Source organism: Acidimicrobiales bacterium, assembly GCA_016716005.1.
GTDB lineage: Bacteria > Actinomycetota > Acidimicrobiia > Acidimicrobiales > JADJXE01 > JADJXE01.
Genome location: JADJXE010000001.1, coordinates 1187313 through 1641355, shown reverse-complemented (window position 1 = coordinate 1641355; position 454043 = coordinate 1187313). Strand labels below are relative to the sequence as shown.

General features: G+C 73.8%; 428 protein-coding genes, 3 tRNA genes and 4 pseudogenes (2 of these 435 cut by a window edge). 261 read left to right on the top strand and 174 right to left on the bottom strand.

Annotated elements, in window-relative coordinates:
• The 8 genes from IPM45_07915 to IPM45_07880 form a co-directional block, all read left to right on the top strand.
• On the top strand, positions 1 to 1657 hold the 3' portion of the coding sequence (locus tag IPM45_07915; protein ID MBK9179495.1) for a hypothetical protein. 296 nt of this gene lie to the left of the window's left edge; the window shows 1657 of its 1953 coding nt (coding positions 297-1953); its start codon lies off the left edge, out of view; its stop codon occupies positions 1655 to 1657.
• The gene (locus IPM45_07910) at positions 1654 to 2331 is read left to right on the top strand and encodes a response regulator transcription factor (protein MBK9179494.1); all 678 of its coding nucleotides are present in this window, start codon (positions 1654 to 1656) and stop codon (positions 2329 to 2331) included. The genes IPM45_07915 and IPM45_07910 overlap by 4 nt, the downstream gene beginning before the upstream one ends.
• 181 nt (positions 2332 to 2512) lie before the next feature.
• Entirely contained in the window at positions 2513 to 2806 is a 294-nt protein-coding gene (locus IPM45_07905) for a helix-turn-helix transcriptional regulator (protein ID MBK9179493.1), read from the top strand.
• A 32-nt stretch (positions 2807 to 2838) separates the two neighbouring features.
• Entirely contained in the window at positions 2839 to 3219 is a 381-nt protein-coding gene (locus IPM45_07900) for a hypothetical protein (protein ID MBK9179492.1), read from the top strand.
• Between the two features lie 17 nt (positions 3220 to 3236).
• Entirely contained in the window at positions 3237 to 3482 is a 246-nt protein-coding gene (locus IPM45_07895) for a hypothetical protein (protein ID MBK9179491.1), read from the top strand.
• A 592-nt stretch (positions 3483 to 4074) separates the two neighbouring features.
• Positions 4075 to 5397, top strand: a complete 1323-nt coding sequence (locus IPM45_07890; GenBank protein MBK9179490.1) for a DUF1254 domain-containing protein — start codon at positions 4075 to 4077, stop codon at positions 5395 to 5397.
• Between the two features lie 243 nt (positions 5398 to 5640).
• The gene (locus tag IPM45_07885) at positions 5641 to 5889 is read left to right on the top strand and encodes a hypothetical protein (GenBank protein MBK9179489.1); all 249 of its coding nucleotides are present in this window, start codon (positions 5641 to 5643) and stop codon (positions 5887 to 5889) included.
• Positions 5889 to 6320 carry a PIN domain-containing protein gene (locus tag IPM45_07880; protein ID MBK9179488.1) on the top strand — a complete coding sequence of 144 codons (432 nt, stop codon included), beginning with the start codon at positions 5889 to 5891 and terminating at the stop codon, positions 6318 to 6320. Before IPM45_07885 ends, IPM45_07880 begins: the two co-directional genes overlap by 1 nt.
• 458 nt (positions 6321 to 6778) lie before the next feature.
• On the opposite strand, the gene IPM45_07875 is transcribed toward IPM45_07880, so the two are convergent.
• On the bottom strand, positions 6779 to 7459 hold the full coding sequence (locus tag IPM45_07875) for a hypothetical protein (protein MBK9179487.1): 681 nt from the start codon (positions 7457 to 7459) through the stop codon (positions 6779 to 6781).
• 477 nt (positions 7460 to 7936) lie between these two features.
• On the opposite strand from IPM45_07875, the gene IPM45_07870 reads away from it, so the two are divergent.
• The 9 genes from IPM45_07870 to IPM45_07830 all read left to right on the top strand — a co-directional run bounded on the left by IPM45_07870 (position 7937) and on the right by IPM45_07830 (position 19267).
• Positions 7937 to 9538: a SulP family inorganic anion transporter gene (locus IPM45_07870; GenBank protein ID MBK9179486.1), complete on the top strand. Its 1602-nt coding sequence runs from the start codon at positions 7937 to 7939 to the stop codon at positions 9536 to 9538.
• Between the two features lie 294 nt (positions 9539 to 9832).
• Complete coding sequence (locus tag IPM45_07865; protein MBK9179485.1) at positions 9833 to 10498, top strand: hypothetical protein; 666 nt, start codon at positions 9833 to 9835, stop codon at positions 10496 to 10498.
• 93 nt (positions 10499 to 10591) lie between these two features.
• A complete protein-coding gene (locus IPM45_07860) occupies positions 10592 to 11488 on the top strand; it encodes a DUF1254 domain-containing protein (protein MBK9179484.1) in 897 nt (298 codons plus the stop codon).
• A complete protein-coding gene (locus IPM45_07855; protein MBK9179483.1) occupies positions 11485 to 12777 on the top strand; it encodes a cation:proton antiporter in 1293 nt (430 codons plus the stop codon). Before IPM45_07860 ends, IPM45_07855 begins: the two co-directional genes overlap by 4 nt.
• A gap of 4 nt (positions 12778 to 12781) precedes the next feature.
• Positions 12782 to 13477 (top strand): hypothetical protein, encoded by a 696-nt coding sequence (locus IPM45_07850; GenBank protein MBK9179482.1) that lies wholly within the window; start codon positions 12782 to 12784, stop codon positions 13475 to 13477.
• Positions 13478 to 16145: 2668 nt separating this feature from the next.
• Entirely contained in the window at positions 16146 to 16415 is a 270-nt protein-coding gene (locus IPM45_07845) for a hypothetical protein (GenBank protein ID MBK9179481.1), read from the top strand.
• Between the two features lie 41 nt (positions 16416 to 16456).
• Complete coding sequence (locus IPM45_07840; GenBank protein MBK9179480.1) at positions 16457 to 17083, top strand: SRPBCC family protein; 627 nt, start codon at positions 16457 to 16459, stop codon at positions 17081 to 17083.
• A gap of 4 nt (positions 17084 to 17087) precedes the next feature.
• Positions 17088 to 18539: an alpha/beta fold hydrolase gene (locus tag IPM45_07835; GenBank protein MBK9179479.1), complete on the top strand. Its 1452-nt coding sequence runs from the start codon at positions 17088 to 17090 to the stop codon at positions 18537 to 18539.
• A gap of 272 nt (positions 18540 to 18811) precedes the next feature.
• A complete protein-coding gene (locus tag IPM45_07830) occupies positions 18812 to 19267 on the top strand; it encodes a hypothetical protein (protein MBK9179478.1) in 456 nt (151 codons plus the stop codon).
• 301 nt (positions 19268 to 19568) lie between these two features.
• Here the strand turns inward: IPM45_07830 and IPM45_07825 are convergent, their stop codons facing one another.
• Positions 19569 to 20297, bottom strand: a complete 729-nt coding sequence (locus tag IPM45_07825) for a hypothetical protein (GenBank protein ID MBK9179477.1) — start codon at positions 20295 to 20297, stop codon at positions 19569 to 19571.
• A gap of 14 nt (positions 20298 to 20311) precedes the next feature.
• Positions 20312 to 21769, bottom strand: a complete 1458-nt coding sequence (locus tag IPM45_07820; protein MBK9179476.1) for an ABC transporter ATP-binding protein — start codon at positions 21767 to 21769, stop codon at positions 20312 to 20314.
• On the opposite strand from IPM45_07820, the gene IPM45_07815 reads away from it, so the two are divergent.
• Together IPM45_07815 and IPM45_07810 are read left to right on the top strand one after the other, a co-directional pair.
• Positions 21705 to 22556 (top strand): hypothetical protein, encoded by an 852-nt coding sequence (locus tag IPM45_07815; protein MBK9179475.1) that lies wholly within the window; start codon positions 21705 to 21707, stop codon positions 22554 to 22556. The two genes, IPM45_07820 and IPM45_07815, sit on opposite strands and share 65 nt — an antisense overlap.
• Positions 22557 to 23001: 445 nt before the next feature.
• Complete coding sequence (locus IPM45_07810) at positions 23002 to 24084, top strand: hypothetical protein (GenBank protein ID MBK9179474.1); 1083 nt, start codon at positions 23002 to 23004, stop codon at positions 24082 to 24084.
• On the opposite strand, the gene IPM45_07805 is transcribed toward IPM45_07810, so the two are convergent.
• Positions 24037 to 24321 carry a hypothetical protein gene (locus tag IPM45_07805; GenBank protein ID MBK9179473.1) on the bottom strand — a complete coding sequence of 95 codons (285 nt, stop codon included), beginning with the start codon at positions 24319 to 24321 and terminating at the stop codon, positions 24037 to 24039. The two genes, IPM45_07810 and IPM45_07805, sit on opposite strands and share 48 nt — an antisense overlap.
• On the opposite strand from IPM45_07805, the gene IPM45_07800 reads away from it, so the two are divergent.
• Complete coding sequence (locus IPM45_07800; protein ID MBK9179472.1) at positions 24299 to 25144, top strand: hypothetical protein; 846 nt, start codon at positions 24299 to 24301, stop codon at positions 25142 to 25144. The two genes, IPM45_07805 and IPM45_07800, sit on opposite strands and share 23 nt — an antisense overlap.
• 696 nt (positions 25145 to 25840) lie before the next feature.
• Positions 25841 to 26599 carry a ZIP family metal transporter gene (locus tag IPM45_07795; GenBank protein ID MBK9179471.1) on the top strand — a complete coding sequence of 253 codons (759 nt, stop codon included), beginning with the start codon at positions 25841 to 25843 and terminating at the stop codon, positions 26597 to 26599.
• A 55-nt stretch (positions 26600 to 26654) separates the two neighbouring features.
• On the opposite strand, the gene IPM45_07790 is transcribed toward IPM45_07795, so the two are convergent.
• From IPM45_07790 to IPM45_07780, 3 genes are all read right to left on the bottom strand, one after another.
• Positions 26655 to 27005, bottom strand: a complete 351-nt coding sequence (locus tag IPM45_07790; protein ID MBK9179470.1) for a DNA starvation/stationary phase protection protein — start codon at positions 27003 to 27005, stop codon at positions 26655 to 26657.
• A gap of 62 nt (positions 27006 to 27067) precedes the next feature.
• Positions 27068 to 27805: a ZIP family metal transporter gene (locus IPM45_07785; protein MBK9179469.1), complete on the bottom strand. Its 738-nt coding sequence runs from the start codon at positions 27803 to 27805 to the stop codon at positions 27068 to 27070.
• Between the two features lie 31 nt (positions 27806 to 27836).
• A complete protein-coding gene (locus IPM45_07780) occupies positions 27837 to 28301 on the bottom strand; it encodes a DUF2202 domain-containing protein (protein MBK9179468.1) in 465 nt (154 codons plus the stop codon).
• Between the two features lie 557 nt (positions 28302 to 28858).
• Between IPM45_07780 and IPM45_07775 the strand changes: the two genes are divergently transcribed.
• A complete protein-coding gene (locus IPM45_07775) occupies positions 28859 to 29068 on the top strand; it encodes a CsbD family protein (protein ID MBK9179467.1) in 210 nt (69 codons plus the stop codon).
• 186 nt (positions 29069 to 29254) lie between these two features.
• Here IPM45_07775 and IPM45_07770 read toward each other — a convergent pair whose 3' ends face one another.
• The 7 genes from IPM45_07770 to IPM45_07740 all read right to left on the bottom strand — a co-directional run bounded on the left by IPM45_07770 (position 29255) and on the right by IPM45_07740 (position 34057).
• Positions 29255 to 29953 carry a GerMN domain-containing protein gene (locus tag IPM45_07770; GenBank protein MBK9179466.1) on the bottom strand — a complete coding sequence of 233 codons (699 nt, stop codon included), beginning with the start codon at positions 29951 to 29953 and terminating at the stop codon, positions 29255 to 29257.
• Between the two features lie 164 nt (positions 29954 to 30117).
• Positions 30118 to 30747, bottom strand: coding sequence for a hypothetical protein (locus IPM45_07765; GenBank protein ID MBK9179465.1), 630 nt, complete (start codon positions 30745 to 30747; stop codon positions 30118 to 30120).
• On the bottom strand, positions 30744 to 30872 hold the full coding sequence (locus IPM45_07760; protein MBK9179464.1) for an MBL fold metallo-hydrolase: 129 nt from the start codon (positions 30870 to 30872) through the stop codon (positions 30744 to 30746). Before IPM45_07760 ends, IPM45_07765 begins: the two co-directional genes overlap by 4 nt.
• Before the next feature lie 39 nt (positions 30873 to 30911).
• On the bottom strand, positions 30912 to 31961 hold the full coding sequence (locus IPM45_07755; GenBank protein MBK9179463.1) for an ABC transporter ATP-binding protein: 1050 nt from the start codon (positions 31959 to 31961) through the stop codon (positions 30912 to 30914).
• A complete protein-coding gene (modB, locus tag IPM45_07750; protein ID MBK9179462.1) occupies positions 31958 to 32749 on the bottom strand; it encodes a molybdate ABC transporter permease subunit in 792 nt (263 codons plus the stop codon). The genes IPM45_07755 and modB overlap by 4 nt, the downstream gene beginning before the upstream one ends.
• Entirely contained in the window at positions 32746 to 33519 is a 774-nt protein-coding gene (gene modA / locus IPM45_07745; GenBank protein ID MBK9179461.1) for a molybdate ABC transporter substrate-binding protein, read from the bottom strand. Before modA ends, modB begins: the two co-directional genes overlap by 4 nt.
• Positions 33520 to 33604: 85 nt before the next feature.
• On the bottom strand, positions 33605 to 34057 hold the full coding sequence (locus tag IPM45_07740; protein MBK9179460.1) for a helix-turn-helix transcriptional regulator: 453 nt from the start codon (positions 34055 to 34057) through the stop codon (positions 33605 to 33607).
• Positions 34058 to 34340: 283 nt separating this feature from the next.
• On the opposite strand from IPM45_07740, the gene IPM45_07735 reads away from it, so the two are divergent.
• From IPM45_07735 to IPM45_07720, 4 genes are all read left to right on the top strand, one after another.
• Entirely contained in the window at positions 34341 to 37064 is a 2724-nt protein-coding gene (locus IPM45_07735; GenBank protein ID MBK9179459.1) for an HAD-IC family P-type ATPase, read from the top strand.
• Between the two features lie 184 nt (positions 37065 to 37248).
• Positions 37249 to 37698, top strand: a complete 450-nt coding sequence (locus IPM45_07730; GenBank protein ID MBK9179458.1) for a transcriptional repressor — start codon at positions 37249 to 37251, stop codon at positions 37696 to 37698.
• 109 nt (positions 37699 to 37807) lie between these two features.
• The gene (gene katG / locus IPM45_07725) at positions 37808 to 39970 is read left to right on the top strand and encodes a catalase/peroxidase HPI (GenBank protein MBK9179457.1); all 2163 of its coding nucleotides are present in this window, start codon (positions 37808 to 37810) and stop codon (positions 39968 to 39970) included.
• A gap of 162 nt (positions 39971 to 40132) precedes the next feature.
• The gene (locus IPM45_07720) at positions 40133 to 41791 is read left to right on the top strand and encodes a SulP family inorganic anion transporter (GenBank protein MBK9179456.1); all 1659 of its coding nucleotides are present in this window, start codon (positions 40133 to 40135) and stop codon (positions 41789 to 41791) included.
• Between the two features lie 19 nt (positions 41792 to 41810).
• On the opposite strand, the gene IPM45_07715 is transcribed toward IPM45_07720, so the two are convergent.
• Positions 41811 to 43061, bottom strand: a complete 1251-nt coding sequence (locus tag IPM45_07715; GenBank protein ID MBK9179455.1) for a TetR/AcrR family transcriptional regulator — start codon at positions 43059 to 43061, stop codon at positions 41811 to 41813.
• A 93-nt stretch (positions 43062 to 43154) separates the two neighbouring features.
• On the opposite strand from IPM45_07715, the gene IPM45_07710 reads away from it, so the two are divergent.
• Together IPM45_07710 and IPM45_07705 are read left to right on the top strand one after the other, a co-directional pair.
• Positions 43155 to 45044, top strand: a complete 1890-nt coding sequence (locus tag IPM45_07710; protein ID MBK9179454.1) for an MBL fold metallo-hydrolase — start codon at positions 43155 to 43157, stop codon at positions 45042 to 45044.
• Positions 45045 to 45078: 34 nt separating this feature from the next.
• Positions 45079 to 46089: a flippase-like domain-containing protein gene (locus IPM45_07705; GenBank protein ID MBK9179453.1), complete on the top strand. Its 1011-nt coding sequence runs from the start codon at positions 45079 to 45081 to the stop codon at positions 46087 to 46089.
• A gap of 176 nt (positions 46090 to 46265) precedes the next feature.
• Here the strand turns inward: IPM45_07705 and IPM45_07700 are convergent, their stop codons facing one another.
• Positions 46266 to 48347, bottom strand: coding sequence for a hypothetical protein (locus tag IPM45_07700; GenBank protein MBK9179452.1), 2082 nt, complete (start codon positions 48345 to 48347; stop codon positions 46266 to 46268).
• A 121-nt stretch (positions 48348 to 48468) separates the two neighbouring features.
• Between IPM45_07700 and IPM45_07695 the strand changes: the two genes are divergently transcribed.
• Complete coding sequence (locus tag IPM45_07695; GenBank protein ID MBK9179451.1) at positions 48469 to 48852, top strand: cupin domain-containing protein; 384 nt, start codon at positions 48469 to 48471, stop codon at positions 48850 to 48852.
• On the opposite strand, the gene IPM45_07690 is transcribed toward IPM45_07695, so the two are convergent.
• Positions 48788 to 49597 (bottom strand): class I SAM-dependent methyltransferase, encoded by an 810-nt coding sequence (locus IPM45_07690; GenBank protein MBK9179450.1) that lies wholly within the window; start codon positions 49595 to 49597, stop codon positions 48788 to 48790. The genes IPM45_07695 and IPM45_07690 overlap by 65 nt on opposite strands.
• Before the next feature lie 168 nt (positions 49598 to 49765).
• Here IPM45_07690 and IPM45_07685 point away from each other — a divergent pair, with 168 nt between their 5' ends.
• Positions 49766 to 50101 carry a helix-turn-helix transcriptional regulator gene (locus IPM45_07685; protein MBK9179449.1) on the top strand — a complete coding sequence of 112 codons (336 nt, stop codon included), beginning with the start codon at positions 49766 to 49768 and terminating at the stop codon, positions 50099 to 50101.
• 70 nt (positions 50102 to 50171) lie between these two features.
• On the opposite strand, the gene IPM45_07680 is transcribed toward IPM45_07685, so the two are convergent.
• The 6 genes and pseudogenes from IPM45_07680 to IPM45_07655 all read right to left on the bottom strand — a co-directional run bounded on the left by IPM45_07680 (position 50172) and on the right by IPM45_07655 (position 55164).
• Positions 50172 to 50822, bottom strand: a complete 651-nt coding sequence (locus IPM45_07680) for an arsenate reductase ArsC (GenBank protein ID MBK9179448.1) — start codon at positions 50820 to 50822, stop codon at positions 50172 to 50174.
• A gap of 89 nt (positions 50823 to 50911) precedes the next feature.
• Positions 50912 to 51577: pseudogene (locus IPM45_07675) on the bottom strand (aquaporin family protein).
• A gap of 86 nt (positions 51578 to 51663) precedes the next feature.
• Positions 51664 to 52338 carry a helix-turn-helix domain-containing protein gene (locus IPM45_07670; GenBank protein MBK9179447.1) on the bottom strand — a complete coding sequence of 225 codons (675 nt, stop codon included), beginning with the start codon at positions 52336 to 52338 and terminating at the stop codon, positions 51664 to 51666.
• A 147-nt stretch (positions 52339 to 52485) separates the two neighbouring features.
• Positions 52486 to 53034 (bottom strand): TetR/AcrR family transcriptional regulator, encoded by a 549-nt coding sequence (locus IPM45_07665; protein MBK9179446.1) that lies wholly within the window; start codon positions 53032 to 53034, stop codon positions 52486 to 52488.
• A 151-nt stretch (positions 53035 to 53185) separates the two neighbouring features.
• Positions 53186 to 54055 (bottom strand): LLM class F420-dependent oxidoreductase, encoded by an 870-nt coding sequence (locus IPM45_07660; GenBank protein ID MBK9179445.1) that lies wholly within the window; start codon positions 54053 to 54055, stop codon positions 53186 to 53188.
• On the bottom strand, positions 54052 to 55164 hold the full coding sequence (locus IPM45_07655; GenBank protein MBK9179444.1) for a DUF2855 family protein: 1113 nt from the start codon (positions 55162 to 55164) through the stop codon (positions 54052 to 54054). The genes IPM45_07660 and IPM45_07655 overlap by 4 nt, the downstream gene beginning before the upstream one ends.
• 93 nt (positions 55165 to 55257) lie before the next feature.
• Here IPM45_07655 and IPM45_07650 point away from each other — a divergent pair, with 93 nt between their 5' ends.
• The 4 genes from IPM45_07650 to IPM45_07635 are packed head-to-tail and all read left to right on the top strand — an operon-like array spanning position 55258 to position 57404.
• Positions 55258 to 55953, top strand: coding sequence for a hypothetical protein (locus IPM45_07650; GenBank protein ID MBK9179443.1), 696 nt, complete (start codon positions 55258 to 55260; stop codon positions 55951 to 55953).
• A gap of 1 nt (position 55954) precedes the next feature.
• Positions 55955 to 56701, top strand: coding sequence for an SDR family oxidoreductase (locus tag IPM45_07645; protein MBK9179442.1), 747 nt, complete (start codon positions 55955 to 55957; stop codon positions 56699 to 56701).
• A gap of 32 nt (positions 56702 to 56733) precedes the next feature.
• The gene (locus IPM45_07640) at positions 56734 to 57051 is read left to right on the top strand and encodes a hypothetical protein (GenBank protein ID MBK9179441.1); all 318 of its coding nucleotides are present in this window, start codon (positions 56734 to 56736) and stop codon (positions 57049 to 57051) included.
• A complete protein-coding gene (locus IPM45_07635) occupies positions 57048 to 57404 on the top strand; it encodes a hypothetical protein (GenBank protein ID MBK9179440.1) in 357 nt (118 codons plus the stop codon). Before IPM45_07640 ends, IPM45_07635 begins: the two co-directional genes overlap by 4 nt.
• Before the next feature lie 138 nt (positions 57405 to 57542).
• On the opposite strand, the gene IPM45_07630 is transcribed toward IPM45_07635, so the two are convergent.
• Entirely contained in the window at positions 57543 to 58922 is a 1380-nt protein-coding gene (locus tag IPM45_07630; GenBank protein MBK9179439.1) for a wax ester/triacylglycerol synthase family O-acyltransferase, read from the bottom strand.
• A 300-nt stretch (positions 58923 to 59222) separates the two neighbouring features.
• Between IPM45_07630 and IPM45_07625 the strand changes: the two genes are divergently transcribed.
• Positions 59223 to 59882: a hypothetical protein gene (locus IPM45_07625; GenBank protein ID MBK9179438.1), complete on the top strand. Its 660-nt coding sequence runs from the start codon at positions 59223 to 59225 to the stop codon at positions 59880 to 59882.
• A 55-nt stretch (positions 59883 to 59937) separates the two neighbouring features.
• A complete protein-coding gene (locus IPM45_07620) occupies positions 59938 to 61824 on the top strand; it encodes an HD domain-containing protein (GenBank protein ID MBK9179437.1) in 1887 nt (628 codons plus the stop codon).
• 13 nt (positions 61825 to 61837) lie between these two features.
• Here the strand turns inward: IPM45_07620 and IPM45_07615 are convergent, their stop codons facing one another.
• Entirely contained in the window at positions 61838 to 63076 is a 1239-nt protein-coding gene (locus tag IPM45_07615; protein MBK9179436.1) for a DUF3089 domain-containing protein, read from the bottom strand.
• A gap of 197 nt (positions 63077 to 63273) precedes the next feature.
• Positions 63274 to 64215, bottom strand: a complete 942-nt coding sequence (locus IPM45_07610) for a hypothetical protein (protein MBK9179435.1) — start codon at positions 64213 to 64215, stop codon at positions 63274 to 63276.
• 159 nt (positions 64216 to 64374) lie between these two features.
• Between IPM45_07610 and IPM45_07605 the strand changes: the two genes are divergently transcribed.
• The 3 genes from IPM45_07605 (at position 64375) to IPM45_07595 (ending at position 67885) form a co-directional block, all read left to right on the top strand.
• Positions 64375 to 65295: a DMT family transporter gene (locus IPM45_07605; protein MBK9179434.1), complete on the top strand. Its 921-nt coding sequence runs from the start codon at positions 64375 to 64377 to the stop codon at positions 65293 to 65295.
• Between the two features lie 489 nt (positions 65296 to 65784).
• On the top strand, positions 65785 to 66054 hold the full coding sequence (locus tag IPM45_07600) for a hypothetical protein (GenBank protein MBK9179433.1): 270 nt from the start codon (positions 65785 to 65787) through the stop codon (positions 66052 to 66054).
• Positions 66055 to 66382: 328 nt separating this feature from the next.
• The gene (locus tag IPM45_07595; protein ID MBK9179432.1) at positions 66383 to 67885 is read left to right on the top strand and encodes an NAD(P)/FAD-dependent oxidoreductase; all 1503 of its coding nucleotides are present in this window, start codon (positions 66383 to 66385) and stop codon (positions 67883 to 67885) included.
• Between the two features lie 82 nt (positions 67886 to 67967).
• On the opposite strand, the gene IPM45_07590 is transcribed toward IPM45_07595, so the two are convergent.
• From IPM45_07590 to IPM45_07580, 3 genes are all read right to left on the bottom strand, one after another.
• Entirely contained in the window at positions 67968 to 68462 is a 495-nt protein-coding gene (locus IPM45_07590) for a hypothetical protein (GenBank protein ID MBK9179431.1), read from the bottom strand.
• A 142-nt stretch (positions 68463 to 68604) separates the two neighbouring features.
• Positions 68605 to 69843, bottom strand: coding sequence for an acyl-CoA dehydrogenase family protein (locus IPM45_07585; GenBank protein ID MBK9179430.1), 1239 nt, complete (start codon positions 69841 to 69843; stop codon positions 68605 to 68607).
• 68 nt (positions 69844 to 69911) lie between these two features.
• A complete protein-coding gene (locus IPM45_07580) occupies positions 69912 to 71072 on the bottom strand; it encodes a 3-oxoacyl-ACP synthase (GenBank protein MBK9179429.1) in 1161 nt (386 codons plus the stop codon).
• 221 nt (positions 71073 to 71293) lie between these two features.
• Between IPM45_07580 and IPM45_07575 the strand changes: the two genes are divergently transcribed.
• The 4 genes from IPM45_07575 (at position 71294) to IPM45_07560 (ending at position 74225) form a co-directional block, all read left to right on the top strand.
• On the top strand, positions 71294 to 72145 hold the full coding sequence (locus IPM45_07575; GenBank protein ID MBK9179428.1) for an alpha/beta hydrolase: 852 nt from the start codon (positions 71294 to 71296) through the stop codon (positions 72143 to 72145).
• Between the two features lie 28 nt (positions 72146 to 72173).
• Positions 72174 to 72773, top strand: a complete 600-nt coding sequence (locus IPM45_07570) for a phosphatase PAP2 family protein (GenBank protein MBK9179427.1) — start codon at positions 72174 to 72176, stop codon at positions 72771 to 72773.
• A 291-nt stretch (positions 72774 to 73064) separates the two neighbouring features.
• Positions 73065 to 73736, top strand: a complete 672-nt coding sequence (locus IPM45_07565; protein MBK9179426.1) for a GAP family protein — start codon at positions 73065 to 73067, stop codon at positions 73734 to 73736.
• Positions 73737 to 73823: 87 nt separating this feature from the next.
• Positions 73824 to 74225, top strand: a complete 402-nt coding sequence (locus IPM45_07560) for a cupin domain-containing protein (protein MBK9179425.1) — start codon at positions 73824 to 73826, stop codon at positions 74223 to 74225.
• A gap of 237 nt (positions 74226 to 74462) precedes the next feature.
• Here the strand turns inward: IPM45_07560 and IPM45_07555 are convergent, their stop codons facing one another.
• Positions 74463 to 75293, bottom strand: a complete 831-nt coding sequence (locus tag IPM45_07555; GenBank protein ID MBK9179424.1) for an alpha/beta hydrolase — start codon at positions 75291 to 75293, stop codon at positions 74463 to 74465.
• 183 nt (positions 75294 to 75476) lie between these two features.
• Between IPM45_07555 and arsM the strand changes: the two genes are divergently transcribed.
• Entirely contained in the window at positions 75477 to 76241 is a 765-nt protein-coding gene (gene arsM, locus IPM45_07550; GenBank protein MBK9179423.1) for an arsenite methyltransferase, read from the top strand.
• A gap of 88 nt (positions 76242 to 76329) precedes the next feature.
• Entirely contained in the window at positions 76330 to 78102 is a 1773-nt protein-coding gene (locus IPM45_07545) for an alkaline phosphatase family protein (protein ID MBK9179422.1), read from the top strand.
• Here the strand turns inward: IPM45_07545 and IPM45_07540 are convergent.
• The 5 genes from IPM45_07540 to IPM45_07520 form a co-directional block, all read right to left on the bottom strand.
• Positions 78068 to 78913 (bottom strand): hypothetical protein, encoded by an 846-nt coding sequence (locus IPM45_07540; GenBank protein ID MBK9179421.1) that lies wholly within the window; start codon positions 78911 to 78913, stop codon positions 78068 to 78070. The two genes, IPM45_07545 and IPM45_07540, sit on opposite strands and share 35 nt — an antisense overlap.
• Entirely contained in the window at positions 78913 to 80970 is a 2058-nt protein-coding gene (locus IPM45_07535; protein ID MBK9179420.1) for a hypothetical protein, read from the bottom strand. Before IPM45_07535 ends, IPM45_07540 begins: the two co-directional genes overlap by 1 nt.
• Positions 80971 to 81078: 108 nt before the next feature.
• A complete protein-coding gene (locus tag IPM45_07530; GenBank protein MBK9179419.1) occupies positions 81079 to 81909 on the bottom strand; it encodes a TIGR03560 family F420-dependent LLM class oxidoreductase in 831 nt (276 codons plus the stop codon).
• Positions 81910 to 81913: 4 nt separating this feature from the next.
• Positions 81914 to 82975 (bottom strand): glycosyltransferase, encoded by a 1062-nt coding sequence (locus IPM45_07525; protein ID MBK9179418.1) that lies wholly within the window; start codon positions 82973 to 82975, stop codon positions 81914 to 81916.
• Positions 82972 to 84129, bottom strand: a complete 1158-nt coding sequence (locus IPM45_07520; protein MBK9179417.1) for a glycosyltransferase — start codon at positions 84127 to 84129, stop codon at positions 82972 to 82974. The genes IPM45_07525 and IPM45_07520 overlap by 4 nt, the downstream gene beginning before the upstream one ends.
• 487 nt (positions 84130 to 84616) lie before the next feature.
• Here IPM45_07520 and IPM45_07515 point away from each other — a divergent pair, with 487 nt between their 5' ends.
• Positions 84617 to 85489 (top strand): acyl-CoA desaturase, encoded by an 873-nt coding sequence (locus IPM45_07515; GenBank protein MBK9179416.1) that lies wholly within the window; start codon positions 84617 to 84619, stop codon positions 85487 to 85489.
• 73 nt (positions 85490 to 85562) lie between these two features.
• A complete protein-coding gene (locus IPM45_07510; GenBank protein ID MBK9179415.1) occupies positions 85563 to 87059 on the top strand; it encodes a hypothetical protein in 1497 nt (498 codons plus the stop codon).
• 87 nt (positions 87060 to 87146) lie between these two features.
• Here the strand turns inward: IPM45_07510 and IPM45_07505 are convergent, their stop codons facing one another.
• The 3 genes from IPM45_07505 to IPM45_07495 are packed head-to-tail and all read right to left on the bottom strand — an operon-like array spanning position 87147 to position 90816.
• Positions 87147 to 88310, bottom strand: a complete 1164-nt coding sequence (locus IPM45_07505; protein ID MBK9179414.1) for a Gfo/Idh/MocA family oxidoreductase — start codon at positions 88308 to 88310, stop codon at positions 87147 to 87149.
• A 56-nt stretch (positions 88311 to 88366) separates the two neighbouring features.
• Positions 88367 to 89107, bottom strand: coding sequence for an SDR family oxidoreductase (locus tag IPM45_07500; GenBank protein ID MBK9179413.1), 741 nt, complete (start codon positions 89105 to 89107; stop codon positions 88367 to 88369).
• Complete coding sequence (locus IPM45_07495) at positions 89104 to 90816, bottom strand: dihydroxy-acid dehydratase (protein MBK9179412.1); 1713 nt, start codon at positions 90814 to 90816, stop codon at positions 89104 to 89106. The genes IPM45_07500 and IPM45_07495 overlap by 4 nt, the downstream gene beginning before the upstream one ends.
• Before the next feature lie 127 nt (positions 90817 to 90943).
• On the opposite strand from IPM45_07495, the gene IPM45_07490 reads away from it, so the two are divergent.
• Positions 90944 to 92335: a wax ester/triacylglycerol synthase family O-acyltransferase gene (locus IPM45_07490; GenBank protein ID MBK9179411.1), complete on the top strand. Its 1392-nt coding sequence runs from the start codon at positions 90944 to 90946 to the stop codon at positions 92333 to 92335.
• Positions 92336 to 92379: 44 nt separating this feature from the next.
• Here the strand turns inward: IPM45_07490 and IPM45_07485 are convergent, their stop codons facing one another.
• On the bottom strand, positions 92380 to 92946 hold the full coding sequence (locus IPM45_07485; GenBank protein ID MBK9179410.1) for a DinB family protein: 567 nt from the start codon (positions 92944 to 92946) through the stop codon (positions 92380 to 92382).
• Between the two features lie 283 nt (positions 92947 to 93229).
• On the opposite strand from IPM45_07485, the gene IPM45_07480 reads away from it, so the two are divergent.
• From IPM45_07480 to IPM45_07465, 4 genes are all read left to right on the top strand, one after another.
• Entirely contained in the window at positions 93230 to 94249 is a 1020-nt protein-coding gene (locus tag IPM45_07480; protein ID MBK9179409.1) for a pirin family protein, read from the top strand.
• Between the two features lie 110 nt (positions 94250 to 94359).
• Positions 94360 to 95508 carry a PrsW family intramembrane metalloprotease gene (locus IPM45_07475; GenBank protein ID MBK9179408.1) on the top strand — a complete coding sequence of 383 codons (1149 nt, stop codon included), beginning with the start codon at positions 94360 to 94362 and terminating at the stop codon, positions 95506 to 95508.
• A gap of 177 nt (positions 95509 to 95685) precedes the next feature.
• Positions 95686 to 96711 (top strand): hypothetical protein, encoded by a 1026-nt coding sequence (locus IPM45_07470; GenBank protein ID MBK9179407.1) that lies wholly within the window; start codon positions 95686 to 95688, stop codon positions 96709 to 96711.
• A 309-nt stretch (positions 96712 to 97020) separates the two neighbouring features.
• Positions 97021 to 97374: an SHOCT domain-containing protein gene (locus tag IPM45_07465; GenBank protein ID MBK9179406.1), complete on the top strand. Its 354-nt coding sequence runs from the start codon at positions 97021 to 97023 to the stop codon at positions 97372 to 97374.
• 69 nt (positions 97375 to 97443) lie between these two features.
• Here IPM45_07465 and IPM45_07460 read toward each other — a convergent pair whose 3' ends face one another.
• The 4 genes from IPM45_07460 to IPM45_07445 all read right to left on the bottom strand — a co-directional run bounded on the left by IPM45_07460 (position 97444) and on the right by IPM45_07445 (position 101372).
• Complete coding sequence (locus IPM45_07460) at positions 97444 to 98037, bottom strand: helix-turn-helix transcriptional regulator (protein ID MBK9179405.1); 594 nt, start codon at positions 98035 to 98037, stop codon at positions 97444 to 97446.
• 126 nt (positions 98038 to 98163) lie between these two features.
• Positions 98164 to 99864 carry a hypothetical protein gene (locus IPM45_07455; GenBank protein MBK9179404.1) on the bottom strand — a complete coding sequence of 567 codons (1701 nt, stop codon included), beginning with the start codon at positions 99862 to 99864 and terminating at the stop codon, positions 98164 to 98166.
• A gap of 118 nt (positions 99865 to 99982) precedes the next feature.
• Positions 99983 to 100285: an MGMT family protein gene (locus IPM45_07450; GenBank protein ID MBK9179403.1), complete on the bottom strand. Its 303-nt coding sequence runs from the start codon at positions 100283 to 100285 to the stop codon at positions 99983 to 99985.
• 10 nt (positions 100286 to 100295) lie between these two features.
• Complete coding sequence (locus IPM45_07445) at positions 100296 to 101372, bottom strand: phosphotransferase family protein (GenBank protein MBK9179402.1); 1077 nt, start codon at positions 101370 to 101372, stop codon at positions 100296 to 100298.
• A gap of 96 nt (positions 101373 to 101468) precedes the next feature.
• Here IPM45_07445 and IPM45_07440 point away from each other — a divergent pair, with 96 nt between their 5' ends.
• The 3 genes from IPM45_07440 (at position 101469) to IPM45_07430 (ending at position 105017) form a co-directional block, all read left to right on the top strand.
• Positions 101469 to 103088, top strand: a complete 1620-nt coding sequence (locus IPM45_07440; GenBank protein ID MBK9179401.1) for an MFS transporter — start codon at positions 101469 to 101471, stop codon at positions 103086 to 103088.
• Between the two features lie 96 nt (positions 103089 to 103184).
• On the top strand, positions 103185 to 104600 hold the full coding sequence (locus tag IPM45_07435; protein MBK9179400.1) for a DEAD/DEAH box helicase: 1416 nt from the start codon (positions 103185 to 103187) through the stop codon (positions 104598 to 104600).
• A gap of 108 nt (positions 104601 to 104708) precedes the next feature.
• Positions 104709 to 105017, top strand: coding sequence for a hypothetical protein (locus IPM45_07430; protein ID MBK9179399.1), 309 nt, complete (start codon positions 104709 to 104711; stop codon positions 105015 to 105017).
• 19 nt (positions 105018 to 105036) lie between these two features.
• On the opposite strand, the gene IPM45_07425 is transcribed toward IPM45_07430, so the two are convergent.
• The 3 genes from IPM45_07425 to IPM45_07415 all read right to left on the bottom strand — a co-directional run bounded on the left by IPM45_07425 (position 105037) and on the right by IPM45_07415 (position 107959).
• Entirely contained in the window at positions 105037 to 105603 is a 567-nt protein-coding gene (locus IPM45_07425) for a carboxymuconolactone decarboxylase family protein (protein MBK9179398.1), read from the bottom strand.
• A gap of 44 nt (positions 105604 to 105647) precedes the next feature.
• On the bottom strand, positions 105648 to 106889 hold the full coding sequence (locus IPM45_07420) for a saccharopine dehydrogenase NADP-binding domain-containing protein (GenBank protein ID MBK9179397.1): 1242 nt from the start codon (positions 106887 to 106889) through the stop codon (positions 105648 to 105650).
• A gap of 173 nt (positions 106890 to 107062) precedes the next feature.
• The gene (locus IPM45_07415) at positions 107063 to 107959 is read right to left on the bottom strand and encodes a LysR family transcriptional regulator (GenBank protein MBK9179396.1); all 897 of its coding nucleotides are present in this window, start codon (positions 107957 to 107959) and stop codon (positions 107063 to 107065) included.
• A 71-nt stretch (positions 107960 to 108030) separates the two neighbouring features.
• On the opposite strand from IPM45_07415, the gene IPM45_07410 reads away from it, so the two are divergent.
• Positions 108031 to 109335 (top strand): inositol-3-phosphate synthase, encoded by a 1305-nt coding sequence (locus IPM45_07410; GenBank protein ID MBK9179395.1) that lies wholly within the window; start codon positions 108031 to 108033, stop codon positions 109333 to 109335.
• Positions 109336 to 109344: 9 nt separating this feature from the next.
• Here IPM45_07410 and IPM45_07405 read toward each other — a convergent pair whose 3' ends face one another.
• Positions 109345 to 110580, bottom strand: coding sequence for a beta-lactamase family protein (locus tag IPM45_07405; protein MBK9179394.1), 1236 nt, complete (start codon positions 110578 to 110580; stop codon positions 109345 to 109347).
• A gap of 41 nt (positions 110581 to 110621) precedes the next feature.
• Entirely contained in the window at positions 110622 to 111158 is a 537-nt protein-coding gene (locus IPM45_07400) for an NUDIX hydrolase family protein (protein ID MBK9179393.1), read from the bottom strand.
• 102 nt (positions 111159 to 111260) lie between these two features.
• On the opposite strand from IPM45_07400, the gene IPM45_07395 reads away from it, so the two are divergent.
• From IPM45_07395 to IPM45_07375, 5 genes and pseudogenes are all read left to right on the top strand, one after another.
• On the top strand, positions 111261 to 111536 hold the full coding sequence (locus tag IPM45_07395) for a hypothetical protein (GenBank protein MBK9179392.1): 276 nt from the start codon (positions 111261 to 111263) through the stop codon (positions 111534 to 111536).
• A 248-nt stretch (positions 111537 to 111784) separates the two neighbouring features.
• Positions 111785 to 113074: an aspartate aminotransferase family protein gene (locus tag IPM45_07390; protein ID MBK9179391.1), complete on the top strand. Its 1290-nt coding sequence runs from the start codon at positions 111785 to 111787 to the stop codon at positions 113072 to 113074.
• Positions 113075 to 113100: 26 nt separating this feature from the next.
• Positions 113101 to 114663, top strand: a pseudogene (locus IPM45_07385) (FGGY-family carbohydrate kinase).
• A 108-nt stretch (positions 114664 to 114771) separates the two neighbouring features.
• Positions 114772 to 114975 (top strand): cold-shock protein, encoded by a 204-nt coding sequence (locus IPM45_07380; protein MBK9179390.1) that lies wholly within the window; start codon positions 114772 to 114774, stop codon positions 114973 to 114975.
• 16 nt (positions 114976 to 114991) lie between these two features.
• Complete coding sequence (locus tag IPM45_07375; GenBank protein MBK9179389.1) at positions 114992 to 115753, top strand: glucose 1-dehydrogenase; 762 nt, start codon at positions 114992 to 114994, stop codon at positions 115751 to 115753.
• Positions 115754 to 115760: 7 nt separating this feature from the next.
• Here IPM45_07375 and IPM45_07370 read toward each other — a convergent pair whose 3' ends face one another.
• Positions 115761 to 117107, bottom strand: a complete 1347-nt coding sequence (locus tag IPM45_07370) for an alpha-L-fucosidase (GenBank protein ID MBK9179388.1) — start codon at positions 117105 to 117107, stop codon at positions 115761 to 115763.
• 130 nt (positions 117108 to 117237) lie between these two features.
• Positions 117238 to 117717: a rhodanese-like domain-containing protein gene (locus IPM45_07365; GenBank protein MBK9179387.1), complete on the bottom strand. Its 480-nt coding sequence runs from the start codon at positions 117715 to 117717 to the stop codon at positions 117238 to 117240.
• Positions 117718 to 118139: 422 nt separating this feature from the next.
• On the opposite strand from IPM45_07365, the gene IPM45_07360 reads away from it, so the two are divergent.
• The 5 genes from IPM45_07360 (at position 118140) to IPM45_07340 (ending at position 124107) form a co-directional block, all read left to right on the top strand.
• The gene (locus tag IPM45_07360) at positions 118140 to 118529 is read left to right on the top strand and encodes a VOC family protein (GenBank protein ID MBK9179386.1); all 390 of its coding nucleotides are present in this window, start codon (positions 118140 to 118142) and stop codon (positions 118527 to 118529) included.
• 75 nt (positions 118530 to 118604) lie between these two features.
• Complete coding sequence (locus IPM45_07355) at positions 118605 to 120506, top strand: TIGR03767 family metallophosphoesterase (GenBank protein ID MBK9179385.1); 1902 nt, start codon at positions 118605 to 118607, stop codon at positions 120504 to 120506.
• Positions 120507 to 120594: 88 nt separating this feature from the next.
• A complete protein-coding gene (locus IPM45_07350) occupies positions 120595 to 121791 on the top strand; it encodes a DUF3089 domain-containing protein (GenBank protein ID MBK9179384.1) in 1197 nt (398 codons plus the stop codon).
• Positions 121792 to 121848: 57 nt separating this feature from the next.
• Positions 121849 to 122691 (top strand): MurR/RpiR family transcriptional regulator, encoded by an 843-nt coding sequence (locus tag IPM45_07345; protein ID MBK9179383.1) that lies wholly within the window; start codon positions 121849 to 121851, stop codon positions 122689 to 122691.
• A gap of 78 nt (positions 122692 to 122769) precedes the next feature.
• The gene (locus IPM45_07340) at positions 122770 to 124107 is read left to right on the top strand and encodes a DUF459 domain-containing protein (protein ID MBK9179382.1); all 1338 of its coding nucleotides are present in this window, start codon (positions 122770 to 122772) and stop codon (positions 124105 to 124107) included.
• Positions 124108 to 124113: 6 nt separating this feature from the next.
• Here the strand turns inward: IPM45_07340 and IPM45_07335 are convergent, their stop codons facing one another.
• Positions 124114 to 125160, bottom strand: a complete 1047-nt coding sequence (locus IPM45_07335; protein ID MBK9179381.1) for an aminotransferase class V-fold PLP-dependent enzyme — start codon at positions 125158 to 125160, stop codon at positions 124114 to 124116.
• A gap of 129 nt (positions 125161 to 125289) precedes the next feature.
• On the opposite strand from IPM45_07335, the gene IPM45_07330 reads away from it, so the two are divergent.
• Positions 125290 to 126897 carry a TauD/TfdA family dioxygenase gene (locus IPM45_07330; protein ID MBK9179380.1) on the top strand — a complete coding sequence of 536 codons (1608 nt, stop codon included), beginning with the start codon at positions 125290 to 125292 and terminating at the stop codon, positions 126895 to 126897.
• Positions 126898 to 127197: 300 nt separating this feature from the next.
• Here the strand turns inward: IPM45_07330 and IPM45_07325 are convergent, their stop codons facing one another.
• From IPM45_07325 to IPM45_07315, 3 genes are all read right to left on the bottom strand, one after another.
• Positions 127198 to 128415 (bottom strand): cytochrome P450, encoded by a 1218-nt coding sequence (locus tag IPM45_07325; protein ID MBK9179379.1) that lies wholly within the window; start codon positions 128413 to 128415, stop codon positions 127198 to 127200.
• 64 nt (positions 128416 to 128479) lie between these two features.
• Entirely contained in the window at positions 128480 to 128707 is a 228-nt protein-coding gene (locus tag IPM45_07320; GenBank protein MBK9179378.1) for a zinc ribbon domain-containing protein, read from the bottom strand.
• A 100-nt stretch (positions 128708 to 128807) separates the two neighbouring features.
• A complete protein-coding gene (locus IPM45_07315) occupies positions 128808 to 130736 on the bottom strand; it encodes an acyltransferase (protein MBK9179377.1) in 1929 nt (642 codons plus the stop codon).
• Between the two features lie 224 nt (positions 130737 to 130960).
• On the opposite strand from IPM45_07315, the gene IPM45_07310 reads away from it, so the two are divergent.
• On the top strand, positions 130961 to 131860 hold the full coding sequence (locus IPM45_07310; protein MBK9179376.1) for an alpha/beta hydrolase: 900 nt from the start codon (positions 130961 to 130963) through the stop codon (positions 131858 to 131860).
• 45 nt (positions 131861 to 131905) lie between these two features.
• On the opposite strand, the gene IPM45_07305 is transcribed toward IPM45_07310, so the two are convergent.
• Positions 131906 to 132613 (bottom strand): DUF429 domain-containing protein, encoded by a 708-nt coding sequence (locus IPM45_07305; protein ID MBK9179375.1) that lies wholly within the window; start codon positions 132611 to 132613, stop codon positions 131906 to 131908.
• 61 nt (positions 132614 to 132674) lie between these two features.
• Between IPM45_07305 and IPM45_07300 the strand changes: the two genes are divergently transcribed.
• The 4 genes from IPM45_07300 (at position 132675) to IPM45_07285 (ending at position 138615) form a co-directional block, all read left to right on the top strand.
• Positions 132675 to 133679, top strand: coding sequence for a mechanosensitive ion channel family protein (locus tag IPM45_07300; protein MBK9179374.1), 1005 nt, complete (start codon positions 132675 to 132677; stop codon positions 133677 to 133679).
• Between the two features lie 39 nt (positions 133680 to 133718).
• Positions 133719 to 135287 carry an AMP-binding protein gene (locus IPM45_07295; GenBank protein ID MBK9179373.1) on the top strand — a complete coding sequence of 523 codons (1569 nt, stop codon included), beginning with the start codon at positions 133719 to 133721 and terminating at the stop codon, positions 135285 to 135287.
• 31 nt (positions 135288 to 135318) lie between these two features.
• Positions 135319 to 136260 (top strand): MBL fold metallo-hydrolase, encoded by a 942-nt coding sequence (locus IPM45_07290; protein ID MBK9179372.1) that lies wholly within the window; start codon positions 135319 to 135321, stop codon positions 136258 to 136260.
• A 177-nt stretch (positions 136261 to 136437) separates the two neighbouring features.
• Positions 136438 to 138615, top strand: a complete 2178-nt coding sequence (locus IPM45_07285; protein ID MBK9179371.1) for an MMPL family transporter — start codon at positions 136438 to 136440, stop codon at positions 138613 to 138615.
• A gap of 133 nt (positions 138616 to 138748) precedes the next feature.
• Here IPM45_07285 and IPM45_07280 read toward each other — a convergent pair whose 3' ends face one another.
• The 3 genes from IPM45_07280 to IPM45_07270 all read right to left on the bottom strand — a co-directional run bounded on the left by IPM45_07280 (position 138749) and on the right by IPM45_07270 (position 144628).
• Entirely contained in the window at positions 138749 to 140434 is a 1686-nt protein-coding gene (locus tag IPM45_07280; protein ID MBK9179370.1) for a fibronectin type III domain-containing protein, read from the bottom strand.
• A 118-nt stretch (positions 140435 to 140552) separates the two neighbouring features.
• Positions 140553 to 143120, bottom strand: a complete 2568-nt coding sequence (gene valS / locus IPM45_07275; protein ID MBK9179369.1) for a valine--tRNA ligase — start codon at positions 143118 to 143120, stop codon at positions 140553 to 140555.
• Between the two features lie 158 nt (positions 143121 to 143278).
• On the bottom strand, positions 143279 to 144628 hold the full coding sequence (locus IPM45_07270) for a GGDEF domain-containing protein (protein ID MBK9179368.1): 1350 nt from the start codon (positions 144626 to 144628) through the stop codon (positions 143279 to 143281).
• 158 nt (positions 144629 to 144786) lie between these two features.
• Here IPM45_07270 and IPM45_07265 point away from each other — a divergent pair, with 158 nt between their 5' ends.
• From IPM45_07265 to IPM45_07250, 4 genes are all read left to right on the top strand, one after another.
• Positions 144787 to 146142, top strand: a complete 1356-nt coding sequence (locus IPM45_07265; GenBank protein ID MBK9179367.1) for a cysteine--tRNA ligase — start codon at positions 144787 to 144789, stop codon at positions 146140 to 146142.
• Positions 146143 to 146196: 54 nt separating this feature from the next.
• Positions 146197 to 147444 carry an MFS transporter gene (locus IPM45_07260; protein MBK9179366.1) on the top strand — a complete coding sequence of 416 codons (1248 nt, stop codon included), beginning with the start codon at positions 146197 to 146199 and terminating at the stop codon, positions 147442 to 147444.
• Between the two features lie 88 nt (positions 147445 to 147532).
• Positions 147533 to 148747, top strand: coding sequence for an acyl-CoA dehydrogenase family protein (locus IPM45_07255; GenBank protein ID MBK9179365.1), 1215 nt, complete (start codon positions 147533 to 147535; stop codon positions 148745 to 148747).
• 164 nt (positions 148748 to 148911) lie between these two features.
• On the top strand, positions 148912 to 149445 hold the full coding sequence (locus tag IPM45_07250) for a flavodoxin (GenBank protein ID MBK9179364.1): 534 nt from the start codon (positions 148912 to 148914) through the stop codon (positions 149443 to 149445).
• A gap of 12 nt (positions 149446 to 149457) precedes the next feature.
• Here the strand turns inward: IPM45_07250 and IPM45_07245 are convergent, their stop codons facing one another.
• The gene (locus IPM45_07245; GenBank protein ID MBK9179363.1) at positions 149458 to 151152 is read right to left on the bottom strand and encodes an amidohydrolase family protein; all 1695 of its coding nucleotides are present in this window, start codon (positions 151150 to 151152) and stop codon (positions 149458 to 149460) included.
• A gap of 147 nt (positions 151153 to 151299) precedes the next feature.
• Here IPM45_07245 and IPM45_07240 point away from each other — a divergent pair, with 147 nt between their 5' ends.
• The 3 genes from IPM45_07240 to IPM45_07230 are packed head-to-tail and all read left to right on the top strand — an operon-like array spanning position 151300 to position 153702.
• Positions 151300 to 151890 (top strand): DoxX family protein, encoded by a 591-nt coding sequence (locus tag IPM45_07240; GenBank protein ID MBK9179362.1) that lies wholly within the window; start codon positions 151300 to 151302, stop codon positions 151888 to 151890.
• 16 nt (positions 151891 to 151906) lie between these two features.
• Positions 151907 to 153016: a two pore domain potassium channel family protein gene (locus IPM45_07235; protein ID MBK9179361.1), complete on the top strand. Its 1110-nt coding sequence runs from the start codon at positions 151907 to 151909 to the stop codon at positions 153014 to 153016.
• Positions 153017 to 153045: 29 nt separating this feature from the next.
• On the top strand, positions 153046 to 153702 hold the full coding sequence (locus tag IPM45_07230; protein ID MBK9179360.1) for a transglutaminase family protein: 657 nt from the start codon (positions 153046 to 153048) through the stop codon (positions 153700 to 153702).
• 80 nt (positions 153703 to 153782) lie between these two features.
• Here the strand turns inward: IPM45_07230 and IPM45_07225 are convergent, their stop codons facing one another.
• From IPM45_07225 to IPM45_07205, 5 genes are all read right to left on the bottom strand, one after another.
• On the bottom strand, positions 153783 to 154367 hold the full coding sequence (locus IPM45_07225) for a TetR/AcrR family transcriptional regulator (GenBank protein MBK9179359.1): 585 nt from the start codon (positions 154365 to 154367) through the stop codon (positions 153783 to 153785).
• A 33-nt stretch (positions 154368 to 154400) separates the two neighbouring features.
• Positions 154401 to 156725: an EAL domain-containing protein gene (locus IPM45_07220; GenBank protein MBK9179358.1), complete on the bottom strand. Its 2325-nt coding sequence runs from the start codon at positions 156723 to 156725 to the stop codon at positions 154401 to 154403.
• Positions 156726 to 156975: 250 nt separating this feature from the next.
• The gene (locus IPM45_07215; GenBank protein ID MBK9179357.1) at positions 156976 to 158085 is read right to left on the bottom strand and encodes a Zn-dependent alcohol dehydrogenase; all 1110 of its coding nucleotides are present in this window, start codon (positions 158083 to 158085) and stop codon (positions 156976 to 156978) included.
• A 68-nt stretch (positions 158086 to 158153) separates the two neighbouring features.
• Positions 158154 to 159395: an amidohydrolase family protein gene (locus IPM45_07210; GenBank protein MBK9179356.1), complete on the bottom strand. Its 1242-nt coding sequence runs from the start codon at positions 159393 to 159395 to the stop codon at positions 158154 to 158156.
• A 37-nt stretch (positions 159396 to 159432) separates the two neighbouring features.
• Positions 159433 to 160218 (bottom strand): methyltransferase domain-containing protein, encoded by a 786-nt coding sequence (locus IPM45_07205; protein ID MBK9179355.1) that lies wholly within the window; start codon positions 160216 to 160218, stop codon positions 159433 to 159435.
• Between the two features lie 33 nt (positions 160219 to 160251).
• On the opposite strand from IPM45_07205, the gene IPM45_07200 reads away from it, so the two are divergent.
• Positions 160252 to 161106 carry an alpha/beta hydrolase gene (locus tag IPM45_07200; GenBank protein ID MBK9179354.1) on the top strand — a complete coding sequence of 285 codons (855 nt, stop codon included), beginning with the start codon at positions 160252 to 160254 and terminating at the stop codon, positions 161104 to 161106.
• A gap of 58 nt (positions 161107 to 161164) precedes the next feature.
• Positions 161165 to 161620, top strand: coding sequence for a GNAT family N-acetyltransferase (locus IPM45_07195; GenBank protein MBK9179353.1), 456 nt, complete (start codon positions 161165 to 161167; stop codon positions 161618 to 161620).
• Between the two features lie 31 nt (positions 161621 to 161651).
• On the opposite strand, the gene IPM45_07190 is transcribed toward IPM45_07195, so the two are convergent.
• Together IPM45_07190 and IPM45_07185 are read right to left on the bottom strand one after the other, a co-directional pair.
• A complete protein-coding gene (locus IPM45_07190) occupies positions 161652 to 161915 on the bottom strand; it encodes a hypothetical protein (protein MBK9179352.1) in 264 nt (87 codons plus the stop codon).
• Positions 161912 to 162943 (bottom strand): glycosyltransferase family 4 protein, encoded by a 1032-nt coding sequence (locus IPM45_07185; protein ID MBK9179351.1) that lies wholly within the window; start codon positions 162941 to 162943, stop codon positions 161912 to 161914. Before IPM45_07185 ends, IPM45_07190 begins: the two co-directional genes overlap by 4 nt.
• A gap of 44 nt (positions 162944 to 162987) precedes the next feature.
• On the opposite strand from IPM45_07185, the gene IPM45_07180 reads away from it, so the two are divergent.
• From IPM45_07180 to IPM45_07170, 3 genes are read left to right on the top strand one after another with little or no spacing between them, the layout of a single operon-like run.
• Positions 162988 to 163779 carry an enoyl-CoA hydratase/isomerase family protein gene (locus IPM45_07180; GenBank protein ID MBK9179350.1) on the top strand — a complete coding sequence of 264 codons (792 nt, stop codon included), beginning with the start codon at positions 162988 to 162990 and terminating at the stop codon, positions 163777 to 163779.
• Positions 163780 to 163783: 4 nt separating this feature from the next.
• Complete coding sequence (locus tag IPM45_07175; GenBank protein MBK9179349.1) at positions 163784 to 165364, top strand: acyl-CoA carboxylase subunit beta; 1581 nt, start codon at positions 163784 to 163786, stop codon at positions 165362 to 165364.
• Positions 165365 to 165373: 9 nt separating this feature from the next.
• Positions 165374 to 165859 (top strand): aminoacyl-tRNA deacylase, encoded by a 486-nt coding sequence (locus IPM45_07170; GenBank protein ID MBK9179348.1) that lies wholly within the window; start codon positions 165374 to 165376, stop codon positions 165857 to 165859.
• A gap of 7 nt (positions 165860 to 165866) precedes the next feature.
• On the opposite strand, the gene IPM45_07165 is transcribed toward IPM45_07170, so the two are convergent.
• On the bottom strand, positions 165867 to 166667 hold the full coding sequence (locus IPM45_07165) for an SDR family oxidoreductase (protein ID MBK9179347.1): 801 nt from the start codon (positions 166665 to 166667) through the stop codon (positions 165867 to 165869).
• A gap of 80 nt (positions 166668 to 166747) precedes the next feature.
• Here IPM45_07165 and IPM45_07160 point away from each other — a divergent pair, with 80 nt between their 5' ends.
• The gene (locus IPM45_07160; protein MBK9179346.1) at positions 166748 to 166972 is read left to right on the top strand and encodes a biotin/lipoyl-binding carrier protein; all 225 of its coding nucleotides are present in this window, start codon (positions 166748 to 166750) and stop codon (positions 166970 to 166972) included.
• The gene (locus tag IPM45_07155) at positions 166969 to 167718 is read left to right on the top strand and encodes an enoyl-CoA hydratase (GenBank protein MBK9179345.1); all 750 of its coding nucleotides are present in this window, start codon (positions 166969 to 166971) and stop codon (positions 167716 to 167718) included. Before IPM45_07160 ends, IPM45_07155 begins: the two co-directional genes overlap by 4 nt.
• Positions 167719 to 167791: 73 nt before the next feature.
• Here the strand turns inward: IPM45_07155 and IPM45_07150 are convergent, their stop codons facing one another.
• Both IPM45_07150 and IPM45_07145 read right to left on the bottom strand, forming a co-directional pair.
• Entirely contained in the window at positions 167792 to 168364 is a 573-nt protein-coding gene (locus IPM45_07150; GenBank protein ID MBK9179344.1) for a DUF4287 domain-containing protein, read from the bottom strand.
• Positions 168365 to 168398: 34 nt separating this feature from the next.
• Positions 168399 to 169973, bottom strand: coding sequence for a class E sortase (locus IPM45_07145; protein MBK9179343.1), 1575 nt, complete (start codon positions 169971 to 169973; stop codon positions 168399 to 168401).
• Positions 169974 to 170093: 120 nt separating this feature from the next.
• On the opposite strand from IPM45_07145, the gene ccmA reads away from it, so the two are divergent.
• From ccmA to IPM45_07095, 10 genes are all read left to right on the top strand, one after another.
• Positions 170094 to 170774, top strand: a complete 681-nt coding sequence (gene ccmA / locus IPM45_07140; protein MBK9179342.1) for a heme ABC exporter ATP-binding protein CcmA — start codon at positions 170094 to 170096, stop codon at positions 170772 to 170774.
• Positions 170764 to 171432: a heme exporter protein CcmB gene (locus tag IPM45_07135; protein MBK9179341.1), complete on the top strand. Its 669-nt coding sequence runs from the start codon at positions 170764 to 170766 to the stop codon at positions 171430 to 171432. The genes ccmA and IPM45_07135 overlap by 11 nt, the downstream gene beginning before the upstream one ends.
• Complete coding sequence (ccsA, locus tag IPM45_07130) at positions 171429 to 172187, top strand: cytochrome c biogenesis protein CcsA (protein ID MBK9179340.1); 759 nt, start codon at positions 171429 to 171431, stop codon at positions 172185 to 172187. Before IPM45_07135 ends, ccsA begins: the two co-directional genes overlap by 4 nt.
• A 121-nt stretch (positions 172188 to 172308) precedes the next feature.
• Positions 172309 to 172779 carry a cytochrome c maturation protein CcmE gene (locus IPM45_07125; protein MBK9179339.1) on the top strand — a complete coding sequence of 157 codons (471 nt, stop codon included), beginning with the start codon at positions 172309 to 172311 and terminating at the stop codon, positions 172777 to 172779.
• 10 nt (positions 172780 to 172789) lie between these two features.
• Positions 172790 to 174805 carry a heme lyase CcmF/NrfE family subunit gene (locus IPM45_07120; GenBank protein MBK9179338.1) on the top strand — a complete coding sequence of 672 codons (2016 nt, stop codon included), beginning with the start codon at positions 172790 to 172792 and terminating at the stop codon, positions 174803 to 174805.
• Positions 174802 to 175386 (top strand): TlpA family protein disulfide reductase, encoded by a 585-nt coding sequence (locus tag IPM45_07115; GenBank protein ID MBK9179337.1) that lies wholly within the window; start codon positions 174802 to 174804, stop codon positions 175384 to 175386. Before IPM45_07120 ends, IPM45_07115 begins: the two co-directional genes overlap by 4 nt.
• Complete coding sequence (locus tag IPM45_07110) at positions 175383 to 175883, top strand: cytochrome c-type biogenesis protein CcmH (protein ID MBK9179336.1); 501 nt, start codon at positions 175383 to 175385, stop codon at positions 175881 to 175883. The genes IPM45_07115 and IPM45_07110 overlap by 4 nt, the downstream gene beginning before the upstream one ends.
• Positions 175880 to 176650, top strand: coding sequence for a tetratricopeptide repeat protein (locus IPM45_07105; protein MBK9179335.1), 771 nt, complete (start codon positions 175880 to 175882; stop codon positions 176648 to 176650). The genes IPM45_07110 and IPM45_07105 overlap by 4 nt, the downstream gene beginning before the upstream one ends.
• 41 nt (positions 176651 to 176691) lie before the next feature.
• Positions 176692 to 177066: a DUF4234 domain-containing protein gene (locus tag IPM45_07100; GenBank protein MBK9179334.1), complete on the top strand. Its 375-nt coding sequence runs from the start codon at positions 176692 to 176694 to the stop codon at positions 177064 to 177066.
• A gap of 10 nt (positions 177067 to 177076) precedes the next feature.
• Positions 177077 to 178411, top strand: a complete 1335-nt coding sequence (locus IPM45_07095) for a DUF1446 domain-containing protein (protein ID MBK9179333.1) — start codon at positions 177077 to 177079, stop codon at positions 178409 to 178411.
• A 15-nt stretch (positions 178412 to 178426) separates the two neighbouring features.
• On the opposite strand, the gene IPM45_07090 is transcribed toward IPM45_07095, so the two are convergent.
• Complete coding sequence (locus IPM45_07090) at positions 178427 to 178891, bottom strand: histidine phosphatase family protein (GenBank protein ID MBK9179332.1); 465 nt, start codon at positions 178889 to 178891, stop codon at positions 178427 to 178429.
• 61 nt (positions 178892 to 178952) lie between these two features.
• Between IPM45_07090 and IPM45_07085 the strand changes: the two genes are divergently transcribed.
• A complete protein-coding gene (locus IPM45_07085; protein ID MBK9179331.1) occupies positions 178953 to 179330 on the top strand; it encodes a hypothetical protein in 378 nt (125 codons plus the stop codon).
• Positions 179331 to 179335: 5 nt separating this feature from the next.
• Here IPM45_07085 and IPM45_07080 read toward each other — a convergent pair whose 3' ends face one another.
• Together IPM45_07080 and IPM45_07075 are read right to left on the bottom strand one after the other, a co-directional pair.
• A complete protein-coding gene (locus IPM45_07080) occupies positions 179336 to 180460 on the bottom strand; it encodes a cysteine desulfurase (protein ID MBK9179330.1) in 1125 nt (374 codons plus the stop codon).
• 46 nt (positions 180461 to 180506) lie between these two features.
• Positions 180507 to 181226, bottom strand: a complete 720-nt coding sequence (locus tag IPM45_07075; protein MBK9179329.1) for a helix-turn-helix domain-containing protein — start codon at positions 181224 to 181226, stop codon at positions 180507 to 180509.
• A 44-nt stretch (positions 181227 to 181270) separates the two neighbouring features.
• Between IPM45_07075 and IPM45_07070 the strand changes: the two genes are divergently transcribed.
• From IPM45_07070 to IPM45_07045, 6 genes are all read left to right on the top strand, one after another.
• Positions 181271 to 182413, top strand: coding sequence for an Mrp/NBP35 family ATP-binding protein (locus IPM45_07070; GenBank protein ID MBK9179328.1), 1143 nt, complete (start codon positions 181271 to 181273; stop codon positions 182411 to 182413).
• A 97-nt stretch (positions 182414 to 182510) separates the two neighbouring features.
• Entirely contained in the window at positions 182511 to 182747 is a 237-nt protein-coding gene (locus tag IPM45_07065) for a DUF3107 domain-containing protein (protein ID MBK9179327.1), read from the top strand.
• 40 nt (positions 182748 to 182787) lie between these two features.
• Positions 182788 to 183738 carry an ArsA family ATPase gene (locus tag IPM45_07060; protein ID MBK9179326.1) on the top strand — a complete coding sequence of 317 codons (951 nt, stop codon included), beginning with the start codon at positions 182788 to 182790 and terminating at the stop codon, positions 183736 to 183738.
• Complete coding sequence (locus tag IPM45_07055) at positions 183738 to 184937, top strand: ArsA family ATPase (protein ID MBK9179325.1); 1200 nt, start codon at positions 183738 to 183740, stop codon at positions 184935 to 184937. The genes IPM45_07060 and IPM45_07055 overlap by 1 nt, the downstream gene beginning before the upstream one ends.
• A gap of 157 nt (positions 184938 to 185094) precedes the next feature.
• On the top strand, positions 185095 to 185265 hold the full coding sequence (locus IPM45_07050; protein MBK9179324.1) for a hypothetical protein: 171 nt from the start codon (positions 185095 to 185097) through the stop codon (positions 185263 to 185265).
• 54 nt (positions 185266 to 185319) lie between these two features.
• Entirely contained in the window at positions 185320 to 186807 is a 1488-nt protein-coding gene (locus IPM45_07045) for a sensor histidine kinase (GenBank protein ID MBK9179323.1), read from the top strand.
• 38 nt (positions 186808 to 186845) lie between these two features.
• Here the strand turns inward: IPM45_07045 and IPM45_07040 are convergent, their stop codons facing one another.
• Positions 186846 to 187106, bottom strand: coding sequence for a WhiB family transcriptional regulator (locus IPM45_07040; GenBank protein ID MBK9179322.1), 261 nt, complete (start codon positions 187104 to 187106; stop codon positions 186846 to 186848).
• A gap of 225 nt (positions 187107 to 187331) precedes the next feature.
• Here IPM45_07040 and IPM45_07035 point away from each other — a divergent pair, with 225 nt between their 5' ends.
• Positions 187332 to 188018 carry a glycerophosphodiester phosphodiesterase gene (locus IPM45_07035; GenBank protein MBK9179321.1) on the top strand — a complete coding sequence of 229 codons (687 nt, stop codon included), beginning with the start codon at positions 187332 to 187334 and terminating at the stop codon, positions 188016 to 188018.
• Positions 188019 to 188087: 69 nt separating this feature from the next.
• Here the strand turns inward: IPM45_07035 and IPM45_07030 are convergent, their stop codons facing one another.
• Entirely contained in the window at positions 188088 to 189077 is a 990-nt protein-coding gene (locus IPM45_07030) for an NAD(+)/NADH kinase (GenBank protein ID MBK9179320.1), read from the bottom strand.
• A gap of 2 nt (positions 189078 to 189079) precedes the next feature.
• Between IPM45_07030 and IPM45_07025 the strand changes: the two genes are divergently transcribed.
• From IPM45_07025 to IPM45_07015, 3 genes are all read left to right on the top strand, one after another.
• Complete coding sequence (locus IPM45_07025; GenBank protein MBK9179319.1) at positions 189080 to 189862, top strand: electron transfer flavoprotein subunit beta/FixA family protein; 783 nt, start codon at positions 189080 to 189082, stop codon at positions 189860 to 189862.
• A gap of 13 nt (positions 189863 to 189875) precedes the next feature.
• Positions 189876 to 190847: an electron transfer flavoprotein subunit alpha/FixB family protein gene (locus IPM45_07020; protein ID MBK9179318.1), complete on the top strand. Its 972-nt coding sequence runs from the start codon at positions 189876 to 189878 to the stop codon at positions 190845 to 190847.
• 163 nt (positions 190848 to 191010) lie between these two features.
• Complete coding sequence (locus tag IPM45_07015; GenBank protein ID MBK9179317.1) at positions 191011 to 192315, top strand: FAD-binding protein; 1305 nt, start codon at positions 191011 to 191013, stop codon at positions 192313 to 192315.
• Positions 192316 to 192354: 39 nt separating this feature from the next.
• Here IPM45_07015 and IPM45_07010 read toward each other — a convergent pair whose 3' ends face one another.
• Genes IPM45_07010 through IPM45_06995 form a run of 4 tightly spaced genes read right to left on the bottom strand, consistent with a single transcriptional unit; the run spans position 192355 to position 195203 of the window.
• Positions 192355 to 193338 carry a hypothetical protein gene (locus IPM45_07010; GenBank protein ID MBK9179316.1) on the bottom strand — a complete coding sequence of 328 codons (984 nt, stop codon included), beginning with the start codon at positions 193336 to 193338 and terminating at the stop codon, positions 192355 to 192357.
• A 4-nt stretch (positions 193339 to 193342) separates the two neighbouring features.
• On the bottom strand, positions 193343 to 194002 hold the full coding sequence (locus IPM45_07005) for an SCO1664 family protein (GenBank protein ID MBK9179315.1): 660 nt from the start codon (positions 194000 to 194002) through the stop codon (positions 193343 to 193345).
• A 56-nt stretch (positions 194003 to 194058) separates the two neighbouring features.
• The gene (locus tag IPM45_07000; protein ID MBK9179314.1) at positions 194059 to 194559 is read right to left on the bottom strand and encodes a DUF3090 family protein; all 501 of its coding nucleotides are present in this window, start codon (positions 194557 to 194559) and stop codon (positions 194059 to 194061) included.
• Positions 194556 to 195203: an MSMEG_4193 family putative phosphomutase gene (locus tag IPM45_06995; protein ID MBK9179313.1), complete on the bottom strand. Its 648-nt coding sequence runs from the start codon at positions 195201 to 195203 to the stop codon at positions 194556 to 194558. Before IPM45_06995 ends, IPM45_07000 begins: the two co-directional genes overlap by 4 nt.
• Positions 195204 to 195232: 29 nt before the next feature.
• On the opposite strand from IPM45_06995, the gene IPM45_06990 reads away from it, so the two are divergent.
• The 4 genes from IPM45_06990 to IPM45_06975 are packed head-to-tail and all read left to right on the top strand — an operon-like array spanning position 195233 to position 201529.
• Positions 195233 to 195925, top strand: coding sequence for a uracil-DNA glycosylase (locus IPM45_06990; GenBank protein ID MBK9179312.1), 693 nt, complete (start codon positions 195233 to 195235; stop codon positions 195923 to 195925).
• Positions 195922 to 197010 (top strand): acyl-CoA/acyl-ACP dehydrogenase, encoded by a 1089-nt coding sequence (locus IPM45_06985; protein ID MBK9179311.1) that lies wholly within the window; start codon positions 195922 to 195924, stop codon positions 197008 to 197010. The genes IPM45_06990 and IPM45_06985 overlap by 4 nt, the downstream gene beginning before the upstream one ends.
• 32 nt (positions 197011 to 197042) lie before the next feature.
• Entirely contained in the window at positions 197043 to 201182 is a 4140-nt protein-coding gene (locus IPM45_06980) for a DUF2309 family protein (protein MBK9179310.1), read from the top strand.
• Positions 201179 to 201529 carry a transcriptional regulator gene (locus tag IPM45_06975; GenBank protein MBK9179309.1) on the top strand — a complete coding sequence of 117 codons (351 nt, stop codon included), beginning with the start codon at positions 201179 to 201181 and terminating at the stop codon, positions 201527 to 201529. Before IPM45_06980 ends, IPM45_06975 begins: the two co-directional genes overlap by 4 nt.
• Before the next feature lie 13 nt (positions 201530 to 201542).
• Here the strand turns inward: IPM45_06975 and IPM45_06970 are convergent, their stop codons facing one another.
• A complete protein-coding gene (locus tag IPM45_06970) occupies positions 201543 to 202340 on the bottom strand; it encodes a sulfite exporter TauE/SafE family protein (protein ID MBK9179308.1) in 798 nt (265 codons plus the stop codon).
• 155 nt (positions 202341 to 202495) lie between these two features.
• Between IPM45_06970 and IPM45_06965 the strand changes: the two genes are divergently transcribed.
• Both IPM45_06965 and IPM45_06960 read left to right on the top strand, forming a co-directional pair.
• Positions 202496 to 202795: a hypothetical protein gene (locus IPM45_06965; protein MBK9179307.1), complete on the top strand. Its 300-nt coding sequence runs from the start codon at positions 202496 to 202498 to the stop codon at positions 202793 to 202795.
• Positions 202796 to 202868: 73 nt separating this feature from the next.
• Positions 202869 to 203675 (top strand): alpha/beta fold hydrolase, encoded by an 807-nt coding sequence (locus tag IPM45_06960; GenBank protein MBK9179306.1) that lies wholly within the window; start codon positions 202869 to 202871, stop codon positions 203673 to 203675.
• Between the two features lie 19 nt (positions 203676 to 203694).
• Here IPM45_06960 and IPM45_06955 read toward each other — a convergent pair whose 3' ends face one another.
• Positions 203695 to 204879, bottom strand: a complete 1185-nt coding sequence (locus tag IPM45_06955) for a Coenzyme F420 hydrogenase/dehydrogenase, beta subunit C-terminal domain (GenBank protein MBK9179305.1) — start codon at positions 204877 to 204879, stop codon at positions 203695 to 203697.
• A gap of 92 nt (positions 204880 to 204971) precedes the next feature.
• On the opposite strand from IPM45_06955, the gene IPM45_06950 reads away from it, so the two are divergent.
• The 3 genes from IPM45_06950 to IPM45_06940 all read left to right on the top strand — a co-directional run bounded on the left by IPM45_06950 (position 204972) and on the right by IPM45_06940 (position 207744).
• Positions 204972 to 206216 carry an acyl-CoA dehydrogenase family protein gene (locus IPM45_06950; GenBank protein ID MBK9179304.1) on the top strand — a complete coding sequence of 415 codons (1245 nt, stop codon included), beginning with the start codon at positions 204972 to 204974 and terminating at the stop codon, positions 206214 to 206216.
• A complete protein-coding gene (locus IPM45_06945) occupies positions 206213 to 207052 on the top strand; it encodes an SDR family oxidoreductase (protein ID MBK9179303.1) in 840 nt (279 codons plus the stop codon). The genes IPM45_06950 and IPM45_06945 overlap by 4 nt, the downstream gene beginning before the upstream one ends.
• Before the next feature lie 515 nt (positions 207053 to 207567).
• Positions 207568 to 207744, top strand: a complete 177-nt coding sequence (locus tag IPM45_06940) for a hypothetical protein (GenBank protein ID MBK9179302.1) — start codon at positions 207568 to 207570, stop codon at positions 207742 to 207744.
• A gap of 85 nt (positions 207745 to 207829) precedes the next feature.
• Here the strand turns inward: IPM45_06940 and IPM45_06935 are convergent, their stop codons facing one another.
• Entirely contained in the window at positions 207830 to 209395 is a 1566-nt protein-coding gene (locus IPM45_06935) for an MFS transporter (GenBank protein MBK9179301.1), read from the bottom strand.
• A gap of 74 nt (positions 209396 to 209469) precedes the next feature.
• Between IPM45_06935 and IPM45_06930 the strand changes: the two genes are divergently transcribed.
• The gene (locus IPM45_06930) at positions 209470 to 209991 is read left to right on the top strand and encodes a MarR family transcriptional regulator (protein ID MBK9179300.1); all 522 of its coding nucleotides are present in this window, start codon (positions 209470 to 209472) and stop codon (positions 209989 to 209991) included.
• A gap of 40 nt (positions 209992 to 210031) precedes the next feature.
• Positions 210032 to 211666 (top strand): lysine--tRNA ligase, encoded by a 1635-nt coding sequence (gene lysS, locus IPM45_06925; GenBank protein ID MBK9179299.1) that lies wholly within the window; start codon positions 210032 to 210034, stop codon positions 211664 to 211666.
• Between the two features lie 74 nt (positions 211667 to 211740).
• Here lysS and IPM45_06920 read toward each other — a convergent pair.
• A tRNA-Arg gene (locus tag IPM45_06920) sits at positions 211741 to 211815 on the bottom strand.
• A 61-nt stretch (positions 211816 to 211876) separates the two neighbouring features.
• On the opposite strand from IPM45_06920, the gene IPM45_06915 reads away from it, so the two are divergent.
• The 5 genes from IPM45_06915 (at position 211877) to apgM (ending at position 218828) form a co-directional block, all read left to right on the top strand.
• Positions 211877 to 213478 carry an arginine--tRNA ligase gene (locus IPM45_06915; GenBank protein ID MBK9179298.1) on the top strand — a complete coding sequence of 534 codons (1602 nt, stop codon included), beginning with the start codon at positions 211877 to 211879 and terminating at the stop codon, positions 213476 to 213478.
• Positions 213479 to 213482: 4 nt separating this feature from the next.
• Positions 213483 to 214754 carry a diaminopimelate decarboxylase gene (lysA, locus tag IPM45_06910; protein MBK9179297.1) on the top strand — a complete coding sequence of 424 codons (1272 nt, stop codon included), beginning with the start codon at positions 213483 to 213485 and terminating at the stop codon, positions 214752 to 214754.
• A gap of 67 nt (positions 214755 to 214821) precedes the next feature.
• Positions 214822 to 216099, top strand: a complete 1278-nt coding sequence (locus tag IPM45_06905; GenBank protein MBK9179296.1) for a homoserine dehydrogenase — start codon at positions 214822 to 214824, stop codon at positions 216097 to 216099.
• Positions 216100 to 216146: 47 nt separating this feature from the next.
• Positions 216147 to 217559: a threonine synthase gene (locus IPM45_06900; GenBank protein ID MBK9179295.1), complete on the top strand. Its 1413-nt coding sequence runs from the start codon at positions 216147 to 216149 to the stop codon at positions 217557 to 217559.
• A 108-nt stretch (positions 217560 to 217667) separates the two neighbouring features.
• The gene (apgM, locus tag IPM45_06895; GenBank protein MBK9179294.1) at positions 217668 to 218828 is read left to right on the top strand and encodes a 2,3-bisphosphoglycerate-independent phosphoglycerate mutase; all 1161 of its coding nucleotides are present in this window, start codon (positions 217668 to 217670) and stop codon (positions 218826 to 218828) included.
• Between the two features lie 222 nt (positions 218829 to 219050).
• Here the strand turns inward: apgM and IPM45_06890 are convergent, their stop codons facing one another.
• Entirely contained in the window at positions 219051 to 219593 is a 543-nt protein-coding gene (locus tag IPM45_06890) for a dTDP-4-dehydrorhamnose 3,5-epimerase family protein (GenBank protein ID MBK9179293.1), read from the bottom strand.
• Positions 219594 to 219901: 308 nt separating this feature from the next.
• Between IPM45_06890 and rho the strand changes: the two genes are divergently transcribed.
• The 5 genes from rho to prmC all read left to right on the top strand — a co-directional run bounded on the left by rho (position 219902) and on the right by prmC (position 225318).
• Entirely contained in the window at positions 219902 to 221848 is a 1947-nt protein-coding gene (gene rho, locus IPM45_06885) for a transcription termination factor Rho (protein MBK9179292.1), read from the top strand.
• Positions 221849 to 221969: 121 nt separating this feature from the next.
• Entirely contained in the window at positions 221970 to 222200 is a 231-nt protein-coding gene (gene rpmE, locus IPM45_06880; protein ID MBK9179291.1) for a 50S ribosomal protein L31, read from the top strand.
• A gap of 133 nt (positions 222201 to 222333) precedes the next feature.
• The gene (locus IPM45_06875) at positions 222334 to 223350 is read left to right on the top strand and encodes a hypothetical protein (protein MBK9179290.1); all 1017 of its coding nucleotides are present in this window, start codon (positions 222334 to 222336) and stop codon (positions 223348 to 223350) included.
• Positions 223351 to 223354: 4 nt separating this feature from the next.
• Complete coding sequence (gene prfA / locus IPM45_06870) at positions 223355 to 224422, top strand: peptide chain release factor 1 (protein ID MBK9179289.1); 1068 nt, start codon at positions 223355 to 223357, stop codon at positions 224420 to 224422.
• Positions 224422 to 225318, top strand: coding sequence for a peptide chain release factor N(5)-glutamine methyltransferase (gene prmC / locus IPM45_06865; GenBank protein ID MBK9179288.1), 897 nt, complete (start codon positions 224422 to 224424; stop codon positions 225316 to 225318). The genes prfA and prmC overlap by 1 nt, the downstream gene beginning before the upstream one ends.
• Positions 225319 to 225340: 22 nt before the next feature.
• Here the strand turns inward: prmC and IPM45_06860 are convergent, their stop codons facing one another.
• Positions 225341 to 226390, bottom strand: coding sequence for a zinc-binding dehydrogenase (locus IPM45_06860; protein MBK9179287.1), 1050 nt, complete (start codon positions 226388 to 226390; stop codon positions 225341 to 225343).
• A gap of 70 nt (positions 226391 to 226460) precedes the next feature.
• On the opposite strand from IPM45_06860, the gene IPM45_06855 reads away from it, so the two are divergent.
• Positions 226461 to 227453, top strand: a complete 993-nt coding sequence (locus IPM45_06855; protein ID MBK9179286.1) for an aldo/keto reductase — start codon at positions 226461 to 226463, stop codon at positions 227451 to 227453.
• 36 nt (positions 227454 to 227489) lie between these two features.
• Here IPM45_06855 and IPM45_06850 read toward each other — a convergent pair whose 3' ends face one another.
• Both IPM45_06850 and IPM45_06845 read right to left on the bottom strand, forming a co-directional pair.
• Complete coding sequence (locus tag IPM45_06850) at positions 227490 to 228788, bottom strand: family 43 glycosylhydrolase (GenBank protein MBK9179285.1); 1299 nt, start codon at positions 228786 to 228788, stop codon at positions 227490 to 227492.
• Between the two features lie 29 nt (positions 228789 to 228817).
• Positions 228818 to 230305 (bottom strand): acetyl-CoA acetyltransferase, encoded by a 1488-nt coding sequence (locus tag IPM45_06845; protein ID MBK9179284.1) that lies wholly within the window; start codon positions 230303 to 230305, stop codon positions 228818 to 228820.
• A gap of 218 nt (positions 230306 to 230523) precedes the next feature.
• On the opposite strand from IPM45_06845, the gene IPM45_06840 reads away from it, so the two are divergent.
• The 5 genes from IPM45_06840 to IPM45_06820 all read left to right on the top strand — a co-directional run bounded on the left by IPM45_06840 (position 230524) and on the right by IPM45_06820 (position 235178).
• The gene (locus IPM45_06840) at positions 230524 to 231072 is read left to right on the top strand and encodes a low molecular weight phosphatase family protein (GenBank protein ID MBK9179283.1); all 549 of its coding nucleotides are present in this window, start codon (positions 230524 to 230526) and stop codon (positions 231070 to 231072) included.
• The gene (locus tag IPM45_06835; protein MBK9179282.1) at positions 231069 to 232328 is read left to right on the top strand and encodes a class I SAM-dependent methyltransferase; all 1260 of its coding nucleotides are present in this window, start codon (positions 231069 to 231071) and stop codon (positions 232326 to 232328) included. The genes IPM45_06840 and IPM45_06835 overlap by 4 nt, the downstream gene beginning before the upstream one ends.
• A 117-nt stretch (positions 232329 to 232445) precedes the next feature.
• Positions 232446 to 233159 (top strand): glucose-1-phosphate cytidylyltransferase, encoded by a 714-nt coding sequence (locus IPM45_06830; GenBank protein MBK9179281.1) that lies wholly within the window; start codon positions 232446 to 232448, stop codon positions 233157 to 233159.
• Positions 233156 to 233818 (top strand): PIG-L family deacetylase, encoded by a 663-nt coding sequence (locus IPM45_06825; protein MBK9179280.1) that lies wholly within the window; start codon positions 233156 to 233158, stop codon positions 233816 to 233818. Before IPM45_06830 ends, IPM45_06825 begins: the two co-directional genes overlap by 4 nt.
• Before the next feature lie 94 nt (positions 233819 to 233912).
• A complete protein-coding gene (locus tag IPM45_06820) occupies positions 233913 to 235178 on the top strand; it encodes a serine hydroxymethyltransferase (GenBank protein ID MBK9179279.1) in 1266 nt (421 codons plus the stop codon).
• Positions 235179 to 235196: 18 nt separating this feature from the next.
• Here IPM45_06820 and IPM45_06815 read toward each other — a convergent pair whose 3' ends face one another.
• Complete coding sequence (locus IPM45_06815) at positions 235197 to 236462, bottom strand: hypothetical protein (protein MBK9179278.1); 1266 nt, start codon at positions 236460 to 236462, stop codon at positions 235197 to 235199.
• Between the two features lie 117 nt (positions 236463 to 236579).
• On the opposite strand from IPM45_06815, the gene IPM45_06810 reads away from it, so the two are divergent.
• Positions 236580 to 237890 carry a hypothetical protein gene (locus IPM45_06810; GenBank protein ID MBK9179277.1) on the top strand — a complete coding sequence of 437 codons (1311 nt, stop codon included), beginning with the start codon at positions 236580 to 236582 and terminating at the stop codon, positions 237888 to 237890.
• A gap of 176 nt (positions 237891 to 238066) precedes the next feature.
• Here the strand turns inward: IPM45_06810 and IPM45_06805 are convergent, their stop codons facing one another.
• From IPM45_06805 to IPM45_06790, 4 genes are read right to left on the bottom strand one after another with little or no spacing between them, the layout of a single operon-like run.
• Complete coding sequence (locus IPM45_06805) at positions 238067 to 239131, bottom strand: glycosyltransferase (GenBank protein MBK9179276.1); 1065 nt, start codon at positions 239129 to 239131, stop codon at positions 238067 to 238069.
• A 1-nt stretch (position 239132) separates the two neighbouring features.
• A complete protein-coding gene (locus IPM45_06800) occupies positions 239133 to 240233 on the bottom strand; it encodes a glycosyltransferase (protein ID MBK9179275.1) in 1101 nt (366 codons plus the stop codon).
• Between the two features lie 5 nt (positions 240234 to 240238).
• A complete protein-coding gene (locus IPM45_06795; GenBank protein ID MBK9179274.1) occupies positions 240239 to 241666 on the bottom strand; it encodes an O-antigen ligase family protein in 1428 nt (475 codons plus the stop codon).
• Positions 241651 to 242793: a glycosyltransferase gene (locus IPM45_06790; GenBank protein ID MBK9179273.1), complete on the bottom strand. Its 1143-nt coding sequence runs from the start codon at positions 242791 to 242793 to the stop codon at positions 241651 to 241653. The genes IPM45_06795 and IPM45_06790 overlap by 16 nt, the downstream gene beginning before the upstream one ends.
• Before the next feature lie 65 nt (positions 242794 to 242858).
• Between IPM45_06790 and IPM45_06785 the strand changes: the two genes are divergently transcribed.
• From IPM45_06785 to IPM45_06760, 6 genes are all read left to right on the top strand, one after another.
• Positions 242859 to 243884, top strand: coding sequence for a glycosyltransferase (locus tag IPM45_06785; GenBank protein MBK9179272.1), 1026 nt, complete (start codon positions 242859 to 242861; stop codon positions 243882 to 243884).
• 1 nt (position 243885) lies between these two features.
• Positions 243886 to 244929, top strand: coding sequence for an SDR family oxidoreductase (locus IPM45_06780; GenBank protein MBK9179271.1), 1044 nt, complete (start codon positions 243886 to 243888; stop codon positions 244927 to 244929).
• Positions 244930 to 244991: 62 nt separating this feature from the next.
• Positions 244992 to 246251: a DUF4910 domain-containing protein gene (locus tag IPM45_06775; GenBank protein ID MBK9179270.1), complete on the top strand. Its 1260-nt coding sequence runs from the start codon at positions 244992 to 244994 to the stop codon at positions 246249 to 246251.
• A 46-nt stretch (positions 246252 to 246297) separates the two neighbouring features.
• Positions 246298 to 247419, top strand: a complete 1122-nt coding sequence (locus IPM45_06770) for a glycosyltransferase family 4 protein (protein MBK9179269.1) — start codon at positions 246298 to 246300, stop codon at positions 247417 to 247419.
• Complete coding sequence (locus tag IPM45_06765; GenBank protein MBK9179268.1) at positions 247416 to 248993, top strand: polysaccharide biosynthesis C-terminal domain-containing protein; 1578 nt, start codon at positions 247416 to 247418, stop codon at positions 248991 to 248993. The genes IPM45_06770 and IPM45_06765 overlap by 4 nt, the downstream gene beginning before the upstream one ends.
• 16 nt (positions 248994 to 249009) lie before the next feature.
• Positions 249010 to 250047 (top strand): glycosyltransferase family 2 protein, encoded by a 1038-nt coding sequence (locus IPM45_06760; GenBank protein MBK9179267.1) that lies wholly within the window; start codon positions 249010 to 249012, stop codon positions 250045 to 250047.
• On the opposite strand, the gene IPM45_06755 is transcribed toward IPM45_06760, so the two are convergent.
• Together IPM45_06755 and IPM45_06750 are read right to left on the bottom strand one after the other, a co-directional pair.
• The gene (locus tag IPM45_06755; GenBank protein MBK9179266.1) at positions 250048 to 251145 is read right to left on the bottom strand and encodes a glycosyltransferase family 4 protein; all 1098 of its coding nucleotides are present in this window, start codon (positions 251143 to 251145) and stop codon (positions 250048 to 250050) included.
• Positions 251142 to 252116 carry a glycosyltransferase gene (locus tag IPM45_06750; protein ID MBK9179265.1) on the bottom strand — a complete coding sequence of 325 codons (975 nt, stop codon included), beginning with the start codon at positions 252114 to 252116 and terminating at the stop codon, positions 251142 to 251144. The genes IPM45_06755 and IPM45_06750 overlap by 4 nt, the downstream gene beginning before the upstream one ends.
• A gap of 251 nt (positions 252117 to 252367) precedes the next feature.
• Here IPM45_06750 and IPM45_06745 point away from each other — a divergent pair, with 251 nt between their 5' ends.
• The 14 genes from IPM45_06745 to IPM45_06680 are packed head-to-tail and all read left to right on the top strand — an operon-like array spanning position 252368 to position 264533.
• A complete protein-coding gene (locus IPM45_06745; GenBank protein ID MBK9179264.1) occupies positions 252368 to 253846 on the top strand; it encodes an exopolysaccharide biosynthesis polyprenyl glycosylphosphotransferase in 1479 nt (492 codons plus the stop codon).
• 50 nt (positions 253847 to 253896) lie between these two features.
• Positions 253897 to 255072 carry an undecaprenyl/decaprenyl-phosphate alpha-N-acetylglucosaminyl 1-phosphate transferase gene (locus IPM45_06740; protein ID MBK9179263.1) on the top strand — a complete coding sequence of 392 codons (1176 nt, stop codon included), beginning with the start codon at positions 253897 to 253899 and terminating at the stop codon, positions 255070 to 255072.
• Positions 255073 to 255438 carry an AtpZ/AtpI family protein gene (locus IPM45_06735; GenBank protein MBK9179262.1) on the top strand — a complete coding sequence of 122 codons (366 nt, stop codon included), beginning with the start codon at positions 255073 to 255075 and terminating at the stop codon, positions 255436 to 255438.
• Positions 255435 to 255893, top strand: coding sequence for an ATP synthase subunit I (locus tag IPM45_06730; protein ID MBK9179261.1), 459 nt, complete (start codon positions 255435 to 255437; stop codon positions 255891 to 255893). The genes IPM45_06735 and IPM45_06730 overlap by 4 nt, the downstream gene beginning before the upstream one ends.
• A gap of 8 nt (positions 255894 to 255901) precedes the next feature.
• Positions 255902 to 256672 carry a F0F1 ATP synthase subunit A gene (gene atpB, locus IPM45_06725; GenBank protein ID MBK9179260.1) on the top strand — a complete coding sequence of 257 codons (771 nt, stop codon included), beginning with the start codon at positions 255902 to 255904 and terminating at the stop codon, positions 256670 to 256672.
• A gap of 15 nt (positions 256673 to 256687) precedes the next feature.
• The gene (gene atpE, locus IPM45_06720) at positions 256688 to 256951 is read left to right on the top strand and encodes an ATP synthase F0 subunit C (protein ID MBK9179259.1); all 264 of its coding nucleotides are present in this window, start codon (positions 256688 to 256690) and stop codon (positions 256949 to 256951) included.
• 4 nt (positions 256952 to 256955) lie between these two features.
• A complete protein-coding gene (atpF, locus tag IPM45_06715) occupies positions 256956 to 257579 on the top strand; it encodes a F0F1 ATP synthase subunit B (protein MBK9179258.1) in 624 nt (207 codons plus the stop codon).
• On the top strand, positions 257579 to 258106 hold the full coding sequence (gene atpH / locus IPM45_06710) for an ATP synthase F1 subunit delta (protein ID MBK9179257.1): 528 nt from the start codon (positions 257579 to 257581) through the stop codon (positions 258104 to 258106). The genes atpF and atpH overlap by 1 nt, the downstream gene beginning before the upstream one ends.
• Positions 258107 to 258155: 49 nt before the next feature.
• Positions 258156 to 259751 carry a F0F1 ATP synthase subunit alpha gene (locus IPM45_06705; protein MBK9179256.1) on the top strand — a complete coding sequence of 532 codons (1596 nt, stop codon included), beginning with the start codon at positions 258156 to 258158 and terminating at the stop codon, positions 259749 to 259751.
• Between the two features lie 36 nt (positions 259752 to 259787).
• Positions 259788 to 260747, top strand: coding sequence for a F0F1 ATP synthase subunit gamma (locus tag IPM45_06700; protein MBK9179255.1), 960 nt, complete (start codon positions 259788 to 259790; stop codon positions 260745 to 260747).
• A gap of 45 nt (positions 260748 to 260792) precedes the next feature.
• Entirely contained in the window at positions 260793 to 262232 is a 1440-nt protein-coding gene (atpD, locus tag IPM45_06695; protein MBK9179254.1) for a F0F1 ATP synthase subunit beta, read from the top strand.
• Entirely contained in the window at positions 262233 to 262640 is a 408-nt protein-coding gene (gene atpC / locus IPM45_06690) for an ATP synthase F1 subunit epsilon (protein MBK9179253.1), read from the top strand.
• A 28-nt stretch (positions 262641 to 262668) separates the two neighbouring features.
• Positions 262669 to 263634 carry a 2'-5' RNA ligase family protein gene (locus IPM45_06685; GenBank protein MBK9179252.1) on the top strand — a complete coding sequence of 322 codons (966 nt, stop codon included), beginning with the start codon at positions 262669 to 262671 and terminating at the stop codon, positions 263632 to 263634.
• A complete protein-coding gene (locus IPM45_06680) occupies positions 263631 to 264533 on the top strand; it encodes an SDR family NAD(P)-dependent oxidoreductase (GenBank protein ID MBK9179251.1) in 903 nt (300 codons plus the stop codon). Before IPM45_06685 ends, IPM45_06680 begins: the two co-directional genes overlap by 4 nt.
• Before the next feature lie 65 nt (positions 264534 to 264598).
• On the opposite strand, the gene glpX is transcribed toward IPM45_06680, so the two are convergent.
• On the bottom strand, positions 264599 to 265597 hold the full coding sequence (gene glpX / locus IPM45_06675; GenBank protein MBK9179250.1) for a class II fructose-bisphosphatase: 999 nt from the start codon (positions 265595 to 265597) through the stop codon (positions 264599 to 264601).
• A 162-nt stretch (positions 265598 to 265759) separates the two neighbouring features.
• Here glpX and IPM45_06670 point away from each other — a divergent pair, with 162 nt between their 5' ends.
• The 4 genes from IPM45_06670 to IPM45_06655 are packed head-to-tail and all read left to right on the top strand — an operon-like array spanning position 265760 to position 269905.
• The gene (locus IPM45_06670) at positions 265760 to 267583 is read left to right on the top strand and encodes a S9 family peptidase (protein ID MBK9179249.1); all 1824 of its coding nucleotides are present in this window, start codon (positions 265760 to 265762) and stop codon (positions 267581 to 267583) included.
• Between the two features lie 31 nt (positions 267584 to 267614).
• Complete coding sequence (locus IPM45_06665; protein MBK9179248.1) at positions 267615 to 268547, top strand: hypothetical protein; 933 nt, start codon at positions 267615 to 267617, stop codon at positions 268545 to 268547.
• Between the two features lie 49 nt (positions 268548 to 268596).
• Positions 268597 to 269298 (top strand): hypothetical protein, encoded by a 702-nt coding sequence (locus IPM45_06660; GenBank protein MBK9179247.1) that lies wholly within the window; start codon positions 268597 to 268599, stop codon positions 269296 to 269298.
• Between the two features lie 40 nt (positions 269299 to 269338).
• A complete protein-coding gene (locus IPM45_06655; protein ID MBK9179246.1) occupies positions 269339 to 269905 on the top strand; it encodes a dienelactone hydrolase in 567 nt (188 codons plus the stop codon).
• On the opposite strand, the gene IPM45_06650 is transcribed toward IPM45_06655, so the two are convergent.
• Entirely contained in the window at positions 269902 to 271425 is a 1524-nt protein-coding gene (locus IPM45_06650) for an MFS transporter (protein MBK9179245.1), read from the bottom strand. The two genes, IPM45_06655 and IPM45_06650, sit on opposite strands and share 4 nt — an antisense overlap.
• 227 nt (positions 271426 to 271652) lie before the next feature.
• Here IPM45_06650 and IPM45_06645 point away from each other — a divergent pair, with 227 nt between their 5' ends.
• The 3 genes from IPM45_06645 to meaB all read left to right on the top strand — a co-directional run bounded on the left by IPM45_06645 (position 271653) and on the right by meaB (position 273686).
• Positions 271653 to 271877: a NifU family protein gene (locus IPM45_06645; GenBank protein MBK9179244.1), complete on the top strand. Its 225-nt coding sequence runs from the start codon at positions 271653 to 271655 to the stop codon at positions 271875 to 271877.
• A gap of 64 nt (positions 271878 to 271941) precedes the next feature.
• Positions 271942 to 272655 (top strand): hypothetical protein, encoded by a 714-nt coding sequence (locus tag IPM45_06640; protein ID MBK9179243.1) that lies wholly within the window; start codon positions 271942 to 271944, stop codon positions 272653 to 272655.
• Between the two features lie 83 nt (positions 272656 to 272738).
• Positions 272739 to 273686, top strand: a complete 948-nt coding sequence (gene meaB / locus IPM45_06635) for a methylmalonyl Co-A mutase-associated GTPase MeaB (GenBank protein ID MBK9179242.1) — start codon at positions 272739 to 272741, stop codon at positions 273684 to 273686.
• 113 nt (positions 273687 to 273799) lie between these two features.
• Here meaB and IPM45_06630 read toward each other — a convergent pair whose 3' ends face one another.
• Entirely contained in the window at positions 273800 to 274585 is a 786-nt protein-coding gene (locus IPM45_06630; protein ID MBK9179241.1) for an enoyl-CoA hydratase/isomerase family protein, read from the bottom strand.
• A 97-nt stretch (positions 274586 to 274682) separates the two neighbouring features.
• Positions 274683 to 277214, bottom strand: a complete 2532-nt coding sequence (gene glgP / locus IPM45_06625) for an alpha-glucan family phosphorylase (GenBank protein ID MBK9179240.1) — start codon at positions 277212 to 277214, stop codon at positions 274683 to 274685.
• A 37-nt stretch (positions 277215 to 277251) separates the two neighbouring features.
• On the opposite strand from glgP (IPM45_06625), the gene glgB reads away from it, so the two are divergent.
• Positions 277252 to 279540, top strand: a complete 2289-nt coding sequence (glgB, locus tag IPM45_06620) for a 1,4-alpha-glucan branching protein GlgB (GenBank protein MBK9179239.1) — start codon at positions 277252 to 277254, stop codon at positions 279538 to 279540.
• Positions 279541 to 279550: 10 nt separating this feature from the next.
• On the top strand, positions 279551 to 281944 hold the full coding sequence (locus IPM45_06615; GenBank protein MBK9179238.1) for a DUF3536 domain-containing protein: 2394 nt from the start codon (positions 279551 to 279553) through the stop codon (positions 281942 to 281944).
• 15 nt (positions 281945 to 281959) lie between these two features.
• On the opposite strand, the gene IPM45_06610 is transcribed toward IPM45_06615, so the two are convergent.
• The 3 genes from IPM45_06610 to IPM45_06600 all read right to left on the bottom strand — a co-directional run bounded on the left by IPM45_06610 (position 281960) and on the right by IPM45_06600 (position 284247).
• A complete protein-coding gene (locus IPM45_06610; protein ID MBK9179237.1) occupies positions 281960 to 282424 on the bottom strand; it encodes an SRPBCC family protein in 465 nt (154 codons plus the stop codon).
• 44 nt (positions 282425 to 282468) lie between these two features.
• The gene (locus IPM45_06605) at positions 282469 to 283440 is read right to left on the bottom strand and encodes an HIT domain-containing protein (GenBank protein MBK9179236.1); all 972 of its coding nucleotides are present in this window, start codon (positions 283438 to 283440) and stop codon (positions 282469 to 282471) included.
• Positions 283441 to 283515: 75 nt separating this feature from the next.
• Positions 283516 to 284247, bottom strand: a complete 732-nt coding sequence (locus IPM45_06600) for a class I SAM-dependent methyltransferase (GenBank protein MBK9179235.1) — start codon at positions 284245 to 284247, stop codon at positions 283516 to 283518.
• A 95-nt stretch (positions 284248 to 284342) separates the two neighbouring features.
• On the opposite strand from IPM45_06600, the gene IPM45_06595 reads away from it, so the two are divergent.
• The 5 genes from IPM45_06595 to IPM45_06575 are packed head-to-tail and all read left to right on the top strand — an operon-like array spanning position 284343 to position 289493.
• Positions 284343 to 285188: a hypothetical protein gene (locus IPM45_06595; protein MBK9179234.1), complete on the top strand. Its 846-nt coding sequence runs from the start codon at positions 284343 to 284345 to the stop codon at positions 285186 to 285188.
• 2 nt (positions 285189 to 285190) lie between these two features.
• Positions 285191 to 286039, top strand: coding sequence for a DUF4129 domain-containing protein (locus tag IPM45_06590; protein ID MBK9179233.1), 849 nt, complete (start codon positions 285191 to 285193; stop codon positions 286037 to 286039).
• Positions 286036 to 287145: a DUF4350 domain-containing protein gene (locus IPM45_06585; protein MBK9179232.1), complete on the top strand. Its 1110-nt coding sequence runs from the start codon at positions 286036 to 286038 to the stop codon at positions 287143 to 287145. Before IPM45_06590 ends, IPM45_06585 begins: the two co-directional genes overlap by 4 nt.
• 57 nt (positions 287146 to 287202) lie before the next feature.
• Complete coding sequence (locus IPM45_06580; GenBank protein MBK9179231.1) at positions 287203 to 288183, top strand: MoxR family ATPase; 981 nt, start codon at positions 287203 to 287205, stop codon at positions 288181 to 288183.
• Between the two features lie 2 nt (positions 288184 to 288185).
• The gene (locus IPM45_06575) at positions 288186 to 289493 is read left to right on the top strand and encodes a DUF58 domain-containing protein (protein MBK9179230.1); all 1308 of its coding nucleotides are present in this window, start codon (positions 288186 to 288188) and stop codon (positions 289491 to 289493) included.
• 78 nt (positions 289494 to 289571) lie between these two features.
• Here IPM45_06575 and IPM45_06570 read toward each other — a convergent pair whose 3' ends face one another.
• Complete coding sequence (locus IPM45_06570) at positions 289572 to 290597, bottom strand: stage II sporulation protein M (protein ID MBK9179229.1); 1026 nt, start codon at positions 290595 to 290597, stop codon at positions 289572 to 289574.
• An 84-nt stretch (positions 290598 to 290681) separates the two neighbouring features.
• Here IPM45_06570 and IPM45_06565 point away from each other — a divergent pair, with 84 nt between their 5' ends.
• From IPM45_06565 to mnmA, 3 genes are read left to right on the top strand one after another with little or no spacing between them, the layout of a single operon-like run.
• Positions 290682 to 291587 carry an RDD family protein gene (locus IPM45_06565; protein ID MBK9179228.1) on the top strand — a complete coding sequence of 302 codons (906 nt, stop codon included), beginning with the start codon at positions 290682 to 290684 and terminating at the stop codon, positions 291585 to 291587.
• The gene (locus IPM45_06560; protein MBK9179227.1) at positions 291584 to 292744 is read left to right on the top strand and encodes a cysteine desulfurase; all 1161 of its coding nucleotides are present in this window, start codon (positions 291584 to 291586) and stop codon (positions 292742 to 292744) included. Before IPM45_06565 ends, IPM45_06560 begins: the two co-directional genes overlap by 4 nt.
• The gene (mnmA, locus tag IPM45_06555) at positions 292741 to 293766 is read left to right on the top strand and encodes a tRNA 2-thiouridine(34) synthase MnmA (GenBank protein MBK9179226.1); all 1026 of its coding nucleotides are present in this window, start codon (positions 292741 to 292743) and stop codon (positions 293764 to 293766) included. The genes IPM45_06560 and mnmA overlap by 4 nt, the downstream gene beginning before the upstream one ends.
• Positions 293767 to 293832: 66 nt before the next feature.
• Here the strand turns inward: mnmA and IPM45_06550 are convergent, their stop codons facing one another.
• Positions 293833 to 294717: a hypothetical protein gene (locus IPM45_06550; GenBank protein ID MBK9179225.1), complete on the bottom strand. Its 885-nt coding sequence runs from the start codon at positions 294715 to 294717 to the stop codon at positions 293833 to 293835.
• A gap of 153 nt (positions 294718 to 294870) precedes the next feature.
• Here IPM45_06550 and IPM45_06545 point away from each other — a divergent pair, with 153 nt between their 5' ends.
• On the top strand, positions 294871 to 295884 hold the full coding sequence (locus IPM45_06545; protein ID MBK9179224.1) for a hypothetical protein: 1014 nt from the start codon (positions 294871 to 294873) through the stop codon (positions 295882 to 295884).
• A 61-nt stretch (positions 295885 to 295945) separates the two neighbouring features.
• A complete protein-coding gene (ligA, locus tag IPM45_06540; protein ID MBK9179223.1) occupies positions 295946 to 297997 on the top strand; it encodes an NAD-dependent DNA ligase LigA in 2052 nt (683 codons plus the stop codon).
• A 19-nt stretch (positions 297998 to 298016) separates the two neighbouring features.
• Here the strand turns inward: ligA and IPM45_06535 are convergent, their stop codons facing one another.
• Positions 298017 to 298457, bottom strand: a complete 441-nt coding sequence (locus IPM45_06535) for a hypothetical protein (GenBank protein MBK9179222.1) — start codon at positions 298455 to 298457, stop codon at positions 298017 to 298019.
• Positions 298458 to 298550: 93 nt separating this feature from the next.
• Between IPM45_06535 and IPM45_06530 the strand changes: the two genes are divergently transcribed.
• The 3 genes from IPM45_06530 (at position 298551) to IPM45_06520 (ending at position 302913) form a co-directional block, all read left to right on the top strand.
• Positions 298551 to 300407: a protein kinase gene (locus IPM45_06530; GenBank protein ID MBK9179221.1), complete on the top strand. Its 1857-nt coding sequence runs from the start codon at positions 298551 to 298553 to the stop codon at positions 300405 to 300407.
• 97 nt (positions 300408 to 300504) lie between these two features.
• Entirely contained in the window at positions 300505 to 301383 is an 879-nt protein-coding gene (locus tag IPM45_06525) for an SDR family oxidoreductase (GenBank protein ID MBK9179220.1), read from the top strand.
• Between the two features lie 102 nt (positions 301384 to 301485).
• Positions 301486 to 302913, top strand: coding sequence for an MFS transporter (locus IPM45_06520; GenBank protein ID MBK9179219.1), 1428 nt, complete (start codon positions 301486 to 301488; stop codon positions 302911 to 302913).
• Between the two features lie 61 nt (positions 302914 to 302974).
• On the opposite strand, the gene IPM45_06515 is transcribed toward IPM45_06520, so the two are convergent.
• A complete protein-coding gene (locus IPM45_06515; protein ID MBK9179218.1) occupies positions 302975 to 303394 on the bottom strand; it encodes an SCP2 sterol-binding domain-containing protein in 420 nt (139 codons plus the stop codon).
• Between the two features lie 213 nt (positions 303395 to 303607).
• Between IPM45_06515 and IPM45_06510 the strand changes: the two genes are divergently transcribed.
• From IPM45_06510 to IPM45_06495, 4 genes are read left to right on the top strand one after another with little or no spacing between them, the layout of a single operon-like run.
• Positions 303608 to 303841, top strand: a complete 234-nt coding sequence (locus IPM45_06510; GenBank protein ID MBK9179217.1) for a 4Fe-4S binding protein — start codon at positions 303608 to 303610, stop codon at positions 303839 to 303841.
• A gap of 31 nt (positions 303842 to 303872) precedes the next feature.
• Complete coding sequence (locus IPM45_06505; GenBank protein MBK9179216.1) at positions 303873 to 304631, top strand: alpha/beta fold hydrolase; 759 nt, start codon at positions 303873 to 303875, stop codon at positions 304629 to 304631.
• A complete protein-coding gene (locus tag IPM45_06500) occupies positions 304628 to 305530 on the top strand; it encodes a prolipoprotein diacylglyceryl transferase (protein MBK9179215.1) in 903 nt (300 codons plus the stop codon). The genes IPM45_06505 and IPM45_06500 overlap by 4 nt, the downstream gene beginning before the upstream one ends.
• A complete protein-coding gene (locus IPM45_06495; protein MBK9179214.1) occupies positions 305490 to 306326 on the top strand; it encodes an enoyl-CoA hydratase in 837 nt (278 codons plus the stop codon). Before IPM45_06500 ends, IPM45_06495 begins: the two co-directional genes overlap by 41 nt.
• A 30-nt stretch (positions 306327 to 306356) precedes the next feature.
• Here the strand turns inward: IPM45_06495 and IPM45_06490 are convergent, their stop codons facing one another.
• On the bottom strand, positions 306357 to 307172 hold the full coding sequence (locus IPM45_06490) for a survival protein SurE (protein MBK9179213.1): 816 nt from the start codon (positions 307170 to 307172) through the stop codon (positions 306357 to 306359).
• Between the two features lie 227 nt (positions 307173 to 307399).
• Between IPM45_06490 and gatC the strand changes: the two genes are divergently transcribed.
• From gatC to gatB, 3 genes are read left to right on the top strand one after another with little or no spacing between them, the layout of a single operon-like run.
• A complete protein-coding gene (gene gatC / locus IPM45_06485; protein MBK9179212.1) occupies positions 307400 to 307702 on the top strand; it encodes an Asp-tRNA(Asn)/Glu-tRNA(Gln) amidotransferase subunit GatC in 303 nt (100 codons plus the stop codon).
• Positions 307699 to 309144 (top strand): Asp-tRNA(Asn)/Glu-tRNA(Gln) amidotransferase subunit GatA, encoded by a 1446-nt coding sequence (gene gatA / locus IPM45_06480; GenBank protein ID MBK9179211.1) that lies wholly within the window; start codon positions 307699 to 307701, stop codon positions 309142 to 309144. The genes gatC and gatA overlap by 4 nt, the downstream gene beginning before the upstream one ends.
• Positions 309144 to 310580 carry an Asp-tRNA(Asn)/Glu-tRNA(Gln) amidotransferase subunit GatB gene (gene gatB, locus IPM45_06475; GenBank protein ID MBK9179210.1) on the top strand — a complete coding sequence of 479 codons (1437 nt, stop codon included), beginning with the start codon at positions 309144 to 309146 and terminating at the stop codon, positions 310578 to 310580. The genes gatA and gatB overlap by 1 nt, the downstream gene beginning before the upstream one ends.
• Before the next feature lie 25 nt (positions 310581 to 310605).
• Here gatB and IPM45_06470 read toward each other — a convergent pair whose 3' ends face one another.
• Together IPM45_06470 and IPM45_06465 are read right to left on the bottom strand one after the other, a co-directional pair.
• On the bottom strand, positions 310606 to 311214 hold the full coding sequence (locus IPM45_06470; GenBank protein MBK9179209.1) for a hypothetical protein: 609 nt from the start codon (positions 311212 to 311214) through the stop codon (positions 310606 to 310608).
• Positions 311215 to 311224: 10 nt separating this feature from the next.
• The gene (locus IPM45_06465; protein ID MBK9179208.1) at positions 311225 to 312937 is read right to left on the bottom strand and encodes a hypothetical protein; all 1713 of its coding nucleotides are present in this window, start codon (positions 312935 to 312937) and stop codon (positions 311225 to 311227) included.
• A gap of 92 nt (positions 312938 to 313029) precedes the next feature.
• Here IPM45_06465 and IPM45_06460 point away from each other — a divergent pair, with 92 nt between their 5' ends.
• The 9 genes from IPM45_06460 (at position 313030) to IPM45_06420 (ending at position 323676) form a co-directional block, all read left to right on the top strand.
• Positions 313030 to 314628 (top strand): MFS transporter, encoded by a 1599-nt coding sequence (locus IPM45_06460; protein MBK9179207.1) that lies wholly within the window; start codon positions 313030 to 313032, stop codon positions 314626 to 314628.
• Between the two features lie 46 nt (positions 314629 to 314674).
• Positions 314675 to 315907 (top strand): GNAT family N-acetyltransferase, encoded by a 1233-nt coding sequence (locus tag IPM45_06455; protein MBK9179206.1) that lies wholly within the window; start codon positions 314675 to 314677, stop codon positions 315905 to 315907.
• 111 nt (positions 315908 to 316018) lie between these two features.
• A complete protein-coding gene (locus tag IPM45_06450) occupies positions 316019 to 316747 on the top strand; it encodes a hypothetical protein (GenBank protein ID MBK9179205.1) in 729 nt (242 codons plus the stop codon).
• Positions 316748 to 316789: 42 nt separating this feature from the next.
• Complete coding sequence (gene ilvD, locus IPM45_06445) at positions 316790 to 318484, top strand: dihydroxy-acid dehydratase (GenBank protein MBK9179204.1); 1695 nt, start codon at positions 316790 to 316792, stop codon at positions 318482 to 318484.
• 223 nt (positions 318485 to 318707) lie between these two features.
• The gene (locus IPM45_06440; GenBank protein MBK9179203.1) at positions 318708 to 320438 is read left to right on the top strand and encodes an acetolactate synthase large subunit; all 1731 of its coding nucleotides are present in this window, start codon (positions 318708 to 318710) and stop codon (positions 320436 to 320438) included.
• Entirely contained in the window at positions 320435 to 320971 is a 537-nt protein-coding gene (gene ilvN, locus IPM45_06435) for an acetolactate synthase small subunit (GenBank protein MBK9179202.1), read from the top strand. The genes IPM45_06440 and ilvN overlap by 4 nt, the downstream gene beginning before the upstream one ends.
• A gap of 4 nt (positions 320972 to 320975) precedes the next feature.
• Positions 320976 to 322001, top strand: a complete 1026-nt coding sequence (gene ilvC / locus IPM45_06430) for a ketol-acid reductoisomerase (protein MBK9179201.1) — start codon at positions 320976 to 320978, stop codon at positions 321999 to 322001.
• 93 nt (positions 322002 to 322094) lie between these two features.
• Positions 322095 to 322274 carry a hypothetical protein gene (locus IPM45_06425; protein ID MBK9179200.1) on the top strand — a complete coding sequence of 60 codons (180 nt, stop codon included), beginning with the start codon at positions 322095 to 322097 and terminating at the stop codon, positions 322272 to 322274.
• A 109-nt stretch (positions 322275 to 322383) separates the two neighbouring features.
• Positions 322384 to 323676, top strand: coding sequence for a bifunctional o-acetylhomoserine/o-acetylserine sulfhydrylase (locus IPM45_06420; GenBank protein ID MBK9179199.1), 1293 nt, complete (start codon positions 322384 to 322386; stop codon positions 323674 to 323676).
• Positions 323677 to 323779: 103 nt separating this feature from the next.
• Here IPM45_06420 and IPM45_06415 read toward each other — a convergent pair whose 3' ends face one another.
• Positions 323780 to 325501 (bottom strand): acyl--CoA ligase, encoded by a 1722-nt coding sequence (locus IPM45_06415; protein ID MBK9179198.1) that lies wholly within the window; start codon positions 325499 to 325501, stop codon positions 323780 to 323782.
• A gap of 110 nt (positions 325502 to 325611) precedes the next feature.
• A complete protein-coding gene (locus IPM45_06410; protein ID MBK9179197.1) occupies positions 325612 to 326730 on the bottom strand; it encodes a phosphoserine transaminase in 1119 nt (372 codons plus the stop codon).
• A gap of 24 nt (positions 326731 to 326754) precedes the next feature.
• Here IPM45_06410 and IPM45_06405 point away from each other — a divergent pair, with 24 nt between their 5' ends.
• Together IPM45_06405 and IPM45_06400 are read left to right on the top strand one after the other, a co-directional pair.
• On the top strand, positions 326755 to 327957 hold the full coding sequence (locus tag IPM45_06405; protein ID MBK9179196.1) for a pyridoxal phosphate-dependent aminotransferase: 1203 nt from the start codon (positions 326755 to 326757) through the stop codon (positions 327955 to 327957).
• 70 nt (positions 327958 to 328027) lie between these two features.
• Positions 328028 to 330004, top strand: a complete 1977-nt coding sequence (locus IPM45_06400) for an alpha-1,4-glucan--maltose-1-phosphate maltosyltransferase (protein MBK9179195.1) — start codon at positions 328028 to 328030, stop codon at positions 330002 to 330004.
• Here the strand turns inward: IPM45_06400 and glgX are convergent.
• Entirely contained in the window at positions 329976 to 332093 is a 2118-nt protein-coding gene (gene glgX / locus IPM45_06395) for a glycogen debranching protein GlgX (protein MBK9179194.1), read from the bottom strand. The genes IPM45_06400 and glgX overlap by 29 nt on opposite strands.
• A gap of 68 nt (positions 332094 to 332161) precedes the next feature.
• Here glgX and IPM45_06390 point away from each other — a divergent pair, with 68 nt between their 5' ends.
• Positions 332162 to 333730 (top strand): phosphoglycerate dehydrogenase, encoded by a 1569-nt coding sequence (locus IPM45_06390; protein ID MBK9179193.1) that lies wholly within the window; start codon positions 332162 to 332164, stop codon positions 333728 to 333730.
• A 7-nt stretch (positions 333731 to 333737) separates the two neighbouring features.
• Here IPM45_06390 and IPM45_06385 read toward each other — a convergent pair whose 3' ends face one another.
• Genes IPM45_06385 through IPM45_06375 form a run of 3 tightly spaced genes read right to left on the bottom strand, consistent with a single transcriptional unit; the run spans position 333738 to position 334871 of the window.
• Positions 333738 to 333929 carry a ferredoxin gene (locus IPM45_06385; protein MBK9179192.1) on the bottom strand — a complete coding sequence of 64 codons (192 nt, stop codon included), beginning with the start codon at positions 333927 to 333929 and terminating at the stop codon, positions 333738 to 333740.
• A gap of 37 nt (positions 333930 to 333966) precedes the next feature.
• Complete coding sequence (locus IPM45_06380; protein ID MBK9179191.1) at positions 333967 to 334320, bottom strand: hypothetical protein; 354 nt, start codon at positions 334318 to 334320, stop codon at positions 333967 to 333969.
• Between the two features lie 14 nt (positions 334321 to 334334).
• On the bottom strand, positions 334335 to 334871 hold the full coding sequence (locus IPM45_06375; protein MBK9179190.1) for a DinB family protein: 537 nt from the start codon (positions 334869 to 334871) through the stop codon (positions 334335 to 334337).
• 218 nt (positions 334872 to 335089) lie between these two features.
• On the opposite strand from IPM45_06375, the gene IPM45_06370 reads away from it, so the two are divergent.
• Positions 335090 to 336676, top strand: a complete 1587-nt coding sequence (locus tag IPM45_06370; GenBank protein ID MBK9179189.1) for a 2-isopropylmalate synthase — start codon at positions 335090 to 335092, stop codon at positions 336674 to 336676.
• Positions 336677 to 336687: 11 nt separating this feature from the next.
• Here the strand turns inward: IPM45_06370 and leuD are convergent, their stop codons facing one another.
• Positions 336688 to 337305 carry a 3-isopropylmalate dehydratase small subunit gene (gene leuD / locus IPM45_06365; GenBank protein MBK9179188.1) on the bottom strand — a complete coding sequence of 206 codons (618 nt, stop codon included), beginning with the start codon at positions 337303 to 337305 and terminating at the stop codon, positions 336688 to 336690.
• Positions 337302 to 338720, bottom strand: coding sequence for a 3-isopropylmalate dehydratase large subunit (gene leuC, locus IPM45_06360; protein ID MBK9179187.1), 1419 nt, complete (start codon positions 338718 to 338720; stop codon positions 337302 to 337304). The genes leuD and leuC overlap by 4 nt, the downstream gene beginning before the upstream one ends.
• Positions 338721 to 338803: 83 nt before the next feature.
• On the opposite strand from leuC, the gene IPM45_06355 reads away from it, so the two are divergent.
• On the top strand, positions 338804 to 339457 hold the full coding sequence (locus IPM45_06355; protein MBK9179186.1) for an IclR family transcriptional regulator: 654 nt from the start codon (positions 338804 to 338806) through the stop codon (positions 339455 to 339457).
• A 4-nt stretch (positions 339458 to 339461) separates the two neighbouring features.
• Here IPM45_06355 and glgP (IPM45_06350) read toward each other — a convergent pair whose 3' ends face one another.
• Positions 339462 to 341633, bottom strand: a complete 2172-nt coding sequence (glgP, locus tag IPM45_06350; GenBank protein ID MBK9179185.1) for an alpha-glucan family phosphorylase — start codon at positions 341631 to 341633, stop codon at positions 339462 to 339464.
• Positions 341634 to 341847: 214 nt separating this feature from the next.
• Here glgP (IPM45_06350) and IPM45_06345 point away from each other — a divergent pair, with 214 nt between their 5' ends.
• Genes IPM45_06345 through IPM45_06335 form a run of 3 tightly spaced genes read left to right on the top strand, consistent with a single transcriptional unit; the run spans position 341848 to position 344061 of the window.
• A complete protein-coding gene (locus IPM45_06345; protein ID MBK9179184.1) occupies positions 341848 to 342462 on the top strand; it encodes a hypothetical protein in 615 nt (204 codons plus the stop codon).
• A gap of 13 nt (positions 342463 to 342475) precedes the next feature.
• Positions 342476 to 343084, top strand: a complete 609-nt coding sequence (locus IPM45_06340; GenBank protein ID MBK9179183.1) for a signal peptidase I — start codon at positions 342476 to 342478, stop codon at positions 343082 to 343084.
• Between the two features lie 5 nt (positions 343085 to 343089).
• A complete protein-coding gene (locus IPM45_06335) occupies positions 343090 to 344061 on the top strand; it encodes a hypothetical protein (protein ID MBK9179182.1) in 972 nt (323 codons plus the stop codon).
• On the opposite strand, the gene IPM45_06330 is transcribed toward IPM45_06335, so the two are convergent.
• Positions 344058 to 344939, bottom strand: a complete 882-nt coding sequence (locus IPM45_06330) for an alpha/beta hydrolase (protein ID MBK9179181.1) — start codon at positions 344937 to 344939, stop codon at positions 344058 to 344060. The two genes, IPM45_06335 and IPM45_06330, sit on opposite strands and share 4 nt — an antisense overlap.
• A 15-nt stretch (positions 344940 to 344954) precedes the next feature.
• A complete protein-coding gene (locus IPM45_06325) occupies positions 344955 to 345437 on the bottom strand; it encodes a transcription elongation factor GreA (GenBank protein ID MBK9179180.1) in 483 nt (160 codons plus the stop codon).
• On the opposite strand from IPM45_06325, the gene IPM45_06320 reads away from it, so the two are divergent.
• The 7 genes from IPM45_06320 to IPM45_06290 are packed head-to-tail and all read left to right on the top strand — an operon-like array spanning position 345328 to position 352397.
• Positions 345328 to 346611 carry a 3-isopropylmalate dehydrogenase gene (locus IPM45_06320; protein ID MBK9179179.1) on the top strand — a complete coding sequence of 428 codons (1284 nt, stop codon included), beginning with the start codon at positions 345328 to 345330 and terminating at the stop codon, positions 346609 to 346611. The two genes, IPM45_06325 and IPM45_06320, sit on opposite strands and share 110 nt — an antisense overlap.
• A 13-nt stretch (positions 346612 to 346624) precedes the next feature.
• Positions 346625 to 347545, top strand: a complete 921-nt coding sequence (locus tag IPM45_06315; GenBank protein MBK9179178.1) for a branched-chain amino acid transaminase — start codon at positions 346625 to 346627, stop codon at positions 347543 to 347545.
• Positions 347532 to 349172, top strand: coding sequence for a citramalate synthase (locus IPM45_06310; GenBank protein MBK9179177.1), 1641 nt, complete (start codon positions 347532 to 347534; stop codon positions 349170 to 349172). The genes IPM45_06315 and IPM45_06310 overlap by 14 nt, the downstream gene beginning before the upstream one ends.
• 4 nt (positions 349173 to 349176) lie before the next feature.
• A complete protein-coding gene (locus tag IPM45_06305; GenBank protein ID MBK9179176.1) occupies positions 349177 to 349698 on the top strand; it encodes a hypothetical protein in 522 nt (173 codons plus the stop codon).
• Between the two features lie 13 nt (positions 349699 to 349711).
• Positions 349712 to 350299, top strand: coding sequence for a TIGR03086 family protein (locus IPM45_06300; GenBank protein ID MBK9179175.1), 588 nt, complete (start codon positions 349712 to 349714; stop codon positions 350297 to 350299).
• A gap of 43 nt (positions 350300 to 350342) precedes the next feature.
• Positions 350343 to 351209 carry an alpha/beta hydrolase gene (locus tag IPM45_06295; protein MBK9179174.1) on the top strand — a complete coding sequence of 289 codons (867 nt, stop codon included), beginning with the start codon at positions 350343 to 350345 and terminating at the stop codon, positions 351207 to 351209.
• Between the two features lie 48 nt (positions 351210 to 351257).
• The gene (locus tag IPM45_06290) at positions 351258 to 352397 is read left to right on the top strand and encodes an acyl-CoA dehydrogenase family protein (GenBank protein MBK9179173.1); all 1140 of its coding nucleotides are present in this window, start codon (positions 351258 to 351260) and stop codon (positions 352395 to 352397) included.
• A gap of 3 nt (positions 352398 to 352400) precedes the next feature.
• Here the strand turns inward: IPM45_06290 and IPM45_06285 are convergent, their stop codons facing one another.
• Positions 352401 to 353591: an ABC transporter permease gene (locus IPM45_06285; protein MBK9179172.1), complete on the bottom strand. Its 1191-nt coding sequence runs from the start codon at positions 353589 to 353591 to the stop codon at positions 352401 to 352403.
• The gene (locus IPM45_06280; protein MBK9179171.1) at positions 353588 to 354493 is read right to left on the bottom strand and encodes an ATP-binding cassette domain-containing protein; all 906 of its coding nucleotides are present in this window, start codon (positions 354491 to 354493) and stop codon (positions 353588 to 353590) included. The genes IPM45_06285 and IPM45_06280 overlap by 4 nt, the downstream gene beginning before the upstream one ends.
• 157 nt (positions 354494 to 354650) lie before the next feature.
• Here IPM45_06280 and IPM45_06275 point away from each other — a divergent pair, with 157 nt between their 5' ends.
• Both IPM45_06275 and IPM45_06270 read left to right on the top strand, forming a co-directional pair.
• Entirely contained in the window at positions 354651 to 355364 is a 714-nt protein-coding gene (locus IPM45_06275; protein MBK9179170.1) for a nitroreductase family protein, read from the top strand.
• A gap of 20 nt (positions 355365 to 355384) precedes the next feature.
• The gene (locus IPM45_06270) at positions 355385 to 356152 is read left to right on the top strand and encodes a nucleotidyltransferase domain-containing protein (protein ID MBK9179169.1); all 768 of its coding nucleotides are present in this window, start codon (positions 355385 to 355387) and stop codon (positions 356150 to 356152) included.
• Between the two features lie 8 nt (positions 356153 to 356160).
• Here IPM45_06270 and IPM45_06265 read toward each other — a convergent pair whose 3' ends face one another.
• The 4 genes from IPM45_06265 to IPM45_06250 all read right to left on the bottom strand — a co-directional run bounded on the left by IPM45_06265 (position 356161) and on the right by IPM45_06250 (position 359260).
• Positions 356161 to 357036 carry an SMP-30/gluconolactonase/LRE family protein gene (locus tag IPM45_06265; GenBank protein ID MBK9179168.1) on the bottom strand — a complete coding sequence of 292 codons (876 nt, stop codon included), beginning with the start codon at positions 357034 to 357036 and terminating at the stop codon, positions 356161 to 356163.
• Between the two features lie 88 nt (positions 357037 to 357124).
• Complete coding sequence (locus IPM45_06260) at positions 357125 to 357634, bottom strand: NAD(P)H-dependent oxidoreductase (protein MBK9179167.1); 510 nt, start codon at positions 357632 to 357634, stop codon at positions 357125 to 357127.
• A gap of 79 nt (positions 357635 to 357713) precedes the next feature.
• Positions 357714 to 358589 (bottom strand): PKD domain-containing protein, encoded by an 876-nt coding sequence (locus IPM45_06255; protein ID MBK9179166.1) that lies wholly within the window; start codon positions 358587 to 358589, stop codon positions 357714 to 357716.
• Positions 358586 to 359260: a hypothetical protein gene (locus IPM45_06250; GenBank protein MBK9179165.1), complete on the bottom strand. Its 675-nt coding sequence runs from the start codon at positions 359258 to 359260 to the stop codon at positions 358586 to 358588. The genes IPM45_06255 and IPM45_06250 overlap by 4 nt, the downstream gene beginning before the upstream one ends.
• Positions 359261 to 359311: 51 nt before the next feature.
• Here IPM45_06250 and IPM45_06245 point away from each other — a divergent pair.
• The 4 genes and pseudogenes from IPM45_06245 to IPM45_06230 all read left to right on the top strand — a co-directional run bounded on the left by IPM45_06245 (position 359312) and on the right by IPM45_06230 (position 362991).
• Positions 359312 to 360737, top strand: a pseudogene (locus IPM45_06245) (MBL fold metallo-hydrolase).
• A gap of 116 nt (positions 360738 to 360853) precedes the next feature.
• Complete coding sequence (locus IPM45_06240; protein ID MBK9179164.1) at positions 360854 to 362206, top strand: glutamate--tRNA ligase; 1353 nt, start codon at positions 360854 to 360856, stop codon at positions 362204 to 362206.
• Complete coding sequence (locus IPM45_06235) at positions 362203 to 362910, top strand: YdcF family protein (GenBank protein MBK9179163.1); 708 nt, start codon at positions 362203 to 362205, stop codon at positions 362908 to 362910. The genes IPM45_06240 and IPM45_06235 overlap by 4 nt, the downstream gene beginning before the upstream one ends.
• 9 nt (positions 362911 to 362919) lie before the next feature.
• Positions 362920 to 362991: transfer RNA gene (locus IPM45_06230), tRNA-Gln, on the top strand.
• Positions 362992 to 363076: 85 nt separating this feature from the next.
• Here the strand turns inward: IPM45_06230 and IPM45_06225 are convergent.
• The gene (locus tag IPM45_06225) at positions 363077 to 364180 is read right to left on the bottom strand and encodes a hypothetical protein (protein ID MBK9179162.1); all 1104 of its coding nucleotides are present in this window, start codon (positions 364178 to 364180) and stop codon (positions 363077 to 363079) included.
• Positions 364181 to 364422: 242 nt separating this feature from the next.
• Here IPM45_06225 and IPM45_06220 point away from each other — a divergent pair.
• Positions 364423 to 364495 (top strand) — tRNA-Glu (locus IPM45_06220).
• Between the two features lie 1319 nt (positions 364496 to 365814).
• Here the strand turns inward: IPM45_06220 and IPM45_06215 are convergent.
• The 4 genes and pseudogenes from IPM45_06215 to IPM45_06200 form a co-directional block, all read right to left on the bottom strand.
• Positions 365815 to 366289 (bottom strand): annotated as a pseudogene (locus IPM45_06215) (transposase).
• An 86-nt stretch (positions 366290 to 366375) separates the two neighbouring features.
• Complete coding sequence (locus IPM45_06210) at positions 366376 to 366987, bottom strand: transposase (protein MBK9179161.1); 612 nt, start codon at positions 366985 to 366987, stop codon at positions 366376 to 366378.
• Positions 366988 to 367416: 429 nt separating this feature from the next.
• Positions 367417 to 368475 (bottom strand): cell wall-binding repeat-containing protein, encoded by a 1059-nt coding sequence (locus IPM45_06205; protein MBK9179160.1) that lies wholly within the window; start codon positions 368473 to 368475, stop codon positions 367417 to 367419.
• Positions 368476 to 368618: 143 nt separating this feature from the next.
• Positions 368619 to 369419 carry a hypothetical protein gene (locus IPM45_06200; protein MBK9179159.1) on the bottom strand — a complete coding sequence of 267 codons (801 nt, stop codon included), beginning with the start codon at positions 369417 to 369419 and terminating at the stop codon, positions 368619 to 368621.
• 581 nt (positions 369420 to 370000) lie between these two features.
• On the opposite strand from IPM45_06200, the gene IPM45_06195 reads away from it, so the two are divergent.
• Together IPM45_06195 and IPM45_06190 are read left to right on the top strand one after the other, a co-directional pair.
• The gene (locus tag IPM45_06195; protein MBK9179158.1) at positions 370001 to 370261 is read left to right on the top strand and encodes a hypothetical protein; all 261 of its coding nucleotides are present in this window, start codon (positions 370001 to 370003) and stop codon (positions 370259 to 370261) included.
• Between the two features lie 334 nt (positions 370262 to 370595).
• A complete protein-coding gene (locus IPM45_06190) occupies positions 370596 to 371633 on the top strand; it encodes an LLM class F420-dependent oxidoreductase (GenBank protein ID MBK9179157.1) in 1038 nt (345 codons plus the stop codon).
• Positions 371634 to 371663: 30 nt separating this feature from the next.
• On the opposite strand, the gene IPM45_06185 is transcribed toward IPM45_06190, so the two are convergent.
• Positions 371664 to 372101, bottom strand: a complete 438-nt coding sequence (locus IPM45_06185; protein ID MBK9179156.1) for an META domain-containing protein — start codon at positions 372099 to 372101, stop codon at positions 371664 to 371666.
• A 43-nt stretch (positions 372102 to 372144) separates the two neighbouring features.
• Positions 372145 to 373620, bottom strand: a complete 1476-nt coding sequence (locus tag IPM45_06180) for a sulfatase-like hydrolase/transferase (protein ID MBK9179155.1) — start codon at positions 373618 to 373620, stop codon at positions 372145 to 372147.
• 186 nt (positions 373621 to 373806) lie between these two features.
• On the opposite strand from IPM45_06180, the gene IPM45_06175 reads away from it, so the two are divergent.
• Together IPM45_06175 and IPM45_06170 are read left to right on the top strand one after the other, a co-directional pair.
• Entirely contained in the window at positions 373807 to 374496 is a 690-nt protein-coding gene (locus IPM45_06175; protein ID MBK9179154.1) for a response regulator transcription factor, read from the top strand.
• Positions 374493 to 375851, top strand: a complete 1359-nt coding sequence (locus IPM45_06170; GenBank protein MBK9179153.1) for a HAMP domain-containing histidine kinase — start codon at positions 374493 to 374495, stop codon at positions 375849 to 375851. The genes IPM45_06175 and IPM45_06170 overlap by 4 nt, the downstream gene beginning before the upstream one ends.
• 40 nt (positions 375852 to 375891) lie before the next feature.
• On the opposite strand, the gene IPM45_06165 is transcribed toward IPM45_06170, so the two are convergent.
• A complete protein-coding gene (locus tag IPM45_06165) occupies positions 375892 to 377571 on the bottom strand; it encodes a trypsin-like peptidase domain-containing protein (protein ID MBK9179152.1) in 1680 nt (559 codons plus the stop codon).
• A 410-nt stretch (positions 377572 to 377981) separates the two neighbouring features.
• Between IPM45_06165 and IPM45_06160 the strand changes: the two genes are divergently transcribed.
• From IPM45_06160 to IPM45_06145, 4 genes are all read left to right on the top strand, one after another.
• Positions 377982 to 378923 carry a thiamine pyrophosphate-dependent dehydrogenase E1 component subunit alpha gene (locus tag IPM45_06160; protein MBK9179151.1) on the top strand — a complete coding sequence of 314 codons (942 nt, stop codon included), beginning with the start codon at positions 377982 to 377984 and terminating at the stop codon, positions 378921 to 378923.
• Positions 378920 to 379933, top strand: coding sequence for an alpha-ketoacid dehydrogenase subunit beta (locus tag IPM45_06155; GenBank protein ID MBK9179150.1), 1014 nt, complete (start codon positions 378920 to 378922; stop codon positions 379931 to 379933). Before IPM45_06160 ends, IPM45_06155 begins: the two co-directional genes overlap by 4 nt.
• Positions 379934 to 380012: 79 nt before the next feature.
• Positions 380013 to 381398, top strand: coding sequence for an aromatic ring-hydroxylating dioxygenase subunit alpha (locus IPM45_06150; GenBank protein MBK9179149.1), 1386 nt, complete (start codon positions 380013 to 380015; stop codon positions 381396 to 381398).
• The gene (locus IPM45_06145) at positions 381398 to 381631 is read left to right on the top strand and encodes a biotin/lipoyl-binding protein (GenBank protein ID MBK9179148.1); all 234 of its coding nucleotides are present in this window, start codon (positions 381398 to 381400) and stop codon (positions 381629 to 381631) included. Before IPM45_06150 ends, IPM45_06145 begins: the two co-directional genes overlap by 1 nt.
• A 9-nt stretch (positions 381632 to 381640) precedes the next feature.
• On the opposite strand, the gene IPM45_06140 is transcribed toward IPM45_06145, so the two are convergent.
• A complete protein-coding gene (locus tag IPM45_06140) occupies positions 381641 to 382906 on the bottom strand; it encodes an acyl-CoA dehydrogenase family protein (protein MBK9179147.1) in 1266 nt (421 codons plus the stop codon).
• 42 nt (positions 382907 to 382948) lie between these two features.
• Here IPM45_06140 and IPM45_06135 point away from each other — a divergent pair, with 42 nt between their 5' ends.
• Together IPM45_06135 and IPM45_06130 are read left to right on the top strand one after the other, a co-directional pair.
• Entirely contained in the window at positions 382949 to 384493 is a 1545-nt protein-coding gene (locus IPM45_06135) for an AMP-binding protein (GenBank protein ID MBK9179146.1), read from the top strand.
• Positions 384494 to 384521: 28 nt separating this feature from the next.
• Positions 384522 to 384845, top strand: coding sequence for a (2Fe-2S)-binding protein (locus tag IPM45_06130; GenBank protein MBK9179145.1), 324 nt, complete (start codon positions 384522 to 384524; stop codon positions 384843 to 384845).
• Positions 384846 to 385043: 198 nt separating this feature from the next.
• Here IPM45_06130 and IPM45_06125 read toward each other — a convergent pair whose 3' ends face one another.
• A complete protein-coding gene (locus IPM45_06125) occupies positions 385044 to 385967 on the bottom strand; it encodes a hypothetical protein (GenBank protein ID MBK9179144.1) in 924 nt (307 codons plus the stop codon).
• 404 nt (positions 385968 to 386371) lie between these two features.
• On the opposite strand from IPM45_06125, the gene IPM45_06120 reads away from it, so the two are divergent.
• From IPM45_06120 to IPM45_06110, 3 genes are all read left to right on the top strand, one after another.
• Positions 386372 to 386521, top strand: coding sequence for a hypothetical protein (locus tag IPM45_06120; GenBank protein ID MBK9179143.1), 150 nt, complete (start codon positions 386372 to 386374; stop codon positions 386519 to 386521).
• 16 nt (positions 386522 to 386537) lie between these two features.
• Positions 386538 to 387383, top strand: coding sequence for an enoyl-CoA hydratase (locus IPM45_06115; GenBank protein ID MBK9179142.1), 846 nt, complete (start codon positions 386538 to 386540; stop codon positions 387381 to 387383).
• A gap of 71 nt (positions 387384 to 387454) precedes the next feature.
• The gene (locus IPM45_06110) at positions 387455 to 388072 is read left to right on the top strand and encodes a TetR/AcrR family transcriptional regulator (protein MBK9179141.1); all 618 of its coding nucleotides are present in this window, start codon (positions 387455 to 387457) and stop codon (positions 388070 to 388072) included.
• A gap of 34 nt (positions 388073 to 388106) precedes the next feature.
• On the opposite strand, the gene IPM45_06105 is transcribed toward IPM45_06110, so the two are convergent.
• Positions 388107 to 388757: a nitroreductase family protein gene (locus IPM45_06105; protein MBK9179140.1), complete on the bottom strand. Its 651-nt coding sequence runs from the start codon at positions 388755 to 388757 to the stop codon at positions 388107 to 388109.
• 45 nt (positions 388758 to 388802) lie between these two features.
• Between IPM45_06105 and IPM45_06100 the strand changes: the two genes are divergently transcribed.
• Together IPM45_06100 and IPM45_06095 are read left to right on the top strand one after the other, a co-directional pair.
• Positions 388803 to 389330, top strand: a complete 528-nt coding sequence (locus IPM45_06100; GenBank protein MBK9179139.1) for a MarR family transcriptional regulator — start codon at positions 388803 to 388805, stop codon at positions 389328 to 389330.
• A 25-nt stretch (positions 389331 to 389355) separates the two neighbouring features.
• On the top strand, positions 389356 to 390999 hold the full coding sequence (locus IPM45_06095; protein ID MBK9179138.1) for a methylmalonyl-CoA mutase: 1644 nt from the start codon (positions 389356 to 389358) through the stop codon (positions 390997 to 390999).
• A 10-nt stretch (positions 391000 to 391009) separates the two neighbouring features.
• On the opposite strand, the gene IPM45_06090 is transcribed toward IPM45_06095, so the two are convergent.
• Positions 391010 to 391756, bottom strand: coding sequence for a CPBP family intramembrane metalloprotease (locus tag IPM45_06090; GenBank protein MBK9179137.1), 747 nt, complete (start codon positions 391754 to 391756; stop codon positions 391010 to 391012).
• A gap of 217 nt (positions 391757 to 391973) precedes the next feature.
• Between IPM45_06090 and IPM45_06085 the strand changes: the two genes are divergently transcribed.
• The 6 genes from IPM45_06085 to IPM45_06060 are packed head-to-tail and all read left to right on the top strand — an operon-like array spanning position 391974 to position 397737.
• Positions 391974 to 393260, top strand: coding sequence for an ABC transporter substrate-binding protein (locus IPM45_06085; protein ID MBK9179136.1), 1287 nt, complete (start codon positions 391974 to 391976; stop codon positions 393258 to 393260).
• Positions 393261 to 393290: 30 nt separating this feature from the next.
• Positions 393291 to 395327 carry an ABC transporter permease gene (locus IPM45_06080; GenBank protein ID MBK9179135.1) on the top strand — a complete coding sequence of 679 codons (2037 nt, stop codon included), beginning with the start codon at positions 393291 to 393293 and terminating at the stop codon, positions 395325 to 395327.
• Between the two features lies 1 nt (position 395328).
• Entirely contained in the window at positions 395329 to 396207 is an 879-nt protein-coding gene (locus tag IPM45_06075; protein ID MBK9179134.1) for an ABC transporter ATP-binding protein, read from the top strand.
• Positions 396204 to 396914 (top strand): ABC transporter ATP-binding protein, encoded by a 711-nt coding sequence (locus IPM45_06070; GenBank protein ID MBK9179133.1) that lies wholly within the window; start codon positions 396204 to 396206, stop codon positions 396912 to 396914. Before IPM45_06075 ends, IPM45_06070 begins: the two co-directional genes overlap by 4 nt.
• Before the next feature lie 27 nt (positions 396915 to 396941).
• The gene (locus IPM45_06065; protein ID MBK9179132.1) at positions 396942 to 397322 is read left to right on the top strand and encodes a nuclear transport factor 2 family protein; all 381 of its coding nucleotides are present in this window, start codon (positions 396942 to 396944) and stop codon (positions 397320 to 397322) included.
• A gap of 7 nt (positions 397323 to 397329) precedes the next feature.
• Positions 397330 to 397737 carry a cobalamin B12-binding domain-containing protein gene (locus IPM45_06060; GenBank protein MBK9179131.1) on the top strand — a complete coding sequence of 136 codons (408 nt, stop codon included), beginning with the start codon at positions 397330 to 397332 and terminating at the stop codon, positions 397735 to 397737.
• A 31-nt stretch (positions 397738 to 397768) separates the two neighbouring features.
• Here the strand turns inward: IPM45_06060 and IPM45_06055 are convergent, their stop codons facing one another.
• On the bottom strand, positions 397769 to 398590 hold the full coding sequence (locus IPM45_06055; GenBank protein ID MBK9179130.1) for a transporter substrate-binding domain-containing protein: 822 nt from the start codon (positions 398588 to 398590) through the stop codon (positions 397769 to 397771).
• Between the two features lie 95 nt (positions 398591 to 398685).
• Here IPM45_06055 and IPM45_06050 point away from each other — a divergent pair, with 95 nt between their 5' ends.
• Both IPM45_06050 and IPM45_06045 read left to right on the top strand, forming a co-directional pair.
• The gene (locus IPM45_06050; protein MBK9179129.1) at positions 398686 to 399621 is read left to right on the top strand and encodes a WYL domain-containing protein; all 936 of its coding nucleotides are present in this window, start codon (positions 398686 to 398688) and stop codon (positions 399619 to 399621) included.
• Positions 399618 to 400595: a WYL domain-containing protein gene (locus IPM45_06045; GenBank protein ID MBK9179128.1), complete on the top strand. Its 978-nt coding sequence runs from the start codon at positions 399618 to 399620 to the stop codon at positions 400593 to 400595. The genes IPM45_06050 and IPM45_06045 overlap by 4 nt, the downstream gene beginning before the upstream one ends.
• Here IPM45_06045 and IPM45_06040 read toward each other — a convergent pair.
• From IPM45_06040 to IPM45_06010, 7 genes are all read right to left on the bottom strand, one after another.
• The gene (locus tag IPM45_06040; protein ID MBK9179127.1) at positions 400586 to 401215 is read right to left on the bottom strand and encodes a hypothetical protein; all 630 of its coding nucleotides are present in this window, start codon (positions 401213 to 401215) and stop codon (positions 400586 to 400588) included. The genes IPM45_06045 and IPM45_06040 overlap by 10 nt on opposite strands.
• Before the next feature lie 94 nt (positions 401216 to 401309).
• The gene (locus IPM45_06035; GenBank protein ID MBK9179126.1) at positions 401310 to 401678 is read right to left on the bottom strand and encodes a nuclear transport factor 2 family protein; all 369 of its coding nucleotides are present in this window, start codon (positions 401676 to 401678) and stop codon (positions 401310 to 401312) included.
• Positions 401679 to 401702: 24 nt separating this feature from the next.
• Positions 401703 to 401957 carry a WhiB family transcriptional regulator gene (locus IPM45_06030; GenBank protein MBK9179125.1) on the bottom strand — a complete coding sequence of 85 codons (255 nt, stop codon included), beginning with the start codon at positions 401955 to 401957 and terminating at the stop codon, positions 401703 to 401705.
• A 242-nt stretch (positions 401958 to 402199) separates the two neighbouring features.
• Positions 402200 to 403474, bottom strand: a complete 1275-nt coding sequence (locus IPM45_06025) for a PhoH family protein (protein ID MBK9179124.1) — start codon at positions 403472 to 403474, stop codon at positions 402200 to 402202.
• 209 nt (positions 403475 to 403683) lie between these two features.
• The gene (locus IPM45_06020) at positions 403684 to 404340 is read right to left on the bottom strand and encodes an LUD domain-containing protein (GenBank protein ID MBK9179123.1); all 657 of its coding nucleotides are present in this window, start codon (positions 404338 to 404340) and stop codon (positions 403684 to 403686) included.
• Positions 404340 to 405743 (bottom strand): lactate utilization protein, encoded by a 1404-nt coding sequence (locus IPM45_06015; GenBank protein MBK9179122.1) that lies wholly within the window; start codon positions 405741 to 405743, stop codon positions 404340 to 404342. Before IPM45_06015 ends, IPM45_06020 begins: the two co-directional genes overlap by 1 nt.
• Complete coding sequence (locus IPM45_06010; protein ID MBK9179121.1) at positions 405740 to 406537, bottom strand: (Fe-S)-binding protein; 798 nt, start codon at positions 406535 to 406537, stop codon at positions 405740 to 405742. Before IPM45_06010 ends, IPM45_06015 begins: the two co-directional genes overlap by 4 nt.
• 90 nt (positions 406538 to 406627) lie before the next feature.
• Here IPM45_06010 and IPM45_06005 point away from each other — a divergent pair, with 90 nt between their 5' ends.
• Positions 406628 to 407077, top strand: coding sequence for an HIT family protein (locus IPM45_06005; GenBank protein MBK9179120.1), 450 nt, complete (start codon positions 406628 to 406630; stop codon positions 407075 to 407077).
• Here IPM45_06005 and IPM45_06000 read toward each other — a convergent pair.
• Complete coding sequence (locus tag IPM45_06000) at positions 407002 to 407718, bottom strand: GNAT family N-acetyltransferase (protein MBK9179119.1); 717 nt, start codon at positions 407716 to 407718, stop codon at positions 407002 to 407004. The genes IPM45_06005 and IPM45_06000 overlap by 76 nt on opposite strands.
• 327 nt (positions 407719 to 408045) lie before the next feature.
• On the opposite strand from IPM45_06000, the gene IPM45_05995 reads away from it, so the two are divergent.
• Together IPM45_05995 and IPM45_05990 are read left to right on the top strand one after the other, a co-directional pair.
• Positions 408046 to 408894, top strand: a complete 849-nt coding sequence (locus IPM45_05995; protein MBK9179118.1) for a protein kinase — start codon at positions 408046 to 408048, stop codon at positions 408892 to 408894.
• A gap of 11 nt (positions 408895 to 408905) precedes the next feature.
• Positions 408906 to 410126, top strand: a complete 1221-nt coding sequence (locus IPM45_05990; GenBank protein ID MBK9179117.1) for a hypothetical protein — start codon at positions 408906 to 408908, stop codon at positions 410124 to 410126.
• Positions 410127 to 410138: 12 nt separating this feature from the next.
• Here the strand turns inward: IPM45_05990 and IPM45_05985 are convergent, their stop codons facing one another.
• On the bottom strand, positions 410139 to 410366 hold the full coding sequence (locus IPM45_05985; protein MBK9179116.1) for a hypothetical protein: 228 nt from the start codon (positions 410364 to 410366) through the stop codon (positions 410139 to 410141).
• 115 nt (positions 410367 to 410481) lie between these two features.
• Between IPM45_05985 and IPM45_05980 the strand changes: the two genes are divergently transcribed.
• From IPM45_05980 to IPM45_05970, 3 genes are all read left to right on the top strand, one after another.
• A complete protein-coding gene (locus tag IPM45_05980) occupies positions 410482 to 410769 on the top strand; it encodes an HU family DNA-binding protein (GenBank protein MBK9179115.1) in 288 nt (95 codons plus the stop codon).
• A gap of 10 nt (positions 410770 to 410779) precedes the next feature.
• Complete coding sequence (locus tag IPM45_05975; GenBank protein MBK9179114.1) at positions 410780 to 411175, top strand: hypothetical protein; 396 nt, start codon at positions 410780 to 410782, stop codon at positions 411173 to 411175.
• Positions 411176 to 411272: 97 nt separating this feature from the next.
• Positions 411273 to 412067, top strand: a complete 795-nt coding sequence (locus tag IPM45_05970) for a TIGR03084 family protein (GenBank protein ID MBK9179113.1) — start codon at positions 411273 to 411275, stop codon at positions 412065 to 412067.
• A gap of 6 nt (positions 412068 to 412073) precedes the next feature.
• On the opposite strand, the gene IPM45_05965 is transcribed toward IPM45_05970, so the two are convergent.
• Together IPM45_05965 and cofC are read right to left on the bottom strand one after the other, a co-directional pair.
• Entirely contained in the window at positions 412074 to 412814 is a 741-nt protein-coding gene (locus tag IPM45_05965) for a PIG-L family deacetylase (GenBank protein MBK9179112.1), read from the bottom strand.
• The gene (gene cofC / locus IPM45_05960) at positions 412811 to 413416 is read right to left on the bottom strand and encodes a 2-phospho-L-lactate guanylyltransferase (protein ID MBK9179111.1); all 606 of its coding nucleotides are present in this window, start codon (positions 413414 to 413416) and stop codon (positions 412811 to 412813) included. The genes IPM45_05965 and cofC overlap by 4 nt, the downstream gene beginning before the upstream one ends.
• 26 nt (positions 413417 to 413442) lie before the next feature.
• Between cofC and IPM45_05955 the strand changes: the two genes are divergently transcribed.
• Positions 413443 to 415182, top strand: a complete 1740-nt coding sequence (locus IPM45_05955; protein MBK9179110.1) for a hypothetical protein — start codon at positions 413443 to 413445, stop codon at positions 415180 to 415182.
• Positions 415183 to 415234: 52 nt separating this feature from the next.
• Here IPM45_05955 and IPM45_05950 read toward each other — a convergent pair whose 3' ends face one another.
• Positions 415235 to 415618 carry a PaaI family thioesterase gene (locus IPM45_05950; protein MBK9179109.1) on the bottom strand — a complete coding sequence of 128 codons (384 nt, stop codon included), beginning with the start codon at positions 415616 to 415618 and terminating at the stop codon, positions 415235 to 415237.
• A complete protein-coding gene (locus tag IPM45_05945) occupies positions 415615 to 418251 on the bottom strand; it encodes an alpha-mannosidase (protein MBK9179108.1) in 2637 nt (878 codons plus the stop codon). Before IPM45_05945 ends, IPM45_05950 begins: the two co-directional genes overlap by 4 nt.
• A gap of 112 nt (positions 418252 to 418363) precedes the next feature.
• Between IPM45_05945 and IPM45_05940 the strand changes: the two genes are divergently transcribed.
• The 3 genes from IPM45_05940 (at position 418364) to IPM45_05930 (ending at position 420580) form a co-directional block, all read left to right on the top strand.
• A complete protein-coding gene (locus IPM45_05940; GenBank protein ID MBK9179107.1) occupies positions 418364 to 418771 on the top strand; it encodes an RpiB/LacA/LacB family sugar-phosphate isomerase in 408 nt (135 codons plus the stop codon).
• On the top strand, positions 418768 to 419775 hold the full coding sequence (gene selD / locus IPM45_05935; protein ID MBK9179106.1) for a selenide, water dikinase SelD: 1008 nt from the start codon (positions 418768 to 418770) through the stop codon (positions 419773 to 419775). The genes IPM45_05940 and selD overlap by 4 nt, the downstream gene beginning before the upstream one ends.
• 202 nt (positions 419776 to 419977) lie before the next feature.
• A complete protein-coding gene (locus IPM45_05930) occupies positions 419978 to 420580 on the top strand; it encodes a ribonuclease HII (GenBank protein ID MBK9179105.1) in 603 nt (200 codons plus the stop codon).
• Here IPM45_05930 and IPM45_05925 read toward each other — a convergent pair.
• A complete protein-coding gene (locus IPM45_05925; GenBank protein ID MBK9179104.1) occupies positions 420577 to 421842 on the bottom strand; it encodes an acyl-CoA dehydrogenase family protein in 1266 nt (421 codons plus the stop codon). The two genes, IPM45_05930 and IPM45_05925, sit on opposite strands and share 4 nt — an antisense overlap.
• A gap of 53 nt (positions 421843 to 421895) precedes the next feature.
• The gene (gene corA, locus IPM45_05920; GenBank protein ID MBK9179103.1) at positions 421896 to 422906 is read right to left on the bottom strand and encodes a magnesium/cobalt transporter CorA; all 1011 of its coding nucleotides are present in this window, start codon (positions 422904 to 422906) and stop codon (positions 421896 to 421898) included.
• A gap of 43 nt (positions 422907 to 422949) precedes the next feature.
• Here corA and IPM45_05915 point away from each other — a divergent pair, with 43 nt between their 5' ends.
• Positions 422950 to 423258: a NifU N-terminal domain-containing protein gene (locus tag IPM45_05915; protein MBK9179102.1), complete on the top strand. Its 309-nt coding sequence runs from the start codon at positions 422950 to 422952 to the stop codon at positions 423256 to 423258.
• Here IPM45_05915 and IPM45_05910 read toward each other — a convergent pair whose 3' ends face one another.
• Together IPM45_05910 and IPM45_05905 are read right to left on the bottom strand one after the other, a co-directional pair.
• Positions 423259 to 423711, bottom strand: coding sequence for a pyridoxamine 5'-phosphate oxidase family protein (locus tag IPM45_05910; GenBank protein MBK9179101.1), 453 nt, complete (start codon positions 423709 to 423711; stop codon positions 423259 to 423261).
• Positions 423712 to 423727: 16 nt separating this feature from the next.
• Entirely contained in the window at positions 423728 to 424378 is a 651-nt protein-coding gene (locus IPM45_05905; protein MBK9179100.1) for a response regulator transcription factor, read from the bottom strand.
• Positions 424379 to 424431: 53 nt separating this feature from the next.
• Here IPM45_05905 and IPM45_05900 point away from each other — a divergent pair, with 53 nt between their 5' ends.
• Positions 424432 to 425592 (top strand): GAF domain-containing sensor histidine kinase, encoded by a 1161-nt coding sequence (locus IPM45_05900; protein ID MBK9179099.1) that lies wholly within the window; start codon positions 424432 to 424434, stop codon positions 425590 to 425592.
• Between the two features lie 22 nt (positions 425593 to 425614).
• Here IPM45_05900 and IPM45_05895 read toward each other — a convergent pair whose 3' ends face one another.
• Positions 425615 to 426064 carry a CBS domain-containing protein gene (locus tag IPM45_05895; protein ID MBK9179098.1) on the bottom strand — a complete coding sequence of 150 codons (450 nt, stop codon included), beginning with the start codon at positions 426062 to 426064 and terminating at the stop codon, positions 425615 to 425617.
• 308 nt (positions 426065 to 426372) lie between these two features.
• Between IPM45_05895 and IPM45_05890 the strand changes: the two genes are divergently transcribed.
• Both IPM45_05890 and IPM45_05885 read left to right on the top strand, forming a co-directional pair.
• Positions 426373 to 427263: a cobalamin-dependent protein gene (locus IPM45_05890; GenBank protein ID MBK9179097.1), complete on the top strand. Its 891-nt coding sequence runs from the start codon at positions 426373 to 426375 to the stop codon at positions 427261 to 427263.
• 71 nt (positions 427264 to 427334) lie between these two features.
• Complete coding sequence (locus IPM45_05885; GenBank protein MBK9179096.1) at positions 427335 to 429692, top strand: hypothetical protein; 2358 nt, start codon at positions 427335 to 427337, stop codon at positions 429690 to 429692.
• A 12-nt stretch (positions 429693 to 429704) separates the two neighbouring features.
• On the opposite strand, the gene IPM45_05880 is transcribed toward IPM45_05885, so the two are convergent.
• The gene (locus tag IPM45_05880) at positions 429705 to 430109 is read right to left on the bottom strand and encodes a Zn-ribbon domain-containing OB-fold protein (GenBank protein MBK9179095.1); all 405 of its coding nucleotides are present in this window, start codon (positions 430107 to 430109) and stop codon (positions 429705 to 429707) included.
• Positions 430106 to 431275 (bottom strand): thiolase domain-containing protein, encoded by a 1170-nt coding sequence (locus IPM45_05875; GenBank protein ID MBK9179094.1) that lies wholly within the window; start codon positions 431273 to 431275, stop codon positions 430106 to 430108. Before IPM45_05875 ends, IPM45_05880 begins: the two co-directional genes overlap by 4 nt.
• Before the next feature lie 140 nt (positions 431276 to 431415).
• Here IPM45_05875 and IPM45_05870 point away from each other — a divergent pair, with 140 nt between their 5' ends.
• Positions 431416 to 432126: an HAD family phosphatase gene (locus IPM45_05870; GenBank protein MBK9179093.1), complete on the top strand. Its 711-nt coding sequence runs from the start codon at positions 431416 to 431418 to the stop codon at positions 432124 to 432126.
• On the opposite strand, the gene IPM45_05865 is transcribed toward IPM45_05870, so the two are convergent.
• A complete protein-coding gene (locus IPM45_05865; protein MBK9179092.1) occupies positions 432080 to 433345 on the bottom strand; it encodes an ADP-ribosylglycohydrolase family protein in 1266 nt (421 codons plus the stop codon). The genes IPM45_05870 and IPM45_05865 overlap by 47 nt on opposite strands.
• Between IPM45_05865 and IPM45_05860 the strand changes: the two genes are divergently transcribed.
• A complete protein-coding gene (locus tag IPM45_05860; protein MBK9179091.1) occupies positions 433277 to 436636 on the top strand; it encodes an error-prone DNA polymerase in 3360 nt (1119 codons plus the stop codon). The two genes, IPM45_05865 and IPM45_05860, sit on opposite strands and share 69 nt — an antisense overlap.
• Before the next feature lie 148 nt (positions 436637 to 436784).
• On the opposite strand, the gene IPM45_05855 is transcribed toward IPM45_05860, so the two are convergent.
• The 4 genes from IPM45_05855 to IPM45_05840 all read right to left on the bottom strand — a co-directional run bounded on the left by IPM45_05855 (position 436785) and on the right by IPM45_05840 (position 438919).
• On the bottom strand, positions 436785 to 437135 hold the full coding sequence (locus tag IPM45_05855; protein MBK9179090.1) for a VOC family protein: 351 nt from the start codon (positions 437133 to 437135) through the stop codon (positions 436785 to 436787).
• A 17-nt stretch (positions 437136 to 437152) separates the two neighbouring features.
• Complete coding sequence (locus tag IPM45_05850; protein MBK9179089.1) at positions 437153 to 437677, bottom strand: DUF4188 domain-containing protein; 525 nt, start codon at positions 437675 to 437677, stop codon at positions 437153 to 437155.
• A gap of 91 nt (positions 437678 to 437768) precedes the next feature.
• Positions 437769 to 438404: a hypothetical protein gene (locus IPM45_05845; GenBank protein ID MBK9179088.1), complete on the bottom strand. Its 636-nt coding sequence runs from the start codon at positions 438402 to 438404 to the stop codon at positions 437769 to 437771.
• A 53-nt stretch (positions 438405 to 438457) separates the two neighbouring features.
• A complete protein-coding gene (locus IPM45_05840) occupies positions 438458 to 438919 on the bottom strand; it encodes a hypothetical protein (protein MBK9179087.1) in 462 nt (153 codons plus the stop codon).
• 171 nt (positions 438920 to 439090) lie between these two features.
• Between IPM45_05840 and IPM45_05835 the strand changes: the two genes are divergently transcribed.
• On the top strand, positions 439091 to 440242 hold the full coding sequence (locus IPM45_05835) for a hypothetical protein (protein MBK9179086.1): 1152 nt from the start codon (positions 439091 to 439093) through the stop codon (positions 440240 to 440242).
• Here IPM45_05835 and IPM45_05830 read toward each other — a convergent pair.
• The gene (locus IPM45_05830; protein ID MBK9179085.1) at positions 440191 to 440514 is read right to left on the bottom strand and encodes a DUF971 domain-containing protein; all 324 of its coding nucleotides are present in this window, start codon (positions 440512 to 440514) and stop codon (positions 440191 to 440193) included. The two genes, IPM45_05835 and IPM45_05830, sit on opposite strands and share 52 nt — an antisense overlap.
• Positions 440515 to 440571: 57 nt before the next feature.
• Between IPM45_05830 and IPM45_05825 the strand changes: the two genes are divergently transcribed.
• Positions 440572 to 441840 carry an alpha/beta hydrolase gene (locus IPM45_05825; GenBank protein MBK9179084.1) on the top strand — a complete coding sequence of 423 codons (1269 nt, stop codon included), beginning with the start codon at positions 440572 to 440574 and terminating at the stop codon, positions 441838 to 441840.
• A 30-nt stretch (positions 441841 to 441870) separates the two neighbouring features.
• Here the strand turns inward: IPM45_05825 and IPM45_05820 are convergent, their stop codons facing one another.
• Genes IPM45_05820 through IPM45_05805 form a run of 4 tightly spaced genes read right to left on the bottom strand, consistent with a single transcriptional unit; the run spans position 441871 to position 445786 of the window.
• A complete protein-coding gene (locus IPM45_05820; GenBank protein ID MBK9179083.1) occupies positions 441871 to 442446 on the bottom strand; it encodes a LemA family protein in 576 nt (191 codons plus the stop codon).
• Positions 442443 to 443153: a hypothetical protein gene (locus IPM45_05815; GenBank protein ID MBK9179082.1), complete on the bottom strand. Its 711-nt coding sequence runs from the start codon at positions 443151 to 443153 to the stop codon at positions 442443 to 442445. The genes IPM45_05820 and IPM45_05815 overlap by 4 nt, the downstream gene beginning before the upstream one ends.
• 54 nt (positions 443154 to 443207) lie before the next feature.
• Positions 443208 to 445121 (bottom strand): potassium transporter TrkA, encoded by a 1914-nt coding sequence (locus IPM45_05810; GenBank protein ID MBK9179081.1) that lies wholly within the window; start codon positions 445119 to 445121, stop codon positions 443208 to 443210.
• A gap of 20 nt (positions 445122 to 445141) precedes the next feature.
• A complete protein-coding gene (locus IPM45_05805) occupies positions 445142 to 445786 on the bottom strand; it encodes a hypothetical protein (protein MBK9179080.1) in 645 nt (214 codons plus the stop codon).
• Positions 445787 to 445852: 66 nt separating this feature from the next.
• On the opposite strand from IPM45_05805, the gene IPM45_05800 reads away from it, so the two are divergent.
• Positions 445853 to 447139 (top strand): acyl-CoA dehydrogenase family protein, encoded by a 1287-nt coding sequence (locus IPM45_05800; protein ID MBK9179079.1) that lies wholly within the window; start codon positions 445853 to 445855, stop codon positions 447137 to 447139.
• Complete coding sequence (locus IPM45_05795; protein MBK9179078.1) at positions 447136 to 447417, top strand: acylphosphatase; 282 nt, start codon at positions 447136 to 447138, stop codon at positions 447415 to 447417. Before IPM45_05800 ends, IPM45_05795 begins: the two co-directional genes overlap by 4 nt.
• An 8-nt stretch (positions 447418 to 447425) precedes the next feature.
• On the opposite strand, the gene IPM45_05790 is transcribed toward IPM45_05795, so the two are convergent.
• Complete coding sequence (locus IPM45_05790; protein MBK9179077.1) at positions 447426 to 447986, bottom strand: YbhB/YbcL family Raf kinase inhibitor-like protein; 561 nt, start codon at positions 447984 to 447986, stop codon at positions 447426 to 447428.
• Between the two features lie 188 nt (positions 447987 to 448174).
• On the opposite strand from IPM45_05790, the gene mca reads away from it, so the two are divergent.
• From mca to IPM45_05775, 3 genes are all read left to right on the top strand, one after another.
• Complete coding sequence (gene mca, locus IPM45_05785; GenBank protein MBK9179076.1) at positions 448175 to 449053, top strand: mycothiol conjugate amidase Mca; 879 nt, start codon at positions 448175 to 448177, stop codon at positions 449051 to 449053.
• A gap of 85 nt (positions 449054 to 449138) precedes the next feature.
• Positions 449139 to 449525 (top strand): SCP2 sterol-binding domain-containing protein, encoded by a 387-nt coding sequence (locus IPM45_05780; protein ID MBK9179075.1) that lies wholly within the window; start codon positions 449139 to 449141, stop codon positions 449523 to 449525.
• A gap of 77 nt (positions 449526 to 449602) precedes the next feature.
• Positions 449603 to 450454 (top strand): GNAT family N-acetyltransferase, encoded by an 852-nt coding sequence (locus IPM45_05775; GenBank protein MBK9179074.1) that lies wholly within the window; start codon positions 449603 to 449605, stop codon positions 450452 to 450454.
• Between the two features lie 55 nt (positions 450455 to 450509).
• Here the strand turns inward: IPM45_05775 and IPM45_05770 are convergent, their stop codons facing one another.
• The 6 genes from IPM45_05770 to IPM45_05745 all read right to left on the bottom strand — a co-directional run.
• On the bottom strand, positions 450510 to 451346 hold the full coding sequence (locus IPM45_05770; protein ID MBK9179073.1) for a polysaccharide deacetylase family protein: 837 nt from the start codon (positions 451344 to 451346) through the stop codon (positions 450510 to 450512).
• A gap of 67 nt (positions 451347 to 451413) precedes the next feature.
• A complete protein-coding gene (locus tag IPM45_05765; protein ID MBK9179072.1) occupies positions 451414 to 451968 on the bottom strand; it encodes a thermonuclease family protein in 555 nt (184 codons plus the stop codon).
• 97 nt (positions 451969 to 452065) lie between these two features.
• Entirely contained in the window at positions 452066 to 453244 is a 1179-nt protein-coding gene (locus IPM45_05760; protein ID MBK9179071.1) for a steroid 3-ketoacyl-CoA thiolase, read from the bottom strand.
• Positions 453245 to 453286: 42 nt separating this feature from the next.
• Positions 453287 to 453535 carry a GlsB/YeaQ/YmgE family stress response membrane protein gene (locus tag IPM45_05755; GenBank protein ID MBK9179070.1) on the bottom strand — a complete coding sequence of 83 codons (249 nt, stop codon included), beginning with the start codon at positions 453533 to 453535 and terminating at the stop codon, positions 453287 to 453289.
• A gap of 58 nt (positions 453536 to 453593) precedes the next feature.
• Entirely contained in the window at positions 453594 to 453788 is a 195-nt protein-coding gene (locus IPM45_05750; GenBank protein ID MBK9179069.1) for a hypothetical protein, read from the bottom strand.
• A gap of 47 nt (positions 453789 to 453835) precedes the next feature.
• A protein-coding gene (locus tag IPM45_05745) for an amidase (GenBank protein ID MBK9179068.1) crosses the window boundary here: on the bottom strand, positions 453836 to 454043 show its final stretch. Its footprint extends 1187 nt past the window's final position; only the last 208 of its 1395 coding nucleotides appear in the window; its start codon lies off the right edge, out of view; its stop codon occupies positions 453836 to 453838.

The following is a 454043-nucleotide window of genomic DNA, read 5'->3' as shown; positions in this document are numbered from 1 at the left end:
GGTGTCGTGGACGCTCCCCGTGGAGGTGATCGTGCTCAACTGGATGGTGGTCACGCTGCCGGACGCGCGTCTGCCCAAGGGGTACTTGCGGTGGCCCGCCATCTTCTCGGTTGCCGCGCCGGTGCTCGCTGTCGGGGTCACCATGGTGACCGAGCTCGACGTATCTGGTTCTGACTTCGGTGACCGCACCAACCCCTTGGCCGGCGGACTGTCGATTCCAGGGTTCGTCCCATTCCTCTTGATCGCCCCCACAGCAGTCACCTGCCTTTGGGTTGCCTGGGTGCGATGGCGCCGCTGCTCGGCGGAGACCCGTGCAGCGATGCGCGCCGTGGTCGTGTTCGCGGCCGCTGGGCTGGCAGTGCCATTCGTGGTCGGACTCGGTCCGGGCGTCGGGGCCGCCCAGGTCATCACGTCGCTCCTGTTGCTCGCCCTGATCGCGGTCGTGTTGCGTCATGGCGTCTTCGGGATCGACACGGTGCTGGAGCGGGCGCTGGCCTACTCCCTGCTCACCGGGCTGCTCCTGGTCCTCTACGTGGCGCTGGTGGCTCTCTCCGACGTGCTGTTCGAGCGCGCCGTTCCGGCGGTGGTGGCGGTTTCGGTGGCGTTGGCCGCGTTGCCGATCCGAGATGTGCTCAGCCGAGCAACGGCCCGGTTCGTCTTCGGCGACCGGGACCGACCCCAGGACGTGGTGGAAGCGGTCGCCCGGCGAGCGGCTGACCCCGGGCCGCCAGAGGAGATGTTGTCCGATGTGATCGAGGAGATCGCTGCTCGCCTACGCCTCGATCACGTCGTGGTGCGCACGACCGGCCATCGCGAGGCACTTGCCAGAGCTGGTCAGCAGCAGCCGACTCCGGTGCACCAGATCGAGGGGGATGTGGTGCACGTGGATCTCACCCACCGCGGTCGGTTGGTCGGGGTGTTGGAGGCCGGCGCTCGTCGCGGTGAGGATCAACTGCACCTGGCTGACGTCCAAGCCCTCGAACGTCTCGCCCCGCAGATCGCCGGGGTCGTCGATGCGGCCGCCACGACCGCTGCGCTCCGGGCCAGCCGGGATCGAGTGGTGCAGGTGCGTGAGGAGGAGCGCCGGCGACTCCGACGTGACCTGCACGACGGGCTGGGCCCGGGCCTCACTGGGATCGCCTTCACGATCGATGCTGCCCGAAACACGATCAGTGCTGACCCCGATCGTGCCGATGAGTTGCTGGCGACCGCTCGGGGCGAGCTGACCGACGCGCTTGCGGAGGTCCGGCGGGTCGTGGACGGTCTGCGCCCGCCCGCGCTCGACGACCTGGGGCTCGCGGGATCGATCCGTCAGCACGCCAGCCGATTCCCGGCGATTTCGGTGGTGGTGCAGGACGACGGCACGGTGGGCGCACTCCCGGCCGCTGTCGAGGTCGCCGCGTACCGCATCGCAACAGAGGCGCTCACGAACACCGCTCGACACGCGCGCGCACAGAACGCCAGGGTGTCACTTCGCACGAACGGGTCGTTCGAGGTCGAAGTCATCGATGACGGGACCACCACGACAGCGTGGACGCCCGGGGTCGGCTTGTCCTCGATGCGTGAACGTGCCGCCGAGGTCGGTGGAACTCTCACGACCGGACCGTTGCCGCAGGGCGGAGGTCGAGTGCTTGCCAGGTTCCCGGTCGAGCGATGACCCCGCAGATCCGCGTCCTGGTAGCTGATGACCACGCCGTCGTGCGCTCGGGGCTGCGCGCCCTGCTCGACACGGTGGATGACATGGAGATGGTCGGCGAAGCCGGCGATGGTCAAACAGCCGTGGAGTTGGCCGACGAACTGCTCCCCGACATCGTGCTCATGGATGTGCAGATGCCGACGGTGAACGGCATCGAGGCCACCCGCGCCATCGCCGCGGCTCATCCCAGCGTGGCGGTGATCATCCTGACCATGTACGAGGACTCCGACACCTTGTTCGCCGCGCTCCGGGCCGGTGCGAGGGGATACCTGCTCAAGGGCGCAGATCAGACCGACGTGCTGTACTGCCTGCGATCGGTCGCCGCCGGGCATGTCACACTCGGCCCGGGAGCTGCTGAGCGCGTTCTCGAACGGTTCTCGACACACGAGAGCCCTCCGGTCGTGTTCCCGGAACTGACCGATCGCGAGCGATCCGTTCTCCAACTCGTGGCCGACGGACACAACAACGCAGTCATCGGCCGGCAACTGGGACTCGCCACCAAGACCGTCGCGAACCACGTTTCGAACATCCTCACGAAGCTGCAGTTCGCCGACCGGGCCGAAGCCATCGTGCGCGCCCGCCAAGCCGGTCTCGCAGATGACTCCGGGCCGTCCGATGGCGGAGCGCGGAGGTAGTCGTCTACTCGTCGACGCTCAAGGCCAGATCCACTTCGGGGTCGTGCCCGGTACGGTCGTCCGAACCGCCTCGCGTCGAGTTCGCGGGAGGCTCGTGGCGAACGGCTCGATCATCGTCCTTGTGCGATGATCGCCCGGATGCGATATTCGGAGAGTGGCCAACCACTCCCGCTGGGACGACATCAAGCGGAAGCCCCGTCGGCTCGACGCCGAGGCCCGGGCCCGCTCCGAGCAGGACCTCGCCCTCGGCCAGCTCATCTTCGACCTTCGATCCGCGGCAGGCCTCAGCCAACGCGAGGTCGCCGAGCGGATGGGTACCACCCAGTCGGTGATCTCGCGCCTCGAGGAAGGTGGTGGAGCGCGCAACCGTCTTGACACCCTTGCCCGGCTCGCGGTCGCGGTCGATCGGCACCTCGTCGTGTCGTTCCCTGAGAAGGCCCCCGCCAGAATCGAGCACGGCGTCCAGATCGTCTGATCCGCTGACGGCCGAGCGCAAGGAGCGCGCGCGTGACGAAGCAACGTCATATCCGACCGGGGGATCATCTCGATGACGACGACACCGTCATCATCCGTGGCGGCGAACTCGATCCTGACGTCGTACGGGCAGACGCCTTGCGCTATCACGCCGTGTACGGCGAGTACGGGGTCTCGGTGTTCGCAGCTCGTGACGCCACCGTCGATGAGCTGGCGCAGCAGGCCCCGCTGGTGCGCTTCGAGGTCCTGACGCTCGTCCGGGCGGGAACCCTCCTCGCAGCGGGCTTTCGACTCGAGCCCACTGGTCGCAACCCCAGGCATTTCATCGTCGCCTTCGACGATCTCGACGGCGGCGTGGAGGCGCTCGAAGCCTGCGAGCATCGCAGCTGGCTCAACCCGTACCATGAGGACTGACCGAACCGACGTGACCCATGGATGATCTCGACCTCATCGCCGACCTCAACGACCAGGACGACGACGGCCTCGGCTGGTCCACCCTCGCCGACGCCGCGGCACCCGATCGCGTCCGCCCTGGAGCGATGCTGCTTGCTGGCAACTCCAAGGCCAAGGCTGTCGTGCGGGTCGTCGCCGTCGACGACGACGGCCAGGTCCACTTCGCGATCCTGCCCGGGTCGGTCGCGAAGAACCGCCATCTACTCGACCGGACGGTGGCCTGACGTGCCCAGCCAACTGACGTCGGACTTCTACACTTCTTCTACACTTCTCCGAGTGACGGAGTGGTACGAGGCGGTACGTTCGGGGAGTGCAGCAGCGCGAAACGCCAGCTCAGAGGTACTGCACGGGACGCCCAGGTGCGGGCTGGGATACGCCTCGTCTGTCTCATAGCCCGAAGGTCGCAGGTTCAAATCCTGCCCCCGCCACCAATGTTGTGTCGCGAGACATCCCGGACGGGTGTCGCGTGGCATCCCGTACAACTCATGCACGTTGTCCGGGTCGTTTCTGGGGTTGGTAGTCCTTGGTCGGGTTGATGGTGAACTCGGCGAGGAGTCCGCCGTCGTCCGAACGTGCGAGCTGATGGCTCACCACTCGGCGTGGCGAGTCATGCAGTCCTGGCGCTCACCCGCCACGGTCCGTCAGGGCGACCGAGACGGGAGATCCTCGACGACCGGAAGGCCTTGACGACCCGCGAGAACAGCGCGGTGGGTGATGGTGCTCCGGCTGATCATTCGGTGCGAGATTCGACGGCGACGTCGCCTCTGGGATCACTCGGTGAGATCGAAGGTGGCGCACAAGGGGACGTGAACTGACATGACGATCGAGGCGCAGGCGGCGGCCGAGCTCTACATCTACGGCTACCCGCTCGTCTACTGCACCGACGAGATCCTCAAGCTCACCGATGGCCGCACGACCCTGTTCCCGAGGGCGGCGCCGTTCAACACCTTCAACGGCGCCCGCGACCTCCTCGGCCCCGAGGCTGAGTTCGTCAGCCCGAACAACGACACCCTCTACGTCGTCGCGGCGCTGGACATGAGCGGCGGCCCGCTCCTGCTGCACACCCCCGACACCGGCGACCGCTACTACGTGCTGCAGCTCGTCGACGCCTGGTCGAACAACTTCGCCTACGTCGGCCAGCGCGCCACGGGCACCGCGGCCGCCGACTGGCTCCTCGTCCCCGCCGGCCACGACGGCCCGATCCCCGGCGGCGTCACGCCGATCGAGGTGCCGAGCACCCTGGCGGTGATCGTGGGGCGCGTCCAGGTCGACGGCGAGGCGGACCTCGCCGCCGTCCACACCGTCCAGGACCAGTTCACCCTCACCCCCGCCCCTGGCACGACGGATGGTGGCGGCGCACCCGGCTACGACACCACCGTTGCCGACGACCTCGTCTTCTGGGAGCGCTTCCGCACCTATCTGGCAGCGTTCCCACCGCCGGCCGCCGACACCGAGTTCGTCGACATCGCCACCCAGGCGGGCTTGACCGACGCCGCCACGCTGTCGGATCTCCCCTCGGACCTGATCTCCGTGCTGAAGGAGGGAGAAGCCCAGGGAAAGGCGCTGGTCGAGGCCCTCGCCGCCGGCGGTGACACCCCGCCCGGCGCATGGACCTCGGCGCTCCACCTCTTCGATTACAACCTCGACCGGCTCGGCCCCGGCACCATCGACACTCCCGAGTGGAGGATCGACGACCGCAGGAAGGCCTACGTCAGCCGCGCCGTGGCGGCCCGCGCCGGGCTGTGGGGCAACCACGGCTACGAAGCCGACTACGAGCTCGTGCACCACGACGTGAACGGCGACACGCTCAACGGCGCTCACCGCTACGAGGTGACCTTCGAGCCGCCGCCGCCCGCCAAGGCGTTCTGGTCGCTCACCATGTACGACACACCGACCTACTACCTCGTCGACAACCCCATCGACCGGTACTCGATCGGCGACCGCACGCCTGGGCTCCGCTACGACGATGACGGCTCGATCACGATCCTCATGCAGACCGAAGCACCAGAAGGCGACGAGGCAGCGAACTGGCTGCCAACCCCACCGGGTGATTTCCGTCCGATACTGCGCATGTACGTACCGGGGGACAGCGTGCTCGACGGGACCTACGCGATGCCGCCGATCCGGCGCGTCGACTGACCGCGCTCGCGACCGAGGGCGCCAGGGACGTCGTGGGCGGCCACGGCCATGTGGGCGTCTGCGGTCCAGCCAGTCAGACAGGAACCCTGGGTCGTTGGAGGCTCGACGGTTGGGACGGGGTGGTCCTCGTCGTGTCCAGGTGCTCCTGCCGCCCCGGGCAGCCCTCGCGGGCCGCCTGGCAACAGCCCGCCCGACGCCCGGCGTTGTGGCTACACTCGTGTCCACAACCGCGGGAGGTGAGCGATGCGGTCAGTCGGCGTCCGAGAGTTCCGTGATCACGCCACGTCGATGATGGGCGCCGGTGAGACGCTGGTCATCGAGCGACATGGCGAGCCGATCGGCTTCTACGTCCCGATCGCGGCCAAGGACCGCAAGGCCGGGCGCAAGGCCCTCGGCCGGCTCGGCGCAGCCGTCGACGACGTGCTCGGTGCCGCCGGGGTGGACGAGGACGAGCTCGTCGGCGAGGTGGCCCGCCCGCGACGCCGGCGCTGATGCGTCTTGTCGTCGACACCAGCGTCCTCGTCGGCGAGCTGCTGCGCCGAGCCGGCCGCGAACGTCTCGGCGACGACCGCCCCGAGCTGTTCCTGCCCGAGCAGATGTGGGCTGAGGCGCGAGTTGAGCTGCCCCGTCGCATCGCAGCCTTCATCCGCCGCCGGGGACTCGCGCCGGCGGTCGGCGAGGAGCTCTCGCAGCTGTGCCTCGACGCGGTCGAGGCCAACGTCGTGGTCCTCGACGAGGCGATCTACTCGGCGCTCGAAGACGAAGCGCGAGCGCGGTCGCTCCGGGACCCGGCCGACTGGCCAGTGGTCGCCACCGCCCTCGCGCTGTCGGCGGACATCTGGACCAACGACAACGACTTCCTCGGAACCGGCGTCGGAACCTGGACGACGGAGACCCTCCAGGTCTGGCTCGACCGGTCCTGATCGTCGGACTCGACCACCCTGGCGGGTGACTCCTCTGCGGGTGCGGCCGGGGAACCCGACGCGACGTTGGACTTCACCCATGTGCCGACCTGGTCCGGCTTCGTCCACACCGCGTTCGTCATCGACGTGTTCGCCCGCAAGATCGTCGGTTGGCGCACCGCGCCGACCAGCCGGGAGGAGCAGCTACCGCCTGCGCGCCGCCGTCGAGGAACTGATCCCGCCAGTTCGCGATCGACGCCTGCGGACCACCCGCGAAGTCGGGTCAGAGGATGTGCTGATCGGTGTCGATGGTGCAGCTCGCCCGGGAGAGACCGAGCCGTCCGGACACGATCTCGGCCGGCACGCCGGTGGCGATGAGCGCTGTCGCTTCGGGTGTGACGCAGGTGATGAACCGGATGACGGGGTACGCCGGCGCGGCCGTTCCGCTTGTCCGTGCGGTGCGCGGCGGCGGGCGGAAGCTATCTGTCGAGGCGCTGGTAGTTGCTCTCGTACTCGTCGAAGACGATGTGTGCGTCGCCGCTGGCGCGGACAATGAGGTCGTCGTCCAAGGTGCGCACGCGGTACTCCCATCCGTCCGGGAGTTGCATGCGATCTCCGAGTGTTGGCAGCTGCTCGACGTCCAGATTCGGGTCCACCGCCCGAGAGAGGCTCTGCAACACGTACAGCGATCCCGACGGCGAAACGAGCTCGTACACCTGCCTGCCGGCAAGGAAGACCCATTCGGTTGTGCGTTCGACCCGGAGCTCGCTGTACGCGGGCCGCTTCCCCAAGAGGCCCGCCAGGTCAGCGACATGGACCCGGCCTCCGGTCCGCATGGGGATGTCGCCGATAGGGGTGATCTTGCCGGATTCCAGGAACTCGACCGTTGCCGTGTCCATCATCGAACGGCGCGGGCCGTTCATCCAGACACCGTCACCGTGGAACTCGGCCTTGAGGGCCTCGGGGTCCAACGCTCGGAAGTGGGCGTCGAAATCGTCGCCCGACAGTTCCTGGGGAAGTCCCAGGCTGTTGTAGAACACGCTCGAGGCGCCCGGGCCATCGGCGTCCTCGGTGAAGATGATGACCTCGGCGTGCGGCACTCCGCGGAGGTTGTCCGCAGTCAGAGTGACGGTACCCTCCTCGATCGGGGTCGTCGACATCGTTCGCTTCTCCTAGGTCAATGGCGGATACAGCCTCGTTGCATCAGTCGCGGCCATCGTGAACGTGTGGCCGTCGATGGCTCTGCCTGACCTGCCGCCACGCTACAGGGATGTGCTCTGCGACCCAGGGCCAGAGGTCCCGACTGCTGCTCGGGCACCGTGGCGGGCGATTGGCGTCGCGTCTGGTTGACCTGGAGGCCACCCTGGAACCCGGTCAGCGTCAACGAGATGCGCACGCTCGGGACTGGGCTCGCCGAGATCCTCGCTGCTGATGATGTCGCTCATCCTGTTGGGGCGACGTCGGGCGCCGGTCCCCGTGCTGTAGTGGTGTCCGTGAGACCGTTCCGAGAGGCGTACCGGGGTCGGAGCGCGTTCGCGTCGGAGAGCCGACCGCCGATCACCACCCGGTTCGTGCCCTTCGCTCGATCGTTGTCGGGGTACTCGAGGGATCGTCTTCAGGTCGACACCGTTGCTGGCATGACGGTCGCGGCGCTGGCCCTTCCGTCGGCCATGGCGTTCGCTGAGCTGGCAGGTGCACCAGTCAGCGCCGGCCTCTATGCGCTGTTGCTGCCGGTCGTGGCGTACGCCGTGTTCGGGTCTGCGCCCCGGGTGGTCATCGGTCCGGAGGGCACCGTCGCGCTGCTCGTTGCGACGGCGCTCGGCCCGCTGGCCGCCGCCGGCAGCGCGGAGTACGCCGCCCTCGCCGCGATGCTGGCGCTGCTGGTCGGCCTGGTCTTCTTCGTGGCTCGGCTCATCCGCATCGGTTGGATCGCCGACTACTTCTCCCAGGCGGTGCTCGTCGGCTACATCACCGGGGTTGCCGTCGTGCTGATCCTCGGTCAGCTCGGCAAGCTGGTCGGCATCTCCAGCGACGAGGAAGGCGCCATCCGCGAAGCGCTCGACATCGTGCGCCGCATCGGCGACGCCAACACGGCGACGGTGGTGGTCGGGGCCCTGGCACTGGTGCTCCTGTTCCTGTTCGCCAGGATCAACAAGCGCATCCCCGGCGCGCTGGTGCTCATGGTGCTCGGCATCGCGGCGTCATGGGCGCTGGACCTTGCGTCCCGGGGCGTGGCGGTCACCGGTGCGGTGCCGAGCGGCTTGCCGTCGCTCGCGGTGCCCGAGGTGTCGCGTTCGGACGTCGGGACACTGGCGGCGGCGGCCGTGGCCATCTTCCTCGTGGCGTTCGCCGATGGGATCCTCACTGCTCGCTCGTTCGCCGCGCGTCACCACGAGGTCGTCGATGCGAACCAGGAACTGCTGGCGTTCGGCTTCGCGCAGGTGGCGTCAGGGGTCACCCAGGGCATACCGGTCGGGACGAGCGGGTCACGCACAGCGGTCAACGACGACATGGGAGCGACGAGCCAGGTGAGCGGGCTGGTCGCCGCTGCGACGATCGGCGCCATCCTCCTGTTCCTCACCGCGCCGATCGAGTACCTGCCCTCGGCGATCCTCGGCGCGGTGATCGTGTTCGCCGCCTCGAAGCTGATCGAGCCCGACCAGTGGCGGGCGCTCGCCCGCAGCAGCCGTTCCGAGGTCGTCATCGCAGGAGTCACGGCGCTGTTCGTGGTCACCATCGGTGTCCTGCAGGCGATCGTCGTGGCGGTCGTGCTGTCCATCATCGACATCATCCGCAGGGCTGCACGACCCGCGGACGCCGTGCTCGGATGGGCGCCCGATGAGGACCGCTACGTCGACGTCAGCGACCACCCCGACGCTGGTGTCACGCCCGGCGTGGTCGTCTACCGCATCCAGGACCGGTTGTTCTTCGCCAACGCCCACTTCTTCAAGCGCCGGCTCTGGGCCGCCGTCGACGGCGCACCCAAACCCGTGCGACACGTCGTCCTCGACGCAACCGCTATCAGCGACATCGACGCCAGCGCAGGAGTCGCGTTGCGTGAGGTGAACAGCGGTCTTCGCGACCGGAACATCGAGCTGCACATCGCACGGGCCACCGTGGAACTGCAGCGACGCTTCGATGACCTCGGTCTCACCGAGGTCATCGGGGCCGATCATGTCCATGGAACGGTGACCGCCGCGGTCGCAGCATGCAGCCTGCCGCCGCACACTGCGCCATGATCGATCGCTGCCGGCCAATGGGTGTCCTCGTATCGCTGGAGTCCGGTGGGACCTTCGGCACTGAGCGGCCGGCCCCCCGACATGGACGGTCGACAGCCGTTGGCTCGGACCGAGGTCGTGGTGCCTGGACTGGATCGAGGTGATCGTGGGTGCCGAGCGGGACTTCAACGGTCTGAAGGCCCGCTGGGTCATGTGGCTCGACGTCCCCGATGCCATGGTGAAGCACGAGAGCTTTGCCTACCAGCCCCTAACACGCCCTCTCGCGACGAGATAACCAAGAAGGGAACCGAACGGATGACCAGCTCACCATTGGATGTCAAGGGCACTCGGGACTACGCGCAGGGAGAGATCTTCCTGCTGACAGAGCAGGAGGGCGGTTACGGCGCGCTCGTCTACAACACCACCGGATTCGGTCCCTGCCCCGAGGAAGAGTTCGAGGCGATCGACACGGAGGCGTTGGCGAAGGAGACGGGGTGTGATCGGGTGTGGAAGAACCCGCGTCGGTTCTGGATGATGGACGAGTTGACGCTGGAGTTGGCCGGCGAGCCGCGGGAACTCGGCGGAATCATGTTCAACCTCGCGGCCGACATGCACATGCCGGCGGACTTCGATCCCGGTCGCGATCAATCGGCGATGGCATATCACCCGATGCAGATCCACCGGGTCACCACCTACCGGTTCCTCGCTGGTCGTCCGGTGTTCCTCCTGCGCTCCCCCGAGGGTGTGACCTGGGTGATGCAGACCTACACGAACCACAAGGCAACGGACCTCACCGCCGAGGTGCTGGCCGGCCTGGGTGATCGTCTCACGCTGCCGGAGGGCTGGGAGTTCTCGGCGAAGATCCTCGACGAGGACCTGGTGATCGACACGCACGGTCTGGCGAACATCGTCCCTGACGACCTGGCCAACATGTACCAGGGCTGCATCGATGGCGTGAACAACTTCGACCCATGGCAGTGACGGTCGAGGGTGTCCCCACGCACGTGGGGTGCGACCGTGGCTGACACGGTGGCGGTATCGGTCGACAACTTCGTGCGGGCCGAGTCGAACCGGATGATGTCGAACCTGATGGCAGGGGCCGGTGGCATCAACCGCTGGCAGCACAACCGGGTACCGACACCGCTCGATCAGCAGACGGTCGTGCGCATGAACCGCGACACGCTCTACAGCTTCGCCGTCGTGGACCTCGACGAGGGCGCGGTCGTGACGGTGCCCGACAGCGGCGAGCGCTACGCCACGTTGATGGTGGTCAACCAGGACCACTTCATCAACCAGGTGCTGCGCACCCCCGGCGAGCACCGGCTGTCGATCGACGACCACGGCACCCGGTACGTGTTGTTGGCGATGCGGGTGTTCGTCGATCCCGCCGACCCCGACGACGTCGCCGCGGCGAACGCCGTGCAGGACGGCCTCGCCCTCGCTGCGGGTTCTGCGGAACCGTTGGTGATACCGGACTACGACGAGGTGTCCTTCGCTGCGGTGCGTGACGCGCTGGTGGCGCTCGGGCGGACCGTCGGGGGCACCGAAGGGATGTTCGGAACGCAAGCGGATGTGGACCCGGTCCGTCACCTGATCGGGACGGCGATCGGCTGGGGAGGGCTGCCCGAGCGGGAGGCGTTCTACCTGACGGTAGAACCCGGATTGCCGGTCGGCGAGTACCGGATCGTCGTGGCTGATGTCCCGGTCGACGCGTTCTGGTCGATCTCGGTGTACAACGCGGACGGATACTTCGAGACCGGTGGTGACGGCGGCTGCAGCGTCAACCAGGTCACCGCGGCGAAGGAGCCCGACGGGTCCGTCGTGGTCCACTTCGGTGGTTGTGGTGACGGGCGACCGAACTGCCTTCGACTCGTCGACGGCTGGAACTACACGGTCCGTCTCTACCAACCCCGGGTTGAGATCCTCGACGGCAGTTGGACCTTCCCGACGGTGGAACCGCTCGACAGATGACTGTCGGCGCCGTCGCGCTGGTCGGTCTGCTGCTGTTCGCCTGGGCGGCGACCTCCGGCGCCTTGGCGCGCCGGAACGTGACCGGCCCGCTCGTGTTCGCAGTCGCCGGGTACCTGCTCGCCAACCCCACCTGGGGACCCGTGACCGTCGATGTCGAGGCGTCCTCGATCCATCTCATCGCCGAGGTCACCCTCGCACTGTTGCTGTTCACCGACGCCGCCCGCGTCAACCTGCGAGAGCTGAAGGCCGACCCTGCGTTGCCGGTTCGGCTCCTCGGTGTCGGCCTTCCGCTCTCGGTGGCAGCCGGCGCGGCGATCGCCGCCATGGTGTTCGACCTGCCGTGGGGTCTCGCCCTGTTCCTGGGCGCGGCGTTGGCACCCACCGATGCGGCGTTGAGCGTGCAGGTCATCAACGACGAGCGCATCCCGATGCGTCTCCGCCGGTCGCTCAACGTGGAGAGCGGCCTCAATGACGGCATCGTGACTCCGGTCGTCATGGTTGCCCTGGCGGTCGCGGCCAGCCAGCTCGGCCAGACGAGTGAGAGCGTGTCGATCGAGTTCGGTGCCGCGCTGCGCGAGCTCGGGGTCGGTGTCGTCGTCGGTGTCGTGCTCGGCGCGGTGGGGGCGCTGGTCCTGAACCGAGCGTCCCTGCAGGGGTGGATCGCCCCCGGAGGCCGTCGCCTCGCAGCCCTTGCGCTGGCCTCGAGCGCGCTGGCGGTGACGCTCGCGTTCGACGGCAACGGGTTCATCGCCGCGTTCGTGGCGGGCATCGCCTTCGGGGCGCTGGCCGACCGTGAGGCGCTCGATGTCGAACAGACCAACGAGCTGCCCGAGCTCGGCGGCGAGCTGCTCGCGCTCGTGGTGTGGTTCCTGTTCGGCGCCAGCCTGTTGCCGATCGCGTTCGAGCATCTCGACGCCTCCGTCGCGGTGTACGCGCTGCTCAGCCTCACCGTCGTGCGGATGCTGCCGGTCGCGTTGAGCATGCTCGGAGTGGGGCTCGACCGGCCCACCACGCTGTTCCTCGCCTGGTTCGGACCGCGGGGACTGGCGTCGGTGGTGTTCGCGCTGCTGGCCATCGAAGAGCTCGGCGAGACCGACCCCGCCGCCAACCGCGCCGTGGCTGCCGTGGCGCTGACCGTCGCGGCCAGCATCCTGCTGCACGGCCTCAGCGCCGGCCCCGGCGGGCGGGGCTACGTCCAGCGCGAACACGCCGACCACACGGCCGGCCCCCGCGCCCGACAACCGATCCTCACCCGCCACCGTCACGGCGGCGGTAGACCTGTCAGGTGACGAGATGACCGAGAACACGACCGACGAACTCGACCGACTTGCAGCCGCCGCGCGGGCACCACGTGCCGCCGCCGTTGCCGGCATCGTGTTCTCGGTGCTGTTCGTCGCCGCCATCAGCCTGTTCCGCAGCGCCATCCCTGTTGACCCCGACGACGTCGGCAGCTGGTTGACCTCGAGCGCCCAGCGAACCCGGGTCGAGGTCGCGCTCGCGCTGCTTCCGTTCGCCGGCATCGCGTTCCTGTGGTTCATCGGCGTCATCCGAGACCACCTCGGCGACCGGGAAGACCGGTTCTTCGCGACCGTCTTCCTCGGAAGCGGCCTGCTGTTCGTCGCGATGCTGTTCATCTGCGGAGCGATCATGGCGACCCTCGTCGGGGTCACCGCGAACGCAACCATCGATGCGGACGTCTGGCGGTTCGGCCGCCGGCTCGTGTTCACCATCATGGCCACCTATGGCCTGCGGATGGGTGCGGTGTTCGCCATCGCCACCACGACCCTCGCCCGCCGCCTCGGGGTGTTGCCCCGATGGCTGCAGATCGTTGGCTACCTGAGCGCCCTGGCGCTGCTGCTCGCCGCAGCCGCCGTCCCCTGGCTCGAGATGCTGTTCCCCCTGTGGGTCGTGCTCATGAGCATCCACATCCTGTCGGTGGGGAAGCGGGCACTCGACCCGGCACGTCGCGCCCACGGCGATCCGGACTGACGGGTCACTGCGCGCGGAGGGAACGTGGGCCGATGAGGGAGGTGCCGACCCCGGTCCAGGGGGCCGCGAACCCGACGCTGACCGGGCGATTGTGGTCCCGGCCGCAGCGAACGCGGCTGTATGCATCGGGCAGGGGCAGTCCGCGGTCGCGGCGTGCGACCGATCTGGTCCTGCTGGCGTTGTGCGTCGTCGGCGTGGTGGCGCTGGGTGAGCTGAGCGAGCCGCCGTCGGCGTTCGAGCAGGCGCTGATCGCCGTCGCCGTCGCCGTGCCGGCCTTCCTCGACGTGGTGTGGAACGTCGGCGTCGCCCTGCTGAGCCTGTGGGGCGTCTTCCTCGTGTTCGTCTCCCTCGTCCGCTGGCGCGTGGACATCCTGCGCGACCAGCTGTTCGGGCTCCTCGGCGCAGCGGTGATCGTGACCGTCGTGACGGATCTCGTCGCAGGTGACGAGATCGACCTGTGGTCGTCGTTGACGGCCACAGGTCCTCCTGCGGATCCGGTGTCGGTTCGTCTCGCTCTGGTGTCCGCGGTGACGGTGGTTGCGTCGCCGCACATCACCCGACCGTTCCGAACGACGAGTCGGTGGCTGGTGGGCCTGGGGGCGGTCTCGCTGGTCCTCCTGGAAGCTGCGACGCCGAGCGGTGCTGCCCTCGGTGTGCTGTGCGGCACCATCGCGGGAGCCATCGTGCACCTCCTCGTCGGTTCGACGGGTGGGCGTCCCAGCCTGGACGGCGTCCGTCGCGGCCTCGAGGAGCTCGGGGTGGAGGTGACATCGTTGTCGGAGGGACGACGACAGCGAGCCGGCGTGTTCGTGCTCGACGCGACCGACCCCGACGGGCTACTGCTGGTCGTGCGGGTCTACGGCCGCGACGCCTGGGACTCACAGCTGCTCGCCAAGGCCTGGCGCGCACTGTGGTACCGCGACGCCGAGGCGCTGACCTTGACGCGGGTCCAACAAGCCGAGCACGAGGCGTTCGCGACGCTGTTCGCAGCTCGGGACGGAGTCCCGGTGCATCGCGTGGTGCGCGCTGGTCGGACGACGGGGGGCGACGCGCTGATCGTGCTGCAGGTCCGGGGCGTACCGCTCGACGGTCACGAGGTGGACGAAGCGCTGCTCGACGCGATGTGGCACACGTTGCTCACCCTGGCAGCAGCGGGGTTCGCACATGGTGACCTCGCCCCTGAGTTGTTCCGCGTCGACGGCGGCGACGTGGTGGTGGACGGCCTCGCCGGCGTGGTCGTGGCTCCGAGCGAGGATCAGCGCCGAATCGACGTGGCTCAGCTCCTGGTGTGCTCGGCTCTCCTGGCGGGGCCGCGACGAGCGGTGGACGCGGCACGTCGGTGTCTCGGCGCCGAGGATCTGGCGGCCGTCGTGCCGTACCTGCAGGTCGCCGCCATGGGAACCCGCCTCCGCCAGTCGCTCGACAACGCCGACCTGGATCTGGACGAGCTTCGCGCCGCGGTGGCTCGTTCGGCAGGCATCGAGGAACCCGAGTTGGCCAAGCTCCGGCGGGTCTCGGCAGCCTCGTTGGTGCGAGCCGGGCTGCTGGCGGCGGCAGGGTACTTCTTCATCAGCATGTTGGCCGGCGTCGACGTCGCCGAACTGGTCGATGCGCTCAGCCAGGCGTCGCTCGCCCTCCTGTTGGTCGCCCTCGCATGGGGCCAGCTCCCACGACTGCCCCAGGCCGAGTCGACCCGCGCCGCCTGCCCGCGACCGATCCCGTTCGGACCGGTGGCTCTTCTCCAGTTCGCCATCACGTTCGTCAACCTCGCGATCCCCTCGACGTTCGCACGCGTCGGGGTCAGCGTCCGCTTCTTCCAGCGCCGAGGCATCCCATCGGTGTCCGCGATGTCGATCGGCGTCGTCGACAGCGTGGCCGGCTTCGCGATCCAGATGCTGATCCTCGTGTCAGTCGCGCTGCTGGGACTCGCGGACTTCAACTTCCAGAACACCTTCGACGTGCAGCAGGAGGACCTGCTCGCTGCGCTGACCGCGCTGATCGCGGTCGTGCTCCTCGTGGCGCTGCTGGCGGTGGTGGTCCCACGCGCTCGGAACTGGGTGCTGGGTCGCGTTCGCCCCTGGATCCGTGAGGCGATCGAGACCGTGGCGATCCTCCGAACGCCGTCCCGGGTCGCCCGACTCCTCGGCGCCAACCTCGCCGCCGAGCTGTTGTTCGCGACCACGCTCGGCATCGTGCTCGCCGCCTTCGGCACCTCGTTGCCGTTGGCCACCTTGCTCGTCATCAACGTGTCGGTAGCCCTGTTCGCGGGGATCATGCCGGTTCCGGGCGGCATCGGCGTGTCCGAGGGCGCCTACGTCCTGTTGCTCACAGCAGCCGGTCTGGACGACGCAACGGCGTTCGGTGTCGCCATCGCCTACCGGATGGTCACGTGTTACCTGCCACCCATCTGGGGCGCGGCGGCGTTCCGGCGCCTCGAGGCGGACGGGCAGCTGTAGAACGCTGCGGCCGCGGAGCCAGCGCCGGTCCCACGGTGTGCCGATGCCACGGGCGAGAGCTCCTGCCTGTCGCTGGCGTTGGCAGTCCGAGGGGAACCGCCCTGGGTTCGTTGGAGGCCCCAGACCTCGGAAGCGAGGATGGAGGCATGCCGAAGGAGAAGTCCCCGGGGAGGCCGACGACGCGTCGGTACACCGACGCTCACCGAGGGGCGGTGACGGTGGCCTCGTCGGCCGACGGCCGCACGTTCACGCCGCAGCGGTGGTCGACCCCGATCACCGACTACCGCAGCTTCGACGGCCGGCGTATCGGCGCATTCGGCAGGGCGCCGTGGCATCCTGCCGATGCACCGAGCTTCGACTACCTCGAGTTCCGCGTGGACGGCATCAGCTACCTCGAGCCCGGTTGTCCCGATCGCGAGGCCCCGGCACCTGTCGTGGTACCCGATCGGGTCGGTGCACGGAGAGAAGGGCGGTCGGGATGAGCGGGAACACTCGGCGGTTGCTGGTGAGCCAGGTCGGCGATGTGCTGGTCGACCTGCCGGTGTTCCTGACGTCACCGGTCTACCGACGGTGGCACATGAACTGGGGCGCCACGTCGAGCGAGGTCCGGGCAGGCATGCCCGGCGATGACCAGCTCCCGGGCGCACAGTTCCGCGCGACACGTGCGATCACCATCGCCGCGCCGCCGACACTGGTGTGGCCGTGGCTCGTGCAGATCGGTTGCACACGTGCCGGGTGGTACAGCCATGACCTGCTCGACAACCGCGGCCGCCCGAGTGCGACGACCATCGAAGCTGCATGGCAGGACCTGCACGTCGGACACTGGGTGCCAATGGTGCCGAAGCCGCCACCGACGGAGCGGACAGCGTTTCGAGTCGACTCGTTCGAGGTCGAGCGCTGGCTGCTGTGGACGAAGCCGGACTCGACGTGGTCGTGGCAGTTGACCTCGTCGAGCGACGGCGGCACGCGACTCGTCAATCGCATCAGGGCCCTCTACGACCGGCGAGCTCCTTTGAGCGCTTCGCTCAGCGTGGTCCTGCTGGAGTTCGGCGACTTCGCGATGAACCGCCGGATGATGCGCGGCATCAAAGCCCGAGCCGAGTCCCTCGTCCATCCTGCCGTGGCGAGCCAGCCGCTCATCGAGGGGTGACCGCGTGACGACGTCGTCCCCGAGCCCGCGGACCCGCCGGCCGTGGTTGGCCGGCTTCGCCGCCTTCAACGCGTTCGCGGCGTGGGCGGGTGCTGTCGGGCTGGTCACGGGCGGTACCGACTTCGGTGCGTCCATCAACGATCGTCTGCCGTTCGACAGCCTGGTTCTCGCTGGACTGGCGCTCGCAGTCATCGTGGGCGTTCCCCTCACCGTGCTCGCCTGGTCGGCCTGGACCGGCGGGCCGAGGACCGATGACGTGGCGCTCGTCGTCGGGCTGTCGCTCATCGTGTGGATCGTCGTCCAAGTCGCCGTGATACGGGCGTTCTCCTTCTTCCAGCCGGCATACCTGGCCGTCGGCATCTACTTCGTTGCCGCCTCGCGACGCGTCACCCTGAGCCCTCGCCGTCGCGGGGTCCTCTTCGTCGCCGTCGGTTCGATCCTCGCCGCTGTCGGTATCGGTCTGTTGCCGCATCCGGTCAAGAACGGCCTCACCGTCATCTCCGTCGTGTCGATCATCGTGCTGCTCTCAGGGGTCGCCTTGGTCGTCGTCGGTGCCGCCTCGGCACTGCGGGGTCGGCATCGCCTGGGCAAGGTGGTGGGAGGCGCAGCAGTGCTGACCGTCGTCGCCGCAGCCGTATCGGTCGTCGCGCCGTCGGTGGCGGCCACCACGGTGCCCTCCACCGACGTCACGTCGACGCCGTCGGCGCGGGGGTTGGAGTTCGAGTCGGTCACGGTGACGACGACCGACGGCGTGGAGTTGGCCGCCTGGTACGTGCCGGGCACCAACGGCGCCGGGGTGGTGGTCATGCATGGCGCTGGCTCCACCCGATCCGACGTGCTCGACCAGGCTGCAGTTCTCGCCCGTAGCGGGTATTCGGTCGTGCTCATCGACGCTCGAGGCCACGGCGACAGTGACGGGACCGCCATGGACTTCGGCTGGTACGGCGACCTGGACATCGCCGCCGGCACCGAGTTCCTGGCATCGCGTGCCGAGGTCGAGCCCGATCGGATCGGCGTCGTCGGGTTCTCCATGGGAGGCGAGGAGGCCATCGGCGCCGCCGCAGCAGATCCGCGGATCCGAGCCGTGGTGGCCGAAGGAGCGACCGCTCGCCAGGCGGCCGACAAGGCGTGGCTCTCCGATGTGTACGGCTGGCGTGGCTGGTTGCAGGAGCAGGTCGAGAAGGTGCAGAACGGCATCACCGACTACCTCACCGAGGCGTCGCCGCCCATCTCCCTGCGATCGGCGGTGGTGAACGCGCCCGGCACTCGCTTCCTGCTGATCACGGCCGGCAACGTGGACGACGAGGCTCACGCCGCTGCCTACATCCGAGCCGGGGCGAGCGAACGGGTGACGGTGTGGAACGTCGACGGAGCCGACCACACCGGCGGGTACGAAACACGACCGGACAGCTGGCAGCAGCGAGTCGTCGAGTTCCTCGACGAGAGTCTGCGTTGACAGGCGAGGGGGTCGCCATGTCGACGAGATGCCGCTGGGCCGCCGGCGCACTCGGTGCCGTCACGCTCGGCGAAGTCGCACTGATCCATCTCGGTCGGACGTACGGGTCGACCGAGCGCGAGCGATCCGAGGTGCTCCCTGGGGACCGCATCGTCAGTGGCCCCAAGGTGGTGACCGATCACGCGATCACGATCGACGCCCCTCCATCGGCGGTGTGGCCGTGGCTGGTGCAGATGGGTTGGGGGCGCGGAGGCTGGTACACCGCGAGGTGGGTGGACCGACTGTTGTTCCCGGCCAACGGACCGAGCGCCGACCGGATCATCCCCGAGCTCCAAGACATCGACATCGGCACGTTCATCCCCGACGGCCCACCACACACCGAGTGCGGTCTCATCGTCGAGGAGATCGAACGCGAGCGAGCACTCGTGATGCACTCCAACAGCCACCTGCCCATGAGCTGGCGGGCGCACGCAACACTCGACTGGTCGTGGGCCTTCGTCCTGACACCGCTCGACGAAGGTCGCCGCACGCGATTCCACTTCCGTTCACGATGGACGACCAGCCCCTGGTGGCTGACCCTCGGCGGCTGGGTGGGGATCGTTCCCGCCGACTTCATCATGTCGAAGGACATGCTCCGAGGAGTGAAGATGCGCGCCGAGCGCTCCTCGCTCGGGCTGGCGGCGGCGCGATGCTCGGCGCACGGTGACAGCCATGAGCGAGCAACATGACGATCGCGAGCGAAGTGGACGTGGGAGCGCGATCGACCCACCGCATGATCACGCGTCATCGATCGTGTGGGGTGCCAGCTGAGAACGGCAGGTGCTGTTGACCGCAACCGTCGGTCACGACAGACCTCGGTTCCCTCTCGCTGACAGAGCGCCCACTCGATGCTCAACCTCTCGCCTCGCCCACGGCCAAGGAGGGAACCCAAGGGCACATCCACCGCGAAGTCCAGCAGTCCTGCCGCCCGAGTGCGGTCGGCTGAGTCCGTGTCGCTGAGAGCCTGGCGGGTGGACGGACCCGTCGCCGTCACACGACGTCTCGTCGCTGGACGGCGACCAAGCCGATCGCGGCGGGGACAGCGGCCCATACGGCGATGGCGGCCAGCGCGGCCGGTTGGCTGACATCGTCGCCGACACCCGAGACGACGTTGGCGAGGACGCCGGGCATCCACGACGCGGTGCCATTGGCGAGCTGGACGATCAACGGTGGCGCGATGACGAGCGCCAGCACGGCGCCGGTGACGGCCCCGCCCACGTTGCGAACCACAGCGCCGATCCCGGCGCCGAGAACCGCGCCAGCGGCACCCGCGAACCCGGAGGCTGCGATGAGCCGTGCGACCTGGTCGGGGGAGACGAGGAACCCGAAGTCGGTGCTCGGCAGCGCAAGCAGCACGGCGGTGACCGTGAGTGCGGCACCGACGAGCCCGAGGACACCACCACCGGCTGCCACGGCGCAGAACTGGGCGAGCACGGCCCGGTGTCTGCGAGGTGACACGAGGAACATGGGCACGACGGTGTGGTGGCCGTACTCGCGGGCGACGGCGATCGCACCGAAAAGGCCGGCGATCATGAAGGCGTTGGCGGCGAACGCCATGAGCGATTGCTGATCGGCTTCGGTGGCGATGAAGCCCTTGGTGCCGTCCATGTCGGTTCCCGCGATCACAGCGACAGCGTTGATCACTGCGATCGCAACGAGCACGGCGAAGAACGCCCACGGCATCTTGGTACTCGTGAGCTTGCGGAGCTCGGCTCGCACGAGTCGTGCCATGATCACGGCCGGATGACCTCCCCCTTGCTCGATGGGTCGGTCGTCCAGTCGAGGAACAGCTCCTCGAGCGACCCCGCGTGGGGCGACAGCTCGTGCAGGACGACTCCGGCGGCGAAAGCCCGGTCGCCGATCTCCTCGATCGGCATGCCACGGACGACGAGACCGTCTGCGCCTCGGGTCTGCGTTGTCGCGCCAGCTTGTTCGAGCACCACGGCGATGGAGCCCGGGTCGGCTGTCCGTACCAGAGAAGCGGCCTGCTGCAACTCGGCCAGTGAACCGTGGGCAACGAGCCGGCCCTCGTTGATGACGATGACGTCGTCAGCCAGTAGCTCGACCTCAGCCAACAGGTGACTCGACACGAACACGGTGCCTCCGGCCGCCGCATGCGATCGGAGCAGATCGCGCAGCGTTCGGATGCCTTGAGGATCGAGGCCGTTTCCGGGTTCGTCGAGAATGAGCACCGGTGGTTCGCCAAGCAGAGCAGCAGCGAGGCCGAGGCGCTGGCGCATCCCAAGCGAGTAGGCGCCGGCATGCCGGTCGCCCGCGTCAGCCAAGCCGACCTGTTCGAGGATCTCATCGACTCTCGCCGAGGAGACGCCGGTCGCGTCCGCCAGAATCCGCAGATGGTTCCGACCGCTCCGCCCGGGGTGGAACGCGTCGGACTCGATGACCGCCCCAACGGTTCCGGCCGGGTTGGGCAGGTCTCGATACCGACAGCCTCCGATGACCGACCGGCCGCCGTCCGCAGCGGCAAGGTCGAGCATGATCTTCATCGCGGTCGACTTGCCCGAGCCGTTCGGACCCAAGAAACCGGTGACCCGGCCGGCTGGCACCGTGAAACTCAGATCCGCGACCACGGTGTGGTCGCCGTACCGTTTCGTGACGTGCTCGAAGTCCAGTGCAAGGCCACCCACGGCGGGATCAGCCTTCCCCGCCAGAAGGTTCGCTATCGCCGGCTCGGTGTTCACCTGTCCCGCCCAACGATGATGAACCGTTGCGTGGTCTGACCGTGGGTGGTCTGCCCCGGGTTCCGTCGGGTCGGCTCCCGGGACTCCATGCTTGTCGCGCCCTCCGAGGGTGCCCTCACCAGTTCGTGCCGGTTCGTCCTGGGCATGTTGGTTCCCGTTCCTGGCAGGCACCGTAGTCCTCGTCGTCGCGACGTCACGGGCCAAGCCGCCGTTTCCGCAGCTCGCGAGCCTGAGTCCGTCGGCGGAGTCCCTTCCCGAGAAGACCACGGTCGCGTAGGCCCGGGTTCCGCAGTCGGTAGGCACATGAGGGGGGTTCGGCGCGCGATAGTGCTGCTCAGCGGGTTGCGGGTCGGCTGACGAGCCCGGAAACGTGGGCACACGACATCTCCTTGTGGCCGCCGACGCGCAGGCCCAGGTGCAAGAAGCGGTGTTCTTCGCCGTCGCCGACCTGTTGAACCTCGAGGTCGATCTGGTGATCGCCGGGGAACGCATGAGCGACGGCTCCCCCGACGCCCAGGCCGCCCTGGCCCGCCAGGGCCGCTACCAGAGCGTGCGCGACAACCTTCGGGTCAAGGAAGTCCACCTCGACGACGAGAGCGCCAAGCGGTGGATCGTGTGCCAGAACCCCCTCGAAGCCGAACGCGACAAGGCCCAAGGAGACGCCGCCCTCGACCGCCTCGAAGCCGAGCTCGAACCCATCCGCGTCGCCCGCGAACGCGACGCCAACAAGGCCAAGACCGCCAAGCGCAAGGGTGACCCGGAGGCCGCGCACCGGACCGCCAAGTGCGCCCTCCGCGACCACTCCACCCTGGGCCGGTGGCTACGACAGCTCCCGTCCGGGCGGCTCGTCATCGACCGATCCAAGATCGCGGCCGAGGAGCGCCTCGACGGCAAGTACCTGCTGTCCACCAGCGACCCCGACCTGTCGGCCGAGGACGTCGCGCTGGGCTACGAGAACCTGTTGGAGGCCGAACGCGGGTTCCGGGACCTCGAGTCCACCCTCGAGCTGCGCCCCGTGTTCCACCGCATCGAACCCCGCGTCCGCGCTCACGTCCTGTTGTGCTGGCTCGCTCTGCTCCTCGTGCGGGTGGCCGAGCGGCGCACCGGGCACACGTGGCGGCGGATCAACACCGAGCTGGGCCGGGTGCACACCTTCACGCTCCACGGGACCGCCGGGACCGTCGAACAGACCACCGCGCTCACCGACGTCCAAACGGGCATTCTTGGCGCCTGCGGCATCGCCCTGCCGCCCCGCGTCACCCACCTCCACCGCGCCTGAACAGGCCAGACACCCCTCACGCCTGCTTCGACGCGCGTGGACACACGCGGCCTTCGACGGATCAGACGCGGTCCCGCACGTCACACGCCCGATCCGGGCCCCTCGTGTGCCTACGAACTGTGGAACCCGGGCTCGAGCGTGTGATCGGAACCGACGTGGTCGTCGTTCGCGATCACCGCTCGAGTCGGCCCACGATGGGATCTGCCTACTCACCACCGCGAGGACTTCTCCTGGCCACCAGCGAGGGCGTTGACATGGCCCGGACGTTCTCTCGCATCTTCCTGGCATGGTGGTGAGGATGTGCCGGACCCTGCTCTTGCGGACTCGTGTCCGAGGCGCCGCGGTAGCTGCGGCGAGCGTGCTCGTCGTGTCCTGTGGTGGCGCGACCGGATCTGGAGGTGGATCATCCAGTGCCGCGTCGGAGACGGTCGCGTCGGAGACGGTCGTGGCGGAGACGGTCGTGCCGGAGACGGTCGTGGTCACGCCGGCGGGTGAGTCGTGGTTCGACCCTGAGGTGCTGGTCCACGACGGAAGCGGGTGGATGGCCTGGCAGGACGGCGTCGGCCGCATCTGGCTCGCCGAGCTGGACCTCACCGACGGGCTGGTGGGTCCCGAGGGTCCGGTGCTCGTGGCGTCCGATGCGGCGCCGATGCTCGACACGAACAACGGTCCCGAACTGGGCGTCGACGCGCAGGGGATCTCGCTCTGGTACACCGCGTCGACCTCGGAGGGTCTGCGGGCTGCGCGTGTCGCTGTCGGTATTGCCGGGGCGACGGTCGAGTGGGTGACCTCGGCGGGCTATCTGAGTCCGCTCCCGAGCCGCCGGCCGGACGCGCCGACCACCCTGGTGGTGGCGTTGCGTCGCCCGCCCGGCTTCGGTACTGCGGTGTGGTTCGATGAGTCGAGGCCGTCGCAGACCGCTGATCTCGTGTGGCTCGCCGATCGGAGTGGTGGCGATGCTCGCTGGGTCGTCGGTACGGGACTGATCACGGTGGCCGGCGAGCTCGGCAGCGGTGCAGCGGTCGAGCTCGTCGACACCGGCACGGGCGCGATCATCGAGATCGGCGCCGCCGGCGATGACGTGGTCGAGAACACGTACGGGTGGGTCGATCCGGACACCGGTCGGGTGTCGGTGTTGGCCGTGGTGGGCGGCGACGAGGCCGTCGTGTGGGACGTCGACGCTGCTGGGTCCGTCGTCGAGCGGCTTCGTGTGGCGAGCCCCGACGAGGATCACCCCTACCTGGGATCACCCGAGCCGTTCCTCGTCGATGGGCGGCCGTGGGTGACCCTGACCGCCGCCGACCGACCCGCGACCTTCCCCGGGCGGACCGACCAGCAGGTGTGGCTCGTCCCGCTCGACGGCGCAGCGCCGTTGCGATGCGACGACGGGGCCACCGTCACGACGACACGGGTCGACCCCGAAACCATCGTCACCGACGACGAGGTGTTCGTCTACTACTACGCGTGGGACGCCACGACCTCACAGGTCCATCGCTGCGCCGTCTCCACCCAGACCTTGGGAGGATGAAACGGTGCCAACACGCTCCCCGTCCCGGATCGTCGCCGTGTTGACAGCGGTCCTCGTGCTCGCGACGGCCGCCGGCTGCGCGTCGGGTACAACCGACGACCAGAGCGGCGCGTCGAGTGCACCTTCCGCCGAGCCGACCACGACGACCGCTTCGATGACGAGCACATCGACGACGAGCACTCCGACGACCACCGCAGGGGTCGACGTGACACTGGTGTCGCTCGATCCCACGGTCACCGGCGAGGGCATCTCGGGCGACTTCGGCAACCATGCCGTGGCCGGGCCGGCCGGCGACGCTCGGGGCGAGCTGTTGGTGTTCTTCCCGGGCACCGGCGCCGAGCCCGACCGGTACTCGACGTTCCTCGAACGCGCCGCAGCGCTCGGCTACCACGTGATCGGCCTCGCCTATCCAAACGACCTGTCGGTCAACTTCGACCTGTGCCAGGGCAGCACCGATCCGGACTGCGCGGTCGCCGCCCGCGAGGAGATCCTGCGGGGGATCGACGCGAGCGGACTCGCCCTCGACGTGTCACCGACGGACGCAGCGATCCCGCGGCTCGTCGCGGTCCTCGAACACCTTGCCCGAACCGAGCCCGACGGCGGCTGGGACCGCTACCTCGACCCCGACGCCATGCCGGCGTGGTCCCACATCGCCACCGCTGGCCACTCCCAGGGCGGGGGGCACGCCGCCTTCCTGGCCCGGACCGAGGAGCTGGCGCGGGTCGTGCTCCTGGACGCCACCGAGCCATCACCGTGGACGACGGAACCGATGGCGACACCAGCCACACGCATGTGGGGCCTGGCCCATGCCGAGGAACCGATCGTCGCGCCGATCGAGCGGTCCTGGGAGAACCTCGGCCTGCCGGGTGAGCCGATCGACATCGACGACGGCGCCACCCCCTGGAACGGCAGTCACCGTCTCATCACTTCCACCGACGAGTGCCGAGGCGACCCGACCTCCCGCGGGTTCCACCACAACTGCCCGGTCGTCGACGACTACCTTCCGGACCCGATTCCCGGCTCACTTCTCGCGGCATGGGACCTGATCCTCGCCGGGTAGTCCCACCGGCACAGAGCTGACGGTCGCAAGGTTGCACCCGCTCGATGACGACGAGTGCGACCGGACCGTCGTCGCGAACGATCGGCCTGCTGCGCTCGGGTCGGCGCGGATGCCGTCACCCAGTCCGTGATCTCCCGGCTGGAGGAAGGCGGAGGGGCGAACAACCGGATCGACACCTGACGCGTCTACCGGCGGTTCTCCCGGATCCTGAAGGTCCCCGGTGGAGGTCGGGCTGATTCGGGCCAGTCCTCTGCTGTCTCGGTGGCGGCGGTGTCTGCCGGTTCGCCGTCGATCAGTTCCGCGAAGTGGGCTGCGGCGCGGGCGCCCATGCCGGGTAGCACGTGTCGGTGGGTGGCCATCGTGAACGCGCCCCAGCTCCGAGCCATCGACGAGGTCAACGCCTCCGAGGACGCGCAGCAGGAGTGGTGGAGGACTTCGCGGCTGCGTGGGCCAAGGTCATGGATCTCGACGGCTTCGACCTGGCCTGATCCCGGCCCCCTCGCCGCGAACGATGACAGCACGGAACCAGCGACGCGACGGTCGGGGTCGCCCATGATCGGCGGTCGAGCCCGGTGCTCGTGGTCCTGGGACGGGCTCACGGACGGAGCCGGCGTCAACGGAACCTGGGCGGGTTCGGCGAGGATCGTGGGTTGTGCACCGTTCAGCGACCGCCGGTGACCGTTCAGGTGGCGAGTGATGATCGCAGCCGTCGACGCGTCGACGTGGCTGGCAGTGACAGCGCTTGCTTCGCTGTCGATCCTCTCCGCAGCGCTGGGCGTCGGTCTGGCCTCTTGGGTCGGTCCCCGGTCGGTTGTCCGAGCGGCGGGCGTCGGGTTCTCGGTGGGGGTGATGGTGGCGATCTCGTCCCTCGAGTTGCTGCCGGAGGCCGCTCGGGAAGCCGGCGTCGTCGTGGCGGCGGTCGCCGCTTCCACGGGTGCGGGACTGTTGGCGGTGTTGCACGCCGTCATCCCGCATGTCCACTTGGTCGCGGAGGACTCCGCGCTGCGGGCCCGTGAGCTGCGTCGGGTCTACCTCGTGGCGTTCGGCTTGATCCTGCACGACTTCCCCGAGGGCTTCGCGATGGCCAACGCCTATCTCTCCGCGCCGCGGCTCGGCGTGGTGGTCGCGATCGCGATCGTGCTGCACAACATCCCCGAGGAGTTCGCGATGTCACTCCCCGCAGTCATGGCCCGCCGCCGCCGCTTCCTGATCGGCGCGGCAGCGGTGTCCGCCGCAGCGGAGCCGGTCGGCGCGCTCCTCGGGCTCGCCGTCGTCGGCATCTCACCTGGCCTGAACGCCATGTTCCTCGCGTTCGCCGCGGGCGCGATGGTGTTCGTCGCTGTGCACGAGCTGGTTCCGTTGAGCCGCGAGCTGGGTCGCCGCCGCGACACCGCGGTCGGCATCGCTGCCGGGGTGGGCGTCGTGGTCCTGCTGGGGCTCCTCACGTCGGCATGAACGCCGCGCCAGGTCGGTGAGGTCTCCAGTGCCGGTGGCCGGGCGGCTGGGCGGTTCAGGCGAGCAGACTGCGCGGCATCCCGGCGGTCTTCTCGTGAACCAGGAGGCGTTGGGTGAGCAGATCGGCGGTGGCTTCGTCATGGGCCTGCTCGACGAGGGGGAACACCGACCGGGCGGTGCGGGCCACGGTCTCCTGACCGGCGACGAGGCGGCGGATCACCTCCTCCGCGGCCGGCTGGTCATCGTCCTCGGGGACCGAGGACAGCTCCGCGAAGTGGCGTTCGCTGGCCGGTGCAGGCGCACCGAGCGAGCGGATCCGTTCCGCGACGAGATCGACGGCGATGGCCCGACGGTCCCCTTCGCCGATACCGATACCGATACCGATATCGATGGCTCGGTCCGCCATCGAGAAGGCTCCTTCGCCGGGACGCTGGTGACAGCCAGGCCACGGCCCACGAACTGCTCGGCTCAGCCGATCCGCGTCGCGGCGAGGAGGAGTCCGAGGCCCACGACGAACGCCGCGGTGGTCTCGACCTTGTCGCGGGTGCGGGTCTGGGAGGCGAGCTCGGGCAGCAGGTCGGCCGCGGCGATGTAGGTGAAGTTCCCGGCGGCGAACGGCAACAGGTAGGCGACGTCGATCTGGTCGGCGAGGGCGTAGGCCAACAGGGCGCCGACGAGGAACGTGAGCGCAGACGCGAAGTTCCAGGCGAGGGCCGAGGTGCGTCGCCAGCCGCTGTGCACGAGCACCCCGAAGTCGCCCAGCTCCTGGGGGACCTCGTGGGCTGCCGCTGCCAGCCACGTGACGATCCCGACGCCGGTGTCGACGACGAACGCGCCGCCGACCGCGAGCCCACCGATGAAGTTGTGGAGCCCGTCGGCCAGGAGGATGAGGGGGCCGAGCGGGCGGTGGTGGTCGTGGCGGCTGCGGTGGCAGTGGTGCCAGTGCAGGAACTGCTCGAGCACGAAGAACACGAGGAACCCCGCGACGAACCACAGGTAGACGGCGAGGTCGTTGCCGAGGGCGGCGATCGCCCCGGGGAGCATGTGGAAGTACGCGCCGCCGAGCAGCGATCCCGCGGCCAAGCCGACCAGGGGCAGCAGTATCCGATCCAGGGTCCGTTCTGGAAGGAAGAGGGTGACGGCGCCGACGAGCGCCAGCGCGCTCATCGCCAGGCCGGCGGTCACGATCCACGCGAGCGTCGACATCACCGCTCTCCCAGTGGGGGAGCGGGTGCGATCAGGACCGGCTGCCCCCGTCGCGCCATGGTCCGCTGCCCCTGCCCCTGCCCCTGCCCCTGCCCCTGCGTCCTCGTCCAGGGCCGCCGCCTTCGGCGCAGCGTCGGAACGCCGGGAGGTGGTTCTCCTGGGAGGCTCGCTGCAAGTTGCGGTAGGTGTCGAGCAGGTCGTTGCGGGTGGTGCCGGCCAGCAGCCGGTCGTACAGCGCCGCGTTGTCGATCTCGGCCTCGACCCCGGCCGCGCATGCCTCGCTCAACGACCCGTAGCGCGCGACCTGTCCGGGCCACGGATCGGGGGGCATGTCGAGCCCGTATCGGGCGAAGAGCCTTTCGAGGGCGTCGATGTGGCGCTGCTCGGCCTCGACGATGTTGGAGAACGGCCGGACATCACCGAAATCGGCGAGCACCTGCGCGTAGGTCGCACGGGCCTTGTACTCGTCGTCGAGAGCAGCCAGCAGATCGGCCACCTCGGTGGGTGAGAGGTCCCGGTCGTCTTGTGCCCCTGCCGTCACGGACCCATCCTCACACGATCACGTGAACCGAGGCGGTGGGACGTCAATCGGGCCGGGGCCAGTCGCTTCTGGAGCGGTTCCAGGCGTCGCTGCCAGGTCGCGACCGATGCGCCGGGCGACAGACCGTGCTCGAGGAAGTGGAACCGGCCGGGAAGGTCGAGCGGAGCCTCGCTTCCCGTGACGTCGGCCGGCACTTCTCCACCGGCAAGACCGGGTCCTCCACCCTCCGCCGAACCATTGCCGGCCTCCTCGCCGACGAGCTGACGCTGGAGGGCCGCCCCCGCAACCCAGCCAAGCCCGAGAGGTTCGCCGACTCTGGGCTGGAGGCTTCGGGTGACGAGCGGCTGACGGGCTGGATGCCGACCCACCTGCGCCTGGCGGTCCGGCCGTCTCCCGACGGCGCGGCCCTCGACGAAGTCGAGACCATCCGGGGGCCGCACGGCAAGAGGATGTGGGCCGTAGGGTCGGAGCGGTCGGCGAATGGCGTCGACCCATCGGCAAGGAGTGTGGTCATGGGAGGTCAGATGGACCAGGCGAAGGGCCGGGCCAAGGAAGCGATCGGTGACCTGACCGGCGACGAGGACCTCAAGGCCGAGGGCAAGGCGGACCGTGCTGCGGGCGAGGTCAAGGAGAAGGTCGGCGACGCCGTCGACAAGGTCAAGGATGTGGTTGAAGACGTCAAGGACAAGGTCACCGACACCGTGCACAAGGCCACGGACTGACCGGCGAGCCGCCGCACGCGGGTCCTGGGTCTTCAGGCCCCGGAGCTGCTGCGGCGGCCACCGCGGCCACCCTGTCCGCCGTGGCCCGACTGCCGCCCGACGCGACGAGCGGTGCAGATGGGTCATCCCCCCGACAGCTCGGGACGCGGCGTGGAGGTTCCGGCGCGGTCACCTTTGCGGTCAACGTCACCCCGCTGTGAGCGGGATGTCGACTTGGTGGAGGGGGGTGCCGTCCTGTGCGGAGGCCTCGAACACACGGAGGGTGATGGCGCCCGAGGTGCCCGCAGGCAGGTCGAGGACCTTCTCCCACGTGCCACGGGTGCCCGTGCCGGACGTGGCCGTCACGAACGTGTCGACGAGTGTGGTGCCGTCGGGAGCGAGCACCTGGAGCCGATGGGTGGCCTCGAAGGTGTTCGAGCTGCCCTTGGCCGTGAAGCGGCGGCCCACGGTGTCACCCGGTGCGGGATCCTCGACCAGGATCGCCGGGAGGATGTCCTCACCGGTATCGGCCCTGGTCAGGGTGTCGGGCAGCAGCAACCCCTCGCTGCTGAACTCGGACACGTCCTCGCCGTCCAGGCGGAGCTTCACCCGTTGCACGGTCGGGAACTGGGTGGCGGTGAACGTGACCTGGGCGAGTCGCGAGAACATCGACAGCGATCCGCCCCCGCTCTCAAAGGTCTTCGACAGGTCCACGGTGGCCGTCCCGTCCGCGATGGACACGCCCCGCAGCGTCGTTCCCTCCGGGATGTTGGTCGTCAGTCCGGCCGCACGGTCCTGCGCGGTCGGGCCCTTCAGGAGCTCCTCGAGGGCGCCCTCGAGCACCGCTGGGCCCGGTCCGAGGGTTCGGTGAGCGACCCCGAGCTTGTCGCCACGCATCAGGTACACCGCGACGACAGTCGACTCCCCGGTCGTCGTCGACGAACCGGGCGCCACGGTCGTCGTCGCCCTTCGCGTCGTCGTTGTTCCATCCGCGGCACCGCTACCGCCCTTGCCATCGCCGCAACCGGCAGCGATGACGACGAACACCAAGCTCAGGGCCGCCGGTCGTCTCACTGGGCCAGTCTGGACGCCACCCTCGCGCGACGCAACGACTCCAAGCCACAGGCCGACGCGCCCTCAGGGTGCTGGCACCCTCGTCCGATGTACCGCACGGTCTGGTCATGCGTCCACGCGATGGCGTCGCGGCAGTCGCTCAGGTGGTCGCGTGCGGCTTCGGCCCCGACGATGGAACGTCCGTGGCTCTTGGCGAGCGCATCGGCCGGGAGGGAGCGGAGCACGTCGAGGGAGTGCACCCATCGGGCGGCGGGGCGGGGGACGTCGCCCCGCAGTGTGTCGAGGTTGGGATGGCACTCGCCCTGGACGCGTTCTGCGGTCTGCAGGACGTCGAGCTCCGGCATCCACACGACGACCTCGTCGGGCGCTTCGCTGGGCACCCACACGATCTCGAGCGCCACGCCGGCGATCTCGATCCCGAGACGGTCCTCCACCAGGATGTTCGGGGGGACGAGGCCGGCGGGCTGGCCGAAGTCGAGGAAGGGGCCGGCCCCCACGTTGACGCGGCCGGTCACGTCGGTGTCGAGGTACGCGCCGAACCGGTAGGCGCTGCGGGCCTGCATGACGGGCTGGTTGAACCCGTTGATGCGGGCGATCTCGGCCATGAGCTGGCGCTGCGCGATCACTGGGACGTCGCTGGACGCGTGGTGGTCGGGTCGAACAGCGCCGGCGATCCGGCCGAGTGGTCACCGTGGCTGTGTGAGTAGACGACGCCCTTGATGGGGTACTCGCAGATCTCGCGGAACGCCAGGAGCCCGGCGGATCGTCGAGCTCGAACGCGACGGTCGCGTCATCTCGGGTAGGTGGTGACCTCGGTGGCCTTGATGCTCACCCAGACGTGGTCGCCTTCGCGCAGGGCGAGGTCGGCGACCGCGGCGGGGGTGACCTCCGCAACGAGGTCGAGCGGGTCGGCGAGCACCACCCGGACCCGGTCGCCCAGGAGGTCGAGGTGGGCGACCGTGGTGGACCACCGGTTGCGAGGGCTGCCTTCGGGTTCGCTGCGGTGCAGGGCGACGGCTGCGGGAGAGATGGTGGCGAACACGGGCCCGTCGTGGGGTTCGGCGGTCGTGAGGGTCACGCCCCGGTCGGTGGCGATCGTGGTGCCGGCGGCGGTGCCGTCGACGAGGTTGGTGCCGATGAGGTCGGCGACGTAGCGGGAGCGGGGGCGCGTGGTGACCTCGGCGATGGTGCCGGTCTGGGTGAGGCGGCCGGCGTCGAGGATGGCGACGTGGTCGGCGAGGGCGAGGGCGTCGACGGGGTCGTGGGTGACGAGGATGGTGGGGCCGGCGAAGCCGGTGAGGTAGCGGCGGAGGTCGCGTCGGACCTCGATGCGGGTGCCGGCGTCGAGCGCGGCGAGGGGTTCGTCGAGGAGCAGGGCGGCGGGGTCGGTGGCCAGGGCGCGGGCGAGCGCGACGCGTTGGGCCTGTCCACCCGACAGGGCGCGGGGTCTGGCGTTGGCGTGGGAGGCGACGCCGACTCGGTCGAGGAGGTCGGCCGCGATGGCGCGGGCTCCGCTGGTGGTGTGGCCCTGTGAGCGGGGACCGAAGGCGACGTTGTCCAGGGCGGTGAGGTGGGGGAACAGCAGGTAGTCCTGGTGGACGATCCCGAGGCGACGGCGCTCCTGGGGGACGAACACGTCGGGCGGTCGGTCGAGCGTGGTGCCGTCGAGGCTGATGGTTCCGGTGTCGATGGCGAGGCTGCCGGCGATGGCTCGCAGCAGGGTGGTCTTCCCGGCTCCGTTGGGGCCGAGCACGGCGGTGACCGAGCCGGCGGGGGCGCGCAGGTCGACGTCCAGGTCGAGATCTCCGAGTCGGAGCGCGAACACGGCGTCGAGGGTCATGCGCGGGTGAGCCACCGGTCGCGCAGGGAGATCAACACGACGAGAGAGACGACGAGGAGGACCAGGCTGAGCGCGATGGCGGCCTGCTGGTCGCTCTCGAGCTCGAGGTAGACCGCGAGGGGAAGGGTCTGGGTGCGGCCGGCGATGTTGCCGGCGAAGGTGATGGTGGCACCGAACTCGCCGAGCGCCCGCGCCCAGGCCAGCACCGCGCCGGCGGCGACCGACGGGGCGATCAACGGAACGGTGACACGACGGAACACGGTGAGGCGACCGGCCCCGAGGCTGGCGGCGGCGTCCTCGAAGCGTTGATCCATGCTCCGCAGCGCCCCTTCGACGGTGATCACGTAGAACGGCATGGCCACGAACGTCTCGGCCATGATCGCCCCGGCGGTCGAGAACGTGAACTGGATGCCGAAGGTGTCGTGCAGCCAGCCGCCGATCGGGCTGCGCAGGCTGAACGCAGCTAGCAGCGCGACACCCCCGACAACCGGCGGCAACACCATGGGCAACAGCACGAGGCCGCGGATGAGCGGGCGGCCCGGCACGTGGCTGCGAGCGAGCATCCAGGCCAACGGGGTGCCGAACGCCACCGACAGGCCCGCGGCGGACAGTGAGCAGACCAGCGAGAGCCGCAGGGCGTCGCGGGCCTGCTCGGTGGTGAGGTCGTCCCAGACGGTCGACCAGTTCGCCCGTTGCAGGATCCCGATCAGCGGGATCGCGAAGAACAGGACGGTGAGGGTGGCGGCGACCACCACGAGCAGCGGTGGCCGCCGCCGGGCACGGCTCACGCGGGCGGCAGGAACCCGTTCTCGGCCAGCACGGCCTGGCCCTCGTCGCCCAACACGTAGGCCACGAACGCCTCGGCGACCTCGGCGGCACCCGACGCCTCGAGGACACCGATCGGGTAGTCGGCGATCACGTTCACGTCCGCCGGCGACACGGCCTCGACCGTGTCGCCGGCGGACACCGCGTCGGTCACGTAGACGACGCCGGCCACTGCGTCGCCCTCGGCCACCGCGGCCAGAGCGGCGGTGGCGTTCTGGCCGCGGGTCACGGACGACTCGGGGATCGTGACCCCGGCGTTGTCGAGTGCCTCCTTGGCGTACCTGCCGCACGGCACGTCCTCGCCGCACAGCGAGATCACCCCGGCATCGGCCAGGTCGGCCAGCGTGGCGATCCCTCGGGGGTTGCCGGGCTTGGTGATGATGACCAGCTCGTTGCGAGCGAAGATCTCCGGGTCTCCGGCGATCAGGCTCTCGTCGGTGAGCTTGGTCATGTTCGCCACGTCCGCCGACGCGTACACATCGGCCGGGGCACCCTCGAGGATCTGAGTCGACAGGGTCGAGGACGAGTCGAAGTTGAACGTCACCTCGACCCCGGGGTTCGCGGTCGAGAAGCCGTCTCCGATCCGGTCGAAGGCCTCGCGCAGCGATGCTGCGGCCGACACCGTGATTGTCCCTTCCAGATCCGACCGGCTGGTGATCGGTGACCCGCCCGCAGTCGTCGATGACCCGGTCTCGTCGGCATCGTCGCTGCCGCAGCCGGTCACGAACAGCATCGACACCGCCAGCAGCGCCAGCAGCAGGTTCAGGGTCCTCGTCACGACAGGGCTCTCCCTTGGTGGTCGGCGGGAACGAACGGGGTCAGAGCCTCGGGACTTCGATGAGCACGGTCGTGGACTTCACGGCCGCGACCGCCAGATCGCCCGGCTCGAGCGCCAGCTCGTCGGCGGCCTCGCGGGTCATCAGCGACACCACCCGGTGCGGGCCGGCCTGGATCTCGACCACTGCCGTCAACGTGTCGCGCTCGACCCGGGTCACGATCCCCGTGAAGCGGTTCCGAGCCGACTGGGCCGGAAGCGAATCGGGCTCGTAGGCGTCCGCCCGCTCGCTCAGGTAGCGGGCCAGGTCCCTGCCCGACACCAGGCGGTGCCCGCCGGTGCTGCGCGTCGTGTCCAGTCGGCCCTCGTCGCACCAGCGGCGCACCGTGTCGACGCTCACACCCAACAGCTCTGCCACCTGGCCGGGCCGGTAGTCCGTCGCCACGGACGACAGCCCAGCACAGAAACTCGCATCTGTCGATCGGAAGTGGCTCATGAGGACAGATTCGCGCCTTTCTACGCTCATCCAGACCGCACGTGCGGGGTAGTGGTGCCGGGGTTCCGCAGCTGCGGGCCGGTCCTGCGTGCACGTGACGACGGTGCCGGTCCCAGGGTCGCAGGGTGTCCGGCGAGCTCGGTCGGCCTGGATGCACGATGCTGGTCGTGATGCTCCACAGGCGGGGGTGCTCTCGGTGGCGTCCTGCGGCCTCGGCCTCGGCATCGGCCTCGGCGGCAGGCCTCCTCGTCCGCCGGCGACCTCCAGAACCGTGAGGAACCACATGACCGCCAACGCTCCGAGCGCAGTCTCGTCCAGCCGAACCCGCTGGTACGCCGTCCCGCCCGAGCACGTCGCCGCCGCGTTCGGTGTCGACCCCGAGCGAGGGCTCACCTCCGACAAGGCGGCTCGGCTGCTGCGCGACAACGGGCCCAACGCCCTGCCCGAGGAGCCGCCGCTGCCGGTGTGGCGCCGGTTCCTCGCCCAGTACCGCAGCTACATGCAGATGATCCTGGTGGGCGCGGCGTTGGTGTCGCTGCTCATCCAGGAGTGGGGCACCGCCGTGGTGCTGGCGGGGCTGACCCTGCTCAACGCCGTGGTCGGGCTGCGCCAGGAGGGCAAGGCCGAGAGCGCGATGAACGCCCTCAAGTCGATGATGGAGGTCACCGCCCGGGTGCGTCGCGACGGCACCGAGGCGGAGGTACCGGCCGAGGAGGTCGTGGTCGGTGACGTGGTGCTGCTCAGCGCCGGTGACGACGTGCCGGCCGATGGTCGCATCGTCAGCGCCAGCGCGCTGCAGATCGACGAATCGGCCCTCACCGGCGAGAGCGTGCCGGCCGCCAAGGAGCCGACCACCCTCGAGGACACGGACCTGGGCCCCGGTGACCAGCGGAACATGGCGTTCATGAACACCCCGGTGACCCACGGCAGCGGGGCCATGGTCGTGACCGCGGCGGCCAGCGACAGCGAGCTCGGGAAGATCTCCGGGATGCTGGCGGCCACGGCGAAGGAGGAGTCGCCCCTCACCAAGGAGCTGAACACCCTCACGCTGTGGATCATCGGGGCGGCCGGCCTGACCATGGCAGTGATGTTCGCCCTCGGTCGCAGCCGTGGCGAGGCGTGGGACGTGCTGTTCGTCAGCGCAGTGTCCCTGGCCATCGCGGCGATCCCCGAGGCGCTGCCGACCGTGACCCAGGTGATCCTCTCCCTGGGTGGCGTGGAGCTGGCTGCCCGCAACGCCATCGTCAAGGAGCTCCCCGCCGTCGAGACGCTCGGGTTCACGTCGGCGATCAACTCCGACAAGACGGGCACGCTCACGATGAACCAGATGACGGTCGTCGAGGTGGTCGACCCGGGCGACCGCTACACGGTGACGGGGACCGGCTACGGCCTCGAAGGGACCGTGCAGCGCGTGGCCGGCACCGAGCCGTCCATCGACGACGCCATCGTGCCCTTCGTCGTCGCCAACGACGCCGAGCTCGTCGACGGCAAGGTCGTCGGCGACCCCACCGAAGGCGCACTGCTGGTGCTGGGCCACAAGGCGGGCCTCGACATCGACCGGACCAGCGAACGGCTTCCCCGCCTCGCCACCTTGCCGTTCGACCCGACCTACAAGCTCATGGCCACCTTCAACCAGGCCACCGACGCCGAGGGTCGACCCGTGGTCCGGGTGCACGTCAAGGGCGCGGCACCCGCAGTGATGGATCGCGGCGCCACCGCCCTCTCCAACGGGGCCCTGGTGCCGTGGGATGCGGACGCGCGCCGCCGGGCCGACGAGCACGTGGCGCGCATCTCCCGGGCCGGCCAGCGCGTCATGGCCGCCGCCACCCGCGATCTCGATCCCGCCGACTTCGACGCGGCCGGCGACCTGCTCGCCTACGTCACCGACCTGACCCTGACCGCCCTGGTCGGCATGGTCGACCCGCCCCGCGACGAATCGCGGGCCGCCGTGGCCGAGGCCCAGGCCGCGCACATCCGCGTGCGGATGATCACCGGTGACGACGTCATCACCGGCGCCGCCATCGCCGAGCAGCTCGGCATCCCCGGCGAGGCCATCCTCGGCTCCGAGCTCGCGGCCATGTCGGACGAGGAGCGCCTCGCCCGCATCGACGACATCGGCGTCGTCGGGCGTGTCGCACCGGAGCACAAGGTGCTGCTGGTCGACACGCTGAAGCGCAATGGCGACGTCGTGGCCATGACCGGCGACGGCGTCAACGATGCGCCCGCCATCAAGGCCGCCGACATCGGCATCGCCATGGGATCGGGCACCGAGGTCGCGAAGAACGCCGGGCGCATGATCCTGTCCGACGACAACTTCGCCACCATCGTCTACGCCGTCGAGCAGGGCCGCAAGATCTACGACAACCTCACCAAGTACATCCGCTTCGTGCTGATCCTCCTGGTCGTGTTCGTCCTCACCTTCCTCGGCGCCGCGCTCTTCGACATCGCCGCCGGCCAGCCGTTCAATCCCGCCCAGGTCCTGTGGATCCACTTCGTGGTCAACGCCGCGTTCGGCTTCGCGTTGGGCTTCGACCTCGAGACCCCGGGCCTGATGCGGCGCATCCCACGCCCGCGTGGCGAGTCCGTGCTCACCGTGCCGCTGATGGTGACCGTCGGGCTCGTCGGCCTGGCCATCACCATCGGCCTGCTGGCCCTGATCCAGGTGGGTGCCTCCCGCTTCGACAGCACCGACATCGGCATCTCGATCGCGTTCACCGCGTTCGCGCTCAGCCTCGTCGTTGCCGCGCTCGAATGTCGCAGCGAGACGGCCAGCGTGTTCACCGTCGACACGTTCGCCAGCCGCCAGATGAACCGTGCACTGCTCTCCGAGCTCGTCCTGGCCGTGCTCGTCACGCAGATGGACGCCCTGCGCCGACTCCTCGGCACGACCGAGCTCACCGCCGGCCAGTTCGCCTGGGCCCTCCTGCCTGCCGTCGTCCTGTTGATCCTGTGGGAGGTCGGCAAGCTCATCGCCCGGAGGGCGACGTCGCCCGCCTCGGCGGGCTAGATCCGGCGAGGGCTCGAACGCGACGGCCACGCGGTCGTCCGTCGAGCGAGTCGACCCGCTGCGTGGACCACGGTCCCGGACCCCGGCGCGGGCCGCCCCGGCGCGGAGCTGACCTGGACCCAGCACATCGACACTGCAGCAACAGTTCTTGACTCAGTCAAGAAGTGGATCTAGTCTGCAAGTCATGCCCGGGGGAGAGATCTCTGATCTCGCCGAGCTCCTCCGCCAGCACGGCGTTCAGGTGACGGCGCAGCGTCTGGCCGTGTTGCGGGCGGTGTCGAGCCGGCCGCACGGCACGGCGGACGACATCGAAGAGCTCGTGCGGTCCGAGATCGGTGCGATCTCGCGTCAGGCGGTGTACGACGCCCTCGGCACCCTGACCGACAAGGGTCTCATCCGGCGCATCCAGCCGGCGCGGTCGCCGGCCCGCTACGAGGACCGGGTCGACGACAACCACCATCACCTCGTCTGTCGCGCCTGCGGCCGCACGGTCGACGTCGACTGCGCGGTGGGGAACAGGCCGTGCCTGGAAGCCGCCGATGATCACGGGTTCACCATCGACGAGGCCGAGGTCATCTACTGGGGCTACTGCCCCGCCTGCCAGGGAGTGGCCGACCGCGACCGCGACGCATGAGGGCCACACCGTCATCCACAGGAGCAACGGAGGGAGCACCATGACCACCGAAGACACCGGCGCCATCGCCACCACCGATGAGGATGCGCGGGCGCTCAAGTGCCCAGTGATGAGCCACGCGCAGACCGCGACTGGTTCGATGGCGAACCAGCACTGGTGGCCGGAGCAGCTGAACCTGCGGCCGCTCAACAAGAACTCCCCCCTGATCGACCCGATGGGTGGCGGGTTCGACTACGCAGCCGAGTTCGAGAGCCTCGACCTCGACGCCGTGAAGGCGGACATCGTCGAGGTGATGACGACGTCGCAGGACTGGTGGCCGGCCGACTACGGCCACTACGGGCCGCTCTTCATCCGGATGGCGTGGCACAGCGCCGGCACCTACCGCATCCACGACGGACGTGGCGGCGGCGGCTCGGGCACGCAGCGCTTCGCCCCGCTCGGCAGCTGGCCCGACAACGCGAACCTGGACAAGGCGCGCCGTCTGCTGTGGCCGGTCAAGCAGAAGTACGGCCGGAAGATCTCCTGGGCCGACCTGATGATCCTCGCCGGCAACTGCGCCCTGGAGTCGATGGGATTCACGACGTTCGGCTTCGGCGGCGGGCGCGAGGACGTCTGGGAGCCCGAAGAGGACATCTACTGGGGTCCCGAGGACACCTGGCTCGCAGACGAGCGCTACAGCGGCGATCGGGAGCTCGCGAACCCTCTCGGCGCGGTGCAGATGGGCCTGATCTACGTGAATCCCGAGGGGCCGAACGGCAACCCTGATCCCGTCGCCGCGGCCCGGGACATCCGAGAGACGTTCGCTCGCATGGCCATGAACGACGAGGAGACGGTCGCCCTCATCGCCGGCGGGCACACCTTCGGCAAGTGCCACGGTGCCGCCGACGCCGATCGGTACGTCGGCCGCGAACCCGAAGGCGCCAGCCTCGAGGAGCAGGGTCTCGGCTGGAGGAGCACCTTCGGCAGCGGCAAGGCCGGCGACGCGATCACCAGCGGGTTGGAGGGCGCATGGACCACCGACCCGGCGACGTGGGACAACAACTACTTCGAGAACCTGTTCGGCTACGAGTGGGAGCTGACGGCGAGCCCGGCCGGCGCGCACCAGTGGCGTCCCACCGATCGGGCTGCGGACGACACCGTGCCGGACGCCCACGATCCGTCGAAGCGGCACGCCCCGATGATGCTCACGACAGACCTGTCGCTGAGGTTCGATCCGATCTACGAACCGATCTCGCGGCGCTTCCACGAGAACCCGGACGAGTTCGCCGACGCCTTCGCCAGGGCGTGGTACAAGCTCACCCACCGCGACATGGGACCCGTCTCGCGGTACCTCGGTCCGGAGGTCCCCGAGGAGCAGCTGATCTGGCAGGACCCGGTCCCCGCCGTCGATCACGAGCTGGTCGACGAGCAGGACATCGCGGCCCTGAAGAGCAGGATCCTCGCGTCCGGACTGTCCGTCTCGCAGCTGGTGTCGACCGCCTGGGCCTCGGCGTCGACCTTCCGTGGCAGCGACAAGCGCGGCGGCGCCAACGGGGCCCGCATCCGCCTCGCTCCGCAGAAGGACTGGGAGGTCAACGACCCGGCCGAGCTGGCGACGGTGCTGGCGCGCCTGGAGCAGATCCAGGCGGACTTCAACAGCTCGCAGACCGGTGGGAAGAGGGTCTCCCTCGCCGATCTGATCGTCCTCGGCGGGTGCGCGGCCGTCGAGCAGGCGGCCAGGAACGCCGGGCACGACGTCGAGGTCCCCTTCTCGCCGGGGCGCACGGACGCCTCGCAGGAGCAGACCGACGTGGACTCCTTCGCCGTGCTCGAACCGACGGCTGACGGGTTCCGCAACTACTCCCGACCCGGGGACAAGAGGCGGCCCGAGGAGCTGTTGGTGGATCGGGCGAGCCTGCTGACCTTGACCGCTCCGGAGATGACGGTGCTCGTCGGGGGCCTGCGGGTCCTGGGCGCGAACGCCGGGGGCGTCGAGCACGGCGTCTTCACCGGCCGGCCCGAGACGCTGACCAACGACTTCTTCGTGAACCTGCTCGACATGGGCACGGCGTGGCAGGTGTCCTCCACCGAGCACGTCTACGAGGGCCGCGACCGCGCCACCGGTGAGGTCACGTGGACCGGCACCGCCGTCGACCTCGTCTTCGGCTCGAGCTCCCAGCTCCGAGCCATCGCCGAGGTCTACGCGTGCGAAGACGCGCAGCAGAAGCTCGTGCAGGACTTCGCGGCTGCGTGGGCCAAGGTCATGGACCTCGATCGCTTCGACCTGGCCTGACCCGGGCGCAGCGTCTGCCTCCGAAGGGGTGGTCACCCGCAGCAGGGAGCCTGCTCGGGTGGCCACCCCTCGATGCGACCGGTACGACGGGGTCTCAGGCTTCTCGCTGGGCCCGAAGCGTCGGAAATACTCTCTCGGTGTGCCGGAGGAGGAACGGAGGCGATGAGGTGGCGCGGCCCGTTCGCGGCTCGAACGTTGCGTCACGACGCGGTCGCCGGGTTGGTGCTGGGCGTGCAGTCGGTGCCCGATGGCCTCGCCACTGGTCTGCTGGCCGGGGTGAACCCGCTGGCGGGGCTGTACGGCTACATGGTGGGCACGGCGACCGGGGCGCTCGTGACGAGCTCGTCGTTCATGGCCGTGCAAGGCACGGGGGCGATGGCGATGGTGCTCGCGGATGTCCCCGCGATCCGAGAGTCCAGCGACCCGACGCGGGCGCTGGTGACGCTGTCGGTGCTCACCGGGGCGGTGATGCTCGCGGCGGGGTTGCTGCGGTTGGGGAAGGTGCTGCGGTTCGTGTCGAACGCGGTGATGGTCGGGTTCATCAACGCGGTCGGCGTCAACATCGTGCTCGGTCAGCTGGCGAACCTCACGGGGTACACCGCCGAAGGAGCGAACCGGCTGGTCCGGGCCTTCAACACCTTGATCCATCCCGGACAGCTCAACGGCCCGACCCTCGTCGTCGGTGTGGCCACCATCGCGCTGATCGTGCTGCTCGAGCGGACACGACTGGGAGCAATCGGCCTGGTGGTTGCCGTCATCGTGACCTCCGCCGCCGCGCGGTGGGCGGGTTGGAGCGACGTCGCGACGCTCAGCGATCTTGGCATCGTCCCTGACTCGCTCCCGAGCCCCGAGCTGCCGCTGCTGCGGTTGGTGCCGGAGCTGATCGTTCCGGCGGTGTCGCTCGCGTTCGTCGGACTCGTGCAGGGGGCGGGCATCTCGGCGAACTTCACGAACCCCGACGGCAGCTACCCGGACGCCTCACGGGACTTCGTCGGCCAGGGCGCGGCCAACGTGGCCTCCGGTCTGTTGCAGGGCATGCCGGTCGGAGGGTCGGTGTCGGCGTCGTCGCTGAACAAGGAGGCGGGAGCCCGATCACGTCAGTCGCTGCTGTTCGCCGCTGTCGTGATGGCGGTGGTGATCGTCGTGTTCGGCGACGCCGTCGGGAGCGTCGCCATGTCGGCGCTGGCGGGGCTGCTGATGCTCATCGGCTTCCGGGCCATCAAGCCCGCGGATCTGCAGTCGGTGTGGAAGACGGGCGCGGTCCAGAAGGTCGTCCTGGCAGTCACGTTCGCGCTGACCATGGTGGTGCCCCTGCAGTACGCGGTGTTGGTCGGCGTGGGCGTCTCGGTCGTACTCCACGTGGTCCGACAGTCCAACCAGGTCACCGTCCGCCGCCGGGTCTTCGACCCCGACGGCCATCTCGTCGAGGTGGATCCGCCTGCGGAGCTGCCCGCCGGCGAGGTCGTCGTGCTGCAGCCGTACGGGAGCCTGTTCTTCGCTGCCGCCCCCGTGTTCGAGGCGACCCTTCCGGCTGTCGGGGAGGCGTCGTCCAACTCGGTGGTGCTCTTGCGGCTGCGAGGCCGCAGCGACCTGGGGACGACGTTCATGGACGTCCTGTACCGGTACGCCCAGGCGCTGGCGGCGGTGGGCAGCAAGCTGGTGATCGTGTCGGCCAACGAGCGCATCATCGAGCAGCTCACCGTCACGGGGATCACCGAGGTGATCGGCGCCGAGAACGTGTACCCGGGCGACGAACGGGTCGGCGCCACCGTCGGGCGCGCCTACGCCGACGCCCTCTCGTGGGTCGAGGCCCACCGCTGACCGGCGTCGCCGCGCGTCGTCACGGTGCGGCCGCGGCCCGCCGGGGGGACACGCCAGGGCGGGTCCGTGCGGGCCCCTCCAGCAGGACCCGGGTCAGGTCCGCGACCGCCGACTCGATCCCGTCACGGTCCGACAGCCCGAACGTCTCCCGGAGGTGGTCGCCCCAGATGACCGAGCCGAGCGCCAGCGCGGCGGCGGTCGCCACCGCGACGCGCGGATCGGACGGGTCTGCGGGGCCCGACCCGGCCGGCACGTTGCCGTAGGTGCCCAGCAGCCGGCGCAACACGGGGAACTCCTCGCGGACCCTCGCGATCTCGACGTCGTCCACGAGTGTCCGGGCGATCAGGCGGGGTGCAGGTGACCCGTGGTGGATCAGGTGGATCACGGCGTCGAGGTCGAACCCTTCGTGCGCGAGCGCACCGGGGAACAGGCCCGAGCTGCCCTGTTCGATGGCCGCCGCGAGGAGCGCCTCCTTGGATCCGAAGTGCCGGTAGATGAGCCCCTGGTTCACTCCTGCGTGCCGGGCGATGTCACGCACCGACACCGACGCCGGTCCCTGCTCGGCGAACAGCGCGATCGCAGCCCCGAGGAGCGCGTCGCGCGCGGAAGCGGTTGGCTCCCCGCGTGGTCCCGTGATGGACCCGCGGGCGGCGAGGTTGCGGGCGACCAGCTTCGGATCCGTCGAACCGGCGAGGCTCATGACGCGGTCGGCGGCGGCGGCGACGGCGAGGTCGCGCCGTCGGGCGCCGACCCGACCGAGTCGGGTCGCCGAGACCAGGAAGCCCTCGAACGTCAACCAGCCGAGCAACAGGCTCGACGCTGCGTAGGCGCAGAGGCGGGCGCGGCGATCGGGGCCCCGACGGCCGGAACGGGGCCGAGCGCACGTCGCCGAGAGGGCTCGCTCTGCATGGAGGCACGCGGGGAAGCCCGTCGGCCGCAGGTCACCGAGCGCACAGCGCACCAGGAGCTGCACGCACGATCGGTCGTCGCGGGCCGCTGACAGCAGCCCGAACAACGGGTCTGCGGCGGTCGCCTCCACGCCGACGACGGTGCTGGACACCTGGTCCGCGAGCCGATCCGAGACCGCGGCGACGAGTCCGTCCTTGGAGCCGAAGTAGCGGGCGACCAGCGCGTGCGTGCACCCCGCGTCCCGGGCCACGTCGCGCAGGGACGCTCCGTCAGGGCCGGTTCGGGCGAAGAGGGCCCGAGCGGCGTCGAGGATCGCCGCCTCACTGGAGGCTCGCCGCTGGTCACGCAGACGAATCGTCACGGCAATGATGCGCTAGTGTAGTCGTTTGGAAACCCAACGATCGCGGCGGCCGAGAGCGGAGATCGGTCGCCCGTCCCCGTCGAGGAGCCTGCCATGAGCGCACCGACAGCGACCGCAGCGACGCGAGCGGCGATCGACGCGATGGCGGCGTCGTTGCCGACGCACGATCGTCAGGACTTCGAGGACGCGACCCGGGGGTTCGTGGGGCGGGCCGACCAGCGCCAGGTGACCGCGAACGACGGCCGGGTGGTCTGGGATCTCGACGCCTACGAGTTCCTCCGGGGCGCCGAGGCGCCGGACACCGCCAACCCGAGCCTGTGGCGGCAGGGGCAGCTGCTGATCGAGGACGGCCTGTTCGAGGTGGTGCCCGGCATCTACCAGCTCCGGGGCTTCGACCTGTCCGTGATGAGCGTCATCGAGGGTGACTCCGGCGTCATCGTGATCGACCCGCTGATCAGCTCCGAGACCGCAGCGGCGGCGTTCGCCCTGTACACCGAGCACCGCGGCGAGCGACCCGTGCGGGCGATGATCTACACGCACTCCCACGTCGACCACTTCGGGGGGGTGAAGGGGATCATCACCCAGGAGCAGGTCGACCGCGGCGAGGTCCAGGTGATCGCCCCGGAGGGCTTCCTGCACCATGCGATCGCCGAGAACGTCTTCGCCGGCACGGCGATGACGCGGCGCGCCGGGTACATGTACGGCGCTGCACTGGAGCGCGGTCCGGCCGGCCAGATCGGGGCCGGCCTGGGCCAGACGACCTCCACCGGGGAGATCACGCTCATCCGCCCGACGATCGACATCACCCACACCGGCGAGGTGCTCACCGTCGACGGGGTCGAGATCGTCTTCCAGGTCACGCCGGGGACCGAGGCACCCGCGGAGATGAACTTCTACTTCCCGCAGCACCGGGCCCTGTGCACGGCGGAGAACACGTCGCACACGCTCCACAACATCTTGACCATCCGGGGCGCACTGGTCCGTGACGCCCATGCGTGGGCCCACTACCTGACCGAGACGATCGACCTGTGGGGTGACGAGCTCGACGTGGTGTTCGCGTCCCACCACTGGCCGACCTGGGGCAGGGAGCGGGCCGTGGAGTTCCTGGCCATGCAGCGCGACATGTACCTGTACCTGCACGACCAGACGCTGCGGATGATGAACCAGGGCTTCACGGGTGCCGAGATCGCCGAGGTCCTCGAGATGCCACCGGCACTGGAGCAGCAGTGGCACACCCACGGCTACTACGGCTCGGTCAGCCACAACGTCAAGGCGATCTACCAGCGCTACATGGGCTGGTACGACGCCAACCCGGCCAACCTGTGGCCGCACCCTCCCGAGGCGGTGGCGACCCGGTACGTGCAGGCGATGGGTGGCCGCGACGGCGCGTTGGCCGTGGCCCGCCGGGCCCGGGACGACGGTGACTACAGGTGGTGCGCCGAGGTCGGCAAGCACCTCGTGTTCGCTGACGGCTCCGACGCCGACGCCCGAGCGCTGCTCGCCGATGCCCTCGAGCAGCTGGGCTTCGGGGCAGAGTGCGGCACGTGGCGCAACGCCTTCCTGGCGGGGGCGACGGAGCTGCGGTCGGGGAGCTTCGGTACGCCGGTGTCGACCTCGGCGGACATGCTCACCGCACTGACCGTGGAGCAGGTGCTGGACAGCGTCGCCATCCGCATCGACGGGCCCCGCGCATGGGACGAGCGACTGCAGATCGCCTGGCGCGTCACCGACGAGGACACCAGCTACCTGATCGAGCTGCGCAACGGCGCCCTCCACCAACGCACCGTCACCGTCGTGCCCGACGACGTCACCACGTTCACGCTCACCCGACCCGCGCTCATCGGGCTCGTCACCGGCACCCTCGACATCGGTGCAGCCATGGGAGACGGCACCGTGCAGGTCGACGGCGACCCGGCGGTGCTCGCACGGCTGGTCGCCCTCCTCGGATCCGTCGACCCCGACTTCGACATCGTGACCCCCTGACAGCAGGGCCTGCGCTCGGAGCGGATGCGCCACGGTGAGCGACGTCGACCCGGTACCCGAACGGATGGGCAGGGCGGCGACGGGTCTCCAGCGCCTCGAGCGGGTGTCGTGGCGGTCGGTGCTCCAGGTCGTCCTCCTCGTCCTGGCGGTGTCCGTCCTGGTCAACAAGATCGCCGGGCTCGACCTCGACGAGGTCGCCGACGAGCTGCGCGACGCATCCTGGTCGCTGGTCGGCCTGGCGTTCGTGGTCGCGCAGGCGCCGCGGCTCACCCAGACGCTGTCCACCCTCGGCGCCGCGCCGCGACCGCTTCCCGCGCGGCCCGTGTACCTGCTCCAGCTCGCGCAGGGCTACGTCGGCCTCGCCGTTCCGACCAGCGCCGCTCGCGTAGCCATGAACATCCGGTTCTTCCAGAAGCAGGGGTTCAGCTCGGGTGCAGCGCTCGCCATCGGCGGCCTCGACGGCTTCGCCGGCTTCCTCGTCGAGGCAGGGCTGTTGGCCGGGCTGATCGCACTGACCCCGCAGACCCTCCACTTCGACGTGGACGCGCCCTCGCTGCCTCAGTGGCGCACCATCCTCGCCATCCTGATCGCGCTGGCAGCAGTCGTCGCGGTCGTCTCGATCCTGCTGCCTGGCCGCCGACGCGAGATGGTCGCGTGGGCCAAGGACCTCCTGGCCGACGGTCGCGGTGCTCTGCGGGAGCTGGGCTCGCCCCGCCGACTCCTGCTCCTGCTGGGAGGGAACCTTGCATCCATCGTCTTGTTCTCCTCCGCTCTGGGACTGTTCGCCGCGGCTCTCGGAACCACCGTGTCGTTCAGCGACCTGGTGGTCATCGTCGTCAGCGTGTCGCTGCTCGCCGGCCTGCTCCCGGTCCCCGGCGGGATCGGCGTCGTCGAGACCGGACTCACCCTCGGTCTCGTCGCCGCCGGCATGCCGGAGGGACCCGCCTTCGCCGCCGTCATCCTCTACCGGATGTCGACCTTCTACGTCCCGCCGCTGTGGGGATATGCAGCCTTCCGGTGGCTCGAAGGCAACCGCTTCCTGTGACCGCCCGTCGACAAGGGAGTGATCGTCGAGCGGGAAACCGCACCTCCGCGCAGCCGACGTCCGCGCGGCCCCATCGTCGAGATGCGGCCCGCCGCCGCAGCGATGGCCGCGGTCCACCGCCCGAGCCTCGCCGCGCTGCCACCTCGGTGAAGGTGGCCGTCAGGCGCGAGTGAGCATCAGAACGACCATGCCACCTTCGAGAGCGTGTCAGGCCGGTAGCAGCAGTAGGTGCCGGTGTGGACGCAGTTGTCGAGGTGGGCTGCCAGTGCCGGGCTGTGCTCGGCCAGCCGGGCGATCGCGTAGCGGACGGTGCGGGCGACGGCCATCCGGGCTCGCTCGGCGTCACTGCCCACGGTCCGGAGCCGACCACCGAGTCCGACGGCGCGGGTCAGCTCGGCGATCAGGTAGTTGCGGTCGCGCTCCGCGAGCTCGGCGCGAGCCGGGTCGTTGCACCGCACAGCATCCTCGATGTCCTCGTCGACCTCGGCCAGCCGGCGTCGGTAGGCCCGGCGTGCGTCGTCGTCCAGCACCGGTAGGCGCCCCCCACCGGGTCCCCCCATCTCGGCCGTGCCGACGACCTCGGTCGTTCCGGTGGGCAAGGTGCCCTGCTCGACGGCGACGAGGTCGAGGACGTGGAACTCCCGCTCGGGGTCTGCCAGCAGCCGGGCGAGGTAGCGGAAGCCCTTCAGATCGCGCAAGACGGCGGTCCGACCCGCGAACGAGACGGTGCGCGTGTCGCCGTCGCGGTGGAACGTCGCCGGACCGGGCGCTCGCTCATCGCTCGTCGCGTGGCGGGTCCCCTCGGAGGGGCCGTCGCCGTCGAGGAGCGCTCGGGCCTCCGCCGCCCACCGCTCCGCGCCGTACTCCTCGAACGCCGCGGCGGCCGCCTTCCTCTCCAACCGGGTGGTGGCGTGGCTGCCGGACCGGGCGTGGGCCTCCGCGAGCACCATCCGAGCGACGGCGGTCTCGTACGGGGCTCCGATGCCCGCCCAGCCGGACACGGCGGCCGCGCTCGCCGCGACGGCGTGGTCGAGGTCGCCGGCGAGCAGCGCCGTGCGCGCCTCGGCCAGCGTCGCGGAGGCGACGAGCCAGGGGCTCTCGTAACAACCCGCGATCGCCGCGAGGGACTCGCTGGCCCGTCGAGCCGTGTCGATGTCGCCGGCCGCCGCGGCGATCTCCACCTGGGCCTCGAAGAGCGGGGCGAGGGTCAGGTCGCCGAACGGGGGTCGCTCCTTCGACGGTGCCTGGAAGGGGTGGGCGATGGCGTCATCGATCAAGGTTGTCGCCTCTGCCACGTCCCCCTGCGCCAGGCGGAGGAGGGCCAACCCGGGATGAGGGCACCACACGTGCGCGTGCGCGGCGAGGAACGCCTCCTCCGCTCCCTCGAGGTCGCCCTTGCGGAGCCGGATGTTGCCCAGCTCGGCGAGCGGCCAGCCGAACTCCCGGCGCATCCACGGTCGGAGGTCGTCGCAGGCCTTCAGGGCCTCGTCCTCGGCCTCGGCGCAGGGGCCCGACACCCGCAGGATCTCGGCTCGATGGACCCGACAGCGCCCGTGGAGCCCACCGAAGGCCGCGCCGTGCCGCCAGCGCTCCATCGCGTCGGTCCACTCGGAGGCCATGTCGTGCAGGGCCAGGCCCTGTGCCGCACAGACCAGCTCGCAGAGCATCATCCCGGTCGTGAGCGGGTCGACGCTGCCCGACATGAGCAGGACACCGACCTCGTCGAGCTGCTCGAGGCCCTCGCCCACCCGGCCCTCCAGGATCGTGATCCGCGCACCGGCCGTGCGTCCGATGACCTCCGCGGCTTGGTTCCCCGTTCGCTGGCCGAGGGCGATGGCCAGGTCGGCGTGCCGGCGTGCGGCCGCCATGTCACCGCACATGAACCGCTCGTAGGTGCGAACCGCGGCGATCACGGCGTGCTCGGAACGCTCGTCGTGGTCCTCGAGCAGTCGCTCCGCCCGTCGGAGCCAGCCACGGACCGGTGCCATCAGCCCCGTGTCGATCATGAGGAACATGGCGATCATCGCGGCAGCCCGAGCCGCTCCTGCTGGGTCGCCGGACTCGCGCAGCAGGGTGTGCTGCTCCTCCCAGGCCGCGATCGACGCCTCGAAGTCGCCGTGTCCGTACGCCGCCTGGGAGCGCAACTCCAGCATCGCCGGCGTCTTTGCGGCATCGCCGGCGGCCTCGAGCAGCTCGAGCGCCTCCGACCACTGGCGTCGCTCGATCGCCGCCGCGACCTGCGCGCCATGACCGGTCATCGTCTCATTGTGACAGTGATCCTCACGCCTTCCCCGTGAGGGCCTCACCGAGGAAGCCGGATCCACGGATCCCACCTGCTCGAACCCGGCCCCTTCCCACCCGACCACAGAGGAGACACCCGTGCACATCGCGAAGAACGACATCCCAGTGAGGGTCGAAGCCCCCGGAGCCGTCGCCCGCCAGCTCCCCGACTTCGGAGTCGCCGAAGGCGTCATCGGCGCCGAGTACTTCAGCCTCGGCGCCGGCACCGATCTCGCACCGCTGCTGGCGGGCCTCGATGGCGACGCGTGCCATGCGCCCCACTGGGGCTACGTGATCCAAGGCGTCGTCGTCGTCACCTACACCGATGGGACCACGGAGCGCTGCACCACGGGCGACCTGTTCCACTGGCAGGCCGGACACAGCGTGCGCGTCGAGGAGGATGCCGAGCTGATCCTGTTCAGCCCGCAGGTGAGCCACGGCGCCGTGCTGGACCACATCGCGGCCAAGCTGGTCGGCGGGTGATGAAGAACTCGTAGGCGTAGTAGTCGCTGTAGCGGTCGTGCATGTCGGCTTCGGCGTCGAGCTGGTCGAGCACGGCGAGTGCACCAGGATCGGAGGCGTGGACGTGTCGCAGCCCGCGGACGCGTGCCTGGAGCGGCGTGTAGAAGTCGTGCCACCAGGCGTCGTCGGGCAGCGTGAAGTGGTCGACGAGCTCAAGCCCGCTGCCGGCGACGACGGCCACGACACGGTCGACCGCCCCCATCGCGGGGTAGTCGATCTCGAAGCTCGCCCGGACCGCTGCCGGGGGATCGTCGCGTCGCCACACCGCGTCCGTGAACGCCAGGTAGCCGCCCGGGCGCAGGAGATCACGGCACACCCGGAGGGCGGCGTCGAGGCCGATCTGGTACAGCGCACCCTCGGACCAGACGAGGTCGAAGCTCGCGGGCCGTAGCCCCGTGGCCGCGATGTCGGCGAGGAGGGGATGGATGCGGCGGGCCAGCCCGCGCTCGGCGGCCGCGAGCGCGAGCCGATCGAGGAACGGGGCGTGGTTGTCGACGGCGACGATCGACGCGCCGGTGAGCTCGGCGAGATGCAGGGTCTGGGCGCCGACGCCGCAGCCCAGGTCCACGATGGAGGGTGCCACAGGTAGGCCGTCGCACGACGCGAGGGCACGCGCGGTGCTGGCTCGATCTCCGGGTCCCTGGCGTGGCAGGGCCTCGAACACCTCGAAGAAGACCTCCCCGTACAGCGGCGTCGGTTCGGTCACCTCGCGTCACCACCCACGCCCGACCCGTCCCGATTCCCCTCGAAAGGTGCGAGCACCGGTACCCGCACTCGGGCTACGGTTGCATCGACAGCCGTCGATGAGAGGTCACCCACCGAACATCGATGAGTGTCAATGGGTGGTGTGGGTGCCTGCCGACGGGAGCGTCCCATGTCGACGAAGGTGCGGTCGACCGGAGGGTGCTGCAGCCCGTTGACCTCCGGTGCGCTCGACGAGGTCGCCGCCACCGACATGGCGGACGCGCTGAAGGTGCTGGCCGACCCGGCCCGGCTGCGCCTGCTGTCGCTGGTCGCATCGTCCTCGACGGGTGAGGCGTGCGCCTGTGATCTGGTCGAACCGCTGGGACGGTCCCAGCCGACCGTGTCGCACCACCTGTCGATGCTCGTCGACGCGGGGTTCCTGTCGAGGGAGAAGCGGGGCAGATGGGCGTGGTACCGGATCGTGCCGGAGCGCCTGGAGGCGCTGCGGGCCGCGCTCGCCCCGTGACGACCGGGTTGCCCCGTCACGGCCGGGTCGGCCGGGTCGGACGTGACGGAGCCCGGGTCATGAGCCTGGGTCATGGCGGTGTGATCCCCAACGAGCCCATCAGGTCCTCGACGCGGCGGCGGATGTCATCACGGATCGCTCGGACAGCGGCGACGTCCTGGCCGGCGGGGTCGTCGAGCTCCCAGTCCTCGTAGCGCTTCCCCGGGTAGAGGGGGCAGGCGTCGCCGCAGCCCATGGTGATGACGACGTCGGCGGCGCGGACCACCTCGTCGGTCCACGGCTTGGGGAACTCCGTGGTGATGTCGACACCGACCTCGGCCATGGCCGCGACGGCTGCGGCGTTGATCTCCGAAGCGGGTTCCGAACCGGCCGAGTAGACGGTCACCCGGTCACCGGCGAGGTGCCGCAACCAGCCGGATGCCATCTGTGACCGTCCGGCGTTGTGCACGCACAGGAACAGTACGCCAGGGGTGGTGGACGGCAGGGAGCCCTCGAACCTACCGAGCGCGTTCAGGCGTTCGCGGGCGAACCGCTCGGCGAGCACCGGGAGGAACGTCGTGACCTTCGCGGTGGGGACGAGACGCTCGAGCGAATCGACGACGAACCGTTCGATGGTCTCGGGCCCGAACGTCCCGGCGAACTGCCCCTGCAGCCGGGTGCTCACGCTGCGGACGAGGTTCTGCTGGTCGAGGGGGAGCGGCTCGATGTCGGACGGGCTCATGGCGTGTCTCCTGTGGTCAGGCCGAGGCGGGGACGAGCCCGGTCGTGGCCTCGACCACGGCCGGGTTGATGGTGTCGGCGGGAGCGGTGTCAGACACCGGGGGGCTCCGAGTGGTCGTGCGGGTAGAAGAGGCGGACGAGCCCGAAGGCGAGGACGGCGCCGACGAGCTGCATGACGATGAACATCGGCGCCGACGAGGGGGCGATGCCGGCGAACGTGTCGGACAGGGTGCGGGCGACGGTGACGGCGGGGTTGGCGAAGCTGGTCGACGACGTGAACCAGTACGCCCCGCCGATCCAGGCGCCCACCGCGAACGGCACGGCCCTCCCCCGTCCGGTGCGGACACAACCCTGGATGACCAGCAGCAGCCCGACCGTGGCGACGACCTCGGAGAGCCACAGCGCCGGCGATGACCGGTCCTTGGTGGAGAGCTCGACGGCGGGGAGCTCGAACATGAGGTTGGCGACCGTCGCGCCGACACAGCCGCCGAGCACCTGGGCGCCGACGTAGAGGAACGTGTCACGAGTGGTCGTCGTGCCGAGGAGCCGGTCGACGAGCGTCACGACGGGGTTGAAGTGCGCGCCGGACACCGCGCCGAACATCAGGATCAACCCGACGAGCGCTCCGGCGGTGGCCGCCGCGTTCTCCAGCAGCTGCAGGCCCACGTCGGTCGGTGACAGTCGCGACGCCATGATCCCCGAGCCGACCACGGCGATGACCAGGAACGCCGTGCCGAGCGCCTCGGCGGCCAGCCGGTGGGTCAGGTCGAGTCGGAGCTCACCGGTGCCGGTCTCGACCTCGACGGCGAGCTCGCTGTCGGATGGGTGCAGCGGGTCCTCGATCACGACGCCAGCTCCACGTCGTCGAGCACCGACCGGATCCGCTCCCGCAGCTCCGCGAGCACGCTGTCGAAGGCCGCCTCGGTACCGACCGGAACGGGGTCGGGGATCGACCAGTGCAGCCAGACCCCCTCGGTGTCGAGCTCCTCGTGGGCCCGATCACAGACCGTGACCACCATCGCCGGGAGCTGCTCGCCCAGCGTCAGCTTCCGTGGCACGGCGCTCGACAGGTCGAGGCCGGCCCGTCGCGCTGCCGCCACCGCTCCGGGGTGGACGCGCTCGGCCGGATGGGTGCCGGCCGACGCGGCCCGCGACCCGGCCAGCTCTGTCCACAGCGCTGCCGCCAGCTGGCTCCGGGCCGAGTTCGCCGAGCACACGAAGAGCGCCTCCCCGGCGGGGACCTCTCGCCCCGGAGCGAGGCCCCTGAGCCGGTGACGCAGGAGGTGGACGTACCGGCGACGGCCGTCACCGCTCGAGCGCGACCGATTGACCAGCCCGACACGCTCCAGCACGTCCAAGTGGTGGGCCAGGAGGTTCGACTCGACGTCGACGAGGCGCCGCAGCTCCACCGGAGCGCGATCGGACACCGCCAACTCATCGACGATCGCCAACCGGACCGGATCCCCCAGGGCTGCGTGGAGCGCCGCCCGCTCCTGGAGTGACGTCTCGGACCGCACGCCCCACACCTTGTCACTCAGGAACTATTGAGTCAAAGAGATGGGAGCAAAGATCGACCGGGTCGGGCGTGGACGACGGTCGGGTCGGCCCGGTCGGCCGGGTCGCTCGGCTCGGGCGGGTCGACCGGTCGGCCGCCCGGGGAGCGATCAGGCGGGCGGGTCGAGGAGCAGGTGCAGGGCGTCGAGCAGCAGCCGGCGGGTCCGGTCGACCGAGGCGCCGCGGTGGAGGCGGTAGTGGTCCAGGCCCTCGAACTGGCAGAGCGCGTCCACGGCGGCGGCGACGGCCCGCCGGCGCCGAGCCGGCAGGGCGCGCAGCTCGGGGGCGAAGTGCTCGTCGACCTGCTCCCGGAGGCGGGCACGGGTCAGCTCGACCTGCTCGCGCACGAGGTCGCTGGTCTCGGACCTCCGCCGGGCCGCGCGCGACGCGGCGGCGACGGCCTCGTAGAGGGTGACCCGGGCCTGCACGAAGCGCTCGATGCGCCCGTCGAGGTCGCCCTGGGCCATGGCGTGGATGAGCGTGAGGGGCCGCACGCTCTCGAAGTGGCGGTCGATCGCCTCCCTGAGCAACTCGGTGCGGTCGTCGAAGTACCGGTACACCGAGCGCGGCGACAGGCCGCAGCGGGCCGCCACCTCGTCCAGGTCGGGGTCGAGCACGCCCTCGGAGAACATCTCGATCGCCGCGTCGATGACCGCCATCCGGTTGCGGTCGCGACGGGCGACGCGACCGTCGACGGCAGGTGCCGTCGACGGCGACGCCGGCGCAGGGGCAGCGCGGGGTCCGGTGCCGGCGGTCCGTCCCGCCGGCACCATGTCGTCTCGCCTCCGTCCGTCTCGGGCCCGGCCGTCGTCAGGCGCGGGCGATGACCTCGTCGCCGTAGCGGGCCAGGTCGTCCGACGGGTTGCCCCAGAACACGAACGACGGGACGATGACCCGGTCGACGCCGAGGTCGGCGAGGGCCTTCACCTCGTCGAGCGCGCCGGGGCCGAAGGCGCCGTTGCCGCCGGTGCTCATCTCGATGGCGTCGGGATCGCGGCCCTCCTCGCGGGCCGTGGCGCGCGCGAGGTCGAACAGCTCGGCCAGGCGCTCGTGGCTGCCGGACGCCGGGAAGAACCCGTCGCCCAGCCGACCGGCGCGCTTCGCGGCGACGGGCGTGTGACCGCCGACATGCACCGGGACCGTGCCGTTGGCCGGCCGCGGCCGCACGATGCAGTTGCGGAACGACACGAACTCGCTCTCGTAGCTGGCCTGCTCCTCGGTCCACAGCGCCCGGAGCGCGGCCACGTTGTCGTCGGTGCGGCGGCCCCGCTCGCCGAAGGGGACGCCGATGGCGTCGAACTCCTCGGCGAGCCAGCCCGAGCCGATGCCGAGCAGCAGTCGACCGCCAGAGAGGTGGTCCAGCGTGGCCAGCTCCTTGGCCAGCACCACCGGGTTGCGCTGGGGCAGGATCAGCACGCCCGTGCCCAGCTTCAGCGTGGTCGTGACCGAGGCGAGGTAGGCGAGCCACACGAGGGGGTCCGGGATCGGCGAGTCCTCCGGGCCGGGCATGCGGCCCGAGCGGTCGTAGGGGTAGGTGGACACGTAGCCGGCGGGCACGACGACGTGCTCGACCGTCCACACCGACTCGAAGCCGGCCTCCTCGGCGGCCCGGGCGAACTCGACGGCCTGCCCGGGCTCCGCGAACGGGCCGACGTTGGCGAAGGCGATGCCGAACCTCACGTGGTGCTCCTCTCGTCGGTGGCGGCGGGGTCCGCCATCGTGCAGATGAACCCGAGGCGGGGGTCGGCCCGGCCGTCGAGCAGCGCGAGGTAGGCGGCCTCGACGGCCTCGGGGCCGGCGCCGTGGCGGAACTCGATCCACGAGCCGACCCAGCCGGCGTAGCGGTCCCAGGCCTCGCCGACGCGCGCGTCGAGACCCGCCTGGCCCCACTCTCGGGTCCGCTTCGCGATCTGGGCGGGGGCGAAGAAGAACCGGGGCTCGGGCCCGGCCAGCGGCGCATCCACCTCGGCCCGGTGGTCCCAGTGGGTGCTGCCGACGATCATCGAGTGAGCCAGAAGGTCGGCCAGCCGGGCGTGGACGGCGTGCAGCACGTCGTGGTCGCCGGCGACGTCGACGTACACCGACGACACCTGCGGCAGGCCGCCGGCGTCGGCGTAGGTGCGGACCTCGTCGTACACCCCGAGGCCCTCGACGAACTCGACGTTGCCCGGTGAGGTGAGCCCCACGACCCGGGCTGCGGCGCGGGCGTGGGCGAGGAACGCCACCCCGATCGACGTCTTGCTCGACGCGCTCGAGATCACGACCTGCTCGGCGCCGAAGCCGTCGTTGTCGACGAGGAAGTCGTCGACGAGGAAGGAGGTGAAGAGCAGCGGGAAGAGCAGCATCTGGTGGTCTTCCCGGTCGGGCCGGTGCACCGCGTCGGTGGCGGTGCGGAGGTAGCGGTTGTAGGCGCCGGCCATGGCGCCGCGGTGCTCGGCGACGTCGGTGAAGCCTCGCTCGTCGACCCGTCCCGGCGTGAGGGTCAGCGTCGTGGACATGGGGAAGAACCCGAACAGCCGCTCTCCCACCGCCACCTCGTCGCAGGCCGAGTCGACGACCTCGGCGAAGCCCCAGACCGGGATGCGGCCCCAGGTCGCGGCCTCGTCGGCCGTCGCCGGGAAGAAGTCCCAGTAGCGCAGGGCGTCGCCGAACACGGCGTAGGTGATGTTGTTGGACGAGAGCGAGAAGGCCTCGACCCGCACCCGGACGTCGCCTTGGGCCAGGTCGCCCTCGTCGCCGTCGACGACTCGAACCCGGTGCAGGTCGGCCCGGTCGACCTCGAGGTCCATGGTTCCTCCCGACTGCGGCTCTCCGGCTCCTGTGCCGGCCACCCCCCGCCGCACACAATTGACAATGCTACTGACAATACATACGATCCGCAAGTGCCGAGGCGTCGAGCCCTCGCCCTCGTCGTGCTGCTCGTGGCTGCCGCAGCCTGTTCCCGTCAGGAGGACGCAGTGACCGGATCCGCCGACCCGGCGAACGGAGGGGCCGCCTCCTCTGCCCCGGGCACGGCGCCGCCCGGCCGCACCGCCGACGCCATCCCGGTGGCCCACACCCCGCCCGGCGGCTACGGCGACACCATGCCGCCGCCGGTGCTGGCCGACTGCACCGAGCCCCTGGCGGCCGGCGCGCCCGACCTGCGGGGGACGTGGCGGGTCGTCGAGGTCGGGGTCGGGGCCCGGGGCGCCGTCGACCCCGCTCACCCGGCTCTCGGGCTGGTCCAGCGCATCGAGCAGTGCGGCGACCGCCTCGTCGTCACCGCCGGTGGCATCGTGCACGACATGCGCTGCGACGGCACCGAGGCCAACGGCGTGCACGACGTCGCCGAGCGGGACAAGACCACCCCGATCACCGTGGTGGCCACCTACGAGGACGGCGTCCACGTGCTGCGGCCGGTGGGCATCCCGGTGGAGGTCACCCGCCGGCGCGACGGCGACGACGTGCTCTGGACCTACCTCGGCTTCACCGCCCGCCTCGAGCAGGTGGCCCCGGCCGAGTCCGATCCCCCACCCCGGCCGCCTCGGTCGACCCCGAGCACCACCCCGAGCACCCCCCCGAGCACCCAGGAGCCCTGACATGTCCGAACCCACTCGACGGGTGGCCCTCGTCGCCAACGGCAGCTTCTACGTCGGCCCCGACCTGGCCCGTGGCCTGGCGGCCCGCGGCCACGACCTGGTGCTGGGCGACCCGAGACCAGAGCTGGTGGCCGAGCTCGAGTCCGCCGGTGCCGCCGTGGAGGCCGTCTCCGGCGTCGTCGACCTGGCCGAGCCCGACGCGGCCGGCCGCCTCGTCGCCGCCGGGCTGGACCGCTTCGGACGCATCGACGCGGCAGCCGCGTTCACCGGCGTCATCGTGACCGGCCGCTTCGTCAACTCGACGATCGAGGACCTGCGCTCGGTCGAACGGTCCTGCCTCGAGGCGCCGTACCACTTCCTCAAGGCGGTGATCCCTCCGATGATCGAGCGGGGCGACGGCCAGGTCCTGGTGATCACCAGCGCTTCCGGCGCCCGCCCCACACCGGGCGCGCCGCTGTACTCGGCCGTGCGCGCCGGTGCCACCATGCTGGCCCGCAACGTGGCCGACGAGGTGGCCCGCCACGGGATCCAGGTCAATGCCGTCGGGACCAACTTCATGGACTTCCCGGAGTTCCTGAGGGCCAGCGGCGCCACCGACCCGGCGGTGCGGGCCAAGCTCGAGTCCCGCGTGCCCCTCGGCCGGCTGGGCACCATGCAGGAGTTCGCCGCCTTCTGCCTGCCCTTCGTCGACGGCACCAGCCGCTTCACCACCGGCCAGTTCGTCGCCTACGCCGGCGGCTGGGCCTGACCCCGGCAGTCCGGCCACGCCGGGTCGCCACCGTGGCGGTTGCCGCCAGGCTGCCGCTCGCCGCGGAGGCATCGACGCACGGCTCGGGGCCGGCGCTCCACCGCGGCTCGCCCGAGCCCGTCGGGGTGTTCCGCATCAAGTCCATCGGCGGCCACCCGGCCGTGCGCGAGGTGTGGAACCACCTGTTCGGCACCTGGATGCCCGAGGTCGACCTCGTCAAGGCCCTGGTCGGCATGGACCCCGACGCCGTCGACCTCACCCCGCGGCAGGCCCGGGCCAAGGTCGAGGAGGCGGGCGGCGAGCTCGACCCGAGCTGGGACCCCGACCCGCCCGAAGCGGAGTGGATGTGACCGAGGACGCCGGCACGCCAGAGCCGCGGGACGACCCGACGAGGACGCCCGGACAGCCGGACGTTGAGGACATCGTCAGGCAGGCCGCCGACGGGGAGATCACCGCGGAGGAGATGGTCGCCTGGCTGGGCGACCGCTACGTCTACGCCGAACGCTACGCCCACCGCAAGGGCCGCGAGGCCGAGTTCGAGGCCCGCCGCTGGCTGGGCGAGGAGGACATGGAGGCCGGTAGGCCCCAGTCGGTGGACGCCGTCGAGGAGGCCTACGCCTTCGGGAAGATCACCAAGGACCAGCACCGGGAGATCGTGGGGCGCTGGACCGTCCGCCGGGCCGCAGGGGGAACGCTGCAGTAGCCGGATCCATCCGGCTCGGCGACCGAGGAGGACGTCTCCGCACAACGGCACCACCTCGACGCGCTCCTGGCCATCGTCATCCTCGCCCCGCACAACCTGTCGGTGGTCGCCCGCCGGCCACCACGGGGCCGCGGCCTCTCAGCTCGCGGCGCCGGCTGCTGCGTCCAGCAGGCTCGCGAGCCCGCGGTCGAGGCCGAGGACGAGAGGGTCGAGGTCGCTCGCTCCGTCCCGGTCGCCGGTGACACCGAGGTGGAGGGTGCCGCAGTAGGACCAGATCGCGATCGCGATGCGTATGCGTCCGGCGATCGGTGCAAAGGGGTACGCCTCGAGCATCCGACGGCCGCAGAGATACAGCGGGAGCTGGGGGCCGGGCACGTTCGTCGCGATGGTCTCGAGGTTCTGCTGGGCGCGGACCACCGCTCGCGCGACGACTGCGGCGATCGCGTGAGGGGTGAAGTCGCCGGTGTGCAGCAGGACGGTCGAGGCGTCGGTCTCGTGCGAGACCTTCAAGGCGTCCAGGTGCCTGCGGACCGCCGTGTACGTGGCGAGGGGGTCGTCGATGCCGACCGGGAGGAGCGCGTGGGTGACGGCGACGCGATTGTCGAGGCGTCCGTGCTCGTCGGGGGCTCGCATCGACACGGGAACGAGTGCCATGACGGTGCGGCCGCCGAGCGTCTCGCCGCGTGCGCGGAGCAGCTCGCGGAACCCCTGCGCGATCGCGGCGAGCACGACGTCGTTCACGGTGCCGCCGAAGGCGTGCCGGATGGCTGCAGCATCGGCGAGCGAGACCCGCGTGCGCGCCCACCGGCGCCGAGGTCCGATCGGACCCGTGAGTGGCGAGTCGCGACGACTCGGTTGGAACCACAGCCCTCTTGCGCCGGTCACGACGTCGCGCAGGCGGTTCCACGTCGTGCGGACGTGGAAGAGCATCCTGAGGAAGTGGCGGGTGTGGGCCCAGGCGGACCTGGCTGCGGCAGCTGCGCTGAATCGAGCGAGCTCGATCCGCGACGGCTCGCGAGCGGGCGCCCATGCGTCGGGAGGCGGGCGTTCGACGTCGGGCGCACGATCCATCATCGCGGCGAGCAGGTCGGTGCCGGCGATCCCGTCGACCATGCAGTGGTGCACCTTGGAGACGATCGCCCAGCGATCGTGGTCGAGACCTCCGACGACCCACATCTCCCAGAGCGCTCGGTCGCGGCGGAGGGGCCGGGCCATCACCTCCTCGACGAGCTGCTCGAGCGCGAGAGGGCGCTCGGGCGGCAGCGAGGCGTGGTGCAGGTGGTCGTCGAGGTCGAAGCCGACGTCGTCGATCCACACCGGTCGCGTGACACGTCGCGGTGCCTCGCGGACGCGCTGGCGGCAGCGGGGGACGAGCTGGAGCCTGGCGCCGATGAACGCCTGCACCGATTCGAACGGGGGAGCGGGCCCTTCGAAGAGCCCGACCGATCCGATGCTCATGGGGCTCGCCGGGTCCTCGATGGCGAGGAAGACGGCGTCGAGGCTGCCCAGGCGTTCCATCGATCTCCCTCCCCAGGCGATCTGCGCCCGCACCGTCCAGACAGCGGAGATGCTCGCACGAACGTCGCTGCGCTCGATTGGGAGGATGCGGCCGAGGGTGGGCAGGGGGAGCGACGCGCAGCGGCCCACTGTGACGGATGGCCCTAACCGGCCAGGTCACGCCCCTTCAGGATGGGTGCGAGGAAGGCGGGGGCTGCCCGCCACGTCAACCCGTCTGGAGCGACGATGGAACCTGACATCGGACGAGACGTTCCGGGCCGGCTGGAGGAGGCCGTCGCGGAACGCCGAAGGGCGGCGCTCGTGTCGGCCGTCGCCGCGTTCGTCCTGCCGGCATGGCTCATGGCGACGCTGAGCGTGGTCGGCGGCTATCGGGGCAACTACGTCCCCGGCGTCGACGCGCCGGAGCGGGACTTCGTTCGCTTCTACGTCGACAACTTCTCGCGGATCCCGGTGACGTCGACGATGTTCATCCTCGCCTGGGTCCTGGTGCTGGTCGTCCTGGTCGGTGTCGTGCGCGCCGCGTCGGCGCGCCTCGACCTCGTCGGCGTCCTCGCCGTCACGTTGGTCGGCGCATCCACGGCGGTGAGCGTCGCCACGCAGGGGCTGTTCACCTACCCGACCCTCGTGTTGGAGATGACGGCGGGGAACATGTCCGAGAACCTCGATCCCGGCGTCGCCCGCTTCCTGGTGCTGTCCACCGAGGCTGCCCAGAGCGCGGCGGGGATCCTGACGTCGGTCGCGCTGCTGCTGATCGCGCTGCTGCTGGCCCGCAGCGACCTGTGGGGTCACTGGGTCCTGGCGGTCACGGCGGCGGTGATGGGCGTGGTGGGCACGATGAACATGATCATCGGCGGTGGCGGTGTCGGGAACGGAACGATCGGGATCATCCCGTGGGGCCTGTTGTCCGGCGTGATCCTGCTGATCGCACGGTCCCGTCTCCGTGCAGGGACAGAGGCCTGAGGGCAGATGCCCCGACGGCCTCAAGTCGAGCCGTCTCCGGTCCGACGACACTGGTGTGTCCAGCAGCGCCGCCACGAGGGCGACGGGAGGCTCGGCGTCCTCGCAGGCCGTCTCGCTGGACGAGCGCTCGTGGCGCCCGCGGCCGTGGATCAGCTTCTCCATCGCTCTCCTCGCGGTTGTCATCCCGCTCCTCGCCAGCCTGGTCGCGGTCGAGGTCGTCGTGTCGAGGGTCGCTCGGCCGGACGATCGCCTGGGGTTCTGCCTCTGGCTGGTCTCGCTCGTCGTCGTCTCGACCGTCACCGCCGTCGGCACCCAGCGGCTCACTCGACGACTGGCCCCGCTCTCGGTCCTGTTCAAGATGTCGCTGGTGTTCCCCGACGAAGCACCGTCGCGCTTCGGCACGGCGCTGCGCGCCCGCTCCCTGTCATCACGCGCGCGCTCCATCGAGCGATCCCAGACGGGCGCGAGCCCGGAGCAGGCCGTGGCCGAGGAGCTCGTCGTGCTGATGGCCCGGCTCGACCGCCACGATCGCCTGACCCGAGGGCATTCCGAACGCGTCCGCGCCTACTCGGTCATGCTCGGCGAGGAGATCGGCCTGGCCCGTGGCGACCTCGACAAGCTGAACTGGGCCGCTCTGATCCACGACATCGGCAAGCTCGGTGTGCCCGAGGCCATCCTGAACAAGCCGGGACGCCCCACCGACGAGGAATGGGCCGTGCTGCGCGGCCACGCCGGAGCAGGCGACGTCTTCATCCGGTTCTTCCCGCCTCTTCGTGGCTGGCTCGGTGACTGGGTCGACGTGGTCACGCAGCATCACGAGCGCTTCGATGGCAAGGGATATCCCCTGGGCCTGTCCGGCACCGACATCTCGCTCGGCGCCCGCGTGGTCGCCATCGCCGATGCGTACGACGTGATGACCGCTGCCCGCTCCTACAAGAAGCCGCTGCCCGCCGCGCAGGCCCGCGCCGAGCTCCTCCGCAACGCAGGCACCCAGTTCGACCCGCGACTCGTGCGCAGCTTCGTCGGGATCTCCCTGGGGCGGAGTCGCTGGACCATCGGCCCGCTCGCCTGGCTCGCCCACGTGCCCGACATGATCCGGACCCCCCTCGCGACCGTCACCATGTCCGGCAAGGACGTCGTCACCGCAGGAGCCGTCGCCCTCGCCGCCGCCACGGGCGTCGTGCCGGTCCCCGACGGAGCGAAGCCCAGCCGAGCCATCGCCGTCGAACAGTCGATCGGCGATGTTGCCGCAGCACCGGGGCACGCCGGGCTGGTGGAGAACCAGATCCAGGCAGGAGGAAGGGCGGCGCACGCGAGCCCACCACCGCCCACCAGCCCCCATGCCGCCGGGCCGGCCGCGCCCTCGACGTCGGTGTCCGGTCCGGGTGGCTCCACCCCCACCCCGGCCGCGCCCTCGACGTCGGTGCCCGCCCCGGGTGGCTCCACCCCCACCGCCACCGCCACCCCCACCCCCACTGCGCCCTCGACGTCGGTGTCCGGTCCGGGTGGCTCCACCCCCACCACCACCGCCACCCCCACCCCCACTGCGCCCTCGACGTCGGTGTCCGGTCCGGGTGGCTCCACCCCCAGCCCCACCGTGACGACGACGTCGATGCCCGGTCCGGGTGGCTCGGCTCCTGCCACGACCACGACGTCGGCGCCCTCGGCGATGGCAGCGGTCGACGATGCGGTGACCACTCGCGTCAACCACACGGTCAACGTCCACGTCCTCGAGAACGACGACTTCGCCGACTCGAGTGAAGACCGAGCGACCTTCAGCGTGGTCGCGGATCCCCGGCACGGGACGGCGACGATCGTCGGGCGGAACATCAGGTACGAGCCCGACGCCGACTACGTCGGAGCGGACTCCTTCACCTACGAGATCTGCTCAGTGGCGGGAGCCTGCGATCGAGCCTCCGTGCAGGTCACCGTCACGCCGTGAACGCCCCGAGGGGTCATCCGGCGTAGGCGCTGCCCTGCGTCCGCACCAGCTCGACGAGGTCGCCGAGTGCGACGTTGACGTCGACGAGGTGCATGCCCCACTCCGGTGTGAGGTCGCCGCCGATGTCGTCGGTGCGGGGATCGGCGGGGTCGCCGGCCACCGAGATCTCGAGCCAACCCCGCTCGGCGTCGGCGCGGCAGCGGCCGACGACGAAGTCGGGGTACGTCACGAACGGCGTCTCGATGGCGGGCGCCGAGGCGGGGTCGGCGAACGGCTGCGCGGGCGACCCCAGGGAGCCGGGGAACTCGGTCACGAGGAAGTAGCCGGTGAGGGTGGCATCGCCGCCGGCGGGCGCCGCCGGGTTGACGCACACGGCCTGGTCGCCCGGCGTGCCGGCCACGCCGAAGTCGGTGTCCGCGGGCGGCGGCGCCGAATCCCGGAACGTGGCGTAGCTGACCACGCAGCCGGTCTGCTCGGCCGACTCGCACACCGGCACCTGCTGGAAGTCGGCACCGACCACCTCGCCTTCGGGCACCTCGATGGTGGCGCCGAGCAGCAGGGCGGACACCAGCTGCTCCCGCAGCGCAGGGTCGGGGTCGATCTCCTCGGCGACCAGCTCGCGCAGCAGGCCGGCGCCCTGGGAGTGCCCGATCAGCACGAAGCCCCGCCCGTCGTTCTCGGTGGCCAGGTAGTGCTCGAACGCGTCCCGCACGTCGCCGTAGGCGATGGCGTAGCGGTCGACGCCCTCGGGCACCTCGACCTGGCCGAGCAGCGACGGCAGCGTGCCCTGCCGGTACATCGGCGCGAACACCCGGCAGGCGGCCGTGAAGCGCGCCGCCTGGTTGTACGTGACGTAGACCTCCTCGGACTCCCCGGGCACCAGGTCGCTGTTCGGCGACTCGTCGCGACTGACCGTGGGGTACACGTAGAAGCAGTCCACCGGCGGATCCTCGGCCGCCACGTGGGGCTGCACCTGGGTGCTGCCGTCGGCGAACACCACCGTGGCGTCGAGGTCCCGGGCGCACACGTCGTCGGGCAGGCCCGGCTTGCACAGCCAGTGGGCGTCGTCGGCGTACACGTCGCTCACCTCCCCTGCGACAGGGGTCTCCGACCCGTCCCCGGCGTCGCCGGCGCCGTCGGCGGCCACCGCCCCGGATGTGTCCGCCGCCGTCGGCGGGGTGCCGCTCGCCGGGTCGTCGTCGTCCCCGCACGCCGCGGCCACGAAGGCCAGCGCCACGAGCACGGTGAGCACGGACCGCACCTGCCTGCTCCGCATCGTCGCTCCCCCCTGGCTCCCGATCGCGCCGCTTCGAGCGGATGGTGGCTGCACAGCGCCCGGGACGCAAGACCGGGCCTCGCGCGCTCGGCGGCCGAAGGGCCGAGGGTCATCCCCGACCTCCCGGATGCCATCGCCGACGGGTTCGCCGTCGGCCGCCCAGGACGCCGACGTCACGCGGCGGGTGGAGGCGCCGACGCGAGCTGGTCGGAGATGACCGACAGGAGGGCCGCGTCGCCACGCAGGAGGCGCCGGCGGACGTCGGGGGCGAGCTGGAAGTGCCGGTGCACGGTGGCGACCTTCTCGAGGGCCTGCGTCCAGTACAGCTCGAGCGTGAGATCGTCCGAACGGACAACCCCGAAGTAGTCGTCGTAGTCGTGACGGGCCCGGTCGCCGTGCACGACGTCGGCCACGTACCGGTCGAAGTCGAACGACGCGCTGCGCTGGGCCAGGTCGTCGACCTTGACCTTGAGCAGCGAGTCCCCGGGGTGGAGCGTCATCACCACCTCGTTGTGGTGGTGGTACCAGTACTGCTCGGCGGCCTGCAGCTGCTGGAGGACCTCGGCGTGGCCGGGCGCCGCTCGGGTGAGCGCGGCGTACAGGTCACGCTTGGCGGTGGCCATGGCCAGGAAGTCGGAGGACATGTCGCCGCTGAAGTCGTCACGCTGGCGGGCCATCGACTCGCGCAGGACCGGGTCGTAGATCTCGGGATCGAAGGCCCCGCAGAACGAGAGCATCGCCGCGCTGCCCTCCACCAAGGCGACGATCGTTGGGGCCAGGCGCTCCAGCAACGGGCGGTCTGCGGCCCGCACCGCCTGCTCCGCCCGCCGGCACACCATGGCCGTCGCCTCCCAGTAGAGGAACTCGATGTGGTGACCGTGGCAGAAGTGGAACCACGCCGCCCGGTCTCGGTCGTCGCGCAGCTCGAGGGTGGGGCTCACCCACGGCTCACGCCAGAGCCCCGCCGCCGGGTCGTCGCGGAGCGCGCCCGCGGCCGTGTCGTCGGCGGAGGCGGCGCCCGGCGCCGTCGGCACCGTGCACGATGCCGGGAGCACGACCCGCGTCGGCAGGAGGGCGCCGACGGTGTCGGGTGTGGCTGCGGCGCTCGGAGTCACGGTGCCCTCGATCCCATCCCCACCCGGCGGGGGGAGGCGACGTTACCAGCGGCCCGGCCCGGTGCCGCGAGCCGGCGGATGCGATCATGCCGGATCGACCCGATCGACCCGATCGACCCGACCGCTTCGAGCGACCCGACCGGTGCGACGGGGTCCGGCGTGCACGCCCCCGTCCCGGCCGACCACCACCTGCTGAGCACCAGCCCCGGGACGAACACGGGCACGTTCGGCTCCGTCGAGTGGGGTCTGCTGGTCGCGACCGCCCTGATGTGGGGCACGGCGTACCTGCTCATTGCCATCGGGCTCGAGTCGCTGCCGCCGGGGGGCGTCACGTTCCTCCGCATGGTCATCGGTGCCGCAACCCTGAGCCTCTTCCCGGCCACGCGGCGGGTGCGCATCGACCGCGAGGACTGGCCGCGAGTCGCCGCACTCGGTGTGCTGTGGCTGGCGCTGCCCCTCACCCTCTTCCCGATCGCGCAGCAGTGGATCACGTCGGCCGCGGCCGGGATGATCACCGGCGCCCAACCCGTGTTCGTCGCCGTGCTCGCGTCGATCCTGCTCCGGCGCCGTCCCGGCACGCGCCAGCTGCAGGGGATCGCGATCGGCTTCGTCGGGGTGCTCCTCATCGCGCTGCCCGCAGCGGACGAGGGGCGGAGCTCCGCCATCGGCGTCGTGCTCGTGCTCGTCGCCGTGGTGAGCTACGCGATCGCCGCGACCGTCGCCGTGCCGCTGCAGCAGCGGTACGGCTCGCTGCCCGTGATCTGGCGGGCGCTGCTCGTGGCTGCGGTGCTCGTGACACCGTGGGGCCTGATCTCCCTACCCGGCGCGCATCCGACCGCCGCCAGCCTGGCGGCCGTGGTGCCGCTGGGGGTGCTGTCGACCGGGATCGGCTACGTGTGCTTCACCACCCTGGCCGGCCGGGCGGGCGCCACGCGCGGTTCGGTGGCGGTCTACCTGATCCCGGTCGTGGCGATCGTGGCGGGCGTTCTCGGCGGCGGCGACCGCATCCCTGCCATCGCGCTGCCCGGTACCGCGCTGGTGCTCGTGGGCGCCTGGCTCACCAGCCGGGCCGAGGCCTGAGCACCGCTGAGACCCATGGCGCTGAGCGACTGCCCGACGACGCCGGAGAGCCCGACCGAGCTGCGCCGCAGCCGGGTGCCGTCGTCGTCGCTCGTCGGTGCCGGTGGCGTCACGCAGGCGCTCCTGGGCTCGGCCGCAGCTCGTGGTGCCCGCGGCGGCGCGGGTGGCGCGGTTGGGGGAGACGGTGCCGAGACCAGGGTCCGGCCACGTGTGGCCACCGGCCGACGCCCCGATCACCCCCGCCGCGACGCCTCCAGGTGGGGACCGGCGTCGTCGGGTTCGGGGAACCCCATGGAGATCCGGGGCGTCCGAAGGACCATGAGACGACGCTCGCGGTCCCTGTGCATCGCGGTCCTGGTGGCGGTCGGTGCTGCGACGCTGGCTGGGTGCGCTGGCACCGGCACCGGCACCGGCACCGATACCGGCTCGGGGCCGTCGACCGCCCCTGGGGGTGGCCCCGCTGGGCCCGATGACGGCGGGCCGATCACGGTGGCCCAGCTCGTCGCTCGCTCGGCGGACACCCCCGTCGCCGTGCGGGGTCTGCTGCACGTCAGCCCGGAGGCGGTCCGCCTGTGCGGGGCCGTGATGGAGAGCCACCCGGTGCAGTGCGGCCAGCCGTGGGTCGAGCTCGTGGGTCTCGATGTCTCGACGATCGCCGGGACGACCACCGCCGAGGGCGTCACCTGGAGGGAGAGCGTCGTCCTCGACGTCGTCCGCGACGTCGACGGCCGCTACCGCGTGGTCGGCGTCGGAGCGTGACGGCAGACCCAGGTCGCCCTGGGGATCCATTCCGGGCGGCCGGACCCGACCTGGGTCCTCACCGCAGAGACGCCGCTGCACCACCTGGCAGGCCCGGACCGCACGATCGAGCGATTCCTGCTGGAGACGGCCCGACCGCTCCTGACGCCCGACGAGCTCGCCGACGTCGAGCGCGCCCTGCGGTGGGACCCGGCCCGCATCCCGGGCACCGCGGGCCCGGCACCCCCGGGCGACGTTCAGGTAGACAGTCAGCCACGAGCGCCCGTCACCGCCGCGCTCTGCCGGGTTGCCCCTGACGGGGCTGTGGCCATCGCAGGAGGTTGGTGCTCTGAGTACGACCGCAACGCCCGCCGAGCCCGCACAGCAGCAGACCGAGCACGTCGACGTGCTGATCGTCGGGGCTGGGATCTCCGGCGTCGGCAGCGCGTATCACCTCACGAAGCAGTGCCCGGAGAAGAGCTTCGTCGTCCTCGAGTCGCTGGAGAGCTTCGGCGGCACGTGGCTCATGCACCGCTACCCGGGCATCCGCTCCGACAGCGACCTCTACACCTTCGGCTATCGGTTCAAGCCGTGGACCGGCCCGCCGATCGCCACGGCCGCCGAGATCCTGGCGTACATGGGCGAGGTCATCGACGAGAACGACCTCGGCCGGCACATCCGCTATCACCACCGCATCTCCGACGCGAGCTGGTCGAGCGACGAGAACCTCTGGACGCTCACGGTCACGCGAACCGACACCGGCGAGGTGCTCCGCTTCACGACGAGCTTCCTCTGGATGTGCCAGGGGTACTACCGGCACTCCGAGGGCTACACGCCGGAGTGGCCGGGGATGGACCGCTTCGAGGGCCGGATCGTCCACCCGCAGACGTGGCCGGAGGACCTGGCCTACGCGGGGAAGAACGTCGTGGTCATCGGGTCGGGCGCGACCGCGGCGACGCTCGTGCCGGCGATCGCGCCCGAGTGCGCCCACGTCACGCTGCTGCAGCGCTCGCCCACGTACTTCGTGACGGGTCGCAACGAGAACGAGCTGGCCGACATGCTGCGCGAGCTGGAGATCCCGGAGGCGTGGATCCACGAGATCGTGCGCAGGAAGATCCTGCACGACCAGGACGTCGTCACCCGTCTCTCCGTCGAGGAGCCGGAGATGGTGAAGGCGGAGCTGCTCGCGGGCGTCCGTGCCTACCTGGGTGAGGACTTCGACGTGGACACGCACTTCACCCCGCGCTACCGGCCCTGGCAGCAGCGGATCGCGTTCATCCCCGACGGCGACCTCTTCCAGGGGATCAACGCGGGGAAGGCCTCGGTGGTCACCGATGAGATCGACACCTTCACGGAGGCCGGCATCCTCCTGAAGTCGGGCAGGGAGCTCGACGCGGACATCATCGTCACGGCCACGGGCTTCAACCTCAGCGTGCTCGGCGACATCGCCTTCACCATCGACGGTGAACCGCTCGTCTTCTCCGACACGGTCACCTACCGCGGGATGATGTTCACCGGGGTCCCCAACCTGGTGTGGGTGTTCGGGTACTTCCGGGCCAGCTGGACCCTGCGGGCCGACCTGATCGGCGACTTCGTGTGCCGGCTGCTGCACCACATGCAGGCCACCGGAGCGGCGAGGGTCACCCCGGCGCTGCGAGCCGAGGACGCCGACCTGCCCCTGCTGTCGTGGATGGATCCGGACAACTTCAACCCCGGCTACCTCATGCGCAGCATGCACCTGCTGCCGAAGCGACTCGACAAGCCCGAGTGGCAGCACACGCAGGACTACTGGGCCGAGAAGGAGTCGTTGCCCGCAGCCGACCTCGAGGACGGCTGCCTCGTCTTCGAGTGACCGGACCGGCCCCGGAGCCCGGCGGCCGCGGTCGAAGGGCAGCCGGTGCCTCGGTGCTCGTGCCGCGTCGCGGCGGGCCGCGCTACGTCAGGAGGTGCGCGACGAGCTTGCCGCCGACCTTGTAGACCGCGTTGCCCTTGAACTCCCAGCACGTGCCCGTCGCCGGGTCGTCGATGGCGAGCTCGAACGACGTCACGTAGCGCGACACGTGCACGCCGATGGCGCCGCGGTCCCACGTCGCGTACGGCGGTCCGGAGAAGTGGCCGGTGGCCACCACACCGCCGGCCTGGCTGGCGTCGAACGCGTACACGTGGGTCGGCGTGACGGCCAGCACCGTCCACGGGGGTTGGTGCTCGGCGGTGGCGAGGCCCCGTTCGGCCGCGAACCCGGTGGCGGCGGAGACGAGGGCGCCGACGACGCCCGGGAGGTGCAGGCCGTGGGCGACGGTCTCGGCGGTGCCGACGCCGGTGCCGATGGCGACCCCCGAGCCGTAGGGCTCGAACAGGCCGGTGGCCAGCACCTGCTCGCCGGGGAGGAGCCCGGCGCACCGTGCATCCAGCTCCTTCTCGGTGATCATGCCCGCCTCCCCTGGCGCCGTGGCCGGCTGTCGGCCCCGGCCTGTCGAGCGTCAGCCTAGGTGGGGTGGCGGCTCCGAGGGGTTCGCTCCGTGGCGGCCGGGGCGCCCGGGTGCCGTGACGTCGGGCCGGCGGGCGGCCGGTTCAGCGGGTCGACGATCGGGACCGGAGCAGCTCCCTCGCGATCTGGACGATCTGCATCTCGTCGGTGCCGGCGTAGATCTGCAGGGCCTTCGCGTCGCGCGCGAGCTGCTCGACGCCGAGCTCGGCCATGTAGCCGGTGCCGCCGAACACCTGGACCGCCTCGGAGGCGACCTCGGCCGCAGCGCGCGCCGAGTACAGCTTCATCGCCGACGCCTCGGCGAGGTCGAGCGGCTGCCGCTGGCCGACGGCCTCGATGCAGCGGAAGACGAGGTTCTGCACGTTGAGGCGGGCCACCTCCATCAGGGCCAGCTTCTCCTGGATCAGCTGGAACTCACCGATGGGCCGGCCGAACTGGATCCGCTCGTTGGCGTAGTCGACGCACAGCGTCAGGCACTGGTCGATGATGCCGAGCGCCATCGCCGCCACCCCCGCCCGCTCCATCGCGAACGTGCCCTTGGCGCCCTCCCGTGCATCGGCGGGCGCGCGCTCCGTCTCGCCGAGCAGGCGGTCGACCCCCACCCGGACGTCGGTGACGAAGATCTCGCCGGTCGGTGAGGAGTGGATCCCCATCTTGCGGAGGGGACGGGTCTGCTCGAGGCCGGGCAGTCCGGGTTCGAGGACGAACGAGAGCACCTTCCGGTCGGCCGGGGCGTCTCCGTCGTCGAGCTTGCAGATGAACACGATGATGTCGGCGTACGGCCCGTTGGTGATGAAGGTCTTGGAGCCGTTTAGCACGTAGCTGTCTCCGTCACGCCGTGCGGTCGAACGCATGGCTCCGAACGCATCGGAGCCGGCCTCCGGCTCCGTGAGGGCCCATGCCCCGATGCGGTCCAGCGAGAGCAGGTCGGGCAGCCAACGCTCCTTCTGTGCCCGTGTCCCCCGGGCCTCGATGGCCGCCGCGGTGAGGCCGACCGACACGCCGAGGGCGGTGACCATGCCCGGGCAGTAGCGGGACAGCTCCATGATCAGGATCAGCATCAGCGCCGGGTCGAATCCCGCGGTGGCGTCGGCCCCGGCCGACCCGGTCGCCGGCCGCGGCGTCGCCTCGCGCTGGAGGCGCTTCTGGAGGTCGTCGCGGGCCATCGTGTCGATGCCGAACGAGGTGAACAGCTTGCGGAGCACGCCGTACGGTGGGAGGTCGCCGTGCTCGAGCTCGTCACGCAGCGGCACGACCTCCTTCTGCACGAACTGGCGCAGGGCGTCGCGCATCATCTTGTGTTCGTCGGTCCAGTCGAGCATGGCGCTCCTTCACGCGTTCCACGTCGCGAGCCGGCGGGCGGCTACCCGCCGCCGGCCGAGCACCGTCGTCACCCGCCGAGCTTGTCGATGACGATCGCCGCGTTGTAGCCGCCCATGCCGATCGACGACTTGAGCGTGGCGCCCGGCACGCGGGGCGTCACGCCATCGAGGACGCGGTGGTGAGCAGGGGCGACCAGGGGCGCCGCGGGGATCTCGTCGGTCTCGTAGGTCAGGGCGGCCACGAGCGTCTCCACGGCTCCGCCGGCACCGAGGCCGTGCCCGGTCAGCATCTTCGTCGTGTAGATCCGCGTGCGCTCGGGCAACATGGCGTCGGCGATGCCCGCCTCGACCGTGTCGTTCAGCTGCGTACCGGTGCCGTGGGCGTTGAGATAGGCGATGTCGTCGAGGGCGACGTCGGCCTCGGCGATGGCCTGCGTCCACGCCTCGGCCACATGGAGACCGTCCGGATGGATGGCGATGGGGTGGAAGGCGTCGTGGGTGAGGCCTCCCCCCAGCACGTGGGCGTAGGCGTCGACGCCCTCCTGGCGGGTCAGCACGAGGGCCACCGATGCCTCGCCCGGCAGGAAGCCCTGGCTGCCCTCCTGGAAGGGACGGCAGGCCTGCTCCGGCGGTCCGTCGGTGGCGATGGCGTTGAGCGCCTTGAAGTGCCGGGCGTTCTCGGGCGTGACCGAGAGGTCGGTGCCGCTGACGACCACGTCGGTGGCGAACCCGCTGATCAGCCACTGACGGGCGAGGATGATGCCGACCACGCCGGATGCGCATGCGGCGCCGGCGTTGAGCGACGGACCGTGGAAGCCCTGCTCGGCCATGAACATCGACGGTGCGGTCGACGGCAGCAGCTGCAGGTAGTGGCGCCTGCTGACGCGGCCTCCCCGCTCGAAGTACAGCTCGCGCCAGCCCTGCACCTCACCGAGCGACGAGCAGAGGATCATCCCCACGCGAGCCCCGGGGTTCCATCCCCGTGCCTTGGCGTCGGCGACGGCCTCGCGGCCCGAGCCGTACAGCGCCCGGCCGAACAGGGTCGCCGAGTCCTGCTCGTCACCGCCCTCGGGCACCACGGCGGCCAAGCCGTTGATCTCCTCCAGCACGACCGGCCCGCCGGCGGACCTGCCCGAGAGCAGCCCCTGCCAGAGCACGTCGAGGCCCCACCCGTACCCGGTGACGGCACCGAGCCCGGCAATCGTGGTGGCCTGTGCCACGTTGACCATCGCAGCCTCCTCAGCGTCGAGCAGCACGTGACCTCGATCACTCTCGCAGCGCCGTGCCACGGCAGGTAGAGGACAACGTCCTCGCAACCGGGCGAACCGGCGCCGCCGCCGCACCCCCGACGTGCCGGTTGGCGCACGGCCCGACCGGCCGGCGAGGGGTCGCAGTAGCGTCGGTCCCGGTGGCCTTCGAGCACGACCCGACGTCCGATCGAGCGTTCACGCTGGCCGACGGCCGTGTCCTCGGGTACTCGGAGTTCGGCGACGAGGCCGGCTACCCGATCCTGAACAACCACGGGGGGCTCGTCTGCCGGCTCGACGTCGAGCTGGCGCACGCCGACGCCCGATCCGCGGGGGTCCGGATCATCTCGCCGGATCGGCCGGGGGTGGCGACGTCGGACCGCAGGCCCGGGCGCGACACGCTCGACTGGGCCGACGACGTGGGCGAGCTGCTCGACGCCCTCGGCATCGACGAGCTGGCCAACATGGGCTGGTCGATGGGCGGCCAGTACGCCCTGGCCGTCGCCCACCGCCTCGCCGGGCGGGTCCGCGCCACCGCGGTGATCGCAGGCTGCCTGCCGCTCGACGACCAGGCGACGTTCGCCGAGCTCAACGAGATGGACCGACGGCTCACCCACCTGGCTGCCCACCACCAGCTCGGGGCCCGGGCGACCTTCGCGGCGATGGGCAGGCTCGAGGGCCTGTTCCCCGGGCGGATGGCGAAGCTGAGCACCCGCAGGGCGGCCCCGGCCGACCGGGCGGCCACGGCCGACCACGCCGACTGGATGGGGGCGATCGCAGCGGCGGCGATGCGCCACCCGCAGGGGATGGTGGACGAGTACCTGGCGTGGGCGAAGCCGTGGCGCTTCGCGCCGGAGGACGTCGCCGGACCGGTCGCCGTCTGGCAGGGCTCGGCCGACAGCCTGGTGCCGGCGGTGTGGGGCCGGCGTCTGGCCGACCGCATCCCAGGGGCGGTGCTGCACCCGATCGACGGCGAGGGCCATCTCATCGGCCTCACCCGTCGAGCGGAGATCATTCGGGACCTGCTCGACGTCGCTCGGGCCCCCCGTCGATGAGGCAGGGGGAGAGAGCCGGGTTGCGACGATGAGCTGGGCGGTGGTGGGCCTGGCGACCGCCGGGGCCCTGGTGCTGGCCGGCTCGCTCGCCGGCGCCCGGCACCACGAGATCCACCCGCTCGAGCAGCGGGTGTTCCGCGCCGTGAACGGCCTGCCCGGGTGGCTCTACGGCCCGCTGTGGCTGCCCATGCAGCTCGGCAACCTGGTGGTGGGCACCGCCGCGGGGCTCGGGGTCGCCCTGTGGTTCCGTGACTGGCGCATGGCCGTCGCGGTGATGCTCGCCATGCTGTTGAAGCTCGGGACCGAGCGCCTCCTCCGCAAGCGGATGGCCGACTACCTGAGCGTCCGGCAACGGCCCGGGACGAGCGAGCCCGGCGCGATCCTGCGCGGCGCCGACGTCCCCACCTCGGGCCCCAGCTTCCCGTCCGGCCATGTCATCCTCGTCGCCGCCATCGCCTGCGTGGTGGCCGACGACATCCCCGTGGGGTCGTCGTGGGTGCCCTTCCTCCTGGCCCTCCTGGTGATGACGGGGCGGGTGTACGTCGGGGCCCACAACCCCCTCGACGTGACCGCCGGTCTCGGGACCGGGCTGCTCGTCGGCAGCCTGATCGACTTCGTCCTCCGCTGACTGTCTCACGCTCGACGGCTGGCCGGCTCCGGGGACGGGCGCGCGTTCTGTGCACGGCAGTGGTCGTTTTCCGACCGATCCGGTGCACAGAAGCTCGGATCCGGCGGTGACCGCGCTGGCTGTGGCGCCGAGGACCGCCCCGCTGGTCGATCGCGGGCGACGACGACCCCGCTGCGACCGGATCGCGGCCCTGCTCGGCACGACCGGCTGACGGTCGGCCCCGACGGCCAGGTCGGCCCCGACGGCCAGGTCGGCCCTGTCATGATCGTGGCTCGTGGAAGGGAGCAGCCGATGAAGGCTGTCGTCGGGGACATCCTCCCGCTCGCCATCGCGGTCACGATCTCGCCCGTTCCGATCATCGCCGAGATCCTCCTGCTGCTCAGCAGGAAGCCGCTGGCCAACGGCACCGCCTACGTGGTCGGATTCGTGGTCGGGGTCGCCGGCGTGCTGGGGATCCTCGTCGCCGTCGCCGGGGCGATGGACCTGTCTGCGGGCTCGGGACCGTCGAGCGGGGCAGGGACGCTCCAGCTGGCGCTGGGTGTGCTCCTGCTGGTCGCCGCGGTGCGTCGCTTCCGGGGTCGGCCGAAGCCCGGCGAGGAGGCGTCCATGCCGGCGTGGATGGACGGCATCGCCGGGTTCTCGCCCGGGAAGTCCCTCGGCGTCGGGATCGTCGTCGGCGCCCTGAACCCCAAGAACCTCGCCGTGGGCCTCGCCGCCGCGGTGGCCATCGCGTCGGCGAGCCTGTCCACGGGGCAGGCGGTGGGCAGCGTCGCGGTGTACGTCGTCGTCGCCGTGCTCGGCGTGGCCGCACCGCTCGTCGTGCTGCTCGCCAGCGGGGACAGGGCCCGGCCGATCCTCGACGGCTGGAAGGCATGGCTGGGCCAGAACAACGCGACGGTGATGGCCGTGCTGTTCCTCGTCTTCGCCGTGGTCCTGATCGGCAAGGGCCTCGCCGGCGTCTGACTCGGGGCGCCACCGGTGCCGCCGGCCCTGCCATGGGAGCATCGCGGGCGAGCGGCCGCCGAGCATCGGACGACAGGGAGGCGATCCATGGACGAGCAGGTCTTCGACCTCGCCGGGTTCCCCGTGCACCTCGGTCTCGGCGCGAGCGCGGTGCGGCTCCCGGCTTTCGACGGCACCCCGGGATGGTACGAGCGCTACGAGTCGGCCCAGGCGGCCGACGGCGCCGAGGGCCGGCTGGTGTCGATGCACACCTTCTCCGAGCCGTGGGACAGCTGGGAGATGCACCCGAGCGGGCACGAGCTGGTCGTGTGCGTCGACGGCGCGATGACCCTCCACCAGGAGGTCGACGGCGAGGTGCGCACCGTGGTGCTCGGGGCCGGGCAGGCCACGATCAACCCGCCCGGCGTGTGGCACACCGCCGACGTCGACGGCTCGGCCACGGCGGTGTTCGTCACCGCCGGCGCGGGCACGCAGACTCGGGGCCGCTGAGGATGGCCGTGATGGAGAGCACCACGTTCCGCCTCGCCGACGCCACCGCCGTCGGCGGGCTGCTCGAGGCCGATGCCGCCGCGGCCCTGGCCGGGACCGACCCCGCGAGCCGCGCCCTGCTGGCGATGGCCGATCCGGCCGCCGTGCGGCGGCGGCGGTACGCCATGCTCGGCCGCCCGGGCCGAGGAGGCGCGCAGGTCATGGCCCCCTCCGATGGACGGTCCCGCGACTGCTCGGTCAGGCGACGGCCGCCGCTCCCGTCCAGGCCTCGTCGAGGAACGCGGCGATCTGCTGGGTGAGCCGTTCGGGGGCGAGCCGCAGCTCGAGCATGGACCGGGCCGGTTCGAGCCGGCCGTTCGGGAGCAGCTCGGCCAGCGCCTCGGCGTCGCTGAAGGGGTGGATGAGGTCGCGTGTGTGGGCGATGACCAGGGTCGGGGCGGTGATGGCCTGGCGCTCCTCGACCGTCGGTGCCACGGGGCCGGTGAGGATCCCGTGGAGCACGGCCTTGGTCACCTCGGGCGGCGACGACACGATCTGCAGCACGCTGTTGAGCGACCCGTTGGGGGTGCGGGGAAGGCGTGCCACCAGCCGGCTGAGGAGGCCGGCGGGACCACTGGCGTAGTGCATCACCAGCAGCAGCGGCGTGAAGAGCAGCGCCGCGGCGGGCACCGCCCACTCCAGCACGGGCATCTCGATCACGAGGGCGCGCACCCGCTCCGGCGCCGCCACCGCGACCTGCAGGCTCACGCCGGCGCCGAGCGAGACGCCGCCGATCGCGGCCTGGTCCACGCCGAGGTGGTCGAGCAGCGCCACCACCTCGCGCGCCTGGGCGTCCATCCGGTACGACGAGGCCCGCAGGGGCTTGCCGCTCCGGCCGTGGCCGAGCAGGTCGAGCAGCACCACCTTGTGGCCCTGGGCGGCGAGCGCCCGGGCAAGGGCCTCGTTCATCTGGCTGTCCATCAAGAGGCCGTGCAGGTACACGAGCACCTGCGGTCCGTCGCCGTGGACCTCGTAGGCCAACCGCGACCCGCCGAACTCGAACGAACCCGTCTCGACGGCACTGTCCATGACCGACCTCCCTCGCCCCGGCGCCTCACCGTAGCGACCGTGGGGGAGCGTGGCGGACAGCCACCTCGCGGCCGGCGTGGAGCGCGGGAGTGACGTCCGACCCTGTTCACGCCGCCGCTCCGGGGGAGTAAGGTCATATCGACCGTGATCGATGAATGACGATCTGGCGCTGAGGAGGCGAAGGTGGGCGAGACCGACGAGGGTGGTGTCGCGGGCAGCGCGCTGCGCGAGACGGTGCGGGAGCAGTACGCGGCGGCGGCACGCGCCGTCGACACGGGCAGCGCGGGGTGCTGCGGGCCGGGGCCGGTGGACGTGCGATTCGGGCCGAGCCTCTACCAGGCGGGGGAGCGCGACGAGCTGCCCGACGCCGCCGTGGCCGCCAGCCTCGGCTGCGGCAACCCGATGGCGGTGGCCGACCTGGCCCCGGGCGAGACGGTGCTCGACCTCGGGTCGGGTGGCGGCATCGACGTGATCCTGTCGGCTCGGCGGGTCGGCCCGGGCGGTCGGGTGTTCGGCCTCGACATGACCGCCGAGATGCTGGACCTCGCTCGCCGCAACGCCGCCGACGCAGGGGTCGACAACGTCGAGTTCCTCGAGGGCCACATCGAAGACGTGCCCCTGCCCGACGCGAGCGTGGACGTGGTCATCTCGAACTGCGTCATCAACCTCTCGGTCGACAAGCCGGCCGTGTTCGCCGAGGTGTTCCGAGTGCTGCGTCCGGGTGGCCGGGTCGGGGTGAGCGACGTCGTCGCCGAAGACCGGCTGAGCTCCGCCGATCGGGCCGAGCGAGGCGACCACGTGGGTTGCATCGCCGGGGCGCTGTCGATCGGCGAGTACGAGGAGGGCCTGGTCGCCGCCGGCTTCTCGGAGGTCTCGGTGACGTTCACCCACGAGGTGGTCGACGGCCTGCACGGTGCCGTCGTCCGGGCGGTCAAGCCCGGCGCGTGACGCCCCCCCACCGTGCCCGGCACCGTGCCGGCCGCCGCTCCCATCCCGGGTCGGGAGGCGTACCGTGGGTGGTGAGGAGGCACCACCGATGGTGGCACCGACCCCCGTGGGGCGCTCGCGGCGGGGCCTGATCGGCCAGCACTTCGTGCCCGACCACGCGGCCCGGGTCCTGCGCAGTGTCGCCCTGGTGTGGGCGCCCGTGGCCGTGCTCGGGATCGCGGCCTGGACCTGGCGGTCCGGCGTCCCGGCGTCGGGCGAGGCCGGGTTCTGGGAGGGCCTGGCCCTGTGCGGCGTGCTGGTGGCGTACCTGACGGGTTGGCTGCTGGCCCTGCGCTGGATCGTGCCCGGCAGCACCCTGCTGGCCGTGGGTGCCGTGGGGGTGGGCATCCTCGCCTCGCTCGAGCACAAGCCGCTGGTGTCGTTCCTCCCCACCCTGGTTCTCTTCGTGCCCGCCTTCCTGCTGTGGCTGGTGTGGCAGCGGACCCACCGGCTGGGCGCCATCACCGCCCTGGCCGCGCTGCTGGCCGCCCTGCTGGTGGGCGGCGGGTGGGCGGCCGCCGGCGTGTGGGACCACTTCTACGGCCCGAGCCACCCGCAGAGCGACCTTCGGGCCGGCCCGGACACGCCGGTGCGCTGGATCTGGACCGGGGGCGTGAGCGCCACGTCGGCGACCGTGGTGGCCCGGGTGCGAGACGACGACCCGGCCACGCCCATCGAGGTGGCCGTGGCTCCCGGCGGGTCGTCCGCGGCCACGATCATGGTGCCGGCCGAGCGCACCCCCACCGACCCCTCGGTGGTCCGCGCCGAGCTGGGCGGCCTGGAGCCCGGCACCGAGTACCGCGTGGCCGTGGCCGTGGCCGGTGCCGTCGACGAGGCCGAGGCCGCGACCTTCACCACGTTCCCCGAGGGGGCCGCGTCGTTCACCTTCGCGTTCGGCTCGTGCTCCCGGCTGGGCTCCAACGGCGCCGTGTACGACGCCATCCGAGCCGCCGACCCGCTGTTCTTCCTGGCCACGGGCGACTGGTACTACGCCGACATCGCCACCGACGATCCGGCGGCGTTCCGCGACGCCTACGACCAGACCCTCACGGCCCCGGCCCAGGCCGCGCTCTACCGCGAGGTTCCGGTGGCCTACGTGTGGGACGACCACGACTACGGCCCCAACGACGCCGATGGCACCTCGGCCAGCCGCCCGGCCGCGCAGGCCGTGTACCGGGAGCGGGTGCCCCACTACGTGCTGGCCGGTGACGACTCGCCGATCTTCCAGGCCTTCACCGTGGGGCGGGTGCGGGTGATCCTCACCGACGGCCGTTCCGCCCGCGATCCCGACGCTGCACCCGACGGGCCGGGCAAGAGCATGCTCGGTGACGAGCAGCGCGCCTGGCTGGAGGCCGAGCTGGTCGAGGCCAGCCGCACCCACGCCCTCGTGATCCTGGTGACGAACGTGCCGTGGATCACGCCCGCCGAGGCCGGCGCCGACCACTGGGGCGGCTTCGCCACCGAGCGGGCCTGGCTGGCCGACGTGATCGCCGGCCACGGGATCGCCAACCTGGTGATGCTGGCCGGCGACGCCCACATGGTCGCCATCGACGACGGCAGCCACACCGGCTTCGCGACGGGCTCGGCGGCCGGCGAGCCCGCCTTCCCGCTCATGCACGCCGCTGCCCTCGACCGGGCCGGCAGCCTCAAGGGCGGCCCCTACAGCGAGGGCGCCTTCCCCGGTGCGGGCCGGTTCGGGCTGGTGACGGTGGACGATGACGGGACCGAGGTGCGGGTGACCCTCGACGGGCGCACCTGGGACGGCACCAGCCTGGTGACGTACCGGTTCACGGTCCCGCCGGCGGTGGAGCCGGCCGGGTAGCGACGGTCACCACCTGCGCGTTCGCCCCGTCGAGGGTCGCGTCGCGCAGGCAGCCGGTGAGCTTGCGCAGGTCGGTGCGGCCGGGGGCGGGCGCCACGACCACCTGCAGCCGCCCGCCGACGCCCGGCCGGACCGTGGCCGTGAACACCGGATCGGGCACGCACAGGTGGGCCAGGCGTTCGCCCGCCTGCGCGGGCGACCAGCGGCTGCCCCGGACCGACACGTCCAGGTCGATCATCGTGACGGCGGCCGCGTCGGGGGCCTCGGCGCGCGACTGGGCCACGTCGGCCAGCCAGCGGAGGCCGCCGGCGGCCAGCACCGACACCGCAGCCACGGCCGCCACGGCCAGCAGCGCCTGGCCTCGACGCTGGCCGGCCGTGGCGCCGGTCGGGGCCGCCGCGACCAGCGGGTCGAGGTGCTCGAGGCGGTCGAGGCCGGCCAGCACGGACGGCGTGCCCGCCGCGGGCGCCGTCCAGCGGGCCACCCGCTCCACCACCGAGGCGGCCAGGGTGAGCAGGATGCCGAGGCCGAGGAGCACGGGGACGAACACGGCCAGGCCGCCGGGGTCGAGCCACGGGAACCGGTGGGACTCGGTGGGCGGGGCCGGCGGCGTGGCGCTCGGCTGGCCGCCGCCCATGCGGTCGAGCATGGCGAACCCCACCACCGCCACCTCGGCCGCCACGAACAGCACGCCGGCGATGAGGGCACGGTGCCACTCCCACCGGTACAGGTACAGCACCACGTAGACGCCCGCCACCACCAGGGCGACGACCGCAGCCAGGCGGGCAAGGGCTCCGGGGAGGCGGCGCATCACGGGCCCCCCTCGGCGACGGTCTCGTGCGCCACCGCGGCCACCTCGCCGGTGGTGCCGTCGACGAGCAGTCGCGTGCCGTCCGGGAACCGCTGCAGGGCGTCGGGCACCGCGACCACGGTGGGCACCCGCTGCTCGCGGGCGAGGATGGCCAGGTGGGAGAGGGTGCTGCCCGTCTCGGCCACCAGACCGGCCAGGCCGGCGAGCACGGGCGCCAGCGTGGGGTCGAGGGTGCGCAGGACCAGCACGTCGCCGGGCCGCGGTGGCCGGACGAGCGAGCCGTGGCAGGCCGGTCCCACTCCCCTCCCGCCGCCGGCCCCGATGCCGGCGTCGGCGGGCGGCGCGGCCACGGGCACCACCTCGCCCCCGGGGCCGAGGCGGAACGAGGCCGGCAGGGGCGGTCCGGGCGCTTCGTCGTGGACGGCCACGGTGGCACCGGCGAGGGTCGCGGCCAGGCCGTCGAGGGTGAGGCCCCGTACGGCCAGCGGGTCGGGGAGCCGGCCGCGGGCGGCCAGACGGTCGCCCAGCACGGTGGCGGCGCGAGCCCCCAGCTCCTGCACCCAGCGGACCCGCAGGCGCAGCGCCTCGCGAGGCTCGAGATCGACCAGCGTCGCCGCAAGGGTGCGGACCGTGGCGGCCGGCGGCGCGGCCGGCAGGGGTGCCGGTGGCCCCACCCTCGGGGTCGTGAGGGCCAGGACCTCGGGATGCCGATGGCACAGCGCGGCGTCACCGAGCCCGCCGGCCCGGCCCAGGGCCAGCGCGGTGAGCGCCAGCGCGGCCGCCGTGGGCCCGTCCGGTCCCCCCTTCCGCTGATCCGCGGACAGGAGCGTGGCGGCCAGCACCTCGTGGGCGTGCAGCGTCCGCAGGGTGCGTGTCGCCCGCTCCACCAGGGCGAGCAGGTCGGCGTCGTCCAGCAGGGGCAGGGGCGGGACGGCGGCCAGCCAGGTGTCGACGCGCTCGACCAGCGCGGTGGCGCCGGCCGCCAGCCCGGCCCGGAGCCGGCCGATGCGCCACGCCGCCCACAGCCGCCGCCCGAGGCGGCGAGGTTCGAGGCCGTACCACCAGCGCCTGGTGGCGGTCCGGTAGCCGAGCCGTTCCAGGTCGGCGGCGGCCCACCCGCCGACCACCGTCACCGCGGGTGGGCCGTGGCGGCGCCTCGGCGCCAGGCCGGCCTGCACCAGCGCGACGTCGATGCCGTCGGCCATGGGCCGCACCCACAGGTCGACGTCCAGGGGATGCAGCGGCCCGGCGAAGGTCTCGGCCACGGGCCCCGGTCCGAGCACGGGCCCGCGCGGGGTGCCCGGCCCGGCCGCGGTGATGGGCCGGCTCTGGAGCATCCAGAGACGACCGTCGCCGTCGATGCCCCACTCCACGTCCTGGGGAGAGCCGAACACGCGCTCGGCCCGCCGGGCCAGGGCGGCGAGCGCCCGGAGGGTGGCCCGGTCGAGCCGCGGGCCGTCGCCGCCGCGGTCGAGCGAGAGGAGCCGGCCCCGCCGGGTGGTGACGAACCGGCTGGCGATGGCGCGGCCGCTCACCAACTCCTCGGGCTGGCCGGCGACGGCCTCGATCACGATGTGGCGACGGTCGCCGCGCACGGGGTCGAGGCCGAACAGCACCCCACCGCAGACCACGTCCAGGTGGGGCTGGACGAGCACGCCCATGGGCCGGGCCGTGGCGCCTCCCGGGCGTTCGGCCGAGGCCAGCACGGTGGCGACGGCAACCAGGAACGCGGGCCAGCCCCGCACACCCGTGACGGATCGGAACTGCCCGGCCATCGAGGAGGTGGCGATGTCCTCCGCCGTCGAGGACGAGCGCACCACCAGGGCGCTGCTGTCGCCGTCGAGGTGCAGCCAGGCGGAGCGGAGGGCGTCGAGCACCTCCTCCGACAGGTCGTGCCCGGGCGCGTGGCCGGCGCAGAGCACGAACCCGGGGAGCACCGGCAGCCCGGCGCTCGTGGCCCGGGCCAGGTTGGCCGCCTTCGCGCCGACCGCGGCCGCATCGCTTGCCTTCTCGCAACCCAGCCGCAGCACCTGACCCTGACCCTGGGTGGGCGCCAACTGCCGCACGGTCCCTCGGTTCGCTGAGGACTCACCGACATCATCTACCCGCGAGGGCCGCGTTGGAAGTGCGCGGCTGGCGGCCGACGGCGGACCGGGAGCCGAGCGTCAGCCGGCGATGCCGGGGAGGACGTGCTCGACGAAGTGGTCGAGGTGCGCTTCGCCCTCGCCCGGCCAGCCGCAGATCAGGTAGCCGAAGCCGGCGGTCCGGTAGGCCTCGGCGTCGGCGCGCACCGCGTCCCACGGTTGCGACAGGTCGAGCGACGCCGACCGCAGGATGGTGCCGGGGTCGCGGCCGGCCTGCTCGGCCAGCCGGCTGAGCGTGGCCGAGCGGGCCGTCAGCTCCGCCGGCGACCCGAAGGAGTGCCAGGCGTCGGCGTGGCGGGCCGCCAGCGGGAGGGCCCGGCGCTCGCCGGTGGCGGCGACCCACAGGGGAGGGGTGGGCCGCTGCACCGGCTTGGGGTCGATGGTGGCGTCGCGCACCTGCCAGTGCGCGCCCTCGTACGTGAAGCCGTCGGTGGTGAGGAGCCCCCGCAGGATGGTGAGGGCCTCGTCCAGCATGTCGAGGCGCTCACCCGTGGGCGGGAAGGGGATGCCGAGCGCGGCGTGCTCGGGCTGGAACCAGGCCGAGCCCAGGGTGAGCTCGAGCCGACCACCGGAGGCGTGGTCGATGGTCGTCGCCTGGGCCGCCACCATCGACGGGTGCCGGTAGGTCACGCCGGCGACCAGCACCCCGAGGCGGATCCGGCTGGTGAGACCGCTCAGCGCGGCCATGGTGGTGTAGGCCTCGAAGCACTCGCCGGGCCCCTCCCCGTACATGGGCTGGAAGTGGTCGAAGCCCCACCAGCCGTCGAAGCCGGCGTCCTCGGCGTAGCGCACCCGCCGCACCAGCTCCGCCCAGCTCATCCGCTGCTGCGATGCCTCGAGTCCGATCCGCATGCCGTCAGTCGACCACGGTCGCCGACGCGGCGCCGGGTGCGCCCGCCGACACGGGCTGGAGGTGGCGGGCGTGCTGCAGGGTCGAGAGCAGCGCCAGCGTGGACTCGGCCCCCTGGTTGCGGTTGGGGCCGTGCTGGTGGAGGCCGTCGAAGCCGCCCTGCGAGACCGGATCCCACATGGGTGCTCCGGCGTCGTTGTCGCCCAGGAACCACCCGACGGCCAGGACGACGCCGGAGGACCAGCGCGCATCCCCGGTGAGGGTCGCGGCCCGAGCGCAGGCGTCGGCCAGCGCCGCGACCTCGATGGGCTGCTGGTCGAACGCCGGTGCGGCGTCGCCGGGCCCGGCGCCCCCGACCGGCGTCACCGAGAGGTGGCCGTCGAGCGTCTCGCGGTCGAGGAGCCAGCCGAGGAGCGCGAGCCCGTCGTCCAGCAGTGCCGGACGTCCGAGCGCGTCGCCGGCTGCGATCATCGCGTCGGGGAGAGCGGCGTTGGCGTAGGTGAGGCGGGGCTCGGGCCACGGCCACGAGGGCGTGATCGCGCTGCGGTCGCTCCCGTCCATGCGGTCGGCGAGGTCGGCGAGCAGCCGCCGAGCCCCGAGATGACCGGGGTGCACCTGGAGCACCTCGGCGGCGCCGAGTGCCGCGAACGCCATCGCCCTGGGCCACGGGGAGCGCAGCTGGGCGCCGCGCTCGAACGAGATCATGGCGATCTGGCGGGTCGCGGCGTCGTCGCTGCGCGCCGCGGCCGTGCCGAGCCCCCAGAGGCTGCGGCCCCAGCAGTCCTCGACGGTCCGCCGGTCCAGCCACCGCCCGCGGCTGCTCCGCCGGTTGCGGAACGAGCCGTCGACGCCCTGGGCCTCGGTGAGGAAGCGGAGCGAGAACCGGGCGAGGTCCCGGGTGAGGCTGTCGGGCTCCTGCTCACGAGCCGTCACCAGCAGCAGGCGGGCCATGTCGTCGGTGCAGTGGCCGTGGCCGCGCCGAGGGTCGGTGTGGTCCGCGTGCTCGAAGATCCCGTGCTCACCGGTCAGGCGGACGATGTGGTCGTACGCCGGCTGCGGCGCCGTCATGCGGGCACCTCCTCGAGGCGGTCGAGCATGCCGTCGCCGATCGCCGTGTACTGGGCCGCGATGGCCTGCCAGCCGAGGGACGGGGCGAGCCGGGTGGCCTCGGCGGCCATGTCCTCGACGAGCCCGGGCTCGGTGAGCACGCGGCGGAGCGCGTCGGCGAGGGCATCGGGGTCGCGACGGGGGACGACGAGGCCGGCACCACTGGCGAGGAGCTCCACGGCGTGCGGGAACGCGGTCGCGATGACGGGGCGGCCGGCGGCGACGGCGTCGACGAGCACCCCCGAGGTGACCTGGTCGGGCGAGTCGTAGGGGAGCACGACCACGGTGGCGCTGTCGATCAGCCGGCCGAGCGAGGGGAGGTCGCGGTACTCGGCGTCGAAGTGGACGCCCGACACCGTCCCGTTGGCCCAGGTCCGCCGGATCAGCATCTCCCGGTAGGCCTCGCCGTCGCGGGCCGCCACCTTGGGGTGGGTCCGTCCGGCCACGACGTAGCGGGGCCGGGGGTGGAGGTCCTTGAGCTGGGCCATGGCGTCGATCGCCCACTCGATGCCCTTGCCGGGACCGAGCAGGCCCCAGGTGAGCAGCACCGGCGGGCCCGAGGACCGGTCGTTGCGCCCGTCGGGAGCGGGCTCGGCCGTGGCCGCGCCGTGCTGGATCATGGCGATCTTGGAGCGGTCGACGGTGAAGGAGCGGCTCAGCTGCCGACGGGCGGCATCGGTCATCACGACGACGACGCTGGCCGCGTCGGCCACCGCCTCGAGCACCTGTCGCTGATGGGCGCTGGGGTCCCGGAGCACGGTGTGGGCGACCACGATCGACGGGACGTCCAGGGCGCGGAGCAGGTCGACGACCTCCTCGCCGTTGCGACCTCCGTACAGGCCGTACTCGTGCTGCACGATGGCGACGTCGAAGCGGTTCAGCACGGCGGCGGCCCGTGACACCGACGAGGGGGAGCCGTTGTCGAGCCCGCCGACGACGGCCGGGTCGTCGGTGTCGAGGCCGTCGAGCACCCGCACGATGCCGACGGACTGGCCGTTCGCGACCAGGCCCGTCGACAGGGCGGCCGAGAAGGTGGCGATCCCGCAGGCCGTCGGTGGGTACGTCGTGAGGATGCCGAACGAGCGGCCCGCGCCGGGGCGTGACCGGGCAGGCAGAGAGATGGTGGGGGCGACGCGCACGTGAGCTCCTGTTTCTTGGCTCAGTCCGAGGCGTCAAGCCTGCACGGGGCGACTGGCACGAAGCGGCCGTCCAGCCCAAACAAGGCGACCCAACCGAGATGGGCAGTTGCCCAGCCTACCGGGTCGCCCGGCCGACGAGCGCCGCAGGGGGGTGCGCCGGGGGGCGGAGGGCGTCCCCCCTGCCGACCCGGTACCCTGGGTCTCGGAGTCGGCAGCACCAGTCCTCGTACCAGTGTCAGTTCCCAGCACCTCTCGCCGAGTTCGCCAGATCCGGGTGCCTCAGAGCGAGTGAGTGAACGTGGTCGCCGTCCATCAGAACGCCCCCTCCGACGTGGCCGTCCGCCAGGACGCCGATCCCGACGTGGCCGTCCGCCAGGACGCCGATCCCGACGGGGCCGTCCGCCAGGACGCCGATCCCGAGTCAGTGGGATCCCCGCCGCCGCGCCGTGGGCGCGTCGAGCAGCTGACCAGCTGGGCCATCATCGTCGTTCCGGTCGTCGCCGGGGTCACCGCCGTCGTCCGATGGCCGCTGCTCCGCCCCCAGTGGGCCGACGTCGCACTGTTCGCGGCGCTGTTCGTGGTGAGCGGCTTCGGCGTGACGATCGGCTACCACCGCACCTTCGCCCACCGTGCCCTGCGACCGCGGCGCTGGCTCAAGGTGGTGCTCGCGCTGGCGGGCTCGACGGCGATCGAGGGTGGCCCCGTGGGCTGGACGGCCGTGCATCGCGCCCACCACAAGACCACCGACCGGCCCGGTGACCCCCATTCCCCCGTCGGGCACGGGTCCGGGGCGCTCGGCGTGCTCCGTGGCTTCGTCCACGCCCATGTGGGCTGGCTGCTGGGTCGCGGGGTGCCCACGTCCGATCCGCAGGTCGCCGACCTCCGGGCCGATCGCGACCTCCGGGCGATCGACCGGCTCTTCCCCCTCATCGCCGCGATCACCGTCGTGCTGCCCCTGTTGATCGGCTGGATGACGCACCGCAGCCTGGCCGGGGCCCTCACCGCGTTCGTGTGGGTGGGGCTGGTGCGGGTGGGGATCACCCAGCACGTGACGTTCTCGATCAACTCCGTCTGCCACATGGTCGGGAGCCGCCGGTTCGTCACCACCGACCAGTCGCGCAACGTCTGGTGGCTGGCTCCGCTCACCTTCGGCGAGTCGTGGCACAACAACCACCACGCCTTCCCGCAGCTCGCACGCCACGGCGTCGACCGGCGCCAGCTCGACCCGTCGGCCCGGATGATCAGGGTGTTCGAGCGGCTCGGCTGGGCCGACGAGGTCCGCTGGCCGTCGGCCGACCGCCTGGCCCGCAAGCGGCTGGTCCCCGTCCGGGCCTAGGCCCGCGCAGGGCCGGGCCTGCAGCGTTCCGGCAGCGGTCGCCAGCGCCCGCCGCTGGGCGCATGCTGGGGTGGTGGGCCGCTTCCGCCGACGGCCGCGCCGGCCCTCGTGGCCGGTGGTGGCGGCGCTGGCGCTGGCCGGCGCGTCCGCACTCGTGGGTGGCTGCTCGCCAGGCGCCGAGCCCAGCGCCCCACCCGGCCAGGGGTCGGGCGTGGGTGGTGAGGCGCTGGCGGCCGGACCCCGCCCGCTGCCGGAGACCTGGGTGCCCCTCGAGGTCGCCCGGTTCCCGCGGCCGGCCGACGAGGCCTGTGCCGACGCGGCCCGCACCGTGCGGGTGGCGGAGGGGTCGAGCATCGCCGACGCCCTCCGTGGCGCCGGGCCGGGCACGGTGGTGCTGGTCGAGCCGGGCACGTACACCGAGCCCAACGACGACGACGCCCGCGCCCTCGTGCTGGCCGAGCCCGACGTCTGCCTGCGGGCCGACGGCGACGGGGCCGTGGTCGTGCGGGCTGCCGCCGGCCAGACCACCGGCGTGGAGATCGGCGCCGACCGCGTGGTCGTCGAGGGGGTCACCCTCCAGGGCTTCCGCACCGGGGTCGCCCTCGACCGCGAGGGCGGCACCCTGCGCGACGTCACCCTGCAGCGGCTCCGGATCGAGCAGCTCGAGGGCGACTTCCGCGAGGGGGTCATCGCCTTCGGCGACAACCGGGAGGTGCCCGGCACCCCGCCGGCGGTCGACGGTCTGCTGGTGGTGGACGTCGTCGTCGACGGCGCCGACCTGGGTGTTTCGTGCAACGCCGGCCCGTGCGCCCACTGGTGGCTGGAGGGCGTGCGGGTGGAGGGCCGCGCCGGCAGCCAGGACACCGCGGCCGACGCCGTCGCCATCGAGGACGGTCGCCAGGTCGCCGTGATCGGCTGCACGGTGTCGGGGGCGGGCGGCGACGGCATCGACACCAAGGCCGACGACGTCGTCGTGCTCGACAGCGCCGTGCGTGACGTCGACCGCAACGGCGTGAAGCTGTGGCGGGGCGGCGACGTGATCAACACCGTCGTCGACGGCACCGGCGCCGACGCCGCCCTCGTCGGCGATCAGCCCGGCCGCTACCGGTACGTCCACGTGCTCGTCACCCACCACCTCCGGCCGGGCGAGGAGGGCTACGTGGGCACGTGGGGGTACGACTCCGGCGAGCCGGTGCTCCTCGAGATCGTGAACTCGATCGTCGCCGACAACGGCGGCAGCGGCTTCTGGGTGCCGCCCGGCTCGACGGTGGTGCTCCGCCGCACGCTGGTCGACGACGCCTCGGCCAAGCTCCTCGACGTGGGCGACGAGCGGTCGGTCACGGTGGCCGAGCGTGCGTCGCTGGCCGACCTGGGCTGGGAGGTCGACCTGGTGGTCGGCGACCCGCAGCTCACCGACCCGGAGGCGGGCGACGTGGTGCCCCTCCCCACTAGCCCCGCCCGCGACGCGGGCGCGGCCGTCGAAGGGCTCGACCACGACGCGGCCGGCAACCCGAGGTGGATCGGCGACGGCCCCGACCTGGGCCCCTTCGAGGCGGCCGCGGGCGAGTGAGGTCGCCGGGCTGCGCGTTCTGTGCACGCGCGAGGTCGGAATCCGGCGGTCTCGGTGCACAGAACGGCGAAGCGGTGAGGCGCCGCGTCACGGCTGGTACACGACCCTCCGGCGCTCGCCGCTGCTGGCCGCCAGGGCGATGGCCTCGCACACCTCGGCGCAGCGGTAGCCGTCCTCCAGCGTGGCGCCGAGGGGAGCGACGGGGTGGTCGCCCCTGACGGCCTCGAGGACGTGGAGCAGCTCGTGCACGAACACGTGCTCCCACCCGATCAGGTGACCGGGGGGCCACCAGAGCGACTGGTACGGGTGGTACGCCTCGGACACGATCACCGTCCGGAACCCCTGCGCCCGTCCACCGGGCGCCGAGCCGGCCAGGTGCACCTGCAGCTCGTTCATCCTCTCCTGGTCGAACGCGATCGTGCCCCGGGTGCCGTTGATCTCCCAGCGCATGGAGTTCTTGCGACCGGGGGCGCAGCGGGTGGCCTCGTAGGTGCCGATGGCCCCGTTCTCGAACTCGACGGTCGCCTCGAAGGCGTCGTCCACGTCGACCGTGCCGCCGGGCCGCTCGGACACGAAGGTGGTCATGACCGCGGTGACGCGCACCGGCTCGCCCACGAGGAAGCGCGACTGGTCGACGACGTGGGCGCCCAGGTCGCCCAGGGCGCCCGACCCGGCGCTGCCCTTCGACAGCCGCCACGTCCGCGGGAACGCCGGGTCGACGAGCCACTCCTGGAGGTAGCGCCCGCGGAAGTGGCGGATCTCGCCGATCTCGCCGGCCTCGATCAGCTGCCTGGCCAGCTGGACCGCGGGGAAGAACCGGTAGTTGAAGGCGGTCATGTGCACCACCCCGGTGGCGTCCACCGCCTTCCACATCTCGTACGACTCGCGGGCGTCCCGTCCGAGCGGCTTCTCGCACACGACGTGCATGCCGGAGCGGGCCGCCGCGATCGTCGGCTCGGCGTGCAGGTCGTTGGGGCCGCAGTTGTCGAACACCGTCACGTCGGGCGATGCCACCACGTCGCGCCAGTCGGTGGTGGCCCGCTCGAACCCGAACCGGCGCGCCGCATCCTGCACGGCGTGCTCCGTGCGCCCCGCGATCACCCGCAGCCGAGGGTGGACCGGCGGCGGCCAGGCCACCGAGCCGATCGCCGTCAGCGCGTTCGAGTGCGCCCGCCCCATGAACCCGTAGCCGAGCATGCCGACACCCACCTCGGGGGGGCCGTCGAGCCCGGGGACCGTCGAGAACGTCATGTCGACCTCCGATGCGTGCGTTGCGGTGGGGGCCGGGGCATCCCCGGGCGTCGCCGTCAGGTCATCACCCAGCCCCCGTCGACGTTCAGCGTCTGGCCGGTGACGAACGAGGCCTCCGCGCCGGCCAGGAACGACACCACCGCGGCCAGCTCGTCGAACGTGCCTCGCCGCTTGAGCGCCTGGGAGTCGAGGACGTGGCGCTCGTAGGCCCCGAGGTCGGGGTGCTGGATGCGCTCCGCCCTCGTCGGGAACGCCCCCGGCGCCACCGCGTTCACCCGGATCTCGCGGGGACCGAGCTCGCGGGCCAGGGCCCGGGTCATCGCGATGATCGCTCCCTTGGCGGCCACGTACGGCGACATGTGGGCCCAGTACCCGTGCCACGTGATCGAGGCGACGTTCACGATGCTCCCACCCTCTCCGGCTGCGATCATCGAGCGGGCGGCGTGCTGCGCGCACAGGAAGTAGGCGCGCTGGTTGACGGCGATCGTCTCGTCGTGCTCCTCGACGGTGACGTCGACGAACGGCCCCGACGGGAAGACCGCCGCGTTGTTGACCAGCACCGCGAGGGGGCCCAGGTCGTGTTGGGCCGCAACGAAGGTCGCGGCGATGCGATCCGCGTCGCGGAGGTCGCAGGGGAAGGCGACCGCCGCACCGCCGCGGGAGCGGATCCGCGACGCCGTCGCCTCCGCGCCGGCGGCGTCGATGTCGACCACCGCGACCGGGTGGCCGTCGGCGGCCAGGCGGGCGGCGATGGCACCGCCGAGCGCGCCGCCGGCCCCTGTGACCAACGCCGTCAATGGGACTCCCTGGGGACGTCGGACCCGCTGGCCCCCACGAGGAAGTCGAGATCGGCACCCCGGTCGGCCTGCAGGACGTGGTCGACGTACAGCTTGGCGTAGCCGCGGGCGGGCGCGCCCGCCGGCGCTGCCCAGCCCGCTCGTCGCCGGGCCAGCTCCTCGTCGGGCACCGCGACGGTGAGCGTGCGGGCGTCGAAGTCGAGGGTGACGGGGTCGCCGTCGCGCACCAGCGCCAGCGGCCCCCCGGCGGCCGCCTCGGGGGCGGTGTGGAGCACGACCGTGCCGTAGGCGGTGCCGCTCATCCGGGCGTCGGAGACCCGCACCATGTCGGTGACGCCGCGCTCCAGCAGCTTGCGGGGCAGCGGCAGGTTCCCCACCTCGGGCATGCCCGGGTACCCCTTCGGCCCGCAGCCCTTCAGGACGAGCACCGAGTCCGCGTCGACGTCGAGGCCGGGGTCGTCGATGCGGGCCTTGAGGTCCTCGATGCTCTCGAACACCACGGCCGGCCCGGTGTGGCGGAGCAGGGCGGCGGTGGCCGCGGCCGGCTTGATGACCGCCCCGTCCGGGGCCAGGTTGCCCCGGAGCACGGCGATCCCGGCATCGGCGCGGATCGGGTCGCCGATCGGCCGGATGACGTCGTCGCCGACGCGCACCGCCGTCGCGACCTGCTCGCCGATCGGCCGGCCCGACACCGTGGGCGCGGAGAGATCGAGGTGATCGCCCATCTCGCGCATCACCGCCGCCAGGCCACCGGCCGCGTGGAAGTCCTCCATGAGGTGCTCGCCCGACGGCATCAGGTCGACGAGCAGGGGGATGCCGCGCCCGAGCCGGTCCCAGTCGTCGAGGACGAAGGGCACGCCGGCCCGGCCGGCGATGGCGAGCAGGTGCACCACGGCGTTGGTCGAGCCGCCGATGGCGGCGCACACCTTGACCGCGTTCTCGAACGAGGCTCGGGTCAGCACCGCCGAGAGGCGCTGGTCCTCGCGGACCATCTGCACGATCCGGCGCCCCGTCAGGTGGGCGAGGGTGAGGCGCCGGGAGTCGGCGGCGGGGATGGCGGCGTTGCCGGGGAGGGTGAGGCCCATCGCCTCGGCCAGCGACGCCATCGTCGAGGCGGTACCCATGGTGTTGCAGAAGCCGGCGCTGCGCGACATGCAGGCCTCGGCCTCGGACAGGTCGTCGATCGACATGCGGCCGGCCCGCACCGCCTCGTCGAACCGCCACGCGTCCGTGCCGCTGCCGATCGGCCTGCCCCGGAACCGGCCGGTCAGCTTGGGGCCGCCGGACAGCACGACGGTGGGCAGGTCGACCGAGGCCGCCCCCATCACCTGGGCGGGGGTGTTCTTGTCGCACCCCCCGAGCAGCACCACGCCGTCGATCGGGTTGCCCCGGATCGACTCCTCGACCGCCATGCTCATCAGGTTCCGGAACAGCATGGCGGTGGGCAGCAGCTGGGTCTCCCCGAGCGACATGGCCGGGAACTCCAGTGGCACGCCGCCGGCCTCCCACACCCCGCGCTTGACGTGCTCGGCCACCTTGTCGAGGTGGCTGTTGCACGGCGTGAGCTCCGACCAGGAGTTGCAGATGCCGATCATGGGCCGGCCCGAGAACAGGTCGTCGGGATAGCCGTCGGACTTCATCCACGACCGGTGGATGAACCCGTCGCGATCGGGCTTCCCGTACCAGCGGGCGGTTCGCAGCTCGGTCATCGTCCGTCCACCCCTTCCCGACCCCGTGTCTACCAATCGCGGCCGGCCCGTGGCCCGGGGGCGGGGCTCCGCGGCCACCCACTAGCCTGCGCCCACTCGGCCGGGCACCGGGCAGGGGAGGGGTTCCGTGGGCGCACCCAGCTACGAGCGGCTCTCGTCGCTCGACACCACGTTCCTCGACATCGAGCGACCCGGGGTGCCCCTGCACGTGGGGTCCCTGTCGATCGTCGAGCGGGCCCCGCTCGTCGACGGCTCGGGGAGGATCCGGATCGAGGATCTCCGTCGCCTGGTCGAGTCGCGGCTCCACCTGCTCCCGAAGTACCGCCAGCGGCTGATGTCGACGCCGCTGTCGTTGGGCCGTCCGGTGTGGGTCGACGCCGACCGCTTCGACGTCGCCGAGCACGTGAAGGTGATCGGCCTGCCGGCCCCCGGCACCGACGAGCAGCTCGTCGAGCTGGCCGAAGACCTCCAGCGCCAGCCCCTCGACCGGACCAAGCCGCTCTGGGAGAAGTGGTTCGTCGACGGGCTGCAGGGCGGGCGCATCGGCATCGTCGACAAGATCCACCACGCCATGGTCGACGGCGTGAGCGGGGCCGGCACGCTGACGGTGCTGCTGCACCCCGACCCCGAGGCCGGGCTGGCCGAGCCCGAGCCGTGGGAGCCGCGCCCGGCGCCGTCGGGCGTGCAGCTGCTGGCCGACAGCGCCCGCGAGCTGGCCCTGGTGCCCGTGGGATGGGCCCGCGCGGTGGCCTCGACGGCCCGGTCGACGGAGCGTCTGCGCGAGCGCGTCGGCGCGCTCGGCTCGGTGGTGCGGCCCGAGAACCTGGCCCCCAGGTCGTCGCTGAACCGCCCGGTCGGGGTGCGGCGCCGCTTCCTCACGGTGCGCGAGTCGCTGGTCGAGCTGCGGGAGCTGAGCCACCGGCTGGGCGTGACGGTGAACGACCTGATCCTGGCGGCGGTGGCGGGTGGCCTCCGCTCCCTCCTCGCCGGCAGGGGCGAGCCGGTCGACGCCATCGATCTCCATGCCCTGGTGCCCGTGAGCACGCGGCAGGCCGGCGACCAGCACCTCGGCAACGTGGTCAGCAGCCTGGTCGCCGTGCTCCCGGTCCACGAGCCCGACCCGGCGGCCCGGCTGCAGATCGTCCGCGACGCCATGGGGGTGCTGAAGCAGAGCGGCGAGCAGGAGGGCACCGAGCTCATCTTCGAGTGGGCGGACACGTTCCTGCCGCCGGTGCTGGCGCTGACCAGCCGGTTCCTCGTCGAGCACAACCCGCTGGTGAACGTGGTGGTCACCAACGTGCCCGGCCCACAGCTGCCCCTGTACGTGCTGGGTGCCCGGCTGCTCGAGATCTACCCGGTGGTGCCGCTCGCCGCGAACCTCAGCCTGGGGATCGCGATCCTCAGCTACGACGGCCAGCTGAACTTCGGGATCCACGTGGACCCCGACGCCTGCCCCGACGCGGATGCCTTCGCCAAGGGGCTGGCCGACGCCTTCGAGGAGCTGCTCGCCCTCGGGTGACCGGGAGGTGGGCGGTGCCCGGGCGGGGCCGGGGCGGGGCCCGGTCAGCTGGTCATGCCGCCCAGGCCCACCAGGCCGCGGGCCAGCTCGATCTCGCCCATGTGGCGCAGCCCGTGCTGGTAGATCCAGCACTCGGCGGCGTCGAGCACGGTGATGCCGTCGGGGCCGGCCACCCTGGCGCTGTAGGTGCTGGCCAACTGGTCCGGCAGCGGTCGGGGGATGACGATGCGGTTGAGCTCGGCCGGGTCGAGCCGGGCCAGCCAGCCCTCGGTGCGCTCGAACACGGCGCGCTGGTAGGCCCGGAACTCGTCGTAGTCGCCGACCTGCTGATGGATCATCTCCGCCACGGTGAGCTCCTTGCCGTGGTCGTCGATCGCCATCCGCACCCGCGACTGCCACTCGTCTCCCCAGACCGGCGCCTGGCCGGTGATGAGCATGAACGACGCGTCCTCCATGTTCGTGAAGTGGAACAGGGAGAAGGCGATGGGCAGCACGCCCTCGCGCTCGACGTGGTTCACGTGCTCGATGCCCATGGTGTCGACGGCCTGGTAGTAGAGCGAGTGCATGGCGGCCATGCGGCGCTGGAGCGAGTCGAGGACGAGATCGGTCATGAGGATCCTCCTGGATCAGGCCCAGCCACCGGCGTGGCTCGCGGTGCCGGGTGATCGGCCGTCGCCCTCCCGGGTTCGGCAGGCCACGACATGTTATGGCAGCAGTGCTGTCGGTTCCAGGGCGTCGATCGAGGCCGGGGTGGCACCAGGCCGACGAATGTCCCGAACACGAGCGCCACGAGCACCTGCGTGGGCCAGCAGTCGTCCACTCGAGGTGCGTCGGCCGGCACCCAGCCGGCCGAGCTCGGGTGGGCGCGGGGGCGGCCGCCCGTAGCCTGGAGCGATGCGCGACCCGGTGATCCAGACGATGCCGTTGGGCGTCCCGTGGCCGACGGTGGACCCCTTCCTGTTCTGCGTCCATCACGACGACGCCTACCCCGCCGGCAACGGCCGGCTGGGGCCGGCGGCCACGCTGGCGGGGCGGGACCTGGGGCAGGACTTCGCAGGCCTCGACGGGTGGCGCATGTACCACGGCGACCGTGTCCCCGGCTTCCCCGCGCACCCCCACCGGGGCTTCGAGACGGTGACCTTCGTGCGCCGGGGCCTGGTGGACCACGCCGACTCCCTCGGCGCCGCCGCCAGGTACGGCCGGGGCGACGTGCAGTGGCTCACCGCCGGCGGCGGCATCGTGCACGCCGAGATGTTCCCCCTCCTCGACGAGGGCGGGCCCAACCCGCTCGAGCTCTTCCAGATCTGGGTCAACCTGCCGGCCGACGACAAGCTGGTCGACCCGCACTTCTCGATGCTGTGGGATCGCGAGATCCCGCGGTACACGGCTGTCGACGACGGCGGCCGGATCACCGAGGTCACCGTGATCGCCGGGGCCCTGGAGGGCCTGGTCCCGCCTCCCCCGCCGCCACGATCGTGGGCGGCCCGGCCCGAGGCCGACGTGGCCATCTGGCACGTGCGCCTCGAGCCCGGGGCGCACTGGGTGCTCCCCGCGGCCGCCGGACCCGCCACGGTGCGCACCGTCTACGCGTTCGAGGGCGCGTCGGTGCGGATCGGTGAGCGCCAGCTCCCGGTCGGCACGGGCGCGGTGGTGCGCTGCGACGAGCCCGTGCCGATCGCCGGCGGGCAGGGCGTGGAGCTCCTGGTGCTGCAGGGTCGCCCCATCGGCGAGCCGGTGGCCCAGTACGGGCCGTTCGTGATGAACGACCGGGCCGGGATCGAGCGGGCCCTCGCCGACTACCGCCGCACCGGGTTCGGGGGCTGGCCCTGGCCCGACGACGACCCGGTGCACGGGGTCGGGCAGGGGCGGTTCGCCCGCCGCCCGGACGGCCGGGTGGAGCACGCCACGGCCTGAGTCGCCGGCCTGCGCTGCAGCTCGTGGCGGGCGAGCGATGATCTCGCCGTGACCCCGCGGACCCGTGGCTCGTCCCGCCCGTCGCGACGCCCGCTGCTGCGCCCCGAGCCATGACCGCACCGCTCGCACCCGTCCCGCCGCCCCCGGCCGCCGCGGTCGCAGGGTGGTACCCCGACCCGTGGCGGGCGGCGCCCTGGCGGTGGTGGGACGGGCGGTCGTGGACGGCCTACGTGGGAGGGCTCGCCGGGCGGCGGCCCCGGTTGCCGGCCTGGCTCAGCCCGCCGGTGGTGGCGGCGTCGGTGCTGATGGTGCCCCTCGTGGTGCTCACCGCCGTGGTGTCGCCGGTCGTGATGCCCCTCGCCCTCGTCCCCCTGGCCATCGTCCTGCCCGCCCTGGCCTGGCTCGACCGGGTCGAGCCGGAGCCCTGGGCGTCGAGGCTCCACGCCGTGCTGTGGGGGGGCACCGTCGCCGTGCTCGTGGCCGTGATCGTCAACAGCATCACGGCCGCGGTGGCCGGCGAGACCGCCGCCGCCGTCGTGTCGGCCCCGCTCGTGGAGGAGGGCATGAAGGGGCTCGGCGTGGTGTGGGCCCTCCGTCGCCGCGAGCTCGACGGCGTGATGGACGGCATCGTCTACGCCGGCTGGGTGGCGCTGGGCTTCGCGGTGGTCGAGGACGTCGAGTACTACGCCCTCGCCGGCGGAGGGGGCGAGCTGGTCGCCACCTTCGTCGTCAGGGGGGTGCTGACCCCCTTCTCCCACCCGCTGTTCACGATGTGGATCGGCCTGGCGGTCGGGCTGGCCGTGGCTCGCCGACGGCCCGTGGCCCCGGCCTTCCTCTGGGGCTGGGCCATCGCGGCCGGGTTCCACGCCACGTGGAACGGCTCGATCGCCCTGGCCGAGGCAGTGAACGAGGCGGCGGTGGTGCTCGCGGCAGCCGGCGGCTTCGTGCTGCTGTTCGGATCCACCGTCGTGATGCTGGTGCGGGCCCGGGGTGCCGAGCGACGACGGTTCGAGGTGCTGGTGCCGGTGCTCGCCGATCGCTACGGGATCCCTCACCCCGAGGTGGACGTGTTCGCCCACTGGCGGGCGCTGCTGCAGACCCGCCGGCGCCTGCCGCGGCGGGAGCGCCGCCGCTTCGACGCGCTGCACCGGGCCCTCGCCCGGCTCGCCGAGCTGGCCGACCAGCCGCCGCCGGTCGACCCCGTGCGCCAGCAGCTGCTGGAGGCCCAGCTCACCCGCGCCCGCTTCGGCGATCCCTGACCTCGCTGCTCGGGGCGTGTGCTCGGTCGGCCCCTCGGCGAGGCGGTCGAGCACTTGGCGCCCGTGCCCGCGCTGGCCCGCGCTCTGTGGACCGGGCCGGTCGAGCGGCCCCGGCGAGGGCCCCGGCGGTTACGGTACGGCGCGAGCGGTGACCGGGGATCGCAGGGGGTGCGGGGCATGACCACCGACCAGCTGGTGTACGACGAGCGCGAGCTGCTGCGCGACCACGAGTACGCGGCACCGCACGTGGTCGCCGGGCACCGGCTGCACGGTGGCTTCCTCGACGACGGCACCTATCAGCCGCCGCGCGCCCTGGTGCGCGACGAGGCCCTCGACCACTGGACCGCCGCGCTGCGACGCCGGGGCGGCGAGCCGCTCCAGGCCGATGCCTCCCTCCTGGCCGGAGTGCGCTGGCCCAACGTGGAGCAGCAGCGCGTGCTGCTCCGCCACGGCCTGGGCGAGACGTTCTGGAACCAGCTCACCATCACCGGCAAGATCGAGGCGAAGGGGCGGCTGCTCGCCGAGGTCGAGCTCCCCGACCTCCAGCCCTTCGTGGTCGACGACCTGTCCGAGATGGCCATCGGGCACCTGAACCGTGGGCTGCTGCGGGCCCATGGCCTCGACGAGGGCGGTCTCCCGGCCGAGGGCATCGGCGGGCACGACGTGATGTGGTTCGTCGCGCGCGACCTGGCCTTCGGCGAAGGCGCCCATGCCGACGTGGAGCCGCCGGAGAACATCGCCCGGCCCGAAGCCGGCACCCGGTTCATTCCCGAGGTCGCGCCCGAGGTCGAGGGCCTGCTGTCGCTGCTCGCCAACCTGCTGATCATCGAGTTCCGGGCCGAGCTCGGCTTCGCCGACGCCCAGGCGATCCTCCGCACGCCGGACCTCTTCGCGGACCGGCGGCCCGGCGCCGAGGAGGCCGCCGAGATCGTCGACCGCATCCGCGCCGACGAGCAGATCCACGTCCGCTCCCTGTGCCTGTACCTCGGTGAGGTCGCGTCGGTGACCTTCCGCACGGTCGACGGAGGCACCGTGCCCGGCCGGGAGCTGATCGAACGGTTCTGGGCGGGGCTGGTGCGCTGGGCCACGGTGGAGCAGCCGGCGCTCGTGGCCGAGCGCCAGCGTGCCGACGTCACGGCTCGCGTCCTCGCCCATCCCGACGGCGAGCGGATCCTCGCCGAGCTCGACCGCGCGGGGTCGTGACCGGCACCAGTCGTCCGAGACCCCCACCGGACGCGCCCTGTGCACCTCGGCCGCCTCGGCGCCGGCGAACATGCCCGCCACCTCGCCCGGGCCGCGCGCGTCCGGCAGGCTCAGGTCGAAGAAGCCGCCCACGACGCAGGATGGTGGGCGAGCGCTCCGCACGGGTCGGGGGCCGCCCGGCCGGCGCCCACCCCTTCTGGGTGAGGAATCCCGGAGCGATCCGTGGCAGCATGCGCTCGCATCGTCTTAGGGAGGCAGCACGTGTTGACGCTCGCAGCGGAGTTCGGGACCGGCCAGGTGTTCTGGTCGATGCTCTGGTTCTTCATGTTCTTCATCTGGATCTGGCTCCTGATCGTCGTGTTCGGCGACATCTTCCGGAGCGATGACATGGGTGGGTTCGCCAAGGCCATCTGGGTGATCTTCGTGATCGTCCTCCCCTACCTGGGGGTGTTCGTCTACCTGATCGCCCGGGGCCACAAGATGCAGGAGCACGCCATCAGGGCCGCACAGGCGCAGGACGAGGCCACGCAGGCGTACATCCGCAGCGCCGTCGGCGCCTCGTCGAGCACGGCCGACGAGCTGGCCCGGCTGGCCGACCTCAAGGAGAAGGGCGTCATCGACGAGGCCGAGTTCAACCGGCTGAAGGCCAAGGCGATCGGCTGATCCCCCCGTCCGGGGGCACGCCCCGAGCGCGGCGCGAGGGCTCCTCGGCCGCGCTCGGGCGCGCGCCGGTCAGTCGGCGTCGGCGAGGATGGCGTAGAGCCGGCGGCGGCTCTCTGCGAGCACGGCGACGGCCTTGGCCTTGTGCGCGTCGGTGCCGGCCTCGACCACCTGGTGGGTCGCCATCACGATCTGCCCGACCAGCTCGCGCAGGCGCAGCTCGTCGGGGTTGATGCCGTCGGTGACCTCTTCCCAGGGGGAGCGGTCGCGCGGCTCGCGGGCCAGGGCCTCCCGGCCGGCGTCGGTGATGGTGAAGAGCCGCTTGCCGCTCGCGGCGTCGGCGGTGACGAGGCCCTCGTCCTCGAGCAGGGCCAGGGCCGGGTAGATCGAGCCCGGGCTCGGCTTCCACACCCCGCCGGTGCGCTCGTCGAGCACCTGGATCATCTCGTAGCCGTGCATGGGTCGCTCGAGCAGCAGTGCGAGCACCGCGGCGCGCACGTCGCCGCGCCGGGCCCGCCCCGCCCCGCGGCCGCGTCCCCGGCCGCGGCCGCGGCCCCGCGACGGCGGCCCGCCGAAGCCGGGGGGATCGAACCCGCCCGGCCCGGGCCCGGGCCCGGCCGCGTGGCGGGAGAACCGGCCCTCGGGCCGGTGGGTGGTAGGTCGCATCGTGTGCCTCCTCGTATCGTTGGCTATCGGCACACGATCACGATATATCGATAACGATCGGATGGCAAGCAGCCGAACTCGACCTGCGGTGGCGCGGATCCCCCGGGACGGCTGGCGCGCCGGCCTCTACTGCTCGATCCAGAGGGCCTGCGGGTAGAAGGCCCCAGAGGTGTTCCCGAGGCCTTCCATCACGGGGACGCCGTCGGGAGCGGTCATCCCGAGCACGCCCTGCACCGACGGGTCGTGGGGCAGCGCCCAGACGGTCCAGTTGTACCAGAGGTTGTAGCACTGCTCCCCGAAGCGACGGTTGATCGCCTCGGCCGCCTCCTGGCGGACGGCCGGGTCGGGGTCGCCTCGGATCAGGTCGAGGTTCTCGTCGATCACGTCGTCTCGGATGCGGCCGAAGTTGAGGGCCAGCTCGCCGACGGGCAGGGCGCTCGACGAGTGCCACCAGATGTACTCGCCGTCGGGGTCGGGCGCCCCGTGGTTGCGCCACTGGAACACCTCGAAGTCGCCCTGCAGGGCGGTGACGATGAACTGGCTCTGCTCGATCTGCTCGATGCTCGTCTCGGCCCCGGCGTCGTTCCACATCTGCTGGAGCAGCTGGCCGGTGAGCAGGTTGATGCTGTCGTTGGTGGTGGCGAAGGCGATCTCGAGGGGCCCGTTGTCGGCCTCCCACGCCTCGATCGCCGCCTTGGCCGCCTCGGGGTCGTAGGCGGGGTAGCCGGTGTCCTCCAGGTAGCCGACGCGGTCGGGGGCGAACGGGCCGTTGGCCAGCGCGGGCACGTCGTTGGTGACCGCGGCGCGGATGGTGGCGGTGTCGGTGGCCTGGGCCAGGGCGCAGCGCACGTCGCGGTCGGCCAGCGGCGAGGCCTCGTCGCCCACGTTCAACAAGAAGTAGACGGTCTCGCCGCCGTCGGTGACCTCGGGCATCGGGAAGGCGTCGGCCTGCTCGCGCAGCTGGGAGATCACGTCGCCGTTGTTGGTGTGCATGATGTCGATGTCGCCGGCCAGCAGCGCGTTCTGGCGGGTCTCCCCGTCGGGGATGATCCGGAACTCGATCTCGTCCAGGTACGGCATGCCCTCGCGCCAGTAGTCCTGGTTCTTGGTGCCCGTGTAGCCCTGGCCGGTCTGGTACGACTCGAACACGAACGGCCCGGTGCCGACCGGCTGGGTGGCGAGGCTGGGGTCGCCGTCGACCGCGGCCAGCCAGGTGGGCGAGGCGATGTAGCCGGGCTGGGCGGCCAGCACGATCGGGAACTTCACCCAGGGCCGGCCCATGGTGACCAGCACGGTCATGGGGTCGGCCGGGTCGACCTCGATCGAGGTCACGTCGGCCAGGATCTTGCCGGTCAGGAAGCTGTTCTTCTGGCGGGTGAGGTTGTCGGCGATGGCCGCGCCGTCGAACGGCGTGCCGTCGTGGAACGTGACCCCCTCGCGGGCGGTGATGCGCCACTGCGTGTAGTCGGCGTTGGGCTCGATGCCGGCGGCCAGGTTGGGCACCGCCTCGCCGTCCTCGCCGATCAGCGCCAGGGTGTCGTACACGCTGCGAGCCACCGTGTGGCACGCCACCGGGCAGGTCATCTGGGCCGGGGTCCATGGGCTCGACGTGTCGGCCTCGATGCCCACCACCAGCCGGCCGCCCGGCACCGGCTCACCGGCCACCGTGGTGTCGGCGCCGCCGGTCGTGGTGTCGGCGCCACCAGCGGTGGTGTCGGACGCGCCGCCGTCGTCGTCGTCACCGCAGGCCGCGGCCACCAGCCCGAGCACGGCCAGGACAGCGAGCGCCCAACGCCAGGTGTTCTTCGACCGCGACGTCCTCGGCATGGCCAACCCCCTCCGCACGAACCGTGGGTCCCTCGCTAGCGCCGCGCACCTCGGGCGTCAAGGTGCCGAGGGTCCCCTCCTCGGGGGCCGTTCGGTCCCCGAGCGCCGTGGTGCCCGATCAGGGCACGCCGCCCACCACCCGGCCCCGGACAACGTCGACGCCCTCGCTCTCGAGGCGGCGCTGCTGCAGCCGCTCGTCGGGTGCGCCCAACCGGCCGTCGGCGCGCACCACCCGCCACCACGGCACGTCGTCGCCCTGGGCGGCCAGGACGCTGCCGACCGCTCGTGCCGCTCCCGCGCACCCGGCCCGGCGGGCGACCTCGCCGTACGAGAGCACCTCCCCGGGCTGCAGCCGCCGCACCACGTCGAGCACGGCGCGAGCCAGCGCGCTGGGCTCGGTCGCCCCCCGCCGGTCGCTCACGGCCGGTCGCTCACGGCCGCCGTGTGCCCCGCCGCGGCGATCGTCCGGCGATGATCCCGTGGGCCCGGGCGAACAGCCCCAGGGTCATGGCGTGCAGCAGGTCGCCGGTGGCCGTCGGCGCCTTGCCGGCGCACGCCCGGGCGTGGGTGCCCTCGAGCACGATCCCGAGCTTGAAGCAGGCCAGCACCACGTACCAGTCGACGGCCGAGAGGTCGCGGGTGCTGCGCTCGGCGTAGCGAGCGACCAGCTCGCCCGGGCCGGGGAGTCCCCCCGCGGCCACGAGCGGTCCGGTGCTCCCCGCCGCTCCGGCGTCCGGCCCCGGCCAGGTGGCGACGAGCCAGCCCAGGTCGAGCAGCGGGTCGCCGACGGTGCACATCTCCCAGTCGACGATGGCGGCGACCTGCGGGCCGTCGACGCGGTACAGCAGGTTCGCCAGGTGGTAGTCGCCGTGCAGGATCCCGGGCCGGGCGGTCGTCGGCCGGTTCTCCTCCAGCCACGCGGCCACCCGATCGACGCCCGGGATGTCGGGGCCCGGGTAGCCCTCCAGCTGGGTGTACGACGCCAGGTGGGCGAGCCACCGCTCGACCTGGCGCTCGAGGAACCCCTCGGGTCGGCCGACCTCGCCGAGGCCCACGGCCACGTGGTCGACCTCGCCCAGGGCGGCGACCGCCGCGGCCGCCTGCGGCCCCATCTCGTGGCGGACCGCGGCGTCGGCGGCATGGAGCGGCGGCAGCTCCACCGTGGGGTTGAAGCCCTCGACGGGCTCCATCAGGTAGAAGACGGCGCCGCCCATCACCCCCGCGTCGGGGCAGACGGCGATGGGCGACGGGTGGGGGACATCGGTGCCGTCGAGCGCCGCCAGCACGGTCGCCTCCCGGCGGAGCACGTCGTTGGTGTCCGGCCGCAGGTGCCGCGGGCCGCGGCGGAGCACGTAGTCGCGGCCAGCCCGGCGGAAGCGCACCATGACGTTCTGGGTGCCGCCCCCGAGCGGCGTGAGCGCCTCGACCGGACCGGCCGGCAGGCCCTGCTCGTCCATCCACCGCCCCAGCACGTCGAGGTCCACGAGGTCGAGCTCGATGTGGTCCATGCGCCTCCGTCCCCCGTCCCCCCGTCCCCCTCTGCGCCACCCTGGCACGCCCAGGGGGAGCGGTGCCGGGGCAGGCGCGGCCGTAGCCTGCTGTGGATGAGCCCGGATGGGGCGCCCGCGCCGGGCCGGGAGCAGCTGGAGCGGTCGGCGGGCGTCGACCGGGTCTGGAGCCCGGGTCGGCGTCTCCTCACGGCCGGCCTCGTCCTCACCGTGACGGTCGTGGCCACCGAGGCCCTGGCGGTGGCCACCGTGCTCCCCCTGGTGGAGGACGACCTGGGCGGACTCCAGCTCTACGGCTGGGTGTTCGCCGGCTTCTTCCTCGGGAACCTGGTCGGGATCGTCGTCACCGGGCGGGCCGCCGACCGGGTGCCGCTGGTGGTGCCGTTCCTGGCCGGGCTGCTGCTGTTCTCGGTGGGGCTCGGGGTGGCCGGCCTGGCCCCGTCGATGCCGGTGCTCGTCCTCGGTCGGGTCCTGCAGGGTCTCGGCGCCGGTGCCCTGCCGGCCGCGGCCTACGTGACCATCGGGCGGGCCTATCCGGCCGGCGCCCGACCACGGATGTTCGCCCTGCTGTCGACGGCGTGGGTGGTCCCCGGCCTGCTGGCCCCCTCCCTCGCCGGCGTGGTGGGGGAGCAGGCTGGCTGGCGGTGGGTGTTCCTCGGCGTGCTCCCCGTCACCGTCGCGGCCGGTGGCCTGGCGGCGCGGGCCGTGCTCACCGTGCCGCCGCCCCCGGCCCCCGACGGCGCGCCGGGGTCGGTGCTGGCGGCGGTGGGGCTCGCCGCCGCCGCAGGCGCCCTCATGGCCGGCCTCGGGGCCGGGGAGCTCGGGTTGGCCGCGGCCCTGGTGATCGCCGGCGCCGTCGGAGGGGCGCTGGCCCTGCGGCGCCTCACCCCTCCGGGCACCCTGCGGGCCGCCCCGGGGCTCCCCGCCGCCGTCGCGCTGCGGGGGCTGCTCACCTTCTCGTTCTTCGCCGCCGACGCCTACCTGCCCCTCACCGTCACCGGGATCAGGGGCGCGCCCACGCTGCTCACCGGCGCGGCCCTCACCGCCGGGACCCTGGCATGGGCCGCCGGCTCCTGGATCCAGGAGCGCCAGGTGGGCCGGCTGGGCCCCCAGGTGCTGGTCCGCCGCGGCCTCGTGATCCTCGCGGTGGGCGTCGGGTCGCTGGTCCTGGTGACGGTGCCGGCCGTCCCCGCGGCCACCGCGGTGGTGCTCGCGGGGGTCGCCGGGCTCGGCATCGGCCAGGCCTGCGCCGCTGTCGCTGTCGGTCCTGGCCTCGGCGCCGCCCGGCGGGCAGGGAGCGGCCACCGCGGCCCTCCAGGTGTCGGACGTGCTGGGCGTCGCCCTGGGCACCGGCGCCGCCGGCGCGCTGGTCGCCTTCGGCGACACCGCCGGGTGGCCCGAGGGCAGGGCGGTGGGGCTGGTGTTCTGCCTCGCGGCCGCGGTGGGCCTCGGTGCCGCTGCGCTGGCCGGGCGGCTGCCGCGGACCGTGGTGGCCGACGAGCACGGCCCCTGAGCCCCTGCCCGTGGCGGCGCCGGATCGAGGTTCGCCGAGGGCTCGGCGCCCCGGGCTGGTACCATGACCGCCAGCACGCCGCTCGGGGCCAACCCGGCCGGTGCGCCGCAGAGGGCACAGCAGCTTTCTTGCGCTTCTCCGATGGGTTGCGGCGTCAGCGCCGCTCGGTCGGGCAGGCGTCTCGAGGTTCGTTCGCCCCTTGAGACCTGTTCGTTCCAGCGCCGGGTGGCACCGGCGGTCTACCCGGAGTCCATCTCAGCGTGTCTCGTTCCTTCGCCGATCTCGGCGTACCCACCGACATGGTCAGTGCGCTCGCCGCGCGCGGCCTCGAGTCGCCCTTCCCGATCCAGGTCCTCACCCTCCCCGACGGGCTCGCCGGGCGCGACCTGTGCGGCCGGGCCCCCACCGGCTCCGGCAAGACCCTCGCCTTCGGCATCCCCCTGGTCGCCAGGGTGTCGCGAGCCACCCCCCGGTACCCCCGGGGCCTCGTGCTCGTCCCCACCCGCGAGCTGGCCGCCCAGGTGGAGCGTGAGCTCGACCTGCTCGGCCGGGCCCGCGGCGTCCGCGTGGCCAGCTGCTACGGCGGGGTGGGCATCGAGGGCCAGCGCCGGGCGCTCCGCCGGGGCGTCGACGTGCTGGTGGCGTGCCCCGGCCGGCTGGGCGACCTGATCCGCCAGGGCGAGGTCCACCTCGACCAGGTCGAGGTCGTCGTGCTCGACGAGGCCGACCGCATGGCCGACATGGGCTTCCTCCCCGAGGTGAAGCGCCTGCTCGACCAGACGCCCGCGTCGCGCCAGACGCTGCTGTTCTCGGCCACGCTCGACGGCGCCGTCGACGTCCTCGTCCGGCGGTACCAGCGCGACCCGGCCCGCCACGAGCTCGCCGTCGACGCCGGCCAGGAGCCGCAGGCCGACCACCTCTTCTGGCAGGTGGAGCGCGAGCACCGGGTGGGACTGTGCGCCGACATCGTGCACAAGGCCGGCCCCACGATCGTGTTCTGCCGCACCAAGCACGGGAGCGACAAGGTCGCCAAGAACCTCGAGCGGGCCGGCGTGCGGATCGGTGTGATCCACGGCAACCGCTCGCAGAGCCAGCGCGAGCGTGCCCTGTTCGCCTTCGCCACCCGCGAAGTCGACGCCCTGGTCGCCACCGACGTGGCGGCCCGGGGCATCCACGTCGACGAGGTGGCCTGCGTCGTGCACTTCGACCCGCCGGCCGACCCGAAGGACTACGTGCACCGCTCGGGCCGCACCGCCCGGGCCGGCGCCAAGGGCACCGTCGTGTCGCTGGTCGGCACCGCTCAGGCCAAGGACGTCGCTCGGCTCCAGCGGGCCCTCGACCTCCCCGTCGGCCTGGCCTCGCCCGACGCCGGATCCATCGACGCCCCACCCCGTCCGCCCGCGGCGCCCCACGTTCGCCGCGACGTCCCTCGCGCCGCGCCCCTCGCGGCGCGCCCCGATCGGCCCAGCCGAAACCGCAACACCGCACCACCCCGTACATCAAGGAGAAGCGAAGTGGCAACTGGCACCGTCAAGTGGTTCAACGCCGAGAAGGGTTTCGGCTTCATCAGCCGGGAGAGTGGCGACGACGTGTTCGTCCACTTCTCGGCGATCCAGGGCTCCGGCTACCGGAGCCTCGAGGAGGGTCAGCGGGTCGAGTTCGACGTCGCTCCCGGCCGCAAGGGTGAAGAGGCGCAGAACGTCCGCGTGATCTGAGCCCGCACCACCCTGGACGGACCCCGGGTCCGGGCCTCGGCCCGGTCCGGGGTCCGTTCGCGCCCGGCGGCGGCACCAGACACCCCTTCGTCCTGGGATGATGTGGGCGTGGGTGACGCCGGGTCGAGGCCGCAGGTCGGGCTGGCGGCGGCCGTCGCCGTCGCCGTCGGCGTCTGGGTGCTCGGCACCGTGATCGTGGCGGTGCTCTTCAGCTTCGCCGCGAGCGCCCTGTGGATGTTGGGCAGCCCCGACTGGGGGTTCTTCGGCGAGGACCCGCAGGACCCGCCCTGGTGGCCGGTGGCCTCGATCGGCTTGCTGGTGCTGTTCGCGGGGTCCTCGGCGATGATCGGGTGGCGGGCGTGGCGGTGGCAGGCCGCACGCCTGCACGGCGAGCCGCCCGACCCGTCCGACCCCTGATCGGGCGATCCGGGCGATCTCAGCGGGCCGGGAAGGGCACGGTCGTGTCGTCGACGCCGTCGTCGCGCTCGACCCGGCACGAGTTCAACGCCATCGAGACCAGGTGGTACTGGCCCACGGTGAAGACGAGGTCGAGCAGCTGCTGCTCGTCGTAGGCCTCCGCCAGCGCACGCCACGTCGCCTCGCCGAGGGCGCTGTCGTCGTGGAGCTCGTCGGTGGCGCGCAGCAGCAGCGCCTCGAAGGGATCCCAGCCGGGCGCCTCGGGTCCGGCCGCCACGCGTGCGATCTCCTCGTCGGTGATGCCCGTGGCCCTGGCGATCGAGACGTGCTGCCCCCACTCGTACGGTGACCGGCACCGCCACCCGGTCCGCAGGATCACCAGCTCGCGGTGGCGGGCCGGCAGCGTGCTCCTCGCCAGCACGTGCCCGCCGAACACGAGCCAGCGCTTCAGCAGCTTGGGGTGGTGGGCCAGCGTCGCGAAGATGTTCAGCACCCCGTCGCCGGGGTTGGACGGGTTCGACAGCAGGGCCGTGGTCTCCTCGTCCCAGTCGTCGGGCGGCCTGGGTGCCAGCAGGGGCTCGGTCATCGGCCGAGCCTCGCGCAGCCGGGTGGTGGGACGCGGGTCCCGGCTCAACCCAGGAGCGGGATCACCTCGACGGTGCCGTCGGGGTGGACGTGGGTGAGCTCGACGGTGGGGCCCGCTCCCGTCGGCCCCGACCCGCCGGTCAGCCCGAGGCGGGCCATGAGCTCCGCCGCCAGCTCGAGGAACCGGCCCGGGTCGATCGCGGCCTCGGGCGGCAGCACCCCGGGGCCGGCGACCTCGTCGCGGACCAGGAGCAGCGCCCCGATGGCGGCCGGGATGCCGGTGCCCTCACCGGCGCCCGCGACCTGCGACGACATCTGGAACACGTAGGAGTGTTGCTCGCCGCCCCGCCGGCCGCCCACCACCACCTTGAGGCAGCCGGCCGGCCCGGTGACGCCCGCCTCGGCCAGCAGCCGGGGTCGCCGGGCGCGCAGCAGGGCGACGGCCACGTCGATCGGCTGCACCTCCAGGTCGCCGACCCGCACCGGCTCCTCGGTGCACGCTCCCGCCCGCACCAGGTCCTGCGTCATCCGGAAGTACGACAGCGGGAAGACCACGCCCAGGTTGGTCACCCGCCGCAGGCCCGGGAGGTGCCGGGGGAGCGTGACGGTCTCCGGGTGCGGGTACGGGTGGACGGGGTACGTGCCCACGTCGCGGAACTCCGTCTCCTGGACGAAGCGCTCGCCGCTGGGCTCGAGCTGGCGGACCGTGACGAGCCCGCCGTCGACGAAGAGCGGGACGTCGCTGGTCATGGCCGCGATCCGGTGCTTGAGCACGGCGGCACCCTCGTCGGGTTCGCCGCCGTGGATGTGCATGATGTCGACCGACTCCACCTGGTCGAGCAGCTGGTCGGCGCACAGCCGGGCGAACACGTTGGCCACGCCGGGCGAGTTGCCCATGCCGACCACGGCGTGGACCCCGGCCTCCCGGGCGGTGTCGTGCAGGGCGAGCATCTCCAGGGTGGGTGCCAGGTCGTCGCACACGTCGACGTAGTCGACGCCGGCCGCGATCGCGGCGCGCAGCGCCGGCGGGCCGTAGCGGTAGAAGGGGCCGACGCAGCTCACCACCACGTCGGCACCGCGCAGCACCCGGTCGAGCGTCTCCGGGTCGTCGAGGTCGACCCCGACCCCGGACGCGCCGGGGTGACCCAGCCCGGCTGCGGCCCGCACGGCCTCGTCGCGGCGCAGATCCGCCACGACCAGCCGCTCGACCTCGGGCGCGGTGGCCAGCGCGCGCACCACCACGCTGCCGATCCCCCCGCAGCCGCCCAGCACCACGACGCTCGCCATGTGCTCTCCCCGTCGATGTCGAGTGGACCGGCCGAGTGGACCTGTCGGGTGGACCCTACGTCGGGAGCGAGCCCGGGCCGCCCTGCCCGCCCGTCGGGGTGGAGGTCGCGCGCCGAGCCGGCCGTCGCGCACCAGCCCGTCCGGCCCCCTCGCCGCGGCGTCGGCCGATTCGGTCAGGCAGCCGCCGTCAGCGCCTCCAGCAGGGCATCGGCCCCGGGGTCAGCCGGCCCCTCCGACCGGCGGACGGCGACCAGGTGCCGCACGGCGATCGGCTCGCGGCGGGCCCGCCGGAGGGGGTGCGGCTCCTGCTCCGCCTGGGACACGGGCAGCACGGCCCAGCCCAGCCCCAGGCGGACCATCTCGCGGAGCACCTCCGGCTGGTGCGACTCGGCCACCACGTCGAAGCGTGCGCCCGCGGCCCGCAGCGAGTCGGCCACGAGGGCGCGAGTGTGGGCGTCGGGCGGGTAGGTGACCCAGGGGCCCCAGCCGGACGGGTCGCCGGCCCGCCGGCCGCCGGGGGCGTAGACCGCCAGCGGCTCCTCGCGCAGCGGCACCACGTGGAGCCCGGTGGCTGGCGGCTCGGGGGCGACGCACACGGCGAGGTCGAGCTCGCCCTGCCGCAGCTGGTCGAGGAGCGTGCCCGACGGCGCGACCGCGAGCAGCAGGTCGAGATCGGGCCGGTCGGCGCGGAAGGCGGCCAGCACGTCTGGGTAGTGGTGGATCGCCGCGGCGTCGATCATGCCCACGCGGAGGCGGCCGGCCCGCCCGCCGCGGCGCGCCGCCAGCCATCGGGCCAGGTCGCGGGTCTGGGCCACGACCCGCTCGGCGTAGGCCAACACCTCCGCGGCCTGCGGGTGCAGCAGCCGGCGCCGGCCGCGGCGCTCGAAGAGGGGGACCCCCACCCGGCGCTCCAGCTCGGCAAGGCCCTGTGAGAGGGCCGACGGGGTCACACCGAGGCTGTGCGCGGCCAGTGCCCAGCTGGGGGCCCGGGTGGCCGCGACGAGGTAGGTGAGCTGCTGCACCGACAGGTTGGGCAGCGGTGGCTCGGTGTCTGGCGATGGAGCCTTCACCCGTCGCAGCCTACTGTTCAGTGTTGCTGAACCATCAGACAACCGAGCGCGGAAACGCTTATCCTCGTCCCATGGCTGCTCCCCGAACGATCGCGCCCGCCACCGGCCGCCTGGGCGTGCTGACGCCCGGCCTGGGCGCGGTGGCCTCCACCTTCATCGCCGGCGTCGTCTCGGCGCGCCAGGGCCTGTCCGTGCCCGTGGGCTCGCTGTCGCAGCTGGCCCACATCCGGCTCGGCGAGCGCAGCGAGGGCCGCAACCCCCTGATCCGCGACTTCGTGCCGCTGGCGTCGCTCGACGACCTCGTGTTCGGCGGCTGGGACCCGATCTCGCCCAACGCCCTGGAAGCGGCTCGCACCGCCGGCGTGCTCGACGAGCGCGACCTGGCGCCCGTGTCCGCCGAGCTCGAGGGCGTCGTTGCCTGGGACGCGGTGTTCGACCGGCGCTGGGTGAAGAAGCTCGACGGGCGGCGGGTGAAGACGGCGGCCACCAAGTGGGACCTGGCGCAGGCGCTGATGGCCGACATCGAGCGGTTCCGCGTCGAACAGGGCTGCGACCGGCTGGTGATGGTGTGGTGCGGGTCGACCGAGGCGTACCAGGAGCCCTCGGCGGTCCACGCCACGGCGGCCGCCTTCGAGGCCGGCCTCAAGGCCGACGACGAGAACATCTCGCCGTCGCAGATCTACGCCTACGCCGCGCTGGTCGCCGGCGTGCCCTTCGCCAACGGCGCGCCGAACCTGTCGGTCGACCTCCCCTGCATGCTCCAGCTGGCGGCCGAGCGCCAGGTGCCGATCTGCGGCAAGGACTTCAAGACCGGCCAGACCTTCATGAAGACGATGATCGCCCCCGGGCTGAAGGCACGGATGCTCGGGCTGCGGGGCTGGTACTCCACGAACATCCTCGGCAACCGCGACGGCGAGGTGCTCGACGACCCCGAGAACTTCAAGACCAAGGAGGTCTCCAAGCTGGGCGTGCTCGACACGATCCTGCAGCCGGAGGTCTACCCGGAGCTGTACGGCGAGATCGACCACGTGGTGCGGATCAACTACTACCCGCCCCGCGGTGACAACAAGGAGGGGTGGGACAACATCGACATCGTCGGGTGGATGGGCTACCCCATGCAGATCAAGGTCAACTTCCTCTGCCGCGACTCGATCCTGGCCGCCCCCCTGGTGCTCGACCTCGCCCTGTTCAGCGACCTTGCGGCCCGGGCCGGCCAGTCGGGCGTGCAGGAGTGGCTGAGCTTCTACTTCAAGTCGCCGCAGCCGCTGGACGGCCTGCCGCCCGAGCACGACGTCTTCATCCAGCAGATCAAGCTGAAGAACACGCTGCGCGAGTGGATGGGCGAGGCTCCCGTCACCCACTCGGAGGGGGACTGACCCGCGACGTCAGCCGGTGAGCGCCTGGTGCACGAGCTGCTTGAGCTGCGAGCGCAGCGGGTGGGTGCTCGAGGGCAGCAGCTGGGTGAGGAACACCACCGTCAGCTCCTCGTGCGGGTCGACCCAGAAGAACGTGCTGGCCGCGCCGCCCCACGAGTAGTCGCCCACGCTGCCCGGCACCTTGGCCTTCACCGGGTCGAGCGTGACCGAGAAGCCGAGGCCGAACCCCACCCCGTCGAACGCCGTCTCCGCGAACAGCGGCCGCCCGAACGCCGTGAGGTCGACGCCGCCCGGGAGGTGGTTCGACGCCATGTAGTCGACGGTGCGTGGCGCCAGCAGCCGCACCCCGTCGAGCTCGCCCCGCTGGAGCAGGAACCGGGTGAAGCGGTGGTAGTCGGCGGCCGTGGACACCAGGCCGCCCCCGCCGCTGAAGCAGTGAGGACGGGTGAGGGCGGCCGCGCCCATGGCGTCCGTGCGGACGGCCCGCCTGCTGCCGGGCGTGGGCACGTAGAGGGCGGCGAGCCTCTCGTGGTCGGCCTCGGGCACGGAGAACCCGGTGTCGGTCATGCCCAGCGGCCCGAAGATCCGCTCGGCGAAGAAGCGGTCGAGGGGCATGCCGGAGAGCACCTCGACGAGCCGGCCCAGCACGTCGGTGGACACCGAGTAGTTCCACTCCGTTCCCGGCTGGAAGAGGAGCGGCATGGCGGCCCAGCGGTCGCAGACCTCGGCCAGGTCGGCACCGGGCGGCGTGCCCCACTCGAAGCCGGCCTGGCGGTACAGGGCGTCGACGGGGTGGGCCTGCATGAAGCCGTACGTGAGCCCTGACGTGTGCGTGAGCAGGTGCCACACCGCGAGCTGCTCGGTCTGCGGCTCGGTCACCGGGCTCACGGCCGAACCGGCCCGGAACACCCTGGTGTCGGCGAAGGCGGGGAGGTACCGGCGCACGGGGTCCTTCAGCTCGAAGGCGCCCTCCTCCCACAGCATCATGGCGGCCACCGAGGTGATCGGCTTCGTCATGGAGTAGATGCGGAACACGGTGTCGGTCTCGACAGGGAGGCCCGCCTCGACGTCGCGGTGGCCGTAGGTGTCGAGGTGGAACACGCGGCCGCCCCGTGCCGCCACCACGAGCCAGCCGGGCAGCAGGCCGTCGTCGACGTAGCGGCCGAGGCGCGACCTCACCCGCTCGAGCCGGTGGGGGTCGACCCCCACCTCCTGCGGTGCGACCTCGAGCTCGATCCCGGCCACGGTGTCCCCCCTGCGGCGATGGCTGGCGGGAGGTTAGGCGCTCAGGGAAGGCAACCGGCGAACGCGAGGGCGAGCCGGACGAGGCGGTCCTGGCCGCCGGTCATCTCCTCCCGCACCGCCTCGCTCACGGCCTCGTCGGGGGTCACCCACACGAAGTCGAGCGCGTCGCCGGCCGGGGCGCACTCACCGCTCACGGGGACGACGAAGGCCAGGCTCACGGCGTGCTGGCGCGGGTCGTGGAAGCCGGTCACCCCCGGGTCCGGGAAGTACTCGGCCACGGTGAACGGCGACGGCTGAGGCGGCACGCTCGGCCAGGCCGCGGGCCCCAGATCCTTGGCCAGGTGGCGCAGCAGCGCCTCGCGGACCGTCTCGCCGTAGAGCACCCGCCCGCTCACCACGGCCCGGCTGACGGTCCCGTCGGGCCGCACCCGCAGCAGGAGCCCCACGTGCGTGAGCCGCCCGGCCATGTCGAGGCGCACGGGCACGGCGTCGACGTAGACCATGGGCACCCGGCCCCGCACGAGCTCGAGGTCGTCGGGCGCGAGCCAGGTGGTGTCGGTGACGGGGTCGATCGACATCGCCCGACGAGTCTGGTGGCTCGCAGGGTGGGCACGCCAGGCCGCCAGGTGTGCCACGCTGGGCCCGGATCGGACCGGGGGGCGACGATGGGCTGCGGTTGCTTGGTCGTGCTGCTGGGGTCGGCGTTCCCTCGCCTGGCCCTGGCGATCACGTGGCTGTTCACCGATCGGGTGAGCATCGCCTTCGACGGGTGGCTCCTGCCCCTTGCCGGGCTGGTCTTCCTCCCGTACACGACGTTCTTCTACGTGCTCGCGTACGCCCCCATCGGCGGGGTCGGCGGCATCGGCTGGCTGTTCGTGCTGTTCGGGTTCCTCCTCGACCTGAGCTCGTACTTCGGGGCCGGCAAGACCAACCGCGATCGCTACGCCGCGGCCTGAGCCGACCCTCGGGGCGGCGCCGGCACGCCGCCCGGCGCGCCGTGTTCCTAGAGTGACGGCCGTCGCCGGACGAGCAGGGAGGGGCCGTGGCCGACGAGCAGGGCACCGCTGACGGGGGCGCCGGGGCGGGCGACGACACGTCGCGCTTCCTCGACGCGCTCTACCCGTACCGCCGACGCTTCGAGTCGCACCACCGCCTGCCCGAGCGGGGCGAGCCGCCCGCGCGGGTGCTCGACGAGCTGGCGGCCATGGCCGCCGAGGAGGACCGCAAGGGCGACGAGGGCCGGGTGTCGGGCTCGATCTACCACGGCGACCACGAGTGGTACGGCTTCCTCACCGAGGCGTTCGGCCGCTTCGCCCACGCCAACGTGCTGCAGCGCGACATGTACCCGAGCTCCACCAAGCTCGAGGGCGAGATCGTCGCCATGACGGCGGCGATGCTCCACGGGGAGGCGGTCGGCGACCACCATCCGGGTGAGGAGGTGTGCGGGGTGCTCACCTCGGGCGGCACCGAGAGCCTCATCAACCCGATGCTCGTGTACCGGGAGTGGGGCCGCGACGTGAAGGGGATCACGGCGCCCGAGGTGATCATGCCCGTGACCGCCCACGTGGCCCTCGACAAGGCCGCGCACTACTTCGGCATGCGCGTGCTGCACGCGCCCGTCACCGACGGCTACGTCGTCGACGTCGACTGGGTCGCCGACCACGTCGGCCCCGACACCGTGGCCCTCGTGGGCTCGGCCGGCAGCTACCCGTACGGTCTGGTCGACCCCATCGAGGCCCTCTCCGAGCTGGCCGTGCGGCACGACCTCGGTCTGCACGTCGACGGCTGCCTGGGCGGGTTCATCCTGCCGTGGGGCCAGCGGCTGGGCTACCCCATCCCGCCGTTCGACTTCCGGGTGCCGGGCGTGACGTCGATCTCGGCCGACACGCACAAGTACGGCTACGCGCTCAAGGGCACCTCGGTCCTGCTCTACCGGAACAAGCAGCTCCGCCGCTACCAGTACTTCACGTACCCGGACTGGCCGGGTGGCATCTACCTCTCGCCCGGCCTCTCGGGGAGCCGCTCCGGTGGGCTGATCGCCGCCACCTGGGCGGCCATGGTCACCCTGGGCGAGGAGGGCTACCTGGGCATCGCGGCCGACGTCTTCGGCACCGGGGCCGCGCTGCGGGCCGGCATCGAGGCCATCCCCGGGCTCCGGGTGATGGGCGACCCGACGTTCCTCGTGGCCTTCACGTCGGACGAGGTCGACATCTTCCACGTGAACGACCGCCTGGCCGAGCTGGGCTGGCGCCTCAACGGGCTGCAGCTGCCGCCGGCCCTGCACTTCTGCGTGACCAGGCCCAACACCGCACCCGGCGTGGTCGACGCCTTCCTGGCCGACCTGGCCGACGCCGTCGAGTACGCCCGCAACCCTCCTCGACCCGAGCCGAAGTCGGGTGCGCTGTACGGCCTGTCGGGCACCCCCGAGGGCAACGCACTGGTGAACGACCTCCTCGCCGGGGCCATCGACGCGTTCTACGAGGTCGCTCCGTGACGGCGGGCTCCCGCCCGCCCCAGCAGCGCCACGTCCTCTGCGTCGACCTGGGCACCGGCGGCCCGAAGGTGGGCCTGGTGTCGATGGCCGGCGAGCTGGCCTGGCAGGAGCACACCCGCATCGAGACCCGCCACCTCCCCGACGGGGGCGCGGTGCAGGACCCCGACCGCTGGTGGCACGCCGTGAGCTCGTCGGCGCGCCGCGCCCTGGGGTCGGGGCTCGTGCCGGCCGACCAGGTGGAGGCCGTGTGCTGCACCGGGCAGTGGGGGAGCACGGTGCCGGTCGACCGCTCGGGCGCCGTCGTCGGTGAGTGCCTCCTCTGGATGGACGGGCGGGGCGAGCGCTACTCGTCGGCCGTGGTCGGGGGGCCGGTGAGCGGGTACGACCCGCGGAAGCTCTGGGCCTTCGTGCGCAAGACCGGTGGTGTGCCGTCGCCCCTCGGCAAGGACCCACTCGGCCACGCCCTCTACCTCCGCAACGAGCGCCCCGACGTCTACGCCGCCGCGGCGCTGCTGCTCGAGCCGATCGACTTCCTCGGGCTGCGGTTCACCGGCCGGGCCGTGGCGTCGCCCGCCACCATGGTGCTGTCCTGGCTCACCGACAACCGAGCCGGCGGCACGCCCTCGTACGACCCCGAGCTGGTCCGGCTGTCGACGCGCGACGCCGACCGGCTGCCGCCGCTCGTGCCGACGGCGTCGGTGGTCGGCACCGTGCTGCCCGAGGTGGCTGCCGACCTCGGCCTGCCGCCGGGCGTGCGCGTGGTCGCCGGGGTCCCCGACCTCCACACCGCCACCTTCGGCTCCGGGGCGGTGCGCGACTACGAGGCCCACCTCTCCATCAGCACCACGTCGTGGATCGGCTGCCACGTGCCGTTCAAGCGCACCGACCCCGTGCGCCAGATCGCGTCGGTGCCGGCCGCGGTGCCCGGCCGGTGGGTGATCGCCAACAACCACGAGACGGCCGGCCTATGCCTCGAGTGGCTGCAGCACGGCGTGATCGGCGCCGACGACGGCCTCACCCCCGGCTCGGGGGAGCCGCCTCTGGGCGAGCTCGACGCCCTGGCGGAGCGGGTCGCGCCCGGCAGCGGGGGCGTGCTGTTCGCCCCGTGGCTCGCCGGTGAGCGCTGCCCGGTCGACGACCGCACCCTGCGGGGCAGCTTCCACAACCTCTCCCTCTCGACGACGCGTGCCGATCTGGTGCGCGCCGTGCTGGAGGGCGTCGCCCTCAATGCCCGCTGGATGCTGGGAGCGGTCGAGCGGTTCCTGAAGCGGCCCGCCGACCCGCTGCGGTTCCTGGGCGGCGGCGCCCGCTCCGACCTGTGGTGTCGCATCCACGCCGACGTGCTCGGGCGGAGGGTCGAGCGGGTGGCCGACCCGCTCACCGGGAGCCTCCGAGGGGCGGGGCTCCTCGCCGGCGTCTCGCTCGGCGCCATCCGGCTGGACGACGTGCGGGCACTGGTGCCGGTGGACGCCACCTTCGCGCCCGACCCCGCGAACCGCGCCGTCTACGACGACCTCTACGCCGAGTTCCCCGGGCTGTACCGGGCGCAGAAGAAGATGTACGCCCGTCTCAACGGGCGGCGCTCGTAGGCCGGGCCGCGCCGCCCGCCCCGGCTCGGTACCCTCTGGCATCTCCCGGTGCCCGCTCGCCAGCACCGCAGGGGCACCCGGGGGCGACACACGGCGAGGAGCGATCCCTTGGCAACTGGCATCGTGAAGTGGTTCAACGCCGAGAAGGGGTACGGGTTCATCACCCGGGACGACGGGGGCGACGACGTCTTCGTCCACTTCTCGGCCATCGAGGGCACCGGGTACCGCTCGCTCGAGGAGGGGCAGCGGGTCGACGTCGAGGTCGGTCCGGGCCGCAAGGGCGAGGAAGCCAAGTCCGTCCGGGTGATCTGACACGGTCGAGGCGCACATGCGAGGCGTGCAGGAGCTGTTCGACCTCTCGGGGCGGGTCGCGCTGATCACCGGGGGCAGCCGCGGCCTCGGCCGGGAGATCGCGCTGGCCTTCGCGGGGGCCGGCGCCGACGTGGTGATCGCCAGCCGGAAGCTGGACAGGTGCGAGACCGTGGCCGGCGATGTCGCCGCCCTCGGCCGCTCGGCGCTCCCGCTCGCCTGCCACGTGGGCCGGTGGGCCGACCTCGACCGGTTGGTCGACACGGCCTACGACCGGTTCGGCCGGGTCGACGTGCTCGTGAACAACGCCGGCATGTCGCCGCTCTACCGGTCGCTCCCCGAGGTGAGCGAGGAGCTGTACGACAAGGTCCTCGACGTCAACCTCAAGGGCCCGTTCCGTCTCATGGCCCTGGTCGGCTCGCGCATGGCCGCCGGGGACGGGGGCTCGATCATCAACATCTCCAGCATCGCCTCGCTGCGGCCGGGCGCGCACGAGGCGCCCTACGCGGCGGCCAAGGCCGGGCTGAACGCCCTCACCGTCGCCTTCGCCCACGCCTACGGGCCGACCGTTCGGGTGAACGCCATCGCCGCCGGGCCGTTCCTCACCGACATCTCGAAGGCGTGGGACATCCGTGCCTTCGAGAGCCACGCCCGCCAGGCCTTCGCCCTCGGGCGAGGCGGGCACCCCGAAGAGGTGGTGGGGGCGGCGCTGTACTTCGCCACCGCGGCCTCCAGCTTCTGCACGGGAGCCGTGCTCCGCCTCGACGGCGGCGTGCCGTAGCCCCCGGTCAGCTCACCGGCACGGGGGTGATCCGCAGGGCCCATGCGGGCTGCTCGTCGGGCACCTCCGGGAGGCGGACCAGCAGGCCCCGGTCGAGCTGCTCCCACGGGAGCGTGTCGGAGCGGCCGAGCAGGCGCACCTCGGCGTGGGCGGCGACGCCCAGGCCCTCCAGCACCACCTCGGCCGCGGTCGGCACGCCCAGCACCATCGCGTGCAGGCCCCCGTCGCCCACCGTGTAGCGCACGTCGAGGCCGTCGGCGGTCCGGCCTGCGGGAGTGGCCCACGGCCGGGTGCCGTACGCGGCTTGGCCGTTGACGTGCAGCCACTGGCCCAGCGCGAGCAGGCGCTGGGCCTGCAGCCACGGCACCGCGCCCGCGCCGGTGGGGCCGACGTTCAGCAGGAGGTTGCCGCCCCGGCCGACGACGTCGGCGAACAGCCGGACCAGCTCGGCCGCAGGCAGGTGGTCGGCGTCGCCCTCCTGGCGGTTGAAGCCGAACGACGTCCCGATGCCCCGGCACGCCTCCCACTTGCGACCCGCCGGGGGCGCCTCGGTGGAGTACTCGGGCGTCACGAAGTCGGCGTGCAGGTCGCCCGAGCTCTGGCGGACGAAGTCGAACCGGTTGTTGATCACCCCGTCGGGCACGCGCGCCAGGTAATCGCGGAAGAGCGCGGGGAGGTCGGCCGAAGCCGGGTAGCCGATGTCGTTCCACAACAGCGCCGGCTCGTAGCGCTCGACGAGCTCGCGCCAGTGGGCGTCGGCGTAGGCGCGGTACTCGTCGCTCTGCGGGATGGCGCGGATCATGGCCGGGAAGCTGTCGATGGGCGGGCCGCCGAAGGTCCAGTCGAGCCCTCCCGAGTAGTACGTGCCGAACCGCATGCCGCGTGCCCGCACCTCGGCGGCCAGCTCGCCCACCAGGTCGCGCCGGGCGCACCAGTCGGCCCGGCGCGGGTTGGGCGTGCGCGTCGGCCACAGGCAGAACCCGTCGTGGTGCTTGGTCACGAGCACCACGTAGCGGGCGCCCGCCCGGGCGAACAGGTCGGCCCACAGGTCAGGTCGCCAGCCGGCGTGACCGGCCTGGAAGGTGCGCACGAAGGCCTCGTAGGGGAGGTCGCCGTAGACCGCCCGATGGTGCTCCCACACCGGGCTGCCCTCGATGGCCAGGGAGTTCTGGTACCACTCGACGTAGGGCGATCGGGCGAAGGCCTCCTCCCATCCGCGCGACTCGGCCAGGTCGAACGGCGAGGGTCCCACCGGCGCGAAGGCCGGGACGGCCGCTGCGGTCCAGTGCACGAAGATCCCGAGCTTGGCGTCGTCGAACCAGGCGGGCAGCGGGCGGTCTGCGAGGTCGTCCACGCCCGGATCATCGCAGCCCGGCGCCGGTTCCGACCCGATGGGTGGCCGGGCCGGGTTCCCCGCGAGGGGGGTTCCCCGCGGCGGGGGTTCCCCGCGGCGGGGGGCTCCCCGCGGCGGGCGGGTGCCGGCGTCAGCCCACCGCGCCGGTGACCGGCACGCCGGCGGCAGCCAGATCGGTGAGGGCGCCGGCGTCGAGGACGGTCCAGCCGGCCGCCGCCAGCTGTTGCGCCGCGATGGCCGACCGCCGTCCCGAACGGCAGTACACGAGGACGGTGTCGCCCCCGTCGAGGACCTCGTCGGCTCGCTCGACGAACCCGTCGGCCTCGACGTCGACGTTGAGGGCGTCCTCGACGTGACCGGCGGCGAACTCCTCGGGGCTGCGGACGTCGACCACGACGACCTCACCGGCGGCGATGGCGGCCGCTGCCTCGTCGGCCCCGACCACGGTGGCCGACGCGGCAGGATCGGCGGCGCCAGCCCCGGCGGCGACGCTGGTCGCCGTCGGCGCGGGCTGCGCCGACGCGAGGGTGTTGTCGTCCCCGCACGCGGCGAGCCCGAGGGCGAGGGCCAGCGCGGTGGCGGCGCCGAGGGTGGCTGCTCGTCGGTTCATCGGGGTCCTCCGCGGGGGTGGGTGCGCCACCGATGCTGCCAGGCCCTCGTCTCGTTCCCCAACCCGGCCGCTTGCCCACCGTCGCGTCGGGTGCGCCTGGGACGTCGTCGGCGCGATGGGGACCGGGCGGCACCGATGCGCGTCGCGTCGGGTGCGCCTGGGACGTCGTCGGCGCGATGGAGACGGCGGGCGGGGTGCGCCGGTGCCGGCGCGAGCGATGGGGACCGGGTGTCACCGATGTGCGTCGCGCCGGGTGCGCCTGGGACGTCTTCGGCGCGATGGGGACCGGGCGGCACCGATGTGCGTCGCGTGGGGTGCGCCTGGGACGTCGTCGGCGCGATGGAGACGGCGGGCGGGGTCCGGCGCTGCCGGCGCGATGGAGACCGGCGTACGGTTGGCGGCGGCCCGACCAAGGAGGCACGGTGACCCTCGACCGGATCGAGTTCCTGAGCAGCCGGCCGTCCCTCGAGGTTCGTGACCTCGGCCGGTCGATCGCCTTCTACCAGCAGGTGCTGGGGTGGCGTGCCCTCGTCACCACGGGTGAGCCGCCCACGTTCGCGCTCGTCGGCGTGGATCGGCCCCTGCTGGCCCTCGCCGAGGCGGCTGAGCCCGCCGTCGCCGGGATCGCCGCCTGCTACGTCGACGTGGTGGGCGTCGAGGCCCTGGCCGCCCGCTGCGGGGCCGAGGGCGTCGAGATCGTTGCGCCGCTCACCGACCACCCGTGGGGGATGCGCGACCTGGTGGTGCGCGACCCCGACGGTCACCTGGTGGCCCTGGGCGAGCAGGTGGAGCGGCGCGGCCTCGACCTGTGATTCCCCCGCCGTGAGGCGGGCGGTGGTGCAGAGCGGTGACGTGACGCACGCCGCTCACCTGCAAGACTGACGGCCATGTCCGGTCTGTCTCGTCGCCAGTTCCTGCAGCGGTCCGCACTGCTCGGAGGGGCGTTCGGGCTCGCTCCCACCGCCGTCGCCGACGCCCTGGCACCGCTTCAGGCGCCGGTGCGGGGCCGGGGTCCGCGCCGCGAGGCCGACGGTGGCTCCGGCGGCCCGCTGGATGCCCGCACCACCCTGGCCGCCACCATCGCGAAGGCCGACCCGACGGCGCTCTACAGCGGCCTGCGGGCCGCGGCCGGCGAGCCGTTCCTGGTGCGCACCGACCTGGGCGTGGGCCCCGGCGCCGGCCGGGCCCGGGCCCGGCGCTCGCTGCTGTACTTCGGGCAGATGTCCGACACCCACATCATCGACACCCAGAGCCCGGCCCGGGCCGAGGAGCTGGTGTACCTCGTGGGCTTCCTCGGGGGCCTCGTGAGCAACTCCTGCCGGCCGCAGGAGCCCCTCACCACGCAGGTGCTCGAGCAGATGGTCCGGGCCCTCAACGCGGTGCCCACGAGCCCCGTGACGGGGGCGCCTTGCGCGTTCACAGCGGTCACCGGCGACCTCACCGACACCCGCAACTCGCTCGAGCTGCGCTGGCTCATCGACGTGCTCGACGGCGCCCCCGTCGTCGCCAACTCGGGGCTGTTCGACCAGTACCAGTCGGTCCAGGCCTACCCGGAGTGCACGTACGCCTGGCATCCCGACGACCCGTCCGGCGACATCTTCGGGCAGGGCTACGGCTACCCGGCCCACCCGGGTCTGCTCGGCGCGGCCGCGTACCCCTTCGCCAGCCCCGGGCTGCGCACCCCGTGGTACGCGGTGTCGGGCAACCACGACTCGGTGTTCATCGGGGTGCTCTACGCCGAGCCCGACTGGCTCGACCCCCTGGCCCTCGGTGGCAACAAGTTCACCGAGGTGGTGCCCCTGGCCTCCGAGCTGATCCTCCCGATGTTCGAGCCCAGCCCGTCCACGCCCCAGGCGCTCGAGGCGGTGTGGCCGAGGATGCAGCCCGGGCCCGGCATCCGGGGGGTGGCACCCGACGTGCGACGGAGGCAGTTCTCCACCCAGGAGACCATCTCGATGCTCCTCGCCTCGCCCGACGTGCCGGGGCCGGTGGGGCACGGGTTCACCCCGGCCAACCTGGAGCAGGGCACGTCGTGGTGGGCGCACGACGCCGGCCCGGCGATCCGCCTGATCGGGCTCGACACCAACAACCACACCTCGGGTGCCGACGGGTCCATCCCCGAGGTCCAGTGGCAGTGGCTCGAGGCCCAGCTGCGGGCGGTGTCGTCGCGCTACTACGACCCGACCGGCCAGCTGGTCACCCAGGCGGTGGCCGACAAGCTCGTGATCGTGTTCAGCCACCACACCAGCTGGACCATGGACAACCTGGCCCAGGACCCGCTCGGTCCGCCGCTGGTGCTCCACACCGGCGACGAGCTGGTGGCCCTGCTGCTGCGGTTCCCGAACGTGGTGATGTGGGTGAACGGCCACACCCACGCCAACACCATCCTGCCGCACCCGAGCCCGCGCGACCCCGGTGCGGGGTTCTGGGAGATCAACACGCCGAGCTGCATCGACTGGCCCCAGCAGGGCCGCCTGCTCGATCTGGTCGACAACGGCGACGGCACGCTGTCGGTGTTCACGATCACGACCAACCAGGCCGCCGACCCGTCGACGGGTGGGTCGGGCTACGGCACGGGCCGGCTGGCGTCGATCAGCCGGGAGCTGGCCGCCAACCTCTGGTACATCCCCGGCGAGCCGCTGTACGGCGCCCCGGAAGACCGCAACACCGAGCTCGTGGTGAAGGCTCCGTTCGACCTGTCCCGGCTGAGCGACGCTGCCCTGGAGGCGGCCGAGATGGAGCGGGCGGCGCTCCCCCTGCGGCCCCGGCGGGTGCCCGCTGGGGTGTAGCCGCCGGCGCGGGGTGGGCTCCACCGGCACCCTCGTCGCGGGGCGCCACGGCGGTCCTGGAGCCGCCGCGCGCCCTGGAGCTGCTCCCGTGATCGGGCGTGCCGCCCGCTGGCCTGCGCTGGCCGCCGCCCTGCTGGTGCTGGCTGCGTGCTCGGGGCGGTCCGACACGGGCGGGTCGGCGGGCGCCGAACCCTCGCCGGCGACCACGGCCACGGCCGTGACCGAGGGGCCCGGTGCCGGCTACCGCAGCGACGTGTACGCCGATCCGGCGCGCTGGCTCTGCCGCCCCGATCTCGCCTCCGACCCGTGCCGGGGCGACCTCAGCACCACGGTGGTGCGCGCCGGCGGCGCGACCGAGGTCGTGCCGGGGGCGCCGGCGGCCGACCCGCCCGTCGACTGCTTCTACGTGTACCCCACGGTGAACGTCGGGCGGCCCACTGCCAACGAGCCGTTCGACGGCGACTACGCGGCGGAGACGCAGGTGGCCCGGAGCCAGATCGCGCCGTTCAGCCGCTCGTGCCGGGTGTTCGCCCCCCTGTACCGGCAGTCGACCCTGTCAGGCCCTCCCGAGGCGTGGGACGTCGCCTACGCCGACGTGCTCGACGCGTGGAAGCAGTACCTGGCCGACGACAACGGCGGGCGGGGCGTGGTGCTCCTCGGCCACTCCCAGGGCTCGGGTCACCTGAACCGGCTGATCCGCGAGGAGGTCGACCCGTCGCCGGCCCAGCGTGATCTCCTGATCGCCGCCTACCTGCTGGGTTCGGGCGTGCGGGTGCCCGAGGGCGGCGACGTCGGCGGCGACTTCGCCGAGGTGCCCGCGTGCCGGTCGGCCGACCAGACCGGGTGCGTGGTGTCGTACGCATCGTTCCGCTCCACGTCGCCCCCGCCCCCCGACAGCCGGTTCGGCAGGCCCTGGAGCGACGGCTCGGGGCAGGCGCTGTGCACGAACCCGGCTGCGCTGGCCGGCGGGGCCAGCCCGCTCGACCCGGTCTTCTCGGCCCGACCGGGGCTGGCCTTCGCGCCCGGTGCCGCCGACGTGACCGAGCCGACCACCCCCTACGTGGCCCTGCCCGGCCTGGTGACCGGCGAGTGCGTGGAGCGCAACGGCTTCTCCTACCTCGAGATCACGGTGCAGTCCGATCCCACCGACCCTCGAGCCGACGACGTCGTCGGCGACCTCGGCCCGTGGTGGGGGCTCCACATGGTCGACGTGCAGCTGGCGATGGGCGATCTGCTGGCCCTGGTCGCCTCGCAGTCCGACGCCTGGCTGGCCGACCACGGCTGAGCGGGCGGGGCCGTCCCACCCCCTCCGGTGCGGGCGGGTGGTGCCAACATGGCTCCGATGGACGTCGGCGGGCTGATCCGCGAGCGGCTCGATCGCTGCACGCCCGCCGAGCGCCGGGTGGCCGAGGTCGTCCTGCGCCACCCCCAGCTGGTGGCCTTCGGCACCGTCGCCCAGGTGGCCGAGCGGGCGACGACCAGCGGCTCGTCGGTGGTGCGACTGGCGGCCAGGCTCGGCTTCGACGGGTTCCGAGCGCTCCAGGAGCAGGTGCAGGCCGAGCTGGCAAGCCGCCTCCGCCCGGCCACCGAGCGGATCCGGCTGCCCGCCGCCGGCGACGTGCTCGGCCGCGCCCTCGCCACCGAGCTCGACAACGTGCAGGGCACGCTCGACGCGGTCGACCGCCACCGCTTCGACCGGGCCGTGGGGCTGCTCGCCGACCTCGACCGGCCGCTGCTGGTGCTGGCCGGTGACGCCTCTCGGGGCGTCGGCACCCAGGTGTCGACCGAGCTGTCGATGCTGCGCTCGGAGGTGATCCAGGTCGGGGGCGATCCGGTGGCTGTGGCCCGCCTGCTGGCCGGGGTGGGGCCCGGGCCGGTCGTGCTGGCCGTCGACCTCGGTCGCTACGACCGCTGGCTGGTCGATGCGGTGGCGCTGCTGATCGGCGAGGGCGCGAGCGTGGTGGCGCTGAGCGACAGCCCCCTGTCACCCCTCGGGCGCAGCACCGACCTCCACTTCGACGTCGTGGCCGAGGGCGCCGGTCCCTTCGACAGCTACGTGGGTGCGCTGGCGCTGCTCGGTGCCCTCGTGGCCGCGGTGGCCGAGCGGCTCCGAGCAACCGCCACGGGGTCGCTCGACCGGGTAGAGGCGGCGTGGCGCGAGACCGGCGCCCTCTTCGACGGTTGAGCGGCGCCGGGCCCGGCGCCGGCGGCCGGTGCCCGCGGTCCGGATCGGCAGGGTGAGCCACTACCGTCTGGCCGTCCCATGAGCCACGAGGAGCACCCCGAGGGCGGGCGCCGAGAGCGCCGGCAGAGCCGCCGCCGCCACCGGCGCCGGATCGTCCTCGCGCTCGTGCTGGTGGTGGTGATCGCCGCGGCCGCGGCCGGCCTGGGCGTGCTGTCCGACCAGGAGGCGGCCGCGCCGGCGGCGGCCGCGGCGGCGCCTCCGGTGCGGGCCTCGACGCCCGACGGCCCCGTGGTCGAGGTGCCGCTCGGCGCGCTGGGCGGCGCAGATGGCGACGAGCTGCCGCCCGCTCGGCCCCTCACGCCGGCCGCCCCGCTGCGGCTCTGGGTCGGCGGCGACTCGCTGGCCGGTGCCCTCGGCATGGTGCTCGGGCCGCAGACGGCGACCACCGGGGTGGTGGCGCCCACCTACGACTCGCACGTGTCGAGCGGCCTGGCCGACGACGACGTCGTCGACTGGGAGCGTCGAGCAGCCCAGCAGGTCGCCAGGGTCGATCCCGAAGCGGTCGTGTTCGTGATCGGCACGAACGACGCCGTGGTGGTGCCCGACGGCGCGGCCGCCGAGGCCTGGCTCGACGACTACGCCGACGAGGTCGGCGGGATGATGGACCTGCTCTCCAACGGCGGGGTCCGCCCGGTGCTGTGGGTCGGTGCCCCCACGCTGAGGGACCAGGACCTGTCGGCCAAGGCCGAGCAGGTGAACGAGGTGGCGGCCCGAGAGGCGGCTCGCCATCCCGGGGTGACCTACGTCGACGCCTACGAGGTGTTCAGCGCGCCCGAGGGCGGCTACGCCGATCACCTGGCCGGGGTCGACGGCGACGTGGTGCGGGTGCGCAACACCGACGGTGTCCACTTCACGGAGGCTGGCGCCGAGCTGCTCGCAGCCGTCGTCTTCGAGCTGCTCGACGGCCGGTGGTCGATCAGCGAGCAGGCCGACCCGAGCCGGCCTCAGCGGGTCCGGGTGTCCCCCGGCGGCGAGGGCGGCCTGCCGTCGGGCTCCGGGTCGACCGGCTGGTCCGGTTCGTCGGGCTCGTCGGGCTCGTCGGGCTCGTCGGGCTCGTCCGAGGCTGGCGGGCGCACCACTACCACCACCACGAGCGAGGGCGACGGCACTGGCAGCGGAGGTGGCACGTCGACGACGGCACCGGACGACGGCGGCTCGTCGACGACGGCGCCCGACGGCTCGGGGGACGGGTCCGGGTCGGGGTCCGGGTCGGGCGACGGGTCGGGGGACGGGTCCGGCGACACCGGCGCGGCCGGCCCGACGACGAGCATCTCGATCCCCTCCGACCTGCTCGACCCCACCACCACGACCCCGCTGGCCGCCGCGACCTCGGTCCCGTCCGCGCCGGCGGGCTGACCCCGCTCAGCCGTGCCGGGCCACCACCGCGGCCACGCCGGCGGCGAAGCGATCCACGTCGTCCTCGGTGGTGTCGAAGGCGGTCATGAACCGCACCTCCGACGCCGGCTGGTCCCACACGTAGAAGAACGACCACGCCTGCAGCTCGGGGATCGCGGCCGGCGGTAGGACCGCGAACACGCTGTTCACCTCCGGGCGCCGGCTGAGGGGGACGCCGGCGACGTCGAGTCGGCCGGCGAGGCGTGCGGCCATGGCGTTGGCGTGCGCCCCGTTGCGGAGCCACAGGTCGTCGGTGAGCAGGGCCTCGAACTGGGCGGCGACGAAGCGCATCTTCGACGGCAGCTGGCCAGCCTGCTTGCGCACGAACCGGCCGGCGTCTCCGAGCTCGGGCCGGAGGAACACCACCGCCTCGCCGTACATCATCCCGTCCTTGGTGCCGCCGAAGCTCAGGGCGTCGACCCCGGCCTCGGTGGTGAACGACCGGACGTCACCCCCCAGGGCGGCGGCCGCGTTGGCGAGGCGCGCTCCGTCGAGGTGCACCAGCATCCCGTGACGATGGGCCTCGGCCGCCAGCGCGGCCACCTCGTCGGGCCGGTAGAGGGTGCCCAGCTCGGTCGACTGGGTGATCGACACGACCTTGGGCTGCACGTGGTGCTCGTCGCCGAGGGCGTGGATCTGGGCGGTCACCTGCTCGGGACGGAGCTTCCCGTCGGGGGTGGGGAGAGCGATGAGCTTGGCGCCCGTGAAGCGCTCGGGGGCGCCGCACTCGTCCACGTTGATGTGGGCCGTCTCCGGGCAGATCACCGCCTCGTAGGGCGCGAGCAGGCACTGCAGCCCGACCACGTTGGCACCGGTGCCGCCCCAGCAGAGCAGCACTGCCACCTCTCGACCGAACAGCTCGGCGAACCGGGCCGACGCGCGCCGGGTCCACGGGTCGTCGCCGTAGGCCACGGCCGATCCGTGGTTGGCTGCCACCAGGGCGGCGAGGACGTCCGGGTGCACCCCCGAGGCGTTGTCGCTGGCGAACGACGCGGCGGGGGGCGGCGGCAGCACGGTGCGAACCCTAGCGAAGACGTCCTGGAACGAACATGTCAGAGGGCGGCCACACTCGGCACGGACGTGCCAGAATGATCCTGGCAGCGTTGCCGCCGGACCCGTCCCGCGCCGCCCGTGGAGCCAGCCATGACGACCCTGCACCCGCACCTTCCCGCCACCGCCCCGTCGGCCCACCCCACCCACTCGGGTCTCGTGGCCCTGGTCGACGCGGTGGCGCCCGGCACCGTGATCGCCGTCGACGCCCTCCCCGAGAGACTGCAGCCGGGTGCTGTCCCGCTGGTGGTCCTCACCGGCGCCGAGCTGCCCGGCTCCCCGTCCGACGAGCTGGTGCGCCACCTGCGGGCCGGCGGCCGGGCTGTCCTGGCAGTGGCCCCGCCGGCGGCGCCGTGGGCGGGGCACCGGCTCGGGTTGTGGCCCCTGGCCGCGCCCGGCGCCCGGCCGGTGGCGCTCCCCGCAGCCGACGACCCCCTGGTGTTCGACCCGTCGGTGACGGCTCGTGTCGTGCTGCCCGAGCTCGACGGGCTGCGGCTGGCCGGCGACGATCTGGTCGCGCTGGCCGGCGGCACCGGCCGAGCCCTGGCCGAGGTGGAGGGCCGGGCCGTCGCGCTGGTCGTGCCGGTCGGCGCCGGCACGCTGGTGGTGCTGGGCGGCGTACGGCTGCTCACGAACCGCTGGATCGCCGCCGCCGACAACGCCGCCGTGCTGTCGTGGGCCCTCACCGGCCACCCCCACCCGGCCGCCCCCGATGTCGTGCGCGCGCACCGCCCGGACCCGGCCCGGCACCACGCTCCCGTCCCGGTGGTCGACGCGCACGGCGACACCTCGCTGCTGGCGCTCCTGCCGCCGGCCGACGTCGCCGTGGCCGCGCCCGAGTTCATGGCCGCCGCCGCTCGGGCCGCCCGACTCCTCCCGCCCGAGGTGCACGACGCCCTCGTCGGCTTCGTCGACCGGGGCGAGCCTGCGGGCGCGCTGCTCCTGACGGGCATGCCCGTGGGCGACGTGCCTCCCACGCCCCCCAGCCCGACGGCGTCCACCGGCAAGGACCACGTCAGCGAGCTCTCGCTGCTCACCGTGGGCCGCCGTCTGGGCCAGCCGGTCGGCTACGAGCCCGAGCACGGCGGCGATGTCGTGCAGAACCTGCTGCCGACCGCCAGCGACGTCGACCGCCAGACCTCCACGTCGTCGGGCGTGGAGCTCGAGTTCCACACCGAGACCGCCTTCCACCGGCATCGCCCTCGCTACCTGTTGCTGATCTGCCTGCGCGGCGACCCGGCCGCGGCCACAACGCTGTGCTCGGTGTCGGAGGTCCTCGATCACCTGCCTCTCGGGGTGCAGCAGGTGCTGCGCGAGCCGAGGTTCCGCACCGGGGTCGACGAGTCGTTCACCGGCCGGCGCTCCGACCGCCTGGGCCGGCCCATGCCGGTGCTGTCGGGCAGCGAGGACCGGCCCACGTTCGTGTTCGACGCCGATCTCATGGTGGGCATCGACCAGGAGGCCGAGGACGCGCTGCAGGAGCTGCGGGCCGTGATCGGCCGCCAGCACGTGTCGGTCACGCTCGCTGCCGGCGACCTGCTGGTGGTCGACAACGCCGTGGCCGTCCACGGGCGGAGCCCGTTCGCGGCCCGGTTCGACGGCACCGACCGCTGGCTCCAGCGGGCCTTCGTGGTGGCCGACCTGGCCCCGTCTGCGGGCGAGCGCGTCGGCCGGGTGCTCACCACCCGCTTCGCCCCCTGATCGCCGGTCGCCGGGCCGGCACCCACCCCCGGTTCGGGTGGCGGTGGGGGCGCGTGGGGTGTCGTGGGCGCGTTCGAGACGTGGGACGTGGGGTTCGGGTGGCGGTGGGGGCGCGTGGGGTGTCGTGGGCGCGTTCGAGACGTGGGACGTGGGGTTCGGGTGGCGCTGGGGGCGCGTGGGGTGTCGTGGGCGCGTTCGAGACGTGGGACGTGGGGTTCGGGTGGCGGTGGGGGCGCGTGGGGTGTCGTGGGCGCGTTCGAGACGTGGGACGTGGGTGCGGCCGCGGAGTCCGGGCGACGATCAGTGGCCGGGGTCGAAGCGCAGGGGGAGGTGCTCCGGGCCCCAGATCCCGGCGGTGGCCGGCTTCCACCTGACGGGGCCGTCGAGGGCCAGCCCGGGCATGCGCCGGGCCAGCAGCGGCAGCGCCTCCTGGAGCTCGGCGCGGGCCAGCCAGGCGCCCAGGCAGTAGTGGATGCCGCTGCCGAACGTGAGCTGGGGCTGGGTCGAGGGCTCACGGGTGATGTCGAACCGCGTGGGCTGGTCCCACGCCTCGGGGTCGTGGTTGGCGCTCACCAGGCTGGGGAAAACCAGCGTGCCCGTGGGGAACAGCACGTCGCGGTACTCGATGTCCTCCGAGGCGTAGCGGCCCGTGCCCCGCACGGCGCCCAGGCAGCGCATCGTCTCCTCCACCGCGCGGGGCGCCAGGTCGGGGCGCTCGCCCAGCAGGGCCCACTGGTCGGGGTGCTCGGCGAACAGGGCGACGGAGCAGGCCAGCTGGTTCCGGGTGGTGTCGGTGCCGCCGATGATCACGGCCTCCACCATGATCACCAGCTCCTCGTGCGACAGCCGGTCGCCGGCCTCCTCGGCCGCGATCAGATCGGTGAGCAGGTCGTCGGCCGGCCGGGAGCGGCGCTCCTCGATGAGCTCGGTGACGTAGGCGTCGATCTCGTCGCGGGCCTGCACGATCAGCGGCAGGTCCTCGGCCAGGTTGGCGTTGAACACGCGCAGGATGTCGGTGGCCCAGCGGCTGAAGAGCTTCCAGTCCTGCTTGGGGGCGCCGAGCAGCTCGCAGATGATCGGGATGGGGTAGGGCTCGCAGACGTCGGCCACCAGCTCGCACCGGCCCTCGGGGGCCAGCGGATCCACCAGGCCGGCCACCACCTCGCGCATGAACGGCCGCAGCCGGTCGGCGGACCGCGGCGAGAACGCGGGTGCCACCAGGCGGCGCAGGCGGGTGTGCTCGTCGCCCTCGGCGGTGAGGATCGAGGTGCGGTTGCGGGACAGGAACCGCTCGTCGGTGATGCCCGAGAGCTGCGGGAGCAGGCGGGCCAGCTGGTGCCACCGCTTGTCGCGGAGCACCGCGATCACGTCGTCGTAGCGGGTGACCGAGTAGCCGAGCGGGGTTCGGGCCAGCCAGTGGCTCGACCGCACCTCGTCGAGCCTGGCCCTGGCCTCGTCGCGAGTGGCCGAAGCCAGGTCGATGGTGGGCAGGTCGAGCTGGTGGACCGGTGTCGTCATGGTGTCCCCCTCGGACGGGTGCTGCGCACGGGCGCTGCCCGTCGGTGACCGGCGCGGATGGAGCTCAGCCCGGGTAGCAGGAGCAGGCGCCGCCGCAGGGCGCGGCCGGGGCCGACGACGCCGCCGCCGCCGACGCCGACGCGGTGGCTCCCACGGCCGCGAACACCGACAGGACCCGGGTGGCACCCCGGTGACCGCCGGGGCACGTCGCCTCCGCACCCGACTCGGCCATGGGCCGGCGCAGCTCGAACGTGGTGTGGCAGGTGGGGCAGCGGTACTCGTAGAGCGGCACGCCACCAGGGTAGACGGCCACGATGCCGGGTCGGTCAGCCTCGTCGGGCTCCGCCGCATCCTGGTCAGAGGCGACGCAGACGGCCGAGATGCCGGGTCGGTCAGCCCACGTACTGGCGGATCAGCTGCGCGTAGTAGGCAGCGCCCTCCGGGCGCAGGTGGATGTCGTCGTCCCAGAACAGGTCGTAGCGCCCGGCGCTGGCGTTGTACCAGTCGAGGAACACGACGTTCGGGTAGCGGCTGGCGCCGGCGGCGACCGTTTGGTTCACCTGGCTCTCCCAACCGCGGGTGACCCGGACGTTCAGCACGACCACCTTGGGCACGCCCTGCAACACCTGCATCATCTCGTCGAACTGGGCGTCGTTGAACGTGCCGTTGTTGCCCAGCTGCACGACGACGGTGCCGGTGAGCTGCCCGGCGTCGCGGCGGGCGCGGAGCACCGCGACGCCGTCGGAGGCCTGCCGGCCCACCACCGCATCGACGATGATGTTGCCGCCGAAGGCCTGGCCGAGGGCCGTGGCCGCGCCGAGCATCACCGAGTCGCCGACGGCCACGGTCGCCGGCGCCGGTGGTGGTGGCGGGGTGGTGGCCGGCGGCGCCGTGGGGGCCGGGCCGGTGGGCGTGGCGGCCGGGTCGCCGGCCGGCCCGGCGGCGGGGGCGCTGGTGGGCACCGTGGTCGTCGGCGGTACCGCGGCCACGGTGGTGGTGGTCGCCGAGGCCAACACGTCGACCGGCTTGTCGGCGTTGCCTCGGTCGAGGCCGGGTCCGTTGGCGCCGGCGTTGAGGAAGTCGGGCAGACCGGGTTCGGGCGCGCGCACCAGCGCCAGCCCGAGCAGCCCGACCACCGCCACCGCACCGGTGGTCGCCCAAGCGGTGCGGGCCACCAGGCGGGTGCGGCCGAGGCCGCGGGCCAGGCGGATGGCCGCCAGCCGCCGGCCCAGCGCGCCCTGGCGCACCGGGATCTCCACGTAGCGGAACGAGAGCTCCGCGACGATGGCGGTGAGGGCCAGCCGGAACACGAGCAGGGGGACGCCGCTGATGGGCACGTCGAGCTCGGGTCGGGTGATCTGGTAGATCGGCCAGTGCCAGAGGTAGATGCCGTACGACCGCACGCCCACCCACCGCAGGAACGCCACGCCGAGCACGGTGACGGTGAGGCGCGAGGCCGGGTGCACGGCCACGGCGATCAGGGCAGCCGTGAGCAGCGACACCACCAGGAAGCCGCCCCGGTAGAGGAACGTGCTCGTCTCGCCGATGAGGAACAGGCTGGCGACGAGGCCGGCCAGGGAGGCCAGCCCGATGGCGTCGAGGACGGCCGGCGCGGCTCGCCCCGCCGGCTTCTTCAGGCGCCAGGGGCTCCAGAGGAACGCCAGGGCCACGCCGATCAGCAACCCGGCCGCTCGCGTGTCGAGCCCGTAGTACACCCGTGACGGGTCGCGATCGGGGCTGTAGAGCACCGCCATCAGCAGGGTCGAGGCGGCCACCCCGACCAGCACCAGGCGGAAGACGCGGCGGCGGCCCAGCCGGGTCATGCCCAGGGTGAACAGGAGCGGCCACAGCAGGTAGAACTGCTCTTCCACCGCCAGCGACCAGAGGTGCTGGAGCAGGGGTGGCCGGCCGAACGCCTCGAAGTACGACTGCCCGCTGAACGAGAGGTACCAGTTGGTGCTGTAGGTGAGGGCCGCGAGCACGTCGCCCCGGAGGCCCTGCAGCTCCCCGCGGAGGAACAGCGCCGAGAAGGCGATGGTGACGGCCAGCACGAGGAACAGCGCCGGCAGGAGGCGCCGGGCGCGCCGGAGCCAGAACTGCCCGAGGTCGATGCGGCCGGTGTCGCGCCACTCGGCGAGCAGCAGGGACGTGATCAGGTAGCCGCTGATCACGAAGAACACCTCGACGCCGAGGAAGCCCCCGGGGATCCAGGTCAGGTCGGCGTGGTAGAGCAGCACCGCGATCACGGCCAGGGCCCGCAGCCCGTCGAGGCCCGGGAGGTAGGGGAGGCGGGTGCCGGCGTGGGGTTGCCGCTCGCTCACCTCCACCACGAGAGCCTCCTGGGACGACATCGGACCGGCCCGGGCAGGGGTCGCGCCGGACGGGACCCGCGCGGACCCGCCCCCGACGACTCCACCCGAGCCCTACCAGGCTACGTGCTCCCGACCCCCCCGTCGGGGCATCACCCCGCGGCTTCGCGACGCGGTGAGGGGCGCCGAGGGTTCGGCGCGGGCCGGGTCGTGACGCCGGGCCAGGATCGACCACCATGGAGGTCGTGGCCGTCCAGCGCTCCGACGTCGAGGTGCGCCACGTGCGCCTCCGCGTCGAGGAGGCGGGGCGGGGTGGGCCGCCCCTCCTGCTGCTGCACGGCTTCGCCGCCAGCACGTTCACGTGGCGGGCGGTGCTCGAGCCGCTGGCGCAGCACCGCCGGGTGGTGGCCTTCGACCGTCCGGGGTTCGGGTGCTCCCAGCGGCCCGACCCCACCCACGCCATCGATCGCTTCTGGTACCGGCCGGAGGGCGCCGTGACGGCCACCCTCGGGGTCATCGACGCCCTCGGCCTCGACCACCCCGTCCTCGTGGGGAGCTCGGCCGGTGGAGCGGTGGCCGTGGGGGCGGCCCTGGCCCGCCCCGGCGGCATCCGGGCCCTCGTGCTCGTCGACGCTGCGGTGCTGCGTGGCGACGGCCCCCCGAGCGGCGTGGCCGCGGTCGCCCGGCTGCCCCTGGCGAGCCGGTGGCTGCCCTGGCTGTTGCGGGCCGGGGCGGCCAGGGCTGCGCGCCGGCCCGGTGCCCTGGCCGACCGGGCCTGGCACGACCCCTCGGGCATCACCCCGGAGATCGCCCGGGGCTACCTGGCGCCGCTCCGGGTGCCGGGGTGGGACCGGGCGCTCTGGGGGATGACCCGCGAGGCGGGCGGGCCGGGGCTCGAGGGGCGCCTCGGCGAGCTGGCCCTGCCCACGCTCGTGGTCACCGGCGACGACGACCGGGTGGTGCCGCCCGACAGCAGCCGCCGCCTCGCCGCGGCCATCCCGGGGGCCGAGCTCGTCGTGATCGACGCGGCCGGCCACCTCCCGCACGAGGAGCGGCCGGCCGCGTTCCTCGACGCCGTCGAGCGCTTCCTCGGGAGGGAGGCGCCGGCCGGGGTGCCCGAGATCAGCCGACCCTGACGGGTGCTCGCGCGCCGCCCGGGGCGGGGCCGCGTGGTTCGGGCGTCACACCACGATGCGCATGGGCCGCCCCCGGGCGTCGTGCCGGCCGCCCAGGGTCCGGTGGGAGCCTCGGTGGAAGCGCAGCGCGGACCACAGCACCGCGAGGGCGTCGAGGACGTCGTCGGGCCGGGCGCCCCGGGGGGTGGTGGGCGGCCGTCCGGCGAGACCGGGGAAGGCGCCGGCCACCAGTGCCAGGCGCTCGCGACGGCCCTGGGCCGAGCGCTTCGGCGCCAGCGCCGCGCCGGCGAGGGTGGCGAAGCTCACCTCGGGGTGCACCTCGACGAGCTGGTCGTCGAGAGACGGGTCGTCACCGAGCAGGCGGTCGAGCTCGCGGATCCTGGGGAGGAGGTGGAACGACTGCAGGGTGAGGCCCCGGCCGGTGCGGGCGCGGGCCAGCCGGTCGGCGGCGGCGTGGCTCGTGCACCCCAGCACGGCACGGGGCGGCGCCGGGAACACGGTGACGCCCCGGCGGCCGAGGATCGCCCGGGCGGCCAGGTCGGCGGGTCGTGGGCCGGACTCGGGCAACCCGATCGGCATGTCGACCCCGACGGCTGCGAGCTCGCCGCGGCGAAGGCGCGCTGCGACCTCCCCCAGGTCGGGCTCGACGCGAACGTCGAGCCGTCCGCGCCCCGACGGGCCGCTCTCGGCCACGAGCCAGCCGCCCCGGCACCCGTCGACGCCGGCCACGCGCGGCCGGGCCACGTCTCCCACGGCGCCGATGGTCGCGCGCCCGTGCGCCCGGTCCGGGCCGTCGCTGGCTACGGTCGGGCCGGTGGTGCCCGGCTCCCTCGCCCTTGTGCTGCTGCAGGCCGACGACCCCGGCCTGGCCCGGGCGTGCGGGGCCGACCCCGGGCTGCTGTGCGAGTGGGTCTACGACGCCACCGGGAGCCGGGGATGGGCCCGCGCCGTCGACCTGATCCTCGGCGCACCGCTCCACATCGCCCTCACGGTGGTGGTCGCCGTGGTCGTGGTCCGGCTGGCGCACCGGGCCATCGGCCGCTTCGTGGCCGGGATCACCCACGATCCCGTCGGGCGGGCGTCCCGGCGCCTGCGGCGGGCCTCGCCGCCATCCGCGCCGGGCCACCCCGCAGCGGTCCCCACCCGCACCCGGCAGCGGGCCCACGCCCTGGGGACGGTGTTGCGCAACGCCGTGACCGTCGGGGTGTGGGTCGTCGCCACCCTGGTGATCCTCGGCGAGCTCGGGGTGAACGCCGGGGCGCTGCTCGCCGGCGTCGGCATCGCCGGGGTGGCCCTCGGCTTCGGTGCCCAGTCCCTGGTCCGCGACGTGATCGCCGGCACCTTCGTGCTCCTCGAGGACCAGTACGGCGTGGGAGACGTCGTCGACCTGGGCGACGTGCGGGGCACGGTCGAGGCGGTCCAGCTCCGCGTGACGAGGCTGCGGGGTGACGACGGCACGCTGTGGCACGTCCCCAACGGCGACGTCCGCAAGGTCGGCAACCGCACGCAGGGCTGGGCCCAGGTGGTGCTCGACGTCGAGGTGGCCGCGACCGCCGATCCGGCTCGGGCCGGCGAGCTGCTGCTGGCCGCCGCGGGCGCCCTGGCGGCCGACACCGAGACGGGGCCCGACCTCGTCGCGCCCGCGGTGGTGAGTGGCCTCGAGGCCTTCGGGCCCGAGAGCCTCGTGCTGCGGGTGTCGGTGCGGACGGCGCCGGGCCGCCAGTGGGCGGTGGCACGGGCCCTGCGGTCGGCCCTTCGGGTGGCGCTGGCCGACGCCGGGATCGAGGCGTGGGTGCCGGCGCGCCCGCAGGCCGGCTGACCCGGGCGGCACCGCCGCCGCACCGCTACCCTTCGGCGCGTGAAGGAGCTGGTGTTCCCCCGGATGCTGCGCTCGGCGCTGGACTGCCACGCCGACAAGGTCGCCTTCCACGACGGCGGCTACGAGGCCACGTTCGAGCAGCACGGCGACCGGGTGTTCCGCCTGGCCCACGCCCTGCGGCACGGCTTGGGCGTGGAGGCGCACCAGCGGTTCGCGGTGATGGCCCTCAACGGCCACGAGTTCCTCGAGCTGTACCACGCGGCCTTCGTCGGGGCAGGGGTGGTGAACCCGCTCAACCTGCGCCTCGCCGGCAAGGAGCTGCAGTACATCCTCGGCGACTCGGGCACCGAGGTGGTGTTCGTCGACGCCTTCTTCGCCGAGCACCTCGCCCGCAACATCGAGGAGGTGCGCGACGAGCTGCCGCTGCGCACCGTGGTGCTCATCGGCGAGGGCGACGCCCCCCACGACGTGCGGTACGAGGAGCTCCTGGAGAGCGGTCATCCGGTGATCCCCGATGAGCCCGACGAGGACGACCCCGTGGTCCTCATGTACACCGGCGGCACCACCGGGCTGTCGAAGGGCGTGCTGCTCGATCAGCGGGCCGAGATGCTGAACCTCTACCACATCGGGATGGTGGTGGGGCTCGACGAGGATCGCGTCTACCTCCACCAGACGCCCATGTTCCACGCCGCGTCCATGGGCGGCGTGCTCGGCATCCCGGCCACTGGGGGCACCTCCGTCTTCTGCGGCATCTTCGACCCCGGCCAGGTGCTCGACCTGATCGAGCAGCACCAGGTGAACCAGACGGTGATGGTGCCGACGATGATCGCCATGATGCTGAACCACCCGGCCTTCGAGGTGGATCGGCTGCGCAGCCTCGACACCCTCGTGTACGGCGCCTCGCCCATGCCCATCGCGCTCCTGCAGCGGATCCGCGCGCAGCTGCCCGGCCTGCGGCTGTTCCAGGGCTACGGCATGACCGAGAGCTCGTCGGTGCTCACCCTGCTGACCGACCGCGACCACGAGGCGGGGGGCGAGCTGCAGGCGTCGGCGGGCCGCGCCGTTCCGGGCGTGCAGCTCAGCATCCAGGACGACGCCGGCAACATCCTCGACCCCGGCGTCACCGGCGAGGTGTGCGCCAAGGCCGGCAACTTCATGCTCGGCTACTGGAACAAGCCCGACGCCACCGAGGAGGCCTTCCGGGGTGGCTGGTACCACACCGGCGACGCCGGCTACCTCGACGAGCGGGGCTACCTGTACCTGGTCGACCGGGTGAAGGACATGATCGTCACGGGCGGCGAGAACGTGTACTCGATCGAGGTCGAGAACGCGATCGCCACGCACCCTGCCGTCGACCAGGTCGCGGTGATCGGCATCCCCCACGAGGTGTGGGGCGAGGCGGTCCACGCCATCGTGGTGCTCGTGCCGGGTGCCGAGGTCACCGACACCGACATCATCGAGCACGCCAAGCTCACCGTCGCCGGCTACAAGGCGCCGAAGACGGTGGAGTTCCGCGCCGAGCCGCTGCCGCTGTCCGGGGCCCTCAAGCCGCTCAAGCGCGAGCTGCGCCGGCCGTACTGGGAGGGGAGCGGGCGCTCGGTCAACTGACCGGCTCCCGCCGCACGAGGAGGACCGAGTGATGGCCCATCCGCCGTACACCCACGGCCTGCACGAGCTCGGGGACGGGCTGCACGCCTGGCTGCAGCCCGACGGGGGCTGGGGGTGGAGCAACGCCGGGCTGGTCACGGGCGACGGCGCCTCGCTGCTCGTCGACACGCTGTTCGACCTGCGGCTCACCCGCGAGATGCTCGACGCCATGGGCCCGCTCACCGCCCCGGCGCCGATCGAGACCCTGGTGAACACCCACGCCAACGGCGACCACTGCTACGGCAACGAGCTGGTGGTCGGCGCCGAGATCGTGGCGTCGGACGCCAGCGCCCGCGAGATGGGCGAGATCACCCCCCAGGTGCTGCACTCGCTGCTGCAGCTCGACCTGGGCGAGGAGCTGGGCGCGTACCTGCAGGGCGCGTTCGGGCCGTTCCGGTTCGAGGGGATCTCGGTGGCCGCACCCACGCGTACGTTCACCGGCAGCCTCGACCTCTCGGTGGGGGGCCGGGTCGTGGAGCTGATCGAGGTGGGCCCGGCCCACACCGCCGGCGACGTGCTGGTGCACGTGCCCGACGCGGCCACGGTGTTCACCGGCGACATCCTCTTCGTCGGCGGCACGCCGATCGTGTGGGCGGGGCCGGTGTCGAACTGGATCCGGGCCTGCGACACCGTCCTCGCCCTGGGGGCGAACACGGTGGTGCCCGGGCACGGGCCTGTCACCGACAAGCGCGGCGTCCGCGAGGTGCGGGGGTACCTCGACTGGGTGCTGGCCGAGTCGAGGTTGCGGCACCGGGCGGGCTTGAGCGCCGAGGAGGCGGCGCGCGACATCGACCCGGGCCCCTACCGGCGGTGGGGCGAGTGGGAGCGCCTCGCCGTGAACGTCGACGCCGCGTACCGCGAGCTCGACCCCGCCTACGTCGGTGCCGACGTGATCACCCAGTTCTCCCGCATGGCGGCGCTGGCGCGCCGCTGACCGCCCGCCTGGCGAGCGGCTCAGCTCCCGAGGCCGGCGAGCGGCCCAGCTCCCGGGGCCGTCGAGCGGCCCTCTTGCATACGGGTGGGGGTATCCCTAATATACCCCTGTGGGTATATCGCGACGCCGGAGCCGCGCGTGGCCCGGCTCGCCGACCGATGCGAGGGATCGCCGACCATGACCACGATCGCCCCCGACCACCTGCCCCCCGCTCACGAGCCGCCGAACCACCCGGACCCGAAGGCGTGGTTCAGCCGGCTGGCCGCACTCATGGCGCGCCGGCGCAGGGTGGTGCTGCTGGTGTGGCTGGTGCTGGCGCTGGCGGCCGCGCCGCTGGCGCTCTCGCTCACCGGGGCCCTGTCGGGCGCGGGCTGGGATGCCCAGGGCTCGACCGCGCAGCAGGTGCGCGACGAGCTCCGCCGGGACTTCCCCGAGGTGGGCGCCGAAGCCGCCATCGTCGTGGTCACCCAGCCGTCGCCGGTGGCCGACGACCCGGCGTTCGTCGAGGATCTGGTCGCGCAGCTCCAGCGCGCCCCGGGGGCAGCGCAGGTCGTCGACCCGTTGTCCCTCCCGCCCGAGGCCGGCCTGGTCTCGCCCGACGGGCGCACAGTGCTGGTGCCGGTGGCGCTCGACGGGGAGGAGGACGCCGACCTGCCGGAGGCGGCCGGGGAGCTCGGGCGCTTCGTGCGATCTGTCGACCCCCCCGACGGCACCGAGGTGAACACGACCGGTGAGTGGCCGGTCTGGAGCGACTTCAACACGACGAACGAGGAGGCCCTCCACAAGGCGGAGCTGCTCTCCGGCGTGCCCAGCATGATCCTGCTGTTCATCGCCTTCGGCTCGGTGCTGGCAGCCCTGCTGCCGCTGGCCCTGGCCGTCGCCGGCATCGCCGTGGGCTTCGCTGCGCTCCACCTGCTGGCCGACGCCCTCGACCTGTCGGTCTGGGCCATGAACTTCTCGATGATGATCGGCCTGGCCGTCGGCATCGACTACAGCCTCTTCATCGTCAGCCGCTACCGGGAGGAGCGCCTGGAGGGCAAGGACGCCGTCGAGGGGATCGAGGGCGCCCTGTCGACGGCCGGCAAGGCCGTGTTCCTCTCGGCCCTCACCGTGGTGCTCTCGCTCGCCGCGGTGTTCCTGGTCCCGATCATGGTGTTCCGGTCGATGGCGCTCGGCATGATCCTGTCGGTGGTGGCCGTGGCCGTGGCCTCGCTCACGCTGCTGCCGGCGCTCCTGGTGGCCATGGGGGACAAGGTCCTGGTCACCCGCACCCACCATCACCACAACCCCGACGTCGAGGCCGAGGGGCGGTGGGCCCGCTGGACCGGGCTGGCGCTGAGGCGGCCCGGAACCGTGCTGGCCATCGGGCTGGCCGTGCTTCTCCTGCTGGGCGCACCTGCCCTCGGCATGAGGCTGGGCATGCCAGGCGCCCGGGTGGTCGACGAGGGTCGTACCAGCCGCGACGGCTACGAGCAGGTGGTCGAGGCCTTCGGCCCCGGAGCGGCGGCGCCCCTGTACGTCACCGTGCCCGCCGGCGACGCCCAGCGGGTGGTGGAGGCGGCTGCGGCCGATCCGGCCGTGGTCGACGCCCGCATCGTGAGCGAGCCTGCCGACAGCGGCCGGGTGGTCGTCCGCGTCACCGGAAGCTCGGCTGTCGACCAGCCGGGCACCTCCGAGCTGGTGGAGCGGCTGCGTGGCCAGCTCGACGAGGCCGTGCCGGCCGCCCAGGTGGGTGGGCCGGCGGCCCAGAACCACGACCTCACGTCCGTGCTCACCGGTCGCGCCCCGTACGCCATCGGGCTGATCATGGTGGTGGCGTTCCTGCTGCTGCTCGTGGTGTTCCGCAGCCTCGTCATCGCCGTCACGTCGATCCTGCTGAACCTGGTGGGCGTGGCCGCGGCGTTCGGGTTCGCCACGCTGGTCTTCCAGCACGGGTGGGGTGCGTCGTTGCTCGGCATCCAGTCGCAGGGCTTCGTCGACGCCTGGGCCCCACTGTTCTTCTTCGCCCTGTTGTTCGGCCTGTCGATGGACTACCAGCTTTTCCTCTTGGCCGCGATCCGCGAGCGCTACGAGGCCACCGGCGACACGCAGCGGGCGATCCGCGACGGCATCGCCCGCACCGGGCGGCCCATCACCAACGCCGCTCTGATCATGATCGTGGTGTTCGTGGCCTTCGGGGTGACCGGGCCCATCCCGCCCACCGAGCTCGGCATCACCCTCGCCCTGGCCGTGCTGATCGACGCCACGGTGGTGCGGATGATGCTCGTGCCGTCGGTGATGGGCCTGCTGGGCGAGCGCAACTGGTACCTGCCCCGGTGGCTCGAGCGGCTCCCGAAGGTGAGCTTCAGCCACTGAGGGTGTCGGGCGGAGGACCGCTCGGCGGTCTCGGCGCGCCGAGGGGGCCCCGGAGGGCCCCCTCGGTGGTGCGCTGGGAGAGGTGCCCCGGAGGGCCCCCTCGGTCAGGTGCTGCTGGGTGGAGCCGTCGGGATCAGGGCCCCGGCGGCGGCAGGGTGACGCTGTTGGAGGTGACCCTCGGGCCCTCCACGCCGGCCTGGCTGATCGCTGCCACCTGGAAGGCGTAGGGCACGCCCTCGGTGAGGCAGTAGCCGAAGCCGCCGTACGAGCACCCGGAGATGTTCCAGCCCGTCGTGCTGGTCTCCTCGACGTCGACCTGGGTGCCGTTCTGCAGGATGTAGATGTTGTAGCCCTGCAGGATCACACCCGGCGGCGGGGCGTCCCACGTGAGGAACACCTCGTCCTGGTTGGCGTCGACCCTGGCCTGCAGGTTGGTGACCGCCGGCGGTGCGGGCGGCGGCGTCGGGTTGATCGTGACGGGTGCGCTCGGGTTGGACGCCGGCCCGATGCCGTTGCCGTTCTGGGCCTGCACCGTGAAGGTGTACGCCACGCCCTGGGACAGCCCGGTGAAGTTCAGCTGGTTGACGGCGCTGTTGGTGTTGCGCTGGGTGCCGCCGCTCACGCCCGTCGAGGGGCTCACCGTCACCGTGTAGTTGGTGATCGGGCTGTTCGACGGGTTGGAGGGGGTCCTCCACGACACGCTCACCGACGCGGCGCCGCTCTGTGTTGCGCCCACCGCTGACGGGGCGCCCGGCGTGGCCGGGTTGATGCCGCCGATCAGGTTGGCCACGGCCTGGGCGGTGCCGGCATCGACGCCGACCGCGACCAGGGTGGTGACGTTGGCGCCGAACTGCTGCACCCACAGGGCGGTCTCGGTGGGGACGCCGGGGGCGTTCACCAGGACCATCGGGGCCTTCACCTTGCCGGCGTGGTAGCCGGCGAACATGGTCGGGAAGAAGGTGCCCACCCCGGGCGAGATCACGAGCCTGGAGTTGGTGAAGCCCAGGATCTGGAGCTCGATGGTGGCCAGGTCGGCCGCCGTCTGCCAGCGGTCGATGCCGGCCTCCTGGATGACGCCGAACGTGCCCTGCAGGCCGCTCACCAGTGAGGGTGACATCACCGCCGACCCACCGACCACGATGAGCTGACGGGCGCCGATCGCCTGCAGCGCCTGCTGCACGGGGGTCGTCAGCGTGGAGCCGTCGGTGAGGAGGACGGCGTGACCCTGGTAGGCGATGGGCCCCACGCCGAGCGCGTCGACGACCGTCACGCCGTTGGCCAGGATCGCCGTCGGTGCGCCGTCGAAGGGCTTGGCCCCGTCGGTCGCGCCGAGGAACGTGGCCGTGGTCGCCGAGGTGGCGTAGCGGTCGACGCCCTGGAGGCGCTGGACGGTGCCGCCGATCTGGTCGAGCTGCTGCTCGACCGCGGCGGAGATGGCGGCGGTGCCACCCATGACGAAGATGGTGCCGTTGGGCGGGATGACCCGCTGGATCTCGGCCGACACGGCCGGGTCGAGCGAGTTGGTGGGGGTGGCCAGGATCGGCGCGTTGTACGCGCCGGCCAGCGCCGAGGCAGACAGCGCGTCGACGACGGTGTCGTTGCGCATCACGATGACCGCGCCGGCCGAGTCGGCCTGCGGGTACGTGGCCTGCGACACGCTGATGGACGCGGGTGTGGGATCGCCACCCCCGACCGACACGATGCTCGGCGTGGCCGCGGCGGCCACGCCAGCACCGACGAAGGGTGCCCCGGCGGCCACCACGGCGGCGCCGGCGAGTGCCGCTGCGGCGCGGCGCCACCTCGGTCTGGTCTTGAACATGTACGACTCCCTCTTTGGGCGGACAGGTACCCGGAACCCGCCGGGTTCTCCGATCCCCCCGGCCGGCGGGCGAGCGAAGGCTACCCCGGTCTCGTGGCGACGGCTCGGGGAAGGTTCGTCAGGACCGGGCGGCGTCGGGCTCGGCCAGCACCACGTCGATGCCGGCGGTGTCGGCGACGGCGGTCGCCAGGTCGGCGACGGTGCCCGCCTCGCGCACGTCGGCGGCGACCAGGTCGAGCGCGGCGAGCCGTCGCGCCGTGTCGCGAACCAGGACCCGCTCGACGGGGGCGCGCATCGATCGGCGGGCCTCGGTCTTGGCCCTGCGGATCTCGGCGAGGACGTCGACGGCCACGTCGAGCACGACGGGGTCGGCGGCGGGGCCGGCGCCCGCGGGGGCCAGCTCGTCGGGTGACGGCCAGGCGGCCCGGTGCACCGAGCCTTCCTGCCACCACGACCAGACCTCCTCGGTGACGAACGGGAGGAACGGTGCGAACAGGCGGAGCTGCACCGAGAGCGCCAGCGCCAGCGCGGCGTGGGCCGAGGCCGCCGGCGCCTCGCCCTGGGCCCCGTAGGCCCGGCCCTTCACCAGCTCGAGGTAGTTGTCGCAGAAGCCCCAGAAGAAGCTCTCGGTGCGCTCCAGGGCGCGGGCGTAGTCGTAGCCCTCGAAGGCGGTGGTGGCCTCGCCGACCAGGCCGGCCAGGAGGCCGAGCAGGGCCCGGTCGACCGGCTCGGTGACGGCCTCGGGGGCGATGCTGCCCACCGCGCCCAGGCCGAGCGTGAACTTCGACGCGTTCAGGATCTTGATGGCGAGTCGCCGGCCCACCTTCATCTGGTTCTCGTCGAACGCGGTGTCGACGCCGGGGCGGGCGCTGGTCGACCAGTAGCGCACCGCGTCGGAGCCGTGCTGTTCGAGCAGCCCCATCGGCGTCACCACGTTGCCCTTCGACTTCGACATCTTCTTGCGGTCCGGGTCGAGCACCCAGCCGGAGATGGCGGCGTCGGTGAAGGGGAGCGAGCCGTGCTCGAGGTGGGCGCGCACGACGGTGGAGAACAGCCAGGTGCGGATGATCTCGTGGGCCTGCGGCCGCAGGTCGAAGGGGAACACGCGGGCGAACAGGTCGGGGTCGTCGTCCCAGTGCCCGGCGATCTGGGGGGTGAGCGAGCTGGTGAGCCAGGTGTCCATCACGTCGGCGTCGGCCGTGAAGCCCCCGGGCGTGTCGCGCCGGGCCTCGGTGTAGCCGTCGGGCACGTCGGTGGTGGGATCGACGGGCAGCCGCTCCTCCGAGGGCAGCAGCGGCCGCTCGTGGTCGGCGGTGCCGTCGGCCCGCACCGGGTACCAGACCGGGAAGGGCACGCCGAAGAAGCGCTGCCGGCTGACGAGCCAGTCGCCGTTGAGGCCTTCCACCCAGCTCTCGTAGCGCGCCCGCATGTGCGGTGGGTGCCAGCGCAGCTCGCGGCCCCGCTGCACCAGCGCCTCCCGCAGCCCGGGGTCGCGACCGCCGTTGCGCACGTACCACTGGCGGCTCGTGACGATCTCGAGCGGCAGGTCGCCGCGCTCGTAGTACTTCACCGGGTGCGTGATCGGCCGAGTGTCGCCGAGCAGCTCACCGGACTCGCGCAGCTGCTCGACCACCCGCGCCCTGGCCTGCTTCAGGGTGGCCCGGGCGATCACCTGGTAGCGCTCCCGGCCCGCGGGGTCGTCGAGACCCGGGGGCGGCTGCTCGTGGACCCGCCCGTCTCGACCGACGATGCTCCGCACCGGCAGCCGGAGCTCACGCCACCACGTGACGTCGGTGAGGTCGCCGAAGGTGCAGACCATGGCGATGCCGGTGCCCTTCTCGGGGTCGGCCAGCTCGTGGGCCAGCACCGGCACCGGCACGCCGTAGAGCGGGGTGCGCACCTCGGTGCCGAAGAGGGGCCGGTAGCGCTCGTCGTCGGGGTGGGCCACCAGGGCCACGCAGGCGGCCAGCAGCTCGGGGCGGGTCGTGTCGATGACCACGTCGCCGTGGCCGTCGGCCCGGTGGAAGGCGACGGCGTGGTACGCGCCGGGCTGCTCGCGGTCCTCCAGCTCCGCCTGGGCGACGGCCGTGTGGAAGGTGACGTCCCAGAGGGTGGGGGCCTCGGCCTGGTAGGCCTCACCCCGCTCGAGGAGCCGGAGGAAGGCGCGCTGGCTGACCCTCCGGGAGTGGTCGTCGATCGTCTGGTAGCTCTGGCGCCAGTCGATCGACAGGCCCAGGCGGCGGAAGACGGCCTCGAAGGCCTGCTCGTCCTCCCGGGTGAGCTGCACGCACAGCTCGATGAAGTTCGGCCGGGAGACCGGGATCTGCTGCTTGCCGGGCTCGTCGGGCGGCCGGAACCCTGGGTCGTAGGGCAGGTGCGGGTCGCAGCGAACGCCGTAGTAGTGCTGCACCCGGCGCTCGGTGGGCAGGCCGTTGTCGTCCCAGCCCATCGGATAGAACACCCGCTTGCCCCGCATGCGCTGGTACCGGGCGATCGTGTCGGTGTGGGTGTAGGAGAACACGTGGCCCACGTGCAGCGACCCGCTGGCCGTGGGCGGCGGCGTGTCGATGGAGAACACGGCGTCACGGGGGGCGGAGCGGTCGAAGTGGTAGGTGCCCGTCGCCTCCCAGCGCTCGATCCAGCGGGGTTCGAGGCCGTCGAGGGTCGGCTTCTCGGGGACGTCCATAGCCGCGCCCACGGTAACCGCACCGCTCCGGGCGGCTCACCCCGGTTCGCCGGGCGTTCTCCGCCCGGTCAACCACCGCCAGGGTGGTCGATCCGCCGGAGAACCGGTTCCCCCCGGCGATCCGCCTCGAACGCCGTCGGCGAGCGGCGTGCCACCCGCTAGTCGGCGTCCAGCTCCACCGGCTGGTCGGGGAGCGGGCCGCCGGCCACGACCACCCGGTTGCGACCCTGCACCTTGGCCGCGAACAGGGCCTGGTCGGCCACGGCCACGATCTCGTCGAGGTCGTCGCCCTGGTTCGAGTCGGCCACGCCGAAGCTGGCGGTGAACCCGGGGCTGCCGCCCTCCGAGAGCGCCAGGGCGAGCGCCTCGCGCACCCGCTCGAGGGCGGAGACGGCGTCGACGGTCGAGCAGCTCGGGAACACCAGCAGGAACTCCTCGCCGCCGAACCGGGCGACGAGGTCGCCGGGCCGGAGGGTGCGGCGGAGCACCTGGGCGAAGAGCCGCAGGGCCCGGTCCCCGGCCTCGTGGCCGTGGGTGTCGTTGAGCTGCTTGAAGTGATCGAGGTCGCCCATGGCCACGGTGAAGGGTGTGAGGTCGCGGGCCAGCTCGCGGAGGTTGTTCTCGACGCTCCGGCGGTTGAGGAGCCCGGTGAGCGGATCGGTCGACGCCTGCACCTCGCTCCTGGCGAAGGCCCGGAGGTTCCCGATCCGGGTGCCGGCCTGGGTGGCGATCGACTCGAGGCGGTCGACGGCGTCGCGGGGCGTCGGGCCCATCGTGGCCGGCCGGGCCGTGTGCATGACGCCCACGGTGTGGCCGAGGATCGTGACGGGCACGCACACCGCCGAGCACGCGCCGCCCGGGCGGCCGCGGAGCCGGGGACAGGCGTCGAGGGCCTCGCTGCTGGCGAAGCGCAGGGTCTGGCCGCGGCGGACCGCAGCGCAGCCGCGGGGCGATTCCACCGGGCACCCGGGCCCCTCGCCGTCGGGTCCGGCTGTCACCGCCAGGCGGAGGTGCGCGTGGCTGGAGTCGGCGAGCAGCAGCTCGGCCGCGGTATCGGGGAGGACGGAGTCGAGGGCCCGACCGACCACCTGGAGGGCGCCGCCCTCGTCCTCGACCATGTCGAGGGCCCGCTGCAGGCGGGCGTCGAACTCCTGACGAGTGGCCTCGGCGACGAGCCACTCCTCGCGGCTGGTCACCGCGGCCTGCTGGTCTCGCAGCAGCTCCTGGAGCGGTCGTGCCAGCGCGAACCACATGCCGACGCCGACGATGCACGCGAACACCGCGAGCTCGGCGGCGACGCGGCCGGTGCCCTCGAGGTCGGGTTCGACCGCGCCGACCAGCAGGCGGGCGACGGCATCGGCGGCGATCACCAGAACCACCCCACCCACGAAGCCGATGACGGTCGACCGCATCGAGCCGTCGATCGACAGGAACCCCCTGCGGTGGGCGAGGGGCGAGCCCCAGGGGCTCTCCTCGTGTGACCGGTTCTCCGAGCCCTCGTCGGTCATCGGTGCTCCTCGCCTCGCCGGTGCCCGACCCGTCGCCGCACCGGCTGGGTGCCTTGCTCCCGTTCCGCCCCGGACGCTCTCAAGCATCGGCGCCCCAGGCCGCGACTTGAGCCACATTCCGGCCCGGGACCGGCCCAGCCGCCCGATACGGTGACGGGATGCTACGGCTCCACGACACCGCGCGGGGAGAGGTGCGCGAGCTCCGGCTGCGCGAGCCCGGCGTCGTCACCGTGTACGTGTGCGGGCCGACCGTCTACGACGTGCCCCACCTGGGCCACGGCCGCTCGGCCCTGGTCTACGACGTGCTCCGCCGCTACCTCACGTGGTGCGGGTTCGAGGTCCGGTTCGTGTCGAACATCACCGACGTCGACGACAACATCATCAAGCGCGCCGCCGAGCAGGGGCGCACGTGCGAGGAGGTCGTCGCCACCTACGAGGCGGCCTGGTGGGGGGCGATGGACGCGCTGGGGGTGGCCCGGCCGACGGCCGATCCGCACGCCACCGCGTACGTCGAGGGCATGGTGCGCCTCGTCGAGGAGCTGCTGCGCCGCGGCGTCGCCTACGAGACCGGCGACGGCGTGTACTTCCGGGCCGAGGCCGTCGCCGACTACGGCCTGCTCGCCGGCCAGCCCCTCGACGAGCTGCGTGCCGGTGCACGGGTCGACGTGGCCGAGGAGAAGCGGTCCCCGCTCGACTTCGCCCTGTGGAAGCGGTCGAAGCCCGGAGAGCCCACGTGGCCGTCGCCGTGGGGCCCGGGCCGGCCCGGCTGGCACACCGAGTGCGTCGTGATGAGCCTCGACCTGCTGGGCGAGGGCTTCGACCTCCACACCGGCGGCCTCGACCTCAAGTTCCCCCACCACGAGAACGAGCGGGCCCAGGCGGTGGCCCTCGGGCGCGACTTCGCGCACCACTGGATGCACCACGGTTTCGTCGAGGTCGCGGGCGAGAAGATGTCGAAGTCGCTCTCCAACTTCACGTCGCTCGCCGACTTCCTGGCGCGGGCCGACGCACGCGCCTACCGCCTGCTGGTGCTGCGGGCGCACTACCGCTCGCCCCTGGAGGTGACCCCCGGCAGCGTCGCCGACGCCGAGGCGGCCCTGGCCCGTCTCGACGCCTTCGCCCGGCGCACCTCGGGGCTGCCCGCCGCCGAGCCCGATCCGGAGGTGCTGGCCCGGTTCCGCGAGCGCATGGACGACGATCTCGACACGCCGGGGGGCGTGGCCGTGCTGTTCGAGGCCGTCCGGGCCGCCAACGCCGCGCTCGACGAGGGCGACGCCGGCGTGGCCTCGGCGCTGGCCGCCGCGGTGCGCGAGCTGACGGCGGCGGTGGGCCTCGAGCTCCACGCCGAGACCGACGAGGTGCCGCCGGAGGTGGCGGCGACCGCCGCGCGCCGCGACGCGGCGCGCGGCGAGCACGACTGGGCCACGGCCGACGCCCTGCGGGCCGAGCTGGAGGCCGCCGGCTGGGCCCTGGAGGACACGCCCGCCGGCACCACCGTCCGCCGTGCCCGCTGACGGCGCCTCGGCCGACTTGACGCCGCGACGCCCGGCCGCGTCTGCTGGTTGACCGTGCGAGGCAGAGGCCGCGGCGTCGGTCGCGAGCGCCAACCGCTGCCGCCGGGCTTCGGCACCATCTGGACGACGGTCGCCCTCGACTTGGTGGGGTTCGGCATCGTCCTGCCGATCCTGCCCCTCTACGCCGAGGACTTCGGGGCCAGCGGGACCGTCGTCGGGCTGCTCGTGGCGTCGTTCTCGATCGCCCAGCTGCTGTTCGCGCCGGTGTGGGGCCGGGTGTCGGATCGCGTCGGGCGCAAGCCCGTGCTCATCGTGTCGCTCGTCGGCACAGCGGTCGGGAGCTTCCTCACGGGCATCGCGGGGTCGCTCTGGGTGCTCTTCGCGGGCCGGATCATCGACGGCATCTCGGGCGGCAGCGTCTCGGTGGCGCAGGCCGCGGTCACCGACCTCGCACCACCGGCCGAGCGGCCCCGGCTCCTCGGGCTGCTGGGGGCGGCCTTCGGCGTGGGGTTCGTCGCCGGGCCGGCCATCGGCGGGCTGGCCGCGCTGGGGGGTCCGCACGTGCCGTTCTTCATCGCGGCCGCCCTGGCGGCGGTGAACGCGGTGGTGGCCGCCAAGCGCCTCCCCGAGACGTCGACGGCCGCGATCCGGCGGACCGCGCGGCCGGCCGCCGGCGCCCCCAGCGGTCCGGAGACGAGCGCGGTCCGGTCCGCCCTCGTCCGCTACGCCCTCGTGGCGTTCGTGAGCCTCATGGCGTTCAGCGGGTTCGAGGCCACGTTCTCGCTGTTCGGCGAGCGCCGCTTCGGTCTCACGATCTCCAGCGCCGCCGCGGTGTTCGCCGGCATCGGCCTGGTTCTCGTGATCGTCCAGGGCGGCCTGATCGGCCCGGCGGTGGCCCGGTTCGGCACGGCCGGATCGCTCCGGCTGGGCCTGTCGTCCGGTGCCGGCGGGATGGCGGCGCTGGCCGTGGCGACCACGTGGCCGGTGCTGGCGCTGGCGCTCCTGCTGATCGTGGTGGGCCAGGGCATGGTCACCCCCACCCTGTCCGCGCTGGTCGCCAACCGGGCTCCCGCACCGCGCCGGGGCGGGGCCCTCGGGATGCAGCAGGCCGCAGGTGGGCTGGGACGCGTGGTCGGCCCGGCGCTGGGCGGCGTGCTGTTCGAGCACGTCGGCCTGGCCGCACCGTACGTGGTGGGGGCCGTGCTGACGCTGGCCGCGCTGGGGCTGGTGGCCGGGGAGCGCGACCAGCCCGACGGCGGGGTGGCGCACACGGGCGGCGCGGGTCGACAAGCCGCGCACTGAGGCGTACCGTCTGGTGTGGTTACCCAGCGGTAACCTACCGCCGGGTAACCAGTGCCGTTGCCTTCCCTGTCGCCCCCGAGGTGGTGCCATGCCCGATTTCTCACTCGAGCTCAACGAGGATCAGCTGCAGGTCCAGAAGTGGCTCCACGACTTCTCGGAGACCGTGATCCGGCCCGCGGCCCACGAGTGGGACGAGCGGGAAGAGACCCCCTGGCCGATCCTGGAAGAGGCCTCCAAGATCGGGCTGTACTCCTTCGACTACATCGCCACCGCCTTCGGTGACCCGACCGGGCTCACCGTGCCCATCACGTGCGAGGAGCTGTGCTGGGGCGACGCGGGCATCGCCATGTCGATCCTCGGCTCCACCCTGGCCGTGGCCGGGCTGGTCGGCAACGGCACACCGGAGCAGGTCATGGAGTGGGCGCCCGAGTGCTACGGGACTCCCGGCGACGTGAAGCTGGGTGCCTTCGCCGTGAGCGAGCCCGACGCCGGTTCCGACGTGAGCTCGCTGCGCACGCGGGCCGTCTACGACGAGGCCACCGACGAGTGGGTGCTCAACGGGGCCAAGACGTGGATCTCCAACGGTGGCATCGCCGACGTGCACGTGGTGGTCGCCTCGGTCGACCCGGCGCTGAAGGGCCGGGGCCAGGCCAGCTTCGTGATCCCCAAGGGCACCCCGGGCCTGAGCATGGGCTCCAAGTTCAAGAAGCACGGCATCCGGGCCAGCCACACCGCCGAGGTCCTCCTCGACGACTGCCGGATCCCGGGCCGCATGCTGCTCGGCGGCAAGGACAAGCTCGACGAGCGCCTGGCCCGGGCCCGCGAGGGCGGCCACACCCACACCCAGGCGGCCATGGCCACCTTCGAGATGACCCGCCCCGCGGTGGGGGCCCAGGCCATCGGCATCGCCCGGGCGGCCTACGAGTACGCCCTCGACTACGCCAAGGAGCGCAAGCAGTTCGGCCGTCCGATCATCATGAACCAGTCGATCGCCTTCATGCTGGCCGACATGAAGACCGAGATCGACGCCGCCCGCCTGCTGGTGTGGCGGGCCGCCTGGATGGGTGCCGCCCGCAAGCAGTTCGTGAGCGGCGAGGGCTCGATGTCGAAGCTGAAGGCCGGCCGGGTGGCGGTGTGGGTCACCGAGCGGGCCATCCAGATCCTGGGCGGCTACGGCTACGTGCGCGAGTACCCGGTGGAGCGCATGCACCGCGACGCCAAGATCTACGACATCTTCGAGGGCACCGAGCAGATCCAGCAGCTGGTCATCGCCCGGGCCATCTCGGGTCTGCGCGTCGAGTAGCCGTCACCGCCCTCGGGAACCCGCGAGGGGCCGCGCCGCATCGCCTGGCGCGGCCCCTCGTCGCGTCGGGATGGCGCGTCTGCACCAGCCGCGGGGGGTGCGGACGCGTCTGGCGCGCGTGACGCGGGTTCGTCACCGTGAGACCAGACGCTGGGAGGTGACCGATGCCCGCGCTCGTCGTCTTCGAGTCCCGGTACGCCAACACGCACGCCGTCGCCGCAGCCATCGCCGACGGGCTACGGAGCCAGCTGTCGGTCGACGTGGCCCCGGTCGCCGACGCGCCCTGGGAGCGCGTCGCCGCGGCCGAGCTGCTGGTGGTGGGCGGCCCGACCCACGCCCACGTCCCCTGGACGGGCACCCGCCGGGCCGTCCTGACCGACGAGCGGCACCGCCGCGACCCCGACCCCGCGGCCGACGCGGGCAGCCTGCGCGACTGGCTCGGCTCGCTGGGGCGCGTCGCCGGGACCGCCACGGCCACGTTCGACACCCGCTTCCGCAAGCCGCTGCTGCTGACGGGCTCGGCCGCCCACGGGACGGCGCGCCGCCTGCGCCGCCGGGGCTTCGTGCTGCTCGACGAGCCGGCCAGCTTCTTCGTGGGCGACGTCGCCGGGCCGCTGCTGTCCGGCGAGGCGCACCGGGCCATGGTGTGGGGGCGGGCCCTCGCCGACCGGCACGTGCGGATCCGCTTCGCCGCCTGAGGACGCCAGCGCCTACGAGGGGTGGCTGCGCAGCACCACCCCCGCCAGCTCGCCGGTGGGCTCGCCCCGATCCAGGAACACCCGGCCGTTGACGACGGTGGCGTCGTACCCGGACGCGCGCTGCACGAACCGGCCGGCCCCGCCGGGGAAGTCGTGCTCGAACCGGGGGAGCTCCAGGGCGAGGGCGTCCACGTCGATCACGTTCACGTCGGCGTAGGCGCCGGGGGCGAGCACGCCGCGGCCGTCGAGGCCGAACAGGCGGGCGGTGTCCGATGTGAGCCGCCTCACCCCGTCCTCCAGGCTGACGAGGCCCCGGTCGCGCACCCAGCTGGCGAGGAACCAGGTGGGCTGGCCGGCATCCATGATCTGGCCCACGTGGGCGCCCGAGTCGGCCAGCCCGAGCACGGTCGACGGGTGGGCCAGCATCCACTCCACGGCCTCGGGCTGCTGGTTGAGGAACGGGAAGCTGAAGGCGGCCCGCCCGCCGGTCTCGTCGGAGATCCGCAGGAAGGCGGTGACCACGTCCTCGCCGGCCCGCTCGGCGTGGGCGGCGAGCGAGTCGGCCGCGGTGAAGGCGTAGTCGGCCGGCTCGGTGGCGAGCACGAACACCTTGGCCCAGTCGAGGGGCGGCAGCTGGTCTCGGGCGTCGGCCTCGAGGCGGGCCCGCCGCTCCGGGTCGCGGACCGCGGCCAGGCGGCCGGCCAGGTCGACGTCGCGCAGCGCACGCCAGGCCGGTGCGCGATCGAACGGGGTGCGCGCCGCCAGCCCGAACATGATCGCGATGCCCCGGGGTGTGGTCTGCGGGCGCACCAGCCCGCCGCCGGCGGCCTCGGCGTCGACGAAGTCGTAGATGCGCCGGTACAGGGTGGGGCCGAGGTCGGACTGGGCGATCCCGAAGGTGACGGGCCGCCCGCTGCGGCGGGCGACCTCGGCCATCCAGTGCACCTCGGCACGGGTGTTCTCGAAGTCGGTGCCCGGCTTCTCGAACCGGGGCGCGACCTCGAACACACCGGCCCTCCGGCGGCCCAGCACGTCGCCGATGGCGAAGAGCTCATCGGTGGCGGCCCAGGTGCCGGGCACCGGGCGCCCGTCGGGCACGCGGTGCAGCAGCGTGCGCGAGGTCGAGAAGCCGAGGGCGCCGGCGGCGATGGCCTCGTCGACCACCGCGGCGATGGCGGCCACGTCGTCGGCGGTGGCCGGCGCCTCGTCGAGGCCCCGCTCGCCCATCACGTGGTGGCGCACCGCGCAGTGGCCCACCATGCCGCCCACGTTCAGCCCCTTCGGGAGGCGCTCCAGGGAGTCGAGGTACTCGCCGTAGGTGACCCAGTCCCAGGGGAGCCCGCTCAGGATCGACGCCGCGGGGATGTCCTCGACCGACTCCATGAGCTCGGCCAGGTAGGAGCGGTCCTCGGGCCGACAGGGGGCGAAGGTGACCCCGCAGTTCCCGAGGACCACCGACGTCACGCCGTGCCAGCACGACGACGTGCCGAGCGGGTCCCAGGCGATCTGGGCGTCGAGGTGGGTGTGGATGTCGACGAAGCCGGGCGTGACCACGCGGCCCTCGGCGTCGAGCTCGCGCCGGCCGCCCTCGGGCACGTCGCCGACGGCCGTGATGCGATCGCCGTCGATGGCCACGTCGGCGGTGCGGGCCGGCGCACCGGTGCCGTCGACGACCGTGCCGGCGCGGATGACGAGGTCGTGGGCCATGGCTCCCCCTGTGGTGACCGGCTCCCACGGCCGGGCCGACCGGACGATATCCCGCGGTTCTGCGTCCCGATCGGCCCGCTACCCGCGCCGATCGGGACGCAGAACGGAGCGGGGCCGGGGCGGAGCACCTCGCGTAGGGTGCCGGTCATGGCACGACACCCCTCTCGTCGCGGTCGCAGCGGCGGCGACGTGGCCCGGCTGGCCCTCCGGGTCGCCGTGGGCGGCACGATGGTCGCGCACGGCTGGAACCACCTCTACGGCGGCGGCAGGATCGACGGCACGGCCCGCTGGTTCGCCGGCATCGGGATGCGCCAGCCCCGGGCCCAGGCCTGGCTCGCCTCGATCACCGAGGTGGCGGCCGGGAGCGCGCTGGTCGCCGGGGCCGCCACGCCCCTCGCCGCGGCCGGTGTGGTGGGTCCCCTCGCGGTCGCGATCGCGTCGGTGCACCGCAAGAACGGCTTCTTCGTCTTCCGCGAGGGGTGGGAGTACACCGGCAACCTGATCGTGGCGGCCATGGTGGTGGCCGCCCTGGGGCCGGGACGCTGGAGCGTCGACCGCGCCCTCGGCGTCGACGGTCGCCTCTCCGGCCGTCGCGGCGCGGCCATCGCCGCCCTCGGCCTGGCCGGGGCGGCAGCCCAGCTGGCCGCCTTCTACCGGCCGGAGCCACCGGCCCCGCCGGTGTCGTGGGCCCCACCCGAGGCGGAGCTCGATCAGCCGATCGGCCCCCCCGGGGCCTGATCGGCGCCGATCGCCCGTGGACGCCATCCTCGACGCCGTCGACGTCGCCGCCGTCTCCGCCGGCCTCGTCCTCGCCGGCGGCGTCGGCCTCTCGGCCGTCCGCACCGTCGTGCTGCCCCGCGGCGGCATGACGCGCATCAACCGGGTCGTGTCGTTCGGGGGCTACCGCGCCTTCCGGGCCGTGGCCCGTCGCCGGCGGACCTGGGCGGGCGAGGACCGGGTGATGGCCCTCTACGCCCCCCTCACGATGGTGCTGCTCCCCGTGGTGTGGCTCGCGCTCGTGCTCATCGGGTTCACCCTGGTGTTCTGGGGGCTGGACCAGGGATCGCCGAGCGGCGCCTTCCTGGTCAGCGGGTCGACGCTCTTCACGCTGGGGTACGCGCCGCCGCGGGGCGACGGAGCCAGCGCCGTCGGGTACATCGAGGCCTTCCTCGGCCTCGGGCTGGTCGCCCTCCTCATCACCTACCTCCCGACCCTCTACAACGCGTTCAGCCGCAGGGAGGTGGTGGTCATGCTGGCCGCGCCGCTGTTCGGCACCCCGCCGTCGGGTGAGACGGCGCTGCTGCGCCTGCGCGAGGCCGACGGCATCGACCAGCTCGAGGGCTGGGCCGTCGCCGCCCGCCAGTGGTTCGCGGAGATCCAGGAGAGCCACAGCTCCTTCGCGGCCCTGTGCTTCTTCCGGTCCCACCAGCACGACCACTCGTGGGTGACGGCGGCCGGCGCGACCCTCGACATGACCGCCCTGGTCGTGGGGTGCCTCGACGTGACGCCCCGCACCGAGACCGTGCTCCTGCTGAACGGCGGGGCCGAGTGCCTGACCCGGCTGTGCCGGATCGTGGAGCTGGCGGCGGCCACGCCTCCCGGCGATGCGCCGCTCTGGGTGTCGCGTGCCGAGCTCGACGAGGTGCTCGACCGACTGCAGGCCGCCGGGGTCCCCGTGCGCACCGACCGGGACGCCTGCTGGGACGGCTTCGTGGCGGCCCGCGGCTCCTACGACGGGGCGCTGGTGGCGCTGGCCGCGGCCGTGATCGCTCCCCCCGCGCCGTGGTCGGCGGACCGGGACGCCCCGCCGTTCCGGCCCCGGCTCATGCGTCGGCCGCCCCGTGCCGGCGACGACCTCACGTGAGGCAGGATCGCGACGTGCCGACGGACCCCATCGACGACCTCGACGCCTGTCTCGCCCCCGGGCGCTTCACCGACAGCGACCACCCCGACGTGGTCGCCTTCGCCGAAGCGGTCACCGCGGGCGTGGCCGGGTCGCGCCAGCAGGCCGTCGAGCTGTTCCTGGCGGTGCGCGACGGCATCCGCTACGACCCCTACGTGGTCTCCCGCGATCCCGACGACTTCCGGGCCAGCCGCGTCGTGCACACCGATCGGGCGTGGTGCGTGCCCAAGGCGGTGCTCCTCACGGCGGCGTGCCGGGCGGCCGGCATCCCCGCACGCCTCGGTTTCGCCGACGTCCGCAACCACCTGAACAGCGAGAAGCTCCGGGCCACGATGGGCACCGACCTGTTCGTGTTCCACGGCTTCAGCGAGCTGTGGCTCGGTGGTCGCTGGGTGAAGGTGAGCTCGGCGTTCAACAGGGAGCTTTGCGAGCGCTTCGGCACCCGGGTGCTCGACTTCGACGGCGAGCACGACGCGCTCATGCACCCGTACGACCGCGCCGGCCACCGCCACATGGAGTACGTGAGGGAGCGGGGCTCGTACCTCGACCTGCCCCTCGAGGAGATGTGGGCGGTGTTCCGCGACGTCTACCCGGGCTACGACGACCTCCCCCCGGTGGTCGACGACGCGTTCCACCGACGGGGCTGATCGGGGCCCGAATTCGCGCCGAGCCGTGCGAGATCGGCCCGAGGCGCCGGGGCCGCCGGCGCGACGTGTGACCCGCTCCGTCAGAGGCGGCGCACGCCCCGCAGGCCGTTCCAGGCCAGGTCGGCCACCTGGGCCGCGACCCGCTCGGGGTCGAGGTCGAGCGCGCCGCCGACCCACCGCCGGCTGGTCGCCTCGGCCATGCCGACGAGGGCGTGGGCGAGGAGCAGGCGCTGCTCGGTGTCGACGTCGGCGTCGATCAGCGGGGCGATGGCCTCGGCGATGGTGGCCTCGACCAGCCGGACCGCGTCGGCGAACTCCTGGTCGCGCCGGGCACCGCTGCCGAACAGCAGGGTGAAGGCGGCGGGCTCGGTGTCGACGAAGCGGAAGTAGGCGAGCATGCCCCGCTCCACCTGCTCGCGCGGCCGCCCGGCCTCGGCGGTGGCCTTGGCGATCGACGCCAGGAGCCGTCCACCCACGTCGTCGAGCAGCTCGAGGTAGAGGTCTCGCTTCGATCGGAAGTGCTGGTAGAGGACGGGCTTGGTGACGCCGGCGGCCTCGGCGATGCCGTTCATGGACGCCCGATGGAAGCCCTCGGCCGCGAAGACGCCGAGGGCCACGTCGAGCAGCTGGCGGCGTCGCTCGGCCGCAGGCAGTCGCACGCTCATGGTTACCCGAGGGTAACAACCCCGGGGGTGGGGTCAGGCCCGGGCGGCCAGCAGGGCGTCGATCTCGTCGGCGGGCAGGGGCGGGGAGTAGAGCAGGCCGGTGGCGGCGTCGCACCCGAGGGCCCGGAGCGCGTCGGCCTGGGCCTCGCGCTCCACGCCCGTGGCGACGATCGGCCGGTGGACGCGCTTGGCCAGGGCGACCACGGCGCCGATGACGGCCTCGGCGTCGGGGTCGACGGGGAGCCCGGCCACCAGGCTGCGGCCCACCTTGAACACGTCGGGCTCGGTGCGCTGCAGGGTGACCAGCGACGTCCAGCCGCTGCCGACGCGCTGCACGGCGAGCCCCACGCCCAGGGCTCGCACCGCGGCGAGCTCGCCGTGGCGCGTCGGGCTGTCGGGGTCGAGGGCCTCCACGGGCACCTCGATGCAGAGGGCGCCCGGCTCCAGCCCGCTCTCGTCCAGTGCCGTGCGCACCGTCGCCGCGTAGCCCGGGGCGTCGAGCTGCTCGGCCGACACGTTCACCCGGAGGGGCAGGCGCTGGTCGGGGCGGGCCCGGTGCCACCGGCCGGCCTCGGCGCAGGCGCCGCGCAGCACCCAATCGCCGATGCCCCGGATCAGACCGGTCTCCTCGGCGAGCGGGATGAAGCTCTGGGCCGAAAGTCGGGTGCCGTCGGGCCGCCGCCAGCGCGCCAGGGCCTCGACCGCGACCACGCTGCCCGTGTGCAGGTCGATCTCGGGCTGGTAGTGCACCTCGAGCTCGCCGCGCTCGAGGGCTCGGCGGAGCTCCGCCTCCAGCTCCAGGCGCTGGACCACCTGGGAGCGGAGCGTCTCGTCGAAGAGCTCGAATCGGTTGCGACCGTGCTCCTTGGCCTCGTACATGGCGGTGTCGGCATTGGCGACGAGCTCGCCCGGATCCGTGCCCGGCCCATCGGACAGCGCGATCCCGATGCTGGTGGTCACATGGAGCTCGTGGCCGTCCACCAGCAGCGGCGCGCGCATCACGTCGAGCAGGCGTGTCGCCGCCCGCGCCGCCTCGGCGGGGTCGCCGAGGTGGTCGAGCACGGTCACGAACTCGTCGCCACCCATCCGGGCCAGGAGGTCGCTGGGCCGCAGCGCCTGGCCGAGGCGGCGGGCGACGGCCACGAGGAGGTGGTCGCCCACCGCGTGTCCGAGGGCGTCGTTCACGTCCTTGAAGCGGTCGAGGTCGCAGAAGAGCACCGCCACCTGGCCGGGCTGGCGCGCCAGGCGGCCCAGCGCCCTGCCGAGGTGCTCGACGGCGAGGGCTCGGTTGGCCAGCCCGGTGAGCGGATCGTGCATCGCCCGGCGGGCCAGCTCCTCCTGGCTGCGGTGACGCTCGTCGACGTCGACGCCGACGAGCAGGAGGCTGGCGACGGCGCCGTCGGGCCCGTGCTCGGGGATGACGTGCACCTCCGTCCAGCGGGGCCCGTGGAGCGTGTGGACCTCGATCTCCTCGACGTGCGGCTCCCCGGCGTCGATGGCCCGGTCGACGACGGCCTGCCAGAAGGGCACCCGCTCACCGCCGAACCGGGACACCTCGGCCAGCGGGGCGCCCGGTCGGGAGAGCAGCGCCTCGCCCAGCAGCTCACCGGCACGGGGGTTGCCGTAGAGGATCCGCAGGTCGGGGGTCACCCGCACGACACCCAGCGGCAGGCCCTCCACGAGCGAGCGGTGCCGCTGCTCGCTGGAGCGCAGGGCCTCCTCGGCCTGCACCTCCGCGGTCACGTCGCGCACCGAGCAGCGCACCTCGACGGCGGTGTCGGATCCGTCCTCGCGGATCACGGTGGCGTTGACCTCGACCCAGTGCCGCGTGTGGTCGTCGAGGTCGACGCGGAGGCGGATCGGACCAGGCTCGACCCCGTCGCGCACGAAGGCGTCCCACGTCTCCTGGGCCCGCCGGGCGTCCGCCTCGGCCACCAGGTCGAGCGTGCGGCGGCCGAGGTACGCCGCGGGCTCCACCCCGAGCACGGTGCGCGCCGCCGGGGAGGCGTAGTGGATCGTGCTGTCAGGGCCCATCAGCATGATGACGTCGGTGGCCGTTTCGGCCAGCGTGCCGAAGCGCCGCTCCGACTCGACCAGGGCGGCCGTGGCCTCGTCGGCGACCCGTTGCTGCTCCGTGAGGTCGGTGACGACGGCCACGGCGCCGATCACGGCGCCGTCGGGAGCCAGGTCCGGCACGAAGCGGGTGTAGAAGAAGAGGCGCCGGTCGCCGACCGGCACCCAGCGCGACCAGGTGGTGGTCCGGCCTCCCAGGGCGGCGGCAAGGGCCTCGCGGCGTTCGCCGCCCGGATCGGCCACGACGGCCTCGACCGACTCGAGCGTCCCCCCCGTCACGGGCATCTCGGCCCGGTCGAGCACCGCCCGGGCGGCCGCGTTGGCGAACGTGATCCGCCCGCGGGGCTGAAGTGCACGACCATGTCGGGGATCTCGTCGAGGAGCCGCACCGCGCCTCCGTCGCCCGCCGGCCGGCCGGTCGTGCCGTCGATCGCCATCGACCTCCTCCTTGCCGTCGAGGTTACGCCCGGACGCGCCGATGCCGGCCCTGCGGCCGGCATCGACACGACCGGAGGGGCTCCCTCCGGCGCCCGGATCAGTGGGTGTGCTGGATCACGGAGCGGGCCACCTCGCCCGCCTTCATGGCCTCGAAGGCGTCGTTCACCTCGCCGACGGCGATGCGGCGGGAGATCAGCTCGTCGAGCTTCAGCTGGCCCGTGCGGTAGTACTCGATCAGCTTGGGCACGTCGGTGTGGACGTTGGACGAGCCGTACCAGCAGCCCTTGATGGTCTTGGCCGTGTACACCAGCGAGAAGGCGGCCGGGAGGCTGAGCACCACGTCGAGCCGGGGCACGCCCACGATCACGGCCTCGCCGCCCTTGCGGATCATGTTGATGGCCTGCTCCATGGTGGGGCCCAGGCCGATCACCTCGAAGCTCACGTCGGCGCCCCGCTGGCCCGTGAGGTCCATCACCGCCGACACCGGGTCGACCTCCTTGGCGTTGACGGTCTTCGTCGCGCCGAACTGCTCGGCCAGCTCGAGCTTCGACGGCACCATGTCGATCGCGATGATCTCGCCGGCGCCGGCGATCTTGGCGCCCTGGATCACGTTGAGGCCGACCCCGCCGCAGCCGATCACGGCCACCGTGTCGCCCTGGCGGATGTCGGCGGTGTTCAGGGCGGCGCCGACGCCGGTGAGCACGCCGCAGCCGATGAGGGCGGCGGCGTCGAGGGAGATGTCGTCGGGGATCTTGACCGCGCTCACCTCGGGGATGATCGCCGTGTCGGCGAACGTGCCGGCCATGGCCATCTGGAACAGCGGGAGGCCGCCCGACGTGAAGCGCGTGGTGCCGTCGACCATCCCACCGGTCATGGCGGCGGCGGCCAGGTCGCACAGGTAGCCCTCGCCGCGGGTGCAGAAGTAGCACTGGCCGCACTGGGGCACCCACGACACCACGATGTGGTCGCCCACGGCGACCCTGGTGACGCCCGGGCCGATCTCCTCGACGATGCCGGCGCCCTCGTGGCCGAGCACCACCGGCATCGGCAGCGGGATCGTCCCGTTGTTGACGGACAGGTCGGAGTGGCACACGCCCGAGGCGACCATCCGCACCCGCACCTCTCCGGGGCCGGGTGCGGCGATCTCGATGTCGTCGCGGATCTCGAGCGGTGCGTCGATGCCGGTGCAGACGGCGGCCTTGACCATGGGAACCCCCTGGGTGGGTCGGCGAACGCTCGCATGGTGGCACACCGCCCGGGTCCCCGCGGTGCGGCTCAGGTCGGGGAGCCCGCAGCCACCGCCCCGCCCTTCATCACCAGGTCGATCCGGGGTCGCTCGCCGGCGAGCACGCCCAGGTCGCGGAGCGGGTCGCCGTCGACCAGCAGCAGGTCGGCGAGGGCGCCGGCGCGGATGACCCCCAGCTCGCCGTCGCGCTGGAGGAGGGCGGCGTTCACCAGCGTCGCCGAGCGCAGCACGTCGGCCGGGGTCTGCACCCGGGCCCGGATGAGGAGCTCGTCGCTCTGGTAGCGCCGGGTCTCGCCGAGCAGGTCGGTGCCGAAGCCGATGGGCACGCCGGCGCGCGAGGCGACCTCGAGCGAGCCCAGTCCCTGCTCGAGGACGTCGTCGAGCTTGGCCAGGCCGACGGCCGGGAAGCCGAGGGCCGCGCCCAGCTCGGCCAGCTTCTCGTAGGTGACGAGCGTGGGCACCAGGAAGGCGCCCCACTCGGCCATCAGCGCCGCGGTGGCGTCGTCGAGCAGGTTCCCGTGCTCGATCGACCGCACGCCGGCGTGCACCGCCCGGGCGATGGCGCCCGGGGTGTAGGCGTGGGCCATCACGTAGGTGCGCCACGCCTCGGCCTCCTCGACCGCGGCCCGCAGCTCGCCCTCGGAGTACTGGAGCACCCAGATCGGGTCGGACGGCGACGCCACCCCGCCCGACGCCATCACCTTGATCTGGGTCGCGCCCCGTCGCAGCTCCTCCCGGGCCGCCCGCCTCACGCTGTCGACGCCGTCGACGACGTGCGAGAACGAGCTGGAGTGGATCTCGCAGCCGCACAGCCGGGGCGCGTCGTCGTACGGTCGGAAGTCGCCGTGCCCGCCGGTCTGGGACAGCACCCGGCCCGAGAAGAACAGGCGCGGGCCCCGGATCACGCCCAGCTCGACGGCGCGGGCCAGGCCGTGATCGGCCCCGCCGGCGTCACGCACCGTGGTGTAGCCCCGGCGGAGGGTCGCCTGGAGCTCGGCCCCCGCCTCGTTGGCCACCAGGGTGACGGGTCGCCTCGCCATGGCGCCGATGTCGAGGGTGCTGAGGCCCACGTGCACGTGGGCGTCGATGAGCCCGGGCAGCAGGGTGCGGCCCCGGCAGGCCACCCGGAGCCGGGGCTCCGGTCCGCCGCGGAGGGGGCCGTCGGCCACGTCGACGATGCGCTCGCCGTCGACCAGCACCCAGGAGCCGGGCCGCAGCGCACCGGCCTCCACGTCGAGCAGGGCGGCGTCCTCGAACAGGGTCGTGGCCATGGGCGGCGACCCTACGTGGCCGGCCGCCGGAGCGGGGTCAGCCTCGCTTGCGGGCCTTCCAGACCTCCTCGCACGGCCACTGCTCGGCCCACTCCCGGGTGACGAAGGGGTAGCGCGTCGTGGCGCCCTCGGGTGGGTACACCTCGACCAGGTCCTCCACCTCGAAGCCGCTGGCCCGCAGCAGCCGGAGCATGTCGCCGTGGCTCAGGTGGAACTCGACGGCCGGGTCATCGGGCCACTCGAAGCGGTGCATGCCGCGCTGGGGCCGGCGCAGCCACGTCTCCGCGGCGGCGCCGTCCTCGTCGGGGACGCACAGCATCAGCAGGCTGGCGTTGCCGAGGAAGGCGAGGCGGCCGCCCGGCCGGAGCAGCCGGGCCGCCTCGGGGATCCAGCGGTAGGGGTCGCACCAGATGGCGGCGCCGTACTCGGAGACCGCGAGGTCGAACGAGCCGCCCCGCAGCGGCGCCCGCTCGGCGTCGGCGTGCACGAGCGGGAAGCGCAGACCGTGCCGGGCCTGCAGGCGCGCCGCCGTGGCCAGCTGGGCCGACGAGCCGTCGAGGCCGACGGTTCGGGCCCCACGGCGGGCCAGCCACGCCGACACGTAGGCGGTGCCGCAGCCGAGCTCCACCGCCCGGAGGCCGTCGAGCCGCTCGGGCAGGAGCCCCACCTCGCTCTCCGGGGAGCCGAAGATGCCCCAGGTGGGCTCGCCGGCCGCCCAGGCCCGCTCACCCGCGGCCGCGTAGCCGGCGGCGTAGCCGTCCCACGCCTCGCGGTTCCGCCGGACGTGGTCGCCGCTCCTGAGATGCCCCTCAGCATCGGCCATCAGGGGGATCATGGCAGGGGGCAGACTGGGCCCGTGCGGACACCGCGTCTCGTCGCCGGCGCCCTGCTCCTCCTCGCGGCCGTGGCCGGCACCGTCACCGTCACCGGCTGTCGCTACTGGGACGACGCCTTCGCCGACGTCGAGGTGAGCCGCGGGATCGTGTACGGCCGGGCCGTGGAGCAGTCGGGCCGGCCGGTCGACCTCGTGCTCGACCTGTACCAGCCGGCCGGCGACACCGCTGCGGCCCGCCCGGCGATCGTCTGGGTGCACGGCGGCGGGTTCACGGCCGGCACCCGCACCAACCCGAACACGGTCGACCTGGCGCTCAGGTTCGCGCGGAAGGGCTACGTCACCGCCTCGATCGACTACCGGCTGCTGCAGGGCGGGTCGTGCGCGTTCGCGGCACCCACCCCCACCTGCGGGCGGGCCGTGCTCGACGCGCAGCACGACGCCCAGGCCGCGGTGCGCTGGGTGCGGGCCCACGCCGCCGGGTTGCGCGTCGACCCCGACCGGATCGCCGTCGGGGGGTCGTCGGCCGGGGCCATCACGGCGCTCAACGTGGCCTACCGGTCCCACGACCCGGGCGACAGCGGAACGCCCGGGGTGTCGTCGGCGGTGCAGGCGGCCGTCTCCATCTCGGGCACGGCCACCGACGTGGGCTCCATCGGCCCGGGCGACCCGCCGGTGCTGCTGTTCCACGGCACGGCCGACGCCACGGTGCCGTACCGGCTGGCCGTCGGCACGGTCGCCCGGGCCGGGGCGGCGGGCCTGGTGGCCGACCTGGTGAGCTTCGAGGGGGCCGGCCACGGCCTCTACCAGGTGTACGCCGACGCCATCGTGCCGCGCATCGCGGCGTTCCTCTACCTGGTGCTCCGCGCGCCCGGGTGACCGTGCGCCGGTCGCGTCGGTGCAGGCAAGCCGAAGGGGGCCCGTAGCGTCGGGGGTCATGGCGATCCGCGACGCCCGACCCGACGACCTGGCCGAGATCGTGTCGCTCATCCGCGAGCTGGCCGCGTACGAGCGCCTCGAGCACGAGGTCGCGCTCGAGGCCGGCGAGGTCGCCCGACACCTGTTCGGGCCCGAGCCCGCGGCCCGGGTGCTGCTGGCGACCGACGACAGCCGCGGCGACGTGGTCGGCTTCGCCCTCTGGTTCCGCACCTTCTCCACGTTCCTGGGCCGGCCCGGCATCTGGCTCGAGGACCTCTTCGTGCGGCCCGACCACCGCGGCGCGGGGCACGGCCGGGCGCTGCTCGAGGCGCTGCGGGCGCGCACCGACGGCCGGACGGAGTGGGCCGTGCTCGACTGGAACGAACCGGCGAGCGGCTTCTACCGATCGCTCGGGGCCGCTCCCGTGGAGGGGTGGACGACGTACCGGTGGGCTCCCCGGGGTCGTCCCACGTGATCCCGGGCGGGCGGGCCGTGCGGTCGCCGCGCTACAGGCCCCGCTCGCGGTCCTCGCGCTCGGCCGCCCTGGCCGCGTAGCCCACCACGATGGCGGGGGCGAGGATCACCGAGCCCACCACCAGGCTCGCGACGATCACGGTGACGAGCGCCGAGGTGAAGCCGACGATGAAACCCAGCACGAACACGGTGACGGCCACGCCGAACAGCAGGTAGCCGATGCGCTGGCCGTACGACGCCAGGCTGGCCATCCGGGCGCGCTGGGCGCGCACCGGGTCGGCCGACGGATCGCTCACGGCAGCCATCCTGCCTCGTCGAGGAGCAGCTCCAGGTTCGCCGTCACCCGCTCGAGCGAGAAGTGGCGGACCGCCAGTCGGCGGTGCTCGTCGAGGAGCACCGGGTCGGGGTGCGCCAGCCACGCGGCCAGCGGCGCGGGGTCGGCGTCGGGGAGGAAGCGGAACCCGAGCGCCAGCACCTCGGCCGCGATCGGGTAGGTGCCCACCACGGCCTGGCGGCGGTGGATGGCGGCCTCGATCGGCGGGTTGCCGAACCCCTCCCACGTCGAGGGGAACAGCACCGCGTCGCAGGCCGCGTAGGCGTCGGCCAGCGGGCGGTCGCCGAGGCCTCGCAGCACCCGGCACCGGGCCGCTCCCAGGTGGCGGGCCAGCTCGGGGCCGTAGCCCTCCTCGGCCGGGCCGAGGAGCCAGTACACGCCCCCGACCGCCTCGGCGAGGGCCAGCGCGCCGGGCACGTTCTTGCGGGCGATGGCCCGCACCGGGTGCAGGAGGAGCGGCTCGTGCTCGCCGACGCCGAGCGCCCGGCGCGTGGCCGCCCGGTCGCCGGGCGGCTCGTGGACGTCGAACCCGTTGTACACGGTGGTGGCCCGGATGCCCCGGCCGGCGAGCTGCCGGCGGGTGAGCTCGTTGATGGTGACGTGGCGCCACGCCGGGTCGTCGGGTGGCAGCTCGGTGACGTGGGCGAAGCGCTCCCGCTGCCAGGGCGGGTCGTGGTGGTGGAGGATCGCCGGCCGCCCGCGCAGCACCCCGGCGAGCACGCGGGACGCGGGCAGGTTCATGGGGATCGTGAGGACGTTCTCGACGACCACGAGGTCGGCGTCGGCGAGGGCCGCGGCGACCTCGCCGGCGGTGGGCGGGACCGGGGCCCCGAGGGCCAGGCCGGGCACGGTGCGGTCGACCCCGCCCTCGCCGGCGACGGTCACCGCCGTGAAGCCGAGCTGCTCGAGCGAGCGCTGCCAGTGGGCTGCGACGATCGAGACGCCGTCGGTGTGCCCCAACCGGAACGACACGATCGCCACCGTCGCCATCGATCGGGGACCGTACCGGGCACGGGCTCGGGTACCGTGCGCCCATGACCGGGGGGGAGTTCGACCAGCTGCTGTACCGGGTGTTCGACCACGTCGCCACCGTCACGATCAACCGTCCCGAGCGCCGCAACGCCCTGTCGTGGACGGTGATGAGCGAGCTGCGCCGCGCGCTGGCGCAGGCCAAGGCCGACCCCGAGGTGCGGGTGGTGGTCCTCACCGGCGCCGGCGACCGGGCCTTCTGCGCCGGCGCCGACCTCAGCGGGATGGCCGAGGGCGCCGGCTACGCGCAGCTCCACGACGCCCGGGGCGAGCTGGCCCGCCTCTTCCGCGACCTGTGGGAGCTGGGCAAGCCGACCATCGCCCGGGTGCAGGGCTACGCCCTGGCCGGTGGGTTCGGCCTGGCGCTCGCCTGCGACCTCGTGATCGCGGCCCGCGACGCGGTGTTCGGCACGCCCGAGATCGACGTGGGGCTGTGGCCCTACATGATCACGGTGCCCCTCGTGCGCTCGATGCCGCCGAAGAGGGCGCTCGAGCTGATGCTGACGGGCCGGCGCGTGGATGCCGAGGAGGCCGAGCGGATCGGGTTCGTGACCCGGGTCGTGCCCGTCGACGAGCTCGACGCGGCGACGGGCGAGCTGGCCGGCACCCTCGCCGCCAAGTCGCCGGCGATCGTGAAGCTCGGCCGCGACTCGTTCTACGCGGTCTGGGACCAGGCGGCCGAGGACGCGCTGCGCCTGCTCCACCCGATGCTCACGGTGACGAGCCAGACGGAGGACGCGGCCGAGGGCATCGCGGCCTTCGCCGAGAAGCGCAGCCCGGTGTGGAAGGGGAGGTAGCCCGATGACCCAGCAGCACCCCGAGCTCCACGAGTGGAAGCCGCTCGTCGACGACCTCGCGTCGCGCCGGGAGCGGGCGACGGGCATGGGTGGCCCCGAGCGGGTCGCCCGCCAGCGGGAGATGGGCAAGCTGCCGGTGCGCGAGCGCATCGACCTGCTCCTCGACCCCGGTTCGTTCGTGGAGTACGGCCAGCTGGCCGACTCGATGGACCCCGCCCTGGCCGACAAGGGCTACCTGGCCGCCGACGGCATGGTGGCCGGCGTCGGGCGGATCGACGGCCGGCGGGTGGCCGTGTGCGCCTACGACTTCACGGTGATGGCCGGCTCGATGGGCGCGGTGGGGGAGCACAAGACCGCGCGCATGCGCGAGCTGGCCCTCCGCCAGCGGATCCCGATCGTGTGGCTCCTCGACTCGGCCGGCGCCCGCATCCAGACCGCGGTGGGCTCCACCTTCGCCCAGGCCGGCGCCCTCTTCCGCGAGCAGGTGGTGATGAGCGGGGTGGTCCCCCAGGTGGCCGCCATGCTCGGCCACTGCTCGGCCGGCACCGCCTACATCCCTGCCCTGGCCGACTTCATCCCCATGGTGAAGGGCACCAGCTCGATGGCCCTGGGCGGCCGGCACCTGGTGAAGGCCGCCACCGGCGAGGACGTCTCCGAGGAGGAGATGGGCGGCTCCGACGTGCACACCAGGGTGAGCGGTGTGGCCGACCTCGAGGTGGCCGACGACCACGAGTGCCTGGCCACCGTTCGCGCCTACCTCGGCTTCTTCCCGAGCCACAACCGGGAGGCACCGCCCGTCAGGCCCACCAGCGACCCGGTGGACCGCCGGGTGGAGGAGCTCTACGACATCGTGCCGACCGCTCCCCGGCGGGCGTACGACATGAACAAGGTGATCCGGGCCGTCGTCGACGACGGCGAGTTCTTCCCGATGAAGCCGTCGTGGGCTCGCAACGTGGTGACCGGGCTGGCCCGCGTCGGCGGGCAGCCGGTGGGCATCGTGGGGAGCCAGCCGATGGTGCTCGGCGGTGCGCTCGACGTGAACTCGGCCGACAAGGCGGCGCGCTTCGTGTGGCTGTGCGACGCGTTCGGCATCCCGCTCGTGTTCCTGCAGGACGTCCCCGGCTTCATCGTGGGATCGGCCGTGGAGAAGCAGGGCATCATCCGCCACGGGGCCAAGATGCTGTACGCCATCTCCGAGGCCACGGTCCCCAAGGTCACGATCGTGCTGCGGAAGGCCTACGGCGCCGGCTACTTCGTGATGAACGGCACCGCGTACGAGGCCGACTACGTCGCCATCTGGCCCACCGCCGAGATCTCGGTGATGGGGCCGGACGGCGCGGTGAACATCATCCACCGCAAGGCCCTGGAAGCGATGCCCGACGAGCAGCAGCGCACGGCCAGACGGCTCGAGCTGGCCGAGCAGATCCGCTCGACAATCGACCCGTACATCGCGGCCGGCTGGGCCCAGGTCGACGACGTGATCGACCCGGCCGACACCCGGCTGGCGATCTGGCGCGGCTTGCAGGTGTCGGCCACCAAGACCCTCGACCGACCCTGGCGCAAGCACGGCGTGCTCCCCGTCTGAGCCGAGGCGGTGGCAGGCAGAGGGACCCCGGCCACCGACGCGGCCCGGCGCGCCGGCGTGCCCCACACGCTCCACGAGGTCCCCGCGGCAGGCGCCGGTCGGGGCCCGGTGGGCCACGGGATGGCCGCAGCCGCCGCGATGGGGGTCGACCCGGCCCGCGTGCTCAAGACCCTCGTCGCCGAGGTGGACGGCCGCCCCACCCTGGGCGTCGTGCCCGTCGACCGGTCGCTCGACCTGAAGGCGCTGGCGGCCGCCGCGGGTGGCAAGCGGGCCGAGCTGGCCGGGCCGGAGCGGGCCGAGCGGGCCACCGGCTACGTGGTGGGCGGCATCAGCCCGCTGGGCCAGCGCCGCCGGCTGCCGGCGGTGGTCGACGCGTCGGCCCTCGATCACCCCACGGTGTTCGTGAGCGGGGGGCGCCGGGGCCTGGAGGTCGAGCTGGCGCCGGCCGACCTGGTGCGCCTCGCCGGCGCGGTCGTCGCCCCGATCGCACGCTGAGCGACGGTCAGGTGGTAGGGCGACGGGGCACGCCGTGCAGGAACAGGTCGGCGGCCCGCTGCGGCACCTCCATCCAGGCCGGCCAGACGGCGGCCCGCAGGGGGAGCCGGACCCGTCGCCGGTCGGCGATCACGGCCGCGACGATGGCGTCGGCCACCTTGACGACGGGGATGTCGACCGACAGGCGGAGCCGGCCCAGGCGCTCGCGTGCCCGCCGGCTGGGCTCGTAGCCCTCGAGCTGGTCGACCATCTCGGTGGGCACGAAGCCGATCTCGACCAGGACGGTCTTCACGGGCGTGCCCAGCAGCTCGAGGTCGAGGGCGCGGGCGAACGAGGACAGGCCGGCCTTGCTGGAGGCGTAGGCGACGATGCCGGCGGTGGCCACGCTGGCCGCGGCCGACGACACGTTCACGATGCGCCCGCCGCCCCGCTCGGTCATGCGGGGGATGGCCTGGTGGCACAGCTGCACCGGGGTGACGAGGTTCAGCTGGTAGAGCCGCTGGATGTCGTCGGGAGCCGTGGCGGTGAACGGCCCGGTCAGCTCCACGCCGGCGTTGTTCACCAGCACGTCGACCGGGCCGCCGGCCTCCCGCTCCACCCGGGCCACGAAGCCGTCGACCTGGGCGGGTTCGGCGAGGTCGACCGGGTGGGCGGTGCCGCCGAACTCGGCGGCCAGGGCGGCGATGGCGTCGGCCGAGCGGGCCGCCAGCGCCACGGTGGCGCCGACCGCCGCGAACCGGCGGGCGGTGGCCTCGCCGATGCCCCGCGACGCCCCGGTGACCAGCACCCGCTTCCCGATGAGCTCCATGCGGCACCTCCCCCTGGCGGACCCGCGGAGGGTAGCGGTTAGGGTTCCGGCCCGTTCGTCCGAGCGTCCAGGGAGGGGCCGTGGCCCAGGTCCGAGCCGAGATCGCCGCCAACGTGTGGCAGGTCCGCACCGAGGTGGGGGCGGTCGTCGACGAGGGCGACGAGCTCGTCATCCTCGAGTCGATGAAGATGGAGATCCCGGTGCTGGCCCCGCTCGCCGGCACCGTCGCCGAGCTGCGCGTGCAGCCCGACGACCAGGTGCAGGAGGGTGACGTGGTCGCCGTGATCCAGCCGGCCGAGGGCTGATCGCGCCCGTGGTCCACACCCAGTGGCGCGGTCCGGGCGACCGGGTGCTGCTGATCACCCTCGACCGGCCCGAGCGGCGCAACGCCCTCGACCACGACACCCTCGACCGGCTGGGCGCGGCCCTCGACCAGGCCACCCGGGGCGAGGCGCGGGCGGTGGTGCTCACCGGTGCCCACGGCGTGTTCTGCGCCGGGGCCGACCTGACCGGGGTGGAGGACGAGGCCTTCGCCGCGGTGCTCCGCGGCGTGCTCACCGGCTTCGGTCGGCTTCCGTGCGCCACCATCGCCGCGGTGGAGGGCCCCGCCCTCGGCGCCGGCACCCAGCTGGCCGTCGCCTGCGACCTCCGGGTGGCCACCGCCGACGCCCGCTTCGGGATCCCTGCGGCCCGGCTCGGGCTGATGGTCGACCAGTGGACCGTGCAGCGCCTCTCGCTGTTCGCCGGGCACGCCCCGGCCCGGGCGATGCTGCTCGCGGCCGAGGTGCTGTCGGGTGCCGACGCGCTGCGCCTCGGGCTGGTGCAGCGACCGGGTGGCCTGGCCGAGGCGCTGGCCTGGGCCGACGAGATCACCGGGTACGCGCCGCTCACCGTGGCCGGGCACAAGCTGGCCCTCGAGCGCCTGAGCGCGCCGGGCGAGCCCGACCCGGAGCTGTCGGCGGCGATCACGACGGCGTGGTCGAGCGCCGACAAGGAGGAGGGCGTGGCCGCCTTCCGGGAGAAGCGGGCCCCGCGGTTCGAGGGTCGCTAGGACCCAGCCGCCCGGTTGGAGCGTGCATGGTCGCTCAGCGGACACGCACGCACCAGGCGCCCGAAGGCGGCCGTCAGTCGGCGTCGCTGGTCTTGTAGGCCTCGGCGAGCCAGGCCAGCACGTCCTCGTCGACGCCGGCGGCCGAGGTGAGGCCCACCTTGTGGGTGATCCGCTCGCTGCCGAGGCTGCCGGCCGGGCGCAGCCGGTCGGTGTACGGGTGCCCGGCGAGGGCCAGGCCCAGGTCGACCCGGTGGCGCGTCGAGGGCTGGACGATGGCGAAGACGCGGGTGCGGCTCAGCGTGACGTAGGTCTGGCGTGGGCTCACGGCCACGTCGTCACCGAGGTCCTCGGCCGCGGCGACGAGCCGGTCGAGGATGGGCCGGAGCTTCTCCCGGAGCCCGGCGTACTGGGCTGCGATCACCGCCTCCACGGTGGGCGCCTCTGCCGCGACACCGTCGCCGTTCGTGACGCGCTCGGCTCGCTCGACGATCACCGCCGCGGTGAAGGGCCCCAGCCCGTGCTCGGTCGACAGCCACTCGATCCGCTGGTGGCGGCCGGCGGGCGCCTCCATGTCGAGCAGCTCGATCCACTCGTCGAGGGTGTGGCCCGTCTTCTTGGGGAGGTTCCGGACGATCGTCTCGCCCATGGACTCTGGCAACGGGTCTCCCGCTGGTCGGCCGTCAGACGTTCGCCGGGAGGAGCCGGGCGACGTTCTCGAAGAAGAAGTAGAGCACGACCAGGAACACCGGCGCGCCGAGCAGGTAGGCGGGCCAGCGCCGCCACCGCCGGGCGGCGTACCAGATGCCCACGCCGACACCGGCCGTGAGCAGGCCCCACAGGATCGCGGGCAGGGTCGCGGAGCTGTCGCCGCCCAGCCCGCCGCCGAAGCCCTGGGCGCCCACGGCCTGGTTGGAGGTGGGACCGCCGTCGGCGGCGGGCGGGGCGGTGGTGGCGGGCGAGGGGGCCGGCTCCGCCTCGGGTGCGAGGGCGGCCTTCACGATGATCCGCTGCCGGGCGCTGTAGCGGGGGTCGCACGACGTCAGGGTGAGTGTGGCCGTCGGCGTCGGGTCGAGCACCTCGATCTGGTCCGGGGCGACGATGAAGTTCTCGGTGACGAGGTAGCGGAACGTGCCCTGGACGGTCGTCAGCAGGATCTCGTCGCCGGCGGCCAGCTCGTCGACCCGGAAGAACGGGGCACCGTAGGTGGTCCGGTGGCCGGCGATGGCAGCGTTTCCCACCTGGCCCGGCAGGGGGGTGCCGGGATAGTGGCCGGGGCCCTTCTTCAGGTCCTCGACCGACACCCCCTCGACGACCACCCAGTCCACGCCGATCCTCGGGATCTCGACGCGGGCGAGGGCCTCGCCGGCTTCGGGCACGGGTGGGGCGACGGGCGCGGTGGTGGTGGTCGACCCGGTCCCCACCGGCGGCGGCGTCGCACGGTCGGCGAGCTGCTCGTCGAGCTGGCGCCCCAGGCGGTCCTGGGCCCGGGCGGTCTGGAGGCTGGTGCCCCACAGCTGGTAGACGACGAACAGCACCACGAGCACGCCAGCGAGGATCAGGCCCCTGCCGACCCCGGCCATGATCCGCACGTGGCGGGGAGCGGGCGGGTGCGCCCCCTCGTCCCGCTCGGCCGCGGTGGGCACGTCCTCGGTGGGGGCGGTTTCGGTGAGCGCGGCCGGGGTGGGCGCGGCGGCGGGCGCGGCTTCGGCGAGGGCGGGGGTGGCGACGGCAGCGGTGGTCGCACGCGCGCCGGCCGGGGCGAAGCGGGCGGCCAGGGTGCCCGGGGCCCGGGGCGGCGGCCCCGGGGGAGCTGGGGGAGCCGGGGGAGCCGGGGGAGCCGGGGCGGGACCCGGGGTGTCGCCGTCCACCACCAGGAGGCGGCCGGGGTCGTCGAGCCAGGGGTGGGCTTCCCGGTACGACGCGAAGGGGTGCGTGCTCACGAGGCTGGCGTCGCGGTCCCGGGCGCGGGCGAGCAGGATCGCGTCCTCGCCGCCCAGCGGGTGAGCCGGGATCACCTCCACCGCCCCGGCGTCGACCAGCTGGTCGAGGCGGGCCCGGTCCGAGGGCGCCAGCTCGTCGCGCAGGCCGGCGGTGACCACCACGTCGAGCGGTACCGCCGGGTACCGGGCGCGCAGCGACATCACCAGGGCCCCGAGCGGGGCCAGGCGGGGCGCGTCAGGGGTCTGGGCCGCCACGCTGGCGCCGTCGACCACGAGGGCCGTCGGCGCCACGGGCGAGCCGGCGCTGGCGGTCACGAGTGCTCCTCCGTCACGGATAGTGAACCATCGGCACGGCGTCGGCGGGCTTCAGTCGGCTGGGCCCGTCGCGCCCGCGTTGTCCGTCGGGAGGGCCCACCGGTACCGTGGAGCGGTCCCATGGAGCCTGCCGTCCACCTCCGCGCCGCGGTGTCCCTGCTCGGGCGGTTCCCCGCCCTCGCTGGGGTCGACCTCGAGGTCACCCGGGGTGAGGTGGTGCTGCTCCAGGGTCCCAACGGCGCTGGCAAGACCACCCTGCTCCGCGTGTGTGCCGGCCTGCTGGCCGTGACCTCGGGCGTCGCCACCGTGCTCGGGTACGACCTGCGCAGCGATCGCCGGGCCGTCCGCACCCGGGTGGGGCTCCTCGGGCACGCGCCGGCCCTCTACGACGAGCTCACCGTGGCCGACAACGTGCACTTCTGGACCCGGGCCGCCAGAGCGCCGGCCGAGTCGGCCGACGAGGCCATGGAGCAGCTCGGGCTGGCCGGGCGCCTGGCCACGGTGCCCGTCGCCCGCCTGTCCGCCGGTCAGCGGCGCCGAACGGCGCTGGCGGCCTTCCTGGCGAGGCGGCCGGAGCTCTGGCTGCTCGACGAGCCGCACGCCGGTCTGGACGCCGCCGGCCGCGACCAGCTCGACGACCTGGTTCGTGGGGCCGCCGCGGCCGGCGCCACCGTCCTGGTGGCGTCCCACGAGCTCGACCGGGCCACCGCGCTGGCCGGGCGGCACGTGACCATCGCCGGGGGACGGGTCGTGGCCGACACCGCCCCGGTCGTCCCGACGGAGCCCGCCCATGTGGCGTGACGCCGCGCTGGTGGCCGGCAAGGACCTCCGCCTCGAGGCCCGGTCCCGGGTCGCCACCGGGCAGGTCGCGCCCTTCGCCCTGCTGGTCCTCCTGCTCTTCGCGTTCGCCCTCGACCCCGACCGGGGGGTGCTCGAGCAGGCGACGCCCGGCCTGTTCTGGCTGGCCGTGCTCTTCTCGGCCCTGCTGGCGGTGCAGCGGTCGTTCGCGGTCGAGTCGGCCGACGGGGTCCGCGACGGGCTGCGCCTGTCGGGCCTCGACCCCGCCGGGGTCTTCGTCGGCAAGGCGGCCGCGGTGGCCTCCGAGCTGCTGGCGCTGCAGGTGCTGCTCGGGGTGGGGGTCGTGGTGCTCTACGGGGCGTCGCCCCGCTCGGCCGGCCTGCTGCTGCTCACCTCGCTGGCCGCCACCGTGGGGCTGGCCGCGACGGGCACGCTGTACGGCGTGCTCGCCGCCGGTCTGCGTGCCCGCGACACGCTTCTGCCCCTGCTCGTGCTGCCCGTGCTGGCGCCGGTGCTGATCGGCGCCACCCGGGCGTACGAGGCGGCGCTGGCCGGCACGCCGTCGGAGGGGTGGCCCTGGGTCGCCCTGCTCACCGTGTTCGCCGTCGTCGCCGTCGCGCTCGGGGTCGTCACCTTCGGCCCCCTCCTGGAGGAAACGTGACCACCTCGAGCAAGGCCACCCGCACCCTCGGGGTGCTCGTGCTGGCCGGCATCGCCGCGCTGTTGCTGTTCGGGCTGGTGCTCAGCCCGGCCGACGAGGTGCAGGGCGACTCGGTCCGGCTCATGTACGTGCACGTGCCCTCGGCCTGGCTGGCCTACGCCGCCTTCCTCGTCACCGCCACCTCGGGGCTGCTCTACCTGATCCGCAGGACGCGTTCGCGGGTGTGGGATCGCCTGGCCGCCTCGTCGGCCGAGGTGGGTGTGGTCTTCACCGGGCTCGCCATCCTCACCGGGATGATCTGGGGCCGGCCGACGTGGGGCGTGTACTGGACCTGGGACGCCCGCCTCACCAGCACGTCGGTCCTGTTCATCATGTACCTCGGGTACCTGGCCCTGCGGCGCCTGCCGGGCGATCCCGACGTGCGGGCCAAGCGGGCCGCCGTGGTCGGGCTGGTGGCCTTCGTGAACGTGCCGATCGTGCACATGTCGGTGCTGTGGTGGCGCACCCTGCACCAGGAGCCCACCCTCGCCCGGCTCGACCTCGATCCGACGATCGACGACCTCATGCTGTTCACCCTCTTCCTCGGGCTCGTGGTGTTCACGCTCCTGTACGTGTGGCTGATGGTGCACCGCTACCGGCTCGCCTGGCTCGAGGACCGAGTCGACGACGAGGGTCTCGAGCGGGCCATCGCCGAGCGTCGGGCCGAGGCCGCCGCCGACGGGGCCCTGGTCGGGCCGGCGGGGAGCGCGCCGTGAGCTTCGTCGGCTACGTCGTCGCCGGCTACGCCACGGTGTTCGGCGTCCTGGCCGTCTACACCATCTGGTTGCTCGCCCGGGGCCGGGCGCTGGCTCGCCGCGTCCCGGCCGAGGAGCTGCCGTGGACCTGACCCCCCGCACCCTCGGCGATGGGTCCCCTCGCGGGCCGGGGCGGCCCCGGAGCCGGCGTCGCCAGGTCCAGGTCGGCATCGCCCTGGCGGTGGTGCTCGGCGCGCTCGGGCTCGTGCTCTTCCAGGGCCTGGGGAACGCCACCCTCTACTTCCGCAACGTCGACGAGGCGGTCGCCCAGCGCGACGACCTCGGCGACCGGCGCTTCCGCCTGCAGGGCATCGTCTCGGACGTCGAGGAGGACCAGGCCGCCGACGGCGTGGCCTTCGACCTCGAGTGGAACGGCGTCACCGCACGCGTCGTCCACCGCGGCGACCCACCCGAGCTGTTCGAGCCGGGGATCCCCGTGGTGCTCGAGGGTCGCTGGGACGGCGACGTGTTCGCCAGCGACCGGATGATGGTCCGCCACTCCGAGCAGTACAAGGCCGAGAACCCCGACCGCGTGCCCACCGGCGCGCCCTGAGCGCCGCCCCGTGAACGCTGCGCTCGGCACCGCCGGGATCACGCTCGGGCTGGCCGGGTCCCTCGTGGGTGCGGTGACCCTGGCCTACGGCCTGGTGCGCCACCGCCCCCGCCTCGTCGGCATGGCCGGCGTGTACGCGCTGCTGATCGGCCTGGGCGCGCTGCTCGCCGTGTTCGCCATGGAGCGGGCGCTCCTCACCGACGACTTCTCGCTCACGTACGTGGCCGAGCACTCGAGCACCCGCACGCCCCTCCTGTTCAAGGTCGCGACCCTGTGGGCCGCCCTCGAGGGCTCGATCATCCTGTGGGCGGTCGTGCTGGCGGGCTATCTCGGCCTGGTCGTGCGCCGGTTCCGGACCCGGCTCACCGACCCCATGGTGGGGTGGGCGCTGCTCACCCTGTTCGTGATCGCCGCCTTCTTCTTCTGGCTGATGAGCGGCCCCGCGAACCCGTTCACCGAGGTGGCCGGCGCCGTCCCCGCCGACGGGCCCGGCCCCAACCCGCTCCTGCAGAACCACGTGCTGATGGCCTTCCACCCGCCGATGCTCTACCTCGGCTACGTCGGGTTCAGCGTGCCGTTCGCCTTCGCCATCGCCGCGCTGGTCACCGGGCGGCTGGGCGAGGGCTGGCTGCTGGAGACCCGCCGGTGGACCCTCGTGGCCTGGGGCTTCCTCACCGTCGGCATCGTCCTCGGGGCGTGGTGGAGCTACGAGGTGCTCGGCTGGGGCGGCTACTGGGGTTGGGATCCCGTCGAGAACGCCTCGTTCCTCCCCTGGCTCACCGGCACGGCGTACCTGCACTCGGTGCTGGTGCAGGAGCGCCGGGGGATGCTCCGCGTGTGGAACCTCTCGCTCCTGTGCGCCACCTTCGCGCTCACGATCCTGGGCACGTTCCTCACCCGCTCCGGGGTCATCGACTCGGTCCACGCCTTCAGCGAGAGCGACATCGGCCCGTCGCTGCTGGCCTTCTTCACCCTGATCGTGGTGGTGAGCGTCGGGCTGATCGGCTGGCGGGGCGACCGGCTCCGCTCGCCCGGCACCATCGACTCCCCGCTGTCTCGCGAGGGCGCCTTCCTCGCCAACAACATCCTGTTCGCCGCGTTCGCGTTCGTGATCCTCCTGGGGACGGTGTTCCCCCTGCTGATCGAGGCCTTCAACGGCGACCGGATCTCGGTGGGCCGGCCCTACTTCGACCGCATGACCATGCCGCTCGGCCTGGCGATCCTCACCCTGATGGCCGTCGCCCCGGTGCTGCCGTGGCGCAAGGCGTCGGGCGAGCTGCTCCGCCACCGCCTGATCTGGCCCGCGTGGAGCGGTGCGGGCGTGCTGGTGCTGGCCGTGGTGCTGGGGGCGAGGGGCCTCGCGCCGCTGCTCGCCTTCTTCCTGGCCGGGGTGGCCGGCGGCGCCGCGGTCCGCCAGCTCGTGCTGGCGACCCGCCGCCAGGGGCTGCAGGGGTTCCTCGGGCGGGCCAACGGTGGCATGGTCGTGCACCTCGGTGTGGTCGTGATCGCCGTGGCCTTCGCGGCCAGCAGCTCGTTCGCCCACGAGGCCGAGTTCCGCCTGAGCCCCGGCGAGTCGGCCGAGCTGGCCGGCCACCGCGTCACGTACCTGGGCGTGGAGACCATCGAGTACCCGGAGAAGACCGCCCTGAAGGCCCGGGTGCAGCTCGACGACGGGCGGATCTTCGCACCGGCGCTGCAGCAGTTCCCGTTCGCGACGCAGTCGATCGGCGTGCCGTCGGTGCGGACCGGGCTCACCGAGGACATCTACCTCACCCTGGTCGCGGCCCCCGACGACCCGGCGGGCGAGGCCGTGATCGGCGTGCTGGTCATGCCGCTCACGGTGTGGCTGTGGGTCGGCGGCGGGCTGATGGCGCTGGGCACGCTGCTCGCGGCCTGGCCCGGACGTCGACGCCGCCCCACCGATCCCGTGTCGGCACCGGTGCCCGAGCACCGCCCGGCCGGCCGTGTGCCGGCCGACGAGCCGTCACCCGAGCCGGTCCACGCCCTGCGGGGCACCGCGCCGTGACCCGGCCCGAGGTCCGCGCCGAGCCCCGCCGGCGCCGGTTCGCCCCCTGGGTGGCGCTCACCGTGCTGGTCGGCCTGCTCGCCTTCGTGGCGGTGCTCGCCACCCGCGACCCCGGCTCGGGGGTCAGCGCCGACAGCCCCCTGCTCGGCGAGCCGGCCCCGCTCATCGAGGGTTCGACCGTCGACGGGCAGCCCTTCTCGCTGGCCGACGAGACCGGCCGCTGGGTGATCGTGAACTTCTTCGCCACCTGGTGCGTGCCGTGTCGCCAGGAGCACCCCGAGCTGGTGGCGTTCACGAACCGCCAGGCGGCCGAGGGCGGCGACGCCGAGGTGGTCAGCGTGGTGTTCGACGACCAGCCCGACGAGGTCCGCGCCTTCTTCGCCGAGGAGGGCGGCGACTGGCCCGCCGTCACCGATCCCGACGGGCGGATCGCCCTCGAGTACGGCGTGGCCGGCATCCCCGAGTCGTACCTCGTCGACCCCAACGGGTTCGTCGTCAGCAAGATCGTGGGGGGCATCACGAGCGACGGCCTCGAGCAGCTCCTCGCGCGGGCCCGTGCCGGCGACCAGGGGGGCGCGTGACCCCGGTGCGGCGCTGGCTCCCCTGGATCGCGGTCGCCGTCGTGGTGGCCGCCGCGCTGGGCGTCGGCGTGGTCGGCGAGCGCGGCCCGAGCAGCCTGCAGGACCGGGCCGACGCCCTCGCCGCCGAGGTGCGCTGCCCGACCTGCCGCAGCGAGTCTGCGCTCGAGTCGGCCGCGGCCTCGGCGAGGGCCCTGCGGGCCGAGATCGCCCGCCGGCTCGAGGCCGGCGAGGGCGACGGCGAGATCCGCGCCTACCTGGTGAGCCGGTACGGCCAGGAGATCCTGCTCACGCCGGAGGCGACCGGCCTGTCCTCGCTGGTGTGGATCCTGCCCGTGGCCGGCCTGGTCGGCGCGCTCGTCGGGCTCGGGTTCGTCTTCCGGCGCTGGCGGGCCACGGGCGACGGGGTGGCCACCGACGAGGATCGCGAGCTGGTGGCGGCGGCCCGCCGGGGTGAGCCCGACCACACCGGCGCCGCCGGCGCCGAGGTCGAGTCGTGAGCGATGCCCCCGGCCCCGCCGCTCGCGGGCTCGACCTCGACGAGCTGGCCCGCCTCGAGGAGGAGCGCGACTTCCTGCTGCGCTCCCTCGACGACCTGGAGCGAGAGCACGACGCCGGCGACGTCGACGACCACGACTACGCCGCGCTGAGGGACGACTACACCCACCGGGCCGCCGAGGCGCTCCGGGCCATCGACGCCCGCCGGGCCGCCCTCCCCGCCCGTCCGCCGGCCCGGCCCCTCCGCCGGGTGCTCGTCGTGGCCGGCGTGGTCGCGGTGGCCCTGCTGGCGGGGGTCGCCGTGGCGGCCGGCTCCGGGTTGCGACTGCCCGGCCAGTCGGCCTCCGGCGACATCCGCGACTCGAGCGCAGGGCTGCTGGCCGAGGCCCGCCTGCTGCTGCAGCAGGGGGACGCGGTCGCGGCCCTCGAGCGCTTCGACGAGGTGGCCGAGAGCGACCCGGGGAACGCCGAGGCGCTGGCGTACGGCGGGTGGCTGCGCCACCTCGCCGGCCTCACGCCCGAGGGGCTCGAGCGCATCGACGCAGCCATCGCCGTCGACCCCACCTACGCGGACGCGCGCTTCTTCAAGGGGATCATCCTCCGCGACCAGGGCGACCTGCAGGGTGCGCTGGAGCAGTTCGACGCCTTCCTCGCCGACGACCCGCCCGCGGGGTTCGCCGACCAGGTGCGCGAGACGCGCGACGAGGTGGCGGCCCGGCTGGCCGCCCAGGGGGTGGTGGTGCCGCCGGCGCCGGGCCCCACGCCGTAGCGGTCAGCGCGTGCCGCGACCCCTGGGGTTAGGGTTCGCGCATGGCTCAGAACCTGGCACGTCCCGTCGGCAAGCTCCGCTCGCCCGTCCTGGTGATCGTCTTCTCGATCATCACGTTCGGGATCTACACGCTCTACTGGGCGTTCAAGACGGGCAAGGAGATGAAGGACTACTCGGGCAACGGCCTGGGCGGCGGTGTCAGCCTGGTGATCGCCCTGTTCATCTTCATCGTGCTGATGTTCACCATGCCGGGCGAGGTGAAGGCCCTCTACGAGAGCGACGGCGCGGAGTCGCCCGTGAGCACGAAGACCGGCTTCTGGTTCCTCCTGCCGCTCATCGGGGGGATCATCTGGTGGGTGAAGGTGCAGAGCGCCCTCAACACCTTCTGGGAGTCGAAGGGCGCGACGGCCGCCTGAGGGTCGCGCCGTGACGGTCCGGCTGGGTGGCGGGCAGGGGTTCTACGGCGACGGGCTCGCGCCCGTCGCCGACCTGCTCGCCGCCGGCGTCGACTACCTCGTGTGCGAGGCCTTGGCCGAACTCACCCTGGCCATCCTGCAGAAGGACCGCCAGCGCGACGAGTCGCTCGGCTACACGCGCGACCTGCCCCGTTACGTGGGGGCGGCGCTGCCGTGGCTGGCCGACGGCCGCACCCGCCTCATCACCAACGCCGGCGGCATCAACCCGGTCGCCGCGGGGCGGGCGGTGGTGGGGGCGCTCAAGGAGGCCGGGCTCGGCGGGCTGAAGGTGGCGACGGTGGTCGGCGACGACGTGAAGCCGCACGCCGCCGCGCTGGGCCTGCCCGACGACGCCCTGTTCGCCAACGCCTACCTCGGCGCCCGCCCGATCGTGGAGGCGCTGGGCCGGGGCGCCCACGTGGTGGTGACGGGGCGGGTGGCCGACGCCTCGCTGTTCCTGGCCCCCCTGGTGCACGAGCACGGCTGGGCGTGGGACGACTGGGACCGCCTGGCCGCGGGGGTGGTGGTCGGCCACCTGCTCGAGTGCTCGGGGCAGGTCACCGGTGGCAACTACTCGGGCGCGTGGTGGGACAACCCCGACCCCCTCCGGGTCGCGTTCCCGATCGCCGAGGTGGAGGCCGACGGCACCGCGGTGATCACCAAGCCGCCCCAGGCCGGCGGCATGGTCACGTTCGACACGGTGCGGGAGCAGCTGCTGTACGAGGTGCACGACCCCCGCCGCTACCTCAACCCCGACGTCACCGCCGACTTCACGTCGCTCACGCTCACCGACCTGGGCGGCGACCGGGTCCGGGTCACCGGCGTGCGGGGGTCGGCGCCGCCGCCCACGTACAAGGCCCTGGTCTGCACGCCTGCGGGCTGGGCCGGCGAGGCCCGGCTGGCCTACTCGTGGCCCGATGCCGAGGCCAAGGCCCGTGCCGCCCTCCGGTTCGTCCGCCAGCGGGCCGAGGCCGGCGGCGTGCCGGTCGAGGAGTGGTGCGAGGAGTACTTCGGGGTCGACGCGTTCCACGGCCCGGCCGCGGCCGACGACGTGGCCGCCGCCGATGCCGCCGGCTGGGAGCCGGGCGAGGTGGTCGGGCGGCTGGCATGGCGCACCGCCGACCCGGCGAGCGCGGCCCGGGTGGGTGCCGACCTCGGCGTGCTGGGCCTGTCGGGGCCGCCCATGATCTCGGGCACCGGGCGGGCCCGGGACGGCCGGCCCACCCAGCTGCTCGCCGTCGACCCCGTGGCCGTGCCCCGTGACCTGGTCGACGCCCAGGTGCGCGTGGAGGTCACCGAGGGCTGAGGGGCCGGCCGGGGGTCAGGCGTCGGGCGGCGGGAGCGCCCGTGCCCGAACCGGCGACCCGCCGTTCACCTCGATGATCCAGGTGGACCCCTTCCGCCAGTCGGTCTCGCCCTGTACCTCGAGGCCGTGCGCGCGGAGGTGGCCGATCAGGTCGGGGATCACGTCGCCGTGGCTGCACAGCACCAGGTCGTCCTCGCCCGCGGCGCGGATCAGCTCGACGACCGGCTCGGGCGGCTCCCCCTCGGCCAGCTCCGGCGCCTCCTCGACCTCCAGCCCGAGGTGCCGGGCGAGGGGCAGCACCGTGTCGGTGCAGCGTCGGTAGGGGCTCGAGACGATGCGCTTGGGCTCGGCGTCGCGCAGCACCTGGACGAGCGCCTTGGCCTGGCGGCGTCCGGACTTGGTGAGCGGCCGGGCCTCGTCGGACCCGACCCACTCGCTCCGGCTGCCGGCCTTGGCGTGTCGGACGAGGTAGACGGTCATGGGAGGTCCCGATGCTACCCGTCGCCCCTGCCGTGGCCAGCGCGCCGGTACAGTCCCGGCCGTGGCCCGCATCCAGCTCCGAGACCTGTGCGGTGTTCGCTCCGGCGACAAGGGCGACAGCAGCGACCTCACCCTGTTCGCCGACGACGCGGCGGCCTACGCGGCGCTGCGCGAGGTGGTCACGGCCGACGTGGTGCGGGCGCACTTCGGCGCGCTCGTCGCCGGCCCCGTCGAGCGGTTCGAGGCGCCCAACGTGCTGGCGCTCAAGTTCGTTCTCCACGGCGCCCTCGGCGGCGGCGGCCCCCGCTCGCTGCGCGCCGACAACCTGGGCAAGGCCCTGGGTGGTGGGCTGCTGCGGCTGTGGGTCGAGGTCCCGGACGACGTGGCCGCCGGCGCCCGTCGGCGCCACGCGCCGCTCGACCGCACGCCGCCGGCCTGAGCGGGCTACCCGGCGCCGAGGGCGCGCAGTCGGGCGAGCACCCGCGGCAGGGCGTCGAGGAAGGCGTCGACGTCGGCGTCGGTGCTCGTCCAGCCGACGGAGACCCGCAGCGAGTGGTGGGCATCGATCCCCATGGCCTCCAGCACCGGGGACGGCTCGAGGTGCTCGGACGCGCAGGCGCTGCCCGAGTGCACCGCGACGCCGGCCTGGTCGAGGCCGAGGAGGACGGCCTGCGGCTCGACCCCCTCGGTCCCCAGGCAGACCAGGTGCGGCAACCGGCCGACAGGGTCGCCGTGGACGGCCACACCCGGGAGCGGGGCCACGCCGGCGAGGAGGCGCTCGGTCAGGCGCCGGGCCGCGGCCTGCTCCTCGTGGAGCCGGGCCTGGCCGTGGTCGGCCAGGGCGGCGCAGGCCGCGCCCCAGCCGACGATGGCCGGCACGTTCTCGAAGCCGGCGCGCCGGGCCCGCTCCTGGTCGCCGCCCACCAGCAGCGGGCGCAGGCGCAGGCCCCGCCGCACGAGCAGCGCGCCCACGCCCGGCGGCCCGCCCATCTTGTGGGCGCTGACGCTGAGCAGGTCGGCGCCCAATTCGTCGAACGCGATGGGCAGGTGCCCCGCGGCCTGGGCGGCGTCGACGTGGACGAGCACGCCCCGCTCGCGGCAGGCGTCGACCACCTCGCCCACGGGCTGGAGGGTACCGACCTCGTGGTTGCCCCACTGCAGGTGCACCATGGCCGTGTCGGGCCCCACGGCCGCGAGCACTGCCTCCGGGTCGACCCGCCCCTGGCCGTCGACCCCGACCGCCGTGGTCCGGCGGTGCTGGGCCGCCCTGCGGACGGCGGAGTGCTCGACCGCAGGGACCACCTGGTCCTCGCCCCGCCCGGCCGCGCCCCACACCGCGGCGGCGATGGCCTCGGTGGCCCCGCTGGTGAACACCACCTCCCGGCTGCGGGCGCCGAGCAGGGCGGCAACCTGCTCCCGCGCGACCTCCACCGCGACGCGGGCGGCGTGACCTTCGGTGTGGATCCTGGCCGGGTCGGCGGCCGGCCCCCGGAGGCAGGCGACCATGGCCTCGACGACCTCGGGCCGGGTGGGCGAGGTGGAGGCGTGATCGAGGTAGTGCCGGGGCATCGCCACCAGGCTAGGGACGGCAGCGACCCTTGGCGGCCCGCCCGGATCAGAAGCCGGTGACGCAGACCTCGTCGCCCTGCGGGCGGGACGAGCGGATCTGGGGCGTGGCGTCGGGCCCGTAGAGCCCCTCGAGCATCCCCCGCACCAGGCCCCGGTCGACCGCGCACATCACCGGGTGCTGCACGGCCGTCTCGCCGAAGGGGCAGTGCTCGCTCACCAGCAGCAGCCGGCTGCCGCGCTCCTCGGTGTGGGCCGCGAAGCCGTGGGCGGTGAGGGCGTCGGCTACGGCGTGCAGCGACGCCCGGAAGCTGCGGTGGCTCTCGTCGGGCGACATGGCCGACGCCAGGCCGCGGCCGTACTCCACGCCGACCTCCTCGGCCATGGTCCGGGCCTGGTCGGCCGGCAGGAGGCTCAGGGCCCGGCCCAGCAGGGTGAGCACCAGGTCGTCGCGGCGCACCGGCAGCTCGAGGGCGGCGTCCCGCTCGGCCAGCCGGTACCGCTTCGACGGACGGCCGGCGCCGGCATGCTCACCCCGCTCGACCGTGACCTCCAGGTAGCCGCCGGCCGCCAGCTTGTCGAGGTGGTGGCGGGCCACGTTGGGGTGCAGCTCGAAGCGCTCGGCGACCTCGGCGGCGGTGACGCCTCGATCGCCCTCGTGGGCGAAGAGGTAGATCTGGCGGCGGGTGGGATCGCCGAAGGCGCTGGTGATCGCCGTGACCACGGCCGAGAACTCGCTCGGGTCCGGGGTGGGGGGCTGGGGATCCACGCCGGTATTCTACCTATTCGCGTAGGAGAAATCGGAGGCCCGCGATGTCCGTGACCGAAGCCGAGGTGATCGAGGCCCTCCGGCCCGTGGAGGACCCGGAGCTGCACCGCAGCATCGTCGACCTCGGGATGGTGCGGCAGGTCCGGGTCGAGGGCGATCGGGTCGACGTGCTCGTGGCGCTCACGGTGGCCGGCTGCCCCCTGCGCGCCGAGATCTCCAGCCGGGTGACCGGGGCCGTCCAGGCGCTCCCGGGGGTGGCCGGCGTGGGGCTCGACTTCACGGTGATGACCGACGACGAGCGGGCCGCCCTGCGCCAGCGCCTCCACGGCGACCCGGCCGCCACCGCCGGCTCGCAGCCGTCGCACGGCCACGCCGAGGGCCGCGCCGTCCCCTTCGCCCAGCCCGGCTCGCGCACCCGCTGCCTGCTCGTGGCCTCGGGCAAGGGCGGCGTGGGCAAGAGCTCGGTCACCGTCAACCTGGCCGTGGCGCTGGCCCAGCGGGGCCACCGGGTGGCCGTGGTGGACGCCGACGTGTGGGGGTTCTCGATCCCGCGCATGTTGGGCGTCGACCGCCAGCCGGTGGTGATCGACTCGATGCTGGTGCCGCCCGAGCGCTACGGGGTCTCGTGCATCTCGATGGGCTTCTTCGTGCGCGAGGACCAGCCGGTGATCTGGCGGGGGCCGATGCTGCACAAGGCCCTGGAGCAGTTCCTCACCGACGTCTACTGGGACGAGCCCGACTTCCTCGTCGTCGATCTGCCGCCGGGCACCGGCGACATCTCGATCTCGCTGGCCCAGTTCCTGCCCCGTGCCGAGGCCTACGTGGTGACCACGCCGCAGCCGGCCGCCCAGAAGGTGGCCCAGCGGGCGGCCTTCATGTTCGAGAAGGTGCACGTCGAGGTGAAGGGCGTCATCGAGAACATGAGCTGGTTCGCCGGCGACGACGGCACCCGCTACGAGCTGTTCGGCGCGGGCGGGGGCCGCGAGCTGGCCGAGCAGCTCGAGGTGCCGCTCCTCGGCCAGGTGCCGCTCGTGCCCGCCCTGCGCGAGGGGGGCGACGAGGGGCGCCCCATCACCGCCGTCGACCCGGGCAGCGAGGCCGCCGAGGCCTTCCGCTCGGTGGCCGAGCGCATCGACGTCGAGCTGGCCCCCACCCGCCGCCACCACCCGCAGCTGCGGATCGTCTGAGCACCGTCCCCGCCGACACCCCGGCGGGCCGGCTCGTGGGGGACCCGCGGTGGCGGGCCTACCATGACGGCCGCCTGTCCATCCGAGGAGGATCCACGTGGACGTCCGCATCGGGGTGACCCACTCGCCCAAGGAGATCGCCCTCGAGCTCCCCGAGGACACCGACCGGGAGCAGCTCCGCAACCACATCGCGGGGGCGCTCGGCGACGACGATGCCGTGCTGTGGCTCACCGACCGTCGCGGCCGGCAGGTGGGGGTGCCGTCGAGCAAGGTCGCCTACGTGGAGATCGGCTCGCCCGAGGACGACCGCCGCATCGGATTCGGCGCCCCGTGATCCCGACCGCCGGCCGCCGGCGCGGGCGTCCCGCCCGTCGGTGACCGTCGACCTGCTCTCGCGCCGCCTGCTGTTCGTCACCGGCAAGGGCGGCGTCGGGAAGACGACCGTCGCGGCTGCCCTCGGTCTGCTGGCCGCCGAGCGTGGCCGGCGCACGCTGGTGTGCGAGGTCGACGCCAAGGGCAACCTCGCCGACTTCCTCGAGGTGGGCCGGCTGACCTTCGCCCCGCGGGCGGTGCAGGACGGGCTGCTGGCCATGGCGATGGACACCGAGCAGTCGCTCAAGGAGTACCTGAGCCTGCAGCTGCGGATCCCCCTCGTGGCCCGCATCGGCCCCCTCGCCCGGACCCTCGACTTCGTGGCCAACGCCGCCCCCGGCGTGAAGGAGATCCTCACCGTCGGGAAGCTGTGCTGGGAGGTGCGCGAGCGCCACTACGACCTGGTCGTGGTGGATGCTCCCGCCAGCGGCCACATCGTGGGCCAGCTCGCGGCCCCCCAGGGGATCAACGAGCTCGTGAAGGTGGGGATGGTGCGTGACCAGACACGCTGGATGCTCGACCTGCTCGAGGACCCGGCCACCACCGGCGCGGTGATCGTGGCCGCCCCCGAGGAGATGCCCGTCAACGAGACGATCGAGCTGGCCGGTCGGATCGAGCAGGAGACCACCGTCGATCTGGCCGCGATCGTGGTGAACCGGGTCCTGCCGGAGCTGTTCGGGCGGGCCGAGGAAGAGGTGTTCGAGCGCCTGCGTGTGGCGCCGGCGGTCGACCGTCTCGGCCTCGCCGTGGGCGGGGCGGTGACGCCGGTGCTCGACGCCGCCGAGCTGGCCGTCACCCTCCGGCGCACCCGCGCCGGCCACCTGGGCCGCCTCCGGGAGGCCCTCGATCCGGCGCTGCCCCTGTTGTACGTGCCCGAGCTGTTCACCCGCTCGCACGGCGTGCGCGCCACCCGGCAGGTGGCCGAGGCGCTGGGCGAGGAGCTGGGGTACTGATGGCCCGCCGCCGGGCCGCCGGTGCGGGTGCCGGTGCCGGTGCCGGTGCCGGTGCCGCCGGGTCGCTCGAGCAGCTCCTCGCGGCCAAGGAGGTCGTGATCAGCTGCGGCTCCGGTGGGGTCGGCAAGACCACCGCGGCGGCGGCCATGGCGGCCATGGCGGCCGTGCACCTGGGCGGGAAGGTGCTGGTGGTCACCGTCGACCCGGCCCGGCGGCTGGCCAACGCCCTCGGGCTCGAGGCCTTCGGCAACGTGGAGAGGCAGGTGCCGGCCGAAGCCTTCCGGGCTGCGGGCGTGGAGCCGCGTGGTGAGCTGTGGGCGGCCATGCTCGACACCAAGCAGAGCTGGGACGACCTCGTCGGCCGGCACGCCCCCGACGCCCCCACCCGCGACGCGATCCTGTCCAACCCGCTGTACCAGAACATCACGGGCCGCTTCGTCCAGAGCCACGACTACATCGCGATGGAGCGGCTGTACGAGATCCACACGTCGGGCACCTACGACCTGGTCGTGGTCGACACCCCGCCCACCCGCAACGCCCTCGACTTCCTCGAGGCCCCGCAACGGATGGCCGACTTCTTCGGCAGCCGCCTGCTCCGCTGGCTCACCGTGCCCTACCGCTCGCGCGTGATCACGTTCGCCTCCAGGCCCTTCTACACCGTCGCCGACCGGATCCTCGGCTCGCAGTTCCTGGAGGACATCGCCGAGTTCTTCACCCTGTTCCAGTCGATGTACGCCGGGTTCGTGACCCGCGCCGAGGCCGTGAGCCGCGTGCTGGCCGATCGCCGGACCACGTTCGTGGTGGTGAGCACCCTGGAGGCCGCGCCGCTGCGAGAGGCCGAGTTCTTCATGGACGCGCTGGGCGAGCGGGGTCTGCACCTCGGCGGGCTCGTGCTGAACAAGGTGCTCCCCGACCTGCTCCTCGACGCGGCCTCGACCGGCGTGGCCCAGCGCCTGGTGGCCGACCCCGCCGGGGTGGCCGCCGCGGTCGGCGCCGAGGCCGGGCCGCCCGACCAGGTGGCGAGGGTGCTGGCCGAGGTGGGGGAGAGCTTCCTCAAGTTCCAGGTCGTCGCCATGCGGGAGGCCGAACAGCGCGCCGAGCTGGCCCGCCAGCCCGACGTGGTGGTGAGCGTCCCCTACTTCGACCACGACATCTACGACCTGGCCGGGCTGCTCGAGCTGGGCGGTCGCCTCTGGTGACGGGCTGCGGTTGCGCGTACACTGAACGTGGTGACCAGGGCGTGACCGGGCAGCCGGTGACCTGGTCTCGGAGGCACGGATGGCAGCGTTGTGGCGCAAGCGAGCCCGGCCCGGGGCGCCGGCTCGGTCGTCCCCTCCGGCTGGCGCGCCGCGAGCCGTGTTCGGACTGCCCACACGATGCCCGCACTGCGCGACGCCCGGCTACCTCGACCGCATCGACCTGGTCGACGGGGTGATGTACCAGCACTGCCCCAGCTGCTCGTACCGGTGGCAGACCACCGAGGCCGAGCTGCTGTCCGGCGACCTCCCCGAGGCGCCGCCGGGCTGAGCGGCGCGGGGGCCAGGATCCGTTGCGGCCGGGTGGCCGCCGTAGCATGAGCGGGTGGCATCGCTCGCCGAGCTCTGCCGGCTGCACACCACGCTGAGCCGCGACGAGGTCGGTCACCTCCAGCGGCTGGTCGCCTCGTGGGGGCTCGTGGCCGACCTGTGCTTCTCCGATCTCCTCCTGTTCGCGCCCATGGCGAGCCGCCCCGGCGGGTTGGTCGTCCTGGGGCAGATCCGGCCGACGACCAGCCAGACGCTCTACCGGGCCGACCGGGTGGGCCAGGTGCTCCCGGCCGCGGCCCGGCCCCTGGTCGCCGAGGCCTGGCGCGACGCCCGGATCGTCGACGGCGTGCTGCGGCCGGCCACCGAGGAGGAGCCGGTCGAGGAGACGGCGATCCCGGTGTGCCGGCGGGGCAAGGTGCTCGGCGTGGTCACGCGCGACGTCGGCCGCCACGAGGTCCGTCAGCCGGGCGAGCTCGAGCGGGCCTACCTGGGTGTGTTCGCCCGCCTGGCCGACATGATCGCCGCCGGCGAGTTCCCCTTCGCCGACGACGTCGGTCCCAGCGAGCAGGCGCCCCGTGTGGGCGACGGGGTGTTCCTGCTCGACGCCGCCGGGCGGGTGGCGTACGCCTCGCCCAACGCGATGTCGGCCCTCCACCGCATGGGCGTGCACGCCAACGCCGCGGGCCAGCTGCTCGGCGAGCTCGGCGTCGACGACGGCGCCGTGCGGCGGGCGTTCGTGCTGGCCGCGCCGGTGACGGAGGAGCTGGAGGCCGGCCCCGAGGTCACGATGCTGGCGCGCTGCATCCCGCTGCTCCGCAACGGCCAGGTCACGGGCGGCGTCGTGCTCGTGCGGGACATCTCGGAGGTGCGTCGTCGTGACCGGATGCTGGTGTCGAAGGACGCCACGATCCGCGAGATCCACCACCGGGTGAAGAACAACCTGCAGACGATCTCGTCCCTCCTGCGCCTCCAGGTCAGGCGGTTGGCGTCGGCCGAGGCCAGGGCCGCGGTGGAGGAGTCGGTGCGGCGGATCCGGGCGATCGCCCTGGTGCACGAGACGCTCGCGCACGAGGCCGGCGACGATGTGGCCTTCCTCGAGATCGTCCGGCCGCTGGCCCGAATGGTCGAGGAGGGCCTGGCCTCACCGGAGCGCCCCGTGCGCATCCGCGTGGAGGGCGACGGCGGCAAGCTGCCGGCGGCGGTGGCCACCCCGCTGGCCGTCGTGATCACCGAGCTCCTGCAGAACACGGTGGAGCACGCCTACCCCGACGACGGCGACGGCTCGGGCGCACCCGCCGGCCGGGTGGTCGTCGAGCTGGCGAACGACGGCGCCCGGGTCACCGTCCGGGTGGTGGACGACGGCGCCGGGCTGCCGCCCGGGTTCACCCTCGACCGGGGCGCCGGTCTGGGGCTGACCATCGTGCGCACGCTCGTCGACAGCGAGCTGGGCGGGGAGATCGAGCTGCGACCGGGCCGCCCCACGGGGACCGTGGCGGAGGTGCGGGTGCCCCTGGGGGTGGTGTTGCCGGGAGCGGTCCCCTGACGTCCGCACCGGCAGCGGGGGCGCCGGGCGGGACGGTGCTAGGAGGCGCGGCGCTGGCGGGCCAGCCACGCCTTGCGAAGCTTGCGGCGCTCCTCCTCGGAGGTGCCACCCCAGATGCCGGAGTCCTGGTTCGTGGCCAGCGCGAACTCGAGGCACGACGACTGGGCGTCGCACTCGCCGCACACGGCCTTGGCCGCAGCGATCTGCTCCAGTGCCGGCCCGGTGGTGCCGACCGGGAAGAACAGGTCGGGATCCGTGTCGCGACAAGCGGCGCTCTCCCGCCAGTCGGTCGGCTGCATGGACAGGACGAGACCAGGAGCCAGGGACACGCTGACCTCCACCCGAGCGGTTCGTGACCGATTCGTGACTGCGTTCACATGCGACCGCCGCACCAGTGGCGGGTCGCTGCGCAAGAGGCGAGGGTAAACCCATCTGATGCACATGACAAGGGCCTATCCGTCAGACATCCGTAACTGCGTCGTCACGACCGGTCCGGTGGTCCGACCCGGCACCGCGGGCCGCCGATGACCACCGTCATCGCCCACCGGGGTGCCTCGCGGGCGGCGCCGGAGAACACCCTGGAGGCCTTCCGCCTGGCCCGCCGCCAGGGCGCGGACATGGTGGAGCTCGACGTCCGGCGGACCGCCGACGGGGTGCTGGTGGTGCACCACGACGCGTGGCTCGCCGACGGCATCCCGATCGTGGCCGTGGCCGCGGCCGACCTGCCGCCCCGCGTCCCCGGTCTGGCCGACGCCCTGGCCGCCTGCGAGGGGATGGGGGTGAACATCGAGATCAAGAACCTGCCGGGCGAACCGGACTTCGACGACGGCGACGCCGTCGCCCTCGCCGTGGCCGCCGCCGTCACCGACCTCGGCCTGGCCGACCGGATCCTGGTGTCGTCGTTCAACCTCCGCACCGTCGACACCGTCCACGTGTCCGCGCCCGAGCTGGCCACCGCCTGGCTGCTGGTGAGCGTCCCCGACGTGGCCGAGACCGTCGAGCGCACGGCGCGCCACGGCCACCGGGCCCTCCACCCCCACGACGCGCTGGTCGACGCCGCCCTGGTCGATGCCTGCCACCGCGCCGGGCTCGCGGTGAACGTCTGGACCGTGGACGACCCCGAGCGGATCCGCGCCCTGGCGGCGATGGGCGTCGACGGGATCTGCACCAACGTGCCCGACGTCGCCCTCGCCGCCCTCGGCCGCACCTAGGAGCGCGCGTCCTGTGCACCGGAACGATCGGAATCCGACCGCCGGCGTGCACAGAACGCGAGACGGTCGTCAGCGGGGCGGGACGACCAGCGACAGCGCGTCGGGCTCGTGGTGCAGCTCGACCCGTTCGGTGTCCCCCAGGAAGTCGCCGTCGACCTGGTACGGGAAGGGGCCGTAGCCGTCGATCACCACGCGCCGCTGGTCGGGCGCGTAGACGACGTGGCGGCTGCGGCGGAGGTGCTCGCCCGAGGCCAGCGCCGAGGTCACGAGGCCGAGGAGCGGGACCACGGCGAGGGTGCGGAACACCACCATCGCCAGCGGCCGGTCCAGGGTGGCGTCGGGCGCCAGCTGCAGGGGTCGGTTGCCGAGGTAGGTGTACGGGTTGGAGTTCAGGCACAGCGCGAAGACGGCGTCGTCGACGATCCGGCCGTCGTCGAGGTGCACCGCGAAGCGCGGCCGGCGATGGTCGTAGTGGCGGAGCCAGGTGGTGATGGCCGACCAGACGAACAGCGGGTGACCCGCCCAGCGCTTGAACGTGTCGAGCCGCTCGACCTGCTCGACGACGGCGGCGTCGTAGCCGATGCCCACGTTGAAGCAGAAGTAGCGGCCGTTCACCGACCCCAGGCCGACGCGCCGGATCGACCGGCGGGCCAGGGCGTCGAGCAGCACGCCGGTGGCCTCGATCGGGTCGTTCGGGTAGCCGAGCGTGCGGGCGAACACGTTGGTGGAGCCGCCCGGCAGCGGCGCCAGCGCACAGCTCGTCCCGGCCAGGCCGTTGGCGGCCTCGTTGAGCGTGCCGTCGCCGCCCAGGGTGACGACCGCGTCGGCCCCCCGGCCGGCCGCGCCCCGTGCCAGGCGGGTCGCGTGGCCGCGCCGCGACGTCTCGGCGAGGGTCACGTCGTGGTCGGCGGCCAGCGCCTTCTGGATCACCACCCGCGTGCGGGCGGTGACCGACGAGGCCGAGGAGTTGACCAGCAGCAGGAGCTTCATCGGGGTGGGCCGGGAGAGCGGCGCGGCGCCGGGTTGGCCGCGGTCGCGCCCGGTGGACAACAATGCCACCCATGAACGTGGTCGTATGCGTGAAGCAGATCCCTGATCCGGCCGTCCCGGGCGAACTGGATCCCGCGACCAGCACGCTGAAGCGTGAAGGCAAGCTCATCCTCGACGAGTCCGACTCGTACGGCGTCGAGATGGCTCTGCAGCTGGTCGATGCCGCTGGGGGCGGTGAGGTGGCGCTGGTGTCGATGGCGCCGAACAGCGAGACGTCGGGTCTGCGCACGGCGCTGGCCATGGGCGCAGCCCGTGCCGTGCTCGTGAGCGACCCTGTCCTCGCCGGCTCGGACGCCCTCGGGACCGCCAAGGTGCTGGCCAAGGCGGTGGAGCGGGCGGGCCTGCCCGACCTCGTGCTGGCGGCCACCGAGTCGAGCGACGGCTACACCGGCACCACGCCGGAGCAGCTGGCCGCCCTGCTCGGCCTGCCCTCGATCACCTTCGCCAAGAAGGTCGAGGTGGCCGACGGCAAGGTGCGGGTGGAGCGCCAGACCGAGGCCGGCTACGACGAGGTCGAGTGCGCGCTGCCGGCACTCGTCACCGTGACGGCCGGCGTGGTCGAGCCCCGCTACCCCTCCTTCAAGGGGATCATGGCGGCCAAGTCGAAGCCCGTCGACGAGGTGGCCGTGGCCGACCTCGGCCTCGACGCCGCGAGCGTGGGCCAGGCCGGCGCCCGCCAGGAGATCGTGTCCGTCGCCGCCGCCGAGGCCCGGCAGGCCGGCGAGATCATCGAGGACGACGGCGAGGCCTACCTCAAGGTCGTCGCCTTCCTCGAGCAGCTCAAGGTCATCTGAGGAGGCCGACCGCATGTCCGTGTCCACCATCTGGGTCTACGCCGAGTCGGCCGACGGGGCGCCGACCTCGTCCACCCTCGAGCTGCTCACCAAGGCGCGCAGCCTGGGCGGCACCGTGGAGGCCTTCACCACCGCGGCCGACGCCGCCGCCATCGCGCCGGCGCTCGGCGCCCACGGCGCCACCAAGGTGTACGCCGCCGGTCCCCTCGGCGACGTCCTGCCGGGCGCCCCGGCAGCGGCCGCCATCGCCGCGCTGGTCGAGGCCGGCAACGGCCCCGACCTGCTGCTGTTCGCCACCTCCTACGAGGGCCGTGACACCATGGCCCGACTCTCGGCGGCGCTCGACCGCCCGGTGCTGACCAACAACGTCGAGGTGGCCCTCGACGGCGACTCGGTGGCCGTCACCACGCCCATCTTCGGCGGCAACACCCTCGTCACCACCCGGTTCACCGGCCCCGGGCCCTACCTGGCGTCGTTCCGGCCCAAGTCGTTCGCGGCCGAGGAGTCCGGGGGCGGGGCACCCGAGGTGGTGACGGTGGCCGTGCCCGACACCGGCGCGGCCGGCGCGACCACGGTGCTCGCCCGTCACGTCGAGGAGCGCAGCGGCCCCAAGCTCGACGAGGCCGCCGTGGTCGTGTCGGGCGGCCGAGGCCTCGGCGAGGCCGGCAAGTTCGACCTGGTGGAGCAGCTGGCCACGCTGCTCAAGGGCGCGCCCGGCGCGTCGCGGGCCATCGTCGATGCCGGCTGGGTGCCCTACGCCTACCAGGTGGGCCAGACCGGCAAGGTCGTGAAGCCCAACGTGTACATCGCCGCCGGGATCTCCGGCGCCACCCAGCACATGGTGGGGATGAAGGGCTCGAAGAACATCATCGCCATCAACAAGGACGCCGAGGCACCCATCTTCTCGGTGGCCGACCTCGGCATCGTGGGCGACGTGCACAAGGTGCTGCCCAAGCTGATCGAGGCGCTGCAGGCCAAGGGCTGAGACCCGTCCCGATGACGCGGCGCGGGGCGCCCGGGTCCACCGCCCGGGCGCCCCGCCGCGCGTCGTGCCGTCGGGCACGAGCACCGTCTCCCGGCCGCTGCGCCGGTGTGCCGGGCGCGTTCGGGCGCGGGCGGGGGTGACGGGACGGGTGCGCTCGCCTCGCGTGCCCACATGGACCAACTGGGCCCGGACGCAGGTGGCCGCGCCCCAGCGGCTCGATCGGCCGGCGAGCGAGGACGAGCTGGTGGCGCTGGTCCGTGCGGCTGCGGCCGTGGGCCAGCGGGTGAAGGTGGTGGGCTCGGGGCACTCGTTCACCGACATCGCCGTGACCGACGGGCGGCTCGTGCGACTCGACGCCTACGACCGGGTGCTGCGCACCGACCCGGCCCGCGGCACGGTGACGGTGCAGGCGGGCATCCCGCTGTGGCGCCTCAACGAGGAGCTCGACGCCCGGGGCCTGGCCCTGCCCAACCTGGGCGACGTGGCCTACCAGACCGTCGCCGGCGCCATCGCCACCGGCACCCATGGCACGGGGTCCCGGCTCGGGGGCCTGGCCACCTTCGTCACCGCCCTGCGCCTGGTGACCGGGGACGGGTCGACGATCGACTGCTCGGCCGACGAGGAGGGCGAGGTGTTCCACGCCGCCCGGGTCGGCCTCGGTGCGCTCGGCGCCGTGTCGACCGTGACGCTGCAGTGCGTGCCCGCGTTCCGCCTGCACGCGGTGGAGCGGCCCGAGCGGCTCGACCGCGTGCTCGCCGACCTCGACGCGGACGTCGACGGCAACGACCACGTCGAGCTCTACTGGGTTCCGCACACCCGCTGGGCCCTCACCAAGCGCAACAACCGCACCGACGCGCCCCCCTCGCCCCGCTCGGCGTGGCGCGAGTGGCGTGACGACGTGCTGTACCAGAACCTGCTGTTCGGGGCCGCGTGCCGGGCCGGCAGGATCCGCCCGTCGTGGATCCCGAGCCTCGTGCGGCGGGTGCCGTCGACCCGCACCGACCTCGTCGACGCCAGCCACCGGGTGTTCACCAGCCCGCGTCTCGTGCGGTTCGTCGAGATGGAGTACGCCATCCCCCGCGCGGCCGCAGCCGAGGCCCTGCGGCGCGTGGTCGACCTGGTCGAGACCACCGGGCTGTTGCTCAGCTTCCCCGTGGAGGTGCGCTTCACAGCCGCCGACGACATCCCGCTGTCGATGGCCCACGGCCGCGACACCTGCTTCATCGCGGTGCACGTCGACCGGGGCACGCCCTACCAGCAGTACTTCGAGGGCGTGGAGCAGATCATGGACGGCTATGGCGGCCGGCCCCACTGGGGCAAGGTGCACTTCCAGACGGCGGCCACCCTCGCGCCCAGGTACCCCGAGTGGGAGGCCTTCCAGGCCGTGCGGCGCCGCCTCGACCCGGCCGGGGTGTTCGCCAACCGCCACCTCGACCGGGTGCTCGGCCCCGTCGACCAGCGGGGCTAGGGCGCCCCGGCGTCGCCACCCGGGCCGGCGTCAGCCGCCTCAGGCGGCGTCGACCGCGGCGATGGCCCACGCCAGGCCGTGGGCGGGGTCGTCGACGGCGAGGCGGAGCTCCCACCCGGTGGCGGGCTCGGCCGCGTCCCAGGCCCACCAGCGCAGCTCGGCGGCGGCCCGGCCCAGCTCGTCGGGTGGCACGGGCCACTCGTCGAGCAGCCCGGCCAGCGCGGCCAGCGCCCACCAGGCGTCGAACCGCCCGCGGGCCGCGCCGCGCCGGCGGCCGTGGGCCCCGCCGCTGGCTCCCGCCCAGGCCAGCCCGGCCAGCGCGTCGGCCGCCGTGATCGCTGCGGCCCGGGCCCGGGGCGGGCCCAGCGCCGCCACCGCCGCGAGCGCATCGCCCTCGACGGCCACGACCTCGGCCCGGCCGTTCGACTCCGCGGTCCAGGCGCGGACCACCTCCAGCAGGGCGTGGGTCGCGTCGGGATCGTCGGCGGGTCGGCCCGGCCGGGGCAGCGCGACCGGGCTCGTCGGCGGCCGCTCGGGTGCGGGGAAGTCGGCGGTGTCGGCCCGGTAGACGGCGGTGGGGTACGCGGGCTCCCACGGTTGGAGGCGCAGGGGCAGCTCGAGCACCCGGGGGTCGACGCGGTCGTCGCCGGTCAGGTCCTCGCCCCGCACCACCCGCTCGTGGGCGGTCAGGGCCGCGAGCGGGCCCGGAGACAGGTGCGGGGCCAGCTCGGCCCACCGGTGGGTGCTCGCGGCCACCTCCGGGAGGGGGCCGAGCGCGAAGCGGCCGGTGCCCTCCACGAGCACCGAGGCCGCCCAGGGCCCGGGGGCGTCGAGGGCGAGGCGGTACTCGGCGAGCGATGCCGCCGGCCACAGCTGCTTGCCCCGCTCGAGGGCGCGGCGGCACCGGCCGCGCAGCTCGACCAGCGCGTCCCAGTCGCGGCGCTCGCAGAGGCGGTCGACCCACCGGACGAGCTCGTCGAGGTCGCCCTGCTCGACCGCCCGCTCGAGCGGCGATCGCTCCATCACGTCACACGAGCGGCCACGGGTAGCGCCTCCCGGTGGTGTCGATCGGGAACACCCCTTGGCGCAGCACCGCGGCGGCCCGGCGGACGACCATCTCGCACTCGTCGTCGTCGAGGAGCCCACCCAGGGCCGGAGGCGGCCCGCACTCGACCAGCCGGGTGAGGTCGTCGAGGAGCTCGGCCGGCACCTCCTCGCCGCCGAACTCCCAGATCACGGTCCGCAGCTTGGGCTCGGTCGAGAAGCACAGGCCGTTGTCGATCGCCCACACCCGCCCGTCGGTGCCCAGCAGGCAGTGGCCGCTCTTGCGATCGGTGTTGTTCATGAGGAGGTCGAAGACGCAGATCCGGCGCAGCTGCGGATGGAGGCCATCGTCCTCGTAGAGCGTGAAGTAGTGCTGCTCGAAGTCGGCGTCGACGAAGAGCTGCACCGAACCCTCGCCGAGGGTGCCGTCGCGCACCACCGTGGGAGGGACGATCCCCCACCCGAGCGCGACCGACAGCTCGAAGGCGGCGGCTTCGCGCCGGTGCAGGCCCGGCGGGAAGTCCCACAGCGGCCGCTCGCCCCGCACCGGCTTGTACACCGCCCGCGTCGTGGCGTCGCCGAGCCGCAGGTCGACCAGGAAGGTGGCGTTGGAGCTCCAGGGCATGCGGCCGACCACGTCCATGTCGCCCTCGGCGAGCAGGCCGAGGGGGTCGGGCTCAGCCGGCACCGACCGCTCCGTCAGTGCACCCCGTGGCCGTTGGTGCGGGGGCACACGTGGCCCTCGGGGTCCAGGGGCCGGCCGCACAGCCGGCAGGGCGGGCGGCCCCCGGCCACGGCCTCGCGGGCCCGGCGGACGAACATCGCCACCTGCGGATACGTGAGCCGGAACCGGGCCGACGCACCCTCCTCGCCGGCCTCGGCGTCGACCAGCTCCTCGGCCACCACCAGGATGCGCGCCTCGTCGGCCTCGACGGCGACGGCCAGCGAGCCCACCGCCCACTCGGCCACCACCGGCTCCTCGAGCCCGGGCGCGCTCTGCGAGGCCGCCGGTGGCGACGGCAGGTCGTCGAGGACCTGCTCGAGGTAGTCGGCCAGCGCCGTCACCTGGAGCTTCTCCACCTTGAGCGACACCAGGCCCCCCGGACCGCGGACCTGCAGGAAGAACGCCCGCTGGCCGGGCGGGCCGATCGAGCCGGTGGTGAACCGCTCGACCTCGGGCAGCTCGAAGGAGGCGCTCACGACGGCCGCAGGCCCTGCAGCCCGTCGGGCGGCGTGTTCACCGCCAGGACCACCGGCCCCTCGCCTCCGTACATCACCGAGGTCACCGAGCAGGGGCCCACCACCAGGCGCTGGAACAGATCGAGGTGGACGCCGAGGGCGTGGGCCACGGCCGCCTTGATCGGGTCGGCGTGGGACACCGCGACCACCACGCCGCCGGGATGGGCGTGGGTGATCCGGTCGACGGCGTCGACCATGCGCTGCTGCATCTCGGCGAACGACTCGCCGCCGGGGAAGCGGAAGCCGCTCGGGTAGTGGAGCACGGTGCGCCACTCCCTGAGCCGGCGCAGCACCTTGAGCTCCTGGCCGGTCCAGTCGCCGAAGTCGCACTCGACCAGGCCGCGCAGCACGTGCTGCTTCAGGCCCCGTGCCGCTGCGATCGGGGCCGCGGTCTCCCGGGTTCGCTCCATGGGCGAGGTGTACACGGCGTCGACGCGCGGCAGCGAGGCCAGCGACCGGGCGACGGCGTCGGCCTGGGCCTTTCCGGTGTCGGACAGGTGGAGGCCGGGCGCACGTCCCGGGAGGACCTTGCCGGTGCTGGGCGTCTGACCGTGCCGGACGAAGATCACGGTGGTGGGGCGCGTGGTCGAGGAGGAGGCAGCCATCGGTCGCCCGTGAACCTAGCGTCCCCACGGTGGATTCCCTCGAACGGCTACGCGGCGACGTCGTCGCCTGCCGCGCCTGCCCGCGGCTGGTCGCCTGGCGGGAGCGGGTCGCGGCCGAGCGGCGTGCCGCCTTCCGAACCTGCGAGTACTGGGGGCGGCCAGTGCCGGGCTTCGGCGACCCGCACGCTCGGGTGCTGCTCGTGGGCCTGGCGCCGGCGGCGCACGGGGCCAACCGCACCGGGCGCATGTTCACCGGCGACCGCTCGGGCGACTGGCTGTACCGGTCGCTCCACCGGGTGGGCCTGGCCACGTCGGCCACCAGCACGGGGCGAGACGACGGCCTGGAGCTCCGCGGCGCCTATGTCACCGCCGCGGTGCGCTGCGCACCACCCGCCAACGCGCCCACCCCGGCCGAGCGGCGGGCGTGCCTGGGCTTCCTGGAGCGGGAGCGGTCGCTGCTCCCCGACGTGCGGGTGGTGGTGTGCCTCGGTCAGCTCGCCTACGCCACCGTGGCCGCGCTCCTGATCGTGCGGCCCCGACCCCGGCCCCTACCCCGGTTCGGGCACGGGGTCGAGGCGGTCGCGCCGGACGGCGTGGTGGTGCTCTGCTCGTACCACCCGAGCCAGCAGAACACCTTCACCGGACGGCTCACCGAACCCATGCTCGACGCCGTGATGGCCCGGGCCGTCGAGCTCGCCGGGCCGGGGGTCCCGTGGCCGTGACCGCCGACCGCGACGCCACGGTCGTGGAGGCGGCCCGGCAGGTGGCCGCCGAGGTGCTGGCCCCGGCGGCGGAGTCGACCGACCGGGCCGCCGTCGTCCCCCGGGCCAACCTCCGGGCGCTGGCCGACGCCGGGCTGTTCGGGCTGCAGGGACCGCCCGAGCTGGGCGGGGTGCGCCCCGCCACCTTCCGCCAGGTGGCCGAGGTGCTCGGTGGTGCCTGCGGGGTCACCACCTTCGTGTGGCTGCAGCACCACTCGCCCGTCGGCCTGCTCGGCCGGACCGCCAACGCCGCGCTGCGCGACCGCTGGCTGGGGTCGCTGTGCGCCGGCGACGCGATCGGCGGGACGGCCTTCGCGTTCCTGCGCCGGCCGGGCCCGCCCCTGCTGCGGGCCGATCCGGACGGCGCCGGCTGGCGCCTCACCGGCGTGGCCCCCTGGGCGACGGGCTGGGGGCTCGCGGCGGTGTTCGCGGTGGCGGCCGGCACCCCCGACGGGCGCGTGGTGTGGGCGCTGGTGCCGGCCCGACCCGGGCCGGGCCTGGAGGCCGGGCCACCCCTCGCCCTGGCGGTGATGCAGGCCACGGCAACGGTGGCGCTGCGGTTCGACGACCTCTCGGTGGGTGACGACCAGGTGGCGGCGGTCGTGCCGGTCGAGTCGTGGCGGGTCCTCGACGAGCGCAGGGCGGCCCAGCTCCAGCCGCCGGTCCTCGGCCTCGCCGACGCGTGCGTGCGGCGGCTCGCCCCGCTCCGCCCGGAGCACGCCGAAGCGCTGGCGCTGGAGCTGGGCGCCGTGCGGCGGGCGGCTGCCGCCCTGGCGTCCGCGGTCGACGCGGGCGGCTCGCCCCCGGTGCCCGTGGCGGAGCTGGCCGCGCTCCGGGCCCGGGGCCTGGCGCTGGCCCAGCGGGCCGCCCTCGCCCACCTGGCCGCGGTCGGCGGCGCCGGCATCTCGAGCGACCACCCGGCCCAGCGGCTCGTGCGTGAGGCGGCGTTCTGGGTGGTGCAGGCCCAGGACGAGGCCGGCCGGGTCGCGACCCTCGACGTGCTGGCCCACCCCGAGGGGTCCCGCGGGCCCGCAAAGAAGAATTGACGTTCCGGAGTTTGGACTCGTACGATCGTGGCGTGGGACGCAGGCGATGGGCGATCTGGGTGCTGGGGGCGGCGCTGGTCGGAGCGGCCGCCGCGGCTGTGGTGGTCTTCTCGGCGGGAGCGGCCACGCTCTCCGCCGGCGTGGTCCGGCTGGGCGACACCAGCTTCACCGTGGGGCTGCGCCTCGACCGGGTCTCGGTGCTCCTGGTGGCGCTGGTGGCCGGTGTCGGTGCGCTGGTCGCGTCGTTCGCCGACCGCTACCTCGACCGCGCCCGTGGGGCCGGCCGGTTCCGGGTCCTCCTCGTCGCCACCGCCGCCGCCCTCGGGCTGACGGCGGCGGGCGCCAGCCTCCCCGTGATCGCGGTGGGCTGGACGGCCGCCGGTCTCGGCCTGGCCGGGCTGATCGGCACCGCGGGCGACGCTGCCGGAGGGGCCGCCCGGTCGGTGCGGCGCCGGTTGCTCGTCGGCGACGCCTTCGTGTGGGCCGGGGTGGTCGCGGCCGCCGTCGTCCTGGCCGACCTCGACCGCACCGCGCTCGGTGCCGGTGCGGCGTCGGCCAGCGCCGGAGGGCTCGCCGTGGTTGCGGTGCTGCTGGCCATCGGCGGATCGGCCCGCTCGGCCCTCGTGCCCTTCCATCGGTGGCTGCCGGAGACCACCGCCGCCCCCACGCCGGTGTCGGCGCAGCTGCACGCCGGCCTGGTGAACGGGCTGGGGCTGCTCGGCCTGCTGGCCTGGCCGGTGTTCGCAGAGTCCCCCGCCGGGCTCGGCGTGCTGCTCGGGCTGGGCACGCTGACCGCCGTCGTCGGCATGGCGCAGATGCGGGCGCGCGCCGACGTGAAGGGTCGGCTGGTGGCGTCGACCTCGGCGCAGATGGGGTACATGGGGGTCCAGCTGGGGCTGGGCGCGCCCGGTGCCGCGCTGTTCCACCTGATCGGACACGGCCTGTTCAAGGCCACGCTGTTCCTCGGATCGGGCAGCGCCGTGGTGGCCTCGCCCGACGGGCCCGCTCACGCTCCGGGGCCGCCCCGCCGGCCGGGGCGGGTCGCGGCGGAGGCGGCGGCCGCGCTGGTCGCGGTGGGCGCCGTGCTCGCCGCGGTGTGGGCCACCGGGATCGTGCCCTACGAGGGGCCGCCGGCCATCGTGCTGTTCGCTGCGGCCGGGCTGACGGGTGTGGTGGCCCTGCTCGCCCTGGCGGGTCGCGGGCTGCGGTCCGGCCAGGTGGCCGGCCTCTCGGCCGGCGTGCTCGGTGCCCTGGCCGCGTACCTCGTCGGGGCCGGCGTCGTCGATCGCGCCGTCCACGAGGTGCTGCTGCCCGACGTGACGTGGTCCGCCGCCGGGGGGGCCCTGGCCACCACGGTGGTGCTGGTCTCCGGGGTGGCCGGCCTGCTGGCCGACTCGGCCGTGCGCCGCGGTCGCCTGCCGAGGCTCTACGCCTGGGCCGCTCGATCGGGGCTCCCGCCGCGCCTCGGCCGGCCTCGCGTGGTCGGGGTGGTGGAGGCGGCCGCCGCGCCCCCCGTCGGCTCCGCCCCGCGAGCCGAGGTTCGGGTGGCCGTGGAGGAGGCGTCCCGGGTGGTCGGTCCCTCGTGGCCGCTCACCGACTTCGTGGCCTCGAACCCCCTGGCCGGCCTGGAGCACCTGCCCTTCGCCGAGGCGGCGGCCGCAGCCGGCGCGGCCCGCGGGTCGAACGGCTTCCAGCCCCTCCCCACCTACCGGTCACTGCGCGCTGAGGGGCGGATCGCCGACGCGGCGATCGAGCACGCCCTCGACCGGAAGGTCCCGAGCGTCCCCGACCCGGTCGTGGTCGGGGGGGTGCGGTGCGACCGGCGCTCCTTCGAGCGGACCGTGCTCCTCGGCGGGCCACCCGACGAGGCCCTGCTCGACGCTGCCCGCGTCGTGCTCACTCGGCCCGGTGTCGACGTCGGCGCCCCGACCGTGGCCACCCGCGGAGAGCGGCTCGACGCCACGCTCGGCACCCGGATCGTGGAGGCCGTGAACGCCGAGACGGCGCTGTGGTGCGCGATCTGGGCCGACGCCGGCACGGCCGGCTGGCCCATGCCCGGCCGGGAGCTCGGCCTGTGGGCGGCCTGGCGGCGGGTCGCGGCGGGGCCCGGCGGCGACCGGGCCCTGGGGGCGCGAGGCTTCTCGGCCTCGGTCTCCCTCCTGCCGGCGCGGGCCGACGAGGCCCTCGTGGTGCTGCTCGACCGGCTGGGCGTCGCCTCCCCCGACCGGGTCCCGTACCTGTCGCGGTCGCTCGGACAGCTCCCCGGCTGGGCCTCGCACCTGGCCTGGCGGGCCGGCGGCCGGGCCGGGGAGACCGCGACCGACGACGTGGTCGACCTGCTCGCGATCCGCCTCGCGTACGAGGCCGCCCTGGTGTCGGCCGCGGCCTCCACGGGCTCGCAGCACTGGCCGGCGACGGTGGCCGATCCGTCGGAGGCGGCCGTGCGGGGCGTGGCCGCCGCAGCCGCGGCCCTGGGGCTCCGGCCGCACCGGGTGCTGGCGCTCGACGACGAGGCCGCGGCCGCACTGGTCGCCGCCTGGGCCTCGTTCCCGGAGCCGTCCCAGGCCGACGTGTGGCAGCTGGCGTACGAGGAGGACTACCGGGCCGGCCTGCTCGACAGCATCGCCTCGCAGGCCACCTTGCCCGGCGTCGCGGTGACCCCCGAGCGGCCCGCCGCGCAGGCGGTGTTCTGCATCGACGTGCGCGCCGAGCGGTTGCGGCGCCACCTGGAGGACTGTGGTCCCTACGAGACCCTCGGGTTCGCCGGCTTCTTCGGCGTGCCGTTCTCCTACCTCCCGCTCGGTGGGGACCACCCGACGCCGCAGTGCCCGGTGCTCCTCCGACCCCGCAACCAGGTCGCGGAGGTGCCCGCGCCGGGGGCCGGCTCGGCGGCGGCCTCGGCGCTCGACCGCCGTCGGGCTCGGGTCGGCGCGGCCGGGGCGGGCCACGCCGCCGAGGAGCGGCCGTTCGCGGCGTTCGCCCTGGCCGAGGCCGCCGGGTGGCCGCTGGCCGTGGTGGCGGCCGCCCGAACGGTCGCACCCAGCTGGGCGGTGGGCGCGCGGCGGCGTCGGCAGGCCGCGTCGTGCCCCGACACCCGCCTCGCCCTCGAACCCGTGGCCGACGGCCACGGGTTCACCGTCGACGAGCGGGTCTTCCTGGCCGAGGCCGGTCTCCTGGCCATGGGCCTGGTGCGCGGGTTCGCCCGGCTGGTGCTGCTGTGCGGCCACGGCGCGTCGACCGAGAACAACCCCTACGCCACGGCCTACGCCTGCGGGGCCTGCGGGGGCCACGACGGTGCCCCGAACGCCCGGGCGCTCGCCGCGATCCTGAACGACCCCGTGGTCCGCGAGCGCCTGCGCGAGCGCGGCATCGACGTCCCCGGCGACACGCTGTTCGTGGCCGCCGTGCACGACACGACCCGCGACGAGGTGGCGATCCTCGACGCCACCGCCGTGCCGGCGAGCCACCGCGGCGATCTGGCGCAGCTCGAGGCCGACCTCGACCGGGCGACCGCGGACACGGCGGTGGAGCGGTGGTCCCGCCTCCCCGGGGCGCAGCGCCCCGGCCCGCTCGACGTCGCCCGGTCCCGGGCCCTGGCCCGGCACCGGGCCGCCGACTGGGCCCAGGTGCGCCCGGAGTGGGGTCTGGCCGGCAACGCCGCCTTCGTGGTGGGTCCGCGGCACCTCACCCGCGGCCTCGACCTGGACGGCCGCGTGTTCCTGCACTCGTACCGGGTCGAGCACGATCCCGACGGTGCGGCCCTCGAGGTGATCCTCACGGCGCCGCTCGTGGTGGCCGAGTGGATCAACACCCAGTACTACTTCTCCACGGTCGACCCCGACCGTCTGGGAGCGGGTGACAAGGCCGTGCACAACGTGGTGTCGGGCTTCGGCGTGCTCATCGGGCCGCGTGGCGACCTGGCCGCCGGGCTCCCGCTGCAGTCGCTGTTCGACGAGGACGGCCGGGCCGTCCACGAGCCCCGGCGCCTGCTCGCCGTGGTGCACGCCCCCCACCAGCTGGTGCTCCGCATCATCGAGCGGAATCCGCTCCTGCAGCGGCTCGTCGGCAACGGATGGGTGGCCCTGGCTACCGTCGACCCCGACACCGGCCGCGTGCGGCGGTGCGAGTCGAGCGACCTGTCGATCCCCCAACTTGTCGAGGTGCGGGCATGAACATCTCCGGGCTCACCAGCATGGTCAAGATCGAGGTCGTCGTCGACGCCGCCGACGCGGGGTTCGTCGAGAACCTGATGCGGGCCGAGGGCGCCACGGGCTGGACCGCCGTGAACGGGCTGTCGGGCTTCGGCCACGGCGGCCGGCGAGAGGGCCGGCTGCTGTTCAACGAGACGGGCGGGCAGAGCATGCTCATCGTCGTGCTGCCCGAAGACCGCGTCGAGGGCCTGATCGCCGGCCTGCGGGCGTTCCTCGTCGGCCACGCGGGCGTGATGTTCGTGTCGGAGACCCTGGTGAGCCGGCCCGAGTACTTCGTCGTCGCGCCGGTGGAGCCCCCGGCTCGCTGACGGGGCCGACGGCTCAGCCGAACAGCACGGCCAGCTCCCCGCCGGCGTAGAGCAGCGCGATCAGCCCGAGGAAGCCGGCCACCGCGAGCCGGAGCCGCTGGTCGGCCGCCCGGACGGCGAGCGCCGCCCCCAACCGCGCCCCCGGGATCACCCCCACCGCCAGCAGCAGGGCGAAGCGCCAGTCGATGTTGCCCAGGGCGGCGTGGGTGATCGTGCCGGGGACGGCGAAGATCCCGACGCACACCAGCGAGGTGGCGATGGCCGCCTTCAGGGGCATCCCGGCCAGCTGGTTGAACCCCGGCACCATCACCACGCCCCCACCGATGCCGAGCAGGCCCGACAGCAGGCCCGCCACCACGCCCACCGCGGCGTAGCGGCCCGGTGCGTCGTGCACCGCCGGCGGGCCGGCGGGCGGTCCGCCGGCGCGGGCGTGGACCGCGGCCTGGCGGCCCATCCGGAACGCGGTGTAGCCGAGGAGCAGGGCGGTGAGCACCATCAGCCAGTGACCCTCGCCCGGGATCACGGGGGAGAGCAGCGCGCCGCCCACGGCCGCGGCGATGCCGGTCGGAGCCGTCCAGGCCACCGCCTTCCAGGCGATGAGGCCCTCGGGGCGGTAGCGGATCGTGCCGCTGACCGAGCTCGGGATGATCGACGGCAGCGTGGTGCCGATGGCGACGAGCGCCGACGCGCCCAGGAGCCGGATGCCGGGGGTGGAGATGACCGCGCCACCCACCCCGAACGCGCCCGACAGCACGCCGGTGGCCACGCCCAGCAGGACCGTCAGCACGTCGGCGAGCGGGCCGGGATCCACGGGGCGGGGAGCCTAGAGGACGCCCCGACGCCCCCACGGGCCGCTCCTTGCTACCGTCGGCGCCGGTCGGGGGCGTCCGCAGCGAGCGCCGTCCCCTGGGGCCAGGGCCCGATGGCCGGGAAGAGGGGGAGCTCGACGTGATGAGGATCCGCACGATGATCGTCGCCGCTGGCGTCGCCGCCGTCGCCCTGGTGGGGTGCGGTGGCGATGACGGGCCCGGCAACGAGGCGGAGGCCCGCGATCAGCTGCAGCAGCAGCTCGAGGAAGGCGGTGTCCCCGCCGAGCAGGCCCAGTGCATCATCGACGAGCTCTTCGACAACTACTCCTTCGACGAGCTCGACAACCTCGACCTGGAGAGCGGCGAGCAGCTCCCCGAGCAGCTGCAGAGCGACATCGTCGACTACACGGTGGCCTGCGTGGGCGGAGCCGTCGGCACCGACACCACCAGCGGCTGAGCCTTCTCGCCGTCCCCAGCCCCGCCGACTAGCGTCGACACGACGTCGGGACGGTGCGGCCGAGGGGGACGGTATGACGGAGCAGACCGATGCGATCCGGCGGCGCCTGGCGGCGGCGCCCCCCCTGCGGCTGCTCGCGCTGGAGCAGCGGGTCGTGTACGAGCTGGGGGCCTTCGTGGCGGCCTCGCCGGTGCTGCGCCTGGTCGGCCGGGGTGACCGCCATCCGGTCCTGATCCTTCCGGGCTTCACCGCCGGCGACGGCTCGACCCTGCCCCTGCGCTGGTTCCTCCGCGGCCAGGGCTACTGGACCCACGGGTGGGGCCTCGGCCGCAACATCGGTCCGACCCGGTGGGTGCTGGCCGGCATCCGGGCCCGCCTCGAGGAGCTCCACGAGCGCCACGGGCGCCCGATCTCGCTGATCGGCTGGAGCCTCGGCGGCATCTACGCGCGCGAGCTGGCCCGCGAGTACCCCGACGCGGTGCGCCAGGTGATCACCCTGGGCAGCCCCTTTCGCGTGCAGGACGGCGACCGCACCAACGCCTCGGCGCTGTTCGAGCGCAACGCCGACCGCTACCCGCCCGAGGTGCTCGACGGCCTGATCGTGCCCGAGCACGAGAAGGTGCCGCTCACCGTGCCGGCCACCGCGATCTACACCCGCACCGACGGCATCGTGAAGTGGTGGCTGTGCCTCGAGAGCGAGGGCCCGCTGCGCGAGAGCATCGAGGTGCGCGGCAGCCACACCGGTCTCGGGTTCAACCCGGCCGTGCTCGGGGCCATCGCCGACCGGCTGGCCCAGCCGGAGGGCCACTGGAAGCCCTTCCGGCCGGCCCCGGGGGCGCGCTACTGGTACCCCAGGCCGGTGGCGTTCCGGGCCGCCTAGGGCGGCGAGGCCCGACCGCTCACCCGGGGCCGGGCTTCGCCGCCGCGGGTGGCTGCACCCCGGGGGAGGCCACGGCGAACTCGGGCCAGCGCTTGCGGCTCTTGGCCGCCAGCTTGCGCATCAGGGCGATCGCGCCGGGGTCGTCGTCGCCCGGGCGGACCTCGATCGCGCCGTCGGCCACGAGGCCGTCCATGATCTCCCGCCCGAGGTCGGTGCGGACCACGGTGAGGGTCCAGTCGTTGAACGCCCCGATGCCGCCGGTGGAGATGTCGGCGTGCTCGGCCGCGAAGTCGGGGCAGTGGTTGCAGCCCTCACGGGTCCAGGCGTGGCACTCCTTCAGCGGGATCTCGTGGTAGTCGCCGTTGCGCATCCAGATCTGGAAGACGCCCTTGATGTTCATCTTCACCATGTCCTGCTTCTTCAGGCCGTAGCGGGCCTCGAAGAGCTCGTCGAAGATGGCGTCGTCGAACGTCTTGGAGCACAGCAGGCCGATGTTCAGGGCGAACTTGCGCCCCACCTTGCCCACCTTGCGCGCCTTCATGACGGGCAGCGACGAGGTCTGGCAGCTCATGCCCACCAGGGCGATCTTCTCCGCGCCAGCCTCGACGGCCTCGTCGTAGGCGAGGGTGTTGGCCGAGTAGGTGTAGCGGCTCCCGGCGGCGGCCAAGACCTCCGCGGGGGTGCGGGCCACGCCCGGCCTGGCCTTCCAGGTGGTGCCGTCGCCCTCCAGGTACGACACCAGGGCGGCGTCGATGAGCCCCTTCTCGAGGGCCCAGACGAGGATGGCCGAGACCAGACCGCCGTCCTGGCCGGCCTCGTGGACCGCCTGGTCGACCGCCCGGGCCAGCACGATGTCCTTGGCGACGCCCGCCACCTCGTCGTCGGTGCGGGGCCGGCCGAACAGGAACTCGTCGGCCTCGGGCTCCCATGCCCGAAAGCGGGGGCAGGCGCGGGTGCAGCTGGTGCAGCCCTTCAGGCCGTGGACGCAGTCGTCGGGGCCGAGCTCGTCCTCGAGGTGGAAGGGGCGGTAGCCCCCCGACGCGTGGTCGTACCCGATCACGTCGTGCGGGCACGCGATGACGCAGCCGGCGCAACCGGTGCACAGGCCGGTGGTGACGACCTCCGCGTACAGCTCCTTCCACTGGTTGGTCCAGCGTTCCCTCTTGGCCGGTGCCGGCTGCTCGGTGATCGCCATGGCGCGCATCGTAGATGGGCCCGCAGCGCCGGGTGCCGGCCCTCGCGCCGCGGCCCGGCACCGACTCGCACCTCCCTTGACCGCTCGGTCAAGATACGCCCATGGATCTCACGTACCCGCCGGAGGCCGAGGCGTTCCGCATCGAGGTGCGGGCATGGCTCGAGGCCAACCTCCCCGAGGGGTGGTTCGACGAGGGCTTCGAGCTGGTGGGCGAGGACCGCAAGCGGTTCAACGCCGAGTGGCCCGCGAAGCTCCACGCGGGTGGCTGGATCTGCGCCTCGTGGCCGAAGGAGTACGGCGGCAAGGGCCTCTCGGTGATCGAGGCGGTGGTGCTGAACGAGGAGTTCGCCAAGGCCGGCGCGCCGATGCGAGCCGACTTCTTCGGTGACACCCTCGTGGGCCCCACGATCCTCCAGTGGGGGAGCGAGGCCCAGAAGAAGGAGTTCCTCCCGAGGATCCTCTCCGGCCAGATCTCGTGGTGCCAGGGCTTCTCGGAGCCCGACTCGGGCTCCGACCTGGCCTCGCTCAAGACCCGGGCCGAGCTCGACGGCGACGAGTGGGTGATCAACGGGCAGAAGGTGTGGACCACCCAGGGGCACCACGCCGACTACGTGTTCCTGCTGGCCCGCACCGATCCGAGCGCGCCCAAGCACGCCGGCATCTCCTACCTGCTGGTCCCGATGCGCCAGGAGGGCGTCGAGGTGCGCCCGATCGTGCAGCCCGACGGCACCGGGGAGTTCAGCGAGGTGTTCTTCACCAACGCCCGCTGCCCGAGGGACAACGTGGTCGGCGGGGTCAACAACGGCTGGAAGGTGGCGATGACCACCCTCGGCTTCGAGCGGGGGACGTCGGCCACCACCGGCTACCGGCGCTTCGAGCGGGAGCTCGAGATCATCGTCGACCGGGCGCGGGCCAACGGGCGCATCGCCGACCCGGTGGTGCGCCAGGGTCTGGCGACGGCGTACTCGAAGGTCCAGATCATGAAGGTGAACGGGTGGCGCTCGCTCAGCGCGGTGCTGCACGACAGCAAGGATCGGGGCGTGGCCGCGCTGGGCGCCACCAACAAGATGTTCTGGTCGGAGTACCACCGCGACGTGATGGAGCTGGCGATCGACATCCTGGGCCTGGAGGGCCAGATCCTCACCGGCGGGTCCGACGACGAGCACATCCCCGGCCTGACCCGCCACCGCGGTCGGGACGACTACCCGGTGAGCCCCCTCCAGGCCGCGTTCTTCTTCTCCCGCTCCGAGACGATCTGGGGCGGCACGGCCGAGATCCAGCGCAACATCGTGGGCGAGCGGGTCCTGGGCCTGCCCAAGGAGCCCAAGGTCGCCGAGAAGGCGTGACCGTGGCCCGCGCGCTGATCACCGGCTGCTCCACCGGCTTCGGTCGGGCCACCGCGGTCGAGCTGGCGCGCCGGGGGTTGGAGGTGGTGGCCACCGCCCGCCGGGTCGAGACGCTCGACGGCCTGGACGTGGCCGCCCGCCTCCGCCTCGACGTGGTCGACGAGGCCTCGGTGGCCGAGGCGGTGGCGGCCGCGGGCCCGGTCGACGTGCTGGTGAACAACGCCGGGATGTCGGTGTCCGGTCCGGTCGAGTTGGTGCCGCTGGCCGAGGTCGAGCGCATGTTCGCCACCAACTTCACCGGCGCGGTCCGCATGATCCAGGCCGTGGTGGCCGGGATGCGGGAGCGGGGCGGCGGGGTGATCGTGAACGTGAGCTCCATCGCCGGGCGGGTGTCGCGGCCGCTCGGGGGCTTCTACTCGGCCTCCAAGTACGCGCTGGAGGCCGTGTCGGAGGCGCTCCGCATCGAGGTCGGCCCGTTCGGCATCCGGGTCGTGGTGGTGGAGCCGGGCTTCTTCGCCACCAGCTTCTCCGACAACGGGATCCGCTACGGCACCGACGGGCCGCCCTACGACGAGCTCGACCGGGCGTGGAGCGGTGTGGACGGCAAGCTGCTCGGCGGCGACCGGCCCGGGCCGGAGGTCGTGGCCGGGGCGATCGCCGACGTGGTCGAGCGAGCCCTGGCCGGCGACGAGGTGCCGTTCCGGGTGCCCGTGGGAGCGGACGCCGAGCTGGTGCTGCCGGTGCGCAGGCAGCTCGACGACGATGCCTTCGAGGCGGCCATGCGGGCCCAGCTCGGGCTCGACCAGTGGGCGCGCCGCCCACCGCGCCTGGCCTGAGCGCGGCGCGGCGCCTGGCTGCGGCGCCCGCCCAGGTTCTCCGTCCCGATCGGCCCGCTTCCCGGGCCATCCGGGACGCAGAGCGCGAGGACGCGGGGCGCGGGCCGGCGCGCTGGTCGTCCGGCGGCGCTCGGCGTTAATCGCTGGCACGTCGCGACAGGGCCCGATAGACCTGGCCTCGCCCAGGACACCCGTCGAGCAGCGAGAGGAGGCGCGATGCAGCTCTGCCCGATCCCAGATGCCGTGACCGTCGTGCCCGACCGCTCCGGCGGTGCCGGGTTCCCGGCCCGCACCGCCTGAGCGGCCGAGCCGCCGGCACAGCGGCCCGGCGACGCCGTCGGGCGCGTCTGCGGTTGCTGCGATGCGGTGTCCGTGCCGCGTCGCTGGCTCATCGCCGACGGCTCCCGCCCGGCACCCACGGCTCCCACCCAGCCCGACGCTCCCGGCACCGCCCACGCCCAGCCACATCCCACATCCGGCGCGGCCCCGTCGCGCCCTCACCCGGAGGTCCACCCGTGCACCTGCACCCGCAGCTCCAGCACCAGCTCGTGGCCGAGCGCCTCGAGCTCTGGCAGCGCCAGGCCGCCGAGTCGGCCCTGGTCCGGCGTCGGCCCCGCCCCGAGCGGCGCGCCCGCCGGCGTTGGCTGCTGCTCGGCGTTCCCAGGCGCCGGCTCCGCCCGGCCCTGCCGTAGCGGAGCGCTCCGGCGCCATCGGGCGCCCCGTACGTCGCCGCCCCGGTCCGCGTCGGGCCGGGGCGGCGACGCGTCCCGCCCCAGCTCAGTCGAGCGTGGCGATCGCGAGCGGGTTGGCTGCTTCGTCGCCGGCGACGTCGACCAGGTGCGTGGTCTCGCGGAGCGGGAGCTCCTTGACGAACCACGACACCGCGAAGGCCACCAGCAGCACGGGGACGGCCACGAGGAAGATCGCGGTGATCGAGCTCGACACGGCCTGCGCCACGGCGTCTCGGACCGGGCCGGGCAGGGCCGCGATGGCCCGTGGGCTGCGGAGCATCCCGTCATCGAGCTCGGCGCCCGCGGGGAGCAGGCGGCCGAGCTCGACGGTGAGCCGGCTGTTGAGCACCGCCCCGAAGGCGGCGAGCCCCACCGCGCCGCCGAGCGACCGGAAGAACGTCGTGGCCGAGGTGGCCGCGCCCAGGTCGTGCCACGGCACCGCGTTCTGGACCGCGAGCACGATCGTGGGCATGGCCATGCCGAGGCCGAGGCCGAGGACGAGCATGGCGAGCGACGACTCGAGCCGGGTGGTCGAGGGGCTCATCTGCGAGAGCATGGCCATGCCGACCGCCCCGAGGCCCGTGCCGAGGATCGGCCACACCTTGTAGCGACCGGTGATGGCCGTGAGCCGCCCGGCGCCGATGGACGTCACCGTGACGCCGGCCATGAGCGGCAGGAGCAGCAGCCCCGAGTTCGTGGCGGAGGCGCCGGTGACCACTTGGAGGAACAGGGGCAGGAAGGCCGAGGCCCCGAACATGGCGGCACCGACCATGAGGGCGATGACCACCACGAGGGAGAAGATCGAGTTGCGGAACAGCCGAAGCGGCAGGATCGGCTCGGGCGAGCGCCGCTCCTGCAGCACGAACAGCACGCCGAGCACCAGGGCCGCCGCGCCGAGCCCGACGATCTGGGGGGAACCCCAGGGGTACTGCTCGCCGCCCCAGGTCGTCATGAGGATCAGCGAGGTCACCGCGGCCACCAGGAGCGCGGCGCCCGGGTAGTCGATGGCGTGGTCCTGGCGCTGGAAGGGGAGCCGGAGGGCCCGGCTCGTGATGACCAGCGCGGCAACGCCCACCGGGACGTTGATGGTGAAGATCCAACGCCAGCTGAGGTTGTCGACGAAGAAGCCCCCGAGCAGCGGCCCGGCCACGCTCGACATGGCGAACACGGCGGTGAAGAAGCCGGTGTAGCGGCCCCGCTCGCGGGGCGACACGACGTCGCCCACGATCACGAAGGCCATCGCCATGAGCCCGCCGCCGCCGATGCCCTGCACGCCGCGGGCCAGGACGAGCTGGGTCATGTCCTGGGCGATGCCGGCGAGCAGCGACCCCACGACGAACACGACGATGGCCGCCTGGAACAGCAGCCGGCGACCGTAGAGGTCGCTCAGCTTGCCGAACAGCGGCGTGGCCGCGGTGGAGGTGAGCAGGTAGGCGGTGCCGATCCATGCGAGGTGGTTGAGGCCGCCGAGCTCGCCGACGATGGTCGGGAGGGCGGTGTTCACGATGGTGCCGTCGAGGGCGGCCAGCAGCAGGCCCGTCATGAGGCCGGCGAACACCAGGTAGAGCTGGCGCTTCGGCAGCTCGGCGCCGACCATCGGGGGTGCGTTCACGGTGGACATCGGGGCTCCGGGTCGCCGCAGATGCTTGCATCGTGCAAGCGTTGTTGTTGTAGTCTACAAGGGTCATGGCCCGAGATGAACCCGTGGTGAACGGTGCCGCTCCGGCCCTCCGGCCGGGCGACGTCGAGGCGAGGATCGGCACGGCGTGGCGCGAGCTGCGACGGGGTGCGTCGATGCAGGCCCTCCGGCCGATCATGCGGGGCACCGGTCCCGACGTCCTCGACCTCGGCCAGATCGACACCCTCGACCTCCTCGTGAGCCAGGGGGCCATGCGGATGGGCGACCTGGCCGACGCCCTGCGGATCGACGCGTCCAGCGCCACCCGCGCCGTCGCGCGGCTGGTGGAGACGGGGCTCGCCTCCCGGCGAGCCGCGCCGGGCGACGCCCGCGTGGTCGTGGTCGAGCCGACGGCGGCCGGGCTGCGCTGCCACCGGCAGCTGATGGAGCGCCGGGTCGCACTGCTCACCGCCGTGCTCCGCGACTTCGACGCCGGCGAGCGGGCGCGGCTGGCCGAGCTGCTGGAGCGACTCGTCGCGGGCGTCGACCGCTTCGTCGCCGAGCAGGGCGCCGGGGGGCGACGCGGCTGACCCCGGTTACGCTCGCTGCCCGGTCTGACGGGAGCGTGCCATGAGCGAGGAGCGAGCGGGCGAGGCGGCGGGCGAGCGGACCGCCGCGGCGGTGCCGGGGGCCGACCCGGCGCCGGGCGCCCCCCCGGTGCCGGGCGCCCCCCCGGCACCCGCCGATCGGGCCCGGCGGCTGGCCAAGGTCGAGGCGCTCCGGTCGAGGGGCGTCGACCCCTATCCCGTCCGCTTCGACCGCACCGACCTGCTCGGCGCGCTGCGGGATCGCTTCGGCGGGCTCCCGCCCGGCGAGGAGACCGACGTCGGGGTGCGGGTGGCCGGCCGGCTCGTGCTGATCCGGCGCCAGGGCCGGCTCACCTTCGCCACCATGCGCGACGGGTCGGGCTCGATCCAGCTGTTCGTCTCACGGGGCGTGGTGGGTGCCGACGCCCACGAGGCCTTCGACGATCTCGACCTGGGCGACTGGGTGGGGGTCGAGGGCACGGTGATGACCACCAGGAAGGGGGAGCTGTCGGTGAAGGTCGAGCGCGTCGAGCTGCTCGCCAAGGCGCTGCGGCCCCTCCCCGACAAGTGGCACGGGCTGGCCGACGTCGACACCCGCTTCCGCCAGCGGTACGTCGATCTCATCGTCAACCCGGAGGCCCGGAGGGTCCTCGACATCCGCCACGCCGCCATCGCCGCCATCCGCGCCCACCTGGTGGGCGAGGGCTTCATCGAGGTGGAGACGCCAGTGCTCAGCCTGGAGGCGGGCGGGGCCACGGCGCGACCGTTCGTCACCCACCACAACGCGCTCGACCTCGATCTCTACCTGCGGATCGCGCTCGAGCTCCACCTGAAGCGGCTGGTCGTGGGTGGGATGGAGCGCGTGTTCGAGGTCTCCCGCGTGTTCCGCAACGAGGGCATCGACACGCGGCACAACCCCGAGTTCACGATGCTCGAGGCGTACCAGGCGCTCGCCGACTACCACGACATGATGGACCTCACCGAGGCGCTCGTCGTGGCCGCGGCCCGCGCCGCGCTGGGCACCGCCGTCGTGACGCTCGACGGGCGCGACGTCGACCTCTCGCCGCCGTGGCCGCGGCGCCGCATGCTCGACCTCCTCCGCGAGCACGCCGGCGTCGACGTCCACCCGGCCATGCCCCTCCACGAGGCGCGCGTCGTCGCCGACAGCCTCGGGGTGGCGTGGGAGGAGCGGTGGGGCAGCGGCAAGATCGTGGCCGAGCTCTACGACGAGCTGGTCGAGCCGGCCCTGCTGGGCCCCGTGTTCGTCTACGACTACCCCCGCGAGGTGTCACCCCTGGCCCGGGCCCACCGCGACGACCCCAGCCTGGTCGAGCGCTTCGAGGCGGTCGTCGGGGGCCGTGAGCTCGCCAACGCCTACAGCGAGCTCAACGACCCGATCGACCAGCGCGGGCGCTTCGAGGCGGAGGCGGCCCTGCGCGCCGCCGGGGACCTGGAGGCGGGCACCGTCGACGAGGACTTCCTGCGGGCCCTCGAGTTCGGCATGCCGCCCACGGGCGGGCTCGGCGTCGGCATCGACCGGCTCGTCATGGTGCTCGCCGGCGTGGCGTCGATCCGCGAGGTCATCCTCTTCCCGACCCTGCGTCCGGAGGTCCCGGGTCCGGGTCCGGGTCCGGGTCCGGGTCCGGCTCCGGGTCCGACCCTGCGTCCGGAGGCGTGAGCGCAGGGAGCCCCGGCGTGGACCCACCCGCGACCAGGCGCCCGCCCGCCGGCGTGGCGTCGATGGTGCGGGTGTGGCGCCCCCGGCAGGATTCGAACCTGCGCACCCGGCTCCGGAGGCCGGTGCTCTATCCCCTGAGCTACGAGGGCAAGGGTCGCGATGCTAGCCCCCGATTCGGGACCCCCCCGACCCCCTCGGTACCATCGGTCGGTGATCCGCGAGGACCTCGCCCAGGCCATCGGCCGCGCCCTCGAGGCGCTCGGGGTCGCGCCGCCGGGCGAGATCACCCTCGAGCGGCCCCGCCAGCGCGAGCACGGCGACTGGTCCACCAACGCGGCCCTGGTCTGCGCCAAGGCCGCCGGCCGGCCACCCCGTGAGCTGGCGACCGCCCTCGCCGACCGGCTGCGGGCGGCATCGCTCCCGCACGTGGCCGGGGTGGAGGTCGCCGGCCCGGGTTTCTTGAACCTCCACCTCCACCACACCTGGCTCCACGACGTGCTCCGCGAGGTGGTCACCAGCGGCGAGGACGGGTACGCCCGGCCCGATCTGGGGCGGGGCCGGCGCGTGCAGGTCGAGTTCGTCTCGGCCAACCCCACCGGGCCCCTCCACGTGGGCAACGGATGGTGGGCCAGCTACGGCGACGCCCTCGCCCGGCTCTTCGAGCGGTGCGGCTACGCGGTGAGCCGCGAGTACTACGTCAACGACACCGGCGGGCAGATCCGCCGCCTCGGGGAGAGCCTGCTCGCGCGCCGTCGCGGGGAGGAGCCACCCGACGACGGCTACCCGGGCGGCTACGTGGCCGACCTCGCGGCCCGCTACGACGGGCCCGACGACGTGACCACGGCCGGGCGCTGGGCGGCCGAGCACGTGCTGGCCGAGATCCGCGACACCCTCGCCGCCATCAACATCCACTTCGACGAGTGGTACAGCCAGGCCTCCATCGAGGAGAGCGGCGCGGTGCAGGAGACCATCGAGCTCCTCCGGGCCCGGGGCCTGGTCTTCGAGCGCGACGGGGCCATCTGGCTCCGCACCGCCGACTTCGGCGACCCGCGCGAGGAGCGGGTGCTGGTGAAGAGCAACGGCGACGTCACGTACCTGGGCGGCGACGTCGCGTACCACCGCGACAAGTTCCTGGTCCGCGGCTTCGACCAGGTGATCGACGTGTGGGGCGCCGACCACCAGGCGCAGGTGTCGTCGTTGCTGGCCGCGGTGGAGGCGCTCGGCGTCGCCCGCGGGCGCCTCGAGGTCAAGATCGGCCAGATGGTGTCGCTCGCCACCGGCCGCATGTCGAAGCGGGCCGGCAACGCCGTCGACCTCTCGGAGCTCGTCGCCGACATCGGAGCCGACGCCACCCGCCTGCTCAGCCTGCTCTCGTCCGTCGACTCGGCGCCCACGATCGACCTGGCCGTGATCCGCAGCCAGTCGCGCGAGAACCCCGTGTACTACGTGCAGTACGCCCACGCCCGGATCGCCTCCATCGGCCGGGTGGCGGCCGAGCGGGGCATCGCGCGGCGGCCGCTGGCCGAGGTCGACCTGTCGCTGGTGGCCCACGAGCGCGAGCTCGATCTGCTCCGCAGCCTCTCCGAGCTGCCCGACGTGGTGCCCATCGCGCTGGCCGAGCGGGCCCCGCACAAGGTGACCACGTGGGTGCGGGAGCTGGCCGACCGGTTCCACGGCTTCTACCACGACTGCTCGGTGCTCGGAGAGGGCGACCAGGTCACGCAGGCCAGGCTCTGGCTGGTGGAGGCCACCCGCGTGGGGCTCGCCGTGGGCCTCGGCCTGCTCGGGGTGAGCGCACCGGAGTCGATGTAGGCGCGTGTCGTCGCTGCCGATCCACCTCCTGCCCGACACGGCACGGGTCACGGCCGAGGGTCGCCTGGCGATCGGCGGGTGCGACGTGCTCGACCTGGCGGCCCAGCACGGCACGCCGCTGTTCGTCTACGACGAGGCGCACCTCCGGGCCCGGTGCCGGGAGGCGGTCGACGCGTTCGGCGACGGTGTCACCTACGCCACCAAGGCGTTCCTCTGCGTGGCCATGGCCCGCCTGGTCCACGAGGAGGGGCTCCTCCTCGACGTGGCCACCGGCGGCGAGCTGCACGTGGCCCTGGCCGCCGGGGTGCCACCCGAGCGGCTGGTGCTCCACGGCAACAACAAGGGCCTCGACGAGCTGCGCGCCGCGCTCGAGGTGGGGGTGGGCCGGATCGTGGTCGACTCGTCCGACGAGCTCGACCGACTCGAGCTCCTCCACGCCGAGGGCCTGCCAACACCGAAGGTGCTGGTGCGGGTGACCCCCGGGGTCGAGGCCCACACCCACGAGTACGTGCGCACAGGGCAGGACGACTCCAAGTTCGGGTTCGGCCTCGAGGCCGGCCTGGCCGGCCCGGCCGTGGAGCGGTGCCGGGCCTCGGCGTCGGTGGAGCTCGTGGGCGTCCACACCCACATCGGCAGCCAGATCTTCGACGTGCGCTCGTTCGAGCTGGCCACCGAGCTGCTCGCGGGGTTCGTGCGGCCGCTCGGGCTGCCGGAGCTGTCGCTCGGCGGCGGGCTGGGCGTCGCCTACGTGGCCGGGGAGCAGGCGCCCACGCTCACCGAGTGGGCGACCGCCCTCCGCCACGCGCTGGCCGGGAGCCGTGTGGAGGTCGAGCGGCTCTACGTGGAGCCTGGCCGGGCCATCGTCGCCCAGGCGGCGGTCACCCTGTACCGGGTGGGCACGGTCAAGGACATCCCCGGCGTGCGCACGTACGTGGCCGTCGACGGAGGGATGAGCGACAACCCGCGCCCGGTCCTCTACGGCAGCGGCTACGAGGCGTTCCTGCCCCGCGCGACCCTCGCCGACCGACCCCGCGCCGTGCGGGTCGTGGGCAAGCACTGCGAGTCGGGCGACGTGCTGGTGCACGACGCCCGTGTGCCCGCCGACCTGGCCGTGGGCGACGTGCTGGCCACGCCCGTCACCGGTGCCTACGGGCACTCGATGGGCTCCGCCTACAACAAGGTCCCCCGCCCGGCCGTCGTGTTCGCGGCGGGGGGCCAGGCGCGGCTCGTGGTGCGGCGCGAGACGCTCGACGACCTCCTGCGCTTCGACCTCTGACGATCCGGAACCCGTTGGGGCGGCCGGGGCGCACCCGGTACCGTGATCGGCCGTGGACGTGACGACGATCCGGGTAGGCCTCCTCGGCTGCGGCAACGTGGGTGCCGCGCTGGTGTCGCTCGTCGGCAGCCAGGGCGACGCCATCGCCGCCCGCACCGGCCTCCGGCTCGAGATCGCTCGGGTGGCGGTGCGCAACGTCGCCCGTGAGCGGTCGGTCGAGCTGCCCGAGGGCGTGCTCACCCACGACGCCGCCGCGGTGGTGGCCGATCCGTCCGTCGACGTCGTGGTCGAGGTGATCGGTGGCATCGAGCCGGCGCGAGAGCTGATCCTCGCGGCGCTCGGGCACGGCAAGCCGGTGATCACCGCGAACAAGGAGCTGCTCGCCAACGTGGGGGCCGAGCTGTTCGCGGCGGCCGACGAGGCCGGGGTCGACCTGCTGTTCGAGGCAGCCGTCGCCGGTGGCATCCCACTGGTGCGGCCGCTGCGCGAGTCGCTGGTCGGCGAGCGCATCACCCGCGTGATCGGCATCGTGAACGGCACGACCAACTTCATCCTCACGCGGATGACCGAGGAGGGCGCGTCCTATGCCGACGCCCTGGCCGACGCGCAGGGGCTCGGGTACGCCGAGCGCGACCCCACCGCCGACGTGGAGGGCTTCGACGCCGGGGCCAAGGCGGCCATCCTGGCGTCGATCGCGTTCGGCGTGCGCGTGGTGGCGGGCGACGTGTACCGCGAAGGCATCAGCGGCGTCACTGCGGCCGACATCGCCATGGCCCACCGGCTGGGCTACGTGGTGAAGCTGCTCGCCATCGCCGAGCAGGTCGAGGCCGGGGGCGACGTGTCGGTGCGGGTCCACCCGGCCATGGTCCCCACCAGCCACCCGCTGGCGTCGGTGCGCGAGAGCTACAACGCCGTCTTCGTCGAGGGCGACGCGGTCGGGTCGCTGATGTTCTTCGGCCGGGGCGCCGGGGGGTCGCCCACGGCCAGCGCCGTGCTCGGCGATCTCGTGGACGCCGCTGCCAACCTGCGCAAGGGTGCCCACGCCAGCATCGGGTCGCTGGCCAAGGCCCGCATCCGCCCGATCGACGACGTGAGCTCGGAGTACTGCCTGACCCTCGACGTGGCCGACCGGCCCGGTGTGCTGGCGGCGGTCGCCGGCGTGTTCGGCGAGCACGGCGTCTCGATCCGCTCCATGGAGCAGGAGGGTCTCGGGGCCGAGGCCCGGCTGGTCCTCATCACCCACGAGGCGCGCGAAGCCAGCGTGCAGGCGACCCTGCACGGGCTTCGGGGCCTCGACGCGGTCGAGCGGGTCGGCGGCCTGCTGCGCGTCCTGGGACCGGCCTGATCATGGTGGCCAGCGCCGCAGGCCGGGTCCCGGACGCCGCCGCGCCGATGCGCTACGTCTCGACCCGGGGCGAGGCCCGGCCGCTCGGCTTCGGCGACGCCCTCCTCACCGGGCTCGCCCGTGACGGGGGCCTCTACGTGCCGGCCTCGTGGCCGTCGCTCGGGCGGCTGGAACGGCTCGCCGCCCACTCCTACGCCGAGACCGCGGTCGAGGTGATGTGGCCCTACGTGGCCGGTGCCATCGACCGGGCAGCGTTCGAGGCGATCGTGGCCGAGGCGTACGCCGCGTTCCGGCACCCGGCCGTGGTTCCCCTCGTGCAGCTCGACGCCGACGAGTGGCTGCTCGAGCTGTTCCACGGCCCCACGCTCGCCTTCAAGGACGTGGCGCTCCAGCTGGTGGGGCGGCTCTTCGACCACGAGCTCGCCCGCCGGGGCGAGCGCCTGACCATCGTGGGAGCGACGTCCGGCGACACCGGCTCGGCCGCCATCGAGGCGGTGCGCGACCGCGACGCCGTGGAGATCTTCATGCTCCACCCCGCCGGCCGGGTGTCCGAGGTGCAGCGCCGCCAGATGACCACGGTGCTGTCGCCGAACGTCCACAACCTGGCCGTCGAGGGGACCTTCGACGACTGCCAGGACCTGGTGAAGGCCATGTTCGCCGACGAGGCGCTCCGGGACCGGCTCCGGCTCTCGGCCGTGAACTCCATCAACTGGGCGCGGGTGATGGCCCAGGTCGTCTACTACGTCACCGCCGCGCTGGCCCTCGGCGCACCCAGCCGGTCGGTCAGCTTCGCCGTGCCGACCGGCAACTTCGGCAACGTGCTAGCCGGCTGGATCGCCGTCCGCACCGGCCTGCCGGTCGAGCAGCTGGTGGTGGGCAGCAACCGCAACGACATCCTCACCCGGTACCTGGCCACCGGGTCGATGGACGTCGCCACCGTGCACCCCACGATCAGCCCGAGCATGGACATCCAGGTGTCGAGCAACTTCGAGCGCCTGCTCTTCGAGCTCAACGAGCACGACGGCGCGGCCACGGCGGCCCAGATCCGCCAGTTCCGCGCCACCGGCCACCTGGTCACCTCGCCGGAGCAGACGGCCGAGGTCCGCCGGCTGTTCACGGGTGCGCGCCTCGACGACGACGCCACGCGTGCCGTCATCGCCGACACCTACCGGGCCGCCGGCGTGCTCCTCGACCCGCACTCGGCGGTGGGCCTGGGCGCGGCTCGAGCCGCCCGACCAGCGCCGTGGGTCGACGGCGAGGCCCGCCCGCCCATGGTGGTGCTGGCCACCGCCCACCCGGCCAAGTTCCCCGACGCCGTCGAGCAGGCCACCGGGGTGCGCCCCGCCCTGCCGCCCCACCTGGCCGACCTGTTCGAGCGCGAGGAGCGCTGCGTCACGCTGCCCAACGACCTCGCTGCCGTGACGGCGTACGTGGCCGGTCGGGCCGCCGTCGCTCGCTGACCGAACCGGGCCCTCGCCGGCGGCCGCCTCCTCGCCGTGCGCCACGGCTGGGATCGCGGCGCGCCACCTGTGCGGGCGGCGGCGCCCGCCGGGCATGATGGGCGGGCCATGAAGTACGTCGTGTGCGTCCCGGACGGTTGTGCCGACCTGCCCCTCGAGGAGCTGGGCGGCCGCACGCCGCTCGAGGTGGCCTCCATGCCGACCCTGGCCGGCCTGGCGGCCCGGGGCGAGGTCGGTCGGGCGGCGGTGATCCCGGCCGGGATGCCGCCGGGCAGCGACGTCGGCAACATGAGCATCTTCGGCTACGACCCGGCCCGCTACCACACCGGTCGCGCCCCCATCGAGGCCGCCGCCCTCGGCCTGAAGCTGCGCCCCGACCAGGTGGCCTACCGGTGCAACCTGGTGACGGTGGGCGTCGACGGCACCATGGTCGACTTCGCCGGCGGGCACCCCACCTCCGAGGACGCCGCCGAGGTGCTGGCCGCCCTCGAGGGCGAGCTCGGCACCGACGAGGTCGCCTTCCACGCGGGCGTGGAGTACCGCCACATCGTCGTGGCGCCGGCCTCGTGGGCGGATGCCTGCTGCACTCCACCCCACGACCTCACCGACAAGCCGGCCGTGCTCCCGACCGGGCCGTCGGCCCCGCACCTGCTGGCCCTGATGGACGCCTCGAAGGCGATCGTGGCCCGGTTCGGGCTGGACGCCAACCAGATCTGGCTCTGGGGGCAGGGGCCGCAGGCCCAGATGCCCTCGTTCCGTGACCGCTTCGGGCTCGAGGGCCGGCTGTCGTCGGCCGTCGACCTGGTGCGCGGCCTGGGCGTGCTGTCCGGCATCGAGCCGGTGGCCGTGGCCGGCATGACGGCCGGGTTCGGCACCGACTACGCGGCACAGCGCGAGTCGTGCCTGGCCGAGCTGGCCGCCGGCGCCGACCTCTACCTCATCCACGTCGAGGCCACCGACGAGGCCGGTCACGCCGGCGACCTGGGCGAGAAGATCACCGCCCTCGAGCGGTGGGACCGCGACATCCTCGCCGGCCTGGTGACCGGGCTCGACGCCCTGGGGCCCTGGCGGCTCCTGCTGCTGCCCGACCACGGCACACCCATCGCCCTGAAGACGCACACGTCCGACCCCGTGCCGTACCTCTTGGTCGATTCGGCGGTCCCCGGTCCCGGTGGTGACTACAACGAGGCCGCGGTGGCCGGCTGCGAGCCGGTGCCCGGCCACCACCTCATGAGCCGGTTGGTGCAGCGCCCGGTCCCCGCCGACTGACGTCGTCGAGGCGCGCCGGGCGTCGGCCCGGCCAGCGCCGTGGCGCGCGCCGGCGGCGGCTGGGACGTCGTGGGCGCGATGGAGACGCGAGCGGGGGTGTGGGTGGCGCGCGCCGGCGGCGGCTGGGACGTCGTGGGCGCGATGGAGAGCGGTGGGGGTGTGGGTGGCGCGCGCCGGCGGCGGCTGGGACGTCGTGGGCGCGATGGAGACGCGAGCGGGGGGTCAGGCCGAGAAGGGCGATGCGAGGTGCTCGAGGGGCGGGAGCTCGGCGTCGCGCTCGGACAGGGCGGCCGGGGGGAGCGGCCAGGCGATGCCGGCCGAGTCCCAGCGCACGCCCCCCTCGGCCGACGGCTCGCGCTCGCTGCTGATGAGGTACAGCAGGGTCGCCGGCTCGGTGAGGGCCTGGAAGCCGTGGGCGCAACCGGCCGGCACGAGCACTGCGGCCGGTTCGGCGGCGCGGAGGTGCACCGCCTCGTGATGGCCGTACGTGGGCGAGCCGCGCCGCAGGTCGAGGACGACGTCGACCAGCTCGCCCTCGATGCAGGCGACCAGCTTCAGGTGCTCGTGCGGGGGGCGCTGGAAGTGGAGGCCGCGGACGACCCCGCGGTGCGAGGACGACACCAGGCACTCGGCCACGGGCCGGTCGAACCCGAACCCGAGGGCGGTCGAGGCCTGGAACACCTTGAGCAGCCCGCCGCGCTCGTCGGCGTGGGGGGTCAGGCGGACGACGACGCATCCCGGGATGGAGGTGGGCTCGGCGTGCACGCCCCCATCGTCGCGCCTGCCCGCTCGCCTGCCCGGACGAGCGAGGCCGACCGTCCGCGGCGGCCCGACCGGCGGGGGTGGTTGCCCTGGGGAGGTGCCGCCTGTATGGTGGCGGTGCCCGGGTTGCCGGGCATCCCACCGGTGCCAGCCCTGTCGAGCCCTGCTCGCCTCGGCGCCTGGTGCGGGGGGAGTTCCTTCTTCCGGTGGCGTTCCGCCGGCCGGTGCGCGTGGCGTCCATTGCGCCCGCATCGCCCCGGGGCCGCGTGCCGCCGGACAACCGTTTGTCACGAAAGAGGTGCTCCATGACCATGGAGACCCCCCAGACGCTCGAGCGATCGGTGCTCGAGCGCAAGGAGCGCGACGAGCTGCAGGCGATCGCCTCGGCCCTCGGCGTGAAGCCCGGCTCCCGGGCCCGCAAGGCCGACATCGTCGATCTCATCCTGCAGCACACCGGCGTGATCGAGGCCCCCACAGGCGAGCCCGCGCCCTCCGCGGCGCCCTCCGACGAGGCCGCCGTCGACGTCGCCCCGGCCGGTGCGACGTCCGAGCCCGCCGCCGCGCCCGCGATCCCGCCCAACGGGTCCGCGACGGGTGGCCGACGGATCGCCAGCAGCGGCCGGGCCCGCAAGCCCAGGGCCGACGTGCCCGCCGACGAGGCCGCGGGCGGCGCGCCCGAGGTCGCGGCCGAGCGGCCGCCGCACCTCGACGAGCCCCCCGCCGACTGGGAGCTGTCCGGCACGGCGGGCGCCCATGCGGATGCCGCTGCCGGTGCCGGTGAGGCGCCTCCGGTGCCGGATGCGAGCGCCGACCGGCCCCGCCGCGCCGACCGGGCCGACCGCCCGGAGCGCGGCGACCGCCAGGCACGCGGTGGCGGCCAGGAGCGGGGCGACGGCCAGGCGCGCGCCGAGGGCCAGGTGCCCGCCGACCGGGGTGAGCGGGCCGACGGCCAGGCGGGGGGTGGCGGGCGTGAGGCCGAGGCGACCACCGACGCCGACCGGCCCGAGGTCGACGCCGAGCCCGGCAACCGGCGACGGCGCCGGCGGGGTCGCGACCGCGATCGCGATCGCGACCGCCACGGCGACCGCCCCGACGCGCGGCCCGACGAGCCCTTCACCGGCGAGCCGGTCGAGGTCGCCGGCATGCTCGACCTCCGCGACGAGGGCTACGGGTTCCTGCGGGTGAAGGGCTACCTGCCCAGCAAGGACGACGTGTACGTCTCGGTGAAGCAGGCCCGCCAGTTCGGCCTCCGCAAGGGCGACCACGTCACGGGGGCCGGTCGGCCGGCCACCCGCAACGAGAAGAACCCGGCCCTGCTGCGCATCGACACCGTGAACGACGGCGATCCCGAGACGGCGCGCAACCGGCCGCGCTTCGAGGACCTCACCCCGCTGTTCCCCGACCAGAAGCTCGAGCTCGAGGACCCCGCCGACCCCACGAACATGACGGCGCGGATCATCGACCTGATCGCCCCCATCGGGAAGGGCCAGCGTGGGCTGATCGTGTCGCCGCCCAAGGCCGGCAAGACCACGATCATGAAGCAGATCGCCCGCTCGATCGAGACGAACAACCCGGACGTGCACCTCATGGTGCTGCTCGTCGACGAGCGGCCCGAGGAGGTCACCGACATGCGCCGGTGGGTCCGCGGCGAGGTGGTCGCCTCCACGTTCGACCGGCCGTCCGACGAGCACACCCACGTGGCCGAGCTGGCCATCGAGCGCGCCAAGCGGCTCGTGGAGAGCGGCCGGGACGTCGTGATCATCCTCGACGGCATCACCCGCCTGGCCCGCGCCTACAACCTGGCGGCCCCGGCGACCGGGCGGATCATGTCGGGCGGCATCGACACGGGCGCCCTGTACCCGCCCAAGAAGTTCTTCGGCGCGGCCCGCAACATCGAGGAGGGCGGCTCGCTCACGATCCTCGCCACCGCCCTGGTGGAGACCGGCTCGCGGATGGACGAGGTGATCTTCGAGGAGTTCAAGGGCACCGGCAACATGGAGCTCCGGCTCGACCGCAAGCTGGCCGAGCGGCGGATCTACCCGGCGATCGACGTCGACGCCAGCTCGACCCGCCACGAGGAGCTGCTCTTCCCCCGCAACCAGCTGCAGCAGGTGTGGAAGCTCCGGCGGGTCCTGTCGGGCCTCGGTGAGGGCGGCAGCGCCGCCGCCGGTCTCGAGCTGCTCATCGATCGGATGAAGACGTTCCGGAGCAACGAGGAGTTCCTGGCCGAGGTGGCCAAGGCGCCGAGCGTCGCCTGACCGGCCCGTCCGACCAGCCGTGCCGGTGCCGGGTGCCGGGTGCCGGGTGCCGGGTGCCGGGTTGGCTGCGGCGCCCGGGCGCGGCACACTAGAGGGTCCGATCTCCCAGGGAGACGCCGCCATGAAGGCCGACATCCATCCGCAGTACGTCGTCACCACCGTGCGGTGCTCGTGCGGCAACACCTTCACCACCCGCTCGACGGTGGAGAGCCTGCACGCGGAGCTGTGCAACGAGTGCCACCCCTTCTTCACCGGCAAGCAGAAGCTCGTCGACTCCGGTGGCCGCGTCGAGCGCTTCCAGCGCCGCTACGGCCAGCGCAAGACGGCCAAGGGCAAGAAGGCGGAGGCCTGAGCCCCGGGCCCGCGCGCCTGTCCGCCACGCTCGCACCGTCCGGCGGCCGCGTCGGCGCCAGCGAGGTGACCCCGGCCCCCGTTGCGTGCGGGGGCCGGTGCGCGTCCGGTCGGCCCCGTCCAGGGGTGGGGGCGTGAGCGGGCGGGCGCCCGACCCCGACCCCGGCCCCGAGCCCGAACGACGGGCGGCGCTGCTGGCGGCCAAGCTCCGAGTGTTGGCCGCCACCGGGGCCGGCGCCCCGGGCGACGCCGAGACCGCGACCTTCCCGGGTGGCGCGGCCCTGCACGCCGGAGGTCGCGGGTGGGTGCTCGCCGAGGATCGGCCGCAGCGGGCGCTGGGGCCGGCCCTGGCCTGGGCACGCCGCAACGGCGTGTCCGACCTCCAGCTGCTCGCCGCGGGCGCGGCGGGGCTGCTGGCCAGGCGGGCCGCGCTGTTCCGCGTCCCGCCCCGCGTCTGGGCGATCGAGGGCACAGGGCTGGTGGCGGCCGTACCGGCGCCCCTCGACCCGCCCGCTCGGCTGGACCCCCGGGCGGCGGCCCTGGCCGAGGTGATCGCCGGCGCCGGCGCCGATCCCGTCGTGGAGCGCGGGGTGCTGGTGGGCGAGGTCGCCGGCCTCGAGGTGGCCCGCGTGGTGGTCGAGGCCGACGAGGTCCGCCTCCAGGTGGGGGTCGGCCGCCACGACCGGGAGGCCTTCCAGCAGCTGCACGGCGACCGGCCCACCGCCGAGGCCCTGGCCGGCGTGGTCGCGACCGTGCGGCGCCACCGGGTGGAGGCCACGCGCCCGCACCCGCTCCACCGCCTCGCGGCCGAGCGGGCGCTGCGCGCCAGGATCATCGCCCGGCCCGGGCTGGTGGGCGCCGCCCACCTGGTCCCCGTCGACCCTCCGGTCGCCCGCACCAACCTGAAGGAGCCGGTGCCGGCGGTGGCCGGCGGCACCGATCCGGCGGGTCGGCCGATGGTGGTGGTGACGTCGGTGGGCATCGACCTCGACCTCGTCCCCTTCGCGGCCGACGCCCGGCTGGCCGACGGCCGGGGCGCCCGCCTCGTGCTGGCGGTGCCGGCCCGCGACGCCCACCCGATCACCCGGGAGCTGGCGGGGGCGCTGGTGGAGCCGGCCGAGGTCGTCACCGTCGAGCGATCGGTACCCTGACGGCATGCAGGACCGCCTCTCGGAGCTGGCGCGCGAGTACGACGCCGCCGAGGCGCGCCTGGCCGACCCCGAGGTGCTGGCCGACCCCGTCGCCCTCCGCGAGGTCTCGAAGCGGCACAAGGAGCTCGAGCCGATCGTGGCCTGCCTGCGTCGCTACCAGGGGCGTCGCGACGACCTGGAGGCGGCGCGTGAGATGTTCGCCGACGCCACCGGCGACGACCGCGAGGCCATGCGCGTCGAGATCGACGAGGCCGAGGCCGACCTCGAGCGCCTCGACGGCGAGCTGAAGACGCTGCTGCTCCCCACGGACCCGAACGACGGGCGGAACGTGATCGTCGAGATCCGCGGCGCCGAGGGGGGCGAGGAGGCGAACCTGTTCGCCCGCGACCTGTTCACCATGTACCAGGGCTACGCGACCCGTATGGGATGGAGGCTCGAGGTGCTGTCGGCCGATCCGTCGGACCTGGGCGGCTACAACGAGATCACCTTCCTCCTCAAGGGCGACAGCGTGTGGTCGCACATGAAGCACGAGGGCGGGCCCCACCGGGTCCAGCGGGTGCCGGTCACCGAGAGCCAGGGCCGCATCCACACCTCGTCGGCGACGGTGACGGTGCTTCCCGAGGCCAAGGAGGTCGACGTGCACATCGACCCCAACGACCTGCAGGTCGACGTGTACCGCTCGTCGGGCCCGGGCGGCCAGTCGGTGAACACCACCGACTCCGCGGTGCGGATCACGCACAAGCCCACGGGGATGGTCGTCAGCATGCAGGACGAGAAGAGCCAGCTGCAGAACCGGGCCAAGGCCCTCCAGGTGCTGCGCGCCCGGCTGCTGAAGGCCGAGCAGGATCGCCAGAGCGCCGAGCTGTCCGCGGCCCGTCGCGGCCAGATCGGCGGCGGGGGCCGGTCGGAGAAGATCCGCACCTACAACTTCAAGGAGAACCGGGTGAGCGACCACCGCATCGGCCTCACCCTGTACCGGCTCGACCGGGTGCTGGCGGGCGAGCTCGACGAGGTCGTCGAGGCGCTCATCGCCGCCGAGCGGGCCCAGCAGCTGGCCGCCGCCGCCCCGTGATGACCGGTCCGTCCGAGGTCCCGTCCGAACCGGGCCAGGGCGGCCTCGCCTGGCGAGCCCTCCTCCGCGAGGCCGAGGATCGCTGCCGGGCCGCGGGGTTGCCGCACCCCGAGGTCGACGCCCGCTGCCTGGTCGAGCGGGCCTCCGGCAGCGAGGGCGGCCTCTTCGCCGCCGGCCTGGACGACCCGGCGACCGAGCGGGGGGTCGCGTTCTTCGACGTGATGCTGCAGCGGCGCCTGACCGGCGAGCCGCTGCAGTACGTCGTCGGCCGCTGGGGGTTCCGCACGCTCGACCTGTTCGTCGACCGACGGGTGCTGATCCCGCGGCCGGAGACCGAGCAGGTGGTCGAGGCCGCGCTGGGCGAGGCAGCCTGCCGCCCCCGTCCCCTGGTGTTGGTGGACCTGGGCACGGGGTCGGGGGCGATCGCCCTCTCGCTGGCCGCCGAGCTGCGCGGCGACGTGGAGGTGTGGGCGACGGACGCCTCGCCCCGGGCCCTCGAGGTCGCGAGCGCGAACCTGGCCGGGATCGGCAGGGGTGCCACGCGCGTCCGCCTGGCCGAGGGCTCGTGGTTCGGCGCGCTGCCGGCGCACCTGCGGGGCCGCGTCGACCTGGTGGTCGCCAACCCGCCCTACGTCGCCGCGGGCGAGGTCCTGCCGGCCGAGGTCGCCGACTGGGAGCCCGCCGAGGCGCTGGTGGCAGGGCCCACCGGCCTCGAGTGCATCGAGGCGATCCTCGCCGCCGCCCCCGGCTGGATCTCCCCCGGCGGCGCAGCGGTGCTCGAGATCGGCGACACCCAGGGCGGCGCGGCCACCGCGCTCGCCCGCGCCGCCGGCTTCGAGCGGGTCGAGGTGCGGCCCGACCTGGCCGGCCGGGACCGGATCCTCGTCGCCACCTGAGCCCGACGCGGCGCAGCCCTGGCTACGCCCCCGGCTCCACGAGGATCTTGGCGTGCGCCTCCGGGTCGGCCAGGTCGACGAAGGCCTGGGGAACGCCGTCGACGTCGACGGTGCCGGTGATGAGCGGCGCCACGTCCACCCGGCCCTCGGCGATCGCCTGGAGGGCACCCGCGAACTCGTGGGGCTCGTAGGCGAGGGCGAACTGGATGGTGAGCTCGCGCCCGATGCCCGCCAGGGGGCGGATCGTGTCGTCCTCCATGCAGGCGCCGACCACCAGGATGCGGGTGGCACGGGGCGCCATGACCATCGCCTGGTCGATCATGCCGGGCACGCCCACGGCCTCGAAGATCACCAGGGGTCGCGTGCCGTCGACCCGGCGCCAGGCGTCGATCGCCCGCTCGTCGCGGGGGTCCACGACCTCGTGGGCGCCGAGGTGGGCCGCCAGGCGCCTGCGGGTCGGCGAGAAGTCGGCGGCGACGATGGGCTCGATGCCGCGCATGGCCAGGTCGGCGATGACGGCCAGGCCGACGGGACCGCAGCCCAGCACCAGCGCGGCCTCGCCCTGCACGATGCCTGACTTGTTCACGGCGTGCACGCCCACCGCGAGGGGCTCGGTGAGCGCGGCCAGCCGGTGGTCGAGGCCGTTCGGCACCTGCAGGGCCAGCGTGTCGTTCAGCACCATGAGCTCGGCGTAGCCGCCCGGGTAGCGGTTGGAGAACCCGAGCGCGTGCACGCCGCCGGCGTCGAAGGCCACCGGCATCGACACGACCCGGTCGCCCACGTTCAGGTTGTGGCAGTCGGGCCCCAGCTCGACCACCTCGGCGCAGAACTCGTGGCCCATGACGACGTCGTGGGCCGGGTCCAGGGCCACCGGCCTCGTCGGGTCGGGCGGCAGCCCCTCGCTCAGCTCGGCCGTGAGGGCCAGCTGGCGGGCGCCGTGCCGGAGCAGGTGCAGGTCGGATCCGCAGATCCCGCAGGCGAGGGTGCGCACGAGCGCCTGGCCGGGACCCGGCACCGGCTCGGGCACCTCGTCGACCCGCAGCTCCCAGTTGCGCATGGTGGCAGCGCGCATGCCATCCCCCCCGATCGTCGTCGCGCGGACACTACGTTGAGCGAGGTCGTCCGAGCGAGGGGGGAGCAGCGTGGAGTACGTGCGCCTGGGCCGCACCGGCCTACGGGTCTCGGAGGTGTGCCTCGGGGCCATGACCTTCGCCCGCGAGTCCGACGAGGTCGAGAGCAGGGCGATGATCGACCGCTTCCTCGACGTGGGCGGCACCTTCATCGACACCGCCGACGTGTACGCCGAGGGGGCCTCCGAGGAGCTCGTCGGGCGGGCGCTGGCCGGGCGCCGAGACGACGTGGTCCTGGCCACCAAGGTGCGCTTCCCCATGGGCTCGGGCCCGAACGACGCCGGGCTCTCGCGCCGCCACGTGCTCGACGGGCTGCACGCCTCCCTGCGCCGGCTCGGTACCGACTTCATCGACCTGTACCAGGTGCACTGCTGGGATCCCACCACGCCGTTGGAGGAGACCCTCTCGGCGCTCGACGACGCGGTGCGAGCCGGCAAGGTCCGCTACCTCGGGGCGTCGAACTTCACCGCCTGGCAGCTGGCGAAGGCCAACGGGGTGGCCGAGCGGCACGGCTGGGAGCCCTTCGTGTCCCTCCAGCCCCAGTACTCGCTGGCGGTGCGCGACCTCGAGCGCGAGCTGCTGCCCCTCTGCCGGCACGACGGCATCGCGGTGCTGCCGTGGAGCCCCCTGGGCGGCGGCCTGCTGACGGGCAAGTACCGGCCCGGCGAGGAGCCGCCGGCCGAGTCGCGGGCCGCCGACGGCACCCCCTCGGCGGCGCTGATGCGGCGCCGGCTCACCGAGCGCAACCTGGCGATCGCCGAGGCCGTCCGCACGGTCGCGGGCGCCACCGGCCACACCTCCGCGCAGGTGGCCCTCAACTGGGTGATCACCCGGCCCGGCGTCACCGCCCCCATCATCGGGGCGCGCACCGTCGAGCAGCTGGACGAGAACCTCGGGGCGATGGGCTGGCGGCTCGCCCCCGAGCACGAAGCCGTGCTCGACGAGGCCAGCGCCATCGAGCTCGGCTACCCCCACGACTTCCAGCTCTGGGCCGGCGCCCGCTAGCGCCCCACCGGCTCCTGCCGACCGGGCGCGCCCTCGTCAGCGGAGGTCGGCGCAGCCCAGGGGGAACGGGTCGCCCGGCGCCGAGCCGACGGCCTCGGCGCACACCGTCCGGGCCCCGGCCGGCAGGCCCACCACCACCTCGAACCCGATGGCGGCGCCGGGCGCGCCCAGGAACGCCGCCAGCTCGGGTCGGGGACGGTCGGCGGGAACCGTGCCCACGACCACGCCGTCGACGGCGACGGCGACGGCGACCGGCTGCGCCGGGCTGTCGGGGTCGACGGCCCACCCACCCAGGCGGAGCCCTCCCGGCTCGTGGCGGGCCTGCTCGAGGACCCCCACCGGCGGCCTGGAGCCGAGCCGGGGACCGGTCACGGTGAACCGCACCGGGTGGGCGCGGAGCTGGCGGGCGCCCCCGGCGTCGAGGCTGGGGCGGGCGGGGTCCCAGGCGTGCAGCACCATCCACGGCTCACCGGTGGGTCCGGTGGTGAAGGTGGCGCCGCCGGGGCCGATCAGGCCGGGTCGCGTGGCCAGCCACGGGGCGTCGCGGGTGACCTTGGTGCACGGCCCGAGGGGCCCGTCGCAGCGGGCGTACCCCACCGCGCTGCGGCCGTCGGTCCACCAGCCGCCCGAGTACACGAGCCACCAGGCGCCGGCCGCCTCGACCATGGCCGGGTTCTCGATCCCCTCGTCCTCCCAGCCGGGCTCGCCGTCGAGGAGGTGGCGCGGGGCCGACGCCACCGCCAGCCCGTCGGGCGTGAGCGGAGCAGCCCAGAGCTGGCGCGCCGACACGGTGTCCTTCCAGGCCAGGTACAGCTGCCCGGTGCCGTCGCGGTAGGGGAGAGGGTCGATGGCGCCCCACGCCTCGGTCGTGGCCCCGCAGGTGAGGGGGCGGTCGGTGGCGGCCCGGTACGGGCCGGCCGGCCAGTCGGCGACGGCGACGCCGATGCACCGGCGCCAGTCGCCGCGCCAGCCGGCCGAGAAGAACAGCAGCCATCGGCCCCCGGCGTCGATCGCTCCGGGGGCCCACACCGGGCCCTCCGCCCACGCGGGGAACGTGGCGGCCGGCAGGGCGTCGGCGGCCAGCGTCCAGGTGTGCAGGTCGGCGCTCATGGCCACGGGCACGTTCACGTCGCCATGGGACGTGGCGAAGGCGAACCACACGTCGCCGACGCGCACCACGTGCGGGTCGGCGATGCCGTCGAGGCCGACGTGGCCGATGCCCGGGACGTCGGCCGCCGGGGCGTCGGCGGCGGCCGCGCCGGACGACGGCAGGTCGGCCAGCGCCAGCGCCAGCACCGCGAGCGCGGCGACGAGGGTGGCCCGGCTCACCCGCACGGGCGCGACCCTAGTGGGGCTCGACCGTTCTAGGTCAGCTCGACGGCCCCGTCTGCGGCCAGGTGGGCGGCCCGGCCGACGATGCCGTCCTCGATCGTGGCGCTCTTGGCGAGGGCCAGCTCGCGGCTCACGCCCCAGCCACGCCGGCCGTCGGGCGTGAGGCAGGCGGCGATGAAGGTCTCGGGCGCGCCCTCGCGGTCGTGCATGACGGTGTACGCCTCGATGGTGACAGGGCCGTCGTGCTCCTCGGCGGCCTCGCGCCGGGGGAGGGCGTCGACCACCTCCTGGGCGTCGTCGTGGCGGAAGCCCTCGGCCGGGGGCGTCGTGGCGTAGACGCCGAAGGCGTGCTTGGTGACGTAGCCGCCGTTGGCCGTCACGAGACCCCGCGCGCCGGGCTCGGCCCGGAGCCGGTCGGCCATGGTGGCGATGGCGTGCATCACGTAGTTGTTCCACGGCCCGCCGGCGAAGCTCAGGCCGCCGGTGACGGTGAGCGGCCGGTCGAGCCCCAGCCCGAGCTCGGCCGCCGCGATCTGCACGGCCGACGGGAAGCACGAGTACAGGTCGACGTGGGCCAGGTCGTCCACGCCCACGCCGGCCAGCTCGAGCGCCCGCCGGCCGGCGGTGCGGATCGCCGGCGACGAGTGCAGGTCGGCGCGGTTGGTGACGTGGTAGTGGTCGTGGGCGTCGGTGCCGGCCAGGGGGAACACCCAGCGATCCTCGGGCACGCCGAGGGCCCGGGCCCGCTCGGCGGCGCACACGATCACCGCTGCCGCCTGGTCGACGTCGTTGTTCGAGTTCATGAGCTTGGGGTACGGGAACCCGATCATCCGGTTCGACGCCGACACGGTGCGGATCTCCTCGGCGGTTCGGGCCTCGCGGATCCACGCGTACGGGTTGGCGGCGGCGACCGCGCTGAAGCCGGCCCAGAGCTCGGCGATCCGCGCCTGGTGCTCGTCGATGCCCTCGCCGGCAGCGGCCCGCAGGGCGCTCTCGAACATCGGGTACACCTGCACCGGCAGGAAGATGCCCCGGGCCTGCTCGGCCGGGTGCACCATGCTGAGCTCCGTGCCGAAGCCCTCGTCGGGCTCCGCGTCGTCGCCCTGCACCGTCCAGTCGAGGGTCGTCTCGGCGCGCCGGGCCCGCATGCGCGTGCGCCAGCACTCGCCCCCGGCCAGGACGGCGACGTCGAGCTCGCCCCGCTGGATCGCGAGGGCGGTGTCGTTGAGGAGGGACTGGGGCGTGTTCCCACCTGCGGCGGTGTAGGTGGTGCGGGCACCGGTGGCACCCACCCGATCGGCGACGAGGCGGCCGGGGTCCCGGTAGCGCCACGACAGCAGGCGCACCACCCGGAGGGCACCGGCCTGCGCCAGCAGGCGGCGGGTGCCGGCGTCGTCGGCTGCCCGCTCGACGGCCTCGGCGATGAGGTCGACGGGCTCGCGAGCGTCGGCGATGGCGTCGACGCGCTGGAGCGTCTGGCCGACGCCCACGATGACGGGGGTCCTCGGGTCGAGCGCCACGGGGCTCCTCTCGGGCGGAGCCGGTCGGAGTCGACCGGCCGGTCGAGTCTATGGGGGGAGGCCGCCACGCCTCCGCACGACGGCCCGGCACCGGGCCCGGCGGCGCACAGCGCACGGCAGCACGGCACCACGGCAGCACGGCACCACGGCAGCACGGCACCACGGCACCACGGCAGCACGGCAGCCGGCTTCGGCCGCCCTATGCTCCCGCCATCGACGTGCTGCTCGTGTGCACCGGCAACGTGTGCCGATCGCCGATGGCCGAGGCCCTCCTCCGGAGCCGCCTGGACCGGCGCGGGGCGGCGGCGACGGTGCGCTCGGCGGGCACCGCGGCCACCCTGGGACCGGCCGACCCTCGCGCCGTCGCCGCGCTGGCGACCCGCGGCATCGACCTGTCCGGGCACGTCAGCCGTCCGCTCACCCCAGAGCTGGTGAACGGCGCCGACCTGCTGCTGGCCATGGCCCGCGAGCACCTGCGCGAGGCGGTGGTGAGCGTCCCCGCTGCCTTCGCCCGCTCGTACACCCTGAAGGAGCTGGTCCGACGGGCGCGGCGCGTGGGGCCGCGCGTCGACGGCGAGCCCCTGGACGCCTGGCTGGCCCGCACCCACGAGGGGCGCTCGCCCCGCGACCTGCTGGGCTACGACGGCGACGACGACGTCGCCGACCCGCTGGGTGGCGACCAGGCCGACTTCGAGCGGACGGCCGACGAGCTCGACGCCCTCCTCGCCACCGTCGTCGACCTCGGCGTCCCGAGGAGCAGCCCGTGAGCACGCCGCCCGACCCTGCTGCCGGAGCGTGCCGGGCATGCGGCGCACCGCTGCGGCACACCTTCGTCGACCTCGGCCTGTCGCCACTGTGCGAGAGCTTCGTCGCCGCCGAGGACGCCGACCGGGGCGAGGTCTTCTATCCGCTGCACCCCTACGTGTGCACCGCCTGCTGGCTGGTGCAGCTGCACGAGTACGTGGCGCCGGAGGAGATCTTCTCCGAGTACGCCTACTTCTCGTCCTTCTCCGACTCGTGGGTCGAGCACGCCCGCCGGTACGCCGACGCCATGACGGAGCGCCTCGGCCTGGGTCCGGCGTCGCTGGTGGTCGAGGTGGCCAGCAACGACGGCTACCTGCTGCAGCACTTCGTGGAGCGGGGCATCCCGGTGCTGGGCGTCGAGCCCGCCGCCAACGTCGCGGCGGCGGCCGTGGCCAAGGGGATCCCCACCGAGGTCGTCTTCCTGGGACCGGGCTCGGCCGCCGACCTGGTGGGGCGGTCGGGGCCGGCCGACCTGGTGGTGGCCAACAACGTGTTCGCGCACGTCCCCGACCTGCGGGGCTTCACCGACGGGCTGGCCACGCTGCTCGCCCCTCACGGGGTGCTCACCATCGAGGTGGCCCACCTGGCCCGCCTGGTGGAGGGCAACCAGTTCGACACCATCTACCACGAGCACTTCCAGTACTGGTCGGTCGTCGCGGCCGAGCGCTTCCTGGCGTCGCGTGGGCTGCGCCTGTTCGATGTGGAGGAGCTGGCGTCGCACGGCGGCTCGATCCGCCTCTGCGCCGACAGGGATGGCGGTTCGGGTGCACCCCGCTCGGCCCGCCTCGACGAGCTGCTGGCCCGCGAGCGGGCGGCCGGCTACGAGGACCTCGCGGTCTACCAGGCGTTCGCCGAGCGGGTGCACCGCACCAAGCGGCGGATCCTCTCCTACCTGATCGAGGCTCGCGACGCCGGCCGGCGGGTGGTCGGGTACGGCGCCCCCGGCAAGGGCAACACGCTGCTCAACTACTGCGGGATCCGCACCGACCTGGTCGAGTTCACGGTCGACCGCAACCCCTACAAGCACGGGCGCTTCACCCCCGGGGCGCGGCTGCCGATCAGGCCGGTCGAGGCCCTGCTCGAGGCCCGCCCCGACGACGTGCTGATCCTCCCGTGGAACCTGCGCCGCGAGATCGTCGCCCAGCTGGGCGACGCCGTCCGCGGGTGGGGAGGGCGGTTCGTCGTGCCGATCCCCGAGGTCGAGGTGGTCGAGCCCTGATGGCCCGGCCTGGCTCACGGCGGGGCCCGCGGCGCCGATGTGAGGCGACGTGAAGGTCGTGCTGTTCTGCGGGGGGGAGCCGCGGAGGCTGCGGAGACCAATGATCGGTGAGGCGACGTGAAGGTCGTGCTGTTCTGCGGGGGGAAGGGCCTGCGCATCCGTGACCACCCGAGCGGTGCCCCGAAGCCCATGGTGCCGGTGGGGCCCCACCCGATCCTGGTGCACGTGATGCGCTACTACGCCCGCCAGGGCCACAACGAGTTCGTGCTGTGCCTGGGCGACCGGGCCGAGGTGATCCAGGCGCACTTCGCCGGCCACCCCCCGCTGCCCGACGTGGAGCACTACTCCGTCACCTGCGTCGACACCGGGCCGGACGCGCCCATCGGCACCCGGCTGCTGCGGGTGCGGCATCTCCTCGAGGACGAGCCGGTGTTCCTGGCCAACTACGGCGACACCGTCACCGACGAGCCGATCGAGCGGGCGGTCGCCTCCGCAGGGAGCGGCTACGACGTCATCGCGTCGCTGCTCGCGGCCCGGCCGCGCTACACGTTCCACCTGGTCGACGACCAGTCGGGCGTCGTGACCTCGATCGCCGACGTCACCCGCTCCGACCTGTGGATCAACGGCGGCTACTTCGTGCTCCGGCGCGAGGTGTTCGACGTGCTCCACGAGGGCGAGGACCTCGTCGGCGCGGCCTTCGACCGGCTCATCGCGCGGGGCCAGCTGCACGCCCGCCACCACCACGGCTTCTGGGCGCCGATGGACACCCTGAAGGACAACGAGGAGCTCGAGTCCCTGTGGCGCGCCGGGATGCCACCCTGGTGGGTGTGACGACGCTCCTCCGCCTGTCCCCGCCCGCGGGGCGTCCCCTCCGGGTCCTGGCCCTCGGCGCCCACGCCGACGACGTCGAGATCGGTGCCGGCGGCACCCTGCTCCGCCTCGTCGCCGAGCAGCCCGGTCTCGAGGTGCACTGGGTGGTCCTGTCGGCGGTGGCGGAGCGGGCGGCCGAGGCGCGCACCAGCGCCCAGGCATTCCTTGCCGGCGCCGGCGCCGCGCACGTCGCCGTGCACGAGCTGCCCGAGAGCTACTTCCCGGCGGCGTGGGCCGAGGTGAAGGCCGTGATCCAGGGCCTCGAGCCCCTCGACCCCGATCTCGTCCTCACCCACCGTCGGGCCGATCGCCACCAGGACCACCGCACGGTGGCCGAGCTCACCTGGAACTCGTTCCGCCACCAGCTCGTCCTCGAGTACGAGATCCCCAAGTACGAGGGCGACCTCGGCGATCGGGGCCAGCCGAACCTGTTCGTGCCCCTCGACGAGGCGGTGGCGCGCCGCAAGGTCGCCCTGCTGCTGGAGGGGTTCCCGAGCCAGGCCGGCCGCCACTGGTTCGACGCCGACACCTTCCTCGGGCTCCTGCGGGTCCGCGGCCTCGAGTGCGCCGCCCCCGGCCGGTACGCCGAGGCCTTCCACGCCGCCAAGGTCGTGCTGTAGCCCCCACGGCGGGGCCGGTCCCGTGTGGGCCGGTGGCCGGACCGGCGCCGTAGGATCAGGGGTCCCGCCCGCCCGCCACCCCCCGGGAGCGCCGATGCCCTGGCCCACCGAGCGCGACGACGAGCTCTTCGCCGTGATCGACCGTGAGGTCGAGCGCCAGAACACCACCCTGCAGCTGATCGCGTCGGAGAACTTCGCGTCGCCGGCCGTGCTCGAGGCGTCGGGCTCGGTTCTCACCAACAAGTACAGCGAGGGCTACCCGGGCAAGCGGTACTACGGCGGCAACCTGTTCGTCGACGAGGCCGAGGAGCTGGCCCGCGAGCGGGCCAGGCTGCTGTTCGGGGCCGACCACGCCAACGTGCAGCCCCACTCGGGCGCCAACGCCAACATGGCCGTCTACCTGGCCGTGCTCCAGCCCGGCGACACGGTCCTCGGCCTTAGCCTCGACCACGGCGGCCACCTCACGCACGGCTCGCCCGTGAACTTCTCCGGGCGCCTCTACCGGTTCGTGCCCTACGGCGTGTCGCCCAGCGACGAGCGCATCGACTACGACCAGGTCCGCGACCTGGCCCGGGCCGAGCGGCCGCGCCTGATCATCGCCGGCGCGACCGCCTACGCCCGCCGGATCGACCCGGAGCCGTTCCGTGCCATCGCCGACGAGGTGGGGGCGCTGTTCCTGTTCGACGCCGCCCACATCGCCGGTCTGGTCGCCGGGGGCGCCCACCCGTCACCGGTGCCCCACGCCGACATCGTCACGTTCACCACCCACAAGACCCTCCGGGGGCCGCGCGGCGGTTGCATCCTCAGCACCGCGGAGCACGCCGCGGCCCTCGACAAGGCGGTCTTCCCCGGTCTGCAGGGCGGGCCGCTCGAGCACGTGGTGGCGGCCAAGGCGGTCGCCTTCCGTGAGGCCGCGCACCCGTCGTTCGCCGACTACGCCGCCCGGATCGTCCGCAACGCCCAGGCCCTGGCGGCCGGATTGGCCGCCGAGGGGTTCCGGCTGGTGTCGGGCGGCACCGACAACCACCTGGTGCTGGTCGACCTGCGCACCTTCGACGCCGACCTCACCGGGAAGGAGGCGCAGGCGGTGCTCGACCGGGCGGGGATCACGCTCAACAAGAACACCATCCCCGACGACCCGCGCTCGCCGTTCGTCACCAGCGGGGTGCGCATCGGCACGCCGGCCGTCACCACCCAGGGGATGGCCGAGCCCGAGATGGCCGAGATCGCGGCGCTGATCGCCCGGGCCCTGCGGAACCGCGACGACGAGGCCGAGGTGGGAGCGGTGCGCCACGAGGTCCTCACGCTCTGCTCCGCGTTCACGCCCTACCCGGCCGGCTCCCTCCCGGTCCGGGCCTGACGGCCCGACGGCGGGGGCTCAGGGCAGGCGGAGCACGGCGGCCCGCTGGGCGGGCAGGCTCAGCGCCGACACCGAACGCCCGCGGGCGTCGACGTGGGCGCGGTCGAGTGCCACCTGGGCGGTGCCGCCCTGCGAGGCGTTCACCAGCACCAGCCCGCGCTCGAAGCGCCGGCGCAGCACCGAGCCGCCGAGGTCCTCGGCCGGCCCCAGCGGCGCGCCCAGGTCCCAGCCGAGCTCCGGCAGCCACAGGCCGGCGTTGGTCACGCTGATCATGGAGCGGCCGTCGCTGGCCAGCAGGTACGAGGCCAGGCCGTAGCGGGCCGCCTCGGCGTCGCGGGGGTCGCCCTGCACCACCACCGCGGCCACCTTGCCGAGCGAGGCCGCCGTCGCCACCTCGTCCACCTGCGCCCGCCAGCCGTCGGGCCCCCAGTCCCACACGTAGGACCCGCCCGGCGTGCGGTCCCAGTTGACGAAGTTCTCCTCCATGGCGCCGTCGACGAGCTGCAGCCAGTCGGCCCACAGGCCGGGGAAGAGGCGGGCGTCGGACACGTTGGCGATGGTGAGGAAGCCGACGGCGTGGAGCCGTGGCCCCACGTTGGCGAGCATGGAGCGGGTGGCGGCCTGCAGGGCGGCGTCGGTCGGGTAGGCGGCCGGCGCCGTGCCGTACGCGGTGGCCCGGGTGAGCGCGTTGTCGATGAACACGCCGTCCCAGCCGTTGCGGTCGAGCTCGTCGAACACGTTCCAGAGCCACTGCTCCTGGTACTCGGGGTTGCCCACGTCCATGAACCAGTGATCGTGGTAGGGCGCCCACTCGAGGCGGCGGCCCGCGGCGTCGGTGAGGAACCACTCGGGGTGCTCGCGGTCGGCGAACCCGTAGCCGACACCGGTGGGGAGCAGCGCCGCGTCGCGCCCGCCGTCGTACGCGCCGGCGTAGCTCCGGGTGGAGGAGAGGTCCTTGTAGACGAGCACGATGGCCTGGGGGTTGGCCGCCTTGATGCTGGCGATCTCTCGCCACTCCCACGCGTTGAGGATCACCAGACGGCGCCGGGGCGCCTCCACCGACCAGTCGACCGGCCGCCCGTCGTTGCGGATCAGGAACGACGCGGGGCGCCCGGCCGGCCAGGCCTCGATGACGGGCTGGGCGCCGGCCCGGGGCGAGCGGGTCTCCAGGGCCACCAGGCCGAGGCCACCCAGCAGGGCGAGCGCGACGAGCACCAGCGGCAGGCGTCGCCCGGCCCGGGGCGGGGCGGAGGGCTCGGCCGCGGCGGGCTCCGGGTCGTCCATGCCCTCGCGAGGATACCGAGTCGGCCGGGTTCACCACGGAGCGCGCGGATCGCGCCACCGACGCGAGCAGTGCGTCGATCCCGGGTCACCCGGGGGCGATCCCGTACGATCGTCGAGGTGAACCCCGCCGACGTGGTCCGCATCGTGTGGCGCCGCCGGCTCGTCGCCCTGGCGGCGTTCGTGCTGGTGGTGCTGGCCGCGCTGCTGTTCGTGTCGCGCCAGCCCGAGGTGTACGAGTCGCAGGCCACCCTGGCCTTCCTCCCCGACCCGCAGAACACCCAGACGCTGCCCTTCTACCTCGGTGGCATCGAGGGCCTGCTGCCCACCTACTCGCAGTTCGTCACCAGCCGGTCGTTCCTCGAGGGCGTGGCCGAGTCGCTGCCGTTCCCCACCACGGGGGGCGAGCTCCAGGGGCAGGTGGCGGCCCGGCCGTCCACCGGGTCCGGGGTGCTCAAGATCCAGGTCCGCTCCTCCGACCCCGAGCAGGCCCAGGCCATCGCCGCCGCCACCGCCGAGCAGTTCCTCGCCGTGGTCGCCGACAACGGCGTCTTCACGGTGCGGATGATCGACGAGGCGCGGGTGCCCGAGGGCCCGGTGTCGCCGCGGCCCACGCTGGTGCTCGTGGCCGCGGTCGTCGTGGCCCTGGCCCTGGCGGTGGGCGCGGCCGTGGTGTGGGATCGCCTCTTCGGCCGCATCCAGGAGCCCCGCGATCTGCTCGACGCGGACATGCCCCTGCTCGGGGTGATCCCCGAGGAGCGCCAGCGACCGGGCCGGCGCGTGGTGCTCGGCGACGCGCAGTTCGCCGGGCTGGAGGAGAGCCTCCGCACCGTGGCCACCAACGCCGTGTTCGCCATGCCCGAGGGGGCGGGCACGCTCATGGTCGCGGGGCTCGACGCCGACGCCGGCGCGTCGCTGCTCACCGCCAACCTGGCGGTGATCGCGGGTGAGCTCGGCATCTCGGTGATCGTCCTCGACGGCGACCTCCAGCGCCCGACCCAGCACGCCATCTTCGGCGTGCGGGCCGACATCGGGTTCACCTCCACCCTGTTGCACGGCGTGGAGCCCCACGTGGTGGTGCAGCCCACCGAGCACCCCAACGTGTCGGTGGTCGCGGCCGGCCCGCCGGTGCGCACCCGGGCGCAGGAGCTGGCCCTCTACCTCGAGTACGTGCACCGCTTCGCGGGGTTGGCCCAGCTGCTCATCGTCGACGGCCCGCCCCTGCGGTCGGGCGACGAGGTCCGGCTGCTGGCAGCGTCGGCCGAGCGGGTGCTGCTGCTCGTCCGGGCCGGGGCCACGGGCCCACGCCAGCTCCAGGCCGCGGTGAAGGGCCTGGAGGCGGTCGATGCCGCGGTGCTCGGCGTCGTGTTGGCCCGCGCCCGCGAGGGTGTCGACCTCGACGTGCCCTTCGGGGGCCGCCCCCGCCGCTGACGGCGGCCTGGGCCTCGACGAACGTCGGTCGGCGACGAGCCTCTCCCACTCGGACGCGGCGATGGCGTCGGCCACCAGGCTCGTGCGCAGGTGGTCGGTGAGCGACCATCAGCGCACCAGCCCGGATGGCGGATCGACGGCGGCGACCATCCGCTCAGCCGGCGGCGGCCAGGCGCTCAGCGGGCGACGCGGGCGTACAGGGCGCGGTAGGCCGCGAGCATGGCGGCCGGTGCCCAGCCGGCGGCGGCCTGCCGCGCCGAGGCGGCCAGGCGGTCGCGGGCGGCGCCGTCGGCCAGCAGGTCGTCGATGGCGGCGGCGACGGCCGACGGGTCGCGGGAGGGGACCAACCTGGCCGCGCCGGGCGGCACCACGTCGGTGACGCCGTCGACCGCGGTCGCCACCATCGGCACGCCGAGCGAGAGCGCCTCCAGCAGGGAGAGGGGGAGGCCCTCCCACGTGGAGGTCGCCGCGCCGCAGCGGGCCAGACCCCACAGGGCGGGCACGTCGTCGACCGCCCCCGCCAGGGTGAGGGGCGTGCCGAGGGCGGCGGCCAGCGAGGCCAGTTCGTCGCGGGCCGGGCCCTCGCCGGCCAGCACCACCTGCAGGTCACGGCGTCCGGCGAGGGCGCGCACCAGGGTGGGCCAGTCCTTCTGCTCCACGAGCCGGCCGACGCCCGCCACGACCTGGCGCTCGTCGAGGCCGAGCCGTGACCGCAGGGCGGCGGTGCGCTCCGGGGTCGCGGGCGCCAGGGCCGCGCCGTTGGTGATGACCTCGAGGCGGTCCCCCGGGAAGCCGGCGGCGCGGAGGGAGCGGCCCACGGCTGGTGCGCACGCCACCACGAGCCCGCCGGTGCGGGCCAGGAGCCGGGCGGCGCGCCCGTAGTCGCTCGGGGCCAGCCCGTGGAGCGTGGTCACCAGGGGCGGCCGGCGGCGCGCGGCCGCCATCGCGAGCCCGGTCGCCACGGTGACGCCCACGTTGTGCGTGTGCACGAGGTCGGGCCACCATCGGCGGAGCAGGGGGACGAGCCGGCGGGCCGCCGCGAGGGTGCCCGCCACGCCCCGGTCGATGTCGGGCAGCGGGAAGTGGGCGCCGCCGGCGGCCTCGACGCGGGCCACCCACGGTCCGCCGGCCGAGGCCACGACGACCACGTCGTCGCGGGCCACCGCGTCGGCGACCAGGTCGATCACGATGCGCTCGGCACCGCCCGGTCGGAGCTCGGCGACGACCTGCAGGAGCCGCACGTCAGCGGGCGACGACGTCGCGGTAGAGGCGGAGGTGGGCGTCGGCGCAGCGGTCGAGGGTGAAGGCATCCCGAACCCGCGCCGCCGCCGCGGCACCGAGGGCAGGGGCCAGGCCGGGTTCGTCGGCCAGGCGGGCGAGGGCGGCGCGCAGGGCGCCGGGCTCGCCGGGCGGGACGAGGAGCCCCTGTCCGGGCCGCAGGATCTCCGACACGCCACCGACCGTCGAGGCCACGCAGGCCAGCCCGGCGCTCATGGCCTCGAGCAGCGCCAGCGGGAGGTTCTCGCTCAGCGAGGCCAGCACGAAGGCGTCCGCACGCGCCAGGACCGCAGGGATGTCGGTGCGGTACCCGAGGAAGTCGACCTGGTCCTCGACGCCGAGGGCCCGGACCCGCTCCTGGGCCACGGCGCGCTCCGGACCGTCGCCGGCGAGCGCCAGGGTGATCCCCGGGCGGGTCCTGGCCACCTCGGCGAACGCGGTCACCAACCCGAGGGCGTCCTTCTGCGGTGAGAACGTGCCGACGTGGACGAAGCGCTGCGCCGAGTCGCGGACGGCGTGGGCCGGCAGCGGGGCGATGCCGTTGGCGATGTGGCGGACGCGGCGCGCCGGCAGGTGCAGTCGGCCCCGGAGGAATCGGGCCATGGCCTCCGACGGGGCCACCGTCACGTCGGCGAGGCGGCCGACGACGGCGTCGCCGCCCAGCACGGCCAGTGCCCCGGGCTCGAGCCGCTCGGCCCAGGGACCGGCCTGCACGAACAGGCGAGAGGCACCGTCGGGCAGGCCGTGGTAGGTGGTGACGACGGGCACCCCCAGGCGCGCGACCGTGGTGGCGACCAGGCCGGCGCGCCGATCCTGGGCGTGCACGAGATCTGGTCGGGCCGCAGCGAGCGCGGCGCGCACCGAGCGCATCCCCCGGACGTCGGTCTTGGTGCTCGCCTGGGCACGACGCCACAGCGGCGTGGCGTCACCGGCGCTCGTCACCGGCTCGGGGCCGACGATCACGACGTCGGGAGCGTCGACGCGACGGGCCAGCGCGAGGGCGAGGCCGACGGTGAGGTCGACGGGCCCGCCCGTCGACTGGGTGAGCAGGTAGGCGACGCGCACGGCGGTCAGGTCGGCGCCGGCCCGCCGGCGCGTCCTCGCAGGGTCTCGTTGCGATCGGAGGGTGCGCGTCGGCCCTGTGCCCCCGCGGCCAGGGTGGCACCGAGCGCGCCGAGCACCCAGATCGGCGCGTAGAACTGCTGGGTGAGGAACGCGGAGCCGACGATCGCGACCACGAACCCGGCGGCGAGGGCGCCCTGCAGCGTGTCGGCCGAGCGGTCGGTGGGGAAGCGGCGGCGGAGATCGAGCCATGCCAGGACCAGGTAGGCCACGAAGAACGCGGTGCCCACGATCCCGAGCTCGGCGAGCACGTTGAGGTACGTGTTGTGGGTGGTGGGGGTCTCGACCGGCAACGGCTTGTCGAAGGTGCCGTAGTCGGGGTTGAACTCGGCGAAGCGGGCCTCGTAGCCGCCGGGGCCGACTCCCAGGATCGGCGAGGACCGGAACTGCTCGATCGCCGTCTCCCAGAAGCTCACCCGAGTGTCGACGTTGTAGCCGGCCACGGCCTGCTTGCGGGTCAGCGCCTCCTCGACGGTGCTCGGCTCGAGCAGCCAGGCCGTCAGCCCGATGAGGACGACGGCCAGCAGGGCCGCTCCCGCCCAGCGGGCCCTGATGCGGCGGGTGGCGACGGCCCAGACACCAGCGGCGGCCAGGCCGAGCAGGGCGGAGCGCGAGAAGCTGGCCAGGACGGCGGCGGCCGAGAGCACGATCGCGGCGGCGACCAGCACCTGCCGGCCCCGGGGGACGGTGCCGAGCCGCCACATGGCGAGCGGGATCGTGCTGGCCAGCAGGAACGCGTAGTCGTTGGCGTCTTCGAGGGGCCCGGCAGCGCGTTCGACGGTGCCCGAGAAGAACCCCCACAGCCCGATGGCGCCGGCCAGCGCAGCGCTCCCGATCATCACGTCGATCAGGACCCCGGCCCGGTGGCGGTCGCCGTCGACGGCTTGGACGACGAGGAAGAAGAGCAGGAAGAACATCGCCCAGCGGGCCGACGTGTTCACCGCGGCACCGAGGTCGCGCGATGCGGCCGAGGAGAGGATCAGCCACGCCGACAGACCGGCGACGGGCCACAGCTGGCGTGTCGTGACGATGGCCTCCCGGCGCACCGCCCAGTGCAGGAGCCACGCGCAGAGGGCGATGGCGCCCAGGCCCTTCGCCGGCGTGAGGAACCCGCCGCCGGTGAGGTAGGCCTCGAAGAAGAACGAGGCGGTGAGGATGGCAACCGCGACGAGGAGGTGGGAGGCCGCCCACAGCACCAGGCCGAGACCGATCACGGCGACCATGCCCAAGGCGGGAGACCACGACGTGATGAAGCCGACGCCGAGGGCCACGCCGACGAGCGCGCTCGCGGCGAGCGGCTTGGGCAGCTCCAGGGGCTCTGCCGTGGCGCGCCGCACCCCTCGGGTCGCGGGTCGGCTGCTCAGCGTGCGGGCCACCGTCGCACGCTATTACGGGCGACCCCGTGCCAGAGGTCGAGGTTCTGGGTCGTCGTGGCCCGGAGGTCGTACTGCGCGGCCGCCCGATGGCGCGCGGCCTCGCCGAGCCGCGTCCGCCGGGCCGGGTCCGCCAGCAGGGCGTCGATCGCTGCAGCGAGCGCGCCCGGGTCGCCGGTGGGAACGAGCAGCCCGGCGCCACCGAGTGCGGAGCTGCCGCTGACGCTGGTGCTCACCACGGTGGCGCCGCAGGCCATCGCCTCGAGGAGCACGAGGGACATGCCTTCGCGGCGCGACGGGATCACCACGACGTCGGCCGCCCGCAGGTGCGGGGCCGGGTCGGTCGTCGACCCGACCAGCTCCACGCGACCGCCCACGCCGAGGCGCTGGGCGAGCGTCGACAGGGCCGAGCACTCCGGCCCGTCGCCGACCAGGCGCAGCCGAGCGCTCGTGGCCCGCATGAGGGCGAGGGCGCGCACGGCCACGTCCTGGCCCTTCTCGGGGACGAGCCGCCCGACGCACACGAGCAGTGGGTCCTCGCCCCGGTCCGCCACGGGCCCGGCGGGGGTGAAGGCCTCGGTGTCGACGCCGTTGGGGATCACGACCAGCCGTCGGGCGCCGCCGCCGAGCACGCCCCTGCCCTCGGCGGCCTCCTCCTCGGAGACGGTGACGATGGCGTCGGCCAGGCGCGCCGCGGCGCGCTCGAAGGCCCGGTAGGCGGGTGCCAGTGGGCCCCCGACGTGCCACCCCCAACCGTGGGGCGTGAACACGCAGCCCGGCCGGCGGCCGGGCCGGGTGGCCAGCAGGGCCAGCCGGCCGAGCGCCCCCGCCTTCGACGAGTGGAGGTGCACGACCTCGGCGGCGTCGAGGAGGCGACGGAGGCGGCGGGCGAGCGCGACGTCGGCGGCGCCCGGCTGGCGGGTCATGGGAAGCACGACGCGGTCGGCCCCCGCCACGTCGACCCAGCCGGGCAGGTCGCCGTCGTCGGGGCAGGCGACGGTGACGTGCATGCCCTGGCCGACCCCGGCCTCGGCCAGCTGGCGGACGCAGACGGCCGCGCCGCCCACCGTGGGCTGGCAGACGAGCAGCACGCGGAGCGGGCGCGACCCTGCAGCGGGAGGCTGGTGCACTCGTGGCACGCTAGCCACGCCGGTCCCCGGGGCCGGTGGGTGGTCCGGTCTACGATCCGCCGACGATGGGGACGGGCTCGGTCACGGTGGTGGTGCCCACGCGCAACCGGGCGCGTTGGCTTCGATCGTGCCTGGCCAGCGTGCTCGGCCAGACGCACCCACGGCTCGAGGTGGTGGTGGCCGACAACGCCTCGACCGACGACACCGCCGACGTGGTGGCGGCGTTCGACGATCCCCGGGTGCGGTACCTGCGCCGACCGACCGACCTCGGGCTGATCGAGAGCTTCGCCCGGGCTGCGGCCGGCGTCGACAGCGACTACCTGCTGCTGCTCGGCGACGACGACCTGTTCGCCTCGCCGGACGCCGTGGCCACCCTGGCGTCCGTGCTCGACGCCCGCCCCTCGGTGGGCATGGTGCACAGCGCGTTCGACCTGGTCGACGGCGACGGCGCGTTGCTCCGCCGCGACGTCGACTGGACCGACGGCCTCACCGCCGACACGGACGAGCCCGGCCGGGTGTTCCTCGAGCGGACGATGCGCTCGTCGTGCCGGGTGTGCTCGTCGACGGCGCTGGTCCGCACCGACGTGGGCGCGGCGGTCGGCTGGTTCCACCCGGCCGACCTGCCGCCCATCGACCTGGGGATGTGGCTCCGCCTCTCGTTGCTGGCCGACGTGGCGTTCGTGCGCCGGAGCCTGGTGTCGTACCGCATCCACGGCACGAGCCACTCGGCGGCGCTCGGCCCGGTCGTCGAGGACGGCTACGTGCTCGGCCCCGAGCTGATCGACCGCGTGCACGAGGTGAAGCTGGCCTTCCTCGAGGAGCACCGTGGCGAGGTGCCCGACGCCGGGCGCCTCCGTCGCCTGGCGGCGCGGCGCCGCCGGCAGGAGCTGCTCACCTACGCCCGGCGGTGCACGTTGCCCGAGCGGCGGTTCGGGCCCACCGCCCGCGCCCTGGCGCTGGTCGGGCGCCGGGCCCCGGCGCTGCTGCTCGACCGCGGCGCCTGGAAGCTGCTCGGCGGCAGCGTGATCGGCCCCGGGCTGGTCGAGCGGGTCACGGGCACGCCCGACGGGGCGGGTGTGGGAGGGTCCTAGGGTGCGCGTGCTGGTGACCGGTCACGACGGCTACCTCGGTGCCGTGCTCGTGCCTGCTCTGCGGGCGGCCGGGCACCACGTGGTGGGGCTCGACGCGCACCTGTTCGGCGCCTGGTCGCTGCCTGGCGTCCCCGCCCCCGAGTCGCTGCCCGACGTGGCCGGCGACGTCCGCCAGGTGCTCCCGGGCCACGTGGCCGACGTCGATGCGGTGCTCCACCTGGCCGCCCTGTCGAACGACCCGCTGGGCGACCTCGATCCCGATCTCACGTTCGAGGTGAACCACCGGGCGACCGTGCAGCTGGCGGCCGCGGCCAAGGAGGCCGGGGTCTCGCGCTTCGTCTTCGCCTCCTCGTGCAGCCTCTACGGCGCCGCCGGCGACGCCGTGCTCGACGAGGGTGCGGCGTTCCACCCGATCACCCCCTACGGCGAGTCGAAGGTGCTCTCCGAGCGGGATCTGGCCGAGCTGGCCGACGACCACTTCCACCCCACCTACCTGCGCAACGCCACCGCCTACGGGGTGTCGCCCCGCCTGCGCGCCGATGTGCTGGTCAACAACCTGGTGGGCTGGGCGCTCACCACCGGCGAGATCCGGCTGAAGAGCGACGGCACCCCGTGGCGGCCGCTGGTGCACGCCCGCGACATCGCCGCCGCCTTCCTGGCCGTGCTCGACGCCCCATCCGATGTGATCCACGACCAGGCCTTCAACGTGGGCGGCACCGCCGAGAACTACCAGGTGCGCGACGTCGCGGCCCTGGTCGCCGAGGCCGTGCCGGGGGCCACCGTGGTGTTCGAGGAGGGTGCCGGCCCCGACCAGCGTGACTACCGGGTGAGCTGCGACAAGCTGGCGAGGGTCCTGCCGGCGGCACGGCCTCGGTGGACCGTCCGCGAGGGCGTGGCCGAGCTGGTCGAGGCCCTCGTGCGGGCGCGGTTCACCGTCGACGACCTGACCGGGCCGCACTGCGTGCGGATCCGCCGCATCCTCGAGCTGCAGGGCGAGGGGCGCCTCGACGAGCGGTTGCGTTGGACCGAGCCACGGCCTGGCTGAACCCGGCGGACGGGCTGACCGCGCGCCGCGCCGACCTCGACCGGACCGAGGCCGGGGCCGCCCTGTACGCCCTCGTCGAGCGCCTCTTCCCGCTCCTGCGGGGGCGCACCGGCGACGGGGTCCGGGAGACCCTCCGGCTGGTCGGCGAGGTGCTCCCGCTCACCCTCCACGAGGTGCCGACGGGGACGCCCGTGTTCGACTGGACGGTGCCGCGGGAGTGGCGCATCCGCGACGCCTACGTGGCCGACGCCGCCGGCCGGCGCGTGATCGATCTGGCCGACAGCACGCTGCACCTGGTGAGCGAGAGCGTGCCCCTCCACCGCCGGATGTCGCTCGATGAGCTCCGCCCGCACCTGCACTCGCTGCCCGACCGGCCCGACGTCATCCCGTACCGCACCGCGTACGGCGGGGACGGCTGGGGCTTCTGCCTGGCGCACCGGGACCTGGAGGCGATGGCCGAGGGCGACTACGAGGTGTGCATCGACGGCACCCTCGAGCCGGGTCACCTGACGTACGGCGAGGCGGTGATCCCGGGCGAGACCGACGACGAGGTGCTCCTCTGGGCGCACTGCTGCCACCCGTCGCTGGCGAACGACAACCTCTCGGGCATCGCGGTGGTGGCGATGGCCGGGGCGCTGCTCGCCCAGGTGCCCACCCGCCACACGTACCGGGTGGTGGTCGCTCCGGCCACGATCGGCGCCATCACGTGGCTGGCGGGCAACGAGGACAGCCTCGGGCGGCTGTGCCACGGCCTGGTGGTCGCCGGTGTCGGCGACCCCGGACCGCTCACCTACAAGCGCAGTCGCCGGGGAGGGGCGGCCGTCGACCGCGCCGCGGCGCACGTGCTGGCCGGGCGGGCCGACGGCGGCGACGTGGTCGACTTCTCGCCGTACGGCTACGACGAGCGCCAGTTCTGCTCACCGGGGTTCGACCTGCCGGTGGGTCGCCTCAGCCGTACGCCCTTCGGGACGTATCCCGAGTACCACACGTCCGCCGACGATCTGGGCTTCGTCCGGCCCGCCTCCCTGGCCGCGTCGCTCGACGCCCTGCTGGCCGTGCTCGACGTGCTCGAGCGCGACGGTCGTTGGCGCAACACCAGCCCGAAGGGCGAGCCCCAGCTGGGGCGGCGCGGGCTCTACGCCACCCCGCTCTGGCAGCGCTCGGGCGGTCCGGAGCTCGGCCTGCTCTGGGTGCTCAACCTGTCCGACGGCCGCCACTCGCTGCTCGACGTGGCCGAGCGGTCCGGTCTGACCTTCGACGAGGTGGCAGCGGCCGCGGCCGCGCTCGCCGAGGTGGGCCTGCTCGTGCCCTGCGACCCGTGAGCGGTCGTCCGGTGACGGCGGGTTCGGGCCCGGCCGGCCAGGTCCGATGAGGGTGCTGCTGGTGCTGGCCGAGCCGCCCCTCCCCGAGGGCGGGGCACCCGGCCGTTGCTCGGTCGCCCTGATCCGGGGCCTGCGCGCCCACGGCGTGGGCGTCGACGTCCTCGCCGCCCGCCAGCCCTTCTCGGTGTCCGGCGACCCTCCGCCCGACCTCGGCGCCGAGATGGTCACCGTCGACGCGTCCTCGGCGACGCCGGCGTCGTTCGGGCACCGGCTCCGCCGGCCCCACGACGATCTGGCGCGCAGCCCGTTCCAGGACCGGGTGCGGGCGCGGGCCCGAGAGGTCGACGTGGTCCACGTGGAGGCCGTCGAGGCCGCCTGGTGCGCCGTAGGCCTGCCCGTGCCGTCGGTGGTGCACCTGCACTACCGGGCCCGGCTCGACCGGTCGGTCGGCCCACCCTGGCGGCCGGCGTTCCGCGAGGTCCTGCGCTTCGCCCGGCGCGAGCGAGTCGTGATCCGGTCGCAGCGCTGGTTGATCGCCAGCTCGCCTCGCGTGGCCGAGACGCTCCGGCACGACTCCCCGCGAGCCGAGGTGACCCTGGCACCGCTGGGCCTCGACCCGGTGGGCTACGGGCCGGCGCCCCTCGACGGCCCGCCCACGGTCGGCATCATCGGGACGGCGTCGTGGCCTCCGACCGCGTCGGCCATGCGGCGCCTGGTGCAGCGGGTGTGGCCGCTCGTGCGCCGCGAGGTGGCCGACGCCCGCCTGGTGATCGCCGGCCGGGGCACCCAGTCGCTGGCGTGGGCCGGCCCCGGCATCGAGCTCCGTGGGCCGGTCACGTCCTCCGCGGCCTTCCTGCGGGAGCTGTCGGTGCTCACGTACCCCCTCGACCGAGGCAGCGGGGTGAAGGTGAAGGTGCTCGAGGCGCTGGCGACCGGGCTGCCCGTGGTGACAACTGCCTGCGGGGCGGAAGGGCTCGACGCGCCGGGCGGGCTCGTGGTGCTCCCCGACGACGACCACGCGCTGGCCGCCGCGACCGTGGAGGTGCTGGTGGACGTAGCCGCCCGTCGCGAGCGGGGGGCGGCCGCTCGCCGGGCCTTCGACCAGCGCTACACGCCCGTGCGGTCGACGGCAGCTCTGCCCGGTCTGTACGAGCGGATGGCGCGGTGAGCACCGTCGACCCGTTCGACGACGAGGAGGCCGACGCCGCGCGGATGACCACCGGCGCTTCCGTGCTCCGGGGAGGGGTGTGGAACAGCGCGAGCCAGCTCTTGCCGCAGGCGTACACGCTGGTGATGTCGGTGGTGGCCGCCCGCGTCCTCGGTCCCGACGACATGGGCCGCCAGAGCTACATCGCCTTCGTCGGCATCGCCGTGGTGGCCCTGCTCACCGGCGGCCTGCCGGTCGCGCTCATGCGCTACATCGGCGAGCTGCGGGGGCGTGGGCGGCCCGAGACGGCCCGGGCGATGGTCCGCGCCGCGTGGCGGATCGAGCTGGCCGCAGCGGCGTTGGGTGGGGCCGGGCTGGTGGTGGCCGGCCTCGGCCGGCCGCCCCTCGGCTGGGCGTGGGCGCTGTGCGGCGTCTCCAGCGCCATGGCGATCCTCCACCGCGTGCCGTCGTCGGTGCTGATCGGCATGCAGCGCTGGCGGGACAGCTCCGTCGTCGGCATGGTGACCGGCGCGGGGGCCGCCGTCGGCACGGTGGCCGTGCTCCTCGCGGGCGGGGGCATCACCGCCATGTTCGCGGTGCAGGCGGTGGTGTCGGCGGTGAACCTGCTGTGGACGAGCCGGCTCGCCCGCCGCAGGCTGCCCGACCGGTGGGCTGCACCGCCGGCCGTGCCCCACCGGATCGATCCCGGGCTGCGCCGGGCGTTCACCTCGTTCACGCTCATCGCGACGGCCGACGCGTACCTGTCGTTCGTGGTGTGGCGACGGACGGAGTTCTTCTTCCTGGAGCGCTACGCGCCGCCGTCGGAGCTCGCGATCTACTCCATCGCCTTCGCGGCGGCGTCGGCGCTGGTGATCCTGCCCGGCGCGCTGGCCGGCGTGGTCGCGCCCGCGGTCGCGACCCTGTTCGGCGCGGGCCACGACGAGCGGATCCGCTCGGGCTTCGGCCGCACCGTGCGGCTGCTGGTGCTGCTCAGCCTGCCGATCACCGCCATGGTGCTCGCACTGGGGCCGGCCGTCCTCACCGGCGTGTACGGCGCCGACTACGCGGCCGCCGGACCGGTGCTGCGGATCATGATGATCTCGTTCCCGCTGGTGCCCCTCGTCACCGTGAGCCAGGCGCTGCTCGAGGGCATCGGTCGCATCCGCTTCCAGCTGCTGATCTCGGCGCTCGCCGCGGCCACCAACCTCACGCTCGACGTGCTGCTGATCCCGTCGCACCAGGCCAGGGGTGCGGCCCTGGCCAACGGGCTGGCCCAGGTGGTGGCGTCGTTGCCCCTCCTCGTGTACGCGGCGCGCAAGGTCGGCGGTGTGCGCCTGCACTGGTCGCACCTGGCTCGGGCGGCGCTGGCGTCGGTGGCCTGCGGGCTCGTCGCGTGGGGCGCGCTCGGCCCCGCCGTCGACGTGGTCGGGCGCATCCTGGGCCTGGGGGTGGCCCTGGCGGCGGGGGTGCTGGCCTTCTGGGTCGTGGCCGCGATCGTGAAGGTTCTCCACCGCGACGACGCCGCATGGCTGACCGACAGCGTCGGCGAGCGGTTCGGCCCGGTGATGGCGGCCGCGTGCCGGTGGCTGGCGTGAGCCGGGAGGTGGGCCGGTGCGAACGCTGAGGGCGCCGCCGCCGGCCGCCGGCGCCCCCACGGGCCCCGGCCCGATCCCGACGTTCTCGGTGGTGCTCGCCGCCCATGACGTGTCGGCCTTCATCGGCGGCGCCGTGGCCTCCGCGCTCGACCAGACGGTGCCCCCCCTCGAGGTCATCGTGTGCGACGACGGGTCGACCGACGACCTCGATGCCGCCCTCGGCCCGTTCACGGAGCGGATCGTGCTGGTGCGCCAGGCCAACCGAGGGTCGGGGGCCGCCCGCAACGCGGCCATCGCCGTCGCTCGGGGCGACTGGATCGCCGTGCTCGACGGCGACGACGCGTTCCACCCGCGACGGGTCGAACGCCTGGGCGAGGCCGTCTCGGCCAGGCCCGACCTCGACCTGGTGACCACCGACGCCGACCTGGTCCTCGATGGCGCGGTGGTGCGCCGCTGCTACGACCCGAGCTACCGGTTCGAGGTCGGCGACCAGCGGTCCGCCATCATCCGGGGCAACTTCCTCGGCGTGATGGTCGCCGTCCGGAGGAGCCGCCTGGTTGCCGTCGGTGGCTTCGACGAGTCGATGCGCCACAACGAGGACTGGGAGCTCTTCGCGCGGTTGCTGCTCGACGGCTCCGTGGCCGGGCTCGTCGACGAGCCGCTCGGGATGTACCGCCTGCACGAGGGGAGCAAGACGGCCGACCCGCTGCACCGCGCCCAGGGGCGGGTCGACGTGCTCGAGCGGGTGGCCTCCTGGCCGGTGCTCAGCGACGCCCAGCGCGGCATCGCCCTCCGCGGGCTGGACGAGGCGAGGGCGGAGCTGGCCGTGGTGTCGGCCACGTCTGCGCTGCGCGACGGCCGGCCGGATGCCCGGCGGCTGGCGTCGCAGCTGCTCTGGCGGCGGGGTCTGCCACTGCGTACCCGCGCCAAGGCGCTGGCCGCGGCGACGGCGCCGGGGTGGGCCGGGCGTCGCCTGGCCCTCGCCGAGGCCGGCCGGCGGCGCCTCACCGCCGGCATCGAGGGAGCGCCACCGAGCGGCCCGGCCGCCGGCTGATCACGGGCGCCGGCGCGGGGCGGACAGCACCTCGTCGTACACGGCCGCGGTCGCAGCGGCCATGGTCCCCACGCTCAGGCGCTCGACGGCCCGGCGGCGGCCGGCGTCGCCCAGCCGGGCCCGCTCGGCCGGATCGTGGGCCAGACCCTCCAGGGCGGCGTCGAGGGCGGCCTCGTCGCCGGCCGGCACGAGCAGGGCGGCGCCGTCCACCGCCGCAGCAACGTCCCCCACCGCCGAGGCGACGCAGGGGAGCCCGCTCATCATGGCCTCGAGCAGGGCGAACGGCAGCGCCTCCCAGCGGGACGGGAGGCAGAAGACGTCGAGGGTGGCGAGGAAGGTGCCCACGTCGTCGACGTGCCCCGCCAGCTCGACGGGCAGGCCCTCGGCGGCGGCGACGAGCCGGTCGCGCTCCGGGCCCTCTCCTGCGATCACCACCTCCACGGGTGCGCCCCGGGCGACGAGCCGGCGGGTGGCCGCGACCAGCAGGTCGAACCCCTTCTCCGCCCTCAGCCGGCCGATGCCGCCGATGCGCACCGGCAGGGTGGGTGGACGCCGCTGCATCGGCACCACGGGGACGCCGTTGGCCACGACGCAGATGCGATCGGCGGGCACCGAGAGGCCGTCGCGCAGAGCGGTGGCCACCTCGCCCGACACGGCGATCACCCGCCGCAGGCGGCGGAACAGCAGGCGCAGGTGCTGCCGCTGCAGACCGGGAGGCAGGCCGCCGGCCAGGTGCAGGGTGGCCACCGCGGGTCGGCGCCCGAGGGTGGCCGTGAGCAGGGCGTGGCGGTTGTTGGTGGGCCACGTGAGGTTCAGGTGCACCAGGTCGGGGCCCAGGTCGCCGAGCACGCGCGGGAGTGCGGCCAGCCGGCCGAGGTCGACCTTGTGGCGCACCCGGGGCACGAGGCGCACCGGGATCCCACGGCCCTCGAGCTCGTCGAGGAGCGCCACCGGTGTGGTGTCGGTGGCCACGACGTTGGCCTCGAACCGCTCGGGGAGGTGCTCGGCGAGCAGGGCCACGTAGTGCTCGGCGCCCCCGAGCGAGGCGGCGTCGACCACGAAGGCCACGCGCGCGCGCCCCAGGCCCGGTCGGGTCACCGGACGTGGCCCTCGTCGAACCCGACGGCGTCCTCCCGTGCCTGCTGGCGGGCGCGCAGGAGGGGGCCGAGCACCGGTGGCGCCAGGCCGAGCAGGCGGGCCTTGCGCACCAGCGCCTGCTCGCTGGGGCACAGCGCGGCGGCCTGGCGGTACGCGGTCGCGGCGTCGCGGTACCGGCCGGCCCGCAGGCAGGCGTCGCCCCGGCGGGCCAGCTCGTGGGGGCCGGGACCGGCCAGGCGGCGCTCGACGTACCCGCGCTCGGCCGGCGTGAGGTCGGCACGGGTGGCCGCCTTGGCGAGCACCGCCCGCGCGCCCTCGTCCATGCGGTCGCGATCGGCCGTGAGCCCGGCGGCGTCCCAGCGGTAGAGGGCGAGGGGGCGGGGCTGGTGGGCGACCCGGTGGCCGGCCATCACCGCACGGAGCCAGAAGTCCCAGTCCTCAGCGTGCGTCAGCGTCTCGTCGAAGGGACCGATCTCGTCGACCAGGGCGCGGGGGAACAGCGACATCGTCGACACGAAGTTCTGCTCGAGGATGGCGCGGCGCTGCTCGGTCGGCCGGGGGAAGCGGCCCTTGTGGCGGGTCTGGCCCGGGTGGATGCCACCCGGGAACAGCCACCACGCATTGGCGGTGGCCAGGGCGCGGCGCGTGCCGGCGGTCGCCCGCGTCGCCACAAGCGCCTCGACGTGCTCGTCGAAGAGGATGTCGTCGGCGTCGCAGAACGCCACCAGCTCGCCGGTCGCCTCGGCCACGCCCCGGTTGCGGGCCGCGGCCACGCCCCGGTTGGGCTGGCGAACCACCCGCACCCTGCGCCCGTGGGCCGCGGCGATCTCGCCGGTGCGGTCGGTGGAGCCGTCGTCGACGACGATCACCTCGAGGGGCGACCAGGTCTGGCGCAGGGCTCCCGACAGGGCGGCGCCGAGGGTGCGCTCGGCCTGGAAGGCGGGGACGACGAGGCTGACTGCGGGGCCCACGGTGCGCGCGACCGTAGCCCCCGCCTCACCGCGGCCGGTGGCGTGGTGCCGTCGGGGCCGGCATCGGCGACGGAGCCGCAGAAATGAGCCGATCTCCCCATTCAGTTCCGGCGGTCCGACAGTCGATAGTTGGCGTGTGGCCGAGGATCTGACGACGTGAGCACGCTCCGTGGCGCTTCGCGACGGGGGAACGCGTACCGTGGTCGGGTACCGTTGCTCCCCCGGACCGTCCGGATGCGAGGTGGCTGGTCGTGGCGATCGATGACGTGACGCTCACCGGGGGCCCGGCGCCGTCGGGCCAGGCTGCGGTCCGTCCGACCGCAGCCGAGCGCCCGGCGTCGGTCCTCGGCCCGGCGGTCGCGCCGACCCCGAACCCGACCCCGACCCCGACCGCGACCCCGGCGACCACGGGCCGCCGGCGCACGCGCGTCGCCGCCGTGGGCGTGGCCGTGGCCGACGCCGCGGGCGTCGCCGCCGGGCTCGCCCTCACCGGCACCCCGTCGTGGCCGATCGCCCTGTACCTGGTCGGCATCCTCCTCACCCTGCTGGTCCTCGGCGAGTACCGGCTCCGGCTCACGCTGCGGGCGCTGGCCGATGCGCCCCGGCTGGTCGGCCGCGTGCTCCTGCCCTCCGCCATCCTCGTGCTGTCGCCGTTCGCCCTCGACCAGCCGAACCGCGCCCTCACCCGCGTGCTCGGCGCCGTGGTCGGGCTGCTCGTGGCCCGGGCCGTGGCCTACGCCGTGCTGCGCATCCTCCGGCAGCGCCAGGTGCTCGCCGAGCCCACCGTGATCGTCGGCGCCGGCACCATCGGCACCGAGCTGGCCGGCCTGCTCGACCAGCACCGCCAGTACGGGCTGAGCGTGGTCGGCTTCGTCGACGACGTCCCCGCCTTCGGCGGCCCGCCGCTGCTGGGCGGCATCGGCGAGCTCGAAGACGTGCTGGCCGAGCTCGACGTGGCCCGCCTCATCGTCGCCTTCACGCCTGCTCGCGACGAGACGCTCGTACGGGTGATCCGGGCCGCGACGCGCCACGACGTGGTGGTGCACATCGTGCCCCGCTTCTTCGAGGTGGGGCTCGCCCCCAGCGGCGCCGACGTCGACCAGGTCTGGGGGATCCCCCTGTACCGGGTGAAGCGGGCGGCCCTGCGCGCCAGCGTGTTCCGGGTGAAGCGGATCGGCGACGTGGTGCTGTCGGCCACCGCGCTGGCGCTGCTGTCGCCGCTGCTGGCGGTCCTGGCCCTGCTCGTGAAGCGCTCCAGCCCCGGCCCGATCCTCTTCCGGCAGGTCCGCATCGGCCAGCACGGCCGGCCGATCGAGGTGCTCAAGTTCCGCACGATGCGGCTCAACGACGACTCCGAGGTCACGTGGTCGGTCAGCGACGACGAGCGGGTCACCGGGGTCGGGCGCTGGATGCGCCGGCTCAGCCTCGACGAGCTCCCGCAGTTCGTGAACGTGCTCCGCGGCGACATGTCGCTCGTGGGCCCCCGTCCCGAGCGTCCGTACTTCGTCAACCGCTTCAGCACGGTCATCCCCGGCTACGGCGATCGTCACCGGCTGCCCGTCGGGCTCACCGGCCTGGCCCAGGTGCACGGCCTGCGGGGCGACACGTCCATCCGCGAGCGGGCCCGGTTCGACAACGCCTACGTCGAGCACTGGTCGCCGTGGCTCGACCTCACGATCATGATCCGCACCCTCACCAGCGTGGTGCGGCAGGCCCGCAAGGGCGACTAGCCGGGGCCCACCCGGGGCGGAGGCTCCGGACCACGTAGCCTCGGAGCCCGGTGGGCGATTACCTCGTGGTGTTCCTCGTGGCCGCCGGTGCCACGTTCACGATCACCCCGGTCGTGCGGCGCATCGCCATCCGGTGGGGCGTCGTGGTGGCGCCCGACGCCCGCCGCGTGCACGAGCGGCCCACCCCGGAGCTGGGCGGCGTCGCGATGTTCGTCGCCTTCCTGCTCGCCATGGCCGTGGCCTGGCGGATGGGCGGCCTGCGCGACGTGTTCGCGGGGTCCTCCGAGCCGCTCGGGGTGGTCGTCGGGGCCTCGGTGATGTTCGGGGTGGGTCTCCTCGACGATCTCCGGGAGTGGTCGGCGCCGGCCAAGCTCTCGGGCATGGTGCTGGCGGCGTCGCTGATGCAGCTCCTCGGGGTGACGATGTTCTACTTCCGCATCCCGTTCGCCGAGCTGATCGTGCTGTCGCCCGACATGGCGTTCCTGGTCGGCGTGGTGTGGGTGGTCGGCATGGCCAACGCCGTCAACCTGATCGACGGGCTCGACGGCCTGGCCGCCGGCATCGTGGCCATCGCGGCCGGCGCGTTCTTCCTCTACGGCCAGCGCCTGTCCGACGTCGGCCTGCTCGAGCCGGGCTCGATCAGCCCCCTCCTCGCCATCATCGTCCTCGGTCTCTGCCTCGGGTTCCTGCCCCACAACTTCCACCCGGCGCGCATCTTCATGGGCGACAGCGGGGCGCTGATGCTCGGCCTGCTGCTCGCGGCGTCGACGATGGTGGTGGGCGGGCGCACGGCCGAGCCCTTCAGCGGCCAGACGTACTTCTTCTTCGCCCCGCTGTTCATCCCCCTCGTCGTGCTGGGCGTGCCCATCATCGACACGGTCTTCGCCATCGTGCGGCGCGCCACCCGCCGCACGGGCGTCGCGGTGGCCGACAAGGACCACCTGCACCACCGGCTGATGCGCCTGGGCCACGGCCATCGGCGCAGCGTGCTGATCCTGTGGGCCTGGACCGCGATCCTGTCGGGCTTCGTGCTCTATCCCACGTACGCGCGTGAGGGCGACGCCCTCGTGCCGTTCGGCATCGCCGCGCTCGCGCTCGCGCTCTTCACCCTGTTCCACCCCGGGCTGCGACGGGCGCGCGAGGCCGCCGGGCCGGGTGGCGGCCCTGGTCCGGGCGGGCCGGCCGACCCGGCCCGCGAACTTGCGGCACCCCAGGTCGACCCCTAGATTGTGCGTCGGTTCACGAGCGCAACGGGGCGCCGGCAGATCCAGACAGAGGCTCGCCGGCCACGGGCACGCGGAAGGCAGAGGGTGGACGTCGGCGAACGGCGAGACCTCTACAACGGGTTCGGTGAGGGCCTGCAGCGTGCGGTCGAGTTCGCCGTCACGCCGGTGCTGTTCGGCCTGGCCGGCTACGGGCTCGACCGGTGGCTCGGCACCCTGCCGCTGTTCACGATCCTGCTCGCCCTCTTCGCGGTGATCGGCACCTTCCTGCGGATGTGGATCCACTACGACGCAGAGATGCGCCACCAGGAGCAGGTGCTCGGCGAGCGGCGGGGCGCGCGCCGGGCCCCGGTCGGGGAGGCGCCGTGAGCGGCGATCCGTTCCTCACCCGCTTCGAGGGGCCGGCCCCCGAGCAGCAGATCGCCCACGACATGGTGCGTCGCGGCCTGCCCGTGGCACCGCTGTTCGTGCTGGTCGGGTTCATCTTCTGGGGGGTCGACGGCGCGCTGTCCGCCGGCCTCGCCGTGGCCATCGTGCTCGCCAACTTCGCGCTCTCCGCCGCGATGCTCGCCTGGGCGGCCCGGATCTCGCTGGGCCTGCTCATGGGGGCGGCCCTGGGCGGGTTCCTCGCCCGCCTCGCGATCATCATGGCGATCGTCCTGCTGGTCATCGACCAGCCGTGGGTGGAGCCGATCCCGCTATGCCTCACCCTCGTCGTGGCATACCTGGGCCTGCTGGCCTGGGAGCTGAAGTACGTCTCCGCGTCGCTCGCCTTCCCCGCCCTCAAGCCCGGGCACCGCCCGGTGGGCAGCACCAAGGAGTAGCCCTCGTCGTGCTCCCCGTCTACGCGCTCGAGTTCCCGCCCATCGGAGAGATCCTCAACTGGCCCGACATCGCCTTCGAGGGAACCCCCTACGGGTTCAACAAGATCGCGATCATCACCCTGGTCTCGGCCGGGCTCACCCTGCTGCTGTTCTTCCTGGGCGCCAAGAAGCAGATGGTGCCCCGGGGCCTGCAGAACCTGATGGAGATCTCGGTCGAGTTCATCCGCAAAGAGGTCATCATGCCCACCATCGGGCCCGATGGCATGCGGTACACGCCGCTGATGCTGGCGCTGTTCTTCTTCATCTTCTTCAGCAACATCTTCGGGATCATCCCCGCCGTGCAGATGCCGGCGACCGCCCGGATGGCCATCCCGGCGATGCTCACGCTGATCGTGTACGTGCTGTTCATCGCCGTGGGCTTCAAGCACCAGGGCGTCGGCGGCTACCTGAAGAGCACCCTGTTCCCACCGGGCGTGCCCAAGCCCATCTACATCCTGGTGACGCCGATCGAGTTCGTGTCGGTGTTCCTGGTGCGGCCCTTCTCCCTGGCGGTCCGTCTCTTCGCCAACCTGCTGGCCGGCCACATCCTGCTGGTGACCTTCGCCGTGCTCACCGCGGCCCTCTGGGCCAAGGCCTGGTACGCGATCTTCCTGCCCTTCCCCTTCATCATGCTGACGATGATGACGGGCTTCGAGCTGCTGGTGGCCTTCCTGCAGGCCTACATCTTCAGCATCCTCGCCGGTGTGTACATCGGCGGTTCCCTCCATCCCGAGCACTAGGAGACCCGAGCCCCCATGCATGACATCCTCGCCCAGGCGGCATTCAACGCCGACTACGTCTCCGGCCAGGAGGCCCTGTCATCGGGCTTCGCCTACGGCCTCGCGGCCATCGGCCCGGCCCTCGGCATCGGCTACCTGGTCGGCCAGTCGGTCCAGGCCATGGCCCGCCAGCCCGAGGCCGCTGGCATGGTCCGCACGACGATGTTCCTGGGCATCGCCTTCACCGAGGCCCTCGCCCTGATCGGCTTCGTCGTGTTCATCCTCCTGAAGTTCGCGTGAGGTCGTGCCCGTGATCGCACATGTCCTCACGTCGGCCGACGGCGCGCTCCAGGTCGTCCTCTCCGACGCCGGTGTCGAGCTGGCCCAGGAGGAGGAGGAGGGCGGCGAGGGTCACGCCCAGGAGGCACCCAACCCGATCCTCCCCGAGACCAAGGAGATCATCTGGGGTGGGCTGGCCTTCCTGATCCTGCTCTTCCTGCTCTGGAAGTTCGCGCTCCCCGGCATCACCAAGGCCATGGAGGCCCGCAGCGAGCGGATCCGCGACGACCTCGACGAGGCCGAGCGGGCGCGCGAGCAGGCCCAGGCGGCGCAGGCGGAGTACGAGGCCAAGCTGGCCGATGCCCGCAACGAGGCCGCCCGGATCATCGAGGAGGCCCGCCAGCAGGCCGACGTCGTCAAGGCCGACCTGCAGGCCCGCGCCGAGGCCGACATCGCCGAGCAGCGCCAGCGGGCGGCGGAGGACATCCGCCTCTCGCGGGAGCGGGCCATCGACGACCTGCGGGGCCAGGTGGCCCAGCTGGCCATCGGTGCCGCCGAGCGCATCGTCCAGCAGAGCCTCGACCGTCCGACCTCGGAGGCGCTCGTCGAGCGCTACATCTCCGAGGTGGGGACGGCGTCGACCAACTGATGTCGGCCCAGCGCGCCGACGGCTACGCCCGGGCCTTCGTCGAGGTGGCGCGGGCCGAGGGCCGGCTCGACGACGTCGTCGACGAGCTGTTCCGGTTCGCCCGCACCCTGGAGTCGTCCGAGGCGCTGCGCGACACCCTCGTCGACCAGCTGATCCCCCTCGAGCGCCGGCAGGCCATCGTCGAGGACCTGCTGGGCGGGCGGGCGTCGGACGTCACCACGAGCCTGGTCTCGTTCGTGGTGGGCGCCGGCCGGGGCCGTGACCTGCCGGCGATCGCCGACCGGGTGGTCGCCCTGGCCGCCCACGAGCGCGACCAGGAGGTGGCCGAGGTCCGCTCGGCCATCCCGCTGTCCGACGACCAGCGCCAACGCCTGGCCGACGCCCTCTCGCGGGCCACCGGCAAGCGGATCGACGTGCGGGTGATCGTCGACCCGAGCGTGATGGGCGGCCTCGTCGCCCAGGTGGGCGACACCGTCATCGACGGGTCGGTCCGCCGCCGCATCGACCAGCTCCGCGAGCTCCTCTAGCCCACGCCCACCCCGCCCCCACCCAGTCCGAGTCCAAGGAAGCGACCGCATGGCCGAGCTGACCATCAACACGTCCGACATCGCCTCGGTGCTCCAGAAGCACCTCGAGGGCTTCCAGCCCGCGCTCGAGACCGAGACGGTCGGGCGCATCCTCGAGGTCGGCGACGGCATCGCGCGGGTCTCGGGCCTGCCGGGCGCCGCCGTGAACGAGCTGCTCGAGTTCCAGAACGGCACGCTGGGCCTGGCCCTGAACCTCGACGAGGAGTCGATCGGCGCCGTGATCCTGGGTGAGACGAGCGGCATCGAGGAGGGCGACGCCGTCAAGTCCACCGGCCGCATCCTCTCCGTGCCCGTCGGCGACGCCCTGCTCGGGAGGGTCGTCAACGGGCTCGGCGAGCCGATCGACGGCAAGGGCCCCATCATCGGCGCGCCGATGCGCCGCATGGAGATCCAGGCCCCGGGCATCGCCGGCCGCAAGCCGGTGCACGAGCCGCTGCAGACCGGCATCAAGGCCATCGACGCCATGACCCCGATCGGGCGGGGTCAGCGCGAGCTCATCATCGGCGACCGCAAGACCGGCAAGACCACCATCGCCATCGACACGATCCTGAACCAGAAAGGTCAGGGCGTGAAGTGCATCTACGTGGCCATCGGGCAGAAGGGCTCCACGGTCGCCCAGACCGTCGCCACCTTCGCCGCCCACGGCGCCATGGACTACACGGTGGTGGTGTCGGCGCCGGCGTCGGAGTCGGCCCCGTTCAAGTACCTCGCCCCCTACGGCGGGTGCGCCATGGGCCAGCACTGGATGGAGAACGGCGAGCACGCCCTGATCGTCTACGACGACCTCTCCAAGCAGGCCGAGGCCTACCGCCAGCTGGCGCTGCTGCTGCGCCGCCCGCCCGGCCGCGAGGCCTACCCGGGCGACGTGTTCTACCTGCACAGCCGCCTGCTCGAGCGGGCCGCCAAGCTGAACGACGAGCTGGGCGCCGGGTCGCTCACGGCCCTCCCCGTCATCGAGACCAAGGCCGGCGACGTGTCGGCCTACATCCCGACCAACGTGATCTCGATCACCGACGGCCAGGTCTACCTGCAGGACGACCTGTTCAAGGCGGGGGTCCGGCCCGCGGTCGACGTGGGGATCTCGGTGTCGCGGGTGGGTGGCGCGGCCCAGATCAAGGCCATGAAGTCGGTGTCGGGCACCCTCAAGCTCGACCTGGCCCAGTTCCGCGAGCTCGAGGCCTTCGCCACGTTCGGGTCCGAGCTCGACAAGGTGTCGGCCGCCCAGCTGGAGCGGGGCTACCGGCTCACCGAGCTGCTCAAGCAGCGGCTGAACTCGCCCATGACCGTCGACCTGCAGGTGGTGTCGATCTACGCCGGCACCAACGGCTACCTCGACGTCATCCCCGTGCACGACGTGAGGCGCTTCGAGCAGGAGCTGCTCGCGTACGTGCAGGTGGCCCATCCCGGCCTCCTGGCCGAGATCCGCGACGACGGCACGCTGCCGGCGGGGATCAAGGCCGCCCTCGACGAGTTCGCCTCCCGGTTCCGCACGACCACCAAGGCGGGCGACGAGGTCGACGTCGCCACCATCGAGGAGGACGCCCTCGGTGAGGCCGCCTCCGACAAGACGCTGGCCACCGAGTAGCCGGCGATCAGGGACGAGCGAGGAACGGGGTAGGGCATGCCGGGCGGCCAGGAACGGATCCTGCGGCGGCGCATCCGCAGCGTGGAGGCCACCAAGAAGATCACCCGCGCCATGGAGCTGATCGCGGCCAGCCGCATCGTGAAGGCCCAGCAGCGGGTGGCCCAGGCCGTGCCCTACAGCGAGGCCATCACCGAGGTGGTGCGCGACCTGGCTGCCGCGGGCGGCAGCGTCGACAGCCCGCTGCTCGTCCCCCGCCCGGAGATCCGCCGGGTGGCCCACGTGGTGATCGGGGCCGACCGCGGCCTCTGCGGCGCCTACAACGCCGGTGTGATCCGGGCCGGCGAGGGCGAGATCAAAGAGGAGGCCGACCGCGGCCGCGACTACAGCCTGATCGTCGTCGGCCGCAAGGTGGAGCGCTACTTCCGCTTCCGCGGCTACCGCATCGGCGGCGTGCACGGCGGCTTCACCGAGCAGCCCACCTACGAGGACGCCCGAGCCGTCGCCCAGCAGGTGCAGGCCCTGTACGACAGCGGCGAGGTCGACCTGGTGAAGCTCATCTACACCCGCTTCGTCTCGTCGGGCTCGCAGGAGGTCGTGGAGCGCCCGTTGATCCCGCTCGATCCGCAGCTGCTCGAGGGGGGCGACGCCAAGCCGGCGTCGGCCGCCGGCGGCGCGGCGCCGCCCGCCGACTACGAGTTCGAGCCCGGCCCGGCGGCGATCCTCGAGCGGCTGCTGCCCCGCTACGTCGAGGCCCGCGTGTTCGCGGCGCTGCTGAATGCGGCGGCGTCGCAGCACGCCTTCCGCCAGCGGGCCATGAAGTCGGCGACCGACAACGCCGAGGACCTCATCAAGACCCTCAGGCGCACCATGAACCGGGCCCGCCAGGACGCCATCACCACCGAGATCATGGAGGTGGTCGGTGGCGCGGAGGCCCTGAAGTCGACCAAGAAGGCCGAGCACCCGCTCGAGGACCGCCGCTTCCAGCTGTCCGCCTGACCCCGCCCGAGCACCCACGACACGCCACCGAGGAGCGCACCCAGCATGGCCCTGACCACCGAGCCGGAGACCGACCTGAAGGACGGGCGCGTCGTCGCCATCGCCGGCCCCGTCGTCGACGTGGAGTTCCCTCCGCACGCCCTGCCGGAGATCAACGTCGCGCTGCAGATGACCATCGACATCGAGGGCCAGGAGGTCCTCGTGACCGCCGAGGTCGCCCAGCAGATCGGCGAGGGGCGGGTGCGGGCCATCTGCATGAAGCCCACCGACGGCTTGAAGCGGGGGACGCCGGTGCGCAACACCGGGCGGGGCATCACCGTGCCCGTGGGCAACGCGACCCTGGGCCACGTGTTCAACGTGATCGGCGAGCCCCTCGACACCGAGGGCCAGCCCGTCGAGGGCGACACCCGCTGGGAGATCCACCGCGAGCCGCCGCTGTTCGAGGACCTCGAGCCCCGGGCCCAGATGTTCGAGACCGGCATCAAGGTGATCGACCTCCTCGAGCCGTACGTCCAGGGCGGCAAGATCGGTCTGTTCGGCGGGGCCGGCGTGGGCAAGACGGTGCTCATCCAGGAGATGATCCGCCGGGTCGCCCAGCAGCACGGCGGCGTGTCGGTGTTCGCCGGGGTGGGTGAGCGCACCCGCGAGGGGACCGACCTGTGGCTGGAGATGCAGGAGTCGGGGGTCATCGACAAGGCCGCGCTTGTCTACGGCCAGATGGACGAGCCGCCCGGCGTGCGCCTGCGGGTGGCCCTCTCGGCCCTCACCATGGCCGAGTACTTCCGTGACGTGAAGAACCAGGACGTGCTGCTCTTCGTCGACAACATCTTCCGTTTCGTGCAGGCCGGCTCCGAGGTGTCGACGCTGCTCGGCCGCATGCCCTCGGCCGTGGGCTACCAGCCCACCCTGGCCGACGAGATGGGCGAGCTGCAGGAGCGCATCACCTCCACCCGCGGCCGGGCCATCACGTCGCTGCAGGCCGTCTACGTGCCCGCCGACGACTACACCGACCCGGCGCCCTTCACCACCTTCACCCACCTCGACGCCACCACCGAGCTGAGCCGCCAGATCGCCGCCCTGGGCATCTACCCGGCGGTCGACCCGCTGGCGTCCACGTCCAACATCCTCGCTCCCGAGGTGGTGGGCGATCGCCACTATGACGTGGCCCGCCGGGTGCAGGAGGTGCTGCAGCGCTACAAGGAGCTCCAGGACATCATCGCCATCCTCGGCCTCGACGAGCTCTCCGAGGAGGACCGCATCATCGTGGCCCGGGCCCGCAAGGTGCAGCGCTTCCTGTCGCAGCCCTTCTTCGTGGCCGAGGTCTTCACCGGCATGAGCGGCATCTACGTGCCCGTCGAGGAGACGGTCGAGAGCTTCGAGATGCTCGTCGAGGGCGAGCTGGACGAGGTTCCCGAGCAGGCCTTCCTGAACGTCGGCAACGCCGACTCGGTGCTGGCCAAGGCCAAGCAGCTGCAGGAGTCGTAGATGGCCCTGCGCGTGGAGGTCGTCTCGCCGGAGCAGGTGCTCTGGACGGGGGAGGCGTCGATGGTGGTCGCCCGCACCGCCGGCGGCGGCGAGATCGGCTTCCTTCCCGGGCACGCGCCGTTCATCGGGGCGCTCGACGTGGCCGCCCTGCGGGTGATCCAGGAGGACGGCGACGAGGCCATCGCGGTGCACGGCGGCTTCGTCGAGGTCAGTCACGGCAAGGTCACCGTGCTCTCCGACATGGCCGAGCTGGCGTCGCAGATCGACGTGGCCCGGGCCGAGGAAGCCCGGGCCGACGCCGAGGCGCGCCTGAAGCGCGCCCCCGGCGACGCCGAGGCCGCCCGCGACCTCCGCAAGGCCGACGTGCGCCTGCAGGTCGCCGGGGCGGGGCGCGCCGCCGCCCACTGACGGCCCCGGCTGCCCGTAGCCTGCTCGGGTGCCTCGGGTCCGGCTCGGCGTCGTGCTCCTCGTCCCCGAGCCGGCGTGCCGCGAGGTCGACGGCCTCCGGCGAGCCCTGCGTCGCGTTGCCGGCGTCGTGGTGTCGCCGCACGTCACGCTGGCGAACCCGGTGAACGTGCGCGAGGCCGACGTCCCCGTCGCGCTGGACGTGGTGCGCGCCGCGGCCGAGCGGGCGCACCCCCTCGATCTGCGCCTGGGGCCGGTGGCCACCTTCCATCCCGACTCGCCGGTGGTCCACCTGGCCGTCGGCGGCGACGTCGACGGCCTGCGGGCCCTGCGCGACCGGGTGCTCGCAGGGCCGCTCGCGCGACCCGCGCCGTGGCCGTTCGTCCCCCACGTGACGCTGGCCGAGGACCTCGCCCCGGAGCGCATCGGCGCCGCGCTGGCCGTGCTCGACGGGTACCGGGCCGACGTGGAGATCGCTGGCGTGCACGTGCTGGCCGAGGAGCGCGACGACGACGGCCTCCGGTGCTGGCGCCCGGTGGCCGACGCCGCGTTCGGGCCGGCCCGCGTCGTGGGGCGGGGCGGCCTCGAGCTGGTGCTGACCCGCAGCGAGCAGCCGGACCTGGAGGCGGTCGGGCTCCTGACGGCGCCGTCCGGCGCCGTGCCCGTCGGCGCGCCGACCGGCGCCGTGCCCGTCACCCTCACCGCCCGCCGCGAGGGGCGGCCCGTCGGGGTGGCCGCCGGCTGGTGGTCCGGCGGGTCGGCCGACCTGGGCGCCTTGGTGGTGGCGGCACCCGAGCGAGCCACCGGCGTGGGCAGCCACCTGCTCGCCCATCTCCAGGCGCTGCTCGTCGAGGCGGGCTGCCGGGTCGTGCGCACCGAGCAGCCCGAGGGCGCGCTGGCGACGCTGCTGCGCCGGCGGGGATGGGTGCCCGACAGCGGCGTTCGTGCCGCGCCCGGCTGGGTCGCCCTGTGCCGGCCACTGGGATCTCGGTCATGAGCGCCCGCTGGTCGTCGGCGCTCGTCACCGGGGCCACGAGCGGGATCGGCGAGGCCTGCGCCCGCTCCCTGGCGGCCGCCGGCACCTCGGTGTTGCTGGTGGCCCGGGGGGCCGACCGTCTCGACGCCCTGGCCGCCGACCTGCGCGGCCGGCACGGGGTCCGCGCCGAGGCGCTGGCGGCCGACCTGTCCACGCCGGAGGGCATCGCCGTCGTCGAGGCTCGCCTGGCCTCGGCCGCCCCGGCCGTCGACCTCCTCGTGAACGCGGCCGGTGCGACCCGTGCGGGGCCGTTCCACCGGTCCTCCCCGGAGGAGGAGGCCGCCCTCGTGTGCCTCAACGTGCTGGCGGTCGTGCGGCTCACGCGGGCCGCGCTGGGGCCCATGATCGACGCCGGTCGGGGAGCGGTGCTGAACGTGGCGTCGACCGCGGCCTTCCAGGTGGCGCCCATGCTCGCCACGTACGCTGCCAGCAAGGCCTTCACCCTCTCCTTCACCCACAGCCTGGGCGAGGAGCTGGCCGGCACCGGCGTGACCGCCACCGTGCTCGTGCCCGGGTACACCCGCACCGCGTTCCACGCCCGCGCCGGCCTCGGCGAGCCGGAGGACGTGGAGTGGGCCACCGCCGACGAGGTGGCCGTGGCCGGTCTGCACGACGCCGCGGCAGGTGTCGCCACGAGCGTGCCCGGGCCGGCCCACGAGCAGGTGGTGGCCCTGCGGCGGGAGCGAGCGGTCGCCGAGGTCCGAGCGGCGGTCCTGGCGGGGGAGCCGGGGTTCCGCCGGCGCTGCCTCGACCTGGCCCGCCGGCCGGGGATGCCGCCGGCGGTTCGCGCGAAGGCGTTGGTGTCGGCGTTGGTGCCCCGTCTGGCCCGCCGGCGGCTCCGAGGCGGGGGCGCCCTCTAGGGGCTCGGGGCCCCCGGGGCGGCCGCCACCGCCGCCACCGAGAACGCAACGGGTCGAAGGGCCTCCTACTCGAAGTCGATCGAGGAGAAGCCCTTCAGCTTGTCGATCCGGTGGCGGGCGTTGACGAGCCGGACGGTGCCCGACTTGGAGCGCATCACCAGCGACTGGGTGGTGGCCCCGAACCGGTCGTAGTGCACGCCCTTCATCAGCTCGCCGTCGGTGATGCCGGTCGCGGCGAAGAAGACGTTGTCGGAGCGGACGAGGTCGTCGGTGTCGAGCACGCGCTCGAGGTCGTAGCCGGCGGCCAGCGCGGCCTTGCGCTCGGTGTCGTTGCGGGGCCACAGCCGCCCGCAGATCTGCCCGCCCATGCACTTCAGGGCGGCCGCCGAGATCACGCCCTCGGGGGTGCCCCCGACGCCGAACAGGATGTCGGCGCCCGAGTCGGGCCAGGCCGTCGAGATGGCGCCGGCCACGTCACCGTCGGGGATCAGCCGGATGCGGGCACCGGCGGCCCGCACCTCGGCGATGAGGTCGGCGTGGCGGTCGCGGTCGAGGATCACCGCAGTCACGTCGCGCACCGACTCGCCCTTGGCGCGGGCGACGGCTTCGAGGTTGTCGGTTGGGGAGGCGTTGATGTCGACGACCCCGGCGGCGTCCGGGCCAACCGCGATCTTCTCCATGTAGACGCAGGGGCCGGGGTCGAACATGGTGCCCCGCTCGGCGACGGCGATGACGGCGATGGCGTTGCCGCGGCCGAGTGACGTGAGGGTCGTGCCGTCGATCGGGTCGACCGCGATGTCGGTCAGCGGCGGCGTGCCGTCACCGATCCGCTCCCCGTTGAACAGCATCGGCGCCTCGTCCTTCTCGCCCTCGCCGATGACGACGATGCCGTCCATCGGGACCGAGTTCAGGACCACGCGCATGGCCTCGACGGCGGCGCCGTCGGCTCCGTTCTTGTCGCCGCGACCCATCCAACGCGAGGCCGCCATCGCGGCCGCCTCGGTCACGCGCACCAGCTCGAGGGCGAGGTTGCGGTCGGGCACCTGCTTCAGGTCGGGGGTCATGCCCGAAGGGTAGGCGCCGACGCGACGACCGGTCGAACGGGCGGGCCCGCCGGCCCGAGCCGCTGGGCCGGCCGTCGCGCTACCGTGCTCCGATGCTCGGGCCGGAGACGCAGGTGATCGCCCGGCGCGCCGAGCTGCGGGCCGCCCGGGCCGCCCCGTCCGGTGGGTGAGCCCCGCATCTCGGCAGCCATGGTGGCCGCCGGTCGCACCCTCGCCGACCCCCGGCTGTCGCCCGACGGCGAGCGCGTCGCGATGGTGTCGTCGGCCGACGGTCGCAGCCAGGTGGTGGTGGTCCCCGCCGGCGGGGGTCCGGAGCTGGTCGTGGCCACCGATCCCGCGCCCCGCCCCGCGCCGTCGCTCGGGGGTGGCGTCCTCGACTGGACGCCGGACGGTCAGCGGCTCGTCTACGCCGCTGCGGCCGGTGGCCTCTGGGTGGCGCCCGCCTCGGGCGGCCCGGCGAGGCCGGTGGTGGAGCGCGGCTCGATCGCCTCGCCGGTCGTGTCGCCCGACGGCGCGCGGGTCGCCTACGTCCTCGACGAGCGTCACGTGGCGGTGGCGTCCATCGCCGCGGGGGGCCCGTGGCCGGTGCGGCTGTCGGACGCGCCCGACTTCGCGCTGGACCCGTCGTGGTCGGCCGACGGCGGCTGGGTGGCATGGCACGAGTGGGACGTACCGGCCATGCCGTGGGACGAGAGCCGGTGGGTGGTGGCCAGCGCCGACGGATCCGGGGTGCGGGCGTCGCTGGCACCCGACGGCGCGGCCCTGCAACAGGCGCGCTTCGCACCCACCGGTGCCGACCTCGCCTACCTGTGCGACGCCACCGGCTGGCTCAACCTGTGGGTGTTCGGCCCGGGCCGCGACCTGGAGGCGCCCCTCGTCGGCGAGCCGTTCGAGCACGGCGACCCGCCGTGGGGCCCGGGCCAGCGCTCGTTCGCGTGGTCGCCCGACGGGGCGGCCATCGCCTTCGCCCGCAACGAGCGCGGCTTCGGCCGGCTGTGCGTGGTCGACGTGGCGTCCGGGTCGGTGCGGGAGGTCGCGACGGGGGTGCACGGGGGCCTGTCGTGGGCCGCGGGCCGCCTGGCCGCCGTGCGGAGCGGGGCCCGAACGCCCACACAGGTGGTGGTGTACGACACCGCCACCTGGGAGCGCACCACCGTCGCCCGCGGGCCGGTGGGCGGCTTCGAGGCCGCGGAGCTCCCTGAGCCCGAGGCGGTGACGTGGTCGGCGGACGACGGTGCCACCCTGCACGGCCGGCTGTACCGGCGGGGGAGCGGCCCGGACGGCGGCGAGCCCCCGCCGCTTCTGCTCTGGATCCACGGCGGGCCGACCGGCCAGTGGCCGGTGACCTTCAACCCCAGGCTGGCGTTCTTCGTCGACCGGGGGTGGGCCGTGCTGCTCGTCGACCATCGCGGCTCGACCGGCCACGGGCGCGACTACGCCCAGGCGCTGCGGGGGCGGTGGGGGGTGCTCGACGTGGCCGACGCCGCCTCAGGCCTGCGCGTCGCGGCCGAGCGCGGGTGGGGCCATCCCCGCCGGCTCGTCCCCATGGGCGGGTCGGCCGGCGGCTTCACCGTGCTGAACCTGCTCGCCCACGCGCCCGAGCGGTGCGCGGCCGGCGTGGTGCTCTACGGCGTGAGCGACCTGCTGTGGCTCGACGAGACCACGCACCGCTTCGAGCAGCACTACTGCCACCGGATGGTGGGTCCGCTCCCGGACGCGGCCGACGAGTACCGCCGCCGCTCCCCGGTCACGGTGGCCGATCGGGTGCGCTCGCCGGTGCTGCTGCTGCACGGCACCGACGACCGGGTGGTGCCGCCCGACCAGACCGAGCGGCTGGCCGCCCGGCTGCGAGACGGCGGGACCGCCGTGGAGGTGCACTGGTACGAGGGGGAGGGCCACGGGTGGCAGCGGTCGGAGACGGTGCGCGACGAGCTCGAGCGGATCGAGTCGTTCCTGCGGCGCCACGTCCTGCGGTGGCAGCCGTGACGGGTGCGTCCCGCAGCAGGGGTGGCCGGCCGTGAGCCTGCGGCGGTGCCCCGTGTGCGGCCAGGAGTACCTCGACTGGGTGCAGACCTGCTCGGACTGCGCCGTGGCGCTGGGACCGCCCGAGCCGAGCCTGCTCGACGAGCCCGGCGACGACCACCTCGTGTACGAGCTCGGGGAGTGGTCGCCGGCCCAGCGTGACCAGCTGGACCGCCTCCTCGACGAGCACGACGTCGTGCACGCGTGGGAGGCGACCGACCTGGTGGTCCGGGAGGGCGACGAGCAGGTCGTCGACCGCCTGCTCCCCGGGATCGACCCCGACCTCGCGGTGGAGGAGGTCGAGCCCGAGCCCGAGCCGGGTTCGCGGGGGGTCGAGCGCTCGGCCGCCGCCGACGGCGAGCCCGCCGACGCCGGGTTCGAGTCGGTGCACGACCTCGGTGACCTGACCGACGGCGAGCCCACCGACGACGGGTTCGAGCTGGTGTACGACCTCGGTGACCTGACCGACGGCGAGCGGGGGGAGCTGGTGGCCCGCCTGGCCGGGGCGGGCGTGCCCCACGACTGGGACGACGCCGACAGCCTCGTCGTGGACGCCGTCGACGAGGCCGTCGTCGAGCAGATCCTCGACGACGTGGTCCACCCGGACGCCCTGCCCGTCGTCGCCGACGCCGAGGGCGGCGACGGGGCCGACGACGAGGCCGGCCCCGAGCTGTTGTCCGAGCTGTTCCTGGCCGCCGACCGGCTCCGCAACGACCCCGAGGACCACGAGGGCGTGCTCGGTATGGTCGACGCCGCGGCCGAGTCGGCCGGCCACGGCCCGCCCTTCGGCGTGCCCGAGCGCACCTGGGCCGCCGTGGTGGAGCGGGCCGGGGCGCTGAGGGCGGCCCTCGAGACCGACGACGTCGACGACGAGGCGATCGTGGCCGCCGCCGACGAGCTGCGGTCGCTGCTCCGGCCGCTGGTCTGACCGGTCGGTCGACTGCCGGTAGCGCCCTGGCCCTGGCTAGCGTGACGCCGTGGTCCTCGCCGAGCTGGAGGTGTGGCACTCGCGCCCCATCGCCCCGACCCGGCGGGTGGCGCTGGGCGCCCGGTCGCTGCCCCTCGAGCCGACTCCGGGCTTCGGCGGCATCCTCCTGGCCGGCGTGGTCGCGGCCAACGTAGGTGACCTCGACCGGGAGCTCCACGCCGACCTCCACCGCCTGATCGACCAGGTCGACCGGGGGCGGCAGATCTCCCAGCCCCGGCTCCGCCACCGCTTCCAGTCCGACCGCATCGGCCTGTCCCGCACGCGCCACCGACTGCTCGCCGCTGGCGACGACGTCCGCTTCGACCTGGGCGACGGCGGCACGCCGGCCCAGCAGATCCTGGGGGCGGTGTACGCCACTGCGACCATCGCGCCGGCCGATCGCCACACGGTCGCCGGCCTCCTCCACCGGGCGGTGCGCTGGCGGGGAGACGTGGGCCCCGAGCTGATCGCCCACCTCACCGGCCGGCGGGGCTCGCGCGGCTGGACGATGCGGGCCATGGCCGACCCCCGGACCTGGGCGCTGCGGCTGCTCGGCTTCAACGACCCGGCCGAGCCGCCGGGCACCGACGACGTCAAGGCCCGCTTCCGGGCGCTGCTGCGCGAGGCCCACCCCGACCACGGGGGCTCGAGCGCGGGGGCCGGTCAGCGGATCCTCGAGCTCACCGAGGCCCGGCGCATCCTGCTGTCGTGATCGGTCGGATGCCGTGACGGCAGCGCGCTCGCGGCGCCGGGTGGCCGCGGCGCTGCTCGCGCCGGGGGCGGGCAGCGATCGCGACCAGCCCGCGCTGGTCGCGATCGAGAGGGCGCTGGCCCCGGTGCCGGTCGAGCGCATCGACTTCCCCTACCGGCGGGCCGGCAGGCGGGCGCCCGACCGGGCACCGGTGCTGGTCGCCTGCGTGGTCGAGGAGGCCGGCGCCCTCGCCGCCCGGGCCCGTGTGGCGCCCGACCGGCTGGTGCTCGGTGGGCGGTCGATGGGCGGTCGCATGTGCTCGATGGCCGTGGCCGAGGGGCTGCCCGCGGCCGGTTTGGTGCTGATCTCCTACCCCCTCCACCCGCCGGGCAGGCCCGGGCGGCTCCGCACCGACCACCTGCCCGCCATCGCCGTGCCCTGCCTCGTGGTGTCGGGCACCCGCGACCCGTTCGGCACCCCCGACGAGCTGCGGGCCGCCTTCGAGCTGGTGGGCGGCCCGGTGACCCACGTGTGGGTCGAGGGCGGTCGCCACGACCTGAAGGGCGCGGAGGACGAGGTGGCGCGGGCCGTCGTCGAGTGGGTGGCCGCGCTCGAGGGCGGGGCCTAGGGGCGCACCGGGGGCGGGGCCGCCGGGGGCGGCCGATCCTCGGGGTTCAGCTGCTCCAGCTCGAGGTGCGCGGTCTCCGGGAAGGCGGCCAGCACCAGCCCGGCCAGGAGCAGCGGCCCGACGGCCAGGACGGCCATCGCCGGGCCGAAGGTGCCGAAGCCCTCGGCCATGCTCCCGGCCGCCAGCAGGCCCACCCCGCTGCCCACCAGGGCCAGCACCGCGATGATGCCGTTGGCCCGCCCCCGCAGCGACGTCGGGAACAGCTCGGCCCCGTACACGCCGAGGGCGGGGACGGCGGCCGCGCCGACCACCCCACCCACGATCGACACCAGCCAGAGGGATGCCCCGGCCAGCCAGAACGCGGCCGCCGTGGCCACGCTGCCCCCGACCAGGGCCACCGCCCCGACGACCCGGCGGCCACGGAGGTCCGCGAGCCGGCCCCCCAGGACGACGCCGATGCCCCCGGGGGTGTTGGTCACCAGCGTGAACAGCGCGATCCGCCCGGCCGAGAACCCGCGCTCGGCGCGCAGGTAGCGGTTCTGGAACGACGAGGCCGGCGCCACGAACAGGTTCAGCAGGAGCCCGGCCGCGGCCAGCAGCCAGAAGCGCCGACCGTGGCTCCGGAGGGTCGCGGCCCGGTGGGGCGCGTCGAAGCGGCGGCTCTCGGGGATGCGGCGGGCCACGCTCACCGCCAGCGGCAGGCCCGCCAGCGGCACCAGGTACAGGAGCCGCCAGCCGCTCGCGCCCAGGCCGGCGAGGGGGAGCGCCATCACGCAGATGCCCGCGCCCAGCGCGGTGGACATCGACAGCACGCTGATCGCGTAGGCGCGCCCGCCCGCCGGCATCTCCTCGGCGGCCGTGATGCCGAGCGCGATGCCGAGGGCGATGGCCAGGGGACGGGCCGCGAACTGGCTGGCGGTGAGCCAGGCGAGGGAGGGAGCCAGGGCGCCGGTGGCCGCCAGGACCGGCCCCGCCAGGGCGGTGAGCACGATCACGGCCCGCCGCCCCCGCCGGTCGGCCAGCGACGTGAGCACCAGGGCCACCACGATGCCCGTCCGGGCCACCGCCAGGGCCACCCCCTGGGCCCGGTCGCCGGCGTCGAACTCGTCGGCGGCGAAGGCGATGGTCTGGGTGAGCAGGGTGTTCTGGTAGCCGACCAGCAGTGACGCCGCGCACACGGTGCCGAGCACGGCCGCCGCCCGGGCGTCGAGGCGCTGGGGTGGGGCCCACCAGGGTGGGGCGCGGCGCGGCGGGCGTTGGAGGGCGGCGCGCACGGGCCGGGCGAAGAGGAAGCCGAAGTACGGGATCGCCAGGCGCACGTCGACGGTCTGGGTGACGTCCACCGTGCCGTCGTGGCGGGCCACGACCTCGACCGTGCGCCGGTAGCGACGGAACGGCCCTTCGGCCGCCTCGAAGACGCCGGGCGCCACCTCGAGCTCGGCGACCAGGTCGTTCCGGGGGGTCAGCAGCCGGTCGAGGTGCTGCTCGTCGACCGTGCGTCGGCGCACGACCCGCGACACGGTGCGCTCCTCTCCGGGGTCCAGGCACGCGCGGTGGGCCCGGTCGGGGGCCGTCGGCCGGCCGCTCCTGGCCCGCCGCTCCCGACCCGCGGGAGGATACCGGGCAGGGAACAACGGCACCCCGTCCCGCCGTTCGCCCTGGTGGCGGGAGAATCCGTCGAGACCGGTCGAGGGAGCTCATCTCCCGACCCGCGGTGCCGACAGGCATCGGGAGGAGAAGCATCGTGCTGCGCTCGCAGGTGGAGGAGACCATCGAGGCGATCCGCCCGGCTCTGCAAGCCGACGGAGGAGACATCGTGCTGAAGGACGTCGACGAGCAGACGGGGATCGTGACCGTCGAGCTGGTGGGCGCCTGCGGCACGTGTCCGGCCTCGACCGCCACCCTCAAGGCGGGGATCGAGCGCATCATGCGCGACCGCATCGACGGTGTCTCCGAGGTCGTCGCCGTCTGAGCCGCGCCCGTCCCGGGCCGCTCGCCGCCGCGCCGCCCGTCGCCGCCGGCTCCGCCGCCGCCTCGTGCTGGCCGGCGCGGTGCTGGCCGCCCTGGCCGTCCTGACGCCCCTCGCCCTCCTCGGCCGGGGTGGGGCCCGCCCGGTGCTGGCCGATCCCGCCCCGGCCGTGACCGCCGGCCCGCCCACCACGGTGGTGCCCCCGACCACCGCACCGCCCGTCACGACCGCCGCGCCGCCCCCGGTCGAGACGACGACGACCACCGCTCCCGCTCCACCGCCCCCACCGCCACCCGATCGGCGCGTGCTGCTGGTGGGCGACTCCGTGCTCCTCGGCGCCCGCGCCGACCTCGAGCGGGCGCTGGACGGGTGGGAGACCACGATCGACGCCGAGGTGGGCCGGTTCCTCGGCGCCGGTGTCGGCGTGCTGCAGGCCCGGCGGGACCGCGCCGGCGCCGCAGCCGTGATCGTGCTGGGCAACAACTACCTCGGCTCGCAGCGTCAGTTCGCGGACCAGCTGGACGACGCCCTGCAGGCGCTGAGCGGGGTGCCCCGCGTGCTGTGGCTCACCGTCGCCGAGTACGACGACGACCAGTGGGAGGTGAACGCCGCGATCCGCGCCGCGGCCGCCCGCTGGCCGAACCTGGAGGTGGTCGACTGGGCCGCGGCGGTCGCGGGCCGGCCGGGCCTCACCGGGCCGGACGGCCTGCACCTGTCGCCGGCCGGGGCACGCGCCCTCGCCGGGCTGGTGGTCCAGGCGGTGGGCCCGGCCCCGGGCTGACGGCGGCGGACGGGCGCCGAGTCGTCACGCCGCAGCGCGCTTTGCCAGACTCGTCCCGCCCCCTTCAGCCAGGAGGACCCGCCCTGCCGCCCCGAGAGCCCGCCGCCCTGGTCGATGCCGCCCGTGCCGGCGACCGTGCCGCGCTGGCCCGGCTGCTCTCGATCGTGGAGCGGGGCGGGCCGGCGGCCCGGGAGGTGGGGCGGATCGCCTGGCCCCTCGGCGGGCGGGCCTACACGGTCGGCATCACGGGAGCCCCGGGGGCGGGCAAGTCGACGCTCACGTCGGCCCTGATCGCGTCCATGCGGGCCCGGGGACTCGAGGTGGCGGTGCTGGCCGTCGACCCGTCGTCGCCCTTCTCCGGCGGCGCGATCCTGGGGGACCGGGTGCGCATGCAGGACCACGTCACCGACCCGGGGGTCTTCATCCGGTCGATGGCCACCCGAGGCCACCTCGGGGGGCTGTCGCTGGCCACCCCCGAGGCCGTGCGGGTCCTCGACGCGGTCGGCCGCCCGTGGGTGCTCGTGGAGACGGTCGGCGTGGGACAGGTGGAGGTGGAGATCGCCGCGGCGGCCGACACCACCGTCGTGGTGGTCAACCCCGGCTGGGGCGACGCGGTGCAGGCCAACAAGGCCGGCCTGCTCGAGATCGCCGACGTGTTCGTGATCAACAAGGCCGACCGGCCCGGCGTCGACGAGACGCGCCGCGACCTCGAGCAGATGCTCGAGCTCTCCGAGCTGCGCGGCTGGCGCCCGCCCATCGTGGCCACCGTGGCGTCCACCGGGGAGGGGGTCGAGGCGCTGTGGGAGGCGGTGCAGGCGCACCGGGCCGCCATCGAGGCCGACGGGGTCCTGGTCGAGCGCCGCCGCCGCCGGCTCCGCGAGGAGCTGGTGGAGATCGTGGGCGTCCGCCTCGAGCGCCGGGCGCGCGACCTGGTCGAGGAGGGCTACGGCGCGCTGGAGGCCGAGGTGCTGGCCCGGCGCACCGACCCGTGGAGCGCCGCCGACCGCCTGCTGCACGGCCTCGGCGCCTGACGTCCACGGGCACCGGGGTTCGGGCACCGGGCACCGGGCACCGGGCACCGGGCACGGCGATGGCCCGGGGCCGGACCACGCCGGGGGCCGGCCGCCGGGCGGTGGCGCGGGGCTCAGCGGCCGGTGAAGGCGGCCCGGCCGGGGCCGTGCTCGAGGAACGAGCGCACGCCGATCCGGGCGTCGTCGGTGCCGAACACCTCGACGAACAGCTCCTGCTCGAGCTCGAGGCCGTCGGCCAGCGAGCCCTCGAGGCCGGCGTCGATCGCCCGCTTGGCCAGGGCCTGGGCCACGGCCGGGCCGCGCGCCAGCTCGGCGGCCCGGGCCAGCACCCGGTCGTGGAGCTCCTCGTGGGGGACCACCTCGTCGACCAGCCCGATGCGGAGGGCCTCCTCGGCGTCGACCTGGCGGCCGGTGAGGACGAGGTCCTTGGCTCGCGCCGGGCCGACGAGGCGGGCGAGCCGCTGCGTGCCGCCGCCGCCGGGGATGATCCCGAGCAGGATCTCGGGCTGGCCGAACCGGGCCCGCTCGGACGCGATCCGCAGGTCGCAGGCGAGGGCCAGCTCGCACCCGCCGCCCAGGGCGTAGCCGGCCACGGCGGCGATGGTCATCCGGGGGATGGCGGCCACCGCGTTGAGCGCGGTGAGGAAGCGCCGCCCGACCAGGCGGGCCTCGTCGGGGCCGCCGAACTCGGTGATGTCGGCCCCGGCCGCGAAGACGCGGTCGCCGCCGGTCACGACGACGGCCCCGGGTGGGCCGGTCACCAGGGACTCGGCGACCTCCTGGAGCTGGCGCAGCAGCAGGCTGGAGAGCGCGTTGACCTTGGGGTGGTCGAGGCGCACGACGGCGACACCGTCGTCGCGTCGCTCCAGGTGGACGAGGCGGGGGTCTGCGTCGGCCATGGCGTGCTCCTCCGGCCCCGGCCCCGCCGGGGCGTCCGGTGTCGGGCGGCCGGGTGGGCCGGCCCCGGCCCCGGACGCTACCCGTCGCGGCGCCCCGTCAGGCCCAGGCGATCCGGCCCAGCTCCACCGGGCCGGTCAGGTCGGGGTGCGAGGGCACCACCCGCACCGTGAAGCCGTAGCGGCCCGCCCGCTCGCAGGGCACCTCGCCCCGGTAGCGCAGCTGGCCGGCCGTGGGCGGGCCCACGGCCTCCATCTCCCGGACCGTCGCCATGGTGAGCTCGCCGCCCTGGCCCACCGTGCCGTGCACCAGCTGCACCGCCACGTCGGCGGCCGAGAGCGAGCCGAGGGCGACGACGGCATCCACCCGCCGGGTGGCGCCCAGCTCGGCGGGAGTCTCGTCGGCGTCGACCGCGACCACGTGCACCCCCCTCCAGGCCCGGCCCACCCGGTCCTTCCAGCCGGCCAGGGCCCGGGCCCGGAGGTGCCCGTCGCCGCCCAGCCGGTCGGCGCGCGCCGCGGTGGTCTGGTACAGCTCCTCGACGTAGTCGCGCACCATGCGGGTGGCGGTGACCCTGGGGCCGAGCGAGGCCAGGCTGGCCTTGACGCGCCGCACCCACGCCCGGGGCACCGGCCCCTCGTCACGCCGGTAGAACAGCGGCGCGATCTGCTGTTCGAGCAGGTCGAACAAGCTGTTGGCCTCGAGCTCGTCCCGGCGGTCGGGGTCGTGCTCGGCCTCGACCGAGGAGATGGCCCACCCGTTGTCGCCGTTGAACATCTCGGCCCACCAGCCGTCGAGGATCGACAGCTGCAGCCCGCCGTTGAGAGCCGACTTCATCCCGCTGGTGCCGCAGGCCTCCAGGGGGCGGCGAGGCGTGTTCAGCCACACGTCGGCACCCTGGTAGAGCCCGCGGGCCAGGGCGATGTCGTAGTCCTCGACGAAGGCGATCCGATGGCGGACCTCGGGGTCGGAGGCGAAGTGGACGATCCTGCTGATCATCTCCTTGCCGGCGTCGTCGGCCGGGTGGGCCTTGCCGGCGAACACCAGCTGCACCGGACGGTCGGGGGACAGCAGCAGGGCCCGGAGCCGTTCGGGCTGCGACAGCAGCAGGGTGGCCCGCTTGTACGTCGCGAAGCGGCGGGCGAAGCCCACCGTGAGGATCTTGGGGTCGAGGACCTCGGCGCACCAGGCGGTGTCCGAGGGCGACAGCCCGCGGGCCTCGGCGGCCTGGCGGAGCCGCTGGCGCACCAGGGACACCAGCCGCTCCCGGCCCTGCTCGCGGGCCCGCCAGATCTCGTCGTCGCGGGCCGTGTCGATGCGGGCCCAGTCGCCCGGCCCGGCGCCGGCCCACTCGGGGAGCACGTGGCGGGCCAGGACGTCGTCGATCTCGGGCGACACCCAGGTGTGGGCGTGGACGCCGTTGGTGATGTGGGTGATGGGCACCTCGGCCTCGGGGGCGTCGGGCCACAGGTCGCGGAACATGGCCCGGCTGACGTCGCCGTGCAGTCGGGCGACGGCGTTGGACCGCCCGGCCAGGCGGAGCCCCATGACGGCCATGTTGAACCGGTCGTCGGGTGGCTCCTCGTCGCGGCGACCGAGGGCCAGCAGCTCGGGGAGGGGGACGCCGGTCTCGTCGGCCCACCACCCGAAGTACCGCTCGATCAGCTCCGGCCGGAAGCGGTCGATCCCGGCGGGGACGGGGGTGTGGGTGGTGAAGATGTTGCCGGCCCGCACCGCCTCGATGGCCTCGTGGAACGAGAGGCCCTCGTCCACCATGAACCGGCGGATCCGCTCGAGGCCGAGGAACCCGGCGTGGCCCTCGTTGGTGTGGAACACCTGCACGTCGTGGCCGAGGGCCTCCAGGGCGCGCACGCCCCCCACGCCGAGGACGATCTCCTGGCGCAGGCGGTGCTCGGAGTCCCCTCCGTACAGCCGGTCGGTCACCCCGCGGGCTGCCTCGCTGTTCTCCTCGACGTCGGTGTCGAGGAGGTACAGCGGGATCCGACCCACGTCGGCCCGCCACACCCGGGCGAGCACGGGCTCGCCCGCCAGGTCGAGCTCCACCTGCACCCCGTCGCAGGGGGTGAGGGCCATGGCGTGGGGGTCGAGGTCGGGGTAGCGCTCGAGCTGCCAGCCGTCGGCGCTGAGGGCCTGGCGGAAGTACCCGTGGCGGTAGAACAGCCCGATCCCGACCAGCGGCACGCCCAGGTCGCTGGCCGCCTTGAGGTGGTCGCCGGCCAGCACCCCCAGGCCGCCGGAGTACTGGGGCAGGGCCTCGGACATGCCGAACTCGGGTGAGAAGTAGCCCACCAGCCGGAGCTCGCCGGCGTCGGCGGTCGTCTGGAACCACCTGGGCCGCTCCAGGTAGCGCACGAGGCCGTCGTGCACCTCGTTGAGGTACCGGAGGAAGCCGGCGTCGGTGGCCAGGGCGTCGAGCCGCTCCCTCCGGACCAGGCCGAGGAGGCGCACCGGGTCGTGGACGGTGCTGTCCCAGGCCTCGGGATCGACCCAGCGGAACAGGGCGCGAGTGCTCTCGTCCCACGACCAGCGAAGGTTCATGGCCAGCTGCTCGAGGTGGTGGAGCGCCTCGGGCAGGCGGGGCCGGACGGTGAAGCTCCGGAGGGCGCGCACGAGAGCCCACGCTAGCCACCGGCCGTGTGGTTGCCCGATGCCGGGACCGCACCGTGTCCGACGTCACGCGCCGAACGGCCGGGGAGGCCCGGCGCGCGATGCTGGTCGGGTGACGTCTCCCCTCGTCCCCAGCCGGCCCCCTGTTCCCCGTCCCCGCGCCGACGACCCGATCGAGCAGATCGTCCGGGGCGAGCACGCCGAGCCCCACGCGGTGCTCGGCGCCCACCCCTCGGGCACGGGGTGGGTCGTCCGGGTGTGGCGGCCGGGAGCGGAGCGCGTCACCGTGCTCCCGGCCGACGCCGCCCCGGTGCCGGCGGCCCAGGTCCACCCGGCCGGGGTGTTCGCGGCCGAGCTCCCGGCGTCCGACCAGGCGCCCGAGTACCGGGTCGAGGTCGCCTACCCGGGCGACAGCACGTTCGTCCTCGACGACCCGTACCGGTTCCTGCCCACGCTGGGCGACCTCGACCTCCACCTCATCGGTGAGGGGAGCCACCGCCGCCTGTGGGAGGTCCTGGGCGCCCACGTCCGGGTCCACCAGGGCGTCGAGGGCACCTCGTTCACGGTGTGGGCCCCGTCGGCGCGGTTCGTGCGGGTCGTGGGTGACTTCAACGGCTGGGACGGCCGCCTCGGCCCGATGCGGATCATGGGCTCCTCGGGCGTGTGGGAGCTGTTCGTGCCCGGGGTCGGCCCCGGCGACCACTACAAGTTCGAGCTCCTCTCCGGCGACCGCCACCTGCTGCTCAAGGCCGATCCGATGGCCCGTGCCGCCGAGGAGCCGCCGGGCACCGCCAGCGTGGTGGCGCGCTCGAGCTACCGGTGGAGCGACGACGCCTGGGTGGCCGAGCGGGAGCGGACCGACCAGCTCCACCGGCCGCTGTCGATCTACGAGGTGCACCTGGGCTCGTGGCGCCGAGACGCCGAGGGCCGATCCCTCGGCTACCGGGAGATCGGCGAGCTGCTCGGCGACTACGTCGCCGACCTGGGCTTCACCCACGTGGAGCTGCTGCCGGTGATGGAGCACCCCTACGGCCCGTCGTGGGGCTACCAGGTCACCGGCTACTACGCGCCCACCGCTCGCCAGGGCTCGCCCGACGACCTGCGGGCCATGATCGACGCCCTCCACCAGCGGGGCATCGGCGTGATCGTCGACTGGGTGCCGGCCCACTTCCCCCGCGACGACTGGGCCCTGGCCCGCTTCGACGGCAGCGCGCTGTACGAGCACCTCGATCCCCGCCAGGGCGAGCACCCCGACTGGGGCACGCTGGTGTTCAACTACGGCCGCAACGAGGTGCGGAACTTCCTGGTGGCCAACGCGCTCTACTGGATCGACGAGTTCCACGTCGACGGCCTGCGCGTCGACGCCGTCGCCTCGATGGTGTACCTCGACTACTCCCGCGAAGAGGGGGAGTGGGTGCCGAACCGGTACGGCGGCAACGAGAACCTCGAGGCCGTGGGCTTCATCCACGAGCTGAACACCGTCGTGCACGCGGAGCACCCGGGCGTGCTCACCATCGCCGAGGAGTCCACGGCCTGGCCGGCCGTGTCGCGGCCGGTGCACCTGGGGGGGCTCGGCTTCACCCACAAGTGGAACATGGGCTGGATGAACGACACGCTCGCCTACTTCAACAAGGAGCCGATCCACCGGAAGTACCACCATCACCAGCTCACGTTCGGGCTCCTCTACGCCTTCACCGAGAACTTCGTGCTGCCGCTCTCCCACGACGAGGTGGTGCACGGCAAGGGCTCGCTGCTCTCGAAGATGCCGGGCGACCGCTGGCAGCAGATCGCCAACCTGAAGGCGCTGCTGGCCTGGACCTGGGCCCACCCCGGCAAGCAGCTGCTGTTCATGGGGGGCGAGGTCGGCCAGGAGTGGGAGTGGGCCCACGACGGCTCCGTCGAGTGGCACTTGCTGCAGTACCGCGACCATCAGGGCGTGCAGGACCTGGTGCGGGCCCTCAACCGCATCCTGCGCGACGAGCCGGCCCTGTACCAGCACGACTTCGACTGGTCCGGCTTCCGATGGATCGACGCCAACGACAGCGACGGCAGCGTCTACTCGTTCCTGCGGTTCTCCACCGGCGAGGAGCGGGCGCTGGCATGCCTGGCCAACCTCACCCCGGTGCCGCGGCCGGCCTACCGGGTGGGCCTGCCCAAGGCCGGGCGGTGGGAGGTGGTGCTCGACACCGACTCGAGCTACTTCGCCGGCAGCGACTACGCCAAGGTGGCCGGCTACGACACCGAGCCGGTGCCCTGGCACGGCCTCGACCAGTCGATCGAGGCCGCCCTGCCGCCGCTGGCCGTGGTGTGGCTCCGGTGGGTGGGGTGACCGGGCCGAGGTGACCCCGCCGCGTCACACCGGGCCCTACCTGGCCGTCCACGGCCACTTCTACCAGCCGCCGCGGGAGAACCCCTGGACCGAGACGGTGCCGGTGGAGCCGTCGGCGTCGCCCTGGCACGACTGGAACGAGCGCATCACCGACGAGTGCTACCGGCCGAACGCCTTCGCCCGCATCGTCGACGACCACGGCCGGCTCGTGTCGATCGTGAACAACTACCAGCACCTGTCGTTCGACGTCGGGCCCACCCTGCTGCGGTGGCTCGAGGCGCGCCAGCCGGAGGTGTACCAGCGGATCATCGAGGCCGACCGGGGTGCCCGGGGGGCGATGGCCCAGGCGTACCACCACTCGATCCTGCCGCTGGCGTCGCGGCGCGATCGCCGCACCGAGGTCCGCTGGGGGCTCGCCGACTTCGAGCACCGCTTCGGCCGGCGGGCCACCGGCCTGTGGCTGCCGGAGACGGCCGTCAACGCCGACGTCCTGGCCGTGCTGGCCGAGGAGGGGGTGCGGTTCACGATCCTCGCGCCCAACCAGGCGCTGCGGGTGCGCCCCCTCGGCGGTGCCGACGACCAGTGGGAAGACGTCGGGAACGGCACGATCGACACCCGCCGCCCCTACCGCTGGCTCCACCCCGATGGCGACGGCCTCGGCGTCGACATCGTGTTCTACGACGGCGGGCTGTCCCACGACGTCGCCTTCGGGCTCGCGGCTCGCTCGAGCCAGGACCTGATCGAGCGCATGGCGTCGTCGGCCGGAGCCGGCCAGGTCGTCACCGTGGCCACCGACGGCGAGACGTTCGGCCACCACCACCGGTTCACCGAGCGGGCCATCGCGTACGCCTTGGCCGTCGAGGCGCCGCGTCGCCACCTCGCGGCCGGTGCTCTCCCCCCGTACCTCTCGCGGCACCGGCCGAACCTGGAGGTCGAGGTGCGGGAGAGCGCGTGGTCGTGCGCCCACGGCGTCGGCCGCTGGAAGGAGGACTGCGGTTGCCACACCGGCGGCGGGCCCGGGTGGACCCAGCGGTGGCGAGCCCCGCTCCGTGCCGCTCTCGACGTGCTGCGCGACGCCGCCGACGAGGTGTTCGAGCGACGGGGAGCCGAGGCGCTGGAGCGGCCGTGGGAGGCGCGCGACGACTACGTGAAGGTGCTGCTCGGCGCGGTGACGGTCGATCGGTTCGCGGCCCGCCACGTGATCGGCGGGCACGACGGCCCCCACGTGGTGACGGCGCTGACCCTGCTGGAGGCGCAGCGCCACGCCCTGGCCATGTACACCTCGTGCGGCTGGTTCTTCCACGACCTGGCCGGCATCGAGACCGTGCAGGTGCTCCGCTACGCGGCGCGCCTCGTCGACCTGCTGGAGGAGCTCGACGAGGAGCCGCCGCTGGCCGACTTCCTGGCGCTGCTCGAGCAGGCCAGGAGCAACGACCCGCTCGAGGGCACCGGCGTCGACATCTGGGCCCGACGGGTCGAGCCGTCGCGCGTCACCGCCGAGCGGGTGGTCGCCCACCTGGCCCTGCTCTCCCTGCTCGAGCACCGGGATCCCGAGCCGGTGCTGGCGTCCTACGACGTCGTCCTCGACGGCCAGGACCACGACAGCCGGGGCGCGGTGGAGATGTGCTCGGGCGAGGTGACGCTGGTCCACCGCCGCACCCGCCGCCGCACGGCCTACGTGTATGCCGCCCTCCATCTCGGCGGGCTCGAGATCGTGGGAGCCGCCCGGCCGGCCCGGCCGGAGGTCGACCGCGAGGCCCGGGCCGGGCTGCGGGACGCCTTCGTGTCGGGCGAGCGGGTGAGCACCCTGGTGCGGGCGGTGGTGGAGGGCTTCGGGCCGCACGAGTTCGGGCTCGAGTCGGTGCTCCCCGACGCCGGTGGCCAGATCCTGGAGAGCACGGCCCGCAAGCTCACCGAGCGCTTCGCCCAAGCGTACGAGCAGCTCTTCGGCGACCACCGGCCGATCTTCGCGGCGCTCGGCACGGCCGGCTACGAGCTCCCGCCCGAGCTGCGGGCGCCGGCCGAGCTCGCCCTGTCACGGCGCTTCGCGGCCGAGGTGGCCCGCCAGGAGCGCGTGTGGGATCCCGACGCCTACCAGGCCGCCCTTTTCACCGCCGACGAGGCCCGGCTGGTCAACCTCCACCTGGCCACCCCGGAGGTGCTGCGAACCCTGGAGCGAGCGGTCCGGGCCGCGGTCCGCCGGGCGGTGTCCTCCAGCGACGACGTGGCCGCCCACTCCGCGCTGGCCCTGCTCCGTCTGGCCGGCAGCGTGGGGGCCTCGCTCGACCTGGCCAAGGCCCAGGAGGACGTGTACGCGGCGTTGCTGGAGCGGCCGTCGGCGGCCCTGCAGCGCCTCGGCGGCGGCCTCGGCCTGGCCGTGGAGCGCCTGGGCGAGGTCGAGTAGGCGGGCGCCCGACGGTCAGCCCGCGGTGTCGGCCCGCCCCGGTCCGGCTTCGACGATGCGCCTGAGGCCGGCCAGGTTGCGCGCCCACACCAGGCGGAGGAGCAGCCCTCCCACCGCCCCGCCGACGGGGCCGCCCATCCACCAGGGGAACACCAGGCGCTCCTCCCAGGTGAACCGCGTCCGCCCGCCGGGCGCGGGTTCGAGCGTGAAGCGGCCGGTGCCGGTGACGGCGCCGACGTGGCGGACGCCCATCGACCGCCCGTCGACCCACTCGGTGATCTCCATGCGGTCGGTCAGCCGCAGCGGCCCCACCCGCGTGTCGCAGTCGAACGCGGTCCCCACACCCGACGTCCGGGCCGACGTGAACCGGATGGCCTCGGCGTCGGCCATCCAGTCGACGTGGTCACCGACGTGGCGGACCACCTCCCACACCTCGGCGGGCGTGGCGTCGACGACGGTCGAGACCCGGATGCGACCCATGGCACCGAGGGTACGCAGCCCTCGGCCGTCTGCCACCTCGCCGGTCACCCCTCGCGCAGGTGCTGTGCCGCGAGCTCGGGGGCGACGATGTTGACGAGCACGCCGCTCCCCTGCTCGAAGCCGGCGACGCTGGTGAGGCGCGGGTGCACGTGGACGTGCCAGTGGAAGACGTCGTCGTGGTGGTGCGGCGCGGTGTGGAACACGACGTTGTAGGCGAGGTCGCCGAGGCGGTCGCGCAGGAGCCGCAGGGCGTCGCGCAGGGCCCGGCCGACGGCCACCAGGTCGGGCGGGCGGGCGTCCTGCAGGTGGACCTCGTGGGTCCTGGGCATCACGAGGAGCTCGTAGGGCGAGCCGGCCCAGAAGGGGCACACCACGGTCGCCCGCTCGTCGTCGAGCACCACCCGGTGGCCGGCCGACAGCTCGGCCTCGATCGTGGTGCAGACGAGGCAGTTGCCCTCGAACCGTCGGAAGCCGGCTTCCTCGTCGGCGATGGCCCCGGGCACGAACGGCAGCCCGAGCAGCTGGCCGTGTGGGTGGCTGAGCGACGCGCCCGCCTCGCGACCGTGGTTCACGACCGCCTGCGTGGAGCGCACGCCGGCGACCCGGGCGTGATCCTCCATCCGGTCGCGCAGGGCGGCCATCACCAGGCCGGCATCGCGGTCGGACAGGTCGGCCCACTCGCCGTCGTGGTCGGGTGACAGCACGAGCACCTCGTGGATCCCGCTGGCGGGGGCCTGGACGAACACCGGCCCGAGGTTGGTGACCGCGAGGGGGTCGCGGCCGTGGAAGGCGGGGTAGAGGTTGGGGACCACGCGCACCACCCAGCGCCCCTCGCGGCCGTACGTCTCCAGGGCCGGTGGCGTGGCCTCCTCGTTGCCGGGGCAGAAGGGGCACGGGCGGCCGGGATCGGCCTCGACACGCCGCTGGCGGGGGGCGAACTCGGTGGGGCGCTCGGCCCGGCCGACCGCGAGCGTGACCCACTGCCCGGTCAGTGGGTTCAGCCGGAGCAGGCTCACCCCGCCCGCCTCGCTCTCGTCACGGGGTGAACCTACCGCCTGCCGTCGCCTGCACCGCGCCGTCGGCGCGCCGGGTCATCCCCGCCGGTAGACGGAGACGTGGGTGGTGCTGTCGGGGCCGAACGGCTCGGCGCGCCAGCCGGCCCAGCGATCGGTCAGGACCAGCCCGGCGCCGATGGCGAGCCCGTCGAGCTCGGCGGGCGGCGCGTAGCGCAGGTGCGAGGGTCGCAGCCGGATGCCGGCCTCGGTGATGTCGATGTGCTGGCCGAAGGCCTCCTGGGTCACCGGCTCGAAGCGGTTGACGAACAGCACCACCCGGTCGGCGTGGAGGGCACGGACCTCCACGGTCGAGCCCCGCTGGATGCGGTCGTCGGGGACGAACGCCTCGACCACGAACGCACCCCCGGGAGCGAGGCGCGCCGCCACGTTGGCCAGGCAGCGCCGCTGGTCGGCCAGGGTGGTGAGCCCGAAGAAGCTGTTGGCCGCGACGAAGACGAGGGCGTAGGGCCCGGCCGGCACGGCCTCGGCCATGTCGCCGTGGGTGAGCCCGATGAGCTCGGCCCCCGGCTTGGCCCGCAGGCGGTCGAGCATCGCCGCCGACGCGTCGACGCCATCGACACCGAGCCCGCGCGCCGCCAGCGGCAGGGCGAGGCGGCCGGTCCCCACGCCCAGCTCGAGCACCGGACCGGGCCCGGCCAGCGCCGCCAGCCGCTCGACCGCGGCCTCGGTGTCGAACCCGGCCTCGTACCAGGCGTCGTACACGTCGGCGATCCCGTCGCCGTAGCTCGACGGCCCGTAGCCCTCCACCCGGCCAGTCCACCACGGCGCCGCTCGGGTCGGCGCGAACCAGCCGTCGGGCCGCCTGGAGCGCGCGGGGCGGCCGGCCAGGCGAACATGGTGCGGTGGCCGCCCCCGCACCGGATCCCCGACTGCCGATCGGCATGCGGCCGCACACCCTGGCCGACCTGCTCGACCAGCCGTTCCGCCTGCTGAAGGCCCGGCCCCGCACGCTCCTGGCGGTCGTGGCCGCAGCCGTCGTCCCCGTGGAGCTGCTGACCGCCTTCGGCCAGCGCGACCTGTTCGGGCCCGGCGTTGGTGACCTGATCCGGAACCCGGAGGCCGCCGACACCGCCGGCGGCGGGGCCGACGGGCTGCTCGTGGTGCTCGCGGTGCTGCTGGCGTCGCTGGCGCTGCCCTTCGTGGCCGGCTCGGTGGCCGCCCTGGTCGTCGCCTGGGAAGACGGGCGCCGCGCGGCGGCCGGCGAGGCGCTGCGTGCCGTCGGCCGGCGGTGGTGGGCACTGCTGGCCTCGTGGGTGCTCGTGCACCTGCTGGAGGCGGTGGCGTTCGTGGTGCCGCTCGGGTCGGTGTTCGTGATGGCCGCGTTCCTGGTGACCGCACCCGCCATCGTGGTGGAGGGTCTGGGGCCGCTCGCGGGGATGGGTCGGGCGTGGGAGCTGGCCCGGCGTCGCTTCTTCCCGGTGCTCGGCATCGGCGTGGTGTCCGGTCTGGTCGCCTCGCTCCTGGGCCAGTCGCTCGGCCTGCTGCCCACCTTGCTGGGAGCGGTCGTCGGCGATCGGATCGGCTGGCTGGTGGTGAGCGTCACCGCCATGGCCACGTCGCTCGTGACCACCCTCGGCGTGGCCGGCACCACGGTCTTCTGCTACCTCGACCTGCGGGTGCGGACGGAGGCCCTCGACCTCTCGTTGGTCGCGGCCCGGTCGGGGCCGGGGCCGGGGCCGGGGGCCTGAGCGTGCCCGCCAGAGGGCGGCGCTCCGGCCTCCGACGCGCCGCCCTCGGCCTGGCGTCGGTGGGCCTCCTCGGCGTCGCGGTGGCGGCGTGGGGCGGGGGCGGGCCGTTCTCGGGCGGGTTCGCCACCGCTGCGGTGGTCAGCCCGCCAGAGAACGGGCAGGTGGCGCCGGCGCTGAGTCCGACGACCACGCCGCCGGTGGTGGTGCCCACGACCGCGGCCCCACCTCCGCCGGTCGGCGGCACCCTGCCGGTGCCCGACCGCGACCCGGCCGAGGCCCGCCGAGCCGCCGACGAGGTGCTGGCCCGACCCGAGTACCGCCGGCCGGGGCCCACGCTGATGGAGCGGGCGCAGCGGGGCCTGGCCGAGCTGGTCGGCCGGGTGCTGGAGGCGGTCGGCCAGGGCGGCGCGGGGGCGGCCTTCGCGTGGCTCGTCGTGCTGGCCGTCACGGCCGCGCTCGTGGCGGCCGGGGTGCGGGTGGCGCGGGGCACCCGGCTCGGGGCCGTGGCGGCCACCGTGCGGGTGTCGGCTAGCCGGCCGCGCCGGCCGGAGGACTGGCTGGTCGAGGCCGAGGCCCGCGAGGCCGAGGGGGCCTGGCGGGCGGCCCTGCGGTGCCGGTACCGGGCCCTCGTGGCCGAGCTGGCCGGCCGGGGTGTCGTCGACGACGTGCCCGGGCGGACCGCCGGCGAGGAGCGGGCCGCCGTCGCCCGGGCACGCCCGCCGATCGCGGCGCCCTTCGCCGGCGCGACCGAGCTGTTCGAGCGGGCCTGGTACGGCGGGCTGCCCACCGGGCCGGTCGAGGCCGAGCGGTTCCGGGAGCTGGCGGCCCGCGTGTCCGAGGGCGCGTCGTGACGGCGCCGACGCGCCGGCGCGGCGCGCTGCTGTGGCTCGGGCTGGCGGGCGCCCTGGTGGTGGCCGCCCTGGTGATCGGGGCCCCGCCGGCGGAGGGCCCGCCCCTCGATCCCCGCTCGACCTCCGCCGACGGCACCAAGGCCCTCGTCGACCTCCTCCGCGAGCTCGGCGGGCGCGTCGAGATCACCAGCAGGGTGCCGGCGCAGGGCGCCGGGCGTGGGGTGGCCCTCGTGCTCGTCGACGACCTGAGCGACCAGCAGCGCGCCGGGCTCGACGCCTGGGTGCGCGCCGGGGGCGTGCTCGTCGTGGCCGACCCCGGCTCCACCCTGCACCCGGCGGTGGCGGCCGGCGCCACCGGCACCGTGGTCGGCGCGCCGACCTTGGGCCGGGGAGTCTGCACCATGGCGGCGCTGGTGGGGGTGGATCGGATCGATCCCGGCTTCGCCACCCTCTACCGGGTGCCGGCCGGGGCGCAGCGGTGCATCGGGCCCGAGGAGCAGGCCTTCGTGGTGTCGGTGGCGGCCGGCGCGGGGACGGTGGTGGCGCTGGGTGGTCCCGGGCCCTTCACCAACGCCCGCCTCGGCCAGGCCGACAACGCGGTGCTGGCCGCCGACCTGCTGGTTCCGCGGGCCGGGACGCAGGTGCTGGTGGTCGAGCGGGCGGTGGCCGGCGAGGGCGCCGACACCCTGGCCGACCTCGTGCCCGGGCGCGCCCGGGACGCCCTGGTGCAGCTGGGTGTGGCCTTCCTGGTGGTCGTGGCGTGGCGGGCTCGGCGGCTCGGCCGCCCGGTGCTCGAGCCACGGGCGGTGGTGCTGCCCGGATCCGAGCTGGTCGCGGCGTCGGGGCGGTTGCGCCAGCGCGCCGGCCACCCGGACGCAGCCGCCGGCGTGCTGCGAGCCGAGCTGCGCCGCGAGCTGGCGGAACGGCTCGGCCTGCCCCGCGACGCGCCGGCGGAGATGATCGCCGAGGTCGCCGCGGCCCGGTCGGGCGCGACGCTGGACGAGCTGCTGGCGGTGGTCGCCGATCGCCCGGTCGGCGGTGAGGCCGGCCTCGTGGAGCTGGGCCGGCGGGCGGCGGAGGTGCGCGCCGAGGTGCTGGCGCGCTGAGCGGCGTGGTCGGGTTGGTGTCGGTCGAGCGTGTGGAGGTGCTCCGTGGACGGTGAGATGGACAGCGGGACCGTGCCGGGTGCCGTGCCCCGGCCGCCCCGCGAGGTGGTCCTGGCGGTGCGGGACGAGGTCGCCAAGGTGGTCGTGGGGCAGGACGCGGCCCTCAGCGGCCTGGTGGCGGCGCTGCTGGTGCGGGGCCACGTGCTGCTGGAGGGGGTGCCCGGGGTGGCCAAGACCCTCCTGGTGAAGGCCCTCGCCGCGACCCTCGACCTGCGCTTCGCCCGCGTGCAGTTCACGCCCGACCTGATGCCCTCGGATGTGCTCGGCCAGGTGATCTTCTCCGGCCAGGAGGCCGCCTTCCGGTTCCGGGAGGGGCCCGTGTTCACGAACCTGCTCCTCGCCGACGAGATCAACCGGACACCGCCGAAGACCCAGGCCGCCCTTCTCGAGGCCATGGAGGAGCGCCAGGTGTCGGTGGAGGGCGAGCGGCGGGCGCTCCCGGAGCCGTTCGTGGTGGTCGCCACCCAGAACCCCGTCGAGTACGAGGGCACGTACCCGCTGCCGGAGGCGCAGCTCGACCGGTTCCTCTTCAAGCTCGTCGTGGGGTACCCGACGGCCGAGCAGGAGCAGGAGGTGCTGGCCCGGCACGACGCCGGGCTCGATCCGCACGACCTGGCCGCGGCAGGCGTGCGGGCCGTCGCCGGTGCGGCCGACCTGGCCGCGGCCCGCGCCGAGGTGCGGCAGGTGCGGGTGGAGCCGGCGGTGCTGGCGTACGTCGTGGCCCTGGCCCACGCCACGCGGGAGTCGCCCTCGCTGGTGCTGGGCGCGTCGCCGAGGGGCGCGGCGATGGTGGTGCACGCGGCCAAGGCCTGGGCCTGGCTGGCCGGCCGCGCCTTCGTCACGCCCGACGAGGTGAAGGCGGTCGCGCGGCCCGCGCTCCGGCACCGCCTGCTGCTGCGCCCGGAGGCCGAGCTGGAGGGTGCGACCGCCGACGGTGTGCTCGACGGTGTGCTGGCCTCGGTGCCGGTGCCCCGCTAGCGGTGCCCGTCCCCACCGGTCGCCTCGCCGCGGCCGCGGCCGCGGTGGCCGTGGCGGTGCTCCTGCTGCCGCTGCCGTCGCCGGCCGCCATCGTCGTGCTCGACGGCGTCCTCCTCGCCCTGGCCCTGCTGGACGCGGCGCTCGCGGTGTCGCCCGGCCGGGTCGAGGTGGCGCGAGACCTGCCGGCCGTGGTGACGCTGGGGGAGCGGGCCGAGCTGGCCTGGACCGTGGTGAACCCCGTGGATCGGCGCCTGCACGTGGCCGTGGCCGATCAGCTGGCCCCCTCGCTGGGTGCCGGCACCCGCCGGGTGCGCCTGGCCCTCCCGCCCTCGGGGACGGCCACCGCCCGGACCGCGCTCGCGCCGCGGCGGCGAGGCCGGTTCCGCCCGCGCGACGTGGTGGTCCGGGTGCGCGGACCGCTGGGCCTGGCCGCCCGCCAGGCGACCCGCGCCCTCCCCGGTGAGCTGCGGGTGTACCCGAGCTTCGGGTCCAAGGACGAGGCCGAGCTGCGGATCGACCGGGCACGCATCCTGGAGGTGGGGCTGCGCTCGGCCCAGGGCCGGGGTGGTGGCACCGAGTTCGAGCAGCTCCGCGAGTACACGCCCGACGATGAGTTCCGCCGGATCGACTGGGCCGCGACGGCCCGCTCGTCGAAGCCGATCGTCCGCACGTATCGGGCCGAGCGGAACCAGACGGTGCTGATCCTCCTCGACAACGGACGGGTGATGGCCGGCCAGGTGGCGGGCGTGCCGCGGGTGGAGCACGCCATGGACGCGGTCCTCATGCTGACCGCCGTCGCCAGCCGCCTCGGGGACCGGGTCGGCCTGGTGGCCTTCGACCGCCGCGTGCGGGCCGTGGTGGCGCCGGCCCGCAGCGCCCGCCAGCTCGGGCGGGTGAGCGAGGCGCTGTTCGAGCTGGAGCCCGAGCTGGCCGAGAGCGACTACCGGGGCGCGTTCGTGCAGGCGCTGGTGCGGGTGCGGCGGCGGGCCCTGGTGGTGCTCCTCACCGATCTGGCCGAGGCGTCGGTGTCCGACACCCTCCTGCCTGCGCTGCCCGTGCTGGTGCGGAGCCACCTGGTGGTGATCGCGGGCGTGCGCGATCCCGACGTGGCCCGCTGGGCGCACCAGCCGCCGCTCGACGAGGCCGGTGCCTACCGGGCGGCCGCCGCGACCGCGGCGCTCGACGACCGCCGTCGCACCGTGGCCCGGCTCCGGGGCATGGGCGTGACGGTCGTCGACGCCCTCCCCGGCCGCCTCGCCCCCGAGCTGGCCGACGTGTACCTGCGGGCCAAGGCGACCGGCCGGCTGTGACCGGGGCCGTCAGGTGCTGGGGGCCACGGCCAGTGCGACGCCTACCCGCCCGTCGGGATCGTCGGGTGACCGGGGCCGTCAGGTGCTGGGGGCCGTGGCCAGGCGCTCGTCCTCGGCGCGCTCGTCCTCGTCGAGCAGGCCCGTGACGCCGGTGGCCAGCGCGGCACGACCCTGCCCGACCAGGTAGAGCCAGAACGCGCCGGCCGCCGCCAGCCCCACGGCGACCCGGGCCTCCGTGGGGAGCCCGCTCGGCGTGACGAAGGCCTCGATCGTGCCGGCCACCACGAAGACGGCGGCCAACCCCAGCACGATCACGACCGAGCGCCGACCCTCCTCGGCGAGCGCAGCGAGCCGGGGCCGGTCGCCGGGATCGATGATCGTCCAGCCCAGGCGCAGGCCGGCGGCGCCGGCCACCACCACCGCCGACAGCTCGAGCAGGCCGTGGGGCAGGACGAGGCCCCAGAACTTGGCCGACTCGCCCACGGCGGCGAACACCCCCGCGGCCACGCCCAGGTTCGCGCCGTTGAGGACCAGCACGTAGGCCGTCCCCACGCAGAGGGTGATGCCGGCCGCGAACGCGAGGACGGCCACCTGGATGTTGTTCACCGTGACCTCGGTGGCGAACTGTCCAGCCGGTGCCGACGAGTAGTACGCCTCGAAGTCTTCGGAGACGTAGGCCTGGCGCGCCGCGTCGGGCGCCGCGGCGTCGAGCGCCCGCTCCGAGCGGGCCAGCCACACGCCGATGACGACGGCGGGGGCCAGGAGCAGCGCTGCGCTGGCCGCCACGAACCACCGCGACCGCCACACCGCCGCCGGGAACGTGAGTCGGAAGAACCGGCCGACGGCGCGGAGGGTGCCCGGCCGGGCCCCGTACAGCACGCCCCCGGCGTCGGCGACGAGGCGGGTGAGGCGGGCGGTGAGGGCCGGGTCGCCGACGTACGTGCGGGCGGTGGAGAGGTGGGTCGACGTCCGCTGGTACAGCAGGACGAGCTCGTCGATCTCGGCCGGTGCCAGGGTGGCCGGGCTCCGTCGGGCCCGCCGGGTGAGCTGGGCCAGGCGCTGCCAGGTGGGCTCGTTGCTGGCGAGGAAGCGGTCGAGATCCACGCGCTCGGTACCGTACCGGTCGATGCCGGCCCGTGATCACCCGCCGACGCGCTCCGGCGCGGGCCGCCCCGCCGGCGCCGGCTGATGCAGGTCCAGGGCACGGCGGCGGGCGTCGTCACGCCCGAGGCGGTGGTGCTGGAGTTCGAGACGGCGAGCGTGGGGTCGCGCGTGCTGGCCGCGGTCCTCGACCTGGCGGTCCAGGGCACCGCCCTGGTGCTCCTGCTGATGGCGCTGGCCGCCTTCTTCACCCAGGTCGAGACGGCCGCATGGGTCGGCGTGGCGCTGGTGACGGTGCTGCTGTTCGCGGTTCTGCTGGGCTATCCGGTCGCGCTGGAGACGCTGTGGCGGGGCCGCACGCTCGGCAAGGCCGCGCTGGGGCTGCGCGTGGTCACGACCGAGGGCGCACCGGTGCGGTTCCGGCACGCCGCGGTGCGCTCGGCCCTGGGGCTCGTCGACCTGTGGCTGTTCGCGGGCATGCCCGCGGTGATCAGCGTGCTCGTGACCCGGCGCGACCAGCGGCTGGGCGACCTGGCCGCGGGCACGCTGGTGCTCCGCGAGCGCAGCGCGGCCACCCCGCCACAGGCCCGCTGGTTCCCGGTGCCCGTCGGGGCGGAGGCCTACGTCGCCTCCCTCGACGTGGCCGTGCTCGACGCCGGCACGGCCCTGCTCGTCCGCTCGTTCCTGGTGCGGGCGCCCGACCTGGCCCCGGCGGCCCGCGCCGACCTGGCGTCGCGCCTGGCCCGCCGGGTGGCCGCCGAGCTGCGGCACACGCCACCACCGGGGATGCCGCCGGAGCTGTTCTGCGCGTGCGTGGCCGCGGCGGTGCAGGCGCGGGCCGCGCCGTGGCCGGGTCCCCCCGCGGGGCCGCCGCCGGGGGCGCCCCGGCCGTCGCCACCGCCGGCCGCGCCCCCGCCGTTGCCCGGAGCGCCCCCGCGACAGGCGGGGCCGGGAGGCACCCCGCCCCCGGGCGGCTTCGAGCCGCCGGCATGACCGGTCCGTACCCTGGAGCCGTGCCCACCGCGGTCGCCTACCTCGACCACGCCGCATCCACGCCCGTGCGGCCGCAGGCCGTCGAGACCGTGACGCGGGTCCTCACCGAGTTCCCCGGCAACCCCAGCGGTTCCCACGGCACAGCCCGGCGGGCCCGGCAGGTGCTGGAGGAGGCGCGCGAGGTCGTGGCCGCCCACCTCGGCGCGCGCCCACGCGAGGTGGTGTTCACCAGCGGCGGCACCGAGGCCGACAACCTGGCCGTGCTCGGCGCGGCCCGGTACCGGCACGGGGGCCGGGCGGTGTGCCCGGCCGCCGAGCACCACGCGGTGCTCCACCCCGTGGGTGCCGTCGGGGGCACCGTCGTCGCGGTGGACGGCACCGGTCTGGTCGACCTCGACGCGCTGGCCGACGCCCTCGACGACCGGGTCGCCGTCGTGTCGGTGATGCTCGCCAACAACGAGGTCGGCACGGTCACGCCCCTCGCCGACGTCGCCTCGCTGGTGCGCGAGCGCGCCCCCCGTGCCGTGCTGCACACCGACGCGGTCCAGGCCGCGGCGTGGCTCGACGTGTCCTCGCTGGCGGCACCGGCCGGGGCCGTGTCGATCAGCGGCCACAAGCTGGGCGGCCCCAAGGGCGTCGGCGTGCTCGTCGTGCGCGACGGTGTCGCGCTGGTCCCGCAGCTGCTCGGTGGCGGCCAGGAGCTCGAGCGGCGCAGCGGCACCCAGGACGTGGCCGGCGCGGCCGGCCTGGCCGCGGCCCTGGCGGCCTCGGCCACCGACCGGGCCGAGGCGGTGCAGCGGGTGGCCCGGCTGCGCGACCGGCTGGCCGACGGGCTGGCGGCGTCGGTGCCGGGCCTGGTCGAGACCGTGCCCCGGGCGCGCACGCTGCCCGGCTGGTGCCACGTGTGCATCGAGGGCGTCGAGGCCGAGGCCCTGCTCGTGCTGCTCGACCGGGCCGGCGTGCACGCGTCGGCCGCGTCGGCGTGCGCCAGCGGTGCCGTCTCGGCCTCGCACGTGCTGGCGGCCATGGGGGTGCCCGCGCGGCTGGCGCGGGGAGGCCTCCGCCTCACCCTCGGGGTCACGTCGACGCCCGCCGACGTCGACCGGGCGCTCGACGTGGTTCCCGGTGCCGTGGCTCGTCTCCGGGGCGCCCGGTGAACGTCCTCGTCGCCCTGTCCGGCGGCGTCGACTCGTCGGTCGCGGCAGCCCTCCTGCTCGACCAGGGCCACGACGTCACCGCCGTCACCCTGAAGCTGTGGGGCGGGCCGTCCGACCGGGGCTGCTGCTCGGCGGCCGACGTCGACGACGCCCGGCGGGTGGCACAGCAGCTCGGGATCGACCACTACGTGTTCAACTTCACCGACGACTTCGAGCACGACGTGGTCGAGCCGTACGTCGTCGCCCACCGCGACGGCCGGACGCCCAACCCGTGCGTGGCCTGCAACCGCCACCTCAAGTTCGGCCGGCTCCTCGACCGGGCCGACGCCCTCGGCTTCGACGCGCTGGCGACGGGCCACCACGCCCGGGTCCTCGCCGACGGGAGCGGGCCGGTGGTGGCCCGGGGCGCCGATCGGGCCAAGGACCAGTCCTACGTGCTCGCCGTGCTCGGTGCCGACGAGCTCGCCCGGTGCCTGTTCCCGGTCGGCGATCACACCAAGGCCGAGGTCCGGGCGCTGGCGGCGAGCCTCGGTCTGCGGACCGCGGGCAAGCCCGACAGCCAGGACGTGTGCTTCATCGGGTCCTCGGGCGGGCGGGCCTCGTTCCTCGGCCACCGCATCCCCCTGCGCCCGGGCCGGGTCGTCGACCTCGCGGGCCGGCCGGTCGGCCACGTCGACGCGGTCGAGCTGGTCACGGTGGGGCAGCGGCGGGGGCTCGGTGGTGGCGGGGGCGAGCGCCGCTTCGCGGTGGCCGTCGACGTGGACGCGGCGACGGTGACGGTGGGGTCCGCCGCCGACCTCTCGGTCGGCGGCGTCACGCTCGACGACGTGGCCTGGGTGCGGGGCCCGGTCGAGGGGCCGGTGCTGGCCCAGTGCAGCGCCCACGGCTCGTCGCGGCCGGGCCGGGTCGAGGGCGGCGTGCTGCACTGGGCGCAACCGCAGCGTCGCGTCGCGCCGGGCCAGCTGGTGGCCCTCTACGACCCGGGCGACGACGTGGTCGTCGGGAGCGGCACGGCCCGTTGACGGTGGTCGCGCCCCGGCGGTGGTCGGGCAGGGCCCGCCCCCGCCCCGCCCCGCCCCGGTCGCGGATCAGCCGACGGGGATGCGGCGTCGCCGCGCCTCGGCCACGGCCCGGCCGGGCCGGGTGGGGGCCACGAGCAGCGCGGTGGGCGAGGCGGGGGCCTGGCCGCGACCGCGCCGCGCCAGCACCGGGACCGCGGCGCCCGGCCGGAGCCGGATCTCGAGGGCCAGGCCCAGGGCCCGCTGCGTGAGGTCGAGGGCGTCGGTGCCGGCCAGCGCCGGCCCGAGCGACGCCAGGTCGACCCGGCGGACGAGCACCGAGTCGACCAGGCCCACGGGGTCGTGCACCACCAGCCCGGCCGGCACGAAGACCAGCCACCGGCGCGCCAGCTGGTGCAGCGCTCGCACGCAGACCGCAGCCAGGGGGAGCCCCACGGCGAGGGTGGCCGCACCGAGCACCCACTGCCGGGCGGCGAGCAGCAGCGGCCCCGTCGCCAGCCCGGCGACGGCGACGGCCCAGGCCAGCTCGACCGGGCCGAGCAGCAGGATCCCCGGCGGGCGGAGCGGCAGCCGCGTCTCGTCGCCGTAGGCCGAGCCCTGGACGAACGCCGCCCCGAGGGGCGCGGCCAGCGCCAGGACGGCGGCGATGGTGCTGACCGCCAGCCCGCCGGGTGCCACGTGGCCGGCCAGCGCGGCCGCCACGGCGGCGGCGACGGCGGCCGGGGCGCCGATCCGCACGATGGTGAGGCTCGCCGTGCTCGTCACCAGCGACGCACCCAGCACCACCGCCCAGCCCAGCCAGAGCCCCGTGGCCGCCACGGCGCGCACCGGCCCGCTGGCGTCGTCGAGCGCAGCGCCCAGCGCCGGCCCGGCGAGGAAGGGCAGCGACAGCCACACCAGCCGGAACCCCCAGACGAGCAGCCTCCGGGACGGCGGCGGGGCCGGGCGGGCCACCGGTCGCGCGTCGGGCGCACCGGGTGCGGGTCGTCGTGCCACCCGATCAGACTTGCGCGGCAGGGCGGTGACTGGCCAACGTGGGGGGGTGATGGTCGCCTGGGGGGAGGCGGCGGCCCGGGGGCCGCGAACCGGTTGGGGACGCGCGCGGAGGTGGAGTCACCCGTGATCGACGTGCTGTGCACCGGGTCCGCCACCGCCATCGGCAGCCTGCCTCACCACGACCCCGTCGACGCCGCCGGGTTCGTGCTGGAGCGCCTCCCGGCGCTGCCCGCCGCGCCGTCGCTCCCGAACCGGTCGCCCGCGGAGGGCATGCTGGGCCAGGCGGTCAGTGGGGTGCCCGGGGTGCACGTCGACGCCGACGGCCGGCTGGTCGTCGACGTCGAGCGGCTCGACCCGGCGGGTGTGCCCGAGCCCGATCTCGACGGCGACTCCTTCGCGGGCCTGCGGGCGTTCCTCCACGCCGTCCACGGGCGCCGCGACCCGGTGAAGGTCCAGCTGACCGGGCCGGTCACGCTGGGGCTGGCGCTCCACCGTGCCGGAGCACCGGTGGAGACCGCGTTCGCGGTGGCCGGCGCCGCCACCCGCTCGCTGAGCAGCGCCCTGCTCGCCCGCACGGCCGCGGCCGCCCCACACGCCACGCCCGTGGTGTTCTTCGACGAGCCGGGCCTGGTGGCCCTGCCCCGTGCCGGCTTCCCGCTGCCGCTCGACGACGCCATCGATCTCCTCTCCGGCGCGCTGGCCGCGGTGGAGCGGGTGGCGATCACCGGCGTGCACTGCTGCGGGGCCACCGACTGGGGCGCCGTCGTGCGGTCCGGACCTGCGGTGCTGTCGCTTCCGGTCGCAACGGCCTCGGCTCGTGCCGCGGGCACGCTGGCCGGGCATCTCGACCGGGGCGGCTGGATCGCCTGGGGAGCGGTGCCGACCGACGGCCCGCTGGGCACGTCGGCCGACCTGCTGTGGCGGCGGCTGGGGACGCTGTGGTGCGAGCTGGTCGAGGCCGGCTGCGACCCGGTGCGCCTCCGGGCCCAGGCGCTGGTGACGCCGGCGTGCGGTCTGGCCGGCCACGGGCGGTCGCAGGCCGACCGGGTGCTCGGCCTGACGCGTAACCTGGCCGCCCGCATCCACGACCAGGCGTCGGCGGCCCGGTTCTCGATCGGGGCGTAGCGCCGGCCGCGGCCTCGGGCCCCGCCTTCGGCGACGCACGCCCTCGGTAGGCTCGACCGCCATGGCGGTCCCCGAGGGCGTGGCGGCACGGGTGGACGACCTGCGGCGGCAGATCCGCCACCACGACGAGCGCTACTTCGTGCTCGACGAGCCCGAGATCAGCGATGCCGACTACGACGCGCTGGTGCGGGCGCTGCGGGCCCTCGAGGACGAGTTCCCCGAGCTGATCACCCCCGACTCGCCGACCCAGCGCCCCGGTGGCGGCGCGGCGGCCGCCTTCGCGCCGGTGGAGCACCGGGTTCCGATGATGTCGCTCGACAACGCGTTCTCGATCGACGAGCTCGAGGCGTGGGGGCGGCGGACCGCACGGCTGCTCGACGGGGCGCCCACCCGCTACGTGTGCGAGCCGAAGATCGACGGGCTGGCCATCTCGATCCGCTACCAGGGCGGCCGGCTGGTGCAGGCGGCCACCCGCGGCGACGGACGGGTGGGCGAGGACGTCACCGCCAACGTGCGCACCATCGGCTCCGTGCCCCACCAGCTCGCGGGCGCCCCCGAGGTGCTCGAGGTGCGGGGCGAGGTGTACATGCCGGTCTCGGCGTTCGAGGCGCTCAACCGGCGCCAGGCCGAGGCGGGCGACCGGCTGTTCGTGAACCCGCGCAACTCAGCCGCGGGCTCGCTGCGCCAGAAGGACCCTGCGATCACCGCCAGCCGCGAGCTCTCGCTGTGGGTGTACCAGAGCGGCGAGGTCGTGGGTGGCCCCGATCTCGCCACCCACATCGACACCCTCGCCTTCCTCGCGGCGCTCGGCCTGCCCGTGAACCCCGAGATCGGTGTCGTCGACCAGCTGGACGAGGTCGCCTCGTTCTGCCGCCGGCACCTCGAGCACCGCCACGACCTCGACTACGAGATCGACGGCGTCGTCGTGAAGGTCGACGACCTGGCGCAGCGCGAGCGGCTCGGGTCGACGTCGAAGGCACCGCGGTGGGCGATCGCCTTCAAGTTCCCACCGGAGGAGCGGACCACGAAGCTGCTCGACATCCAGGTGTCGATCGGCCGCACCGGTCGGGCCACCCCGTACGCCGTCCTCGAGCCGGTGTTCGTCGGGGGCTCCACCGTGGGGATGGCCACCCTCCACAACGAGGACCAGGTCCGTCTCAAGGACGTGCGCCCGGGCGACACGGTGGTGGTGCGCAAGGCGGGCGACGTGATCCCCGAGGTCGTCAGGCCGGTGCTGGCCGAGCGCCCGCCCGGGCTGCCCCCCTGGCGGTTCCCCACCACGTGCCCGGGGTGCGGGGGGCCGCTCGTGCGCCACCCGGGCGAGAGCGACACCTTCTGCATCGACGTCGACTGCCCGCTGCAGCTCGAGCAGCGGGTGATCCACTTCGCCTCCCGCGGTGCCATGGACATCGAGGGCCTCGGCGAGCGCACCGTGGCCCTGCTCGTGGAGCGGGGTCTGGTGCGCGACGTGGCCGACCTCTACGCCCTGCGGGCCGACGACCTGCTGGCCTTCGAGGGCTTCGGCGACGTGAGCGTGGCCAACCTGCTCGCCGCCATCGAGGCGTCGAGGCATCGGCCGCTCGACCGGCTGCTCGTCGGCCTCGGCATCCGCCACCTGGGGGGTGCCGGCGCCGAGGCCGTGTCCCGGGCCTTCGGCAACCTCGACGCGGTGCTCGCGGCGGCCGAGGCCGACCTGGCCACTGTCGAGGGTGTGGGGCCGGTGATCGCCCGCAGCGTGGTCGACTTCCTGGCCAGCCCCCGCAACCGGGCGGTGGTCGAGCGCCTCCGGGCCGCCGGCGTCGAGCTGGGCCGCGAGGCGGAGGTGCCCCACGTTCCCCAGGTGCTGGCGGGCCTGTCGGTGGTCGTCACCGGCACCCTCGACGGGTTCTCCCGGGAGGAGGCCGAGGCTGCCGTGAAGGCGCGCGGGGGCAAGGCCCCCGGCAGCGTGTCCCGGCGCACCACGGCGGTGGTGGTGGGGGCCGACCCGGGCGCGTCGAAGCTCACGAAGGCCGCGGAGCTGGGCGTGCCACTGCTCGACGAGGCCGGCTTCCGTCAGCTGCTCGACACCGGCTCGTTCCCCGAGCGCCGGCTCGCCCCGCCGGCAGAGGCCTGATCGTTCGCCGCCGGCGCGCTCAGGCCACCGAGAAGGTCCACGTCACCCGCCGCGACCGCTCGCGCCCCTCGGCCGCCGGCCACAGCTCGGCGGTGATCGTGTGGTCGCCGGGAGCGAACTCCTCGATCTCCTTGCCCGGGCCTGGCTGGTAGAGGAACTGGCCGAGGGGGTTCGTCTCAAGGTTCGTCGGGTCGGCGATCGTGTACTGGTCGAGGGGGATCTCGACGCCGTCGATCACGAGCACCGCGACGTAGCCCGGTGCCAGGTCCACCCCCGCCTGGGCCTGCCGCAGCACCAGCTCGCCCGGCCGGGGAACCTGCAGCTCGACGGCCGCGTCGGTCACCGTCACGGCGGGGCCGGTGCGGCCCCGCGTCACGCCGATCACGATGGCGAGCACGGCGCCCACGACGATCCCGCCCAGGAGCAGGCGGCGTAGCAGGTCTCGGGTGGAGGGGCCCATGTCCGGGACAGTCTCGCAGCGCCGACCCCCTCGGGGCCGTCGCGGGGCCCCGATTGCCACGGTTCGCGCGGGGGAGGCGGGTAGGTTGGCGCGGTGGCCACGTCCCGGATGGCCGAACAGATCGGCCGGGTCCTGGGGGGGCGCTACCGCCTGATCGCCGTGCTCGGCACGGGTGCATCGGCCCAGGTGTACCTGGCCGACGACGTGGTCCTTCGTCGCCGGGTGGCCGTGAAGCTGCTGCACCCCGCCCTGGCCGACGACGAGGCGTTCCTGCGCCGCTTCCGCGCCGAGGCGCGGGCCGCGGCCGCCCTCAGCCACCCCAACGTGCTCGCCGTGTACGACTGGGGCGACGACGACGGCACGCCGTACCTGGTGATGGAGTACCTCAGCGGCGGGAGCCTGCGGACCCTGCTCGACCGGGGCCTGCGCCTGTCGCCCTCCCAGGCCCTCGAGGTGGGCCTCCAGGTGGCGCGAGGCCTCGACTACGCGCACCGCCGGGGCTTCGTGCACCGCGACATCAAGCCGGCCAACCTGCTGTTCGATGACGAGGGGCGGGTGCGGATCGCCGACTTCGGGCTGGCGCGCGCCCTGGCCGAGGCCGGCTGGACCGAGCCCACCGGCGCCGTGGTGGGGACGGCGCGCTACGTGTCGCCCGAGCAGGCCAAGGGCGACCCGGTCGACGGCAAGACCGACGTGTACTCGCTGGCCCTCGTGCTGATCGAGTCGGTCACCGGCCAGGTGCCGTTCGCGGCCGACACCACCGTCGCCACCCTGATGGGCCGGGTCGACACCCTGCTGCCGGTGCCCGACGAGCTGGGTCCGCTGCAGGCGGTGCTCGAGCGGGGTGGTCGCCCCGACCCGGTCGAGCGCTTCGACGCGGCTGCGCTGGGCCGTGCCCTGGTGGCGTCGGCCACGCAGCTGCCGCGCCCGGAGCCCCTGCCCCTCGACGCGCCCGACCCGGCCCTCGACGCCCTGCCCGAGCTCGACCCCACCATGCTCCCCGCGGGGGGGACGGCGCCGCCCGCCGGCGGGCGCCCACCGGCGGCGACGAGCCGGAAGGGGCGTCGTTGGCCCGTCGTGCTGGCCGTCGTGCTCGCGGTGGTGGCCGGCGCGGTGGGGGCGTTCTTCGTGGTGCAGGCCCGCACCCCCACCCACGAGGTGCCCCCGCTGGTGGGCGGTTCCGAGGTGGACGCCCAGCGGGACGTGGCCGAGTTCGGGTGGAAGGTGGAGGTCGAGCCGACGCGCGTCGACGGCACGGTGCCCGGCGAGGTGGTGGCCCAGGACCCGGAGGCCGGCACGCGGCTGCGGGAGGGTCGCACGCTCCGCCTGACCGTGTCCGAGGGGCCCACCCTCACCGCCGTGCCCGACCTCGGCGAGGTCACCCAGGACGAGGCCCTGGCGCAGCTGGCGGCGGCCGAGCTGGCCGTCGGCCAGGTCAAGCCCGATCCCAGCGAGACGGTGCCCGCGGGCGTGGTGATGAGCTGGTGGGCCGGCGGCGAGCAGCTCGCGCCCGGTGCCGAGCTCCCCAAGGGGACCCCGGTCGACCTGGTGGTCTCGGCCGGTCCGGCCCCTCGCACGGTCCCGCCGCTGGCCGGCGGCACGTTCGAGCAGGCCGAGGTGGCCCTGGCCGAGCTGGGCCTGGTGGCCGAGCGCAACGACGTGTTCTCCGACACCGTGGACGTCGGGCTGGTCCTGTCGACCGAGCCGGCCGAGGGCGAGGCCGCAGCCCGCGACTCCACCGTGGTCGTCAACGTGTCGAAGGGTCCCGACCTGGTCACCGTGCCCCAGGTGGCGGGCCAGAGCCTCGACGGCGCGGCGGCCTCCCTCGAGGCGGCCGGGTTGGTGCCCGGGCAGGTGTTCGGCCCGGCGCGGGGCCGGGCGCTCACCACCAGCCCCACCGGCGGCCAGGTGGTCGGGCGGGGCACGGTCGTCGACATCTACCTGGGCTGATCGGCGGCGGGGAGCGGGACTTGCGCGCCCCCCCTCCCTCGGGCGAAGGTTCCCGGCCACCGGCGGCCGGCCGGGCCAGTGAGGGGAGGACTGCACCATGGGGGCTCTGGACGGACGCGTCGCCATCATCACCGGCGCCGGGCGCGGCATCGGCAGGGAGCACGCGCTGCTCTACGCATCCGAGGGCGCCAAGGTCGTGGTCAACGACCTGGGCGGCAACATGGACGGCACCGGTGGCGACCTGTCGGCGGCCCAGCAGGTGGTCGAGGAGATCCGCGCCATGGGCGGCGAGGCCGTCGCCAACCACGACGACGTTGCCGACTGGGAGGGTGGCCAGCGGCTGATCAACGCCGCGGTCGAGGCCTTCGGCGGCCTGGACGTGCTGGTGAACAACGCCGGCATCCTGCGCGACCGGGTGCTCGTGAACATGACCGAGGACGAGTGGGACGCCGTGATCCACGTCCACCTGAAGGGCCACTTCGTCCCCACCCGCTGGGCCGCCGCGTACTGGCGCGAGCAGGTGAAGGCGGGCAAGGAGGTGCGGGCGAACATCGTCAACACCTCGTCGACCTCGGGCCTCATCGGCAACCCCGGCCAGACGAACTACGGCGCGGCCAAGGCCGGCATCGCCGCCTTCACGGTGATCTGCGCCCAGGAGCTGAACCGCTACGGGGTCCGCAGCAACTGCATCGCCCCGGCCGCCCGCACCCGCCTCACCGAGGCCACGCCTGGTCTCGGTGACATGGTGAGGCCGCCCGAGGACCCGGGTGCGTTCGACGTGTGGGACCCGGCGAACATCTCGCCGCTGGTCGCGTACCTGGCCACCGTCGACTGCCCCTTCAACGGCAAGGTGTTCTTCGTGCAGGGCGGCACCGTCAAGCTGTTCACGCCGTGGCGCATGGCCGAGGGCATCGAGCGCGACAGCCGCTGGACGGTCGCCGACCTCCAGGCCGAGCTCTCCAAGCTCGCCGGCTGACCGCGGGGCGTGCCCCGTCCCCGAGCGACGGAGCCGCAGCCTCGGGACCCGCACCCGGTCGGGAAGGGTGGCAACGAGGCGAGCAGCGTCGCCATCGACGCCGTGGGCGCCGACGAGGTCGCGGTCGCGCCCTGGCCGCTGCTGCTCCACCGCCGGCTGGCCGAGCGCGCCCGCGCCAGCACCCGCTTCCCGTGGGTCGTGCTGGCCACCGTGCTCTTCGGGCTGGGGACCGTGGGGGCCACCATCACCCTCCTGGCTGTGTCGATCCCGTCGATCGCCGACGACCTCGGGGCGGCCGACAGCACGCTGACCTGGGTGATCACCGGCCCGCTGCTGGTGTTCGGCGTGGTGGGACCGGCCCTCGGGAAGGCGGCCGACCGCTACGGCCACCGGCGGCTGTTCCTGGTGGGGATGACCGGCGCCATGGTGTTCGCCGGCCTCACCGCGGTGGCGTGGAGCGCGGCGTCCCTCATCGCCTTCCGGGTGCTGGGAGCCGGCCTCGGGGCCGCGGCCGGGCCCGCCTCGTTGGCCCTCATCAACAGCGTCTTCCCCCCCGACCAGCGGGTGAAGGCCCTCGGCTTCTGGTCGATGGTGGCGGCCGGAGCCCCCGTGCTGGGGGTGGTGGTCGGCGGGCCCGTGGTGGAGGCCTTCGGATGGCGGTGGATCTTCCTCGCCCAGGTGCCGTTGATCCTCGTCGGGATCGTGTGGGCGGCCGCCGTCCTGCCCGAGACGGAGCGCCGGGACGGCGGCCGCTTCGACGTGCTCGGAGCCGTCACCCTGGCGGTCACCGTCACGAGCCTGCTCTTCGCGCTCAACCGGGGCACGGCCTGGGGGTGGTCGAACCCGGTGGTGGTGCTCGGCTTCGCGCTGGTGCCGATCGCGGGGGCGGCCTTCCTCGCCGTCGAGCGTCGGGCCGCGGACCCGCTCATCCCCCTGCGGTACTGGCGGCGCCGCAACTTCGCCGCGCCCGTGGTGACGCAGTTCTTCACGAACTTCGCCTACATGGGCGGGTTCATCATCACGCCCCTGCTGCTGCAGGACGTGCTCGGCTACGGCGAGACCCGCACCGGCCTGCTCTCGATCTTCCGGCCGCTCACGTTCTCGATCGCGGGGCCGCTGGCCGGCTTCGTGACGGTGCGCGTCGGGGAGCGCGCCGCCGGGGTCGGGGGTGCCCTGATCGTGGCCGCGTCGATGGTGGGGCTGGCCACGGTGGCGCCGGGCACGTCCGACCTGGTGATCATCGGGGCGCTGGCCCTCTCGGGCCTGGGCCTCGGCTGGTCGTCACCGGCGATGGCGGCGTCGATCGCCAACTCGGTCTCCGAGGACGACCTCGGCGTGGCCGGTGCCACCCAGCAGCTGGTGAGCCAGGTGGGGGTCGTGGCCGGCATCCAGATCATGCAGACCGTGCAGCTCGGCAGGGTCGACGCGGTGGGGTTGGCCGCCTCGTACCACCAGGCCTACCTGGTGGGGGCCGCGGTGTGCCTCCTGGGTGCGCTGACAGCGTCGTTCGTGCGCTCGTCGGCGCGCTGACCCCTGCCGCGGAGCGGGGGCGCCACCTGGCGCCCCCTGCCCTCGCTCACCCTCCGACGGGTCACTCGTCGGAGGTCATGTCCTTGATCTTCGCGGCCAGCTCGTGGGCGACGGGGTCGGGCCCGCCGGCCTGCATGGCCATCAGCTTCGTCATGTCTCCCTGCACCTTGATCTTGCCCGACATGAACGCCTGCATCCCGGCCTGCGGGTTCTGGTCGACGAAGATCGCCTTGGCGGTGGCGTAGTCGACCGTCACGGTGACGTCGGGGGTGTCGAGGTGGCCGAGGCCCATCTCCATCTCGCCCGACGAGCTGTCCATGTGGATCTCGATGGTGGTGTGCTCGCCACTGAAGGGCACCTCGGTGATGATCTGGTTCATCTTCACCGAGTGGGCCATGGGCTTGGTCTTCCCGCGGTACTCCTCGCGGATCCGCTGGGCCTCCTCCATCCACTCCTCGCTCAGGAATCTGTGCTTCGTCACCGTGGGGCTCCTTGGTCGTGTCGCCTGGCTCGTGGCTCGGCGCACGCTAGCAACGCCTCGGCCCGTTCGTCGCGGGCGTCCGGCGGTCGTGGGCGGCCGGATCGGCCGCCCTGTCGTTCGGTAGGGTCTGCCTCCGTGGCCGGCACCCGGGGGGATCGCATCGCGGCCCGGCAGCGCAAGGCGACGTGGCAGCAGCCTCCCCTTCGGATCGAGATGTCGGAGTGCATCAGCTGCGACACGTGCCTGCGGCACTGCCCGCCGCAGTTCGGCGCCATCTTCAACCACGGGATCGACGTGATCATCGTGCCCGAGCTGTGCTCGGGCTGCGGCAAGTGCCTCGACCCCTGCCCCGTCGACTGCATCTACGAGGACCCCGACTGGACGCCGGCCGCCGAGGGCTGGTGGCTGGAGCCGCTCGGTCCGAACGACCCGTACGTCCGGCGCTGATGCCGGGCGCTCACCCCAGGAGGGCACTGCGATGACGCCCCGACCCCTGCCCGGCGCCGAGCCCCTGTCGGCTCCCGGCGGCCCCCACGGCGCGCTCGTGCTGCACGGCTTCACGGGCTGCCCCCACTCCATGCGCGGCCTGGCCGAGGCCTTCGCAGCCGCCGGCTTCGCGGTCGAGCTCCCCCTGCTCCCGGGGCACGGCACGTCGGTCAACGACATGCTCGAGACGAGCTGGGCCGACTGGTCGGCCGCGGCCGAGGCCGCCTACCTCGACCTGGCCGCTCGCTGCGACCGGGTGGTCGTCGCCGGGCTGTCGATGGGGGGCACGCTCACCTGCTGGCTGGCGACGCGCCACCCCGAGATCGCAGGGATCGTCTGCATCAACGCCGCGGCCGAGAAGCCCGACGAGCACTTCAAGGAGATCGTGCAGGGCATGCTCGATCAGGGCCTCGCGGTGATGCCGGGCATCGGCTCCGACATCGCCGATCCCGACGTGCGCGAGCTCGCCTACGAGGAGACGCCGCTCGCGCCCCTCCTGTCGCTCTTCGCCGCCTTCGACGACCTCGGCCCCCGGCTCGGGGGCATCACCTGCCCGGCGCTGGTCATGACGAGCCCGCAGGACCACGTCGTGCCGCCCACCTCGAGCGATCTGCTGGCTGCGTCGGTCGGCGGGCCGGTCGAGCGGGTCACGCTCGAGCGCAGCTACCACGTGGCCACGCTCGACCACGACCGGGCCCTCATCGAGGAGGCGGCGGTGTCCTTCGCCCACCGGGTCGTCGGCGCGCCGTGATCCCCGTGCTGGCCGGGGCGGGGTCGTGGCTCGCCTCGATCCCGAGCCCCGGCTCGAACGCCATCCACCTGGGCCCGCTCCAGCTGCGGGCCTACGGGGTGATGATCGCGCTGGGCGTCCTCGCCGCTGCGTGGCTGGCGAACCGCCGGTGGATCGAGCGCGGCGGGGCCGAGGGCGACATCGCGAACCTGGCCCTCTGGGCCGTCCCGGCCGGCGTGGTCGGCGCGCGGCTCTACCACGTGATCACCGACTACCAGCGCTTCACCGACGATCCGATCCGGGCCCTGTACATCTGGGAGGGCGGCCTCGGCATCCCCGGGGGGATCGCGCTGGGTGCAGCCGCCGGCGTGTGGGTCGCCCACCGTCGCCACCTCCCGCTCGGCCCGCTGGCCGACGCCATCGCGCCGGCCCTGCCGCTGGCCCAGGCGATCGGCCGGCTCGGGAACTGGTTCAACCAGGAGCTCTTCGGCCGCCCCACGACGTTGCCGTGGGGCCTCGAGATCGATCCCGACCGCTGGCCGGCCGGCTACGTCGGCCCCGGCACGTTCCACCCCGCGTTCCTGTACGAGGTGCTGTGGAACCTGGCCCTCGTCGGGCTGCTGCTCTGGGTCGACCGCAGGCGGTGGCTGCCCCGCGGCTACCTGTTCGCCCTGTACGTCGGCGGCTACGCCCTCGGCCGCCTGTGGATCGAGCGGCTCCGCATCGACCCGGCCAACGAGATCCTCGGGCTGCGCGTCAACGAGGTGGTCATGGGGGTGCTGCTGGTCGGCTCGGTCGCGTTCTTGGTGTTCGGCCTGGTGCGCCACCGGGGAGAGCCCCGGGAGGCGATCGCCGGCCAGGTCTCGGCGGTGCCGCCCGGTGCCGACGTCGACGCGACCCCGGAGGAGACCAGTGAGTGACGTGGTCCTGTACGAGCAGCGGGGCGCGGTGGCGCTCCTCACCCTGAACCGCCCCCAGCGGCTCAACGCCTGGACCGACGAGCTGGGCCGGCGGTACTTCGACCTGCTCGACCGGGCCGCCGACGACCCCGAGGTGCGGGTGATCGTGGTGACCGGGGCCGGCCGCGGCTTCTGTGCCGGCGCCGACATGGAGCTGCTGCAGGAGATCGGCGCGGCAGGGGCCGGGGCCGGGGCCGGGGCCGGCGAGGTCGCCCGCGACCAGCGCTCCCAGCTCCACACCCTGAGCATCCCGAAGCCGGTCATCGCCGCGATCAACGGGGCCTGCGCGGGGCTGGGGCTGGTGCAGGCCCTCATGTGCGACCTGCGGTTCGCGGCCGAGGGAGCGAAGCTCACCACCGCCTTCTCCCGGCGCGGGCTGGTCGCCGAGCACGGCGTGTCGTGGGTGCTGCCCCGGCTCGTCGGCCCGGCGCGTGCCCTCGACCTGCTGCTGTCGGGCCGGGTCTTCCTCGCCGAGGAGGCCTACGAGCTCGGGGTGGTCAACCAGGTGCTGGCGCCGGGGGACCTGCTCGCCGGCGCCCTCGCGTACGCCGACGATCTGGCCCTCAACTGCTCGCCCGCTTCGATGGCGGCGATGAAGCACCAGGTGTACGCGCACCTGGAGGCGGGCTCGGCCGCCGCCCTCGAGGAGTCGACCCGGCTCATGGTCGGGTCGTTCGGCGCCCCCGACTTCGCCGAGGGCGTTGCCAGCTTCCTCGAGAAGCGCCCGCCCGCCTTCCCGCCCCTCCAGCGGGGCTAGCGCGCCGGCGGCTGGCCGGGCCGCAGCGGCTCAGGTCGCGGGCACCGGGGCCAGCGGCGCGAAGCCGTTCATGAAGGCGTCGATGTCGTCGGCGGGGTCCTCCACCGTCGAGGTGCAGCTGGTCGTGAGCAGGTCGCGCCCGCCGGCGTCGGTCGCGGTGGGCACGTCGACCACGCCTCGGACCGAACCGGACGGGCAGGTGGGCACGTTCAGGTTCTCGACCACGCCGTCGGCGGCCTCGCCGGAGACGATGGCGTCGCGGTGCTCCTCGAGCCAGGCGATCGCCAGCTCCGCCCCGGTGGCGAAGTCGGGGCTGTCGGCGATGCCCTGGCTCACGGCCAGGGCGGGGATCCCGCGGGCCTCGGCTGCCCTGGCGGCCCCGACGGTGCCCGACACCTGGGTGAGGGGGCCCAGGTTCTGGCCGTTGTTGATCCCGGAGATGACCAGGTCGGGCCGCTCGGCCAGGCCGCCGAGATCGGTCGCCCAGATGACGGTGTCGGCGGGGAAGCCGGCCACCGCGGTGGCCGGGAAGCCACTGGCGGTGGTGGCGTCGGCCACGGCCAGCTCGCCCGGGGTGGTCGATCCGCCCGTGCCGCTCTGGTTGGTGGCCGGCGCGACGACGATCACCTCCACACCGGGCTGAGCCCGCAGGGCCTCCACCAGCACGTCGATGCCGGGGGCGCCCACCCCGTCGTCGTTGGTGACCAGGATTCGCAGGGGCTCGGGCAGGGCCGAGGTGTCGGGCGCGTCGGCCCCGGTGCCGGCCGGCGCGGTGGTGTCGGGCCTGGTGGCGTCGGCCCCACTCTCGCCGTCGCCGCCGCACCCCGAGGCGCCGAGGGTCAGCATCGCCGTGCAGATCACCGAGAGCGCCGGGCTGGGGATTCGCACGTTGCATCCTCCTCGTGACCGGGGGGGGGGGGCGTCCATGCTCGACGGCGTACGTGGCCGTGGGGTGAGCGCCGGGTGACGCCGGCACGACGGCGCCGCGAAGATTCGCCGGGGCCGAGGCCGGGGCCGGGGCAGGGGCCGGGGCCGGGAGGATGCCGGGAGAGGGACGCCTAGCATGGGCCGCCGTGCCCGGATCGATCTCACGGGAGCAGGCCGCCCACGTGGCCCGGCTCGCCCGCCTCGACCTCACCGACGACGAGCTGGAGCGCTACACCGAGCAGCTCGGCGCGGTGCTGGAGCACGCCGCCGACGTGGAAGCGCTCGAGCTGGCCGACGTGCCCCCCACGACCCACCCCTACCCGCTCGCCAACGTGCTGCGCGACGACGTCGTCCGACCGGGAGTCGACCGCGACGAGGTGCTGGCCCAGGCCCCCGCGGCCGAGGACGGCCGCTTCCGGGTGCCGCCGATCCTGGGGGAGGCGCCGTGAGCTCGACCGAGACCGCGCTCGGGATCGCAGGCGGCGTCCGCGCCGGGCGGCGGTCGGCGCGCGACGTGCTCGAGGAGCACCTCGAGCGGATCGAGGCGCGCGAGCCCGAGCTGCACGCCTTCAACCTGGTGGTCGCCGACGAAGCCCGGGTCGCCGCCGACGAGGTCGACCGCCGGGTGGCCGCGGGCGACGATCCGGGCCCGCTCGCGGGCGTGCCGATCGCCCTGAAGGACAACCTGTGCACGCGGGGCATCCCCACCACGTGCAGCAGCCGGATCCTGGAGGGGTGGAGGCCGCCCTACACGGCCACCGCGGTGCAGCGGGTGGTGGCCGCCGGTGCGGTGGTGGTGGGCAAGACGAACCTCGACGAGTTCGCCATGGGCTCCTCCACCGAGAACTCGGCGTTCGGGCCGACGCGCAACCCCCACGACCCCACCCGGGTGCCGGGCGGGTCGAGCGGCGGGTCGGCCGCGGCCGTCGCCGCCGGGTTCGCCCCCCTGGCCCTGGGCTCCGACACCGGCGGGTCGATCCGCCAGCCGGCCGCGCTGTGCGGGGTGGTGGGGGTGAAGCCCACGTACGGCCTGGTGTCGCGCTACGGCCTCGTGGCCTTCGCCTCGTCGCTCGACCAGATCGGCCCGTTCGCCCGCACGGTCGCCGACGCCGCCGCGCTGTTCGAGGTGATCGCCGGCCACGACCCGCGGGACTCCACCTCGATCCCCGGCCCGCCGCCGGAGGTGTCGCTCGCCCTCGACGAGGGCGTCGCCGGCCTCCGTGTCGGGCTGCTGGCCGAGCTGCGCGACGGCATCGCCCCCGACGTGCTCGCCAGGGTCGACGAGGCGGCCACCGCGCTCGAGGCGGCCGGCGCCACCGTCGAGGTGGTGTCGGTGCCGGCGGTGACCTACGGGCTGTCGGCGTACTACCTGATCGCCCCGGCCGAGGCGTCGAGCAACCTGGCCCGCTACGACGGGGTCCGCTACGGGCTGCGCGTCGACGCGGCCGACACCGCGGCCATGAACGCGGCCACCCGTGAGGCCGGCTTCGGCGCCGAGGTGAAGCGCCGCATCATGCTCGGCACCTACGCCCTGTCGGCGGGCTACTACGACGCCTACTACGGCAAGGCCCAGCGGGTGCGCACGCTCATCACCCGCGACTTCGCGCGGGCCTACGAGCAGGTCGACCTGCTCGTGTCGCCGGCCACCCCCACCACGGCCTTCCCCCTGGGTGAGAAGACGTCCGATCCGCTGTCGATGTACCTGTCCGACGTGTGCACGATCCCCACCAACCTGGCGGGACACGCCGCCGTGTCGGTGCCCTTCGGCACCGGCACCGACGGCCTGCCGGTGGGGGTGCAGCTCCTCGCCCCGGCGATGGGTGAGGCCAGGATGTTCCGTGCCGCCGCCGTGCTCGAAGCCGCGGCACCCGCAGGGGAGGAGCTGCGCTGATGGGCGACTGGGAGACCGTCGTCGGCCTCGAGGTCCACTGCGAGCTGGCCACCGCCACCAAGCTGTTCTGTGGCTGCCCCAACCGCTTCGGCGACGAGCCCAACACCAACGTGTGCCCGGTGTGCCTCGGCCTGCCCGGCTCGCTGCCGGTGCTCAACCGCCAGGCCGTCGAGCTGGCCATGCGCCTGGGAGCGGCGGTCCACTGCGAGGTCCGGCCCTCGATCTTCCACCGGAAGAACTACTTCTACCCGGACATGCCCAAGGACTACCAGGTCAGCCAGTACGACCTGCCCATCAACACCGACGGGTGGCTGGAGCTGCCCTCGGGCCAGCGGGTCGGCATCGAGCGCGCGCACCTCGAGGAGGACACCGGCAAGACCACCCACGTCGGGGGCGGTGGCCGGATCCACCAGGCCGCGCACTCCCTCGTCGACTACAACCGGGCGGGCGTGCCGCTGCTCGAGATCGTCGGCCGGCCCGACCTGCGCAGCGGCGAGCAGGCCCGTCAGTACGTGGCCGAGCTGCGGTCGATCCTCCTGGCGACGGGCGTGTCCGACGCCAAGATGGAGGAGGGCTCGATGCGCGTCGACGCCAACGTCTCGGTGCGTGCCGCGGGGAGCGACATGCTGGGCACCCGCTGCGAGATCAAGAACCTCAACTCGCTGCGCTCGCTCGGGCGGGCCATCGAGTACGAGGCCCGCCGTCAGGTCGATCTGCTCGAGACGGGCGGGCGCGTCCGCCAGGAGACCCGGCACTGGGACGAGGAGGAGGGCCGCACCCACACCCTGCGCTCCAAGGAGGAGGCCGACGACTACCGGTACTTCCCGGAGCCCGACCTGGTGCCGGTCGACCCCGGCTCGGCATGGATCGAGCGGGTCCGCGAGGCACTGCCCGTGCTGCCCGCGGAGCGCCGGACCGCACTCGCGTCCGCAGCCGCGGTCGACGCGGCGACCCCGGCGGTGGCCATCGCGGTCGAGCGCGACCTCGACGGGCTGGCCGTCGCGGCCATCGCCGCGGGCGGGGACCCTGCCCGGGTCCTCACCCACGTGGAGCACGACCTGACCGACGAGCGGGCCGCGGGTCTCGACCCCGCGGCCCTCGCCACGCTGACGACCATGGAGGTCGGCTCGCTGCTCACCGCCACGCAGGCCAAGCAGGTGCTGGCCGAGCTGGTGGAGCACGGCGGCGATCCCGAGGCGGTGGCGGCGGCGAAGGGGTTCGAGGCCATGGGCGCCGACGCCCTCGCGGCCGCCGTCGAGCAGGTGATCGCCGCCAACCCGGCCGAGTGGGAGCGCTACCGGGCCGGTGACGACAAGGAGCGCGGGAAGCTCACGGGGTTCTTCGTCGGCCGGGTGATGAAGGCCACGCAGGGGCAGGCCGACGGCAAGGCCGTCACCGCCCTGCTCCGTGGGCGGGCCGCCTCGTCCGCCGACTGACCGGCTGAGCGCGGCGAGGTCGGGGCTAGCCGGCGGCCGCGGCCAGCTGCTGGCAGGCCGCGGACTGCTCGAAGGCGGCCGTGAGCTCGTCGCTCGCGTCGGCCGACACCCCTGCCAGCAGGTCCGGGGTGCCGATCAGGGTGGTCGTGGCGGTGGTGAACGCCTCCGCCAGGGCCTGTGCGGCGTCGGTCACCGACGCCGCGTCGGTCGGGCTGGCCGCGCCGACGGCCGCGTAGGCCTCGTCGAACTGCCCGTTGACCTGCTCGATCGTGTCCTGCAGCGCCTGCGAGACGTCGTCGCCCCCGGCGACGTCGGGCACGCCGGCGTTCGCCACGCCGTTCTGGGCATCGGTGTAGGCGGCGCTCATGTCGGCGACCGGGCCCTCGACGGCCTCCTGGGGCGTCGGCGTCTGGCCGAGGGTGGGGATCACCTGCGCCAGCTGGTCGGCGTTGGTCTGCACGGCCTCGGCGAGGGTCTGCAGCACGTTGCAGACTTCGTCGGCCCACTGGTCGGCCGGCACCGCCTCGGTGTTCGTGCCGGCGCTGCCGTCGTCGTCATCGCCGCCGCACGCGGTGAGCCCGGCGAGGACGAGCGCGGCGAGCACGAGGCCGGCGAGGCATCGGGAGCGGGGCACGGCGCGCACCCTACCGGGCGGGCTCGCCGGGGCCCACCGCGGCCGGCTGACCGCCCGGGCCGGGCGGGGGCTGCGCCGGGCCCACCGCGGCCACCTCCAGGCCCAGGAGGGCGAGCCCCACGAAGAGGGCGATCACGATCAGGTTCCCCACCGACAGGCCGACGAGGAGCAGGAGGACCAGGCCGAGCCCGATCACGCCGACGCGCACCCCGACGCGGTGGTCGGCCATCCACTGCAGTGCCGTCTCGCGGCGCCCGGCTCCGCCGACCGGGATCGCGCCGGCCGGTGCTCCGCCGGCCGGTGCCTCGGCCCCGGCGGCGGCGGTTCCCTCCTCGGCGGGCGTCCCCGAGGAGGCAAGTGCCTCGGCGCCGATGAGGGCGAGGGCCACGAGGGCGGCCACCACCAGGATCGACGTGAGGGAGATGCCGGTGAAGAACACCAGCACGATCACCCCGATGGTGGCGATGCCGATGCGGATCGGCACCTTGTAGGTGGCGGCCGCGCCCACGACCTGCTCGCGGTTCTCGGGCGTGCCGAGCCGCCGCCACAGGTCGGCGGCACCGTCGCGCACGGCGGCTCGGGCCCGGACCGCCCAGGGGGCCGGGCCGGTCACCACCGCGATCACGCCGACGAGCAGCGCGAGGAGCAGCAGGGTGCGGGTCTGCTCCGCCAGGCCCTGGTCGAGGATGCCCAGCGCCGCCTCGGCACCGGCGCGGTAGGTGGGATCGTCGATCCGGCTCACGCCCACCGCCTGGCCGACGGCGATGGCGAACAGCGTGAGCCCCATGACGACGATCACGCCGATGCACACGGCCACCAGGCCGCGCCGGTGGCGGGGCCAGAGGGCGACCGTGCCCGCGAAGCAGAGCAGGGAGAGCAGCACGAGGAGCAGCGGGCTCCAGTTGAGCGTCTGCACGGCCGTGCGCGCCTGGCGGATGGTGTCGTTCTCGGCCACGGTGACGGTGCCGACGTCGTCGGGGATGTCGAGGTTCGAGAACAGGTCCCGGCCGGTGGTGCCCAGCTCGTCGAGCGTCGCGTTCACGAGCGCGCCGAGCCGCAGCTGCAGCTCACCTCCCGAGGTGGTCACGAGCACGCCGTTGCCGTCGAGCAGCAGGCCGCGGGCCTGGCCGTGCGCCTGGCGCTGGGCCGCTGTCCAGATCGTGTCGAAGGCGTTGCTCTGGATGACGGTGGTCGCCGCGTCCTCCGCGAAGCCACGCACCGCCGACTCGGCCGGGCCGGTCAGGAACTGGAAGTCCTCGGGCAGCGCGTCCTCGATCTTCTGCTCCACGTCGACCTGGGTGAACAGCTCGTCGACCGAGAACACGGCGAGGGCGCGGGCCACCTCCGGGTTCTGGGGCAGCGCCGCCACGGTGTCGACGTAGGTGTCGGTGTCGAGCACGACGTTGCGGGTCCAGAGCCCCACGTTCGCCAGCACCGCGAGGAGGGAGCCGACGACGAGCAGCACCACCGCGCCGGTCACGCGCAGACGCGGGTGGCCGTGCCGCTCGGCCCGGGGTTCCGCCTGGGGTGGCGCGGGGGCCTGTGTGCCGGCCCGCAGGGCGGCCACCTCGGCGCGCAGGCGGGCCAGCTCCTCCTCGGGCGACTCGGCCGGCGATGCCGGGGCCTGCCCGACCGTGTCGGGTGCGTCGACCCCCTCGGGCTCGGGTCGCTCGGCCCCCTCGGCCGTCTCCGGCTCGTGTCCCTCGCCGGTGCTGTCGGTCATCGATCCTCCCGGGCGGGCCCCGTGGGCCCGGCTGCCCCACGCTAGGCCGAGGGGCGGTCGCCACGGCATCGGCCGGGGCCCATACTGACCGCATGGCGCAGGCACCACCCCGTCGCCGGTGGCTCACGCTGGTGGTGCTCTGCATGAGCCTGTTCATCATCGTGCTCGACAATACGATCCTGAACGTGGCGATCCCCACGCTGGTGCGCGACCTGGGGGCGAGCACCAGCCAGCTGCAGTGGATCGTCGACGCCTACGTGCTGGTGTTCGCCGGCCTCGTCCTCACCGCCGGTGCCCTCGGCGACCGCTTCGGGCGCAAGGGCGCCCTGGAGGTGGGGTTGCTGGTGTTCGGCACCGGCTCGGTGCTCTCGGCGCTGTCCGACAGCCCCACGCAGCTCATCGCGACCCGGGCCTTCATGGGGATCGGCGGAGCGCTGATCATGCCGGCCACGCTGTCGATCCTCACCGACGTGTTCCGCGAGCCGCGCGAGCGTGGCCGCGCCATCGCCGTGTGGGCCGCGGTGTCGGGGCTCAGCGTCGCCCTCGGGCCCGTCATCGGCGGCTGGCTGCTCGAGCACTTCTACTGGGGATCGGTGTTCGTGGTGAACGTCCCCGTCGTGCTGACGGCGCTGGTGGCGGGCCGCTCTGTCGTGCCCACGTCGCGCGACCCGTCGGCGCCCCGCGTCGACCCGCTCGGCGCGATCCTGTCGATCGCCGGTCTGACCCTGCTGATCTGGGCGATCATCGAGGCGCCCTCGACCGGCTGGACGGAGCCCGAGGTGGTGGGCGCGTTCGCCGCCGCCCTGCTGCTGCTCGGGCTGTTCGGGGCGTGGGAGCTCCACTCCGACCACCCGATGCTCGACCTGCACTTCTTCCGCGACCCGCGCTTCACCGCGGCCAGCGCGGCGGTGACGCTCACGTTCTTCTCGCTGCTCGGGTCGCTTTTCCTGCTCACGCAGTACCTGCAGTTCGTCAAGGGCTACACGCCCCTGCAGGCCGGTGTGCGCATCGTGCCGTACGCCCTGGCCGTGATGGCCGCCGCCCCCATCTCCGCCCGGGTGGTCGAGCGGGTCGGCACGAAGCTGGTGGTCGCCGCCGGCCTCGCGCTCATCGCGGGCGGCCTCGCCCTCGCGGCCACGTACCAGGTGGACTCGTCCTACGGCCTGATCGCGATCCCCATGATCGTCATGGGCGTCGGGATGGGGTGCACGATGGCACCCGCCACCGAGTCGATCATGGGGTCGCTGCCGCGGGCCAGGGCGGGGGTGGGGTCCGCGGTGAACGACACCACGCGCCAGGTCGGCGGGGCACTCGGCGTGGCCGTCATCGGCAGCCTCGCCTCCTCGGTGTACGGCGCGCGCCTGGCCGATGCGCTGGACGGGAGGCCCGTGCCGCCGGAGGCGCTGGCGGCCGCCCGGAGCTCGGTGGGGGCGGCGCTCGAGGTGGCGGCGCGGGCACCCGGTGCCGCGGCCGAGCTCCTGGCGGCCGCGGCGCGGGGTGCGTTCGTCGACGCACTGCACGTCGGGGTGCTCGTGGCCGCGGGCGTGGCCCTGGCCGGCGCGGTGCTCACCTTGGCCTTCCTCCCGGTCCGGTCCCGGTCCGCCGAGGGCGTGACGGCGGAGGAGGCCTCGGGGGCGCCGCCCGGGGCCGCTGCCGTGCCGCCGCTCGCGGGGGAGGCGGTTGCGCCCTGACCGGGGCCACCCCGCCTTCGGGCGCACCGGGGAGTAGACCACGGGCATGGATCTGGAGGTGCGCCCCATCACCGCCGACGAGGTCCACGCCTTCCAGGACGTGGCCTCCGTCGCCTTCGGCGAACCCGACCCCACCGACGAGGAGCGTCTGGACCGGGCGCGCTTCCTCGAGCTCGACCGGTCGGTCGGGTCGTTCGACCGGGGCCGGCTGGTGGGCACCGCATCGGCGTACACGCTGGAGCTCACCCTCCCCGGCCCGGCGATCGTTCCCGCCGCCGGCGTCACCGCCGTTGCGGTGCTCCCCACCCATCGCCGACGCGGCGCCCTCCGGGCGATGATGGCCTGGCTCTTCGCGCAGGCCGAGGAGCGGGGTGAGCCGGTGGCGATCCTGATCGCCTCGGAGGCCACGATCTACGAGCGCTTCGGCTACGGCGTGGCCACCAGCGCGCTCTCGGTGGAGATCGACACGAGCCACGGCGGCTTCGCCCGGCCGCTCGACGACCCCGGCTCGGTGCGCTTCGTCACCCCTGCCGAGGCCCGCCTGCTGGTGCCGCCCCTCTTCGACCGGGTGCGCCGGGCCCGTCCGGGCGACATCGACCGCGACGACGCGTACTGGGACCTCGCCACCGAGGACCCAGCGTGGTTCCGGGGCCGCGCCGGCAACCGCCGCTGGGTCGTGCACGAGGCGCACGGTGGCGCGATCGACGGGTACCTCACGTATCGACGCACGGCCGAGTGGCGGCACAGCCTCCCGGCGGGCGCGCTCGAGCTGCAGGAGGTGGTGGCGACGACGCCCGAGGCCAACGCCGCCCTCTGGCGGGTCGCCCTCGACGCCGACCTGGTCACGACGGTGACCGCCCACCGGCTCCCCGTCGACGACCCGATCCGCCACCTGCTGGCCGATCCACGCCGGCTGCGGGTGACGAGCCGGCACGACGGCCTCTGGCTGCGGCTCCTCGACATCCCGCGCGTGCTGGCGTCGCGCACCTACTCCGTCCCCGGCCGGCTGGTGCTCGAGATCGTCGACGGCCACCTTCCGGGCAACGACGGGTGCTACCTGCTCGAAGCGGATGCCGACGGTGCAGCGTGCGCCCGCACCGACGACCCGCCCGATCTGGGGATGTCGGCCGCCGACCTGGCGTCGGTGCTGCTCGGCGGGGTGGCGCCGTCCACGCTGGCCGGGGCGGGCCGGGTGCACGGGCTGCGTCCCGAGGCCCTGGCCCTGGCCGACACCATGTTCGCCTCCTTCCCCGCTCCCTTCCTCTCGACCGGGTTCTGACCGGGCGCGAGGCCTCGTCGACGCGTCCGCGGTCGCGCGGGGCGTCCGCGCTCAAGGCGGCCGGCGGTCGCGCCGATACGTGTCGTGCCGGAGTCGTTCCGGGAGGCTGGCATGGGCCACGGCGAGGTGAGGACCCCAGGGGTCCCCGACGCGAGCTCGTCCGAGCGGGGCGCGTCCCTCGTCGAGTACGCGCTGCTCCTCGGGTTTCTCGTCGCGGTCGCGATCGGCGCCGTCGGCTACCTGGGCGATCGGGTGGGCGGGGGGTTCGCCGACGCCGCGACCGAGCTCGACGGCCGGCTGGTGCTCGACGATCCGTACGCCCTCGAGTGGGTGGTGATGAACGGGGGGCAGGTCCTCCCCGACGGCACGATCGTGTTCCCGCCGGGATCCACCGGGGACCGCCGGGGGTTCGGCGGCCTCGACGTGCGGGACCTCCGGGTGATGCTCACCGGGCAGTTCACCCAGGGCAACGGGTTCGGCGTGTGGCTCCGGGCCGACCAGGACGGCACCGGGTTCGTCCGCTCCGGGTACACGTTCCAGGTCGACCCCGGCCTCGGGGGCTTCGTGGTGCGCCAGTGGTACAACAACGTCGAGTCGGACCCGATCGCCATGACGGCGGCCGACGACTACGACTGGTACGGCGGCCCGGTCGCCGTCGACGTGGTCGTCTCGGGCAACACCCTCACCGCGTCGGTGCGCGGCGAGGAGGTCCTCACGATCCCCGACCTCGAGGCGGCCAGCCCGCCCGGGTTCCCGGTGCCGCAGTCGGGGGACACCGGGGTCCGCACCTGGCAGGTCAGCGACACGTCGTTCAGCGGCGTGCAGGTCGTCGCTCCCTGAGGCCGGCGCCTCCCCGGGGGGCCGCCGCCGGCAGCGCCTACCATGCGAGGCATGCCGAGCGAGATGAAGCCACGGAGCCACGAGGTCACCGACGGCTACGAGCGCGCTCCCCAGCGGGCCATGTTGCGGGCCATCGGGATGACCGACGACGACTGGGACAAGCCCCAGGTCGGCGTGGCCAGCTCCTGGAACGAGGTCACGCCGTGCAACCTCCCCCTCGATCGGCTGGCCAAGCGGGCCAAGGAGGGCGTGCGGGCCGCGGGCGGGTTCCCCGTCGAGTTCGTCACCATCGCCGTCAGCGACGGCATCTCCATGGGCCACGAGGGGATGCGGGCCTCGCTCGTGAGCCGCGAGGTGATCGCCGACTCGGTCGAGACGGTGATGCACGCCGAGCGGTTCGACGCTCTGGTCACGTTCGCCGGCTGCGACAAGAGCCTGCCGGGCATGCTGATGGCGGCGGCCCGCCTCGACCTGCCGTCGGTGTTCCTGTACGGGGGGACGATCCTCCCCGGGCACCACGACGGCCGGGCCCTCGACATCGTCAGCGTGTTCGAGGCGGTGGGGGCCTGTGCGGCCGGCACCCTCACCGTGACCGAGCTCGGCGAGATCGAGAGGCGGGCCTGCCCCACCGAGGGCAGCTGCGCGGGCATGTTCACCGCCAACACCATGGCGTCGGTGAGCGAGGCGCTCGGCATGGCCCTGCCGGGTAGCGCGAGCCCGCCGGCCGTCGACCGCCGCCGTGACGACTTCGCCTACGACAGCGGCCGGGCGGTCGTGCACCTGCTCGAGCTCGGCATCCGCCCCCGGCAGATCCTCACGAAGGAGGCGTTCGAGAACGCCATCGCCGTCGTGAACGCCCTGGGCGGGTCCACCAACGCGGTGCTGCACCTCCTGGCCATCGCCAACGAGGCCCGCGTCGAGCTGCACCTCGACGACTTCAACCGCGTGGCCGGCCGGGTCGCGCACATCGCGGACATGAAGCCCGGGGGCCGGTTCCACATGACCGACCTCGACGCCGTCGGCGGCGTGCCCGTGGTGCTGCGCCACCTGCTCGAGGCCGGGCTGCTGCACGGCGACGTGCTCACCGTGACCGGCAGGACCATGGCCGAGAACCTGGCCGATCTCGATCCGCCGGCCCCCGACGGGATCGTGGTGCACCCGCTGGCCGACGCGATCCACCCCGATGGCGGGATCAACGTCCTCACCGGTTCGCTGGCGCCCAACGGATCGGTCGTGAAGGTGGCCGGGCTCTCGCACGACCAGCTCACCTTCGAGGGCACGGCCCGCGTGTTCGAAGGGGAGCAGGGCGCGATGGACGCCATCCTCGCCGGGTCGATCGAGCCCGGGAGCGTGCTGGTGATCCGCTACGAGGGACCGAAGGGCGGGCCGGGCATGCGGGAGATGCTCGCCGTCACCGGCGCACTCAAGGGGGCGGGCCGCGGGGCCGACTGCGCCCTCGTCACCGACGGCCGCTTCTCCGGTGGCACCTGGGGGTTCTCCATCGGCCACGTCGCCCCCGAGGCCGTCGACGGCGGTCCGATCGCCTTCGTCGCCGACGGTGACCGGATCCGGATCGACGTGCACGCCAAGGCGATCGACCTCCTCGTCGACCCCCTCGAGCTGGAGGCCCGCCGGGCCGGCTGGAGGCTCCCCGAGCCCCGGTACACGACGGGGGTGCTGGCAAAGTACGCCCGCCTGGTCACCGGGGCCGAGCAGGGCGCGGTCACCCAGCCGTAGGCACGGCCGACGGAGGTCCCGGGGTTGCCCGAGGGCGAGCAGCCCTGGCAGACTGTCGGGGTGATGTGTGTCCGCAGCCGGATCCTCGTAGTCACGTAGCGCACGCCCGACCCGCTCGCGCGTGCGCACCGACGACCTCCCCTCGTGGGAGGTCGTTGCACGTTCGGACCTCGATCACCGATCCCGCCTCACCCCTCAACGACGAGCCAGGAGCAACAGGCACATGCAGCTGACCGGGGCCCAGGCCCTCATCCGCAGCCTCGAGATGGAGGGCGTGGAGGTCATGTTCGGCCTCCCCGGTGGGGCGATCCTGCCGGTGTACGACCCGATCATCGACTCGCCGATCCGCCACATCCTCGTGCGCCACGAGCAGGGTGCCGGCCACATGGCCGAGGGCTACGCCCACGCCACGGGGCGCCCCGGCGTGGCCATCGTCACCAGCGGGCCGGCCGCGACCAACATCGTCACGCCGCTGTGCGACGCCTACATGGACTCGATCCCGATGGTCGTGATCACGGGCCAGGTGCCGAGCACCGCCATCGGCACCGACGCCTTCCAGGAGTGCGACACGGTCGGCATCACCCGGTCGGTCACCAAGCACAACGAGCTGGTCATGAACGCCCAGGACCTCCCCCGGATCGTGCGCGAGGCGTTCCACATCGCCACCACCGGCCGCCCCGGCCCCGTGCTCGTCGACGTCCCCAAGGACGTGGCCCAGGCCACCATGGACTGGTACTGGCCCGAGTCGGTCGACCTTCCCGGCTACCGGCCGACCACCAAGGGGCACCCCCGCATGATCAAGGAGGCGGCCCGGCTGATCCTCGCCTCGCGCCGCCCCGTGATCTACGCCGGCGGCGGCATCCTCAAGGCCCGGGCCGCGGAGGCGCTCCGCGAGCTGGCCGAGCTCACCGACATCCACGTGGTCACCACCCTGATGGCCCGGGGCGCGTTCCCCGACGACCACCGGCTCTGCCTGGGCATGCCCGGCATGCACGGCAGCTACACCGCCGTCACCGCGATGCAGGAGGCCGACCTGCTGATCGCCCTCGGGTCCCGCTTCGACGACCGGGTCACCGGCAAGGTCGACGCCTTCGCCCCCGACGCCAAGGTCATCCACGTCGACATCGACCCCGCCGAGCAGGGCAAGGTGCGCAAGCCGGACGTGCCGATCGTGGGCGACTGCCGCCTCGTCATCGAGGAGCTCGTGCGCGAGATCAGGGCGCTGCTCGACGGCGGCACGGAGCAGGCCGACACGTCGGCGTGGAGGAGCCGCGTCTCGGGCTGGCGGGAGAACTACCCGCTCACCTACGAGCCGTCGCGTGAGGGCGATGCCCTGAAGCCCCAGTTCGTGCTGGAGCAGCTGCGCGACAACACCCCGAGCGACACGATCCTCGTGTCCGGGGTGGGGCAGCACCAGATGTGGTCGAGCCAGTACTGGCGGTTCAACGAGCCGTACACCTGGGTGAACTCGGGTGGGTTGGGCACCATGGGCTTCTCGGTGCCGGCGGCCATCGGCGCCAAGGTGGGCCGGCCCGACCGGATGGTGTGGGCGGTCGACGGCGACGGCTGCTTCCAGATGACCGCGCAGGAGCTGGTGACGGCCTCGACCGAGCGGATCCCCGTGAAGGTGGCGATCCTGAACAACGCGTACCTCGGCATGGTGCGGCAGTGGCAGGAGATGTTCTACGACGAGCGCTACTCCGAGGTGTACCTGTCGCCCGACCTGCCCGACTACGTGAAGTGGGCCGAGGCCATGGGCTGCGTCGGCCTGCGGGTGGAGGCCCCCGAGGAGGTCCTCCCGGCCATCGAGAAGGCCAACGAGATCGACGACCGGCCGGTGGTGATCGACTTCCGCACCGACGCCCGGGAGAAGGTGTTCCCGATGGTCCCGGCTGGCCGCTCCAACGACGACATCGTGCTGCCGCCGGCGCAGCGAGAGGGGGCCGAGCGATGACGATCCCGCCCGGTGCGCACCACACCCTGTCGGTGCTGGTGGAGAACAAGGCGGGCGTGCTCGCCCGCGTTGCCTCGCTGTTCGCCCGGCGGGGCTACAACATCTACTCGCTGGCGGTGGCCCCCACCGACGACGAGCGTTTCAGCCGCATCACGATCGTGATCGACGTGGAGTCCGCCCCCCTCGAGCAGATCGTGAAGCAGCTGTTCAAGCTCATCAACGTGGTCAAGATCAGCGAGCTGGCCCCCGCCGACTCGGTGGAGCGCGAGCTCATGCTGGTCACGGCGCGCGCCGACGGCCCCACCCGGGGCCAGGTGATCGAGCTGGTGCAGGTGTTCGAGGGCGTGATCGTCGACGTCGGCCACGACGAGATCACGGTCATGCTCTCGGGCGTCCCCACCAAGCTGGACGACTTCGAGGACCTGATGCGCCCGTATGGCATCGTCCAGATCCAGCGCACGGGCCGCGTGGCCCTGCCCCGTCTCGACAAGAGCGCGCCACGGCTCCGTGCCGTGGGCGGAAAGGCCGGTTGAACCGATGGCGAACGTGTACTACGAGAAGGACGCCGACCCCTCCCTGATCGCGAGGCGCACGGTCGCGGTGATCGGCTACGGCTCGCAGGGGCACGCCCACGCCCTGAACCTCAAGGAGTCGGGTGTCGACGTGCGGGTGGGGCTGCGGGTCGGGTCGCCGTCGGCGTCCAAGGCCGAGCAGGCGGGGCTGCGCGTCCTGTCCGTCGACGAGGCATCGGCCGAGGCCGACCTGGTGATGATCCTCCTCCCCGACACCCACCAGAAGGACGTCTACGAGGCGTCGATCGCTCCGCACCTGCGGGAGGGCGATGCCGTCTTCTTCGCCCACGGCTTCAACATCCGCTTCGGCCTGGTCAAGCCGCCCGCCGGGGTCGACGTGGCGATGGTCGCCCCCAAGGGCCCCGGCCACCTGGTGCGCCGCACCTACACCGAGGGCGGCGGCGTGCCCTGCCTCATCGCGGTGGCCCAGGACTCGTCGGGTACGGCCAAGGCGCTGGCCCTCTCGTACGCCAACGCCATCGGCGGAGCCCGGGCCGGCGTGCTGGAGACCACGTTCGACGAGGAGACCGAGACCGACCTCTTCGGCGAGCAGGTCGTGCTGTGCGGCGGGCTGACGGCCCTGGTGCAGGCCGGGTTCGAGACCCTGGTCGAGGCCGGCTACCAGCCCGAGAGCGCGTACTTCGAGTGCCTCCACGAGCTGAAGCTGATCGTCGACCTCATGTACGAGGGCGGCATCTCGGGCATGCGCTACTCGATCTCCACCACCGCCGAGTACGGCGACCTCACGCGGGGGCCGCGCATCATCAACGACGCGGTGAAGGCGGAGATGCGCACGATCCTCGCCGAGATCCGCACCGGCGAGTTCGCCACCGAGTGGGTCGACGAGTACCGGTCGGGTGGCCGCCGCTTCGAGGCGCTGCGCACGGCAGGCCAGGCGCACCAGGTCGAGAAGGTGGGCGAGGAGCTGCGCGCCATGATGCCCTGGATCGCCGCCGGCAAGTCCCGACCGCAGGACGTCTCCGGGGGCTGAGCGGCGGCGCGGCGGGCGCGGCGGGCATCCGCCGGCCCCGCTCCGGCCGGCGGTAGCGTCGGGGGTTCCGCCCGATGCAAGGAGCTGCTCGACATGGCCTTCGTCGTCATCGTCATCGTCGCCGTCGTCGCGTCCTTCCCCGCCACCTGGCTGCTCATGCTGTTCCTCGGCAACGTGGGGGTCACCGCCGTGGGCTTCTGGGGCGCCCTGCCGGGCGGCATCCTCCTGACCTCGCTGATCGCCGGCGTCGGGGCGTCCGGGCGCGACTGGTAGCCCGGGGGCCCCACCCGGGGCGCCCCGATTTCTTACTTGTCAGGTCAGGTTTTCGGTCCTAGGCTGCGGCGTCCGTCGTAGAACGTGTCCACCCGTGGAGGGACCTCCGATGACCGAGAAGGCCTGGGGCTTCGAGACCCGCCAGATCCATGCCGGCGCCGAGGCCGACCCCACCACGGGGTCGCGCGCCGTTCCGATCTACCAGACGACCAGCTACGTGTTCCGCGACACCGAGCACGCCGCCAACCTGTTCGCCCTGGCCGAGCCGGGCAACATCTACACGCGGATCATGAACCCCACCCAGGCGGTCTTCGAGGGCCGCATCGCCGCTCTGGAGGGCGGCGTCGGCGCCCTGGCCACCTCGAGCGGCCAGGCCGCGGAGACCCTGGCGATCCTCAACCTGGCCGAGGCCGGTGACCACATCGTGTCGTCGGCCTCGCTGTACGGGGGCACGTACAACCTGTTCCACTACACGCTGCCGAAGCTCGGCATCGAGGTGAGCTTCGTCGACGACCCCGACGACCTGGACGCGTGGCAGGCGGCGGTGCGTCCCACGACCCGGGCCTTCTACGCCGAGACCATCGGCAACCCCAAGAACGACGTGCTCGACCTCGAGGGCGTCGCCGGGGTCGCGCACGGCAACGACGTGCCCCTGATCATCGACAACACGGTCCCGACGCCCTACCTGTGCCGGCCGCTGGAGCACGGCGCCGACATCGTCGTGCACTCGGCCACCAAGTTCATCGGCGGCCACGGCACCAGCATCGGCGGCGTGATCGTCGACGGCGGCACCTTCGACTTCGGGGCCAGCGGCCGCCACCCCATGTTCACCGAGCCCGATCCGAGCTACCACGGCCTGAAGATCTGGGAGGCGCTCGGGCACGGCTCCTACATCGCCAAGGCCCGCATCCAGGGCCTGCGCGACATGGGTGCCGCACTGTCGCCGTTCAACGCGTTCCTCTTCATCCAGGGCACCGAGACCCTGAGCCTGCGGATGGAGCGCCACGTCCAGAACGCCCAGGCCGTGGCCGAGTTCCTCGAGGCCCGCGACGAGGTCCAGTGGGTGGCCTACGCCGGGCTGCCGTCGAGCCCCTGGTACGAGCGGGCCAAGCGGTACCTGCCCCGCGGGGCCGGCTCGGTGCTGGCGTTCGGCATCGAAGGGGGTGCCGAGGCCGGGCGGAGGTTCGTGGAGGCGCTCGAGCTGCACAGCCACGTCGCCAACATCGGCGACGTCCGCAGCCTGGCCATCCACCCGGCGACCACGACGCACAGCCAGCTCACCCCCGACGAGCAGGTCGCCACCGGCGTGCGACCGGAGCTGGTTCGCCTGTCCGTGGGCATCGAGAGCATCGAGGACATCCTCGCCGACCTCGAGGCCGGCTTCCGGGCCGCCAAGGGCTGACCGACGACGCGGCGACGCCCGGCCGCGAGGGCCGGGCGTCGGCCTGCATCGTGGTTCCGGCCATCCCCCCGAAGGGCCGGGCGCCACGAAGGGTTGCGGAACCCTACAACGTCTCGGCGAAGCTCACCTCGCCCTCGCCCCGCAGGACGTTCTTGAGCAGCTTCCCCGAGGGGTTCCGGGGGAGGAGGTCGTCGGTGAGCTCGACGTAGGCCGGCACCTTGAAGTCGGCCAGCGCCCCGGCCACCCACGCCCGCACCGCCTGCTCGGTGAGGGTCGACCCGGCTTCCACCCGCACCACCGCCTTGACCTCCTCGCCCAGGGTCGGGTGGGGCACGCCGATCACCGCCGCCTCGGCGATCTCGGGGTGCTCGACCAGGCGGTTCTCGATCTCGACGCAGTACACGTTCTCGCCGCCCCGGATGATCATGTCCTTGGCCCGGTCGGTGATGTAGAGGTAGCCCTCGTCGTCGACGTGGCCGACGTCGCCGCTGCGCAGCCACCCGTCGACCACGGTGGTGGCGGTGGCCTCCGGCTTGCCCCAGTAGCCGGGCATGATGATGGGGCCCCGGATCAGCACCTCGCCCGTGTGGCCGGTGGGCACCTCCCGGCCGGCATCGTCGACGATGCGGATGTCGACCACGGGCACCGGGCGGCCCACGGAGTCGGGGCGGTCGAGGAACTCCTGCCCCGAGATGACCGTGGCGACCGAGCTCGACTCGGTCAGGCCGTAGGCGTTGCCGAGCGTGGTCACCTTCGGGAAGGTCTCCTGCACCCGGCGCTGGAGCTCGGCCGCCGACGGCGAACCGCCGTACGCCACCGAGGTGACCGACGACAGGTCGTAGCCGTGCCGGTCGGGGTGCTCCACGACCCGCCACACCATGGTCGGGACGGTGGCCCACACCGTGATGCGCTCGTCCTCGATGAGCTGCATCGCCTTCTCGGGCTCGAACCTGCCGACCGGGATGACGGTCTTGATGCCGGCGAGGATGGCCACCACGATCCCGGAGTGGCACCCCGACACGTGGAACAGCGGCGAGGTGAGGAGCGCCGCGGGCTGCGGTCCGTCCCCGGTCGGCAGCACACCGGCGCCGCCGACCAGGGCGCCGGCGGTGGCGTTGTAGACGGTGTTCTGGAGGTTGGCGATCATCGAGCGGTGCGTCGAGATGGCGCCCTTCGGCTTGCCGGTGGTGCCGCTGGTGTAGAAGATCACCGCCGGGTCGTCCTCGGCGATCGGGGCGGCCGGGGCGGCATGTACGCCGGCTCCGTCGAGGAGCTCGTCGAACCGGTGCAGGCGAGGGTCGCCCCCGTGCTCGGCCGGGTCGGCGTCGACGAGGAAGACGGCCTCGAGCGCGGGTACCTGGTCGAGCTGGTCGGCGATGCGGGCGAAGCGGGCCCCGTCGGCGACGAGCACCCGTGACCCGGAGTCCTGCAGGCCGTAGACGATCTCGTCGGTCTTCCACCACCCGTTGAGCCCGACCAGGATGGCGCCCAGGTTCACGGTGCCCCAGAAGGCCTGCACCCAGCCCGGGTTGTTGGCCGACAGGACGGCCACGCGGTCACCCGGTCGGACGCCGAAGCGCTCGGCCAGGTTGGCGGACACGGCGTTGGCCTGCGCGGCGAAGTCGGCGAAGGAGATCCGGGTGTCGCCGTGGACGAGGTAGGGCTTGTCGGCGTGGAGGGCGGCGCCCAGCGCCGACACCTCGCGGAGGCTCGGGAGGCGATCCCGGTAGACCTTCATCTCCATGCCGTTCACGGCCTCGGTGGCGACCTCGAAGGGGCCACCGGGACCGGTGAGCAGGGCCTGGACCTCGGCAGGGGTGGGCATCGTCGACCTCGGAGGGGTGAGCGGCTGGGGAAGGGCGGTCCACGATTCTGGCGCGAGGCGTGGCGCTTCGCACGGGGTTGCGCCTCGGCGCGGCGGCGCCGGGCCCCTGCTCAGCCGCCCAACCGCTCGACCACGTGGTCGATGCACGCGGTGAGGGCCGACACGTCGTCGGGGTCGACCGCGGGGAACATGCCGATCCGCAGCTGGTTGCGCCCCAGCTTGCGGTACGACTCCGTGTCGACCACCCCGTTGGCCCGCAGCACCTTGGCCACCACGTCGGCGTCGACGCGATCGCCCAGATCGATGGTGCCGACGACGGCCGACCGCATCGCGGGCTCTCGTACGAACGGGGTCGCCACGGGCGACGCCTCGGCCCAGCCGTACAGGATCGCGGCCGAGCGCTCGCTGCGCCCGGCCGCGAAGTCGAGGCCGCCGTTGCGCAGCATCCACCGCACCTGATCGGCCAGCAGGAACAGCGTGGCCAGCGCCGGGGTGTTGTAGGTCTGGTCGGCGCGGCTGTTGTCGAGGGCGATCCCGAGGTCGAGCGAGGCCGGCACCCACCGGGCCGAGGCCCGGATGCGCTCGATCCGCTCGATCGCGGCCGGCGAGCAGGCGGCCAGCCACAGCCCGCCGTCCGACGCGAACGACTTCTGGGGGGCGAAGTAGTACACGTCGACCTCGGCCGGGCTCCAGCGCAGCCCGCCGGCCGCCGACGTGGCGTCGACCAGGACCAGGCCGTCGGCGTCGACCGGCCGGCGCAGGGTCATGGCGACGCCCGTCGAGGTCTCGTTGTGGGTGAGCGCGTAGGCGTCGACGTCGGGGTTCGCCGCCGCCTCGGGATGGCTCCCCGGTGGCGACGCGATGATCTCCGGCTCGTCGAGGTGCGGCGCCGCCGTGGCCGCGGCTGCGAACTTCGAGCTGAACTCGCCGAACGAGAGGTGCTGGCTGCGGCGGTCGACCAGGCAGAACGTGGCCACGTCCCAGAACACCGTCGAGCCGCCGTTGCCCAGCAGGATCTCCCAGCCGTCGGGCAGGGCGAACAGCTCGGACAGGCCGCGGCGGATCCCGCCGACCACCCGCTTGACCGGCGGCTGGCGGTGGCTGGTGCCGAGGAAGGTGGTGCCGACCTCGGCCAGGTCGGCCACCGCCTCCGGGCGGACCTTGGACGGGCCGCACCCGAAGCGGCCGTCGACGGGCAGGAGCTCTGACGGGATCCGGATGTCGGGGATGGGGCTCGCGGTCACTGTGCCAGCATGGCAGGCGTGGAACGCATCTCCCGCCGGATAGCCGCCATCACCGAATCGGCCACGCTGGCCGTCGACGCCAAGGCCAAGGCCCTCAAGGCCCAGGGTGTCGACGTCGTCGGCTTCGGGGCCGGCGAGCCCGACTTCCCGACCCCCGACCACATCGTCGAGGCCGCCGCGGCGGCCTGTCGTGACCCCAGGAACCACCGCTACACGCCCGCCGGCGGCCTCCCCGAGCTGAGGGAGGCCGTCGCGGCCAAGACCCGGCGGGACTCCGGGTACGACGTCGCGGCCTCGCAGGTGGTGATCACCAACGGCGGCAAGCACGCCATCTTCAACGCCCTCGCCTGCCTGCTCGACCCTGGTGACCAGGTGCTCCTGCCCGCTCCCTACTGGACCAGCTACCCCGAGATGGTCACCCTCGCCGGTGGCGAGCCGGTCGTGCTGGAGACCGACGAGAGCACCGGGTTCCGCGCGACGGTCGAGCAGCTCGAGGCCGCGTCGACCCCGCGGACCAAGGCGCTGCTGTTCGTGTCGCCCGACAACCCGAGCGGGGCCGTGTACCCGCCGGCCGAGATCGAGGCGATCGGCCGGTGGGCCGCCGATCGGGGCGTGTGGGTGGTCACCGACGAGATCTACGAGCACCTCACCTACGGGGCCAACGCGTTCGCGTCCATGCCGGCCCTCGTGCCCGACCTGGCCGACCGCTGCATCGTCGTGAACGGCGTGGCCAAGACCTACGCCATGACGGGGTGGCGCGTGGGCTGGATCGTCGGCCCTCCCGACATCGCCAAGGCAGCCGTGAACCTCCAGAGCCACCAGACCTCCAACGTCGCCAACGTGTCCCAGCGGGCCGCCCTGGCGGCCGTCAGCGGTGGCCTCGACGACGTGGCCCGCATGCGCGCCGCCTTCGAGCGGCGCGGCCACCGCATGCACGGGCTGCTGGCCGCCATCCCCGGGGTCACGTGCCTCGAGCCGCAGGGTGCCTTCTACTGCTTCCCGTCCTTCAAGGCCGTCCTCGGCCGGGAGATCGGCGGGCGTCGGCCGGCCGACACCCTCGAGCTGTGCGAGGTGCTCCTCGACGAGGCACGGGTCGCGGTCGTGCCCGGCGAGGCCTTCGGCGCGCCCGGCTACGCCCGGTTGTCGTTCGCGCTCGGCGACGACGACCTCGTCGAGGGCGTCACCCGCATCGCCAACCTGCTGGCCGGCTGAGGTGGCCACCTACCAGCGCCCTCGGCCGCCGGCTCCGGCGGCGGCCCCCGAGCAGCGCGACGGCGAGGAGCTGCCCGACGGCACCCGCAGGGTGGTGATCGAGGCCGTCCGGCCACAGGTCGACGGCGGCCGCTTCGCGGTGAAGCGGGTCGTCGGCGAAGCCGTCGAGGTGCACGCCGACGTGTTCGCCGACGGCCACGACGAGCTGGGCGCCGTCGTCCGGCACCGCACCGAGCTCGAGACGGTGTGGACCGAGGTGCCCATGGAGCCGCTCGGCAACGACGCCTGGCGGGCCACCTTCGCGGCTGGCGGCCCCGGACGCCACCTCTTCCACGTGGAGGGCTGGGTCGACGAGCTCGCCACCTGGCGGACGCGGACCGCCAAGAAGGTGGCGGCCGCCCAGGACGTCGAGGTCGAGCTGGTCAGCGGCGCGCTCCTCGTCGACGCCGCCGCCGAGCGGGCCCGCGCCGCCAAGGCCAAGGCCGACGCCGAGGCGCTGAAGGAGGTGGCAGCCGTCCTGCGGTCGGGCGACACCGCGCCGGTCACCTCGGACGACGCCGAGCTGATCGGGCTCCTGGCCCGGCACCCCGACCGAACCCGCTCGACCTCGTCCGATCCCGTGACCATCGCCGTCGACGCCGAGCGGGCCCGGTTCAGCGCCTGGTACGAGCTGTTCCCCCGCTCCTGGTCGCCGGTGCCCGGCGCCCACGGCACCCTCCGCGACGTGCGCGACCGCCTCCCGTACCTGGCCGAGCTCGGCTTCGACGTGCTGTACCTCCCGCCGATCCACCCCATCGGCACGTCGTTCCGCAAGGGGCGCAACAACGCGCTCGTCGCCGAGCCCGACGACGTCGGCAGCCCATGGGCGATCGGCAGCCCCGAGGGCGGGCACACCGCGGTCCACCCCCAGCTCGGCACCGTCGACGACGTCCGCGACCTGGTCGGCGCGGCCCGCGCCCTCGGGATCGAGGTCGCCCTCGACTTCGCCATCCAGTGCTCGCCCGACCACCCGTGGGTGACCGAGCACCCCGAGTGGTTCCGCATGCGCCCCGACGGCACCATCCAGTACGCCGAGAACCCACCGAAGAAGTACCAGGACATCTACCCGCTCGACTTCGACAGCGTCGACTGGCAGGGCCTGTGGGCTGCGCTCCTCGGCGTGGTGACGTTCTGGATCGACCAGGGCGTGCGCACCTTCCGGGTCGACAACCCGCACACCAAGTCGTTCGCCTTCTGGGAGTGGCTGATCGGCGAGGTCAAGTGGGAGAACCCCGACGTGGTGTTCCTCTCCGAGGCCTTCACCCGGCCCAAGGTGATGCACCGGCTGGCCAAGCTGGGGTTCACCCAGAGCTACACGTACTTCGCCTGGCGCACCGCCAAGTGGGAGCTCACCGAGTACTTCACCGAGCTGACCCGCGGGCCCGGCGTGGAGTACCTCCGGCCCAGCGTGTGGCCCAACACGCCCGACATCCTCACCGAGCAGCTGCAGCACGGCGGGCGGGCCGCCTTCGTCACCCGCTTCGTGCTGGCGGCGACGCTGTCGGCCAGCTACGGGATCTACGGCCCGGCCTTCGAGCTGGGCGAGCACGTGCCCCGGGAGCCCGGCAGCGAGGAGTACCTCGACTCGGAGAAGTACCAGATCCGGGTGTGGGACCTCGACCGGCCCGACAGCCTGCGCGACCTCGTCGCCCGCGTGAACCGCATCCGGCGCACCCACCCGGCCCTGCAGTCCGACCGCAGCCTGCGCTTCCACCACGTCGACAACGACCAGCTCCTCTGCTACTCGAAGCGGACCGCCGACTTCGCCGACGTCGTGCTGTGCGTGGTGAACCTCGACCCGCACTGGCAGCAGGCCGGCTGGGTGCACCTCGACCTCGAGGAGCTGGGCGTGGCCCACGACGGCCTGGTGGAGGTGCGCGACCTGCTCACCGGCGCCCAGTACCTGTGGAGCGGGCCCGCCAACTACGTCGAGCTCGATCCGGCCGTGCAGTCGGTGCACGTGTTCGAGGTGCGGGCGGTCACGCCGCTGGACCGGCCACCCGCTTGAACACCAGCACCGAGCGGGGCGCGGCAAGGATCTCGGTGCAGGCCCGCACCGGCTCCTGGGGTGGCACGGGCCGGGGGCGGGCGGTGTCGAGCACCTCCTGCCACCAGTCGCCCCAGGGCGGGCACGGGAGCACGAAGCCGATCTCCTGATCCCACGAGTTCAGGGCCAGGTAGAACGAGTCGTCGTCGATGCGCTCGCCGCGCGGCCCGGGCTCGGGGATCTCGTCGCCGTTCAGGAACACGCCGATCGACTTGGCGTAGGCGACCTCCCAGGCGCCGCCGTCCATCATCTCGCCCGAGGGCTGGAACCACCCGATGTCGGTGATGCCGCCGCCGTGCAGGGTCATCCCGTGGAAGAAGCGCCGCCGGCGGAACACCGGGTGCTGGCGACGGAACCCGATCAACCAGCGGGTGAACGCGAGGAGGTCGTCGTCGACGACCTCCCAGTCGTGCCAGGACAGCTCGTTGTCCTGGCAGTAGCCGTTGTTGTTGCCGAGCTGGGTGCGGCCCAGCTCGTCGCCGCCCAGCAGCATGGGAACGCCCTGGGAGAGCAGCAGCGTGGTGAGGAAGTTGCGCCGCTGCCGATCCCGCAGCTCGTTCACCGCAGCGTCGTCGGTGGGCCCCTCGACCCCGCAGTTCCACGACCGGTTGTCGTCGGTTCCGTCGCGGTTGTGGTCGCCGTTGGCCTCGTTGTGCTTGGTGTCGTACGACACCAGGTCGAGCAGGGTGAAGCCGTCGTGGGCGGTGACGAAGTTGATGCTGGCGAAGGGGCGGCGGCCGCTCCACTCGTAGAGGTCGGAGCTGCCGGTGAGGCGGTAGGCCAGGTCGTCGATCGTGCTGCTCTCACCCCGCCAGTAGTCGCGCACCGCGTCGCGGTACTTGCCGTTCCACTCCGTCCACAGCACGGGGAAGTTGCCGACCTGGTACCCGCCCTCGCCCACGTCCCACGGCTCAGCGATCAGCTTCACCCGACTGACGACGGGGTCCTGGTGGATGAGGTCGAAGAAGGCCGAGAGCCGGTCGACGTCGTGGAGCTCCCGGGCGAGGGTGGCGGCCAGGTCGAACCGGAACCCGTCGACGTGCATCTCCTCCACCCAGTAACGCAGGCTGTCCATGATCAGCTGCAGCACCTGGGGGTGCATGGCGTTGAGGCTGTTCCCGGTGCCGGTGTAGTCGGTGTACCGGCTGGGGTCCTCGGGGTCGAGCCGGTAGTACGCGGCGTTGTCGAGGCCCCGGAAGCACAGGGTCGGGCCGCCCCGGCCCCCCTCGCCGGTGTGGTTGTAGACGACGTCGAGGATCACCTCGATCCCGGCCTCGTGCAGCAGGCGCACCATCGTCTTGAACTCGTGCACCTGCTGGCCCCGCTGGCCGCGCGCCGCGTAGGCGTTGTGCGGTGCGAAGTAGCCGTAGGAGTTGTAGCCCCAGTAGTTGGTGAGCCCGCGCTCGACGAGGAACTGGTCGTGCAGGAACTGGTGGACGGGCAGCAGCTCGATGGCGGTGACGCCGAGGGTGCCGAGGTGCTCGATGATCGCCGGGTGGGAGACACCGAGGAACGTGCCCCGGAGCGCCTCCGGCACGGCCGGATGGCGCGCGGTGAGGCCCTTCACGTGCGTCTCGTAGATCACCGTCTCGTGCCAGGGGTGGTGCAGGGGACGGTCCATGCCCCAGTCGAAGTACGGGGCGACGATCACCCCCTTGGGCACGAAGGGCGCGCTGTCGGCCGGGCTGGCGGCGCTGTGGGGGTGGCGGGTGTCGAAGCCGAACACGGCGTCGTCCCAGGTCACGTCCCCCTCGATCGCCTTGGCGTACGGGTCGATCAGCAGCTTGGACGGGTTGCAGCGGAGGCCCTGCGACGGTGCGTAGGGGCCGTGCACGCGGAAGCCGTAGCGCCAGCCGGGCTGGGCGTCGGGCAGGTAGCCGTGCCACACGTGGCCGGTGACCTCCGGCAGCGGCACGCAGATCTCCTCCCCGTCGTCGGGGTAGAGGCACACGTCGACCGAGTCGGCGACCTCGGAGAACACGGCCAGGTTCACGCCCGAGCCGTCGTAGTGGGCGCCGAGCGGGTGGGGGCGACCGGGCCAGACGATCACGAGGCCGCACTGTAGGGGCGGGGCCCGCCGGTTGGCGGCATGCACGGGCGCTCGGCCACCATGAGCCCATGGCCCGCATCCTGGTCACCGAAGAGATCGCCGAGCGGGGCCTCGACCTGCTGCGGGCCGCCGGCCACGAGGTCGACGTCCGCCTCGGCTGCTCGCCCGAGGACCTGCTGGGCGCGGTGGTCGGCGCCCACGCGCTGATCATCCGCTCGGCCACCAAGGTCACCGCGCCCGTGCTCGCAGCGGGCCGCGACCTGGTGGTGGTCGGCCGCGCCGGCATCGGCCTCGACAACGTCGACGTGGCCGAGGCCACGGCCCGGGGCGTGATGGTGGTGAACGCTCCCCAGTCCAACGTGCTCTCGGCCGCCGAGCACACCATCGCCCTGCTCCTCGCCCAGGCTCGCAACATCCCGCAGGCGCACAGCGCCCTCAAGGCAGGCCGGTGGGAGCGGTCGCGCTGGCAGGGCGTCGAGCTCAACGACAAGACCCTCGGGATCGTCGGCCTCGGCCGGGTGGGCAAGCTGGTCGCCCAGCGGGCCCTGGCGTTCGGCATGCGCCTCGTGGCCTACGACCCGTTCGTGTCGGCGGAGCGCGCCCGCCAGATGAGCGTGGAGCTGCTCCCGCTCGACCGCGTGATCGCCGAGGCCGACTTCCTCACCGTCCACCTGCCCAAGACGCCCGAGACGGTGGGGCTCATCGGCCGGGCCGCGCTCGCGGGCGCCCGGCCGTCGCTGCGCATCGTGAACACCGCGCGGGGTGGGATCGTGGACGAGGCCGCGCTGGCCGAGGCCGTGCGAGAGGGCCGCATCGCCGGGGCCGCCCTCGACGTGTTCAGCGAGGAGCCGTGCACGTCGTCGCCCCTGTTCGAGCTCGACAGCGTGGTCGTCACCCCGCACCTCGGGGCCAGCACCCGAGAGGCCCAGGACAAGGCCGGCGACACGATCGCCGAGCAGGTCCAGCTGGCCCTGGCCGGCGACTTCGTGCCGTTCGCGGTCAACGTCAGCGCGGCCGAGGCGTCGGAGACGGTCCGCCCGTTCCTGCCCCTGGCCGAACGCCTCGGGGGGATCTACGCGTCGCTGCTCGAGGGTGTGCCCGACGTTCTCGAGGTGGAGTACCAGGGCCAGCTGGCCGACTACGACACCCGCATCCTCACGCTGTCGGTGCTCAAGGGCCTGTTCGGCCGGGTGAGCGACGAGCCCGTCACCTACGTGAACGCGCCGCAGCTCGCCAAGGAGAAGGGCGTCGACGTGCGCGACACCAAGACCTCGGCGGCGCGCGACTGGGTGAACCTGATCACCCTGCGGGGCGGCGGCCACGCGCTGGCCGGCACGCTGGTGGGCCTCCGGTCCGATCCTCGCCTCGTGATGGTGGACGACCACACCGTCGACGTGCCCCCGGCGCGCCACATGCTGGTGGTGCGCAACGACGATCGGCCCGGGATGATCGGCCTGGTGGGCACGACGCTGGGCGAGGGCGGCATCAACATCGCCGACATGGACGTCGGCCAGACCGCCGAGGGGGTGTCGGCGATCATGGTGCTCGCCACCGACCAGCCGGTGCCGGCCGAGGTGGTCGAGCGCCTGCGGGCGTCGGCGGGGATCGTGTCGGCCCAGGCCCTCAACGGGGTCTGAGCCCGGCTCAGCCCTCGATCGTGATGGCAGCCGTGGGGCAGAGCTCGGCCGCCTCGGTCACCTTGGCCCGCAGCTCCTCGGGCGGCTCCTCCTGGAGGACGTAGAGGTAGCCGTCGCTGCGGACCTCGAACACCTCGGGGCAGACCTGCGTGCACGAACCCGTGCTCGCGCACACGTTGAAGTCGACGACCACTCGCATCGGTCCGGTCCTCCTGTGGTTGGCGGGTGGTGCTGCGCTACCGCTTCGCCGGTCGCAGGCCGTCGGCCTCGGCCGCCTCGGCGGAGGCATAGCACCGGTCGGGCCGGGTGCGCTCGTAGTTGAGCATCCCCGGGAGGTGGTAGATGCCGCTGGCGAGCTTGGCCTTCACCGGGTGGGTGGCCGGGCAGGTGCCCTCGGTCGGCTCGACCCACGGGTCGTCGCCGGCGGGTGCCGGGGACGGCACGACCTCCAGCGGGGGCCACGGCGCCTCGGTGGGCTGGGGTGGACGGGGACGCAGGAGCCGCCGCGCCGCCTCGGCCAGCCCGGCGAGCAGCACGAGGACCAGCAGGAGACGTAGCAGCCGGGCACGCGGCTCCTGGTGCTCGCTCATCGGCGCCACCGTAGTCAGCCGGTGGCGGCCCGCTCGGCATCGGCGCGGTGGTGGGCCGACTCGTGCAGGGCGAAGCGCGCCAGGCCGGCGACGGTGAACGGCTCGGAGCCCCGGCGGCGGGCCGTTCGGCCCCAGCCCGACCGGGGGACGGCGTCGAGGGCCCCGGCCAGGCGCTCGGCCCGCTCGGCCAGCTCGGCGACCACCGCGGCCGGGTCCTGGTCGTCGTAGCGCTCCTCGTCGACCGCGGCCTCGTGGTCCCACCAGCCCAGGTCGGGGTCGTCCTCGGCGAGGCTGCGGGCCACCCGGTCGGCGAACACCGCGAGCACGTCACGGACGTGGCACGTGTACTCGAGGGCCGACCACGTGGCCTCGTCCGGGTGGCGGCGGAGGTCGGCCCCGGATGCCAGCAGGCCGCCGACCAGCCGCGCCCACCGGCGGCCCTCGTCGCGGGCTGCCGGGGCCAGCTCGTCCACGGCCAGCGCGCTGGCGTCGAAGCCGCACTCGGGGCAGGCCCGGTGCTGCACCACCGACCAGTCGCGCGTCTCGGCCACGGCCCGATCCTGGCAGATGCCTTGACGAGGCGCGCCCCGGCTGCGAGTCTGGTCGACGTGCGCCGCACCCTGATCGTCGCCGGCCTCCTCCTCACGTAGGGCGAGCACCCCAGTCGGTGCTCGCCGCCACCTCCTGTGCCTCCGGGCCAGGGGGTTTTTTCTTGCCCCAGCAGCCCTCCCGACCCCACGACCACCCTGATCCAGAAAGGCCAGCCAGCATGAGCACCACCGATCCCGGCCGCGTGATCATCTTCGACACCACGCTGCGCGACGGCGAGCAGTCGCCGGGCATCTCGCTCGACGTGGGCGAGAAGCTGGAGATCGCCGAGCAGTTGGCGCGCCTCGGCGTCGACGTGATCGAGGCCGGCTTCCCCATCGCCAGCCAGGGCGACTTCGAGGCGGTGGAGGCCGTCGCCCGGCTGTTCGCCGTCGGCGGGCCCGACGTGCCGACGGTCTGCGGGCTCTCGCGCACCGGCTTCGCCGACGTGGATCGCTGCTGGGAGGCGATCCAGCACGCCGCCCGCACGCGGATCCACGTGTTCATCGCCACCAGCGAGATCCACATGGCCAACAAGCTGAAGATGACGCCCGAGCAGGTGAAGGAGGCCGCCGCCCAGGGCGTCGCCCGGGCCCGGTCCTACACCGACGACGTCGAGTTCAGCCCGGAGGACGCGTCCCGCTCCGACTTCGACTTCATGTGCGAGGTGCTGCAGGTGGCGGTCGACAACGGGGCGACCACCCTCAACATCCCCGACACGGTCGGGTTCGCCCTCCCCGCCGAGTACGCCGAGCGCTTCCGGCGCATCCGGGCCACGGTGCGGGGCGACTACGTGCTGTCGACGCACTGCCACGACGACCTGGGGCTGGCCGTGGCCAACTCGCTGGCCGCCGTGGACGCGGGCGCTCGCCAGGTGGAGTGCACCGTGAACGGCATCGGGGAGCGGGCCGGCAACGCGGCCATGGAGGAGGTGGTGATGGCCCTGCGGACGCGGCCCGAGGCCTTCGCGCTGCCCGGGGGCGGCGCCCTCGACACCCGCGTGCGCAGCCGGGAGCTGGCCCGGGCCAGCCGCCTGGTGAGCCGCCTCACCGGCTACCCCGTGCAGTTCAACAAGGCCGTCGTGGGCCGCAACGCCTTCGCCCACGAGTCCGGCATCCACCAGCACGGCGTGCTGGAGGAGCGGACCACCTACGAGATCATGGATCCGGAGGCCGTCGGGCAGGGCGAGAGCAAGATCGTGCTGGGCAAGCACTCGGGCCGCCACGCCTTCGCCGACACCCTCGAGCGGATGGGCCTGCGGGTGCAGGGCGACGCGCTCAACGCCGCGTTCGCCCGCTTCAAGGAGCTGGCCGACCGCAAGGTCCAGATCACCGACGCCGACCTCGAGGCCATCGTGGCCGAGGAGCTCGGCCAGACCGTGGGCCGGGCCTTCGAGCTGTCGTCGCTCGAGGTGCGGGGCGGCACCATCGGCACGCCCAGCGCCACCGTGGTGCTGCTGCGCGGTGGCGAGAAGGTGGAGGCCACGTCGGAGGGCGACGGCATGATCGACGCCGCCTGCAAGGCGATCAAGGCCGCCACCGGCCTGTACCCGCTGCTCACCGACTTCAACGTGAGCTCGGTCACCGGTGGTGTGGACGCCCTGGGCGACGTGGTCATCCAGGTGGCGCACGAGGGCCTGAAGGTGTCCGGCCGGGGGGTCTCGACCGACGTGGTCGAGGCCTCGGCCCGGGCGTTCCTCTCGGCCGTCAACCGCCTGATCCGGGTGCGCGAGCGCGGCGGGGCCGAGCGGGTGCGCGACGGCGTCTGAGAGGTCGAGGTCTACCCGGCCTGACCGGAGCGGGGCGCGGCCAGGCTCGGGAGCCAGGCCGGCCGGGCTGCTTCGTGGGCGGCGATGGCGTCGCCGTGGCGCAGCGAGATGTCGATGTCGTCGAGGCCGTGGAGGAAGCGCTCCCGGGTGGCCGGATCCATCGGGAAGGCGGTCTCCAGCCCGATGGCCGGCACCGAGAGCACCAGGCGCTCCACGTCGATGAACAGCTCGAGGTCGGGGTCGGCCTCGACGGCCCGGTGGAGGGTGTCGGACACCTCGGGCTCGACCTGCACCGGCACGAGCCCGTTCTTGTGGGCGTTGTTGCGGAAGATGTCGGCGAAGCGCGACGAGATCACCGCCTCGAAGCCGTAGTCGACGATCGCCCACACGGCGTGCTCGCGGGACGACCCGGTCCCGAAGTTCGGACCGGCCAGCAGGATCGTGGCGCCACCGAACTCCGGCCGGTTGAGGACGAACTCGGGGTCGTCGCGCCACTCCGAGAACAGGCCGCGGCCGAAGCCGGTGCGCTCGACCCGCTTCAGCCAGTCGCTCGGGATGATCTGGTCGGTGTCGACGTCGGATCGCCCGAGGGGGACGGCCCGGCCCTGGACCACGCGCACTGCCTTCATGACGGTCCTCCTCGGTCCAGGTCGGCCGGGGTGGCGAACCCCCCGGCCACGGCGGTGGCCGCGGCCACCGCCGGCGACACCAGGTGGGTGCGGCCGCCCCGGCCCTGGCGGCCCTCGAAGTTCCGGTTCGAGGTCGAGGCGGCCCGCTCGCCCGGCTCGAGCTTGTCGGGGTTCATGGCCAGGCACATCGAGCAGCCCGGCTCCCGCCAGTCGAAGCCGGCCGCGGTGAAGACGTGGTGCAGGCCCTCGGCCTCGGCCTGGGCCTTCACGGCGTGCGAGCCGGGGACCACCATGGCCCGCTTCACGGTGACAGCGCGGCCCTCGACGACCTGGGCCGCGGCCCGCAGGTCTTCGATGCGCGAGTTGGTGCACGACCCGATGAACACGGTGTCGACCGGGATGCCGCGCAGCGGGGTGCCCGCCTCGAGGCCCATGTAGGCGAGGGCCCGCGCCGCCGACTCACGCGCCGCGGGGTCGTCGAAGGCGTCGGGGTCGGGCACCGACGCGCCGATGGGCGCGACCTGGGAGGGGTTCGTGCCCCACGACACGTGCGGCTCGATGCCGGCCGCGTCGAGCAGCACCTCGCGGTCGAACGCCGCGCCCTCGTCGGTGCGCAGGCTCCGCCAGTCGTCGAGGGCCCGCTCCCAGGCCGCACCGGTGGGGGCGTGGCGGCGGCCCTCGAGGTAGGCGAAGGTGGTGTCGTCCGGGGCGACCATGCCGGCCCGGGCACCCGCCTCGATCGACATGTTGCACACGGTCATGCGGCCCTCCATGGAGAGGTTCCGGATGGCCGAGCCGCGGTACTCGACGACGTGCCCGATGCCGCCGCCGGTGCCGATCCGGCCGATCACGGCCAGGATGAGGTCCTTGGCCGTGGCTCCCGCGGGCAGGTCGCCCTCCACCGTGACCGCCATCCACGCCGGGCGGTGCTGGGGGAGGGTCTGGGTGGCCAGCACGTGCTCCACCTCGCTGGTGCCGATGCCGAAGGCCAGCGCCCCGAACGCCCCGTGGGTCGACGTGTGGCTGTCGCCGCACACGATGGTCATGCCCGGCTGGGTGAGGCCCTGCTCGGGGCCGATCACGTGGACGATGCCCTGGCCGGGGGAGCCCATGGGGTGCAGGGTGATGCCGAACTCGGCGCAGTTGCGCCGGAGCACCTCGATCTGCGTGCGCGAGATCGGGTCGGCGATGGGCTGGTCGATGTCGGCCGTGGGGACGTTGTGATCCTCGGTGGCGACGGTGAGGTCGGGCCGGCGCACGGTCCGGCCGGCCAGCCGGAGGCCGTCGAACGCCTGCGGTGAGGTCACCTCGTGCACCAGGTGCAGGTCGATGTACAGCAGCTCCGGCTCGCCCGGCGCGGCGTGCACCACGTGGCGCTGCCAGACCTTGGCGGCCAACGTCGTCGGGTCGCTCATGTTCCGCTCCCGTCGCCCACCCGCCGGGAGCCGCCGTCCTGGCGTCCCGAATAGTGAGACAGTAGTCTTGCTTCGTGGAACACATCCTAAGCGGTGTGGGTGTGCTCGACAAGGCCGCCCGCGTCCTCGGGGCCCTCGAGGAGCACCCCCGGGCCCTGGCCGAGCTCGTCGCGGCCACCGGCCTGTCGCGCGCCACCGCGCACCGGCTGGCCACGGCGCTCGAGGACCACGGCCTGGTGCGTCGGGACCCCGACGGGCGGTTCGCCCTGGGCCTGCGGCTGGTGGCGCTGGGTCGGGCCGCGGCCGAGGCGCTCCCGCTGCGAGAAGCCGCCCGACCGGCGCTGGAGGCCCTGCGCGACGCGACCGGTGAGAGCGTGCAGCTCTACGTCCGCGAGGGCGCCCGCCGGGTGTGCATCGAGTCGCTTGAGTCACCCCACGGGCTGCGGACCATCGTGCCGCTGGGCGCGGCCCTGCCCCTCGACCGGGGCTCGGCCGGCCGGGTGCTGGCGGCCGAGCCGGCCACGCTCCGGCGGGGCTGGGCCGAGAGCGTGGAGGAGCGCGAGCCGGGCGTGGCCTCGGTGAGCGCACCGGTGCTCGACCGCGACGGGCTGGTGCGGGCCGCGGTGAGCGTGTCGGGCCCCATCCCACGCACGAGCCGCCAACCTGCCCGGCGTTACGCCGCCGCGGTGGTCGACGCGGCGCGGCGCGTGGAGCGCGAGGCCCTGCTCCGCCCCTGAGCGATCAGGACTTCGGTGCGGCCGCGGCGGCGTAGACGTCCACGTAGTCGCGCAGCATCCGGGCGGCGCTGAACCGGGGGGCCAGGGTGGTCAGCGACGCCTTCACCATCCGCACCCACCGCACGGGCACGCCCCGGTCGTCGCGCTCGTTGAACATCGGGATCACCTGGTGCTGCAGGATGTCGAAGAGCATCTGGCCGTGCCGGGCGTCCTGCTCGGCGTGGTCGGGGCTCTCGTCGCCGTCGATGGCCCAGCCGTTGGCGACGCCGTCGACCTCGCCGTAGGCCTCCGCCCACCAGCCGTCGAGCACCGACAGCTGCAGCCCGCCGTTCATGACCGACTTCATCCCGCTGGTGCCGCTGGCCTCCATGGGGGGGCGGGGCAGGTTCAGCCAGACGTCGCAGCCGGCGACCAGCTGGGCCGCCTCGGCCATCCCGTAGTCCTCGACGAAGGCGACCCGCTCGGCCACGTGCGGCGCGTTCTTGAGCCGGAACAGCGTCTGCATGAGGCGCTTGGCCTCGTCGTCGGAGGGGTGGGCCTTGCCGGCGATGATGAGCTGCATCGGCTGCTCCCCGTCGATGAGCTGCAGGGCGCGCACGGGGTCGCTGCCCACCAGGTGGAGGCGCTTGTACGACGCCAGCCGGCGGGCGAAGCCGACCACGATGTCGTCGGTGCTGAACGCCTGCAGGGAGGCCTCGGCGTAGTCGAGGGGCTCGCCCCGGGCCAGCCGGTCGGTGATGGCGCGGTCGCGGACGTACTCGAGCAGGGCCCGCCGGTGCTCGCACCGCACGTGCCACACCTCGGCGTCGGGGATGCGCATCACCGGGGCCCACGTCGCCGGGTCGTCGGCGGCCCCCTCCCACCCCTCGCCGAGGTGCTCGTCGAGCAGGTCGCGCATGGGCCCGGCCATCCAGGTGAGGTGGTGGACGCCGTTGGTGATGTGCCCGATCGGGACCTCGTCGACCCCGAGCCCCGGGTACAGCGGCCGCCACATGCGCCTGGCGACCTCGCCGTGGCGGCGGCTCACACCGTTCGACGCACCGGCCACGCGGAGGCCGAGGGACGTGAGGCCCGAGGGCTCCGTCGGCTGGTCGGCATGGAGGCGGCCGAGGGCGAGGAGGGTCTCCATGTCGGTGTGGAGGTGGGGAGGCAGGGCGAACAGCGCCCGGGCGACCTCCTCTCCCTCGTACATCTCGTTCCCCGCCGCCACCGGCGTGTGGGTCGTGAACACGGTCTGGTGCCGGGCCGTCGCCAGCGCCTCCTCGAACGGCACCCCGTCGGCGGTGGCCGGCGCCACCAGCTCGAGGGGGGCCAGCGCAGCGTGGCCCTCGTTGAGGTGGACGACGGAGGGCTCGATGCCCATGGCCCGGAGGGCCCGCACCCCGCCCAGGCCGAGCACCGCGTACTGGGCCAGGCGCAGCTGGCGGTCGCCCACGTAGAGCCGCGAGCAGATCCAGCGGTCGATGCGCTCGTTGTCGGACCGCTCGGTGTCGAGCAGGTAGAGGGGGACCCGGCCCACTTCGACCCGCCAGATCTGGATGGTGATCGAGCGGCCCCACACCTGAACCGTCACCGTGAGGGGCTCGCCGTCGTCGCCGGTGACCAGGGCGATGGGCAGCCGCTCGGGGTCGTTCTCGATCCAGTACTCGTGCTGGTAGCCGGACGGGTCGAGGCGCTGGCGGAAGTAGCCCTGGCGGTAGAAGAGCCCGACGCCCACCAGGGGGAGCCCCAGGTCGGACGCAGCCTTCACCAGGTCGCCGGCCAGCACGCCCAGGCCTCCCGAGTAGATGGGGAGCGACGCGTGCACGGCGTACTCGGCGCAGAAGAAGGCCACGGGCCGCTCGGCGGGGATGCCGACGTCGGCCAGGGGCGCGGCCAGCTCGGTGCTGAGGCGCTGCTCGGCGACCATGGTCCGCCGCACGGCCGCCGTGTCGGCCGCCATCCGCTCGAGGTGGGAGAAGGGCACCTCCTGCAGGAGCCGGACCGGGTTGGCGCCGCACAGCTCCCAGCGGTGCGGATCGATCGAGGCGAACAGCTCGTCGCCGCCCTTCCACCAGGTCCAGCGGTAGTTGTAGGCGAGGCGGGCGAGGGGAGCGAGGGCCGTCGGCACGCGGGCGGCGAGCAGGTCGGCGGCCCGGTTGAGGTCGAGGGCACCGGGACGGGTCGGGGAGATCACGGGGGCTCCGGGGGTTCGCACGGTTGGTCGCCGGTCGACCGGTGGGCCGGCCGCTCTGCGCTGGGGACCGTAGCCGGGGAGCCGACGGTGTGCCACGAACTCGCCCGGCGGTCCCGAAACGGGTCGAACGGCCCACGGTGGCGGCCTCAAGTCGCGGCGGCGAGGCGCCGACGAGAGGGTGGCAGTCCAGTTCAGGCAGACGAAAGCAGGTGGCATGGAAACCGCTCCCCCCTCCAACCGAACGGGCCGGCGTCGTGGTCGGCGACGGGCCGGCCGGGGATCGCTCGTCCGGTTGCTGGCCGTGGTCGCGGCCGTGGTGATCGGCGCCGTGGCGATCTTCAGCAGATCGCAGGCCGCGTTCACGGCGACGACGGAGAACAACGGCAACAGCTTCTCGGCCGGCACGGTGGCGCTCGTCGACGACGACAGCGCGAACGTCATGTTCAACGCGTCGAACCTGAAGCCCGGCGACACGCTGACGAAGTGCATCACGGTCACGTACCAGGGCTCGATCACCCCGTCGGTGGTGAAGCTCTACGGCACCAGCGCCGGCACCGGCCTGGCGCAGTACCTGAACACCACCGTCGAGGTCGGCACCGGCGGCTCGTTCGCCAGCTGCACGGGCTTCTCGGCCTCGTCCACCGTCTACTCGGGCACGCTGGCGGGCTTCTCCTCGGCCCACACCAACTACGTCAACGGCGCCACCGGCTTCACCGCCGCCGCCACCAACGACGCCCGCACCTTCCGCTTCACCGTCGCGCTGGCCGACAACAACCTGGCCCAGGGCCTGAACGCCACCGCGGTGTTCACCTGGGAAGCCCAGAGCTGACCGGTCCGGTGACGTGATCCCCTCCACGGCACACGACGGCACCCGGCCCCGACCGACTCGCTCGGTCGGGGCCGAGGTCCGCTTCTACGCCGGTCTGGTGGCGCTGATCGGGCTGCTGACGGGGGTCGTGCTGGCCGTCGCGGCCCTGGTGCCGGCGGTCGTGCTGGGCTGGAGCCCGACGGTCATCACGTCGACGTCGATGGAGCCGGCGCTGCGCGTCGGCGACGTGGTGCTGGTCGACCCGGCCCGGGCAGACCGCCTCCGGCCGGGCCAGGTGATCACCTTCCGCGCCCCCGAGAGCGGGGCGCTGCGCACCCACCGGGTGGTCGAGGTGCGCGGCCAGGAGGTGATCACCAAGGGCGACGCCAACGGGACGCAGGACCAGGTGCCGGTCGCCCTCGTCGACGTGGTCGGCCGGGCGGTGGCCGTGGTGCCCTTCGCGGGCGCCCCCATGACCCTGGCATCGGAGCGGCGCTGGTCGGCGCTGGCCCTGGTGGCCGCAGCGGCGGCCCTGTGCGCCTGGCTGGCCCGCTACGCCCTGCTGCCCGAGCACCATCCCTGGGAGGTGCGGGCCCGCCGCGAGGCGCGTGCGCTGGCCCTGGGGGTCGTGCCCCCGCGGTGAGCCGGATGCGGCGCCGACTGCGACGAGCCCTGGCCGCGGCCGGCGCCGCCGCCGCGATCCTGGCCGGGCCGCTCGTCGGCTCGGCCCTCGCCGCGTTCACCTCGGCGACGGGCGCCAGCGGCACCTTCAGCGCCGCCTCCGACTTCGCCCCGCCCTCGGTCACGGCGGCCGTGATCCAGAAGACGGCCGGCGGCCTCGGGGGCGCGATCGGCCAGGGTCGCACGTACCGGGTGTACGCCAACGTGGTCGACGCCGGGAACCCCCCGACCGGCATCGCCACGGTGCGGGCCGACGTGAGCGCCGTCACCCCCGGCCAGACCGCCGTGGTCATGACCGCCGGCTCGTACACCGTGGCCGGCGTCTCGTACAACTACGCCAGCGGCACCCTGACGGCCGGCAACCCGCTGGCGGAGGGCACGCGCACGTACTCGGTCACGGCGATCGACGTGGCCGCCAACGCGTCGACCACCCTGGGCTTCGTGGTGTTGGTGGACAACACCCGCCCGGTCGGCGTGTCGGCCGCGACCACCAACGCCGGGACGGCCGGCCTCGTGGAGCAGGGCGACACGCTCACCCTCACCTTCTCGGAGCCGCTCGACCCGTCCACGATCCTGTCGGGGTGGAACGGCTCGGCCACCAACGTGGTGGTCCGGGTGACCGCAGCGAATCGGTCTCTCGTGACCGTGCGCAACGCCAGCTCGAGCGCCCAGCTCCCGCTGGGCACGTGGGACCTGCGCAACCGCTACGTCAGCGGCACCGCCGCCAACTTCGGGTCCGCCGGCGTGCCCTCGGTGATGACCATGAGCGGCTCGCAGGTGACCATCGTGCTGGGCGCCCGAACCTCCGGGACGCCGCAGGTGGGGCAGAGCACCACCCAGACCCGCTGGACCACGGTGACGACGCCCACCGACCCGGCCGGCAACAGCGTGCTGGCCACGACCGTGCTCGGCCCCGCCCCGCCGACACAGGCGTTCTAGGTGCCCCGGGACCCCACCGGCACCCGCTCCAGCACCGACTCGACGGCCTCGACCAGGGTGGGGACGAACAGGCCGGGCTGCATCACGCACACGTCGTGGTCGCCGGCCACCTCGAACACCGCCGCGCCGGGGATCGACTCGGCCAGGCGCTGCTGGCGCCGCGGTGGCACGACGCGGTCGCCGGTGGTGATCACCACGGCGGCCGGCGCGTCGAGGCCGCCGATCCACTCCCGGGACGAGAATCGGCCGATGGCCCGCCCGGCCTCGAGGATCTTGGTCCAGTCGTTGTGGTGGACCTCGTCGAGGGCCCAGGCCCCGAACCCGCGCTCGGGCTTGCGGCTGAGGAGCCGGCTCGCCATCCGCCGCTGGGCGGCCGCCGGCGTGAGCCGGCTGGCCCAGGCCATGGTGCCCAGACCCGCGAACCACACCCGCTCCTCGGTGGTGGCCGCGAAGCTCCGGGCGGTGGCGCACAGCACCACGCCCTGAACGTGGTGGGGGTGGCGGTGCCACACGAGCTGGGCGATGGGCCCCCCCATCGAGTAGCCCACGGCCACGAACCGCTCGATCCCGAGCACGTTGGCCAGGGCGGCGACGTCGTCGGCGCAGTCCTCGAGGCGGAACGGCCGGCGCGAGCGGATGCCCCGGCCGTGGCCGCGGTGGTCGAGCGCGAGCACCCGGTAGCGGCGGGCGAGGGGGAAGTACGAGGGGAACCAGTTGAGGTCGGCGCTGGCCGTCCAGCCGTGGAGGAGCACCACGACGGGCGCGCCGGGAGGGCCGGGGAGCTCGCGCACGAAGGTGGTGCCGCGCCCGGGGAGCTCGACGCGCCGGCCCGGCGGCAGGGGCGGTGCGAGGGGCCGTGCGGTGGCGTCCGCGGTCATCGGGCCGGACCCCGCTCAGCCCTCGACGTCGACGATCTCGACCTTGAGGGCGCCGTTGGGCGCCTCGAACTCCACGACGTCGCCGGTGCTGCGGTCGAGCAGGGCCCGACCCAGCGGGGAGCCGGGGGAGACCACGTCGAGGTCGTCGTGGCGCTCCTCGACCGAACCGACGAGGTAGCGCTCGGTCTCGTCGTCGGCGTCGCCCTCGTAGCGCACGACGACCACCGACCCGACCCGCACGGTCTCGGAGCCTCCGGCCTCGACGATGACGGCATCGCGCAGCAGGGCCTCGAGGTGGCGGATCCGGCCCTCCATCATGCCCTGCTGCTCCTTGGCGGCCTGGTAGTCACCGTTCTCGGACAGGTCGCCGAGCTCGCGTGCCCGCTCGATGTGGCGGGCGATCTCGACCCGGCCGCGGGTGGTCAGGTCGTGGAGCTCGGCCTGCAGCCGGTCGTGCGCGGTCGCGGACAGGTGGTGCACGTGCGGGGCATCGCTCACGGTGCCAGGCTACCGGGCTGCTCGGCGCGGGTTGACTGCCCGACGGCCCCGCGGGACACTGGACGGCGATGTCCGCTCTCTGGCCCACCGCCGGCAGCATCATCGTCATTCCGTAGCGCACGCCCGAACCCGGCGTGCGCTCGAAGCCGTCCCCTCGGGGACGGCTTCTCATTTCTGGGACCGAACAGGGGAGCTGGTGGCACATCGCATCGCGGTGATCGGAGGGGACGGGATCGGCCCCGAGGTCGTGGCCGTGGCCCTCGACGTCGCGCGCGCCGCGGGCGTCGAGCTCGACACGGTGGACGTCGACCTCGGGGGCGCCCGCTACCTCCGCACCGGCGAGGTGCTGCCCGACTCCGTGCTCGACGAGCTGCGCGGGTTCGACGCCATCTTCCTGGGGGCCGTCGGCACGCCCGAGGTGCCACCGGGCGTGCTGGAGCGAGGGCTGCTCCTGAAGATGCGCTTCGAGCTCGACCTGTACGTCAACCTGCGCCCGTTCCTCCTGCCGCCTTCGGTCGACTTCGCGGTGGTGCGCGAGAACACCGAGGGCAGCTACGCCGGCGAGGGGGGGTTCCTCCGCCGCGGCACGCCACACGAGATCGCCACCCAGGGCTCGGTGAACACGCGCATGGGCGTCGAGCGCTGCGTGCGGTTCGCGTTCGAGCTGGCCGCCGGCCGGCCCCGCCGGCACCTCACCCTGGTGCACAAGACCAACGTGCTCACCTTCGCCGGCGACCTGTGGCAGCGCGCCTTCGACGAGGTGGGAGCCCAGTTCCCGGCCGTCACCACCGCGTACAACCACGTCGACGCGGCGTGCATCCACCTGGTCCAGGACCCCGCTCGGTACGACGTGATCGTCACCGACAACCTGTTCGGCGACATCCTCACGGACCTCGGCGGCGCCGTGTCGGGGGGGATCGGGCTGGCGGCCTCGGCCAACCTCAACCCTGCTCGCACCGGCCCCTCGATGTTCGAACCGGTCCACGGCTCGGCCCCCGACATCGTGGGCACGGGCCGGGCCGATCCACGAGCCGCCATCCTGTCGGCAGCCATGATGCTCGAGTTCCTCGGTGAAGCCGAGGCCGCGGGCCGGATCCGTGCCGCCGTCGGCGCCGTGGCCGGGCAGGGGGGCACCACCACCGAGATCGGCGACCGCGTCGCCGCTGGGCTCTAGGGGAGGACACGAGATGCCGATCGAGGCGACGCAGAAGATCTGGATGGACGGCGGGCTCGTCGACTGGGCCGACGCCCGGGTGCACGTGCTCACGCACACGCTCCACTACGGCAGCGGCGTGTTCGAGGGCATCCGCGCCTACGCGACCGACCGGGGCCCGGCCGTGTTCCGCCTCACCGACCACATCCAGCGCCTCCACGACTCGGCCAAGGTCATCCACATCGACATCCCCTGGTCGGTCGAGGAGCTGGTCGAGGCGGTCAAGGAGACGATCCGGGTCAACCAGGTCGAGTCCTGCTACATCCGGCCGATCGCCTTCCTCGGCTACGGCGAGATGGGCCTCAACCCGCTCCCGTGCAAGGTCGAGACCGCCATCGCGGTGTGGCCCTGGGGCACGTACCTCGGCGAGGAGGGCCTGCGCCACGGCGTGCGCATGAAGGTGAGCTCGTGGCAGCGCCACGACCCCAACGCCATGCCCCCCGCGGCCAAGGTCACCGGCAACTACGTGAACTCGTCGATGGCCAAGGTGGAGGCGCTGCGGGCCGGGTACGACGAGGCGATCCTCCTCAACCCGCAGGGCTACGTGTCGGAGTGCACCGGCGAGAACCTGTTCGTGGTGAAGAAGGGCCGGATCATCACCCCACCGGTGAGCGCCGGCGCCCTCGAGGGCATCACCCGTGACAGCGTGATGGTGATCGCGCGCGACCACGGCTACGAGCTGGTCGAGGACAACCTGCTCCGCACCGACCTGTACCTGGCCGACGAGGCCTTCCTCTCCGGGACGGCCGCCGAGGTGGTCCCGATCCGGGCGGTCGACGACCGCGAGATCGGCGACCCCGGCCCCATCACCCGCCACATCCAGGAGACGTACTTCGCGGCCGTTCGGGGCACCGTCGACCGCTACAAGGAGTGGCTCGAACATGTCGACGACTGACGGCACCGCCGGCGTCGTGCTGGCCGAGCGCTCCGCGCTCCAGCCCGACGCCGTGGAGATCTTCGACACCACCCTGCGCGACGGGAGCCAGCTCGAAGGCATCTCGCTCACCGTCGACGACAAGCTGCGCATCGCCGAGCAGCTCGACCAGCTCGGCGTGCACTACATCGAGGGGGGCTGGCCGGGCGCCAACCCCAAGGACGAGGAGTTCTTCCGGCGGGCCCCGGCCGAGCTCGACCTCAGGGCGAGCACGCTGGTGGCCTTCGGCTCGACCCGCCGGGTGAAGGGCAAGGTCGACGACGACGAGACCCTGGCCCACCTGGTGAAGGCCAACGTGTCGGCCGTCTGCATCGTGGGCAAGTGCTGGGACTACCACGTCACCGAGGCCCTCCGGACCACGCTCGACGAGGGCGTGGCCATGGTCGCCGACTCCGTCGAGTTCCTCCGGGCCGCGGGCCTCGAGGTGCTGTTCGACGCGGAGCACTTCTTCGACGGCTACAAGCGCAACCCGGAGTTCAGCCTTCGGGTGCTGGAGGCGGCGGCCCAGCGGGGTGCCGGCACCCTGGTGCTCTGCGACACCAACGGCGGGTCGCTCCCGCACGAGGTGGAGCACATCGTGGGCGGGATCGTCCGGCACTTCGGCGATGACGTCAAGGTCGGCGTGCACCTGCACGACGACACCGGCTGCGGCGTGGCCAACGCCCTGGCCGGTGTGCGTGGCGGTGCCCGCCACGTGCAGGGGACCATCAACGGGTACGGCGAGCGCACCGGCAACTGCAACCTGTCGACGATCATCCCGAACCTCACCCTGAAGATGGGCGTCCGCACCCTGCCCGACGACCGGCTGCAGCTGCTCACCCCCGTCAGCCACCACATCGCCGAGCTGGTGAACATCTCGCCGAACCCGCAGGCGCCCTACGTGGGGGCGTCGGCCTTCGCCCACAAGGCCGGGCTCCACGTGTCGGCCATCGCCCGCCGCCGCGATGCCTACGAGCACGTGTCCCCCGACACCGTCGGCAACGGCACCCGCTTCGTGGTCTCCGAGCTGGCGGGCCGCTCCACCCTCCAGCTGAAGGCGGCCGAGCTCGGCCTCGAGCTGGGCGGCAAGGAGCTCGGCCAGGTGGTCGAGTCGCTGAAGCACCTGGAGCACGAGGGCTACCACTTCGAGGCCGCCGACGGCTCGCTCGAGCTCCTCATGCGCCGGGCCGGCGGCTGGGAGCAGGACTGGTTCTCGGTGGAGTCGTTCCGGGTGATCACCGACGAGCTGGCCGAGGAGGGCTTCACCACCGAGGCCACCGTGAAGGTGCACGTGGGCGGCGAGCGGGTCATCCGCACCGCCGAGGGCAACGGCCCGGTCAACGCCCTCGACGCGGCCCTGCGGATGGCGATCGAGAGCCGCTACCCGCAGCTCGGCCGGGTGCACCTGACCGACTTCAAGGTGCGCGTCCTCGACACGTCGAAGGGCACCGGCGCGGTGACCCGGGTGCTCATCGACTCCACCGACGGGGTGCGCACCTGGACCACCATCGGCGTCTCGGAGAACATCATCGAGGCGTCGTGGCGAGCCCTGCTCGACTCGATCCTGTACGGCCTCCTGCACGCCGACGACCCTGTCACGGAGCGTTGACCCCATGGCTGCCCCCGAGTACGTCCCCGTCCCTCCCGCGGTCAAGCCCCGCGCCTACGAGTCGCCCGACCACGTCCCCGAGGAGTGGACGGCCGACCGCCCCGCCGACCTCGAGGCCGGCCAGCCCACCGGCCCGCTCCTCGGCAGCCAGGGCCCCGACCAGGGCTATGCCCTGCGGCTCGTCCACCGCTTCGACGACCGCCTGCGGCTGCAGGCCGGCGAGCACGGCGACGACGTGGTGGCCGGCGGGGTGGGGGTCGCCCTCAAGCGGGCGTCGCTGTTCGGGCGGGCGCCCGTGATCCACGACCTCGACGTCGCCTTCACCGTGTGGGGCTACCTCGACGAGGAGCCGGACCCGGAGCTGGTGGCGCTGCGCCGCCGTCTGTTCGAAGGGGTGGCCAGCTTCCACCACTACTGGGAGCTCCGCGAGCTGGTCGACCGGGTGCCCGACGAGGTCCTTCGGCTCACCCCCGAGGCTCTCCGCCAGCGCCGGGCCACGGGCTGGCGCCCCCTCGTGGGCGAGTAGGCGCGCCGTGGCCGTGCCCGCCGCCGAGCCCTCCGCCGAGCTGGCCGCCCGGCACCGGCGCGCCGCGGCGGCCTTCACCGCCCTGGTGCACGGCGTCGCCCCCGATCGGTGGCACGAGCCCACGCCCTGCACGGCCTGGGACGTGCGGGCGCTGGTGTCGCACAACCACGGCGAGAACCTCTGGGTGCCGGCCATCGTGGGCGGGGCCACCATGGCCGACGTCGGCGACCGCTTCGACGGCGACCTGCTCGGCGACGACCCGGCCGTGGCGTTCGCCCCGGCGGCCGAGGCCGCGTGCGAGGCGTTCGAGGAGCCGGGTGCGCTGGAGCGCACGGTGCACCTCTCCATGGGCGACGTGCCCGGCGCCGACTACGCCTGGCAGCGCCTCGCCGACCTGGTCGTGCACGCGTGGGACCTGGCCCGGGCCGTGGGTGCCGACGAGCGCCTCGATCCCGGGCTGGTCGACGCGGTGCTCGGCTGGGCCGAGCCCTACGCCGCGCTGTTGGCCCAGATGCCCCAGTACTTCGCGCCGCCGGTGGCGTCGCCTCCGGGGGCCGATCCGCAGACCCGGCTGCTCCACCTCTTCGGCCGGCGTCCCTGAGCCGGTCGGCCCCACGTCCGGGTCGGGGCGTAGGGTCGGCCCGATGAGCGACCTCGAGCACCTGGAGATCACCGTCGGCGGCCTCACCTTCGACGCTCTCGTCGCCGGGCCCGACGACGGCGAGCTGGTGCTGCTGCTGCACGGGTTCCCGCAGACGTCGTGGTCGTGGCGCCACCAGCTCCCCGTGCTGGGCGCGGCCGGGTACCGGGCGGTGGCGCCCGACCAGCGGGGCTACTCGCCGGGGGCCCGCCCGGCCGAGGTGGAGGCCTACCGGTCGCTGAGCCTGGTCGGCGACGTGCTCGCCCTGGCCGATGCCCTGGGCGCGGCGCGCTTCCACCTGGTGGGTCACGACTGGGGCGCGGCGGTTGCCTGGCAGGTGGCCGGCCGGCACCCGGAGCGGCTGCGGACCCTCACGATCCTGTCGGTGCCGCACCCGTTGGCGTTCGGCCGGGCGCTGGCCGGCGAGGGGGGCGCCGACCAGGCCGGCCGCTCGGCCTACATCGACTTCTTCCGCTCGGCCGACGCCGCCGCCTTCCTCGTGGCCGACGGGGCTGCCGGCCTGAAGCAGCTGTTCCTCGCCACCGGGCTGCCCGAGGACCAGGTCGTCGAGTACGTGCGGGCTCTGGGTACGCAGGAGGCCATGCAGGCCGCCCTGAACTGGTACCGGGCCGCCGACCTCACCCTGGTGGAGGGGCTCGGGCCCATCACGACGCCCACGATGTTCTGCTGGAGCACCGACGATCCGGCCCTCGGTCGCGAGGCGGCCGAGTGGACCGCCGAGCACGTCGACGGGCCCTACCGGTTCGAGGTGTTCGAGGGGGTGGGCCACTGGATCGCCGAGCAGGCGCCCGAACTGCTCGACCGGCTCCTGCTCGACCATCTCGGGACGTCGGGAGCGGCCGGGGGCTGAGCGGTCCGGCCCCGCCCCGACCGGCGCGACACTGGCGCCATGCAGCCGATGACCCTGACGCCCGAGCAGAGAGAGTTCCGGCGGGTGATGCGCCGGTTCGCCGAGGACCGCATCGCGCCGCTCGCCGCGGAGATCGACCGCACCGGCGAGTACTCGTGGGATGCCTTCAAGGCCTGCGTCGAGATGGAGATCCCCGCGCTGAGCCTCCCCGAGGAGTACGGCGGCACCGGTGCCGACTCGATCACCCACGCCATCGCCATCGAGGAGCTGGCGCGCGTGTGCGGGTTCACCAGCCTCACCATGATGATCACCGACCTGGCGTCGATGCCGATCCGCAACTGGGGCAGCGACGAGGTGAAGGCCCGCTACCTGCCCCGCCTGGCATCGGGCGAGAGCCAGGGCAGCTACTGCCTGTCCGAGGCCGACGCGGGCTCCGACGTGGCGGCCATGACCACGCGGGCGGTGCGCGACGGCGACCACTACGTGCTCACCGGCACCAAGTACTGGATCACCAACGCCGGCATCAGCGACGTGTACGTGGTGTTCGCCAAGACCGATCCGGCGGCCGGGCACCGGGGCATCTCCGCCTTCGTGGTCGAGGCCGAGTGGGGCGTGCGGGTCGCCAAGCTCGAGAAGAAGATGGGGATGAAGGGCAGCCCCACCGGGGAGATCGTGCTGGACGAGGTGCGCGTGCCCGTGGGCAACCGGCTCGGCGAGGAGGGCCAGGGCTTCGTCGTCGCCATGCACACCCTCGACCGGTCGCGTCCGGGGATCGGCGCGCAGGCGGTCGGCCTCGGGCAGGGGGCGCTCGACTTCGCCACCGGCTACATGCGGGAGCGCACGGCGTTCGGCCGGCCCATCGCCGAGCTCCAGGGCCTGCAGTTCATGGTCGCCGACGCGGCCATGCGGCTCGAGGCGGCCCGGAGCCTCGTCTACAAGGCGTGCGCGCTCGTCGACGAGGGTGACCCCGACGGCGACCTCACCGTCGTCGGCGCCATGGCCAAGGCCTTCGCCTCCGATGTGGCCATGCAGGTCACGACCGACGCGGTGCAGCTGCTCGGCGGCTACGGCTACACCCAGGAGTTCCCGGTGGAGCGCATGATGCGCGACGCCAAGATCACCCAGATCTACGAGGGCACCAACCAGGTCCAGCGGGTGGTGATCGCCAAGCGGTTGCTCACGGGCTGACCGCTACGGGGTCCTGGCCAGGCGGAGGGCCTCCCGCCAGCCCACCTTGGCGCCGGTGTGCAGGAGCATCGTGGAGTAGATCCGGCCGCCCAGGCGGAGCAGGCCGTACATCGCTACGAGCATGAGCGCGATCGCCAGGAGCGGCTGCCAGAGGGGCACCTCGCCCGAAGCCATGCGCGCCGGCATGAGCAGCGGTGTCAGGGGTGGGATGAGCGAGGTCACCACGGCCAGGGTGCTGCTCGGCTCGGCCGCCACCTGGAACAGCACCAGGTAGGCGGCGACGAACGCGATCGAGATCGGCGCGCTGACGCCCTGGGCGTCCTCCTGGCGGCTCACGAGCGAGCCCGCCACCGCGAACACCGTGGCGTAGAAGGCGAAGCCGAGCACGAACCAGACGAGGACGGTGGGGAGCGACACCAGCACCGAGCCCGGCACCGAGACGCCCGAGACGCGCAGCGCGACCGCGCCGGCGGCAACCATGGCGGCCACCTGCACCAGGGCCACCGCGCCGATGCCGACCACCTTCCCGGCGAGCAGCTGCCACGAGCGCACGTGCGCCAGGAGCACCTCGACGACGGCCGACGACTTCTCCTCGATCACCCCCACCAGGAGGTACCCGCCGTAGATGCTGATGATGAGCGACAGCATGAACGCGGTCGCCCAGCCGGTGACCTGCTTCACCGCGGCGTCGGGGTCGGGGGGGACGAGCGAGCGCTGGTCCAGCGGAGGCGGGTTCAGCAGCTGCGACGCCTCGGAGGGCGACAGGCCGGCCTGCTGGGCCGCTCCCAGCACGTCGACGGTGCGGACGGCGCTGGTGACGATGCCCTGCAGGGTGGCCTCGGGCTCGGCCTTCCACACCAGCTCGGTCGGCGAGAGCACGAGGACGGCGTCGACGCGGCCCGCGTCGAGCGCCTCCTCGGCGGTCGGCAGGCTGTCTGCCGGTTGCAGGTCGACCGTGGCGTCGAAGGCGAGCGCGGCCTGGGCCAGCGCCGCCTCGAGCGTGGCCGGGGCGGCGCCCACGACCCCGAGGTCGTACGTGACCGTGCGGTCGCTGCCGTTGGCCACGCGGCCCAGGAAGCCGGCGCCCAGCACCAGCAGCACGAGCAGCGCGGTGGTGACCTTGAACGCCCGGCTGGGGAGGCGCTGGCGGATCTCGCGGCCGGCCACCAGCCGCACGATCTCCGACGAGCTCACCGCTCCGCCACCGCGTCGCGGAAGACCTCGGAGAGACCTGGGGGGGAGAAGCTGAAGCTGACCACCTGCCCGGCCCGTCCGGCCGCGTCCAGGGCAACCCGGGGGTCGGCATCCCGGGGGACGCGGAGACGGACTCGCCGACCGTGCTCGCGTCCCCCGTCGTCGACCTGCTCGGCCCCGGGGACGCGATCGGCCCAGGGTTCGCGGGCGCCCTCGACGTCCACGTCGAGGTACCGCACCGGCGAGGCGGCCCGGAGCGCGTCGACGTCGCCCGAGAGCACCACGCGGCCCTCGTCGATGATCACGACGTCCTGGCTCACGTCTTCGACCAGGTCGAGCTGGTGGCTCGAGAAGAGGGCGCCGGCGCCGTCGGCCACGCGCTCGCGGAGGATCTGCTGCATGGTGTCGGCGGCGAGGGGGTCGAGGCCGGAGAACGGCTCGTCGAGGATGAGCAGCGTCGGGTCGTGCACGAGCGCCAGCGCCAGCTGCACGCGCTGCTGGTTGCCGCTGGAGAGGCGCTGCACCTCGGTGTCGTGGCGGTCGGCCAGGCCCAGGCGCTCCAACCACCGGTCGGCGGCCTGCCCCGCATCCCGGGGGCCGAGCCCGGCGAGCCGAGCGAAGTAGACCACGTGCTCCCGCACCCGCATCTTGGGGTACATGCCGCGCTCGGCGGGCATGTACCCGAACCGGCGCCGGTCGTCGGCCGTCATCGGGCGGCCCTCCCAGAGGATCTCGCCCTCGTCGAGGGTGATCAGCCCCATCACGGCACGCATGGTGGTGGTCTTGCCCGACCCGTTGGGGCCGAGGAAGCCGACCATCTGGCCGTCGTCCACCGAGAACGACACGCCGTCGAGGGCCACCACGTCGCCGAAGCGCTTGTGGAGCCGCCGGACCTCGAGCACCGGGCCGAGGGTAGTGGGCGGCCCGCCCTGCTCAGCAGGCGGAGCGGCGGACATGAGATCCTCCAGGGGAGCTGAGACCGGTGGGAACAGCACCGATGATCGACGACGTCTGTTCCAAGTCGTACGTGTGTGCCGGCTCCCGTCCGATGGAGGTGCGGTGGATCTCCGAGAGGTGATGAGGACGTCCGGTGCGGCCCGGGAGTTCGCTCCCGACCCCGTGCCCGACGACGTGCTGCACCGGGTCCTCGACCTGGCGCGCTTCGCGCCCAGCGGGGGGAACCGCCAGGGTTGGCGGGTGATCGTGGTGCGCGACCCCGCCGTCCGCCGCCGCCTGCGCGACCTGGCCCGGCTGGGGTGGCGGGAGTACGTGGCGCACCTCGAGGCCGGGGTCGTCCCGTTCGCCCCCACCGAGGGAGGGCGCTGGCCCGGCCCCGCCGTCGACCTCGAGGCGGCGCGCGCCGTCGATCGGCCGGCCAAGTTCGTCGACGACCTCGACGCGGTGCCCGTGCTCCTGGTGGTCACCGTCGAGCTCGGCGCGCTGGCGGTGCTCGACGCCGGGCTCGACCGTCAGAGCATCGTGGGCGGCGGGTCGATCTACCCCTTCGTGCAGAACCTGCTGCTGGCGGCCCGCAACGAGGGCCTGGGAGGGGTGATGACCACGTTCCTCTGCCGCGAGGAGCCGGCCGCCAAGGAGGTGCTGGGCATGCCCGACGGGGTCGCGCTGGCGGCCGTGGTCGCGCTGGGGTGGCCGGTCCGCCAGGTCACCCGCCTGCGTCGCCGGGAGGTCGAGGAGTTCACGAGCGTCGACCGGTACGGCGGCGAACCGTTCCGAGTGACCACCACCGGCGGGTCGGCGGGCAGCCCGCCGTGAGCGACGACTTCCGCGACATCCTGCGGCGCCGTGCCGGCGTCGACGACGAGGGGTTCCTGCGCGACCTGGCGGAGCGGCTGGCCGGGGTGCGGGGCGTGGTGGCGGTGGCCCTGGGGGGTTCGCGTGCGTGGGGCGAGCACCGCCCCGACAGCGACTGGGATCTCGGTATCTACTACCGCGGCCGCCTCGACGTGGAGGGCGTCCGCGGCCTCGGCTTCTCCGGGCAGGTGTTCGCCCCGGGCGACTGGGGGGGCGGGGTGATGAACGGCGGCGCCTGGCTCGACGTGGACGGCCGCCGGGTCGACCTGGTCTACCGCGACCTCGACGACGTGGAGCGCTGGTGGACGGAGGCCCGAGCCGGCCGCTTCGCCATCGAGCGCCTGCCCTTCCACCTGGCGGGCGTGCCGACCTACCTGGTCGTGGGCGAGCTGGCGCGCTGCCGGGTGCTCGCGGGGGCGCTGCCGCGGCCGGACTTCCCCGATCCGCTCCGGCGCACGGCGCACCACGAGTGGCACAGCGCCGCGTTGCTGTCGGTGGGGTTCGCCGAGGCCGCGTTCGCGGCCCAGGGCGATCCCCTCGGGTGCGCCGGCAACCTGGCCCGGGCGGTGATGGAGGAGGCCCATGCCCGGCTGGCGGCCCGGGGCGAGTGGGCCCTGAACGAGAAGCGGATCGTCGCCCAGGCCGGGCTGGCCCACCTGCGCTGGCGCTTCGCCACCCTCGGCGCCGGCCCCGACGAGCTGGGAGCCGCCTGCGCCGAGGTGCGGGCCGCCCTGCTCGACGAGCGCTGAGGCCCGGCTCAGGGGCGTCCGGCGTGCGGGACGGCGGCCCGGGCGGTCTCCACCCTCCCCGTCCGGGCCCTGGCGGCCTCGGCGGCGACGGAGGTGGCCGCGGTGAGCGCGAACAGCGTGGTGCCGTCGTCGCCTCCCAGCATGCAGGCGTAGCAGGGCTGGCTCACCTCGACCCGCTCGGACACCTCGCCGCCCTCGTGCACACGGGCGCACTCGGCCCCGAGCGCGTTGGCCACCCACACCGCGCCCTCGGCGTCGAGGCAGATGCCGTCGGGCGCGATGCCCGGGATGTCGGCCCACACCCGGCGGTCGGAGAGGGAGCCGTCGGCCGCGATGTCGAAGGCGGTCAGCCGCATGGCGATCGTCTCGGCCACGATCAGGGTGGCGCCGTCGGGGGTGATCACCGAGCCGTTGGGGAACTTCATCCCCTCGGCGGCGACGTGGACCGTGCCGTCGGGCTCGACGCGGGCGAGGGCTGCGGTGGGCGGTCCGGGGTCGGCGAGCAGCCCGGGGATGCCGTGCTCGGCCATGAAGGCGTCGAGGTCGAACCCGAAGTTGCCGACGTAGGCCCGCCCGCCGGCGTCGACCACCATGTCGTTGGCGTGGAAGGTGGCGATCGACGACAGGTCGGCGTGCTCCGCCAGGCCGCCGGGGTCGAGCCGGAGCAGCCGCCGATCGAGCATCGACACCAGCAGCAGCCGACCGTCGGGGAGCCACCCGAGGCCTGACGGCTGGCCCGGCGTCTCGACCACGGTCTCGACGGTGCCGGTGGCATCCACGGTCTTGACGGCCCGGTCGTAGAAGTCGCTGAACCACAGGCGGCCGTCGTGCCACCGCGGCCCCTCGCCGAAGTACAGGCCCTCAGCCAGCACGCTGCTCGCCATCTCGTCCCCCCTCGTCGCAGCCCGCGCCCGGCCGGCCCGTGGCCGAGGCGACGCTACTGCGCGCCGGCGTCGGGTGGACGGGCCGCGATCAGCCCCCGAAGGCCCGCTCGAGGGCGTAGGCCTCGCCGAGGGCCCGTTGCAGCGAGGCGAGCACGGGTGGCCTGGGCCGGCCCGACTCGTCGACGTCGTCGCCGGTGGCGTACACGACCGTCGGCACGGTCCAGCCGTCGAGGGAGGCCAGCATCGCCCGCAGCCCGGTGTCGAGGCTGAGGAAGTGGTCGCGCGTGGCCCCCGCGGCGGCCAGCACGCACGCCGTGCCGGCCAGCGCCGACGGGGGCAGCTGGTCGAACAGCACCTTCAGCAGCCCGCCGTAGGTGGCCTGGTTCACCGGCGTCGCCACGACGAGGATCGTGGCCCCGCAGATCGCGGTGAGGGCCCCCTCCACGTCGTCGGCGGTGCGGCGCAGCAGCAGCGCCTCGGCGTCGAGCTCGCCCACGTTCAGCACGTGCCCCTCGCGCGCGAGCTCGACCGCAGCCTGCGCGAGGGCGTGCGTCGTGGAGCTGGAGGACGGGCTGGCGTTGACCGCGATGAGGCTCACCCGGCCACGGTAGGGGACGGCCAACCCACGGAGCGGCGGAGCAGCGGGGCCCGGGCGGTGGGGCGGTGGGCTGGGCGGGCTACCGGATCACGGCCTGGGCCTCGACCACCGGGTAGGGGACGGTGGTGCTCACCTCGACGGTGCCCAGGTCGGCGGTGGCCGAGCCGGCGGGGCCGGTGAAGGTGTACGTGCCCTCCCACACGACGGTGACCGCGACCAGCAGGTCACCCCGGCCGAGGTACACGTGGGTGGCGGCCGGGGCCTCGGGGGTGCCCGGATCGGTGGCCTCCAGCAGCGTGCCGTCACCGAGGTCCCAGCGGTACCGCGCGGCTCGGGCCGTGGCCGTGACGGCGTACCCGCCGAGGGCCACGTCGACCGCCACCTCGCGCGGGCCGGCCACCCACAGGCGGGTCTCCAGGCCGACGAGGCCACGCACCCCCGGGTCGAGGCGGACCGTCGGTGTGGGCAGGGCCACGGCGTCGCGGACGGCGGCTGCGCTGGGCGGGGCCGGTGGGGTCGCCCCGACGGCGGGCGCGGCCGGCCCAGTCGTCCCGGCCGGGGACCCGCCGGCCGCCGGGCACCACGTCGTCACCAGCACCTCGGTGCCGTCGGGACGTGTGCCGTACACGAAGGCGCGGCTGGCGTCCGGGCAGCTCCGGAAGGCGGGGCCCTCGCGGTACTCGGTCCGGAGCGAGACGTAGGGGCTGGCGATCCCGTCCGTGCGGCCGCCAACCCCCGGTCGGCCACCCCCGGTGGTGGGCCCGCGGGCCTGCGATCCGCCTCCCGGTCGGCCCGGTCGGGCGACGCTCACCCCCGCGGTGAGCCTGTCGCGGCCGAGGTCGCCGTCACCCTCGCCGTCGGCGGCCGCCGGGGCCGGACCCAACGCGCCGGCCAGGGCGAGCGCGGCCAGCAGCAGTGCGCCACCCGCACGCCGCCACCTCCCGGCGCCGGTCACGACTCGCCGCCGGCCCAGCCGGCCGGGGGCACCCAGCCGTCGGCCGTCTCCACGAACCCGAGCTCGGGCAGCGGGTTGCGGTGGTCGTTCCACTCCAGCAGGCGCCAGCCGTCGCCCCGATCCTGCACGGTCCAGAACGACGAGGTGGGGGGCCAGCCCGGTCCCTCCTCGACCACCCGGCCGGTGGCGTCGACGATCACCTGCGGGCCGTGCGAGTGGACGACGCGGAGCACGGCGAAGGCCTCCTCCCGGTAGAGGAACTCGAAGTCGGTCACCTGCACGCCCTCGTCGGCGTAGCGGCGTCCGGCGTCGGCCAGCGCGGCGATGGCCCGGCGGTCCCTCTCGAGGCTGGGGCTTGCGGGATCCCACACGTGCGGCAGCAGGCCGACGTCACCCGTGACGAAGGCCCGGTGGCGGGTGCCCATGAGGTCGAGCACGGCCTTCACCACGAGCACTTGGGCCTCGGTCTCCTCGTCGACGGGCCGGGCCCACCGCCAGGTGGGATCGCCCCCGGGCGCCGGCGGGATCGTCAGGGTGGCCGGCGGCGCGGCCGGTGCGGCCGCCGGGCGCGCCGTACCCTCGCGATCGGGTGCGGGCCGTCCGCACCCGGCGGTGGCAGCCAGGACCGCCACGACGACGAGCCGCCGGGCGGTCGTTCCCCATCCCCTCATCGCCCATCCCCTCATCGCCCATCCCTCCATCATGGGAGAACATGAAATCACATGACAGTGATTGAAGGAAACCGACCGGTGCTGTCGTTTCTCGGCGGCGCGGGCACCGTGACCGGGAGCCGCTTCCTGGTCGAGGCCCCCGGGGCGCGGGTGCTCGTCGACTGCGGGCTCTTCCAGGGCCTGAAGGAGCTGCGGCTCCGCAACTGGGATCCCTTCCCGGTCGACCCGGCGTCGATCGATGCCGTGGTGCTCACCCACGCCCACGTGGACCACACCGGGTACCTCCCGGCCCTGGGCCGCGACGGGTTTCGTGGCCGGGCGGTCTGCACCGAGGGCACCGCCGACCTGACCGCCGTGGTGCTCCCCGACAGCGGGCACCTGCAGGAGGAGGAGGCCGCCTACGCCAACCGCAAGGGCTTCTCCAAGCACCGCCCGGCCCGGCCCCTCTACACCGAGGACGACGCCCGGCGCGTGCTGCCGCACCTCCACCCGGTGCCCTTCGGGAACGAGGTCGAGGTGGCGCCGGGCGTGACCGCGACGTTCCGGCCGGCGGGCCACATCCTCGGGTCGGCCACGGTCGCGTTGCGCCTCCGGGGCCGGGCCGCGGGTGGTCGGACCGAGCGCACCGTGCTGTTCAGCGGCGACCTGGGCCGGCCCTCGCACCCGCTGCTGCTGCCGCCGGAGCTGCCCGCCGAGGCCGACGTGGTGGTGGTGGAGAGCACCTACGGCGACCGCCGCCACGACGATGCCGGCACCGTCGAGCGGTTCGGCCAGGTGATCGCCCGCACCATCGCCCGGGGGGGCACGGTCGTGATCCCCGCCTTCGCGGTCGACCGCACCGAGGTGGTCCTCTTCCACCTCCGCACCCTCATGGCCGCGGGCGCGGTGCCGGAGGTGCCGGTGTACGTCGACAGCCCGCTGGCCCTCGCCGCGCTGCGGGCGTACCGGGCGGCGCTGCGCGACCGCAGCCCGGAGTTCCGCCCCGGCGTGCTCGACGGCGACGACCCCTTCGACACGGGCGACCTGGTCGAGATCCGCAGCGTCGAGGAGAGCAAGGAGCTGGCCTCGAGCCGCTACCCGTCGGTGATCGTGTCCGCGTCCGGGCATGGCCACGGGCGGACGGGTCGTGCACCACCTCGCCCGCTGCCTCCCCGACAGCCGCAACACCGTGATCCTGGTCGGCTTCCAGGCCGAGGGCACCCGGGGCCGCTACCTGGCCGACGGGAACCGTCAGATCAAGATGCTCGGCCGCTACGTGCGGGTGCGCGCCGAGGTCGTCGACCTGCCGGCGCTCTCGGTGCACGCCGACCGCGACGAGCTGGTGGCCTGGCTCGCCCGGGCGCCCCGCCCGCCCGACGCGGTGTTCGTGGTGCACGGCGAGCCGGACGCCTCGAGGGGCCTGCGTGACACCATCGACACCCAGCTCGACTGGACGGCGGTGGTGCCCCGGCTCGGCGAGCGCGTGCGCGTCGACTGAGCAGGGGCCGACCTGGTGCCATCGCTGCCGGCCGTGCGGCAGGTGTCCGGCGCGGCGGTGCCGCCCTCGGGCGGCCCGCCCCGGCCGCGGGTGCCACCGCCAGTACCCTCCAGAGGGTGACCGAGCCCGCACCCCGCGTCCGCTTCGCGCCCTCGCCCACCGGCTACCTGCACGTGGGCGGTGCCCGCTCGGCCCTGTTCAACTGGCTGTTCGCCCGGCGAACCGGCGGCACGTTCCTGCTGCGCATCGAGGACACCGACGTCGAGCGCTCGCAGGCCGAGCTCACCGAGGGCATCCTGCGCTCCCTCGAGTGGCTCGGGATCGACTGGGACGAGGGCCCGTACTTCCAGTCGGAGCGGTTCGACCGGTACCGCGATGCGGCGGCCCGGCTGCTGGCCGACGGCCGGGCCTACCTGGTCGACGCCGACGACCGCCCCGTCCCCGGCGGCGCCCTCGCCGACGGCCTGGCGGTGCGGTTCCGCACCCCGGACACGGGCACGACCGAGTTCGAGGACCTGATCCGGGGTCACGTCCGCTTCGAGAACGCCGACCTCGAGGACTTCGTGATCTGGCGGTCGAACGGCACCCCCATGTTCCTGCTGGCCAACGCCGTCGACGACGCCGACATGCGGATCACCCACGCGGTGCGCGGCGAGGACCTGCTCAGCTCGGCCCCGAAGGTGCTGCTGCTCATGGACGCGCTCGGCCACCAGGACCGGCCGGCCTACGCGCACCTGCCCCTGCTGGTGAACGCCCAGCGCCAGAAGCTGTCGAAGCGACGCGACGACGTGGCCGTCGAGGACTACCGCGCCCGCGGGTACCTGCCCGAGGCCCTGCGGAACTACCTGGCCCTGCTGGGCTGGGGGCCGGCCGACGGGGTCGAGATCCGGCCCATCGAGGAGATCGTCGAGCGCTTCCGGTTGGAGGACGTCACCAAGAGCGCCGCGTTCTTCGACCACAAGAAGCTCGATCACGTCGACGCCGAGTACATCCGGGCGCTCCCGGTGGCCGAGTTCGTCGAGCGCTGCCAGCCGTGGCTCGCCCCCGGTCGGGCGCCGTGGCCCCCCGAGGCGTTCGATCCCGACGCCTTCGCGGTGCTGGCGCCCCTGGTGCAGGAGCGGGTCCGGACCCTCGGCGAGGTGCCCGACTGGGTGGGGTTCGTGTTCGCCGACGAGCCGCCCGTCGACGAGGCCGCCTGGGACAAGGCCATCACCCGCAACAGCCAGGCCGCCTCCATCCTCGACGACGCGATGGCGGCCTTCGAGGGGTGCGAGTGGACCGCGCCCGCGCTCCACCAGGCGCTGCTCGGCGTGGCCGATGCCCACGGGCTGAAGCTCGGCAAGGCCCAGGCGCCCGTTCGGGTGGCCGTGACGGGCCGGTCGGTCGGCCCGCCGCTGTTCGAATCGCTCGCCGTCCTGGGTCGTGAGCGCACGCTGGCCCGGCTGCGCGCCGCCCGCTCGCGCCGGTGACGCCCCGGCGCCTCCTCCGGTGGGCCCTCCGGGCCGCCGTCGCGGTGCTGGCGCTCGGCATCGTGTACCTGGCCGTCACCTTCGTGCAGGTGTGGTGGGTCGGCCGCCACGACGGCAAGCGACCGGCCGACGCCATCGTCGTGCTGGGCGCGGCCCAGTACGACGGGCGGCCGTCGCTCGTGCTCCAGGCCCGGCTCGACCATGCCCTCGAGCTGCGGCGGGACGGCTACGCCGACGTGATCGTGGTCACCGGCGGCAACCAGCCCGGCGACCGCTTCACCGAGGCGACGGCCAGCGCCAACTACCTGCTGGCACGCGGTGTGCCCGATGACCAGATCCTGCGCGAGGTGTCGGGTGGCAACAGCTGGGAGTCGCTGGCCGCGACCGCCGTGTTCCTCGACGACCGGGGTATCGACCGGGTGATCCTCGTGTCCGACCCGTACCACTCGATGCGCATCGAGGGCATCGCGTCCGAGCTGGGGCTCGACGCGAGCGTGTCGCCCACCCGCACCAGCCCCACGAGGGGGTGGTCCGAGCTCCGGGCGATGGTCCGCGAGACGGCAGCGGTGGGCGTCGGGCGGCTCATCGGCTACCGCCGGCTGCTGCGCCTCGAGGAGGTGGCCGGCGGTGGCGTCGGGCCGCTGCTCGGGGTGGTGGGTGCGCTGGGCCGGGTCGCTGCGCCCGCTGGCTGGCTGGTACGGTGAAGGGCCCTTTCGGGGGTGGTGTAATCGGCAACACGGCAGGTTCTGGCCCTGTTATTGGGGGTTCGAGTCCTCCCCCCCGAGCTCGCCGGGTGATGCGCCCGGTCACGCGACGCAACCGGCCCCGTCCCGTGCAGGACGGGGCCGGCGTCGCGAACCCCCGGTGGCGCTAGTAGCCCCAGTAGGTGGCCACGCAGCCCCCGGCCAGGTAGTCGCCGATGTAGCCGCACGTGGCCCCGAAGGTCTCGTACTCGGAGTCGACCGGGCTCTCGTAGTACAGCTGGTCGCAGGCCTCCATGTCACCGCCGGAGCAGGCGTCCCAGAGGCCGTCGAGGTAGGCGTCGTCGCCGTAGGTGTAGGCCCCGCCCCCGCCGCTGGAGCCGCTGGCGCAGCCGCCCGCCATCCAGGACCCCGAGGCGGTCAACCCGCACATCGCGCCGTACGTCTCGTACTCGGAGCCGCTCGGGCTGTCGTAGTACAGCTGGTCGCAGGCCCCCATGTCACCTCCGGAGCAGGCGTCCCAGAGGCTGTCGAGGTACGCGTCGTCACCGTAGGTGTAGGGCGACCACACGGTCGGCGGGCTCGAGTACCAGCTGACGCAGCCCCCGGCCATCCAGTCGAGGGTGTAGCCGCACGTCGACCCGTAGGTCTCGTACTCGGAGTCGACCGGGCTCTCCCAGTAGAGCTGGTCGCAGGCCGCCCAGTCGCCGCTGTAGCAGTGGTCCCACAGGTGGTCGAGGTACCAGTCGTCGCCGTAGGTGTACGGCGTGTACGTCCAGGTGGGTGGCACGGTGGTCCTCGGCGGCGCCGTGGCGCCGGGTCCGTGCGTGGTGTTCGGGCGGGGCTGGGTGGTGGTGGGCGCCGTGGTCGTGGTGGTGCTGCTCGTGGTGGTGCTGGTCGTGGTGGTCGGCCGTGTGGTGCTCGTCGTCTGCACGGAGGTGGACGAGCTGGCGCCCCAGTCCTCGCCGGCGTCGTTCTTCTTGCCCCCCGAGAACACCAGCACCGCGCCGAGCACCAGCACGGCGGCGGCCACGACCCCGATGGCGACGAACCACGGTGTGCGGGACGCCTTGCCCCCCGGTGGGGTGGGCGGCGCGACGTACGGGGTGCTGGGCGGCTGGCCCGGCGGCCCCTTCACGAACGAGCCGGGCGTGAAGGGCGGCATCGGGGTCGTGGGCGGGGGTCCGGCGGGGCCGGGCGGCGGGGCCGGCGGCAACCAGCCGGTCCTGGGGTCCGGGCCGGGGCCAGACGGGGGAAGGGGAGCGTCGCTCATGGCGTACTCCTTTCCCGATCCGGTTGGCCGGGTCGGCGAGCAAGGGCGAGATAGGCGCCCTTCCGTCCCCATTGGACACCGACCAGGCGTCGGCATGGAAGGGTCTGAGGTCCCAACGGCCGCCCCGAGCGCCCCCCCGAGGTCGGCCCCCGCCGTTCTGCGTCCGAGATGGCCCGGAACCCGGATCATCCCGGACGCGGAACCGCCCGGCGGCCCGGCCTTGGTAAGGTCTTCTGCCGCTCGGCCCCATCGTCTAGTGGCCTAGGACACCACCCTCTCAAGGTGGAGACACGGGTTCGAATCCCGTTGGGGCTGCAAGGAAATCCGGGGGTGCGTGGTGCCATTGGTGCCATCGCCACACCCACTGCGTATCTTCGGGGGGATGCGAGGCACCCTCTGGCAGCGCTCCCCGGGGGTCTGGCGGCTCCAGGCCGACGCCGGGCCCGACCCCACTACGGGAACCTGAGCCAGTGCTCGGGCAGCCTGCCCCGGAACGCCGCTTTGGTGGCCACGGCCGACGACAGGGCGCTGCGGAGAGCGGCACTCACGGTGGTGGCCGTCGATGGGCAGTCGGTCGCCACGAGCGGGCCGATTCTGCTGGCCGCCGATACTCGGCCGACACGCTGGGGTGGCTGGGCTACCCGCTGCGCTCCTGGGCGTGGTGCCCGTCAGGATTGGTGTCCCGGATGGCGCGTCGGCTGGCGCAAACCCCTTCCCGAGGCTTGACTGCCAGGATTCCCATCGTCACACTCCCGTGCATGAGTGACTCGAGCAGCGGTGGCGTTGATCCGCACGGCGACACGGTACCCGCCCCGCCTGAAACGACGTCGTCGGAAAGCTCCGCTGGTGGCGTCGATCCCGGGACTGCCGACACCGTCCTACCGCCGCCACCGGCCGTGCCGGACATGAGCGCCCTCATCGGAGCCGCAGTGCTCGCTGGCGTTGCCGTTGGCGTTGTCGCTGCGGCGTCGGCCCCAGCGGTTGCCGGCGCAGCCGCGGCCGCTGGCGCAGCCGCTTACGTCATTGCCGCGGGGACTGAACCGCCGAAGATGCTGGCCGAGGAAGAACCTGATCGACCCGGTCAGGAGGCCGATGGAGCTGGATAGGCACGCAGCTGACGGTCAACGATGACGCTCGCCGCACACATCTTGTCGTCCTGTTCCGCCAATTGAGGCTCTCTCCTGACGTCGGCCGGCGCCGTTCTGTCGGCGCGTTCGGGGGCGACCGACCCCCGCCAGCGACGTCCGGACGGTCACGATGTGACACCGGCGGCGCGTCCGAATCACGACCTGTCGTCCCCTGGTAGGACTACGGGACCTTGACCCGTTCCACTACCCGGTGGTCATGCTCGATCTCGAACACGAACGTCTGACCAGGCCCAGGGGTCATGCTGCCCACGATCCGCCCTGGGAAGTCCCGCGCCTGACGCTCGGTCAGGAAGTGGCGCCGTCCCGGCCGGGCCCCGGTCATGGGCCCCGGGTAGGTCACGGCCCATCGCCGCGGCAGTCGATGCCGTCTCAGCCTCATGCTGCCGCCCTGTCCTCTGCCATGCCCCTGGCCATGGTTGGAGTCCCGCGGAGTGGTGTAGCTGGGGGTGAGCCTGGCTTGGTCGCTGTCGCTGGTCGTTGATCTTGTCAGGCGGTGATGGCCAGGGGCACCTCCTCGGCGGGCGCGGCTGGGGGCTGGTGGAGCTGGGCCATGGATTCCTCGGAGAGCGTAGCGGCGTTCGGCCACGGCCCATTCGTCATGGGTCTCGACGACGACGGCGGTGACCAGGCGCAGGGCGGCCGCGTCGTTGGGGAAGATCCCCACGACGTTGGTGCGCCGCTTGATCTCGCCGTTGAGCCGCTCGAGCGGGTTGGTCGACCACAGCTTGCGCCAATGGGCCAGCGGGAAGTGCGTGAACGCCAGGAGGTCTTCGGCGGCATCGGCGAGCATGCCGGCCACGTCGGGGAACTGCGGGGTGAGGGTGGCGACGATCTCGGTCAGCTGCGAGCGGACGTGGGCCGGGTCGGGTTGAGCGAAGATCGTGCGGATGGCCGCGGCGACCATGTCGGCGGACGTCTTGGGGACCTTGGCCAGCACGTTGCGCATGAAGTGGACCCGGCAGACTCCCAATGTCAACTCCGGGCGTGTTGAGGCGCGCCGAAGCAGCGGCAGAGCGCGCCGCCGGTGGCGGGGTGAGGCTTGATTTCTTAGACGGTGGCGGTGATGTGGCGGCTGGCGTCGTAGGGGGTGCTGTCCTGCCAGCATCGCCACAGGACTCGGCACCAGCGGGCGGCGAGGCCGCGCAGGGCGCGGTGGTGTTGTTGGCCGCGGGCCTTGGCCTGGTCGTAGCCGGCTCGGGCCCAGGGGCTGAGCCGGATGGAGTTGTAGGCCCACCAGCCGAACGCTTCTCGGAGCGTGTCGTTGGCGGCGTAGCGGAATCGGACGCGGGTCATGCGTCCCGAGGACCGGGTGACCGGCGCGAGGCCGGCTTCGGCGGCGAGGACGGCGGCGGTCGGGTAGCGGTCGCGGTCCTCGCCGATCTCGGCGAGCAGCGCGGCGGCGGTGAGGTCGGCGACGCCGGGGAAGCTGAGGAACAGCTCGTGGTCGGGGTGTCGGTGGAGGGCGTCGCTGATGGCGCGCTCGAACTCCCTGAGCTGACTGTTGAGCAGCTCGAGCTGGTCGACCTGGGCGAGCGCGGTGCGGCGTTTGGCTGCGGTGGTCCCGTCTGATGCGGCGGGGTTGTGCAGTCGGAGCCGGTCGACGAGCAGCGACGCCGGTTGGCGACCGCGGTAGCTGTGGCGCTCGAGGAACTGGCTCATGCGCCCTTTGGCGATGTGCGCTGCCAGTTGCGGGGTTGGGTAGTCCCCGGACGAAGTCGAGGGTGATCTGGCGGTCGACGGTGCTGAACAGCCGCACCGGCGCGGGGTGGTAGGCGTGGGAGGAGGTCGTCCGCCTGGCGCTGCGCCTCGCGTCGTCGGTTCGAGTGTGCGCCCTGCCACCCCAGCCGTACAGCCCTGGCTCTCCGTCGGGGCACTGCCCGACGGCGGTGGGGCCGGGGCGTGGTGCCATGTGGTGCCATCGAGGCGTTGCGGCGCGGAATCGCCGGGTCGGCGCCTCCGCCCCTGCCGCGTCCTGATTACACCTGACCTGCGATGACGTGTCCGCCGGGGCCCTGTCGAGGTGGAGACACGGGTTCGAATCCCGTTGGCGCTGCCACGACCGGCCAGCCTCGACGCAGGTCGTGTCGGCTACGGGCAGATGGTCCCGGTCTGTACCGCAAGGGACACGGCGTTGGGTCCGCCGAGGATGGTGAAGCGGCTGGCGCCGGCGTTGAGGAGGGCGGCGGCCACGTAGGGCGGGATGCAGGCGGTGCGGGTGAGCACCATGACGTTCTGGTTGGTGGTGATGCCGGCTGCTTGGGCCTGTCCGGTGAACAGGGCGCCGGCGAGGCCGTCGGGCCAGTTCTCGCCGGTGGTGATGACGGGGTCGAAGGGGGGTCCGAGGGGTGCGAGCAGCCAGACGTTGACCGAGCGTTCGTAGACGTCGGCGCCGGGCACGCGCAGCACCGCGTAGGTCACCCCGGGGGCGGGGTTGGCCAGGGCGGCCTCGACGGCGGGTGAGACGTCGGCCGGGCCACCCATGATCAGCATGTTCACGAAGCCATTGCTGGACAGGGTCGTCAGCGCCTCGACGACCGATGCCGGCAGCGGCCCGTTGGGCGGGACGAGCAGCACCGGCGCGTCGTAGACGCCGCCGGCGGCCCCGGCGATCATGGCGTCGGCGAAGTCGGTGCCGCTGGCCACCAGCACGGTGGCCAGCGGGCCCGGCGGCGGCGGGCTCGTGTACATGATCTGGGCCGCGGTGGCGTAGCGGTCGGCACCGGCGATGCGGGTCACGGTCACCCCAGGCTGTCGGAGCTGGGCGAGCACGGCGTCGCTCACCGCCGCGGTGCCGCCGAGCACGCCGATCTGGTCCGGTGAGAGGCGGGTGAGCTCGTTGCGGGTGGCGGGCGGGATGGAGTCGCGCCGCACGAGCAGCACCGGCACCCGCAGGGCGCCGCTGATGCTCCCGGCCACGATGGCGTCGGGGTAGTTCTCGCCCGAGGCGACGAACACGAGGCGATCTGGGGACGGCACCGCTGGGAACTGGCGGGAGATGAGGGCGGCGGTGTCGTAGCGGTCGGCCCCGGCGAGGCGCACGATGGGCTGGGCCGAGGCCGGTTCGGGCACCGCGACCACGGCGATCACGAGCCCCAGCGCGCAGAGCAGGGGAAGAAGAAGACGTCGATGGTGGTCCCGGTGAGGCATGGTGCACCCCTTTCCCCGACGGGTCGTCGGTTCGAGTGTGCGCCTTGTCACCCCAGCCGTACAGCCCGCCGTCGGGGCATCGCCCGACCGCGGTGGGGCCGGGGCGTGGTGCCATGTGGTGCCATCGAGGCGTTGCGAGGGGCTCAGCGGCTCTGGTCGAAGAAGTCCCACATGAGGTCGGTGGCGTCGATCTCGACGTTGGTGAGCAGGAGGTTGTCGACGAAGGTCTGACAGGTGACGCCGAGGGCGGTGACGAAGTCGACGGGGGGTTCGCCGGGCGGGCAGGCGAACTCGACGACCTGGTCGGGGGTGGCGGGGAGCGGGTGTCCGGGCCAGGCGTGGCCGTGGTCTTGGAGGGTGTAGAGGATGGTGGCGGCCTGGCAGTCGTCCCAGGTGAGGCGTTCCACGGTGGGGGTGAGCGTCTCGCTGGCCGGTTCGTCGGTGCAGCCATTGCGGGTCGCTTGCGCGGCGTACACGTCGAGGGCGGGGAGCACGGTGGGTTGGGGTGGCTGGGCGCCGTCGTAGGGGGCGGCGATGTCGGCGAGTCCGTGGAAGCCGATGGTGGGGGTGGCCGGGCCGGTCTCGCACACGGCGGAGGTGAACCAGCCCTCGACGGGAGCGACGGCGGCGATGCGGCCGGGCAGGGCGCAGGGCAGGGCCAGCACGAGGTGTCCGCCGTTGGAGATCCCGGTGGCGTAGACCCGGGACGGGTCGATGCACACCTGGCTGCCGAGCTCGTCGAGGAGCGCGGCGACGAATGCCGGTTCGTCGACTGCCCGTCCGGCGACGTCCCAGCCGGGGACGTCGGTGACCTGTTCGGCCAGGTCGACCAGGAGTCCTTCGGGGTACACGACCACGAAGCCTTCTGCGTCGGCTTTGGCGGTCAAGCCGTCCGTGGCCTGTTGGACGGCGGCGCTGGACTCGGCGCTGTGGAAGGACAACACCACTGGGAGGGGGTCGGTGCCGGTCGCGGTTGCGGGCAGGTGCACGAGAGCCGTTCGAGGCGCGCCGTTCACGGTGACGTCGATCCGCTCGACCGACGGCTGCGCCGCAGCGTCGGCACAGGCCGCACTCGCCTCTGCCGGTGCCGCCGTGGTCGTCGTCGTCGTCGGTGTCGTCGGTGTCGTCGGTGTCGTCGGTGTCGTCTCCTCGTCGTCTCCCCCGCAGCCCGCGGCCACCACGGCGATCGCGAGTCCCAGCGCGCAGAGGAGGGGGAGAACACGTCGATGGTGGTCCCGGTGAGGCATGGCGCAGCCCTTTCCCCGACGGGTCGTCGGTTCGAGTGTGCGCCCTGCCACCGCGGCGGCACAACCCACGGCGCGCCACCTCTGGGCGCGTCGCCGACCACCTCTGTGGGGGCGGTGCTCCCGGGGGGCTCACCCGGCTCGGTGGACGTCCCGAGGGTGCCGCCCGCGCCCGACGGCCTGTGCGGTACGGTCCGGCAGGGGGGCCGTTCGGCCCTGGGCGACGGGCCGGGCCGGCTGCGAGGATCGGGGACAGAGCAGCGACGCCAGGAGGATCGGCGATGCAACCGCACACCCTGCATGCGATCGAAGAGGTCCTGAGCAAGATGGAGCGTCCCGACCTCGAGGAGCTGGCCTTCGAGTACGCCAAGAGCCACGCGTCGGTCTGCGCCGTCGCGTGCGCCGGTGAGGCGGAGGTCCATGCCGACGACGGCTCCATGGCCGACAGCATCGGTGCCATGAGCACCGAGCAGATCGCCACGATGCTGGCCCCTGCGGCCTGGATCGCCGTCACCGCCTACGAGCTGATGTCAGGGGCATGATCGGGTGCGACCGCCGGTGACGCCGAGCCGGTGAGCCACCCGGCGCACGTGTGCTCGCCGTTCCCGGTTCTCGATCGCGCCGGTGACGCGTTCGACGTCGAGCGCGCGCGGAAGAAGGCCGCCGGCGGTCGCCGATCGCGGCGGCGACGTCCCACGGGGCAGGTACGCGATCGAGACGGGTGAGGGGAACCGCCGCCGCTGGTGAGCCGCGCGGCCGACGGCGACCCGGCCCGTGCTGCGAGCGCGGCGTGGAGCGTCGCCGTGACGAGCGCCGGCCCCAGGTGCGTAGGCTGTCGGCCCGCTGCCCCATCGGGGGGTGGGAGGGGGACGGTCGATGAAGCTCTCGATGGCGCTCAACTACTCGGGCGATCCGCGCCAGGTCGCGGCCGACGCCGGTCAGCTCGAGCGGGCCGGCGTCGACATGCTCTGGGTCGCCGAGCTCTACAGCTTCGACGCCGTGAGCATCCTCGGCTACCTCGCCGCCCACACCGAGCGGGCCGAGCTGGCCTCGGGCATCTTCCCCCTGTACTCGCGCACCCCCACGCTCACCGCCATGACCGCCGCCGGGCTCGACGCCGTGTCGGGGGGGCGGTTCGTGCTCGGTCTCGGGGCGTCGGGCCCGCAGGTGATCGAGGGCTGGCACGGCGTGCCCTACACCAAGCCCCTCACCCGCACCCGCGAGATCATCGACATCTGCCGCAAGGTGTGGCGCCGCGAGCGGGTGGAGTACGACGGCGAGGTCTACCAGCTCCCCCTCCCGCCCGGTCAGGGCACGGGTCTGGGCAAGCCGCTGAAGCTCATCAACCACCCGGTCCGCAGCGACATCCCGGTCTACGTGGCCAGCCTGGGGCGCAAGAACGTGGAGCTCACCGCCGAGATCGCCAACGGCTGGCTGCCCGTGTTCTTCCACCCCGACAAGGCCCACGACGTGTGGGGAGCCGACCTCGAGGCCGGTCTGGCCAAGCGCGACGCGAGCCTCGGCCCGCTCGAGGTGGTGGCCGGCGGCATGGTGTCGATCTGCGACGAGCACACCGCCCAGCAGCTGCGCGACGTGGCCCGGCCGATGACCGCCCTCTACGTGGGGGGCATGGGTGCCAAGGGCAAGAACTTCTACAACGACGTCTTCCGGCGCTACGGCTACGAGGAGCAGGCCGAGAAGATCCAGGACCTGTACCTCTCGGGTCAGAAGCAGGAGGCCGAGGCGCTGGTGCCCGCCGAGTTCCTGGCGGCCACGGCCATGGTGGGCGACGAGGGCTACGTCCGCGAGCGCATCGAGGCCTACCGCGCCGCGGGCGTGACGCGGCTCAGCATCACGCCCATCGGCGAGGACCGGGAGGCACTGGTGGAGAAGATCAAGGCCTGGGCCAGCTGACGGCCGGGCACCCGGCCGGCGGCCGGCGGGTCAGCCGGCCGGGTCGAACACCAGCACCGCGTCGCCGGCGGCGTTGGTGAGGGTGAGCGTGTCGTCGGCGACCTCGTAGCCCACCGCCTCGCCCAGGGCGGCGTTGAAGGCGTCCTCGACGGCCATCTGGTCGGGCGGGCAGGCCATGCGGGTGGTGGCCGCCGCGGTCAGCTCGAGCGACCCGTCGACGGCGGTGTAGCCGGCGCTGTAGGTGTTGCAGCCGTTGCTGCCGCTCATGGTGCCGTCGGCGAACGACGCCGTGGGCACCGAGGTGTCGGGCACCGCCACGTCGAGCGCGTCGGCGGCGAGCACCCACTCGGTGTCGGCGAGGGGGTCGCCGGCGTTCCCGGTCGCGTCGTCGTCGTCGCCCCCGCAGGCGACGAGGGCCACGACAGCGACCACCAGACCGGCGAGGAGCACGAAGCGGTGACGGCGCATGCCCGCAGCGTAGGTCGCGGCGGTGCGCGGTCGTGGGCGCCCGTCAGAGGCTGGTCACGTGCCGCGCCCGGCCGGCGGTGTCGGGTACCGGGGGCCAGCGGCCGATGCCGCCGTCCTGCAGGAGCATGCCCGTCATGGTCCGGTCGGTGTGCTGCGAGCGCCACAGCAGCATCTCCTGCGCCAGCGGCAGGACCACCACCGGCTCGCGCACCTCGGTGCGCCAGGTGGGGTCGGTGGCCAGGTCGAAGCACCGCCACGAGCCGTCGCCGAACTGGACGTAGGCGGCGTCCGCGGTGCGCAGCACGGCGAGGTGCTGGCGCTCGAGCAGGCGGTCCCACGGCCATGGGTGCGGGTCCCGCGGGAGCAGGACGTCGCGCCAGTCGAACTCCCAGTGCGCGGCGGTGCGCCACCACGGCGGCTCGACCCCCTGCAGGAAGGGCGTGAGCGGCAGCCCGTCGCACTGGGCGGGCACCTCGATCCCCATCGCCTCGCAGATCGTGGGGAAGACGTCGACGTTCTCGGTGAAGGCCTCGACCGTGCGCCCGAACGTGGCCGGGTGGCGGGGGTCGCGCACGATGCCGGGGACGTGGTAGCTGGGCTCGAAGAAGCCCAGCTTGCCGGTGAGGCCCTGGTCGCCCAGCTGCTCGCCGTGGTCGGACGTGACGACGATGACCGTGTCGTCCCAGTGGCGGAGCGCCCGCAGCGCCTCCCACACCCGCCCCAGCTGGTGGTCGACCTCGCTCACCATGCCGTAGTACTGGGAGCGGAGCTGCCGCAGCGCCCGCTCGTCGCGAGGGGCGGCCACCCGGTGGTCGCGCAGCACGGCCTCGTGGAACGGGTGGCGCTCGTCGGCCGGCGGCACGGGGAGCGGCACCTCGTCGGGGTTGTAGGCCCGCGCCCACCGCCCGGCCGCGGCGTACGGCGGGTGCGGGCGCAGGTAGCTGGCGTGGGCGAACCAGGGACCCTCCTGGTGCTCGAGCCACGCCAGGAGGTGGTCGGTGAGGAAGGCCGACACGCTGTGCTCGGCCGGCCGGTCGGGCTCGCCGGCGAGCGCGGCCACGCCCGAGCGCGGGACGTCGTGGCCGAGCTCGGTGAGCCACGCCCGCCACGGCTCGTGGTGCTCGGGAAGGTCGAGGGCCACGTCGAACCCGGGCAGCACGCCCTCGTAGGTGGACAGGCGTGGATCGTCGGGCCCGTCGGCCAGGCGCGGGTCGAAGCCCTGGTCGGTGTAGCCGAACAGGGTCGGCTGGTACCCGGCTCGGCGGGCGGCCCGGGCCAGGTTGTCGAAGCGGTCGTCGAGGGGCGTGCCGTTGGCCACGACCCGGTTGGTGAGCTGGTACGTGCCGGTGTACAGGCACGCCCGTCCCGGCCCGCACGGCGCCGCCTGGCTGTAGTGACGGGCCAGGCGGACGCCCGCGCCGGCCAGCGCGTCCAGGTTGGGGGTGCGCACCAGCGGGTGACCGGCGGCCGAGAGGCAGTCGCCGCGGAGCTGGTCGAGGGTGATCAGCAGGATGTTCACGCCGCAGCCGCGACCTTCCTCGGATCGGTCGACCCTCCGGATCGGTCGACGGTGCCGTGCCCGGCACGCTACCGGCGCACGCGGCCCTGTCCGGCATCGCGCCGAAGCCCTGCCCGGGGCCGCCACCCACGGGTCGGTCGCGGCCCGTCTTACCCCCCTCTCACGCGCGTGGCGCAGGATGGGGGCGTGCGAAGCCGGGTGCTGGTGGCCGACGACGACCGCGCCATCCGTGACGCCCTCGCCCGCGCCCTGGAGCTCGAGGGCTATGAGGTGGCGGTGGCGCCCGACGGCGCGGCCGCGCTCAGCGCGGTGCGCGACCGACGGCCCGACGTGCTGGTGCTCGACGTGATGATGCCGGGCGTGGACGGGCTCACCGTGTGCCGGGTGCTGCGGGCCGAGCGCGACCGGATCCCGATCCTCATGCTCACGGCCCGCACCGAGACGTCGGACCGGGTCGCCGGGCTCGACGCCGGGGCGGACGACTACCTGCCCAAGCCGTTCGAGCTCGACGAGCTGCTCGCCCGGCTGCGGGCCCTGCTGCGGCGTGCCCGACCGGACGGCGACGCCGACGCGGCCGAGGTGCTGGCGGTGGGGGACCTCCGTGTGGATCCCGCCGCTCGTCGGGCCTGGAGGGGCGACCGCGAGCTGGAGCTGTCGAAGACCGAGTTCGACCTCCTCGAGCTGCTGGTGCGGAACGCGGGCATCGTGCTCGACCACACCACCATCTACGAGCGGATCTGGGGCTACGACTTCGGTCCCGACTCCAAGAACCTGGCCGTGTACATCAGCTACCTGCGCCGCAAGGTCGAGCCGGACGGCGAGCCGAAGCTGATCCACACCGTCCGCGGGGTCGGCTACACCGTGCGGGCGTCGTGAGCCTCCGGGTCAAGCTGGCGCTGGCGCTGGCGGTGCTGGCCGCGGCGGCCACCGTGGCCATCGGGGTGTGGAGCTACGTCGGCACCACCGACCGGCTGCGGTCCGAGGTCGACCGCTCGCTCGACGACGCCGCCCGGGGCATCGTCGAGCGGTCCCGCCGCGAGGGCCTGGTGCTCGCGCCGCCGCGCCGCGGACCCGACGAGGGCTCGCTCGACTACCGGCCGGCCAGCTTCGAGCAGATCCTCGTGCAGGTCATCGATGGCGGCGGCGCGGTGGTGGTGGCGCCGGAGGGCCTCGAGCTGCCCGTCGCCGACGTCGACGTCGCCGTGACGTCGGCGCGAGACCCGTCGCCGTGGGTGCGCCGCGACGTGTCGATCGACGACGAGCCGTACCGGATGCTCACCGTGCCCCTCGGTGGGGGGCAGGGGGCGGTGCAGCTGGCCCGCAGCCTGGCCGAGACCGACCGCCTGCTCGACTCGTTGCGCAACCGCACCGTCGTCGCCGTGATCCTCGTGATCGCCGCTGCGGCCGCGCTCGGGTGGCTGGTCGCCACGCAGGTCACCCGACGGCTCGTGCGGCTCACGAGCGCCGCCGAGGAGGTGGCCGCCTCGGGTCGTCTCGACGTTCCCGTGCCCGAGGGCGGCACCGACGAGGTGGGGCGCCTCGGCGCGGCCTTCGACGAGATGCTGGCGGCGCTGGCCCGCTCGCGGGACGCGCAGCAACGCCTGGTGCAGGACGCCGGGCACGAGCTGCGCACGCCGCTCACCAGCCTCCGCACCAACGTCGCCGTGCTGCGGCGCTACGACGCCCTGCCACCCGCCGAGCGGGCCCGTCTCCTCGCCGATCTCGACGGCGAGACCCGCGAGCTCGCCGCGCTGGTGGACGAGCTGGTCGAGCTGGCCACCGAGCAGCGTGGCGACGAAGCCGAGGACGACGTGGAGCTCGGCGCCCTGGTCGAGCGGGTGGCCGAACGTGCCCGCCGGCGCAGCGGCCGGACGGTGCTGGTGGACGCCGACGGCTCCGCGCTCGTCGGTCGGCCCGGGGCGTTGGAGCGCGCCGTGTCGAACCTGGTCGACAACGCCGCCAAGTTCGGGGGCGGCGACCGCGCACCGATCGAGGTGACCGTGCGGCGCGGCCGCGTGACGGTGTGCGACCGGGGGCCGGGGATCGACCCCGCCGACCTGCCCCACGTGTTCGACCGCTTCTACCGGGCGGTGCCCGCCCGGAGCCGGCCGGGGTCGGGCCTCGGGCTGGCCATCGTGCGCGACGTGGCCGAGGCGCACGGCGGCCACGTGTTCGCCGAGGCCCGCGAGGGAGGCGGCGCCTGCGTGGGCTTCGAGGTGCCCGTCCGCTGACGCCGACCCCCCCCGGTGGCGGGGCCGGGCAGTCAGGCGGTCAGGCGACCCGCTGGAAGGTCTGGAGGATGGTGTCGAGGGCCTCGAGATCGGCGTCGGTGACCACCTGGACCTCGACGACGGCCACGTACGAGCCGTCGGCGGGCGTCGCGGCCAGGACGAAGTACTGGGCCCCCGACTCGCCGCATTCGGTCCACACGTCGAACTGGCCGGTGTAGACGGGATCGGTGTAGTCCTCCCGGCCGCCGTAGGTGCACTGGCCCTCCCACGACACCGAGTCGAGCACGGCCCCCAGGTTCGTGGGGTCGAACTGGTCGGTGGCGTAGAACTTCATGCCGGGCGTGCCCCACGTCTCGACGAAGGACTGGAGGTCGGGCGCCGCCCACACCGACGGGGCCTGCACGCCGTTGACCTCCTGTGGCGCGCCGTCCACGTCGGCCCACTCCACCGGCACGCTCACCTGCAGCGCGCCCGAGTCGTCGGAGATCGTCGTGTAGTCGGTGTAGGCGCTCGGCGCGTCCTGCGTCTCGTCGTCGAACTCCTCGGCGAACGAGAACGCCAGCTCGAGCGGCGGGCCGTTCAGCTCGCCCCGGAGCACTTCCTGGGTGTCGAAGCGGAGCACCTCGACGGCCAGCGGGTCGGTGGCGCCGCGCGAGCGCAGCACGTCGCAGTAGTCGGCCATGGTGCCGTCGGTGGCCATCGGGAGGCCCTCGAGCGTCGTGATGATGTCGCCGGGCTCGATGCCCACCTCGTCGGCGGGCGAGCCCGACTTGACCGACGCCACCCAGATGCCGGAGAGCCCGGACTCGGGGTCGGCCACGGCAGAGCCGTTGACCCCGATCGACTCGAAGTCCTGCTCGGTGTCGAGCATCTCCTCGATGACCGGGCGGGCGAGCGGTGTCGGGATGGCGAACAGCTGCGCAGCGTTGACGGCCTCGGCCGCGGAGTAGTGGATGCCGACGACCTGGCCGTCCTCGGTCACCACCGGCCCGCCCGAGTTGCCGGGCTGGGCGGAGGCGTCGTGCTGGTAGGCGAAGTCGAGCGACGCCCAGCTGGTGTCGCCGTCGGCCTCGGCCTTCGAGATGATCCCCTCGACGAGCGTGTACTCGGGGTCGCCGAGGGGGAAGCCGGCGACGAAGATGCCGAGGCCGGGCTCGACGTCGCCGTCGTACCAGGACAGGAAGGGGAGATCCCCCTCGCCCGAGAGCTGGAGGACGGCGACGTCGTAGCACTCCGACGCGCCGATCACCTGGGCGTTGCGGGGCCTGTCCTCGCCCTGCACGAACACCTCGTAGGTGGCACCGCCGGTCACCACGTGGTTGTTGGTGACCACGAGGCCCGAGGGGTCGATGATGAACCCCGACCCCGCACCGGCGCTGCTGTACGTCTCACCGGTCTCCGGGTCGCGGAAGGCGCCCTGCGAGACGATCTGCACCACGGCGCCGCGCACGTCGTCGATGTTGTCGACGGCGCCCGCCGCGAGGTCGGTGGAGTCGGAGCCCGTGGTGGTGTCGGTGACCACCGTCGTGTCGGTGGTCGTCCCCTCGTCATCGCCCCGCAGGGCGAAGAAGCCGATGGCGCCACCCAGGATGGCCACGACGGCCACGATCCCGATGATCAGCGGCGCCTTCGAGCCCTTCTTGCCGCCCGGGGGCGGGGCCCCGCCCGCCGCGGCCGGCACGTAGGTGCCCGGCGGCGGGGCGCCACCCGCCGGCGGCACGGGCTGCTGGGCCGTGGGAGGAGGCGGCGGCGCGGGCTGCCCACCGGCGGGCGGGGGCGGTGGGGTGCTGGCCGCCGGCTGCGGAGCGGGCGGGGGGGGCGGCGTCGGCTGGGCCGCAGGCGGGGGGGGCGGTGTGGCTCCCGAACCGGCTTCCGGCTGGGTCGGGTCGTCGGTGGCGCTCATGGGTGGACCTCCCGGCTCCCCGCTCGGGCGGGGTGGCGTGCGACCGGGCCACTGTAGAGCGGCGTCCCGGCCCCGTGGGCCGTTCGGCCGGGCGGGCTCGTGCGCCGCGGCGGCGCCGGCTGCTAGGAAACTGACCGGCTGATAGGTGCACGGGCGCCGACGCCGGCTCGGCACGAACGGGGGGGACCGTGAGCGACGCATTTCCCGACCGCGACACGCTGCTGCGGATGTTCGAGATCCAGAGCACGATCAAGCAGTGCGACGAGCGGTTCCGCACCATGCTGATGAGTGGCCAGATCTCGCTCATCTACTACTCGCCCCGTGGCCAGGAGGTGATCCCCGCCGCCGTCGTGCCGCACCTGCGCGCCGACGACCATCTCGTCACCACGTACCGGGGGCTCCACGACCACCTGGCCAAGGGGGTGCCGCTGCGTGACCTGTGGGCCGAGTTCCTCGGCCGGTCCACCGGCACCTGCAAGGGCAAGGGCGGGCCCATGCACATCACCCACCCGGCCTCGGGGGTGATGGTCACCACCGGGATCGTCGGGGCCGGGCTCCCCATCGCCAACGGGCTGGCCCTGGCGTCGCAGCTGCGGGGCACCGACCAGGTGACCGTGGTGAGCTTCGGCGACGGCGCGTCGAACATCGGGGCATTCCACGAGGCACTCAACCTGGCCTCGGTCTGGGCGTTGCCGGTGGTGTTCGTGTGCCACAACAACCAGTACGCCGAGCACACCCCGCTGGCCGAGGGCACGAGCGTGGCGAGGATCGCCGACCGGGCCGTGTCCTACTCGATGCCGGGCGTCACCGTGGACGGCAACGACCCGATCGCCATGTGGCGGGCCGCGGGCGAGGCGGTGGCCCGGGCGAGGTCCGGCGGCGGGCCCACCCTGCTCGAGGCGGTGACGTACCGGTTCTGGGGCCACCTGCTGGGGGACGCCATGGAGTACATGCCCACAGAGGAGCGGGCCGCAGCCATGGAGGCCGACCCGGTGCCCCGCTACCGCGCCTGGCTGGTGGCCGAGGGCCACGCCTCGGAGGAGGAGCTGCTCGACATCGAGGCCCGGGCCGCGACCGCCATCGACGACGCCGTCGAGTTCGCGCTGGCGAGCCCCCCGCCCGACGCCTCCGAGCTGTTCACCGACGTGTTCGCGGAGGTGGCCCGATGACCGCGGTCGACCCGGGCGCGGCCGAGGCCGCACCCACGCTGCCGTTCGCCCTCGCCGTCAACCAGGCCCTCGACGTCGCGCTGGGCCTCGACGACTCGGTGTTCCTCCTCGGGGAGGACATCGCCGAGCCCAGCGGTGGCGTCTACAAGGTGACGAACGGCCTGTCGGAGAAGTACGGCACCCACCGGGTCCGCAAGACGCCGATCTCGGAGCAGGCGATCGTGGGCGCCGCCACCGGCGCCGCCATCGCGGGCATGCGCCCCGTGGCCGAGATCATGATCATGGACTTCCTGGCGGTGTGCCTCGACCAGCTGGCCAACCACGCGGCCAAGATCCGCTACATGTCCGGCGGCCAGACCACGGTGCCGCTGGTCATCCGCACGTCGGCGGGCGCAGGCATGCAGTTCGGCGCCCAGCACTCGGAGCTGCTCGAGGCCTGGCTCGTCCACACGCCGGGGATGAAGGTGGTGGTGCCCAGCACCCCGGCCGATGCCAAGGGCCTGCTCCTGTCGGCGATCTTCGACGACGACCCGGTGCTCTTCGTCGAGCAGATGCTGCTGTACTACGCGGTGACCGGACCGGTGCCGCCGGGCGACCACCGGGTGCCGCTGGGGGTGGCCGCGGTGCGGCGCGAGGGCGATGACGTCACCCTGGTGTCGTACGGCCGCCAGGTGGCCGACTGCCTGGCCGTCGCCGATCGGCTGGCCGGCGAGGGCGTCAGCTGCGAGGTCGTCGACCTCCGCAGCCTGGTGCCGCTGGACGAGGCCACGATGCTGGGCTCGGTCGCCAAGACCACGCGGGCGGTGGTGGTGCACGAGGCCGTCACCCGGGCGGGGTTCGGCGCCGAGCTCTCGAGCCGGATCCACGAGGAGCTGTTCGCCGACCTGGCCGCCCCGGTGCAGCGGGTGGGCGGGATGAACACGCCCGTGCCCTACGCCCGCCAGCTCGAGCAAGCCTTCCTGCCCACCCAGGACCGCATCGCCGCCGCGGTGCTCCGGGCCGTGGGGTGACGGTCGGCCGGCACTAATTGACCGGCGGGTCAGATACTGGTTGCATCGCGCGACCGGACGCGCAGGGGGGATCCGTCGCATGGCCGTCACGACCGACACGCAGGACCAGCCGTACTCCTTCGAGGTGCCCCGCGGGGCGGTGCCCCCGGCGGAGGTGGAGATGACGGTCGAGCAGACGCGCATCCCCACGTTCCGGTACACCTCGCCCGAGTTCCACCGGCGCGAGATCGAGAAGATGTGGCTGAACGTCTGGCAGATGGCGTGCCGCCACGACGATCTGCCCGCCGCCGGCGACTACGTGCGGTACGACGTCGCCGACCAGTCGTTCCTGATCGTCCGCCAGGCGGACGGCGGGTTGAAGGCGTTCCACAACGTGTGCCGCCACCGGGGCAACGTGCTGCGCCGCGACGAGTGCGGATCGGCCGGCGAGTTCCGCTGCCCCTACCACCTGTGGGCGTGGAACACCGACGGGACCCTGAAGGACATCCCCGATCGGCACCTGTTCATCGGCATCGACGACGAGGACTACGGGCTGCCGGAGGTGGCCGTCGACACCTGGGGTGGCTTCGTGTTCGTGCACCCCGACCCAGTCGCGGCCGCGGCCGAGCCGCTGCTCGAGTTCCTGTCGCCCGTGCCCGAGCACCTCGACCCGTACCACTTCGACGAGATGATCCCGTCGGGCATCAACGTGTCGATGCCCGTGTCAGCCAACTGGAAGGTGGTCGTCGAGGCGTTCCTCGAGGTGTACCACACCATGGGGATCCACCCGCAGCTGCTACCGATGCTCGACGACATCCACACGTACTACGAGACGCTCGCCAAGCACAGCCGCATGATCGTGCCCTTCGCGGTCGCCAGCCCCCGCCTGGGCCACGTCGACGAGCTCGAGGTGCTGGAGGCGTACCTGGCCTCGTTCGGCCAGTCGGTTCGCCGCGAGAAGGGCACCAGCCGGGTGGAGGGCGCCGGGGGTCTGCTGGCCCTGTTCGTCGACGAGGGTGGCGAGCTCCGCCTGCCCGACGCCACCAAGACGACGCGGCAGACCTTCGTCGAGCTCTTCCGCGGCTACGGCGAGAGCCAGGGCTTCGACTACTCCGGGCTCCACGACGACCAGATGGTCGACGACTGGCACTACACGATCTTCCCGAACCTCGTGTTCAACATCCACGCCGGCAACTTCCTGTTCTTCCGGATCCTCCCCGACTGGCAGGACCCGGACACGAGCTGGTTCCACGTGGCCACCTACCGCTGGGTGCCCGAGGACCAGCGGGCCGCCATGCGCACCCCGCACCGCGTGATCGGCGAGCGCGAGGAGAGCCTCGGGCTGGTGCTCGACCAGGACATGGAGAACCTGCCAGGCGTCCAGAGGGGCCTGCACTCGAAGGGCCTCGACTCGATCACCGTGTCCCGCCAGGAGATCCGCATCACCCACCTGCACGAGGTGCTCGACACCTACCTCGACGCCTGATGGCGGTCCCCATCAACATCCCCAAGCTCGGCGTGTCGATGACCGAGGGCACGTTGGTCGAGTGGATGGTGGTCGACGGCCAGCAGGTGCAGGCCGGCCAGGCGCTCTACCGGCTCGAGACCGACAAGGTCGAGAACGACATCGAGGCGCCGGCGTCGGGTGTGGTCCACCTCACCGGCGTGGCGGGCGAGACGTACGAGGTCGGCACCCAGATCGGCGAGATCGAGACCTGACCGCGGCCGTCAGCCCGCCCTGCGGCTCGCCGCGAACGGCGCGCCCTTGTCGACCTGCGGCTCCTTCGGGAGCCCCAGGACGCGCTCGCCGATGATCGAGCGTTGGATCTCGTCGGAGCCCCCGGCGATGCGGTAGCCGGGCGCCCCGAGCACCTGCTCGGCCCACGCGTACGTGCCCCACTCGCCGGTGTCGGCCACCAGCCGGGGACCGAGCACCAACGACACCACGTCGGACGTGCGGCGCATGCCCTCGGTCCACAGCAGCTTGCCGAGCGAGCCCTCGGGCCCGGGCGTCTGGCCGGCCCGCAGGGCCGCCGCCGCCCGGCGGGTCGTGAGCTGCATCAGCCGCTGGCGCGCGTAGAGCCCGGCGAGGGCCTGGCGCACCACGGGCTCGTCGGTCCGGCCGAGGTGGCGGGCGAGGGCGAGGACCCGGGTGAAGCCGCCGCCCGCGGGGCCGCCACCGCCGGAGTGGTCGCGCTCGAACCCGAGCGTGGTGAGGCCGACGCGCCATCCCTCGCCCTCGGCACCGAGCCGGAGCTCGTCGGCGATCCGCACGTCGGTGAGGAACACCTCGTTGAAGTTCGAGCCGCCGGTCATCTGGCGGATCGGGCGGACCTCGACGCCGGGTGCGCCGAGGGGGACGAGGAAGGCGGTGATGCCCGTGTGCTTCGGGAGCGACGGGTCGCTGCGGCAGAGGGCCTCGCCCCACTGGGCGAAGCGGGCTCCCGACGTCCACACCTTCTGCCCGTTCAGCACCCACTGGTCGCCGTCGCGCTCGGCCCGGCATGCGAGCGAGGCCAGGTCGGAGCCGGCGCCCGGCTCGGAGAACAGCTGGCAGGCGAGGATCTCGGCGCGCAGCATCGGGCGGAGGAACCGGTCTCGCTGCTGGGGCGTGCCGAAGGCGGCGATGGTGGGCGCGACCAGGCCCATCGACGTGGGGAACAGCTCGCCCGGGTTCGGCGTGACGAAGCGGGCCTCCTCCTGGTTGAACGCCCGCAGGTACGACACGGGCAGGCCCCGGCCGCCGTGCTCCACCGGCCAGGAGATGGCGCCGAAGCCGGCGTCGTACTTGGCCTGCTGCCAGGCCCGCGCCGCCTCGATGCGGGCCCGCTCCTCTTCCTCGCCGAGGTTCAGGAACACGGCCACGTCGTCGTCGCCGACTCCCCACCCCACCTCGTCGTCGGCCGTCGTCACCTCGGGCTTGCGCTCGGCGTTGGCGTCGAGCCAGGCGCGGGCCTCGGCCCGGAACGTGTCGAGGTCGGGGGGCGGCGGCATGGACCTAGGATATTCACCGGTCAGTTAGGGGGGACGGGGAGCATGGCACTGGTCGCGGGCCGCCTGGCCGTGGAGCGGCCCGACGAGACGGCGCTGCGCGACGAGCGGGGCGGCTGGGGCTGGGCAGACGTCGACCTCGCCCTCGACCGGGTCGCCGCCGGGCTGCGCGCCGCCGACCTGGGGCCCGATCGCCGGGTCGCGGTGTACGCCGAGAACGCGGCCGAGACGGTGCTCGCCCATCTGGGTGGGCTGCTGGCCGGCTGCTCGACGGTGCCCGTGAACTTCCACCTCACGGCCGACGAGGTGGCGTACATCCTCGACGACTCGGGCACCCGGGTGCTGTTCGTCGGGCCGGAGACCGCCTCGGTGGGGCTGGCCGCCGCGGCGAGGGCGGGCGTGGCCACCGTGATCGGGTGGCGGTTGCCCCCGACCGAGGGGGTGACCCCGTGGGCGCGCTGGCTCGAGACCGCCCCTCCCGGCGGGGTGCCGCCCGACGTCGTGCCCCGCCCGCACCTGCTGTACACCAGCGGCACGACCGGGCGGCCCAAGGGGACCGAGCTGCCCCCCACCATGTTCGCAGGCGGGGCCACCGTGGCCGAGCACGTGGCCAACCTGGCCCAGAACGCCTTCGCCCGCTTCGGGACGCACCTGGTCGTGGGGCCGATGTACCACACCGGCCCCCTGTCGGGCTTCCGGCTGCTGGCCGCGGGGATCCCCGTGGTGGTGCTGGGGCGCTTCGACGCCGAGGCGACGCTGCGCGCCATCGAGGAGCACCGGGTCGAGACGACGGTGATGGTGCCCACCCACTTCGTGCGGCTGCTGGCCCTCCCCGACGAGGTCCGGCAGCGCTACGACGTCTCGAGCCTGCGCCTGGTCGCCCACACCGGCTCGGCCTGCCCGGTCGACGTGAAGCGCCGCATGATCGAGTGGTGGGGACCGGTGCTCTTCGAGGCCTACGGCGCCACCGAGGTGGGCACCACCTGCTCGATCACCAGCCCGGAGTGGCTCGAGCACCCCGGATCGGTCGGCCGGCCGAGCCCACCGTTCGAGGTGCTCGTGATCGACGACGACGGCAACCAGGTGCCGGCCGGCACCGAGGGGCGGCTGTTCTTCGAGGACACCACCGGCCGTGGCGTCGTGTACCACAACGACCCCGATCGGTCGGAGGCCGCGCACCTCCGCCCCGGCGTGTTCACCCTCGGCGAGATCGGCTACGTCGACGACGACGGCTACGTGTTCATCACCGATCGCTTCAGCGACATGATCGTGTCGGGTGGCGTGAACATCTATCCGGCCGAGGCCGAGCAGGTGCTGATCACCCACCCCGGCGTGGTCGACGTGGCCGTGATCGGCGTGCCCCACCCGGAGATGGGCGAGGAGGCCAAGGCCCTCGTCGTCGCAGCCGACCCGGCCTCGCCGCCGGCGCCCGACGAGCTGATCGCGTGGTGCCGGGAGCGCCTGGCCCACTACAAGTGCCCGCGGTCGGTCGACCTGGTCGACAGCCTCCACCGCACCACGATGGGCAAGCTGAGCAAGCGCACGCTCCGTGCTCCGTACTGGGGCTCGGACCGCACGATCGGTGGCTGACCCGGAGGCGGCGGCGCCGGACCCGGTGGTGCACCTCGAGCCGCTCGGGGTCGACATCCCGGTGCCCCGCGCGCTGTCCCTGATGGAGGCGGCCGAGGCCGCGGGCTGGCGCTGGCCCACGGTGTGCCAGGGGACGGCCATCTGCACGCGCTGCTGGATCGAGGTGGATCCGGCCGACGCCGACGCCCTCTCGCCCATGCGGCCCGACGAGCGCGAGGCCCTCGACCGGGTCCGCTGGCGGGGCGACCCGGTGGCCGGTGAGCGCCTCGCCTGTCAGGTGCACGTGCGCCGTGACGTGACGGTGTTCAAGCGCTTCGTCACCCGGCGCGCCGACACCGACACCGACACCTGATCCGGGGAGGGAAGGGGGAGGCGGGAGGGGGTTCGCGGGGTCGCTGGGCACCCGTGCGCCGGGCCCCCACCGTCTTGGCCGCGCCGGGTCCGACCGTCTTCATCGCGCCGACGACGGATGAGGCGTCGTGAGCGCGAGGCGCGGGTGGGCCACGGGGTCTGGCGCGCGCTGGCGACGGGTGAGACGGCGATGGCGCGATCAGGCGCCCCGCCGGGTGCGCGCCGCGACGGCGCGCCAGAGCTCGGCGATCACCTCGTCGGGCTCCAGGTGGATGCGGTGCCAGGTGAACTCGAGCACGAGCCAGTCGTGCAGGTTCAGCAGGTTGCGGCGGGCGGGATCGACCTCGAAGGCCCGGCCGCCCTGGTGGAACCTGCGGCCCAGCACCTCGAGGGCGATCCGCCAGCCTGGGTAGGAGAAGTCCAGCCGCAGCCGGCGGCCACCCAGGACCACCTCGTGCTGGCGGACGGGCTCAGGGAGCCCCGCCCGCCGCAGCAGCTGCAGGAACCGGGTCTCGAGCTCGCTCTCGGTCGGTGGGGCGCCCGGCCCTCGGAGGCCCAGGACCCGTCGGAGCCGGGCGACGCCGGGGCGACCCCGGGCGTCGGCGGTGGCCGCCGCGGTGAGCTCGTCGATCGTGACGGCGTCGTCGCAGAGGGCCCGCTCCACGGCCCGCTCGAGCTGCGCGGTCGTCACCACGCGGCCGAGGTCGGTGAGGGTTCGCAGGACCGTGGTGGTGGGCATCCCGGCCACGGTGGTCACGTGCTCGGGGGGTAGGTGCGCGGTGCGATGACCGAGACCGAGGGGCGATCGGTAGGAGCGGCCGGGGGGGACCAGGACCTCCGGCCGGGACGTGACCCGGTCGAGCAGGCCGTGGAGCGCCGCCGCCGTGCGGTGCGACGCCACGCCCCCCGAGGCCAGGACGGCGGCCATGGCCGGCTGCTCGGGAGGGGCCGGCGTGCCGGCCCGCCGGTAGACGAGGAGGTCGATCTCGTTCCACGATCGCTCGGCCAGGCGGTAGGTGACCATCCTCGAGGTGAAGCCGACCGAGAGGGCCTGCTCCCGGTGGAACAGGCCGTGCTGGGAGGCGGACAGGTCGGCGAGTGCCCGCTCGAGCGCGGCGGTCACGGATCGGAGCCTGCCGGAGCCAGGCGCGGCGCGCCACCGAGTTCGGTCCACATCGCGCCGGGCGCTGGTGGGGTGTCGTGGGCGCGATGGAGACGGGTGGGGGGTGGTCCGGGTCGCGCCGGGCGCTGGTGGGGTGTCGTGGGCGCGATGGAGGCGGGTGGGGGGTGGTCCGGGTCGCGCCGGGCGCTGGTGGGGCGTCGTGGGCGCGATGGAGGCGGGTGGGGGGGTGGTCCACATCGCGCCGGGCGCTGGTGGCGTGTCGTGGGCGCGATGGAGACGGGTGGGGGGTGGTCCGGGTCGCGCCGGGCGCTGGTGGGGTGTGGGTCGCGACCCTCGACACCCGGGGCGGGCACTGATAGATACTGACGGATCGAGTACCGACCGCGCGGAGGGGGGTCCCGGCGGTGAGCGATCACTCCACGGTGGGCGCTGCCGCGCCGCAACGCCAGCTCCCCTCCGACGCGGTCCTCCGGGCCGAGCAGTCGATGGTGCTGCGAGGATCGTGGGAGCTCCACCTGTCCGTCACCCCGAGCGAGGTCGCCGCCCGTGCCTGATCCCGAGTACCGCACGATCCGCTACGAGCTGGTCCCCACCGGCGAGGAGGGGGACGTGGTCGCCCGCGTCACCCTCGACCGCCCCGAGGCCCGCAACGCCCAGAACAAGCGGATGACCTACGAGCTCGACGACGCCTTCTCGCGGGCCGTGCGCGACCCGACGGTGAAGGTGATCGTGCTCGACGCCGACGGGCCACACTTCTGCTCCGGCCACGATCTGCGCGACACGGAGAGCAGCCGGGAGTTCCCGCCCGTGCACCCGGTCGGCCCCTACGACCGCGAGGGGGTCGAGGGCTACCTCGCCTACGAGTCCGAGGTGTACCTGGCCATGTGCTGGCGGTGGCGCAACCTGCCCAAGCCCACCATCGCCGCGGCGCAGGGCAAGACGATCGCCGGTGGGCTGATGCTGCTGTGGGTGTGCGACCTGATCGTGGCGGCCGACGACGCGCTGTTCGCCGACCCGACCGTCGCGATGGGCGTGAACGGCGTGGAGTACTTCGCCCACCCCTGGGAGCTCGGGCCCCGCAAGGCGAAGGAGCTGCTGTTCACCGGCGACTGGCTCACGGCCGACGAGGCGCACCGGTGCGGGATGGTGAACCACGTCGTGCCCCGCGACGAGCTGGCCGGCTTCACCCTCGCGCTGGCCACGCGGATCGCGTCGAAGCCCAGCTTCGCCCTGCAGGCGGCCAAGGAGTCGGTGAACCAGACGCTCGAGGCGCAGGGCCAGTACACGGCGTTCCGGGCTGCCTTCTCCTGGCAGCACCTGGCGCACGCCCACAACCGGCTGCGCTTCGGCATGATCGTCGACCCCGGTGGGGTCGGGAAGGCCGGAGCGCCCCGCAGCCCTCGGTCGAAGGCCTGACGGTGGCGGCCGCCCCGCGGCGCCTCGGGCGGCCGCCGGCGACGAGCAGCGCCGAGACGAGAGCGCGGATCGTGGCCACCGCAAGGCCGATCTTCGCCACCTTCGGCTACGACGCCACCACCAACAAGGAGGTCGCGGCGGCCGCCGGCATCACGACCGGTGCGATCTACCACTACTTCGATGCCAAGGCCGACCTGTTCGTGGCCGTCTTCGAGGAGGTGCAGGACACCGTGTTCGGCGCCTTCGAGGAGGCCGTCGCTCCGCACGAGGGCTTCCTCGACCGCTTGATCGCCATGCTCGACTGCGCGGTGCGCCTCAACACTCTCGACGCCTCCATCGCCGGCTTCCTGGTCTCGGTGCCGGCGGAGGTGCAGCGCCATCCGGAGCTGGCCACCCGGGTGGGGCCCCTCAACCGGGCCGGCCCCTTCTTCGAGTGGCTCGTGGTGGGGGCCGAGGCCCGGGGTGAGCTCGCAGAGGGCGTGGAGCCGTCGACGGTCGTCGACATGATCCTGGCGCTCACCGCCGGCCTCGCCCGCTTCGCCAACGAGGCCGGCAACCCGGAGCGCCATGCCCGCGCCACCGAGGCGATGAAGCGCCTGATCCTGGGCACCTTGGTGTCGTCGGAGCCCGGGCCGGCCCCGCCGGATGGTCGCGTCGGCCGCCGCACCCGGACCGCCGGGGCCCGCTGAGCGGGACGGCGCCACAGGGCCGTGCGGCTCGGGCTCAGCTTCGCCGCGGCCACCCGTTCCAGTAGGTGACCTCTTCGACCGGGCGCCGGGTGGCCGGCTTGAAGGTGTCGCCGACCGTGAACGCCGTGGGGATGAGGGCGACCTGGGTGACGGTGGGCGGGATGCCGAGCAGCTCGGCGGCCTCCTGCTCGTGCTCGAGGTGCAGGGTCGTCCACGCCGTGCCGAGGCCCCGTGCCCGGGCGGCCAGCATGTAGCTCCACACCGCGGGCAGGATCGAGCCGTACGAGCTGGCGGCCGCAGCCACGGACGCGTCGGGCGGGAGCCGGTCGAGCGTGCACGGGATCACCAGCACGGGCACGTCCTGGAGGTGCTCGGCCAGGTGCAGCGCCGACGCGATCACCGCGGCCGTCGACCGGTCGGTGCGCCCGACCTCCGCGACGAGGCGCTGCTGGACCTCGATGTACGGCTCGAAGGCCTTGCGGTACACGCGGGCCAGACCGGCCTTGAGGTCGGGGTCGTCCACCACGAGCCAGCGCCACCGCTGGACGTTGCCCCCGGTGGGCGCCTGGATGGCGGCACGGAGGCACTCGAGCACCAGCGGACGGGGCACCGGGCGGGTGAGGTCGAGCCGCCTGCGGACGGCGCGGGTGGTGGTGAGCAGGTGGTCGGCAGTGGCGACGTCGATGTCGGAGGCCATCGGCCGAGCGTACGGCTCGCTACCGTGCACCGCATGGCCCGCGGTGCCCCGCTGCCGTTCGACCCGATCGAGGAGGCCCGGCGGCAGTGGGGCCAGCGGTGGCACCAGGCCGACGCCATGGCTGCGGTGACGTCGGTGTTCCGCGCCCAGCAGGTGCTGCTCGCCCGCATCGATGCCGCCCTCCGGCCGCTCGGGCTCACCTTCGCCCGCTACGAGGCGCTGGTGCTGTTGCACGTGAGCCGGCGGGGCGCGCTCCCGCTGGGCAAGATGGGTCGGCGGCTGATGGTCCACCCGGCAAGCGTCACGAACGCGGTCGACCGGCTCGAGTCGCAGGGGCTGGTGCGCCGGGTCGCTCACCCCACCGACGGCCGGACGACGCTCGCCGAGATCACTCCCGCCGGCCGGCGCGTGGTCGAGCGGGCGACGGCCGCGCTCGAGGAGGTGCGCTTCGGGCTGGGGCCGCTGAGCGGCTCCGACGCCGAGCGGATCACCGACCTGCTGCGGCCGCTGCGCCGCGACGCCGGGGACTTCGTGCCCGAGCGGGCGACGTTGGACGAATAGTTTGACGTCTAACTATTCTGGTGTCATGAGCGGGCGCGAACCCAGCAGGCGAGAGCAGTGGCAGCAGGCCTTCGACGCGGCCCCGCGGCGGGATGCCGACGCCGAGACCATGTCGGGCGTGCCGCTGCGGGCCGTCTACGGGCCGGACGACGGCGAGTTCCCCGGCGTGGCCCCCTACACGCGCGGCCCGTACGCCTCGATGTACCGCTCGAAGCTGTGGACGATGCGCATGTTCGCGGGCTTCGGCACCGCCGAGGACACCAACTGGCGCTTCAAGGAGCTGTTGCGCAACGGCGGTGACGGGCTGTCCACCGCCTTCGACATGCCCACGCTGATGGGCCTCGACTCCGACGATCCCCTGGCCGAGGGCGAGGTCGGCCGTTGCGGCGTCGCGGTCGACACGCTGGCCGACATGGAGGACCTGTTCCGGGGCATCGACGTGGCGGCCACCACCACGTCCATGACGATCAACTCGCCGGCAGCGATCGTGTTCGCGATGTTCGTGGCCCAGGCCGAGGCGGCCGGCATCCCCCGGGCCCGCCTCGGCGGCACGCTCCAGAACGACATCCTGAAGGAGTACCAGGCCCAGAAGGAGTTTGTCTTCCCGCCCCGGCCGAGCATGCGCCTGGTGCAGGACACGATCCGCTTCGCGGCCGTCGAGATGCCCCGCTGGCACCCGGTGTCGATCTCCGGGTACCACATCCGGGAGGCGGGCTCGACGGCCGCGCAGGAGCTGGCCTTCACGCTGGCGAACGGCTTCGCCTACGTGGAGCTGGCGCTGCGGGCCGGGCTCGACATCGACGCCTTCGCGCCGCGGCTCAGCTTCTTCTTCAACGCCCACATCGACTTCTTCGAGGAGATCGCCAAGTACCGGGCGGCCAGGCGCATCTGGGCCCGCTGGATGGCCGAGCGCTACGGGGCCACCGAGCCGCGGTCGCTGCAGCTGCGGTTCCACACCCAGACCGCCGGGGTGTCGCTCACCGCCCAGCAGCCCGAGGTGAACATCGTCCGCACCGCGATCGAGGCCCTCGCCGGCGTGCTGGGTGGCACGCAGAGCCTGCACACCAACTCGATGGACGAGGCCCTGGCGCTCCCCACGGAGAAGGCGGCGCGCATCGCCCTGCGCACCCAGCAGGTGATCGCCCACGAGACCGGGGTCGCCAACGTGGCCGACCCGCTGGGCGGCAGCTGGTTCGTGGAGGAGCTCACCGACGAACTCGAGCGGCGGGCCGAGGACGTCTTCGCCCACCTCGCGGAGCTGGGCGGTGGCTCGATGCTCGAGGGGGCGATCCGGGGGATCGAGGAGAACTGGTTCCAGGGCGAGATCGCCGACTCGGCGTACGAGCTCGAGCGCAAGCTGAACGCCGGCCGCCGCGTGGTGGTGGGCGTGAACCGCTTCACCGACGCCGACGAGGACCCCATCGAGATCCTGCAGATCACCGCCGAGGACGAGCGTCGCCAGGTCAAGCGGCTCCAGCAGGTTCGGGCCGAGCGGGACCAGGCGGCCGTCGACGCCGCGCTGGCCCGGTTGGCCACCGACGCCGCCGACCCCACGGTGAACCTCGTGCCGGCGATCATCGACGCCGTGCGCACCTACGCCACCCTGGGCGAGACCATGACCACGCTCGCCGGCGTCTTCGGCCGGCACGTGGAGACGCCCACGATCTGAGCCGGCCGGCTCAGCCCTGCAACCCGATCACGGCCCAGGCGGTCGCGAAGGCCAGGCTGTTGACGGCCGTGTGGAGGAGGATCGGGGCCAGCAGGCTGCGCGACCGCAGGCGCAGGAACACGAAGACGAGGCCGGCGAGACCCGTCCCCACCACGGCGAGGGCAACGGCCAGCACCGCGGCGACGGGGCTGTCGCCGAACACGTCGCGCAGCACCGGGTTGACGTCCTCGATCCCGATGGACGGCAGCACGTGCCAGACGCCGAACAGGAGGCTCGACCACACCACGCCCCGGACCAGGCCGCTCCGGCGGGCGACGAGGCCGAGCAGGACGCCGCGGAACGCGATCTCCTCCATGACGACGGTGCCGAGCGGGATGCGCACCAACGTCTGGAAGGCGGCCTCCCACGCGCCTCGCTCGCCGATCCGCTCGTCCTCGAAGAGGCCCCTCGTCGCGGGCAGGGCCGCCCCGATCAGGTAGACGGCCAGGACGAGGCCCGCCGCGGCCAGGCCCCAGCGCACGCCCGACCGCGCATCACGGGGGTCGACCCCGACCTCGGGTGGCGTGAGCCGGCCGGGGCCGAGGGCCAGCCAGAGCAGGGCGGCCGCCACGGCCAGGTTCCAGGGGACGTAGACGGCCCCCGGCAGCACCCGGTTGGTCATCACGTTCGAGACGGCCAGCAGGGCGATCGTTGCCGCCAGGGGCCACCACGGGCCGGTGCCACCGGGGGTCCGGGCCCGGGGGCCGGTGCGCGCCATGTGGCCATGGTGGCCTCCCGGCACGTGCGCTCGCGCCATGGTGGCGGGCCCGGGGGGCCGGCGCGCGCCAGGTGGGGATGGTGGCGTCCCGGCAGGTGCGCCCGCGCCATGGTGGCGGGCCCCGGGGCCGATCCTATTGACCGGTTAGTTTCCGGCTGTTTGAATCACGGGGCCGTCGGCCAGGGGAGCGGCGGCGCACGTGCTCCGGGGGGAATCCATGCGCACTTCGCGGCGTGCCGCACGCCTGCTCGCTCTGGTGCTGGCCGGGGTCCTCGTGCTCGCCGCGTGCGGCGACGACGACGACACCTCGACCACCGACACGACGGCGGCCGACACCACCCAGACGACCACCGGCGACACCACCGACACCAGCGCCGCGGAGGTCGCCGAGGGCGAGCCGATCAAGATCGGCTTCCTGAACATCGTCGGCACCACCGCGTTCGACTTCTTCGACTACTCCGACGGGGTCGAGTCGGCCGTCGAGTACCTCAACAACGACGCCGGTGGCGTCGACGGCCGACCGATCGACCTGCTGGTGTGCGAGGCCCAGGGCACGCCGGAGTCGACCCAGGCCTGCGCCCAGCAGTTCATCGAGGACGGGGTGCTGGCCGTCGGCATCGGGATCGACATCGCGGTGCCCGTCGCCCAGCCCGTGCTGCAGGCGGCCGGCATCCCCATCTTCGGGATGACGCCGATCCTGCCCCAGGAGTTCTCGGCCGACTTCTCCCTCTACTGGGGCGCCGGCAACCCGGGGATCATGCCCGCCATCGCGCAGTACGCGGCCGACGAGGGCTACCAGAAGGTGGCCATCGTCACCACCGACAACGCGGCGGCCGTCGCGGCCCTGCCGCTGCTGAAGGGGCCGCTGGACACGCTCGGCATCCCGTACGCCGAGGTGCAGGGCAGGGACGGCGAGCCCAGCTACGACCCGATCGTCCAGGCCGCCGACGCCGAGGGTGCCGATGCCTGGATCGTGCTGGCCAGCGGCAACTTCTGCTCGGGCGTGATGGCCTCTCGCGCCAAGTTCGCCATCGACACCCCGGTGCTGACCACCGGGCTGTGCCGGAGCAACGCCGTGATCGAGGGCGCCGGTGGCGAGGAGGCGGCCACCGGGTGGAGCTTCGCGGCCCAGAGCGTGAACGTGGGCGCCGACGCGACCGACCCCGAGGCGCTGATGTTCCGCGAGGGCTCGGCCGAGTACAACCCGGGCGGCGTCGTCGACATCGGCGGCTTCTACGTGCCGGCCTGGCAGCTCGTGTTCACCCTGGCGACCGCGATGGAGGGTGCGGGCGTCGACGGCCTGACCGGCCAGGCGCTCTACGACCACGTGAAGGCCAACCCGGGTCCGGTCTTCCTCACCGGTGGCATCGACTGGGCGTGCGGGTCCGTGCCCGGCTTCCCGGCGGTGTGCAACACCGACGTGTTCATCTACACGAAGACCGCCGACGGCTTCGAGGACGCCACGGGGGGCACACCCATCAACGCCATCGGCCTGCTGGGTTGAGCGCTCGCTGCGTCACGTGATGCCGGGGGCATGAGCGACTACCTCGCATTCGCGCTGCTCGGCCTGGCCGGCGGTGCGGCCGTCGCCATGGTGGCCCTGGGCGTGCTCGTGGCCTACAAGGGCTCGGGCGTCATCAACTTCGCCCAGGGTGCCATGGCGATGTGGGCCACCTACGTGTTCAGCGAGCTGCGCACGAAGGGTGCCTACCCGTTCCCGGTGCCCGGCCTGCCCGACCGCTACCACGTCGGGACCGAGGTCGCCTTCGTCCCTTCGCTCGTGCTCGCGCTGGCGACCGCGGCGCTGCTCGGGCTGGCCGTCCACCTGCTCGTGTTCCGGCCGCTGCGGCGCGCGCCGGTGCTGGCCAAGGTGGTGGCGTCCATCGGGGTCATGCTGGTGCTCCAGTCGCTGGTGCTCCTGCGCTTCGACGACGCCAACCGCCGGCTGGCGCCGATCCTCCCCAACGAGGTCGTCGAGCTCGGTTCGCTGAAGGTGCCCCGGGACAACCTCTACCTGGCGGCTTTGGTGGTCGCGGTCGCGGTGGTGCTGTGGCTCGTCTACCGCTTCACGCGGTTCGGCCTGGCCACCAGGGCGGCGGCCGAGAACGAGAAGGGCGCCACCCTCCTCGGCTTCTCGTCCGACTCGCTGGCCGGCGCCAACTGGGTGCTGGCGTCGGTGATCGGGGCGATCGGTGGCATCCTCGCCGCCCCGGTCACAGGGCTCGACCCGATCATCTTCACCCTGCTGGTCGTGCCGGCGCTCGGAGCCTGCCTCCTCGGCCAGCTGCGCTCGTTCGGGATCACGGCCGCGGCCGGCCTGGGCCTCGGGATGATCCAGTCGGTGCTGCTCAAGGTGCAGACCGACCACCCGGGCTTCCCTCGGATCGGGGTGCGTGAGGGCATCCCCTTCCTCGTGATCGTGGCGGCCATCTACTTCCTCGGCAAGCGCCTGCCTGCCCGGGGGACGCTGTCGGAGGGGCGCCTGCCGTTCTCGCCGCGCCCGCGCCCGGGGCTGCTCACGGTCGGGGTGCCGTTCGTGGTGGTGGCCGCGCTGGTGGTGCTCACGCAGGGCGGCTGGCGGCTGGCTCTGGTCACCAGCATCGTCGCCGCCACCATGTGCCTGAGCTTCGTGGTGCTCACGGGCTACGTGGGCCAGATCTCCCTGGCCCAGATGGCGCTCGCCGGCGTGGCCGGGTTCTCGCTGTCGCGCTTCGCCGACCAGTGGGGCGTGCCGTTCCCCCTGGCGCCGCTCATGGCGGCCTCGCTGGCCACCGTGTTCGGGCTGCTGGTGGGCCTCCCGGCGCTGCGGGTCCGGGGGATCAACCTGGCGATCGTCACGCTGGCCGGCGGTGTGGCCGTCCAGGAGTTCGTGTTCAAGAACCCCGACTACACCGGCGCCAGCACGGGTGGTGCCCCGGTGCCGAACCCGACGCTGTTCGGGATCGACCTCGGATTCCAGCGCCCGGGCGACCTGTTCCGCATCGAGTTCGGCCTCTTCGCACTGGTGGTGCTGGTGCTGGTCGGCCTGGCCGTGGCGAACCTGCGGCGGGCCGGGACCGGGCGGCGCATGCTCGCGGTGCGGTCGAACGAGCGGGCCGCGGCGGCGGCCGGCATCGACGTCGCCCGCACGAAGCTGCTGGCGTTCGGCATCTCGTCGTTCGTGGCCGGGGTGGCCGGCTGCATGATCGCCTACCAGCAGGGCGCCATCTCCGACATCTCCTACGGCGTGTTCGCCTCGCTGACGTTCCTCGCCTTCGCCTATCTCGGTGGCATCTCGAGCGTGTCCGGTGCGCTCATCGCCGGCTCGCTGGTGGCGGGCGGCATCGTCTTCAAGGCGCTCGAGTGGGTGGTGTCGGCCTGGAGCGACGAGGGCCTGGGCCGGTACGAGCTGCTCATCGGGGGCCTGGCGCTGATCATCACCGCCATCGTGAACCCCGAGGGCATCGCCGGTGCCGCCCGCCACGGGTTCCGGCGACTGGGCGTGATGGCGAAGCACCCGGCCGTCGCGCCGGCCGAGCGAGCCGGGACCGCGCCGCCCACCCGGGAGGCTGCCGTCGATGTCGCCCGCTGAGATGGGGGCCCGCCCGGCCGGGGGTGCGGTGACGGGCGAGGGGCTCCTCGAGGCCCGGGAGATCTCGGTCACCTTCGGGGGGCTCCGCGCCCTCGAGGAGGTCGACCTCGCGGTCGCCGAGGGCTCGCTGGTCGGGCTGATCGGCCCCAACGGCGCCGGCAAGACCACGTTCATCGACGCGGTCACCGGCTTCGTGCCCCTGTCCGGTGGGCGGCTGCGGTTCGGGGGTCAGGACCTCACCGGCCTGCCCGCCCACCAGCGGGCCCGGGCCGGCCTCACCCGCACGTTCCAGTCGCTCGAGCTGTTCGACGACCTCGACGTCCGCGAGAACCTGCTGGTCGCGGCCGAGCGGCCCCGCTGGTGGCACGTGCTCGCCGACGTCGTGCGGCCGGGCCGCCGGCGGGCCGAGGAGGGCGTGGCCTACGGGCTCGAGCTGCTCGGCATCGCCGACCTGGCCTCGCGGTTCCCGAACGAGCTCTCGCAGGGCCAGCGCAAGCTGGTGGGCGTGGCCCGGGCGCTGGCGTCGTCGCCCCGGCTGGTGCTGCTCGACGAGCCGGCCGCCGGCCTCGACAGCGCCGAGAGCGAGCTGCTCGGCTGCCACCTGCGCCAGCTCCTGGGCCACGGCATCACGGTGCTCCTGGTCGACCACGACATGGGCCTGGTGCTCTCGGTGTGCGACGACATCTTCGTGCTGGAGTTCGGCCAGGTGATCGCCCACGGCCCCCCATCGGTCATCCGCCGCGACGAGGCGGTGATCGGCGCCTACCTCGGTGAGCAGTCGAGGGAGGTCACTGCCCGGGCCGAGGCCGACCTGGCTCGCCTGGCCGAGGAGGCCGAGCGGGCCCCCGCCGGCCCCCAGCCGGGGGAGCCCACGGCGTGAGCACGCTGCTCGACATCAGCGACCTGTGGGCGGGCTACAACGGCGCCGCGGTCGTGCGCGATCTGAGCCTGCACGTCGACGAGGGCGAAGTGGTCGCCCTGCTCGGCCCCAACGGCGCAGGCAAGACCACGACCCTGCTCACCGTGTCGGGGCTCGTCCCACCCATGCGGGGCACGGTGCGCGTGCTCGGCGGGGTGGTGCGCGGCCGGCGTCCCCAGGCCGTGGCCCGCCGGGGCGTCGCCCACGTGCCCGAGGACCGGGCCCTGTTCTATGGGCTCACGGTCCGCGAGAACCTGCGGCTCGGTGCGCGCCGGGGCGGCCTCGACCTCGACGCCGTGGTCGGCTACTTCCCTGCGCTCGGGCCGCTGCTCGACCGCAAGGTGGGCCTGCTGAGCGGCGGCGAGCAGCAGATGCTGGCGCTGGGACGGGCCCTGTGCTCCACCCCCCGGCTCCTGATGGTCGACGAGATGAGCCTCGGGCTGGCGCCGGTGATCGTGGAGCGGCTGCTCCCGATCCTGCGCCAGATCGCCGACGACACCGGGGCCGGCGTGCTGGTGGTCGAGCAGCACGTCCACATGGCCCTCACGGTCGCCGACCGGGCGTACGTGCTCTCGCACGGCGACCTGGTCCTCCACGGCTCGGCCGCCGACCTGGCCGATCGTCGTGACCTGTTCGAGGTGAGCTACCTCGGTGACGCCGCGCTGTGACCCATGCCGCCGAGCTCGGGAGGAGCCATGACCCCCGCCGCTGACACCATCGCCCGCTTCTGGGCGATCCAGGACGAAGGCCGCTACGCCGAGCTGCTGGCGCTGTTCACCGACGACGCCGTCTTCGTCGACCCGCTCTACGGCACCCTGACCGGCAGGGACGCGATCGGCTCGTTCCTGGCCAGGATGGAGCGGGTGATGGCCGCCAGCGGGACCCGCTTCGAGCTGGTCGACGCCGCCGCTGACGGCGACGTGGGCTGGGCCCGGTGGATCGCCCACCTGGCCGGCGGCGACGTCGCGGGCTACAGCCTCTACCGGTTCCGTGGCGGGCTGATCAGCTGCGACGCCGACTACCTCGACACCCTGGCCTACGAGCGGGTGCGGGCGGCCGGCGGCCACGTATCGTGAGGAGCGCATGAGTGACCGGGTGCTCGTCGCCAAGGTGGGCCTCGACGGCCACGACCGCGGGGTGAAGGTGGTCGCGCGGATCCTGCGCGACGCCGGGTTCGAGGTGATCTACACCGGGCTGTTCCAGACGCCCGACACGGTGGCCGCGGCCGCGGTCGACGAGGACGTCGACGCCGTCGGGCTGTCCATGCTCTCCGGAGCCCACCTCACCCTCGCTCCCCGGGTCGTGGAGCGGATCCGGGCCGCGGGCCTCGACATCCCCGTGATCGTTGGTGGCATCGTGCCCGGCCCCGACGTCGCCCTCCTGACCGAGCGGGGGGTGGCCGCCGTGCTCACGCCGGGTGCATCGGCCGAGGAGATCGCCGCAACGGTCCGCCGGGTGATCGACGAGCACCGGGCTGCCGCCGACGCCTGAGCAAGGTGCCGGCCCGGTGTCGGCAGCACGGTCAGCCCAGCGGCCCCAGCCAACGATCGTCGAGCCCGTCCAGCGTCCCGTCGTCGGCGAGCCGGCCGAGCTGCTCGTCCACGGCGGCGACCAGCGCCGGCCGGGCGGGGTCGAGGGCCAGCACCACGTCGTCGCCGTCGGCGACGGTCCCTATCACCACGAGGTCGGCGGCGACGGCCGCGATCGGCCCGAGGAGGGCGCGGTCGGCCACGACCCCGTCGACGGCGCCGGAGCGGAGGTCGGCCACGGCGGCCACGGGGTCGGCCAGGGAGGCGACGTCGGCCGCCGGGAGGCGGCTGCGCACGGCCGCGTCGGCGGCGCTGCCGGCCTGGACGGCGACGGTGCCGCCCTCGAGGTCGTCGAGGCCGTCCACCTCCTCGGCGTCGGCGCTCACGAGCAGGACGAGCGGGTTCGACGCGTAGGCGGCCGAGGGCTCGGCCCGGTCACCCCACGAGGGATCGGCGGACAGGCCGCCGGCGGCCAGGTCGCACTGGCCCAGCGCCGGGCGCTCCCAGGTGCGGACGTCGGGCACCCGGCGGAGCTGGAGCTCGAGCCCGAGGCCGGCCGCCACCTCCCGCAGGAGCTCGGGGTCGAGGCCACCGAGGCCGGCGGCGGCGGCCGGGTCGAGGGTGGTGAACGGCGGGTGCGGGGCGCTCACGCAGGCCGTGAGCGCCCCCGGCTCCACCAGCCCGAGGACGGGGCCGGTCGATCCCGGGTCGGGATCGCCGCCGCGGCAACCGGCGGCGAGCAGGGCCACGAGCACGGCGGCCACACCGGCCGTCGAGCGGGCCAGCCGGCGTCGCCCCGTGGGTCGGTCGCGCATCGGGCCGACGGTACCCGCGTCGCCCGGCCGTAGGATGCCGATCGACGTGCCGTGGGTCCGGGGGAGCCGGGGCCGCACGTGGGCGCGGAGGGACGATGGCGGACAAGTTCGAGCGGCTCACCAACCTGGTCGCGCTGCTGCTCGACACCAGCCGGCCGCTCACGCGGGAGGAGATCCTCGACCGCCTCGACAGCCAGTACGAGGGCACCCCGGAGGCGCGCCGGACGACGTTCGAGCGGGACAAGGCCCTGCTCCGGGAGGAGGGGGTGCCCGTGGAGGTGGAGGGCCTCGAGGGGGGTGCCTCCGGGTACCGGATCCGGCCGGACGCGCTGTTCCTGCCGGACCTCGGCCTGGCCCCCGACGAGCTGGTGGCGCTGCACGTCGCCGTGGCCGCCGTGCGGGTGGAGGGCGGCTGGGGCAAGGAGGCCCTGTGGAAGCTGGGCGAGGTGGAGGGCACGGCGCCGCCGCCCCTCGCCTCGCTCCCGGCGGCCGACGCCCTGCCCGCCCTGTACCGAGCCCGGCTCGAGCGTGCCCCGGTGACGTTCGGGTACCGCGGCGAGCGTCGCACGGTCGATCCCTGGGGCCTGCTGTGCCGCTCCGGCTTCTGGTACGTGGTGGGCTTCGATCACGCCCGCGGGGCGTCGCGCACCTTCCGCGTCGACCGGATCGACCGGGGTGCGGTCAGCGTGGGCGAGCCGGGCACCACCTCGCCGCCGGAGGGGTTCGACGTGCGGCAGGCCCTGCCCGCGGATCCCCGGCTCATCGGCGACGGCGAGGTGGTCGACGCCCTGGTGCTGGTCGACGGGGTGGTGGCGCCCCGGGTCGTCCTCGAGCTCGGCGACGACCGCGTGGTCGAGCGGCGGGCCGACGGCTCCGTGCTGGTGCAGGTGGCCGTGGCCAACCGGGCGGCCTTCCGATCGTGGGTGCTCGGGCTGCTCGATCGGGCCGAGGTGATCGGGCCGCCGGCGCTGCGCGACGACCTCGTCGACTGGCTCGAGCGCCTGGCGGCCGGGGCGGGGGCGGCCCGGTGAGCCCGCCGCCCGCGGCCGGCGACCGCCTGCGCCGCATGCTGGCCATCCTGCCCTGGCTCACCGAGCGCGGCCAGGCCTCCGTGCAGGAGATCGCGACGCGCTTCGAGGTGTCGCCCGAGCGGGTGGTCGCCGACCTCGAGCTGGTGGCCTGCTGCGGCGTGTCACCGTCGCCCGAGGACCTCATCGACGTGTGGATCGACGAGGACGACGTGGTGCACCTCGAGGTGCCCCGCTACTTCACGCAGCCGCTCCGGCTCACGGCTCGCGACGGCTTCGCGCTGCTCGCGGCCGGGCGGGCGCTCCTGTCGGTGCCCGGCTCCGACCCGGCCGGCTCCCTGGCGCGGGCGCTCGACACCCTCGAGCGCACCATGTCGGCCCGCGCGGCCACGGCCGACGGCGGGGCCGGCGAGGACACGGCCGACCACCCCTCGATCGAGGTCGACGTGCAGGTGCCCCCCTTCCTCGGGGCGCTCCAGGCTGCCGTCGACGACCACCGGGGCGTGGTGATCGACTACTACTCGGCCTGGCGGGACGAGCTGACGCATCGCGCCGTCGACCCGCTGGCCGTGTTCCTGGCCGACGGCAACTGGTACCTGCTGGCCGACTGCCACCTCGCCGGCGCCGAGCGGCGCTTCCGGGTCGACCGGATCGTGGCCCTGGAGCCCACGGGCGACGTCTTCGTGCCCCGGCCGGTCGACGTGCCCCTCGACCAGCCCTTCGATCCGGGTGGGCGGGGGAGGCGGGTCACCCTGCTGCTCGCGCCCGACGCAGGCTGGGTCCTGGAGACGTACCCCACGGTGCACGTGACGGCAGAGCCCGACGGTCGCCGGCGGGTCGTGCTGGAGGTGGTGGGCCGTGCCTGGCTGGAGCGCCTGCTGCTCCGACTGGGCCCGTGGGCGGAGGTGGTCGAGCCGGCCGACCTGCGGGCGGCGGGGGCGGCTGCCGCGGCCCGGCTGCTCGCGCGCTACCGCTGACCGGCGCCGACAGGGAGCGGCGCCCCGAGGCCCTCGGGCCCGAACCAGGTGGGGTTCCAGCGGCGCTCGAGCAGCACGCGGGCCAGGCGGGCGTCGCTGGCGACGTACGAGGCCAGGGCGTCGGGGGCCAGCTCGTGGACGCGGGCCGGGTCGACCTCGACGGGTGTGAGGCCCACCAGGCGGGCGATCGACTTGAGCGAGCACGACACCCGCAGGGCCCGCCCGACGTCGGCGCGGTAGAGGCGGTACGCGTCGAGGTGCTGGTGGCCGTGCCAGGTGGCCCGGTAGCCGGCCCGGTGGCCGGGGAGCGGCCGGCGCACGGGCAGCTGCGGGTCCTCGGCCAGGCGGAGGCCCAGCGTGACGCCGGCACGCTGCGCCCGTTCGGCGAGGAACGGCAGGTCGAAGGCGGCGCCGTTCCACGTCACGATGACCCCGGGCGGGAGCGAGGCCAGGTGCCGGTCGAGCCGGGTGAGCAGCGCCGCCTCGGGGCCGGTGAGGACGGTGTCGTGCCAGGGCGTCGACACCGCGACCGCCAGCACCGCGGCCACGGCGGGGTCGAGCCCGTCGGTGGTCGTGTCGGTCTCGATGTCGAGCCCGTACAGGCGGGCGCACGTGGCCATTGGCGCTCCGGTCGCTCGATCCGGGGAATCACACCCGTGTCGTTCGCCATGACCCTACGACGGGGGTGTGACGCGGTCGGGGAGGGCGGAGCGATCAGCCCTGCAGCTGGGAGGTGAAGGTCCCCAGGTCGAAGTAGTCGCGCCACAGGTGGAGTCGGCCGTCGCGCACCTCGAACACCCCGGCGACGGGGAGCTCCAGCCAGCGGCCGCCGATCTCGAAGCGGTCGACCCGGGCGTTCATCACGACGTCGCCCTGCTCCACCTGGTGGTGGATCACCCACTCGACGGCGGTGGCCGAGCCGAGGAACCCGCCGAGGGTCGCTCGGATGGCGTCGGGGCCGGCGACCGCACCCATGGGCACGTTGTCGTAGATGCAGTCGTCGGCGACGAGGGCGAGGGCGCCGTCGAGGTCCTTGGCCTCGACGGCGCGGATGAAGGCGGTGACGACCTCTCCGGGGCTCATGCCCGAAGCATCGCAGACCGCTGGTCAGCGGCGGCGCTCGCTCCGGCCGCCGACCGGGTTGGGCACCGGGAAGCCGGCCGCCGCCCGCTCCTCCTCGGACTCGCCGCCCCAGACCCCGTACTCGCGGTTCAGCCGGGCGTACCAGCGGCACTCCTGGAGCACCGGGCACGACTGGCAGAGGGCCTTCGCCCTGGCCTCGCGCCGATCCCGCGCCTGGGGACGCTCCGCCCTCGGGGCGAAGAAGAGGCCGGTCCGGCTGCGGCAGGCCGCCGACTCCATCCACGTCTGTTGGCTGTACCGCCGCGGCAGCGCAACTGCGATCGGCGGCACCTCGGCAAGGGCCACGGCACCGACCTCGTCCTCGGAGGTGGAGCGGCGGGGGATCGGGAGGGGGTGATCCCCCGCCGCCCGTTATTTACGACTAAATCGTACCGGGACCGGTTGGGGCGCGGCGGCCGACGCGACGAGTTGTCCCGATGGGCGCCATCGGCGGGGGCGATCGGCGCGCTGGCGGTGGTGGGCTACAGCACCGGGCCGTCGAGCAGGGCGGTGACGAGCGCGGCCACCGGGCTGCGCTCGGCCCGGGTGAGGGTGACGTGGGCGAACAGGGGGTGGCCCTTCATGGCCTCGATCACGGCGGCGATGCCGTCGTGGCGGCCGACGCGCAGGTTGTCGCGCTGGGCCACGTCGTGGGTGAGCACCACCCGACTGCCGTCGCCGAGGCGGCTGAGGGCCGTGAGCAGGGTCTGGCGCTCGAGGTTCTGGGCCTCGTCGACCACGACGAAGGTGTCCGTGAGGTTGCGCCCGCGGATGTGGGTGAGCGGCAGCACCTCGAGGAGGCCCCGGGCCACCACCTCGTCGATCACCTCGGGGCCCACGATCGACTCCAGCGCGTCGGACACCGCGGCGGCCCAGGGAGCCATCTTCTCCTGCTCGGAGCCGGGAAGGAACCCGAGGTCCTGCCCGCCCACGGCGAAGATGGGACGGAAGACGAGCACGCGGCGGTGGGTGCGCTGCTCCAGCACGGCCTCGAGGCCCGCCGCCAGGGCGAGGACCGACTTGCCGGTGCCGGCCGTGCCGCCCAGGCTCACGATGCCGATGTCGGGGTCGGCCAGGACGTCGATGGCGAGGCGCTGCTGGGCGCTGCGCCCCCGGAGGTCGAAGAGGCTGCGGTCGCCGCGGACCAGGTGCACCCGCTTGTCGGCACGGACCCGCCCGAGGGCCGACTGCGAGCCCGCCGCCAGGGCGAGGCCGGTGTGGCAGGGGAGGTCGCGGGCGTCCTGGAGGTCGACGACGCGCTCCGCCCACAGCGAGTCGATGGTCGCACCGTCGACCTCGAGCTCGAGGAAGCCGGTCCACCCGCTGTCGACCGCGAGCTCGTTGCGGTACTCCTCGGCCTCGAGGCCGGCCACGCTCGCCTTCAGCCGCAGCGGGAGGTCCTTGGTGACGACGACCACCCGGTGGCCCTCGTCGGCCAGGTTGCGGGCCACCGCGAGGATCCGGTGGTCGTTGTTGTCGGCGGTGAGCCCGGCGGGGAGGCGGCTGGTCTCCTGGTGGTTCAGCTCCACCCGTAGCGTGCCGCCGGCCTGGTTCACGGGCATGGGTTCGGTGAGCGAGCCGTGGCGGAGCCGCAGCTCCTCGAGCGCCCGGAGCGCCTGGCGAGCGGCCCAGCCCAGCTCCGGGTGGTGTCGCTTGGACTCGAGCTCGGTGAGGACCACCACGGGCAGCACGGTGGCGTGCTCTTCGAACCGGGTGAGCGAGCGCGGGTCGGAGAGCAGCACCGAGGTGTCGAGCACGTAGGTGGTGGTCGGCGGCGGGGCCGAGCGCGCCGCTCGGGTGGGGCGGGGGGCGGCGCGGCGTCGGCCCTCGCGGGCCGGATCGGGCGCCACGGGCGGGGTCGGACGGCTCACGGATCTCCCTGCGGTCGGAGGCACCGCGGCTCATGGAACTCGCTCCGCCGAGCCGGGTGGGGGATGGTGGCGGGGCCTGCCCGGCGACGGGGCGGTCAGGCCCCGAGCAGGGCCACGTGCACCGCCGTGGGCCCGTGGACGCCCTCCACGATGATCTGCTCGATGTCGCCGGAGCGGCTCGGCCCGGTCACCACGCAGAGGTTGGCGCTCAGGGGCCCCTGGGTGCCGAGGCGGCGGAGCACGTCGCCCGGCGTGGCCACCAGCCGGTCGACCGGCAGGACCGCCAGGTGCGTCGGCGGGAGCAGCCACAGGGTGCGGCCACCGGCCCTCGCCGAGTCGAGCACGATCGACCCGGTGGCCGCGATGGCCGCGACCGCGCTGGTGACACCCAGGTCGGCCCGCGTCGCGGCGGCGAGCGAGGGCTCCTCCACCTCGACGCCCAGGGTGGCGAGGCGGGCCCCGACGGCCAGGGCCTCCGGCTCGCGGGAGACGCAGGCGCGCCGAACGCCGGCGCGATCCACCAGTTCGGCGAGCAGCGAGAGCGGGACATCGGGGAGGTCGATGCGGTGCACGTGCGCGTGCACCGCCGACGCGGCCCGCTCGAAGCTGCCGAGCAGGTCGTCCCGGTCGAGCGAGCGGGGGACGGCCTCGGGCACGTCGGGCGGGGGCGGCGGCAGCGGGTGGGCCGGGTTGGCGGGGATGCCACCGTCGAGGCGGCGACGCAGGCGGTCGAGGAACGCGGCGCGCTCCATCACACCTCGCCCGCGTCCCAGCGTTCCCGGAACGTGCGGCGCGCCGGCACCGGCGCGGCCCGCCCCTCGGTCCACCGGGACAGCCCCGGCAGGAGGTGCGCCCACCGGGCGGCGGCCCGCCCGCGCGCCAGCGCACGGGTGCTGGTCCGGTACCCGGCCGGGCGGCCCCACGCCTCGGCCCACGCCCGCCAGGCGGCCCGCTCGGCCGAGCCAGCGCGCTCCGCCCGGCGGCGCCGGAGCGACAGGAGGAGGTCCTGGAGGGGGATGCCGACCGGGCAGGCGTCCATGCAGGCGCCGCACAGGGTCGACGCGTTGGCCAGCTCGGCGGCCTCGGGGTGCTCGCTGGCGAGCAGGGGGGTGAGCACGGCGCCGACGGGGCCGCTGTAGACCCAGCCGTAGGCGTGGCCACCCACCTGGCGGTAGACGGGGCACACGTTCAGGCAGGCACCGCAGCGGATGCACGCCAGGATCTCGTGCAGCTCGCTGGCGAGCACGTCGCTGCGGCCGTTGTCGAGGATCACCAGGTGGACCTCGTCGGGGCCGTCGGCCTCGCCGGCCCGGCGGGGGCCGCTGACGATGTCGGTGTAGGCGCTGAGCTGCTGGCCCGTGGCCGACCGGGCGAGCAGCGAGAGCAGCAGCTCGCACTGCTCCCAGGTGGCGGTCACCCGCTCCATCCCCATGACCGCCACGTGGACCCGCGGCACCCCCATCGTCAGGCTGGCGTTGCCCTCGTTGGTGACGAGGACGAGGGAGCCGGTCTCGGCCACCCCGAGGTTCACGCCCGACACGCCGAGGTCGGCCCGGAGGTACTCGGCGCGCAGGGTCTCGCGGGCGAAGGCCGCGAGTTTCGCCGGGTCGGGGTCGAGGGTGCGGTCGCCGGCCGCGGTCTGCAGGGCCTCGGCTGCCTGGTACCGGTCCCGGTGCACGGCGGGGGCGATGATGTGGCTGGGCGTCTCGTGGGCCAGCTGGATGATCCACTCGCCGAGGTCGGTCTCGACCACCGAGCAGCCGGCGCGGGCCAGGGCTTCGTTCAGCCCGGTCTCCTCGCTGGCCATCGACTTCGACTTCACCACCCGCCGGGCGCCGATCCGCCGGGCGATGCCGGCGATGTGCCCGTTGGCCTCGGCCGCATCGGCGGCCCAGAACACCTGGCCGCCGTTGGCCTCGAAGCGGTCGGCGAGCCGCTCCAGGATCGCGGGCAGGTCGGCGAGGATGTCAGCCCGTACCGCGCGGGCGGCGTGCCGGAGCCCGTCCGGGTCGTCGAGGTCGGCCAGCGCCCGCTCGCGACCGTGGCCGAAGTGGCGGAGGGCCCGCGCCAGCGAGCCGCGCAGGCGGACGTCTCCGGTGGCGGCGGCCGTGCGGTCGCGGAGGGTGGTGCCGGGCAGCAGGTGCTCGCCGCTCATGGCGCCACGCGGGGGTCGCGGCCGTCGAGGGCGGCAGCCAGGACCTGGGCCAGGTGGGCGGTGCGCACCGGGCGGCCCTCGTGCTCGGCGCGGGTGCGGAGGTGGAGCAGGCACGACCCGTCGGCGCTCACGAGCAGCTCGGCCCCGGCCCCGGCCCCGGCCCCGGCCCCGGCCTCGGCCAGCGACGCCAGCTTGTCGTCGGCCATCGCCACCGACACCTCCGGGAGCTTCATGCTGAACAGCCCGCCGAAGCCGCAGCACCGCTCGGCCGCACCCCACTCGACCCGCTCGCAGCCCTCCACCCGGTCGAGCAGCGCCTCCGGCTGATCGTGGACGCGCAGCTCCCGCAGGAGGTGGCACGAGTGGTGGTAGGCGACCCGCGTGGCGGGCATGCGCAGCGGGGGGAGGGAGCGCTCGGCCAGCAGCTCGGACAGCTCGCGGGTGCGCGCGCCGACCAGCCGGGCCCGCTCCGCCGCGTCGTGGTCGCCCACCAGCTCGAACAGCTCGGGCCAGAACACGCGGATCATCGTGGCGCACGACCCAGCCGGCACCACGACCACCTCGGCCGGGTCGGCCGGGTCGTGCAGCGCCGCGTGGAGCGCGTCGAGGGTGGTGCGGGCCACGGTGGCGGCGGCGTCGGCGGCACCCGCGTTCCAGGCGGGCTGGCCGCAGCAGGTCTGGCCATCGGGGCACGACACGTCGCAGCCCGCGGCGCGCAGCACCCGCACCGTGGCCACCCCCACGTCGGGCTCCAGCACGTCGACCATGCACGTCACGAAGAGGGCCACCCGCACGGGGCGCACGCTACCGGGCACCCCCGCGCCCCGTCGTCCCCGCGGCCGTGGTCCCGCCCGGGAGAGGGGGTGGGGTGCGATCATCGGCCCGTGCCCACCCCGGGGCGGCCCGACGACGGCTGCCCGTTCTGTCGCATCGCCGCCGGCGAGGTGCCCGCAGACGTGGTGCTGGCCGACGAGGTGGCGGTCGCCTTCCTCGACCACCGCCCGCTGTTCGCGGGCCACACGCTGCTGGTGCCGCGCCTGCACGCGGCGACGCTGCCGGCGCTGCCCCCCGAGCTCGTCGGCCCGCTGTTCGAGCGGGCTCGGCGGCTGGCGGCCGTGATGGAGGTGGGGCTGGGCGCGGCCGGCTCGTTCGTGGGGCTCAACAACCGCGTGAGCCAGAGCGTGCCCCACCTGCACGTGCACGTGGTGCCCCGCAACCGGGGCGACGGCCTCCGCGGGTTCTTCTGGCCCCGGCGGCGCTACGCCGAGGGGGAGGCGGCCGCGGTTGCGGCGGCGCTCCGCGCCGCGCTGGCCTCGCTGCCGTCTCCGCCGTGAGCGAGGCCGAACAGCTCCAGGCAGGCCTCCAGGCCCTCGATGGTGATGTCGTCGCGGCGGCGCTCCTCCCACACCGCTCGCTCCAGTCGGAACAGCAGCTCGCGGGCCGGTTCGGCCCGGCGGGTCACCCAGCGCTGGCCGTTGTCGGCGTAGCCGAGGGCACGCGAGACCGCGACCGAGGCCGCGTTCGACTCGAAGGCGCCGCTGTAGGCCACGCGGGCGCCCAGGCCCGCGAAGGCGAGGTGCAGGACCGCGGCTCGCATCTCGGTGCCGATGCCCCGGCCCTGGTGCTCCCGACCGAGCCACGACCCGGTCTCGACGGTTCGGACGATGCCGAACCGCTGGGCGAACAGGCCCTGCGAGCCGACCAGCTCGCCGCCCGTGAACACGCCGAGCTCCAGCCTCCAGGCGTCGGGTGCCCACTCGGCTCGGGCGCGCCAGTGGTACTGCAGCACACCCTGCTCGAGCCGGGGCGACGGCAGGTCCGTCCAGGGGACGAGGAACGGCATGGTGGCCGGGTCGTGCACCCCGCGGGAGGCCAGACCGGCGAGGAGGGCGAGCTCGTCGTCGCCGGGCGGGCGCAGCTCGAGGCGGGGTGTGCGAACCCGGAGCCCGAACAGTGGCCACAGCTGGCTCAACATCGCCCGAGTGTGTCCGACGGGGCCAGGGTGCTGCTCAGAATTCGCGCGCGCCGCCCTGCTCTCCCTCGCGGTCCCGACAGGGGCTCGTCGTCCAGGCACCCGGCCGAGCCCACGACGACCGCGTAGCGTGGAGCCGTGGCCCGGCTGTCCGCGCTCGTTCATGACCGGCGCACCCGGCGGGGTGGGCCGGCGGTCCTCGCCGCGCCGGCGTGCCGGGCTGCTCGCCGGCCCGGGCCGGGAGGTGTCGGGGATCGGCGCGGGCGGCGAGGTGCGCGATGACTCGTCCGGCGCCGTCTTGAGCACGCCTGGGGTGGTTCGGTGCCCGGCGTGAGCGCCGTCCCGGGCGATGCCGGCTGGCGCGGCTCGCCGGTGCTCGTCGGCGACTACGAGCTGGTCCGCTCGCTCGGCGTGGGCGCCGACGGCCGCACCTGGCTGGCCCGGCCGCCGGGCCGGTTGGGCCTGGCCGCCGATCTCGTCGCCATCGAGGTCCTCGACCGTCCGGTCCGCGATGCCGGGTTCGCCGCGATCGTCGAGGTGCTGCAGGTGGTCGCGGCCGTCCGGTCGCCCCACCTGGTGCGGTTGCTCGACGTGGGCCGGGCCGGACGCCTCGGCTGGGTGGCGTTCGAGTGGCCGGCCCTGGGCTCGCTGGCCGCCCCGGCCCGCCCGCTGGGTCGCACCGACGCGGTCCGAGCCGTCGCCGCCGCGGCGCGCGGCGCGCACGCCCTCCACCAGGCCGGGCTGGCGCACGGTGCCGTCTCCCCCTCCACCGTGCTCCTGGGTGCCCAGGGTGCGGCCCTGGGCCCACTCGCGCTGGGGCGGTTCGTGGAGCCCGGCCTGGTGCTCGACGGCGACCGGACCCTGATCGACCTCGACTGCACCGACCCCGGCATGCTGCTCGGCGAGCCGCCGTCGAGAGCCTCCGACGTCTGGTCGCTGGGGGCCACGCTCCACCGGGTGCTCACCGGTGCGTCGCTGGTGGGCGTGGTGCCCGACGTCGACGTGAGCCTCGCCCTGCGCCGCTTCCTCGCGGCCCGTCCCACGCTGGCCGGGCCGCTGTCGCCGGGTTGTGCCCGGGTCGTGATCGATTGCCTCCACGAGGATCCGGCCGACCGCCCGACCACCGCCGAGCTGGTGGCGGAGCGCCTCGAGTGGCTGCTCCGCACCGAGGCGGCTTGAGGGGGCATCGGATGCGGCTCGAGCGGCTCCAGCTGTCGATCGCCCCGGGCGAGGGCGTCGCCGCCCGGTTCGGCGACGTGGTGGTGTTCTCGCCGTCGGCGCGTGCCGGCGACCCGGTCCTCGATCGGGTGCTGGCCACGTGCCGCTCCCTGTCGGAGCTGCCGGGCGTGCCCGGCGACCTGCTCGTCGAGCGGCTCGCCGGCGATCTCGGTGGATCGGCACCCGGCCCTGCGCTGTGCGTCCTGGCCGCCATCACCGGCGGGCTCGAGGTGGTGCTGCGGGGCCCGGTCGAGGTCACCATCCGTCGGGACGGGCAGCTCGATCGCCATCCCGGCTCCGATCCGGGCTCGTGGGTCGACCTCGTCGTCGACGACGGCTTCGACGAGCTGACGGTGGCGGCACCGGGGGTGACGCCGCCGGCCGGCGACGTCGCGCTCGACCTCCGCGAGGGCGTCGTGCCCGCGGGCGGCCTCCGTCTGGGACGCCGCCTGGCGACCGACGAGGCCCTGGCGGCGCTGGAGGTCGGGCCGGAGGACCCCGGGCCGGCAGCCGAGACCGGCTGGGAGGGGCTCGTGCGGGCGGTGCTCGAGCCCGACGACGAGGCCGGGGCCGGGGCCGGGGCCGGGGAGGCGCCGGCCAGCGCCGGCCCGGGCGACGGGATCGAAGCGGTGCCGCTCGTCGGGCCGGCACCGGTCGCCGCCACGGCGCCCCTCCCCGTCGGCCGGGGCGCGAGCGCCGCCCTGGGGCCCCGGGTCGCCGCGCTCCGCTGCGGCGCGGGTCACGTGAGCCCGCCGACCGCGCTGTGGTGCGTGGTCTGCGGCCGGTCGCTCGCCGACCCGTCCGTGGTGCGGGTCGAGGCCGTCCGCCCCGCGCTCGGGCTCCTCGTCGTCGACGACGGCGGTGTCTACTCGCTCGACACCGGCTACCTCGTCGGACGTGCGCCCGACGACGCGCCCGAGGTCGCGGCGGGCACGGCGCGACCGCTGCGTCTCGACGATCCCGACGGGCTCATCGCGCCGGTGCACGTCGAGGTTCGCCTGGCCGGGTGGGAGGTGCTCGTCGTCGACCGGGGTTCGCCCACCGGCACTTTCGTCCACCCCGCCGGCGCCGACGACTGGCGACGGCTCGAGCCCGATCTGGCCCAACCGCTCGTGCCGGGTACCGCCGTCGCCGTCGGCCGGCGGGTCATCTCGTTCGTCGGGCGCCCCGTTCGTCGTCCTGGCGACAGCTGAGCGCGCCGCGGCTCACCGTTCGAGACGCACCGACGGCCGCCCGTCGACCACCGTCAGCGTGGCCGGCATGGCCAGCAGCTCCAGCTCGTCGAGCTCCTGATCGGTTGTCACCACGCGCACCACGTCGCCCCTGCGGGGGCCGGAAAGAATCGTCAGTTCGAGTGCCATTGTTCTCCCGTGCTCGTCGGTCTGCTCTTCGGCCTCCACGACGAGCGCCTCGTAGATCCCGTCCTCGATCATGCGAACGCCCTTCTCTGCGAGGAAATGCTTGACCTACACCTTGCCGTCGGTTGTCATGTCCCTCGACACACACGATCGTGACGGTGTCACCCCGAGGAGGAGATCGGTGGCAAAGCTGACCAAGGCCGAAGTGATCGACGCGGTGGCGGCCGATGCACAGGTCACGAAGGCCGATGCGGAGAAGGTCGTCAACGCCTTCTTCGAGACGGTGCTCGCAGCGGCCAAGAAGGGCGACGATGTCGGCTGGCCGACGATCGGAACCTTTAAGGTCACCAAGCGAGCCGCCCGCACCGGCCGCAACCCGCGCACCGGCGAGCCCGTGAAGGTCGCGGCGTCCACGTCGCTGAAGCTCCAGCCCAGCGCGGGCGTGCGGACCGAGCTCAACCCCAAGCGGAAGAAGTGAGGAGCGCGACGTGACTGCCCCGATCCCGGCCAAGGCGCCGGCCAAGAAGGCCCCGGCGAAGAAGGCGGCACCCGCCAAGAAGGCGGCGCCGGCCAAGAAGGCGGCGCCGGCCAAGAAGGCGCCCGTCAAGAAGGCGCCGGCCAAGAAGGCGGCGCCGGCCAAGAAGGCGGCGCCGGCCAAGAAGGTCCCGGCGAAGAAGGCGGCGCCGGCGAAGAAGGCGCCCGTCAAGAAGGCACCGGCGAAGAAGGCGGCGCCGGCCAAGAAGGCGGCGCCGGCCAAGAAGGCGGCGCCGGCCAAGAAGGTCCCGGCGAAGAAGGCGGCGCCGGCCAAGAAGGCGCCCGTCAAGAAGGCCCCAGCGAAGAAGGCGGCGCCGGCCAAGCGGGCTTCCGCGGCCAAGAAGGCCTGAGCGCACACCGCTCGTCGCACGGGGGCCCTGCGGGGCCCCCGTGGCGCGCCCGGGCACGGTCGGGCCCTGCCGTGGTACGCATCCTCCCGTGGACCCGTTGCACGAGCTCCTCCGAGACCTCGCCGACGAGCACGCCGACCTCGACCGGATCGTCGCCGGCATCGGCCCCGCCGACTGGGACCGACCGACGCCCGCCGAGGGCTGGGCCGTGCGAGACCAGATCAGCCACCTCGCCTTCTTCGATGGCACCGCCACCCTGGCGGTGGCGGATCCCGAGCAGTTCGCGTCGGGTCTCGAGGCGCTGCGCGACGCCGAGGACGCGTCGGCCTACCTCGACCAGGCCGTGGCGCGGGGCCGGGTGATGGACCCGGCCGACCTGCTGCGGTGGTGGCGGGCCGAACGTCGGGCCCTGCTCGCGGCCGCCCGCGGCCTCGACCCCAGGTCCAGGCTGCCGTGGTACGGCCCGCCGATGAGCGCCATGTCCTTCCTGTCGGCGCGGCTCATGGAGACGTGGGCGCACGGCCAGGACGTGGTCGATGCCCTCGGGGCCCGCCGGGCTCCCACCCTGCGGCTCCGCCACGTCGCCCAGATCGGTGTGCGGGCGCGGCCGTGGAGCTACGTGGTGCGCGGGCTCGAGTCCCCGACCGGCGAGGTCCACGTGGATCTGGCCGGTCCCGGCGGGGAGCGGTGGACCTGGGGCGATCCGGCGGCGCCGGACACGATCCGCGGGCCTGCGCTCGACTTCTGCCTCGTCGCCGTGCAGCGGCGGCATCCGGCCGACACCGCCCTGGTGGCCGACGGTGCCCTGGCCGAGGAGTGGCTGGCGATCGCCCAGGCGTTCGCCGGCGGTCCGGGCGCGGGCCGCCGACCCGGGCAGTTCGCGCCCGGCTGACCGCCGCTACAGGCGGTCGATCCTCTTGAAGGCCTCGGCGTGGAGCACGCCGATCTCGGCTCCGTGCGCGGCCAGGCGCTCGCGGACCCGCCGGCGGAACGCCTCCAGCTGGTCGCCGTCGCCGTGGTTGTCGATCGACATCGTGGAGCGGAACTGGCTCACGTGCGATTCGAGGGCGGCCAGCTTGGCCTCGACCCCGCCGCTGACGTCCTCCCAGTGGTCGTGCTCGTCGGCCTCGAACAGCAGCAGGGCCTCCGGCCGGTGCGCCGCGATCTCCTGCTCGGGGAAGAAGTGGGGATCGCGCGCGGCCACGATGCCGTCGCACGCGAGGAAGCCGGCGTTGCGGTGGTCGGGGTGGAGCCGGTAGCGCTTCCACGGGTCGTGACCGAGCACGACCGTCGGGCGGAGGCGGCGGATCCAGTAGGCGATCTCCCAGCGCTGGCGGAGCGTGCACTCCAGCTCGCCGTCGGGCCACCCCAGGAACACGACGTCGCCGGTGGCGCCCAGCTCGCGGGCGGCGGCCCGCTGCTCCTCCTGGCGGCGGGCCACCAGGTGCGCCAAGTCCTCGTGGGGGTCCCACGTGCCCTTCGAGCCGTCGGTGCAGACGAGCAGGCTCACCTCGCAGCCGGCTGCGGCCCACGTGGCGAGAGTGGCCCCCGCTCCGAACTCGATGTCGTCGGGATGGGCGCCGATGGCGAGGGCCCGCTCGGGTACGGGCAACGGGCTGTGCACGGGGTCCTCCGTCAGGTCGAGGGGGCGCCGATGGCCACGTGGGGCGACGGGGCCAGGTCGAGGGGCAGGGCGAGGTCGGCGGGGAGGTCGACGTCCCAGCCGAGGCGGCGCTCTCGCACCACGCGCAGGCCCAGGCCCAGGCGGCGGGCCTCGGCCGCGTGCCGCCGGAACGAGCCGGGGCCGTAGGCGAACCGGAAGCCGGCGGCTGCCGGTACACAGGCCACGTTGGTGCCGTCGTCGCGGCGGTCGGGCACGAGGGTCACGCCCTCGAACGCGGCCACCCACGACAGGCCGACGGCGAGCGGGAGGTCCGCGTGGGCCACGATCACCCGGGCCAGGCCCGAGGCCGCCAGCGCGGCCACACCGTCGGCCACTGCGGCGTCGAGGCCGCGCTGGGGGCACCACAGCACGGCCGCGCCGACCCCGCGGGCCCAGGTGGCCACCTCGTCGTCGTCGCACACCACCGTCACTGCCAGGGGAGCGGCCGCCGCGATCACCCCGGCGGCCATGTCGCGGGCCAGGCGGGCCCGCGCCTCGGGCGCCAGCGCGGGGGCGAGCCGCAGCTTGGCCTCGGCGAAGCGCTTCACCGGCACCAGCACGGCCACGGAGGTGGGCACCAGGCGAGTGTAGGGTCCGGGGCCTCGTGAGCCCCCTGCGCCGCCGTGCCCGTTCCGACCCGGCCGCCGAGACCCGTCCGGCGCCGCGCCTGCCCCGCGCCGGGCAGGGCTGGCTGCTGCCCCGGCGCTTCGAGCGGGGTGAGGGCGCACGGTGGACCCCAGTCGGCGCGCTGGGGGCGGCGGCGCCCGGGCTCGTCGACCCGTCCGGCGCGGTCACGCCCCGGCGGGGGGCGTGGTCGCTCGACTGGTGGGTGGGCGCCGACGACCGGTGGCACGTCCCCGCCCGCGAGGCCGCGCTGCGCCAGCGGCTCGTCGACGGCGTGCCCGTGGTGGAGACGGCCATGCGCGTGCCCTCGGGCGACGTCGTGCAGCGGGTGTACGGCGCGGTGGGCGACGGAGCCGAGGTGATCGCGGTCGAGTGGCGCAACGACTCGCCGGTGCCGGTGGCGCTGGCGATCGCCGTGCGCCCGTTCTCACCGGAGGGGGCCGCGCCGGTCCGCTCCATCGATCTCGACGGCGAGGTGGTGCGCGTCGACGGCCGGCCCGTCCTGCGGCTGCCCAGGCCGCCGAACCGCGCCGCCGCCTCGACCGGTGCCGGCGGCGACGTGGCCGAGGTGGTCCTGGCCGGCGGCGCCCCGGATCGCTGGCGGGGGGCGGTCCACTGCGACGAGGGCCGGGCCACCGCGGCGGTGGTGTACCCGCTGCCCCACCACACCACCCTCCGCGTCGTGCTCGGGTGCGCCGAGCACCCACCCGGCGACCCGGCGGCCCTGCCGCCGCCGGAGCAGGTGGCGCGGGGCTGGGTGGCACAGGACCAGCGGGGGTCGCGGCTCGAGCTGCCCGACGCGCGCCTGGCCGAGGCGGTGCGGGCGGCGCGGTGCTCGCTGCTGCTGGCCGCGGCGGCCGAGCCCGCCCGGGGCACCGCGGCGGCCGTGCGCGCCGTGGCGTGGGCGGCGGCCGGGCTGGCCGACCACGGGTTCGCCGACGAGGCGGGCGAGGCGCTGCTGGCGTGCGATCTGGCCCTGGACGACGGCTCCGCCCTGTGGGCGCTCGGCCGGCTGCTGGGCCGCACGGGTGACCGCGTGCTGGCCGAGACGGTGGTGGTGTCGGTCGCCGGGGCGGTGGAGCGGCTGGCCCGGCAGCGGCCAGTCCGGGCCACGGCCGTGCGGGGCGTGGCCGCCGCGGCCACCGTGCTGGGGCTGGCGGGCGAGGCGCGGGCCGCGGCCGATGCCGAGCGCAGCGCCGAGCGGCTGCTCGCCGCCGGCGGGGTGGTGGCCGACCTGGAGCCACTGGCCGGTCCGACCGGCGGCGCCTCGGGCGCCACCGGCCTGGCCGCGCTGGTGGCGGCGGCCTCGCCCACGTGGACCTGGTCGGTGGGCCCCGAGGGGGCCAGCCTCGAGGCGGCCGGCCGCTTCCTGGTGCTCGTGCGCGATCTGCTCGTGGCCGACAGCGCCGACCACCTCGACCTGTGCTCGGAGCTGCCGGCCGGCTGGTGGGGCCAGGGGTTCGAGGTTCACGGCGTGCCCACGCGGTTCGGGCCGGCGGGCTACGCCGTCCGCTGGCACGGCGAGAGGCCGGCGCTGCTCTGGGAGGTCGACCTGGCCGAGGGGGTACAGCCGCCGCTGCTCTGCAGCCCCGGCCTCGACCCGGCGTGGCGCGACGAGCGCCCCGCGGCCGAGGCGCTCCTCGGGCCGGTGGCGCGGCCGGCAGTCGGGGGCGGCGACACCGGCCCACGCGACGAGAGCGGACCGGTGTCGTTCGGCTGACGAGGCGCCGGCGGTCCCTTTGCCCGACGGCCCCGCCCCCGCCCGCGTCGGGTCAGTCGGTGGGCGGTGAGAGGACGGCGAAGGAGCCCGTGGCCAGGGCGACCAGCCGGTCGTCGGCATCCCTCACCCTCGACTCGAGGTGGAGGATGCGCCGGCCGGGGTGCACCACCTCGGCCTCGGCCACCAGCGGCCCGCCGGTGACCGGGCGCAGGAAGCGAACCTGGACCTCGATGGTGGCGCAGGTCGCGCCCTCGGGCAGCAGGCCGGTGACGGCCGCGCCCATGGCCGTGTCGACGAGGGCGAACACGACGGCGCCGTGCACGACCCCGTGCGGGTTGTGGTGGGTGGGCGTGACGGCGATGGTGGCGCTCCCGCGGCCGGGATCGCCCCGTTCGGCGCGCAGGCCGAGCAGGTCGGCGAGCGGGAAGTCGCTCATCCGGGCAGGCGAACGGTCGCGATGCGCCAGGGCGCCAGCCCGAAGCCGCCCTCGACCGGGCCGACCGGCGCGCCCCGCAGGTCGACCAGCCAGCCGCGGTGCCCCCCGAGGTCGACCCACGTGGGTTCGGCCGTGGGGTTGAAGAGGCGGACCTCGAGGCCGCCCGCCGTGCGCACCACCGAGGACACCCGGGCCCCCCGGAGATCGAGGGCCTGACCGGTGGCCGGGCGGGTCCCCGTGCCCCGGCCCACGGCGACCTGCAGCGGCAGGTAGGCCTGGTCGACCAGGGCGTAGGGGTCGACGTCGCCCACCTGCACGGCGAGGTGCACCTCCCGGTGGCCGAGCAGCTGGGGCCCCTCGACGCGCATCGGCGGGCCCGCCGGCAGCGGTCGGGTCGCCACCTCGACGCGTGACAGCATCCCTGTGGCCCGAAGCAGGGTGAGGGCCAGCGCGTGGGCCGCGCCGTCGTGCACGTCGACCAGCTCGTACTCGTCGAGTCCCTCGTGCACCACGGTGAGCCCCCCGGCCTGCACGAAGCGGCGGCTCGGGAACGTGGGGATGCCCGTCTCCGAGGGCCCGCCCTCGGCGGTGAGGCCCCGCTCCACGACGGCGAACGCGCACTCGGCCGACGACGTGGTGGCCGGCCGGGGGAGGGGCAGCCAGGCCCGGAGCCGGTGGTCGCGGCTGGGGTTGTCGAAGGCCACGGTCATCCGCACCAGCCGCTCGCCGGCCCGGAGCTCGAGGGTGGTCCGCACGTCGACCGTGCGCTCGCCGACCCGGCGGCGGGCCCGCACCCGCTCCGGCCAGGTGTAGCGCCGGTCGACGACGAGGCGGGCGAGGAGCGGCCCGGCGTCGGCCACGTGCACCTGCACGTCCTCGGGCTCGTCGACGAGCAGGTCGTGCTCGGGTGGGGACCAGCTGTAGGTGTCGCCGTGGTCGCCGTCGTCGACGAGGTGCCCGAAGCCGGGCAGGCCGTCGATGGCGAAGGTGCCGCGGTCGGGGTCGACCTCCACCGTCACCAGGCCGTTGGCCATGGTCGTCCGCGAGGCGGCGACGGGCACGACGGAGAGCGGCGCCGGCGTCCACGCCGCCCAGCCGTAGGCGGGCAGGTCGTCCATCCGGGCCAGCACGCGCCGGCGGGGTGGCCGGGTCACCCGGATGTGGAAGTGGGCGTCTGGCCGGGCCTGCGCCTTGGCCAGCAGGTCGGCCTTCACGTCCGACACGATGAGGTTCTCGAGCAGGTGGCGGTCGGCGGAGAGGACCACCTCGACCTCGTCGCCGCGATCGTCGACGTCGATGGCGTTCACGTAGGTGTGGGCGTCGAGCTGCTGGCTGCGGAGCAGGTTGAGGTAGGGCGGGAGCTCGGCGCCGGTGAGGCGGAGGTCACCCGGCACCTGCGGGTCGGCGACGAGCGGCTGGGTGCCCTCGGCCTCGACGTCGCCGGGGAGGTCGAGCTCCACCAGGCCGCTGCGCGCCCGGGGCGAGGGGTTCACGACGACCGGCCCCTCGGTGGCCAGCGACTCGCCGAGGGCGCGCAGCGCCCGCTCGGTGAGGCCCTGGGCGATGTGCACGGCCTCGGCGTAGCGGTGGAGCACGGCCTCCACCACGTCGTCGGCCGAGCACGCGCAGATCGAGTCGTGGGCCGAGTTGCGGAGCAGCTGCAGCCAGGCCTCGTCGAGCAGCCGCTCGGGCCAGCGGTCGGCCGGGAGGAACAGCGCGCACAGGGGTTCGGCCAGCTGCTCGACGGCCCGCTCTGCCCGTGCCGCCGCCTGCTTCACGTCGACCCGGTTGGAGATCACGCCCATCAGCAGGTTGGCCCGAGCGCCGGAGCGCAGCTCGCCCACCCACGTGGCCAGGCCGTCGGTGGGGGCGGCGTCGAGGAACGCCGACAGGCTGGTGATCTCCAGGTGGTAGTCGTCCTGCAGGTCGTTGGCCTCGGCCACGACCCGGCCGAGGTGGGGGCGGGGCACCTGATGGTCGGTGCCGTACATCCACAGCAGGTCACCGACCAGGGCGGGGCCCAGGTCCTGCTCCCACGCCCGGATGCGGCCGACGAGCTCCCCGGCGTCGTCGGGAAGGTAGGCGCCGTTGCCGTAGCCGGCGGTCCACAGGTACTGGGCGCGCACCCGGGAGCCGTCGGGAGCCTCCCACCAGAAGGCGGTCCGGTCGACGGCCGCCGGCACCCCGCGCCAGACCACGGCCTGGTCGAGCTCGGCCTGCCGGAGGAGCTGGGGCATCTGGGCCACGTGCCCGAACATGTCGGGGAGGTAGCCCACCGCCATGGCCCCGCCGAAGGCGGCCGCTCGCTGGAGGCCGCGCTGCAGGTTCCGCACGAGGGTCTCGCCCGACACGAGGAACTCGTCGGGCAGCGTGTACCACGGCCCCATGGCCACGCGGCCGCTCGCGGCCAGCCGGCGCAGGCGCTCCTCGGCCTCGGGCCGCACCGCCAGGTAGTCGTCGACCAGGGCCATCTGGCCATCGAGCAGGAAGTGCGAGAGCGACGGGTCGGCCTCGAGCCGCGGGAGCAGCTCGTCGAGGAGGTCGACGAGGCGGAGGCGGAAGGTCTGGAAGGGCGAGTACCACTCGCGGTCCCAGTGGGTGTGGGGCACGACGGCCACGGTGCGCTGCGGCATCGGGTGCCGAGCGTACGCGGGCGTGCCGGTGATGTCCCCGACGCTGTGCCCCGCGGCCGGCTGCTCATGGGCGCCGCCGGCAGCGGGCGAGGCCGCCGCTACGGTGGGCGGCATGCGGGTCGCCTTCGGCACCGACGAGCGAACCGTCGTCACCGACGAGCTGTGCCGCCATCTCACCGGTGCCGGCCACGAGCTGGTCACGGTGGCCGAGGGCGAGGCATGGCCCGACGTCGGGCGGAGGGTGGGGGCGCTGGTGGCCGGGGGAGGCGCCGACATCGGCATCGTGTGCTGCTGGACGGGGACGGGCGTGTCGATCGCGGCCAACAAGGTGCCCGGGGTGCGGGCCGCGCTGTGCACCGACGCCGAGACGGCCCGCGGGGCCCGGCGCTGGAACGACGCCAACGTGCTGGCCCTCGGCCTGCGGCTCACGTCGCCGGTCGTGGCCTGCGAGATCGTGGACGCCTTCGTGGCCACGCCGGCCGACGAGTCGGAGCGGGAGCACGTCGGGAGGTTGGGGTGACCGAGGTCGACATCCGGCTCACCGAGTGGACGTCGTGCGGGGGGTGCGCCGCCAAGTGGGGGGCGGCGCCGCTGTCGGCGCTCGTCCAGGAGCTGGCGGCGGCGACCGCCGACGAGTCGCTCCTCGTCGGGCTGGCACCGTTCGACGATGCCGCGGTCTACCGCTTGTCGGACGACGTGGCGCTGGTGTCCACCACCGACTTCTTCCCGCCGCTCGTCGACGACCCGTCCGACTTCGGGGCCATCGCCGCGGCCAACGCCTGCAGCGACGTGTTCGCCATGGGTGGCCGGGTGGTGCTGGCCCTCAACATCTCGGCGTTCCCGGAGCGGATGCCGGTGGAGGCGGTGGCCGCGATCCTGGCTGCCGCCGCCGCGACGGTGGCGGAGGCCGGCGGTGCGGTGGCGGGCGGGCACACCATCCGCTCCGAGGAGCCGATCTTCGGCCTCGCGGTGCAGGGGCTGGTGCACCCCGACCGCGTGTTCACCAAGGGCGGGGCACGGGTGGGGGACGCGCTGGTGCTGTCGAAGCCCCTCGGCACCGGCATCGTGCTGGCCGGCGGCTCGGACGCGGCCAAGGCGGCCGCGGTGCTGGGCATGCGCCGGCTCAACCGCGGGGCGTCCGAGCGGCTCCGATCGCTCGGGGGTGCGGTGCACGCGGTCACGGACGTGACCGGCTTCGGCCTGCTGGGCCACGGGTGGGAGATGGCCGAGCGCGGCGGTGTGCGGCTCTCGTTCGACGGCGCCCGCCTCCCGCTCTACCAGGGCGCGCTGGAGGCGGCCGAGGCGGGGATCCGCACGGGTGGCGACGCTCGGAACCGCCAACACCTGGCCGGTCGGGTGCTGGTGTCGGCCGCCCCGGCGTTGGAGGCGATCGCCTACGACCCGCAGACCTCCGGTGGCCTCCTCGCCGCGGTCGACCGCTCGGCGGTCGCCCAGCTCGAGGTCGGTGGGTTCGTGCTGGTCGGCGTGGTCGACAGCGGCGCGCCCGGCGTCACCCTGAGCTGACGGATGGGCTGGCGGCCCTCCCGATCGGCACGAAGGCCGCGTGATCGGGGCCGGCGAGGCGGTCCGGACCCCTGCCCGGCGGTCGCCGGGCACGGCCGCCCACCCCGGTAGCGTTCGGCTCGTGGCCGCCACCCGCACCAAGCCGCCGACCCTCACGGTGGAGAAGCGGCTCTGGGCCGACGGGCACGACGTCGTCGTCGGCATGGACGAGGTGGGTCGCGGCTCGTGGGCCGGTCCCCTCACGGTGGGCGCGGCCGTGCTGCCACGGGACCGACGCGTCCGCGGGGTCCGGGACTCCAAGCAGCTGACCGAGGCCGGGCGCGAGCACCTCTTCGACCGCATCGCAGGCTGGTGCACGGCCTGGTCGGTGGGCCATGCCAGCCCCGAGGAGTGCGACGAGCTGGGCATGTCCGAGGCGCAGCGCCTCGCCGCCCGCCGGGCGCTCGACGGCCTGGGCCTCGCTCCCCACCGGGTCCTCGTGGACGGGGCGTGGGACTTCGTCGGGAACGGCGCCACCGAGCGGCTGGTGAGGGGCGACGCCACCTGCCTGTCGATCTCGGCTGCCTCGATCCTTGCCAAGGTCACCCGCGACCGGATCATGCGCGCCGAGGCCGAGCACTACCCGGCCTACGAGTTCGCCGCCAACAAGGGCTACCCGTGCCCCCGGCACCGGGCGGCGCTGGCGTGGCTCGGCCCGAGCGCGATCCACCGGCGCAGCTGGGTCTTCATGGATCACCAGCCCTGGACGGGCGTGCGCCGCCTCTACCAGGTCGAGCAGCTCGGCCTGGCGCTCGGTCCGCGCTAGCCCGCCTGGGTGCCGACCCGCAGGTCCTTGAAGGGGCTCGTGCTGTCGATGCCCGAGTCCTTGGGCAGGCCCAGCACTCGCTCGCCGACGATGTTCTTCATCACCTCGTCGGAGCCGCCCGCGATGCGCATGCCCGGCACGCCGAGCACGAACTTCGACCAGGCCCACGTCCCCCACTCGCCCGAGTCGGCGATGATGCGGGGCCCCAGCACCCGGCACACGAACTCGGCGGTGGCGTACATGTTGTTGGTGAGCGCCAGCTTGCCGATGGACATCTCGGGCCCCGGCAGCTGGCCGGCGCGCAGCTTGTCCATCGCCCGCTGCCCGGTGTAGCCCGCCACCCGGGAGCGGATGACCAGGTCGGCGAGCTCCTGGCGCACGAGGGGATCCGTGTCGAGGCCGAAGTGCCGGACCATCTCGCCGAGCCGGGCGAACGACATGACGCTGGAGCCGCCCGCGCCGCCGGCCCCGATCGACGCCCGCTCGTTCATGAGGGTGGTGAGGGCCACGGTCCAACCCTGGTTCACGTCGCCCAGGCGGTGGTCGTCGGGCACCCGCACCTCGTTGAAGAACACCTCGTTGAACGACGCCCCGCCCGTCATCTGGCGCAGGGGCCGCACCTCGACCCCGGGCGCCTTCATGTCGACCACGAAGCCGGTCAGGCCCTTGTGCTTGGGCAGGTCGGGATCGGTGCGGCAGATGATCTCGCCGATGTCGGAGTAGTGGGCGCCCGAGGTCCACACCTTCTGGCCCGTGACGAGCCACTCGTCACCGTCGCGCACGGCCTTGGTCTGCAGCGACGCCAGGTCGGAGCCGGCACCCGGCTCGCTGAACAGCTGGCACCCGACGATGTCGCCCCGGTACATCTTCCGCAGGTACGCGTCCCTGGCGGTGTCGGAGCCGTGGGCGAGGATCGTGGGCGCCACCATGCCGAGGCCGATCCCGAAGAAGCCCTGGTTCGGCGTCTGGTAGCGCGACTCCAGGCTCTGCCAGAGCCGGTCGTAGGCCGCGGGCAGCTCACGGCCGCCGTACTGCGCGGGGCCGCCGACCCAGCCGAAGCCGGCGTCGAACTTGGTGGCCCGCCACGCCTGGGCCCGCTGCAGCTCGACCCGCTCGGCGTCGCGGGCCTTCTCGTCGAACAGCGCCACCCGGTCGGAGCCCTCGCCCCAGACGAACCGCTTCTCCTCCTCGCGCAGCGGCGCGTTGGCGTCGAGGAACGCCCGGGCCTCCTTCTCGAACTCCTCCAGCGTGATGTCGGGCATCGCAGCATCCCCCCAGGGAAGCGAGAGAGACAGAACTTGACCGCACGGTCAACTTACAGCCACTCGTGACGCTTGAACCAACGGAAGAGCCCGACGGTGAGGACCAGCATCATGGTCAGCGCCATCGGGTAGCCGTACCGCCAGTCGAGCTCGGGCATGTACCTGAAGTTCATCCCGTAGATCCCGGCGATGAGGGTGGATCCGAGCAGGATCGCGCCCCACGAGGTCATGGTCTTCATCACCTGGTTCATGCGGTTGCCGGCGATGGCGATCCTCGCCTCCTGCACCGCGGTGAGCAGCTCGCGCTGGCTCTCGTTCAGGTCGACGATGCGCAGCACGTGGTCGTAGACGTCCTGGAGGTGCATCACCGCCGCCTCGCCCAGGAACGGCACCTCACGCCGCTGGAGCGCGCCCAGCACCTCTCGCAGCGGCGCCACCGAGCGTCGCAGCCCCATCAAGGTCGAGCGCAGCCGGAACATCGTCCGCTGGAGCTCGACGGCGTCGGAGCTGGCTACGGGTGCCCCCTGCCCCTCCTCGCCGAAGACCAGCTCCTCGAGGTCCTCGAGGCGCTCCTCCAGCTGGTCGACCACCACGAAGTACCGGTCGACGAGGGTGTCGAGGAGCACGTAGAGCAGGAACCCCTCGTCGGTCGCGCCCTCGCCCGAGCGCTGGCGCTCGAAGTGGCGCGCCACCTCGTCCAACGAGACCGGCTCGTGTCCCAGGTGCGACGGCTTGCGCACGGTGATGATCCAGCCGTCGCCGAAGACGACGTCGATCTCCATCGCCACCAGGGTCGTGTCCTCGAGGCGGCAGTCCCGGGCCACCAGCAGGAAGTGGTTGCCGTAGCGCTCGAGCTTCGGGCGCTGGCGGGCCTCGAGGAGATCCTCGGCGGCCAGGTGGTGCACGTCGAACTCCTCGACGAGGAGCTTCACGTCCTCCGGCGTCGGCGCGTCCACGTCGACCCAGACCAGGCCGTCCTGCTCGGCCAGGTGCTGGTCGATCGTCTCGGGATCACCGATCTCGACGCCCGGGGCGCCGGTGCGGTAGTGGCGCACCGAGATCACAGCGGCCGAGCGTAGCCAGCCGCCCGGCTACGCTCCTGTCTTCGTGGGCCAGCCCGTCAGCGTCGTCGAGAAGATGTCTGCCACGCCCGGCGTCGTCCGCTTCGAGGCCAACCGCAGCCTGACCGGCATGGGCCACGAGCGGTACCGCTCCCGCGAGGACGCCACCGGCACCCGCCCGCCCGACGAGCTGGCGCGCCGGCTGTTCGACACCGGCCAGGTCGCGGCGGTGCACGTGTACAGCAACATGGTCACGATCGACCTGGCCAAGGGCGCCACGGCCGATGGGCTGCGCGAGGTGGTGGAGGACCTGTTCCTGTACTACCGCGAGGGCGTCACCCCCGCCACGCCGTAGCTACTCCGCGGCCTCCGCGGGCTCGTCGAGGCCCTCGGCCACGTGCACGATCCGCCGCCCGTTCAGCTGCTCGAGGCGCACCCGCACCACGTGGGGCTTCTCGCCCGCCGCCCACGGCCGCAGCGGCAGGTCGGCGATGCGGGCCAGCTCGGCCGGGTCGGTCACCTCCTCGGCCAGCCCGTTGCCGAGCACGCTCCACCCCGTGTGGTACAGGGGATCGGCGGCATCGATCTCGAAGGCCACGTTGGCGCCCCGCACCGCGAGGTCGAACTTGGTGCCGGGGGCGGTGCGGAACAGCACCGACTCGCCGTCGAGCACGTAGTTCACCGGCAGCACCAGCGGCCGGCCCCCGTCGACCACGGCCACGCGGCCGATGTGGTCGGCGGCCAGCAGCTTCAGGCACTCGTGGCGGTCGAGCACCTCGAGCCCGGTGCGTTCGTCGATCAGGCGCATGGCGTGCTCCCTCGCCTCACGGGGACTCGCGGCGGCGCTCGGCGAGACGGGCGGCGTACACCGCCGCCTCGGTGCGGCGCTCCATGCCCAACTTGGTCAGCAGGTTCGACACGTAGTTCTTCACCGTCTTCTCGGCCAGGTGGATGCGGTCGGCGATCTGGCGGTTGGTGAGGCCCTCGGCGATCAGCTCGAGGATCCGCCGCTCCTGGTCGGTGAGCCGGGCCAGGCGCTCGTCCTCCTCGGGCCCTCGCCGCAGCCGCTCGAGCACCCGGCGGGTCACGGCCGGGTCGAGCAGCGACTGGCCCTGGGCGACCTTGCGCACGGCGTCGACCAGGTCGTTGCCCCTGATCTGCTTGAGGACGTAGCCGGCGGCCCCCGCCATGATGGCGTCGAACAGGGCGTCGTCGTCGGCGAACGACGTGAGGATGAGGCACTGCACCTCCGGGTGGCGGGCGCGGATGTCCCGGCACACCTCCACGCCGTTGCCGTCGGGCAGCCGCACGTCGAGCACGGCCACGTCGGGCGTCGTGGCCGGGATGCGGCCCACCGCCTCGGCCGCGGTGGACGCCTCGCCGACGACCTCGAGGTCGTCTTCGGCCTCGAGCAGGTCGCGGAGGCCGCGTCGGACGATCTCGTGGTCGTCGAGGAGGAACACCCGGACCGTCATGGCCCCATCCTGCCTCACGGCGGCGTGGTTGGCGCCCTCTACACTCTGTCGCCGTGGATCCCGCTGAGGGGGCGACCGACGACCCTCGTCTCCACCGCCTGCTCGAAGCCGTGTTGGCGGTCGCGGCCGATCTCAGCCTGCCGGTCGTGCTGCGGCGGATCGTGGAGTCGGCCTGCTCGCTGGTCGACGCCCGCTACGGCGCCCTCGGCGTGACCGGCCCCGACGGGCACCTGACCGAGTTCATCACCGTCGGCGCCGACTACGACACGGTGGAGGCGATCGGCCATCCGCCCAAGGGCCGCGGCATCCTGGGGATGGTCATGACCCACCCCGAGCCGCTGCGACTGCGGAACCTCGGGGAGCACCCCGACAGCTACGGCTTCCCGCCGCACCACCCGCCCATGCGGTCGTTCCTCGGGGTGCCGGTGCGGGTGCGGGGTGAGGTCTTCGGCAACCTCTACCTCACCGAGAAGCGCAGCGCGGTGCAGTTCACGGCCGGTGACCAGGAGCTCGTGGTGGCCCTGGCCGCCGCCGCGGGCGTGGCCATCGAGAACGCCCGGCTCCACTCGATGGTGCGCGAGCTGGCGGTGCTCGAGGACCGCGAGCGCATCGCCCGCGACCTGCACGACACCGTCATCCAGCGGCTCTTCGCCTCCGGCATGGGGCTGCAGGCCGCGGAGCGACTGGCCGAGCGCCCCGAGGTGGTGGCGCGGATCCGCCAGGCGATCGACGACCTGGACGTGACGATCCGCGACATCCGCTCCACCATCTTCGCCCTCGAGTCCGGTGACCGCCGCGGAGGCGGCCTGCGCGCCGACGTGCTCGCCCTGGTCGCCGAGTCGGGCCCGGCCGTGGGCCGCGAGCCCCGCGTGCGCTTCGCCGGGCCGGTCGACGCGGCGGTGCCCGACGGCATCGCCGACCACCTGGTGTCGACCCTGCGGGAGGCCCTGACGAACGTGGCCAAGCACGCCGGTGCCAGCGAGGTCGCGGTCGAGGTGGAGGTGGGCGACGACGTCGTGCTGCGGGTGGAGGACGACGGGGTCGGCATCGATCCGTTGCGGTCCGGACGGGGGTGGGGCCTGCGCAACATGGCCGACCGGGCCCGGGCGCTGGGCGGCGGCCTCGTGCTCACCGAAGCCCCCAACGGTGGGACGGTGCTCGAGTGGCGCGTGCCGCTCGACCCCGGGGACCGGCCGTCCGTGGCGAACCCCTGATCGGGCCTGGCGGGCCGGACCCTCAGGCGGACGCCCGGTTGGCCACGTCGACGGCCAGGGTGTCGGCCAGCGCCGCGATCACGTCGGTGGCCGTGACCATGCCCAGGAAGTCGCCCTCGTCGGACACGACGGGCAGGGCATCGACGCCCTCGGCCCGCAGCCGGGCGACGACCTCGGCGAACGGCGCGTCGGGCCCCACGGTCGGGAAGGCCCGGGGGAGGATGTCGCCGACCACCTTCCGGGCGGCGGTGCCGACGGTGCCGGGCGTGCGGGCCCGCACCAGTGCCTGGTCGTCGAGCACGCCCACCAGGTGGCCGCGGCGCAGCACCGGCAGGTGGTGGAAGCGGCCCCGGGCGAGGAGCTCCCATGCCGAGGCCATGCTCTCGTTCTCCGACACCATCACCAGGTCGGTGCTCATGATGTCGGCCGCGACGAGGGCGGCGAGATCGCCGAGGCCCTGCTGACGTTCCACGTGCCCCACCCCCTCCTCGCCTCAGGAGCCACCGGGACCCGGTCCCGGATCTCACTGCACACGCTGGTGGGTGGGGCGAGCCAGGGTCGAAGGTCCCGAGTCGGCCGGTCGTCCCGCCTCCGGCGGAGCCCACCAGCACCGGTGCCCAGGAGGTCCCGGGAAAAGGGGACCTTCGGCCCCTCGGGGCCGGGCCGGGTGGTTCCGAGGGTCGCCGGCTCGACGATCGCTCGGACGGCCGACCGAGGCCCGGGACGGGTCGTGCACGGCGTCTGTCCCGTGCCGCTCGCCCCGCTCCCGTCGTAGTCTCCATGCTGATCGCCGGCGCTGCGCCGGCCCCGGCTCCGGAGCCCGCCCTGGCGTCGACCGACCTCAGCCTCCACGATGCCGCCGCGCTGCTGGGCGTCCACTACATGACGGCCTACCGCTACGTGCGGCTCGGGCTCCTCCCGGCGCGCAAGGACGGCGCCACCTGGCGGGTGGCGCGGGCCGACGTCGACCACTTCCGCGAGCGGGAGGTGCCGCCGGCGGGCCGGGGACGGCGTCGGGCCCCGTGGGACGAGCGGTTCGAGGCCCGGCTGCTGGCGGGCGACGCGCGGGGGGCGTGGGGGGTCGTCGAGGCCGCGCTGGCCGCGGGGACGCCGCTCGATGCCGTGTACCTCGAGGTGATCGCGCCGGCGCTGGCGTCGATCGGCCGTCGTTGGGCCGGCGGGGAGATCGACGTCGCGGTGGAGCACCGGGCCAGCGGGATCGCCACGCGGGTGATCGGCCGGCTCGGCCCCCGCTTCGCCCGGCGGGGCCGGACGCGCGGCACGGTGGTCCTGGGCGCGCCCGCGGGTGACCGCCACGCCTTGCCGGTGGCCCTCCTGGCCGACCTGGTGCGCGGGGCGGGCTTCGAGGTGGTCGACCTGGGGGCCGACGTGCCGGCGGCCTCGTTCGCCTTCGCCGCGGCCGAGGCCCAGCGACTGGTGGCGGTGGGGGTCAGCGTGACGACCCCGGGCAACGAGGACGCCGTGCGGGCGGCGGTTGGGGCGATCCGCGGCGTCGCAGGCCACGTGCCGCTCCTGATCGGTGGTGGGGCGGTGGCCGGTGAGGACGAGGCCCGGCGCCTCGGTGCCGACGGCTGGGCGGCCGACGGCCGGGGGGCGGTGGAGGTGCTCGTCCGGCTGACCGGCGGCCGGTCCGGCTCGGCCGCCACCTGATCCGGGTCCCGGGTCCCGGACCCGGCCCCTGGAGTCCGGAGCCGGAGTCCGGACCCGTGGACGGATCGAACATGTGTTCGATAGACTCGGCCCATGGCCGGGGTGGAGACCGCGTCGCGGGGGAGCGGGCCGGCGTCGCCGGCCCTGCGGGAGCAGGCCGACCGGGTCCGGCCGGTCACCCTCGCCGGCGAGCACCTGCTGCCGGTGCTGCCCGCCCTGGCCGACCTCCTGCCCGAGGGCGGCCTGCGCCGGGGTGCCACCGTGGCCGTCGGCGGGCCCGGAGGGGCGACGTCGCTGGCCCTGGCCCTGGCGGCCGCGGCATCGGCCGCCGGCTCGTGGGTCGCCGCCGTCGGGCTGCCCTCCCTCGGCCTGCTGGCCGCGGCCGAGCTGGGCGTCGTCCTCGACCGGCTGGCCCTGGTGGCGGGGCCCGGTGCCGGCTCCTGGGCCGCCGCCGTCGCCGCCGTGGTCGACGCCGTCGACGTCGTGCTCGTCCGGCCCGGCCACCGGGTGGGGCCCACCGACGCCCGGCAGCTGGTGGCCCGGGCCCGGGAGCGGGGGGTCGTGCTCGTGCGGGTCGGGGGTCCCGAGTGGCCCGAGGGGCCCGATGTGCGCCTCACCGTCCGGTCGGTCACCTGGCACGGCCTGGGGGAGGGGTACGGCCACCTGCGGGCGCGGCGGGTGGAGGTGGTGGTCGAGGGGCGCCGGGCCGCGGCCCGGCCCCGGGCTCGGGCCCTCTGGCTCCCCGGTCCGGGCGGCGAGGTGGTGGCCGCCGAGCCCGAGAGGTCCGGGCTGGCCGCGGTGCTCCCGCTGCGGGGGGCGGGGCCGTGAACCGGCGCACGGCCCCCGAGGGGGCGGTGCGCACCCTGGTGGTGTGGTGCCTCGACTGGCCGGTGGTGGCGGCCGGTGTCGCACCCGACGTGCCGGCCGTGGTGGTGCGGGCCAACCGGGTGGTGGCCGCCACCGCCGCCGCTCGCGCCGAGGGGGTCGCGGTGGGGCTGCGCCGCCGCGAGGCCCAGCGCCGGTGCCCCGGCCTGGCCGTCCTGGCCGACGATCCGGCCCGCGACGCCCGGGCCTTCGAGCCGGTGCTCGCCGCCCTCGACGCGCTCACACCTCGTCTCGAGGCCGGGTGTCCCGGCTGGTGCTCGTTCCCCACGCGCGGTCCCTCCCGCTACCTGGGGGGCGACGAGGCCATGGCCGCCCGGGCGGTGGCCGTGGTGGCCTCGGTGCTCGACGGGCGCGGTCCCTGCCGGGTCGGGGTGGCCGACGGCGCCTTCGCGGCCGGGCTCGCGGCCCGGCGGGCCGTCGGGCCCGGCCGGCCCAGCACCGTCGTGCCGCCCGGCGGGAGCGCCGCCTTCCTGGCCGAGCTCCCGCTCGACGCGCTCGACCGCCCGGAGCTGGTCGGCCTGCTCGGCCGGCTCGGTCTGCGCACCCTCGGCGATCTGGCCGCGCTGCCGGTCGCCGCCGTCACCGCCCGCTTCGGGGCCGAGGGGGCTGTGGTCCACCGCCTGGCCTGGGGCGCCGACCCCCACGTGGCCGACCTGCGGCCCCCGCCGCTCGACCTGGCCGTGGCCGTCCAGCTCGACCCCCCGGTCGACCGGGTCGACACCGCCGCCTTCGCGGCACGGGGCCTGGCCGAGCGGTTCCACGGCGGGCTGGCGGAGCGGGGACTGGCCTGCCTGCGGGTGCGGATCGAGGCCGAGACCGAGCACGGCGAGCACCTGGGGCGCTGCTGGCGCCACGAGGGCCTGCTCAGCGCGGCCGCGGTGGCCGATCGCGTCCGGTGGCAGCTCGACGGCTGGCTGGCCGGCCCCACGGTCGCCCGACCCACCGGCGGGCTCACCCTCCTCCGCCTGGTGCCCGACCAGGTGGTGGCCGACCGCGGGCACCAGCTCGGGTTCTGGGGGGGCGCCACCTCGGCCGACGAGCGGGCCGCCCGCGGCCTGGCCCGGTTGCAGGGGCTGTTCGGCCCGGATGCCGTGCTGGTGCCCGAACCCCGGGGTGGGCGGGGGCCGGCCGAGCAGGTGGTCGCCGTCCCGCTGGTGCCCACCGCCCTGCTCGCCCGGGAGGTGCCGCCCCCCGGGCGCACCACACCGGCGGCCGAGGCCCCGTGGCCCGGCCGGCTGCCGCCGCCGTCGCCCGCCACCGTGCACCCGCAACCGGTGGAGGCCGAGGTGGTGACGGTCGACGGGGCGCCGGTGGGCGTCACGGGGCGGGGGGTGGCCACCGGCGCACCCGGCCGGATCGCGGTCGCGGGGCGGGCCTGGCAGGACGTGGTGGCGTGGGCCGGTCCCTGGCCGCTCGACGAGCGGTGGTGGGATCCGGCCCTCCACCGTCGCCGGGCCCGCTTCCAGGTCGTCACCGCCGACGGCGTCGCCCGCCTGCTCGTGCTCGAGCAGGGCCGCTGGAACGTGGAGGCCACCTACGACTGACGGCGACCGCGGTCAGGCAGGGGTGAAGCGAGGGAGCGCGTCGCCGTCGCCGGCCGGCTCGAACACCACCCGCACCGGCTGGCCGACGGCGACCGCGCCGGGGTCGGTGCCCACCACGTTGGTGAGCACCCTCGGCCCTTCGTCGAGCTCGACGTAGGCCAGCACGTACGGCGCGGCCTCCCGGTAGGGCCCGTCTCCCCGGCGCAGCACCGTGAAGCTGTAGACGGTGCCGCGCCCGCTCACCTCCTCCCACGACACCTCGGTGCCGGCGCACAGGGGGCAGAAGCGCCGCGGGTACCAGACGAGCTCGTGGCAGCGGTCGCAGCGGGGGAGAACCAGGCGCCCCTCGGCGCACCCGTCCCAGAACGGGGCCGTCTCGTGGGTGCGCCGGGGCGGGCGGGTGGGCAGCTCGCTCATGCGTCCTCCCGTCCCAGGATCACGGTGGCGCTCCCCATGCGGGTGCCGAGCGACCCGCCGGTGCCGTGGGCCAGCGCCAGCGTGCAGTCGGGCACCTGCACCGCCGGGTGGGCCTCGCCCCGGAGCTGGCGAACCGCCTCGACCACCTTGGTCATGCCGCCGCGGTTGGCCGGGTGGTTGTTGCAGAGCCCCCCGCCGTCGGTGTTGAACGGCAGCCGGCCATGGGGTGCCAGCAGCGCGCCGTCGGCCACGAACCCGCCGCCCTCCCCCTTGCCGCAGAAGCCGAGGTCCTCCAGGGTCTGCAGCACGGTGATCGTGAAGCTGTCGTAGATCGAGACGTAGTCGATGTCGTCCGGGGTCACCCCGGCCTCCTCGAAGGCGGCCGGTCCCGACCACACCGCGCCGGTGTAGGTGAGGTCGATCCGCCCACCGGCGGTGTGCTTCACCGCCTCGCCCTGGCCGAGCACCTGCACGCAGGTGCGGTCGAGCGACCGGGCGACCTCGGGGCTCACCATCACCAGGGCTCCGCCACCGTCGGTGATCACGCAGCAGTCGAGGCGGTGCAGCGGATCGGCCACCATCGGCGAGTCGAGCACCTCCTCCACGGTGACCACCTGGGGGAGGAAGGCGTGCGGGTTGTGCTGGGCGTGGTGCGAGGCGGCGACCTTGATCGCCGCGAGCTGGGCGCCCGTCGTGCCGAACTCGTGCATGTGCCGCCGGGCGGCCAGGGCGTACTGGCCGGCGATCGACGCGCCCCACAGCTGCTCGAACTCGGCTTCGGGCGCGTCGCTCACGCGGGCGCTGCCACCCGGAGTCGGGCCACCGCTGCGAGGGTTGCCGCCCAGGGTGATCAGCACCACGCGGGCCCGGCCGGCGGCGATCTCGGCCGCGGCGTGGCCGACGTGCACGAGGTACGACGACCCGCCGGTCTCGGTGGTGTCGATGGTGCGGCACCGCAGGCCGAGGTACTCGGCCATCGACAGGCCGCCGAACCCCGGCGCGTCGCCGGCGCAGCAGTAGCCGTCGACGTCGGCCAGCGTCAGGCCGGCGTCGGCCAGCGCGCCGAGCGCCACCTCGGCGTGGATCTCGGCGACGGTGCGATCGGGGATGACGCGCCGAGGGTGCTCGAACGCGCCGGCGATGAAGGCCTTGCCGCGGCGTGACACGAGCGCGCACCGTACGCCCTCGGGCGGCCGGTGTCGCGCGGCCCGGGCGGGGGTGCGGGTGCACGGCGCCCGCGGGGATCCGTCGAAGGCGCTCGGCGTCGTCTGGCGGGCCCGGCGACCGGTCTGCAAGCGTGCTCGCCGTGTCCGTCGCCAGGTCGCTCGATGCCGTGGTGTTCGACTTCGGCGGCGTGCTGTCGACCTCGCCGTTCCTGCTGCTGCCACAGGTGGAGCGCGACGCCGGCCTCCCCGAGGGCTCGATCGCCCGTCTGCTCGGCTACGGCGTCGAGGAGCCGGAGCCGGCCCCGGGCGAGCCGTACACGAACCCGTGGCACCTCCTGGAGATCGGCGCGCTCCCCTTCGAGGAGTACGTGGCGTGGGTGCGCGAGCGCGAGGTCGAGGTGCTCGGGCCGGCGGCGCCGCCGCTGCGCGACGTGCTGGGCGGCGTCGGCGGGGTGCTGGCCCTGGGTGCTCACTGGATGGTGGTGCAGCGGGTGCGGCGCCTCCGCGACGAGGGCTACGGCCTCGCCATCTGCACCAACAACGTGCGCGAGTTCGGGGCCGACTGGCGCTCCATGGTGCCCATCCGTTGGTTCGACGTCGTCGTCGACTCCAGTGAGGTCGGGCTGCGCAAGCCGGATCGTCGGATCTACGAGCTGACGTGCGCCGAGCTGGGCGTGGTGCCCGAGCGAACGGCCTTCCTCGACGACCACCCCGGCAACGTGGAGGCCGCCCGGCGCCTCGGCATGGCCGGGATCCTGGTGGGGGCCGACCCCTGGGCGGCGCTGGCCCGGCTCGACGAGGTGCTCACCAGCCCGGGTAGCGGTCCCGGTCGAGGGGCCGTTCGTCGATGAAGGCGTCGGCCAGGTCGTTGGCGACCTGCTCGACGATGCCGCGGGCCTCCAGGGGGTCGAGGAGGTCGTCGGGGATCTCCTCGGCACCCCATGCCGCGCCGAGCAGGTTGCCGCAGATCGAACCGGTGCTGTCGCTGTCGCCCGAGTGGTTCACGGCGGTGAGCAGGCCCGTGCGCAGGTCGGGGGCGGTCAGGGCGGCCAGCACGCCGATCGCCAGCGCCTCCTCGGCCACCCACCCGGCGCCCAGCCGGCCCAGCTCGAGGGCGCCGGGGCGACGACCAGTGGACGCCAGGGCGGCGGCGACCGCGTCCCGCAGCGCCGCCACCGTCTCCGCTCCCTCCGGTTCGAGCGCCGTGCGCGCGACGGCCAGCGTGACCGCGTGCGGGAGGTCGGCGCCCTCCAGCAGCCGCCGGACCATCTCGGCGAAGGCGCCGGCGGCCAGCTGGCCGGTCGGGTGGCCGTGGGTGAGGGCGGCGGCGTCGACGCCGTACTCGAAGGCCTGCTCGCCGAGCACCCCGCAGGGCGCCACCCGCATCACCCCGCCGCACCCCTTGCTCCCGTTGAGCGGCCGGTGGGGGTCGCCGCGCCGGCCGCTCCGGAGCGCGGCCAGGCAGGTGCTTCCCGGTGCCCGCTGGTGCAGCAGCTCCGGCACGTGCACCAGCCACCCGCTGGTCGCGGCGTCGGCGCCGAAGCCCTCCTCGTCGTCGCCGGGTGCCTCGCCCTGGGTGTGCAGCCAGCGGAGGTAGGAGCGGCGCAGCACGCCGACGGCGTCGCAGATGCCCTGCTCGCGGGACCGCTGCATGCCGCGGATCAGGCCCTCGGCCGTGAACAGCGTGAGCTGGGTGTCGTCGGTGATGGGCGCGGCCACGCCGTACGCGGGGAGGTAGCCGGTGACCCCGGCAGGGCCGCAGCGGCGCTGGATGTCGTCCCAGGTGTCGAACTCGACGGCGGCGCCGAGCGCGTCACCGGCCGCGCCGGCGAGGAGGCAGCCCACGACCCGGCTCCTCGTGGTCGCCGCTGCAGGCACGGGTGCCCCCTCTCTCCGCGTCGCCCGGCAGTGTCGCCGGTGCGGGCGGCCGGCGCCAGGGCCTTCGGCCGGCCGGGCGCGCCGGGCTGGACGAGTCGAACATCTGTTCGATAGCGTCCAGCCATGGGGTGGCGGAACCCGCCGGTACCGTGGGGTGAGCTCGAGCGTCGCCTGTCCGACCGCGGCCCGCATCCCGGCGTGGCCCCGTGGGCCGACGGGGGCGACAGCCCGGCCTGGTCGCGCACGCGCGACCGCTACGAGCCGTCACCGGGGGCGGCCCGCCGTGCCGGCGCCGTGCCCTACGCCGAGCTGCACTGCCACTCGCACTTCAGCTTCCTCGACGGCGCCACCTCGCCCGAGGGCCTGGCCGAGGAGGCGGCACGGCTCGGCCTCGAGGCCCTCGCCCTCACCGACCACGACGGCTGCTACGGGGTGGTGCGCTTCGCCGAGGCGGCCCGGGCCGTGGGCCTGCCCACGGTGTTCGGGGCCGAGCTCACGCTGGCGGCGAGCCGGCCCCGGGCCGGGGGTGGGCGGCAGGGCCCGCTGGCGGATCCCGACGGCAGCCACCTGCTGGTGCTGGCCGACGGACCGGAGGGCTATGCCCGCCTGGCCCGGGCCATCAGCGAGGCGCAGCTGGCCGGGGAGAAGTGCCGGCCCCGGGCCCGGATCGAGGATCTGGCCGGGGCCCACGGTGGCCGCTGGTGGGTGCTCACCGGGTGCCGCAAGGGGGCCGTGCCCCGAGCGCTGGTCGACGAAGGCCCGGCCGCCGCCGGCCGCGAGCTGGCCCGCCTGGTGGAGGCCTTCGGGCGCGACCGGGTGGCCGTGGAGCTGTGGGATCACGGCGACCCGCTCGACTCGGCCCGCAACGATGCCCTGGCCGAGCTGGCCGCTCGGGCCGGCGTGACCGTGGTGGCCACCGGCAACGTCCACTACGCCACCCCCCGGGAGCGGCGACTGGCCACCGCCCTGGCCGCGGTGCGGGCCCGCCGCAGCCTCGACGAGCTCGACGGCTGGCTGCCGGCCGGTGCCGGTGCGCACCTGCGGTCGGGGGCCGAGCAGGCCCGTCGCTTCGCCCGCTACCCGGGTGCCGTCGAGGCGGCTGGCGACCTCGGCCGGGCCGGCGCGTTCGACCTGGCCCTGGTGGCGCCGAGGCTGCCGCCGTTCCCGTGCCCGCCCGGCCACACGGAGATGACCTGGCTGCGCGAGCTGGTGCGCCGGGGCGCCGAGCGCCGCTACCCGACCAGCCACCCTCAGCACGAGCAGGCCCTGGCCCAGCTGGCCCACGAGCTGGACGTGATCGAGCAGCTGGGCTTCCCCGGCTACTTCCTCGTGGTGTGGGACATCGTGCAGCTCTGCGAGCGCGCCGGCATCTACTGCCAGGGGCGGGGGTCGGCGGCCAACTCGGCGGTCTGCTACGCCCTCGGCATCACCAAGGCCGATGCGGTGTCGCTCGGCCTGCTCTTCGAGCGCTTCCTCTCACCCGAGCGCGACGGCCCGCCCGACATCGACCTCGACATCGAGAGCGACCGCCGGGAGGAGGTCATCCAGTACGTCTACGGGCGCTACGGCCGCCACAACGCCGCCCAGGTGGCCAACGTGATCACCTACCGGGCCCGCTCGGCTGTGCGCGACATGGCGAGGGCGTTGGGCTACGCCCCCGGCCAGCAGGACGCCTGGGCCAAGCAGGTCGACGCCTGGGGGCGCCTGTCCGCCACCGTCGGGCAGCAGGGGCCCGACGGTGGCCCCGACCACGACATCCCCGAGGCCGTGCTGGAGCTGGCCGCGGAGGTGGAGGGCGCGCCCCGCCACCTCGGCATCCACTCCGGCGGGATGGTGATCTGCGACCGCCCGGTGGTGGAGGTGTGCCCGGTGGAGTGGGCTCGCCGGGAGAACCGCTCGGTCCTCCAGTGGGACAAGGACGACTGCGCGGCGGTGGGCCTCGTGAAGTTCGACCTGCTCGGCCTGGGGATGCTGTCGGCGCTCCACCACGCCGTGGACCTGATCCGCGAGCACCGGGGCGACGAGCTCGACCTGGCTGCCCTCCCCCAGGAGCCCGAGGTCTACGACATGCTGTGCCGGGCCGACTCGGTGGGCGTGTTCCAAGTGGAGAGCCGGGCCCAGATGGCCACCCTGCCCCGCCTGCAGCCCCGCTGCTTCTACGACCTGGTGGTGGAGGTGGCCCTCATCCGGCCCGGACCGATCCAGGGTGGGTCGGTGCACCCCTACATCCGACGCCGCAACGGCCGGGAGCCGGTCACCTACCTCCACCCGCTGCTCGAGCCGTCGCTGGGCAAGACCCTGGGCGTGCCGCTGTTCCAGGAGCAGCTCATGCAGATGGCCATCGACGTGGCCGGCTTCACCGCCGCCGAGGCCGATCAGCTCCGCCAGGCCATGGGGGCCAAGCGCAGCCGGGAGCGCATGGAGCGGCTCCGCCAGCGCCTCTACGCCGGGATGGCCGAGCGGGGGGTCACCGGCGAGGTGGCCGACCGGATCTTCGACAAGATGGCGGCCTTCGCCAACTTCGGGTTCCCCGAGAGCCACTCGGTGTCGTTCGCCTACCTGGTGTACGCCTCGGCCTGGCTCAAGCTGCACGAGCCGGCGGCCTTCTGCGCGGCGCTGCTCAACGCCCAGCCCATGGGCTTCTGGTCGCCGCACACGTTGGTGGCCGATGCCCGCCGCCACGGCGTGGTGGTGCGCACGCCCTGTGTGCGGGCCTCGCTGGCCGCCGCCACCCTGGAGCCCTGCCCCGAGTCGCGCGACGGGGTGGCCGTCCGGTTGGGTCTGGCCTCGGTGCGCTCGGTGGGTGCCGACCTGGCCGAGCGCATCCAGGCGGCCCGGGCCGAGGGCGGCCCCTACACCTCGCCGGAGGACCTGGTGCGGCGGTGCGGGGTGTCGCTCCCGGCCCTGGAGGCGCTGGCCACGGCCGGCGCGCTGGGGTGCTTCACGGGTGTCGACGGGCGGCCGCTGGATCGCCGGTCGGCGCTGTGGGCGGCGGGGGCCGTGGCCCAGGCCAGGCCAGACCGCCTGCCTGGTGTGGTCACCGGTGCCGAGGCGCCCCGCCTGCCGGGCATGGACGAGCAGGAGGTGGCGCTGGCCGACCTGTGGGCCACCGGTGTGGCGCCCGACGGCCACCCCACCCGGTTCCTGCGCGCCGAGCTGGATCGGATGGGCGTGGTGACGGCCGAGGGGCTGTGGCAGGTGGAGCCGGGCAGCAGGGTGCTGGTGGGCGGGGTGGTCACGCACCGCCAGCGGCCGGCCACGGCGCAGGGCACCACCTTCCTCAACCTCGAGGACGAGACCGGCCTCGTGAACGTGGTGTGCTCGAAGGGGTGCTGGGCGCGACACCGCCGGGTGGCGCAAGGGGCGCCGGCGCTGCTGATCCGGGGGCGCCTCGAGCGCTCCGAGGGGGTGATCAACGTGGTGGCCGAGAGGCTCGAGCCGCTGCCCGTCGGGGGTCCGCTGCGCTCGCGCGACTTCCGCTGAGGCGCACTCGACAGAGTCCCGTGGGGTGGTGGGTTCGGGGGTCCGCTGCGCTCGCGCGACTTCCGCTGAGGCGCACTCGACAGAGTCCCGTGGGGTGGTGGGTTCGGGGGTCCGCTGCGCTCGCGCGACTCCCGCTGAGGCGCACCCCTCAGCCCGGCTGGTGCAGCTCGATGCGGTTGCCCGCCGGGTCGCGCAGGAAGGCCTGCCGGCTGCGGCCCACCGGCTTGGGGTCTGACGCCTCCACGCCTCGCGACCGCACCGCAGCGACCGCGTCATCGAGGTCGGCCACGAGCACCGCGACGTGCTGGCCGAGGTCGGCCGGCACGTCCGCGGCGATCAGGTGGATCTGCTGGTCGCCCAGGTCGAGCCAGGCACCGTCGAACGGGAAGGCGGGCCGGTCGGACCGCACCGAGCAGCCGAGGACGTCGACGTAGAAGGCGAGCGCCGCTGGCACGTCGTCGACGTTCAGGGAGACGTGGTGCACCCCGACGGCCCGCACCGCGGGGCCAGGCGCGCTCACCCGCCCGCCGGGGTGTCGTACGGGGCGACCGCCGCCAGGTCGTCGGAGCGGGCGCCGATCCGCCGCGCCGCGGACTGGCCGGTGTGGGCCGACACGGGAACGTGGCCGAAGGCCGCGGCCAGACCGAACCGCGGCATGTTGCCGTAGATCGCCTCCAGGCCGGACGCCTGCACCCGGTACGTCTCGTGCCAGATGCCCACGTCGCCGCTGTCCCTCACCCGCCGGTTGAACTCGCGCCAGGCCGGCAGGTGGGCGCGCTCGGGCTCGCGAGCGTAGCGCTCGAGGTCCTCGAAGCTGCGCCAGTACTGCACCATGAGCGTGGTGCGGCCGAACCAGCTCTGCCCACCGAGGCAGCCCAGCTCGGGGTGCCTCTCCAGCTCCCGCAGCATCCGGGGCATGGCGGCGGCGACGAACCCCCACTGGCGCAGCTTCCAGGGCTTGTTGATGCGCATGCCGATCAGGAACAGGGTGAGGTCGCCGTCGACCTCGGCCGTGTAGCGCCCCCGGTACACCTTCGACATGGTCGCCCCCCCTCTCGCTCGCCCTCCCGTCAGCATGCACGACGGGAGGGCCTCGTGAGACGGCGGCCGACAGGAGGGGCCGACCGGTGGGTCAGCTGGTGGCGGCGTTGTCGAGCAGCCCGACCAGCAGCGCCTCGCCGGCGGCCTGATCGGAGGCCTGGACGTAGAAGCCGATCGGGCTGTCCGCGGCGGGCGTGGCGAACAGCAGCACGGCGCTGCCGTCGGGCGCCGTCGCCATCACCCCCGAGTAGGAGCCGAAGGTGGTCTGCTCGGCCGTGGTGCCGGCGAAGATGCCCTCGAGCAGCGCGTTGGCCACCTGTGGGTCGGCGGCGGCGGCCTCGCTCACCATGGCCACGGCCACCACCGGATCGCCGCCGGCGTCGGGCTGGTAGGCGCCGAAGGCGACGTCGTCGAGCACGCCGGACGTGTCGGCCGACTCGACGGCCTGCAGCTGCGTGTCGATCAGCTCCTGGGGGAGATCGACGACCGTGAAGCCCGGCACCTCGACGAGCAGGTCGGCCCCGGGCGGCAGGTCGCCCTGGCCGACCGTGGCGTCGGTGGTGCCCTCGGTCGTCGTGTCGGGCGCCGCCGTCGTCTCGGTGGTGTCGGTGGTGTCGGTCGCCGCCGTGGTGTCGCTGGTGGAATCGTCGTCGTCACCGCAGGCGGCGATCCCGCCGACGAGCAGCAGCGCCAGGGTGCCGGCGCCGAGCAGTCGTCGAACGCGCATGGTCGGTCTCCTTGGTCGAGAGCGGATGCACCGTAGCCGCCGGTCGGCGGTCTTCAGGGGCAGGGCCAGCGGTCGCCGACGCCGGTGAGCTCGGCGAGGGACGAGGCGAAGCCGTCGGACAGCACGAACCAGTCGAGGAGCTCCACGCCGGCGTCGTCGGCGTAGGGCACCAGCCAGGCCCAGCGGTCCAGGTCGGCCGGTGCCGGCTCGTGGCCCCGGCCCGGCCGCACCGTCGCCAACACCAGCGACGCCACCTCGGTGGCGGCTGCGACGTCGACGAGGCTCTCGAGCAGCTCGTCGAGATCTCGACCCGGCGGGGGCGGGTCGTCGACCGCCACCGCGGTGACGACGGCCCGGTCGCGGTCGAGCAGCAGGCCGAGGACCCGGGGTGTCCCCAGGTCGGCGGCCGACGCCAGCACGGCGTCGATGGCGTCCTCGGGGGTGAGGACCCGGTAGGGGGGCCGGGGCCGGGACCGGGACCGGGACCGGCGCCGGCGGCACGGGGAGCGGGACATGGCACGACCTCCGCGGCAGAGCGGGCTGCGGGGGAAGCGCGGGTCCACCCTACCGAACGGGTGTGTCGCGGTCGCGGTCGCCGGCGTCCGGGCGTGCCGACGCGGCGGTAGCCTGCCGCCCGTGGCCCGGCCGGCGTGCCCACCGACGTGATGCCCGCACCCGGGTAGGGCGTGGCGGTCCTGCAGGTCGTCGCGTTCTCGGCCGGAGCCGCCCTGGTCGTGGCCACGGCGCTGTCGGCCGTGCGAACGGTCGTGCTGCCGCGGGCCGTGCCGTCGTTGCTCGGCCGGGTCGTGTTCGTGGCGATGCGGTACGTGTTCGGCACCGTCGCCCGGCCGTCGCGGCCCTACGAGGCCCGGGACCGGGTGATGGCGCTCTACGCGCCGGTCACCCTGCTGGTGCTACCGGGCGTCTGGCTGCTCCTCGTCGTCGTGGGGTTCACGGGCATCTTCTGGGCCCTCGGGGTCACGCCGATCGGCGAGGCCCTCGCCGTGAGCGGCTCGTCGATGACGACCCTCGGGTTCGAGCGGCCCGACGGCCTGCTGCCCAAGATGCTGGCGGTCGCGCAGGCCGCCTTGGGCCTGGGCCTGGTCGCCCTGCTCATCAGCTTCCTCCCGAGCCTCTACGGCGCGTTCGCCCGCCGGGAGACGGCGGTGTCGCAGCTGGAGGTGCTGGCCGACACGCCTCCGTCGGCGGCCGAGCTGCTCGTCCGCCACGTCCGGATCGGGGGCCTCGCCCGGCTCGACCCGCTGTGGCTGCGCTGGCAGGAGCTCTTCGCCGACCTCGAGGAGTCCCACACCTCCTTCCCGGCGCTCTGCTTCTTCCGCTCGCCCCAGCCCGACCGCTCGTGGCTCACCGCCTCCGGCTGCGTGCTCGACGCCGCGGCGCTCACCGCGTCGACCGTCGACATCGGGCGCCAACCGGAGGCCGAGCTGTGCCTCCGGGCCGGCTACGTCACGCTCCGGCGCATCGCCGACGTCTTCTCCATCGCCTACGACCCCGATCCCCGGCCCGACGATCCGATCGCCGTCGCACGCGACGAGTTCGAGGCCGTCGTCGAGCGGCTCCAGGCCGACGGGGTCCCCGTCCGGGCCGATCGCGACCAGGCGTGGCGTGACTTCGCGGGCTGGCGGGTGAACTACGACGCCGTGCTGCTCGGTCTCTCCGGGCTGGTCATGGCACCCGTGGCGCCGTGGTCGTCGGACCGTGCGCTGGCGTACCGGCGACCGCCGCTGCTCCGGATCAGGGGGCGGGCCCGGCCGTCGAGCCCGGCTCAGGCCGGCGGGCGCTCGTCGGCCCAGCGGCGGAGGCTGTCCCAGGGGTAGATGCCGGTGGCGTGGCCGTCGTTCCACACGAACGAGATCCCCCAGGCGCCGACCAGCTCGGCCCGGGTGATGGCCACGACATCCGGCGCGCCGGGCCTGGGCCAGGCCGGCTCCCCTCGATCGCGCAGGGTGCGGCACGCGGCGCACGGGCAGCTCGCCCGGAGCTCGTCGAGCCCGAAGCGGGCGGTGCGGCCATCGGCCCACTCGACGGTGACCGCGTCGTCCCGACGCACCTCGACGTCGACGACCTCCACGGCGGGCTGCGCAGGCACGGCCGCCATGCTCGCGCGGCATGGACCCGGTGCGACCCCGCCGGGCAGACTGGGGGCATGTGGGTGTCGTGGCTCTTCCTCGCGGCGGCGCTCGTGGGCGCCTTCTTCACGTTCAACGCCTTCAAGCCGCTGCGCCGACCGTGGCCCGTCGTCGGCTTCGGGTTCATGGGATCGTGGATCACCGGCGAGCTGATCCCGCACCACATCTTCTGGGAGGCGGTCGCCACCGGGCTGTTCTGGTGGGCCGGCGCCCTCGACCACTGGCCGGGCTGGGTCGCGCTGGCGGTCACCCTCGTGTCCTGGAGCGGGCTCGTCTACCTGCACGTGGCGGCCATGGGATCCAAGGGTGAGGTGGAGCGGGCCCTGCGGGATGGCCTCGGCGAGGGCTACCGCGACGAGATCGCCCCCGACCTGGCGGCACGGCTCGACGAGCGCTTCAGCCTGCGCCAGCGGCTGCTTCCGCTGCCGATGTACGACCGGCGGGTCGAGCGGGTCCGCGACCTCGCCTACACCCACGTGCACGGCCGCGACTTCACGCTCGACCTGTACCGCCGCAAGGACCACCCCACGGGCTGCCCCACCCTCCTGCAGATCCACGGCGGCGCCTGGATGATCGGCAGCAAGAAGGAGCAGGCCCTCCCGCTCATGCTGCGGCTCGCCGCCCACGGCTGGGTGTGCGTGAGCATCGACTACCGGCTGAGCCCCTGGGCCACGTTCCCGGACCACGAGGTCGACGTGAAGGCCGCCCTGCGCTGGCTCCGCGCGCACGGGCCGGAGTACGGCGCCGACCCCGACTTCGTGGTGATCACCGGGGGATCGGCCGGCGGCCACCTGTCGGCCCTCGCCGCGCTCACCCCCAACGATCCCGAGTACCAGCCCGGCTTCGAGGCTGCGGACACCACCGTGCAGGCGGCCGTGCCCTTCTACGGCGTCTACGACTTCACGGACCGCAAGGGCATCTGGAAGGGGAGCCCGCTTCCCGAGATGCTCGAGCGCCACGTGTTCAAGGAGAGCATCGCCGAGCGGCCCGAGCTGTTCGACCGGGCGTCGCCGATCAGCCGGGTGCACCCGGACGCGCCGCCGTTCCTGGTGATCCACGGCACGAACGACGTGCTGTCCCCGGTCGACGAGGCCCGCCACTTCGTCGAGCAGCTCCGGGCGGTGTCCGACCAGCCGGTCTGCCACGTGGAGCTCAGCCACGCCCAGCACGCCTTCGAGGTGTTCCCGTCGGCCCGCACCGCCCACGTCATCCGGGGGGTCGAGCGGTTCTGCGCCTGGGTGTACACGCGCCACCGCGCCGCCCGGGCCGTCGTCGACGCCGCCTGACGCACGCGGGCGCCGGCCGGCCGGGCACCCTCAGGGCCCGGTGGCCTCCACCCGCACCTGGGGCGGGCCGCCCTCGCGGATCGCCCGGTCGACCTCGAAGAAGGCGTCGGCACGGAAGCCGAAGAGCCTGGCCACCAGGTTGGAGGGCACCGACTGCACCCGACGGTTGTAGTCGCGCACGTTGGCGTTGAAGAGCCTCCGGGCGGACTGGATCCGGTCCTCGGTGATCACCAGCTCGCGCTGCAGCTCGAGGAAGCCCTGGTTGGCCTCGAGGTCCGGGTAGGCCTCGGCCACCGCGAACAGGTGCTGCAGCGCCCCCACCAGCGCGTTCTCGTCGGCGGCCTGCTGCTCGGTCGGGCCGCTCGACGCCACCGCGGCGGTGCGGGCCCGGACCACCTCCTCGAGCACGGCCCGCTCGTGGGCGGCGTAGCCCTTGACCGTCTGCACCAGGTTGGGGATCAGGTCGTAGCGGCGTCGCAGCTCGGTGTCGACGTCGGCCCAGGCGTTGCGGATCAGCTGGCGCTGGTGCACGAAGCGGTTGTACGAGAGCGTCACGACGAGCAGCGCCAGCAGCGCCACCCCGAGCGCGACCCACACCACGTTCACGTGCCGGCTCCTGCGCTGGGTGCCGGCTTCACGGGGAGGGGCCAGTACTCGTAGACGAGCCGAGGCACCCGGTCGCGGATGGAGTCGAGCAGCCCGAGCATGCCGGGGACCAACCGGCCCGGCAGCTCCCTGTCGGTCCACACCAGGATCCAGCGGTTCTTGACGGCCACGTGGCACTCGCCGCGAGTGGACAGCAGCAGCTCGATCATCCGCGCGTCCAGGAAGGCGTTGGCGAACCGACGGTCGTCGCAGTGCACGGAGAACATCCGGTTGAACTCGTCCGACTCGAACTCGATGTCGCGCGCGCCGAGGTGGTTGGCCGCCCGCGTGATCGCGGTCTCGGGGTCGAGCGTGAGCTCCGGCCAGAGCCAACCGGCCTCCACGGTGGCTGCGGTGCACCGTCGGTAGTCGCGCCGGATCTGCCCGTTGCGGTCCTGGTGCTCGTCGGCCCACCAGTAGTCGAACACCCGGAGGCCCCCGGGGTCACCCGGTCGCCAGACCACGTTGTCGGCGCCCCGCACGTCGCCCCGGCGGAGCAGCTCGAACGGCGGGGTGGCCGACCCGAAGGGATCCTCGACCGAGTAGGCCAGGCCGTGCGCCGCCACCGCGGCCCGCAGCTCGCGGAGCCGCCTCGTGCGGCCGAACGCCATCACTGTGAACAGGAGCCCGGCGCCGACGAACGCCGCGCCCAGGACCAGGACCTCCACGTGGAGAACTATCGCCCAGAGGGGCCCCGGCCTGAAGCGCCGGAGGCACCTTGCTCAGCGCTCGTCCTCGCAGATGACCACCACCGAGTCGCCGGCTCGGGGCGTGATGGCGGTCGACTTGGCCGGGTTGATCGCCACCCCGAAGGCGCTCGCCGGGCCGTCGGCGGCGCTGCTGTCGCGATAACCCACGGCCGTCTCGCCCCGTCGCCGCGCCGCCTCCACCACCTGGGCGAACGTGACTGCCTGGCCGGGGGTGGCGTAGCGCTCGACGGGCTTGCAGTACAGCTCGCAGCCCTCGGCGTCGAACAGGTCGTCGAAGACGGCTTCCAGCGCGGCGTTCTCCGACAGCTGGGCCATGGCCAGGCTGGTGAGGCGCTCGCTGACGATGAACTCGTCGGCGGCGCCCGTCGGGGCCAGGTCGACGGCCCGCTCGTCGAGCACCTCCGTCACCACGTTCACCGGTCGTCCGGCCCGCTCCAGGGCCTGGCGCACCTGGAGCAGCGTGAGCAGGGCGCGCGCGTCGGCCTCGGCCTGGGGGAGCCCCTGGCGATAGCAGAGGATCAGCACGTGGTCGTAGTCGTCGCGAGCGAGGATCCGGGCGACCGCGGCGTGGCCCGTGCCCGGGGCCGCCAGCACCTCGAGCTGGAGGTTCGACAGCCGGCCCTCCAGCTCGGCCGCCGGGTCGGGCGCCAGCGCGGGGTCGACCACGACGGTCACCCGGGAACCGGGGGGGACGTACTGGTCGAGCTCGCCGATCATCAGGGAACCGACGTCGTTCCATCCCAGCACCAGGGTCCGTTCGGCCGGCGGCTCGGAAGGGGGGTGCGGTTCGGCGGCCACCGGTGGCTCGACGGCCCGCATTGCGGAGAACCGGATGGTGTCGTCGTCCTCGGTGATGGCGATCACCTGGTCGTCGGCCTCGAACGGCCGGTCCATGGGCGGGTTCAGCAGGCAGGCGCCGGCGGCGGTGCGCACGCCCATGAGCGCGCTCTCCTCGAAGGCGTTGAGGGCCTCGCCGTAGGTGAGCCCGGTCAGGTCGGGGACGGCGGCGAAGTACACCTCGTCGCCCGCGAAGTCCAGCAGCTCCTGGTAGATGACGTTCATCCCCGGCTGGCGGCAGGCCTGCGCCGCGGTGCGGGCGATCAGCGGGGCGGTCTGCAGCACCGTGACCCGGCCGCGGGTGGCGGCTCGGAGCGCGTCGGCGTTCGAGGGCTCGCTCACCTCGGCCACGATCGGGATGTCGGGGACGGGCGGGTCCAACGACAGCAGGGCCAGCACCGTCTTGATGACGTTGGCGTCCTCTCCGGCCTCGCCGTCGTCGACCACGATGACCGAGCGGGCCAGGTGCGGGTTCACGATGGTGAGGTCGGCCCGCTCGGTGGGGGACCCGCTGCGGCAGACCACCCGGGTGTTGCGGTGGAGCCTCGACCGGGCCCGCAGCTCGTCGTCCATCGTCTGCATGTCCTGGTCGGCCAGGACCACCACGCACGACCGGGGCTGGTTCTCGTTGGCGACCGACAGCTCGGACACGATGGTGAAGACCTTCGGCGACCACCCGAGGACGAGGGTGTGGCCGCGCTCGGCGATCGGGGCTCGGCCCCGCTGCAGCGTCTGGAGCTTGGCGTCGAGCGCGGTGGTGATGAGACCGATGAGGGTGGCCACGATGAAGATGCCGATCACCGTCACCGACAGCGACATCAGCCGGTAGCCCCACCCCTGGTCGCCACCCATCGTGCCCGGGTCGAGGGTGCGCAGCAGCGCCTGCCAGAAGCCCTCGAGGAACCCGAACTCGTTCCCGTCGTTGTCCTTCACGCCGAGGACCGCGAGCACGAGCGCCGCCAGCAGCACGAAGCTGAACGTGATCGCGGCGAGCCACAGGATCAGGCCCGCCGCGCCGCGTGCGAGGGTGTTGTCGAACCGGTAGCGCAATCGCTGGCGGAGCGAGAAGTGGCTCGGCGGTGAGGCCATGGGCGCGCACCGTAGCGGTGCTACTCGACGCCCGCGATGGTGAGCGCCAGGGCGAGCAGCAGGAGCAGCACGATCTCCAGGTTGTACGCGAGGTGCGCACGGGTGCTCTCCAGAACCGCGGCCTCCACGCCGCCGCGTCGGTATCCCCGGAGGTAGCACCACTGGAAGTAGGCCCCGCCCAGCCCCAGCGCGAGGGCGACGCCGATCGGGATGCCGATGACCGCGTGGGCCAGGCCGAACACGACCGCCCGCTCGACCCGCTTCGGCCACGACCAGCGCTCGCAGCCGAGCCGGAACGCCCGCTCCTCGCTCTCGGCGAACAGCGGAAGGGCCGGCACCAGCAGGATCACGAACACCAGCGGGATCAGCCACTCGAGGGCGGTGCCCGCGGTGCGGGTGGTCGAGCCGGCCACCGGGTTGCCGACCCCCCCGATCGCCGACCACCACCCGATGTCGAGCAGCGGCACCTGGAGGAGCACCACGGATGCGCCGAGCACCGCCGCCAGCACGAGCGGCGCTCGGAGGAAGTGCCGCGGCCGCAGGCCGGCCAGGACGACGCGCACGCGGGCGCGGGCTGCGGCGGAGCGCACCGACAGCCGGGCCGCCCCGACGAGGCGCACGCCCACGAAGGCCAGGACGGCCACGGTGATGAGGTCCAGCAGCACCTCGGGTAGCGTCCCACGGCGCTCGCGGCGCGAGGTCGCGGCGGGGACGCAGGGGGAGCGGCACCGATGGCGTGGGACTTCTCGACCGAGCCCGAGTTCGAGGCCAGGCTGGCGTGGATGCGGGAGTTCGTTCGGGAGGAGATCTACCCGCTCGAGACGCTCGAGCTCGACCAGGACACCTTCCGGCGCGTCACGGACCCGATGAAGGAGGAGGTGAGGCGCCAGGGCCTCTGGGCCGCGCACCTGCCACCGGAGATGGGGGGTGGCGGCTTCGGCCAGGTGCGGCTCGGGCTCATGCACGAGATCCTCGGTGCGTCGATCTACGCGCCGTCGATCTTCGGCAACCAGGCGCCCGACTCGGGCAACGCCGAGCTGATCGCCGTCGGGGGCACCCCCGAGCAGAAGGAGCGGTGGATGCAGCCGCTGCTCGACGGGACGCTGCGGTCGTGCTTCTCGATGACCGAGCCGGGCGCCGGTGCCGACCCGACGCTGATCCGGACCTCGGCCGTGCGCGATGGCGACGAGTGGGTGATCAACGGTCACAAGTGGTTCTCGTCGAACGCGTCGGTGGCCGACTTCCTCGTCGTCATGTGCATGACGAACCCCGACAACGAGCCGTACCGGCGGTTCTCGATGATCATCGTGCCGACGGACGCGCCCGGGGTGAGGATCCTCCGCGACGTGCCGACGATGGCCGACCCGAACCACGTCACCGGCACGCCCGGTGGCCACGCGGAGATCCTCTACGAGGACGTCCGGGTGCCCTACGACCACCTGGTCGGCAACGACGGCGACGGATTCCTGCTCGCCCAGAAGCGCCTCGGCCCTGGCCGCATCCACCACTGCATGCGCTGGCTGGGCCAGAGCCGCCGGGCCTTCGACATGCTGTGCGAGCGGGCGGTGTCGCGGCACACCCACGGCAGCACCCTGGCCGAGAAGCAGATGGTTCAGGAGTGGGTGGCGGAGTCGGCCGCCGAGATGCAGGCGGCGCGCCTGCTCACCCTCCAGGCGGCGTGGAAGATCGACCAGGTCGGTGCGCCCGCGGCCCGGGTCGAGATCGCCATGATCAAGTTCTGGGGCGCCCGGGTGCTCTACAACGTGATCGACCGTGCGATCCAGGTGCACGGCTCGCTCGGCTACACCACCGACCTGCCCCTCGAGTCGATGTACCGGCACGCGCGCGCCGCTCGGATCTACGACGGCCCGGACGAGGTCCACAAGGTGACCGTCGCCCGCCACCACCTGAAGCAGCATCGACCCACCGAGGTGCCCACCGAGCACGTCCCGACCCGACGGGCCGCGGCCATGGAGAAGTTCGCGGACGCGCTCGAGGAGGCCACCGCCGACCTGTGACGGCCGTGGTGCGCCAGCGGGTGGTGGTGTCGGGCCGGGTGCAGGGGGTGTGGTATCGGCAGCACTGCAGCGACGAGGCCAGGCGCCTCGGGGTGCGCGGCTGGGTGCGCAACCGCGACGACGCGACGGTGGAGGCCCTGCTGGAGGGCGATCGCATCGCCGTCGAGGCGCTGCTGCGGTGGATGCGGGTCGGACCCCCCCGCGCCCTGGTCACAGGGGTGCAGGTGCACGACGCGCCCCGAGACGGCGAGCCGCTGCCGCCGTTTCGCGTGCGGTAGCGCGGCGCTCAGGGCCGGGTGTAGAGCCCGGTGAGCACGGCCGCGCTGCCGGCGGCCGCCTGCATGGTCTGCACCGCCTCCTGGGCGGGGGTGCCGGGCGCGAGGGCGAGGGGCTTCGGGACGGCGTAGAGGGTGAACACGTACTGGTGGGTGGCGCCCGGTGGCGGGCACGCCGGCGTCCACCCGGCGGCGCCCGTGCTGTTCAGGGCCTCGACCGCGCCGGCCGGGAGCGGGCCGCCGCCGACCCCGGTGGACGCCGGATCGATGCCGGCCACCGCCCAGTGGACGAAGCCCTCCGCGTCCGGGTCGATCACGGTCAGCGCCAGCTCCACGGTGCCGGCCGGGACGCCCGTCCACCCGAGGGGGGGCGATGTCGGGCTGGTGGGGCTGTCGCAGGTGAAGCCGATGGGCAGCTGGGCGCCGTCGCCGAACGGGCCGACCAGGTCGAACACGGCGGCGTCGGCGGCCGTCCCGACGGTGGGTGCCGACGTGGTGGTGGTGGTCTGGCCGGGGCCGGGCGGCCGGAGGGTGCGGCCGTCGTCCGAGCACGCCGCCGTGGCCACCAGCAGCGCCGCCAGCACCAGCCGGGCCCGGGCGCGGGAGGGTCGTGGCACCGTCAGGCGGGCGCACCCGGCACGGCGCCGCGCGCGCCGGGCGACAGTGCGCCGAGCCAGATCCAGCGCCAGACCTCGGGCGACTCCATCGCGGTGCTCCTCCGGGTGCCTCGGCCCGTCAGGCTACCGGTAGCGTTCACGCCATGACCGGGCACCTCTGCCTGCTTGCCGTGCACGCGCACCCCGACGACGAGGCGTCCAAGGGTGCCGCGACGGTGGCCCGCTACCACGCCGAGGGTGCCCGCACGGTGCTCGCGTGCTGCACCGGCGGCGAGGAGGGCGACATCCACAACCCGGCCATGGACCGCGACGATGTCCGTGCCGACCTGGCCGCCGTGCGGCGGGACGAGCTGGCCCGGTCAGCGGCCATCATCGGCTACGACGAGGTCGTCCTGCTCGGCTACCGCGACTCGGGCATGCCCGGCACCGAGGCCAACGCCCGGCCGGAGGCCTTCGCCAACGCCGACCTCGACGAGGCGATCGGCCGCCTGGTGGCCGTGATCCGCCGCGAACGGCCCCAGGTGATCATCACGTACGGCGACGAGCAGAGCGGCTACCCGCATCCCGACCACCTGCGGGTGCACGACATCAGCCTGCCTGCCTTCGAACGAGCCGGTGACCCCGACGCCCACCCCGAGGCGGGCGACCCCTGGCAGCCGAGCAAGCTCTACTACACGGTCTGGTCGCGGGCCCGGGTCGTGGCCATGCACGAGAAGATGCTCGAGCTGGGCCTCGAGTCGCCCTTCGACCGGGCCTGGCTCGACCGGCCGAGCCAGGACCACCGCATCACCACCCGCATCGCGATCGGCGACTGGTACCACGTGCGCCACGACGCCCTGCTCGCCCACGCCACCCAGATCGACCCGACGTCGCCCTTCTGGTTCGGGCTGCCTGCCGACGTGGCCCGCACCATCCACCCGTACGACGACTACGTCCTGGCCCGGAGCCTGGTGGGCTCGCCGCCGGCGGGCGAGTGCGAGGACGACCTGTTCGCCGGGCTGCGCCACCGCGTGCGCGCCTGAGGCCCCTCCGGCGCTCGCTGGCTGCGGGGCCGACCGCAGGTCGGTACGATCCGGCGTCCGCAGCGAATCGACGCGAGGAGCCGGCATGGTCAAGTACCTCTCACAGGAATGGCTCGACCTCCAGCAGGAGCTGGGCCAGGAGTTCCCGGAGCGCCCGGGTGCCACCGCACGCATGCAGTACGTCGTCACGGGCACGCCCGACGGCGACGTCTCGTTCTTCACGGTGATCGAGAACGGCAAGATGCTCGAGAACCAGCTGGGCGAGGACCCGGCCGCCGAGTTCACGCTCACCCGCACGTACGACGACGCCATGAAGATCGACAAGGGCGACCTCGACGCCAACGCCGCCTTCATGCAGGGCCGCATCAAGGTCACCGGCAACATGGCCAAGCTCATGTCGCTGATGCCGTTGACCGCCAGCCCCGAGTACAAGGCGATCGGCGCCAAGCTGGCCGAGCAGACCGAGTGGTAGCCGGTCCGGCGGCGGGGCCGGACGCCGACCCCGCCGCCGGACCACCCGACGTCGTTCGGAGACGCGACGGCCAGCCGATGATCGCCTGGGGGCCCGACCGGTCGGTCGAGCTGGCTGCGCTGGTGGCCGCGGCCATGCCCGGCGAGGACCTCGCGGCCGACGTGCTGGGCCGGTGCTGCTGGGCGGACCCCGACCCTGCGGTCGTCCTGGCCGATCCCGCCGGCCGGGGGGCGGTCTCGGCGGTGCTCCGCCGCACCGCCGGCGTGGCGCTGGGCTACGTCCGGCTGATCGTGGTCGACCCCGCCGCCCGCCGGGCGGGTCTGGGGCGGGCCCTGCTCGACGCCGCCCACACGTGGCTCGTCGAGCAGGGCGCGATCGAGGTGCACGCCGGCGGGTCGGCCCCCTTCTACCTGTGGCCCGGCATCGACGTGCGCTCCACCGGTGGGCTCTGCCTGTTCGAGGCGGCCGGGTACGTGTGCACCGGTGCCGCGCTGAACCTGCGGTGCCCGACCGGGTTCCGCGCGCCCGTGCCCCCCGGCTGCCGCGTGGGCCGGGTGGGTGAGGCCGTCGACCCCGCCGGCGTGCGCCGGTGGTGCGCCGACGCCTTCCCCCACTGGGTCCCGGAGCTGCAGCGGGCCATCGAGCTCGGCGGCGCCCACGCGGGCGTGCGCGACGACGGGGCCGTCGTCGGGTTCGCCTGCCACGGGGCCAACCGGCCCGGGTGGTTCGGGCCCACGGGCACCGACCCGTCGTGGCGGGGCAGGGGACTGGGCTCGGCGCTGCTGGCGGCCTGCTGCCAGGACGCGGCGGCCGCGGGGCGGGACCACCTGGAGATCGCCTGGATCGGCCCCGTCCGCTTCTACGCCAAGGCCGGCGCCGAGGTGTCGCGCGTGTTCACGACGGCCGTGTGGCGCCCCGCTCCCGCATGAGCGGTGGCGCGCCCGCCGGCGGTCCGCACCGCCCCCGGGAGCGAGGTGGCGGGGGTCAGGCTCCGGCGCGCTGGAGGTCGCGCACCTCGCGGTAGCCGATCAGCTCGACGCCGGCCCGGTCGAGCATCACCCGCAGCTGGCCGTCGCTGGTGACGAGGTGGTGGTCGTCGACCCGCCCGGCCCAGTCGGGGGCGAAGGCCCGCAGCTCGGCGGTGTCGATGGCGGGGTGGACGTACACCTCCGTCACCCCCGGCTGCAGCTCGAGCACGGCTCGCTCGACGGAGCGCCGGCTCCCCACCCCCCGCACCACCACCAGGTGGTCGGGGAACAGGACGCCTTCCTCGGCGGCCAGCTCGCGGAAGGGGAAGCCGATCGTGCGCTGTGTGGACGCCCCCGAGAGGCGGATCGGCAGCCGGAACTCGACCGCGAGCTCGAGGTAGATGTCGAAGAACTCGGGTCGCAGCTGCAGCGTGCCCATGTGCGAGTCGAGGTGGCTCACGTCGAAGCCCCAGATGATCGCCCGCTCCACCTGGGCCCGCAGCTCGCGACGCACCTCGTCGAGGTCGGCGTGGTCCCACACGTCGGCGAGGGTGCGGGGGAAGCCGCCGTCGCCGTCGAGCAGGGACGGCGCATGGGTGAGCGGCCCCCAGCGGTACAGGTCCCACTCGGCGTTCAGGGTGAGGTGGACGCCGACGTCCTCGCCCCGGTAGCGGGCCGACGCCTCCCTGGCCCAGGGGCAGGGCACCATGAGGCTCGCGCTGGTGGCGATGCCCTCGCGGAGGGCGTCGTACACGGCCACGTTGGCGGCGTGGGCCGAGCCGAGGTCGTCGCAGTTCACGATCAGCAGCCGCGCATCGGGGCGGTGGCCGAGGCGCTCGGCGAGGGTCGCCATGGCGCGACGGTAGCGCCGCCGGGCCGGGGACCGGCACGCCGACGCCGGTCAGGGGTGCCCGGGAGCGTCACCCGGCCGCGGCATCGGGGCAGGCGGCCCAGAGGCCCCGGCCGACGTCCCTGGCCTCGGCGGCCAGGGCGCGCAGCTCGTCGCCGTGGGCCACGTTCGGCGGGATCGTGAGCGGGAGGGCGTAGCCCTGCCGAGCGAGCTCGGCGTTCACGAACAGCCCGTCGGGCTGGCGGTACACGTAGGCCAGCAGCCGGTCGTAGCGGTCGCGGGCCTCGACGTCGCGGACGAGCCGCACCGGGGTGCCGGCAGGGAGGAGCGAGGCGGTGAACGCGGCGGCCTCCCGGCCGAAGCACTCGACCGAGCGCCGCGGGTCGACGCTCTCGGGCGTGTCGATCCCGATGAGGCGGACCCGCTCGCTCCGCCCGCCCAGGTCGACCACGATCGTGTCGCCGTCGACCACGCGCTCGACGGTGGCGGCGCCGGGTGGGTCGCCGGTGGACGGTGCGCGACCGGCGCAGGCGGCGGTGAGCGGCAGCAGGAGCAGGGCGAGCGCAGCGACCCCCGGCCGGCTGGCGGCAGGGGGTCGCGGGCGCCCGTGGGCGGCTTCGGGCACGGCGGCCTCCGATGGTGTCGGGCTCGGGAGGCGGCGGGCGCCGCGAGGTGGGGACGCGCCGGCGGGACCCGTGGGCGCGGGCCTGACCGGCGCCGGGCTAGGCGCGCTGGATGATCGTGCCCGTGCCCAGCCCGCCACCGCAGCACATGGTGACCAGGGCGTTGGTGCCGTCGGTGCGCTCGAGCTCGTGGAGGGCCTTGGTGAGGAGCACCGCGCCGGTGCCACCGAGCGGGTGGCCGAGGGCGATGGCGCCACCGTTGGGGTTCACGGTCTCCATGTCGGGCTGGAGCTCCTTGGCCCACGCCAGCACCACCGAGGCGAAGGCCTCGTTGATCTCGGTGACGTCGATGTCGGCCATGGTGAGCCCCGTGCGGGCGAACAGCCGGTGGGTGGCATCGATCGGCCCGGTGAGCATCAGCACGGGGTCGACGCCCACGAGGCAGGTGTCGAGGACCCGGGCCCGGGCGCGCAGGCCGAGGGCGTCGGCCTTCTCGCGGGTCATGAGGAGCACGGCCGCGGCGCCGTCGGAGATCTGCGACGACGAGCCGGCCGTGTGCACACCGTCCTCTCGGGCCACGGCCTTGAGCTTGGCCAGGCCCTCGAGCGTCGTCTCGCGGAGGCCCTCGTCGCGGGCGACCCGGTGGGTGGTGCCGGTGGGGGCGCCGTCCTCGTCGACGTCGGGCGCGTCGACCTCGACGATCTGACCGTCGAAGCGGCCCTCGGCCCAGGCGCGCGCCGCCCGCCGCTGGCTCTCGAAGCCGAACCGGTCGGCGTCCTCGCGGGTGATGCCCCACGTGGCGGCGATCCTCTCGGCGCCCTCGAACTGGCTCGTCATCTCGTACCGGCCGAAGTAGGTCCTGGGGATCGGCACGCCGAGCCCGAGCTTCTTGCTGCTGTTGGAGCCGATCGGGATCCGGCTCATCACCTCGACGCCGCAGGCCACGGCCACGTCGACCACCCCGCCGGCGACCAGGCCGGTGGCGAGGTTGGTGGCCTGCTGGGAGGAGCCGCACTGCGTGTCGATGGTGGTCGCCGCCACCGACAGCGGCAGGCCGGCCGCCAACCAGGCGGTGCGGGCCAGGTTGAACGACTGCTCGCCGACCTGGCTGACGCACCCGCCGACGACCTGGCCGACCTCGGCGGGGTCGATGCCGGACCGGTCGATCACCGCCTTCTGGGCGATGGAGAGCAGCTCGACCGGGTGGACGGAGGACAGCCCCCCGCCCCGACGGCCGACGGGGGTGCGGACGGCTTCGACGATGACGACCTCAGGCATGTGGCCGATGGTAGGCGCGGCGTGGGCGGTGGTCGCCCGGGATCACCGGCGGCGGATGCGGTTGGCCACCCACAGCAGGGTGACGGCGCCGAGGAACGCCACGAAGATCGAGTAGAGGCTGAAGCCCACGAGCCCCTCGCCGGTGACGAGGTGGAACAGCAGACCACCGACGACGCCCCCGGCGATGCCGACCACGGTGGAGAACACGAGGCCGCGTTGCTCGGTGTCGGTGGCTGCCCGTGCCAGCACCCCGGCGACGAAGCCCACGAGGATCCAGGCCGCGATGCTCATCGGCCGGCACCGTAGCCCGCCACCTCAAGCGGCCGGATGGTGCGGGGAGCCCGCTCCCTCAGGCGGCCGGATGGTCGCTCTGGCGCTCGGCTTCGGCCCGCCGCAGCATCTGGCGGGCCGAAGCCACCCCGGCGAGGCCGAGCCGCCGGGTGCGCTCGTCGAGCTTCCACGAGGCGCTCCGGTGGCCGTCGGGGGGGACGCCGGCCTCGCTCAGGGGGAGGTCGCCCTCGATGAGGACCAGCTGACGCTTCATGCCCCCAGTATGAAGAGGGGGTGTGTCAGTGTCCCGTCGCCCCCGCGCTAGGCAGGCGCGTCGGGCGCCACCAGCGGCCACGGCCGCTCCCGCTCCAGCACCAGGGCCAGGTCGAGCAGCCACGCCTCGCGGAAGTGCGGGCCGAGGATCTGCAGCCCGACGGGGAGGCCGCCGACGGTGCCCACCGGCACCGAGACGGCGGGGCTGCCGTAGATGTTGGCCGGGATGGTGAGGGCGCCGTTGTTGCCGAGGCCG

What these genes read in the sequence shown, in the direction of transcription:
- IPM45_05925 (MBK9179104.1), bottom strand. Translation starts at nt 421,842, where the DNA reads ATGCCCGACATCACGCTGGAGGAGTTCGAGAAGGAGGCCCGGGCGTTC.
- IPM45_06560 (MBK9179227.1), top strand. Translation starts at nt 291,584, where the DNA reads ATGACCGGTCCGTACCCTGGAGCCGTGCCCACCGCGGTCGCCTACCTC.
- IPM45_07215 (MBK9179357.1), bottom strand. Translation starts at nt 158,085, where the DNA reads ATGGTCAAGGCCGCCGTCTGCACCGGCATCGACGCACCGCTCGAGATC.
- IPM45_06370 (MBK9179189.1), top strand. Translation starts at nt 335,090, where the DNA reads ATGAGCACCACCGATCCCGGCCGCGTGATCATCTTCGACACCACGCTG.
- IPM45_07210 (MBK9179356.1), bottom strand. Translation starts at nt 159,395, where the DNA reads ATGGCCACGACCCTGTTCGAGGACGCCGCCCTGCTCGACGTGGAGGCC.
- IPM45_07255 (MBK9179365.1), top strand. Translation starts at nt 147,533, where the DNA reads ATGCCCGATTTCTCACTCGAGCTCAACGAGGATCAGCTGCAGGTCCAG.
- IPM45_05905 (MBK9179100.1), bottom strand. Translation starts at nt 424,378, where the DNA reads ATGACGGTCCGGGTGTTCCTCCTCGACGACCACGAGATCGTCCGACGC.
- IPM45_07895 (MBK9179491.1), top strand. Translation starts at nt 3,237, where the DNA reads ATGGATGATCTCGACCTCATCGCCGACCTCAACGACCAGGACGACGAC.
- IPM45_05860 (MBK9179091.1), top strand. Translation starts at nt 433,277, where the DNA reads ATGGGGTGGCGGAACCCGCCGGTACCGTGGGGTGAGCTCGAGCGTCGC.
- IPM45_07885 (MBK9179489.1), top strand. Translation starts at nt 5,641, where the DNA reads ATGCGGTCAGTCGGCGTCCGAGAGTTCCGTGATCACGCCACGTCGATG.
- IPM45_06425 (MBK9179200.1), top strand. Translation starts at nt 322,095, where the DNA reads ATGGCCTTCGTCGTCATCGTCATCGTCGCCGTCGTCGCGTCCTTCCCC.
- IPM45_07205 (MBK9179355.1), bottom strand. Translation starts at nt 160,218, where the DNA reads ATGGCCGATGCTGAGGGGCATCTCAGGAGCGGCGACCACGTCCGGCGG.
- IPM45_05760 (MBK9179071.1), bottom strand. Translation starts at nt 453,244, where the DNA reads ATGCCTGAGGTCGTCATCGTCGAAGCCGTCCGCACCCCCGTCGGCCGT.
- valS (MBK9179369.1), bottom strand. Translation starts at nt 143,120, where the DNA reads ATGGACGTCCCCGAGAAGCCGACCCTCGACGGCCTCGAACCCCGCTGG.
- IPM45_06900 (MBK9179295.1), top strand. Translation starts at nt 216,147, where the DNA reads ATGCGCTACGTCTCGACCCGGGGCGAGGCCCGGCCGCTCGGCTTCGGC.
- IPM45_07585 (MBK9179430.1), bottom strand. Translation starts at nt 69,843, where the DNA reads ATGCTCGACTGGACCGACGAACACAAGATGATGCGCGACGCCCTGCGC.
- IPM45_05825 (MBK9179084.1), top strand. Translation starts at nt 440,572, where the DNA reads ATGTGGGTGTCGTGGCTCTTCCTCGCGGCGGCGCTCGTGGGCGCCTTC.
- IPM45_07225 (MBK9179359.1), bottom strand. Translation starts at nt 154,367, where the DNA reads ATGAGCGTGCGACTGCCTGCGGCCGAGCGACGCCGCCAGCTGCTCGAC.
- katG (MBK9179457.1), top strand. Translation starts at nt 37,808, where the DNA reads ATGAGCCACGCGCAGACCGCGACTGGTTCGATGGCGAACCAGCACTGG.
- IPM45_06705 (MBK9179256.1), top strand. Translation starts at nt 258,156, where the DNA reads ATGGCCGAGCTGACCATCAACACGTCCGACATCGCCTCGGTGCTCCAG.
- IPM45_07645 (MBK9179442.1), top strand. Translation starts at nt 55,955, where the DNA reads ATGTCCGAACCCACTCGACGGGTGGCCCTCGTCGCCAACGGCAGCTTC.
- IPM45_06295 (MBK9179174.1), top strand. Translation starts at nt 350,343, where the DNA reads ATGAGCGACCTCGAGCACCTGGAGATCACCGTCGGCGGCCTCACCTTC.
- IPM45_07020 (MBK9179318.1), top strand. Translation starts at nt 189,876, where the DNA reads ATGTCCGTGTCCACCATCTGGGTCTACGCCGAGTCGGCCGACGGGGCG.
- ilvN (MBK9179202.1), top strand. Translation starts at nt 320,435, where the DNA reads ATGACGATCCCGCCCGGTGCGCACCACACCCTGTCGGTGCTGGTGGAG.
- prmC (MBK9179288.1), top strand. Translation starts at nt 224,422, where the DNA reads ATGACCGGTCCGTCCGAGGTCCCGTCCGAACCGGGCCAGGGCGGCCTC.
- IPM45_07720 (MBK9179456.1), top strand. Translation starts at nt 40,133, where the DNA reads ATGAGGTGGCGCGGCCCGTTCGCGGCTCGAACGTTGCGTCACGACGCG.
- IPM45_06055 (MBK9179130.1), bottom strand. Translation starts at nt 398,590, where the DNA reads ATGCGCGACCGACCCACGGGGCGACGCCGGCTGGCCCGCTCGACGGCC.
- IPM45_05880 (MBK9179095.1), bottom strand. Translation starts at nt 430,109, where the DNA reads ATGAGCGAGCTGCCCACCCGCCCGCCCCGGCGCACCCACGAGACGGCC.
- IPM45_07560 (MBK9179425.1), top strand. Translation starts at nt 73,824, where the DNA reads ATGGACGAGCAGGTCTTCGACCTCGCCGGGTTCCCCGTGCACCTCGGT.
- IPM45_07070 (MBK9179328.1), top strand. Translation starts at nt 181,271, where the DNA reads ATGTCCGTGACCGAAGCCGAGGTGATCGAGGCCCTCCGGCCCGTGGAG.
- IPM45_06310 (MBK9179177.1), top strand. Translation starts at nt 347,532, where the DNA reads ATGTCGACGACTGACGGCACCGCCGGCGTCGTGCTGGCCGAGCGCTCC.
- IPM45_05755 (MBK9179070.1), bottom strand. Translation starts at nt 453,535, where the DNA reads ATGAGCATCGCGGCCTGGATCCTCGTGGGCTTCGTCGCCGGGGTGCTG.
- IPM45_07455 (MBK9179404.1), bottom strand. Translation starts at nt 99,864, where the DNA reads ATGCCGAGGACGTCGCGGTCGAAGAACACCTGGCGTTGGGCGCTCGCT.
- IPM45_07665 (MBK9179446.1), bottom strand. Translation starts at nt 53,034, where the DNA reads ATGGCGGTCATCGACGCGGCGATCGAGATGTTCTCCGAGGGCGTGCTC.
- IPM45_07010 (MBK9179316.1), bottom strand. Translation starts at nt 193,338, where the DNA reads ATGGAGCGATCGCCGCTCGAGCGGGCGGTCGAGCAGGGCGACCTCGAC.
- IPM45_06955 (MBK9179305.1), bottom strand. Translation starts at nt 204,879, where the DNA reads ATGCGCGCCATGGCGATCACCGAGCAGCCGGCACCGGCCAAGAGGGAA.
- IPM45_07740 (MBK9179460.1), bottom strand. Translation starts at nt 34,057, where the DNA reads ATGAGCCACTTCCGATCGACAGATGCGAGTTTCTGTGCTGGGCTGTCG.
- IPM45_06390 (MBK9179193.1), top strand. Translation starts at nt 332,162, where the DNA reads ATGGCCCGCATCCTGGTCACCGAAGAGATCGCCGAGCGGGGCCTCGAC.
- IPM45_06415 (MBK9179198.1), bottom strand. Translation starts at nt 325,501, where the DNA reads ATGCCCACCCCTGCCGAGGTCCAGGCCCTGCTCACCGGTCCCGGTGGC.
- IPM45_07375 (MBK9179389.1), top strand. Translation starts at nt 114,992, where the DNA reads ATGCGAGGCGTGCAGGAGCTGTTCGACCTCTCGGGGCGGGTCGCGCTG.
- IPM45_05850 (MBK9179089.1), bottom strand. Translation starts at nt 437,677, where the DNA reads ATGTCGAAGGTGTACCGGGGGCGCTACACGGCCGAGGTCGACGGCGAC.
- mca (MBK9179076.1), top strand. Translation starts at nt 448,175, where the DNA reads ATGACCGGGCACCTCTGCCTGCTTGCCGTGCACGCGCACCCCGACGAC.
- IPM45_05775 (MBK9179074.1), top strand. Translation starts at nt 449,603, where the DNA reads ATGATCGCCTGGGGGCCCGACCGGTCGGTCGAGCTGGCTGCGCTGGTG.
- IPM45_06535 (MBK9179222.1), bottom strand. Translation starts at nt 298,457, where the DNA reads ATGGGCCCCTCCACCCGAGACCTGCTACGCCGCCTGCTCCTGGGCGGG.
- IPM45_06785 (MBK9179272.1), top strand. Translation starts at nt 242,859, where the DNA reads ATGGGGACGGGCTCGGTCACGGTGGTGGTGCCCACGCGCAACCGGGCG.
- IPM45_07310 (MBK9179376.1), top strand. Translation starts at nt 130,961, where the DNA reads ATGGAGGTCGTGGCCGTCCAGCGCTCCGACGTCGAGGTGCGCCACGTG.
- IPM45_06455 (MBK9179206.1), top strand. Translation starts at nt 314,675, where the DNA reads ATGGATCTGGAGGTGCGCCCCATCACCGCCGACGAGGTCCACGCCTTC.
- IPM45_06335 (MBK9179182.1), top strand. Translation starts at nt 343,090, where the DNA reads ATGCGGCGCCGACTGCGACGAGCCCTGGCCGCGGCCGGCGCCGCCGCC.
- IPM45_07850 (MBK9179482.1), top strand. Translation starts at nt 12,782, where the DNA reads ATGACCGAGAACACGACCGACGAACTCGACCGACTTGCAGCCGCCGCG.
- IPM45_07040 (MBK9179322.1), bottom strand. Translation starts at nt 187,106, where the DNA reads ATGCAGCCGACCGACTGGCGGGAGAGCGCCGCTTGTCGCGACACGGAT.
- IPM45_06100 (MBK9179139.1), top strand. Translation starts at nt 388,803, where the DNA reads ATGGCCCGCGGTGCCCCGCTGCCGTTCGACCCGATCGAGGAGGCCCGG.
- IPM45_06510 (MBK9179217.1), top strand. Translation starts at nt 303,608, where the DNA reads ATGTCGGAGTGCATCAGCTGCGACACGTGCCTGCGGCACTGCCCGCCG.
- IPM45_06380 (MBK9179191.1), bottom strand. Translation starts at nt 334,320, where the DNA reads ATGAGCGAGCACCAGGAGCCGCGTGCCCGGCTGCTACGTCTCCTGCTG.
- IPM45_07150 (MBK9179344.1), bottom strand. Translation starts at nt 168,364, where the DNA reads ATGGGCGAGACGATCGTCCGGAACCTCCCCAAGAAGACGGGCCACACC.
- IPM45_07525 (MBK9179418.1), bottom strand. Translation starts at nt 82,975, where the DNA reads ATGACGGCGCCGCAGCCGGCGTACGACCACATCGTCCGCCTGACCGGT.
- IPM45_07250 (MBK9179364.1), top strand. Translation starts at nt 148,912, where the DNA reads ATGCCCGCGCTCGTCGTCTTCGAGTCCCGGTACGCCAACACGCACGCC.
- IPM45_07285 (MBK9179371.1), top strand. Translation starts at nt 136,438, where the DNA reads ATGACCACGATCGCCCCCGACCACCTGCCCCCCGCTCACGAGCCGCCG.
- IPM45_06320 (MBK9179179.1), top strand. Translation starts at nt 345,328, where the DNA reads ATGTGGCGGGCGATCTCGACCCGGCCGCGGGTGGTCAGGTCGTGGAGC.
- IPM45_05940 (MBK9179107.1), top strand. Translation starts at nt 418,364, where the DNA reads ATGCGGGTCGCCTTCGGCACCGACGAGCGAACCGTCGTCACCGACGAG.
- IPM45_07820 (MBK9179476.1), bottom strand. Translation starts at nt 21,769, where the DNA reads ATGCGTTCCCCGGCGATCACCAGATCGACCTCGAGGTTCAACAGGTCG.
- gatB (MBK9179210.1), top strand. Translation starts at nt 309,144, where the DNA reads ATGGGCGACTGGGAGACCGTCGTCGGCCTCGAGGTCCACTGCGAGCTG.
- IPM45_07545 (MBK9179422.1), top strand. Translation starts at nt 76,330, where the DNA reads ATGGTGGCACCGACCCCCGTGGGGCGCTCGCGGCGGGGCCTGATCGGC.
- IPM45_07465 (MBK9179406.1), top strand. Translation starts at nt 97,021, where the DNA reads ATGCTCTGGTTCTTCATGTTCTTCATCTGGATCTGGCTCCTGATCGTC.
- IPM45_07755 (MBK9179463.1), bottom strand. Translation starts at nt 31,961, where the DNA reads ATGACCCTCGACGCCGTGTTCGCGCTCCGACTCGGAGATCTCGACCTG.
- IPM45_07400 (MBK9179393.1), bottom strand. Translation starts at nt 111,158, where the DNA reads ATGTCGATCGACCCCGTCACCGACACCACCTGGCTCGCGCCCGACGAC.
- IPM45_06305 (MBK9179176.1), top strand. Translation starts at nt 349,177, where the DNA reads ATGGCTGCCCCCGAGTACGTCCCCGTCCCTCCCGCGGTCAAGCCCCGC.
- IPM45_06450 (MBK9179205.1), top strand. Translation starts at nt 316,019, where the DNA reads ATGGGCCACGGCGAGGTGAGGACCCCAGGGGTCCCCGACGCGAGCTCG.
- IPM45_06315 (MBK9179178.1), top strand. Translation starts at nt 346,625, where the DNA reads ATGCCGATCGAGGCGACGCAGAAGATCTGGATGGACGGCGGGCTCGTC.
- glpX (MBK9179250.1), bottom strand. Translation starts at nt 265,597, where the DNA reads ATGACCCCCGACCTGAAGCAGGTGCCCGACCGCAACCTCGCCCTCGAG.
- IPM45_07345 (MBK9179383.1), top strand. Translation starts at nt 121,849, where the DNA reads ATGGACGTCGGCGGGCTGATCCGCGAGCGGCTCGATCGCTGCACGCCC.
- IPM45_06960 (MBK9179306.1), top strand. Translation starts at nt 202,869, where the DNA reads ATGACGGAGCAGACCGATGCGATCCGGCGGCGCCTGGCGGCGGCGCCC.
- IPM45_07265 (MBK9179367.1), top strand. Translation starts at nt 144,787, where the DNA reads ATGCTACGGCTCCACGACACCGCGCGGGGAGAGGTGCGCGAGCTCCGG.
- IPM45_07685 (MBK9179449.1), top strand. Translation starts at nt 49,766, where the DNA reads ATGTCGACGAAGGTGCGGTCGACCGGAGGGTGCTGCAGCCCGTTGACC.
- ccmA (MBK9179342.1), top strand. Translation starts at nt 170,094, where the DNA reads ATGGAGCCTGCCGTCCACCTCCGCGCCGCGGTGTCCCTGCTCGGGCGG.
- IPM45_07565 (MBK9179426.1), top strand. Translation starts at nt 73,065, where the DNA reads ATGAAGGCTGTCGTCGGGGACATCCTCCCGCTCGCCATCGCGGTCACG.
- IPM45_07330 (MBK9179380.1), top strand. Translation starts at nt 125,290, where the DNA reads ATGACGACCCTGCACCCGCACCTTCCCGCCACCGCCCCGTCGGCCCAC.
- IPM45_05800 (MBK9179079.1), top strand. Translation starts at nt 445,853, where the DNA reads ATGGCGTGGGACTTCTCGACCGAGCCCGAGTTCGAGGCCAGGCTGGCG.
- IPM45_06075 (MBK9179134.1), top strand. Translation starts at nt 395,329, where the DNA reads ATGGGGGCCCGCCCGGCCGGGGGTGCGGTGACGGGCGAGGGGCTCCTC.
- IPM45_07055 (MBK9179325.1), top strand. Translation starts at nt 183,738, where the DNA reads ATGGCCCGCCGCCGGGCCGCCGGTGCGGGTGCCGGTGCCGGTGCCGGT.
- IPM45_06770 (MBK9179269.1), top strand. Translation starts at nt 246,298, where the DNA reads ATGAGGGTGCTGCTGGTGCTGGCCGAGCCGCCCCTCCCCGAGGGCGGG.
- IPM45_05885 (MBK9179096.1), top strand. Translation starts at nt 427,335, where the DNA reads ATGTGTTCGATAGACTCGGCCCATGGCCGGGGTGGAGACCGCGTCGCG.
- IPM45_07390 (MBK9179391.1), top strand. Translation starts at nt 111,785, where the DNA reads ATGGCCGCCGAGGAGGACCGCAAGGGCGACGAGGGCCGGGTGTCGGGC.
- modA (MBK9179461.1), bottom strand. Translation starts at nt 33,519, where the DNA reads ATGCTGTTCGTGACCGGCTGCGGCAGCGACGATGCCGACGAGACCGGG.
- IPM45_05840 (MBK9179087.1), bottom strand. Translation starts at nt 438,919, where the DNA reads ATGTCCCGCTCCCCGTGCCGCCGGCGCCGGTCCCGGTCCCGGTCCCGG.
- IPM45_07420 (MBK9179397.1), bottom strand. Translation starts at nt 106,889, where the DNA reads ATGGCGAGCGTCGTGGTGCTGGGCGGCTGCGGGGGGATCGGCAGCGTG.
- IPM45_07005 (MBK9179315.1), bottom strand. Translation starts at nt 194,002, where the DNA reads ATGGACGTGGTCGGCCGCATGCCCTGGAGCTCCAACGCCACCTTCCTG.
- IPM45_06065 (MBK9179132.1), top strand. Translation starts at nt 396,942, where the DNA reads ATGACCCCCGCCGCTGACACCATCGCCCGCTTCTGGGCGATCCAGGAC.
- leuD (MBK9179188.1), bottom strand. Translation starts at nt 337,305, where the DNA reads ATGAAGGCAGTGCGCGTGGTCCAGGGCCGGGCCGTCCCCCTCGGGCGA.
- IPM45_06930 (MBK9179300.1), top strand. Translation starts at nt 209,470, where the DNA reads ATGGCCCGAGATGAACCCGTGGTGAACGGTGCCGCTCCGGCCCTCCGG.
- IPM45_07710 (MBK9179454.1), top strand. Translation starts at nt 43,155, where the DNA reads ATGAGCGCACCGACAGCGACCGCAGCGACGCGAGCGGCGATCGACGCG.
- IPM45_06060 (MBK9179131.1), top strand. Translation starts at nt 397,330, where the DNA reads ATGAGTGACCGGGTGCTCGTCGCCAAGGTGGGCCTCGACGGCCACGAC.
- IPM45_06460 (MBK9179207.1), top strand. Translation starts at nt 313,030, where the DNA reads ATGGCGCAGGCACCACCCCGTCGCCGGTGGCTCACGCTGGTGGTGCTC.
- IPM45_05985 (MBK9179116.1), bottom strand. Translation starts at nt 410,366, where the DNA reads ATGATCGAGGACGGGATCTACGAGGCGCTCGTCGTGGAGGCCGAAGAG.
- IPM45_06035 (MBK9179126.1), bottom strand. Translation starts at nt 401,678, where the DNA reads ATGAGCCCCGGAGAGGTCGTCACCGCCTTCATCCGCGCCGTCGAGGCC.
- apgM (MBK9179294.1), top strand. Translation starts at nt 217,668, where the DNA reads ATGAAGTACGTCGTGTGCGTCCCGGACGGTTGTGCCGACCTGCCCCTC.
- IPM45_06020 (MBK9179123.1), bottom strand. Translation starts at nt 404,340, where the DNA reads ATGGAGCGCGCCGCGTTCCTCGACCGCCTGCGTCGCCGCCTCGACGGT.
- atpH (MBK9179257.1), top strand. Translation starts at nt 257,579, where the DNA reads ATGTCGGCCCAGCGCGCCGACGGCTACGCCCGGGCCTTCGTCGAGGTG.
- IPM45_06185 (MBK9179156.1), bottom strand. Translation starts at nt 372,101, where the DNA reads ATGCGCCGTCACCGCTTCGTGCTCCTCGCCGGTCTGGTGGTCGCTGTC.
- IPM45_07860 (MBK9179484.1), top strand. Translation starts at nt 10,592, where the DNA reads ATGATGTCGAACCTGATGGCAGGGGCCGGTGGCATCAACCGCTGGCAG.
- IPM45_06345 (MBK9179184.1), top strand. Translation starts at nt 341,848, where the DNA reads ATGGAAACCGCTCCCCCCTCCAACCGAACGGGCCGGCGTCGTGGTCGG.
- IPM45_07240 (MBK9179362.1), top strand. Translation starts at nt 151,300, where the DNA reads ATGGCACGACACCCCTCTCGTCGCGGTCGCAGCGGCGGCGACGTGGCC.
- IPM45_06145 (MBK9179148.1), top strand. Translation starts at nt 381,398, where the DNA reads ATGGCGGTCCCCATCAACATCCCCAAGCTCGGCGTGTCGATGACCGAG.
- IPM45_07270 (MBK9179368.1), bottom strand. Translation starts at nt 144,628, where the DNA reads ATGACCGACGAGGGCTCGGAGAACCGGTCACACGAGGAGAGCCCCTGG.
- IPM45_07680 (MBK9179448.1), bottom strand. Translation starts at nt 50,822, where the DNA reads ATGAGCCCGTCCGACATCGAGCCGCTCCCCCTCGACCAGCAGAACCTC.
- IPM45_06565 (MBK9179228.1), top strand. Translation starts at nt 290,682, where the DNA reads ATGCAGGTCCAGGGCACGGCGGCGGGCGTCGTCACGCCCGAGGCGGTG.
- IPM45_07135 (MBK9179341.1), top strand. Translation starts at nt 170,764, where the DNA reads ATGTGGCGTGACGCCGCGCTGGTGGCCGGCAAGGACCTCCGCCTCGAG.
- IPM45_06015 (MBK9179122.1), bottom strand. Translation starts at nt 405,743, where the DNA reads ATGAGCGGCGAGCACCTGCTGCCCGGCACCACCCTCCGCGACCGCACG.
- IPM45_06085 (MBK9179136.1), top strand. Translation starts at nt 391,974, where the DNA reads ATGCGCACTTCGCGGCGTGCCGCACGCCTGCTCGCTCTGGTGCTGGCC.
- IPM45_06290 (MBK9179173.1), top strand. Translation starts at nt 351,258, where the DNA reads ATGACCCTGACGCCCGAGCAGAGAGAGTTCCGGCGGGTGATGCGCCGG.
- IPM45_06160 (MBK9179151.1), top strand. Translation starts at nt 377,982, where the DNA reads ATGTTCGAGATCCAGAGCACGATCAAGCAGTGCGACGAGCGGTTCCGC.
- ilvD (MBK9179204.1), top strand. Translation starts at nt 316,790, where the DNA reads ATGCGAGGCATGCCGAGCGAGATGAAGCCACGGAGCCACGAGGTCACC.
- IPM45_07785 (MBK9179469.1), bottom strand. Translation starts at nt 27,805, where the DNA reads ATGTCGACGCTCGCGTGGATCGTGACCGCCGGCCTGGCGATGAGCGCG.
- IPM45_07445 (MBK9179402.1), bottom strand. Translation starts at nt 101,372, where the DNA reads ATGGACCACATCGAGCTCGACCTCGTGGACCTCGACGTGCTGGGGCGG.
- IPM45_05945 (MBK9179108.1), bottom strand. Translation starts at nt 418,251, where the DNA reads ATGCCGCAGCGCACCGTGGCCGTCGTGCCCCACACCCACTGGGACCGC.
- IPM45_05770 (MBK9179073.1), bottom strand. Translation starts at nt 451,346, where the DNA reads ATGGCGACCCTCGCCGAGCGCCTCGGCCACCGCCCCGATGCGCGGCTG.
- IPM45_07865 (MBK9179485.1), top strand. Translation starts at nt 9,833, where the DNA reads ATGACCAGCTCACCATTGGATGTCAAGGGCACTCGGGACTACGCGCAG.
- IPM45_07485 (MBK9179410.1), bottom strand. Translation starts at nt 92,946, where the DNA reads ATGACCGATCTCGTCCTCGACTCGCTCCAGCGCCGCATGGCCGCCATG.
- IPM45_07880 (MBK9179488.1), top strand. Translation starts at nt 5,889, where the DNA reads ATGCGTCTTGTCGTCGACACCAGCGTCCTCGTCGGCGAGCTGCTGCGC.
- IPM45_06140 (MBK9179147.1), bottom strand. Translation starts at nt 382,906, where the DNA reads ATGCCGCCGCCCCCCGACCTCGACACGTTCCGGGCCGAGGCCCGCGCC.
- IPM45_06420 (MBK9179199.1), top strand. Translation starts at nt 322,384, where the DNA reads ATGACCGAGAAGGCCTGGGGCTTCGAGACCCGCCAGATCCATGCCGGC.
- IPM45_07035 (MBK9179321.1), top strand. Translation starts at nt 187,332, where the DNA reads ATGACCACCGTCATCGCCCACCGGGGTGCCTCGCGGGCGGCGCCGGAG.
- IPM45_07530 (MBK9179419.1), bottom strand. Translation starts at nt 81,909, where the DNA reads ATGCGGATCGGACTCGAGGCATCGCAGCAGCGGATGAGCTGGGCGGAG.
- IPM45_06030 (MBK9179125.1), bottom strand. Translation starts at nt 401,957, where the DNA reads ATGGAGTCGGCGGCCTGCCGCAGCCGGACCGGCCTCTTCTTCGCCCCG.
- IPM45_06965 (MBK9179307.1), top strand. Translation starts at nt 202,496, where the DNA reads ATGATCGTCGCCGCTGGCGTCGCCGCCGTCGCCCTGGTGGGGTGCGGT.
- IPM45_07630 (MBK9179439.1), bottom strand. Translation starts at nt 58,922, where the DNA reads ATGGAACGCCTGGGCAGCCTCGACGCCGTCTTCCTCGCCATCGAGGAC.
- IPM45_06090 (MBK9179137.1), bottom strand. Translation starts at nt 391,756, where the DNA reads ATGGCGCGCACCGGCCCCCGGGCCCGGACCCCCGGTGGCACCGGCCCG.
- IPM45_06700 (MBK9179255.1), top strand. Translation starts at nt 259,788, where the DNA reads ATGCCGGGCGGCCAGGAACGGATCCTGCGGCGGCGCATCCGCAGCGTG.
- IPM45_07505 (MBK9179414.1), bottom strand. Translation starts at nt 88,310, where the DNA reads ATGACGTTCTCGACGGTCCCCGGGCTCGACGGCCCCCCCGAGGTGGGT.
- IPM45_07795 (MBK9179471.1), top strand. Translation starts at nt 25,841, where the DNA reads ATGATCGCAGCCGTCGACGCGTCGACGTGGCTGGCAGTGACAGCGCTT.
- IPM45_06225 (MBK9179162.1), bottom strand. Translation starts at nt 364,180, where the DNA reads ATGAGCGACGCTCCCCTTCCCCCGTCTGGCCCCGGCCCGGACCCCAGG.
- IPM45_06150 (MBK9179149.1), top strand. Translation starts at nt 380,013, where the DNA reads ATGGCCGTCACGACCGACACGCAGGACCAGCCGTACTCCTTCGAGGTG.
- IPM45_07425 (MBK9179398.1), bottom strand. Translation starts at nt 105,603, where the DNA reads ATGACCGAGCCCCTGCTGGCACCCAGGCCGCCCGACGACTGGGACGAG.
- IPM45_07410 (MBK9179395.1), top strand. Translation starts at nt 108,031, where the DNA reads ATGGCTGCTCCCCGAACGATCGCGCCCGCCACCGGCCGCCTGGGCGTG.
- IPM45_07090 (MBK9179332.1), bottom strand. Translation starts at nt 178,891, where the DNA reads ATGACCGTCTACCTCGTCCGACACGCCAAGGCCGGCAGCCGGAGCGAG.
- IPM45_05845 (MBK9179088.1), bottom strand. Translation starts at nt 438,404, where the DNA reads ATGCGCGTTCGACGACTGCTCGGCGCCGGCACCCTGGCGCTGCTGCTC.
- IPM45_07655 (MBK9179444.1), bottom strand. Translation starts at nt 55,164, where the DNA reads ATGGACCTCGAGGTCGACCGGGCCGACCTGCACCGGGTTCGAGTCGTC.
- IPM45_07580 (MBK9179429.1), bottom strand. Translation starts at nt 71,072, where the DNA reads ATGGTCAACGTGGCACAGGCCACCACGATTGCCGGGCTCGGTGCCGTC.
- IPM45_07460 (MBK9179405.1), bottom strand. Translation starts at nt 98,037, where the DNA reads ATGCGACCTACCACCCACCGGCCCGAGGGCCGGTTCTCCCGCCACGCG.
- IPM45_07025 (MBK9179319.1), top strand. Translation starts at nt 189,080, where the DNA reads ATGAACGTGGTCGTATGCGTGAAGCAGATCCCTGATCCGGCCGTCCCG.
- IPM45_06525 (MBK9179220.1), top strand. Translation starts at nt 300,505, where the DNA reads ATGGGGGCTCTGGACGGACGCGTCGCCATCATCACCGGCGCCGGGCGC.
- IPM45_05865 (MBK9179092.1), bottom strand. Translation starts at nt 433,345, where the DNA reads ATGCGGGCCGCGGTCGGACAGGCGACGCTCGAGCTCACCCCACGGTAC.
- IPM45_06975 (MBK9179309.1), top strand. Translation starts at nt 201,179, where the DNA reads ATGAACATCTCCGGGCTCACCAGCATGGTCAAGATCGAGGTCGTCGTC.
- atpE (MBK9179259.1), top strand. Translation starts at nt 256,688, where the DNA reads ATGCATGACATCCTCGCCCAGGCGGCATTCAACGCCGACTACGTCTCC.
- IPM45_06385 (MBK9179192.1), bottom strand. Translation starts at nt 333,929, where the DNA reads ATGCGAGTGGTCGTCGACTTCAACGTGTGCGCGAGCACGGGTTCGTGC.
- rpmE (MBK9179291.1), top strand. Translation starts at nt 221,970, where the DNA reads ATGAAGGCCGACATCCATCCGCAGTACGTCGTCACCACCGTGCGGTGC.
- IPM45_07735 (MBK9179459.1), top strand. Translation starts at nt 34,341, where the DNA reads ATGACCGCCAACGCTCCGAGCGCAGTCTCGTCCAGCCGAACCCGCTGG.
- prfA (MBK9179289.1), top strand. Translation starts at nt 223,355, where the DNA reads ATGCAGGACCGCCTCTCGGAGCTGGCGCGCGAGTACGACGCCGCCGAG.
- IPM45_07220 (MBK9179358.1), bottom strand. Translation starts at nt 156,725, where the DNA reads ATGCCCGTGACGGGGGGGACGCTCGAGTCGGTCGAGGCCGTCGTGGCC.
- IPM45_07570 (MBK9179427.1), top strand. Translation starts at nt 72,174, where the DNA reads ATGAGCTGGGCGGTGGTGGGCCTGGCGACCGCCGGGGCCCTGGTGCTG.
- IPM45_06080 (MBK9179135.1), top strand. Translation starts at nt 393,291, where the DNA reads ATGAGCGACTACCTCGCATTCGCGCTGCTCGGCCTGGCCGGCGGTGCG.
- IPM45_06505 (MBK9179216.1), top strand. Translation starts at nt 303,873, where the DNA reads ATGACGCCCCGACCCCTGCCCGGCGCCGAGCCCCTGTCGGCTCCCGGC.
- IPM45_07475 (MBK9179408.1), top strand. Translation starts at nt 94,360, where the DNA reads ATGACCGCACCGCTCGCACCCGTCCCGCCGCCCCCGGCCGCCGCGGTC.
- ilvC (MBK9179201.1), top strand. Translation starts at nt 320,976, where the DNA reads ATGGCGAACGTGTACTACGAGAAGGACGCCGACCCCTCCCTGATCGCG.
- IPM45_06630 (MBK9179241.1), bottom strand. Translation starts at nt 274,585, where the DNA reads ATGGCCGACGCAGACCCCCGCCTCGTCCACCTGGAGCGACGCGACGAC.
- IPM45_07290 (MBK9179372.1), top strand. Translation starts at nt 135,319, where the DNA reads ATGGCCCATCCGCCGTACACCCACGGCCTGCACGAGCTCGGGGACGGG.
- IPM45_07325 (MBK9179379.1), bottom strand. Translation starts at nt 128,415, where the DNA reads ATGACGACACCGGTCCACCAGCTCGACCTGCCCACCATCGACCTGGCT.
- IPM45_05810 (MBK9179081.1), bottom strand. Translation starts at nt 445,121, where the DNA reads ATGGCCTCACCGCCGAGCCACTTCTCGCTCCGCCAGCGATTGCGCTAC.
- IPM45_07775 (MBK9179467.1), top strand. Translation starts at nt 28,859, where the DNA reads ATGGGAGGTCAGATGGACCAGGCGAAGGGCCGGGCCAAGGAAGCGATC.
- IPM45_06000 (MBK9179119.1), bottom strand. Translation starts at nt 407,718, where the DNA reads ATGTTGAGCCAGCTGTGGCCACTGTTCGGGCTCCGGGTTCGCACACCC.
- IPM45_07790 (MBK9179470.1), bottom strand. Translation starts at nt 27,005, where the DNA reads ATGGCGGACCGAGCCATCGATATCGGTATCGGTATCGGTATCGGCGAA.
- IPM45_07480 (MBK9179409.1), top strand. Translation starts at nt 93,230, where the DNA reads ATGCGCGACCCGGTGATCCAGACGATGCCGTTGGGCGTCCCGTGGCCG.
- IPM45_06950 (MBK9179304.1), top strand. Translation starts at nt 204,972, where the DNA reads ATGGATCTCACGTACCCGCCGGAGGCCGAGGCGTTCCGCATCGAGGTG.
- IPM45_05780 (MBK9179075.1), top strand. Translation starts at nt 449,139, where the DNA reads ATGGTCAAGTACCTCTCACAGGAATGGCTCGACCTCCAGCAGGAGCTG.
- rho (MBK9179292.1), top strand. Translation starts at nt 219,902, where the DNA reads ATGGAGACCCCCCAGACGCTCGAGCGATCGGTGCTCGAGCGCAAGGAG.
- IPM45_07340 (MBK9179382.1), top strand. Translation starts at nt 122,770, where the DNA reads ATGAGCCACGAGGAGCACCCCGAGGGCGGGCGCCGAGAGCGCCGGCAG.
- leuC (MBK9179187.1), bottom strand. Translation starts at nt 338,720, where the DNA reads ATGAGCGACCCGACGACGTTGGCCGCCAAGGTCTGGCAGCGCCACGTG.
- IPM45_06440 (MBK9179203.1), top strand. Translation starts at nt 318,708, where the DNA reads ATGCAGCTGACCGGGGCCCAGGCCCTCATCCGCAGCCTCGAGATGGAG.
- IPM45_06050 (MBK9179129.1), top strand. Translation starts at nt 398,686, where the DNA reads ATGGCGGACAAGTTCGAGCGGCTCACCAACCTGGTCGCGCTGCTGCTC.
- IPM45_06610 (MBK9179237.1), bottom strand. Translation starts at nt 282,424, where the DNA reads ATGGGTCGCATCCGGGTCTCGACCGTCGTCGACGCCACGCCCGCCGAG.
- IPM45_07245 (MBK9179363.1), bottom strand. Translation starts at nt 151,152, where the DNA reads ATGGCCCACGACCTCGTCATCCGCGCCGGCACGGTCGTCGACGGCACC.
- lysS (MBK9179299.1), top strand. Translation starts at nt 210,032, where the DNA reads ATGAGCGAGGAGCGAGCGGGCGAGGCGGCGGGCGAGCGGACCGCCGCG.
- IPM45_07730 (MBK9179458.1), top strand. Translation starts at nt 37,249, where the DNA reads ATGCCCGGGGGAGAGATCTCTGATCTCGCCGAGCTCCTCCGCCAGCAC.
- IPM45_06095 (MBK9179138.1), top strand. Translation starts at nt 389,356, where the DNA reads ATGAGCGGGCGCGAACCCAGCAGGCGAGAGCAGTGGCAGCAGGCCTTC.
- IPM45_05950 (MBK9179109.1), bottom strand. Translation starts at nt 415,618, where the DNA reads ATGAGCGACTTCCCGCTCGCCGACCTGCTCGGCCTGCGCGCCGAACGG.
- IPM45_07540 (MBK9179421.1), bottom strand. Translation starts at nt 78,913, where the DNA reads ATGCGCCGCCTCCCCGGAGCCCTTGCCCGCCTGGCTGCGGTCGTCGCC.
- IPM45_07365 (MBK9179387.1), bottom strand. Translation starts at nt 117,717, where the DNA reads ATGAACCGACGAGCAGCCACCCTCGGCGCCGCCACCGCGCTGGCCCTC.
- IPM45_06195 (MBK9179158.1), top strand. Translation starts at nt 370,001, where the DNA reads ATGCAACCGCACACCCTGCATGCGATCGAAGAGGTCCTGAGCAAGATG.
- IPM45_07700 (MBK9179452.1), bottom strand. Translation starts at nt 48,347, where the DNA reads ATGACCGGTCATGGCGCGCAGGTCGCGGCGGCGATCGAGCGACGCCAG.
- IPM45_06995 (MBK9179313.1), bottom strand. Translation starts at nt 195,203, where the DNA reads ATGGCTGCCTCCTCCTCGACCACGCGCCCCACCACCGTGATCTTCGTC.
- glgB (MBK9179239.1), top strand. Translation starts at nt 277,252, where the DNA reads ATGCCGGGACCGCACCGTGTCCGACGTCACGCGCCGAACGGCCGGGGA.
- IPM45_07165 (MBK9179347.1), bottom strand. Translation starts at nt 166,667, where the DNA reads ATGGAGCTCATCGGGAAGCGGGTGCTGGTCACCGGGGCGTCGCGGGGC.
- IPM45_07280 (MBK9179370.1), bottom strand. Translation starts at nt 140,434, where the DNA reads ATGTTCAAGACCAGACCGAGGTGGCGCCGCGCCGCAGCGGCACTCGCC.
- IPM45_06860 (MBK9179287.1), bottom strand. Translation starts at nt 226,390, where the DNA reads ATGCGCGCTGCCACCATGCGCAACTGGGAGCTGCGGGTCGACGAGGTG.
- IPM45_07590 (MBK9179431.1), bottom strand. Translation starts at nt 68,462, where the DNA reads ATGATCACCGAGAAGGAGCTGGATGCACGGTGCGCCGGGCTCCTCCCC.
- IPM45_06490 (MBK9179213.1), bottom strand. Translation starts at nt 307,172, where the DNA reads ATGCTGACCCTCGGCGCCTCGGGGTGCGGCGGCGACGGCGAGAGTGGG.
- IPM45_06250 (MBK9179165.1), bottom strand. Translation starts at nt 359,260, where the DNA reads ATGAGGGGATGGGGAACGACCGCCCGGCGGCTCGTCGTCGTGGCGGTC.
- IPM45_07855 (MBK9179483.1), top strand. Translation starts at nt 11,485, where the DNA reads ATGACTGTCGGCGCCGTCGCGCTGGTCGGTCTGCTGCTGTTCGCCTGG.
- IPM45_05930 (MBK9179105.1), top strand. Translation starts at nt 419,978, where the DNA reads ATGGACGAGGTGGGTCGCGGCTCGTGGGCCGGTCCCCTCACGGTGGGC.
- IPM45_07175 (MBK9179349.1), top strand. Translation starts at nt 163,784, where the DNA reads ATGACCCAGCAGCACCCCGAGCTCCACGAGTGGAAGCCGCTCGTCGAC.
- ligA (MBK9179223.1), top strand. Translation starts at nt 295,946, where the DNA reads ATGGCGGTCCCCGAGGGCGTGGCGGCACGGGTGGACGACCTGCGGCGG.
- IPM45_06330 (MBK9179181.1), bottom strand. Translation starts at nt 344,939, where the DNA reads ATGACCGCGGACGCCACCGCACGGCCCCTCGCACCGCCCCTGCCGCCG.
- atpC (MBK9179253.1), top strand. Translation starts at nt 262,233, where the DNA reads ATGGCCCTGCGCGTGGAGGTCGTCTCGCCGGAGCAGGTGCTCTGGACG.
- IPM45_07180 (MBK9179350.1), top strand. Translation starts at nt 162,988, where the DNA reads ATGACCGGGGGGGAGTTCGACCAGCTGCTGTACCGGGTGTTCGACCAC.
- IPM45_07470 (MBK9179407.1), top strand. Translation starts at nt 95,686, where the DNA reads ATGACCACCGACCAGCTGGTGTACGACGAGCGCGAGCTGCTGCGCGAC.
- IPM45_05750 (MBK9179069.1), bottom strand. Translation starts at nt 453,788, where the DNA reads ATGAAGCGTCAGCTGGTCCTCATCGAGGGCGACCTCCCCCTGAGCGAG.
- IPM45_06820 (MBK9179279.1), top strand. Translation starts at nt 233,913, where the DNA reads ATGCCCTGGCCCACCGAGCGCGACGACGAGCTCTTCGCCGTGATCGAC.
- IPM45_06265 (MBK9179168.1), bottom strand. Translation starts at nt 357,036, where the DNA reads ATGGCGAGCAGCGTGCTGGCTGAGGGCCTGTACTTCGGCGAGGGGCCG.
- IPM45_06210 (MBK9179161.1), bottom strand. Translation starts at nt 366,987, where the DNA reads ATGAGCCAGTTCCTCGAGCGCCACAGCTACCGCGGTCGCCAACCGGCG.
- IPM45_06190 (MBK9179157.1), top strand. Translation starts at nt 370,596, where the DNA reads ATGAAGCTCTCGATGGCGCTCAACTACTCGGGCGATCCGCGCCAGGTC.
- atpD (MBK9179254.1), top strand. Translation starts at nt 260,793, where the DNA reads ATGGCCCTGACCACCGAGCCGGAGACCGACCTGAAGGACGGGCGCGTC.
- IPM45_05990 (MBK9179117.1), top strand. Translation starts at nt 408,906, where the DNA reads ATGCGGCTCGAGCGGCTCCAGCTGTCGATCGCCCCGGGCGAGGGCGTC.
- IPM45_07185 (MBK9179351.1), bottom strand. Translation starts at nt 162,943, where the DNA reads ATGGCGACGGTGGCGATCGTGTCGTTCCGGTTGGGGCACACCGACGGC.
- IPM45_07100 (MBK9179334.1), top strand. Translation starts at nt 176,692, where the DNA reads ATGGCTCAGAACCTGGCACGTCCCGTCGGCAAGCTCCGCTCGCCCGTC.
- IPM45_06465 (MBK9179208.1), bottom strand. Translation starts at nt 312,937, where the DNA reads ATGACCGACAGCACCGGCGAGGGACACGAGCCGGAGACGGCCGAGGGG.
- IPM45_07910 (MBK9179494.1), top strand. Translation starts at nt 1,654, where the DNA reads ATGACCCCGCAGATCCGCGTCCTGGTAGCTGATGACCACGCCGTCGTG.
- IPM45_07870 (MBK9179486.1), top strand. Translation starts at nt 7,937, where the DNA reads ATGACGGTCGCGGCGCTGGCCCTTCCGTCGGCCATGGCGTTCGCTGAG.
- IPM45_06405 (MBK9179196.1), top strand. Translation starts at nt 326,755, where the DNA reads ATGGCAGGCGTGGAACGCATCTCCCGCCGGATAGCCGCCATCACCGAA.
- IPM45_07495 (MBK9179412.1), bottom strand. Translation starts at nt 90,816, where the DNA reads ATGACCGAGCTGCGAACCGCCCGCTGGTACGGGAAGCCCGATCGCGAC.
- IPM45_06040 (MBK9179127.1), bottom strand. Translation starts at nt 401,215, where the DNA reads ATGGCCACGTGCGCCCGCCTGTACGGGCTCGACATCGAGACCGACACG.
- IPM45_07195 (MBK9179353.1), top strand. Translation starts at nt 161,165, where the DNA reads ATGGCGATCCGCGACGCCCGACCCGACGACCTGGCCGAGATCGTGTCG.
- IPM45_06155 (MBK9179150.1), top strand. Translation starts at nt 378,920, where the DNA reads ATGACCGCGGTCGACCCGGGCGCGGCCGAGGCCGCACCCACGCTGCCG.
- IPM45_07440 (MBK9179401.1), top strand. Translation starts at nt 101,469, where the DNA reads ATGAGCCCGGATGGGGCGCCCGCGCCGGGCCGGGAGCAGCTGGAGCGG.
- IPM45_05910 (MBK9179101.1), bottom strand. Translation starts at nt 423,711, where the DNA reads ATGCGCCTGATCGACGAACGCACCGGGCTCGAGGTGCTCGACCGCCAC.
- IPM45_05890 (MBK9179097.1), top strand. Translation starts at nt 426,373, where the DNA reads ATGCTGATCGCCGGCGCTGCGCCGGCCCCGGCTCCGGAGCCCGCCCTG.
- IPM45_06580 (MBK9179231.1), top strand. Translation starts at nt 287,203, where the DNA reads ATGGACAGCGGGACCGTGCCGGGTGCCGTGCCCCGGCCGCCCCGCGAG.
- IPM45_07435 (MBK9179400.1), top strand. Translation starts at nt 103,185, where the DNA reads ATGGTCAGTGCGCTCGCCGCGCGCGGCCTCGAGTCGCCCTTCCCGATC.
- IPM45_07875 (MBK9179487.1), bottom strand. Translation starts at nt 7,459, where the DNA reads ATGTCGACGACCCCGATCGAGGAGGGTACCGTCACTCTGACTGCGGAC.
- IPM45_06205 (MBK9179160.1), bottom strand. Translation starts at nt 368,475, where the DNA reads ATGCCTCACCGGGACCACCATCGACGTCTTCTTCTTCCCCTGCTCTGC.
- IPM45_06135 (MBK9179146.1), top strand. Translation starts at nt 382,949, where the DNA reads ATGGCACTGGTCGCGGGCCGCCTGGCCGTGGAGCGGCCCGACGAGACG.
- IPM45_06815 (MBK9179278.1), bottom strand. Translation starts at nt 236,462, where the DNA reads ATGGACGACCCGGAGCCCGCCGCGGCCGAGCCCTCCGCCCCGCCCCGG.
- IPM45_07355 (MBK9179385.1), top strand. Translation starts at nt 118,605, where the DNA reads ATGTCCGGTCTGTCTCGTCGCCAGTTCCTGCAGCGGTCCGCACTGCTC.
- IPM45_07890 (MBK9179490.1), top strand. Translation starts at nt 4,075, where the DNA reads ATGACGATCGAGGCGCAGGCGGCGGCCGAGCTCTACATCTACGGCTAC.
- IPM45_07555 (MBK9179424.1), bottom strand. Translation starts at nt 75,293, where the DNA reads ATGGACAGTGCCGTCGAGACGGGTTCGTTCGAGTTCGGCGGGTCGCGG.
- IPM45_07080 (MBK9179330.1), bottom strand. Translation starts at nt 180,460, where the DNA reads ATGCCCCGGCACTACCTCGATCACGCCTCCACCTCGCCCACCCGGCCC.
- IPM45_06680 (MBK9179251.1), top strand. Translation starts at nt 263,631, where the DNA reads ATGAGCGCCCGCTGGTCGTCGGCGCTCGTCACCGGGGCCACGAGCGGG.